Source organism: Streptomyces seoulensis (assembly GCF_004328625.1).
Taxonomy (GTDB): Bacteria; Actinomycetota; Actinomycetes; order Streptomycetales; family Streptomycetaceae; genus Streptomyces; species Streptomyces seoulensis.
Window position 1 is genome coordinate 5,448,179 of sequence record NZ_CP032229.1, and the last position, 451,468, is coordinate 5,899,646.

421 protein-coding genes, 3 tRNA genes and 13 pseudogenes (2 of these 437 cut by a window edge) are annotated in these 451,468 nt (G+C 72.5%); 230 read left to right on the forward strand and 207 right to left on the reverse strand.

All coding sequences use genetic code 11. The features are described from left to right. The 9 genes from D0Z67_RS24980 to D0Z67_RS25020 form a co-directional block, all read left to right on the forward strand. Positions 1–1,729, forward strand: the 3' portion of a protein-coding gene (locus tag D0Z67_RS24980) for an ATP-binding protein (protein WP_199812183.1). 410 nt of this gene lie to the left of the window's left edge; the window shows 1,729 of its 2,139 coding nt (coding positions 411–2,139); its start codon lies beyond the left edge, outside the window; its stop codon occupies positions 1,727–1,729. A 71-nt stretch (positions 1,730–1,800) separates the two neighbouring features. Continuing rightward, on the forward strand, positions 1,801–2,235 hold the full coding sequence (locus D0Z67_RS24985; RefSeq protein ID WP_031181523.1) for a roadblock/LC7 domain-containing protein: 435 nt from the start codon (positions 1,801–1,803) through the stop codon (positions 2,233–2,235). A 2-nt stretch (positions 2,236–2,237) separates the two neighbouring features. Next, the gene (locus D0Z67_RS24990; RefSeq protein ID WP_031181522.1) at positions 2,238–2,609 is read left to right on the forward strand and encodes a DUF742 domain-containing protein; all 372 of its coding nucleotides are present in this window, start codon (positions 2,238–2,240) and stop codon (positions 2,607–2,609) included. Continuing rightward, positions 2,587–3,267: a GTP-binding protein gene (locus D0Z67_RS24995; protein WP_037775121.1), complete on the forward strand. Its 681-nt coding sequence runs from the start codon at positions 2,587–2,589 to the stop codon at positions 3,265–3,267. The genes D0Z67_RS24990 and D0Z67_RS24995 overlap by 23 nt, the downstream gene beginning before the upstream one ends. Continuing rightward, positions 3,264–3,827: a GAF domain-containing protein gene (locus tag D0Z67_RS25000; protein ID WP_031181520.1), complete on the forward strand. Its 564-nt coding sequence runs from the start codon at positions 3,264–3,266 to the stop codon at positions 3,825–3,827. The genes D0Z67_RS24995 and D0Z67_RS25000 overlap by 4 nt, the downstream gene beginning before the upstream one ends. A gap of 193 nt (positions 3,828–4,020) precedes the next feature. Further along, positions 4,021–5,049 (forward strand): L-threonine 3-dehydrogenase, encoded by a 1,029-nt coding sequence (gene tdh, locus D0Z67_RS25005; protein ID WP_031181519.1) that lies wholly within the window; start codon positions 4,021–4,023, stop codon positions 5,047–5,049. A gap of 29 nt (positions 5,050–5,078) precedes the next feature. Further along, positions 5,079–6,278 carry a glycine C-acetyltransferase gene (locus D0Z67_RS25010; RefSeq protein ID WP_031181518.1) on the forward strand — a complete coding sequence of 400 codons (1,200 nt, stop codon included), beginning with the start codon at positions 5,079–5,081 and terminating at the stop codon, positions 6,276–6,278. Positions 6,279–6,308: 30 nt separating this feature from the next. After that, on the forward strand, positions 6,309–7,214 hold the full coding sequence (locus D0Z67_RS25015; RefSeq protein ID WP_031181517.1) for a LysR family transcriptional regulator: 906 nt from the start codon (positions 6,309–6,311) through the stop codon (positions 7,212–7,214). A gap of 40 nt (positions 7,215–7,254) precedes the next feature. Further along, positions 7,255–7,614 (forward strand): MmcQ/YjbR family DNA-binding protein, encoded by a 360-nt coding sequence (locus D0Z67_RS25020; protein ID WP_031181516.1) that lies wholly within the window; start codon positions 7,255–7,257, stop codon positions 7,612–7,614. Here D0Z67_RS25020 and D0Z67_RS25025 read toward each other — a convergent pair. Next, positions 7,611–8,525, reverse strand: coding sequence for a transketolase family protein (locus tag D0Z67_RS25025; RefSeq protein WP_031181515.1), 915 nt, complete (start codon positions 8,523–8,525; stop codon positions 7,611–7,613). The genes D0Z67_RS25020 and D0Z67_RS25025 overlap by 4 nt on opposite strands. A 32-nt stretch (positions 8,526–8,557) precedes the next feature. Continuing rightward, positions 8,558–9,256 carry a thiamine pyrophosphate-dependent enzyme gene (locus tag D0Z67_RS25030; protein ID WP_031181514.1) on the reverse strand — a complete coding sequence of 233 codons (699 nt, stop codon included), beginning with the start codon at positions 9,254–9,256 and terminating at the stop codon, positions 8,558–8,560. A gap of 122 nt (positions 9,257–9,378) precedes the next feature. On the opposite strand from D0Z67_RS25030, the gene D0Z67_RS25035 reads away from it, so the two are divergent. Beyond that, positions 9,379–9,452 (forward strand) — tRNA-Pro (locus tag D0Z67_RS25035). Between the two features lie 93 nt (positions 9,453–9,545). Here D0Z67_RS25035 and D0Z67_RS25040 read toward each other — a convergent pair. From D0Z67_RS25040 to D0Z67_RS25060, 5 genes are all read right to left on the reverse strand, one after another. Further along, the gene (locus tag D0Z67_RS25040; protein ID WP_051887738.1) at positions 9,546–10,106 is read right to left on the reverse strand and encodes an SLATT domain-containing protein; all 561 of its coding nucleotides are present in this window, start codon (positions 10,104–10,106) and stop codon (positions 9,546–9,548) included. Between the two features lie 26 nt (positions 10,107–10,132). Beyond that, the gene (locus D0Z67_RS29765; protein WP_031181512.1) at positions 10,133–11,491 is read right to left on the reverse strand and encodes a hypothetical protein; all 1,359 of its coding nucleotides are present in this window, start codon (positions 11,489–11,491) and stop codon (positions 10,133–10,135) included. Next, positions 11,488–12,666, reverse strand: coding sequence for a nucleotidyltransferase family protein (locus D0Z67_RS25050; RefSeq protein WP_031181511.1), 1,179 nt, complete (start codon positions 12,664–12,666; stop codon positions 11,488–11,490). Before D0Z67_RS25050 ends, D0Z67_RS29765 begins: the two co-directional genes overlap by 4 nt. Further along, entirely contained in the window at positions 12,663–14,159 is a 1,497-nt protein-coding gene (locus tag D0Z67_RS25055) for a TolB family protein (RefSeq protein WP_031181510.1), read from the reverse strand. Before D0Z67_RS25055 ends, D0Z67_RS25050 begins: the two co-directional genes overlap by 4 nt. A gap of 131 nt (positions 14,160–14,290) precedes the next feature. Further along, positions 14,291–17,695: a WD40 repeat domain-containing protein gene (locus D0Z67_RS25060; RefSeq protein ID WP_031181509.1), complete on the reverse strand. Its 3,405-nt coding sequence runs from the start codon at positions 17,693–17,695 to the stop codon at positions 14,291–14,293. Between the two features lie 211 nt (positions 17,696–17,906). Here D0Z67_RS25060 and D0Z67_RS25065 point away from each other — a divergent pair, with 211 nt between their 5' ends. Next, positions 17,907–19,394 carry a hypothetical protein gene (locus D0Z67_RS25065; RefSeq protein WP_031181508.1) on the forward strand — a complete coding sequence of 496 codons (1,488 nt, stop codon included), beginning with the start codon at positions 17,907–17,909 and terminating at the stop codon, positions 19,392–19,394. A 13-nt stretch (positions 19,395–19,407) separates the two neighbouring features. On the opposite strand, the gene D0Z67_RS25070 is transcribed toward D0Z67_RS25065, so the two are convergent. The 3 genes from D0Z67_RS25070 to ctaD are packed head-to-tail and all read right to left on the reverse strand — an operon-like array spanning position 19,408 to position 22,276. Next, complete coding sequence (locus tag D0Z67_RS25070) at positions 19,408–20,148, reverse strand: SDR family oxidoreductase (RefSeq protein WP_031181507.1); 741 nt, start codon at positions 20,146–20,148, stop codon at positions 19,408–19,410. 38 nt (positions 20,149–20,186) lie between these two features. Next, the gene (locus tag D0Z67_RS25075; protein ID WP_031181506.1) at positions 20,187–20,540 is read right to left on the reverse strand and encodes a hypothetical protein; all 354 of its coding nucleotides are present in this window, start codon (positions 20,538–20,540) and stop codon (positions 20,187–20,189) included. Between the two features lie 41 nt (positions 20,541–20,581). Next, a complete protein-coding gene (gene ctaD / locus D0Z67_RS25080) occupies positions 20,582–22,276 on the reverse strand; it encodes an aa3-type cytochrome oxidase subunit I (protein WP_131589709.1) in 1,695 nt (564 codons plus the stop codon). A gap of 289 nt (positions 22,277–22,565) precedes the next feature. Here ctaD and D0Z67_RS25085 point away from each other — a divergent pair, with 289 nt between their 5' ends. After that, the gene (locus D0Z67_RS25085; protein WP_031181505.1) at positions 22,566–24,197 is read left to right on the forward strand and encodes an alkaline phosphatase D family protein; all 1,632 of its coding nucleotides are present in this window, start codon (positions 22,566–22,568) and stop codon (positions 24,195–24,197) included. Here D0Z67_RS25085 and D0Z67_RS25090 read toward each other — a convergent pair. The 8 genes from D0Z67_RS25090 to D0Z67_RS25125 all read right to left on the reverse strand — a co-directional run bounded on the left by D0Z67_RS25090 (position 24,192) and on the right by D0Z67_RS25125 (position 33,107). Further along, complete coding sequence (locus D0Z67_RS25090; protein ID WP_051887735.1) at positions 24,192–24,515, reverse strand: CU044_2847 family protein; 324 nt, start codon at positions 24,513–24,515, stop codon at positions 24,192–24,194. The two genes, D0Z67_RS25085 and D0Z67_RS25090, sit on opposite strands and share 6 nt — an antisense overlap. Positions 24,516–24,530: 15 nt before the next feature. Next, entirely contained in the window at positions 24,531–25,745 is a 1,215-nt protein-coding gene (locus tag D0Z67_RS25095) for an ABC transporter substrate-binding protein (RefSeq protein ID WP_131589710.1), read from the reverse strand. Continuing rightward, the gene (locus tag D0Z67_RS25100) at positions 25,742–26,569 is read right to left on the reverse strand and encodes a hypothetical protein (RefSeq protein WP_131589711.1); all 828 of its coding nucleotides are present in this window, start codon (positions 26,567–26,569) and stop codon (positions 25,742–25,744) included. Before D0Z67_RS25100 ends, D0Z67_RS25095 begins: the two co-directional genes overlap by 4 nt. A gap of 17 nt (positions 26,570–26,586) precedes the next feature. Next, positions 26,587–28,011, reverse strand: coding sequence for a VWA domain-containing protein (locus D0Z67_RS25105; RefSeq protein WP_165507359.1), 1,425 nt, complete (start codon positions 28,009–28,011; stop codon positions 26,587–26,589). 82 nt (positions 28,012–28,093) lie between these two features. Beyond that, positions 28,094–30,196, reverse strand: coding sequence for a tetratricopeptide repeat protein (locus tag D0Z67_RS25110; protein WP_031181500.1), 2,103 nt, complete (start codon positions 30,194–30,196; stop codon positions 28,094–28,096). Positions 30,197–30,199: 3 nt separating this feature from the next. Continuing rightward, positions 30,200–31,900, reverse strand: a complete 1,701-nt coding sequence (locus tag D0Z67_RS25115; protein WP_078873341.1) for a trypsin-like peptidase domain-containing protein — start codon at positions 31,898–31,900, stop codon at positions 30,200–30,202. Between the two features lie 61 nt (positions 31,901–31,961). Further along, positions 31,962–32,225 carry a DUF3253 domain-containing protein gene (locus tag D0Z67_RS25120; protein ID WP_031181498.1) on the reverse strand — a complete coding sequence of 88 codons (264 nt, stop codon included), beginning with the start codon at positions 32,223–32,225 and terminating at the stop codon, positions 31,962–31,964. 18 nt (positions 32,226–32,243) lie between these two features. Beyond that, on the reverse strand, positions 32,244–33,107 hold the full coding sequence (locus tag D0Z67_RS25125) for a LysR family transcriptional regulator (RefSeq protein WP_031181497.1): 864 nt from the start codon (positions 33,105–33,107) through the stop codon (positions 32,244–32,246). A 93-nt stretch (positions 33,108–33,200) separates the two neighbouring features. On the opposite strand from D0Z67_RS25125, the gene D0Z67_RS25130 reads away from it, so the two are divergent. After that, positions 33,201–33,938, forward strand: coding sequence for an SDR family oxidoreductase (locus D0Z67_RS25130; RefSeq protein WP_031181496.1), 738 nt, complete (start codon positions 33,201–33,203; stop codon positions 33,936–33,938). A gap of 25 nt (positions 33,939–33,963) precedes the next feature. Here the strand turns inward: D0Z67_RS25130 and D0Z67_RS25135 are convergent, their stop codons facing one another. Both D0Z67_RS25135 and D0Z67_RS25140 read right to left on the reverse strand, forming a co-directional pair. After that, positions 33,964–34,728 (reverse strand): SDR family NAD(P)-dependent oxidoreductase, encoded by a 765-nt coding sequence (locus D0Z67_RS25135; RefSeq protein ID WP_031181495.1) that lies wholly within the window; start codon positions 34,726–34,728, stop codon positions 33,964–33,966. Positions 34,729–34,782: 54 nt separating this feature from the next. Beyond that, complete coding sequence (locus tag D0Z67_RS25140) at positions 34,783–35,367, reverse strand: TetR/AcrR family transcriptional regulator (RefSeq protein ID WP_031181494.1); 585 nt, start codon at positions 35,365–35,367, stop codon at positions 34,783–34,785. 85 nt (positions 35,368–35,452) lie between these two features. Here D0Z67_RS25140 and D0Z67_RS25145 point away from each other — a divergent pair, with 85 nt between their 5' ends. The 9 genes from D0Z67_RS25145 to D0Z67_RS25185 all read left to right on the forward strand — a co-directional run bounded on the left by D0Z67_RS25145 (position 35,453) and on the right by D0Z67_RS25185 (position 40,259). Then, positions 35,453–36,001, forward strand: a complete 549-nt coding sequence (locus D0Z67_RS25145; RefSeq protein WP_031181493.1) for a TetR/AcrR family transcriptional regulator — start codon at positions 35,453–35,455, stop codon at positions 35,999–36,001. Further along, on the forward strand, positions 35,998–36,384 hold the full coding sequence (locus D0Z67_RS25150) for a DMT family transporter (RefSeq protein ID WP_051887734.1): 387 nt from the start codon (positions 35,998–36,000) through the stop codon (positions 36,382–36,384). Before D0Z67_RS25145 ends, D0Z67_RS25150 begins: the two co-directional genes overlap by 4 nt. Further along, positions 36,381–36,704, forward strand: coding sequence for a DMT family transporter (locus D0Z67_RS25155; protein WP_031181491.1), 324 nt, complete (start codon positions 36,381–36,383; stop codon positions 36,702–36,704). The genes D0Z67_RS25150 and D0Z67_RS25155 overlap by 4 nt, the downstream gene beginning before the upstream one ends. A gap of 158 nt (positions 36,705–36,862) precedes the next feature. After that, the gene (locus D0Z67_RS29770; RefSeq protein ID WP_031181490.1) at positions 36,863–37,120 is read left to right on the forward strand and encodes a hypothetical protein; all 258 of its coding nucleotides are present in this window, start codon (positions 36,863–36,865) and stop codon (positions 37,118–37,120) included. Positions 37,121–37,418: 298 nt separating this feature from the next. Continuing rightward, positions 37,419–37,820: a hypothetical protein gene (locus D0Z67_RS25165; RefSeq protein WP_031181489.1), complete on the forward strand. Its 402-nt coding sequence runs from the start codon at positions 37,419–37,421 to the stop codon at positions 37,818–37,820. A gap of 111 nt (positions 37,821–37,931) precedes the next feature. Next, positions 37,932–38,261, forward strand: coding sequence for a DUF3040 domain-containing protein (locus tag D0Z67_RS25170; protein ID WP_031181488.1), 330 nt, complete (start codon positions 37,932–37,934; stop codon positions 38,259–38,261). Between the two features lie 74 nt (positions 38,262–38,335). Beyond that, positions 38,336–39,538, forward strand: a complete 1,203-nt coding sequence (locus D0Z67_RS25175; RefSeq protein WP_031181487.1) for a PP2C family protein-serine/threonine phosphatase — start codon at positions 38,336–38,338, stop codon at positions 39,536–39,538. A 95-nt stretch (positions 39,539–39,633) separates the two neighbouring features. Then, positions 39,634–39,948, forward strand: a complete 315-nt coding sequence (locus D0Z67_RS25180) for a hypothetical protein (protein WP_031181486.1) — start codon at positions 39,634–39,636, stop codon at positions 39,946–39,948. Between the two features lie 23 nt (positions 39,949–39,971). Beyond that, on the forward strand, positions 39,972–40,259 hold the full coding sequence (locus D0Z67_RS25185; RefSeq protein ID WP_031181485.1) for a hypothetical protein: 288 nt from the start codon (positions 39,972–39,974) through the stop codon (positions 40,257–40,259). A 22-nt stretch (positions 40,260–40,281) separates the two neighbouring features. Here the strand turns inward: D0Z67_RS25185 and D0Z67_RS25190 are convergent, their stop codons facing one another. Then, on the reverse strand, positions 40,282–41,043 hold the full coding sequence (locus D0Z67_RS25190; protein WP_234312773.1) for an IclR family transcriptional regulator: 762 nt from the start codon (positions 41,041–41,043) through the stop codon (positions 40,282–40,284). A gap of 76 nt (positions 41,044–41,119) precedes the next feature. Beyond that, positions 41,120–42,448 carry an MFS transporter gene (locus D0Z67_RS25195; RefSeq protein WP_078873337.1) on the reverse strand — a complete coding sequence of 443 codons (1,329 nt, stop codon included), beginning with the start codon at positions 42,446–42,448 and terminating at the stop codon, positions 41,120–41,122. Between the two features lie 74 nt (positions 42,449–42,522). Between D0Z67_RS25195 and D0Z67_RS25200 the strand changes: the two genes are divergently transcribed. Continuing rightward, the gene (locus tag D0Z67_RS25200) at positions 42,523–43,473 is read left to right on the forward strand and encodes a 2-hydroxyacid dehydrogenase (RefSeq protein ID WP_031181482.1); all 951 of its coding nucleotides are present in this window, start codon (positions 42,523–42,525) and stop codon (positions 43,471–43,473) included. Positions 43,474–43,504: 31 nt separating this feature from the next. Here the strand turns inward: D0Z67_RS25200 and D0Z67_RS25205 are convergent, their stop codons facing one another. Continuing rightward, positions 43,505–44,332 carry a DUF1684 domain-containing protein gene (locus tag D0Z67_RS25205; protein ID WP_031181481.1) on the reverse strand — a complete coding sequence of 276 codons (828 nt, stop codon included), beginning with the start codon at positions 44,330–44,332 and terminating at the stop codon, positions 43,505–43,507. A gap of 54 nt (positions 44,333–44,386) precedes the next feature. Continuing rightward, a complete protein-coding gene (locus tag D0Z67_RS25210) occupies positions 44,387–45,310 on the reverse strand; it encodes an LLM class F420-dependent oxidoreductase (protein ID WP_031181480.1) in 924 nt (307 codons plus the stop codon). A gap of 150 nt (positions 45,311–45,460) precedes the next feature. On the opposite strand from D0Z67_RS25210, the gene D0Z67_RS25215 reads away from it, so the two are divergent. Further along, positions 45,461–45,925 (forward strand): hypothetical protein, encoded by a 465-nt coding sequence (locus tag D0Z67_RS25215; RefSeq protein ID WP_031181479.1) that lies wholly within the window; start codon positions 45,461–45,463, stop codon positions 45,923–45,925. A gap of 155 nt (positions 45,926–46,080) precedes the next feature. Next, positions 46,081–46,344: a hypothetical protein gene (locus D0Z67_RS25220; RefSeq protein ID WP_031181478.1), complete on the forward strand. Its 264-nt coding sequence runs from the start codon at positions 46,081–46,083 to the stop codon at positions 46,342–46,344. A 6-nt stretch (positions 46,345–46,350) separates the two neighbouring features. Here D0Z67_RS25220 and D0Z67_RS25225 read toward each other — a convergent pair whose 3' ends face one another. Beyond that, a complete protein-coding gene (locus D0Z67_RS25225; RefSeq protein ID WP_031181477.1) occupies positions 46,351–48,048 on the reverse strand; it encodes a GAF domain-containing sensor histidine kinase in 1,698 nt (565 codons plus the stop codon). Positions 48,049–48,266: 218 nt separating this feature from the next. On the opposite strand from D0Z67_RS25225, the gene D0Z67_RS25230 reads away from it, so the two are divergent. Then, complete coding sequence (locus D0Z67_RS25230) at positions 48,267–48,719, forward strand: pyridoxamine 5'-phosphate oxidase family protein (RefSeq protein ID WP_031181476.1); 453 nt, start codon at positions 48,267–48,269, stop codon at positions 48,717–48,719. A gap of 12 nt (positions 48,720–48,731) precedes the next feature. Here the strand turns inward: D0Z67_RS25230 and D0Z67_RS25235 are convergent, their stop codons facing one another. Further along, complete coding sequence (locus tag D0Z67_RS25235; RefSeq protein WP_031181475.1) at positions 48,732–49,799, reverse strand: zinc-dependent alcohol dehydrogenase family protein; 1,068 nt, start codon at positions 49,797–49,799, stop codon at positions 48,732–48,734. A 199-nt stretch (positions 49,800–49,998) separates the two neighbouring features. On the opposite strand from D0Z67_RS25235, the gene D0Z67_RS25240 reads away from it, so the two are divergent. After that, positions 49,999–50,304, forward strand: a complete 306-nt coding sequence (locus D0Z67_RS25240) for an STAS domain-containing protein (RefSeq protein ID WP_051887729.1) — start codon at positions 49,999–50,001, stop codon at positions 50,302–50,304. Between the two features lie 22 nt (positions 50,305–50,326). On the opposite strand, the gene D0Z67_RS25245 is transcribed toward D0Z67_RS25240, so the two are convergent. Then, positions 50,327–51,184, reverse strand: coding sequence for a universal stress protein (locus tag D0Z67_RS25245; protein ID WP_031181473.1), 858 nt, complete (start codon positions 51,182–51,184; stop codon positions 50,327–50,329). An 18-nt stretch (positions 51,185–51,202) separates the two neighbouring features. Next, positions 51,203–52,114 (reverse strand): universal stress protein, encoded by a 912-nt coding sequence (locus tag D0Z67_RS25250; RefSeq protein ID WP_031181472.1) that lies wholly within the window; start codon positions 52,112–52,114, stop codon positions 51,203–51,205. Positions 52,115–52,349: 235 nt separating this feature from the next. On the opposite strand from D0Z67_RS25250, the gene D0Z67_RS25255 reads away from it, so the two are divergent. After that, positions 52,350–53,039 carry a response regulator gene (locus tag D0Z67_RS25255; protein ID WP_031181471.1) on the forward strand — a complete coding sequence of 230 codons (690 nt, stop codon included), beginning with the start codon at positions 52,350–52,352 and terminating at the stop codon, positions 53,037–53,039. A gap of 7 nt (positions 53,040–53,046) precedes the next feature. Here the strand turns inward: D0Z67_RS25255 and D0Z67_RS25260 are convergent, their stop codons facing one another. Both D0Z67_RS25260 and D0Z67_RS25265 read right to left on the reverse strand, forming a co-directional pair. After that, on the reverse strand, positions 53,047–53,502 hold the full coding sequence (locus tag D0Z67_RS25260; protein ID WP_031181470.1) for a cyclic nucleotide-binding domain-containing protein: 456 nt from the start codon (positions 53,500–53,502) through the stop codon (positions 53,047–53,049). A 112-nt stretch (positions 53,503–53,614) separates the two neighbouring features. Next, the gene (locus tag D0Z67_RS25265; RefSeq protein WP_031181469.1) at positions 53,615–54,142 is read right to left on the reverse strand and encodes an NUDIX hydrolase family protein; all 528 of its coding nucleotides are present in this window, start codon (positions 54,140–54,142) and stop codon (positions 53,615–53,617) included. Positions 54,143–54,465: 323 nt separating this feature from the next. On the opposite strand from D0Z67_RS25265, the gene D0Z67_RS25270 reads away from it, so the two are divergent. Then, positions 54,466–55,326 carry a Cof-type HAD-IIB family hydrolase gene (locus D0Z67_RS25270; RefSeq protein WP_031181468.1) on the forward strand — a complete coding sequence of 287 codons (861 nt, stop codon included), beginning with the start codon at positions 54,466–54,468 and terminating at the stop codon, positions 55,324–55,326. A gap of 12 nt (positions 55,327–55,338) precedes the next feature. Here the strand turns inward: D0Z67_RS25270 and D0Z67_RS25275 are convergent, their stop codons facing one another. Continuing rightward, positions 55,339–56,145 (reverse strand): alpha/beta hydrolase, encoded by an 807-nt coding sequence (locus D0Z67_RS25275; RefSeq protein WP_031181467.1) that lies wholly within the window; start codon positions 56,143–56,145, stop codon positions 55,339–55,341. A gap of 175 nt (positions 56,146–56,320) precedes the next feature. Between D0Z67_RS25275 and D0Z67_RS25280 the strand changes: the two genes are divergently transcribed. From D0Z67_RS25280 to D0Z67_RS25295, 4 genes are all read left to right on the forward strand, one after another. Continuing rightward, complete coding sequence (locus tag D0Z67_RS25280) at positions 56,321–57,508, forward strand: thiolase family protein (RefSeq protein WP_031181466.1); 1,188 nt, start codon at positions 56,321–56,323, stop codon at positions 57,506–57,508. Between the two features lie 75 nt (positions 57,509–57,583). Continuing rightward, positions 57,584–59,095, forward strand: a complete 1,512-nt coding sequence (locus tag D0Z67_RS25285; RefSeq protein ID WP_031181465.1) for a long-chain-fatty-acid--CoA ligase — start codon at positions 57,584–57,586, stop codon at positions 59,093–59,095. Between the two features lie 46 nt (positions 59,096–59,141). Beyond that, a complete protein-coding gene (locus D0Z67_RS25290) occupies positions 59,142–59,903 on the forward strand; it encodes a sulfite exporter TauE/SafE family protein (RefSeq protein ID WP_031181464.1) in 762 nt (253 codons plus the stop codon). A 21-nt stretch (positions 59,904–59,924) separates the two neighbouring features. Beyond that, complete coding sequence (locus tag D0Z67_RS25295) at positions 59,925–60,698, forward strand: cobalt-precorrin-6A reductase (RefSeq protein WP_031181463.1); 774 nt, start codon at positions 59,925–59,927, stop codon at positions 60,696–60,698. Here D0Z67_RS25295 and cobF read toward each other — a convergent pair. Then, the gene (gene cobF / locus D0Z67_RS25300) at positions 60,655–61,428 is read right to left on the reverse strand and encodes a precorrin-6A synthase (deacetylating) (protein WP_031181462.1); all 774 of its coding nucleotides are present in this window, start codon (positions 61,426–61,428) and stop codon (positions 60,655–60,657) included. The genes D0Z67_RS25295 and cobF overlap by 44 nt on opposite strands. 140 nt (positions 61,429–61,568) lie before the next feature. On the opposite strand from cobF, the gene D0Z67_RS25305 reads away from it, so the two are divergent. Both D0Z67_RS25305 and D0Z67_RS25310 read left to right on the forward strand, forming a co-directional pair. After that, positions 61,569–62,288, forward strand: coding sequence for an ALF repeat-containing protein (locus D0Z67_RS25305; protein ID WP_031181461.1), 720 nt, complete (start codon positions 61,569–61,571; stop codon positions 62,286–62,288). Positions 62,289–62,376: 88 nt separating this feature from the next. Next, on the forward strand, positions 62,377–63,258 hold the full coding sequence (locus D0Z67_RS25310; protein WP_031181460.1) for an SDR family oxidoreductase: 882 nt from the start codon (positions 62,377–62,379) through the stop codon (positions 63,256–63,258). Here the strand turns inward: D0Z67_RS25310 and D0Z67_RS25315 are convergent. Then, entirely contained in the window at positions 63,197–63,760 is a 564-nt protein-coding gene (locus D0Z67_RS25315) for a DUF309 domain-containing protein (protein ID WP_051887726.1), read from the reverse strand. The genes D0Z67_RS25310 and D0Z67_RS25315 overlap by 62 nt on opposite strands. Positions 63,761–63,866: 106 nt before the next feature. On the opposite strand from D0Z67_RS25315, the gene D0Z67_RS25320 reads away from it, so the two are divergent. Continuing rightward, positions 63,867–63,940 (forward strand) — tRNA-Pro (locus tag D0Z67_RS25320). A gap of 70 nt (positions 63,941–64,010) precedes the next feature. Here D0Z67_RS25320 and D0Z67_RS25325 read toward each other — a convergent pair. Continuing rightward, positions 64,011–64,889, reverse strand: a complete 879-nt coding sequence (locus D0Z67_RS25325) for a helix-turn-helix transcriptional regulator (RefSeq protein WP_234312771.1) — start codon at positions 64,887–64,889, stop codon at positions 64,011–64,013. 368 nt (positions 64,890–65,257) lie between these two features. After that, positions 65,258–66,328 carry an NAD(P)-dependent alcohol dehydrogenase gene (locus D0Z67_RS25330; RefSeq protein WP_031181457.1) on the reverse strand — a complete coding sequence of 357 codons (1,071 nt, stop codon included), beginning with the start codon at positions 66,326–66,328 and terminating at the stop codon, positions 65,258–65,260. Between the two features lie 594 nt (positions 66,329–66,922). Between D0Z67_RS25330 and D0Z67_RS25335 the strand changes: the two genes are divergently transcribed. From D0Z67_RS25335 to D0Z67_RS25345, 3 genes are all read left to right on the forward strand, one after another. Then, on the forward strand, positions 66,923–67,450 hold the full coding sequence (locus tag D0Z67_RS25335; protein WP_031181456.1) for a YbhB/YbcL family Raf kinase inhibitor-like protein: 528 nt from the start codon (positions 66,923–66,925) through the stop codon (positions 67,448–67,450). Positions 67,451–67,640: 190 nt separating this feature from the next. Next, positions 67,641–69,011: an NADP-dependent succinic semialdehyde dehydrogenase gene (locus D0Z67_RS25340; RefSeq protein ID WP_031181455.1), complete on the forward strand. Its 1,371-nt coding sequence runs from the start codon at positions 67,641–67,643 to the stop codon at positions 69,009–69,011. Then, positions 69,008–71,446 (forward strand): FUSC family protein, encoded by a 2,439-nt coding sequence (locus D0Z67_RS25345; protein WP_051887721.1) that lies wholly within the window; start codon positions 69,008–69,010, stop codon positions 71,444–71,446. Before D0Z67_RS25340 ends, D0Z67_RS25345 begins: the two co-directional genes overlap by 4 nt. Here the strand turns inward: D0Z67_RS25345 and D0Z67_RS25350 are convergent. The 3 genes from D0Z67_RS25350 to D0Z67_RS25360 all read right to left on the reverse strand — a co-directional run bounded on the left by D0Z67_RS25350 (position 71,382) and on the right by D0Z67_RS25360 (position 74,139). Further along, on the reverse strand, positions 71,382–72,296 hold the full coding sequence (locus tag D0Z67_RS25350; protein ID WP_037775109.1) for a DMT family transporter: 915 nt from the start codon (positions 72,294–72,296) through the stop codon (positions 71,382–71,384). The genes D0Z67_RS25345 and D0Z67_RS25350 overlap by 65 nt on opposite strands. Before the next feature lie 31 nt (positions 72,297–72,327). Continuing rightward, positions 72,328–73,338: an aldo/keto reductase gene (locus tag D0Z67_RS25355; protein WP_031181452.1), complete on the reverse strand. Its 1,011-nt coding sequence runs from the start codon at positions 73,336–73,338 to the stop codon at positions 72,328–72,330. 105 nt (positions 73,339–73,443) lie between these two features. Then, positions 73,444–74,139 carry a type 1 glutamine amidotransferase domain-containing protein gene (locus D0Z67_RS25360; protein ID WP_031181451.1) on the reverse strand — a complete coding sequence of 232 codons (696 nt, stop codon included), beginning with the start codon at positions 74,137–74,139 and terminating at the stop codon, positions 73,444–73,446. 372 nt (positions 74,140–74,511) lie between these two features. Here D0Z67_RS25360 and D0Z67_RS25365 point away from each other — a divergent pair, with 372 nt between their 5' ends. The 3 genes from D0Z67_RS25365 (at position 74,512) to D0Z67_RS25375 (ending at position 77,757) form a co-directional block, all read left to right on the forward strand. Then, positions 74,512–76,206, forward strand: a complete 1,695-nt coding sequence (locus D0Z67_RS25365; RefSeq protein ID WP_199812182.1) for an FAD-dependent oxidoreductase — start codon at positions 74,512–74,514, stop codon at positions 76,204–76,206. Positions 76,207–76,492: 286 nt separating this feature from the next. After that, entirely contained in the window at positions 76,493–77,278 is a 786-nt protein-coding gene (locus D0Z67_RS25370) for an SDR family oxidoreductase (RefSeq protein WP_031181449.1), read from the forward strand. Between the two features lie 53 nt (positions 77,279–77,331). Further along, positions 77,332–77,757 (forward strand): SRPBCC family protein, encoded by a 426-nt coding sequence (locus D0Z67_RS25375; RefSeq protein WP_031181448.1) that lies wholly within the window; start codon positions 77,332–77,334, stop codon positions 77,755–77,757. Between the two features lie 39 nt (positions 77,758–77,796). Here the strand turns inward: D0Z67_RS25375 and D0Z67_RS25380 are convergent. The 3 genes and pseudogenes from D0Z67_RS25380 to D0Z67_RS25390 form a co-directional block, all read right to left on the reverse strand. After that, positions 77,797–78,465 (reverse strand): annotated as a pseudogene (locus D0Z67_RS25380) (Type 1 glutamine amidotransferase-like domain-containing protein). A 77-nt stretch (positions 78,466–78,542) separates the two neighbouring features. Then, positions 78,543–78,917, reverse strand: a complete 375-nt coding sequence (locus D0Z67_RS25385; protein ID WP_031181447.1) for a VOC family protein — start codon at positions 78,915–78,917, stop codon at positions 78,543–78,545. Between the two features lie 55 nt (positions 78,918–78,972). Continuing rightward, complete coding sequence (locus D0Z67_RS25390) at positions 78,973–79,260, reverse strand: DUF4190 domain-containing protein (RefSeq protein WP_031181446.1); 288 nt, start codon at positions 79,258–79,260, stop codon at positions 78,973–78,975. A gap of 386 nt (positions 79,261–79,646) precedes the next feature. On the opposite strand from D0Z67_RS25390, the gene D0Z67_RS25395 reads away from it, so the two are divergent. Further along, the gene (locus D0Z67_RS25395; RefSeq protein WP_031181445.1) at positions 79,647–81,350 is read left to right on the forward strand and encodes a RecQ family ATP-dependent DNA helicase; all 1,704 of its coding nucleotides are present in this window, start codon (positions 79,647–79,649) and stop codon (positions 81,348–81,350) included. Positions 81,351–81,461: 111 nt separating this feature from the next. Here the strand turns inward: D0Z67_RS25395 and D0Z67_RS25400 are convergent, their stop codons facing one another. Beyond that, on the reverse strand, positions 81,462–82,025 hold the full coding sequence (locus D0Z67_RS25400; RefSeq protein ID WP_234312769.1) for a phosphatase PAP2 family protein: 564 nt from the start codon (positions 82,023–82,025) through the stop codon (positions 81,462–81,464). Then, positions 82,018–83,388, reverse strand: a complete 1,371-nt coding sequence (locus D0Z67_RS25405; RefSeq protein WP_051887718.1) for a diacylglycerol/lipid kinase family protein — start codon at positions 83,386–83,388, stop codon at positions 82,018–82,020. The genes D0Z67_RS25400 and D0Z67_RS25405 overlap by 8 nt, the downstream gene beginning before the upstream one ends. Before the next feature lie 137 nt (positions 83,389–83,525). On the opposite strand from D0Z67_RS25405, the pseudogene D0Z67_RS25410 reads away from it, so the two are divergent. After that, positions 83,526–83,927: pseudogene (locus D0Z67_RS25410) on the forward strand (DUF3291 domain-containing protein); the annotation flags it as partial. Here D0Z67_RS25410 and D0Z67_RS25415 read toward each other — a convergent pair. Then, positions 83,912–84,172 (reverse strand): annotated as a pseudogene (locus D0Z67_RS25415) (MBL fold metallo-hydrolase); the annotation flags it as partial. The pseudogenes D0Z67_RS25410 and D0Z67_RS25415 overlap by 16 nt on opposite strands. Before the next feature lie 224 nt (positions 84,173–84,396). On the opposite strand from D0Z67_RS25415, the gene D0Z67_RS25420 reads away from it, so the two are divergent. The 5 genes from D0Z67_RS25420 to D0Z67_RS25445 all read left to right on the forward strand — a co-directional run bounded on the left by D0Z67_RS25420 (position 84,397) and on the right by D0Z67_RS25445 (position 89,505). Continuing rightward, on the forward strand, positions 84,397–84,822 hold the full coding sequence (locus D0Z67_RS25420; protein WP_031181441.1) for a GntR family transcriptional regulator: 426 nt from the start codon (positions 84,397–84,399) through the stop codon (positions 84,820–84,822). Next, on the forward strand, positions 84,797–85,702 hold the full coding sequence (locus D0Z67_RS25425) for an ABC transporter ATP-binding protein (RefSeq protein WP_031181440.1): 906 nt from the start codon (positions 84,797–84,799) through the stop codon (positions 85,700–85,702). The genes D0Z67_RS25420 and D0Z67_RS25425 overlap by 26 nt, the downstream gene beginning before the upstream one ends. Continuing rightward, complete coding sequence (locus D0Z67_RS25430; protein ID WP_031181439.1) at positions 85,699–86,604, forward strand: hypothetical protein; 906 nt, start codon at positions 85,699–85,701, stop codon at positions 86,602–86,604. Before D0Z67_RS25425 ends, D0Z67_RS25430 begins: the two co-directional genes overlap by 4 nt. Positions 86,605–86,708: 104 nt before the next feature. Continuing rightward, positions 86,709–88,781, forward strand: a complete 2,073-nt coding sequence (locus tag D0Z67_RS25435) for an ATP-binding SpoIIE family protein phosphatase (protein WP_051887714.1) — start codon at positions 86,709–86,711, stop codon at positions 88,779–88,781. A 379-nt stretch (positions 88,782–89,160) separates the two neighbouring features. Then, positions 89,161–89,505, forward strand: a complete 345-nt coding sequence (locus D0Z67_RS25445) for a PRC-barrel domain containing protein (protein WP_234312778.1) — start codon at positions 89,161–89,163, stop codon at positions 89,503–89,505. On the opposite strand, the pseudogene D0Z67_RS25450 reads toward D0Z67_RS25445, so the two are convergent. Then, positions 89,405–90,367: pseudogene (locus D0Z67_RS25450) on the reverse strand (ion transporter). The gene D0Z67_RS25445 and the pseudogene D0Z67_RS25450 overlap by 101 nt on opposite strands. A 167-nt stretch (positions 90,368–90,534) precedes the next feature. Between D0Z67_RS25450 and D0Z67_RS25455 the strand changes: the two are divergent. Genes D0Z67_RS25455 through D0Z67_RS25465 form a run of 3 tightly spaced genes read left to right on the forward strand, consistent with a single transcriptional unit; the run spans position 90,535 to position 92,110 of the window. Beyond that, positions 90,535–90,741, forward strand: a complete 207-nt coding sequence (locus D0Z67_RS25455) for a twin-arginine translocase TatA/TatE family subunit (RefSeq protein ID WP_031181436.1) — start codon at positions 90,535–90,537, stop codon at positions 90,739–90,741. A gap of 49 nt (positions 90,742–90,790) precedes the next feature. Continuing rightward, positions 90,791–91,177, forward strand: coding sequence for a BlaI/MecI/CopY family transcriptional regulator (locus D0Z67_RS25460; protein ID WP_031181435.1), 387 nt, complete (start codon positions 90,791–90,793; stop codon positions 91,175–91,177). A gap of 6 nt (positions 91,178–91,183) precedes the next feature. Continuing rightward, entirely contained in the window at positions 91,184–92,110 is a 927-nt protein-coding gene (locus tag D0Z67_RS25465; protein ID WP_031181434.1) for a M56 family metallopeptidase, read from the forward strand. Positions 92,111–92,139: 29 nt separating this feature from the next. Here the strand turns inward: D0Z67_RS25465 and D0Z67_RS25470 are convergent, their stop codons facing one another. Both D0Z67_RS25470 and D0Z67_RS25475 read right to left on the reverse strand, forming a co-directional pair. Beyond that, positions 92,140–92,595: a tellurite resistance TerB family protein gene (locus D0Z67_RS25470; protein WP_031181433.1), complete on the reverse strand. Its 456-nt coding sequence runs from the start codon at positions 92,593–92,595 to the stop codon at positions 92,140–92,142. A 77-nt stretch (positions 92,596–92,672) separates the two neighbouring features. Beyond that, positions 92,673–93,626, reverse strand: a complete 954-nt coding sequence (locus D0Z67_RS25475) for a sporulation protein (protein ID WP_031181432.1) — start codon at positions 93,624–93,626, stop codon at positions 92,673–92,675. Between the two features lie 124 nt (positions 93,627–93,750). On the opposite strand from D0Z67_RS25475, the gene D0Z67_RS25480 reads away from it, so the two are divergent. From D0Z67_RS25480 to D0Z67_RS25505, 6 genes are all read left to right on the forward strand, one after another. Further along, positions 93,751–94,101 carry a hypothetical protein gene (locus D0Z67_RS25480; RefSeq protein ID WP_031181431.1) on the forward strand — a complete coding sequence of 117 codons (351 nt, stop codon included), beginning with the start codon at positions 93,751–93,753 and terminating at the stop codon, positions 94,099–94,101. Between the two features lie 163 nt (positions 94,102–94,264). Beyond that, positions 94,265–96,052 (forward strand): FAD-binding dehydrogenase, encoded by a 1,788-nt coding sequence (locus D0Z67_RS25485; protein WP_031181430.1) that lies wholly within the window; start codon positions 94,265–94,267, stop codon positions 96,050–96,052. 268 nt (positions 96,053–96,320) lie between these two features. Beyond that, positions 96,321–97,718 (forward strand): amino acid permease, encoded by a 1,398-nt coding sequence (locus D0Z67_RS25490; protein WP_031181429.1) that lies wholly within the window; start codon positions 96,321–96,323, stop codon positions 97,716–97,718. Between the two features lie 239 nt (positions 97,719–97,957). Beyond that, a complete protein-coding gene (locus tag D0Z67_RS25495; RefSeq protein ID WP_031181428.1) occupies positions 97,958–98,977 on the forward strand; it encodes a sugar ABC transporter substrate-binding protein in 1,020 nt (339 codons plus the stop codon). Continuing rightward, a complete protein-coding gene (locus tag D0Z67_RS25500) occupies positions 98,977–100,041 on the forward strand; it encodes an ABC transporter permease (RefSeq protein WP_031181427.1) in 1,065 nt (354 codons plus the stop codon). Before D0Z67_RS25495 ends, D0Z67_RS25500 begins: the two co-directional genes overlap by 1 nt. Before the next feature lie 5 nt (positions 100,042–100,046). Next, positions 100,047–100,862 carry an ATP-binding cassette domain-containing protein gene (locus tag D0Z67_RS25505; RefSeq protein WP_051887712.1) on the forward strand — a complete coding sequence of 272 codons (816 nt, stop codon included), beginning with the start codon at positions 100,047–100,049 and terminating at the stop codon, positions 100,860–100,862. A gap of 59 nt (positions 100,863–100,921) precedes the next feature. Here D0Z67_RS25505 and D0Z67_RS25510 read toward each other — a convergent pair whose 3' ends face one another. Then, positions 100,922–101,926: a Gfo/Idh/MocA family protein gene (locus D0Z67_RS25510; protein WP_031181425.1), complete on the reverse strand. Its 1,005-nt coding sequence runs from the start codon at positions 101,924–101,926 to the stop codon at positions 100,922–100,924. 43 nt (positions 101,927–101,969) lie between these two features. Further along, positions 101,970–103,130, reverse strand: a complete 1,161-nt coding sequence (locus D0Z67_RS25515) for a Gfo/Idh/MocA family protein (RefSeq protein ID WP_031181424.1) — start codon at positions 103,128–103,130, stop codon at positions 101,970–101,972. A gap of 140 nt (positions 103,131–103,270) precedes the next feature. Here D0Z67_RS25515 and D0Z67_RS25520 point away from each other — a divergent pair, with 140 nt between their 5' ends. The 5 genes from D0Z67_RS25520 (at position 103,271) to D0Z67_RS25540 (ending at position 107,103) form a co-directional block, all read left to right on the forward strand. Next, positions 103,271–103,789 carry a hypothetical protein gene (locus tag D0Z67_RS25520; RefSeq protein ID WP_031181423.1) on the forward strand — a complete coding sequence of 173 codons (519 nt, stop codon included), beginning with the start codon at positions 103,271–103,273 and terminating at the stop codon, positions 103,787–103,789. Positions 103,790–103,857: 68 nt separating this feature from the next. Next, a tRNA-Pro gene (locus D0Z67_RS25525) sits at positions 103,858–103,931 on the forward strand. 178 nt (positions 103,932–104,109) lie between these two features. Further along, entirely contained in the window at positions 104,110–105,315 is a 1,206-nt protein-coding gene (locus D0Z67_RS25530; RefSeq protein ID WP_031181422.1) for a Shedu anti-phage system protein SduA domain-containing protein, read from the forward strand. 88 nt (positions 105,316–105,403) lie between these two features. Further along, entirely contained in the window at positions 105,404–106,063 is a 660-nt protein-coding gene (locus D0Z67_RS25535) for a HEAT repeat domain-containing protein (RefSeq protein WP_037775150.1), read from the forward strand. Positions 106,064–106,074: 11 nt separating this feature from the next. Then, a complete protein-coding gene (locus tag D0Z67_RS25540) occupies positions 106,075–107,103 on the forward strand; it encodes a MerR family transcriptional regulator (RefSeq protein ID WP_031181420.1) in 1,029 nt (342 codons plus the stop codon). A gap of 24 nt (positions 107,104–107,127) precedes the next feature. Here D0Z67_RS25540 and D0Z67_RS25545 read toward each other — a convergent pair whose 3' ends face one another. Further along, positions 107,128–108,048: a CDP-diacylglycerol diphosphatase gene (locus tag D0Z67_RS25545; RefSeq protein ID WP_234312766.1), complete on the reverse strand. Its 921-nt coding sequence runs from the start codon at positions 108,046–108,048 to the stop codon at positions 107,128–107,130. A gap of 127 nt (positions 108,049–108,175) precedes the next feature. Here D0Z67_RS25545 and D0Z67_RS25550 point away from each other — a divergent pair, with 127 nt between their 5' ends. Both D0Z67_RS25550 and D0Z67_RS25555 read left to right on the forward strand, forming a co-directional pair. Continuing rightward, a complete protein-coding gene (locus D0Z67_RS25550; RefSeq protein ID WP_031181418.1) occupies positions 108,176–108,949 on the forward strand; it encodes an AraC family transcriptional regulator in 774 nt (257 codons plus the stop codon). A gap of 113 nt (positions 108,950–109,062) precedes the next feature. Next, positions 109,063–110,247: a 4-hydroxybenzoate 3-monooxygenase gene (locus D0Z67_RS25555; protein WP_031181417.1), complete on the forward strand. Its 1,185-nt coding sequence runs from the start codon at positions 109,063–109,065 to the stop codon at positions 110,245–110,247. On the opposite strand, the gene D0Z67_RS25560 is transcribed toward D0Z67_RS25555, so the two are convergent. Continuing rightward, the gene (locus D0Z67_RS25560; RefSeq protein ID WP_031181416.1) at positions 110,244–111,704 is read right to left on the reverse strand and encodes an AMP-binding protein; all 1,461 of its coding nucleotides are present in this window, start codon (positions 111,702–111,704) and stop codon (positions 110,244–110,246) included. The two genes, D0Z67_RS25555 and D0Z67_RS25560, sit on opposite strands and share 4 nt — an antisense overlap. Before the next feature lie 35 nt (positions 111,705–111,739). Continuing rightward, positions 111,740–113,125 carry an MFS transporter gene (locus tag D0Z67_RS25565; RefSeq protein WP_031181415.1) on the reverse strand — a complete coding sequence of 462 codons (1,386 nt, stop codon included), beginning with the start codon at positions 113,123–113,125 and terminating at the stop codon, positions 111,740–111,742. Between the two features lie 191 nt (positions 113,126–113,316). On the opposite strand from D0Z67_RS25565, the gene D0Z67_RS25570 reads away from it, so the two are divergent. Further along, entirely contained in the window at positions 113,317–115,125 is a 1,809-nt protein-coding gene (locus D0Z67_RS25570; protein ID WP_031181414.1) for a helix-turn-helix domain-containing protein, read from the forward strand. A 1-nt stretch (position 115,126) separates the two neighbouring features. Here the strand turns inward: D0Z67_RS25570 and D0Z67_RS25575 are convergent, their stop codons facing one another. Then, on the reverse strand, positions 115,127–115,942 hold the full coding sequence (locus D0Z67_RS25575; RefSeq protein ID WP_037775104.1) for a hypothetical protein: 816 nt from the start codon (positions 115,940–115,942) through the stop codon (positions 115,127–115,129). Between the two features lie 198 nt (positions 115,943–116,140). On the opposite strand from D0Z67_RS25575, the gene D0Z67_RS25580 reads away from it, so the two are divergent. Beyond that, entirely contained in the window at positions 116,141–117,385 is a 1,245-nt protein-coding gene (locus tag D0Z67_RS25580) for an MFS transporter (protein ID WP_051887709.1), read from the forward strand. Positions 117,386–117,449: 64 nt separating this feature from the next. On the opposite strand, the gene D0Z67_RS25585 is transcribed toward D0Z67_RS25580, so the two are convergent. Then, entirely contained in the window at positions 117,450–117,788 is a 339-nt protein-coding gene (locus tag D0Z67_RS25585) for a hypothetical protein (protein ID WP_031181411.1), read from the reverse strand. 19 nt (positions 117,789–117,807) lie between these two features. Between D0Z67_RS25585 and D0Z67_RS25590 the strand changes: the two genes are divergently transcribed. Then, on the forward strand, positions 117,808–118,026 hold the full coding sequence (locus tag D0Z67_RS25590) for a hypothetical protein (protein ID WP_131589712.1): 219 nt from the start codon (positions 117,808–117,810) through the stop codon (positions 118,024–118,026). 51 nt (positions 118,027–118,077) lie between these two features. Next, positions 118,078–118,275, forward strand: a pseudogene (locus tag D0Z67_RS25595) (hypothetical protein); the annotation flags it as partial. Positions 118,276–118,327: 52 nt separating this feature from the next. On the opposite strand, the gene D0Z67_RS25600 reads toward D0Z67_RS25595, so the two are convergent. The 10 genes from D0Z67_RS25600 to ltnD form a co-directional block, all read right to left on the reverse strand. Further along, a complete protein-coding gene (locus D0Z67_RS25600; protein ID WP_031181408.1) occupies positions 118,328–118,717 on the reverse strand; it encodes a hypothetical protein in 390 nt (129 codons plus the stop codon). 7 nt (positions 118,718–118,724) lie between these two features. Beyond that, positions 118,725–119,465 (reverse strand): class I SAM-dependent methyltransferase, encoded by a 741-nt coding sequence (locus D0Z67_RS25605; protein ID WP_031181407.1) that lies wholly within the window; start codon positions 119,463–119,465, stop codon positions 118,725–118,727. A 72-nt stretch (positions 119,466–119,537) separates the two neighbouring features. Further along, positions 119,538–120,860, reverse strand: a complete 1,323-nt coding sequence (locus D0Z67_RS25610) for an aldehyde dehydrogenase family protein (RefSeq protein ID WP_031181406.1) — start codon at positions 120,858–120,860, stop codon at positions 119,538–119,540. Between the two features lie 88 nt (positions 120,861–120,948). After that, positions 120,949–121,701 carry a FadR/GntR family transcriptional regulator gene (locus D0Z67_RS25615; protein WP_031181405.1) on the reverse strand — a complete coding sequence of 251 codons (753 nt, stop codon included), beginning with the start codon at positions 121,699–121,701 and terminating at the stop codon, positions 120,949–120,951. Between the two features lie 10 nt (positions 121,702–121,711). Continuing rightward, on the reverse strand, positions 121,712–122,758 hold the full coding sequence (gene denD / locus D0Z67_RS25620; protein ID WP_031181404.1) for a D-erythronate dehydrogenase: 1,047 nt from the start codon (positions 122,756–122,758) through the stop codon (positions 121,712–121,714). Beyond that, entirely contained in the window at positions 122,755–123,537 is a 783-nt protein-coding gene (gene otnI, locus D0Z67_RS25625; protein WP_031181403.1) for a 2-oxo-tetronate isomerase, read from the reverse strand. The genes denD and otnI overlap by 4 nt, the downstream gene beginning before the upstream one ends. A gap of 30 nt (positions 123,538–123,567) precedes the next feature. Further along, entirely contained in the window at positions 123,568–124,872 is a 1,305-nt protein-coding gene (locus D0Z67_RS25630; RefSeq protein ID WP_031181402.1) for an MFS transporter, read from the reverse strand. Between the two features lie 51 nt (positions 124,873–124,923). Continuing rightward, the gene (locus D0Z67_RS25635) at positions 124,924–125,586 is read right to left on the reverse strand and encodes a class II aldolase/adducin family protein (protein ID WP_031181401.1); all 663 of its coding nucleotides are present in this window, start codon (positions 125,584–125,586) and stop codon (positions 124,924–124,926) included. After that, positions 125,583–126,860 carry a 3-oxo-tetronate kinase gene (gene otnK / locus D0Z67_RS25640; protein WP_031181400.1) on the reverse strand — a complete coding sequence of 426 codons (1,278 nt, stop codon included), beginning with the start codon at positions 126,858–126,860 and terminating at the stop codon, positions 125,583–125,585. Before otnK ends, D0Z67_RS25635 begins: the two co-directional genes overlap by 4 nt. 1 nt (position 126,861) lies before the next feature. Continuing rightward, the gene (ltnD, locus tag D0Z67_RS25645) at positions 126,862–127,767 is read right to left on the reverse strand and encodes an L-threonate dehydrogenase (protein ID WP_037775099.1); all 906 of its coding nucleotides are present in this window, start codon (positions 127,765–127,767) and stop codon (positions 126,862–126,864) included. Between the two features lie 225 nt (positions 127,768–127,992). On the opposite strand from ltnD, the gene D0Z67_RS25650 reads away from it, so the two are divergent. From D0Z67_RS25650 to D0Z67_RS25660, 3 genes are read left to right on the forward strand one after another with little or no spacing between them, the layout of a single operon-like run. After that, positions 127,993–129,201: a phospholipase D-like domain-containing protein gene (locus D0Z67_RS25650; protein WP_031181398.1), complete on the forward strand. Its 1,209-nt coding sequence runs from the start codon at positions 127,993–127,995 to the stop codon at positions 129,199–129,201. Positions 129,202–129,251: 50 nt separating this feature from the next. Further along, positions 129,252–129,638, forward strand: a complete 387-nt coding sequence (locus D0Z67_RS25655; RefSeq protein ID WP_158713893.1) for an STAS domain-containing protein — start codon at positions 129,252–129,254, stop codon at positions 129,636–129,638. Next, positions 129,635–131,833: a SpoIIE family protein phosphatase gene (locus tag D0Z67_RS25660; RefSeq protein WP_051887705.1), complete on the forward strand. Its 2,199-nt coding sequence runs from the start codon at positions 129,635–129,637 to the stop codon at positions 131,831–131,833. Before D0Z67_RS25655 ends, D0Z67_RS25660 begins: the two co-directional genes overlap by 4 nt. A gap of 1 nt (position 131,834) precedes the next feature. Here the strand turns inward: D0Z67_RS25660 and D0Z67_RS25665 are convergent, their stop codons facing one another. From D0Z67_RS25665 to D0Z67_RS25675, 3 genes are read right to left on the reverse strand one after another with little or no spacing between them, the layout of a single operon-like run. Continuing rightward, entirely contained in the window at positions 131,835–132,383 is a 549-nt protein-coding gene (locus D0Z67_RS25665; RefSeq protein ID WP_031181395.1) for a cysteine hydrolase family protein, read from the reverse strand. After that, the gene (locus D0Z67_RS25670) at positions 132,380–133,795 is read right to left on the reverse strand and encodes an MFS transporter (protein WP_031181394.1); all 1,416 of its coding nucleotides are present in this window, start codon (positions 133,793–133,795) and stop codon (positions 132,380–132,382) included. The genes D0Z67_RS25665 and D0Z67_RS25670 overlap by 4 nt, the downstream gene beginning before the upstream one ends. A gap of 20 nt (positions 133,796–133,815) precedes the next feature. Beyond that, the gene (locus D0Z67_RS25675) at positions 133,816–134,271 is read right to left on the reverse strand and encodes a MarR family winged helix-turn-helix transcriptional regulator (RefSeq protein WP_031181393.1); all 456 of its coding nucleotides are present in this window, start codon (positions 134,269–134,271) and stop codon (positions 133,816–133,818) included. 100 nt (positions 134,272–134,371) lie between these two features. Between D0Z67_RS25675 and D0Z67_RS25680 the strand changes: the two genes are divergently transcribed. After that, positions 134,372–134,797 carry an NUDIX hydrolase gene (locus D0Z67_RS25680; protein ID WP_234312763.1) on the forward strand — a complete coding sequence of 142 codons (426 nt, stop codon included), beginning with the start codon at positions 134,372–134,374 and terminating at the stop codon, positions 134,795–134,797. A 90-nt stretch (positions 134,798–134,887) separates the two neighbouring features. Here the strand turns inward: D0Z67_RS25680 and D0Z67_RS25685 are convergent, their stop codons facing one another. Both D0Z67_RS25685 and D0Z67_RS25690 read right to left on the reverse strand, forming a co-directional pair. Next, positions 134,888–136,426, reverse strand: coding sequence for an AMP-binding protein (locus D0Z67_RS25685; RefSeq protein ID WP_031181391.1), 1,539 nt, complete (start codon positions 136,424–136,426; stop codon positions 134,888–134,890). A 249-nt stretch (positions 136,427–136,675) separates the two neighbouring features. Then, complete coding sequence (locus tag D0Z67_RS25690; RefSeq protein WP_031181390.1) at positions 136,676–137,353, reverse strand: DUF1345 domain-containing protein; 678 nt, start codon at positions 137,351–137,353, stop codon at positions 136,676–136,678. 133 nt (positions 137,354–137,486) lie between these two features. Between D0Z67_RS25690 and D0Z67_RS25695 the strand changes: the two genes are divergently transcribed. After that, positions 137,487–137,804 (forward strand): hypothetical protein, encoded by a 318-nt coding sequence (locus D0Z67_RS25695; protein WP_031181389.1) that lies wholly within the window; start codon positions 137,487–137,489, stop codon positions 137,802–137,804. A 494-nt stretch (positions 137,805–138,298) separates the two neighbouring features. On the opposite strand, the gene D0Z67_RS25705 is transcribed toward D0Z67_RS25695, so the two are convergent. The 3 genes from D0Z67_RS25705 to D0Z67_RS25715 all read right to left on the reverse strand — a co-directional run bounded on the left by D0Z67_RS25705 (position 138,299) and on the right by D0Z67_RS25715 (position 140,339). Next, positions 138,299–138,814 (reverse strand): DinB family protein, encoded by a 516-nt coding sequence (locus D0Z67_RS25705; RefSeq protein WP_031181388.1) that lies wholly within the window; start codon positions 138,812–138,814, stop codon positions 138,299–138,301. A gap of 138 nt (positions 138,815–138,952) precedes the next feature. Further along, positions 138,953–139,387 carry a VOC family protein gene (locus D0Z67_RS25710; protein WP_031181387.1) on the reverse strand — a complete coding sequence of 145 codons (435 nt, stop codon included), beginning with the start codon at positions 139,385–139,387 and terminating at the stop codon, positions 138,953–138,955. Between the two features lie 115 nt (positions 139,388–139,502). Continuing rightward, complete coding sequence (locus D0Z67_RS25715) at positions 139,503–140,339, reverse strand: alpha/beta fold hydrolase (protein ID WP_031181386.1); 837 nt, start codon at positions 140,337–140,339, stop codon at positions 139,503–139,505. Between the two features lie 121 nt (positions 140,340–140,460). Between D0Z67_RS25715 and D0Z67_RS29775 the strand changes: the two genes are divergently transcribed. Together D0Z67_RS29775 and D0Z67_RS25720 are read left to right on the forward strand one after the other, a co-directional pair. Beyond that, complete coding sequence (locus tag D0Z67_RS29775; protein ID WP_165507360.1) at positions 140,461–140,598, forward strand: putative leader peptide; 138 nt, start codon at positions 140,461–140,463, stop codon at positions 140,596–140,598. Positions 140,599–140,710: 112 nt separating this feature from the next. Further along, positions 140,711–141,580, forward strand: a complete 870-nt coding sequence (locus D0Z67_RS25720; protein ID WP_031181385.1) for a glutathione S-transferase C-terminal domain-containing protein — start codon at positions 140,711–140,713, stop codon at positions 141,578–141,580. Here D0Z67_RS25720 and D0Z67_RS25725 read toward each other — a convergent pair. From D0Z67_RS25725 to D0Z67_RS25745, 5 genes are all read right to left on the reverse strand, one after another. Next, positions 141,577–142,365: an N-formylglutamate amidohydrolase gene (locus D0Z67_RS25725; protein WP_031181384.1), complete on the reverse strand. Its 789-nt coding sequence runs from the start codon at positions 142,363–142,365 to the stop codon at positions 141,577–141,579. The genes D0Z67_RS25720 and D0Z67_RS25725 overlap by 4 nt on opposite strands. A 15-nt stretch (positions 142,366–142,380) precedes the next feature. Beyond that, positions 142,381–143,532 carry a homoserine O-acetyltransferase MetX gene (gene metX, locus D0Z67_RS25730; protein WP_078873325.1) on the reverse strand — a complete coding sequence of 384 codons (1,152 nt, stop codon included), beginning with the start codon at positions 143,530–143,532 and terminating at the stop codon, positions 142,381–142,383. After that, positions 143,529–144,893 (reverse strand): bifunctional o-acetylhomoserine/o-acetylserine sulfhydrylase, encoded by a 1,365-nt coding sequence (locus tag D0Z67_RS25735; protein WP_078873323.1) that lies wholly within the window; start codon positions 144,891–144,893, stop codon positions 143,529–143,531. The genes metX and D0Z67_RS25735 overlap by 4 nt, the downstream gene beginning before the upstream one ends. Positions 144,894–145,093: 200 nt before the next feature. Continuing rightward, entirely contained in the window at positions 145,094–147,313 is a 2,220-nt protein-coding gene (locus D0Z67_RS25740; RefSeq protein ID WP_031181381.1) for an NADP-dependent isocitrate dehydrogenase, read from the reverse strand. Positions 147,314–147,402: 89 nt separating this feature from the next. Further along, the gene (locus D0Z67_RS25745; RefSeq protein ID WP_051887701.1) at positions 147,403–147,828 is read right to left on the reverse strand and encodes a DUF4186 domain-containing protein; all 426 of its coding nucleotides are present in this window, start codon (positions 147,826–147,828) and stop codon (positions 147,403–147,405) included. A 58-nt stretch (positions 147,829–147,886) separates the two neighbouring features. Here D0Z67_RS25745 and D0Z67_RS25750 point away from each other — a divergent pair, with 58 nt between their 5' ends. Continuing rightward, complete coding sequence (locus D0Z67_RS25750; protein WP_031181379.1) at positions 147,887–148,543, forward strand: HD domain-containing protein; 657 nt, start codon at positions 147,887–147,889, stop codon at positions 148,541–148,543. A 42-nt stretch (positions 148,544–148,585) separates the two neighbouring features. On the opposite strand, the gene D0Z67_RS25755 is transcribed toward D0Z67_RS25750, so the two are convergent. Next, positions 148,586–149,671 carry a mechanosensitive ion channel family protein gene (locus D0Z67_RS25755; protein WP_031181378.1) on the reverse strand — a complete coding sequence of 362 codons (1,086 nt, stop codon included), beginning with the start codon at positions 149,669–149,671 and terminating at the stop codon, positions 148,586–148,588. Between the two features lie 254 nt (positions 149,672–149,925). Here D0Z67_RS25755 and D0Z67_RS25760 point away from each other — a divergent pair, with 254 nt between their 5' ends. Together D0Z67_RS25760 and D0Z67_RS29780 are read left to right on the forward strand one after the other, a co-directional pair. Then, complete coding sequence (locus D0Z67_RS25760) at positions 149,926–150,249, forward strand: hypothetical protein (protein ID WP_131589713.1); 324 nt, start codon at positions 149,926–149,928, stop codon at positions 150,247–150,249. 13 nt (positions 150,250–150,262) lie between these two features. Continuing rightward, complete coding sequence (locus D0Z67_RS29780) at positions 150,263–150,604, forward strand: hypothetical protein (RefSeq protein ID WP_158713892.1); 342 nt, start codon at positions 150,263–150,265, stop codon at positions 150,602–150,604. Positions 150,605–150,628: 24 nt separating this feature from the next. Here D0Z67_RS29780 and D0Z67_RS25765 read toward each other — a convergent pair whose 3' ends face one another. Further along, positions 150,629–151,393, reverse strand: coding sequence for a crotonase/enoyl-CoA hydratase family protein (locus D0Z67_RS25765; RefSeq protein WP_031181376.1), 765 nt, complete (start codon positions 151,391–151,393; stop codon positions 150,629–150,631). 98 nt (positions 151,394–151,491) lie between these two features. Here D0Z67_RS25765 and D0Z67_RS25770 point away from each other — a divergent pair, with 98 nt between their 5' ends. The 5 genes from D0Z67_RS25770 (at position 151,492) to D0Z67_RS25790 (ending at position 157,773) form a co-directional block, all read left to right on the forward strand. Then, positions 151,492–153,378 carry an ABC transporter ATP-binding protein gene (locus D0Z67_RS25770; protein WP_037775092.1) on the forward strand — a complete coding sequence of 629 codons (1,887 nt, stop codon included), beginning with the start codon at positions 151,492–151,494 and terminating at the stop codon, positions 153,376–153,378. A gap of 145 nt (positions 153,379–153,523) precedes the next feature. Continuing rightward, positions 153,524–154,297 (forward strand): LytR/AlgR family response regulator transcription factor, encoded by a 774-nt coding sequence (locus D0Z67_RS25775; protein WP_031181374.1) that lies wholly within the window; start codon positions 153,524–153,526, stop codon positions 154,295–154,297. 114 nt (positions 154,298–154,411) lie between these two features. Then, positions 154,412–154,744, forward strand: coding sequence for a hypothetical protein (locus D0Z67_RS25780; RefSeq protein WP_031181373.1), 333 nt, complete (start codon positions 154,412–154,414; stop codon positions 154,742–154,744). Beyond that, positions 154,741–156,429 carry a sodium/solute symporter gene (locus tag D0Z67_RS25785; RefSeq protein WP_031181372.1) on the forward strand — a complete coding sequence of 563 codons (1,689 nt, stop codon included), beginning with the start codon at positions 154,741–154,743 and terminating at the stop codon, positions 156,427–156,429. Before D0Z67_RS25780 ends, D0Z67_RS25785 begins: the two co-directional genes overlap by 4 nt. Before the next feature lie 138 nt (positions 156,430–156,567). After that, positions 156,568–157,773, forward strand: coding sequence for a sensor histidine kinase (locus tag D0Z67_RS25790; RefSeq protein ID WP_078873321.1), 1,206 nt, complete (start codon positions 156,568–156,570; stop codon positions 157,771–157,773). A gap of 14 nt (positions 157,774–157,787) precedes the next feature. On the opposite strand, the gene D0Z67_RS29785 is transcribed toward D0Z67_RS25790, so the two are convergent. After that, positions 157,788–157,961 (reverse strand): hypothetical protein, encoded by a 174-nt coding sequence (locus tag D0Z67_RS29785; RefSeq protein WP_165507361.1) that lies wholly within the window; start codon positions 157,959–157,961, stop codon positions 157,788–157,790. Between the two features lie 136 nt (positions 157,962–158,097). Here D0Z67_RS29785 and D0Z67_RS25795 point away from each other — a divergent pair, with 136 nt between their 5' ends. Beyond that, a complete protein-coding gene (locus tag D0Z67_RS25795) occupies positions 158,098–159,282 on the forward strand; it encodes a baeRF3 domain-containing protein (RefSeq protein ID WP_031181370.1) in 1,185 nt (394 codons plus the stop codon). Here the strand turns inward: D0Z67_RS25795 and D0Z67_RS25800 are convergent. Continuing rightward, positions 159,272–160,183 carry a LysR substrate-binding domain-containing protein gene (locus D0Z67_RS25800; RefSeq protein ID WP_031181369.1) on the reverse strand — a complete coding sequence of 304 codons (912 nt, stop codon included), beginning with the start codon at positions 160,181–160,183 and terminating at the stop codon, positions 159,272–159,274. The two genes, D0Z67_RS25795 and D0Z67_RS25800, sit on opposite strands and share 11 nt — an antisense overlap. A gap of 136 nt (positions 160,184–160,319) precedes the next feature. Here D0Z67_RS25800 and D0Z67_RS25805 point away from each other — a divergent pair, with 136 nt between their 5' ends. The 3 genes from D0Z67_RS25805 (at position 160,320) to D0Z67_RS25815 (ending at position 162,451) form a co-directional block, all read left to right on the forward strand. Next, on the forward strand, positions 160,320–161,330 hold the full coding sequence (locus D0Z67_RS25805) for an aldo/keto reductase (protein ID WP_031181368.1): 1,011 nt from the start codon (positions 160,320–160,322) through the stop codon (positions 161,328–161,330). A 20-nt stretch (positions 161,331–161,350) separates the two neighbouring features. Continuing rightward, positions 161,351–161,764: an SRPBCC family protein gene (locus D0Z67_RS25810; protein ID WP_031181367.1), complete on the forward strand. Its 414-nt coding sequence runs from the start codon at positions 161,351–161,353 to the stop codon at positions 161,762–161,764. A gap of 72 nt (positions 161,765–161,836) precedes the next feature. Then, positions 161,837–162,451 carry a class I SAM-dependent methyltransferase gene (locus D0Z67_RS25815; protein WP_031181366.1) on the forward strand — a complete coding sequence of 205 codons (615 nt, stop codon included), beginning with the start codon at positions 161,837–161,839 and terminating at the stop codon, positions 162,449–162,451. Here the strand turns inward: D0Z67_RS25815 and D0Z67_RS25820 are convergent. Next, positions 162,438–163,439: an SDR family NAD(P)-dependent oxidoreductase gene (locus D0Z67_RS25820; RefSeq protein ID WP_031181365.1), complete on the reverse strand. Its 1,002-nt coding sequence runs from the start codon at positions 163,437–163,439 to the stop codon at positions 162,438–162,440. The two genes, D0Z67_RS25815 and D0Z67_RS25820, sit on opposite strands and share 14 nt — an antisense overlap. Positions 163,440–163,568: 129 nt before the next feature. Here D0Z67_RS25820 and D0Z67_RS25825 point away from each other — a divergent pair, with 129 nt between their 5' ends. Further along, complete coding sequence (locus tag D0Z67_RS25825) at positions 163,569–164,087, forward strand: SRPBCC family protein (protein WP_031181364.1); 519 nt, start codon at positions 163,569–163,571, stop codon at positions 164,085–164,087. Positions 164,088–164,162: 75 nt separating this feature from the next. After that, entirely contained in the window at positions 164,163–166,493 is a 2,331-nt protein-coding gene (locus D0Z67_RS25830; RefSeq protein WP_031181363.1) for an FdhF/YdeP family oxidoreductase, read from the forward strand. Between the two features lie 21 nt (positions 166,494–166,514). On the opposite strand, the gene D0Z67_RS25835 is transcribed toward D0Z67_RS25830, so the two are convergent. The 8 genes from D0Z67_RS25835 to D0Z67_RS25870 are packed head-to-tail and all read right to left on the reverse strand — an operon-like array spanning position 166,515 to position 170,341. After that, the gene (locus tag D0Z67_RS25835; RefSeq protein WP_031181362.1) at positions 166,515–166,925 is read right to left on the reverse strand and encodes a gas vesicle protein K; all 411 of its coding nucleotides are present in this window, start codon (positions 166,923–166,925) and stop codon (positions 166,515–166,517) included. Next, positions 166,915–167,157 (reverse strand): gas vesicle protein, encoded by a 243-nt coding sequence (locus D0Z67_RS25840; protein ID WP_037775088.1) that lies wholly within the window; start codon positions 167,155–167,157, stop codon positions 166,915–166,917. The genes D0Z67_RS25835 and D0Z67_RS25840 overlap by 11 nt, the downstream gene beginning before the upstream one ends. Continuing rightward, entirely contained in the window at positions 167,154–167,960 is an 807-nt protein-coding gene (locus D0Z67_RS25845; protein ID WP_031181360.1) for a GvpL/GvpF family gas vesicle protein, read from the reverse strand. The genes D0Z67_RS25840 and D0Z67_RS25845 overlap by 4 nt, the downstream gene beginning before the upstream one ends. Further along, complete coding sequence (locus tag D0Z67_RS25850; protein WP_031181359.1) at positions 167,953–168,483, reverse strand: gas vesicle protein; 531 nt, start codon at positions 168,481–168,483, stop codon at positions 167,953–167,955. The genes D0Z67_RS25845 and D0Z67_RS25850 overlap by 8 nt, the downstream gene beginning before the upstream one ends. Before the next feature lie 34 nt (positions 168,484–168,517). Further along, positions 168,518–168,766: a gas vesicle protein GvpG gene (locus tag D0Z67_RS25855; RefSeq protein WP_031181358.1), complete on the reverse strand. Its 249-nt coding sequence runs from the start codon at positions 168,764–168,766 to the stop codon at positions 168,518–168,520. Positions 168,767–168,781: 15 nt separating this feature from the next. After that, positions 168,782–169,495, reverse strand: a complete 714-nt coding sequence (locus D0Z67_RS25860; RefSeq protein WP_031181357.1) for a GvpL/GvpF family gas vesicle protein — start codon at positions 169,493–169,495, stop codon at positions 168,782–168,784. Positions 169,496–169,498: 3 nt separating this feature from the next. Then, positions 169,499–169,966, reverse strand: a complete 468-nt coding sequence (locus D0Z67_RS25865; RefSeq protein ID WP_031181356.1) for a gas vesicle structural protein GvpA — start codon at positions 169,964–169,966, stop codon at positions 169,499–169,501. A gap of 24 nt (positions 169,967–169,990) precedes the next feature. Then, positions 169,991–170,341: a gas vesicle protein GvpO gene (locus D0Z67_RS25870; protein WP_031181355.1), complete on the reverse strand. Its 351-nt coding sequence runs from the start codon at positions 170,339–170,341 to the stop codon at positions 169,991–169,993. A 271-nt stretch (positions 170,342–170,612) separates the two neighbouring features. Here D0Z67_RS25870 and D0Z67_RS25875 point away from each other — a divergent pair, with 271 nt between their 5' ends. Next, positions 170,613–171,518 carry a hypothetical protein gene (locus D0Z67_RS25875; RefSeq protein WP_031181354.1) on the forward strand — a complete coding sequence of 302 codons (906 nt, stop codon included), beginning with the start codon at positions 170,613–170,615 and terminating at the stop codon, positions 171,516–171,518. Between the two features lie 3 nt (positions 171,519–171,521). Next, positions 171,522–172,523 (forward strand): SRPBCC family protein, encoded by a 1,002-nt coding sequence (locus D0Z67_RS25880; protein ID WP_031181353.1) that lies wholly within the window; start codon positions 171,522–171,524, stop codon positions 172,521–172,523. Positions 172,524–172,585: 62 nt separating this feature from the next. Here the strand turns inward: D0Z67_RS25880 and D0Z67_RS25885 are convergent, their stop codons facing one another. After that, complete coding sequence (locus D0Z67_RS25885) at positions 172,586–173,794, reverse strand: epoxide hydrolase family protein (protein WP_031181352.1); 1,209 nt, start codon at positions 173,792–173,794, stop codon at positions 172,586–172,588. Between the two features lie 114 nt (positions 173,795–173,908). Between D0Z67_RS25885 and D0Z67_RS25890 the strand changes: the two genes are divergently transcribed. Next, a complete protein-coding gene (locus tag D0Z67_RS25890; RefSeq protein ID WP_037775086.1) occupies positions 173,909–175,207 on the forward strand; it encodes a PP2C family protein-serine/threonine phosphatase in 1,299 nt (432 codons plus the stop codon). Between the two features lie 69 nt (positions 175,208–175,276). Continuing rightward, positions 175,277–176,389, forward strand: coding sequence for an FUSC family protein (locus D0Z67_RS25895; RefSeq protein WP_031181350.1), 1,113 nt, complete (start codon positions 175,277–175,279; stop codon positions 176,387–176,389). A gap of 8 nt (positions 176,390–176,397) precedes the next feature. Here the strand turns inward: D0Z67_RS25895 and D0Z67_RS25900 are convergent, their stop codons facing one another. Then, positions 176,398–177,918, reverse strand: a complete 1,521-nt coding sequence (locus D0Z67_RS25900; RefSeq protein ID WP_031181349.1) for an MFS transporter — start codon at positions 177,916–177,918, stop codon at positions 176,398–176,400. A 200-nt stretch (positions 177,919–178,118) separates the two neighbouring features. Between D0Z67_RS25900 and proP the strand changes: the two genes are divergently transcribed. After that, entirely contained in the window at positions 178,119–179,615 is a 1,497-nt protein-coding gene (gene proP, locus D0Z67_RS25905) for a glycine betaine/L-proline transporter ProP (RefSeq protein ID WP_031181348.1), read from the forward strand. Between the two features lie 76 nt (positions 179,616–179,691). Here the strand turns inward: proP and D0Z67_RS25910 are convergent, their stop codons facing one another. From D0Z67_RS25910 to D0Z67_RS25920, 3 genes are read right to left on the reverse strand one after another with little or no spacing between them, the layout of a single operon-like run. After that, positions 179,692–180,498 (reverse strand): SAM-dependent methyltransferase, encoded by an 807-nt coding sequence (locus D0Z67_RS25910; RefSeq protein WP_031181347.1) that lies wholly within the window; start codon positions 180,496–180,498, stop codon positions 179,692–179,694. A 35-nt stretch (positions 180,499–180,533) separates the two neighbouring features. Continuing rightward, positions 180,534–180,791, reverse strand: a complete 258-nt coding sequence (locus D0Z67_RS25915; protein WP_031181346.1) for a DUF397 domain-containing protein — start codon at positions 180,789–180,791, stop codon at positions 180,534–180,536. Continuing rightward, complete coding sequence (locus tag D0Z67_RS25920; RefSeq protein WP_031181345.1) at positions 180,788–181,666, reverse strand: helix-turn-helix domain-containing protein; 879 nt, start codon at positions 181,664–181,666, stop codon at positions 180,788–180,790. The genes D0Z67_RS25915 and D0Z67_RS25920 overlap by 4 nt, the downstream gene beginning before the upstream one ends. A gap of 162 nt (positions 181,667–181,828) precedes the next feature. On the opposite strand from D0Z67_RS25920, the gene D0Z67_RS25925 reads away from it, so the two are divergent. Then, positions 181,829–182,269 carry an ATP-binding protein gene (locus tag D0Z67_RS25925; RefSeq protein ID WP_031181344.1) on the forward strand — a complete coding sequence of 147 codons (441 nt, stop codon included), beginning with the start codon at positions 181,829–181,831 and terminating at the stop codon, positions 182,267–182,269. A gap of 14 nt (positions 182,270–182,283) precedes the next feature. Here D0Z67_RS25925 and D0Z67_RS25930 read toward each other — a convergent pair whose 3' ends face one another. Beyond that, positions 182,284–183,726 carry a PP2C family protein-serine/threonine phosphatase gene (locus D0Z67_RS25930; RefSeq protein ID WP_420824442.1) on the reverse strand — a complete coding sequence of 481 codons (1,443 nt, stop codon included), beginning with the start codon at positions 183,724–183,726 and terminating at the stop codon, positions 182,284–182,286. A gap of 45 nt (positions 183,727–183,771) precedes the next feature. On the opposite strand from D0Z67_RS25930, the gene D0Z67_RS25935 reads away from it, so the two are divergent. The 7 genes from D0Z67_RS25935 to D0Z67_RS25965 all read left to right on the forward strand — a co-directional run bounded on the left by D0Z67_RS25935 (position 183,772) and on the right by D0Z67_RS25965 (position 189,710). Next, a complete protein-coding gene (locus D0Z67_RS25935; RefSeq protein ID WP_031181342.1) occupies positions 183,772–184,587 on the forward strand; it encodes an SAM-dependent methyltransferase in 816 nt (271 codons plus the stop codon). 90 nt (positions 184,588–184,677) lie between these two features. After that, positions 184,678–185,265, forward strand: a complete 588-nt coding sequence (locus tag D0Z67_RS25940; protein ID WP_031181341.1) for a lytic transglycosylase domain-containing protein — start codon at positions 184,678–184,680, stop codon at positions 185,263–185,265. Positions 185,266–185,388: 123 nt separating this feature from the next. After that, positions 185,389–185,703 (forward strand): hypothetical protein, encoded by a 315-nt coding sequence (locus tag D0Z67_RS25945; protein ID WP_031181340.1) that lies wholly within the window; start codon positions 185,389–185,391, stop codon positions 185,701–185,703. After that, on the forward strand, positions 185,700–186,902 hold the full coding sequence (locus D0Z67_RS25950) for a cupin domain-containing protein (RefSeq protein ID WP_031181339.1): 1,203 nt from the start codon (positions 185,700–185,702) through the stop codon (positions 186,900–186,902). The genes D0Z67_RS25945 and D0Z67_RS25950 overlap by 4 nt, the downstream gene beginning before the upstream one ends. A gap of 7 nt (positions 186,903–186,909) precedes the next feature. Next, positions 186,910–187,806: a sucrase ferredoxin gene (locus D0Z67_RS25955; RefSeq protein WP_031181338.1), complete on the forward strand. Its 897-nt coding sequence runs from the start codon at positions 186,910–186,912 to the stop codon at positions 187,804–187,806. Between the two features lie 75 nt (positions 187,807–187,881). Next, positions 187,882–188,724, forward strand: coding sequence for an SDR family oxidoreductase (locus D0Z67_RS25960; protein ID WP_031181337.1), 843 nt, complete (start codon positions 187,882–187,884; stop codon positions 188,722–188,724). 44 nt (positions 188,725–188,768) lie between these two features. Further along, positions 188,769–189,710, forward strand: a complete 942-nt coding sequence (locus tag D0Z67_RS25965) for an SDR family oxidoreductase (RefSeq protein ID WP_031181336.1) — start codon at positions 188,769–188,771, stop codon at positions 189,708–189,710. On the opposite strand, the gene D0Z67_RS25970 is transcribed toward D0Z67_RS25965, so the two are convergent. Next, positions 189,701–190,693 (reverse strand): helix-turn-helix transcriptional regulator, encoded by a 993-nt coding sequence (locus D0Z67_RS25970; protein ID WP_031181335.1) that lies wholly within the window; start codon positions 190,691–190,693, stop codon positions 189,701–189,703. The genes D0Z67_RS25965 and D0Z67_RS25970 overlap by 10 nt on opposite strands. Positions 190,694–190,743: 50 nt before the next feature. Further along, positions 190,744–192,216, reverse strand: coding sequence for a sugar porter family MFS transporter (locus D0Z67_RS25975; RefSeq protein WP_234312761.1), 1,473 nt, complete (start codon positions 192,214–192,216; stop codon positions 190,744–190,746). Positions 192,217–192,387: 171 nt separating this feature from the next. Here D0Z67_RS25975 and D0Z67_RS25980 point away from each other — a divergent pair, with 171 nt between their 5' ends. From D0Z67_RS25980 to D0Z67_RS26010, 7 genes are all read left to right on the forward strand, one after another. Beyond that, positions 192,388–192,753, forward strand: coding sequence for an STAS domain-containing protein (locus D0Z67_RS25980; protein WP_131589714.1), 366 nt, complete (start codon positions 192,388–192,390; stop codon positions 192,751–192,753). A 135-nt stretch (positions 192,754–192,888) separates the two neighbouring features. After that, the gene (locus D0Z67_RS25985) at positions 192,889–193,797 is read left to right on the forward strand and encodes a sugar kinase (RefSeq protein WP_078873351.1); all 909 of its coding nucleotides are present in this window, start codon (positions 192,889–192,891) and stop codon (positions 193,795–193,797) included. A gap of 4 nt (positions 193,798–193,801) precedes the next feature. Next, the gene (locus tag D0Z67_RS25990) at positions 193,802–194,548 is read left to right on the forward strand and encodes an IclR family transcriptional regulator (protein WP_031181331.1); all 747 of its coding nucleotides are present in this window, start codon (positions 193,802–193,804) and stop codon (positions 194,546–194,548) included. Next, positions 194,536–195,147 carry a bifunctional 4-hydroxy-2-oxoglutarate aldolase/2-dehydro-3-deoxy-phosphogluconate aldolase gene (locus tag D0Z67_RS25995; protein ID WP_031181330.1) on the forward strand — a complete coding sequence of 204 codons (612 nt, stop codon included), beginning with the start codon at positions 194,536–194,538 and terminating at the stop codon, positions 195,145–195,147. The genes D0Z67_RS25990 and D0Z67_RS25995 overlap by 13 nt, the downstream gene beginning before the upstream one ends. A gap of 27 nt (positions 195,148–195,174) precedes the next feature. Further along, positions 195,175–196,326, forward strand: coding sequence for a galactonate dehydratase (gene dgoD, locus D0Z67_RS26000; protein WP_031181329.1), 1,152 nt, complete (start codon positions 195,175–195,177; stop codon positions 196,324–196,326). A gap of 66 nt (positions 196,327–196,392) precedes the next feature. Then, entirely contained in the window at positions 196,393–197,106 is a 714-nt protein-coding gene (locus tag D0Z67_RS26005; RefSeq protein WP_031181328.1) for a FadR/GntR family transcriptional regulator, read from the forward strand. A 1-nt stretch (position 197,107) separates the two neighbouring features. Further along, on the forward strand, positions 197,108–197,938 hold the full coding sequence (locus tag D0Z67_RS26010) for a sterol desaturase family protein (RefSeq protein WP_031181327.1): 831 nt from the start codon (positions 197,108–197,110) through the stop codon (positions 197,936–197,938). A gap of 1 nt (position 197,939) precedes the next feature. Here the strand turns inward: D0Z67_RS26010 and D0Z67_RS26015 are convergent, their stop codons facing one another. The 5 genes from D0Z67_RS26015 to D0Z67_RS26035 form a co-directional block, all read right to left on the reverse strand. Continuing rightward, complete coding sequence (locus tag D0Z67_RS26015) at positions 197,940–199,127, reverse strand: FAD-dependent monooxygenase (protein WP_234312760.1); 1,188 nt, start codon at positions 199,125–199,127, stop codon at positions 197,940–197,942. 95 nt (positions 199,128–199,222) lie between these two features. Next, on the reverse strand, positions 199,223–201,064 hold the full coding sequence (locus D0Z67_RS26020; RefSeq protein ID WP_131589715.1) for a hypothetical protein: 1,842 nt from the start codon (positions 201,062–201,064) through the stop codon (positions 199,223–199,225). Between the two features lie 243 nt (positions 201,065–201,307). Further along, entirely contained in the window at positions 201,308–201,835 is a 528-nt protein-coding gene (locus D0Z67_RS26025; RefSeq protein ID WP_131589716.1) for an RICIN domain-containing protein, read from the reverse strand. Positions 201,836–202,258: 423 nt separating this feature from the next. Continuing rightward, positions 202,259–202,702: a nuclear transport factor 2 family protein gene (locus D0Z67_RS26030; RefSeq protein WP_031181323.1), complete on the reverse strand. Its 444-nt coding sequence runs from the start codon at positions 202,700–202,702 to the stop codon at positions 202,259–202,261. 137 nt (positions 202,703–202,839) lie between these two features. Then, positions 202,840–203,244, reverse strand: a complete 405-nt coding sequence (locus D0Z67_RS26035) for an FKBP-type peptidyl-prolyl cis-trans isomerase (RefSeq protein WP_031181322.1) — start codon at positions 203,242–203,244, stop codon at positions 202,840–202,842. Positions 203,245–203,575: 331 nt separating this feature from the next. Between D0Z67_RS26035 and D0Z67_RS26040 the strand changes: the two genes are divergently transcribed. The 3 genes from D0Z67_RS26040 to D0Z67_RS26050 all read left to right on the forward strand — a co-directional run bounded on the left by D0Z67_RS26040 (position 203,576) and on the right by D0Z67_RS26050 (position 205,589). Continuing rightward, on the forward strand, positions 203,576–204,118 hold the full coding sequence (locus D0Z67_RS26040) for a L,D-transpeptidase (protein ID WP_234312756.1): 543 nt from the start codon (positions 203,576–203,578) through the stop codon (positions 204,116–204,118). A gap of 168 nt (positions 204,119–204,286) precedes the next feature. Further along, entirely contained in the window at positions 204,287–205,015 is a 729-nt protein-coding gene (locus D0Z67_RS26045; protein WP_051887695.1) for a TetR/AcrR family transcriptional regulator, read from the forward strand. Between the two features lie 151 nt (positions 205,016–205,166). Beyond that, positions 205,167–205,589 carry a DUF2690 domain-containing protein gene (locus D0Z67_RS26050; protein WP_051887693.1) on the forward strand — a complete coding sequence of 141 codons (423 nt, stop codon included), beginning with the start codon at positions 205,167–205,169 and terminating at the stop codon, positions 205,587–205,589. A 30-nt stretch (positions 205,590–205,619) separates the two neighbouring features. Here the strand turns inward: D0Z67_RS26050 and D0Z67_RS26055 are convergent, their stop codons facing one another. Continuing rightward, positions 205,620–206,282, reverse strand: coding sequence for a DUF4232 domain-containing protein (locus tag D0Z67_RS26055; protein ID WP_031181318.1), 663 nt, complete (start codon positions 206,280–206,282; stop codon positions 205,620–205,622). A gap of 346 nt (positions 206,283–206,628) precedes the next feature. On the opposite strand from D0Z67_RS26055, the gene panD reads away from it, so the two are divergent. The 6 genes and pseudogenes from panD (at position 206,629) to D0Z67_RS29965 (ending at position 210,646) form a co-directional block, all read left to right on the forward strand. Then, positions 206,629–207,048, forward strand: a complete 420-nt coding sequence (gene panD, locus D0Z67_RS26060; RefSeq protein ID WP_031181317.1) for an aspartate 1-decarboxylase — start codon at positions 206,629–206,631, stop codon at positions 207,046–207,048. 31 nt (positions 207,049–207,079) lie between these two features. Then, positions 207,080–207,415 carry a GNAT family N-acetyltransferase gene (locus tag D0Z67_RS26065; RefSeq protein ID WP_031181316.1) on the forward strand — a complete coding sequence of 112 codons (336 nt, stop codon included), beginning with the start codon at positions 207,080–207,082 and terminating at the stop codon, positions 207,413–207,415. Positions 207,416–207,886: 471 nt separating this feature from the next. Next, positions 207,887–208,042, forward strand: a pseudogene (locus D0Z67_RS29960) (transposase); the annotation flags it as partial. 897 nt (positions 208,043–208,939) lie between these two features. Next, entirely contained in the window at positions 208,940–209,587 is a 648-nt protein-coding gene (locus D0Z67_RS26080; RefSeq protein ID WP_031181315.1) for a DUF4352 domain-containing protein, read from the forward strand. 123 nt (positions 209,588–209,710) lie between these two features. After that, a complete protein-coding gene (locus D0Z67_RS26085; protein ID WP_031181314.1) occupies positions 209,711–210,136 on the forward strand; it encodes a hypothetical protein in 426 nt (141 codons plus the stop codon). A 273-nt stretch (positions 210,137–210,409) separates the two neighbouring features. After that, complete coding sequence (locus D0Z67_RS29965; RefSeq protein ID WP_031181313.1) at positions 210,410–210,646, forward strand: hypothetical protein; 237 nt, start codon at positions 210,410–210,412, stop codon at positions 210,644–210,646. Between the two features lie 157 nt (positions 210,647–210,803). Here D0Z67_RS29965 and gndA read toward each other — a convergent pair whose 3' ends face one another. Beyond that, positions 210,804–212,243, reverse strand: coding sequence for an NADP-dependent phosphogluconate dehydrogenase (gndA, locus tag D0Z67_RS26095; protein WP_031181312.1), 1,440 nt, complete (start codon positions 212,241–212,243; stop codon positions 210,804–210,806). Positions 212,244–212,527: 284 nt separating this feature from the next. Between gndA and D0Z67_RS26100 the strand changes: the two genes are divergently transcribed. Beyond that, a complete protein-coding gene (locus D0Z67_RS26100; protein ID WP_031181311.1) occupies positions 212,528–213,721 on the forward strand; it encodes a transglycosylase family protein in 1,194 nt (397 codons plus the stop codon). A gap of 3 nt (positions 213,722–213,724) precedes the next feature. Here the strand turns inward: D0Z67_RS26100 and D0Z67_RS26105 are convergent, their stop codons facing one another. Beyond that, positions 213,725–214,726 (reverse strand): DMT family transporter, encoded by a 1,002-nt coding sequence (locus D0Z67_RS26105; protein ID WP_078873317.1) that lies wholly within the window; start codon positions 214,724–214,726, stop codon positions 213,725–213,727. Positions 214,727–214,941: 215 nt separating this feature from the next. Between D0Z67_RS26105 and D0Z67_RS26110 the strand changes: the two genes are divergently transcribed. From D0Z67_RS26110 to D0Z67_RS26145, 8 genes are all read left to right on the forward strand, one after another. Then, a complete protein-coding gene (locus D0Z67_RS26110) occupies positions 214,942–215,679 on the forward strand; it encodes a (2Fe-2S)-binding protein (RefSeq protein ID WP_031181309.1) in 738 nt (245 codons plus the stop codon). Between the two features lie 40 nt (positions 215,680–215,719). After that, positions 215,720–216,871, forward strand: a complete 1,152-nt coding sequence (glgA, locus tag D0Z67_RS26115) for a glycogen synthase (RefSeq protein WP_051887689.1) — start codon at positions 215,720–215,722, stop codon at positions 216,869–216,871. Between the two features lie 51 nt (positions 216,872–216,922). Further along, positions 216,923–218,143 carry a glucose-1-phosphate adenylyltransferase gene (glgC, locus tag D0Z67_RS26120; protein WP_031181307.1) on the forward strand — a complete coding sequence of 407 codons (1,221 nt, stop codon included), beginning with the start codon at positions 216,923–216,925 and terminating at the stop codon, positions 218,141–218,143. A 124-nt stretch (positions 218,144–218,267) separates the two neighbouring features. Next, positions 218,268–220,586 carry a GH92 family glycosyl hydrolase gene (locus D0Z67_RS26125; RefSeq protein WP_131589717.1) on the forward strand — a complete coding sequence of 773 codons (2,319 nt, stop codon included), beginning with the start codon at positions 218,268–218,270 and terminating at the stop codon, positions 220,584–220,586. Positions 220,587–220,733: 147 nt separating this feature from the next. Further along, positions 220,734–222,065 carry a wax ester/triacylglycerol synthase family O-acyltransferase gene (locus tag D0Z67_RS26130; protein ID WP_031181306.1) on the forward strand — a complete coding sequence of 444 codons (1,332 nt, stop codon included), beginning with the start codon at positions 220,734–220,736 and terminating at the stop codon, positions 222,063–222,065. 147 nt (positions 222,066–222,212) lie between these two features. Beyond that, the gene (locus tag D0Z67_RS26135) at positions 222,213–223,721 is read left to right on the forward strand and encodes an SDR family NAD(P)-dependent oxidoreductase (RefSeq protein WP_031181305.1); all 1,509 of its coding nucleotides are present in this window, start codon (positions 222,213–222,215) and stop codon (positions 223,719–223,721) included. 297 nt (positions 223,722–224,018) lie between these two features. Next, positions 224,019–224,192, forward strand: coding sequence for a hypothetical protein (locus D0Z67_RS26140; RefSeq protein WP_107030878.1), 174 nt, complete (start codon positions 224,019–224,021; stop codon positions 224,190–224,192). Positions 224,193–224,245: 53 nt separating this feature from the next. Further along, positions 224,246–224,728, forward strand: coding sequence for a GNAT family N-acetyltransferase (locus D0Z67_RS26145; protein WP_031181304.1), 483 nt, complete (start codon positions 224,246–224,248; stop codon positions 224,726–224,728). On the opposite strand, the gene D0Z67_RS26150 is transcribed toward D0Z67_RS26145, so the two are convergent. Together D0Z67_RS26150 and D0Z67_RS26155 are read right to left on the reverse strand one after the other, a co-directional pair. Next, positions 224,725–226,068, reverse strand: coding sequence for an amidase (locus tag D0Z67_RS26150; RefSeq protein WP_031181303.1), 1,344 nt, complete (start codon positions 226,066–226,068; stop codon positions 224,725–224,727). The two genes, D0Z67_RS26145 and D0Z67_RS26150, sit on opposite strands and share 4 nt — an antisense overlap. An 85-nt stretch (positions 226,069–226,153) precedes the next feature. Then, positions 226,154–227,566, reverse strand: coding sequence for a lipase maturation factor family protein (locus tag D0Z67_RS26155; RefSeq protein ID WP_031181302.1), 1,413 nt, complete (start codon positions 227,564–227,566; stop codon positions 226,154–226,156). 158 nt (positions 227,567–227,724) lie between these two features. Here D0Z67_RS26155 and D0Z67_RS26160 point away from each other — a divergent pair, with 158 nt between their 5' ends. Both D0Z67_RS26160 and D0Z67_RS26165 read left to right on the forward strand, forming a co-directional pair. Next, positions 227,725–229,800, forward strand: a complete 2,076-nt coding sequence (locus D0Z67_RS26160; protein ID WP_031181301.1) for a SpoIIE family protein phosphatase — start codon at positions 227,725–227,727, stop codon at positions 229,798–229,800. A 42-nt stretch (positions 229,801–229,842) separates the two neighbouring features. Further along, positions 229,843–230,706: an Fpg/Nei family DNA glycosylase gene (locus tag D0Z67_RS26165; RefSeq protein WP_031181300.1), complete on the forward strand. Its 864-nt coding sequence runs from the start codon at positions 229,843–229,845 to the stop codon at positions 230,704–230,706. A gap of 10 nt (positions 230,707–230,716) precedes the next feature. Here the strand turns inward: D0Z67_RS26165 and D0Z67_RS26170 are convergent, their stop codons facing one another. The 3 genes from D0Z67_RS26170 to D0Z67_RS26180 all read right to left on the reverse strand — a co-directional run bounded on the left by D0Z67_RS26170 (position 230,717) and on the right by D0Z67_RS26180 (position 232,761). Next, a complete protein-coding gene (locus D0Z67_RS26170; RefSeq protein WP_031181299.1) occupies positions 230,717–231,370 on the reverse strand; it encodes a zf-HC2 domain-containing protein in 654 nt (217 codons plus the stop codon). 195 nt (positions 231,371–231,565) lie between these two features. Then, positions 231,566–232,081, reverse strand: coding sequence for a hypothetical protein (locus D0Z67_RS26175; RefSeq protein WP_031181298.1), 516 nt, complete (start codon positions 232,079–232,081; stop codon positions 231,566–231,568). Positions 232,082–232,215: 134 nt separating this feature from the next. Next, positions 232,216–232,761, reverse strand: a complete 546-nt coding sequence (locus D0Z67_RS26180) for a sigma-70 family RNA polymerase sigma factor (protein WP_031181297.1) — start codon at positions 232,759–232,761, stop codon at positions 232,216–232,218. Between the two features lie 228 nt (positions 232,762–232,989). On the opposite strand from D0Z67_RS26180, the gene D0Z67_RS26185 reads away from it, so the two are divergent. After that, on the forward strand, positions 232,990–234,090 hold the full coding sequence (locus D0Z67_RS26185; protein WP_031181296.1) for a CapA family protein: 1,101 nt from the start codon (positions 232,990–232,992) through the stop codon (positions 234,088–234,090). On the opposite strand, the gene D0Z67_RS26190 is transcribed toward D0Z67_RS26185, so the two are convergent. Together D0Z67_RS26190 and D0Z67_RS26195 are read right to left on the reverse strand one after the other, a co-directional pair. After that, positions 234,091–235,512 (reverse strand): amino acid permease, encoded by a 1,422-nt coding sequence (locus tag D0Z67_RS26190; RefSeq protein ID WP_031181295.1) that lies wholly within the window; start codon positions 235,510–235,512, stop codon positions 234,091–234,093. Positions 235,513–235,602: 90 nt separating this feature from the next. Further along, positions 235,603–236,526 (reverse strand): LysR family transcriptional regulator, encoded by a 924-nt coding sequence (locus tag D0Z67_RS26195; RefSeq protein WP_031181294.1) that lies wholly within the window; start codon positions 236,524–236,526, stop codon positions 235,603–235,605. A 109-nt stretch (positions 236,527–236,635) separates the two neighbouring features. On the opposite strand from D0Z67_RS26195, the gene D0Z67_RS26200 reads away from it, so the two are divergent. Beyond that, positions 236,636–237,892 (forward strand): MFS transporter, encoded by a 1,257-nt coding sequence (locus D0Z67_RS26200; protein WP_234312754.1) that lies wholly within the window; start codon positions 236,636–236,638, stop codon positions 237,890–237,892. Here the strand turns inward: D0Z67_RS26200 and D0Z67_RS26205 are convergent. Then, positions 237,828–238,301: a universal stress protein gene (locus D0Z67_RS26205; RefSeq protein ID WP_031181292.1), complete on the reverse strand. Its 474-nt coding sequence runs from the start codon at positions 238,299–238,301 to the stop codon at positions 237,828–237,830. The two genes, D0Z67_RS26200 and D0Z67_RS26205, sit on opposite strands and share 65 nt — an antisense overlap. Positions 238,302–238,445: 144 nt before the next feature. On the opposite strand from D0Z67_RS26205, the gene D0Z67_RS26210 reads away from it, so the two are divergent. Continuing rightward, positions 238,446–239,285 (forward strand): polysaccharide deacetylase family protein, encoded by an 840-nt coding sequence (locus D0Z67_RS26210; RefSeq protein WP_031181291.1) that lies wholly within the window; start codon positions 238,446–238,448, stop codon positions 239,283–239,285. Between the two features lie 39 nt (positions 239,286–239,324). Here D0Z67_RS26210 and D0Z67_RS26215 read toward each other — a convergent pair whose 3' ends face one another. After that, on the reverse strand, positions 239,325–240,014 hold the full coding sequence (locus D0Z67_RS26215; protein WP_031181290.1) for a class F sortase: 690 nt from the start codon (positions 240,012–240,014) through the stop codon (positions 239,325–239,327). Positions 240,015–240,347: 333 nt separating this feature from the next. On the opposite strand from D0Z67_RS26215, the gene D0Z67_RS26220 reads away from it, so the two are divergent. Continuing rightward, positions 240,348–241,142, forward strand: coding sequence for a hypothetical protein (locus D0Z67_RS26220; protein WP_031181289.1), 795 nt, complete (start codon positions 240,348–240,350; stop codon positions 241,140–241,142). A 91-nt stretch (positions 241,143–241,233) separates the two neighbouring features. On the opposite strand, the gene D0Z67_RS26225 is transcribed toward D0Z67_RS26220, so the two are convergent. Then, the gene (locus D0Z67_RS26225; RefSeq protein ID WP_078873315.1) at positions 241,234–241,992 is read right to left on the reverse strand and encodes a bestrophin-like domain; all 759 of its coding nucleotides are present in this window, start codon (positions 241,990–241,992) and stop codon (positions 241,234–241,236) included. A gap of 30 nt (positions 241,993–242,022) precedes the next feature. Further along, positions 242,023–242,151, reverse strand: coding sequence for a hypothetical protein (locus tag D0Z67_RS30450; protein WP_267974114.1), 129 nt, complete (start codon positions 242,149–242,151; stop codon positions 242,023–242,025). Positions 242,152–242,964: 813 nt separating this feature from the next. Between D0Z67_RS30450 and D0Z67_RS26240 the strand changes: the two genes are divergently transcribed. The 3 genes from D0Z67_RS26240 to D0Z67_RS26250 all read left to right on the forward strand — a co-directional run bounded on the left by D0Z67_RS26240 (position 242,965) and on the right by D0Z67_RS26250 (position 247,082). Continuing rightward, on the forward strand, positions 242,965–243,912 hold the full coding sequence (locus D0Z67_RS26240) for an SCO0930 family lipoprotein (RefSeq protein WP_031182129.1): 948 nt from the start codon (positions 242,965–242,967) through the stop codon (positions 243,910–243,912). A 231-nt stretch (positions 243,913–244,143) separates the two neighbouring features. Next, positions 244,144–244,956: an SAM-dependent methyltransferase gene (locus D0Z67_RS26245; protein ID WP_031182130.1), complete on the forward strand. Its 813-nt coding sequence runs from the start codon at positions 244,144–244,146 to the stop codon at positions 244,954–244,956. Next, a complete protein-coding gene (locus D0Z67_RS26250) occupies positions 244,953–247,082 on the forward strand; it encodes a putative bifunctional diguanylate cyclase/phosphodiesterase (RefSeq protein WP_031182131.1) in 2,130 nt (709 codons plus the stop codon). The genes D0Z67_RS26245 and D0Z67_RS26250 overlap by 4 nt, the downstream gene beginning before the upstream one ends. A gap of 2 nt (positions 247,083–247,084) precedes the next feature. Here D0Z67_RS26250 and D0Z67_RS26255 read toward each other — a convergent pair whose 3' ends face one another. Then, entirely contained in the window at positions 247,085–247,969 is an 885-nt protein-coding gene (locus tag D0Z67_RS26255; RefSeq protein WP_031182132.1) for a LysR family transcriptional regulator, read from the reverse strand. Positions 247,970–248,087: 118 nt separating this feature from the next. On the opposite strand from D0Z67_RS26255, the gene D0Z67_RS26260 reads away from it, so the two are divergent. Genes D0Z67_RS26260 through D0Z67_RS26270 form a run of 3 tightly spaced genes read left to right on the forward strand, consistent with a single transcriptional unit; the run spans position 248,088 to position 251,454 of the window. Continuing rightward, positions 248,088–248,759: a succinate dehydrogenase gene (locus tag D0Z67_RS26260; protein WP_031182133.1), complete on the forward strand. Its 672-nt coding sequence runs from the start codon at positions 248,088–248,090 to the stop codon at positions 248,757–248,759. A 2-nt stretch (positions 248,760–248,761) separates the two neighbouring features. After that, on the forward strand, positions 248,762–250,708 hold the full coding sequence (locus D0Z67_RS26265; protein ID WP_031182134.1) for a fumarate reductase/succinate dehydrogenase flavoprotein subunit: 1,947 nt from the start codon (positions 248,762–248,764) through the stop codon (positions 250,706–250,708). Continuing rightward, the gene (locus D0Z67_RS26270) at positions 250,705–251,454 is read left to right on the forward strand and encodes a succinate dehydrogenase/fumarate reductase iron-sulfur subunit (protein ID WP_031182135.1); all 750 of its coding nucleotides are present in this window, start codon (positions 250,705–250,707) and stop codon (positions 251,452–251,454) included. Before D0Z67_RS26265 ends, D0Z67_RS26270 begins: the two co-directional genes overlap by 4 nt. Positions 251,455–251,542: 88 nt before the next feature. On the opposite strand, the gene D0Z67_RS26275 is transcribed toward D0Z67_RS26270, so the two are convergent. Together D0Z67_RS26275 and D0Z67_RS26280 are read right to left on the reverse strand one after the other, a co-directional pair. Then, positions 251,543–253,297, reverse strand: a complete 1,755-nt coding sequence (locus tag D0Z67_RS26275) for an NlpC/P60 family protein (RefSeq protein ID WP_031182136.1) — start codon at positions 253,295–253,297, stop codon at positions 251,543–251,545. A 100-nt stretch (positions 253,298–253,397) separates the two neighbouring features. Beyond that, a complete protein-coding gene (locus D0Z67_RS26280) occupies positions 253,398–253,592 on the reverse strand; it encodes an antitoxin (RefSeq protein WP_031182137.1) in 195 nt (64 codons plus the stop codon). Between the two features lie 107 nt (positions 253,593–253,699). Here D0Z67_RS26280 and D0Z67_RS26285 point away from each other — a divergent pair, with 107 nt between their 5' ends. Next, on the forward strand, positions 253,700–254,191 hold the full coding sequence (locus D0Z67_RS26285; RefSeq protein ID WP_031182138.1) for a phosphatase domain-containing protein: 492 nt from the start codon (positions 253,700–253,702) through the stop codon (positions 254,189–254,191). Positions 254,192–254,211: 20 nt separating this feature from the next. On the opposite strand, the gene D0Z67_RS26290 is transcribed toward D0Z67_RS26285, so the two are convergent. From D0Z67_RS26290 to D0Z67_RS26320, 7 genes are all read right to left on the reverse strand, one after another. Continuing rightward, entirely contained in the window at positions 254,212–254,424 is a 213-nt protein-coding gene (locus D0Z67_RS26290) for a dodecin (RefSeq protein WP_030817079.1), read from the reverse strand. Positions 254,425–254,582: 158 nt separating this feature from the next. Beyond that, positions 254,583–255,542 carry an L-histidine N(alpha)-methyltransferase gene (gene egtD, locus D0Z67_RS26295; protein WP_031182139.1) on the reverse strand — a complete coding sequence of 320 codons (960 nt, stop codon included), beginning with the start codon at positions 255,540–255,542 and terminating at the stop codon, positions 254,583–254,585. Then, a complete protein-coding gene (gene egtC / locus D0Z67_RS26300; RefSeq protein ID WP_031182140.1) occupies positions 255,539–256,318 on the reverse strand; it encodes an ergothioneine biosynthesis protein EgtC in 780 nt (259 codons plus the stop codon). The genes egtD and egtC overlap by 4 nt, the downstream gene beginning before the upstream one ends. Further along, complete coding sequence (gene egtB, locus D0Z67_RS26305) at positions 256,318–257,652, reverse strand: ergothioneine biosynthesis protein EgtB (RefSeq protein WP_031182141.1); 1,335 nt, start codon at positions 257,650–257,652, stop codon at positions 256,318–256,320. The genes egtC and egtB overlap by 1 nt, the downstream gene beginning before the upstream one ends. Then, positions 257,649–258,986 carry an ergothioneine biosynthesis glutamate--cysteine ligase EgtA gene (gene egtA / locus D0Z67_RS26310; RefSeq protein ID WP_031182142.1) on the reverse strand — a complete coding sequence of 446 codons (1,338 nt, stop codon included), beginning with the start codon at positions 258,984–258,986 and terminating at the stop codon, positions 257,649–257,651. Before egtA ends, egtB begins: the two co-directional genes overlap by 4 nt. A gap of 385 nt (positions 258,987–259,371) precedes the next feature. After that, positions 259,372–259,818, reverse strand: coding sequence for a type II toxin-antitoxin system PemK/MazF family toxin (locus D0Z67_RS26315; protein ID WP_031182143.1), 447 nt, complete (start codon positions 259,816–259,818; stop codon positions 259,372–259,374). A gap of 10 nt (positions 259,819–259,828) precedes the next feature. Beyond that, a complete protein-coding gene (locus D0Z67_RS26320) occupies positions 259,829–260,851 on the reverse strand; it encodes an alpha/beta hydrolase (protein WP_051887842.1) in 1,023 nt (340 codons plus the stop codon). A 134-nt stretch (positions 260,852–260,985) separates the two neighbouring features. Here D0Z67_RS26320 and D0Z67_RS26325 point away from each other — a divergent pair, with 134 nt between their 5' ends. Further along, positions 260,986–261,954 carry an SDR family NAD(P)-dependent oxidoreductase gene (locus tag D0Z67_RS26325; RefSeq protein ID WP_031182145.1) on the forward strand — a complete coding sequence of 323 codons (969 nt, stop codon included), beginning with the start codon at positions 260,986–260,988 and terminating at the stop codon, positions 261,952–261,954. A 63-nt stretch (positions 261,955–262,017) separates the two neighbouring features. On the opposite strand, the gene D0Z67_RS26330 is transcribed toward D0Z67_RS26325, so the two are convergent. Beyond that, positions 262,018–262,581, reverse strand: a complete 564-nt coding sequence (locus D0Z67_RS26330; protein WP_031182146.1) for an NAD(P)H-dependent oxidoreductase — start codon at positions 262,579–262,581, stop codon at positions 262,018–262,020. A 102-nt stretch (positions 262,582–262,683) separates the two neighbouring features. Between D0Z67_RS26330 and D0Z67_RS26335 the strand changes: the two genes are divergently transcribed. Then, positions 262,684–263,427, forward strand: a complete 744-nt coding sequence (locus D0Z67_RS26335) for a TetR/AcrR family transcriptional regulator (protein WP_031182147.1) — start codon at positions 262,684–262,686, stop codon at positions 263,425–263,427. On the opposite strand, the gene D0Z67_RS26340 is transcribed toward D0Z67_RS26335, so the two are convergent. Further along, complete coding sequence (locus D0Z67_RS26340; protein WP_031182148.1) at positions 263,339–264,499, reverse strand: FAD-dependent oxidoreductase; 1,161 nt, start codon at positions 264,497–264,499, stop codon at positions 263,339–263,341. The two genes, D0Z67_RS26335 and D0Z67_RS26340, sit on opposite strands and share 89 nt — an antisense overlap. A gap of 17 nt (positions 264,500–264,516) precedes the next feature. Next, positions 264,517–265,182, reverse strand: a complete 666-nt coding sequence (locus D0Z67_RS26345; RefSeq protein ID WP_031182149.1) for a TetR/AcrR family transcriptional regulator — start codon at positions 265,180–265,182, stop codon at positions 264,517–264,519. 148 nt (positions 265,183–265,330) lie between these two features. On the opposite strand from D0Z67_RS26345, the gene D0Z67_RS26350 reads away from it, so the two are divergent. Next, positions 265,331–266,329 (forward strand): LacI family DNA-binding transcriptional regulator, encoded by a 999-nt coding sequence (locus D0Z67_RS26350; RefSeq protein ID WP_031182150.1) that lies wholly within the window; start codon positions 265,331–265,333, stop codon positions 266,327–266,329. A 2-nt stretch (positions 266,330–266,331) separates the two neighbouring features. Here the strand turns inward: D0Z67_RS26350 and trxA are convergent, their stop codons facing one another. Then, entirely contained in the window at positions 266,332–266,727 is a 396-nt protein-coding gene (gene trxA, locus D0Z67_RS26355; protein WP_031182151.1) for a thioredoxin, read from the reverse strand. Positions 266,728–266,919: 192 nt separating this feature from the next. On the opposite strand from trxA, the gene D0Z67_RS26360 reads away from it, so the two are divergent. After that, on the forward strand, positions 266,920–268,350 hold the full coding sequence (locus D0Z67_RS26360; RefSeq protein ID WP_031182152.1) for a dihydrolipoyl dehydrogenase family protein: 1,431 nt from the start codon (positions 266,920–266,922) through the stop codon (positions 268,348–268,350). 8 nt (positions 268,351–268,358) lie between these two features. Here D0Z67_RS26360 and D0Z67_RS26365 read toward each other — a convergent pair whose 3' ends face one another. Both D0Z67_RS26365 and D0Z67_RS26370 read right to left on the reverse strand, forming a co-directional pair. Continuing rightward, on the reverse strand, positions 268,359–269,003 hold the full coding sequence (locus D0Z67_RS26365; RefSeq protein WP_031182153.1) for a peptide deformylase: 645 nt from the start codon (positions 269,001–269,003) through the stop codon (positions 268,359–268,361). Positions 269,004–269,098: 95 nt separating this feature from the next. Beyond that, positions 269,099–269,446, reverse strand: a complete 348-nt coding sequence (locus D0Z67_RS26370; RefSeq protein ID WP_031182154.1) for a tetratricopeptide repeat protein — start codon at positions 269,444–269,446, stop codon at positions 269,099–269,101. Between the two features lie 182 nt (positions 269,447–269,628). Between D0Z67_RS26370 and D0Z67_RS26375 the strand changes: the two genes are divergently transcribed. Beyond that, positions 269,629–270,687 (forward strand): enoyl-CoA hydratase/isomerase family protein, encoded by a 1,059-nt coding sequence (locus D0Z67_RS26375; protein ID WP_031182155.1) that lies wholly within the window; start codon positions 269,629–269,631, stop codon positions 270,685–270,687. On the opposite strand, the gene D0Z67_RS26380 is transcribed toward D0Z67_RS26375, so the two are convergent. Then, positions 270,675–271,001, reverse strand: a complete 327-nt coding sequence (locus D0Z67_RS26380) for a hypothetical protein (protein WP_031182156.1) — start codon at positions 270,999–271,001, stop codon at positions 270,675–270,677. The two genes, D0Z67_RS26375 and D0Z67_RS26380, sit on opposite strands and share 13 nt — an antisense overlap. A gap of 69 nt (positions 271,002–271,070) precedes the next feature. After that, a complete protein-coding gene (locus D0Z67_RS26385) occupies positions 271,071–271,403 on the reverse strand; it encodes an antibiotic biosynthesis monooxygenase family protein (protein WP_031182157.1) in 333 nt (110 codons plus the stop codon). A 78-nt stretch (positions 271,404–271,481) separates the two neighbouring features. Here D0Z67_RS26385 and D0Z67_RS26390 point away from each other — a divergent pair, with 78 nt between their 5' ends. Further along, the gene (locus D0Z67_RS26390) at positions 271,482–271,865 is read left to right on the forward strand and encodes a VOC family protein (RefSeq protein ID WP_031182158.1); all 384 of its coding nucleotides are present in this window, start codon (positions 271,482–271,484) and stop codon (positions 271,863–271,865) included. A gap of 7 nt (positions 271,866–271,872) precedes the next feature. On the opposite strand, the gene D0Z67_RS26395 is transcribed toward D0Z67_RS26390, so the two are convergent. After that, a complete protein-coding gene (locus tag D0Z67_RS26395) occupies positions 271,873–273,999 on the reverse strand; it encodes an MMPL family transporter (RefSeq protein WP_031182159.1) in 2,127 nt (708 codons plus the stop codon). 98 nt (positions 274,000–274,097) lie between these two features. Here D0Z67_RS26395 and D0Z67_RS26400 point away from each other — a divergent pair, with 98 nt between their 5' ends. The 7 genes from D0Z67_RS26400 to D0Z67_RS26430 all read left to right on the forward strand — a co-directional run bounded on the left by D0Z67_RS26400 (position 274,098) and on the right by D0Z67_RS26430 (position 283,107). After that, complete coding sequence (locus D0Z67_RS26400; RefSeq protein ID WP_031182160.1) at positions 274,098–274,571, forward strand: MarR family winged helix-turn-helix transcriptional regulator; 474 nt, start codon at positions 274,098–274,100, stop codon at positions 274,569–274,571. A gap of 56 nt (positions 274,572–274,627) precedes the next feature. Continuing rightward, complete coding sequence (locus tag D0Z67_RS26405; RefSeq protein ID WP_234312821.1) at positions 274,628–275,620, forward strand: LacI family DNA-binding transcriptional regulator; 993 nt, start codon at positions 274,628–274,630, stop codon at positions 275,618–275,620. 245 nt (positions 275,621–275,865) lie between these two features. Beyond that, the gene (locus D0Z67_RS26410; RefSeq protein ID WP_051887844.1) at positions 275,866–277,221 is read left to right on the forward strand and encodes an ABC transporter substrate-binding protein; all 1,356 of its coding nucleotides are present in this window, start codon (positions 275,866–275,868) and stop codon (positions 277,219–277,221) included. Beyond that, complete coding sequence (locus tag D0Z67_RS26415) at positions 277,208–278,101, forward strand: carbohydrate ABC transporter permease (protein WP_031182163.1); 894 nt, start codon at positions 277,208–277,210, stop codon at positions 278,099–278,101. Before D0Z67_RS26410 ends, D0Z67_RS26415 begins: the two co-directional genes overlap by 14 nt. Next, complete coding sequence (locus D0Z67_RS26420; protein WP_031182164.1) at positions 278,098–278,973, forward strand: carbohydrate ABC transporter permease; 876 nt, start codon at positions 278,098–278,100, stop codon at positions 278,971–278,973. The genes D0Z67_RS26415 and D0Z67_RS26420 overlap by 4 nt, the downstream gene beginning before the upstream one ends. After that, complete coding sequence (locus tag D0Z67_RS26425) at positions 278,973–280,985, forward strand: beta-galactosidase (RefSeq protein ID WP_031182165.1); 2,013 nt, start codon at positions 278,973–278,975, stop codon at positions 280,983–280,985. Before D0Z67_RS26420 ends, D0Z67_RS26425 begins: the two co-directional genes overlap by 1 nt. 10 nt (positions 280,986–280,995) lie before the next feature. Continuing rightward, positions 280,996–283,107: an alpha-galactosidase gene (locus D0Z67_RS26430; RefSeq protein WP_199812209.1), complete on the forward strand. Its 2,112-nt coding sequence runs from the start codon at positions 280,996–280,998 to the stop codon at positions 283,105–283,107. Positions 283,108–283,111: 4 nt separating this feature from the next. On the opposite strand, the gene D0Z67_RS26435 is transcribed toward D0Z67_RS26430, so the two are convergent. Continuing rightward, positions 283,112–283,294 (reverse strand): hypothetical protein, encoded by a 183-nt coding sequence (locus D0Z67_RS26435; protein ID WP_037775405.1) that lies wholly within the window; start codon positions 283,292–283,294, stop codon positions 283,112–283,114. 318 nt (positions 283,295–283,612) lie between these two features. On the opposite strand from D0Z67_RS26435, the gene D0Z67_RS26440 reads away from it, so the two are divergent. Next, on the forward strand, positions 283,613–284,569 hold the full coding sequence (locus D0Z67_RS26440) for a mechanosensitive ion channel family protein (RefSeq protein WP_051887845.1): 957 nt from the start codon (positions 283,613–283,615) through the stop codon (positions 284,567–284,569). An 81-nt stretch (positions 284,570–284,650) separates the two neighbouring features. Here the strand turns inward: D0Z67_RS26440 and D0Z67_RS26445 are convergent, their stop codons facing one another. After that, positions 284,651–284,821 carry a DUF5670 family protein gene (locus D0Z67_RS26445; RefSeq protein ID WP_030805655.1) on the reverse strand — a complete coding sequence of 57 codons (171 nt, stop codon included), beginning with the start codon at positions 284,819–284,821 and terminating at the stop codon, positions 284,651–284,653. Positions 284,822–285,031: 210 nt separating this feature from the next. Here D0Z67_RS26445 and D0Z67_RS26450 point away from each other — a divergent pair, with 210 nt between their 5' ends. Then, positions 285,032–285,277 carry a DUF6479 family protein gene (locus D0Z67_RS26450; RefSeq protein ID WP_031182168.1) on the forward strand — a complete coding sequence of 82 codons (246 nt, stop codon included), beginning with the start codon at positions 285,032–285,034 and terminating at the stop codon, positions 285,275–285,277. Positions 285,278–285,281: 4 nt separating this feature from the next. Here D0Z67_RS26450 and D0Z67_RS26455 read toward each other — a convergent pair whose 3' ends face one another. From D0Z67_RS26455 to D0Z67_RS26465, 3 genes are all read right to left on the reverse strand, one after another. Further along, positions 285,282–285,791: an SRPBCC family protein gene (locus D0Z67_RS26455; RefSeq protein ID WP_031182169.1), complete on the reverse strand. Its 510-nt coding sequence runs from the start codon at positions 285,789–285,791 to the stop codon at positions 285,282–285,284. Positions 285,792–285,836: 45 nt separating this feature from the next. After that, the gene (locus D0Z67_RS26460; protein WP_031182170.1) at positions 285,837–286,973 is read right to left on the reverse strand and encodes an aminotransferase class V-fold PLP-dependent enzyme; all 1,137 of its coding nucleotides are present in this window, start codon (positions 286,971–286,973) and stop codon (positions 285,837–285,839) included. A gap of 69 nt (positions 286,974–287,042) precedes the next feature. Beyond that, positions 287,043–288,755: an MFS transporter gene (locus tag D0Z67_RS26465; RefSeq protein ID WP_031182171.1), complete on the reverse strand. Its 1,713-nt coding sequence runs from the start codon at positions 288,753–288,755 to the stop codon at positions 287,043–287,045. Positions 288,756–289,007: 252 nt separating this feature from the next. Here D0Z67_RS26465 and D0Z67_RS26470 point away from each other — a divergent pair, with 252 nt between their 5' ends. Then, positions 289,008–289,790, forward strand: coding sequence for a TetR/AcrR family transcriptional regulator (locus D0Z67_RS26470; protein WP_031182172.1), 783 nt, complete (start codon positions 289,008–289,010; stop codon positions 289,788–289,790). A 1-nt stretch (position 289,791) separates the two neighbouring features. Here D0Z67_RS26470 and D0Z67_RS26475 read toward each other — a convergent pair whose 3' ends face one another. Further along, positions 289,792–290,982, reverse strand: a complete 1,191-nt coding sequence (locus D0Z67_RS26475; protein WP_078873428.1) for an LmeA family phospholipid-binding protein — start codon at positions 290,980–290,982, stop codon at positions 289,792–289,794. Positions 290,983–291,221: 239 nt separating this feature from the next. Here D0Z67_RS26475 and D0Z67_RS26480 point away from each other — a divergent pair, with 239 nt between their 5' ends. Then, positions 291,222–291,563 carry an STAS domain-containing protein gene (locus tag D0Z67_RS26480; protein ID WP_031182174.1) on the forward strand — a complete coding sequence of 114 codons (342 nt, stop codon included), beginning with the start codon at positions 291,222–291,224 and terminating at the stop codon, positions 291,561–291,563. Between the two features lie 33 nt (positions 291,564–291,596). Here D0Z67_RS26480 and D0Z67_RS26485 read toward each other — a convergent pair whose 3' ends face one another. After that, the gene (locus tag D0Z67_RS26485; RefSeq protein ID WP_031182175.1) at positions 291,597–292,079 is read right to left on the reverse strand and encodes a YbaK/EbsC family protein; all 483 of its coding nucleotides are present in this window, start codon (positions 292,077–292,079) and stop codon (positions 291,597–291,599) included. 12 nt (positions 292,080–292,091) lie between these two features. After that, entirely contained in the window at positions 292,092–292,655 is a 564-nt protein-coding gene (locus D0Z67_RS26490; RefSeq protein ID WP_031182176.1) for a GNAT family N-acetyltransferase, read from the reverse strand. A gap of 54 nt (positions 292,656–292,709) precedes the next feature. Between D0Z67_RS26490 and D0Z67_RS26495 the strand changes: the two genes are divergently transcribed. The 12 genes from D0Z67_RS26495 (at position 292,710) to D0Z67_RS29790 (ending at position 299,308) form a co-directional block, all read left to right on the forward strand. After that, positions 292,710–293,303: a TetR/AcrR family transcriptional regulator gene (locus D0Z67_RS26495; RefSeq protein ID WP_031182177.1), complete on the forward strand. Its 594-nt coding sequence runs from the start codon at positions 292,710–292,712 to the stop codon at positions 293,301–293,303. Between the two features lie 136 nt (positions 293,304–293,439). Continuing rightward, the gene (locus D0Z67_RS26500; RefSeq protein ID WP_031182178.1) at positions 293,440–293,748 is read left to right on the forward strand and encodes a gas vesicle protein GvpO; all 309 of its coding nucleotides are present in this window, start codon (positions 293,440–293,442) and stop codon (positions 293,746–293,748) included. Between the two features lie 67 nt (positions 293,749–293,815). After that, positions 293,816–294,271 (forward strand): gas vesicle structural protein GvpA, encoded by a 456-nt coding sequence (locus D0Z67_RS26505; protein ID WP_031182179.1) that lies wholly within the window; start codon positions 293,816–293,818, stop codon positions 294,269–294,271. A gap of 3 nt (positions 294,272–294,274) precedes the next feature. Beyond that, the gene (locus D0Z67_RS26510; RefSeq protein ID WP_031182180.1) at positions 294,275–294,988 is read left to right on the forward strand and encodes a GvpL/GvpF family gas vesicle protein; all 714 of its coding nucleotides are present in this window, start codon (positions 294,275–294,277) and stop codon (positions 294,986–294,988) included. 38 nt (positions 294,989–295,026) lie between these two features. Beyond that, positions 295,027–295,284, forward strand: a complete 258-nt coding sequence (locus D0Z67_RS26515; RefSeq protein ID WP_031182181.1) for a gas vesicle protein GvpG — start codon at positions 295,027–295,029, stop codon at positions 295,282–295,284. Between the two features lie 46 nt (positions 295,285–295,330). Continuing rightward, positions 295,331–295,873 (forward strand): hypothetical protein, encoded by a 543-nt coding sequence (locus D0Z67_RS26520; RefSeq protein WP_031182182.1) that lies wholly within the window; start codon positions 295,331–295,333, stop codon positions 295,871–295,873. Further along, positions 295,866–297,062, forward strand: a complete 1,197-nt coding sequence (locus tag D0Z67_RS26525; RefSeq protein ID WP_031182183.1) for an SRPBCC family protein — start codon at positions 295,866–295,868, stop codon at positions 297,060–297,062. The genes D0Z67_RS26520 and D0Z67_RS26525 overlap by 8 nt, the downstream gene beginning before the upstream one ends. A gap of 33 nt (positions 297,063–297,095) precedes the next feature. After that, complete coding sequence (locus D0Z67_RS26530; protein ID WP_031182184.1) at positions 297,096–297,530, forward strand: gas vesicle protein; 435 nt, start codon at positions 297,096–297,098, stop codon at positions 297,528–297,530. Beyond that, a complete protein-coding gene (locus D0Z67_RS26535; RefSeq protein WP_234312823.1) occupies positions 297,523–298,299 on the forward strand; it encodes a GvpL/GvpF family gas vesicle protein in 777 nt (258 codons plus the stop codon). The genes D0Z67_RS26530 and D0Z67_RS26535 overlap by 8 nt, the downstream gene beginning before the upstream one ends. 2 nt (positions 298,300–298,301) lie before the next feature. Next, positions 298,302–298,535, forward strand: coding sequence for a gas vesicle protein (locus tag D0Z67_RS26540; RefSeq protein WP_031182186.1), 234 nt, complete (start codon positions 298,302–298,304; stop codon positions 298,533–298,535). A 12-nt stretch (positions 298,536–298,547) separates the two neighbouring features. After that, entirely contained in the window at positions 298,548–298,850 is a 303-nt protein-coding gene (locus D0Z67_RS26545) for a gas vesicle protein K (protein WP_037775421.1), read from the forward strand. A 47-nt stretch (positions 298,851–298,897) separates the two neighbouring features. Beyond that, positions 298,898–299,308 (forward strand): hypothetical protein, encoded by a 411-nt coding sequence (locus tag D0Z67_RS29790; RefSeq protein ID WP_031182188.1) that lies wholly within the window; start codon positions 298,898–298,900, stop codon positions 299,306–299,308. A 117-nt stretch (positions 299,309–299,425) separates the two neighbouring features. Here the strand turns inward: D0Z67_RS29790 and D0Z67_RS26555 are convergent, their stop codons facing one another. Together D0Z67_RS26555 and D0Z67_RS26560 are read right to left on the reverse strand one after the other, a co-directional pair. Then, positions 299,426–300,523, reverse strand: coding sequence for a glutamate--cysteine ligase 2 (locus D0Z67_RS26555; protein ID WP_031182189.1), 1,098 nt, complete (start codon positions 300,521–300,523; stop codon positions 299,426–299,428). Between the two features lie 36 nt (positions 300,524–300,559). After that, positions 300,560–301,381, reverse strand: coding sequence for an SDR family NAD(P)-dependent oxidoreductase (locus tag D0Z67_RS26560; protein ID WP_031182190.1), 822 nt, complete (start codon positions 301,379–301,381; stop codon positions 300,560–300,562). Between the two features lie 195 nt (positions 301,382–301,576). On the opposite strand from D0Z67_RS26560, the gene D0Z67_RS29795 reads away from it, so the two are divergent. Continuing rightward, positions 301,577–301,738: a hypothetical protein gene (locus D0Z67_RS29795; protein ID WP_165507362.1), complete on the forward strand. Its 162-nt coding sequence runs from the start codon at positions 301,577–301,579 to the stop codon at positions 301,736–301,738. A gap of 10 nt (positions 301,739–301,748) precedes the next feature. Here D0Z67_RS29795 and D0Z67_RS26565 read toward each other — a convergent pair whose 3' ends face one another. The 3 genes from D0Z67_RS26565 to D0Z67_RS26575 are packed head-to-tail and all read right to left on the reverse strand — an operon-like array spanning position 301,749 to position 304,366. Beyond that, the gene (locus D0Z67_RS26565) at positions 301,749–302,762 is read right to left on the reverse strand and encodes an NAD(P)/FAD-dependent oxidoreductase (protein WP_031182191.1); all 1,014 of its coding nucleotides are present in this window, start codon (positions 302,760–302,762) and stop codon (positions 301,749–301,751) included. Further along, complete coding sequence (locus D0Z67_RS26570; protein WP_031182192.1) at positions 302,759–303,274, reverse strand: isoprenylcysteine carboxyl methyltransferase family protein; 516 nt, start codon at positions 303,272–303,274, stop codon at positions 302,759–302,761. The genes D0Z67_RS26565 and D0Z67_RS26570 overlap by 4 nt, the downstream gene beginning before the upstream one ends. Before the next feature lie 33 nt (positions 303,275–303,307). Next, complete coding sequence (locus D0Z67_RS26575) at positions 303,308–304,366, reverse strand: type III polyketide synthase (RefSeq protein ID WP_031182193.1); 1,059 nt, start codon at positions 304,364–304,366, stop codon at positions 303,308–303,310. Between the two features lie 132 nt (positions 304,367–304,498). On the opposite strand from D0Z67_RS26575, the gene D0Z67_RS26580 reads away from it, so the two are divergent. Together D0Z67_RS26580 and D0Z67_RS26585 are read left to right on the forward strand one after the other, a co-directional pair. After that, entirely contained in the window at positions 304,499–305,359 is an 861-nt protein-coding gene (locus D0Z67_RS26580) for a UbiA family prenyltransferase (RefSeq protein ID WP_051887847.1), read from the forward strand. Between the two features lie 76 nt (positions 305,360–305,435). Further along, positions 305,436–305,633, forward strand: coding sequence for a DUF6480 family protein (locus D0Z67_RS26585; protein WP_031182195.1), 198 nt, complete (start codon positions 305,436–305,438; stop codon positions 305,631–305,633). Positions 305,634–305,640: 7 nt separating this feature from the next. Here the strand turns inward: D0Z67_RS26585 and D0Z67_RS26590 are convergent, their stop codons facing one another. Genes D0Z67_RS26590 through D0Z67_RS26610 form a run of 5 tightly spaced genes read right to left on the reverse strand, consistent with a single transcriptional unit; the run spans position 305,641 to position 310,947 of the window. Next, positions 305,641–306,510 (reverse strand): carbohydrate ABC transporter permease, encoded by an 870-nt coding sequence (locus D0Z67_RS26590; protein ID WP_031182196.1) that lies wholly within the window; start codon positions 306,508–306,510, stop codon positions 305,641–305,643. Beyond that, entirely contained in the window at positions 306,507–307,475 is a 969-nt protein-coding gene (locus tag D0Z67_RS26595) for a carbohydrate ABC transporter permease (RefSeq protein WP_031182197.1), read from the reverse strand. Before D0Z67_RS26595 ends, D0Z67_RS26590 begins: the two co-directional genes overlap by 4 nt. Beyond that, the gene (locus D0Z67_RS26600; protein WP_234312825.1) at positions 307,469–308,788 is read right to left on the reverse strand and encodes an ABC transporter substrate-binding protein; all 1,320 of its coding nucleotides are present in this window, start codon (positions 308,786–308,788) and stop codon (positions 307,469–307,471) included. Before D0Z67_RS26600 ends, D0Z67_RS26595 begins: the two co-directional genes overlap by 7 nt. Beyond that, the gene (locus D0Z67_RS26605; RefSeq protein ID WP_051887849.1) at positions 308,785–309,765 is read right to left on the reverse strand and encodes a GNAT family N-acetyltransferase; all 981 of its coding nucleotides are present in this window, start codon (positions 309,763–309,765) and stop codon (positions 308,785–308,787) included. The genes D0Z67_RS26600 and D0Z67_RS26605 overlap by 4 nt, the downstream gene beginning before the upstream one ends. A 15-nt stretch (positions 309,766–309,780) precedes the next feature. Next, positions 309,781–310,947 carry an exo-beta-N-acetylmuramidase NamZ family protein gene (locus D0Z67_RS26610; protein WP_031182200.1) on the reverse strand — a complete coding sequence of 389 codons (1,167 nt, stop codon included), beginning with the start codon at positions 310,945–310,947 and terminating at the stop codon, positions 309,781–309,783. 169 nt (positions 310,948–311,116) lie between these two features. Between D0Z67_RS26610 and D0Z67_RS26615 the strand changes: the two genes are divergently transcribed. From D0Z67_RS26615 to D0Z67_RS26640, 6 genes are all read left to right on the forward strand, one after another. Continuing rightward, positions 311,117–311,581 (forward strand): DUF6584 family protein, encoded by a 465-nt coding sequence (locus D0Z67_RS26615; protein WP_031182201.1) that lies wholly within the window; start codon positions 311,117–311,119, stop codon positions 311,579–311,581. A 357-nt stretch (positions 311,582–311,938) separates the two neighbouring features. Further along, positions 311,939–313,711 carry a sensor histidine kinase gene (locus D0Z67_RS26620; RefSeq protein WP_031182202.1) on the forward strand — a complete coding sequence of 591 codons (1,773 nt, stop codon included), beginning with the start codon at positions 311,939–311,941 and terminating at the stop codon, positions 313,709–313,711. Positions 313,712–313,825: 114 nt separating this feature from the next. Further along, on the forward strand, positions 313,826–314,245 hold the full coding sequence (locus D0Z67_RS26625; protein ID WP_051887871.1) for a roadblock/LC7 domain-containing protein: 420 nt from the start codon (positions 313,826–313,828) through the stop codon (positions 314,243–314,245). Further along, a complete protein-coding gene (locus tag D0Z67_RS26630) occupies positions 314,242–314,589 on the forward strand; it encodes a DUF742 domain-containing protein (RefSeq protein ID WP_031182204.1) in 348 nt (115 codons plus the stop codon). Before D0Z67_RS26625 ends, D0Z67_RS26630 begins: the two co-directional genes overlap by 4 nt. Then, entirely contained in the window at positions 314,570–315,187 is a 618-nt protein-coding gene (locus tag D0Z67_RS26635; protein ID WP_031182205.1) for a GTP-binding protein, read from the forward strand. The genes D0Z67_RS26630 and D0Z67_RS26635 overlap by 20 nt, the downstream gene beginning before the upstream one ends. Then, positions 315,184–316,449, forward strand: coding sequence for a cytochrome P450 (locus tag D0Z67_RS26640; protein ID WP_031182206.1), 1,266 nt, complete (start codon positions 315,184–315,186; stop codon positions 316,447–316,449). The genes D0Z67_RS26635 and D0Z67_RS26640 overlap by 4 nt, the downstream gene beginning before the upstream one ends. Before the next feature lie 47 nt (positions 316,450–316,496). On the opposite strand, the gene D0Z67_RS26645 is transcribed toward D0Z67_RS26640, so the two are convergent. Continuing rightward, the gene (locus tag D0Z67_RS26645) at positions 316,497–317,720 is read right to left on the reverse strand and encodes a cytochrome P450 (protein WP_031182207.1); all 1,224 of its coding nucleotides are present in this window, start codon (positions 317,718–317,720) and stop codon (positions 316,497–316,499) included. 666 nt (positions 317,721–318,386) lie between these two features. Between D0Z67_RS26645 and D0Z67_RS26650 the strand changes: the two genes are divergently transcribed. The 3 genes from D0Z67_RS26650 to D0Z67_RS26660 all read left to right on the forward strand — a co-directional run bounded on the left by D0Z67_RS26650 (position 318,387) and on the right by D0Z67_RS26660 (position 340,834). Further along, a complete protein-coding gene (locus D0Z67_RS26650; protein WP_031182208.1) occupies positions 318,387–318,602 on the forward strand; it encodes an MbtH family protein in 216 nt (71 codons plus the stop codon). A gap of 399 nt (positions 318,603–319,001) precedes the next feature. After that, the gene (locus D0Z67_RS26655) at positions 319,002–333,335 is read left to right on the forward strand and encodes a non-ribosomal peptide synthetase (RefSeq protein WP_031182209.1); all 14,334 of its coding nucleotides are present in this window, start codon (positions 319,002–319,004) and stop codon (positions 333,333–333,335) included. Continuing rightward, on the forward strand, positions 333,332–340,834 hold the full coding sequence (locus D0Z67_RS26660) for a non-ribosomal peptide synthetase (RefSeq protein ID WP_031182210.1): 7,503 nt from the start codon (positions 333,332–333,334) through the stop codon (positions 340,832–340,834). The genes D0Z67_RS26655 and D0Z67_RS26660 overlap by 4 nt, the downstream gene beginning before the upstream one ends. Here D0Z67_RS26660 and D0Z67_RS26665 read toward each other — a convergent pair. Next, positions 340,831–341,244, reverse strand: a complete 414-nt coding sequence (locus D0Z67_RS26665) for an SRPBCC family protein (protein WP_031182211.1) — start codon at positions 341,242–341,244, stop codon at positions 340,831–340,833. The two genes, D0Z67_RS26660 and D0Z67_RS26665, sit on opposite strands and share 4 nt — an antisense overlap. A gap of 222 nt (positions 341,245–341,466) precedes the next feature. On the opposite strand from D0Z67_RS26665, the gene D0Z67_RS26670 reads away from it, so the two are divergent. Together D0Z67_RS26670 and D0Z67_RS26675 are read left to right on the forward strand one after the other, a co-directional pair. Then, the gene (locus tag D0Z67_RS26670) at positions 341,467–341,931 is read left to right on the forward strand and encodes a DUF5709 domain-containing protein (protein WP_031182212.1); all 465 of its coding nucleotides are present in this window, start codon (positions 341,467–341,469) and stop codon (positions 341,929–341,931) included. A 77-nt stretch (positions 341,932–342,008) separates the two neighbouring features. Next, on the forward strand, positions 342,009–342,998 hold the full coding sequence (locus D0Z67_RS26675) for an NAD-dependent epimerase/dehydratase family protein (protein WP_031182213.1): 990 nt from the start codon (positions 342,009–342,011) through the stop codon (positions 342,996–342,998). A gap of 1 nt (position 342,999) precedes the next feature. Here the strand turns inward: D0Z67_RS26675 and D0Z67_RS26680 are convergent, their stop codons facing one another. Continuing rightward, on the reverse strand, positions 343,000–344,112 hold the full coding sequence (locus tag D0Z67_RS26680) for a sensor histidine kinase (RefSeq protein ID WP_031182214.1): 1,113 nt from the start codon (positions 344,110–344,112) through the stop codon (positions 343,000–343,002). Beyond that, positions 344,105–344,851 carry a response regulator transcription factor gene (locus tag D0Z67_RS26685; protein WP_037775409.1) on the reverse strand — a complete coding sequence of 249 codons (747 nt, stop codon included), beginning with the start codon at positions 344,849–344,851 and terminating at the stop codon, positions 344,105–344,107. The genes D0Z67_RS26680 and D0Z67_RS26685 overlap by 8 nt, the downstream gene beginning before the upstream one ends. Positions 344,852–344,956: 105 nt before the next feature. Here D0Z67_RS26685 and D0Z67_RS26690 point away from each other — a divergent pair, with 105 nt between their 5' ends. The 3 genes and pseudogenes from D0Z67_RS26690 to D0Z67_RS30265 all read left to right on the forward strand — a co-directional run. Next, a complete protein-coding gene (locus D0Z67_RS26690; RefSeq protein WP_078873433.1) occupies positions 344,957–345,688 on the forward strand; it encodes a glycosyltransferase family 2 protein in 732 nt (243 codons plus the stop codon). A gap of 43 nt (positions 345,689–345,731) precedes the next feature. Next, positions 345,732–346,349: a TIGR04282 family arsenosugar biosynthesis glycosyltransferase gene (locus D0Z67_RS26695; protein ID WP_031182217.1), complete on the forward strand. Its 618-nt coding sequence runs from the start codon at positions 345,732–345,734 to the stop codon at positions 346,347–346,349. Then, positions 346,346–346,780: pseudogene (locus D0Z67_RS30265) on the forward strand (class I SAM-dependent methyltransferase); the annotation flags it as partial. The gene D0Z67_RS26695 and the pseudogene D0Z67_RS30265, both read left to right, overlap by 4 nt. A 179-nt stretch (positions 346,781–346,959) precedes the next feature. Here the strand turns inward: D0Z67_RS30265 and D0Z67_RS30270 are convergent. Further along, the gene (locus tag D0Z67_RS30270) at positions 346,960–347,415 is read right to left on the reverse strand and encodes a hypothetical protein (protein WP_234312827.1); all 456 of its coding nucleotides are present in this window, start codon (positions 347,413–347,415) and stop codon (positions 346,960–346,962) included. After that, a complete protein-coding gene (locus D0Z67_RS26710) occupies positions 347,415–348,659 on the reverse strand; it encodes a molybdopterin-dependent oxidoreductase (protein WP_031182219.1) in 1,245 nt (414 codons plus the stop codon). The genes D0Z67_RS30270 and D0Z67_RS26710 overlap by 1 nt, the downstream gene beginning before the upstream one ends. 113 nt (positions 348,660–348,772) lie before the next feature. On the opposite strand from D0Z67_RS26710, the gene D0Z67_RS26715 reads away from it, so the two are divergent. Next, positions 348,773–350,113: a hypothetical protein gene (locus D0Z67_RS26715; protein WP_031182220.1), complete on the forward strand. Its 1,341-nt coding sequence runs from the start codon at positions 348,773–348,775 to the stop codon at positions 350,111–350,113. Here the strand turns inward: D0Z67_RS26715 and D0Z67_RS26720 are convergent. Next, on the reverse strand, positions 350,085–350,633 hold the full coding sequence (locus D0Z67_RS26720) for a GNAT family N-acetyltransferase (RefSeq protein WP_051887851.1): 549 nt from the start codon (positions 350,631–350,633) through the stop codon (positions 350,085–350,087). The genes D0Z67_RS26715 and D0Z67_RS26720 overlap by 29 nt on opposite strands. Then, positions 350,620–351,447, reverse strand: a complete 828-nt coding sequence (locus tag D0Z67_RS26725; RefSeq protein ID WP_031182222.1) for an alpha/beta fold hydrolase — start codon at positions 351,445–351,447, stop codon at positions 350,620–350,622. The genes D0Z67_RS26720 and D0Z67_RS26725 overlap by 14 nt, the downstream gene beginning before the upstream one ends. A 302-nt stretch (positions 351,448–351,749) precedes the next feature. Between D0Z67_RS26725 and D0Z67_RS26730 the strand changes: the two genes are divergently transcribed. From D0Z67_RS26730 to D0Z67_RS26740, 3 genes are all read left to right on the forward strand, one after another. Next, positions 351,750–352,016 (forward strand): hypothetical protein, encoded by a 267-nt coding sequence (locus D0Z67_RS26730; RefSeq protein WP_031182223.1) that lies wholly within the window; start codon positions 351,750–351,752, stop codon positions 352,014–352,016. Between the two features lie 120 nt (positions 352,017–352,136). Continuing rightward, positions 352,137–353,483, forward strand: coding sequence for an MFS transporter (locus D0Z67_RS26735; RefSeq protein ID WP_051887853.1), 1,347 nt, complete (start codon positions 352,137–352,139; stop codon positions 353,481–353,483). Further along, positions 353,437–354,594, forward strand: a complete 1,158-nt coding sequence (locus D0Z67_RS26740) for an anhydro-N-acetylmuramic acid kinase (protein ID WP_031182261.1) — start codon at positions 353,437–353,439, stop codon at positions 354,592–354,594. Before D0Z67_RS26735 ends, D0Z67_RS26740 begins: the two co-directional genes overlap by 47 nt. 12 nt (positions 354,595–354,606) lie before the next feature. Here the strand turns inward: D0Z67_RS26740 and D0Z67_RS26745 are convergent, their stop codons facing one another. The 3 genes from D0Z67_RS26745 to D0Z67_RS26755 all read right to left on the reverse strand — a co-directional run bounded on the left by D0Z67_RS26745 (position 354,607) and on the right by D0Z67_RS26755 (position 357,611). Continuing rightward, positions 354,607–355,710 (reverse strand): NADH:flavin oxidoreductase/NADH oxidase, encoded by a 1,104-nt coding sequence (locus D0Z67_RS26745; RefSeq protein ID WP_031182225.1) that lies wholly within the window; start codon positions 355,708–355,710, stop codon positions 354,607–354,609. A gap of 139 nt (positions 355,711–355,849) precedes the next feature. Continuing rightward, the gene (locus D0Z67_RS26750) at positions 355,850–357,019 is read right to left on the reverse strand and encodes a spore photoproduct lyase family protein (protein WP_031182226.1); all 1,170 of its coding nucleotides are present in this window, start codon (positions 357,017–357,019) and stop codon (positions 355,850–355,852) included. Between the two features lie 106 nt (positions 357,020–357,125). Continuing rightward, a complete protein-coding gene (locus tag D0Z67_RS26755; RefSeq protein WP_031182227.1) occupies positions 357,126–357,611 on the reverse strand; it encodes a MarR family winged helix-turn-helix transcriptional regulator in 486 nt (161 codons plus the stop codon). Between the two features lie 152 nt (positions 357,612–357,763). Between D0Z67_RS26755 and D0Z67_RS26760 the strand changes: the two genes are divergently transcribed. Continuing rightward, positions 357,764–358,507, forward strand: a complete 744-nt coding sequence (locus tag D0Z67_RS26760; RefSeq protein ID WP_031182228.1) for an SDR family NAD(P)-dependent oxidoreductase — start codon at positions 357,764–357,766, stop codon at positions 358,505–358,507. Between the two features lie 11 nt (positions 358,508–358,518). Here D0Z67_RS26760 and D0Z67_RS26765 read toward each other — a convergent pair whose 3' ends face one another. After that, complete coding sequence (locus tag D0Z67_RS26765; RefSeq protein ID WP_031182229.1) at positions 358,519–359,337, reverse strand: LysR family transcriptional regulator; 819 nt, start codon at positions 359,335–359,337, stop codon at positions 358,519–358,521. A gap of 97 nt (positions 359,338–359,434) precedes the next feature. Between D0Z67_RS26765 and D0Z67_RS26770 the strand changes: the two genes are divergently transcribed. Continuing rightward, on the forward strand, positions 359,435–360,358 hold the full coding sequence (locus D0Z67_RS26770) for a DMT family transporter (RefSeq protein ID WP_031182230.1): 924 nt from the start codon (positions 359,435–359,437) through the stop codon (positions 360,356–360,358). Positions 360,359–360,477: 119 nt separating this feature from the next. Continuing rightward, positions 360,478–362,544: a SpoIIE family protein phosphatase gene (locus tag D0Z67_RS26775; protein WP_031182231.1), complete on the forward strand. Its 2,067-nt coding sequence runs from the start codon at positions 360,478–360,480 to the stop codon at positions 362,542–362,544. 9 nt (positions 362,545–362,553) lie between these two features. Here D0Z67_RS26775 and D0Z67_RS26780 read toward each other — a convergent pair whose 3' ends face one another. Further along, a complete protein-coding gene (locus tag D0Z67_RS26780; RefSeq protein WP_107059606.1) occupies positions 362,554–362,838 on the reverse strand; it encodes a hypothetical protein in 285 nt (94 codons plus the stop codon). Between D0Z67_RS26780 and D0Z67_RS30275 the strand changes: the two genes are divergently transcribed. From D0Z67_RS30275 to D0Z67_RS26800, 5 genes and pseudogenes are all read left to right on the forward strand, one after another. Beyond that, on the forward strand, positions 362,827–363,306 hold the full coding sequence (locus D0Z67_RS30275; protein WP_078873437.1) for a uroporphyrinogen-III synthase: 480 nt from the start codon (positions 362,827–362,829) through the stop codon (positions 363,304–363,306). The genes D0Z67_RS26780 and D0Z67_RS30275 overlap by 12 nt on opposite strands. Positions 363,307–363,323: 17 nt before the next feature. Beyond that, positions 363,324–363,536, forward strand: a complete 213-nt coding sequence (locus D0Z67_RS30280) for a winged helix-turn-helix domain-containing protein (RefSeq protein WP_234312828.1) — start codon at positions 363,324–363,326, stop codon at positions 363,534–363,536. After that, positions 363,533–364,237: a sirohydrochlorin chelatase gene (locus tag D0Z67_RS26790; protein WP_051887861.1), complete on the forward strand. Its 705-nt coding sequence runs from the start codon at positions 363,533–363,535 to the stop codon at positions 364,235–364,237. Before D0Z67_RS30280 ends, D0Z67_RS26790 begins: the two co-directional genes overlap by 4 nt. A gap of 248 nt (positions 364,238–364,485) precedes the next feature. Beyond that, positions 364,486–365,460: an alpha/beta hydrolase gene (locus tag D0Z67_RS26795; RefSeq protein ID WP_031182233.1), complete on the forward strand. Its 975-nt coding sequence runs from the start codon at positions 364,486–364,488 to the stop codon at positions 365,458–365,460. Positions 365,461–365,572: 112 nt separating this feature from the next. Continuing rightward, positions 365,573–366,736: pseudogene (locus tag D0Z67_RS26800) on the forward strand (succinic semialdehyde dehydrogenase); the annotation flags it as partial. 62 nt (positions 366,737–366,798) lie between these two features. On the opposite strand, the gene D0Z67_RS26805 reads toward D0Z67_RS26800, so the two are convergent. After that, positions 366,799–368,043 carry an NADH:flavin oxidoreductase/NADH oxidase family protein gene (locus tag D0Z67_RS26805; RefSeq protein ID WP_031182235.1) on the reverse strand — a complete coding sequence of 415 codons (1,245 nt, stop codon included), beginning with the start codon at positions 368,041–368,043 and terminating at the stop codon, positions 366,799–366,801. Positions 368,044–368,139: 96 nt separating this feature from the next. Between D0Z67_RS26805 and D0Z67_RS26810 the strand changes: the two genes are divergently transcribed. Together D0Z67_RS26810 and D0Z67_RS26815 are read left to right on the forward strand one after the other, a co-directional pair. After that, positions 368,140–368,724: a TetR/AcrR family transcriptional regulator gene (locus D0Z67_RS26810; RefSeq protein WP_031182236.1), complete on the forward strand. Its 585-nt coding sequence runs from the start codon at positions 368,140–368,142 to the stop codon at positions 368,722–368,724. A gap of 97 nt (positions 368,725–368,821) precedes the next feature. Next, the gene (locus tag D0Z67_RS26815; protein WP_031182237.1) at positions 368,822–369,781 is read left to right on the forward strand and encodes an NAD(P)H-quinone oxidoreductase; all 960 of its coding nucleotides are present in this window, start codon (positions 368,822–368,824) and stop codon (positions 369,779–369,781) included. A 263-nt stretch (positions 369,782–370,044) separates the two neighbouring features. Here D0Z67_RS26815 and D0Z67_RS30620 read toward each other — a convergent pair. The 3 genes and pseudogenes from D0Z67_RS30620 to D0Z67_RS30625 form a co-directional block, all read right to left on the reverse strand. After that, positions 370,045–370,215: pseudogene (locus tag D0Z67_RS30620) on the reverse strand (helix-turn-helix domain-containing protein); the annotation flags it as partial. Next, the gene (locus D0Z67_RS26825) at positions 370,212–371,390 is read right to left on the reverse strand and encodes a Cmx/CmrA family chloramphenicol efflux MFS transporter (protein WP_031182238.1); all 1,179 of its coding nucleotides are present in this window, start codon (positions 371,388–371,390) and stop codon (positions 370,212–370,214) included. The gene D0Z67_RS26825 and the pseudogene D0Z67_RS30620, both read right to left, overlap by 4 nt. Positions 371,391–371,863: 473 nt before the next feature. Then, positions 371,864–372,426 (reverse strand): annotated as a pseudogene (locus D0Z67_RS30625) (IS110 family transposase); the annotation flags it as partial. Positions 372,427–372,574: 148 nt separating this feature from the next. Here D0Z67_RS30625 and D0Z67_RS26835 point away from each other — a divergent pair. The 3 genes from D0Z67_RS26835 (at position 372,575) to D0Z67_RS29800 (ending at position 375,077) form a co-directional block, all read left to right on the forward strand. After that, a complete protein-coding gene (locus tag D0Z67_RS26835) occupies positions 372,575–374,122 on the forward strand; it encodes a sulfite oxidase (protein ID WP_234312831.1) in 1,548 nt (515 codons plus the stop codon). An 80-nt stretch (positions 374,123–374,202) separates the two neighbouring features. After that, complete coding sequence (locus D0Z67_RS26840) at positions 374,203–374,844, forward strand: fasciclin domain-containing protein (protein WP_131589718.1); 642 nt, start codon at positions 374,203–374,205, stop codon at positions 374,842–374,844. A gap of 80 nt (positions 374,845–374,924) precedes the next feature. After that, a complete protein-coding gene (locus D0Z67_RS29800; protein ID WP_158713896.1) occupies positions 374,925–375,077 on the forward strand; it encodes a hypothetical protein in 153 nt (50 codons plus the stop codon). Here D0Z67_RS29800 and D0Z67_RS26845 read toward each other — a convergent pair. From D0Z67_RS26845 to D0Z67_RS26855, 3 genes are all read right to left on the reverse strand, one after another. Further along, entirely contained in the window at positions 375,068–375,796 is a 729-nt protein-coding gene (locus tag D0Z67_RS26845) for an anti-sigma factor (protein ID WP_031182241.1), read from the reverse strand. The genes D0Z67_RS29800 and D0Z67_RS26845 overlap by 10 nt on opposite strands. Continuing rightward, positions 375,793–376,362, reverse strand: coding sequence for a sigma-70 family RNA polymerase sigma factor (locus D0Z67_RS26850; protein ID WP_031182242.1), 570 nt, complete (start codon positions 376,360–376,362; stop codon positions 375,793–375,795). The genes D0Z67_RS26845 and D0Z67_RS26850 overlap by 4 nt, the downstream gene beginning before the upstream one ends. Before the next feature lie 112 nt (positions 376,363–376,474). Beyond that, complete coding sequence (locus D0Z67_RS26855) at positions 376,475–376,885, reverse strand: ATP-binding protein (RefSeq protein WP_037775413.1); 411 nt, start codon at positions 376,883–376,885, stop codon at positions 376,475–376,477. A gap of 172 nt (positions 376,886–377,057) precedes the next feature. Between D0Z67_RS26855 and D0Z67_RS26860 the strand changes: the two genes are divergently transcribed. After that, positions 377,058–377,360, forward strand: coding sequence for a hypothetical protein (locus D0Z67_RS26860; RefSeq protein ID WP_031182244.1), 303 nt, complete (start codon positions 377,058–377,060; stop codon positions 377,358–377,360). Positions 377,361–377,646: 286 nt separating this feature from the next. Next, positions 377,647–377,964: an STAS domain-containing protein gene (locus D0Z67_RS26865; protein ID WP_078873446.1), complete on the forward strand. Its 318-nt coding sequence runs from the start codon at positions 377,647–377,649 to the stop codon at positions 377,962–377,964. Between the two features lie 44 nt (positions 377,965–378,008). Here the strand turns inward: D0Z67_RS26865 and D0Z67_RS26870 are convergent, their stop codons facing one another. Continuing rightward, positions 378,009–380,060, reverse strand: coding sequence for an MMPL family transporter (locus tag D0Z67_RS26870; protein ID WP_051887863.1), 2,052 nt, complete (start codon positions 380,058–380,060; stop codon positions 378,009–378,011). 213 nt (positions 380,061–380,273) lie between these two features. Between D0Z67_RS26870 and D0Z67_RS26875 the strand changes: the two genes are divergently transcribed. From D0Z67_RS26875 to D0Z67_RS29805, 4 genes are all read left to right on the forward strand, one after another. Beyond that, positions 380,274–380,849, forward strand: coding sequence for a cysteine hydrolase family protein (locus D0Z67_RS26875; RefSeq protein ID WP_031182247.1), 576 nt, complete (start codon positions 380,274–380,276; stop codon positions 380,847–380,849). Between the two features lie 57 nt (positions 380,850–380,906). Beyond that, on the forward strand, positions 380,907–381,710 hold the full coding sequence (locus D0Z67_RS26880) for a maleylpyruvate isomerase family mycothiol-dependent enzyme (RefSeq protein WP_031182248.1): 804 nt from the start codon (positions 380,907–380,909) through the stop codon (positions 381,708–381,710). A gap of 67 nt (positions 381,711–381,777) precedes the next feature. Beyond that, on the forward strand, positions 381,778–381,990 hold the full coding sequence (locus D0Z67_RS26885; RefSeq protein WP_031182249.1) for an antitoxin: 213 nt from the start codon (positions 381,778–381,780) through the stop codon (positions 381,988–381,990). A 122-nt stretch (positions 381,991–382,112) separates the two neighbouring features. Further along, complete coding sequence (locus tag D0Z67_RS29805) at positions 382,113–382,424, forward strand: hypothetical protein (RefSeq protein ID WP_031182250.1); 312 nt, start codon at positions 382,113–382,115, stop codon at positions 382,422–382,424. Here the strand turns inward: D0Z67_RS29805 and D0Z67_RS26895 are convergent. Continuing rightward, complete coding sequence (locus D0Z67_RS26895; protein WP_031182251.1) at positions 382,412–382,846, reverse strand: nuclear transport factor 2 family protein; 435 nt, start codon at positions 382,844–382,846, stop codon at positions 382,412–382,414. The two genes, D0Z67_RS29805 and D0Z67_RS26895, sit on opposite strands and share 13 nt — an antisense overlap. 133 nt (positions 382,847–382,979) lie before the next feature. On the opposite strand from D0Z67_RS26895, the gene D0Z67_RS26900 reads away from it, so the two are divergent. The 4 genes from D0Z67_RS26900 (at position 382,980) to D0Z67_RS26915 (ending at position 388,228) form a co-directional block, all read left to right on the forward strand. Further along, on the forward strand, positions 382,980–384,458 hold the full coding sequence (locus D0Z67_RS26900; protein WP_031182252.1) for a sulfatase family protein: 1,479 nt from the start codon (positions 382,980–382,982) through the stop codon (positions 384,456–384,458). A 78-nt stretch (positions 384,459–384,536) separates the two neighbouring features. After that, positions 384,537–384,713 carry a hypothetical protein gene (locus tag D0Z67_RS26905; protein WP_107059607.1) on the forward strand — a complete coding sequence of 59 codons (177 nt, stop codon included), beginning with the start codon at positions 384,537–384,539 and terminating at the stop codon, positions 384,711–384,713. A gap of 113 nt (positions 384,714–384,826) precedes the next feature. Further along, a complete protein-coding gene (locus D0Z67_RS26910) occupies positions 384,827–386,413 on the forward strand; it encodes an FMN-binding glutamate synthase family protein (protein WP_031182253.1) in 1,587 nt (528 codons plus the stop codon). Between the two features lie 87 nt (positions 386,414–386,500). After that, entirely contained in the window at positions 386,501–388,228 is a 1,728-nt protein-coding gene (locus D0Z67_RS26915; protein WP_031182254.1) for a thiamine pyrophosphate-dependent enzyme, read from the forward strand. Between the two features lie 54 nt (positions 388,229–388,282). Here D0Z67_RS26915 and D0Z67_RS26920 read toward each other — a convergent pair. The 3 genes and pseudogenes from D0Z67_RS26920 to D0Z67_RS26930 form a co-directional block, all read right to left on the reverse strand. After that, a pseudogene (locus D0Z67_RS26920) lies at positions 388,283–389,027 on the reverse strand (alpha/beta hydrolase family protein). A gap of 208 nt (positions 389,028–389,235) precedes the next feature. After that, positions 389,236–389,472 (reverse strand): hypothetical protein, encoded by a 237-nt coding sequence (locus tag D0Z67_RS26925; RefSeq protein WP_031182255.1) that lies wholly within the window; start codon positions 389,470–389,472, stop codon positions 389,236–389,238. A gap of 279 nt (positions 389,473–389,751) precedes the next feature. After that, entirely contained in the window at positions 389,752–389,922 is a 171-nt protein-coding gene (locus tag D0Z67_RS26930) for a hypothetical protein (protein WP_031182256.1), read from the reverse strand. Between the two features lie 144 nt (positions 389,923–390,066). Between D0Z67_RS26930 and D0Z67_RS26935 the strand changes: the two genes are divergently transcribed. The 3 genes from D0Z67_RS26935 (at position 390,067) to D0Z67_RS26945 (ending at position 392,747) form a co-directional block, all read left to right on the forward strand. Next, positions 390,067–390,240: a CsbD family protein gene (locus D0Z67_RS26935; RefSeq protein ID WP_078873441.1), complete on the forward strand. Its 174-nt coding sequence runs from the start codon at positions 390,067–390,069 to the stop codon at positions 390,238–390,240. 264 nt (positions 390,241–390,504) lie between these two features. Then, entirely contained in the window at positions 390,505–392,286 is a 1,782-nt protein-coding gene (locus tag D0Z67_RS26940) for a PP2C family protein-serine/threonine phosphatase (protein ID WP_031182257.1), read from the forward strand. Next, positions 392,283–392,747 (forward strand): response regulator, encoded by a 465-nt coding sequence (locus D0Z67_RS26945; RefSeq protein ID WP_031182258.1) that lies wholly within the window; start codon positions 392,283–392,285, stop codon positions 392,745–392,747. The genes D0Z67_RS26940 and D0Z67_RS26945 overlap by 4 nt, the downstream gene beginning before the upstream one ends. Here the strand turns inward: D0Z67_RS26945 and D0Z67_RS26950 are convergent. Next, positions 392,711–395,023, reverse strand: coding sequence for an ATP-binding protein (locus D0Z67_RS26950; RefSeq protein WP_031182259.1), 2,313 nt, complete (start codon positions 395,021–395,023; stop codon positions 392,711–392,713). The genes D0Z67_RS26945 and D0Z67_RS26950 overlap by 37 nt on opposite strands. 200 nt (positions 395,024–395,223) lie before the next feature. Here D0Z67_RS26950 and D0Z67_RS26955 point away from each other — a divergent pair, with 200 nt between their 5' ends. Then, the gene (locus D0Z67_RS26955) at positions 395,224–398,202 is read left to right on the forward strand and encodes a type 1 periplasmic-binding domain-containing protein (RefSeq protein ID WP_051887866.1); all 2,979 of its coding nucleotides are present in this window, start codon (positions 395,224–395,226) and stop codon (positions 398,200–398,202) included. Here the strand turns inward: D0Z67_RS26955 and D0Z67_RS26960 are convergent. The 3 genes and pseudogenes from D0Z67_RS26960 to D0Z67_RS26970 all read right to left on the reverse strand — a co-directional run bounded on the left by D0Z67_RS26960 (position 398,199) and on the right by D0Z67_RS26970 (position 400,393). After that, positions 398,199–399,181, reverse strand: a pseudogene (locus tag D0Z67_RS26960) (IS5 family transposase). The gene D0Z67_RS26955 and the pseudogene D0Z67_RS26960 overlap by 4 nt on opposite strands. Continuing rightward, on the reverse strand, positions 399,087–399,449 hold the full coding sequence (locus D0Z67_RS26965; RefSeq protein ID WP_031183316.1) for a hypothetical protein: 363 nt from the start codon (positions 399,447–399,449) through the stop codon (positions 399,087–399,089). The pseudogene D0Z67_RS26960 and the gene D0Z67_RS26965 overlap by 95 nt, the downstream one beginning before the upstream one ends. Then, on the reverse strand, positions 399,446–400,393 hold the full coding sequence (locus D0Z67_RS26970) for a MerR family transcriptional regulator (protein ID WP_037775907.1): 948 nt from the start codon (positions 400,391–400,393) through the stop codon (positions 399,446–399,448). Before D0Z67_RS26970 ends, D0Z67_RS26965 begins: the two co-directional genes overlap by 4 nt. Positions 400,394–400,482: 89 nt before the next feature. Between D0Z67_RS26970 and D0Z67_RS26975 the strand changes: the two genes are divergently transcribed. The 3 genes and pseudogenes from D0Z67_RS26975 to D0Z67_RS26985 form a co-directional block, all read left to right on the forward strand. Next, positions 400,483–401,973, forward strand: coding sequence for a dienelactone hydrolase family protein (locus D0Z67_RS26975; protein WP_031183314.1), 1,491 nt, complete (start codon positions 400,483–400,485; stop codon positions 401,971–401,973). Between the two features lie 216 nt (positions 401,974–402,189). Next, positions 402,190–404,313 (forward strand): glycoside hydrolase family 6 protein, encoded by a 2,124-nt coding sequence (locus tag D0Z67_RS26980; RefSeq protein ID WP_051888080.1) that lies wholly within the window; start codon positions 402,190–402,192, stop codon positions 404,311–404,313. 44 nt (positions 404,314–404,357) lie between these two features. After that, positions 404,358–405,122 (forward strand): annotated as a pseudogene (locus D0Z67_RS26985) (GH12 family glycosyl hydrolase domain-containing protein); the annotation flags it as partial. Between the two features lie 53 nt (positions 405,123–405,175). Here D0Z67_RS26985 and D0Z67_RS26990 read toward each other — a convergent pair. The 3 genes from D0Z67_RS26990 to D0Z67_RS27000 all read right to left on the reverse strand — a co-directional run bounded on the left by D0Z67_RS26990 (position 405,176) and on the right by D0Z67_RS27000 (position 408,505). Then, positions 405,176–406,663 carry a CoA transferase gene (locus tag D0Z67_RS26990; RefSeq protein ID WP_031183311.1) on the reverse strand — a complete coding sequence of 496 codons (1,488 nt, stop codon included), beginning with the start codon at positions 406,661–406,663 and terminating at the stop codon, positions 405,176–405,178. 32 nt (positions 406,664–406,695) lie between these two features. After that, entirely contained in the window at positions 406,696–407,673 is a 978-nt protein-coding gene (locus D0Z67_RS26995) for a 3-hydroxyacyl-CoA dehydrogenase family protein (RefSeq protein WP_031183310.1), read from the reverse strand. A gap of 94 nt (positions 407,674–407,767) precedes the next feature. Then, a complete protein-coding gene (locus tag D0Z67_RS27000) occupies positions 407,768–408,505 on the reverse strand; it encodes an acetoacetate decarboxylase (protein ID WP_031183309.1) in 738 nt (245 codons plus the stop codon). A gap of 114 nt (positions 408,506–408,619) precedes the next feature. Between D0Z67_RS27000 and D0Z67_RS27005 the strand changes: the two genes are divergently transcribed. Next, a complete protein-coding gene (locus D0Z67_RS27005; protein ID WP_234312904.1) occupies positions 408,620–409,537 on the forward strand; it encodes a LysR family transcriptional regulator in 918 nt (305 codons plus the stop codon). Positions 409,538–409,558: 21 nt separating this feature from the next. Here D0Z67_RS27005 and D0Z67_RS27010 read toward each other — a convergent pair whose 3' ends face one another. Then, complete coding sequence (locus D0Z67_RS27010) at positions 409,559–409,981, reverse strand: hypothetical protein (protein WP_131589719.1); 423 nt, start codon at positions 409,979–409,981, stop codon at positions 409,559–409,561. Between the two features lie 230 nt (positions 409,982–410,211). Between D0Z67_RS27010 and D0Z67_RS27015 the strand changes: the two genes are divergently transcribed. Further along, positions 410,212–412,563, forward strand: a complete 2,352-nt coding sequence (locus tag D0Z67_RS27015; protein WP_031183306.1) for a discoidin domain-containing protein — start codon at positions 410,212–410,214, stop codon at positions 412,561–412,563. A gap of 94 nt (positions 412,564–412,657) precedes the next feature. Then, positions 412,658–413,452, forward strand: a complete 795-nt coding sequence (locus tag D0Z67_RS27020) for an ATP-grasp domain-containing protein (protein ID WP_031183305.1) — start codon at positions 412,658–412,660, stop codon at positions 413,450–413,452. Here D0Z67_RS27020 and D0Z67_RS27025 read toward each other — a convergent pair. Then, positions 413,437–413,874 (reverse strand): hypothetical protein, encoded by a 438-nt coding sequence (locus D0Z67_RS27025; RefSeq protein ID WP_107059643.1) that lies wholly within the window; start codon positions 413,872–413,874, stop codon positions 413,437–413,439. The two genes, D0Z67_RS27020 and D0Z67_RS27025, sit on opposite strands and share 16 nt — an antisense overlap. 382 nt (positions 413,875–414,256) lie before the next feature. Then, the gene (locus D0Z67_RS27030) at positions 414,257–414,712 is read right to left on the reverse strand and encodes a MarR family winged helix-turn-helix transcriptional regulator (protein ID WP_051888075.1); all 456 of its coding nucleotides are present in this window, start codon (positions 414,710–414,712) and stop codon (positions 414,257–414,259) included. Positions 414,713–414,767: 55 nt separating this feature from the next. On the opposite strand from D0Z67_RS27030, the gene D0Z67_RS27035 reads away from it, so the two are divergent. Beyond that, positions 414,768–415,553 carry an SDR family NAD(P)-dependent oxidoreductase gene (locus D0Z67_RS27035; protein ID WP_031183302.1) on the forward strand — a complete coding sequence of 262 codons (786 nt, stop codon included), beginning with the start codon at positions 414,768–414,770 and terminating at the stop codon, positions 415,551–415,553. A gap of 44 nt (positions 415,554–415,597) precedes the next feature. Here D0Z67_RS27035 and D0Z67_RS27040 read toward each other — a convergent pair whose 3' ends face one another. Both D0Z67_RS27040 and D0Z67_RS27045 read right to left on the reverse strand, forming a co-directional pair. Then, a complete protein-coding gene (locus D0Z67_RS27040) occupies positions 415,598–416,038 on the reverse strand; it encodes a VOC family protein (RefSeq protein WP_031183301.1) in 441 nt (146 codons plus the stop codon). 124 nt (positions 416,039–416,162) lie between these two features. Further along, entirely contained in the window at positions 416,163–418,778 is a 2,616-nt protein-coding gene (locus tag D0Z67_RS27045; protein ID WP_031183300.1) for a phosphatidylinositol-specific phospholipase C domain-containing protein, read from the reverse strand. A 327-nt stretch (positions 418,779–419,105) separates the two neighbouring features. Here D0Z67_RS27045 and D0Z67_RS29970 point away from each other — a divergent pair, with 327 nt between their 5' ends. After that, positions 419,106–420,062, forward strand: a complete 957-nt coding sequence (locus tag D0Z67_RS29970; protein ID WP_031183299.1) for a helix-turn-helix domain-containing protein — start codon at positions 419,106–419,108, stop codon at positions 420,060–420,062. A gap of 12 nt (positions 420,063–420,074) precedes the next feature. On the opposite strand, the gene D0Z67_RS27055 is transcribed toward D0Z67_RS29970, so the two are convergent. Both D0Z67_RS27055 and D0Z67_RS27060 read right to left on the reverse strand, forming a co-directional pair. After that, on the reverse strand, positions 420,075–420,563 hold the full coding sequence (locus D0Z67_RS27055) for a YncE family protein (protein WP_031183298.1): 489 nt from the start codon (positions 420,561–420,563) through the stop codon (positions 420,075–420,077). An 80-nt stretch (positions 420,564–420,643) separates the two neighbouring features. Beyond that, positions 420,644–421,807 carry an acyl-CoA dehydrogenase family protein gene (locus D0Z67_RS27060; RefSeq protein WP_107059644.1) on the reverse strand — a complete coding sequence of 388 codons (1,164 nt, stop codon included), beginning with the start codon at positions 421,805–421,807 and terminating at the stop codon, positions 420,644–420,646. Positions 421,808–422,184: 377 nt separating this feature from the next. Here D0Z67_RS27060 and D0Z67_RS27065 point away from each other — a divergent pair, with 377 nt between their 5' ends. Continuing rightward, a complete protein-coding gene (locus D0Z67_RS27065) occupies positions 422,185–423,690 on the forward strand; it encodes a serine/threonine-protein kinase (RefSeq protein ID WP_051888073.1) in 1,506 nt (501 codons plus the stop codon). 26 nt (positions 423,691–423,716) lie between these two features. Here D0Z67_RS27065 and D0Z67_RS27070 read toward each other — a convergent pair whose 3' ends face one another. Continuing rightward, complete coding sequence (locus tag D0Z67_RS27070) at positions 423,717–424,877, reverse strand: FUSC family protein (RefSeq protein ID WP_051888067.1); 1,161 nt, start codon at positions 424,875–424,877, stop codon at positions 423,717–423,719. A 133-nt stretch (positions 424,878–425,010) separates the two neighbouring features. On the opposite strand from D0Z67_RS27070, the gene D0Z67_RS27075 reads away from it, so the two are divergent. Continuing rightward, positions 425,011–425,376, forward strand: coding sequence for a hypothetical protein (locus D0Z67_RS27075; protein WP_131589720.1), 366 nt, complete (start codon positions 425,011–425,013; stop codon positions 425,374–425,376). Between the two features lie 15 nt (positions 425,377–425,391). Here the strand turns inward: D0Z67_RS27075 and D0Z67_RS27080 are convergent, their stop codons facing one another. Both D0Z67_RS27080 and D0Z67_RS27085 read right to left on the reverse strand, forming a co-directional pair. Then, positions 425,392–426,081, reverse strand: coding sequence for an HAD family hydrolase (locus D0Z67_RS27080; protein WP_031183293.1), 690 nt, complete (start codon positions 426,079–426,081; stop codon positions 425,392–425,394). A gap of 66 nt (positions 426,082–426,147) precedes the next feature. Then, complete coding sequence (locus D0Z67_RS27085; protein WP_031183292.1) at positions 426,148–427,353, reverse strand: cysteine desulfurase-like protein; 1,206 nt, start codon at positions 427,351–427,353, stop codon at positions 426,148–426,150. Between the two features lie 663 nt (positions 427,354–428,016). On the opposite strand from D0Z67_RS27085, the gene D0Z67_RS27090 reads away from it, so the two are divergent. Beyond that, complete coding sequence (locus D0Z67_RS27090) at positions 428,017–429,105, forward strand: helix-turn-helix domain-containing protein (protein ID WP_078873620.1); 1,089 nt, start codon at positions 428,017–428,019, stop codon at positions 429,103–429,105. Positions 429,106–429,116: 11 nt separating this feature from the next. On the opposite strand, the gene D0Z67_RS27095 is transcribed toward D0Z67_RS27090, so the two are convergent. From D0Z67_RS27095 to D0Z67_RS27110, 4 genes are all read right to left on the reverse strand, one after another. Beyond that, a complete protein-coding gene (locus tag D0Z67_RS27095; protein WP_234312902.1) occupies positions 429,117–429,677 on the reverse strand; it encodes a hypothetical protein in 561 nt (186 codons plus the stop codon). Between the two features lie 281 nt (positions 429,678–429,958). Next, positions 429,959–430,174: a response regulator transcription factor gene (locus tag D0Z67_RS27100; protein ID WP_234312901.1), complete on the reverse strand. Its 216-nt coding sequence runs from the start codon at positions 430,172–430,174 to the stop codon at positions 429,959–429,961. A gap of 41 nt (positions 430,175–430,215) precedes the next feature. Further along, on the reverse strand, positions 430,216–430,560 hold the full coding sequence (locus D0Z67_RS27105; RefSeq protein WP_131589721.1) for a hypothetical protein: 345 nt from the start codon (positions 430,558–430,560) through the stop codon (positions 430,216–430,218). A gap of 208 nt (positions 430,561–430,768) precedes the next feature. Then, on the reverse strand, positions 430,769–432,274 hold the full coding sequence (locus tag D0Z67_RS27110; protein WP_078873628.1) for an amino acid adenylation domain-containing protein: 1,506 nt from the start codon (positions 432,272–432,274) through the stop codon (positions 430,769–430,771). Positions 432,275–432,777: 503 nt separating this feature from the next. Here D0Z67_RS27110 and D0Z67_RS27115 point away from each other — a divergent pair. Beyond that, on the forward strand, positions 432,778–434,745 hold the full coding sequence (locus D0Z67_RS27115) for an AfsR/SARP family transcriptional regulator (RefSeq protein WP_051888059.1): 1,968 nt from the start codon (positions 432,778–432,780) through the stop codon (positions 434,743–434,745). A gap of 41 nt (positions 434,746–434,786) precedes the next feature. Here the strand turns inward: D0Z67_RS27115 and D0Z67_RS27120 are convergent, their stop codons facing one another. The 7 genes in view from D0Z67_RS27120 to D0Z67_RS27150 are tightly spaced (at most 11 nt apart) and all read right to left on the reverse strand, a layout consistent with a single transcriptional unit that may run on beyond the window. Beyond that, a complete protein-coding gene (locus tag D0Z67_RS27120) occupies positions 434,787–436,043 on the reverse strand; it encodes an MFS transporter (RefSeq protein WP_078873618.1) in 1,257 nt (418 codons plus the stop codon). Then, positions 436,040–442,753: a non-ribosomal peptide synthetase gene (locus tag D0Z67_RS27125; protein ID WP_031183284.1), complete on the reverse strand. Its 6,714-nt coding sequence runs from the start codon at positions 442,751–442,753 to the stop codon at positions 436,040–436,042. Before D0Z67_RS27125 ends, D0Z67_RS27120 begins: the two co-directional genes overlap by 4 nt. Before the next feature lie 11 nt (positions 442,754–442,764). Continuing rightward, the gene (locus tag D0Z67_RS27130) at positions 442,765–443,487 is read right to left on the reverse strand and encodes a hypothetical protein (protein WP_031183283.1); all 723 of its coding nucleotides are present in this window, start codon (positions 443,485–443,487) and stop codon (positions 442,765–442,767) included. After that, positions 443,484–446,156, reverse strand: coding sequence for a type I polyketide synthase (locus tag D0Z67_RS27135; RefSeq protein ID WP_037775896.1), 2,673 nt, complete (start codon positions 446,154–446,156; stop codon positions 443,484–443,486). The genes D0Z67_RS27130 and D0Z67_RS27135 overlap by 4 nt, the downstream gene beginning before the upstream one ends. Next, positions 446,153–450,472, reverse strand: a complete 4,320-nt coding sequence (locus D0Z67_RS27140) for a non-ribosomal peptide synthetase (protein ID WP_051888057.1) — start codon at positions 450,470–450,472, stop codon at positions 446,153–446,155. The genes D0Z67_RS27135 and D0Z67_RS27140 overlap by 4 nt, the downstream gene beginning before the upstream one ends. After that, positions 450,469–451,242 (reverse strand): TylF/MycF family methyltransferase, encoded by a 774-nt coding sequence (locus D0Z67_RS27145; RefSeq protein ID WP_031183281.1) that lies wholly within the window; start codon positions 451,240–451,242, stop codon positions 450,469–450,471. The genes D0Z67_RS27140 and D0Z67_RS27145 overlap by 4 nt, the downstream gene beginning before the upstream one ends. Then, positions 451,239–451,468, reverse strand: the 3' end of a protein-coding gene (locus tag D0Z67_RS27150; RefSeq protein ID WP_051888056.1) for a non-ribosomal peptide synthetase. The gene runs 1,426 nt beyond the window's last position; only the last 230 of its 1,656 coding nucleotides appear in the window; the start codon falls outside the window, past its right edge — the gene reads right to left on this strand; its stop codon occupies positions 451,239–451,241. Before D0Z67_RS27150 ends, D0Z67_RS27145 begins: the two co-directional genes overlap by 4 nt.

A 451,468-nucleotide genomic window follows, 5' to 3' on the forward strand; every position in this document is an offset into this window, starting at 1 on the left:
CCGCCGCCGGCCGCCCGAGGACGCCGACGACTTCGAACTCCTCGCCGCCGACCTGGCCCGCGCGCACGACGGCGCCGTCACCGCCGTCGTCCGCGCGGCCCAGCTCTCCAGCCAGGCCGCCAACGAACAGAAACTCGAGGTCTTCGTCAACCTCGCCCGGCGCCTGCAGTCACTGGTGCACCGGGAGATCTCCATCCTGGACGAGCTGGAGAACGAGATCGAGGACCCCGACCTGCTCAAGGGCCTCTTCCACGTCGACCACCTCGCCACCCGCATCCGCCGCCACGCGGAGAACCTCGCCGTGCTCGGCGGTGCCGTCTCCCGGCGGCAGTGGAGCAACCCCGTCGACATGACCGAGGTGCTGCGCTCCGCCATCGCCGAGGTCGAACAGTACTCACGCGTCAAGCTCGTTCCGCCGGTCGAGGGCGAACTGCGCGGGCACGCCGTCGCCGACGTCATCCATCTCCTCGCCGAACTCGTCGAGAACGCGACCGTGTTCTCCGCCCCGCAGACCCAAGTCCTGCTCCGCGCCAACCTGGTGACCTCCGGGCTCGCCATCGAGGTCGAGGACCGGGGGCTCGGCATGCCGGTCGAGGAACAGCACCGGATGAACGCGCTCCTCTCCGACCCCGACCAGGTCAACGTCGCCAGCCTACTGGCGGACGGCCGCATCGGGCTGTACGTCGTCTCCCAACTCGCCCGTCGGCACGGGATCTCGGTGCGTCTCCAGACCAACATCTACGGGGGCGTGCAGGCGGTACTCGTGGTGCCGCAGGGGTTGTTGGGGGTCTCGGCGGGGTTTGTGCCGGAGGCCGAGGGGGCGGGGGCTTCGTCGGGGGCCGGTCATGAGGGTGCCGGTCATGAGGGTGCTGGTCCGGGGGGTGAGGTGGCTGGGGCGGTGGGGGCTGCTGTACCGGGTGCTCCGAGTACGCCGGGTGCGCCGACTGCTCCTGCTCAGGCCACGGGGCGGCATCGGCAGGTGGCTCGGCGGGGGAGCGGGGACGCCGACGGTGCCGGTACGGGGGCTGCCGCACCGCCTCCGTTGCCGAGGCGGGGGGCTCAGGAGCAGCGGGCCAACCCTGCGGAGGCGGTGCCCGGCGTCGGCGCCGGGGACCGGGCCGTGGTGGAGGCCAACTCGGGCGTGCTGCCGACGGCGCGCGTCGGTGCGACCCCCTCGGGTACGGAGAGGCCCTCGCTGCCGCGTCGTCGCGCCCAGGAGCACATCGTTCCGCAGCTGCGGGGCGGCCCCGTACCGCGTCAGGACAACGAGGCTGTCGTGGGTCACGACCCTGGTCTGATGGCCGCGTTCCAGCGCGGGATCGGGCTGGCGGAGTCCCAGCAGAGTCTGGAGGCGGCGGGGGAGGGGGTGCCCGCGGGGGCGGCGTATGTGGAGGGCGCTCGGGCGGAGTCGGCGCACATGGGTGCCGAGAGCGTGGCTGAGGTGCACATGGATGCCGTCCCTATGGAGCCAAGTCACATGGATGTCGGGCACATGGCCCCCGTCCACATGGCGCCGGACTTCACAGTGGCCCCTCCCACGCCCCCCGACCCCACCGAGCCGAACCACACGGCCGCGGACCACATGGGGCCCGACCACATGGAGCCTCCCCACATGGGTCCTGACCACATGGGTCCTGACCTCATGGGCCCCGACCACATGGAGCCGCCCCACACCGCGCCGGACCCCACACCCCCCGGCCCCCTCGACAGGAGCGCGCCCCCCGCATGACCCACACCCCCACCGGCACCACCCTCCCCACCGCTCCCGCAGCCCCCCGTACCCCAAGGAGTCGATCCACCATGGCGAGCGATGCGCCGACCGCCCACGCATCCGACCTCGACTGGCTGCTGAGCGGCCTCGTGCAGCGCGTCCCGCACACCGGCAGCGCGGTGCTGCTGTCTTGCGACGGGCTGGTGAAGGCCGTGCACGGGCTGGACCCGGACAGCGCCGACCACATGGCCGCACTCGCCTCCGGCCTGTACTCGCTGGGCCGCAGCGCGGGTGTCCGGTTCGGGGACGGCGGGGAGGTACGGCAGGTGGTGGTCGAACTCGACTCCACGCTGCTGTTCGTCACCACGGCCGGCTCCGGCACCTGCCTCGCCGTGCTCGCCGGGCGGGAGGCCGACGCCGCCGTGCTCGGCTACGAGATGGCGATGCTGGTCAAGAGCGTCCGCCCGTACCTCGTCACCGCGCCCCGGCAGCCCGCCGCCGACCCGACGGCGATGAGGCCGTGAGCGTGGCCGCCGTGGGCGACGGGCCCTGGCTCGACGACGCCGCCGGAAGGCTGGTGCGGCCGTTCACGGTGAGCGGCGGACGGACCGAACCCAGCGTCGCGCTGGACCTGATCTCCCAGGTGATGGCCACCGGGGTCTCCCCGCTCGGCTATCTCGGCCCCGAGCACGCGCAGGCGCTCGACCTGTCCCGCGCACCCGTCTCGGTGGCCGAGGTGGCCGCCCACCTGCGGCTGCCCGCCGTGGTCACCAAAGTGCTGCTCTCGGACCTCGTCGACTGCGGGGCGCTGACCACCAGGCCCCCCGCGTTCCGCCACAACCCCACTGACCGGTCTCTGCTGGAGGCAGTGCTCGATGGACTACGACGACAGCTCTGACCCGTACAGCTCCGACGCCCCGTACAGCTCCGACGACGCGTACAGCTCCGAACCGGGCAGTTCCGACCCGTTCCCCACCGCGCTCAAGATCCTGGTCGCGGGCGGGTTCGGGGTGGGCAAGACGACCTTCGTGGGCGCGGTCAGCGAGATCGCGCCGCTCAGCACGGAGGAACTGCTCACCACGGCCGGCGCGGCCACCGACAACCTGGACGGCATCGAGAACAAGGTCGAGACGACCGTCGCCATGGACTTCGGCCGGATCACCCTCGACGCCCGGCACGTGCTCTACCTGTTCGGCACGCCCGGTCAGGAACGGTTCTGGTTCATGTGGGACGAGCTGTCCGAGGGTGCCCTCGGCGCGGTCATCCTGGCCGACACCCGCCGCCTGGAGGAGTGCTTCGCCGCCGTCGACTTCTTCGAGGAACGCGGCGTCGCCTTCATCGTGGCCGTCAACGAGTTCGACAACGCCTTCCGCTACGACCCCGACGAGGTGCGCGCCGCCCTCGACCTGAGCCCCGCCGTCCCGGTCGTCCCCTGCGACGCCCGTATCTCCAGCTCCGGCGTGCAGACCCTGCTCACCCTCGTACGCCACCTGCTCGCCCACGTCCCGGCGCCCGTGCCCGCGCAGGGAGCCCCCGTCCAGGGAGTGCGGTCATGATGTACGAGCCGGCCCGCCGGGTCCGGGGTCTGCTGCTCACCCCGGAGGACAAGGAGGCCCCGGCCCGTACGTCCCGGCTGCGCCGCCTCGGTCTCGGGGAGCGCGCGGAGCCCACGCTGGACGCCTTCGCCGACCACCTCGCCCAGGTCACCGGTGCGCCGTACGCCATGGTCAACTTCGTCGGCGAGCAGCAGCAGTTCTTCGCGGGCCTGAGCGCCCCGCCCGCCGGCCCCCTCACCCGCGAGGACGGCACCGGCCGGGTGCTGCCCCGGGAACATGGGTTCTGCCCACATGTGGTCGTCCGACACAAGGCCCTGGTGCTGGACGATGTCCGCGACTACCCGCGCTTCGCCGGGAACCCGATCGTCGACGACCTCGGCATCCGCTCCTATATGGGCGCCCCACTCATCGACAGCTCCGGCATGGTGCTCGGCACCGTGTGCGCCGCCGACACGGAGCCGCGCACCTGGGGCAGGGCCGGGCTTGAGGCCATCAAGGGGATGGCCGCCGAACTCGCCGTACGCATCGAAAGGGCCGCCGATGACGGGCTGCCCATCTGAACGAACGTAAATACGACCGGAGTTGGGCGGAGCCCCCTCCGGTGTGAAGGAAACCTGTGGCGCCGGTTAAGAAAAGCTCGATGGATTCCGGTCGGCGCATACGGCAGATTGCGGGGTGATTCCACCCCTCGGACCCGGTGCGGACGCCTCGGCGAGCCCGTACGGCCGGGCCTCACCCACAGGAGCCGTAGCGTTGAAGGCGCTGGTCAAGGAGAAGGCGGAGCCCGGTCTCCGGCTCATGGACGTGCCCGAGCCCGCAGTGGGTCCCGGTGACGTGCTCATCAAGGTCATGCGGACCGGTATCTGCGGCACCGACCTGCACATCCGGGCCTGGGACGGCTGGGCCCAGCAGGCCATCCGCACCCCGCTGATCGTGGGCCACGAGTTCGTGGGCCAGGTCGTGTCCACCGGCCGCGACGTCACCGACATCCGGGTGGGCGACCGGGTCAGCGGCGAGGGCCACCTGGTGTGCGGCAAGTGCCGCAACTGCCTCGCCGGCCGCCGCCACCTGTGCCGCTCCACCATCGGCCTGGGCGTGGGCCGCGACGGCGCGTTCGCCGAGTACGTGGCGCTGCCCGCGTCCAACGTGTGGGTGCACCGGGTCCCCGTGGACCTGGACATCGCCGCCGTGTTCGATCCGTTCGGCAACGCCGTGCACACCGCGCTGTCCTTCCCGCTGGTCGGCGAGGACGTGCTGATCACCGGCGCGGGCCCGATCGGCCTGATGGCCGCGGCCGTCGCCCGGCACGCGGGCGCCCGCAACGTCGTCGTCACCGACGTCAGCGAGGAGCGCCTCGAACTGGCCCGCAAGATAGGAGTGAGCCTGGCACTGAACGTCTCGCGCTCCACCATCGCGGACGGTCAGCGGGAGCTGGGCCTGCGTGAGGGCTTCGACATCGGCCTGGAGATGTCCGGCCGCCCCGAGGCCATGCGCGGCATGATCGCCAACATGACGCACGGCGGCCGCATCGCCATGCTGGGCCTGCCGTCGCAGGAGTTCCCGGTCGACTGGTCCCGGATCGTCACCTCGATGATCACCATCAAGGGCATCTACGGCCGCGAGATGTTCGAGACCTGGTACGCCATGTCGGTCCTCCTGGAGGGCGGCCTCGACCTCGCCCCCGTGATCACCGGCCGGTACGACTACCGCGACTACGAGGCGGCCTTCGAGGACGCGGCCAGCGGCAAGGGCGGCAAGGTCATCCTCGACTGGACCGCGTAACCCCCGTCAGCACCTTCGAAGGAGCCCCCATGTTCGACACCGTCCGCGACGACCTCCGCGCCACCCTCGACGAGATCCGCGCCGCCGGGCTGCACAAGCCCGAGCGGGTCATCGGCACCCCGCAGTCCGCGACCGTCGAGGTCACCCAGGGCGGGCGCCCCGGTGAGGTCCTCAACTTCTGCGCCAACAACTACCTGGGCCTGGCCGACCACCCCGAGGTGATCGCCGCCGCCCACGAGGCGCTGGACCGCTGGGGCTACGGCATGGCGTCCGTGCGCTTCATCTGCGGCACCCAGGAGGTGCACAAGGAGCTGGAGGCCCGCCTCTCGGCGTTCCTCGGCCAGGAGGACACGATCCTCTACTCCTCCTGCTTCGACGCCAACGGCGGTGTCTTCGAGACCCTGCTCGGCCCCGAGGACGCGGTGATCTCCGACGCCCTCAACCACGCCTCCATCATCGACGGCATCCGCCTGTCCAAGGCCCGCCGCTTCCGCTACGCCAACCGCGACCTCGCCGACCTGGAGACCCAGCTCAAGGAGGCCACGGCGGGCGGCGCCCGGCGCAAGCTGATCGTCACCGACGGCGTCTTCTCCATGGACGGCTACGTCGCCCCGCTCGCCGAGATCTGCGACCTGGCCGACCGCTACGACGCGATGGTCATGGTCGACGACTCGCACGCCGTCGGCTTCGTCGGCGCCGGCGGCCGCGGCACGCCCGAGCTGCACGGCGTCATGGACCGCGTCGACATCATCACCGGCACCCTCGGCAAGGCCCTCGGCGGCGCCTCCGGCGGCTATGTCGCGGCCCGCGCCGAGATCGTCGCCCTGCTGCGCCAGCGCTCGCGCCCGTACCTGTTCTCCAACACCCTCGCCCCGGTGATCGCCGCCGCCTCCCTGAAGGTCATCGACCTGCTGGAGTCCGCCGACGACCTGCGGGTGCGGCTCGCCGAGAACACCGCGCTGTTCCGCTCCCGCATGACCGAGGCCGGCTTCGACATCCTCCCCGGCGACCACGCCATCGCCCCGGTGATGATCGGTGATGCCTCCGAGGCGGGCCGGATGGCGGAACTGCTGCTGGAGCGCGGGGTGTACGTGATCGGCTTCTCGTACCCGGTGGTCCCGCAGGGCAAGGCGCGCATCCGCGTCCAGCTCTCCGCCGCGCACTCCACCGAGGACGTGAACCGCGCCGTCGACGCCTTCATCGCGGCCCGCGCCGAGCTGGCGGGCTGACCTGCGGCGCCGCCTTGCGATAATGGCGGCATGATCGAGGCGCGGCGGCTCCACATCCTCCGTGCGGTGGCCGACCACCGCACGGTCACGGCGGCGGCCGCCGCGCTCTACCTCACCCCGTCCGCCGTCTCCCAGCAGCTCACCTCGCTGGAGCAGGAGACCGGCCACCGCCTGGTCGAGCGCGGCGCGAAGGGCGTACGGCTCACCCCGGCCGGCGAGATCCTGCTCAGCCACACCAACGCCGTCCTGGCCCAGCTGGAGCGGGCCGAGGCGGAGCTGGCCGCGTACGGCAAGGGGGAGGCCGGGACGGTCACCGTCGCCGCCTTCGCCACCGGGATCGCCCAGGTCGTCGCGCCCGCACTGGCCCGGCTCGGCCGGTCGGCCCCCGGCATAGGCATCCGGGTCCGGGACGCCGAGGGCGACGCGAGCCTGAGGATGCTGCTGGACCGGCAGGTGGATGTGGCGGTCGCCGTCGAGTACCGGGGCGCGCCGCCCGCCGACGATCCCCGTCTCACCCATCTCCCTTTGTACGCCGAGCCGTTCGACGCCGTGGTCCCGCTCGGGCACCGGCTCGCCGACGATGCCGAGGTGCCGCTCGCGGAGCTTTCCAAGGACCCGTGGATCGGCCCGTACCCCGGCAACCCCTGTCACGACGTGGTCGTGCTGGCCTGCGAGAGCGCCGGGTTCCAGCCGCGCCTCGAGCACTCCTCCGACGACTTCCGCGCGGTGGTCGCGCTGGCCTCGGCCGACGCGGGCGTGGCCCTCGTACCGCGCTCCGCGCTGCGCGGCATGGACCTGACCGGCGTGGTCGTCCGTCCGGTGGACGGGGTGGCCCCCACCCGGCGTGTGTTCGCGGCCGTGCGCCGGGGCGCGGAGGCGCATCCGCTGATCCGGCCGGTGCTGGAGGCGCTCGGGCAGGCCGCGGCCGGGGGCTGAGCCGGGGCCGTTGTCAGTGCCGGGGGCTACGGTGCGTTGCATGCCGGACGCAGAAGACGTACGCCGTATCGCCCTGTCCCTGCCGGACACGACCGAGAAGACGGCCTGGAGCATGCCCACCTTCCGGGTGGCCGGGAAGATGTTCGCCACGCTCCCGGAGGAGGAGACCTCCCTCGCGGTGCGCTGCCCGAAGGAGGAGCGGGACGAACTGGTGCTGGCCGAGCCGGAGAAGTTCTGGATCGCGGACCACGAGGCCAACTTCGCCTGGGTACGGGCGAGACTCGCGGCGCTGGACGGCGAGGACGAACTCCGGGACATCCTCGCCGACTCCTGGCGCCAGGCGGCCCCCATACGGCTGCTGGAGGAGCATCCGGGACTGGGGGTGCCGCAGGACCGCTAGGCGCTGACCGCGCCCGCCCCGACGAACGCGCCGATCCGTTCCCGCAGGCCAGGGGCGTCCAGGCCGTGCGCGGCGAGGTGTTCGTCGAGGGTGCCGTACCGGCGCAGCTCGCGGCGGCCGACGCCGAGGCCGAGGACGCGGTGCGGCACGTCGGCCAGAGCCTCCGTGGCGGCGCGGGTCGAGGTGCCGGCGAGGTAGGGCTCGACGAGGACCACGTCGGTGCCGGCCGCCTCGGTGGCCCGGCGCAGCGCGGCCGTGTCGAAGGGGCGGAGGGTCGTCGCATAGAGCACCGTCACGTCCAGGCCCTCGGTCGCGGTGAGGACGGTGTCCAGCATCGGGCCGACCGCGACGACGACCCCGGCGCGCCCCTCACGCACGGTGAGGAAGCGGGCGCCGTCGACCGGGAGGGGGAGCCGGTTGCGCTGGAGGGAGAGGCGTACGTACACCTTGTCGTCGCCCGCCGCCACGGCGTGCCGCAGCAGGGTCTCGGCCTCGTCGGGGTGGCCGGGGACGTGCACGGTCCAGCCGTCCAGGGTGTCGAGGAGGGCGACGTCGCCGGGCGACATGTGGGTCTGCCCGCCGGCCGGCCAGTCGAAGGAGGCACCCGCGCTGACCAGCACCGCGCCGGTGTCCTGGTGGCCGAGGTCCAGCTTGACCTGCTCGAAGGGGCGCTCCACGAGGAACGCGGCGAAGGTGTGCACGATGGGCCGCATCCCGGTGAGCGACAGCCCGGCGGCGGTGCCGACGAGGAGCTGCTCGCGGATGCCGACGTTGATCAGCCGGTCGGGGTGGCGACGGGCGGCGTCGGTGAACGCGTCCCGGCCGATCTCGGCGAGGACGACCGCGACCCGGGGGTCCTCGTCCAGCAGCCGGGAGGCGACGGTGCCGAACCGGTCACGCATGGTTTCCATGATGTCCACGATGGTGGGCCTTTCTGATCCGGTCAGCGGGCGTTCTTCGGTTCCACCCGGGCGACGACCGCGTGCGGCCGGCCGGGGTGCGGGGCGGTGAAGGCTTCGTACAGCGCGGCGTGGTCGCGGCCGTCGACGGTGGCGGTGGACCAGTTCGCGGCCTCGAACCGGGCGGCGATGCCGCCGGGCAGGGCGTGGCTGGCGGAGGCGTTGTCCACGACCACGGTGTGCAGCCGGTCCAGGCCGGCCGCACCGGCGTAGGCGATGGCCTCGTGATTGCTGCCCTCGTCCAGCTCGGCGTCGCCGATCAGCACCCAGACGGCGGGGCCGGTGAGCCCCTGGGCCCGCAGCCCGAGCGCGCTGCCGACGGCGAGCGGCAGCCCGTGCCCGAGCGACCCGCTGCCGATCTCGGCCCCCGGCACGAGCACCCGGTCCGGGTGATGCCCGAGCGGCGAGTCGTACGACCCGAAGCCGGGCAGCCACTCCTCGGGCACGAACCCCTTCGCCGCGAGCACGGCGTAGTACGCCATCGGCCCGTGCCCCTTGCTCAGCAGGAACCGGTCCCGGTCCGGGGAGTCCGCCCGCCCGGGGGTGACACCGAGCACCCGGTCGTAGAGCACCCACAGCACGTCGAGCGTGGAGGTGGCGGCGAAGTCGTGCTTCTCGTCGCCGGTCATCAGGCTCATCAGCCGGGGCAGATCGTCGTAGCCGTGGTCCGCTGTGATCGTCATGCCGTCGATCCTGCAACCTCAAGCCCTCTTGAGGTCAAGAACGGCCGTGCGCGAGCACGGACCCAAGTGCGGTAGAGTTTCCCTGCGCGTTTCGGCCAGGGAAACCCCAGGTCAAACAGCATCGGGACGTGGCGCAGCTTGGTAGCGCACTTGACTGGGGGTCAAGGGGTCGCAGGTTCAAATCCTGTCGTCCCGACTCGTGAGAGTCGCAGATCAGGGCCGGTTTCGGAGAAATCCGAAACCGGCCCTGATCTTTTTCCGGAACCGGGTCGAGGGCCGGAGGGTCGTTTCAGGCGCCGTCCCGGCTCGCCGGTACGGGGTGTGCGTCCGCCCGGTCCACCGCGTAGGTCTGGCCGCCCCCTTCGATGTTGCTCTGCGCGCGGCGGTAGGCGCGTCGGCCCGGAGGCTCCGCCGCGCGGTTCTGCTCGCCGCAGCGGGAGGTCAGCTCCGCGAGTACGGCACGCGCGTCGTCGAGCGCGAGCACGGGGAGATCCACGGTGCGGGTCTGGCGGGCCGCCGTCTGTACCTCGAGGTAGGCGTTCGCGCAGGCGGTGGCGTGGGACATGCGCTGGGGTGCGTTCACGGTGGTCATGACGGCACCCAGCCCGGCGGAGACCAGCGCGAGGATGCCGGCGGCGACGCGTCCGGTCGACTCCACCAGGGCGGTCGTCCCGGCCACCGCCGCGAGCAGGGTGGTGGGAATGCCCATCAGCAGGTGCACGCCCCGCCAGTGCTTCGCGGTCTCGAACTGCGTCTGCGCGCTGTACATCGCGCTCTCCTCGACCCGCCGGAGCTCGTCCGCGATCGCCGCCCGCCGCGCACCGGGATCGGACTGAGGGCTCTCTGCCACGTCGTACCACCTTGTCGTCGTCCGGGTCAGCGGGTCACCTCGTCGCGGTGGAGCCGGAGGGCCACCGGCACCGGGTGCCCGGCCGGGAGCGCCGCCGCCGCGCTCTCCCACAGGCGCTGGGTGGCGGCGGAGGAGGCACGCAGGGAGGGCACCAGATCGGTGGCGGGCACGTTCCGCAGCGCGGTGAACGGGATCGCGGGCTCGTCCGCCACGAGGTCGAGGCGGCTCGGCCGGGAGAACAGTTCGAGGGTGCCCAGCAGGGAGTCCGCTCTCTCGCGCAGCGCGATCCACAAGCGCGCCGTTCCCGTCTCCGCCGTGCGGATCGTCAGCGGTGCCACGAGGCCCTCCCGGGATGTCGTCCAGGCACCCTCGTCCGTGCCCGGGGGCGCGGGCACGGTGAGCATCACCCGTACTCGGCCCCCGGGTGTGTGGTCGGCCCGCAGCTCGAACGACTCGTCCCGGACGGTCGTCCGGTAGCCGGAGCCCGTGGTGCGGGCAGCGGCGGGGAGTACGGGGTCCATACGGAGGACGAGAGAGGGGGAGGGGGAGCGCCGGTCCGGCCGGTCGGGCCGCAGCCTGGTGGCGATCACCCGGGCGGTGTGCCGCAGCAAGGGGTCCTGTGAGCCGAGACGTTCGGCGAGAAGGGAGAGCCGGCGGGTGGTGGAGTCGGGGAGCCGCTCCGGGCGGGCGGCCAGCAGACCGGTCAGCAGAGCGGCGGCCTCACGCCGCAACACGACCGGTTCCCGGCCCTCCCGCAGTGCCCGTTCCAGCACCGCGAGGGGACCGGCCAGCCGGGTCGCCGCCGGGGTGAACCAGTGGCGGAGTTCGAAGGCCGGGCGTTCGACGGGGCCGGCTGCGTCGAGCATCGTCAGGACGTTTCCCGCGACCGCCTCCAGGCCGGCCCAGGGCAGCGCGTGGAAAAGGACGGGTGGCGGCTCGGTCTCGTCGGCGAGCCGGTGCAGCAGCACGTGCCTGAGGTCGAGACTCTCTCCCGCGAGGACACGCAGGACGTCCGGATCGGAGGGCGGGACGCCCCACCGCGCCTCCATACGGGAGACCAACTGGGCGCCGGCCGTGCTCGCGGGCAGGGGCCGGCCGTAGTCGTCCAGCTCTACGTAGGCCGTGTCGTGCCCGGGGTGGTGGAGGGCCAGGGCGGGAACGGCCGGGCCGTCGCCCCGCCGGGCGGTAAGGCCCACCCGTCGCCAGGCCGGGTCCTGGAACAGGGGGAGAGACCGGGCGTCTGTCCGTTCGGCCCCGTCGTTCACGACGCCCGTGACACGGTGATCGCCGAACTCCGGGGGGCCGGCGTCCAGGCGCGCCACCCAGCGGGCCAGGGGCCGGTGCGGTGCGGACGGAGTGGCGGCGGAGGTGGGCGGCCCGTTCACGCACGGCTCCCCAGCAACGCCTCGAACAAGCGCTCAACGCTGGGCCCCAGCGAGCGCGCCGCGGCTGACTGCCGTTCCGCCTGGACGGTGCCCAGACATTCGTGATGCAGGGCGCACAGTCGCTGCCACGCGGTGTCCCCGCGCTCCCGGACCGCACCGGCCAGATCGTCCGGGAACTCGGCCGTCCAGGCGCACAGTTCGCGTGTGTCCACCGGACCCTCGGCCTCCCATCGCACGAGGAACTTCACCGCCCGCAGGACGAGTTCGCTCCGGATCAGGGGATCGGACGACCGGTTGGCCGGGGTCAGGGCGCGCCCCGGCACCGCCAGGTCGGACAGCCCGCGCCCGCTCGGATCGATGACGAGATGGCGCTCGAAGTCGTACAGGATGCTGTTGACCGTGAAGTCCCGTTGCCTGCTGTCAGCGGCGAGGTCGGTGCCGGTGGCGGGGAAGCCGAAACCCTCCTGCCCCAGCCCCCGGTATTCCAGCAACGCCGTGGACAGGCCGACGTCGTACACCGTGCACACGAGGCTGTCGGGGCTCACCCGGGTCCTCAGCTCGTAGCTCTCACCGTCCTCCTCCAGAGCCTCGCGTGCCAGTTCCGCGTACCGGCCCGCCGGTGCCGTGCCCGTCAGATCCAGGTCCCGGACCGCTTCCCGGCCGTGCTCGGACAGCAGTTCCCGGGACGCTCCGCCGGTCAGCCAGAGTTCGTGTCCGGCCGCCCGCACCCTCCGGGCGACGGGCTCGACCACCGTCGCCCAGGGCGCGGACCCGTCGGCCAGCAGGTCGCGCACGGCCGCCGGAAGACAGCGCGATCTGCGAGCGGCGGGTACGACCGCCGTCTTTGGCAGCCGGTGGTGCGGGAGCCGGTCGTCGCCGGGGGCCGGAGGCCGGGCGGCGGGGACCGGGCGAAGCGGGGGCGAGGCGGAGCCCAGGTCGCTCTCCGCCAGCAGCCGGTCGTATCGCGCCCCGGGCGGTGTCCCTTGCGGCGGCGGCTCGTAACCGAAACCGAGGACACTCTCACCGTCCACCACGTCCCCGGTCATGACCGGGCCGTGCGGCCCGCGACGTTCGGGCTCCGGCGCGGCGGGGGAGTGGGGCGGGCAGCCGCGACCGCAGCCGCACTCCGTCGCCTCCGCCGTCCCGGCGTCCCCGATGTCGTCCGTGCAGGTCATGGCTCGATCCTCCCCACCCACAGGGCCTTGCCGCCGGAACCCGAACGCAGTTGCAGTCTTCCTTCGAGTGAGGGCTCGTAGATCTGACCCTGGTAGGTATCGAGGTCGTTGTCCGCCGGGATGCCCAGCAGCGCGATGTCGGCGAGCTGTTCGGCGGTGCAGGTGATGTTCTGCCCGGGCTCGTCGACGCAGCGATGGGCCGCGAGGCCGGGGAACACGATGCCGTTCTCCTTCCGGCCCGGATGACTGCTCAGCAGCTTCACCAGCTCACGGCGGCCCTTGGCGGTGCCGATCGCCTTCTTCGTCTCGTTGTCGCAGGAGCCGCACAGGGCCCGCAGGCGTGCGGCGTCGTCATCCTCGGCGGCGTCTTTGATGCGCTGCGCCAAGGCCCGCAGATGTGCCGGGAACGGCTCACCCCGGTCCGTCGTGCCCACCACGCCGCTCGACCCCGGCTCCTCGGCCGGCGCGGGCGCGGGCGCCCTCGCGCTCTCCCCCGGGGTGAAGGCGAATTCGGACACCCCGGAGCCGAGGGCATGGCGTTCGTGATGCCGGTCGGTGAACTCCAGGTCGCCGAGTACGGGGATGTAGAACTCCTCGTCCTTGCGCGGCACCACCCGAGGGGGCACCAGAATCCGCGCACTGCGCCCCTGGGCGCCGTAGCCGACCGCCCGCATACCCGTGCCGATGAAACGCCACTTGCCGTCGTGCAGGTAGTACGACACGAAGCGCGCGGGAGGTACGGCCTGGCAGCTCTGCAGTGGCCCGAAGGTCACGGTGACGCCGTCGCCTGCCCAGGCGAGGCCCGTGACCAGCGCGCGCTCCTTCAGCAGCGCACGGGTCATCGCCGCGTCGGCCGGACGTGCGGGAGCCTGGCGGCCCTTCCGGCCGTACGTCGCGAGCAGCGCGTTCCCGTAAGTCCAGCAGGCCCCGCCGGAGTCGGCCGAGGACCAGGCGACGCGCCGTCCGTCGGGGGACTGCAGACCCTCCACCATCGAGGTCGGCGCCCGGGCCGGGAGGAACGGCCGGACCGTGCCGGAACCGTCGACGGCCAGGAGCTGGTACTGGCCCCGGCCGGCTTCCTGTTCGGGCAGCGGATCGGCCACCGTCACCATGTCCCGGCCGCCGGCGGCGAGTTTGGCGTAGTCCCCCACCGGATCGCGCAGTGGTACGCGCCGGGCTCCTTGTCCGGCCCCGACGAGCAGCAGTGCGTCGCCGTCGCTGGTCAGCGTGGCGACCTCCGCGCCCAGGAAACCCACTCCGTGGCAGGCGCACGGGATCTTCCGCTCGCGGCCGGTGGCGATGTCGAGGCGGTGCAGCCTGCGGCCGTCGTGGCTGCGGGGGTCGTTCTCGTCGTCGATCCACGCCAGCGCCGATCCGTCGGGCGACCACCGGACGTAGTCCGCGGCGGCGTTCGTCCGCGCGCCCCGCCAGGTCCTGCCGTCCGCGTCCGCGAGCACGATCTCCCGCGAGAGCGGCCGGACGAACGCGAGCACGGGGGCACCATGGGCTCCCTCCGGTCCGCCGCCCTTCGACGCGGGGTGTCCTCCGCCCGGGTCGCACGCCGAGGCCAGCATCGTGCCCATGACCAGAGCCACGAGCCAACTCGTCAGTCCGCCAAGCCGGTTCACCCGGTCACGTCCTCGCACAGCTCGATGAACCCCACGGACTCGTCCACGTACTCCTTCCATTCGTCGCGCGACAGACCACCGCCGGCCCAGTCGCACATCCGCCGCGTGAGCGAGCCCTCGGTCATCTTCCAGATGTCGACCCCGCCCGGCCGCTTGTTCTCACGCTCGGGCGGAAGAGTGAGTCCCGAGAGATAGGCACCGTCCGGTGACCATTCCAGCGACACCACGGGCTTTTCAGCGGTGTCGTTGAGCTGCGGCATCGCCTGCTGCCCGGTCCTGAGGTTGTCGACGAGGATGTGATCCCCCATCGCGAACGCCACCAGCCGGCCGTCGGGCGAGAGGGCCACATCCCGGACGAGTTCACCCGCGGGCGGGCTCAGAGGCCGCCGCACCGGCGTCAGCTTCCTGCCGTCCAGCACCGTGATGCTGCCACTGACCCAGCTGAGGGCGACGAGCCGGGACCCGTCCGACGACATCGACAGCCGGACCACGTCGGGCGCGGCCACCGAACGCAGCCGCTTGCGGGTGACCAGGTCCACCATGACGATCCGGGTGCTCTTCCCCGAGCCCTCGGTGAAGACGCCGGTGCTCCCGTGGATCGCGATTTCCGTCGAGTCGGACTTGAACGGGAGCGTGCCGAGGCGCTGCCAGTCCTTGGTCGACCAGATGCCGACGTCCCCGACCGCGTTGCGCGCAACCAGCAACTGGGCTTCGGGGACGAACGCGACCTGGGCCACGATGCGATCCTCCAGTTTTCGCTTGCGGTCCTCGTCGGGTGACATCAGCAACTCCTGCTGATAGGTGCCGTCCCGCTTCCACACCGTCAGCGCGGCAAGGCCCCGGCTCTGTCCGCCCGCCGCCACGAACTTGTCCGACACCGCGAGGTCGTTGATGTACGAGGCGGAGGCCGGGTAGTCGGTGACGGGCTCGTACGAGGGCGCCGCGGCCCCGGACGTCCTGGGCACCGCGTCGAGGTCGATGGCGAACGCGCCGTAGGAGGTGTTCGTCATGAAGTCGGTGAGCGCCAGCGTGTGTCCGGAGCCGAAGGCCATGGCCGTGGACGGCTGAGTGGAGGGCAGCGCCCGCTGCACCGGATGGTTGCCGAGCACGGTCACCCGGTTGTCCCCCGCCGCCACGACCGTTCCGTCACCCGCCCGCACGGCGGCGACGGAACGCCCGCCGGTGGGCGCGGACAGAGCCCCGGAGCCGCTGTCCCCACCGGCCTGGACGGGAACCACCGCGGTGCCGCTCTCGCCGGCGATCACCACATCGTCGCCGTCCTGTTCCAGGGCCGTCGGCCGGGAGGAGAGCGCGCCCAGCGGATAGGCGATCCTGCTGCGTCCGGCACGGTCCCAGGCCAGGACCCCGCCGTCCGTCGCCAGCGTCACGACGTCCTGGGAAGCCTGGACCAGTGACGCGTCGCCGGGGACCTTGTCGGCCGGCACCACCTGCGACACCTTGCTCGTCCGCAGGTTCACGGCCACCACCTCGTTCGTGGTGAGCAGGAGCACCGCCTCGTCGTCGCTGCCGTCCGCGCCGGACGAGCCGGACACGATGTCCGCGCTGATCGCCGTACGGTTCGAGGCCAGCCGGCCGGCGAGTTCCTTCCCCGCGACATCCCTGAGCCGGGTGCAGCCCGTCACCGTACGACTGGTCGGATCGACGGTGGACACCGCGCCGTCGTCGAAGACGGTGGTGAGCGCGGACCCGTTCGCGGTGAAGCCCACCCCCACGATCTCGCTGTACTCCCCGGTGCAGTAAGGCGCCTTCACCTCACCCAGGGCATCGGGTCTGTCGCCCGTGGCGTCGTACAGCCGCAGGTCCCGGCCGTCGAGCGCCACCAGGACACCCGACGCGGTACCGCGTACGAGCCCGCTCGCCCGCCCCTTCACCTCGGCCAGCTTGTCCCCCGACCAGGTGTCCCACACCCGGATCACGTCGTCGGCACCCGAGGTGTACGCCCGGTGCCCGGCGTCGTCGACGGCGAGAGCGCTGACCACCCGCTGGTCCGCCACCCAGCTGCGCACGGTGTTGCGGTTGGCCTCCAGGACTTCCTGGATGGCGTTCTCTGCCTCCGTGCTCTTCGGGTCGATCTCATGTCCGGCGAGTGCCAGCAGCCCGGCCTTGCGGGGCTCGTGGCCGCTGAGCCGGACGGCCTGTGCGGCGAGTCTGGCCGCCTCGGCGCGGCGGTTGTTCTCCCGGTTCTCGTCGCTGGTGGAGACCAGCGCGACGAGCGAGCCGACCAGGAGCGTCGACAGGACGACGGCCCCCAGCCGGTATGTCGCGCGCGGGTCGAGGCGACGGACGACCTTCGCGGCTTCCTCCACGGTGACCGCGCCCACGACATCGGCCTGGCTCGGATGACGGGACGCCTCCGCCTCGTCCCGTCTGGGCACCACTACCCGCTGGCCGTCCTCCACCGCGCGCAGCTTGCTCTCGTAGCCGGTGACGGACTCGATGACCCGCGGGTTCGCGGCGCTCACCGCGCCGATGACGGACGTACGCGGATTCGCCCTGCGCAGCCGCAGGGGGCCGAAGAGACTGGCCCGGGTCCTGCCGAGTTCCGTGAGCAGCACGGCCAGCGCCGCGCCGAAGGAGGAGTCGCTCACGTGGTCGACAGGGCCGTCCGCGTTCCACAGCGACCAGAGCACGGCCCCCCGGAGTTTCGGGGGACGTGCGGTCTGCCACGCGTCCTCGAGTGAGCCGCGGAAGCCCTCGTCGCCGAAGAACGCCGACATGCTGCGCGGGTCAGGCAGCAGCCCCGACGGCAGTCCCCGTACCAGGTCCAGCCGGAGCTGGAAGCGCGAGCCGGTGTCACCACGCTCGGCGAGCACCGTCAGCCGGGGCCCGCGCAGAATCTTGGGCAGCGCTCCGTCGAGAGCGAGCAGGACGAGGCAGAGGTGGGCGCGCTGCTCGGGCGGTGCGGCGGCGAGCAGCCGTACCAGCCGCTCGCCGTGCCGGGAGTCCGTCGGGGCGGTCGGCGTGTCCGGCTCGGAGCCGGTGGCCGTCCGTGCCGCCGCCGCGCTGCGGTTCAGCCAGGACAAGCCCGCCCGCAGATGGGTCTCCGCCTCGTCGGCCTCCCCGGCCAGGGCGAGCCCGAGCGACGCGTAGGCGCGTAACGCGCGGGCCGGTGCCGACTCGCCCTGGACGAAGGGGGCGTCGACCGGGTTGTGCAACGCGGCGTAGCCGAGTGCCTGATCGAGCACGTCGTGCAGTGGAGTCGGGCCGGTCGTGAGGAGCCGCAGGCTCTCGGTGTCGTCCCCGGCGACACAGAGGACGAGGAACTCCCACAACGGCTGCTCTTTGCCGCTGAGTTGCAGAAACAGGTCCCACTCGTCGGCGCCGGACGGTATATGGCGCAGCAGTTCGCGCACCGCGGCGGGAAGTAGTTTCTCGGCCACGACTGCCTTTCGTGACGGCACGATCAAGGGGAGGTCATCTTGACAGCATCGACGGCCGAAAGGGACTCGATGGGCCAATTTGAAAGGCAATCGGTTTTACGGAGCAATCAATTCCGTTGACCGGTGCATCACTGGCAACACATGTCACACGAGCGGGAAAAAGCTCTGACATTCTGTCCCGGCACGACGAAAGCGCGAGCGAAGGAGCGCAGTGCTCTCCACGACTTCATCCCGGCGCCTCTGGCGGCTGCTGTGCCTGCTCTGTGCCGGGACGCTGCTCTCGGCCTGCCAGGGTGGTGAGGGCGATGACCGGCCGGGGCCACCTGCCGTCGCCGCGCGATGGCGGCAGATCCCCCTCACCGAACTCCCCTCCGAGTTCTTCGCGTTGTCGGCCACCTCGCTCGTGCCGTCGAAGGACGGGTTCCTGCTCGCGGCCCGGTCGCAGGCGGGCGGTTCCGAGCTGTTCCGCTCGGTGGACGGGATCTCCTGGCGGCGGTCCCGTCCGCAGGCCAGGCAGTTGGAGGTGGACGTCCTCGCCGAACACGGGGGCGAGGTGCTCGCCGCGGGCCGGACCTTCCGGGACGGGGAGATGACGGCGGCGGTCACCCGCTATCGCGGGGCGGGGCGGTGGGGCAAGGAGGAGGTGCTGCCCGGGGGAGGCTCCTCGGACATCGTGCTGGCAGCGGCTCGCGGACCGCGCGGTGCCGTCGTGGTGGGGCACGACGGCGGACCGTTCGACGCGAGCACGGGCAAGCGGGGCCACAGCCTGCGCGTCTGGGCCGCGAAGAACGGCGGCCCCTTCGGCGCGCCTCACGGTGTCACCTGCCCCCAATGGCCGGACCAGCCTCCGGAGGTCGGCGCGTTCGCCGACGCGGACGGCTTCACGGTGCGGGCACGATGCCGGGGCGCGGAAGGCGAGTCCGCCTCGTTCACCCTGCGCAGTTCCGACGGCCGTACCTGGCGGCGGGAGAAGGACTCACCCGGGCCCGTGGCTCTGCGAGCCGGCGCCGCGAACCCGCGTGGCGGAGCCCGGGTCGGCCAGGTCGTCACGCTACCGGGCGGCTACCTTGCCCTGGGTTCGGCCGAGTCCGCCACGAGGAGCACCGGCGCGCTGTGGTCCTCGTCGGACGGGCGCCGCTGGAGCGCGGTGACCGGTGGGAAGGACGGCTTCCGGCAGTCGGTCAGCGTGGACGCCGCCGCCGAGTACGACGGCACCCTGCTCGCCCTCGGTACGGACCCGGAACCGGACGGGCACCCACCCGTCCGTATGCGGGTGTGGCTCGGTACTCCGCCCGGAGGCACCCCGAAGCCGATCCCCGACAAGGGTCAGGGCCTGCGGGCCGTCAGCGGCACCTGGAGCTGGGCCCAGGCCACCCTGAAGATCTCCGGGGAGGGCGACTTCACGTACCGCTACCGAGTCCTGCGCGACTGCGCGACCGAGGCTCCGCCGTGCGACGACACGTCCACCTCGACATGGGGAGGTCTTGTCACCGGCACCCTCGCGGACGGCTCCCACGGGACCCTGCGCGGAAAGGTCGACTCCGCCAACGCGACGGACAGGAGCTACACCAAGGGTGCCTCGGTGACGGTCGCGCGCGAGCCCTACAGCGCTGTCAGCCTCACCATCGGCACAACGCTGGTGGGCATCCTCTGCCGACCCGGTTCCGGGGACGAACGCTGCGACGACGTGCACGAATGAGTCCGGACATGCCTCAGTCGTGGTGTTGCAACCACTGCTCGTAGGACGTCGCACCCAGACGGGCGCCCGGGGGCGCGATGATGGCGTCCCTGGGGACCTGGCCGAAGAGGCCGGCCCCCTCGTCGACGGTCACCTGGCGGCCGTCGGGGTGGGCGTCGAGGGTGCGGCGGGCGAGGTCGTCCAGGGGGAAGACGTCGGGACCCGCGACGTTGACGATGCCGTTGCGGGGAGGGGTGGTGGCGGCCTCGGCCAGGGTGTCGACCACGTCCTCGACGGCGACCGGCTGAAGGCGCGTGGAGGGGAGCCGTACGGTGTCACCCGATGTCGTCCAGGACATGATCGGCTCGATGAAGTCCATGAACTGGGTCGCCCGCACGATCGTGTACGGGAGCGGGCCCGCCTCCAGCAGGCGCTCCTGTTCCAGCTTCGCCCGGTAGTACGCAACGTCCGGCACCTGGTCGATGCCGACGATGGAGAGGAGCACCACGTTCCCGACCCCGGCCCCCTCCGCCGCGTTCAGCAGCGTCTGCGTGGTGGTGCGGAAGAACGGGACGGCGTCCTCGTCGAAGCTGGGGGCGTTGATGGTGTTGACGACCGTGTCGGCCCCGGTCAGCGCTTCCGGCACGCCCTCGCCCGTCAGCAGGTCGACCCCGGTGGACCGGTCGTGCGCGGTGACCTCGTGGCCCTCCGACCGCAACTTCCTCACCAGGCGTGATCCGACGAATCCGCCCGCTCCGACGACGGCGATCTTCATACGAGGGTCCTCTCCGGTGAGTCAGAAGCGGCAGGCGCTCAGCGGCTCAGTGCCAGCGCGGCGGCCGCCGCCGAGGTGAGACCGGCCGCCGCGCCCAGCGTGTATCCCACACAGCGCAGCCGCAACACGCGATAGCGCTCCTCGTACTCGCCCCGCAGCGACCGGCACCGGGCCGCGACGCGCTCCAGGTCCTGCTTGGCGCGGCGCAGGCTGTCGGAGACGTGGAGCTGCTCGATCTCCTCGCGCTGCGCCGTGGTCAGCCAGTCCATGCGCTCGGTGAACTCCCGCGCCCGCTGCTCGGCCACCGCGATGGTGGCCTGCCACAGCAGATACCCCTCGACCTCGTTGCCGAGGCCGGCGCCTTCGGCTTCCTGCCCCGGCAGTCTGGTCATGCTGGTCTCCGGACTCAGTGCGCTGGCTTCAGTGCTCCGACTCAGTGCTCGATGGCGTACGCCTCGCGCTCCGCCCGCGCGATGTCCGGGTGGTGCAGGTCGAACGCCGGGGATTCGCTGCGGATGCGGGGCAGGGTGACGAAGTTGTGGCGCGGCGGCGGGCAGGAGGTCGCCCACTCCAGCGAGCGGCCGTAGCCCCACGGGTCGTCCACCTCGACTGGCTTGCCGTACTTCGCCGTCTTCCAGACGTTGTAGAAGAACGGGAGCATCGAAAGGCCGAGCAGGAACGAGAAGATCGAGGAGACGGTGTTGAGGGCGGTGAACCCGTCGGCCGCCAGGTAGTCGGCGTACCGGCGCGGCATGCCCTCGGCGCCCAGCCAGTGCTGGACCAGGAAGGTGCCGTGGAAGCCGATGAACAGCGTCCAGAAGGTGATCTTGCCGAGTCGTTCGTCCAGCATCTTGCCGGTGAACTTCGGCCACCAGAAGTGGAAGCCGGCGAACATCGCGAAGACGACCGTACCGAAGACCACGTAGTGGAAGTGGGCGACCACGAAGTACGAGTCCGAGACGTGGAAGTCCATCGGGGGCGAGGCCAGGATGACACCGGTCAGACCGCCGAAGAGGAACGTCACGAGGAACCCGGTGACCCACAGCATGGGTGTCTCGAACGAGACGGACCCCTTCCACATCGTGCCGATCCAGTTGAAGAACTTCACCCCGGTCGGCACCGCGATGAGGAATGTCATGAAGGAGAAGAACGGCAACAACACACCACCGGTGACATACATATGGTGCGCCCACACCGTCACCGAGAGACCGGCGATCGCGATCGTCGCCGCGATCAGGCCCATGTAGCCGAAGATCGGCTTGCGGGCGAACACCGGGATGATCTCGGTGACGATGCCGAAGAACGGGATCGCGATGATGTACACCTCCGGATGGCCGAAGAACCAGAAGAGGTGCTGCCACAACAGTGGCCCGCCGTTGGCCGCGTCGAAGACGTGCGCGCCGAACTTGCGGTCCGCCTCCAGCGCCAGCAGCGCCGCCGCCAGCACGGGGAAGGCGAACAGGACCAGGACGCTGGTCAGCATCACGTTCCACACGAAGATCGGCATGCGGAACATCGTCATGCCGGGGGCGCGCATGCAGATGATGGTGGTGATGAAGTTGACCGAGCCGAGGATCGTGCCGAAGCCGGAGAAGGCCAGGCCCATGATCCACAGGTCGCCGCCGACGCCGGGGGAGCGGATCGCGTCCGTCAGCGGGGAGTAGGCGAACCAGCCGAAGTCGGCCGCGCCCTGCGGAGTGATGAAGCCGCTGACCGCGATGAGCGAGCCGAACAGGTAGAGCCAGTAGGCCAGCATGTTCAGCCGGGGGAACGCCACATCGGGCGCGCCGATCTGGAGCGGCATGATCCAGTTCGTGAAGCCCGCGAACAGCGGGGTGGCGAACATCAGCAGCATCACGGTGCCGTGCATCGTGAACGCCTGGTTGAACTGCTCGTTGGAGATGATCTGCAGGCCCGGACGCGCCAGCTCCGCCCGCATGAGCAGCGCCATGACGCCGCCGAACAGGAAGAACCCGAACGACGTCGCCAGATACAGCGAGCCGATGGTCTTGTGGTCGGTGGTCGTCAGCCACTTCACGACGACATTGCCGGGCTGCCTGCGGTGGATGAGAAGCTCGTTCTCGCTCGAGTCCTCAGCCGCCGGCTCGGGCTGATTGATGATTGTCACAGGTCCCGCTTCTCCTGGTCCTCGCGTTCCACCCGCGCCGTGGCGTCAGTGACGGCCATCCTTGCGGCTCGGACCGGACCCCGGCCTGCTGAGCGGCCGACACGCCGCCGATCGGGGGGTTTTGACACCCGCATGGAGTAGCGGGCGCGCTCGGCGCTGCCATCGGCCGCGTACCCGGGCCGCCGGCGATCCCGTCCGGCCGTGGAGGGGGGACTGTCGGGCCCCGTTCTTCGTTGACTACCGTACGGTCCGCCCCGCCCGCACCGGCCGGGGCGGGACGGAGGACATCTTGCCGAGCCTGACCCTGGGCCCCCTGCTGCGCTACGTCGACGGCTCGTCCGCGACCGTCTGGGTCGAGACGAGCGGTCCGTGCACCGCGGAGGTGCGCTGCTCCGACGGCGCCAAGGGCACCGCGCGTACGTTCCGGATAGCGGGCCACCATTACGCCCTGATACCGGTGACCGGCCTCACGCCGGGCACCGAGGCGGAGTACGAGGTGCTGCTGGAGAGCGAGCCCGTGTGGCCGCTGCCGGACTCGCCCTTCCCGCCCTCCCGCATCCGTGTCCCCGGCTCCGAGGACGGCCTGAAGGTTGCCTTCGGCTCCTGTCGCTGGGCCGCGCCGCCCGCCGACGGCGGCCACGACCCGGCCGGCCCGGACGCCCTGGACACCCTCGCCACCGGGCTCGTCGAGGGCGGCGAACGCCCCGACGTCCTGCTGCTGCTCGGCGACCAGGTCTACGCGGACGAGACCTCCGAGGAGACCCAGAAGCGGATCGCCGCCCGCCGCGACCCGGACGAACCGCCCGGCACCCAGGTGGCGGACTACGAGGAGTACACCGGGCTGTACCGCGAGTCCTGGCTCGACCCGGAGGTGCGCTGGCTGCTGTCCACCGTGCCGAGCTGCATGATCTTCGACGACCACGACGTCATCGACGACTGGAACACCTCCGCCTCCTGGCTGGCCGACATGCGGGCCACCGCCTGGTGGCGCGAGCGCCTGCTGAGCGGACTGATGTCCTACTGGGTCTACCAGCACATCGGCAACCTCGCCCCGGACGAGCTGGCCGCCGACCCGCTGTACACCGCCGTCACCTCCGCCGCCGACGGCACCGACCTGCTGCGCGCCTTCGCCGCCGAGGCCGACGCCGATCCCGCCTCGACCCGCTGGAGCTACCGCCGCGACTTCGGCCGGGTACGCGTGCTGATCGTGGACTCGCGGGCGGCGCGGGTGCTGGCCGAGGACGAGCGGGCGATGCTCGACCCGGAGGAGGAGGGCTGGCTGCGGGACCAGGCGCTCACGGACCGGGAGGGCGTCGACCACCTGCTGATCGGCACCTCACTGCCCTGGCTGATGCCCCACCTCGTGCACGACGCCGAGGCGTGGGACGCGGCCCTGTGCCGGGGTGAACGCGGCCCGCGCTGGGCCAGGTTCGGGGAGTGGCTGCGCCGGGCCGCCGACCTGGAGCACTGGGCCGCGTTCCCGGCGTCGTTCACCGCGCTGGCGGACCTGATAGCCGAGGCCGGCTCGGGCCCCGGGGCACCGGCGACGATCAGCGTCCTGTCCGGCGACGTCCACCACGCCTATGTCGCCGAGCCCGCCTGGCGGTCCGGGAAGGTCGACTCCCGCGTCACGCAGCTCACCTGCTCGCCCGTGCACAACTCGGTACCCCGGTCCATGCGGTTCGGCTTCCGCTTCGGCTGGAGCCGGACGGCACGCGCACTGGGACGCCTGCTCGCCCGGCACGGACGCTGCGACCAACTCCCGCTCGTCTGGCGGCACACGGGCGGCCCCTGGTTCGGCAACCAGCTCATGACCCTGAACCTGAAGGGCCGTTCGGCCCAGCTGCTGCTGGAACAGGCGCGGTCGGCCGACGGTGAGCGGGCGCGCCTGGCGAAGGTGATGGAGCGTCAGCTGTCATAGCGCGGGCTCGGAGCCGCTCCAGCGGAGGGTGACGTCGAGGTGGGCGCTGGTGCCCGCGCTGGTCAGAACCGCACCCAGCTTGGCGTCCAGCGTGACACCGAAGGTGACCTCCACCTCGGCGGGCCGCTGGGCGACCTCGCGGAACTGGCCGATCACCTCGGAGGCGGCCGCGGTGACCGGCCGCAGCGCCTCCCGCAGGCTCTCGCCCGCGCTCTCCAGCCGGGTGCCCAGGCCCACGGCCCCGGTGCCGGCACGGGTGGGCGGCGCGACGAGGACGTACGTTCCGTCGTCGAGGGTGAACTGGATGGCGTCCGCCATGGGTTCTCCTGGAGGTCAGCGTGGTTTCGGTGTGCTGCACAGCGGGGTGGGCGCGGACTCGGCCGAGAGGTAGCCGAGTTGCCGCTGGACCTTGTCGAGCGCGGCCAGCAGCGGCCCCGGTTCCTTGCCGTTCGCGTAGTCCAGCACCGCCCGGTAGAACGCGGCGGACACATCGGGGTCCATCGCGTCGGCGGCGCTGAAGCAGAGCGCGAAGTACGGGGACCGGAGTATCCCGGCGATCCGGCCCTGGGTCGCGTTGTCGTACTCCGTCACCTGCCGGTCGGCGGAGACCGCGAAGCCGGGTTGGTTCACCCAGGTCCGCTGGGCCTCGGTGCTCGCCAGGTACCGGATGAACGCGTCGGCGCCCTCGTTCCGGGTGAACTTCCCGACGAAGTCCGCCGAGACCTCCAGGGCGTCGCGCGAGGACGGTACGTAGGTGTACTGCTCGTCGCTCACCTGGGTCGAGTCGAACGGCATCGCGGAGAGGGAACCGTGGCTCAGCGAACACCCCCGCGCGTCCGAGCTGTCGGCGGCCTGGCGGAAGTTCCGCGCGGTCGCGCCCTTGAGGCCGGCCCCCATCAGCCTGCCCCACGCCGTCCACGCCTCCGCGACCGGACCCTCGGCCCACTCCGCGTCGCCCGAGGCCCAGTCGGTGTAGGTGTCGACGCCCGCCTCGGAGAGCACCAGGTCCGCGATCCAGTCGGCCCCCGGCCAGCCGGAGGTCGGCCCCGACTCCAGCCCCAGGCACCAGTGATGGTGACCGGACCACGTCGGTGAGGGTGCTTCGGAGGAACGGGCGTCGTACCAGATCAGGCTCTTGAGGTCGGCCTTCACCGGGACCGCGTACACCTCACCGCCGTGCATGCCGAGGGCGCGGAAGGGCTGGACGTACGCACGGGTGTCGACGTCGAGTTTCCGCAGCGCGCCCTCGGCCCGGTACTTGGTGATCGCGCCCACGCTGGGCAGCACGGCCAGGTCGGGCCTGGCGCCGGCGCCCACCGCCGCGTCGAGCTGCTGGGTGAGGGCGCGGGTGACCTGGGGCTCGACGTCGATGCCGGGGTGGCCGCGCTCGAAGTCCTTGACCACCGCGTAGAACGCCTGGAACTCGGTGCCGGACCAGGGGACCATGATCGTCACCTTGCTCCGCTCCGTTCCGCCGCACGCCACGGACGCCAGCAGCAGCCCGAGGGCCATGGCGCAGCGCAGGAGCGGTGCCGTGGGCCGTCTCACGGGCGCGGGAATCTGTACTCGGCCAGCCGGGGACGGTACGCCAGGTATCCGAGTGCTCCGGCGGCGGCGAGCACGGGCAGCGCGATCGACACGTCCGGCGGGTTGATCGTGCACATGGGGATGCTGATCGACGCGGTGACCAGCGGGGCCAGGACGAGGGCCGGCCCGGGGTATCTGCGGAAGCGGTGGACGACCAGACGGCCGGTGACGCCGGTCAGGAGCAGCATGACCGCCAGCGGGGCCAGGAACAGGGGCCGGAGCAGGCCGGGGTCGCGCCAGCCCGAGCCGCGCTGGTGGTCGCGGGCCTCGGCCTCCAGCGCCTTCAGGTCCCTGAGCGACTGCTTGAGGCCACCGGTGAAGGGGACGGGGCGCCTGCCGTCGTACTCGGGGGCGTCGTCCAGCGCGGCGCGCGCCCGGTCCAGGCCCGGACTGCCGTCCAGGACCGCCGTGTTGGCCGACTGGACGCAGGTGGTCAACTGGCCCTGTACGAACTGGATGTGGCTGAGCCCCTGTTCCCCGGCCGCGTTGCCCTCGGTCGCCGAGGTGAGGTGGGAGCTGACCCGGGCGGTGGCGTTGGCGAAGTCCCCGCTGGTGCCGATCAGGTCGATCGCGCCGGTCCGGGAGACGGCCTCCAGCGCGGAGTCGGCCGCCCCAGCCTGGTCGTACGCCGCGCCGATGTGCCGGATGGCCGTCGTCGTGCGGTCGGCGGCGGCGATCTGCTCCTCGGCCCCGTTAGCCACCACCAGGTACAGCAGCGCCGTCACCGCCACCATGCCGAGCGTGCCCGCGCGCAGCCACCGCAGCAGCACGACCGTATGCGGCATGCGCGGCCGGCCGCCGGTCACCACGCGTCCACCGGGCCCGCGTCCGCGAGCGAATGGCCGCACCTCTCACAGAACTTGGCCGTGGGATTGGTCGCCGTCGTGTCGCACCTGGGGCACACACGGGGCAACCCGGTGTCACGCAGGGCGAGTTCGCGAGCGTCGGCCGGGCGGCTCACCGTCTTGGTGGAGTCGACGCCGATCCGGAGCAGCTGGCCACGGGAGGCGTCCCGTCGCAGCCGGGGCAGGCCGTCGGGGCCGGTGGTCGCGACCGCGCGCAGCAGCCGCAGGCGTGCCGTGTCCCCGAGGGATTCCGCGAGGCCGGTCGCCAGGCGCAGTTCGTGGTCCGCCCGGTCGAGGTCGCCGCGCAACCGGGCGTCCGCGCAGGCGCGCATGGCCATGCCGAGTTCGCGTTCGTTCTCGACGCGGGTGAGGTCGGGGGAGCGGGCGATGCCGAAGCCGGGGGTCGCGCGGCGCCGTACCACCATGGCCGCGCTCTCCGCGCAGGGGCGGCGGGTGCCGTCGGGGAACTCGGCGTGCAGGGTGACACGGGCGGCCCGCAGCAGTTCGTCGACGGTCAGGGTGTCGGGGTCGAAGCGGAGGGAGACCTGGTACTGGCGGGACTCCGCGGGCCATGAGCCCAGGGGGACATGCGTCTCGCCATCCCGGAGTTGACGCACCATCAGATCGGCCTCGGCCGGGCGGGTCTGCCGTACGAAGGCGAGCTGGAAGCGGCTGTTGAGGCGCAGGCCCAGGTACAGCCGGGGGACCACGATCCGTTGGGCCTCCCGCATCAGGCGGGTGAAGTCCTCGGTGAGGTCCGCGATGGTGACGACCGCCTCGGCGGTGCCGTGCAACGCCTGGGTGATGCGCAGGAGTTCGTCGTGGTGCCAGTCGTCGCCCAGGCCCCGCGCGTGGCAGATGAACCGGTCGGCGCACGACGCGAGGATCTCCCCGAGCTGTTCGGGTGTCTCGTGCTCGTCCTTGCCGTCCGTGTAGAGCACGGCGTGGCGCACCGTGCCGGGGGAGTCCACCGAGGTGAACAGGTCGCGTGCGCGGTCGAGCCACTGGCCGATCGCCGTTCCGCCTTCGGGGAGTTGGCCGATGACCCGGAGCTTCGCGTCCTCGCGGGACCGTGCGTCCACCACCGCCAGCCCGCCCGTCGGCGGGAAGATCACCTCGGCCCGGTGGTTGCCCGCGACGATCCCCAGCAGGGTGCCGTCGCGCAGGGTGTCGATCGCCGCGCACATCGCGCGCTTCGCCTCGTCCAGCTTGCGCCGCGACATGGACAACGAGCGGTCCATGATGAGGACTTGGGCGCTCCGCACCCGCGGGGCCGGACCGACGGCCGACTCCGCGGTGACGGTGATCAGAGCGTCCGCGCGCCGCTCGTCGTAGGGCAGGTCCGAGGGCGAGTCCACTTCCAGGGCAAAGCTGAGCCCCAAGGGTGTCCTGTCCCCCACCGGCACCCCCCGATCTGTCGCTGCGCCTCGTCGCGGAGCGTGCTCCCGTCATCGACGGAACGTCTTACAAGCTTAACCGTCCGGGTACGGCTCCGGAACGGGTGTGACCCGATCTGTCGCGCTTTCCCCACCATCCCCAACTCGGCTTCGGCCGCAGCGCGTTGGCCAGGTCCACCAGGGCGACGTACTCGCGTTCGGTGGTGGCGTGCGGGCCGAGGGCGCGGACGGCGTCCGACAGCCTCAGCCGGTCGCCGGTGCGCAGGAACTCCGCGTACTGGATCTCGGCGCGGAGCGCGGCGGCGGCCGCGTCGGTCACGTCGAGGGCGGGCAGCGCGGCCCTGGCCCGGTCCACGTCGTCCTCGGTGGGCGGGGCGAGATCCGGGAGGGTCATGACCCGCAGGCGTACCGCCGCGACGCGTGCCTCGCGCTCGTAGCGGAACTCCTTGGCCAGCTTCTCGGCGACCTCCACCGCCCTGGCCCGCTCCCCGGCGGGCAGCAGTACGCGGGCCAGGCCGAAGCCGGCCGCGCCGAGGGCGGGGGAGGTGTCGAAGACGGTGCCGTAGTGCGACCGGGCAGCGGTGCGGTCGCCGTCGAGCTCGGCGCACAGGCCGAGGGCGAGGGCCGGTATCAGCTCCCCGGGCAGCGCCCGGCGCGCCTCGGTGAACGCGGTGCCGGCTTGCTGCGGGTGCCCGTCGGCCAGGGCGATCAGGCCGCGGTACCAGCCGGTGAGCCAGTGCCAGTCGGGCAGGTCCGCCGCCGCTAGCCGCTCCGCCGCCGCCCCGGCATCCCGTCGGCGCAGGGCCAGCCGGCTCTCGGTGAGCGCGCCTCCGCCGCCCGGGTCGTCGGGGTCGGACGGCGGAGCCGGGAGGGTGGCCGCCACGTCACCGGGGTCCGGGGTGCGAAACGGCGGGGCCATCTCCAGCAGCGCGTCCTTCTCAGGCCGCGCTCCGGCCCAGTGGGCGAGGGGGCGGGCGGCGCCCAGGCCGCCGTGCAGCGGCTCCGGCGCCGGACCGAACAGGGCGGACAGGCGCGTCACCTGACGGCAGGTGGGAGGGGCCGCCACCACCTGCCGTACGACACCGCTGAGCTGCTCCGCGAACTGCCGGGCCGACCCGAACCGCCGGCACGGCTCGGGGTGCGTGGCGCGCTCCAGCAGCAGGTGCAGGGAGTCGACGCCGGGTGCGGAGCGGTCGGTGCCGTAGGAGCGGCAGACCTCGCGCAGGGTCATGCCGAGCCCGTACAGGTCGAAGCCGGGGGTCGGGCGCAGATGCTCCGGGTCGGACTCCGGGGGCGCGTAGGCGCGGGTGAACGCCACCACCGGGCCGGTGTCCTCGGTCTGGCTGCGCACCGCGCCGAAGTCGATGAGCCGCACCCGGTCGAGGGGGCCCGCCGGGTTCTCCTCCCGGAAGCGGATGATGTTCAGCGGCTTCACGTCGCAGTGCAACAGGCCGCGCGCGTGCAGATAGTCCAGCGCCTGGAGGACCCGCACGCCGTGCGCGAGCAGGGTTTCGAGCCGGTCGCCGGGGCGGGCCGCGAGGGGTTCACCGGGTACGTACTCCAGGACCAGGTGCGGGCCCTCGTCCTCGTAGCCGAGGATGCGGACGATGCTGTCGTGACGCAGCTCCACCAGGATGTCCCGCTCGTGCAGCGCGGTCTTGGCCACCGACCTGTGCAGCGCCTTGAGGACGACATCGGTCGCCAGGTTGCGGTCGTGGGCGAGGTAGGCCGCGCCGTACGCCCCCGAGCCGAGGGTGCGCCGGACCTCGTAGCGGTCGGCGATGGTGAAGCCGCCCGGCTGGGTGAAGTCGAAGGCGGTGCCGCACTGCGGGCAGAAGCCGGTGGTCCGGCCCGGCTCACCGTCGTGGTCGCGGCCGACCGGCTGCCCGCATGCCGGGTTGGCGCAGAAACGGTGCTGTTCGGCGACCGGCTCGGGGGCCACGTCCGGGGCCCGCTGGGCCTCCGGGGCCTGCACGGGGTCGACCAGACCGAGGCCGTACCAGGGGTCGGGGCGGACCTGGGCCACGCCCGCGCCCGCCCGCACCGGGTGCTCGGGAGTCGCGACGGGCCCCGGCAGCGGCGGCCGGTCGCAGCGGTCGCAGAAGCCCTGTTCGTCGATGGTGCCGCGCCCGCAGTCGGGGCGGGTGCACGCCGGACGGCTCGTCGTCATCCGTCACCTCTCCTCGAACCGGCGGTTCACCTCGTCGAGATAGCGCCGGACCAGCTCGCGGGCGGCCCCGAGGTCGATGGGCTCGGTCTGGAGGGCGCGTGCGGCCGGGGCGTGCCGTTCGGCGAGCGGGCGGTCCTCGTCGCCGAAGTACCGGGCAGCCCGGAGGCGGTGCAGCTCCAGTGAGGTGGTGAGGTCCTCGTGGGCCGTGATCATGCGGCGCAGACCGTGCTCGAACCGGGTCAGCGCGGCGCGGGCGCCGGTGGCCTCGTCGTGGATGGCGCCGAGTTCGGGACTGGGCCCGGTCGCGCGGGCCACGGCCAGCCGGACCCGCAGGCGGGGCGCGGCCAGCGGTGGCAGCCTGGGTGCGGCGAAGAACCGTACGCCCCAGTCCAGTTGGAGCGCCGATGCCGTCTCCTCCTGTGCGGCGAGCCGCTCGACGGCCGTCTGGACCTCGGGGGCGCCCACGTTCCGGGCGGGGTTCCCGCGCAGCGGTTCGGGGTCCAGGGAGACGTCGTAGGACAGGCCGGGCGGGGGTGTGGCCTCGAAGCCGAGGACGAGACGGAGGCCGCGCGAGCGGGCACGGGCGGCCAGTTGGCCCAGCAGCTCGCCGAGGAGGGCCTCGGGGTCGCGGGCGCGGTCGACGCCGCCGACCACCAGGCAGGCGGGGGGCCTGCGGCGCAGCAGCTGCCGCCGTACCTCGTGCGGGTCGCCGCCGGGGAGGCCGAAGCGGCGGGTGAGGTAGCCGGCGAAGTCGCCGACCGTCCGGCCGCGCGCGTCGTAGGCCGCGTCGATGGTGCCAAGGCCGAGGACGGTGTCGCCGGGGGAAGCGGTCAGCTCGGCGTCGGACACGCCCACCCGGCCCGCCGGGTCGGCCGTGCGCACCAGCCGGACCAGCCAGGAGTCGCCCACGGCGGTCGTGCCGCCGGTGCCGACCACGGCGGTGCCGCACCAGCCGCTGTCGAGCAGCCGGGTCAGCTCCTGTGTCAGCGCGAGCCGAAGCGGGTCGCCCAGTACATCCGGCGGCAACTCGCCGCGTGTGGGACCCAGTTCGTCGGCGGGATCGCCGCCGGTGAACTCCTCGATCGCGGGGAGGTACCTGAGGATCGTCTCGGTCGGTAGCATCCAGGCCGCCTTCTCGTCGCCGTTGACGTAGTCGGCGACCACGATGCCGATCACATGGCCGTCGAACTCCCCGCCCACCGCCATCGCACCGGCGCCCGAGTACCCCGGCTCGATCCACGGGACGCCCTCGCGCAGCCGGTTCAACAGGCCCCACTCGCCCTGCCGGTGACCGGACCCGGCCAGCCGCGCGTCGGCGCCCATGCCGAACGGCGCGTGCTGCGGGAAGCCGTACACCTGGACCGTGCCGCCGGAGATGGGCGCCTTCCACAGCGTCGTACGGATGCCGCACCCGGCCGGTTCGTCGAGTTCGAGCAGCGCCACGTCCCCGCGCTGGGTGCCGCTCTCGTGCACCCAGGTGCCCGGCGCCACGTGCGCGGTACGGCTCCACTCCGGGCGGCACGCCACGCTGCTGATCCGCACCCGGGACGTGGCGCCTCCGGGTGCCGCCCCGGCGTACCGGACCACATGCGCGCAGGTCAGCACGTGCCGGTCGTCCAGCAGCACGCCGGCGCCACAGGGCGTGCCCTCCTCGTCGTCCACTCGCACACGCCACGGCCGGTCACTGTGGTGATGCAGCGCCATGCGCCAACGGTAGGGCAAAGAGGGGGAGTTCGACCCCGAGGCGTCGGGGGGAGGAGGCGCGCTACCGGCGGGCGCGGCGGATGCGGATCGGACCGCGCGCCTCGGTCTCCTTCACCGGCTGCCCCGACCGGGTCACCTCCACCTCACCGGCCGCGACCAGCCGCCAGGCCGCCCGGCGCGCCGGTTCCATCAGGTCCCGCCAGCCGTCGTCGTCACCCTCGTAGGCCGCGCGGGCGGCGTCGGAGGGGCAGATCGAGGACGTGTCTGCACGCTGCTCCAGCAGGCCCATGATGGTCTGCTCAAGCCGCCGGTCCAGGTCCGTCACCCGGCCAGTCTGGCACCGTCAGAGCCGGGTCGCCGTACGGATGAGACCCGCCAGGGCGACCGAGCGGCTGTGCGCGGGCCAGGCGATGTGGGTGACGACCTGGGGCGCGTCGGTCAGCGGTACGGCGGCGTGCTCGGACCACAGCCAGGCGCGGGCCGACTCGGGGAAGACGGCCATGGTCCGCCCCAGCGCGATCAGTTGGGCCAACTGGGTCTGGTCGTGGATCTCGGGACCCGGCCCCGGCGGGTACGACCCGTCGCGGGGCCAGCGGGCGTGCGGCAGGCCGGGCACGTCGGTGATGTCGGCCGTCGTGAGCGTCGTGCGCGCGGCGAGCGGATGCCCGGCGGGGAGCACGGCGATCTGGCCCTCGCGCATCAGCTCCTCGTGGTCGAACCCGGCGAGGGAGTTGAACGGAGCGTGCATCAGGGCCACGTCGGCCCGGCCGTCGCGCAGCATCTCCTCCTGCTCGCACATCCCGCTGGGCAGCACCTCGATCTCGGCGGCGCCGGGCTCGGCCGCGTAGGCGCCGAGCAGCTTCTGCAGCAGGTCGTGGGAGGCGGCGGCCTTCACCGCCAGCACCAGGCGGTCACGGGAGCCGCCTGCCGCGTCGGCGTCGCCCGCGCGGCGGGTGCGGCGGGCGGCGGCGGTGGCCGCGTCGAGCGCCACCCGGCCCTCGTGCAGCAGCACCTCACCGGCGCCGGTCAGGGAGACACCCCGGCGGTCGCGGGCCAGCAGGGACACCCCGAGACGCCGCTCCAGCTGCTGGATCGCCCGCGACAGCGGCGGCTGCGCCATCCCGAGGCGTTCGGCCGCGCGCCCGAAGTGCAGCTCCTCCGCGACGGCCATGAAATACCGCAGCTCACGCGTCTCCAGTGCCTCCATGCGCCCAGCGTAGACCCGGTGATACCCGCCAGGTATCACAGCCCACCCCATTGGTGTTGGCACCACCCCCCGTCCCGGAGCGAGCATCGAACTATGAGCGAAGCGAAGACCGCGCTGGTCACCGGCGCGAACAAGGGAATCGGGTACGAGATCGCGGCCGGCCTCGGCACCCTCGGCTTTCGGGTTGGGGTAGGCGCCCGCGACGCCGCGCGGCGGGAGGCGGCGGTCGAGAAGCTCCGGGCCGCCGGGGTGGACGCCTTCGGGGTGCCGCTGGACGTCACCGACGACCGGAGCGTGGCCGAGGCGGCCGCGCTGATCGAGAAGCAGGAGGGAGGCTTGGACGTCCTGGTCAACAACGCGGGCATCTCCGGCGACCTGGGGCCGGACTGGGTCCAGGACCCGACCACGATCGACCTCGACATGGTCCGCACGGTCGTGGACACCAACGTCCTCGGCGTCATCCGGGTGACCAACGCGATGCTGCCCCTGCTGCGCCGCTCGGCCGCGCCGCGCATCGTCAACGTCTCCAGCTCGGTCGGTTCCCTGACCCGGCAGGCGGACCCGGACATCGACGTCGGGCCGGTCATGGCGGCGTACGCCCCCTCGAAGACGTTCCTCAACGGCATGACCGTGCAGTACGCCCGGCAGCTCGCCGGTACCGGCGTTCTGATCAACGCCATGTGCCCCGGCCTGGTGGCCACCGACTTCAACGGCCACGCGGGCTCCCGCACCCCCGAGCAGGGCGCGGCCACGGCGGTCCGGCTCGCCACCCTGCCCGACGACGGACCGTCCGGGACGTTCTACGAGGACGCGGGCGTCGTCCCCTGGTAGCGGGCGTCGCCTCCTGGCAGCCGGGTCAGGCCGCCGCGCCCCCGTCCACCACCAGATCGGCGCCGACCACGGAGGCGGCGTCCGGTGAGGCCAGGTACAGCACCGCCGCCGCGATCTCGGCGGTGGAGGACACCCGCCCCAGCGGCGCCACGTCCTTCATCCGGGCCGCCCGGTCCTCGTCGGTCTCGCCCGGCCGCAGCGACATCGCGGTGTCGGACGGGCCGGGGCTCACGGCGTTGACGCGCACTCCGTCGCCGATGTGGTCCAGCGCGGCCGCGCGGGTCAGCGCGGAGACGGCCGCCTTGCTCGCGATGTACGCGGCCAGGCCCTTGGCGCGGCGGTGCGCGCCGAGGTTGGAGGCGATGTTGACGATCGCGCCGCCGCCGGGCTGGGTGCGCATCCGGGCGACCTCGGCCTGGAGGCAGAACAGGACGCCGCTGACGTTGATGTCGAGCAGGGCCCGCCAGTCCTCCTCGGGCAGGTCGGCCACGGGCCCGCCGCCCCGGAAGACGCCCGCGTTGTTGACCGCGACGTCGAGGCTGCCGAACCGGTCGACGGTACGGCGGACCAGCTCCCGGACCTCTGCGGAGCGGCTCACGTCGGCCGTGATCGCGGCCGCCTCGCCGCCCGCCGCCTCGATGAGCTTCACGGTCTCGTCCAGCGGGGCGGCGGTGCGGCCCGCCGCGACCACCGAGGCCCCCTCGGCGGCGAAGGCGAGCGCGACGGCCCGGCCGATGCCGGAACCCGCGCCGGTGACGAGGACGGACTTGCCGGTGAAGCGTGCGGTCACAGTGACGACTCCCCTTTTTGACTGTTCGTTCCAGATTTGCGGCACCGCCCGCGCTCAGTCCAGCAGCTTCAGCGCCTGCTCGGCCGCGTCCACGACCCGCCCCGGACCGCTCGACGCCTTGCCGACCACCCGCAGGCCCTGCATCAGCACCAGCAGCATCCGGGCGAGTGCCCGCGGGTCACGGTCCTGGGGCAGCTCGCCCTGGGCGCGGGCCCGTACCAGCGCCGAGTGCAGCAAGGTCTCCACGTGATCCCAGCTGGTGCCGACCCGGCCGGCCGCCGCCGGGTCGTCCGAGCCCAGTTCGACCGCCGTGTTGGTGACGAAACATCCTTTGCCGCGTTGGAGTTCACTGCTCGCCTCGGCCGCGAAGCGCCGGATCACCGCGCGTACGGCGGGCAGCGCAGGGCCCGGCTGGGACAGCTCGTGCAGGAGGGTCAGGTCGCGGCGCTCGTTGTAGCGGTCCAGCGCCCTCAGGTACAGGTCGTGCTTGTTGCCGAAGGTGGCGTAGATGCTGGCCCGGCCGATGCCGAGGTGCGCCACGAGGTCCGCCATCGAGGTCGCCTCGTAGCCGCGCCGCCAGAACAGTTCGAGGGCTGACTGGAGTGCCGCGTCCGGGTCGAATTCCTTGGTCCTAGCCACGGGGGAACCGTATCTGTTCTTGACCGAGCGGTCCAGTAAGCTGGCCTGCCACTGTGCTTTACCAACCGGTTGGTAAAGTCGCCCCATGGCCAAGAACGCGAAGCAGCGCATCCTCGACGGTGCGCTGAACCTGCTCCGGGCCGAGGGCGGCGGGGCGATCACGCTGGAGGCGGCGGCGAAGGAGGTCGGGCTGTCGAAGCCGGGGCTCATGTACCACTTTCCGACCAAGGAAGCCCTGATGCTGGGGGTGGTCGCCCATGTCGCCGACCGGTGGGAGAAGCTCCTGCTCGAACAGCTCGGCCGGCCCCTGGAGACCGCCACCCCGGCCCAGCGCATCCGGGCCCATGTCGACGTCGCCCTGAACGCCCCGTTCGACCGCGCCGACTTCGCCATCTACACCGACGCGCACTACCGCACCGCGCTGACCGACGCCTGGGTGTGCCGTATCGAGCCCTGGCTCACCCTGCCCGACGACCTGCCGGGCGCGGTACGGGCCCGGCTCACGGCCGCCCGACTGCTGGCCGACGGGTACTGGACGGCCGCCGCCACCGGGGTCTTCCCGGTCCCCGGCCGCGACCGTGCCGAACTGCTGGCCGTCGTCGAGGGGTTGCTGGCGGAGGACCCCGCGTCATGAGGAAGTGGCTGCTGCTCTCCACGGCGATCCTGCTCGAAGTCACCGCCACCCTCTCCCTGCGCGGCGCCCTCGACCATCCGGCGTTCTACGTCCTCGTGGCCCTCGGCTACGTCGGCTCCCTCACCGTCCTGGCCCTCGTGCTGCGCGCCGGACTGGCCCTCGGGGTCGCGTACGGCATCTGGGGCGCATCCGGTGTCGCCCTCACCGCGATCCTGGCCGCGCTGTTCTTCGGCGACCCGCTCACCGGGGTGATGGGCATCGGCATCGCCCTGGTGATCGGGGGCGTGCTCTGCGTCGAACTCGGCGCGCAGTCGGCACGGTCGGCGCCGCCCGCGCAGTCCGCCCCCTCGCCCCGCTCCCGCGACGAAGGGGCACCCTCATGACCTGGGCCTACCTCGGCGCGGCGATCCTCATCGAAGTCGCCGGCACGCTGTGCCTGGGCATGGCCTCCCGGGGGCGCGGCAAGCGCTGGCTCGCCGGAACCGTGACCGGCTACCTGGCGGCCTTCACCTTCCTCAGTCTGGCCCTGAACGGTGGCATGGCTCTCGGTGTCGCCTACGGGATCTGGGCCGCAGCCGGGGTCGCCCTCACCGCCGTGGCCACCCGCGTCCTGTTCGGCGAGCCCCTCACCAAGGTCATGGGCGCCGGTATCGGTCTCATCGCGGTCGGGGTCCTGTGCATCGAACTCGGCGCCGGACACTGACCGGCGCGACGCCGGGTCCGGTTCCCGCCCGCCCCCGGCGCGGCTGACGGCCAGGCTCGACGGCATGAACCGATGCGAAGGAAACGTCGCCCTGGTCACCGGTGGCAGCCGGGGCATCGGCGCCGCCGTGGCGCTGCGGCTCGCCGAAGAGGGCGCCGATGGTCGGGTTCTCCCTCTCGTTCATGGTGCTCGGCGCGCTCGGCGCCCTGGTGTTCTTCGCGGCGCACTCCTGGCCGGTCGGGGTGCTCTTCGTCGGCCTCTTCCTGGTCTACGCCGCGAAGTTCGTGACCTTCGCCGGTGTCCCCGCCCTGGAACGTCTGATGGGCCTGTTCCGCCTCCTGACGGCCCTCTGGTGCATGTACCTGACCTTCGCCGTGGTGGTCGACTTCTCCCTCGGTCACACCTGGCCCGCCTGACGCCTTCGGATTCGGCCATTCCGTATCCATGCCCGCTTCGCACGACGGCGGCCCACCGGTGGCCGGCGACGCCCCCCGGGCCGCGATGACGAACGCGGGCGCACGGTCGGTCAGCAGGCTTGACGCGTGTCTCGCGGGCCGCTGCGCCCCGTCGCCTCCCCTCGATCCGAACGAATGGCCGATTCCCTGCGCCGTGCGTACGGCAGGAGTGCCCTGCGGGCATCTCCGGGTACTCGCGCCGCATCCCAAGTCCCGCACACAGAAAGGGACTTGACGTTCCACGAGAGGGAGTCGAACGATGAACCGCAAGCTCTTCAGGACCGCGCTGCCGCTGATGGGCGCCGTCGCGCTCGCCGCCGTCCCGGCGGTGACCGCGCAGGCCGCGCCCGCGCAGGCGACGCCCTGTGTCCAGAAGGTCGCGGTGGTGAACAACTCCGGGTTCGTGCTCTCCTGGGCCGCGACCACCCGTACCGGGGAGCAGTCGCCGTCGACGGACGACTACCCCGTGAACCAGACCCGGACCATCGACCTGACGACCACGTCGTTCCCGGAGGACACCGACCTGCGCCCGTACGTCGACGCCGTCGCCGGCACCAAGAACTACGGCAACCGGTACGTCTCGTACTGCGACAACGGCCAGACGGCGACGTACTCCGTCACCGGCACCACGCTGGACTACTCGGTCACGCTGCTCGACTAGCAGCAGTGCACCACAAGGGGTCGCGTCCGACGGGCGCGGCCCCTTCGCCGCATCCGGGGGCGCGTGGACGGCGGAAGGACAGGTGACGGCTCCGAGCGGGAGGTGCTCGCCATGAAGGACGTCCGGCTGTCGCCGCACGAGAAGCGCGTACTGGCCGAGATGGAGCGCGCGCTCGGCCGTGACCCGGCGCTCGCCCGCCGGCTCCAGGAGATGCGGGCCCCGCTCGCCGCCCCGGCCCGGCGGCGCTCGCGGGCCCTCACCGCCGCCGTGCTCGCCTTCGCCGTCGTCTCGCTCACCCTGCTCGCGGTCGCGGTCGCCTACGCGCACCCCATGCTGCTCTGGGTGTTCGCGGCCACCTGGCTGCTCACCCTGGCCGGGCTGGTCCGGCTGACGCTGCGCTGGAGCCGGGGCATGCGGTCGACGCCCCCGGTCCTCGAATGAGGGGGGTGACACGGACCACGTTCGAGTGCCGGCCCGGCCGACGGGAAGGAGAATGGTCGACCAGGGAGGCTCATGTGACGGGCGACAGGATCGGACTGGCCGAGGTGCTGGAGGCGGCGGAGGCCGCGGCGCCGGTGGCCTCGGTCGACGTGGTCGCACGCAACCTGCGCGACCGGTTCGGGGCGCAGTACGTGTCGTTCCTGTTCGTCGACGTCGTCGGCCGGTGCGTGGTCAGGGTCGCCGAGGAGACGGTCACCCGCCAGGGTCACCACGCCGACCGGATTCCCCTCGCGGGCAGTGTCTACGAGGAGGTCCTGCGCGGTCAGAAGCCGGTACGGGCGGGGGACGCCGGGGAGGGGCAGCAGGTCCTCGCCCCGGTCACCAACCGAGGGGACGCCATCGGGGTCCTGGAACTGTGGCTGCCCGAGGTCACCCAGGACGTGTTGGAGCAGGTCGAGGAGGCCGCGCACGCGCTGGCGTACATCGTGGTCACCGACCGCCGCTTCACGGATCTGTACCACTGGGGCCAGCGCACGACCCCGGTGAGCCTCGCCGCCGAGATCCAGCGTCAGCTGCTGCCCTCCGCGCCCTCCTGCGAGGCCGCCGAGTTCGCTCTCGCCGGCGCCCTGGTCACGGCCGACAGCAACGCCGGTGACACCTACGACTACAGCCTCGACCGCGACACCCTGCACCTGTCCATCACCGACGCGATGGGCCACGACGTCGACGCCGCCCTCATGGCCACCCTGCTGGTCAACGCCTCGCGTGGCGCCCGCAGAGCCGGGGCCGGACTCGCGGAGCAGGCCCACCGCATCCACCAGGCCCTCCTCGACCACGGCCGGCGCACCTTCGCCACCGGCCAGCTGCTGCGCATCGCCCTCGACGGCAGCCGTGCCCAGATCGTCAACGCCGGGCACGTCTGGCCGCTGCGGCTGCGCGACGGTGCGGTCGAACAGATCCCCCTGGACGTCAACCTGCCCTTCGGCGTGACCGGACTGCACGGCCCGTACAAGGCGCAGGATCTCGACCTGCGGCCCGGCGACCGCCTGCTGCTCTGCACCGACGGCATGCAGGAACGGCGGGCGGAGTCCGTCGATCTCCCCGCGCTCCTCGAAGCCACCGCCACGGAGCACCCGCGCGAGGTCGTACGAAGCCTGGTCGCCGCGGTCATCGCGGCCTGCGGCGAGCGCATCGAGGACGACGCCACCGTCCTCTGCCTGGACTGGCACGGCCCCGTCACCGAGGAACGTCACGCCGGCGGGGGCGCGGACATCTGATCTTCCCGGTCGGGGCGCTCTGTTGCGGGCATGTCAATTCGCGCTACGGTCTACCCGCGTCAACCCACACCTCCCCCACGAGGAGTCGATGCGTCGTGCCCCTGCTCGGACGAGCCCTCGCTCTCGCCGCCCCCGTGCTGGCCACCGCCGCGCTGCTCCAGGCCCCGGCCCAGGCGGCCGTCGTCCCGGACCACGCGGTGATCACCTGCCAGAGCGCCAGCTTCTACGCCAACTACGACAGTTCCTCCGGCCCCACCGGCCTGGTCCGGACGCTGTACCACGGCGACAAGGTCGGCCACACCCGTGGCGCGCACCCCGTCTACAACGGCTGGGCCGCCACCTTCGACTTCGGCCCCAACGACTGGGGCTATGTGCGTGACGAATGCATCGGCGGCTACGGCTCATGGTGAGCCGGGACCAGGGAGGCAAGGCCATGTCCGCACCCCGTACCGTCCGCTTCGCGGCGCTCGTGGCCGCCGTCGGCTCCGTGCTGCTGCTGGGCTCCGGCCCCGCGCAGGCCGCCAACGGCACCGTCGGCGTCCGGGAGACCGTCTGCGCGCAGGACCTCTTCGTGCGGACCGAGCCGGTGGGCGCCTGGATGGGCACGCTCAGCAAGGGACAGACGTTCCTGGTGGAGAGCAAGCAGTCCGGCTGGGCGTACGGCTTCGCCTACGGTGACATCAACCGCCGGGGCTGGGTCCAGGACGGCTGGTTCTGCTAGGGCCGGCGTACTCGTAACCCCCTCAGGGCGACATCCGTGCCGCGACCTCCTCCGCGCACTCCCGCAACGCGGGCGCGTGTGCGCGGAGTTGGTCCGCGTCCGTCAGGATGACCGTCGCGGCCAGCGACAGCGCCAGCGGCGGGGTGCCCTCCGGGGTGTCGGGCAGCGCCACCGCGATCGAGCGGACGCCGATCTCGTTCTCCTCGTCGACCTCCGCCCAGCCCCGCTCCCGCACGAGCGCCAACTCCGCGCGCAGCAGGGCGGGATCGGTGACCGTACGGGGGGTCACCGCCGGGAGCGGGCCGGCGAGCAGGCGTTCGCGGTCCGCCTCCGGGAGCCAGGCGGCCAGTGCCTTGCCGAGCGAGGTGGCGTGCCAGGGGTTACGGGTGCCCTCGGCGTTGCGCAGCTGGAGGTGCTGGGTGCCCTGCACGGAGAGGACGAGCAGCACCTCGCTGTCGTTCAGGATGCCCGCGATGACCGGGAGTCCGGTGCGCGCGCCGAGTCTGCGCATCGGCGCGGCCGCCGCCGAGTAGCCCGCCGGGGAGCGCTGGAAGCCCCGGGACAGCTCCAGCACGCGGGAGCCCAGCGCGTACCGCCGGGCCTCCTCGTCGTAGGTCGCGAACCGTTCCTCGACCAGGCGGCCGAGGATGCGGTGCGCGCTGCTCACGGGCAGCTGCGCGGCGCGGGCGGCGGCGCTGACGCCGAGGCCGGCGGGGTGCTCGGCCAGCACGGTGAGCAGCCGCAGCCCCCGGCCCAGCATGTCGTCGCCGGATGGTGTGGTCACCGTGCGCGCCTTTCGGTCGTGGCCGTGGTGGGGACGGGTGCGGCAGCCGTCCGGGGGAGGGCCGCCGCCTCGGTGGTCACCGTACCGGGACCGGGCCGGCGCTCCTCGCGGGCTCGGGTGCCGCGAGGGTCAGCGCGGCGGCGACCAGGGTGCACACCGCCATCAGGCCGAAGGCGCCCGCGTCGCCCAGTTCGGTGCCGCGCACCCAGCCGACGAGATAGGTCCCGGCGAACGAGCCCAGCGCGCCGAAGGAGTTGACCAGCGCGACGGCCGCGCCCGCGATCCCCGGCGGGGCGAGGGTGGTGACGAGCGCGAAGTACGGGCCGTACGGGGCGTACAGGCAGACGCCGGCCACCACGAGCAGGGTGAGGGCGAGCGGGAAGTCGTCCCCGGCCGCGTACGAGCCGAGCAGGGCGAGGCCGCCGCAGGCAAGCCAGGGCCAGACGGCCACCCGCCGGCGCCCGCTGCGGTCGGAGAGGCGGGAGTTGACCAGCATCGCCACCGCCGCGCCGGCGTACGGGATCGCGGTGAGCAGGCCGGTCGCGCCGATGCCCTCGCCGGAGCCCTTCTTGATGATGGCCGGGAGCCAGAAGACGAACCCGTACATGCCGAAGGACCAGAAGAAATACTGCGCGGCCATGGTGAGTACGGCGGGGGAGCGCAGCACTCGTCCGTACCGCTCGCGCAGGGTGCCGGTCACCGGCGGTGCGGCCGCCTTCTCCGCCGCCAAGTCCGCCCGCAGCAACGCGAGTTCGGGCTCGGGGAGGTTACGGGCCTGCTCCGGGCGGTCCTTGATGAGCCAGAGGCAGCACACGCCCCACAGTACCGACGGCACGCCCTCGGCGACGAACATCACCCGCCAGTCCGAGACCGACACCAGCCAGCCGGAGACCGCCGACAGCCACATCACCGTGACCGGGTTGCCCAGGATGAGGAAGGTGTTGGCCCGCCCGCGCTCACCGCGCGTGAACCAGCGGCCGAGCAGCATCACCATCGACGGCAGCACCGCGCCCTCCACCACACCGAGTGCGAAACGCACCGCGATGAGCTGGGCCGGGCTGCTGAGCATGCCCTGGAGCACGGCGAGCAGGCCCCAGGCCACGGTCGACCAGGCCACCAGACGGCGGGCGCTGCGCTGTTCGGCGTAGATCGTGCCGGGGATCTGGAAGAAGAAGTAGCCGAGGAAGAACGAGGCGGCGATCAGGGAGTCCGCCCCCGCCGACAGCTTCAGGTCCTCGGCCATGCCACCGGCGGAGGCGATCGCGTAGTTGGACTTGTCGAGATAGGCGAGCGAGTACGTGACGAACGCGACCGGCATCAGATACCGGGCGCGGGAGGACCGCCAGAAGCCTGGCCGCTCGGGTGCCGACGACGCGGTGTCGGTGGCGGGTGACGTCGCTGTCATCCCAGACCCCCTGTTTTCCGTGTGATGGAAAGTGTTTCACTGGACGGAAAGCACGGTACGAGACGGAGGGTCCGATGACCAGAGATCTGCACCACACCGCCACCGGCGTCCTGCTGCCCTGGCCCGATCTGGACCGCCACCACGGTCCCTGGCCCGATGGTGTGGATGTCCACATGTGGGACGGCACCACCCCCGGCACCGAACCCGCCGACGGCGTACTCGCGGGCGTCGGCCTGTGGGTGATGCCCTACGCCGTGCCGGACGCCGTCGGCCTGCTGCCGAAGCTGCCGAACCTGCGCGCGGTGCAGTCACTCAGCGCCGGGGTCGAGAAGCTCGCCCCGCTCATGCCCGCCGGGGTCACCCTGCACAACGGGCGCGGCCTGCACGACGCCTCCACCGCCGAACACGCCCTCGGGCTGATCCTCGCCGCCCAGCGGGACCTCCCGCAGTGGACCGCCGACCAGGCCGCCGGCCGCTGGGAGCCGCACTTCACCCGCTCCCTCGCCGACGCCCGCGTCACCATCGTCGGCTACGGCTCGATCGGCGCGGCGCTGGAGCGGCGGCTGATCGCCTGCGAGGCGGATGTCGTCCGGGTGGCGCGGCGCGCCCGGCCCGAGGCGGGCGTCCACGCGGTGGCCGACCTGCCCGCACTGCTCCCGGAGACGGACATCGTGGTGCTCGTGCTGCCCGAGAACCCGCACACCGTCGGCATGTTCGGCGCGAAGGAGCTGGCCGCGCTGCCCGACGGCGCGCTGGTCGTCAACGTCGGACGCGGCCGCACCCTGGACACCGGCGCCCTGCTCGCCGAGACCCGGTCCGGCAGGCTGCGGGCGGCCCTGGACGTCACCGACCCCGAGCCGCTGCCCGCGGAGCACCCCCTGCGGCACGCCCCCGGTGTGCTCCTCACCCCGCATGTCGCGGGCGGCTCGGCCTCGTTCCGGCCGCGCGCGGAACGCCTGATCGTCGAGCAGGTACGGAGGTTCGCCGCCGGGGAGCCGCTGCACCACCTGTTCCCGCGCGACTGAGGTCAACGGCCTTCACTGGGAGGGCCGTTGTTCAGACGGCCCCACCCCGCTCGCGCGGAATCCGCAGCCCCGCCTCGACCGCCACCGGCAGCCGGTTCTCCGCCGGGGGCAGCGGGCAGGTGGCGAGGTCGGTGTAGGCGCAGGGCAGGTTCGCCGCCCGGTTGAAGTCCAGCACCACCGTGCCGTCGGCGGCGGGCGGGGCCAAGGAGAGCACCCGGTTCGCGGCGTACGTGGTGCGGCCGGAGGTCTCGTCGGTGAACAGCACCATCAGCCCGCCGGGGCCCTTGCCGGGGAACGCGGTCAGGGCCAGCGGGCGGCCGTCCAGCTCGAAGGTGATCCGGCCGGGCGCGTCGTACACGTGCTGGAGGTCCTCCACGGCCGCGCCCACGGTGGTCGGGCGGGGCTCGGGGAAGGGCTCGTAGCGGCCCGTCACCACCCAGCGCGGGTCCGGCGCGTAGGACGGGGTGCCGGCGAAGGCGGTGCGCAGCGGGGCGTCCGGGTGGCGGGGGCGGACGATGTCGTGGCCGCCGCGCTTGGCCACCTCGATCACCGCGTCCCCCCACACCGCCTCGACGCCGCCGCGCTCGGGGATCACGCCGAAGTGGTGTGCGCCGCGCACCGGTTCCCCGGCCACGGTGAGTTCCTCGCCCTCGTCGAGGGTGACGGTGACGCCCTCGGGGCCGGTGTGCCAGGTGCCGGGGGCGTCGGGGAAGCGCCGCGGCTGCTCGTCCAGCCAGTTGAGGCTGGTCACCGCGAGGAAGCCGTGCGGGTCGGCGAGGTTCTCCTCGTGCGCCCGGTACCAGTCCTGCCAGGACTCGGTGAAGGCGTGGAGGTCCGTCGCGGGGACGTGGGTGGTCATCGGTGCTCCTTCGTCGTGATGCATGAGGGCCGTCGTGCCTGAGGGGGGCGGTTCTCAGTCCGCCAGTTCGCCGAGGAGGGCGTAGGTGCGCAGCCGGGACGCGTCTCCGGCGATCTCGGTGCCGGTCAGGACCACCTCGGTCGCCCCCGCGTCCCGGTAGCGGCGCACCTCGGCGGCGACCGTCCTCTCGTCGCCGATCACCGCCAAGTCGGCGGCCCGGCGGGCGCCGGAGCGTTCCAGGACCCGGGCGTAGGACGGGATCTGCTCGTAGAACGCGAGCTGCTCGGTGGCCGTCTCCCGTACGGCGTCCACGTCGTCGGTGACCACGCCGGGGACCAGGGCCACGATCCGGGGCGCGGGCCGCCCGGCGGTATCGGCCGCCGCGGTGACCGCCGGGACGATGTCCCGCTCCAGCGCCCGGGGCCCGGCGAGGTACGGCAGGATGCCGTCGGCCAGCTCGCCGCTGACCCTGAGCGCCTGCGGGCCCATCGCGGCGACCAGGACGGGTACGCCGTCCTCGGCGCCCGGGACGAGTGCCGGGACCGGGGTGGCGGCGGTGAGCAGTTCGCCGTGGAAGTCGGCCTCGCCGGTCTCGGTGAGCTGGCGCAGCGCGGTGAGGAACTCCCGCAGCCGGGCGACGGGCCGCTCGAAGGGCAGGCCGAAGCCGCCCTCGGTCAGCAGCTTGGTGCCGAGCGCCAGACCGAGGTGGTAGCGGCCGTGGGTGGCCGCCTGCGCGGTCTGGGCCTGGCTGGAGACGAGCAGGGGGTGCCGCCCGAAGACCGGGATCGCCGAGGTGCCCACCTGGAGACCGGGTACCTCGCGGCCGACGAGCGCGGCGAGCTGGGGCGAGTCCGCGCCGAAGGTCTGTCCGAACCAGGCGGACCGCACCCCCGCCGCCGCTGCCTCGCGGGCCTGGAGTACGGAGGCGTCGACCTGGTTCGCGGCGCCGGGCGTGTTGAGCGCTACTCCGACAGTCATGTCAGGAAGAACGGCCCGCCCCCGAGGCCGCATTCCGGTCCTTGTGTGACAGGTTCTTTGCGGGTGTGTGGAGACCGGTCACCCGGGGCGAGTCACCCGTACGGCGGCCCGGCACGGTTCGCCGACGGGGTTCAGGGAACTCGGGGGCGCATGATTCACAGCATCCTGCGTGGCTGCGCGGCAGGCGCCGCCGGGACCACCGCCCTCAACGCCACCACCTTCGGCGACATGGCCCTGCGGGGCAGGTCCGCCAGTGACGTGCCCGCCGAGGCCGCCGACAGGCTCACCGAGGACGTGGGCCTGCATGTCGGCGGAACCGGCGAGCAGCGGTCGAACCGGCTGTCCGCGCTCGGGGCGCTGAGCGGCATCGGTGTCGGCGTGGCCACCGGCGTGGTCGTCTCCGTGGCCCACCGCGCCGGTGCCCGGGTGCCGTGGTGGGTGGGAAGCCTGGTGACCGGTGTGCTCGCCATGGCGGCCACGGACGTCTCCATGACGCGGCTCGGTGTCACCGACCCCCGGACGTGGTCCCCCACGGACTGGGTGTCGGATCTGGTGCCCCATCTAATCTTCGGTGCCGTCACCTACGGGGTGGTCGCGGGCGACGGCCGCCCCTGACCCTCGTCGCGTCCCGGCCGCTCGCTCGTACATGTGCAGAACGGCCGTACGGCAGGCATGACCCGCAACCTCTCCCCAGGGCCTAGCTGTTAGGTGAGGCAAAGGCCCAAGGTTTCGCGACCATGACGCGGTGGCCACCGCGCTCACGGAGTGACATGAGAGACGACCGGGACGACAGGGACGACACCGACGCGCGCGGCAGCCGCCGCCCGCCCCCGCGCGGGGAGGTGTACTGGCTGCCGCCGCACCCGCCCGAGGACGAGTGCCCCTGGTGCCGGCTGCTCCTGCCGCCCGACGAGCCCCCCGAACCCCCGCCCGACCGGGGCCCGCGCCCCGCCGCCCGCCTCAGAGCCGTGATGGTCGCCTTCTCCGCGCTGGGCACCCTCGTGGCGGCCCTGGCCACCCTCTGGCGCACCTGACCCGGCTCACGCCTCCTCGGGCAGCGGCACCGACCACACCAGCACCGCGCCACCGCCCTCCGCGTCGCCCGACTCCAGGCGTCCGCCGAGCTGTTCGGCGCGCTCGGCCATGTTGCGCAGTCCGCTGCGCCGCCCGCCGGACGGGATGCCCACCCCGTCGTCCGCGACCCGCAGCACCACCTCGCGGCCGTCCGTCGTCAGCACCACCTCGACCGCGTGCGCCTGCGCGTGCCGGGCCACATTGGTCAGCGCCTCGGAGAGTACGGCCACCACATGGTCGGCGATCCGCAGCGGCACCTCGGTGTCGATCAGCCCCTCCATCCGCACCCCGGGCGCGAAGCCCAGCACCGGCGCCGCCTCCCCGGCCACCCGGACGACCCGCGCCCGCAGCCCGCTGCCCGCACCGCCCTCGCGCGCCCGCAGTCCGAAGATGGTCGAGCGGATGATCTTGATGGTCTCGTCCAGGTCGTCCACCGCCCGCAGCACCCGGTCGGCCGCCTTGGGGTGCTCGATGAACCGGCCCGCGCTCTGCAGGGTCATCCCGGTGGCGAACAGCCGCTGGATCGCCAGGTCGTGCAGATCGCGCGCGATCCGGTCGCGGTCCTCCAGCAGGGCCAACTGCTGGGCGTCCTGGCGGCGTTCGGCCAGCTCCATGGCGATGGCCGCCTGTGCGGCGAACCCCTGGAGCATCTCGGTCTCCTTCCGCGAGAACACCGGCCGCCCCGCCTCGCGCACCAGCAGCACCACACCCCGCGCGCCCACCTCCCCGGTACCGATCGGCACCGCCACCGCCGGGCCGAGACCGGGGAACCGGGGCGGCTCGGCGGTGATCCGGTCGTCCCGGGTGATGTCGTCGCTGGTGACCGGCGCGGCCGTGGAGTACGCCAGCCCCGTCAGCCCCTCGTGCAGCGGCAGCACCAGACCCCGGTGCGCCTCGGCGCCCTCGCCCACCGCGATCTCCACGGTCAGCGAGGGGGCGTCGGCCATCGGCATGGCCACCTCCGCCAGCGCCGACCCGGTGATGTCACGGGCCCGCTCGGCGATCAGGTCCAGCGCCCCGGCGCGCTCGCTGCCCGGCATCAGGCGGTGCGTGATCTCGGCGTTCGCCAGCAGCCAGCGCTCACGCAGCCGCGAGTCCTCGTACAGGCGGGCGTTGTCGATAGCGACCCCGGCCGCCACCGCCAGGGTGGAGAGGACCGACTCGTCCTCCTCGTCGAACTCCAGGCCACCGCGCTTCTCGGTCAGGTACAGATTCCCGAACACCTGGCCCCGTACCCGGATCGGCACCCCGAGGAAGCTCCGCATCGGCGGATGGTTGGGCGGGAAGCCGTAGGACGCCGGGTGCTCGGAGATCTTCGACAGACGCAGCGGCTCCGGGTGCCGGATCAGCTCGCCCAGGATGCCGTGGCCCTGCGGGTAGGGGCCGATCTCGGTGATCTTCTCGTCACTGACGCCGACCGTGTGGAACGCGGACAGGGTGCGGCCGTCGAGTCCGATCACCCCGAGCGCCGCGTACTCGGCGTCCACCAGCGCGGCCGCCGCCTCCACGATGGAGTGCAGCGCCTGCTCCAGGTCCAGCTCCCGGCCGACGCTCAGCACCGCCTCCAGCAGGCTGTGCACCCGGTCCCGGGTGCCCCGGGCGGCGTCGATCCGGGCCTGCAGTTCCTCCAGCAGCTCGTCCAGCTTCAGTTGTGGCAGCAGCACGCGTGGCTCGCGTGGCTCACGTGGCTGTCTGGGGGTTGCCACCACGGTCCTCCACCTCGGCTCGGCGCGCGAAGTCGGCACCGGTGGGTCGTCCACTCCACCGTATCGGTCGCGCGTACGGCCCGGTACGCGGAACGGACAGGAGAGGGATCACCGGCCCGCCGCCGGGGGCCGAACGGCCCTGGCAGCGCGGCGCTCGACGGCCGACAGTGGAGCGCATGGTGAGGCTCCGTGACGAGAACCGGGCGGGCCGGCGGCACGCGCTCGGCCGCGACGAGGCGCTGTGCCTGCTGGGCGGGGTCCGGCTGGGCCGGATCGTGTTCACCCGGCACGCGCTGCCCGCCGTCCGCCCCGTCCACCACGTGCTGGACGGCGGCGACATCGTCATCCGCGTCCACGAGGGCGCCGCGCTCGTCTCGGCCGCCCGGCAGGACGAGCTGGTCGTCGCCTACGAGGCCGACGTCATCGACCCGGACACCCACCTCGGCTGGAGCGTCGTCGTCACCGGGTACGCCCACCTCGTCACCGACGTCGGTGAACTCGCCCGCATCAGGCGGCTGCTGGCGCCCTGGGCGCCCCGGCAGGGCCGGGACTACGCGGTGCGCATCCGGCCCGGCCTGGTCACCGGCGTCCGCCTCGGCGCCCCGGACGGCATCCTGCGGGACGACTGAGCGGCACGCGTCTCACGTCATCGGGATGGCCACCTCGTGCCGGTCCGCGCCCAGCACCACCTTCAGCGCGCCGGTCTCGGCGGCGTGGGCGAACACGTCGTACGCCTCCGCCATGTGGTTCAGCGGGAAGGTGTGCGTGACCAGCTCCGCGGTCGGCAGCCGGCCCGCAGCCGCCATCCGCAGCAGGGTCGGGGTGGAGTACGTGTCCACCAGGCCCGTGGTGATGGTGACGTCCCTGATCCACAGGTTCTCCAGGTGCAGGATCGCCGGGGAGCCGTGCACGCCGACGTTGGCCACGTGCCCGCAGGGCCGCACCACTTGGGTGCACAGCTCGAAGCTGGCCGGCACGCCGACCGCCTCCACCGCCACGTCCGCGCCGAGTCCGCCGGTGAGGTCGTCCACCAGCGTCCGGGGGTCCTCCCCGGCCAGGGCGACGACGTCCGCGCCGAGCCGCCGGGCCGCCTGCAACCGGGTCCTGGCCAGGTCCACCACGATGATCCGCTCCGGGGCGTACAGCCGGGCCGCGGCCACGGCCGCGAGACCGATCGGCCCGGCGCCCACGATCACCACCGTGTCGCCCGCCCTGACCTGGCCGTTGAGCACCCCCACCTCGTAGGCGGTCGGGAAGATGTCCGCCAGCAGCACCGCGACCTCGCTCGGCACGGCGGCCGGCAGCGGGTGCACCGAGAGGTCGGCGAACGGGACCCGGACGTACTCGGCCTGGGTGCCGTCCACCTGATGGCCGAGTATCCAGCCGCCCCCGCCGAGGCACTGGCCGTACCGGCCCTCCCGGCAGAAGCGGCACCGGCCGCACGACGTGATGCAGGAGACCAGCACCCGGTCGCCCGGCCGGACCGTGCGCACGTCGCTGCCCACGTCGACGATCTCGCCCACCGCCTCGTGGCCCAGCACCGTGCCGGGCGGCACCTCGGGCACGTCGCCCCTGAGGATGTGCAGGTCGGTCCCGCAGATGGACACCATGCCGACCTTGACGATCGCGTCGGTCGGCTCCTTGACGCCGGGGTCCGGGACGTCCTCCCAGGACGCCTGGCCCGGTCCGTGAAAGACGAAGCCCTTCATGACGCTCCTCACCTCGTCGGCCGGCCCGCTGCTGACCCCGCGCCTGCCCTCATGGCCCGGAACCGGCCCCTGCTTCCAGCTTCGCCGCCCCGGCCCCCGCGCGCATGGGCCGGGGCGGCCCACACCGGGCCGCACGGGTACCCGGACCGGGGCCGGTCGGCCCTACCCGGTGCGCGGCCACATACGGTTCGCTCGGTCCATGGCCGAGAACCACACCGAGCCGACCGTCATCGCCCTCAGCGGTGACATCGACCTGCTGACCGCCCCCGCGGTGACCGCCGCACTGGACGCCCTGACCTCGGACCCGCACCCCGATCTGGTCCTGGACCTGCGCCCGGTCCGCTTCATCGACTGCACCGGCCTGGGCATCCTGTGCCGGGCCCGCCACGGCAGGCTCCGGCTGCTCAGCGAGAGCGCCGCCTTCCTGCGCCTGCTGCGCGCCACCGGTCTGCGGAACTCCTTCGAGGTGCAGACCGGGCCGGTGCTCTGCGAGGCGGCCGGCTGAAGGGGCGGCTACGCCCGGGGGCCTACGCCGGTTCCGGGACCACCGCGACCGGGCAGGGCGCGCGGTGCAGCACACCGTGGGCGACCCGGCCGAGCTGGAGGCCGAAGCCGCCGTGCCGGGGGTGCGCGCCGACCACGAGCAGGGTCGCGCCCCGCGCCGCCTCCACCAGGGCGTCCCGGGTGTGGCCCTCCGGGGTACGGATGATCGTCGCCACCCCCTCCGGCACGTCCCGCAGGGCCTCGGCCACCACCGCCCGCGCCGCCTCCTCCGGATCGCTCTCGGCCGCGTCGTGGCCGGTGAAGGGGCCCGAGGGCCGCCGCCAGGCGCGTACCGCCTCCAGCGGGAGCCCGCGCAGTTCCGCCTCCTGGGCCGCGAACCGGACGGCGGTCGCGTCCGACGGCTTGTCGCCGACCGCCAGCACGATCCGCGGCGAACCGCCGGGCACCTCGTCCTCCGGGGCGTCGCGCAGCACGAACACCGGGCAGTGCGCGTGCCCGGCGACCGTCAGGCTCACCGAGCCGAGCAGCGCCTCGGTGAACCCGCCGCGCCCCCGGCTGCCCACCACCATCGCGCGGGCCGTGCCGCTCTCCCGGACCAGCGCGTACTCCGGTTCGCCGGCCAGCACATCCGTGGTGACCTCCACACCGGGCCGCCGCGACCGGGCCCGTGCCTCGGCGGTGCCGACCACGTCCCTGGCCATGACCTCCTCGACGGGACGGTTCAGCTCCTGGGCGATCAGCTCACCCTCGTAACGCTCCCAGAGCGAGGCGTACACCAGGCGCAGCGGCGCCCCGCGCAGGGCCGCCTCCTCGGCGCCCCAGTCCACGGCGCGCAGGCTGGACGCGGAACCGTCCACACCGACCACGATCGGCTCGTCCATCGGGTTCTCCACTTCGGATCAGGCGTGCGGGACGACGGCGACGGGGGCGGGGGAGTGGTGCAGCACGGCGTGCGCGACATGCCCGAGGTGGGCGCCGAGGCGGGCCTTGCGCGCCCGCCGGCCGACCACGACCAGACAGGCGTCGCGGGAGGCGTCCACCAGCACGGACCCGGCACTGCCCTCGACGGCCGCCTCGGCCACGTCGACGTCCGGGAACGACTCCCGCCAGGGCTCCAGCGCCCGGCCCAGCATGAACGCGTTGCGCGGCTCCAGCGCCTGCGCGGTGACCGGGGCCGCCTCCGCCTCGTAGGCGTAGCCGGGGGTCTCGTTCGAGGGCGGGGGCTGCGGCATCCAGGCGTACACCACCCGCAGCGCGGCGGCGCCGAAGGCGAACTCCAGCAGGGCCGCGTTCGGCGCGGTGATGTCCAGGCCCAGCACCACCGGCCGGAACGGGGTCGCGGCCGACGGGATGCCCGTGGGGTCGGCCCGGTGCTCGTCGGGGGCCTGCTCGCCCTCCCTGACCAGGACCACCGGGCAGTCGGCGTGCCCGGTGACCGCCAGGCCGACCGAGCCCACGAGGAAGCCGTGCAGCCCGCCCAGGCCGCGTGAGCCGAGCGCCAGCAGCTCGGAGGTCCCGGCGGTCTCGCACAGCACGTCCACCGGGTCGCCGGTAACCCGCTCGGCGATCACCTCCAGGCCGGGATGGCGCCGCCGCAGCCCCTCCGCGCTCTCCTCCGGCGGCCGCTCGATCCAGTCCTGCTCGGCCTCGGCACCCAGCAGCGGGGCCTGCGCCAGCGGGTCCGGCAGCGGCTCCCACACCTGTACGAGCCGCAGCGGCAGCCCGCGCAGCACCGCCTCGCGCGCCGCCCACTCGACGGCGGCCCGGCTCTCGGCGGAGCCGTCCAGTCCCGCGGTCACGGTCCGGGGCATCGCCTGCACCTCCCTGGCTGTCGCGGCCCGGCTCTGCTGCCGGGGGCCGAACCCGGCCCACCCACCAGCCTGACCGCAACCGGCCCTCCCGGCCACGGCCACAGGTCCCTCCGGGGGACCGACAGTCACCCCACCAAGGTCCGGACACGGCCTAGTCTGGAACTCCTGGACCGGCGACGATCGTGCCGGTGGGCCGTCGGTCGCGCCTGTCGGCCCAGGGGAACGAGAGGCCGTCATGCCCGAGACACGTACCTTCACGGAGCAGGACCCCGTCCGGGTCTTTCTGCTGGACGACCACGAGGTGGTCCGCCGGGGGCTCGCCGATCTGCTGGACGCCGAACCCGACATCGCCGTGGTCGGCGAGGCCGACACCGCCGCGCACGCCCTCACCCGCGGCCCCGCGCTGCGCCCGCACGTCGCCGTGCTCGACGTACGCCTGCCCGACGGCGACGGCATCACCGTCTGCCGGGAACTGCGCGACCGCGTACCGGGCCTGGCCTGCCTGATGCTGACCTCGTTCGACGACGAGGACGCCCTGCTCGACGCCATCATGGCCGGGGCCGCCGGATACGTGCTGAAGCAGATCAAGGGCTCCGACCTGGTCTCCGCCGTGCGCACGGTCGCCTCCGGGCAGTCGATGCTGGACCCCGCGACCACCGCCCGGCTGATGCGCTCGCTGCGCGCCGACCCGGCCGGGACCGCGCCCGCGCTGCCGCCCGAGCTGGAGGCACTCTCGCCCCGCGAGCGGGACATCCTCGCCCTGATCGGGGACGGTCTCACCAACCGGGAGATCGGCAAGCGGCTCTACCTGTCCGAGAAGACGGTCAAGAACCACATCTCCCGGCTGCTCGCCAAGCTCGGCGTCCAGCGCCGGGTCCAGGCCGCGGTACTCGCCTCGCAGCTCGACCCCCAGCAGCCGCGCTGAGCCGCGCTCAGACCAGCCCGCCGCTGCCGTAGGGGGCGTACAGGTCGAGGAGGCGGACGCGGGAGGAGTGCAGGCGGTGGGCGACCACCCGGCCGACCCAGGTGGTGACCGCCCGACCGAACGCGGGGTCCTCGGCGCAGCGGGCGCGTACCGTCTCCGCGTCGAACTCCCAGGCCCGCACCGGGCTCATCGCCTCGCCGCCCAGATGCCAGACGCAGGGCGTGAAGTGCCAGGACCAGCCGACGAGTTCGCCGTGGCCGAGGGACTCCACGACGGCCGGGCGGCGGCCGGGGACACGGAGGTCGAGACAGACGGTGCCGGTGCGCACGATCCAGAACCGGTCGGCGCGCCGCCCCTCCTCGAAGAGCCGGGTGCCGGCCGGGAAGGAGACCTCACGGGCCAGCTCCATCAGCCGCTCGCGCTGCGGCGGTTCCAGGGCCGTGGTCATGGTGGTCGTGGTCATCGCACCGGCTCCCTTCGAGGCGTCTGCGCCCAGGGTCGTACCGCCGCCGCCCGGTACGCCACGGGCCACCCGGCCCCGGCCGGGGACCTTTCGGCCCCCGGCCGGACACGCCCTAGAAGACGATGCCCACGTGCGCCAGCGCCTGCTTCAGCAGGGCGCCGTGGCCGCCGGGCATCTCGTCGTGCAACGCCGCCGAGGCCGCCTCCTGCGGAGTGAACCAGACGAGGTCCAGCGCGTCCTGCCGGGGACGGCAGTCACCGGTCACCGGCACGATGTAGGCGAGCGACACCGCGTGCTGACGCGGGTCGTGGTACGGGGTGACACCGGCCGTCGGGAAGTACTCCGCGACCGTGAACGGCTGTGTGGCGACCGGGACCCGGGGCAGCGCGACCGGGCCGAGATCCTTCTCCAGGTGCCGCAGCAGCGCGTCGCGCACCCGCTCGTGGTGCAGGACGCGGCCGGAGACCAGGGTGCGGCTGACGGTGCCGTCCGGGCCGATGCGCAACAGCAGCCCGATACTGGTGACTTCACCGCTGTCGTCCACCCGCACGGGCACGGCCTCGACGTACAGGATCGGCATCCGGGCCCTGGCCATCTCCAGCTCGTCCGTGCTCAGCCAGCCGGGCGTGGTCTCGGTCATGTCAGACATTGCTTGATCATACTTTCCGGGTGGGGACCCGCCGCGGGCGCGGGCGGGCTCGGACACAGGCGTTCCGCGGGGCCGGCGGGCGCACGGTCAGAACTCCATGACGGCCACCTTCCCCGCAACCCGCGCGTTGAGCGCCCCTTGATCACACCGTTCCGTCATTGTGCCGTCCGGCGATCCCGGTGTCCCGAAAATCGCGCACGGTACGCGAACGGGCACCGAACGGGCATCCCCGGACCGTCCGCCCGCCCGGCGAAGGACCTGTTCCGGCCATGAGGAACACTGGGGGAGTCCCCCGAACCGACCGGAAGCAGCACATGTCAGCGACGCCCGCGCCCCTCCTCGACGTCCCCGGCGAGCCCTCGGGACCGGCCGACATCCGCCTGGTGGTGACCGACATGGACGGCACCCTGCTGGACGACGACAAGCGGCCGCCCGCCGCCCTGCGGCCCCTGCTCGCCGAACTCCGGCGCCGGGGCGTGCTGTTCAGCCCCGCGAGCGGCCGCCAGTACGCCACCCTGGCCGAGGAGTTCGCCGACGTCGCCGAGGGCATGGTGTTCATCGCGGAGAACGGCACCTATGTCGTCCGCGACGGCGTCGAACTCAGCTCCGACCCGCTGGACCACGCGACCGCCGCCGAGCTGGCCCGCACGGTACGGGGGCTCGCCGCGCGGGGCGTGGACGCGGGCGCCGTGGTCTGCGGCAAGCGGGCCGCGTACGTGGAGCGAACCGACGAGGCGTTCCTCGCGGAGGTCCGCAAGTACTACGTCTCGCACCGCGTGGTCGAGGACGTGACCGCCGTGGACGACGAGATCATCAAGGTCGCCGTCTACGACTTCGGCTCCGCCGAACACGGCGCCGGTCCCGCCCTCGCGCCCTTCGCCGACAGCCACCAGGTCGTGGTGTCCGGCGAGCACTGGGTCGACGTCATGAACCGCACCGCCAACAAGGGCGCCGCCCTGCGCGGCCTCCAGCGCGAGCTGGGCATCACCCCGGCCCAGACCATGGTCTTCGGCGACTACCTCAACGACCTGGAGATGCTGGACGCCGCCGACTGGTCCTTCGCCATGGCCAACGCCCACCCGGACGTCATCAGCCGCGCCCGGCACCTGGCCCCGTCCAACAACGACCACGGGGTGATCCGGACGGTCACGCGGATACTCGGCATAGAGCTCTAGCCCCACACCCGTCTAGACCAGCACCGAGTCCAGGAAGCCCGTCACCTCCGCGAAGACCTTCGCGCGGTCGGTCTCGTGGAAGACCTCGTGACGGGCGCCGGGGAAGACGCGCTCGGTGGCGCGGCCGGCGCCGAGGCGTTCCACGCCCACGCGGCTGCCCTCGATCGGGACCAGCCGGTCGTCGTCACCGTGCAGCCACAGCACCGGCAGGTCACCGAGGTCGCCGCCCTCCGCCACGGCCGCCAGCCCCCGCTCGAACGCCACAAGGGTCGGCCGTTTCATGGGGCCGTGCCACACCAGCGGGTCGGCGGCGTAGGCCGCGCCCACCGCCGGGTCGCGGGAGAGCGCGGCCGGGCCGACCGGCACGTCCGGGATCTCGTCCAGCGCCAGCAGCCGCCTCGGCAGCTCCCACGCGCCGATCACCGGCCCGGACAGCACCAGCGCGCTCAGCTCGGACCCGTACCGCTGGGCGTAGCGCGCCGCGATCAGGCCGCCCATGGAGTGGCCCACCATGACCAGCGGCAGACCTGTGTGTTCGGCGCGGGCCAGGTCCGCCGCCGCGCGGAGGTCGGTCACCACGTCCTCGAAGTCCTCGATCACCGCCCGCTCACCGGCCGACCTGCCGTGCCCGAGGTGGTCGGGGGCGTACACCGCCGCGCCGTGGCCGGTGAGCACCCCGGCGACCTCGTCGTACCGGCCCGCGTGCTCGCCGTACCCGTGCACCAGCAGGGCGAGGTAGCGGGGCGCCGGGTGCGGCCAGGCGCGGACGTGCAGCGCGCCGTGGACGCCCTGGCGGATGTGGGCGCGTACGTCGGTCATGGGGGGTCTCCTCCGGCGTGGTCGCGTGGGTCACTCCGGGGGGATCTTCCCAGGGGGCCGGTGCGCGGTCTATAGTCCGGTAGAGCCCAAAACTAGCAGTGCTAATTTAGTTGCCCCGTCCCGGCGGGGCATAGGTTCATGCTGATCCACAACGTCGTCGGTCAGGAGTCCCGAGTTGCGTCCCGTCCACTTCGCGGCCGCCCGCCGCACGCCCATCGGCAAGCTGCGCGGCGCCCTGTCCGCCGTGCGGCCCGACGACCTCGCGGCGGCCGTCGTCCGCGACCTGGCGAGCGGCGTGCCCGCTCTCGACCCGGCCCGGATCGACGACGTGTACTGGGGCGCCGCCAACCAGGCGGGCGAGGACAACCGCAACATCGCCCGCATGGCCGTCCTGCTCGCCGGCCTCCCCGACTCCGTGCCCGGCGCCACCGTCAACCGGCTCTGCGCCTCCGGCCTGGAAGCCGTCACCACCGCCGCCCGCACCATCGCGGCCGGTGAGGCGGACATCGTGATCGCGGGCGGCTCGGAGTCCATGAGCCGCGCCCCCTTCGTGCTGCCCCGCCCCGACGAGGCCCTCCCGCACCGCATGGAGACCTACGACACCCGCCTCGGCTGGCGCCTCACCAACCCGGCCATGAAGGACCTGCACGGCGTCCTGGCCATGGGCGAGACCGCCGAGGAGGTCGCCCAGAAGTACGGCATCTCCCGTGAACGGCAGGACGAGTTCGCCCTGCGCAGCCACCAACTCGCCGCCACCGCACGGAAGAACGGCCACTTCGACGCCGAACTCCTCCCCGTCCAGTGCCCGGACGGCAGCACCGTCGACCGCGACGAATGCGTACGCGAGGACACCTCCCTGGAGAAACTCGCCCGCCTGAAGCCGGTGTTCCGCCAGGGCGGCACGGTCACCGCGGGCAACGCCTCTCCCATGAACGACGGCGCCGCCGGACTCCTCCTGGTCAGCGAGGACGCGCTCGAGGAACTCGGCCTCGAATCCCTCGGCCGGTATGTCGCCGGCGCCTCGGCGGGCGTCCACCCCGACGTGATGGGCATCGGCCCGGTCCCGGCCACCCGCAAGGCACTCGCCCGCGTCGGCTGGAGCATCGACGACCTCCAAGAGGCCGAGTTCAACGAGGCGTTCGCCGCGCAGGCGCTCGCCTCCGTCGACCAACTGGGCATCGACCCCGGCCTGGTGAACCCCACCGGCGGCGCCATCGCGCTGGGTCACCCCCTCGGCTGCTCCGGCGCCCGCATCCTCACCACCCTGCTGCACCGCATGCGCCGCACCGGCGCCGGGCGCGGCCTCGCCACCATGTGCGTCGGCGTCGGGCAGGGCAGCGCGGTCCTGGTGGAGCGCCCCTGAACCACCCCGACGGACCTTCCCCACAACGGGAGTTCCGCAGCACGAGTCGCACCGCAGGAAACGGAGCCGCACCTCATGGCAACCCTGTCCGTCGCCGCCATCCTGGCCGAGAACGCCCGCCGCCGCCCCGACCGGACGGCCCTCGTCGAGGGCGACCTGCGCCTCACCTTCGCCGAAGCCTGGCGGCGCTCCCTCGCCCAGGCCGGCGCACTCACCGCCCTCGGCGTACGGCCGGGCGACCGGGTCGCCCTGATGGCCCCCAACACCGCCGAGTTCCCGCTCGCCTACTACGCGGCCATGGCGGTCGGCGGTGTCGTCGTCCCCGTCCACCTGCTGCTCTCCGCCACCGAGGTGCAGCACGTCCTCAAGGACAGCGGCGCCGGCCTGCTGCTCGCCCACCCCGCCCAGGAGGCCACCGCCCGCGCGGCCGCCGAGCCCCTCGGCATCCGCGTGGTCGTCCTCGGCGAGGAGCTGGACAAGCTCGCGGTCGACGCCGAGCCGCCGCACTCCTACGTCACCCGGTCCGCCGACGACCCGGCCGTCGTCTTCTACACCAGCGGCACCACCGGCGTCCCGAAGGGCGCCGTGCTCAGCCACTTCAACATCGTGATGAACGCGACCGTCAACGCCTTCGACGCCAACGACATCCGCCCCGACGACATCGTCCTCGGCGCGCTGCCGCTGTTCCACGCCTTCGGGCAGACGGTCTCCCTCAACTCCACCTGGCGCGCGGGCGCGACGCTCGTCCTGATGCCCCGCTTCGACGCCGCCCGCGCGATCGAGATCATGGTCGCCGAGCGGGTCAACACCTTCCACGGTGTCCCCACCATGTTCGTCTCCCTGGCCGCCGTCGCGGCCGGCGCCGCCGCCCTGCCCGAGCTGCGGCTGTGCATCTCCGGCGGCGCCTCGCTGCCGGTGGCGGTGCTGGAGAGGTTCGAGTCGGCGTTCGGCGCGCAGATCTGCGAGGGGTACGGCCTGTCGGAGACCTCCCCGGCCGCCACCGTCAACCAGCCCGTCTTCGGCACCCGCGCCGGCACCATCGGCCACCCGCTGTGGGGTGTGGACGCCGAGATCGCGCAGGCGGACGTCGAGGACCGGGTCGAACTCCTCCCGGCCGGTGAGCTGGGCGAGGTCGTCATCCGGGGCCACAACGTCTTCTCCGGCTACCTCGGCCGCCCCGAGGCCACCGCGGAGGCGCTGGTCGACGGCTGGTTCCGCACCGGCGACCTCGGCACCAAGGACGAGGACGGCTTCCTGCGGATCGTCGACCGCAAGAAGGACGTCATCATCCGCGGCGGCTACAACGTCTACCCCCGCGAGGTCGAGGAGGTGCTCGCCCGGCACCCGGAGATCGCCCAGGTCGCCGTCATCGGGCTCCCCGACGAGCTGCACGGCGAGGAGATCTGCGCGGTCGTCGTCCCCGCACCGGGCGCCACCCCCGACGCCGCCGCGATCACCGGGTGGTCCAAGGAGCACCTCGGCAAGCACAAGTACCCCCGCCGCGTGGAGTTCACGGACGAACTCCCGCTCGGCCCCAGCATGAAGGTGCTCAAGCGCGAACTGCGCGCCCGCTACACCGCCCGCTGAGCCACCGGCGCCCGGCCGGACGTGTGCACATAGCATCAGTCTCCGCATGAACATGATGACGCTCTGGCACATATCCGGCTGGGAGTTCGCCGCCCTGGCCCTCGCCGCCCTCCTGGTCGGCTTCTCCAAGACCGCCGTCAGCGGGGCCAACACGGTCAGCCTCGCCGTCTTCGCGGCCGTCCTGCCCGCCCGCGCCTCCACCGGCGTGCTCCTGCCGCTCCTCATCGCGGGCGACACCTTCGCCGTGCTCACCTACCGGCGGCACGCCCACTGGCCCACCCTGTGGCGGCTGTTCCCCGCAGTGGCGGCCGGGGTGGTGGCGGGCACCCTGTTCCTCGCCCGCGTCGGCGACGGGATCGTACGGGTCTCCATCGGCGTGATCCTGCTGATGATGACCGGCATCACCCTGTGGCGACGGCGCCAGGAGGCGACGGAGGACGTCAGCACGCGCACCGGCCGGGCCACGGCGGGGGCGTACGGCGTGCTGGGCGGCTTCACCACCATGGTCGCCAACGCCGGCGGACCGGTGATGTCGATGTATCTCCTTTCCGCCGGCTTCCGGAAGATGGGCTTCCTCGGCACCTCCGCGTTCTTCTTCCTCATCGTCAACGTCGCCAAGATCCCCTTCAGCGCCGCGCTCGGCCTGATCGACACCGACTCGCTGCTGCTGGACGCCGCTCTGCTGGTCTTCGTCGTCCCCGGCGCGTTCCTCGGCCGGTGGGCCGTGCACAAGATCAACCAGCGGCTGTTCGACCGCATCGTCATCGTGGCGACCGTGGTCGGGGCGGTCGAACTCCTGCTGACCTGACCGGATGCGTACGCTCACCCCATGTCCGCGCACGTCCTGATCCTCGGCGGCACCACCGAGGCCCGCCGCCTCGCCACCGCCCTCTCCGCCCGCCCCGGTCTCCGGGTCACCACCTCCCTCGCCGGGCGGGTGAGCCGGCCGGGAGCGGTCGACGGCGAGGTCCGCATCGGCGGGTTCGGGGGCGCGGCGGGGCTGGCCGACTGGCTGCGCGCCCACCGGGTGACCGCACTGGTGGACGCGACCCACCCCTTCGCGGAGCTGATCACCGCGAACGCGGCGGAGGCGGCTCGGGCGACCGGAGTTCCGCACGCGGTCCTGCGCCGCCCCGGCTGGGACCTCGCCGACGACTGGTACCCGGTGGCCTCCCTGGAAGAGGCTGCACGGCTCGTACCCCGCCTGGGACAAAGGGTGTTCCTCAGCACGGGACGGCTCGGACTGGCCGCCTTCGCGGAGCTGACGGACACTCAGTTCGTGATCCGCTCGGTGGAACCACCGGAGCCGCCCCTGCCCCCGCACCGCGAACTGGTCCTCGCGCGCGGCCCGTTCACCCTCGCCGACGAGCTGGACCTGCTCCGGACGCACCGCGTCGACGTACTGGTGACGAAGGACAGCGGGGGAGCGGCGACGGCAGCGAAACTCGCCGCCGCCCGCGCGCTCTCGCTGCCCGTGGTCGTCGTACGCCGCCCCGAACTCCCCTCCGACGTACGGGCGTTGCCGGACGTGGACGGCGTACTGGGCTGGCTGGCCGGGATCATTCCCCCCGGGGGTTCCTGCGCAGCAGATACGTGTCCATGATCCAGCCCTTGCGCTCCCGCGCCTCCGCCCGCACCCGCTCGATCTCCGGACCGGCCTCCGCGAGCGGCCCGGAGACCAGGATCTCGTCCGGGGTGCCGATGTACGCGCCCCAGTAGATGTCGATGTCCTCCCCGGCGTACTCCCGGAACGCCTGGTGCGCGTCGAGCATCACCACCACGTCGTCCACCCCCGCCGGGAACCCCTCCGCGAGCCGCCGCCCGGTGGTGATCTGCACCGGCCGCGCCACCCGGTTCAGGCCGGTCCGGTGCCGGGCGACCAGCGCGGAGACACTGCTGATGCCGGGCACCACGTCGTACGTGAACTCCACCGCGCCCGCCGCCAGCACCTCTTCCAGGATGCCGAGCGTGCTGTCGTACAGCGCGGGGTCGCCCCACACCAGGAACGCGCCCGTACCGTCCTCCGCGACCTCCTCCGCGATGAGCCGCTCGTAGATCCCCGCTCGGGCGGTCCGCCAGTCCCCGACGGCCGGCGAGTAGGCCGCACCGCCCGCCCTCCGGTCCCGCTCCGGGTCCCGGGCCGCCACCACCCGGTACGACCCCTCGGGCAGCTGCGCGTCCAGGATGTCCCGGCGCAGCCGCGTCAGATCACTCTTCACCTCGCCCTTGTCGAGCAGGAAGAACACGTCCGTGCCACGCATCGCCCTGACCGCCTGCAACGTGAGCTGGTCGGGGTCGCCCGCACCGATACCGATGACATGAATCTTTCGCACCCGCCGAGTCTGCCGCACGGGGTGAAGGGCGCTGGATACGGGGGCGGCGCGACGGGAACCGGAACGCCCGCCGGGCCGTGGTAATGATCAAGGCGGGAGCGACAGGGATCTTCCCGCCCACTCGATGACGGAGGCTCAGCATGACGAGAACGACCCGCGCGGCACTGCTCCTCGCGGCCACGGCCCTCACCCCGGCCCTCCTTCTCTCCACCCCAGCGTCCGCCGCCGTCCAGACCGCGACGGCCTCGGCGACGGCGTCCGCCCCGGTGGACCAGATGTCCGACGACGACGTCCGGGTCGCCATCGCCCGCATACTCGCGGACCCGGCGAGCGGCAGGGCGGTCATCCGCGAGGCGAACAAGGCGCTCGACGGCACGATCGCGGACCAGCGCGCGTTCCTGGAGACGGGCTACCGGCTGGCGCAGGCCGAGGACGACCGAGTGGCCATCGCCCGCATCCTCGCGGACCCGGCGAGCGGCGTGGCCGTGAAGCGGGAGGCGGGCAAGGCGCTGGACGGCACGATGGACGACCAGCGGGCGTTCCTGGAGACGGGCTACCGGCTGGCGCAGGCCGAGGACGACCGAGTGGCCATCGCCCGCATCCTCGCGGACCCGAAGAGCGGCGTGGCCGTGAAGCGGGAGGCGGGCAAGGCGCTGGACGGCACGATGGACGACCAGCGGGCCTTCCTGGAGACCGGTTACCGGCTGGCGCAGGGCGAGGACGACCGGGTGGCCGCCCTGCGCATCATCGCCGACCCCAAGTCCAGCGCCGCCCTCCGCGCGGCCGCCTCCGCCGCGCTCGACGGCACGCTGGAGGAGCTGCGGTACTTCATCGCGGTGGGGCAGTACCAGGTGCACTAGCCCCCCGGCGGAGCTTCCCCTCCTACCTGGGTACTCGGCACTTCCGGTGAGCCCGGACGGTCCGGGTTCCGCTGACGGAGGCGCCGCCATGTACGACAGCCCCCTCGCAGGCCGTACCGTCGTCGTGACCGGGGCCGCGCGCGGCCTGGGCGCGGCCCTCGCCCATGCCTTCGCCGAGCGCGGCGCACGGCTCGCGCTGCTCGGTCTGGAGCGGACGGAACTGGAGGGGGTGGCCGCCTCGCTCCCGCCGCCGGTGATCGCCCTGGAGGTCGACATCACCGACTTCCACGCGCTGGAGCGAGCGGCGGTGGAGGTACGGGACCGGCTCGGTGCGCCGTCCGTCGTCGTCGCCAACGCGGGGATCGCCGAGGGCGGCCCCTTCGCCGGTTCCGACCCGGAGTCCTGGCGGCGGGTGATCGACGTCAACCTCGTCGGCAGCGCCCTGACCGCGCGGGCGTTCCTCGCCGACCTGCTGATCACGTCCGGCTACTTCCTCCAGGTCGCCTCGCTGGCCGCGTTCGGCACCTCGCCGATGATGAGCGCCTACTGCGCGTCCAAGGCCGGCGTCGAGTCGTTCGCCCGCTCCCTCCAGGCCGAGGTCGCGCACGAGTCCGTCGGCGTGGGCATCGCCTACATCAACTGGACCGACACCGACATGACCCGCGACGCCGACAACTACCCCGTACTCCGCGAACTCCGCGCCCATATGCCGGCCCCGGCCCGCAAGGTCTACCCGGCGGCGGTGGTCGCGGAACGCCTGGTCCGCGCGGTGGAGCGCCGGCGCACGTCGGTGTACGTACCGGCGTGGCTGCGGCTCGCCCAGTGGGGGCGCGCGGTCCTGCCACCGGTCGTACGGCACGTCTCCAGCCGGGCACTGCCGCGCCTGCAGGAGGAGCGGGCGCTGCCGCCTACGGGGCTGCTGGGGGCGGGGGGAGTGGCGGACGAGGCGTGGCGGGGGCGGCGGGTGTAAGGCGCGGCGCCTCGGCGGCGGCGTCGACGGGGGCGGCGGTCCGCTCCACCCGCCCGGCGAGATCCTGGGCCCAGCCGGCGAGGGCGGGGAGATCGAGGCCGTAGGGGAGGGACCGGCCCTGTCCGGACCAGGCCGTCACCGCCGCCGCGCCCCGGCGCAGGAGACGAGGCCCGCCGGTGACGTTGCCCCGCGCGGAGTGGGTGAGGCCCACGGCGATCTGGGCGAGCCCGCGCCACAGCTCGCGTTCGGCGTCGGGGCCGGACTTCCAGGCGTCCTCGAACACCTCGTGCGCGTGGAACGGCTTCCCGGCGTCCAGCAGCGCCTGCGCCTCCGCGACGGTCTCCGCCGGGCTCCGCACCACCCCCTCCGGCTGCCGCTCGACCCCTTCGGCCCCGTACGGCAGCGGCCGCCCCAGCCCGTCCCGAGGCCGCGCGTTCCGCGCCCGCCCCTCCGTGTCCCGGTCGCGCCCGCCGCTCTCTCCGCCCGCCTCTGCGTCTGCCATGCGGCCGATTCTCCCCCTCCTCGCCCACGACCCGCTTCGGAGGAGTCCCCTACGTGGGGTAAAGTGCTGTTCGCGCGATCACGCGGGTCACCGCGAGTGAGCGCATCGGGACGTGGCGCAGCTTGGTAGCGCACTTGACTGGGGGTCAAGGGGTCGCAGGTTCAAATCCTGTCGTCCCGACTCGTGAGAGTCGCAGGTAAGGGCCGGTTACGGAGAAATCCGCAACCGGCCCTTTCGCCGTTCGCGGGGGTCACTCCGCCGTACCCCTGCCGCCCAGGTTCCTCAGATAGGAAGCGGGTGTGCTCCCGTAGGTCGCCTTGAAGTTCCTGATGAAGTGGCTGGCGTCCGCGAACTGCCAGCGTGCGGCGATCTCGGAGATCCTCGCCGTGCCGCCCAGCCGCCTGAGTTCCGCGTGTGCGCTCTGCAGACGGCGGCGGCGAACGAAGGCCATGACCGTGTCATCCGCGTCCGAAAAGGACCGCTGGAGTGTGCGCAGCGACACCCCGACGTTCTGGGCGACCATGGCGGGCGACAGGCGAGTGCTCCCGAGGTTCTTCTCGATGAAGTTCCGGGCGGCCGTCACCGTCGCGTTCGGGTGGTCCTGGATGGCGGACGCACGCTGATCGAAGAGCATGCCGGAGAAGAGAGCCGTGCACGCGTCCGCCGCGAGAGCCTGCGCCGAGGCGGAGCGGTGGAGATCGTCGCGGCTTTTCTCGACCGCCTCCAGGAAGTTGAGCAGGAAGCGGACCTCGGGGGTGCTGACGTCCGCCAGGTACGACCCGGTGACGCTCCCCGGTGACGCGGCGCGCGAGAACACCAGGTGCCGCGGGATGGTGACCACACGCACGCGCGTCGCGGGTTCGCAGTAGAACTCCCAGGAAGCCTTCGTGTCACGGATGCAGATACGGCCCGGTGTGACGACGTGCGAAGCCTGCCTGCTGGTGAACAGGATTCTTCCTGCGGTGACCAGGTCCGCCACGACGGGGTCCTCTTCCCGGTCGTCACCCGAGATCCCCGACAGGGAGTCGCAGTACACGCTGATCGACAGGAGGCTCTCGAAGTACTGGCCGTTCGCCAGGAACCGGAATCCGCTGCGGGCGTCGGGCTCCGGGATGGCCAGATGGTTCAAGTGGGCGAGGGGTCCCCCCTCCCAGGCCCGGACGATGTTCTCGGTGCGGTCGGTCTGCCGAACGGGCAGGTGTATCGCGGAGCGAAAATCCGTCGGGTGGCTCCGGCTCGACTGCGCGGATTCCGTGCCGTTCGCTTCTTGGTGAATCACCTGAGCCTCTTCTCAAGTGCATCTTGATCCGATCGCAGACTCGTCGGCGATCTAACTCACCGCATATACGGGTTGTCCAAATGATCAACAGCCGAGCGGCGCGGAAATTCGATCCCGGTTCTTCGCGCCTGCTGGCAAAGGCGCCACGGGGCGAGATTCGGCGCTCCTGTTCCATCCTTACGCCGCGGGTCGCGCTCACGGTCGCCGGCGGGGGTCGCCTAGTCCTCGAAGACGATGACCAGCCGGCCGACGACGTCCCCCCGGCCCAGAGCTTCGAGGTTCTCGTTGACGTCCTCGAGCTTGACCTTGGTGACATCGTGTTCGACGAGGCCCTTCTCGGCGAGCGAGAGCACCTCCACCAGGTTCGCGTGATTGCCCCAGAAGGAACCGAGGTAGGTGCGCTCGGTGCCCACGAAGGGGAACTGGGCGATGCTGACGTGATCGCTCATCAGGCCGACGCTCGCCACCACTCCCTCGGGGCCGAGCAGGTCGAAGGCCATCGGGATGGACTGCTCGCTGCCGACGCAGTCCAGGACGGCGTCGAAGGCCGCGCTGCCGGTGAGGTCCTCCAGCTCGCTCTGGATGGCCTCGATGGACTTGTCCCTGACGTTGATCGCGTAGTCGGCGCCGTTCTTCTTCGCCACGTCGAGCTTGTTGTCGGACCGGGCCAGAGCGACTACGGTCGCGCCGCCGCCGAGAAGCTTCGCGTACTGGACGCCGTAGCTGCCGAGGCCGCCGATGCCGGTGACGCCGACCACCCGGTCGGGGCCGATCTTCCCGGTGTCCCGGAGCTTCTTCATCGCCCGGAAGGGGGTGAGGCCCGCGTCGGTCATGGGGGCGAGCAGTTCGGGCCGCTTCGCGGCCTCCTCGGAGACCGGGATGGCGTGGTTGTACTGCACGGGCATGTACTCGGCGAATCCGCCCTGCGGGCCGAAGCCGACCCACCTGCCGTCGCCGCTGCAGAGCTGTTCGTTGCCCTCCCGGCACTGGCGGCAAGTACCGTCGCCCCAGCTCGGATTGACCACGACCATGTCACCGACCGCGTAGTCGACCGTGTCCGGGACGTCACTGCCGAGCTTGACCACGCGGCCTGCCACCTCATGACCCGGGATGTAGGGAAAGTCCACGGGAAAGGGGCCCTTGAAGTAGCCGTCGAGGAGTTGGTAGTCGCTGCGGCACATACCGACCGCGGCCACCTTGACGAGGATCTCGTCCGGTCCGGGTTCGGGGACGGGGACCTCCTCGATCCGGAGCGGTTCGTTGTACCCGTGCATTCGAGCTGCGCGCATCTTCATGGAGTAGCCGCCTTTCACTCGGGGTGAACGATGTCGCGGAACGGCCGCCGGCCTCGCGCCGACATCGCCGCAACCGACTGGATGAAAACCAGAATCCCGCACGGCTCCCTCGCCCTGCAACCGGGGAATTGAACATTGATGCACGATGGAACATGGGCGCCAATCGGCCTCCGATCCCAAAACGGCAAGCGGTGGTTGACCACTCGGTCGCCGTACCCGGAATTTCCGCGCCGGGGCAGGTGAATCCCGGGGCGATCGCGCGTCCCCATTGATGCCGGGGAGGGCGGCGATCGCCGTTCAGCGCCACCGCACGGACGAATGGGTATCTCCCGACGGCCGGCTCCACGGCCCGTCGGACGCGTCCTGGGCGGAGCGGGCCCCGGTCCCCGGGGCAGGGCTCCGGCCGGTCAGCCGAGGGTCCGGATTGCCGACCCGAAACGCTGCTCATAGCGTTGAATGACGGCCGCCGCAGCCACAGTTGCATCGCCGTCGCGGCCCCGGCGGGTCCGGCTGTCTCCACTGTTCGCTCAGCTGGAGGCCGGGCGGTCGCCTCCAGCAGATCCATCGCCGCGAATGTGAGAGGCCGTCATGATCAAGCCCTGTGGCCCGTACGACCATGTCCCGCCGATTCCAGCCTTCTCCCTCACCTCGCAGTCCGTCGCCCAGGGTGCGCCGCTGGCCGTGGAACAGGCGAGCGGGATCCTGGGGGCGGGCGGAGCGGACGTCTCCCCGCAGCTGAGCTGGTCGGGATTCCCCGAGGAGACCCGCAGTTTCACCGTGGCCATGTGCGACCCGGACGTGCCCACTGCCTCGGGCTTCTGGCACTGGGCCGTGGCCAATCTGCCCGCCTCCGTGACCGATCTCCCCGCCGGTGCGGGAGACGGGAGCGACCTGCCCGGTCACGCCGTGACGCTCGCCAACGACGCGGGCCACCGAAGGTACCTCGGGCCGGCGACGCCCCCCGGGAACGGCCCCGACCGCTACTTCCTGGTGGTGCACGCCGTCGACGTGGAGGAGTTGGAGGTGTCCGGGGCGACGGCCCCCGCGCTCATGGACTTCCTCCTGTTCACCCACGCGATCGCGCGGGCCTCCATGTTCGCCACGTACGAAAGGTGACCGAGGGGCGGGATGCGCGCCGAGGCCGGCGCGATCGGGAATGCCGAGTGGAACAGGAATGCCTTTTTTCTGGAATCCGAGTGCCACGTCCGATGCATTCTGATGAGAAAATGGGATCATTTCCGTCGCGGTGATCCTGCGGTAATTCCAGGAGTTGCCGACGTCAGATGCCGCTCGTATCCTTATCGATATGGCTATCGCATCAACGAATCCGGCTACGGGCGAGATTGTCGAGAGATTCGAGGAGCTGACTGCCGGTCAACTGGAGGACAGGCTCGCGCGGGCCGCGGCCGAGTCGTACCGGCTGACGAGCGTCGAGGACAGAGCGGGATGGCTGAGGGCCGCCGCCGACCATCTGGAGAACGAGGCGGACGACGTCGCCGAGCTGATCGTGACGGAGATGGGAAAGACCCTTCGGGCGGCCCGGCAGGAGGTGGCCAAGTGCGTCGCGGGACTGCGTTTCTACGCCGAGCACGGCCCCGGGTTCCTCCGCGACGTCGACGGCGACGGCGAGAGTGTCGGCGCGCGGCACACGTACGTGACGTACCAGCCGATCGGCACGGTCCTCGCGGTGATGCCGTGGAACCTCCCGCTCTGGCAGGCCATGAGATTCGCCGCCCCCGCGCTGATGGCGGGCAACGTGGGCCTGCTCAAGCACGCCTCCAACGTGCCGCAGTGCGCGCTGTACATGGAACGGCTCTTCCGCGAGGCGGGCTTTCCCGAGGACGTGTTCCAGACCCTGCTGATCCCGTCGGGCAAGGTGGCACAGGTTCTGCGCGACCCGCGGGTGGCGGCCGCGACCCTCACGGGCAGCGAGCCCGCCGGCCGGTCGGTGGCCTCCATCGCCGGCGAGGAGATCAAGAAGGTGGTCCTCGAACTGGGCGGCTCCGACCCCTTCATCGTGATGCCGTCCACGGACCTCGACCGGGCCACGGACGTCGCGGTCGTGGCACGCACCCTGAACAACGGGCAGTCCTGCATCAACGGCAAGCGGTTCTTCGTCCACGAGGACATCGCCGACGCGTTCATCGAGAAGTTCGTGGCCAAGATGGGGGCACTCGTCGTGGGCGACCCCATGGACCAGGACACCGACATCGGGCCGCTCGCGACGGAGTCCGGCCGGCAGGACGTCGAGGACTACGTCGAGGACGCCGTCGGCAAGGGCGCGACCGTGCTGGTCGGGGGGGAGCGTCCCGACCGGCCCGGCTGGTACTACCCGCCCACGGTGCTGTCCGGCACGACCCCGGAGATGCGGATGTACCACGAGGAGGTGTTCGGCCCGGTGGCGCAGGTGTTCGTCGTCTCCTCACTGGAGGAAGCCCTGCGGGAGGCCAACGGCCATCCGTACGGGCTGGGTTCGAACCTGTGGAGCGAGGACGAGGCCGAACGCGCACTGTTCGTGCGTGATGTCCAGTCCGGCATGGCCTTCATCAACGGCCACACCACCAGCTACCCCGAGATCCCGTTCGGCGGAGCCAAACGTAGTGGCTACGGCCGCGAGCTGTCGGACCTCGGCATGCGCGAGTTCATGAACGCCAAGACCGTCTGGGTGGGCGGGTGACAAGAGCGGAACGCGACGGTGGGCGCATCCATCCCGGCCGGCCCCCGGACGGCGCGCTCACATGGCTGCGCGGCCGCGATCCGGGACTGGCGGCGCTGCGGCGGGCACTTCGGGCGGCGATCCTGGCACCTTCGGTCCTCGCCGTCACGTACTTCGGTCTCGGACGGCCGGACATCGCGGTCTTCGCGGCCTTCGGCTCGCTGGTGCTGACGCTGTTCGTGGACTTCGGCGGCCCGATGCGCGAACGGATCGCCGGCCAGGCGGCGCTGATCCTCGCCACCACGGTCATCACCTGCCTGGGCACCCTGGCCGGCCAGACGCTCTGGCTGACAGGAGCGGCGACCTTCGTCATCGCGTTCTGCGTCCTGTTCTCCGGGATCGTCAGCTCCGCCCTCGCCGGCGCGACCACAGCGCTCCTGTTCGCCTACATCCTGCCGGTGACGCTCGGCGGTCCGCTCGGCGCGATCCCGGAGCACGTGATCGGGTGGGTACTGGGCGGTGCGGCCTCGATGATCGCCGTCACCCTGATGTGGCCGGTCCCCGCCAGCGACCCGCTGCGCGCGGCAGGCGCCCGCGCCTGTGCCCTGCTCGCCGGCAGACTGCGCGCCGAGGTCGACTGCGCGCCCGACCCGACCGCGCACGATCAGGCCCTCGAGACGGCGGTACGGCAGGCGGAGGAGGGCGTGGCCGACCTGCGGAAGACCTTCTACGGCACGCCGTACCGCCCCACCGGACTGTCGCTGTCGTCCCGGGCCGTGGTCCGGCTCGTGGACCAGGTGATCTGGCTCGGCTCCGTACTGCACCAGGACCCGCCGAGGAGCAGGGACCCGCTGAGCCAGCTCATGGTGTGCGAGACCAAGATGGCCACGGTGGACCTCCTGGAGCACAGCGCGGCGCTGCTGCAGGCCGATGTCTCGGTGCCGCACGGCCTCGGCCCCCGCGTCGACCGCCTCGAAGAGGCTCGGGCGGGACTGGAGAAGTCCATGATCGGGCTCCTGCCCCGTCGGTCTGCCGTCCCGGCGGCCCGTGCCGACCGCGGGGGAGTGCCGGCCGCCGCGCCTGCGGACGCCCTGATCGGTTCGCTCGGGCCCAGTTTCCGGGCCCAGAGCATGAGCTTCGTCGTGACCGCGATCGCGGGCAACGTCCAGCTCGCGGTGACCGCGCGGCAGCGGAGCCGGCGGGACAGGCTGCTCGGCCGTCGTCCCCCGGGAGCCGACTCCGCCCTGTCCTCGGCGCAGGAACGCTTCGCGGCACATCTGAGCCGCAACTCCGTCTGGCTCCACAACAGCCTGCGCGGGGCGGCGGCGTTGAGTCTGGCGGTGGTGATCGCCCACCTGACCGGTCTGCAGCACGCCTTCTGGGTGGCCTCCGGCACGCTCGCCGTCCTGCGTTCCAACGCCGTGAGCACGGGTCAGACGGTCCGACGGGCCCTGCTCGGCACGGTACTCGGCTTCGTCGTGGGCGCACCCCTCATTCTGGCGCTGGGCGCACATCCCGTCGTTCTGTGGCTGCTGCTGCCCCTGGCGATCGTCCTCGTGGGGATGGAGGCCGCCGTCACGTCGTTCACCGCCGGACAGGCCGGATTCACCGTCGTGCTGCTGGTCCTGTTCAGCATCATCGACCCCGAGGGCTGGCAGCTCGGACTCGTCAGGATCGAGGACGTGGCCCTCGGATGCGCCGTCAGCCTGGTGGTCGGCCTGCTGCTCTGGCCACTGGGTGCCGCGGCCGCACTGGGCCGGGTGCTCTGCGACGCCCTCGGCGACGGCGCGCGCTACCTGCGCGGTGCCGTCGTGACGGGGCTGGCGCTCTGCGACAGGGCAGGTGCCGCGGGCCCGGCTTCCGGGGGCGACGACCGCCGGCGGGCGCTTGCCTCCGCCCGCCGGCTCGACGACGCGTTCCGCGAGTACCTGGCAGAACGCGGCACCAAGCACCTCGCGCTGGCCGGCGTCACCGCGCTGGTGGACGCGGTCGCCATCCTCCGGCTGACCGCCGACGCCGTCACCGACCTGTGGTCCCGCGCGGGACACGCCCCCGGGAACGGCCGGGCCGAAGCCGGTCGCGAAATCCTCGACTCGTGCGCGGACGTCGTCTCGTGGTTCGAGTCGGCAGGCCGGGCACTGGCCGGGGACGGGGCCGCTCCCGGCCGCCCGCCCAGCCGTCCGGCCGTGGACGCGGCCCTGCACGAGAGCGTGGGCCGCGATCTGAGCGCGGGCACGGAACAGACCACGGCGACGGCCGTCAGGATGGTCTGGACGGCGGATCACCTCGACACGATGCGCCGCCTCCAGGCGGAGATCGACGGCCACGTCCGGGCCGCCGCGGCGTCCGTACGACGACAGCGCGCACGGCGGCGCAAGCTCAGGGCACGCGTCACATGGCCTCGGCCGCCGGCCGCCCGCGCCGGGGCTCGTCCCGGTTCTCCTCCGCGGGGTTGACGCACTTGGTGAGGCAGCGGGTGCGGGAGAGCGCGAACACCCCGTAGACCACCAGGGCCGCCCCCGCGAGCGCCGGGACGAGCCACCAGCCGCCGCGGGGCGACTCCGCGTAGAGCGTCACGCCGAGGAAGAAGCTGACCGCCGCGTCACCGAGCGTCAGAGCGGGCTGGGAGCCGATGATGGGGCCTGCCTGCATCGCGTACCCGAGCAGAATGACGGACACCGACCCGGCGATCGCGAAAGCGTAGGTCTGCCAGGCCAGGAAGAAGCCCGCCGCTCCCTCCTGGGACAGCACATCCATCGAGGACTTCACCAGGGCTGCCGTGAGCGCGTTGCCGATCGCCGCCGCGAGCGCGAGGCAGGCGGCTCGCGCGGCCCCCTGCGGGCGCCGCAGACCGACGACGACGAACGCGGCGGCGAGTCCGCCGAGGACGAGGAGCGCCGGAACCCACGCCATGCCCGGCACCTGAGGCCGCCCCCCGGAGGGTGCGGCCGAGAACAGCGCGACGGCCAGGCCGGAGAAGATGCAGATCACGCATCCCCACGCTCTCGGCGACACTCCGACCCGGAACACCACGCTGCCGAAGATCAGAGCCAGGGGCAGCTCGAGGATGAAGATCGGCTGGACGGTGGCCAGTGACCCCGACAGGAGGGCGAGAGCCTGGAACAGCGCCGCCAGAACGGTGCCCAGAATCCCCACGAACCAGGCCGGATTGTGCAGCAGGTCGCCGACGAGAGCGAGTCCCCGCCCGCGGGAACCGGGCACATGGACCACTGCCCGCCGCTGCAGCACGGTGCCCAGGGCATTGCTGGCAGCAGCAAGGACGGCGAAGATGACCCCGAGGATCATTCCGGTCGCACCGCCTCCGCGTCGGGGGTTCTCAGACGCCGCCGGGCAGGGGTGCCAGTGGGCTGACGAGGCCGGCTTCGCGGAGTTCCCGCCAGAACTCGACGGGGATGTCCTCCCGCAGGGCGGACAGGTCCTCGCTGATGCGGCTGGGTTTGGTCGCACCGGGGATGACCGCGTCGCTCACGGGGTGGGCGAGGGAGAACTGCAGCGCGGCGGCCTTGATCGGGACGCCGTGCCGGTCGGCGATCTCCTTGATGCGTCCGACCCGCTCGACGATCTCCGGGGGCGCGTCCTGGTACTCGAAATTGGTACCCCCGGCGAGGATGCCGGAACTGTAGGGGCCACCGACGACCATGCCGACGTCCTGCCGCTCCGCCATCGGCAGGAGCCGTTCCAGTGCGTGCGCGTGGTCCAGCAGGGTGTACCGGCCCGCCAGCAGGAAGCCGTCCGGCTTGGGCTCGTCCAGTTCGAGGGCGATCTCGATCGGTTCGGTGCGGTTGACCCCGAGCCCCCAGGCCCTGATGACGCCCTCGTCCCGAAGCCGGGACAGGACCCGGAAGGCACCCGTCCGCGCCTCCTCGAACTTGCCGAGCCACTGGTCGCCGTGGAAGTCCTGGGCGATGTCGTGCACCCAGACGATGTCCAGCCGGTCCACTCCGAGCCGTTCCAGGCTGCCTTCGATGGAGCGCTCGGTCGCTTCGGCCGTCCAGTCGTGCTGGATCTTGTTGGGCCTGCCGTGCGCGAACAGATCGCCCTTGTCGCCCAGATCCCTGCTGCCGGATTCGACCTCGTCGAGGATGACCCGGCCAACTTTCGAGGAGAGCACGAACTCGTCCCGCGGCTTCTGCGACAGCAGTTCGCCCAGGCGGATCTCGGCGAGCCCGGCTCCGTACAGCGGCGCCGAGTCGTAGTAGCGGATGCCCTGGTCCCAGGCGGCGTCGAGCGTCGCCGACACCTCTTCGTCCGAGACGGCGCGGAACATGTTCCCGAGGGGGGCCGTGCCGAAGCCTATGCGCCCGGGGAGAATCTGATCGAGGGCCATGATGGTTCCTTTTCGGGTGTTGGAGGCCGGCGTCCTGTCCGTGTCCGCCTCAAGGCCGTCGACCGGTGCATGCGGAGGAGGCACGTCCTGTGCCCGGCGGAACCCTCAGGTGAGAACCTTGAGCATCTCCTCGGCCAGCGGTCCGGACGACGCGGGATTCTGGCCCGTGTAGAGAGTTCGGTCCACCACCGTGTACGGCTCCCACACCGGGCCCCGCGAGTACTCCGTGGGCAGCTTCTTCAGCTCGTCCTCGAGCAGCCACTTGGCCCTGTCGGCGAAGCCGACACCGGCCTCCTCCTCGTTGCTGAACCCGGCCACCCGGTAACCGGCGAAGGGCGTGGTCCCGTTCTCGTCACGTGTGGCGAGGAGCGCGGCCGGAGCGTGGCAGACGATGCCCAGCGGTTTGCCCGACGCCAGAGTCTCGCGCAGCAGACGGGCGGAGTCCGCGTCGGAGGAGAGATCCTCCATCGGCCCGTGTCCACCGGGGTAGTACACCGCGTCGAAGTCGTCGATGCCGACCTGATCGAGGGGCAGCGGATGACGCAGCTCCTCGGCCGCCTCGATGGCGGATTCCAGCTCCAGGGAGTTCTCCTCCCCGCCGGTCATGCTCGGCCGCAGGCTCATCGTGTCCACGACGGGGACGACTCCACCCGGCGTCGCGACAGTGACCTTGTGTCCGGCCCTCGTGAACGCGGTGTAAGGGGCCACGAACTCCTCGGCCCAGTAACCGGTCGGGTGGCGGTGACCGTCCCGAAGTGTCCAGTAGCTCGCACCGGTCAGCACGAAAAGAATATCAGCCATCAATCTTCTCCTCTTTATTTGAAGGGGGGAGTGATGAGCCGTCAGACGGCGGCCTCAGGCAGACCCACTCAAGCTAACGCGGCGGGAGAACGGGGGCAACTTGCATAATGATGCAGCCATCCAGGTGCGGCGAACGAGACGCTGCCGTCCAACAATCTGGCGCGCTTGTCCAAGTGAAATGCGGCGGCCAGACCGAGTGCGGGTTCTCATGCTCTCCACGTATTCGATGTGGAATTCCCTTACGGCGGCGATCGCGAGGGTTCGGTGCCTTCGGTTTCGCGCCCCGGATGCCGCTGCTCCCCGTGCGGGAGCACACTGGGAGCGTAGGGAGCCGGGGTACCGGTGCACCGACTTGCTCGGGAGATGGATGACATGACGAGCTACGACGGTTCTGTCCGGGTCGGCATGGACGAGGATGCCTTTCCGGTGCTTTCCGAGGAGCATGTGAGCCGGGTCCGTGAATACGGAAGCGCCGACACATTGGAGCGCGGGCAGATCCTCTACAGTCGCGGAACGACGGGTTTTGATTTCTTCCTGATTCTGGACGGAGTGATCGACATCCTCCAGGAGGGAAACCCCGGTGATTCCGTCGAAGACCGGACCGTCACCGTGCTGTCCGCGGCGCAGTTCACCGGTGAGCTGTCCCTGCTGCACCGGCAGAAATCACTCGTGCAGGCGGTGGCACGTGAGGATTGCGTCGTAATTCGCCTGCGGCCGGCCCAGTTGCGGACATTGATAGCGAACGAGCCTGACATCGCACAGATCGTCCTTCAGGCATTCATGCAACGGCGGCTGCGATACGTGCACATGGGCCTTGGGACCGTCCTTCTCGCGGGTCCTCCCGAATCGGGCGACATGCTGAGGATCCGCGGTTTCCTGGATCGCAGCAACTACCCTGTGCGCCAGATCGACCCCGGTGAGCCCGAGGCGGCCGGAGTGCTGCGGGACTACGGCGTGAAGTCCGATGCCCGCTGGCCGGTCGTCATCTGCCGCCCAGGTACGTACATGCAGAATCCGGAGATCTCCGAGGTGGCGGAATGCCTGGGGCTCAGGGAGGACATCGGCGATCTGGGGACGGTGGATGTGGCCGTGGTGGGCGCCGGGCCGTCGGGCCTCGCCGCCGCGGTGTACGCGGCGTCCGAGGGGCTGAGCACGGTCGTCGTCGAGGCCACGGCCCCGGGAGGGCAGGCTGGAACGTCGTCGATGATCGAGAACTACCTCGGGTTCCCGCTCGGGATCAGCGGACGCGATCTGGCGACACGCGCGCAGGTGCAGGCGATGAAGTTCGGGGCGCGCATCGCCCTTCCCTACACCGTGGAGAGGCTGGACTGTTCCGGAAGTCCTCTGACCCTGCGGATGGGCGACGGGGAGACACTGTCCGCCCGTACGGTGATCGTCGCCACCGGCGCCCACTACCGGCGTCTCGACCTGCCGGAACTGCCGCGGTTCGAGGGCAACGGCGTTCATTACGCCGCGACGGCCCTGGAAGGCGCGTGCTGTCAGGGCGAGGAGGTGTTCGTGGTGGGCGGCGCCAACTCGGCGGGGCAGGCCGCGGTGTTCCTTTCTCAGGTGGCGGATCACGTACGCATGCTGGTCCGCGGGGCTGCGCTTTCGAACTCGATGTCGCAATACCTGTCCAGACGCATAGACGCGGCGGCCAGAATTTCTGTGCACACGAGGAGCGAGGTCGTCGAGCTCCAGGGAAAGGGGCACTTGCAGGAAGTGCGCTGGAAGGACAACTCCACGGGTGAGTCGCGGGTCACGCCCAGTTCCAACGCCTTCCTGATGCTCGGGGCCGTACCGAACACGTCATGGCTGACGGACTGCCTGGAGACGGACGAAAAGGGATTCATTCGCGTGGGCCACGACGTCTCCGACACCTCGGCCTTTCCCCCGGACGGCCGGCCCATGGAATTGGAATCGAGCGTCCCCGGCGTGTTCGCTGTCGGTGATGTCCGCTCGGGGTCGGTCAAACGAGTTGCTTCTTCGGTGGGTGAGGGCTCGATCGTGGTGGCGGCCGTCCATCGTGCGCTGGCGTCACAGAGGAAGGCGAGATCCACCGCATAGCCCGAACCGAAGCCGTCCCGGAGAGCGCAGGACAAGGTGTCACCGGTCGTGACCCCATGGACAGGCGTGCTCAGTTCCTGTCAACTCAGCCGGAAGCGACCTGACTTGCCCGGTCATCCGTCCGCAGGTGCGCAATCCGCTTCTGAAGTATCTTTGAGGCGGCGCCGGAAAGACGCGCCCAGGTGCCGGATGATCCGGCAGGCGTGGACGCTCCGGACCATTTCCCGGCCCGAAGTCACGCGTTCCGTGCGCCGCACAGTCTCTCCTGCGTGCCGGAAGGGGTCCCATGAATACTCGACCCGCCATGCCCGACCAGTCCTTGAACGGCCGGATAGCGGTCGTCACCGGAGCTTCCAGCGGAATCGGCCAGGCGACTGCCGAACGTCTGGCGGCAATGGGCGCTCACGTCGCGGTCCTCGCACGCCGTGCCGACCGGCTCGGCAGTCTCGTCGACCGCATCGAGAAGGAGGGCGGCCGCGCGCTGGCGATCACGGTGGACGTGACCGACGCCGCCGCCGTCCAGTCGGCCGCGGACCGCGTGGCCGAGGACCTCGGCGACGCCGACCTGCTCGTCAACAACGCGGGTGTCATGCTTCCCGCTCCCATCGAGGAGCGTGCGGCCGACCAGTGGCAGCAGCAGGTCGACCTCAACATCACCGGGCTGATGAACGTCATCGGCGCCTTCACGCCCCAGCTCGTCAGGGCGGCCCAGGAGCGAGGCGTCGCCGATCTCGTCAACATGTCCTCGATCGCCGCCCAGAACATCTTCCCGAACTTCGCGGTGTACTCGGGCACCAAGGCGTTCGTCACCCACCTGTCCCGGCACCTGCGCGTCGAGCTGGGGCCGAAGAACGTACGCGTGTCCGCGCTCGAACCCGGGATCGTCGGGACCGAGCTGCAGAGCCACGTGACCGACGAAGGCACGTTGCAGTGGCTCGCCGACTCCAAGGAGAGCGGCATGGAGTGGCTCACCCCCGAGGACATCGCCGACGTCGTCGGATTCCTGGCCGCTCTTCCCCCGCGCGTCAACCTCCAGCAGGTCACCATCATGCCCACCGCACAGCCGAGCTGAACCGCCCGTCACGGCCCGCGAGTACCGACGAGGGAACGATCTGGAGGAACACCATGGCATCGACGTCAGTGAGCCGGCACGTGCCGGCTTCCCCCGACCGCGTGTGGCGGCTGATCGGCGGGTTCGGGTCCCTTCCCGACTGGCTGCCCTACATCCCCGAGAGCACCTTCGCCGAGGGTGGCCGGGTGCGGCGGCTGAAGAACCCGGACGGCGACGTCATCGTCGAGCGCCTCGTGGAGTTCGACGACATCGAGCGGTTCTACAGCTACACCATCCTGCAGGCACCCTTCCCCGTCGTCGACTACCTCTCGACCTTGCGGGTGCACGCGGTGACCGGAGACGGCGACGTCGCCGAGGTCCAGTGGTCCGGACGCTTCGTGCCCGAGGGAGCCGGTGACGACGAAGTCGTGGCGCTCTTCACGGACATCTACCGCGAGGGGCTCGACGCCCTGCACGAGGCCCTCGAACAGCAGCGCTGAGGAGAGACGGTCTTCGGCGGCGGAGAAGAACGCTCATGGTCACGGGTGGAAGCGCCACCGGCCCTCCGAGACGACGTCCACCTTGTCGCCACGCACGCGGAGTGCCGTGTCGTCGTCGATGAAGTGGATCGGGAAGTCCGCCCGCGCGACGATGCGATCGGCCCAGGCGTCGTCGCGTTCCGGGAAGTCCGGTGAGTACAGATGGGGCTTCAGGTACGAGTCGACGAGGCCGAAGGGCGGGGTCACGGTGGTCGCGCCGAGCCTACGGAGGTCCGCCGAGTCTCCGAGGACGTCGGCGGAGTGCGTGGTGAGATGCCGGCTGTGGATCATCGATCCGGCGCTCAGTCCCACGTAGACCCGGTCCGCCAGTGCATCCCGGATGCCGTCGGCCAGGCCGTTGCCGGTGATGCTGCGGGCCAGGTGGTAGTGGTTGCCGCCGCCGACGTAGATGACGTCGGCGCGCTCCAGCCGGTCGAGCACCAGCCGCGGCGGCAGGCCGTTCAGCTCCAGGATGTCGGCCTCCCGCCAGCCGAGGCCGTGCACGCGGGTCATGTCGGCGAGGAGTCACCCGTGGTCCCCGGACTCGGCCATGGACGCCGTGGGGACGTACACGACGTTCGCCGACCCGAAGGGCTTGCCCAGCATGTCCCGCAGGGCGTCCTTCAGGGTCTCGTTGCGCAGGCCGGCCGAGGTCAGCAGAAGATCCATCGGCCGAGCCAATCACGCACGCCGGGTGCGGGCAACGCCCTTTGCCGGTCGCGGCGGGGCCGAGTCGTGCGCGGGGCTCAGGCGCCGGGGAGGAAGAGGCAGAAGAGGTGGCCGTGGGGGTCGCGCAGCACGCGGACGTCGTCCTGCGGCTGGTGCTCCTCGACCGTCGCGCCCAGGGCGCGGGCGCGCTCCGTCTCGGCGGCGAGGTCGTCGACCTGGATGTCCAGGTGGGCCTGCATCTGCTGGTCGCCGGGGCCGGACGGCCAGGCCGGCGGGCGGTGCTCCTTCTCCAACTGGAAGCTGAGACCGGGGCGTTCACGCTCCGGAGACCTGAGCCGGACCCAGTCCGGCTCCCGGTCGACCTCGTCCCAGCCCAGAAGGGCGCGATAGAAATCGGCCAGCGCGGGCGGATCGGGGGTGCCGAGTACAAAGGCCGCGAGCAGTGTCGTCATGGTTCATCACTGCCCGCAGCCCATTTCCGTACGCCTCCGGAATTCCCTTGCGGCGTCAGCTTCCGACGTACCAGTGGAATCCGCCGTTGTTCGCCGCCACGATCATGAGAATCGCGAAGATCACGAGGTCGACGATACCGAGAACGACGGCGGCCTTCGCCATGCCATGGCCGCCCTTGGCGCCGGACTGCCGGTTGGCGACCATGCCGAAGATGATCGCCAGGGGGCCGAGAACGACATTGAGGAAGAAGAAGCCGACGATGCCGCACACCAGGCCCGCGATGGCGAGACCATTGGTCCGCGAACCGGATCGAGTGGCCGGCTGGCCACCGTAACTCGCCATGAGAACTCCCGTTCCGTGAAAGCAGGAATGCCGGTACGTCGAATGAACGCCCAGTCGCCTTTTGTGCCTGGACTTCATGTGCCCGGGGGTTCTTGCGGCATTCCATGGAAAAGCGGGGATTAAGCGGAACCTCGCATTCACTGCTTCCGTACCGGTACCGGCACCTCGATCGCGACGGGCTCCACCGCCGCCCGTCGCCGAGGGAGGTGGGCGGGAGGTGTCCGACGGGCCTGGGCGAGCGGTGGTGGAGCCTTGGCGTGTCCCACCGGGCTGAGGCCAATTCCTGAGCCGGCGGGGCGCTACTCCCGCCTCTCCGGGGTACCGGGTGCTCACCCAGGCGCCGATTCCGGTGGTCTGAGCAAGGCCCGGAATGCAGGGAGAGCATGATGACTACCGCCCAGGCGAAGCGGCTGCGGAAGAGCGCGTCGGACGTGTTCGGGTGGGAGGAGTTGCGACCCGAGCAACTCGTGGCGATGGAAGCGGTGATGGAACGGCGGGACACGCTGGTCGTGATGCCCACCGGGGCCGGGAAGTCGGCCGTCTACCAGGTGCCGGGGCTGCTGCTGCCGGGGCCGACCGTCGTGGTGTCGCCGCTCGTCGCCCTCCAACGGGATCAGGTCCGGGGCCTGTTGAGCCGCGAGGGCGCGGAGGCGGCGGCCGTGAACTCGTCCCAGAGCGGCAGCGAGAACGCGGCGGTCTGGGACCGGATCAGCGAGGGTGACGTCGACTTCCTCTTCCTGGCGCCCGAGCAGCTCGCCAAGGACGAGGTGGTCGACCAGCTCCTGGCCGCCCAGCCCGCGCTGTTCGTCGTCGACGAGGCCCAGTGCGTGTCGTCGTGGGGGCACGACTTCCGCCCCGACTACCTGCGGCTCGGCCAGGTCATCGACCGGCTCGGCCGCCCTCCCGTACTGGCCCTGACCGCGAGCGCCGCCGCACCCGTACGGGCCGACATCGTCAGCCAGTTGGGCATGCGCGACGTGCACGAGGTCGTCACGGGGTTCGACCGGCCCAACATCCACCTGGAGGTCATCCCGTTCCGGGAGGCCGGGGCCAAGAAGCGTGCCGTGGTCGAGCGCGCCGCCGCGGAGGCCAAGCCCGGCCTCGTATACGCCGGTACGCGCCGGGAGGCGGAGGAGTACGCGGAGGAGCTGAGCCTGCTCGGGCTGGACGCGGCCGCGTACCACGCGGGGCTGCCCGCGCGGGAGCGGGGCGATGTGCACGACCGGTTCATGGCGGGGGAGCTGGACGTGGTCGTGGCGACCTCGGCCTTCGGGATGGGCATCGACAAGCCGGACGTCCGCTTCGTGCTGCACGCCTCCGTGCCCGGCTCCCTGGACGCCTACTACCAGGAGATCGGCCGCGCCGGACGCGACGGCGAGGCGTCCCGCGCGATACTCATGTACCGGCCCCAGGACCTCGGCATGCAGCGCTTCTTCGCGGCCGGGCGCCCCGACCCGGACACCGTCACCCAGGTGGTGAGCACCCTGGAGGAGCACGACGGGCCCGTCCCGCCCACCGAGCTGCGCGACGAGACCCACCTGACGGCGAGCCGCCTGACGGCCGTCGTCAACCTCCTGGAGCAGGTCGACGCCGTCCACACCACCGAGGACGGCGAACTGGAGGCCACCGGCAAGGCCGGCCCGGCCGAGGCCGCCCAGGCGGCGATCGAACTCGGCGACGCCCACCAGCAGTTGGAGCGCTCCCGCGTCGACATGATGCGGGGCTACGCGGAGGCCACCGGCTGCCGGCGGCGGTTCCTGCTCGGCTACTTCGGCCAGGGCGGCCAGGACGAGTCCTGCGGCTCCTGCGACCGGTGCGAGGCGGCCGAACTGGCGGAGGACGGCGGTGCGGAGGGCGGGCCCGCCGTGCTGGCCGGTACGGGCGGTCCGATTCCCGAGCCCGCGACTCCGGCACCCGCCGGGTACGAGCACGCCTTCCCGCCCGGCACCCTCGTACGGCACGAGCAGTGGGGGCAGGGGTCGGTCATGAGCGAGGAGAACGAGCGGCTCACGGTGCTGTTCGAGACGGTGGGTTATCGCACGCTGTCCCTTGAGGTCATCAACAGGAACCAGCTGCTGACTGTGTGCTGAGTGTGTGGGGCGAGCACGTGTGGGCTCCCCACATGTGCTTTGCCCACACGTCCTGCCCGGACGTGTGGCCTCCCCACATATGGGACCCGCACATGTGGCCCACCCCGCCCCTCAGCCCAGCCTCCGCACCACGCCGAGCGACACCGCGGCCGCCGCGAACCCCAGCACCGCGCCCGCCGCCACATCCCCCGGATAGTGCACCCCGGTGTGCACACGGGAGTACCCCACGGCGACCGCCAGCGAGCCCAGGGGAAAGGCGGCCGGGGGCAACACGACACCCACGGCGGTCGCGAAGGCCGTGGCCGAGGCCGTGTGGCCGGACGGGAACGACGCCGACTCGGGCATCGGCACATGCCGCGCCACCGCCACCTGCGCGTCCTCCCGGTCGGGCCGGTGCCGGCGCACCATCCGCTTGCCGAACAGGTTCGCCGCCGCCGACGCGAGCCCGACCGAGACGACCCCGGCCAGCGCCGCACGGCGCGGCCGCCGGCCAGGCAGCAGGGCGAGCCCCGCCGCGACGCCGAACGAGATCTTCGAGTGGTCCGCCGCGTGCGACAGCAGCCGCAGCGCCCGGTCCAGCGCGGGCGTCGGCGTGGCGGCGACGGCGGCGTACAGGGCGCCGTCGACCGCGCGCAGGTCGCGGAGGACGGCGGGGACGGTGTTGCGGTCAGGCACGTTTATCTCCTGGTGCTGTGTGCTCCGCCGGGGCGGTGCGATCGGCGGGACCGAACGCGAGGTCCAGCAGCTTCCGCCAGTCGATGGGCGGCGCGGGCGTCGGCACGCCGGGGCGGTCGCGCGGCAGCAGCACCCGCAGCGCGCCCGGCCGTACCGAGCAGGTGACCGGAGTACGCAGCCACAGCGCCTCCCCGTCCACCGCCACCGGGATCTGCTCCTCACCGGCCGTCACCTCGACCCGGTGCGCGGTCGTCACGGTGAGCCCCGGCGCCTGCGTCCCCCGTACGGCCAGCTCCGCCGCCTGGGCCGCGTTCTCCACCCTGATCGAGATCACGCCCAGCTCGCCGGTGTCCAGCCGGGGCCGGCGCCCACCGCCGCTCAGTTCGTCCGGGGAGACGTACGGGTTGTTGCTGATCAGGAGCGCCTGCTGCTCGGCGAGGCGGTTGCCGTCCACGTTCGCGTCGACCCGCCGTACGTTCTCCTGGGCCAGCAGGTCCGGCATCAGGTTCAGGGCGGTGCCGGTCTTGTTGTCGCGGTACTCGGGGCTCTGCACGATGTCCGCGTACACCCCGAAGGACACCGTGTTGACGAAGGGGCGGCCGGAGACGTCGCCGAGGTCGACACGGACCTCCTCGCCGTCGGTCAGGGCGTCGAGGCAGCGGGCCGGGTCGGCCCGGTCGAGGCCGAGGTCCATGGCGAAGTGGTTGCGGGTGCCCGCGGAGATCACCAGGAACGGCAGATGGTGCTCGGCGGCGACCGCCGCGACCAGCGCCTGGGTGCCGTCGCCGCCCGCCACGCCCAGCAGATCCGCACCCTTGGCCACGGCCTCCTCGGCCAGCTCGGTCACGTCGGCCGGGGCGGAGGGGTCCAGCAGGATCACCCGCGCGCCCAGGTCCTCCGCCCGCTTCACCAGGTCGAAGCGGCCGACCTTGCCCCCACCGGACTTCGGATTCATGATCAGCACCGGTCGCTTCGGCCGACGCGCCCGGGCGGGCCGCTGGACCCGGTGCGGGCGCGCCTTGCGCAGCGCCTGGCGGCCGGTGAGGGCCGCCACCGCCCAGCACACGGCGGAGATCAGCGCGACCAGCCACAGGCCGCTCCGCGTGATGAACACCAGGAAACCGACCGGCGCGGCGACGGCCACGAGTGCGCCGAGCAGCCGCACCACGCCCCGCCGGGCCACGAACCACCACAGGCCGGCGGCGAAGAGCACCACCCCGATCAACGCCGCCAGGGCCACGAACAGCCCGCCCCCGCCGACCGCGAGCAGCAGCACCACCGCGGCACCGATCGCCGCCACCACGGCGCACCGCGCGAGCAGCCGGGCGACCAGCCCCGACCGCGCCCTTCGTGCCCCGCCCATGACGTCCTCCTGGTCGATCTCGCTCCGCCCCGCCCCACCAGCCTGACGCAGGGCCCCGCCCGGAGGGTGTTCCGGTCGGCTATATGGGCCCAAGGGTCATCCGAAGGTCGCCATATGTGGTGAGCGTATGCGTTGCCGCGGACTGGGGCGCGTGGGGCGAGTTCGCCGTACCGGCCCGGTACGACAAGGGCCGTACGGCCCAGACGACCGCCCTCGCCACGACCCTCTCCCTCTGGACCGGCCTGCGCCCCGCCTTCGACGCCGTCTGCACCGGCCTGCACCGCGGGGCGCTGGACAGGCGTGACGACTGGTTCGAGAGGACAGTGCACCCCAACTACGTGTTCTGGTGGCTCCCTGAGGGCGTGACGCCCGCCTGGCAGGACGGCGTCTCCCGACTGGAACACCTCCACGCCCACGGCCCCGCCCCACACGCCTTCACCTATCCCCATGCGTTCGCCCCGGACGGGGCTCCGCTCACGGTGTCACAGTGGCGAAGTCCGGGTCCGGAGCACCGAGGTAGCCGACGGTCCCCGCGATGACGGCGGTACGGCGCGAGGACCGCCGCCGCCGTCTCCGTACTGATGAGGGGATCGATCACCAGCACCCCGCTGTCGCCCTCGACGATCGTCATGTTGGACAGGTCGAAGCCCCGGACCTGGTAGATCCCCTCGGTCACCGCGAAGAGGCCGTGCAGGGCCGCCAGCCGGCTCTGGCGCCACAGGCTGGGGTTGGCCGTGGGCGGGCAGTCCGCGTCGAGGAACCCGTACGCCGCCAGATCCCACACCTCGCCGTCGTCGCCGCACACCTCTGCGGCGCTGCTCCCGGCCATGGGGCGACTCCCGCGGGGTGACATCCGGTCCCGCCCACCCTTCCCCAAGGCCCCGCGTCGAGCGAGCGCACCCACCCGTTCAGGGCACCGGTGCTCCGCCGCGAGGACGGCGCTTGACGTTCCCCGAACCTCCAATGCATCATTCCACTAGTTCATTGGTTCAAAGCGGGGGTTCACTCGTGGCGTTCGCCTTCCGGATCGACCGGTCCAGCGGGGTACCCAGCTACGTCCAGATCGTCCAGCAGGTCCAACAGGCCCTCCGCTTGGGCCAGTTGGAGCACGGTGACCGTCTGCCGACCGCCCGCGCGGTCGTGGAGGCGACCGCGCTCAACCCCAACACCGTGCTCAAGGCGTACCGCGAGCTGGAGTCCCAGGGCCTGGTCGAGACCCGGCGCAGGCACGGGACGTTCGTCACCGGCACGCTCGGCGCCTCCGCCGGCGACTCGCCCTGGCGGGCGGAGCTGGCGGACGTGGCCGCGCGGGCCCGTACGGCAGGGCTGGAGCGCGAGGACCTCGCCGCGCTGTTCACCGCCGTGCTCGAAGACCTCTACTCGTCAACGCGACTAACGAAGGAACCCGATGCCGTTCCCCACCAGCAGTCCTGAAGCGGCGCTCGCCGCGGACGGCGTCACCAGGAGATACCGGCGCAGCGGTCCGGACGCGCTCGGCGGCTGCACCTTCGCCGTCCCCGCCGGGGTCGTCTGCGCGCTCGTCGGACCGAACGGCGCGGGCAAGTCGACGCTGCTGGAGCTGGCGGCCGGCCTCGGGCGTCCCACCTCCGGCACCGTCGAGGTCTTCGGCGGGCCCGCCCGCGTCGGCAATCCGCGGGTCGCCTACCTGGCGCAGGACCGGCCGCTGTTCCCCCGGTTCACCGTCGCCGAGACGCTGCGCCTGGGCGCGCGGCTCAACGAGGGCCACTGGGACGCCGGGCTGGCGGAACGGTTCGCCGACCCCTCCCGGTTCGGCAAGGGCGACCGGATCGGCAGCCTGTCCGGCGGCGAGCGCACCCGTATCGCGCTGGCCCTCGCCCTCGGCAAGCGCGCCGACCTGCTGCTGCTCGACGAGCCGATGGCGGACCTCGACGTCCTCGCCCGCCAGGAACTGATGGGCCTGCTCATGGCGCATGTCGCCGACACCGGCGCCACGGTGGTCATGTCGTCGCACATCCTGTCCGAGCTGACCGACGTCTGCGACCACCTGCTGCTCCTCGACGCGGGTACGACCCGGCTGTGCGGCGACATGGACGAACTGACCGACGCCCACGCCGTGGTGGCCTTCGCGGGCGGCGCCGAGCGGCTCGCCGGTCACGCCGTCGTGGAGTCCCGCCCCGCCGGACGGGGCACCACCGCCCTGATCCGCCGCGCCGGGCCGCTCCCCGCCGACTGGGAGGTGCGGCCGCCCTCCGTGGAGGAGCTGGTGCTCGCGCACCTCACCGGTCCCTCCCTTCCCGCCTCGATACCGCCCCGCAAGGACACCGCCGCATGAGCGCCGCCATCGCCGCCGCCCCGACGTCTCCCCGCCCCGGCCGCGTCCGGCCCCTCGCCGGGATCGCCCTGCGCCAGTACTGGGTTCCCGGCGCGATCCTCCTGCTGCTGGCGCTGCGCATCGGCGTCCAGATCGTGTACCACTACTACGGCTGGGCCGACGCCGTCGCGCTGCGGAACCATGTGGGCAGCCAGGCGTACCACTTCGGGCGCTACACGGATGACGCCCACACCATGACCGCGAAACTCATGGATGACGGCGCCATGCTCGTCTTCCAGCCGGCCCTGTGCGCCGCGCTCCTCACCGGTGTGCTGACCGCACGTGAATGGGAGACCCGGCGTGTGGTCCTCGCGCTCACCCAGACGGTCACCCCCCGGCGCTGGTTCGGCGTCCGCTGGGCGACGCTCGCTGCGGTCTTCGTGGTGCTGACCGTCCCGCTGGTGGCCCTGTACCGGATGAGCGTCGGGCACGCCCTCGGCCTCGACCTGCTCACCTACGGCGCCGAGCGGCAGAACGCGTACTACACGATCGGCCCCGTCACCGTCGCGTACGTCCTCCTCGGCGTCGCGGCCGGCGCCCTGACCGGTACGTATCTGCGCCGCCTGTGGCCCACGCTCGTCGCCGCCCCGCTGCTGACCTGGCTGGTGGCCGCCGTGCTCGTCCGGTCCCGGGCGATGCTGCTGCTCGACCTCCCGGTCCTCGGCAAGGTGTCCGAGTTCCACTCCGGCGGCGTATTCGGCCTGATGTTCTACGACGCGCTGCCCCAGGACGCCCTGCTCACCAACGTCCTCGTCACCGGCGACTACTGGCCGTACCAGCTGGCCTCCAGCGCGCTGGTGCTGGTGGTGGCGGCCCTGCTGACCCTGGCGGCGTTCCGCGTCATCCGGCGCCGCACGGCCTGACCCGCAACCCCGCTCCGCCCCGGCGAACGTGATCGCCGGGGCGCGGCCATGCCCCCCGGAATGCGCCCCGTCGGCGTGTTGCGCATGCTGGTTGCGGAGGTGCCATGGAAGGCGACGCCCGACGCGAGCGGACCCTTGAGACCTGCCCCGAGGCCATGCGCGTGGCCTGCGAGGCGCTGGCGGCCTCGCCGCTGGCGATCCTCGTCCTCGACGACGACCTGCGGGTCACCGAGTGCAACGAGGCCGCGCACCACCTGCTGGCCGGCACCGATCCGGCCGGCAAGGTGATCACCGACGTACTCCCGCTGCGCGACCCCGAGACCGAGACGTCCGGCGCGCGCGATGTACGACATAGCGGTGTGGCCTCGCTGAACCGGCTGGTCCGCACTCACCCGACCCCTCGCCGCGGCCCCCGCACCCTCTGCCTCTCGCTCTTCCCGCTGCCGCCCGGCCAGGAGGGCTCCGGCCTCATCTGCACCATCGCGGACATCACCCCGGAGACGGCGGATACCGGTACCGACCCGCTGCGGCGGCTGGCGGCCATCCAGGGCGAGGTCGGGGAGACCCTCGACCACGACACCACCTGCGCCGAACTCGCCGACGCGCTCGTCCCCGGCGCCGCCGACACCGTCGTCATCGCCCTCGCCGAGCACATGACCCAGGGCGACCCCCCGCCGCTGACCCCTCACGATGCCGAGCCGCTGTGCCCGATCGCGTGCAGCGGGGCCCCCGAGGGCGGCCAGGTGTGGCCTCTCGACCAGCGCCCCTTCGCCCCGCTCCTCGCCGCCCACACCCCACGCGCCACCGACACCGAGGCCGACCCCGGCTGGCTGGACGCCGAACCCGCGCTGAAACGTCTGCTGCGCGCGGCCGGGGCGCATGCGCTGCTCGCGGCGCCCATCATGCGCGAGGGGACGGTACTCGGACTGCTGCTGCTCTACCGGGGTCAGACGCCGGGCCCCTTCTCCGACGAGGACATCGCCCTCGTCGAGAAGGTGTGCGGGTACACCGCGCGGTGCCTGGACCACGCCAGCCGCTTCCACCGCGAGCACACCATCGCACTGGCCATCCAGCACTCCCTGCTGCCGAGGCAGCCACCGACCGGGGCCGCGCTCGACATCGCCGACCTGCGGCTGCCCGGCGAGGAGAGCGGGGGCGGCTGGTTCGACGTGATGCCGCTGTCGGGTGCCCGCACCGGGCTCGCCGTCGGGCAGGTCACCGGGTTCGGCGTACGGACGGCCACCACGATGGGCGAGCTGCGGACGGCCGGACGTTCCCTCGCCACGCTCGACCTCCAGCCGGGGGAGCTGCTGGCGCGGCTGAGCCGGACGACCGCGACGCTGGCCCGCGACCGGAGTGCGGCCCAGCGGGAGTCCGGCCGCTTGCGTGCCGGGTGCACCTACGCGGAGTGGGACCCGCTGTCGTGCGAGGTCACGGTGGCGCGGGCGGGCGGGCCGGAGGTCCTGGTCGTGCGCCCCGACCGCACGATCGACACCGTCGGCACGCCCGAGGGGCCGTCGCTCGGCGGTCCGGCCGAGCCGATCCCGTCCGTCACCGTCGCCGTCCCGCCCGAGTCGCTGCTGATCCTGCACACCCCCGGACTCACCGACGACCCCGCCGAGGTGCCCGGCCTGCTGCGCCGGGCGCTGGAACGGGTTCCCGACTCCGACGGAGTGGACGCACGGGCCCTCTGCGACGAACTGTCCGCCCTGCTCACCTCCCACCCGCGCACGATCGAGGCGCAGGTGCTCGTCTGCCGGGTCATGGCCTTCCCCCGCGAACGCGTCGCCACCCTCGCGCTCCCCGACGGCCCCCAGGCGGCGGAGGCCGCGCGAGCCTGCTGCGAGCAACACCTGCGCGTTTGGGGGCTGGACGAGGAGGTCCGCTTCAACGGCCAGCTGATCGTCAGCGAGTTCGCCGGCAACGCCGTCCGCCACGGCACCCCGCCGGCCCGCCTCCGCCTCATCCTCGACCAGGCCCTCACCATCGAGGTCTCCGACACCGGCGGCAACGCACCGCTGCTGCGGCACGCGCAGGAAGGGGACGAGGGCGGGCGGGGGTTGTTCATCGTCTCCCAGCTCGCGGACCGGTGGGGGACGCGGTACGAGAGCGGGGGCGGGAAGACGATCTGGGCGGAGGTGGACCCGCCGGAGAAGCGGGACGGGGGAGAGGGGTGAGCGGCCAACTCGCCCATGTTGACGCGTACGTGGACGGCTCAGCTCAAGGGGAGGGCGTCGGTGTAGCCGTTCGTGGGGCGGTGTTTGCTCTCACTCGCGTATGTGACTTCTCCGGGCCGGTGTCCAGAGGGGTGCTGATGGGGGGGTGCGCTGGCGGGGGCGCTGGCCGGGGTGTGGCGGCTGGCTCGGGTCCTGTACCGCTTTGACGTGGAGCGTCGTAAGGGCCGTTGACGTCGCGGTACTCCGCAAGGGGGACCTCGGGTTTGTTCGCACCCAAGGCGGACACCCGCCCGTTACGCCCCTGGCGGGAGACCGGATGTGGACCGCATCCACCTCCTGGGGCTGGAGTATGGAGGTGTGGTCTGTGACTGCCGAGAACATGTGGAGCTATGGCCCGACCGCTGGCCACACGCCGGACGCTGATCTGAGCGGGTACAAGGTCGAGGCGCTCGACGGGCCCATCGGCAAGGTGGACAAGCACTCCAACGACGTGGGGGAGCAGTACATCGTCGTCGACACCGGTGTGTGGATCTTCGGCAAGGAGGTCCTGCTGCCGGCCGGGACGATCACCGGGATCGACCACGAGGAGCGCACGCTGCACGTGGCGCAGACCAAGGACCAGATCAAGGACGCGCCCGAGTTCGACAAGGACAAGCATCTGGGCGACCCGGCGTACCGGGACCAGATCGGCGGTCACTACGGCCAGTACGGTCCGGGGCACTGAGCGGAGGTTCCTCGGGTGCCGTCCCGGCCAGGCTTCGCTCCAGGTCGGTGAGGGCCTCGCGGGCCGTGGCGATGTGCTGGAGCAGGGCCCGGTGGTCCGGGGGAGCGGCCGCCGGGCCCCGCTCCAGTTCCCGGGCCTCCTCCAGCGAGGTCAGCACCACGCCGATCAGTACGTTGACCAGCACGAACGAGGCGAGCAGCACGTAGGACGCGTAGTACAGGAGACTCCAGCGGGAGATCTCCAGGCCAGCGTGGACCGCGTCCCCGATGCCGTCCAGGGTCATCAGCAGGAACAGGGTGAGGACCGCCCGGCCCACCGAGCCGAAGTGCCCGGGATCGTGGCGGGCGAAGAAGACCCAGCCGACCATCGCGTACAGATACAGCAACAGCGCCCCGACCAGCAGGAAACTCAGCGTGCCGGGCAGACTGCGGGCCACCGCGACCAGTGCGACGCGCAGTTGGGGCAGGAAGCGGGCCGTGCGCAGCACCCGGGCGAGGCGCAACAGCCGCAGCACGGTGGTGTTCTCGTGCACCAGCGGCAGGAACGTACTGAGGACGATCGCCAGGTCGAAGAGGTTCCACGGGTCGCGGAAGAACGCGCGCGGCCGGTCCGCCTACGCCACCAGCCGCAGCAGGATCTCCGCCGTGAAGGCCGCCACGTACATCTGCTCGGCCAGCCGTAACCACCCCTGCCACCCGGCCGCCAGCCCCGGATACGTCTCCGCGCCCAGCAGCGCCGCGTTCGCCAGGATCAGGCCGAACACGGCGAGCCCGAACCAGCGCGCCTCGGTGACGCCCCGGCACCACACCGCCGTCGCCAGCCGCACCGGAAACGGTCGGATCGAGGGGGTCCCGTCGGTCATGCTGCTCTGTTCCTCCGTGCGACGGCACGCTCCGCCCGGCCGTCCGGGCGGACGGTCGGATACGGAACGATCATGTTCTGCAGGAGACTTCTACAGCAATGTAGATAATGATGGGGAGCGGGGCCGCCCGGTCCCGGCCACCGCCCCGCTGGGAGGAACCGCATCCGATGTTCGGCCTGAGTGAAGTCGCCCTGCTCCTCATCGTGTTGATCGTCCTGCTCGGCGTACGCAAGCTGCCCGGCCTCGTCCGCTCGGCCGGCCAGGCCACCCGCATCTTCAAGAGCGAGTCCCGCGCCCTGCGCACCCAGGACGCACCGCCCGCCACCGGCCCCGTCGTCGAGGGCACCGTCCTGCCCCGCGAAGAACGGAACTGAGCCGCCCCCGCGGCGGTCTACGATCCACGCACGGCGGAAAGGAGTGGGCGTGAACGAGCAGCGGCGTACCCGGCGACGGGGCCAGGGCGAGTTGGAGGGGCTGGTGCTCTCCGCCCTGCGCGAGACCCGCGCGCCCGCGTCGGCCGGCTGGGTGCAGGACCACCTCGGCGGCGATCTCGCCTACACCACCGTCATCACCATCCTCACCCGCCTCCTCGCCAAGGGCGCCGTCACCCGCGAACGCGCCGGCCGCTCCTTCGTGTGGACCCCCGTCTCCGACCAGGCCGGCCTCGCCGCGCACCGCATGCGCAAGGTGCTCGACGGCGAGAGCGACCGCGAGGCGGTACTGTCCCGCTTCGTCACCTCCCTCGAACCGGACGACGAACGTCTCCTGCGGCACCTGCTGGGCGAGTGGGGCCCGGACGGAGAAGGCTGAGAGAACATGGGCGTGTTCGTCCTGCTGCCGCTGGTGCTCCCCCTGACGGCATGGCCGGTCGCCCGGCTGGCCGAACAGCGGCTGCACCCCCGCGCCGCGACCTGGCTGCTCACCGTCGCCGCCTGCGCGCTGGCCCTGTGCAGCACCCTCTGCCTGACCCTGCTCATGGTGGTCGGCACGGCCCAGCTCCCCGGCAACCCCCTGCCGGACGCCTGGTCGGACGACGAGGTGCGCGAGGCCGTCCCGTACGACGAGGCAGCCGGCGAACTCGCCATCCCGGCCCTGCTCGCCGTGCTCGCGGGCTGCTCACGCGTCCTCTGGCGGCATGTCCGGGTACGGCGGCGGGTCGGGCGGAGTCTCGCGGGCCTGCCCCGGCGTACGGTCGCCGTCCTGCCCGATCCGGAGCCCTACGCGTACGCCCTGCCGGGCCGGAGCCGGGGTCGGGTCGTGGTGTCCACCGGCCTGCTGACCCGGCTGGCCGCCCGGGAGCGGCGGGCGCTGTTCGCGCACGAGCGGGCGCATCTGGCGGGCGGCCACCACCGGTTCCTGCTGCTGGTCCAACTGGCCGCGCGGGCCAACCCGTTCCTGCGCCCACTGCGTACCGCCGTGTCGTACACCGTGGAGCGGTGGGCCGACGAGGAGGCGGCCGGGGTGGTGCGCGACCGGCAGACGGTGGCCCGTGCCATCGGCAAGGCGGCGCTGGTCTCGCGGCCGCACCCCGTCCTGGCCGGGTTCGCCGCCCCGGGACCCGTACCGCGCCGGGTGGCCGCGCTGTTGGGGCCCGCGCCCGCCGTGCACGTCTGGCCCTCGCTGTTCACGGCGGTGGGAGTGGCGGCGTGGACGGCGGCGGCCGGGACGATGATCTCGGCGCTGTCCTCGGCCAATTCGGCCGTGACGCTCTTCCTCGTGCTGAAGGCGGCCACCCCGCTGTAGAGGTGGCCGCCCCGAGTCTCAGCCGCGTCTCAGAGGTCGAACTCGTGCGGCGGCAGGTCGAGGGCGAAGCACGCCTCGCGGACCACGCCCTGCTCGTCCTTGTCGAAGTCGCCGTCCGCGCCGCCGATCACGATGCCGATCTGGATCACGGCACGCGCCTCGGCCGGCTTCTTCTTCGCCTTGGCGATCTCCTGGAGCACGCTGACCTTGCCGAAGTCGAAGTCGGCGGTCAGCTTGCCGAGGTTGTCCTCGAACCGGCGCTGCAGATCCATCGCGTCGAAGTTCTGCAACACCTCGTTGCTGGCGATGAGTTGGGCGACCCGGCGCCGCTCGGAGGGGTCCACAGTGCCGTCGGCGGCCGCCACCAGCGCACACATCGCCATCGACGCGTCACGGAAGGCGCCGCTCTTGAGGTCGTTCTTCCGTGCCACCAGCTGCGTCTGCATGGTGGCGGCGGAATCCTTGATGCGGTCCCACAGGGCCATGAGTACTCCAGATCTCGAAACGGAAGGAGCCGCGCCGCTGCCCGGCCCCCAAGTGTCCCTCGTAGTAGGGGGGTTCCTCAGTCCTCCACCGCGTCGTCTTCTTCGTCGTCCTCGAAGAAGTCGCCCACCTCGTCGACGACTTCGGCCGCGACCATGCCGCCGACCACGCCGACGGCCAGCCCGGCCGCGCCCGCCGCGACGGCGGTGCCCATGCCCATGCCGGGCCGGGACTCGTGGTGCGGCTCGGCGTGCACCGGCGTCGAGCGGCTCTCCAGCAGCTGCCGGAACCAGCCGTCGACCAGTGCGTTCCAGTCCACCCCGGCCACGTCGTGGGACACGGTGAACCGGCCGAGCGCGTCATGCCCGCCGCCCAGGAAGCCGCCCCGCTTGTCGGCCTCCACCACGACCTCCATGCCGCCGGGATGGGCGAGGAAGGTCAACTCGAACTCGCTGGCCCCGTATGCGTATTGCGGAGCGGGAGTCAGCTCGATCTCCTGGTAGAAGGGGAGTTGCTGACCCGTACCGCCGATGCGGCCGTATTCCAGGTCTGCCGACCGGAAGCCGAAGCCCAGTTGACCCAGCGCCTCCAGGACGGCCTCCTGTACGGGCAGCGGGCGTACGGCCAGTGGGTCCAGGTCGCCCTTGTCCCGCGCCCCGGTGACCGCCAGTTCGGTCCGTACGCCCAGCACGATGCCGAGCGGCTGACCGTACAGCTCGGTGACGGGGGTCTCCCACGGCAGCGGCACGTCGAACCGCACCGTACGCTGTTCGCCCTCGCCGAGGCGGAACCCGCCGCCCACGGTGAACCGTTCGAAGACGACCGAGCCCTCGCTCTCGCCGTCCTCGTGCTCGGCCTCGACCCGGGCGACGAGTTCGAGCGTGATGTGGTCGACGTCGACGGCGGCCGTCCCGCCCGCGAGGCGGACCTCTCCCGACAGCGTGCCGCCGGGCGGCATGGCGCCGGGGTCCAGGACGGTGTCGACCGTGGGCCCTCCCACACCGAGCGAGCCGAGCAGCCTCTTGAACACCATGAGGCGTCCACTCCCTTTCCTGCTTCTACAAGTGTGTAGAAGCATAGGTGGCCTCCAGGGTCCGGTCCACCAACGAACGGGGGTGGTACTGACGTTCCACCAGCCCGGATGACACGATCACGGCATGCCCGAGACAAAGCCCGCCCCCTGCCGGATCGTGGTGTGCCGGGACTGCTGCTGCGGCACTCCCAAGGTGACCGGGATCAACCACGCCGCGCAGACAGCCCGGTTCGCCGCGAGCGCGCCCGTCCGGATCTCCGACTGCCTCGACGTGTGCGACCAGGCGAATGTGGTCGTCGTCCAGCCCTCCGCCGCCGGACGAGCGGCCGGGGGCCGCCCGGTCTGGCTCGGCCTCGTCAACGACCCCGACGCCACCGAGGACATCATCGGCTGGGTGCGGGCCGGCGGGCCGGGCCTCTCCCCGCCGCCCGACATCCTCGATCTGTACGCCATCGACCCGCCCCGCAGGCCGTAACTCGCCTATGTAACAACAGAGTTGGCTCACGACTCTGGTCGACCCGCACCCCCTGGGCTACCGTCGGTAACACCTGCCGACGGCGACCGTCAGGACCTCCTCCCTGCCTCGGCAGCCTTCACTCGTCACCCCGCACCGCCGGTATCCCCGACGAAAGGCAGCCATGGACCACCCCATCGCTCCCTCAGGAATCACCCGTCGCCGCGCCCTCACCGTCACCGGTGGGATGCTCGCCGGGACCGCGCTGGCCGCCCACGCCTTCCCGGCCTTCGCCGGGGAATCGCAGGACGCGGACGCGATCGTCGTCGGGCACGGCCTCGCGGGACTGGTCGCCACGGCCGAACTCGCCGCCGCCGGACGCAAGGTGCTGCTGCTGGACCAGGAGCCGGAAGCGAGTCTCGGCGGGCAGGCGTTCTGGTCGTTCGGCGGGCTGTTCTTCGTCAACTCCGAGGAACAGCGGCTGATGGGCGTCAAGGACACCCACGACCTCGCCTGGCAGGACTGGCTGGGCAGCGCCGGGTTCGACCGGGGCGTGGCCGACCCGGCGGGCCAGGACCACTGGGCGTACAAGTGGGCCGAGGCGTACGTCGACTTCGCGTCCGGGGAGAAGCGGTCCTGGCTCGCGGGGCTGGGCGTGCAGTGGTTCCCGATCGTCGGCTGGGCCGAGCGGGGCGGGGGCCTCGCGGACGGACACGGCAACTCGGTGCCGCGCTTCCACGTCACCTGGGGCACCGGTCCGGCCGTGGTCGAGCCGTTCGAGAAGAAGGTGCGGGCGGCGGTGGCGGCCGGGAAGGCCGCCTTCAGATTCCGGCACCGCGTCGACGGCATCGTCACCACGGGCGGCGCCGTCACCGGTGTACGCGGTGCCGTCCTCGAACCCAGCGGCGCGGCGCGCGGCAAGCCCAGCTCCCGAACCGTGATCGGCGAGTTCGAGCTGCGCGCGCCGGTCGTGGTCGTCACCTCCGGCGGCATCGGCGCCAACCACGACCTCGTACGCCAGAACTGGCCCGCGCGGCTCGGCACCCCGCCCAAGACCATGATCACCGGGGTGCCCGCGCACGTCGACGGGCGGATGCTCGCGATCACCGAGCGGGCGGGCGGCCGCATCGTCAACCCCGACCGGATGTGGCACTACACCGAGGGACTGCGCAACTACGACCCGATCTGGCCGGACCATGGCATCCGCATCCTGCCCGGACCGTCCTCCATGTGGTTCGACGCCACAGGCAAGCGCTTCGGCACCCCGGACATCCCCGGATACGACACCCTGCACACCCTCGGCTCGATCACCGCGTCCGGCCACGACTACTCATGGTTCGTGACCACACAGAAGATCATCGCCAAGGAGTTCGCGCTCTCCGGCTCGGAGCAGAACCCGGACCTCACCAACAAGAACGTCTGGCAGCTGCTCTCCCGGATCTGGCAGACGCCCGAGCCGATCGAGAAGTTCAAGAAGAACGGCGTCGACTTCGTGGTCGCCACCACACTGTCCGAGCTGGTGGCCGGGATGAACAAGCTTACCGGCGACAACCTGATCGACCTCGCCCGGCTGAAGGCGCAGATCGAGGCCCGCGACCGGGAGATGGACAACCCGTACACCAAGGACGCCCAGGTCATGGGCATCCGCAACGCCCTCTCCTACATCGGGGACTCGCTCAGCCGGACCGCACCCGCACACCGGATACTCGACCCGTCGGCCGGCCCGCTGATCGCCGTACGGCTCAACGTGCTCACCCGCAAGACCCTCGGCGGACTCCAGACCGACCTCTCCGGGCGCGTGCTGAACGCCTCCGGCGAACCGGTGCCGGGGCTGTACGCGGCCGGGGAGGTCGCGGGCTTCGGCGGCGGGGGAGTGCACGGCTACCGCTCGCTGGAAGGCACCTTCCTCGGCGGCTGCCTCTTCTCCGGACGGCAGGCGGGCCGGGCGGCGGCCGCGGCGACGGCTACCTGAGTGCGGCCCCGGGGCCGGTGGCGGGGGTACCGGAACGGGTGAACATCTGTCGGTGTCAAGGCCCGGTAAGCGCGGTTTTTGCGTGATCGCGGTGGCGGGACGGGACAAGAAGCGGTGATTTGGCGGCCACTCGGGGCATCCCCGACCATTGGGGCTGGCCCGGTGCCCCGGGAGGGCCGTTCACCTGGCCTTTTCCCGTGAGCCAGGTCACCGCCCGTCCCCCCTCTGTGCCGGTCACGGCCAGTTCCGCGAGAGGTAACCCCCACCCATGCAGGTCACCGGAACCGCTCCGCCGCCGGCTCCGGCGACGGACCCCCTCGGCGCCCCGGCCGAGGAACCGGGCACCGACGCGACCACGCACGCCCGCCGCTTCGGGCTGCCCGTCGCCACCGCCCTGGTCATGGGCAACATCATCGGCGGAGGCATCTTCCTGCTCCCCGCCTCCGTCGCCCCGTACGGCACGGTCAGCCTGGTCGCCCTCGGCGTCCTCACCGTCGGCGCCATCGCGCTCGCCCTGGTCTTCGGCCGCCTCGCCCAGCGCGACCCGCGCACCGGCGGCCCGTACGTCTACGCCCGCGAGGCGTTCGGCGACTTCGCCGGGTTCCTCGCGGCCTGGGCGTACTGGATCACCACCTGGGTCTCCAACGCCGCGCTCGCCGTCGCCGCCGTCGGCTACCTCGACGTACTGATCCCGGTCAGCCACCACCGCTGGACCGCGTGCCTCGCGGCGCTGGTCATCCAGTGGCTCCCGGCCCTCGCCAACTTCGCGGGCACCCGCTGGGTGGGCGCCGTGCAGCTCGTCTCCACGGTGCTGAAGTTCGTCCCGCTGCTGCTCGTGGCGGTCGGCGGGCTGTTCTTCTTCGACCCGGACAAGCTGGGCCCGTTCAACCCGGGCGGCGGGAGCCCGGTCGGCGCGATCTCCGCGTCCGCCGCGCTGCTGCTGTACTCCTACCTCGGGGTGGAGTCCGCCGCCGTCAGCGCGGGTGAGGTCCGTGACGCCCGCCGCAACGTCGGCCGGGCCACCGTGATCGGCACCGCCGGCGCCGCGCTCGTCTACCTGCTCGGCACGGTCTCCGTCTTCGGCACCGTCGCCCACAACAGCCTGGTCAAGTCGACCGCGCCCTTCTCCGACGCCGTGAACGCCATGTTCGGCGGCACCTGGGGCGGCTGGGCGGTGGCCCTGGCCGCGCTGGTCTCGATGACCGGCTGCCTCAACGGCTGGACCCTGCTCAGCGCGCAGACCCCGTACGCCGCCGCGCGCGACGGGCTCTTCCCGGCCGCCTTCACCCGGCGCCGGCGCGGGGTGCCGACCGTGGGCGTCGGGGTGACGGTCGTCCTCTCCTCGCTGCTCACCGTCTACAACTTCATGGCCGGTTCGGCGCACGTCTTCGAGGTCCTGGTGCTGGTCACCACCTTCACCGCGACCGTGCCGTACCTGCTGGCCACGGCCGCGCAGCTGCACCACCTCGCCTCCGGCCGCCGCGACGAGGTCGACGGCCGGCGGCTGGTGCGTGACGCGGTGATCGCCGCCGTCGCCGCGGGCTTCTCCATCTGGCTGGTCGCGGGCGCGGGCTACGCGGCGGTCTACCAGGGCGTCCTCTTCCTGTTCATCGGCATCCTCGTCTACGCCGTGATGGCCGGCCGACGGCGCCGCGTCGAAGCCTGATCCACCCGGAGCCCGGCGGCCTCTCCTGGAGACCGCCGGGCTCCGGCGTACCCGCCACCCCTTTCGGGAAACTCGCCGCGCTCACCGGGTGACCGGGGAAATGCCCCTTTGTGCCGACGCCCCGGCCTCCACCTGCCGTCATGTCTGGACAAACCATTGACACCGGACCCGGCAGGGACTTGTATCCCGTCCCGACGCAACAGCGCTCACCCTTCCCAGCACAGTGAGGTGCAGGACAGATGGACCGCTCTTCTCGCTCGCGCTCACGCCGACTGGCCCCGGTCGTCGCGGTGGCCGCCGCCGCGGCCCTCACCCTCGCCGGCTGCTCCAGCGGTTCCGGCGGGAAGAAGGCGGCGGAGGGCGGGTCGGGGGCACCGGCCGGCAAGGCCGACACCCCCCGGATGACGGTCGCGCTGGTCACCCACCAGTCGCCCGGCGACACCTTCTGGGACATCGTCCGCAAGGGCGCCGAGGCGGCCGCCGCCAAGGACAACGTCAAGCTCGTCTACTCCGCCGACCCCAGCGCCGGCACCCAGGCCAACCTGGTGCAGAACGCCGTCGACCAGAAGGTGGACGGCATCGCGCTCACCCTGGCCAAGCCAGGCGCGATGAAGGACGTCATCGCCAAGGCCGACGCGGCGAAGATACCCGTGCTCGGCCTCAACTCCGGGCTCAGCGACTGGAAGAAGCTCGGACTGCTCCAGTTCTTCGGGCAGGACGAGAGCGTCGCGGGCGAGGCGCTCGGCAAGAAGCTGAACGAGGTCGGCGCCAAGAAGATCGTGTGTGTGATCCACGAGCAGGGCAACGTCGGCCTCACCCAGCGCTGCGACGGCGTGAGGAAGACCTTCTCCGGCAAGACCGAGACGCTGTACGTCAACGGCACCGACCGGCCCTCCGTGCAGTCCACCATCACCGCCAAGCTGAAGCAGGACAGCTCCCTCGACCATGTCGTCACCCTCGGCGCCCCGTTCGCGCTGACCGCCGTGCAGTCCGTCGCCGACGCGGGCGGCAAGGCCGAGGTCGCCACCTTCGACCTCAACAAGGACCTGACCGGCGCGATCAAGAAGGGCACCATCGAGTTCGCCGTCGACCAGCAGCCGTACCTCCAGGGCTACTTGGCCGTCGACTCGCTGTGGCTGTACAAGAACAACGGCAACTACAGCGGAGGCGGCGAGCAGCCGGTGCTCACCGGGCCGGCATTCGTGGACAAGTCCAACGTGGACCGGGTCGCCGAGTTCGCGGCGAAGGGCACCCGCTGATGAGCACCGCCCAGCGGACCGAGCCCGCCTCCGGCCCGCCACCGGTGTCCGGCCCGGCGCCGGGCACCGGACGCCCGCTCGCGCTGCGGCTGGTGGCACGTCCCGAAGTGGGCGTGTTCCTGGGCGCGTTGGCCGTCATGGTGTTCTTCCTCGTCGCCGCGCCCACGCTGCGCCAGGGCGACTCGATGGCCACCGTGCTCTACCAGTGCTCCACCATCGGGCTGATGGCGCTGCCGGTCGCGCTGCTGATGATCGGCGGGGAGTTCGACCTGTCCTCCGGCGTCGCCGTCATCACCTCGGCGCTCACCGCGAGCATGCTCAGCTACCAACTCACCGTGAACGTCTGGACGGGCGTACTCGTCTCCCTCGTACTCTCCCTGGCCATCGGGGCGTTCAACGGCTGGATGGTGGTGCGCACCGGGCTGCCCAGCTTCCTGGTCACCCTCGGCACCTTCCTGATCCTCCAGGGCGTCAACCTCGCCGTCACCAAGCTGGTCACCGGCAATGTCGCCACCGACGACATCAGCGACATGGACGGCTTCGGGCAGGCCAAGGCGGTCTTCGCGTCCTCGGTCGGCATCGGGGGCGTCCAGGTGAAGATCACCGTCTTCTACTGGCTCGCCTTCGCCGCGCTCGCCACCTGGGTGCTGCTGCGCACCAAGTACGGCAACTGGATCTTCGCGGTCGGCGGTAGCAAGGAGAGCGCCCGCGCGGTGGGTGTCCGGGTGGACTTCACCAAGATCACGCTGTTCATGCTGGTCAGCTTCGGCGCGTGGTTCGTCGGCATGCACAACCTGTTCGCCTTCAACACCGTGCAGTCCGGCGAGGGCGTGGGCCAGGAGCTGATCTACATCGCGGCCGCGGTGATCGGCGGCTGTCTGCTCACCGGGGGCTCGGGGTCCGCGATCGGACCGGTCTTCGGTGCCTTCATGTTCGGCATGGTCAACCAGGGCATCGTCTTCGCGGGTTGGAACCCCGACTGGTTCAAGGCGTTCCTCGGCGTGATGCTGCTCGGCGCCGTCCTGATCAATCTGTGGGTCCAGCGCACGGCGACCCGGAGGTGAGTGAGATGACCGACCAGAACACCGCCCCACTGGTGGAGTTGCGCGGCGCGGGCAAGTCGTACGGCACGGTACGCGCCCTGCACGGCGTCGACCTGGCCGTGCACGCGGGCCGGGTCACCTGTGTGCTCGGCGACAACGGCGCGGGCAAGTCCACCCTGATCAAAATCATCTCGGGCCTGCACCGGCACACCGAGGGCGAGTTCCTCGTGGACGGCGAGCCGGTGCGCTTCGACAGCCCGCGCGACGCCCTCGCCAAAGGCATCGCCGCCGTCTACCAGGACCTCGCCACCATCCCGCTGATGCCGGTCTGGCGGAACTTCTTCCTGGGCTCCGAACTCACCAAGGGCCCCTGGCCGTTGCGCCGCCTGGACATCGCCCGGATGAAGGAGACCGCCGACCGCGAACTCCGGGGGATGGGCATCGCCCTGGACGACCTGGAGCAGCCCATCGGCACCCTCTCCGGCGGCCAGCGCCAGTGCGTGGCCATCGCCCGCGCCGTCCACTTCGGCGCCCGCGTGCTGATCCTGGACGAGCCGACGGCCGCGCTCGGCGTCAAGCAGTCCGGGGTGGTCCTCAAGTACATCGCGGCCGCCCGCGACCGGGGCCTCGGCGTCATCTTCATCACCCACAACCCCCACCACGCCTACATGGTCGGCGACAACTTCAGCGTCCTGCGCCTCGGCACGCTCGAACTCAGCGCGGCCCGGGGGGACATCACTCTGGAGGACCTGACCAACCACATGGCGGGCGGCGCGGAACTCGCCACGCTCAAGCACGAGTTGGCCCAGGTGCGGGGGGTGGACACGGCGGAGCTGCCGTGAGGCCGGCGGAGGGGCGCGCACCCTGGGCCTGATCGTGGACGATCCGCGCGCCCGCGCCCTCAGCCGGTGCGGACCTCCGCCAGGGGTACCGGCCGGTGTTCGCGCAGCGAGAGCGTGCACGCCTCCGCGATCCAGCCCGCCTCCAGCGCCTCCTCGATCGTGCAGGGAGAGGGGCGCTTGCCGGCCACCACCTCGGTGAACGCGGTGAGTTCGGCACGGTAGGCGTCCGTGAACCGGTCCATGAAGAAGTCGTGCGGGGTGCCCGAGGGGAAGGTGACACCGGGCTCCGCCGAGCGGATCGGCAGCCGGTCGTCCAGGCCGACCGCGAGGGAGTCCGCGAACCCGAGCAGCTCCATGCGCACGTCGTGACCCCGGGCGTTGTGGCGGGAGTTGGAGACCACCGCGATCGTGCCGTCGTCCAGCGTGAGGACCGCGCTCGTGGTGTCGGCGTCGCCCGCCTCCGCGATGTACGCGGCACCCCGGTTGCCGCCGGCCGCGTACACCTCGGTCACCTCGCGGCCGGTCACCCAGCGGATCATGTCGAAGTCGTGCACGGAGCAGTCGCGGAAGATGCCCCCGGACGCGGCGACGTACGCGGCCGGCGGCGGCGCCGGGTCCAGGGTGGTGGAGCGCACCGTGTGCAGTCTGCCCAGCTCACCGGCGCGGACGGCGGCGCGGGCGGCCAGGAAACCGGCGTCGAAACGGCGGTTGAAGCCGATCTGGATCGGCACCCCGCTCTCCCGCACGGCGTCCAGCACCGCGACGCCCTCCTCGATGGTGCGGGCCACCGGCTTCTCGCAGAACACCGGTACGCCCGCCGCGACCCCGGCCCGGATCAGCGCGGGGTGGGCGTCGGTGGCGGCCGCGATCACCAGGCCGTCGACCCCGGCCGCGAGCAGCGCCTCGGGGGAGTCGGCGACCTCGGCCCCGTACCGTTCGGCGGCCGCCTTCGCCGCGTCCGCGACCGGGTCGGCGACGACGAGGGAGGTGACGGCGTCCAGTCCGGACAGGGTCTCGGCGTGGAAGGCGCCGATGCGGCCGAGGCCGAGAATTCCGATACGCATGTGCTCGAATGCTCCTCGCGTGTGCTGGGACAGGGGCCGCGCTTCAGCTCACCGGCAGATCGACCCACCCCCGGCCCTCGGCCGAGACCGCCATCGCGTCCAGCACCCCGGCCGCGCGCACCGCGTCCGCGAGCGTGGCGCCGTACGGCTTGCCCTCGGCGACCGAGCGGAGGAAGCGGTACGCCTCGACGACCTTGAGGTCGTCGTAGCCCATCGCGTTGGCCGCGCCGGGCTGGAAGGCGGCGAACTCGCCGTCCGCCGGGCCGACGTACACCGTGCTCATCGGCTGGTCCTGGTACAACCCGCCCCGGCTGACGCGGAGTTCGTTCATCCGGCGGAAGTCCCAGGCGACGGCGCCCTCGGTGCCGTGCACCTCGAAGCCGTAGTTGTTCTGCTCGCCGACCGACACCCGGCACGCCTCCAGCACGCCACGGGCGCCGGAGGCGAAGCGCAGCAGGCAGCTCACGTAGTCCTCGTTCTCCACCGGGCCGCGCTCGCCGCCCGCCGCGAGGGTGTGGCCGGCGGTCGCGCCGGCGGGGCGCGAGCGTTCCGGGACGAACACCGCCGTGTCGGCGGCCAGCGACTCGATGTCCCCGAGCAGGAAGTACGCGAGGTCGGCGCCGTGCGAGGCCAGGTCGCCCAGCACCCCGCTGCCGCCCCGGCCGCGCTCGTACCGCCAGGTCAGGGCACCGTCCGGGTGCGCGGCGTAGTCGCTGAGCAGGCGGACGCGGGCGTGGGTGATCCGGCCGATGCCGCCGGAGGCGATCAGCTCGCGGGCGGACTCCACGGCGGGCGCGTTGCGGTAGTTGAAACCGACCGCGCTCTGGACGCCGGCCGCGGCGACCGCGTCCGCGACCGCGCGGGCGTCCGCGCCGCTCAGCCCGACCGGCTTCTCGATCCACACGTGCTTGCCCGCCCGGGCCATCGCGACGCCGATCCCGCGGTGCAGGAAGTTCGGCGCGGTGACGCTGACGGCGCGCACGCGGGGGTCGGCGGCGACCTCGCGCCAGTCGCGGGTGGCGGTGGCGAAGCCGTACTGGGCGGCCGCCTCCTCCGCGAGGCCCGGCACCTCCTCGGCGACCGTCACCAGCTCGGGGCGCACGGGCAGCCGGGGGTAGTGGTGCGGGAGGCGGGCGTACGCCCGGGTGTGCACCCGGCCCATCCAGCCGAAACCCACGACGGCGACACCCAGCGCATCCACGATGACAGCCCTTCCCGGAACCGGACCCACATCTGCCGGGCCCACCTTTGTGCGGACAAATACCGGGTGTCAACCCTGCTGCGCGCCCCCGACCGGTGCACACCGGCGTGCGGGGGCGCGGGGGCCGGGTGATCGTGGGAGGCATGGCTGCTGACCCGACGGCGGAGGCCGGCGCACCCCGGCCGCGGCGCGACACCCGCGAGTCCGTCCTGTTCGGCGGGGTGTACGGCGCCGTCCTGGCCAGCTCCCTGGTCGCCGCGCTCACCCAGCACGGGCACGGCTCGGCGGCCAGCCGGCGCTACGACGCGCTGTGGGTCCTGGTCACCGCGTTCGCCTCCGCCCTCGCCCACGGTTACGCCCACCACGTCGCCGAACGCCGTCCTCGGCGCCGGGGCGAGGCGCTGCGGGCCCTGCGCGACGAGTGGCCGCTCGTCGCGGCCGTGCTGCCGACCGTGTTCCTGCTGGCCGGGGCGGGGTGGGGGTGGTGGCCGCCCGGTGACGTCGAGTACCCCGCCCTCTATCTCAACATCGCCATCCTCTTCACCCTCGGCGTGATCACCGCCCGCTGGGCCTCCCGCAGCTGGCCCTCCGCCCTCCTCACCGGCCTCGCCGACGCCCTCCTCGGCTTCGTCGTGGTCATCGCCAACGCCCTCATCAAGTGACCGGGCACCGCCGCGGGTGCGGTAGGGTTGACCTGCGTGATCACGCGGACCACTCCGCCGGATCACCTCGGGACGTGGCGCAGCTTGGTAGCGCACTTGACTGGGGGTCAAGGGGTCGCAGGTTCAAATCCTGTCGTCCCGACTCGTGAGAGTCGCAGGTCAGGGCCGGTTACGGAGAAATCCGCAACCGGCCTTCGCTGTTTCTGGGGGGACCCGCGGCGCCGTGGAGACGCATGGACCGGCACGATGCGCGGATAGTCCATCGGACGGCCCTGTCATACCTCGGGTGCACACTTCCCCTCATGGCGATCCGAAGTGACATGACGCTGGAATGGCAGCTCCGTGAGGTGGCGAAGAAGACCGGTGACGAGACGGTGGGCTCGGCGCTCAACGAGGTGTTCACCTATCTGCACAGCCTCGGCAATGGCAGGCGCAGGCAGGGAAAAGAGCTCATACGTCTGCTCGAGGTTGCCAGAGGGCTGGCTGCGGCCGCAGGGGAGTGGCAGGTCGTGCGGCTCCTGCAGGACTCGCTGGACTACGCGGAGGGCCGGATACTTCAGCACGATTTCGCGGAGCGTTACCGCCTCTTCCAGGATGGGACGCGACAGGAACGGAACCGAGACTTCCTCGCTAGTTCCCTGCGAGCGATGCATGAATGGCTTGTCTCGGAGTGCGAGGCACATCTGAGGAATCATCCCAGTGCGGGCGCGAAGGATGTAGTAGCGCATTTTCGGTCCCAGGGCCGTGACGCTGCGTTCCTGCGAGCTCCCGAGGACCGGCCCGGTCGCTACGTCATTCCGCGCGGGATGTCGGAGACCTCGCTGTGGCTGGAGCGGCTAATGCGCAGCGATCGTATCGAGGTGGAGGACCCCGCCAAGGCAGCCCGAAAGATCGTCAGCTCACCCGAGGCTCTAGCCCTGCTCGCGGCCGATGATGAGGGACAACTCGTCCTGCGGGCCGCCGAACTACGGCGGCGCTCGGCCGGACTCGAGTTGCTGCGTGCTGTTGTCGAGGATGACGAAGCGATGGAAAGAGATCTCCAGCGGGCGTTGGAGGGGCAGCACTGGATCTTCGGCGGGCGATTCGTTGGGCAGGCCGCCCACCGTCGGCTCGTGCCGGGGGACGAGGTGGACATCCCGCTGATACGGGGCGACGGGGCGCTCCACATCGTCGAACTCAAACGGGCCATGAGCCTTAAGAGGCGCCTGGTCAGATGGCACCGCAACGCCTGGGTGCCCGCTGCGTCGGTCCACGAGGCCGTCGGACAGGCCGTCAACTACCTCACCGGGCTGGACGAACACCGCGACCGCATTCGAGAGGAGCTCGGCATCGAGGTCCGCCGGGCCAGCGCGCTCGTTCTGGTTGGCCACCCGGGCTTGCACCCCGACATACCGGAGACGGAGATCAACGAAGCGTTGCGGACGTTCAACTCGCATCTCACGCGTGTCGAGGTACTCACCTATAAGGAGCTGCTGGACAACGCGGAGCGGTCTCTTGCCGGCGAGCTCTTGTCCGAAGATGAGTAGAGGGCTTAGGTCGGGCCGGATGGCAAGTGCTTGACCCTGACACCGTGGCAAGGTTTTGACTGGGGTGCTGGAGGTGGTCCCCATCGACATGACCGCTCAGCACACTCGTCTGGTCAAAGCCATGGGTGCAGAGGACACATCGGTTCGGCTTCAGGCAGCCATGGCGGTCGGGGCGAACGCCGACGCCGTCTTCCTGGAGAGCCTGGTCGAGCGGTGCGCCGTCGAGCCCGACTTCTTCGTGCGGGACATGTTGTCCTGGGCGTTGACGCGTCTCGCGCCGGAGACCACCCTGCCTCGCCTCCGGCAGGAGCTGGGCTCCGGGTGCGGTCAGGCCCGTAGCCAGGCGTTGCACACGCTCTCCAAGATCAAGGACCGGACCACGTGGGGGTGGATCACCCGTGACCTCCTGCGCGACGCCGACGACGAAGTCGCGCGAACCGCGTGGCGCGTGGCCGTCATCCTGGTACCCGAGGCGGAGGAGAGGGGACTGGCCGAGGAACTGGTCCGGCAGCTCGGGCGCGGTGACCGCGACGTGCGGCTGAGCCTCAGCCGGGCCTTGGTCGACCTCGGCGAAGCGAGCCGGCCCGCGCTGGAGCGGGCCGCCGGCCACCCGGACCCCGCCGTGTCGACCCACGCGCGCGCCACCGAGGTACTGCGGCGGAACCCGGAGGCCGGTTTCGACGCGGCCATCGAGGAGGCGAAGCGTACGGTCGTACTCGGCCCGGAGCGCGGGGCCGCGGAGGCATAGGAGGCCGTACGTTGCTGATCGGGGAGGTGGCTCGTCGGTCCGGGGTGAGTGCGCGGATGCTGCGGCACTACGACGCGCTGGGGCTGGTGCGGCCGAGCGGGCGGAGCGTCGGCGGGTACCGGGAGTACTCGGCCGATGACGTCCGCCGGATCTTCCATGTGGAGAGCCTGCGGTCGCTCGGGCTGTCGCTCAAGCAGATCGGACGGGCGCTGGAGGACCCGGGGTTCACGCCGTCCGCCCTGGTCGGCGACCTCATCCTGTGGGCGGAGGAACGCCTGGCGCGCGAGCGGGAGCTGCTCGACCGGCTTCGGGTCATCGACGCCTCCGCACCCACCGGCTGGCAGGACGTGCTCCGCGTCGTGGAACTCATGCGGGAACTGGACTCGACCAGCGCCGCCCGCAGACAGCAGGCCGTCCTCACCCGGCCGGACGGCATGCCGGTTCCGGCGGAGCTGCTGGCCGGGGCCGTACTGGGCGAGTCCGACCCGCACGTCGCGGGCGCCTTGCGCTGGGCCCTGGCCCGTACGGGCGACGACGGTGTGGCGGCGCTGGCGGCAGCCGCGCGGTCGGAGGATGTCGAGATCCGGCGGCGGGCGGTACTGGCGATCGCCGGGATGGCGGAGACGCCGGGCGCGATCGAAGTCCTCACGGACCGGCTGGACGACCCGGACGCCCCCGTCCGCAGACAAGCCGCACTCGCCCTGGGCGCACACGGCGTGGCGGCGGCCGTACCCACCCTCGTCCGCATGGTGGTGGACGGCACCAACGACGTGGACGCGGCGGAGGCGCTGGGAGTCCTCTCCCGGGACCCCGCTTCCGCTACCAGGATCACCACACTCCTGGCCGGTCGGCTGGACGCCCCCGAAGCCGACACCGCGACCCGCGTCCGTCTGATCCAGGCGCTGGTCGAACTGGAGGGCACCGTCCCGCTGGAGATCCTGCGCCGACTCGCCCACGACCAGGACCGCACCGTCGCCCTCGTGGCATCGGCCCTGGCGGGAGTCCTGGAGGAGCGGGCCGGCGAGGCGCTGGGCGACTAGGAGTGGTCGCCCAGCACATGTGCGTCAGCTATACACGAGCAGGTAGTCGCATGTGCTCGTGCCATCGTGGATCGACGTGTCGCTGTTGAGGACGTAGAAGGCGCCGGCGAACCCGGTGGCGGTCATCTTCGGGACCACGATCATCGTCTGGTTGGCCATGCTCAGAGAGTTGGGCCGCACCACGTTCGTGTTGAGCAGGCCGAACAGGTTGTCCCGCAGGTTGGGGAGCCGGAGGATGCGGTACACGCGGTCGCCCGCCGAGCCCGTGACGGCGGCCTGGTTGGCCGGGTTCCCCCACTGCGACGGCGACGTGGCCATACGGCCCTGCGACTCAAGCTCCTGGAGGCGCCGCTGGGTGCTCGCCCGGACGCCGGCCATGTGGATGTGCAGCTGGTTGAAGCGCCGGGCGCCCTGCGAGTTGATACCCAGGCCGATGTTCGGGTACTGCACGGGGACATCGCCGCCGCTGCGCGCGTTCTCCCACGCCTCGTGCCAGTAGTTCGGCGGGCCGCTGGTCACGAGGTACGGGCATTCGATGCCCGTCACACGGCACGCCGGGAGCAGGAGATAGTTGTGCGTGGTCTCCGGCTTTCCGTGCAGCACGACGTAATTCGCAGTCATCTTCAGGCAGTCCGGCTTGGGCTGCGGCGGCGGGGGGACGATTCCGCTGGTGCAGTACTGGACGTCGTGCCACAGCGGGTCGTTGTCCGTGGGCCGGCCGCAGATGCCCTGGAGGCTGGCCGGCGGGCACGGACCGGTGCCGCCCGGGGGAGGCGTGGTGGGACACGAGTCGGGGGTCGGACCTGCGGTGACACCGCTCGCCGCCACGGCCGTGCCGCCGCTCATCGCGGCCGCGCCGGCCAGGAGCGTTCCGGCGCCGACGGCACCGGAGACGGCGACGAACTGCCGCCGGGGAAATTCCTTCGCATTCTGCTGGTCGTTCATGGGTGATCTCCGATGGAGAGGCGCCTGCTGGGGGTTTTCGCAGCGTAAGTGGCGGAAATTGATTTACGGCGATCCGACCCATCGGCCGAATGAGTGAGCGTCGGGAACGGCGGTACGCTCTCGGGTGATGCCGGAGAACCGCCCCGCCCTGCCCGAGTCGGTGGACGTGCCCTTGCGCGGGGCCGGATGGCTGCCGCACGGCTATCACCTCGACGCCCACTCCCACCCCCATGGCCAGTTCGTCTACGCGGCAGCCGGTGTACTCGCCACCACCACCGAGCAAGGCACCTGGGTCGCCCCGGCCAACCGCCTGACCTGGACACCACCGGGCTTCGCCCACTCCCACCGCTTCTACGGCCGTACCGACACCCGTGTGCTCAGCGTCCCGCCGGAACTGTGCACCCAACTCTCCAAGCAGCCAAGCGTGTTCGCGGTCAGCCCGCTGCTGCGCGAGGCGGTGCTCGTGCTGACCGACCGGACCGAGAGCCGCCCCGGTGCCCACGGCCGCCTGCTCGCCGTGGTCATGGACGAGCTGGCCGACACCGCCGAGCGGTCACTGCACCTGCCCGAACCGCGCGACGACCGGCTGCGCGCCGTCACCGACCTCCTGCACGCCGACCCCGCCCGTCCTGCCACCCTGGCCGAGCTGGGCCGCGCGGCCGGGGCCGGTGAACGCACGCTGAGCAGGCTGTTCCACACCGAGCTGGGCATGAGCTTCCACCGCTGGCGCACCACCCTGCGCATCCATCACGCCCTGGCCCACCTCACCGACGGCCTGTCGGTCACCGACACCGCGATGGTGTGCGGCTGGTCCAACCCCTCCAGCTTCATCGACGCGTTCACCGAGGTGGTCGGGCAGACCCCGGGGCGCTATCAGGCGGAGCTGCGCGGCAGGCGGTAGGTTGGCGGGTTTCCGGTATCCGCTGTCGCTATGCCGGTGGTACGCGGTCCGGCTCCGGCTCCAGAGTGGGGGCAGTCCCTCGACATCCCCTGAGCACGGAGGCTTGTAGACCCATGTCGAAAACACCCGTGGCCATCGTCGGAGCCGGTGTCGCCGGTCTGGCGCTCGGCAACTTCCTGCTGCGCAACGGCGTCGACTGCGTCGTACTGGAGAAGCACAGCCGCTCCTACGTCGAGCAGTGTCAACGCGCGGGAACCGTCGACGCGTTCGGCGTGCGCATGCTCCGCGAGTGGGGGCTCGGCGAGGTGCTGGAGGGCACCCCGATACCCGAGAGCGAGGGCGCCTTCTTCATCGACGGGGATGCGATGCCGATCGACATGGACGACGACGGCAACGAGAGCCTCTACTGCCCGCAGCAGGTCCTCGTCCGCAACCTCACCGACGCCTACCTGCGTATGGGCGGCGACCTGCGGTACGAGGCCGCCGATGTGGTGCTGGAGAACATAGAGGGCGACCACACCCGCGGCCGCACCCACGGCCACACCCGGGTCCGGTACCAGGATCCCGACGGCACGGCCAGAACCGTCGAGTGCGACCTCATCGCCGGGTGCGACGGCTTCCACGGCGTCAGCCGGCGTTCCGTCCCGGCCGGCGTCCTCACCGAGTACTCCCACCGGTACGGGTACTCGTGGCTCAGTGTCCTGGCAGCCGTCCCCACGAACCCGTCCGGCATGGCGATCCACTCGCGCGGCCTCGCCGGGCTGATCCCGCGTGGCCCGCACGCCACCCGCGTCTACCTCCAGTGCGCCGTGGACGACACCCCCGAGCAGTGGCCGGACGCACGCGTCTGGAGCGAACTGGAAGCCCGGTTCGGGACGACGGTGGCGCGCGGCGAGATCGTCAGCAGCCACATAGTGCCGCTGCGCAGTGTGGTGTTCGACCCCATGTGTTACGGCAACCTGTATCTGCTCGGGGACGCGGCCCACATCGTGCCGCCGATGAGCGCCAAGGGCATCCACCTCGCCCTGCACGACGCCGAGGTGTTCGCCCACGCCGTCCTCCGCTGGGCCGGGGACGGCGACACGAGCCTGCTCGACGGCTACTCCGCGACCTGCCTGCCGCACATCTGGAACTACCAGGCGTTCGCCACCTGGATCACCCACGTCATGCACAACGCCGGGAACACCACGCAGGCGGGGGAGTTCCGCAAGCTGGTCGCCCGCGCGGAACTCCAGCGGCAGTTCACCTCGGAGTCGGCGAACCGGCTCTTCGGTGAACTCGCCTCCGTAACCAACTAGTTCAGGCGCTCCGCCCGCAACGCCGAGCGCCGCAGCTTCCCGGCCGCACTCCGCAGCGGCTCCGTCACCAACTCGAGCGATCTCGGCCGCTTGTGGGGCGACAGCCGGGCGGCCAGGAAGTCGGTGAGCTCCTCCGGGGTGGTCGTACGCCCCTCCTCGATCTGCACGATGGCGTGGACGCGGTTGCCCCGGTCCGGGTCCGGCAGGCCGATGACCGCGCTGGACAGGACGTGCGGATGCTCGGTGAGGGCGCCCTCGATCTCGGCGGGGTACACGTTCACCCCGCCGACCAGGAGCATGTCGGAGCGGCGGTCGTGGAGGTACAGATAGCCGTCCGCGTCGAACTCGCCGATGTCGCCGAGCGTCGACCAGCCGCCGGTCTCCTGGACCTCGGCCCCCAGGTACCGGAAGGCCGGCGGCTTGCCCTCCGCGACCCGCATGAAGATCTCACCGGGGACTTTGGGCCCGGTGACCGGTGTGCCGTCCAGACCCACGATCTTGATCTCGCCCCAGGTGGGACGGCCCACCGAGCCCCGGTGCGCCAGCCACTCCGTGCCGGAGATCGTGCAGCCGGCCTGGGCCTCGGTGCCCGCGTACAGCTCCCAGATCCGGTCCGCGCCCAGCCAGTCGATCCACGCCTGCTTGGTCGCGGGCGGACAGGGTTCGGCGCAGTGCCAGACCGAGACGAGGGAGGAGAGGTCGTAGCGGTCGCGGACCGGTGCCGGGAGGGCCAGGATGCGGCGCATCATGGTCGGCACCAGATACACCCAGGTGATCGCGTGCCGTTCCACCTCGGCCAGGACCCGTTCGGCGTCGAAGCGCTCCAGCAGGGTGACGGTCCCGCCGTTGAACAGGGTCGTCATCGCCGTGGAGAAGGGGGCGTTGTGATGGACGGGGGCGGTGACGAGGGACTGTTCGCCGGGGCGCAGTCCCCATGCCTCCATGTCGAACGGGTTGAACGCTCCCTCCGCCCCGGACAGGATGATCTTCGGCCGGCCGGTCGAACCACCCGAGGTGGGCGCCTTCCACGAGGGGCCGACCTCGGTGGGCAACTCGGCCTCCTCTGCGCCCAGTCGGCGCAATGCGGCGACGGTCGTCGTCCGGTTGGCCGGGCTCTCCTGGAGGCCCACGACGACCGGTGGTTCGGACAGGGCGAGTATCGCCCGTTCCTCGGCCGGTGCCAGCCTGGTCGACAACGGCTGCGGGATCGCGCCGAGTTTGAGGCAGGCGAAGGCCGCCACCACGACGTCCACGCCGTTCGGCAGCATGAGGGGGACGATGTGCCCGCGCTCGACACCGGCGCGATGCAGGCCGCGCGCGACGGCGTCGCTCGCCCGGTACAGCTCCTCCCAGGTCAGCTCCGTGTCGCCGGCGCGGACGGCCAAGGCGTCGGGGCGTCCGGCCGCGTGGGCTGCGGGGATGTCACCGAGCGGGAACCCCGGTTCGGGGGTGAACATGACTGTGTCTCCTCGTCGTTGGGGATTCCGGCCGGTCAGGAGTAGAGCTGCGCTCCGGGCAGCGCGTCGGGGTCGCGGCGCACCTCGGCCGGGTTCGTCTCGGGCAGGAACCACGCGCTGGCGAAGGTGATCAGGCCCATCAGGGCGATGTAGGCGGCGACCAGCGTGGTCGCCCCGGTCTTCGCGATGATGGTGGTCATCAGGATCGGCGTACCGCCGCTGACCACGATGGCGGAGAGCTGGTAGGCCAAAGAGGCGCTGGAGTAGCGGACGTTGGGCGCGAACAGCTCACCGAGGAACGCGGCCATCGGGCCGTAGGTGAGCCCCTGGAAGAGGAAGCCGACGGTGACCGCGACGAAGACCAACGGCGCCGAGGCCGTGCCCACCAGCGCGAAGTACGGGAACGCCCAGGCGGCCACGCCCAGTCCGCCGACCAGGATCAGTCTGCGGCGGCCGAAGCGGTCGGAGAGGCGGCCCGCGTAGGGGAGTATCCCGGCCATCAGGGCCGAGCTGAGCAGGGTGACCGTGAGGAGGGAGTCGCGGTCCATGTGCAGGGTCGTCGTGCCGTAGCTGAGCAGACCGGTGATGCTCACGTAGAAGAGGCTGTTGGTGGCGGACAGGGTGCCGCAACCGAGCAGGACAGTGCGCCAGTTGCGGCGTACGGCGTCGGCCAGCGGGGCGCGGACCACGGACGCCTCCGGCCTGCGGGCGGCCGCTTCCTTCAGTTCGCGGAAGTCCGGGGTGTCCTCGACCTTGTTCTGGATGTGCAGGACGACCGGGAACATGACCGCGCTGAGCAGGAACGGCACGCGCCAGCCCCAGTCGAGGAACGCGTCGCTCGATATGACCGAGCCGGTCGTGGTGAAGACGAGGTTCACGATGATGACCGCGACCGGGACGCTCGTCTGCCCGAACGTGCCCGCGAATCCACGGCGTTTGGGGTGCGCCGACTCCGTCAGCAGCAGGGCGATGCCGCCCCACTGGCCGCCCGCCGCCGCGCCCTGGACGAAGCGGAGCAGCACCAGCAGCACCGGTGCGAGCACGCCCACGCTCGCGGCGCTGGGCAGACAGCCGATGAGGAACGTGGCGGCGGCCATGCCGATCAGACAGGCCACGACCGTGGGCTTGCGGCCGTGCTTGTCCCCGAAGTGACCGGCGAGCAGCCCGCCGAGTGGCCGGGCCACGAACCCGGCCCAGAAGGTGCTGAAGGAGAGCAGCGTGCCCATGAACGCGGACGAGTGCGGAAAGAAGACGTGCGGGAAGACCAGCGCCGCCGCCGTGCCGTAGAGGAAGAAGTCGTACCACTCGATCGAGCTGCCGATCAGCCCGGCCGCCAGCAGCTTCCAGTTGGTGCGGCGTACGGGCACGGTGGCGGGATCGGAGCCGTCGCCCTGGACGGGGGCCTGCGCGGATGAGGCCATGGGAGGCATCCCTCCGGTTCTGGTCAGGGGTGTGTGCGGGGACGCCCGCCGGCCGGTCGGGACATGTGTCACAGCTCTGTGTGGGGCGAGAGTAGGGCTGAGCAAGCGCTTTGGGAGATGGGGATTCGCTACACTCCTCGCACCTCAAGGGTGGGTGAATCCACCACCTCCCTTCCCGTTGAAGGCGAGCCATGGCACACAGCGATCCCGAGCTCGCAGGCGAGGGCGGGCAGGGCGAACTCGCCGCCTACCGGCTGCGCCGCGAACGCGAGCTGAGCAGCCTGTACGCCACGGCCCGCTCGCTGACGGTGCTGGGTGAGGTCGACGAGGTGCTGCCGTCCATCGTCCGGGCGGCGCACGAGCTGATCGGCAGCGACTTCGTCTACCTCTCGCTCCGCGACGCGTCCGGCGCGCTCGCCCTCAGCGCGTCGGCCGGCACCATCTCCTCGGAGTTCTCCTCGGCGCGCATGCCCGCCGGGGCGGGACTCGGCGGCTGGGTGATCGAGAGCCGGGCGCCCGTCTGGGTGAGCGACTACCGCCACGCCGACGGCTTCCACCGTGACCCCGTCTTCGACCGGCTGGTCTCCGACGAGGGGCTGGTGGCCCTGCTCGGTGTCCCGCTCCTGGTCGGTGACCGCGTGATCGGCGTCCTCTTCGCCGCCGACCGCACCGAGCGCCCCTTCGAGAAGGACGAGGTCGCCCTCCTCAGCGCCTTCGCCGATCACGCCGCGATCGCGCTCAACAACGCCCGGCTGTACGACGAGAGCCGGGTGGCGCTCCAGCGGCTCCAGGACGCCTACCGCGTCATCGAGGACCAGGTCACCACGATGGAACGGGCCGCCGCCGTGCACGAGGCACTCACCCATGTGGTGCTGACCGGGGGCGGACCGGACGACATCGCGCAGTCGCTGGTCGACCACCTGGAGGGCGTGGTCACCATCCGGGACCGGGACGACGAGATCGTGGCCACCCGGTCCTCCGGCGCGGCGAGCGCGGGTGAAGATCCCCATCTGGAGCAGGAGTTGCTCGCGCAGGCGCGCCGGACCGGCCGGTGCGTCCACGGCGAGGGTGCCGACGGTACGGTCCTCAGTGTGGCCGCCATCCAGGCCGGGGGCAGCCACCTCGGCTCCCTGTCCCTGCGGCGGCGGGCGGTCACGGAATCGGCGGACGTCCGGATGCTGGAGCGCTCCGCCCAGATCACCGGCCTGCTGGCGCTCCTGCGTGACGCCCGCGTGGAGGCCGAGGAGCGGGTACGGGGCGAACTCCTCATGGAGCTGCTGTCCCACCCGCCGCTCCAGCCCGTCCATCCGGCACTGCGGGACCGCGCCCTCGCCCGGGGCGTCGACGTCGACCGGCTCGATGTCCTGGTCACCGCCGACTGCCCCGACCGGTCCGCCGCCGACATCGTCCGCGAACTGCACGGCGCCTCAGCGGAGTTGTCCGGTCTGGCGGGTGAATACCTGGGCCGCGCGACGATGCTGCTCCGCGCCGACGACGCCGAGGCCGCGGTGCGCACGCTGCACCAACGGCTGCGCCGCAGGCTCGGTACGCCGGTGCTCGTGGTCGCCGACCGGATCACCGGGCACGACCGCGCCCACTCCTTCACGCTGGCCGTACGCTGCCTCGACGTCATGCGCAGCCTCGGCGAGACCGACCGGGGCGCCACCACACGCCGGTACGCGATGTACGGGCTCGTCTTCGACCTTCGGCGGGCGCAGGAGCTGGAGGGGTTCGTCACCGACTCCCTCGGCCCCCTCCTCGACTACGACCGGCGCCGCTCGACCGACCTCGTCAGCACCGTCGCCGCCTACTTCGCCCACTCCGGAAACCTCGGCCGGGCCGCTCACGCACTCCATGTGCACCCCAACACCCTCCTGAAGCGCCTGGACCGCATCACGGCCCTCCTCGGCACCGGCTGGCGCTCGGCCGACTCCGCGCTGCGGCTCCATCTGGCCGTGCGGCTTCACCAGTTGAGGGCGCTGCTGGACGGACCCGGGTAGGTCAGGGCGTCGCCCGTCCGGCGCGCTCGCGCAGGGCCAGCAGGGTCCAACCGTGCCCTGACGGGTCGAGCGGCCTGGTCGCGGCGGTGAAGAGTTCCGCAGCCCGGCGGTAGGAGAGCCGGCCACGGCCGGTCACCGGGCAGCGGTCGGCCGGGGGTGTGGCGGCGGGGGCCCGACGGGCGGTGACGAACACCGGGCCCTCTGTGCGGCCGGCGAGCAGGAGGGGGAGGAGTCGGGCTGTGCCCTCGCCCCAGCTCAGGCGGGTCGTCACGCCCCGCTTGGTGTGGCGGGCCAGAAGGTCCAAGTGGGCGATGTCCAGGGCGAGTACGTGTTCCACGGGCGCTCGGGACTCGTGGAGGAAGTACCACAGCGTCAGCTCTCTGAGGGGGGCTCGCAGGGCCAGTGCGGCTCGGGCGCGGTCCGGGGGCCGGAGTGGGGCCGGTGCGGGTGGCTGGGTCAGGTCCAGGGCCGGGTCCGTGGTGATCCAGCCCTGGGTGAGCCACCATGCCGTGGCTGCGCGGAGGCAGGCCAACTCGCGTATGAGTGTGCTCGGTCGTGCGGTGGTGGAGCGGTCGGCCAGTCCTCGGCGCAGGCGTTCCGGGGTCCCCGGGTCGTCCAGCGAGGCGAGGGGGACGGCCGGAGGGTGGACGCCTCTGCGGTCGCGGCCGGTGGGGGTGCGCCGGCCGACCAGGGGCCAGGCCCAGCCGAGCAAAGAGATGCGGTAGATACGGCGGGACGCGGTGCCGAGGCCCGCTGCGGTGAGGTAGCGGTCGACGGCGGCGCCGTATTCCACTGGCGCCGGATGATCCTTGCTCATGTTGCCTACCCGCAGTAAATGAGTTTTCTGGAGAACACCCGGGGTTTCGGTGACTGAACTTACCAGCAGGCGTATTGCAGTAAACACGCGCCATTTACTGCGCCAATGAGCGAAGTCGGGAGCTTTTCTTTGAATCGGCGGTAATTATTCGCGGAAACTCTTGCGGTGAATTGCCGGGCGCGGGCAGGGTGCGGATTCATGAGACTCGGTACTCACCGGCTGCGCGTGCTGCGGCATGCCCGTTTCCGGCGCTTCCTGCTGGGGCAGACCACGTCGCTGCTCGGTTCGGGGATGAACACGATCGCCACGACGTTCGCCGTGCTGCGGCTCCCCGGTGGTGGAGTCGATGCCGTCGGCGGGGTGATGGCGGCGCGGATCGTCGCGGTACTGGTCGTGCTGCTGCTCGGGGGTGTGTTCACCGACCGGCTCGGGGCCCGCACGGTCATGCTGGCGGCGGACGTGCTCCGGTTCGGCTCGCAGGCTGTGCTGGCCCTGCTCCTGCTCACCGGCAGTGTGCGGATCTGGGAGGTCGTCGTGCTGGCGGTGCTGCTCGGGGTGGGTGAGGGAGGGTTCATGCCGGGGCTGTCGGCACAGGTCCCCGGACTCGTGCCGCTTGAGGAACTCGCGGATGCCAATGCCCTGTTGGCGATGGCTCGCCCCCTGGCCTCGATCGTGGGACCGGCGCTGGCCGGTGTGCTTGTCGCCGCCTTCGACGCGGGGACGGTGGTGGCGGTCGACGCGGTGAGTTACGGCGTGAGTGTGGTGGCTCTGGTGGGCATGCCGGAGGTGCGCGCCCAGACTTCCGGGCGGGGATTGTCCGGTGAACTCGGGCAGGGCTGGCGGGAGTTCACCTCGCGTACCTGGCTGTGGGTCACCACGCTCCACATCGGCCTCTTCAACTTCTTCCTCTGGGCGCCGTTCCTGGTGCTGGGGCCGGCCATCGCCGAGCGACGGCTCGGTGGGGCGTCGGCGTGGGGGTTGGTGCTGGCGTCGGAGGGCGTCGGGGCGATCGTCGGTGGGGTGCTGCTGCTGGGGCGGAGTCCCAGGCGGGGGCTGGCCTGGTCCGTCGCCGCGTCCGCCGGGTGGGCGGCCCCGGTGGCCGCGCTGGCGACGCGGCTGCCTCTCACGTGGGTGGTGGGCGCGGCCTTCCTCGCGGGGATCGGTGCGGCCGTGTGCACCACCCTCGCGGCGACCGTCATCCAGCGGGATGTCCCGGCGGAGGTGCGGGGGCGTATCAGCGCGTTCGACAGTCTGGGGGCCTTCGCGCTCGGGCCGCTCGGGCTGGCGCTGGCCGGGCCGGTCTCGGGAGTCGTGGGTGTGGGGCGGCTGTTGGGGTTCGGGGTGCTGTGGCAGGTGACGGCGGTGGGGGTGGTGCTGGCGGTGCCGTCGGTACGGAGGCATGAGGCAACTCCGCGCGTGGACGCCCGGGTTGGCGCCCACTGACTGCCGACGGCGGACGGCTCACCGGTCGTCCGCCGACGGCGGTCCTACGCGCCGGCCCGCGCGGTCACGGGCAGGAGCTGGAGCTCTGGCCGACGATGTGGGCGTCCGCGTTGTCCGACGCCTTCACATAGGCGGCCGACGTGCCCCGGCGGTCGTAGGTCTTGGTGAAGTCGGGGGCCAGGTCGATGACGAACTTGACCTTGTAGCAGTACCCGGCGTCGATGCGCAGGGTGTCCCAGTCCTCCTTGTACGGCGTGTGGCCGCCGTTGGGCGAGAGGTAGTACGTGGTCTGCGCCACGCCGTCGCTGGAGCAGGTCGGCTGCGTGGCGGTCCACGAGCCGGTGCTGTCGCCGCCGCGGCACCAGTTCTTGAGCGCGGTCCCGCCCAGGGCGGTGTCGTTCACGGAGGACGAACATCCCCCGATGCCGCAACTCGCCCCGGCGCTGGCGGTCGTGGCCGAACCCATCACCCCGACGACCGTCATCGCCGTCACCGCGGCCGCCGCTCTCCCCAGCCCTCTGGGCAGCACTTTCTTGGAAAACACCGAACGTCCCTCCCCTGTCGGCTCATGCGAAGGCATGAAGTCAGCCAGGAAGTTAGCGGCATTCACGGGCGGTGTCAGCGTGTTCGCGCCGCTGTGAAATTGCCGTCCGGCGGTTGGAGACGGGTAGGTTGGCCGTATGGCTTCCGTCCTCTTCCCGGCGCTGGCCGCGAGGGCGTGGGACGTTGTGGTGATCGGCGGGGGCATCCGCAAGACCGAGCAACTGCTGCCCCTGTTCGAGCAGATCATCAACCTCACCCACCACCACGCCCCCCAGGCCGCCGTCGCCTTCAACACCAACGGTGGGGACAGCGTGGAGGCGGCACGACGCCGGCTGCCGGCTGGCTAGATGGCCGATCCCAGGGGGCCTGTAAGTGCCTCTCGGAGCCACCCCGAGGCGGTCAGGCGGCGGGGTCGACCTCGGGGTGCGTGAACCGTACGGGCTTGCCCAGCGAGCGGGCGTAGGAGATCTCGGCCCGGGTGCTGTCTCCGATGTAGTCGCCGACCACGAGCACCTCGTCAGCGAGCCGGATCTTCGCCCGGTGCAGGTCGTCGAGTCGAGCCTTCAGCGCCTCGGCCTCGACAGGGTCGGACCAGAGTTCGTGCGGCGACTTCATGTCGCAGGCCGGCTTGACGACGATCTTTCCGGCTGTGGTCTCGCGTAGATCCGCCTCGGTCATCTCGGCCATGAAGCGGGTGGAGCCGCAGATCACGACGACATGGGGAAGGCTCAGCAGCTTCTTCGCGTCGGCGAGCTGCTCCTCAGGGGTGAGCGGAGCCGGGTGTGACACGGGTTCCTCACGGTTTACGGGTCAGCCAGAGTAGTTCTGCCGGCCAGTGGTGGGCCCAGTCGGGTGGGGTGGTCTGGTTGTAGCCGTTGGGGGTTTCGGGGGCGGGGCGGGGTTCTACGAGGTCGTCGATGACGAGGTCCGCGTCGCGGAGGACTCTGATCCAGTCGCCGTAGGTGAGCACGTAGCTGGTCGCTTCGTCGTCTTCGGCGATGGTGTTCAGGCCGAAGTAGTCGCGCTGGAGTGTCGTGGTCACGCGGGCGGCCGCTTCGTCGTAGCAGGCTTCGAACCAGGGGCTGGCCACGTTGAAGACCAGGCGGCCGCCTCGGCGGAGGACGCGTGCGGCCTGGGGGACGGCGAGGTGCGGGGGTGCCCAGCTGAGGCCGCCGAAGTCGCAGAAGACGAGGTCGAAGCTTTCCGCGGCGAAGGGGAGTTGTTCGGCGGCGGCCTGCACCAGCGGGTAGCGGGCCGGTCCCATCGCGCGGGCCGCCGCCGCGAGTTGGGCTTCGGACAGGTCGAGTCCGACCACGTCCGCGCCCTCGGCCGCGAGCGCCCTGGACCACTGGCCGGCGCCGCAGCCTAGTTCGAGGACGCGTTTGCCGGTGACGTCGCCCAGGGCGCCCAGACGCGCGTCCGGGATGGAGTACATGCCCCACAGCCGGGGGGCGGCGCCGATCTGCGGGTCGTGCTCGGACTGGTAGGCGCTGCTGATCCGGTTCCAGAGCCGCCGGTTGGCGGGGATGCTGTCCACGGGCCGACTTCAGCACTGCCTACCGGGGGCGGTCAACACGATTACGCGCACCCGCCCCCGGCGCAGCGTTGCTCAGCCCAGCGGCTTGCTCAGTACCGCCTTGCGGTGGCTGAAGGTGTCGAGGGAGTAGCGGCCGTGGTAGTTGCCCATGCCGCTCTCGCCGACACCGCCGAAGGGGAGGTCGGAGACGGTGAGGTGGGCGAGGGGGAGGCCGTGGCCGAGACCGCCGGAGGAGGTCTCGGCGGCGATGCGGTCGCGGGTGCTGTCGGAGTCGGCGAAGACGTACAGCGCGAGCGGCTTGTCGCGGTCGTTGATGAAGTCCACCGCCGCGTCCAGGTCCGGCACGGTGACGATCGGGAGGATCGGCCCGAAGATCTCCTCCTGCATCACCGGCGCGTCGGGCGCGACATCGGCCAGCACGGTCGGCGCGATGTACTTGTCCGTACGGTCGCTGCCCCCGCCGACCGCCACCCTGCCGGAGTCCAGCAAGCCGGAAAGCCGGTCGAAATGGCGCTCGTTGACGATGCGGCCGTACTCCGGCGAGGCCGCCGGGTCGGTGCCGAAGAGGCCCTCGACCGCGCGGACGAGCGCCGCCTCCAGGGCGGGGGCGGTCTCCGGGTCGGTGAGGACGTAGTCGGGGGCGACGCAGGTCTGCCCGGCGTTGAGGAACTTGCCGCGCGCCAGCCGGTCGGCGACCACGTCGAGGTCGGTGTCGCGGTCGACGAACGCCGGCGACTTGCCGCCGAGTTCGAGCGTGACCGGGGTGAGGTGCTCGGCCGCCGCCCGCATGACGACACGGCCCACCGTGCCGTTGCCGGTGTAGAAGATGTGGTCGAAGCGCTGGGCCAGCAGGGCCGTCGTCTCCGGGATGCCGCCCTCGACCACGGCGACCGCGTCGGTGTCGAGGTAGGCCGGGATCAGCTCGGCCAGCGCGGCCGAGGTCGCCGGGGCCAGCTCGCTCGGCTTGGCCACGACCGCGTTGCCCGACGCGAGGGCGCCGACCATGGGGGCCAGGAGAAGCTGGGCCGGGTAGTTCCAGGGGGCGATGACGAGGACGACGCCGAGCGGGTCGTACTGCGTCCAGGCCGTGGCGTCGTCGCCGAGGTGCGCGGGGACCGGGGCCGGCTCGGGGCGCAGCCACTCGTCCAGGTGCTCCAGGGTGTGGTCGATCTCGCGGACCGTGAAGTCGATCTCCGTACGGTGCGCCTCGGTGGCGCTCTTGCCCAGGTCGGCGTGGAGGGCGGCGGCGAGGTCGTCCCCGTGCTCGGTCAGCATCGCGCGCAGCCTGCGCAGCTGCTCCTTGCGCCACTCGACGGACTTGGTCCGCCCGGTACGGAACGTGCCGCGCAGCCGGGCGACGGTGTCGGCGGCCTGCTCGGTGGGGGAGTGGTTCACGGGTGCCTCGCATCCTCGACGATCAGATGTAAACACCAACCTTTCAGAGGGTGGAACAAATTCCGCGGATTGCCCGGAATGACGTAGATCACGGCGCGCCGCTCAGACCCACGTCCAGTTCGTCGGTCTCCGTCCAGAAGCGGTCGTCCGCGTCCTGGAGACGGGCGGCCGCGTGGCGGAGGTGGAGGCGGGCCGCGGACTGGGCGGCCTCGGGGTCGTGGGACTCCACGGCGGCCAGGATGGCGTGGTGCTCGGCGCGGACCGCCTCCAGGAAGTCGGTGCGGCGGGCCTCGTTGGCGCGGGTGACCCGGATGCCGCCCCGGGCGACCTCGCCCAGGTAGCGGACCGTCTGGACGAGGACCGGGTTGCCGGTGGACTCCGCGATGGTGCGGTGGAAGGCGAGGTCCTCGTCCACGCCGTCACCGCCGGCGGCGACCGCCGTGTCCAGCGCGGCCAGCGCCAGCCGCATCCGGGCGATGTCGTCCGGCGTGGCACGTGTCGCGGCCAGGGCCGCCGCCTCGCCCTCCAAGGCCGCGCGGACCTCGACGATCTGGAGCACCTTGGACTTGGTGCCCGGTGATTCCGCCTCCAGGTCGAGCGGCCGGGTGCGCCGGGGCAGGACGAAGACCCCGAGGCCCTGGCGCGGCTCGACCAGGCCCGCGTTGCGCAGCCGGGACACCGCCTCGCGGACGACCGTACGGCTCACGCCCAGCTGCTTGACCAGCGCGACCTCGGTGGGCAGTTTGTCGCCCTCGGCGAGCCGCCCGGACTCGATCTCCTCCGCGAGTATCGCGGCGACCCGGTCCGCGAGCCGTATCGGACCGCTCACCTTGGAAAACATGCTTTTCAGTCTATCGACCGGCGTTCCGCGGCCCCGCCGCCGGCGCGGTGACGGCGGTCACCGCGTCGGCGTGGTCGGCCAGGTACTCCCGGACCACCGACTCGAAGTCCGGGTCGGCCGCCAGCCCGAGTGTGGCGGCGCGGGCGTTGTCGAAGTCGGCCGGCCAGGACCCCACGATGGCCTCCACGGCGGGCTCGGGCGCGACGGTCACGAGGTCCGCCACGGCGTCCCCGGCCACCCGGCGAAGGGTCCGGAGCATCTCCGCGACCGAGACCGTCAGCGCGGGCAGGTTGACCGGGAGCCGGCCGTCGAGCTGACCGGGGCCCTCGCCGCGCTCCAGCTCCGCGACCCGGAGGATGCCCGTGACCGTGCGCCGGGGCGAGGCCAGCGCCACCCGCAGGGCGGGGTCGACCGGACAGACGGCAGGCAGCCCGGCCAGCGGCTCCCGGACGACGCCGGACAGGAACCCCGAGGCAGCGGCGTTCGGCCGGCCCGGCCGCACCGACACGGTCATCAGCCGGGCCACCCGCCCGTCCACGAACCCCTTTCGCGTGTACTCGGCGACGAGCTGCTCGCAGACGAACTTCTGCACCCCGTAACTGGACCGCGGGGTCGGCAGCGTGGCCTCGCTGACCAGCTCCGGCAGCGGCAGCGCCGGGTCCGGGCCGTACACCGCGACACTGCTGGAGAACAGCAGCCGTACGACCGGACCCCCGGCGGCAGCTTGGGCGCGGGCCGCTTCCAGCAGCGTGCGTGTGGTGTCCACGTTGGCCGCCATGCCGAGATCGAAGTCGGCCTCGCACTCGGCCGACACGGCGGAGGCCAGATGGATCACCGCGTCCACCGGCTCGGCGAACAACTCGGCCAGCCGCTCGGTGAGATCACCCCGGACGACCTCCACCAGCGGATCGTCGGCAAGCGGCGACGCCTCCGGTGCGAACAGGTCGGCCAGCACGAGCCGTTCCACGGGCTCACCCCGGAACGTCCGCGTCTCCAGCAGCCGTTCGGCCACCTGGCGGCCCAGGAAGCCGAAACCACCGGTGATGACGATCCTCATGCGTGTGCTCCTCGGTAGTCGCGCAGCCAGCCGAGCCCCTCGCTCGTCCCGGCACGGGGGCGGTACTCGCAGCCGACCCACCCCTCGAAGGCCAACTCGTCTATTACGCCGAAGAGATGGCCGATGTTCAGTTCGCCCGCGTCGGGCTCCTGCCGGTCGGGCACGCCGGCGATCTGGAGATGCCCCACCCTGCCGGTCGGCAGGTCCCGGCGCAGGGCCGTGGTGAGGTCGCCCTCGGTGATCTGGCAGTGGTAGAGGTCCAGTTGGACCTTGAGGTTGTCGGCCCCCAACTCCCTCAAGACAGCGTGCGCTTCGGCCTGCCGGTTAAGGAAGTACCCCGGCATGTCACGGTGGTTGATCGGTTCGATCAGGAGGTCCACCCCGGCTGCCCCGGCCCGCTCGGCGGCCCGGGCGAGGTTGCCGAGATAGGTGTCGCGGGCCGCCCCGGACGGCAGCAGCCCCGCCATCACATGCACCCGGGGACAGTCCAGCGCGACCGCGTACTCCAGCGCCCGCTCGATCCCGGCTCGGGTCTCGGACTCCCGGCCGGGCAGCGCGGCCGTACCGCGCTCACCCGCGTCCCAGTCGCCGGGCGGGGCGTTGAACAGCACCTGCCGCAGGCCGTGTTCGTCCAGCAGGCGGCGCAGCTCGGCCGGGTGGTACGCGTACGGGAAGAGGTACTCGACGGCCTCGAAGCCGTCCGCGGCGGCCGCGGCGAAGCGGGCCGGGAAGGGGTGCTCGGTGTACATCATGGACAGGTTCGCTGCGAACCTCGGCATGGTCACTCCCATGACGCCGGGGGGCGCCGGTCAGCGGTTGACGACGTCCTTCTTGGTGGTCAGTACGGCGGCGGCGCCCACGACGAGGCTGAACGCCAGCACGTACATCGGTATGGACGCCGAGCCGGTGCTGTCCCTCAGCGCGCCGATCATGTACGGGCTGGCGAAACCGGCCAGGTTGCCGACCGAGTTGATCAGGGCGAGCCCGGCCGCGGCCGCCGTACCGCCCAGGAAGGCGGTGGGCAGCGACCAGAACAGCGGGGCGCAGGTCAGCACGCCGGCCGCCGCGAAGGACAGGGCGATCAGGGACAGCGCGGTCGAGCCCGACCAGGAGGCGGCCAGCGTGAAGCCGACGGCGCCCATGAGGCTGGGGACCACCAGATGCCAGCGGCGTTCCCGGCGCCGGTCGGCCGAGCGGCCGAACAGGTTCATCGCCACCAGGGCGGCCAGGAACGGCACCGAACTCAGCACGCCGATGGTCAGGTTGCCCTTGATGCCGGTGGACTCCACGAAGGTCGGCATCCAGAACGTCAGCGCGTACTGGCCCATGATGAAGCAGAAATAGATGAGGCTCATCAGCCACACCTTGGGGTCGCGGAAGCCGTCCAGGACCTTGCCGTGCACGGTCCGGTGCGCCGCGTCCTCGGCGAGGGCCCGCTCCACGACGTCCTTCTCCTCGTCGCTGAGCCACTTCGCCTCCCGCACCCCGTTGTCCAGGTAGAACAGCGTGGCCACCCCGACCGCGAGGGCCGGCAGCGCCTCCAGCGCGAACATCCACTGCCACCCCTGCCAGCCGCCCGTGCCGTGGAAGGTGTCCAGGATCCAGCCGGAGAGCGGGTTGCCGAAGATGCCCGCCACCGGGATCGCCGACATGAACATCGCGATCACGCGGGCCCTGCGGTGGGACGGGAACCAGTAGGTGCAGTACAGGATGACACCGGGGTAGAACCCGGCCTCGGCCGCGCCCAGCAGGAAGCGGAGCACGTAGAACGTCGTCTCGTCGGTGACGAACACGAACGCCGCCGAGACCACGCCCCAGCTGATCATGATCCGGGCTATCCAGGTGCGGGCGCCCACCCGCTGGAGCAGCAGGTTCGACGGGACCTCGAAGAGGAAGTACCCGATGAAGAACAGCCCGGCGCCCAGGCCGTACGACGCCTCGCTGAACCCCAGGTCCGTGGACATCTGGAGTTTGGCGAAGCCCACGTTGACGCGGTCGAGGTAGAAGACGACGTAAGCGAGGACGAGGAAGGGGACGATGCGCCGGACGACCTTGCGGAAGACGGCGTTCTCGCGGGTGAGGTCGGCTTCGGCGGCGACCGTGGGGAGGGACATGGCGAATCCTTTGAGCGGCTCAGGGGGATTCTCGGGACGGGGGATCGGGGTTCACCAGCGGGCGCCGAACACAGACCGCAGTTCGGCGAGTTCGGGTTCCGCGAGCGGTGTGGGCCTGCGCTCGGTGAGCAGCCACAGGCGTGCCGTCTCCTCCAGTTCTTCGAGGACGGCGAGGGCGGAGGCCGCGTCGGGCCCCCAGACGACCGGGCCCAGCCGGTCGAGCAGCACGGCCCGGATCGGCGTACCGCGCGCCGCGCGTTCGGCGATGCGGGCGGTCACCAGATCGGCCACGCGCGGGTCGCCGGGCCGGTGGTAGGGGACGAGCGGGACGTGCCCGACCTTCATCACGTAGTACGGGGTGAGCGGCGGGAGCACGTCGTCCGCGCGCCACACCCCGCCCAGGGTCAGGCCGACGAGGTGCGTGGAGTGGGTGTGGACGATGAAGCGGGCGGTGGGATCGGCGGCGTAGACACGGCGGTGCAGGGTGAGGGTCTTGCTGGCGCGGTCTCCGGTGAGCTGCTCGCCCTCGGCGTCGACGAGGGCCAGCCGACCGGGTTCGAGGAAGCCCAGGGCGGCGTCGGTCGGGGTGATCAGGTGGGAGTCGCCGATCCGGGCACTGATGTTGCCCGCGCTTGCGTGGACATAGCCCCGCGCGAACAGGCTCGTGCCCACCCGGACGATCTCGCACCGGGCCTCCTCCACCGGGTCGCTCATGCCGGCTCCAGCAGGGCGAACGCGGCGGAGAAGAAGTCGGGGCCGCCGAAGTTGCCGGACTTCAGGGCGATATGGAGCGTCTGCCCCTCGGGCAGGGTGGCCGCGCACCACGGCACGCCGGGATCGATCTGCGGGCCGATGCGGAGCCCGGTGATGCCGAGCGCCTTGACGACCGCGCCCGAGGTCTCGCCCCCGGCTACGACGAGTCGGCGCACCCCGCGCGCCACGAGTCCCCGCGCCACCTCGGCCAGGGCCCCCTCCACCAGCGCACCGGCCTCGGCGGCACCGAGCCTGCTCTGCACCCCGCGTACCGTCTCGGGGGCCTCGGTGGAGTAGATCAGCACCGGCCCGTCGGCGAGGTGGGCCCCGGCGAAGGCCAGCGCCGACCCGGCCACGTCCTCACCGGCCGCGATGCGCAGGGGGTCCACGGCGAACGCGGGGCGCCCGGTGTCCAGGAAGGCGCGGACCTGGCCGTTCGTGGCCGTGGAGACCGAGCCGGAGATCACGGCCCGGTGTCCGGAGGCGGGCGGCAACTCGGCTGCCGCAGAGGATGGTTGAAGCCCCCAGTTCATCGGGAGCCCGATGGCCAGCCCCGAGCCGGCCGTCACCAGCGGCAGATCCCGCACGGCCTCGCCCAGCCGCACCAGGTCGTCGTTGGAGACCGCGTCCACGATCGCGAACGCGACGCCCTGGGAACGGAGTTCGGCGATGCGGGCCCGCACGGCACCGGCCCCGCCCGCGAGAACCGCGTGGTCGATGAGCCCGACCGGACGCGTGGTCTGCGCGCCCAGCACCTTGACCAGATTGGAGTCGGTCATGGGCGTCAGCGGATGGTCCCGCATGCCGCTCTCGCTCAACAGCACGTCCCCGACGAAGAGATGGCCCTTGAAGACGGTGCGCCCGTTGTCCGGGAACGCCGGGGTGGCCACCGTGAAGTCGGTGCCCAGCGCGTCCATCAGCGCCTCCGCGACCGGCCCGATGTTCCCGGCCGGGGTCGAGTCGAAGGTCGAGCAGTACTTGAAGTACACCTGCTCCGCCCCGGCACCCCGCAGCCACGCCAGCGCGCGCAGCGAGGCGGCCACTGCCTCCGCGACGGGCGCGGTACGGGACTTGAGCGCGATCACCACCGCGTCCGCGTCCGCCGCGAGGCCGTACCCGCCGTCCTCGGGGACGTCGATGAGCTGGACCACGCGCATCCCCGCGCGCACCAGGTTGTTCGCCAGGTCCGTGGCGCCGGTGAAGTCGTCGGCGATGGCGCCGAGCCGGATTCCCATGTCAGCCATCCTCCGGCTTCGGCAGGTCGATCCCCGGGAAGATCTTGATCACCGCGCTGTCGTCCTCGCCGCCCAGCCCCGAGGCCGCCGCCTGGAGGAACATCTGGTGAGCGGTGGCGGCCAGCGGCAGCGGAAAGCGCTCCGGGCGGGCGGAGTCGAGCACGATCCCGAGGTCCTTCACGAAGATGTCGACGGCCGACAGGGGCGTGTAGTCACCGGCCAGCACATGCGCCATGCGGTTCTCGAACATCCAGGAGTTGCCCGCACTGTGTGTGATCACCTCGTACAGCGTCTCGGCCGGGACGCCGGCCTTGATGCCCAGCGCCATCGCCTCGGCGGCAGCGGCGATGTGGACGCCCGCGAGCAGCTGGTTGATCACCTTGACCCGGGAGCCGAGCCCGGCCTCGTCGCCCAGCCGGTGCACGGTCGCGCTCATCGCCTCCAGCACCGGCCCGGCGAGCGCGTACGCCTCCGGGGCGCCGGAGGTCATCATGGCCAGCTCACCGGCCGCCGCGCGGACGGCGCCACCGGAGACCGGGGCGTCCAGGTAGAGAAGGCCCAAGTCGGCCAGTCGTGAGCCCAGTTCGGCCGACCAGACGGGGTCGACCGTGGAGCACATCACGAACACGGCACCCGGACGCAGCCGTCGGGCCGCGCCGTCCGCGCCGAACAACACCTGTTCGGTCTGGGCGGAGTTGACGACCACACTCACCAGAACATCGACGGTGGCCGCGAGTTCACCGGGGGAGGGGAAGGCGGTGCCGCCCTCGCGGGCGAAGCCGGTGGCCGGCCCGGGCCGCAGGTCGTGGACCCCGATGTCGTATCCCGCCGTCCGCAGGCTGCGGGCCATTCCGAGGCCCATGGCTCCCAGTCCCACCACGCCCACACGGGGCTTCTGATCCGTCACGCGCAACATCCTTGTCTCGCAGTGGCCACCCGGACGCCCTCGATGCCGTCGGCGGACAGGTCATATGATGACCTGACGACAGCGATCGACGCACTGTGATGCCGGTCACACAAGGGGTGGTTCACCGACGCGGGATGATGGGGCGAGTGCCGGGCATGAGGGTCCTCGGGGGTCCACCGGCCGTCCCGATCCGATCCGCGCAACGGCACCACTGGAGAATTCGCTGTGACCCTCGACGGCATACCGGTAGCTCTCGCACCCGACGGCGTCCCGGACGCCGATGCCCGCAAGCAGCGTCTGCGCCGCCGTTTGGAGCGGCTGATCGGCGTGGCCGCCACCGAGGGGAACGAGCTGATCCCGCTGCGCAACGGCAGCGCCATCTTCCCCGCCATGCTCAAGGCCATCGGCTCGGCCAAGCACACGATCGACATGATGACCTTCGTGTACTGGCGCGGTCAGATCGCCCAGGACTTCGCCGCCGCCCTCGCCGACCGGGCGCGCGAGGGCGTACGGGTGCGGCTGCTGCTCGACGGGTTCGGCGCCAAGCAGATCGAGCCGGGGCTGCTGGACCTCATGGACGAGGCCGGCGTCCAGGTCGCCTGGTTCCGCAAGCCCGTGTGGCTCTCGCCCTTCAAGCAGAACCACCGCTGCCACCGCAAGGCCCTCATCGTGGACGAGGACACCGCCTTCACCGGCGGCGTCGGCATCGCGGAGGAGTGGTGCGGCGACGCCCGCAACCCGAGTGAGTGGCGCGACACCCATGTCCAGGTGCGCGGACCGGCGGTCGACGGGATAGCCGCCGCCTTCGCCCAGAACTGGGCCGAGTGCCACGACGAACTGTTCGACGACCGCGACCGCTTCACCGGGCACGAGCAGATCGGCGACTCGATCGTCCAGGTCGTGCGCGGCTCGGCCAGCATCGGCTGGCAGGACATGCAGACCCTGATCCGGGTCATGCTCACCTCGGCGGAGGAACGGTTCCGCCTGGCCACGGCCTACTTCGCCCCCGACGACTACTTCATCGACCTGCTGTGCCGCACCGCCGAGCGGGGCGTCAAGGTGGAGATCCTGCTGCCCGGCCCGTACACCGACCAGCGGGCCTGCCAGCTCGCCGGACAGCACCACTACACCAGGCTGCTGCGCGCGGGCGTCGAGATCCGGCAGTACCAGCCGACGATGATGCACGCCAAGATCATCACCGTGGACTCGGTGGCGGCCCTGATCGGCTCCACCAACTTCAACCGCCGCTCCATGGACCACGACGAGGAGGTCATGCTCGCCGTGCTGGACGAGGAGTTCACCGCGGCGCTCGACCGCGACTACGACGCGGACCTGGAGCACAGCGTGGCCATCGACCTCGCGAGATGGCGCCGAAGAGCCGCGTTCCAGCGGCTGAAGGAAGCCGCGGTCAGGCCCGTGAGACGCTTCCTGTGACGAAAGGCAGGCGGCGGTAGCCGAGTGGAAGGCAGCTGAGGGTGTTCTCGGTGGATGTGAGGCAGCACGCGCTGGGCGTGCTGTTCGTGCTGTGCGGTGAACTGGACTTCGACAGCGTGGTGCAGCTGCACGAGGCTGCCGACGCCGAACTGGACGGATCGACGGGGAGGCTGCCGGTGGTGGTCGACTGCGCCGCCCTGACCTTCTGCGACTCCTCCGGGATCAGCGCCCTGCTCCGCATCTACCAGCGGCTCACCACCGAGCAGCGGAGCCTGCGCCTTGCGGCCGTACCCGCCTCGGTGTCACGTCTGTTCACCCTGACAGGTTTGGACCAGCTCTTCTCCGTGCACAAGGACGCCGCTGAGGCGCTTGCCGCAGGCTCGGACGGACGCGGCGCCGCCTCGGCGGTCCAACAGAATGAGGAGCGGAGCGCATGACGCGCGTATCAGGGCTGGACCAGCCCGAGCCAGGCCGGCCGGGCGGCGGCCAGGACGACGATCTGCGCGCGCTCTTCGGGCACTCGACGGCCGTCTTCGCCTCGCTCGCCGGACCGGCACACATGCTGGAGTCCGCGAACCCGGCGTTCTTCGCCGCGATCGGCGACACCGAGCGCTCCCGTACCGGGCTGCCGCTCGCCGAACTGATGCCGGAACTCGCCGAGCAGGGGCTCATCGGGCTGCTGGACCGGGTCTACCGCACCGGCCAGTCCGTCACCGGGCGGGACCGCCGCGTCGTGCTCGGCTCCGGCGCCGACGGCCGCGAGGCGTTCTTCGACTTCACCTACGAGCCCCGGCTCGACGCCGGCGGCAATGTGACCGGCGTTCGCGTCATCGGTGTCGAGACCACCCAGGTCAGACAGGCCCAGCGGCTCACGGCCGAGCAGGCGGCCCTGCTGGAGCAGATCGCCCGCCAGGCCCCGCTGGCCGACGTGCTGCACGGCATGGCGCGGGTCATCGAGGAACTCGCGCCCGAGGAGGTGCTGGTGTCGGTGCTGCTCGCCGACGCCGACGGCCGCCACCTGCGCCACGGCGCGGCCCCCAGCCTGCCCGACTTCTACAACCAGGCCATCGACGGCATCGCCGCCGGTGACGGCGTCGGCTCCTGCGGTACGGCCGCCCACCGGCGGCAGAGCGTGATCGTCTCCGACATCGCCACCCATCCGTACTGGGCCGACTTCCGTGAGCTGGCCGAGAAGGCCGGGCTCGCCGCCTGCTGGTCCACCCCGGTGCTGGCCTGCGACGGATCGCTGCTCGGCACCTTCGCCATGTACCACCGCACCCCCCGCTCGCCCCAGGACTACGACCTCGCGCTCGCCCGGATCTTCGCGGGCACCGCCGCCCTGGCCATCGAACGCCACCAGGCCGAGCAGGCACGACAGGCCGCCGAGGCCCGCGAGAAGGCAGCCCGCGCCGACCTCGCCTTCCTGCTGGACGCCAGCACCTCGCTCGCCCACGACCTGGACGCCACGCAGACCCTCCAGCGCCTCGCCGACGCCTGCGCCCCCGCGCTGGCCCCGCTGTGCGCGGTCGACGTGGTGGAGTCCGGCCGCGTACGCCGCACCGCGACGGCCGCCCCGGACGCCGGGCGCGCCGCGCTGCTGGCCTCCCACATCCCGGTGTACGACGCCGCCGACGACGCGGTGGCCCGGGTCCTGGCCTCCGGGGTCAGCGAGGTCGCCCGCCGTACGCCCACCGGGCCGGGGCCCTGGCACGACCTGGGCGTCACCGGCTATCTGTGCGTCCCGCTGCTCGACCGTGGCACCCCCTTCGGCACCATGACCCTGCTGAGCGTCGGCGACCACACCTTCGACGGGCACACGGTCGCGCTGGCCGAGGAACTCGCCCGCCGGGCCTCCGCCGCCGCCCGCAACGCCCGCCAGTACACCCACCGGGTCACCCTCGCCCGCGACCTCCAGGCCGGGCTCCTGCTGCCCGGCGTCCCCGAGGTGCCGGGCGCCGACGTGGCCACGTACTACCACCCCGCCGGTGAGGGACTCGACATCGGCGGCGACTTCTACGACGTCTTCCCGCTGCGGGACGGCCGGTGGGCGTTCATGCTCGGCGACGTGTGCGGCCGGGGCGCCACCGCCGCGACCACCACCGCCCTGGTACGGCACACCGCCCGCGCCGTCGCCCCGCTGCTGTCCGGCCCGCAGGCCGTGGTCGAGGCCGTCAACCGGGCGCTGTGCGACCGCCCCGGCAGCCACGGCACCGGCTTCGTCACGCTCGTCTACGGGCAGTTCACCCCGACCGCGACGGGCCTGGACATCGAGCTGATCCGGGCCGGACACACCGCGCCCCTCGTGGTCGACGCGGCGCACACCGTGCGCGCCGTCGACGCCTCCGGGCTCCTCCTGGGCGTGGCCCCGGACCCGCACGTCAGCCCGCGTCGGCTGCAACTGCGCCCGAACGAGAGCCTGTTGCTCTACACCGACGGTCTCACCGAGGCCCGCGCCCCGGACGGCGAGCAGTTCGGCGACGTACGCGTGGCGCAGGCCCTGGCGGGGTCACCGCGCCCGCCCGCCGCCGGAAGCCTGATCGACTCGCTGACCGACGCCGTACGCGTCTTCACGGGCGGCCACGACATCGACGACGACCAGGCGGTGCTGGTCCTGACCGCCACCGGCGAGTAGGTCAGGACAGGCCGGCGATCCAGTCGTCCACGGTGGTGACCTCCGCCTGGCGGGGGAAGACCTTCTCGGTCAGCACCCGGTGGACCTCGGGGTCGGCGTCGCCGCAGCCGTCGGCCAGCACGGTCAGGCGGTAGTCGAGGTCGGCCGCCTGGCGCAGCGTGGACAGCACGACACCGCTGGTGGCGAGGCCGGTGAGCACCAGATGGCCGATGCCGCCGCCGCGCAGCACGAGGTCGAGGTCGCTGCCGGTGAAGGCGCTGACGCGCTTCTTGGTGACGATGCTCTCGCCGGGCTCCGGCGCCACGTCGGGGTGGATGGCGGCTCCCGGATCGCCTTCGGTGAAGGCGCCCTCGGGCAGCCCGCTGAACATGGGGCTGGACCTGGTCTCGGGGTGGCCGGGGCGGAAGCCCACGACGACGTACACCACCGGGACCCCGGCGGCGCGGGCGGCGGCGACCGCGCGGGCGAGGCGCGGGGTGTACCCGGGGTCGGGCACGCGCTCGGTGATGGCCTGCTGGACGTCCATCACGAGCAGGGCGGGCTTGGTCACGTCTGGTCCTCACGGGTTCGTTCGGGTGCGGGTTCGCCGCGGGTGACGCCGAGGCCGCGCAGGGAGCGGTCGGCGACGGTCACGGCGAGGAAGAGGGCGCTGACGGCGAGCATCAGCCAGGCGAGGTGGTGCAGTCCGCCGGTGTCGGCGCGCTGCCCGAAGAGGGCACCGCTCGCGGCGGAGGCGACGATCGCGCCGAGGTAGCCGAAGGTGCGCAGCAGCCCGGCCGAGGAGCCCATGCGCTCGGGATCGGCCTGGTGGAAGACGGAGTTCTGCAGCGCGAGGCTGTTCAGGCCCTGCGGCACACCGAGGACGAGCACGACGGCCAGCAGCGTCCACACCGGGCTCGCGTCGGTCAGCGTCAGCAGCAGCGCGCACGCGGCGAGCTGGCCGGCCGCGCCCACCAGGAGCTTGGCGCGGATCGCCTGTCGGCGCCCGGTGATGGTCGAGACCACCAACGCGGTCGCGAACAGCGGGAGTTGGACCAGCCCCGCCTGCGAGGCCGACAGCCCCCGGCCCTGCTCCAGCCACTGGGTGTACCCGTACAGGAAGGCGTAGCTGACGATGTACGCGAGCAGCGCGCGGGTGTAGGTGGCCAGCAGGGGGAGGTTGCCGCTCAGGACGCGCAGGTCGATGAAGGGCTGCGGGGTCCGCAGCTCCCGCCGGGCGAAGGCCGCCGACGCGAGCACGGTCAGCACCGGCAGGTACCAGTGGGCGGCGCCGGGTTCCATCAGGAAGAGGAGCAGGCAGACCAGGGCGGCGGCGAAGAGGCCCATGCCGGGCAGGTCCAGTGCGGCCGGCGGGTGCCGGTCGTCGGTGCGGGGTGCCGGCGGGGTGACGGGGAGTCGGCGGGCGCCGAGGTACAGGCCGACCAGGGCGAGCGGGATGTTGACGGCGAGGGTGGCGCGCCACCCACCGACCCCGATCAGCAGTCCGCCGAGACTGGGGCCGATCACGGCGACGGTCTGGGTGGTGACCGCGAGCGCGGTGAGCACGCCCGTCGGGCTCTCCTGGCCGGTGCGCCGTGCCTCGCTGCGGATCAGGTACATGGCGGCCGGATAGCCGGAACAGGTGCCGAAGCCGAGCAGTACCCGGGCGGCGATGAGCACGCCGAGGTCGGGGGCGAGCATCCCCACGACGCCGGCGACACCGGTGAGCGCGGTGCCCACCAGGAAGAGCTTGCGCGGCCCGAAGAGGTCGATCAGCCGCCCCACCACCGGCTGGCCGATGGACGTGGCCAGATACAGGGCGGAGACCAGCCAGGCGGTCTGCGCGGGCGGCGCCCCGAAGGCGGCGCCGATCGGCACCAGGGAGACCGAGAGGACGGAGGAGTTGACCGGGTTGAGTACGGAGCCCAGCATCATCGGGGCGAGCAGGCGCCGGTCGAAGCCGTCGCTCTTCTTCGCCCGCATGGGCAGCAGTTGGCGCAGGGTCACGAGCGGACGACCCGGTCCAGTATGGCCGCGGCCTCCAGCAGGGTCCGGCGCTCGGCCTCCGTGCACTGGTCCTCCAGCGCCCGGGTCAGCCAGCCCTCCCCGGCCCGCCTGCGGTCCTCCAGGAAGGCGTGCCCGCTGTCGGTGACGAACACCAGCTGACGCCGCCCGTCGGAGGGGTCCGGCCGCCGGGACACCAGCGCGCGCTCCTCCAGTACGGCGACGGTCGCGGCCACAGACTGGTGCCGGACCCGCTCGGCGGCGGCCAGGTCGCTGACCGACGCCTCCCCGTCCTTGTCCAGCCGGCTCAGCACCGACGTCTGCGACGGGGTGAGGTCTCCGGGGTCGTAGCTCTCCCGCATCCGCCGCCGCAGCCGGCTGAACACCACGCGGAACTCGTGCGCGGCGCGTACGGCGGATTCGGACACACCGGTGGTGTCGGCGATCTCGGTCATGTGTACAGGCTAACGTGCGCAGTTCAGACTGCGCAATTGTGCCTGGGTTCCTGGTCGAAGCCGAGCGGCTGCCAAGATCAGATGTATGGAGCAACAAAATGTGACCGCAGCCGCGCCGAGCCTCGACGAGCACGGTCGTCTGGTCGTCGCGGCCGCCGTGATCGTCAGGGAGGGGCGTCTCCTGGTCGTGAGCAAGCAGGCGGCCCCCGACGTCTTCTACCTCCCCGGCGGGAAGCCCGACGCGGGCGAGGAGCCCATGCAGGCGCTGGTGCGCGAGCTGGACGAGGAACTGGGTGTCGTGCCGCTGGAGCCGCGCTTCCTGGCGGAGGTCGAGGCCGTCGCCGCCCTGGAGGGAGTGCCCATGGCGATGACGGTCTTCACGGCACGCATCGACCAGGACCCGCGCCCCGCCGCGGAGTTGGCGGACACACGGTGGACGACCGGTCGCGAGGACGGCCTGCGGCTGGCCCCCGCGGTACGCGACCACGTACTGCCCCTGCTGCGCGAGAGCGGCGTCCTGGCCTGACGTCCGCAGGCCGGGGAGTACGCCCGGCCCGCACGCCACCGACGCGGGGGCCGTTCCGGGCGGTGTTCCGGAACGGCCCCTCGGGTCGGGTCAGGGCGTCGCGCGACGGCGGAGCTCCTTCTTGTCGGGCTTGCCGACGTCGGTGAGGGGGAGGGCGACCGGGAAGGTGATGCGGGCCGGCTCGTACATCGCGCCGCGCTCCGCCCGTACCAGCGCGCGGAGGTCTTCGGCGGTCGTGGTGGCGCCGGGGGCGAGGAGCACGGCGGCGTGCACGCGCTCCATGCGGTCCTCGTCGCGGACGCCGAAGACGGCGCTCTGGAGCACGTCCGGGTGGGTGTTGAGCAGGTCCTCCAGCTCGGTGGTGTACACATGGCCGCCGACCACGACGATCATGTCCTTGAGCCGGTCGACCACGGTGAGGTAGCCCGCGTCGTCGAGGAAGCCGACGTCACCGGTGTGCAGCCAGCCGTCCTGGAGCACCTCGGCGGTGAGCCGGGGCTGCTTCCAGTAGCCCTGCATGACCATGGCGGAGCGGACGCAGATCTCGCCGTGCTCGCCGTTCGGCAGGACGTTGCCCTCCGGGTCCCGGATCTCCACGTCCACGCTCGGCAGGACCTTCCCGGCGGTACGCAGCAGCGCGGGGTCGTCCGGGTCGTGGTCCTGCTGCGGCAGCACGCTGATGATCCCGCCCTCGTTCTGCCCGTACCCCTGCATCAGCACCGGGCCGAGGCGGCGTACGGCGTCGGCGATGCGGGTGGGGGAGGACTGGCAGCCGCCGTAGAGGACCTGGCGCAGGGACGAGGTGTCGGTGTGCGCCATGTCGGGGTGGTCGAGCAACTGGTAGAGCAGGGGCGGCAGTAGCCACATGTGGGAGATGCGCTCCCGCTCGACGGTACGCAGCACCTCGGCCGGGTCGAAGTCGTCCAGCAGCACCACCGTGCCGCCGGTCTCCAGCACCGCGTCGGCGAGCATCCCGGCCGCGTGGGCGATGGTCGTGGCGACCAACTGCCGGTGCTCGCCGGTCTCTTCACCGGTGACCGGACGCGCGGAACGGGTCTCCTGCACCTGGCGGAAGGTCGTGCAGATGCCCTTGGGGTGGCCGGTGGTGCCGCCGGTGTGGCGGATGCCGCAGATGTCGTCGGGCTCGGCCCGGCTGGGGAACGGCTCGGCGGACTGCCCGGCGGCCAGCTCCAGCAGGTCGTCCGCGCTGTCCCAAGGGCCCAGCGTCAGCACGGACTTGACCGGCACCGACGCGGTGATCTCGGCGGCCCGGTCGGCCAGCCTGGGGTCGACCACCAGGGCCCGTGTCTCCACGTCGGCGACGATCGCGGCCTGCACCTCGGCGGAGAGCTTGCTGTACAGGTGGTTGACCTGAGCGCCGATCAGGTTCGCGGCGTAGCGCACGGCCATCGCCTCGGGCAGGTTGCCGCTGAGCAGGGTGACGGTCTGGCCGCGCTCGATCCCCTGGGCCTGCATGGCCCACGCCATCCGGTGCACCAGCTCGCGGAACTCCCCTGCGGACAGCCGGTGTTCACCGTGTACGAGGGCCTCGCGTCCGGGGTTCTCCCGCAGGGCGTCAAGGATGTCCTCGACGGGGTTGCGGAAGCGTGGGGCTGCGACGTCGGGCATGGGGGTCCTCCTGGGCCGGGGCGTGCGGGGGCCCGGCCGGTTGTTGCGGTTCTGCTGTGGGGAGACGGGAAGGCACCCGAATAAAGGTTGCCTAGACCAACCAAGTCGACTCTAGGGCGACCGTGGGGACAGCGCCAACTTCGCTGCCGCGAACGTCGACAATCGGCCGATTCGGCTAGGTCAATCGGCCAATCTCGACGCCGTGCGGTCGCGCTGACCAGCGGCGACGGCGGTCCGGCGCAGGGGTGTTCAGCCCGCCGTCAGCGCGGAGACCAGGCTCGCCACCGTCACGGTGTTGAACACGAACGCGATGACCGAGTTCGCCGACACGGTGCGCCGCATCGGCCGGGAGGTCACGCTCACGTCGGTCGCGCCGAAGGTCGTCATGACCGACAGCGCGAAGTACATGTAGTCGCCCCAGAGCGGGGAGTCGTGGCCGGGGAAGTCCAGTGCGCCGTCCCCCTCCACGATGTCGTCGGCCTGGAAGGTGACCGCGAAGGAAACCGCGACGCACACCCAGGCGACGGCGACCAGGGCCAGCGCCACCAACACGCGGGGGATCGCGGGGAACGTCGTACCGAGGTGACCCGGCAGCCACACCACCGCGACCGCCAGCGCGGCCGCCGCGATGAACAGCGACACCCCCGGGCCGGGCGCGGTGCCGATGACGTACCGCTGGAGCACCGTGCCCCGGCTGTCCCGCTCGGCCCAGGAGCGGATGCGCTCGGGGGAGGCGGTGGAGAACGCGCCCAGGGTGAGCGCGAGATAGGGCAGCAGGTAGGCGAACAGCGACAGTACGCCGATGTCCCCGGCCGACAGCCGCACCGCGTGATCCGTCACCACGAGCAGCGTCAGCACCGCCACGGTGCAGGCCGCGACGAGCACGCTCGCCGAGGAGCGGTGCCGTTCGGAGAGCCAGTGATGCACCGGAAGCCCCTCTGTTCGCGGTCGTGATGGTCACCTCGGGTGACGATAGGGGCTGGGGAGGCTTCGCCCGTGGAGCCGCGACGGGGCCGTGAGGCGGGTGATCTCCCGCGCCCCAGTCCGCGATACTCCTCGCATGCCGACCCCGACAGCTCCGGTGATCCTCTTCGACGACGACCACTACATGTACGTCCTGAGGGACCAGGCGTACGCCGAAGCCTGGTGGGAGGAGCCCGACGAGTTCACCCACGGCTTCGACGCCCTGGCCCGCCCCTTGTCCATGACGGGCACCCCCCACGCCGTCCGCCTGACCCTGACCGGCGAAGCCCCGAACGAGCCCGAGCTGCGCCGCCTGGTCGCCGCCCACTACGGCCGCCACCTCCGCGAGCAGACGCCGCCACAGGCCGCCGCGCTGGCGGAGTTCGTCGCGGCACTGCCTCGCGAAGGGCGCTGAGCCGGCGCGGCGGGAGGGGGCCGGCGCCACCCCATGGCGGGCAGAGGTGTTACTGGCCGGGCTCAGTGGATACCCGAGGGGTGATCACGAGCCCGATGGTCGGGTTCCCGGGTGCGGAAGGGGTGTCGACGTGGCCCTTGTCTCCTACGCTCCGCCGGGCAGCGCGGCGCACGGGCGGGTTCTCTTCGGTGCCGGTCTCGTTCTGCTGCCTTGGTTCGGGTATCTCGCGGGGGCGTTGCCGCCCGCCGACGCGGCTGCCTGGGTCGCGCTCGACGCGCTGGAGGCGGCTGCCCTGCTCACCGCCGGGGGGCGGCTGTTGCGGCGGGATTCCCGGTATCGGGCGCCCGCTGCCGCGGCGGCGGTACTTCTTCTTGCCGACGCCTGTGTCGACGTGGCCACCGCTCCGTCCGGGTCGGCGCTGTTGGTCGCCGTGGTCATGGCGGTGGTCGCGGAACTGCCGCTGGCGGGGCTGTGTGCGGTGCTGGCCTGGCGTCCTACACCCCGGTCCGTCCGTCGAGGAGTTCGCGTACGACGTCCAGGTGGCCGTTGTGCCGGGACGTCTCCTCGATGAGGTGGAGGAGGACCCAGCGGAGGTCGACGTGGCGGCCGTCGCGGATGGGGCGCTTGGCGGTGGTGTCCAGGTCGTGCTCGGCGACCAGGCGGCGGTAACGCGCGCTCTGGGACTCGTAGTCGGCGAGGAGCCGGGGCAGCGGGACGTCGACCGCCGTGCGCATCTCGGGGTCGGGGTCCTCGTCGGTGGCCTCGGCGAGGGGGCCAGTGGGGTCCTCGCCCAGGAACATCACCTCAAGCCAGTGGTGCTCGACCCAGCGCAGGTGGCTGATCAGGCCGCACAGGGTCATCAGGGGGGAGCCGGGGAGCGGGGCCCGGCGGGCGTCGTCGGGGGAGACGCCCTCGCACTTGGCTCGCGCCGTGTCGCGGGCGTAGTCGAGAAACGTGATCAGTTGCGTGCGCTCGTCCCAGGCGGGAGGCGTGTCGGTCTGCCGAGTCATCGGCCGAGTCTCCCGTGGCCCGCAAGCGGTGTCGACCGAATTGCCGGTGTGCCACAGCGGCGCCGACCCCATGCCAGTGGTCCTCGGCAGCCACTGGCGGCCCCCTGCCACCTCCGCGACCCGAGAGGCCCGAGATCCTCAGTCGAGGCAGAACTCGTTGCCCTCGATGTCCTGCATCACGACGCACGACTCGTTCTCGCCATCGGCGCGCATCGTGCGCACGTGCACCGCGCCGAGCGCGACCAGCCGTGCGCACTCGGCTTCGAGCGTGGCCAGGCGCTCCTCACCCACGAGCCCGGTACCGGCCCGCACGTCGAGATGCAGCCGGTTCTTGACGACCTTCCCTTCAGGGACGCGCTGGAAGAGCAGGCGCGGACCCGCACCCGAGGGATCACTGCACGCGAAGTAGACCACCTGATCCTCGGGCGGCAGCGAGCGGTGGTAGTCCTCCCAGGTGGCGAACCCCGCCGGGACCGGAGGCACGACGTACCCCAGCACCTCGCACCAGAAGCCGGCCAGACGCGCGGGGTCCGCGCAGTCGAAGGTCACTTGGAACTGCTTGATCGTTGACATCGGCGCACGATAGCAAGGGCTTTGCTCATCTCCCGGACGCCGAAGCGTGGTAGGTCCCTTTCCTCGGCGGAAACGCCCTGCTGTTCGCTGGACTCCTCCTCGCCCTCGCCCGGCGTCACGCGTTCCAGAACGACGTCAACGCCTCGATCACCGCCTCCGGTTCGTACACGTTCGGCGAGTGCCCGCCGCCCATGATCTCCGTGTAGCGGGCCCCCAACTCCCTTGCCATCGCCGCCGCTTCACGCTCCGGCCAGGTGTCCTCCGGGGTGCCGAAGACGACCGACAGGGGGATGCCGGAGTCGCGCAGCGCCTCGCTGCGGTCCGGCTCGGTGATCATCCGCTCGGCGGCCAGGCGCAGGGCCTCGGGGGCGTTGCGGGCCCAGCGGTCCGAGAGGAAGGCGAGCACCTCCTCGGAGACCCCGCCGTCCTGCGGGCGGAGGAACGGCCACAGCTCCAGGACCGGGGTCGTGCGCAGGGCGTCCAGCAGGAGTTCCAGACGCTCCCGCGTCGGCTCGGAGACGGCCGCCGGGCCGAAGTTCAGCAGGGTCAGTGAGGCCCAAGTGGTGTGAGCGGAAGGAGAGTTCAGTACTGCCAGGCGGGACACCAGCCCGCCGTACGAGTGCCCCACCAGATGCACCGGACCGCCCAGCACCCCCGCCAACGCGACCACGTCCGCCGCCAGTCCCTCGGGCGCGTACGACGGGTTCTCCGACGCCGGGCCCGTCTCGTACTGCCCCCGCTGGTCGATGGCGACGACCCGGTAGCCCGCCTCGGCCAGGCCGGGCAGCAGCGGCAGGAAGTCCTCCTTGCTGCCGTTGAAGCCCGGCACCAGCAGGGCCGTACCGCGCGGGGCCGGGGGCGCGGCCGTGAACGCGGCGAAGGTCCCCCTGCCGGTGTCCAGGCGCACGCTCCGGACGCTGTCGGGGCGGGCGATCGAGAGGATCTGGCTCATAGGGGTGATGGTACGTAAGGCCCCGACGCGGGGCCGGACCGGACCGGACCCCCTCTTGACGTGGCGTCCGGCGCGGGCCGACACTCCAAGTCGGGGAAGTCCAGCGAACAGGTGGGGACGCATGACGCGCCTGGAGACGGTGACCGGCCGCAGCGGCCGCACGCCGTCGCGCGCCCCCCTCCTCAAGGCCCCGCTCCTCACCTCCCGCCTGCACATCGACCTCCTGCGCGTGTGCAGCGCCATCGGACCGCGCCTCTGACCTGGGCCTCAGCCCGCCACGAGCGCTTTTCCCGGTAACTCCTCGCCCACTCAGCCGCCGCTGTTCCCGCAGGCGCGCCCGCGCGCGCCCTCGCCCCTGGGGAGACGTACGTATGCCCATCACCGCGCCGACCGCCCTTCCGACCGTCCGGCACAGCTCCGCCTTCCGGGGACGGCTCGGGCAGGACGCCCGCAGCGGCCACTACGCCGTGCCGCACCGCTACCGGCTGCACCTCTCCACCGCCGACCCCGACGGACTGCGCCTCGCCATCGGCCACAGCCTGCTCGGTCTCGACGCGAGCTGTCCGGTCACCCTGCTCCCCGCCGTCCCCGACGCCCCGGACGGCAGCCACACCGCGCTCCGCCCGCTCTACGAGGCCAGCGCGCACCGCTACTCAGGACCCGCGCCCGCCCCCGTGCTCAGCGACGCCTGGTCCGGACGCATCGTCAGCACCCACGCGCCGGACATCCTGCGCGACCTCGACCTCTTCCCGCGCGCCGGCGGCGACCCGCTGCGGCCCTGCGGCTGGGAGTCCACCGTCGACGCCGTGGAACGGCTCTGCGCCGAGGGCATCGAACAGGCCGCGCAGCGCGCGGGCCGCGCCGACGAGGACCCGGCCGGGCGGGCCGCCGCGCTGGAGGTGCTCCTCGACACCCTGTCCCGGCTGGAGCGCCGGCTGGCCGAGGATGAGTACCTGGCCGGGGGCCGGCTCACCGCCGCCGACATCGACCTCTGGGTCTCCCTGGTCCAGCTCGACACCGTGCACCGCTGCCACCTCGACGCCTCCGCCGTGCATCGGATCACCGGCTTCACCGCCCTGTGGTCCTACGCCCGCCGCCTCGCCGCCCACCCCGCCTTCGGCACCCACCTCGACCTCGACGGCATCGCCCGCCGCCACCACGGCCACTGCCAGGGCCTCGAAGCCGCGGGCGCCGCCGTCCAGATCCTCGACTGGGCGGCCCACGCCGCGAAGCAGGGTTAACCCACCGCGTCCACCAGAACGGCCAGCGCGGCCGCCAGTTGCTCCAGGCCCGGGCCGGGCGGGCCGCCGGGCTCGGTCATGTACGTGTCCCGGCGGATCTCCACCATCAGCGCGCTCACCCGCCGCTCCCGGCCGTAGTGCGCGAGGGGTACGTAGGTCCCGCTGAACGGGCTGTCCAGGCCCGTCTTCCCGTACGGCGAGAACGCCGACCGGGCGGCCGCCGTCAGGCCCGGTGGGGTGTGGAAGGCGTCGGTGCCCAGGCACACCGCCGGGCGCGGGCCCTCGCCGTGCAGCTCGTACGGGAGCGGGCGGGACGGGTAGGAGTGGACGTCGATCACCACGGCCCGTCCGGTCGCGGCCAGCCGCTCCGACACCGCCTCGGTGAGCGCGCGGGCGTACGGCTCGAAGTACTTCTCGATCAGCGGGACTTGGTCGGTGTCCTCGGCCCGCAGCGGCTCCCGGTGCGTGGTCCGGGTGTACACGGCGCCCATGCCCACCGCGCGCATCTCCTCCCGCTCGTCCGGGAACCGCTCGGGGTCCACCACCAGCCGGGACAGCCGGTTCACGAACCGCCAGGGGCGCATTCCCGCCAACTCGGATGCACGAAGGGCAAGTTCGGCCGTATGCGCGTCCGTGATGTGGTCCAGCTCCCGCTCCAGCGCGGTGTCGTCGAGCAGCAGTCCCGCCCGCACCTCCTCCGGGACCGTCCGCGCGGAATGCGGTACGTGCAGCAGGACCGGCGACGCGGGGTCACCCGGCAGCAGCTCGAACGAGGGCTCGGACACATCGGCTCCCTGGGATCAGCGCAGCAACTCGGCCACCAGTCTGCCAACCTGCTCCGTCTCGATCAGGAACCCGTCGTGCCCGTAGGGCGATTCGACCACCCGCACCCCGTCCGCAGACGGGATCAGCGCGGCCAACTCCCGCTGCTGGGACAGCGGATAGAGCCGGTCGGAGTCCACCCCGGCCACCAGCGCCGGCGCCCGCACCCCGGCCAGCGCCGAGCGGGCACCGCCCCTCCCGCGCCCCACGTCGTGCGCGTTCATCGCCTCGGTCAGCACCACGTAACTCCCCGCGTCGAAGCGGCGGACGAGCTTCTCGGCATGATGGTCCAGGTACGAGCCCACCTGGTACCGGCCCCCGTGCCACGGGTCCTCCCCGCCCTGCGGAGCCCGGCCGAACCGGGTCTGCAACTCCGCCTCGGCGCGGTAGGTCACATGGGCCAGACGGCGGGCCAGACCCAGTCCGTCCACCGGGCCGCGCCCGGTGGAGTGGTAGTCGCCTCCCCGCCAGTGCGGGTCGGCGCGGATTGCTCCCAACTGGATGCCCGCCCAGGCGATCTGCTCGGCGCTCGCCGAGGCTGTCGTGGCCAGCAGCAGGAGCGCGCCGACCCGCTCCGGGTACGACACCGCCCACTCCATCGCCCGCATCCCGCCCATCGAGCCGCCGGCGACCAGCGCCCACCGTTCGATGCCGAGCGCGTCCGCGAGCCCCGCCTCCGCCGCCACTTGGTCCCGCTGGGTCAGGAACGGGAACGCCCCGCCCCAGGCCCGGTCGGTGCCCGGCCGGGGAGAGGCCGGGCCGGTGCTGCCCTGACAGCCGCCGAGCACGTTCGGTGCGACGACGAACCAGCGGTCGGTGTCCAGCGCCCGGCCCGGACCGACCAGCGCGTCCCACCAGCCGGGCGTGGGATGCCCCGGACCGGCCGGACCGGAGACATGGCTGTCGCCGGTCAGCGCGTGCAGCACCAGCACCGCGTTGGACCGGTCCGGCGCGAGCCGCCCCCAGGTCTCGAACGCCAGCCGTAAGCCCGGCAGTTCACCGCCCGCCTCCAGCCGCAGCGGCGTACCGGAGCTGTGCCACCGGCGTCGCCCGGCGGGGTCCCCGTCCCGCCAGGCGCCGGTGACCGGCGGGCGCGGCGGGGCGGGGCGGGCGCGCGGAACGGTGCTCAGGAGGCGCCCTTGGCCGCGCGGAACCCGGCCTCAAGGTCCGCCTTCAGGTCGTCCAGGTTCTCGATGCCCACCGACAGCCTGACCAGCCCCGGCGCGGTACCAGTCGCCGTCAGCTGCTCCTCGTCCAGCTGGCTGTGGGTCGTGGACGCGGGGTGGATGATCAGGCTGCGTACGTCACCGATGTTGGCGAGGTGGCTGAACAGCTCCACCGCGTCCACGAACCGCTTGCCCGCCTCCACCCCGTCCCGCAGCTCGAAGGAGACGATCGCGCCGGAGCCGCGCGGGAGGTACTTCCGCCCCGCCTCGTACCACTTGCTGGACGCGAGCCCCGGATAGTGGACGGCGGCCACCTCGTCCCGGCCCTGAAGCCACTCGGCCAGGGCCAGCGCGTTGGCGGAGTGCCGTTCCAGGCGCAGGCTCAGCGTCTCCACGCCCTGGAGCAGCAGGAACGCCGAATGCGGGGAGAGCGCCGGGCCCAGGTCGCGCAGCAGTTGCACCCGCAGCTTGACCGCGTAGGCGCCCGGACCGAGCGCCGGCCAGTACCGCAGACCGTGGTAGCTGGGGTCGGGCTCGGAGAAGTCCGGGAACCGCTCGGGGTGGGCGCCGAAGTCGAAGGTGCCGCCGTCCACCACCACACCGGCGATGGCGGTGCCGTGCCCGCCGAGGAACTTGGTCGCGGAGTGCACCACGATGTCCGCGCCGTGCTCGATGGGCCGCAGCAGATACGGGGTCGGCACCGTGTTGTCCACGATCAGCGGCACGCCCGCGTCGTGCGCCACGTCCGCGACCGCCCGTACGTCGAGCACGTTGCCGCGCGGATTGCCCAGCGTCTCCGCGAAGAGCGCCTTGGTGTTCGGCCGGATCGCCGCCCGCCACGCCTGCGCGTCGTCCGGGTCGTCCACGAACGACACCTCGATGCCCAGCCGCGGCAGGGTGTGCCGGAACAGGTTGTACGTGCCGCCGTACAGGGAGGCACTGGAGACGATGTGGTCGCCCGCGCCAGCCAGGGTCAGCAGGGCGAGCGTCTCGGCGGCCTGTCCCGAGGCCAGCGCCACGGCGGCGACCCCGCCCTCCAGGGCGGCGATCCGCTGCTCGAAAACGTCCTGCGTCGGGTTGTGTATACGGGTGTAGATGTTGCCGGGCTCGGCGAGCGAGAACAGGTCGGCGGCGTGCTGGGTGTCCTGGAAGACGAAGGACGTGGTCTGGTAGATCGGCGTGGCCCGCGCCCCGGTCGTGGGGTCGGGTGCCGCGCCGGCGTGGATCTGCCGGGTCTCGAAGGACCAGGCCGAGGTGTCGGGTCCGGCGGGCGGCTCGTCCGGGGTGTGTCCTGCGGTGACCGAGTCGATGGGCTGGCTGCTCATGGTGCTCCTCGTGCGGTGCGGGCGCGGTCCGGGCACGAGACAAGCACGGCGGGACAGCCCCGGACAGCCCGGCACGAACCCCGCCATGAGGACTTCATGTACGCCACATCCCCGCAACACCGCCGCAGCACAGCGCGGTGACGACCGTGCCCCGGCCGGAGGAGTCCGGCCGGGGCACGCGCGTACGGCTAGCGCACGGGTCAGCTCAGCGAGCCGAGCGCCGCGTTCCAGGTGGCCGACGGGCGCATGACCGCGTCCGCCTTGGCCTTCTCCGGCTGGTAGTAGCCGCCGATGTCGGCCGGGGAGCCCTGCACCGCGAGCAGCTCGTCCACGATCTTCTGCTCGTCGGCCGCGAGGGCCTCGGCGAACGGGGCGAACGCCTTCGCCAGGTCGGCGTCGTCGGTCTGCTGGGCCAGCTCCTGCGCCCAGTACAGGGAGAGGAAGAAGTGGCTGCCGCGGTTGTCGATGCCGCCGACGCGACGGGTCGGGGACTTGTCCTCGTTGAGGAAGGTCGCCGTGGCGCGGTCCAGGGTGTCGGCGAGGACCTTGGCGCGGGTGTTGCCGGTGGCCTCGGCGTACTGCTCGAAGGCGGGGACCAGGGCGAAGAACTCGCCGAGGGAGTCCCAGCGCAGGTAGTTCTCCTTGACGAGCTGCTGGACGTGCTTGGGGGCCGAGCCGCCCGCGCCCGTCTCGAACAGGCCGCCGCCCGCCATCAGCGGGACGACCGACAGCATCTTGGCGCTGGTGCCCAGCTCCAGGATCGGGAAGAGGTCGGTCAGGTAGTCACGCAGCACGTTGCCGGTCACCGAGATGGTGTTCTCGCCGCGGCGGATGCGCTCCACCGACAGCTTGGCGGCCTCGACCGGCGGCAGGACGCGGATGTCCAGGCCCTCGGTGTCGTGCTCGGTGAGGTACTGGTTGACCTTGGCGATCAGGTTGGCGTCGTGCGCGCGGGTCTCGTCCAGCCAGAAGATCGCCGGGTCGCCGGTGGCGCGGGCGCGGGTGACGGCCAGCTTGACCCAGTCGCGGATCGGGTCGTCCTTGGTCTGGCAGGCGCGGAAGATGTCACCCTCGGCGACCGGCTGCTCGATGAGCACGTTGCCGTCGGCGTCGGTCACGCGGACCGTGCCCGCGGTGGCGACCTCGAAGGTCTTGTCGTGCGAGCCGTACTCCTCGGCCTTCTGCGCCATCAGGCCGACGTTGGGGACCGTGCCCATGGTGGACGGGTCGTAGGCGCCGTTGGCGCGGCAGTCCTCGATGACGGCCTGGTAGACACCGGCGTAGGAGGAGTCCGGGATCACCGCGAGGGTGTCGTGCTCCTCGCCGTCCGGGCCCCACATGTGGCCGGAGGTGCGGATCATCGCGGGCATGGAGGCGTCCACGATGACGTCCGAGGGGACGTGCAGGTTGGTGATGCCCTTGTCAGAGTCGACCATGGCGAGCGCGGGCCCCTCGGCCAGCTCGGCGTCGAAGGACGCCTTGATCTCGGCGCCCTCCGGCAGGCCCTCCAGGCCCTTGTAGATGCCGCCGAGGCCGTCGTTGGGGGACAGGCCGGCCGACTTAAGGGTCTGGCCGTACTTGGCGAAGGTCTTCGGGAAGAAGGCGCGCACCACGTGGCCGAAGACGATCGGGTCGGAGACCTTCATCATCGTGGCCTTGAGGTGCACGGAGAACAGGACGCCCTCCTCCTTCGCGCGGGCGACCTGCGCGGCGAGGAACTGCTCCAGCTCGGCGACGTGCATGACGGAGGCGTCGACGACCTCGTCCTTGCGGACCGGTACCGACTCGCGCAGCACGGTGGTGGTGCCGTCCTCGGCGACCAGCTCGATACGGAGCGTGCCGTCCTCGGCGATGACCGTGGACTTCTCGGTGGAGCGGAAGTCGTTCTCACCCATGGTGGCCACGTTGGTCTTGGACTCGGGGGTCCAGGCGCCCATGCGGTGCGGGTGGTTCTTGGCGTAGTTCTTCACCGAGGCGGGGGCGCGGCGGTCGGAGTTGCCCTCACGCAGGACCGGGTTCACGGCGGAACCCTTGATCTTGTCGTAGCGTGCGCGGACCTCGCGCTCCTCGTCGGTCTTCGGGTCCTCGGGGTAGTCCGGCAGCGCGTAGCCCTTGGCCTGCAGCTCGGCGACAGCGGCCTTGAGCTGCGGGATCGAGGCCGAGATGTTCGGCAGCTTGACGATGTTCGCGGCCGGCGTCTTGGCCAGGTCGCCCAGCTCGGCGAGCGCGTCCGGGATGCGCTGGTCCTCGTTCAGGTACTCCGGGAAGACGGCGATGATGCGCCCGGCCAGCGAGATGTCGCGGGTCTCCACGGGGACCCCGGCCTGCGCGGCGTACGCCTGGATCACCGGCAGGAACGAATGGGTCGCCAGGGCCGGCGCTTCGTCCGTGTAGGTGTAGATGATGGTCGAGTCAGTCACCGGGTGCTCCGCTCCACGTCTGCAACATTGCTCGACATCAAGATATCTCGTGACCGGGTCCGGTTCGACAGGGGTCCGGTGCCGGCCGCTCAGCGCGCGCCGCCGGTCATCTCCCGCTCGATCCAGCGACAGATCACCTCCACCACGTAGACATGCTCGGCGCGGGTCAGGTCCCGGCCCCTGGGGATGCCGTGGTCGCGCAGCAGACAGGTGCGGCAGCACGTGCCGGTGGCGTGCTGGGCGACGAAGACGGGGTGGCCCCGGTACGGGGTCTGCTTGCCGTCCTTGTACGGCTGCGCGGGGGCGAGCCGCCCGGCGATCAGGTCGTAGGCGTGCCAGCGGATGGTGGCCGGGCCCTTCAGCCCGGCGGTGACCCGGTCGCGTCCGCGCAGGTGGAACCTGGCCCGGAACGGCTGCCGGGTGATCGAGTCGAGCCGCGCGTCCAGCGCCGCGGGGGAGGGCGGGGTGAAGGGCTCGGGCTCGGATCTCGGCTCGGGATCACGGTGAGAAGTCATACTATTTCGAGCTTAGCCCGGTGGCGTGAGCCCCGTCCGGGCGTGCCACGATGAGCCGGTGAGTGACGAACCCAGGAACCTGCTCGTGGACCGGACGCCCCTGCCCGACGGGATCGAGGAGCGGCTGCGGGCCCAGCTCACCTTCCTGGTGGAGGTGGACCGGCTCAAGACCGTGCTCCGTCAGTCGCCGCTCGCCGCGGCGGACCGCCGGGAGAACGACGCCGAGCACTCCTGGCACCTGGCCATGATGGTCGCGCTCCTCGCCGAGCACTCCGACGAGCCCATCGACGTCGGCCGCACCGTCGAGCTGGTGCTGGTGCACGATCTGGTGGAGATCTACGCCGGGGACACCCCGCTGTACGACAGCGCGGGCGGCGCCGGGCAGCTGGAGCGGGAGGCGGTCGCGGCCGACGACCTCTTCGGGCTGCTCCCGGACGACCAGGCCCGGCGGATGCGGGCGCTGTGGGACGAGTTCGAGGAACGCGCCACCCCCGAGGCCCGGTTCGCCAAGGCCATGGACCGGCTCCAGCCGCTGCTGCTCAACTGGATGGCCCGTGGCGGCACATGGCGCACCCCCGGCGTCACCGCCGACGACGTACGGGCCCGCAAGGCGGTGATCGGGGACGCCTCCGCCTCCCTGTGGACGGCTGGCCGGCACCTCATCGACGAGGGGGAGCGGCGGGGCTGGTCGCGGAGCGCGCCGGATCAGGACTGAAGAAGGTGGCGGCGCCCCCGGCCGGGAGCGCCGCCACCGTGCTCACTGCTCCGACGGTGCCGTCATGTCGTCGGCCGTGCGCTGGTGCGGTATCAGCACCGAGCCCTGCTGGAGCGCGACCGTGCGGGTCGGGGCCGGGATGCGGATGCCCTCCTCGCGGTAGCGGCGGTGCAGGCGCTTGATGAACTCGTGCTTGATCCGGAACTGGTCGCTGAACTCGCCCACGCCCAGGATGATCGTGAACCCGATCCGGGAGTCCCCGAAGGTGTGGAAGCGGATCGCCGCCTCGTGCTCCGGGACGGCACCGGTGATCTCGGTCATCACCTCGTCGACGACTTCCGCCGTCACCCGCTCCACGTGCTCCAGGTCCGAGTCGTAGCTCACCCCCGCCTGCACCAGCACCGTCAACTCCTGTTCGGGGCGGGTGAAGTTGGTCATGTTGGTCTTGGCGAGCTGGCCGTTGGGGATGACCACCAGGTTGTTGGAGAGCTGACGCACGGTCGTCTGACGCCAGTTGATGTCGACGACGTACCCCTCTTCGCCGCTGCTCAGCCGGATGTAGTCGCCGGGCTGCACGGTCTTGGAGGCGAGGATGTGGATGCCGGCGAAGAGGTTGGCCAGGGTGTCCTGGAGCGCCAGCGCGACCGCGAGACCGCCGACGCCCAGGGCGGTGAGCAGCGGGGCGATCGAGATGCCGAGGGTCTGGAGCACCACCAGGAAGCCGATGGCCAGCACCAGGACCCGGGTGATGTTGACGAAGATGGTCGCCGAGCCCGCCACGCCCGAGCGGGACTGGGTGACGCTCTGCACCAGGCCCGCGATCACCCGCGCCGCCGACAGCGTCACCACGAGGATCAGCCAGACCTGGAGGGACTGGCTGACGTGGTGCCGCACGGTACGGGTCATCGGCAGCAGGGCCGCGCCCGCCGCGATGCCGCCCGCTATCGCGGCCCACGGCACGACGGAGCGCAGCGCGTCCACGATGACGTCGTCGCCGCTCCACCGGGTCCGCTTGGCGTGCTTGGCCAGCCAGCGCAGCACCGTCCGCGACAGGAAGGCCAGCACCAGCCCGGCGGCCAGCGCGATACCGGCGAGGACCAGGTCGTCCAGGGTCGGGGTGCGGTTCACCGGGCGCCTCCCGCGGCCGGAACGACGGTGTGGAGCCTGCTGTGAAGTCGCGTCACGTTGTCACCTGTTCGCTGTCCGGGGGTGCGCGCGTGCCCGCCGTACGAAGGTGCGGCGAAGGGCACGTGCCGTCATCCTGCCGCATCCGCGCGGCTCCGAAATGCCGCGCGGACACTCGGTGTGGTACTTCGCTTTTTCTGACATGTCGTCATTTACACTTTCGCTCGTCACTCAGCGTGAGGATAAATATGAGAAGCGTGACTCAAGCGCTGCGCGGTCCGCGGCGTCCCTTCGTGCTCGGTGCCGCGCTGACGATTGCGCTCGTCGTGCAGTCGGCCGTCATCGTCGAACAGCACCTCCAGATCCAGGGCTTGCAGACGCAGTCCGTCGACTTCCAGGAGGGCCTGGAGCCGGGGCCGCCCGGTCCTTCCGGCCCGCCCGGTCCCACCGGCCCCGCCGGCCCCATCGGGCCGGCCGGGAAGGACGGGACGGACGGCGCGGACGGTGCGGCCGGCCCGCCCGGCAAGGACGGCAAGGACGGGAAGGACGGCAAGGACGCCGTCGCCCCGCCGGCGAGCTAGCGTGAGGATCGATGTGAGAAGCGTGAAAGAGGCGTGGCGCGGTTCACCGCGCCGCATGGCGGCCGGCGCGGCGGTGACCGTCGTGGTGGTCGCGCAGGCGGTCCTGCTCGTCGCCCACCAGCAGCAGCTCGACGCGATGCGGATGCAGCGGGTCGGTCTCGAGGACGGCGGCAGCGGCACCCACCAGGGGCCGCCCGGTCCGCCCGGCCCCTCGGGCCCGTCCGGCGACCCCGGCCCCACCGGGCCCACGGGCCGGCCGGGGGAGCACGGCGACGACGGCGACGACGGCCGCCGTGGCCCCTGGGGGAGGAGGGGACGCGACGGCAGGGACGGCATCGTCATCACCTACAAGTGACGCCATCCTGAAGGCGGGAGGCGGTCACGGCTCGTCGAACGCCCCGTGCCGCCCCGCACCCCCGGCGAACCGGGCCGCGCCCTCCGACGCCTTCGCCAGCACCGCTCGCCCGTGCCGGAGTTCACGGCCCATCGCCTCCTCCTCGCGCAGTCCTTCCTGGTCGAGAACCGAGGCCCGGTCGGAGCGCAGGCAGTCCTGGGGGAAGCGGGCGATGGCCGCCGCCAGTTCCTCCGCCTCGGCGCGGGCACGGCCGGACGGGACGACGCGGTCCGCGAGGCCGATGGCGTGGGCCTCGGCGGCCGGGACCGGGCGGCCGGTGAGGATCATGTCCATGGCCCGGCCGGTGCCGATCAGCCGGGGCAGCCGCACCGTACCGCCGTCGATCAGCGGTACGCCCCAGCGCCGGCAGAAGACGCCGAACACCGCGTCCTCCTCCGCCACCCGGAGGTCGCACCACAGGGCCAGCTCCAGACCGCCCGCCACGGCGTGCCCGGCCACGGCCGCGATCACCGGCTTGGACAGCCGCATCCGGGTCGGCCCCATCGGGCCGTCGCCGTCCGGTGCGACCCGGTTGCCGCGCCCGGTGCCGATCGCCTTCAGGTCGGCGCCCGCGCAGAACGTGCCGCCCTCACCCCACAGCACCGCCACGCGCGCCTGCTCGTCCTCCTCGAACGCCCGGAAGGCGGCGGCCAGTTCGGCCGCCGTCGGACCGTCGACCGCGTTGCGCGCCTGCGGGCGCGACAGGACGACCGTCGTCACCTGACCCCGCGACTCCACCCGAACCGGCACCGTGACTCCTCCTCGCCGAGCTGCTGGAGGGGCCACTGTGCCGTACCCGGACCCCGGACGGTTGACGTCAAGCAAACTTGAGGTCCTACGTTGGACCCATGAGCATGGAAACCACCGCCTGGACGCAGCTGCACAGCGTGATGACCGCGCAGCAGCAGCGCCGGCCCCTCGCCCGCGCCACGCTGCGCCGCATCGCCGCCTTCGCCCGACCGCACCGCGCGGGCATCACCCGGTTCGTCGTGCTCGGCATCGTCACCGCCCTGCTCGCGGTCGCCACCCCGGTGCTCGCCGGACGCGTGGTCGACGCCATCGTGGCCGGCCACGACTCCGGCCGGGTGGTCCGGCTCTCGCTGCTCATCGCGGCGGTCGCGGTCGCCGAGGCCGGGCTCGGCATCCTGGTCCGGCGGCTGTCGGCGACGCTGGGGGAGGGGCTCATCCTCGACCTGCGCACGGCCGTCTTCGACCACGTCCAGCGGATGCCCGTCGCCTTCTTCACCCGCACCCGCACCGGCGCCCTGGTCAGCCGCCTCAACAACGACGTGATCGGCGCCCAGCGGGCCTTCGCCTCCACCCTGTCCGGCGTGGTCACCAACGTGGTCACCCTGGTGCTCACGCTCGCCGTCATGCTCGCCCTGTCCTGGCAGATCACCCTCCTCGCCCTGGTCCTGCTGCCGGTGTTCGTGCTGCCCGCCCGCCGGATGGGCAGCCGCATGGCCCGGATGCAGCGCGAGGCGGCCGAGCTGAACGCGGCCATGGGCACCCGGATGACGGAACGCTTCTCCGCGCCCGGCGCCACCCTCGTCAAGCTGTTCGGCCGCCCCGGTGAGGAGTCGGCCCAGTTCGCCGCCCGCGCCGGCCAGGTCCGCGACATCGGGGTACGCACCGCCACCGCCCAGTCGGTGTTCATCACCGCCCTCACCCTGGTCTCCGCCCTCGCGCTGGCCCTCGTCTACGGCCTCGGCGGCTGGTTCGCGCTGCGCGGCACCCTGGAGGCCGGCGCGGTCGTCTCCCTCTCCCTGCTGCTCACCCGGCTCTACGCCCCGCTCACCTCGCTCGCCGGGGCCCGGGTGGAGGTGATGAGCGCCCTGGTCAGCTTCGAGCGCGTCTTCGAGGTGCTGGACCTGGAGCCGCTCATCGCGGAGAAGCCGGACGCGGTCGCGGTGCCGGAGGGCCCGGTCGCCATCGAGTTCGACGACGTGCGCTTCGCCTACCCGGCCGCCGACAAGGTCTCCCTCGCCTCGCTGGAGGAGGTCGCCGCGCTCGACGTACGCGGCGGCGCCGAGGTGCTGCACGGCGTCTCCTTCCGCGCCGCCCCCGGCGAGACCGTCGCCCTGGTCGGCTCCTCCGGCGCCGGGAAGTCCACCATCGCCCAGCTCCTGCCCCGGCTGTACGACACCGACAGCGGCGCCGTACGGGTCGGCGGGATCGACGTACGGGACCTGAGCGCGACCTCCCTGCGGGCCACCGTCGGCATGGTCACCCAGGACGGCCACCTCTTCCACGACACCGTCCGCGCCAACCTGCTCCTCGCCCGCCCCGAGGCCGACGACGAAGCGCTGTGGGAAGCGCTCGGCCGGGCCCGGCTGGACGAGGTCGTACGGTCCCTGCCGGACGGGCTCGACACGGTCGTCGGCGAGCGCGGCTACCGGCTCTCCGGCGGCGAGCGCCAGCGCATGACCATCGCCCGGCTGCTCCTCGCCCGCCAGCGCGTCGTCATCCTCGACGAGGCCACCGCCCACCTCGACAACACCTCCGAGGCGGCCGTGCAGGAGGCCCTCGCCGAGGCGCTCCACGACCGCACCGCCGTGGTCATCGCCCACCGCCTCTCCACCGTCCGCGCCGCCGACCAGATCCTCGTCGTGGAGGCCGGCCGGATCGTCGAACGCGGCACCCACGACCAACTGCTCGCGGCCCGGGGCCGGTACGCCGAGCTGTACCGCACCCAGTTCGCCGGGAAGGACGGCGACACGGTTCCGGTGGCCTGAGCGGTCCCGGCGGATCGACCGCGTCACCGTGCTGGACGCCGCCCGCGCGAGGGCCCACCATTCCTCCCACGGACACGGGAGAGAGGGACCGGCGGGGATGAGCGGAACGCGGCGGACCGGCACGCAAGGCGGCCGCGGCGAGGGCCTGTTGCGGGTGCTCGCCGTGGACGACGAGGAACCCGCGCTCTCGGAGCTGCTGTATCTGCTCGACCAGGACCCCAGGGTCGGCAGCGTGCTGCCCGCGCTGGAGGCCACCGAGGCGCTGCGCACTCTCAGCCGGGCCGTCGAGGGCGGCGCGGACGCGGTCGACGTGGTCTTCCTCGACATCAACATGCCGGGCCTCAGCGGACTCGAACTGGCCCGGCTGCTGGGCGGGTTCGCCGCCCCGCCGCTCATCGTCTTCGTCACCGCGCACGAGGACTTCGCCGTCCGCGCCTTCGACCTCAAGGCCGTCGACTACCTCCTCAAGCCGCTGCGCGAGGAACGGTTCGCGGAGGCCGTGCGCCGGGTGGCCGAGCTGACCCACGCGGGACAGGGCCCCCGCGCCCAGCCCGCCGGGCCGCCCGGCGGGGGCCAGGTCCCGGTGGAACTGGGCGGGGTGACCCGGTTCGTGCCGGTCGCCGACATCGCCTACGCCGAGGCGCGCGGCGACTACGCCCGGCTGCACACCGGGCGCGGCAGCCACCTCGTCCGCGTTCCGCTGTCCACGCTGGAGGAGCAGTGGCGCACGCAGGGGTTCGTACGCATCCACCGCAGCCACCTGGTGGCGCTCGACCGGATCGAGGAACTGCGGCTCGACGGCGGCAACGTGACCGTGCGGGTCGGTGACCGCGTCCTTCCCGTCAGCCGTCGCAACGCCCGTGAACTGCGCGACCTGCTGGCCCGCCGGGCCACCGGCACCGCCGCACGCGCCCGCTGAGCCCGGCGCGCTGTGGCGACCCTGTGCCGAACGCGGCAGGACCCTGTCTCACCCCGGACGCGCTGCGTACACTCGCCGCAACAAGGTGATCACCGGGGTCTCGGGGGGTGCGTCATGGGTGCGCAACCCACCCCGCGCCGGGAGGTGGTCACCGGGGCTCCGGCCGGGCGCACACGGGCCGGGTACCCGGACTCCCTCGCTCATGACGACGTCGTGGTACGCAAGTTGATGCGGCGTCAGATGCGTGTCGGTCTCGTCGCGTGCTCCCTGCTCGCCCTGCCGCTGGGGCTGTTCCCCCTGCTGTTCCGGCTGTTGCCGGCCGGCGGGGTCGGTCAGGGCACCGTCTGGCTGCTGCTGGGTGTCGCGCCGTACCCCGTGCTGCTCGCCACCGGCGCCTGGTACGTCCGTCGTGCCGAGCGCAACGAGGGTGACGTGAGCGGGCGTTGAACCAGACGTACGGAATCGCCGGGGTGTCCGCCGTGGTGCTCGCCACGGCACTCGTCGGCGCGCTCGGCCTGCGGATCTCCCGGACCACCTCCGACTTCTACGTGGCCTCCCGCACGGTCGCGCCCCGGCTCAACGCCTTCGCGGTGAGCGGGGAGTACCTGTCCGCCGCCTCCTTCCTCGGCATCGCCGGGCTGCTGCTCGCCCAGGGCGTCGACATGCTCTGGTTCCCCATCGGCTACACCGCCGGGTTCCTCGTCCTGCTGGCCTTCGTCGCCGCCCCGCTGCGCCGGTCCGGCGCCTACACGTTGCCCGACTTCGCCGAGGCCCGGCTGGAGTCGCGTGCCGTGCGCCGGATCGCCGGGGTGCTCGTGGTGGGCGTCGGCTGGCTCTACCTGCTGCCCCAACTGCGGGGCGCCGGACTGACCTTGCGGCTGCTGACCGGCGCGCCCGGGTGGCTCGGCGGCCTGGTCGTCGCCGTCGTGGTGACCGCAGCCGTCGCCGCCGGGGGCATGCGCAGCATCACCTTCGTCCAGGCGTTCCAGTACTGGCTCAAGCTGACCGCGCTGCTGGTGCCCGTGGTGTTCCTGCTCGCCGCCTGGCACGCCGACCGCGCCCCGCTGCCCGTCTGGGACCAGCGGCCCGTGTTCCACCGGTCCACCGAGGTCCGCGTCGACCGCCCGATGACCGTCACCGTCGAGGAACCGGTACGGGTCACCGCCACCGGCAGCATCGACGGACACCCGCTGCGGGGCGCCGCGCTCACCCTCACCGAGGGCCGCCACCACATCGGCGCGCACACCGGCCTGCGCTTTCCGCCCGGTGCCCAAGTCCCGCTGCCCGAAAGGGAGACGGGCTCCGCCTCGCTCGCCCCGAGGCGCGGGGAACACGGGCTGTACGCCACCTACGGGCTGATCCTCGCCACCTTCCTCGGCACCATGGGCCTGCCGCACGTGGTCGTCCGCTTCTACACCAACCCCGACGGCCGCGCCGCCCGCCGCACCACCGTCATCGTGCTCGGCCTGCTCGGCGCGTTCTACCTGCTCATGCCGCTCTACGGCTCGCTGGCCCGGCTGTACGCGCCCGACCTGCTGCTCACCGGCGACACCGACGCCGCCGTACTCATGCTGCCCCAGCGGCTGATCGGCGGGGTCGGCGGCGACCTGCTCGGCGCGCTGGTCGCGGGCGGGGCCTGCGCGGCCTTCCTGTCCACCGCTTCCGGGCTGACCATGTCCGTCGCCGGGGTGCTCGCGCAGGACGTGCTCCCGGCGCTGGGCCTGCGGCACTTCCGGCTCGCCGTGGTCCCCGCCATCGCCGTGCCCACCGCCGCCGGGACGGTGGTCGGCGGGCTGCCGGTGGCCGACGCGGTCGGGCTGGCGTTCGCCGTCTCCGCCTCCTCCTTCTGCCCCCTGCTCGTCCTCGGCATCTGGTGGCGCGGCCTCACCCCGCCCGGCGCCGTCGCCGGGCTCCTCCTCGGCGGCGGCTCGGCCCTGACCGCCGTCACCACGACCATCACCGGCGGCGCCTCTTCCGGCTGGACGCACACCTTGCTGGCCTGGCCCGCCGTCTGGTCGGTCCCGGTCGGCTTCACGGCGATGATCCTGGTCTCCCTCGCCACCCGACACCGGGTCCCGGCCGGAACGGCGGCCACGATGGCACGGCTGCATCTGCCGGAGGGACGGGTGTGAGGTGGGGAGAGTGCCGGGAGACGGCTGTGGCGTCGCCGGGCGGCAGTGTGCCCGGCGGTCTCGCGGCGCGGGCCGGGTGCGCGCGGCGGTCGTCCGGCAGCGTGGCGCGGCCGCGTCCGTCCGGAGGGTGGGTGTGAGATGGCGGATCTGAGTGTGCTCGGGGTGTTGCTGCTGGCTGTCGCGGGGCTCGCGTTGTTCGTGCTGGGGGCCGCGCTGGGGCATGTCGCGCTGCGGCGGCAGCAGGCCAACCCGGCGGGCCCGGGTACGCCGGTCGAGCAGGCCACCTTCCACACCCTGCACACCGCCTCGCTGGCCGCGCCCCCGCTGCGGGCCGGCCTCACCCCGGACACCGCGCGGAAGGCGGCCCGGCGGCTGCGGCCGCTGCTCGGGGCCGGGGCGCTCGCGCTCGCCGACGAGGAGACCGTGCTCGCGTGGGACGGGGCCGGGGAGCATCACCGCGCCGAGGTCGCCGAGCGGCTGGCCGCCGTGGTGCGGGAGGGGCGCACCCAGCGCGTGGAACTGGACTGCGCGCACGATGACTGCCCCGTACGGCAGGGCGTGCTCGCGCCGTTGACCGTGGACGGGCGGGTCGCCGGGGTGCTCGCCGCCTTCGGGGACGGGGAGTCCGGGGGGCTGCGCCGGGCCGCCGAGGAGGTCGCCCGCTGGGTCTCCGTACAGCTCGAACTCGTCGATCTGGACCGGGCCCGCTCCAGCGTGATCGAGGCCGAGATCCGCGCCCTGCGCGCCCAGATCTCCCCCCACTTCATCTACAACTCCCTGGCGAGCATCGCCTCGTTCGTGCGTACCGACCCCGAGCGGGCCCGTGAACTCCTGCTGGAGTTCGCGGACTTCACCCGCTACTCGTTCCGCAGAGGCGGCGACTTCACCACGCTCGCCGAGGAGTTGCGCTCCATCGAGCAGTACCTCGAACTCGCCCGCGCCCGCTTCGGCCGCCGTCTCGCGGTCACCCTGCGGATCGCGCCCGAGGTGCTGCCGGTGACCCTGCCGTTCCTGTGCCTGCAACCGCTCGTGGAGAACGCGCTCAAGCACGGCCTGGAGGAGTCCGCCGAGCGCGGCCGGATCACGATCATCGCGGAGGACGAGGGCACCGAGGCCCGCGTGATCATCGAGGACGACGGCGTCGGCATGGAACCGGACCGCCTGCGCGCCCTGCTGCGCGGCACCGCGGGCCCGGACACCGGCATCGGCCTGAGCAACGTCGACCGCAGGCTGCGCCAGGTGTACGGAGACCCGTACGGTCTGGTCATCGAGACCGGCGTGGGTGCCGGCACGAAGATCACCGTACGGGTCCCGAAGTTCCGCCCCGGCTCGCGCCAGGGGTGACCAGGGCTGAGCGGTCAGGTCCAGCGGCCGTTGGACTGCTTGCGCTCCTGCTGCTGGCGCTGGTGGTGCTGCTGGTCCTTCGCCTGGCGGGCCGCCGCCTCGGGGATCTGGGTGTGGTAGTAGAGCAACTTGCCCTGTCCTCGCGCGCCCAGACCGTGATGCCCCTTCACCGGAGAGTTCTTGCGCATGACTCCGCTCCTTGCTCACGCGTACGACGGCGCCCGTTTCGTTATGGTTCATGGTATTCCCGCTCCGCCATTCGGGCGACCGGGCCGGCCCCTGTTTCGAGGTGCGGGGGCGGGGGCGCGGTGCGACGCTGACTTGGTGCATACCTCTGAGCTGACTCCTGAGATCCGTGCCGCTCTGAGCGAGCCGAGGCCGTACCCCGCCATCACCCTGGTGATGCCGACCGACCCGGACTTCCCCTTCAGCGAGAAGGACCGCATCCTGCTCCGCGACCTCGTCACCGAGGCCAAGCGCCGCCTCGCGGACGACCCGGACGTCTCGCGGGAGACCCGGCTGGAGCTGCGGGACCACATGCTGGACACCACGGTGATCGAGCAGGTGGCCGACCCCTTCCACCCGGACGACGCGATGGTGGTCTACGTGGCCGCCGACGAGCCGGTCCAGGTCTGGCAGATGACGTCCCTCGCGCCGGTACGTCCGCGCGTGGAGTTCGCCGACCAGTTCCTGACGCGGTATCTGGAGGCCGCCGAGCAGCGGTCCCGGCCGTTCCTGGTGCTCGTGCTCGACCAGGAGATGTGCCGCCTCTACCACGGCTCGGTGAAGCGCCTGGACGAGGTCGAGCACCACGGCTTCCCGTGCGCCCCGGAGATCCCGTCGCCGGAGGACGCGCTGCCCGGCGCGATCCCGCACTCCGCGCCGTACGAGGGGCACAAGGCGCGCGTCGAGCAGTATCTCCGCATGGTCGACAAGCGGCTCGGGGACGCGGTCGAGGAACACGACGGCGATCTGCCGCTGTTCGTCATCGGCGGCGACAAGATCCTCGCGGCGTTCAGGGCCGTCACCACGCACGGCGACATGGTCGCGGGCACGCTGCCGCTGACCGGGATGGACAAGGACCGGGCCAAGGACCTGATGAAGCGGCTGGAGCCGGTCCTCGCCGAGTTCCACGAGAAGCAGGTCGCGGAGGCCGTCGACGCGCTGGGCGAGGCGCGCGGTCTGGGCAAGTACGCGGGCGGCCCGCTGGAGGTCTGGACGGCCGTCGCGGACAAGCGGGTGGCGCGGCTGATCGTGGAGGAGGGGCTCGATCTCGCGGGCCGGATCACCGAGGACGGCCGGGTGCTGGAGCTGGTCGAGGTGCCCGAGCCGGTCACGCTGCCCGACCCCAGGCCGGACGTCGAGCCGCCGCCGCACACCATGGGCGTGGCCACCGACATCATCGAGCAGCTGGTCGACCGTGCCATCGACGCCGACTCGCAGATCCTGTTCGTCCCCGACGGCACCCTCGCCGAGGCCGGCGGAGTGGCGGCCCTGCTCAGGTACTGACCGCCTCCCGGTCGCGGGTGTCGAGCACGGTCGTACGGAACGAGGCGACCACCGGCCGCAGGTCGATCGCGTGCCAGGCCGCCCACAGCCGAACGGACATGTCCAGCCAGGGCAGTTCGCGAACCGTCACCCCCGCGACCGGGCCGCGCAGCATGCTCCGCTGGATCAGTGCCAGCCCGAGGCCGGAGGCGACGAGGCCGAGCGCGGTCAGCGGCTCGGACGCCTCCATCCGGATGTCGGGGGTGAACCCGGCGGCCGCGCAGGCGGCGATGAACTCGTCCCGCCAGGCCGGGCGTCTGCTGTTCTCCACCGCGATCCACGGCTGCTGCTCCAGGTCGGCCGGGGCCGGCTCGGCCGAGTCCGCGAGCGGGTGCCCGGTGGGTACCGCCAGCAGCAGCGGGTCGTCCAGCAGCAGCGCGGCCTTCAGGTCGGGGTCGTCCTCGGCGGGCGGTTCCGGGACCAGGGCGATGTCGAGGCTGCGCCGCCGCAGGCCCTCGAACTGCTCGGCGGCGGGGACGTTGTAGAGGGCGACGTGGATGCCGGGGCGTTCGTCGTGGAGTTCCCGCAGCGCGCGGGGGAGTACGCCGGTGTGCATGGCGTCGACCGTGTACCCGATGCACAGCCCGCCCTCCTCGCCCCGGCCGAGCCGGCGGCCCAGGTTCTCCAGCCGGTCGGCGTGCCGCAGCAGCGCCTTGGCCTCGGAGAGGAAGACGCGCCCGTCGGCGGTGAGCCGGATACGCTGCTGGCCGCGCTCGAACAGCGTCAGGCCGAGGTTCTTCTCCAGCTGGGCGATCTGGCGGCTGAGCGGGGACTGCGAGATGTGCAGGCGCTCGGCCGCGCGGCCCACGTGCTCCTCCTCGGCGACGACCACGAAGTAGCGGAGCTGGCGCAGATCCAGCATGTGAGACCTCCGGGGACTCAAGTATGTCCAAGCAAGTCTTGGACAGTCTCAAGGTTCGATCCTAACCTCGACAGGGCAAGCAACGCGGACCAGTGCAGAGCCCGCGAAACCCCGCAAAGGCAAGGATCACGCTCATATGGGTATCAAGCCCCTCCTCCCCGGTCCCCTGGGCTTCGGCACCGCCCCGCTCGGCAACATGTTCCGGGCCATCCCCGAGGAAGAGGCCGCCGCGACCGTCGCCGCCGCCTGGGACCAGGGCATCCGCTACTTCGACACCGCGCCCTTCTACGGCGCCGGCCTGTCGGAGATACGGCTCGGCGAGGCGCTCGCCGGGCGCCCGCGCGACGCGTACGTGCTCAGCACCAAGGTCGGCCGCGTCATCCACGACGACGTCGAGGACCCGGCCGCCCGCGAGCTGGGCGAGAAGGGCGGCCTCTTCGAGCACGGGCGCCCCAACCGGATGACCGACGACTACACCGCCGACGCCACCCTGCGCTCCGTCGAGGACAGCCTGAAGCGGCTGGGCACCGACCGGCTGGACATCGTCTGGGTGCACGACATCGCCCAGGACTTCCACGGCGACCAGTGGCTCGCCCGCTACGAGACCGCCCGCACCGGCGCCTTCCGGGTGCTCCAGAAGCTGCGCGACGAGGGCGTCATCAAGGCGTGGGGTCTCGGCGTCAACAAGGTCGAGCCGATCGAGCTGACCCTCGACCTCGACGAGCCGCGTCCGGACGCCTTCCTGCTGGCCGGCCGGTACACCCTGCTCGACCACGACCGCGCGCTCCAGCGGCTGCTGCCGGCCGCCGCCGAGCAGGGGGTCGACATGGTCGTCGGCGGTCCCTACAGCTCCGGTGTGCTCGCGGGCGGACGGCACTTCGAGTACCAGGAGGCCCCGCAGGCCATCCTCGACAAGGTCGACCGGATCAAGGCGCTGGCCGAGCGGCACGGCGTCTCCATCAAGGCGGCGGCCCTCCAGTTCGCCCTCGCCCACCCTGCCACCGCCGCCGTCGTCCCCGGTGCGACCCGGCCCAGCCGGATCGCCGAGGACGTGGCCGCGCTGCACGAGCAGGTTCCGGCCGCGTTCTGGGCCGACCTGCGCGCGGAGGGTCTGATCTCCCCCTTCGCCCCCGTCCCCACCGTCTGACCCCCCGCTGGGAGAAGCACATGGCTAGCACGAGCACCCACATCGACATCCCCCACAGCCCCGAGCAGGTCTGGCAGCTCATCGGCGGCTTCGGCTCCCTGCCCGACTGGCTCCCCTACATCCCGGGCAGCACCCTCGGCGAGGGCGGCCGCGTCCGCACCCTCACCAACGCCGGGGGCGAGACCATCGTGGAACGCCTCACCGCCTTCGACGAGGGCTCCCGCACCTACACGTACACCATCCTGAAGGCCCCCTTCCCGGTCACCGACTACCTCTCCACCCTCACCGTCCACCCCCTCCCGGCCCCGGGCACCGCCCGCGTCGAGTGGTCCGGCACCTTCACCCCGACCACCGCCACGGACGAGGAGGCCACCGCCCTCTTCCACGGCATCTACACCGAGGGCCTGGCAGCCCTGGAGCGCACCCTGGGGTAGTTTCCGGCCGCGCCGGCGAGTGATCCACCCGACTCGCACCGGCGCGGCCGCTGCCGTCCCTACGATGCCGCCATGCAGACCCCGGACTCGTACTGGAACACCAACGTCGCCCGCCACCCCGGCATCCTGCGCCAGGTGCCGCCGGGCTGCGGCGACGCGCTGGACGTCGGCTGCGGGGACGGGCTGCTGGCGCGCAAGCTCGCGGCCCGCGTGCCGCGTGTCACCGGTGTCGACTTGTCGCCGGAGATGATCGCCCGCGCCCGCGGCCTCTCCGGCGGGCGGCCCGGCCTGCGGTTCCTCCAGGGCGACTTCCTGACCGCCGGCCTCCCCGCCGAGGGGTACGACTTCATCTGCTCGGTGACCACCGTCCACCACATGGACTTCACCCGCGCCGTGCTCCGGATGCGCGAACTGCTGCGACCCGGCGGCACCTTGGTGATCGTGGGGCTCGCGCGGGAGCAGAGCGCCGGTGAGTGGGCCGCCTTCCTCGCGGCCGCTCCCGTCATGCGGGTCACCAAGGCCGTGCGCCGGGCCACCACGCCCGAGGGGATGCCGGTGGCCGACGCGGAGATGAGCTACGGGGAGGTGCGCCGGGCCGCGCGGGACATGCTGCCCGGGGTGCGGTACCGGCGGCATGTGCTGCGCCGGTACTCCCTCATATGGAGGAAACCCCTCACGCGCTCGTAGGCGGGCCCGGGGTGCGCTGGTTGTAGCGGCGGGAGGCCCGGTCGTTGAGGGTTCGGCCGGCTTTGGCGAGGGCCCGGCGCCAGGGGGTGCGCGGAGTACGGAGGGAGTGGCCCTGGCGCAGGGGGTGGGGGGCGTCGTCCCTCGGCGCGCGGGGGAGGGTGCGGGCGGCGAGGCCGGTGGCGCGGGTCGTCGCCGCCGGGGCCACGCCGTGGGCCACCGAGGCCAGCCGGGCCGCCGGAGTGAGGACCGCGCGGGTACGGCGGCGCTCCACCGCCTGGACGACCTTCTCCGCCGCGCGCTCCGCGTCCATGGACAGCACCGGCGTGCCCGAGAGGGTGGAGAACCAGGCGTACTCCTCCTCCGCCCGGCCGCCGAACTCCGCCTGGAGATGCGAGCCGGTGCGCATCAGCCCCGGATGGACCGTCGTCACGCTCACCGCGCTGCCCGCCGTCTCCGCCTGGAGCCCCTCGCCCAGCGCCCGTACCGCCGCCTTCGCGCAGGAGTAGGGGACGAGGTGCGGCGGGGAGACCAGCGCGCCGACCGAGCCGATCAGGCCGAGGCGGCCGCCGTACGGGCTGCGGCGCAGATGGGGGAGGGCGGCCAGGCAGGTGTACAGGGTGCCGTCGAAGATCGTCGCCATGGCGTCGTGGAAGGCGCGGCTGCCCGCCGTTTCGGCCGGGGCGACCTGGATGACCCCCGCGTTGGCGATCACCACGTCCAGACCGCCGCCCGCCGCCGCGGCCTCGTCGACCGCAGCCGTCACCGCGTTCTCGTCCCGTACGTCGCACACCACCGCGCGGACCGTACGGCCGGTGCGGCGGCGTATCCAGCCCATCGCCCGGCCCAATTCCCCGGAATCGCGCGCGAGGACCGTCACCTCGCATCCGCGACCCGCCAGCTGTCTGGCGATCAGCAGCCCGAGGCCCCGGGAACCCCCGGTGACCAGCGCGGACATCCCCTCGGACAGGGTGTCTTCGCCATGCGTCATGTCCTCACCTCTCGCTACCTCTCGCTGAAAAGCTCGCAGATGCGGCTTCGGGGGTGTCCTTCCGCGCTGTGGCGACGGGTGCGTGGTCCGGCAAGACTGAATGCATCCGTGCCTGGAAGCAGGTGGACCATGAGCAGCATCGACGTGTCGGTCGAGGTCCGAGTACCCGTCCGCACCGCGTACGACCAGTGGACCCAGTTCAAGAGCTTTCCCCGGATCATGAACGCCGTGAAGCGCGTGGACCAGGTCGGCCCCGCCATGACCCGGTGGAAGGTGAAGACGGGACTCCTCACCAAGGAGTTCATGGCCGAGATCGTGGAGCAGGAACCGGACTCGCACATCGCCTGGCGCAGCGTGGGGCGCCACCCCTGGCTGTGGGGCGAGGTGTCCTTCCGCGCGGCCGCCCCGGACCGCACCGTGATCACGGTGAACATGCACATCGAGCCGCACGGGCTCAGCGGCCGGCTGCCGGACTCGGCGAACCGGGCCCGCAAGCTCGTCCGCGAGTCGCTGGAGAACTTCAAGGAGTTCATCGAGGGCCTCGGCGACGCCAGCGGCGCCTGGCGGGGCTCGATCCACAACGGCCGGGTCTCGCCCTCCGAGCCGGACCCGCCCAGGAGCCGCGTCCCCAAGTGGCCCGTCGGCTGACCCCGGCCCGAGCCGCCACACCGGACGACCGAGCGGCCTGCCGCGTGCCGCAGGACAGAGCGAGAGGCATTTCCCATGAAGAAGGCGCCGAAGCACGAGCCGGACGAGCCGCTGACTGTCAGCCCGCCCAAGAAGTGGGCGGCGGGCGTCCCGGCGGTGACGCACGCCCTGGAGTACTCCCTCGACGAGGCGTCGCTGAAGACCACGGCGACGACACTGCTGACCATGAACCAGGTCGGCGGCATCGACTGTCCCGGCTGTGCCTGGGCCGACCCGGCACCGGGCCACCGGCACATGAACGAGTACTGCGAGAACGGTGCCAAGCACATCAACGACGAGGCCACCGGGCGCCGCATCACGCGCGAGTTCTTCCGCGCCCACCCCGTCTCCTGGCTCAACGAGCAGTCCGACCTCTGGCTCAACCAGCAGGGCCGCCTCACCGAGCCCATGATCAAACGGGCCGACTCGGACTACTACGAGCCGATCAGCTGGGCCGACGCCCTGGACCTGCTCGCCGACGAGCTGAAGGCCCTGGACACCCCGGACGAAGCCTGCTTCTACACCTCGGGCCGGGCCAGCAACGAGTCGGCGTTCGTGCTCCAGCTCTTCGCCCGCGCCTTCGGCACCAACAACCTGCCGGACTGCAGCAACCTGTGCCACGAGACCAGCGGCTTCGGCCTGCACGAGACGCTCGGCACCGGCAAGGGAACCGTCTCGCTGGACGACATCTACCAGTCCGACCTGATCTTCCTCGTCGGCCAGAACCCGGCCACGAACCACCCGCGTCAGCTGTCCGCGCTTGAGGAGTGCAAGGACAACGGCGGCAAGATCATCTCGGTGAACACGCTGCCCGAGGCCGGCCTGATGCGGTTCAAGAACCCGCAGCAGATCCGGGGCGTGATCGGCGACGGCGTCCAGATCTCCGACCAGTTCCTGCACATCCGCAGCGGCGGCGACCTGGCCCTCTTCCAGGGCCTGAACAAGCTGCTGCTGGAGGCCGAGGACGCCAACCCCGGCACGGTCCTCGACCACGACTTCATCGCCCGGCACACCTCCGGCTTCGAGGAGTTCGCCCGGCACGCCCGCAGCATCTCCTGGGACGACATCCTCACCGCCACCCAGCTCACCCGGGAGGAGATCGAGGAGGCCCACGACCACGTCATGCACGCGGGCCGCGTGATCGTCTGCTGGGCCATGGGCGTCACCCAGCAGCGCCAGGGCGTGCCGACCGTCCGCGAGATCGTCAACTTCCTCATGCTGCGCGGCAACCTGGGCCGGGTCGGCTGCGGCGCCAGCCCGGTGCGCGGGCACAGCAACGTCCAGGGCGACCGCACCATGGGCGTGTGGGAGCAGATGCCCGACGAGTTCCTGGACGCCCTGAAGTCCGAGTTCCGCTTCGACCCGCCCCGCCACCACGGCTACGACGCGGTGAAGGCCGTCAAGGCGATGGCCGAGGGCAAGGTCAAGGTGTTCCTGTCGCTGGCCGGCAACTTCGTCCGCGCCGCCCCCGACACCGAGATCACCGACGCGGCCATGCGGCGCTGCAAGGTCACCGCGCAGATCTCCACCAAGCTCAGCAAGGCGCACACCGTCACCGGCGAGACCGCGCTGATCCTGCCCTGCCTCGGCCGCACCGAGATCGACATCCAGGCGGGCGGCGTCCAGTTCGTCACCGTGGAGAACACCTCCAGCGAGGTGCACACCTCGTTCGGCAAGCTCCGCCCCGCCTCCCGGCTGCTGCTCAGCGAGGTCGCCATCCTGTGCCGGCTGGCCGAGCGCACCCTCGGGGACAACGCCGACGCCGACATCCCCTGGCTGGAGTTCGAGGCGGACTACGGCAACATCCGCGACCGGGTGGCCCAGATCATCCCGGGCTTCTACGACTTCAACCGGCGCGTGTCCCGGCCGGGCGGCATCAAGCTCCCCAACCCGGTCAACGAGGGCGTGTACGCCACCGCCACCGGCAAGGCCATGTTCACCGTCAACGACTGGGACATGTCCGCGGCGCCCCCCGGCCATCTGGTCCTGCAGAGCACGCGCTCGCACGACCAGTGGAACACCATCCCGTACACCAACAACGACCGCTACCGCGGTATCCACGGCCGCCGCAACATCATCATGATCAACCCCGAGGACATGGTCGATCTCGGGCTGGTCCGGGGGCAGTTCGTGGACATCGTCGGCGTCTGGCACGACGACGTCGACCGGCGGGTCAAGGGCTTCGAGGTCATCCCCTACCCCACCAGCCGGGGCTGCGCGGCCGCGTACTACCCGGAGGTGCAGCCGCTGGTGCCGCTCGACAGCGTCGCGGCGATCAGCAACCAGCCCACCTCCAAGGGGATCGTGGTCCGGCTCGAACCGGGCACCCCGCCTCCCGGCACCAAGCCGACCCACTGGCACGACTGACTCCCGCCGCTGCTGCCGCCCTCACTCCGGGGGCGGCAGCAGCGTGCCCAGGGGACCCAGGTCCAGATTGAGGTCGTCCATCGTCAGGCCGTACCGCGCGCACAGCCCGGTCATCCGGTCGTGCAGCAGCATCAGCGTCGCCCCCAGGCGCTCTTCCTCCTCCTCGGTCAGGTCGCCCTCGTCGACGCGGTTGAGCGCCTGGCGCTCCATGAGCTGACGCAGCAGCTCCACCAGGGTGAGGACCAGCTTCATCAGGTCCCGCTCCACCGTGTCCGGATCGGCGGTGATCCGCCGCGCCGGTACGGACGGCCGCTCGTCGGAAGCGCTGAGATCGGCGGGCGCCGCGGGCAGCAGCCGGAACGCCCGCTCGGCCGCCGCCGCCACCTCCGCCCGGCGCCGGTCCGGCCCGCCGCGCTGCCCGTCAGCCGTCATCGTCCCGCCCCTCGATCCGCCTCGGCTCCGCGAACGGCGACGGCACCTCCGAGCTGATCGACACGATCAGCGCCCGCAGTGAGACCCGTACCAGGTCGATGCCGGCGATGGAGAGGACCACGTCGCCGGTGAGGACCACGCCGCCGCTCAGCAGGCGGTCCAGCAGGTCGATCAGAGCGACCTGCCGCTGCGCCAACGGCTCGGTCTCGGCCCGGTGTCCGGGCGTGGTCACGGCCCGGCCCCCGCCGCGCCGCCGGTCTCCTCGGGCCCCATGGCGAACGAGTACGGCGCCCACGGCCCGGTGATCTCGACCCGTACGCCCGCCAGTCCGTCCGCCGCCCGTCGCACCTCGGCGCAGAACGCCTCGCCCTGCTCCACCGGCACCAGATAGGCGTCGTTGACCACGTTCTCGCCCGCCGCCTCGGCCAGCGTCCCCTGCTGCACCCGGTGCCGGGCCCGTTCGCTCGCGAACGCGCGCCCGGCCGCCTCGACGCCCTCGGCCGCCCGCTGGGCCGCCTGGTGGGCGGTGTCCCGGTGGCGCTGCTGCTGCCGGCGGCCGCGCAGATACGAGCGTCCGGGGGTCAACTCCGCGTCGGCGGGGGCGGGAGGGGGCTCGGGCGCGGCCGAGGGGTCGACGTAGAGCTTCACGCCCCACTCGACGTGCCCCGCCAGCCGTGCCAGCCGGTCCGTGAACAACTCGCGTCCCGCGTCCAGTACTTCGCGCGCCCTGGCGTCGTCCAGATACACGGTGGCCAGCCGCAGCGGCAGTACGGTGGTGTACGCGGCGACCGCCTCGACGACCCCGTGATGGGCGCGGGCCACCGCGCTCAGCCAGTCCAGGTCCTCCAGCCGACGGCGCAGCGCCTCCTCGCGGAAGTCCTCGGCCCGTACCGAACTCGCGACCAGCGCAAGGCCGTTGCCGTCGGAGATCAGATGTACGGGGGCGTCGACCACGCCCTCCAGGGCGGTCAGCCGCTCGGCCAGGGCCTCGTCGGCGCGGGTCACTCCGTAGACGTAGGTCATGAGGTCACTCATGGCGTGTCCGCTTCCGGCGGCGGGCGGGGCGCGGTGCGGGTTCGGGTTCGGGCTCCTCTTCCTCTTCCTCGGGCTCCTCTTCCTCCCACTCGGCCTCTTCCACTTCCTCCTCGGGCTCGGCTTCCTCTTCCTCTTCCTCCTCCGCATCCTCGTCCAGCAGCTCGGGTTCGGCGTCGAGCAGCTCCTCCGGCTCCTGGAGCGCGGCCAGTTCGGCGCGCAGGCGGCGGTTCTCCTCGGCGAGCGAGTGCTCGTCGCCCCGGGCCCGCGAGGAGAGCGAGGGGTCGTGCTCCCACCAGTCGATGCCCATCTCCTTCGCCTTGTCGACGGAGGCGACCAGCAGCCGGAGCTTGATCGTGAGCAGTTCGATGTCGAGCAGGTTGATCTGGATGTCGCCCGCGATCACGATGCCCTTGTCCAGGACGCGTTCGAGGATGTCGGCGAGGTTGGCGGACGAGCCCTGCCCGTACGGCTGTGTCGCCCGGGAAGGGGAGGAGCCGAGCCGGTTGCCCAGTGGTTCACTCACGATGGTGGCCTCGTGTTCCCTAGTGCGTGCTGGATCAGGGCTGCTGGTTCCGGAAGTTCCGTATCTCCTCCAGCCGGTCGAGCAGTTCGTCCTCCTGCCGGTCGAACGTCTCCTCGTCGATCTCCCCGGCCAGCAACCGCTTCTCCAGCGCGGCGAGTTCGGCCTGGACGGGGGCCGGGTCGTAGTACTCGTCCTCGGCCGCCTCCAGGACGCGCTCCATCACCCAGCCGACGCCGCGCACCGGTGCCAGCGGAAGGGTGAGGATCTGGGTGAACAGCCCCATGAATTCCCTCGGTTCTCAGACGAAGCTGTAGGGCGGGAGCGGGCCGTTCAGCCGGAAGTCGAGCCCCTCGCCGAGCTGATGGGCGACGCTCAGCTCCGTGGTCAGGAACGCCTCTTCCTGGTCGTCGGCCACCAGGAACGACACGCTGAGGAAGTCCGACCCGGTGGGCTGCGTGGAGTCCACGTCACGCGCGAAGGGCCGAAGCGCCTCGACCACCCCGGCGGCCAGCGCCTCCTGACGGGCCTGCACCTCCTGGGCGACCAGCTCACCGAGCCGCATCGCCGCCGACGGGTCGGCACTGCCGTCCCGGATCTCGTCGTTGAGCTGCCGGGCCGGGGGCGACTCGGCGAGGATCTGGCGCAGCAGGGAGTCCTCGTCCTGCGCCACCTTCAGGTGGTACTCGGTGCAGCCCGCCAGCTCCAGCAGCCGGTCGGTGTACTCCTCGGCCCGCTCCTCCAGCGCCGACCGCACCTCGTCGTCGCTCGCCGCCACCAGACCGAACCGCAGCGGCAGTACGGTGCCGTCGGCCATCAGCCGCTCCTGCACCTCCTGGTGCGCGCCGACGTCCCGCCGCTTGGGGCGCAGGTCCTCGGGCGCGTCGCTGACCACCGCGCACAGCGACCCGGCGGTCACCGCCCGCAGCGGGCCGGGGGACGCGCCGACGCCGCGCAGGCCGTCCAGGCGCAGCGGGTGCTGCTTGTCGGTGACGGAGTAGACGTAGACGCCCATCGCTCATTCCCTCTCACGGGTCGAGGTCCGCTTGGCGGCGCGCTTGGCCGGCCGTCGCTTGCGCGCGGGCTCCCGCTCGCCCTCTTCCTCGTCGTCCTCGTCACTGTCACCGCCGGTGACCGCCTTGAGGGAGTCGGTGACCGCCTCGGCGGCCCCGCTCAGCGCGCCCTTGGACTTGCCCTTGGCGCCGCTCTCCATGGTGTCACCGACGATGTCGGTCAACTGGGCCGGCGCCTTGCGCCCCTCCTCCAGGTCCAGCCTGTTGCACGCCTCCGCGAAGCGCAGGTACGTGTCGACGCTGGCCACGACGATGCGAGCGTCGATCTTCAGTATCTCGATGCCCACCAGGGACACGCGGACGAAGATGTCGATCACCAGTCCGCGGTCCAGGATGAGTTCCAGGACGTCGTAGAGGCTGCCGCCGCCACCGCCGCGGGCGACGTTGCCTCCGCCTTGCGGCACCACGGTCATGGTGCCTCCCTTCACCGGCGGGTCTCAGCCGCGCCGGTCGATCTGTCCCCGGGTGTAGCGGCGCGTGCGCTCGTAGGACACGAGATCGCCCTCCTTGTCGAGGGACACGCGGTAGGTCGCCATCACGCTGGTCGTGTCGGGCACTCGCTCCAGTTCGAGCACCTCTACATCGGCCTCCCAACCGTCGTTCGTAGGTTTCAGCGCCGAGATCGAATCCGGAGCCCTGCCGATCAGTTCGCTGAGCTGCTCGGCCGCGATCCGCATGGCCCAGGCAGGGCCCTTGGACGGGCGATGACGGGACTCACCGGCCGGTCGCCGGCCGGTGGCGCGACTGCTGCCGGTCCGCCGCCTGGCGGGCTCTTCTGCTGCGGCCATGGTCTCTCCGGTGGTCGAAGCGGTCTCTCCGGCAGGACCGGAGCGGGCGCCAGATTCCACGCATGAACATACAATTTCAGCATATAGGGTTATACGTCGCATCAACGTCGGGCGGCTCTCGAAGGGCTCGCCGGAACCGCGTGCGCGGCTCTCGCGGAGCCTCGGCGTGGCTGGGGTGCGTGCGATCCCCTCTTCCTCGATCGCGGGCCGGGTCGGGGGTGCAGGCCGTAACCCGGTTGTCTCCCCGACCCTTTCCGAAGGGAACCGGTTCATGAATGACACGACCAAGGTCGCTCTCGCCGCCGCCGTCGCCGGTGGCTACGTACTCGGACGCACGAAGAAGGGACGTCTCGCCTTCGCCCTGGCGACCTACCTCGCCGGAAGGCGCACGGGGCTCAATCCCCAGGCACTCCTGAGCGAGGGGTTCGGCAAACTCGGCGAGATACCGGGCGTCTCCGATCTGAACGAGCAGCTCCGCGGCGAACTGTTGAACGCGGGACGTACGGCGCTTACCGCCCAGGCCGACCGCCGCCTCGGGGGCCTCGCCGAGTCCCTCCGCGAGCGCACGCAGCGCATCGGCGAGAAGAAGGACAAGACCGAGGAAGAGGAGCCGGAGGACTCCGAGGAGCCGGAGGAGACCGAAGAGCAAGAGGAGGAGGAAGGCGAGTTCGAGGACGAGGCGGAGGAGCCGGAGGAGTCCGAAGAGCCGGAGGAGGAAGAGGAGTTCGAGGAGGAGGACGAAGAAGAAGTAGAGGAACCGCGGGCGGAGGAGGAGCCCGAGGAGGACGAGGAAGAGGAGGACGAGGAGGACGAGGACGAGGAGGACGAGGGCGAGGAGGACGAGGAGGAGCCCGAGGAAGAGCCTGAGGAGGAGGCCGAGGAAGAGGAAGAGGAGGAGCCGGAGGAGGAGCCCAAGAGGCCTTCACCGCGCCGCCGGGCCCCCGAGAAGAAGGCCCCCGCCAAGAAGTCGGCCCCGGCCAAGAAGGCTCCGGCCAAGAAGGCCCCGGCCAAGAAGGCGCCCGCCAAGAAGTCGGCCCCGGCGAAGAAGGCCCCGGCGAAGAAGGCGCCCGCCAAGAAGTCGGCCCCGGCCAAGAAGACGGCCGCGAAGAAGGCCCCCGCCAAGAAGGCTCCGGCGAAGAAGTCGGCCGCCAAGAAGACCACCGGGCGTCGGAGGTAGGCGATGGCAGGCAAGGAAGACGTCAAGGACGGTGCCGGCTCCGGTCTGGACATGCTGCGGAGCGAAGTCGGCGACTACCTCGGTGCCCAGGCGCAGAACCTCGTCGGGAAGACGGGGGAGAAGCTGACGGGCCTGACCCAGAAACTCCTCGACTCGGCCAGCGGTGACGGCGGCGGCGGTGGTGGTGGTGGCGGCTTCATCAAGGGCGTCGGCAGCCGCATCCTCCAGGGTGAATCGCCGTTCAAGGCGATAGTCACCGAGAAGGCCGGGGACGTCAAAGACAAGGTGGTGGACAAGGCCAAGGGCCTGTTCGGCGGCAAGAGCAAGGGGAAGTCCGGCCGCGCCAAGGTGATGAACATCATCGAGGTGCTGGACATCGGGCTCCCGCTGCGCACCACTTACGACCACTGGACCCAGTACGACGAGTTCAGCGGCTTCACCAAGGGCGTGCAGAGCGTCTCCCAGAGCGACGAGATCACCAGCGACTGGAAGCTGAAGGTCGGCCCCTCCAAGCGTAGTTACAAGGCGAGCGTGCAGGAGCAGATCCCGGACGACCGGATCGTCTGGACCTCCGAGGGCGCCAAGGGCACCACGCGCGGCTGCGTGACCTTCCATGAACTCGCCCCCTCGCTGACCCGGATCGTCCTCGTCGTCGAGTACTCCCCGGCCGGTTTCTTCGAGAAGACCGGCAACATCTGGCGCGCCCAGGGCCGCCGCCTGCGGCTGGACTTCAAGAACTTCCAGCGCTACGTCAGCTTCGCCGACCCGGACGAGGTGGAGGGCTGGCGCGGCGAGATCCGCGACGGCGAGGTCGTCCGCACCCACGAGGAGGCCCTGGAGGAGGAGGAACAGGAAGCGGCCGAAGAGGGCGAAGAGGGCGAGGGTGACGAGGAGGAGTACGAGGACGAGTACGAAGACGAGGAAGAGGACGACGAAGCCCCCGACGAGGAGGGCGAGTACGAGGACGAAGAGGAAGAGGACGAGGAGGACGAGGAAGAGAGGTGACTCCCGTACCGCTCACCGGGCGCGCCCGCCCCCGCCACGGCGGCCGCGCCCGGCGGGCATGATCAGCGCCGCTCCGGCTCCCGGCTCCGCAACTCCCGGAAGAACGCCCGGACATCCCCCACCAGCAACTCCGGCTGCTCCATCGCCGCGAAGTGCCCGCCCCGGTCGAACTCCGTCCAGCGCACGATGTCGTCGTGCCGCTCCGCGAGGTGCCGCAGCGCGATGAAGTTCTCGCACGGGAAGGCGGCGAACGCGGTCGGGGTACGGGACGGCTCGGGCGGCTGCCCCCAACTGTCCGCGTGAGCACGCTCGTAGTAGATGCGCGCGGACGAACCAGCCGTCCTGGTCAGCCAGTACAGCATCACGTCGGTGAGCAGATGGTCGCGGTCGACGGCGTCCTCGGGGCGGTCCGCCGAGTCCGTCCACTCCTTGAACTTCTCCGCGATCCAGGCCAGTTGGCCCACGGGGGAGTCGGTGAGGGCGTAGGACAGGGTCTGCGGGCGGGTGGACTGGATGTCGGCGTACCCCTGCCGCTCCCGGCTCCACTCCTTCATCCGCTCCCAGGAGGCGAGGGTGCGCGCCCGCTGTGCCGGGCTCAGCGCGGCGAGTTCCTCGCCGGTCGGCTCGGCGGTCGCTCCGGCGCCCGGGATCAGGTTCAGATGGACGCCGATGACGTGCCCCGGGCGGATACGGCCCAGTTCGCGGGAGACGGCCGCGCCCCAGTCGCCGCCCTGCGCGCCGTACCGCTGGTAGCCCAGGCGGTGCATCAGCTCCGCGAAGGCCGCCGCCGTCCTGCGGTACTCCCAGCCGGGCTCGCGGGTCGGGCCGGAGAAACCGAAGCCGGGGATGGACGGCAGCACCAGATGGAAGGCGTCGGCCGGGTCACCGCCGTGCGCGCGGGGATCGGTCAGCGGGCCGGCGATCCGCTCGAACTCGGCGAAGGAGCCGGGCCAGCCGTGCGTGACGATCAGCGGGGTCGCGTCCGGCTCGGGGGAGCGGATGTGCGCGAAGTGGATGTCCGCGCCGTCGATCGTCGTCATGAACTGCGGCCACCGGTTCAGCCGGGCCTCCGCCGCCCGCCAGTCGTACTCGTGCCGCCAGTACGCGGCCAGCTCGCGCAGATAGTCGCGCGGCACACCGTAGTCCCAGCCCACGCAGGGCAGTTCGTCCGGCCAGCGGGTGCGGTCGAGGCGGTGGCGCAGGTCCGCCAGCTCGCTCTCCGGGATGTCGATACGGAACGGGCGGATACCGGTGTCCGGTGCGATGGTCATGCCGGCGCAGCCTAGGCGCTTCGGTCACCCGGTGACCGATCATTTCCGGCGGGTCCGCTGGGCCGAACGGCTGTCGCCCGGTGCGGTGTGGCGCGGCCCGGGTACGTGCCCTGCATGGACGGCTTCGACGTGGACCCGGCGTTGCGGGACGCACTGGACCGGCTCACCCTGCTGGACCAGACCGCCGGCGTACTGGCGAGCACGCTCGACGCGGCGGAGGGGGTCAGCCGGGTGTGCCGGGTGCTGGTGCCCGCGCTGGCCGACTGGAGCGTGGGCGACCTCATGGACGAGAGCGGCCGCCTGGAGCGCGTCTGCGTCACCCGCCGGGAGCAGGGGACCCCGATGGTCGGCATGACCGGGGTGCTGCCCGGCGTGGGCGAGGACTCCGACGACCCGTGGTCGCGGGTGCTGCGCGGGGCGGGCGCGCTGCTGCTGTCCGCCGAGCGGTTCGAGGCCGGCTCCGAGACCCCCGACCCGCTGCACGCGCTCAACAGCGAGCTGTTCCGGCGGCTGGGCGGCGCCTCGGGCGTCGTCGCGCCGCTGCGCGCCCGGCGGCGGGTGCTCGGCGCGCTGACCCTGGTCCGCGAGTCCGGCCGGGCCCCGTTCGAGGAGGCGGACCTGGCGCTGGTGGAGGGGCTGGCGCACCGGGTGGCCCTCGCGGTGGACAACGCCCGGCTGCACACCGAGGTGCAGACCATCGCCGAGCGCCTGCAACGCTCGCTGCTGCCCCGCCTGCCGGTCATCGGCGGCCTGCGCATCGCCGCCCGCTACACCCCGGCCGCGTCGTCCGCGCAGGTGGGCGGCGACTGGTACGACAGCTTCACGCTGCCGCAGGGCGACATCTCGCTGATCATCGGCGACGTCACCGGCCACGACCTCCAGGCGGCGGTCGCCATGAGCCAGATCCGCAACATGCTGCGCGGCATCGCCTGCGACCGCCAGGAGCCGCCCGGCCGCATCCTGCGCCGGCTGGACCTGGCGATGGCCGTGCTCTACCCGCACCAGACAGCCACCTGCGTCTACGGCCTGCTCAAGGGGCCGGAGAACGGCCGCTACCAGCTGGACTGGGCGTCCGCCGGCCATCTGCCGCCGCTGCTGATCACCCCGGCCGGGGACACCACGTACCTGGACTCCGGGCGCGGCATGGTGCTCGGCGTCGACCCCGGGAGCCACCGCACCGGCGCCACGACCGTGCTGCCGCCCGCGAGCACCCTGCTGCTCTACACCGACGGTCTGGTGGAACGCCGGGGCGAGTCCCTCGACCACGGCCTCACCCGGCTGCGCCAGCACGCGGCCACCCTGGTCGACCAGGACCTGGACGTCATGTGCGAGGAACTGCAGGCCGGCCTCGCCCCGGACGCCGAGGACGACGTCGCCCTGATCGCCCTGCGGCTGCCCACTTCCGGTGGCTAGCCGGGCATGACGGGGCCCTCCGCGTGGCACCCGGCCGGAGTGCGAGGGATACGTACCGTGTGGCAAGGATTGACGGGGGACCTCTCGGCCGCGGCCACCGCCGCGCGCCGGGCCTGGGCGGGCCCGAGCCGGGAACGGGATCTCGTGCTCCAGGCGCTCAAGGCGGCGCTGGCCGCCTGGGTGGCCTGGGCGGTGGCGGGCTGGTGGCTTCAGGCGCCGGTGGCGTTCGTCGCGCCCTGGGTGGCGGTCGTGCTGGTGGAGTCCACCGTCTACCGCTCCCTCACCCATGGCCTCCAGCAGCTCGCCGCGATCGCGGTGGGCACGATCGTGGCCACCGTGGTGGGGCTGCTGCTGCCGCACACCGAGGCCGCGATGGCCGTCGTCCTGCCGGTGGTGCTGCTGCTCGGCCAGTGGCGCCGGCTCGGCAGCCAGGGCATCTACGCCGCCACCGGCGCCCTGTTCACCCTGACCGCTGGACCCGTCTCCGTCGTCACCTCCGCCGCCCGGCTCGGCGAGGCGCTGTTCGGCGCGGTGGTCGGCCTCGCCGTCAACGCCCTGATCCGGCCGCCCCTCTACCTCCGCGACGCCCGCGCCCTGCTCCAGGACGCGGCCGACGAGACCCACGACATCCTCCAGCAGGTCGCCGAGGGCCTCGCCGCCGGCCGTTTCGACCCCGACGAGGTGAACGGCTGGCACGACCGCGCGCTGCGGCTCCACCCCCTGGTCGAGCAGGCCAAGGCCGCCGTCGGCTGGAACCGGGAGAGCCTGCGCATCAACCACCGCCACCGCCCCAGGGCCGTACCCCAGCCCGGCCGCGGCTACGACGACGCGGTCACCGTGCTGGAGTACGCGGCCGTGCACACGGCGGGCGTCACCCGCACCGTGCTGGAGACCGTCTCCGACGACGAGGCCACCCGGCTGGAGCCGGGCCTGGCCCGGCACTACGCCCGCTACCTCGGCCTGACCGCGCACGCCCTGCGCCTGTACAGCAACAGCCGCTTCGGCCCGGCGGCCGAGGACGGACTGCGCGACGCGGTGCACGACATGCGCGAGACGCTCCGGACCCTGCGCCAGGACCTCGTCCGCACCAGCAGCGACGACCCGGCCGGCATCGCCGTCTACGGCGCCCTGCTCGCCCAGGCCCACCGCCTCGCCCGCCAGATGGTCCTCTCGGCCAACTGAGAGCGGGCTCAGGTGTGCCGGGCGTGCACCGGGTTGTCGGCCACCTCGTCCGGGCACTTGCGGTGGGCCCGGCGGGCCGGGCGGTCGCGGTGCCAGTCGAAGGCGGCGAGGGCCAGGGAGGCGGCCATGCCGACCAGCGCGGCGACCAGGGCCGTCACCAGGGCGGTGCGGTAGTCGCCGTGGGTGCTGCCGAGCACCACGTAGAACAGGCCGGGCAGCGCGGCCGTACCCACCGCCGCGCCGAGCCGCTGGCCGGTCTGGAGCGCGCCCCCGGCCGCGCCCGCCATGCGGACCGGGACGTCGCGCAGGGTCATGGTGATGTTGGGGGACACCACGAAGCCGGAGCCGACACCGCCGAGGAACAGCACCGGCGCGGCCACCCAGGGCGCGATGCCGAGCGGCGCCAGCCGCAGCAGCAGCGCGGTGCCGCCGAGGCCCAGGATCACCCCGACCAGGCCGCACACCGTCAGCACCCGGCCGAACCGCTCCACCAGCCGCCCTGCGAGCACGGCCGCGCTCGCCGAACCGAGCGCGAACGCCGTCACCGCGAGGCCGGACTTGAGCGGGGAGTAGCCGAGCCCGTGCTGGTAGAACAGCGCGAACACCAGCCAGACCCCGCTGAAGCCGACGAAGTACAGCGTGCCCACCCCCGCGCCCACCGCGTAGCCGCGCACCGTGGTGAACAGCCGGGGATCGAGCAGCGGCTGCTTCTCCCGGGCGACCAGCCGCCGCTGCCACAGCACGAAGCCCAGCAGCAGCATCACCGCGACCGGGAACAGCCACCACAGCCGCTGAAGACCACCCGAGTCCGCCTGGACCAGCGGATACATCAGCGCCAGCACCCCGGTGCCCAGCAGCAGGATGCCCAGCACGTCCACGCTCCAGCGCCCCCGGCGCTCGATCCGGGGCAGCAGCCGGCGGCCCAGCAGGACGGCGAGCAGCCCGATGGGGACGTTGACGTAGAAGATCCACCGCCAGCCCTGCTCGCCGGAGGCCAGGGCGAGGACGGCGCCGCCGGTGATCGGGCCGATCGCGGAGGAGATGCCCACGGTCGCGCCGAAGAAGCCGAAGGCCCGGCCGCGCTCCTCGCCCCGGAACATCTGCTGGATCAGCGCCGAGTTCTGCGGGGCCATGAACCCCGCCGCCAGCCCCTGGCAGAGCCGGGCCAGCACCAGCAGCGTGATGTCCGGCGCCGCGCCGCACGCCGCGCTGAAGATCACGAACCCGCTGAGCGCCAGCAGGAAGATCCGGCGCCGGTCCAGCGCGTCGCCCAGCCGCCCGGCGGTGACCAGGGCGAGCGCGAAGGTCAGGGCGTACCCGGAGACCACCCACTGCACCTCGGCCGGCGTGGCGTGCAGATCGCGCTGGATGGTGGGCAGCGCCACCGCGACGATCGTCACGTCCAGCAGACTCATGAAACCGGCGACCAGGGTCACCCACAGGGCCCGCCACCTGCGCGGGTCCGGCTCGTACCCGCTCTCGGGGGCGGACGGCCGCCCGCCGCCCGCCGTCGATGCCGACGCAGTCACCAGGGCTCCTCTCACCGGGGACGCACATCGGGCATCCGAGTTCCCCCCTGGGACCCCGGCACGCACTCGGACGGCCCCCTGACGGCCCCCGTTCGATGACCCTCGGTAGCGGCACGGACGCACAGTGAAGAGGATCGTTTGAGCGCGCGCTGACTGCGCAGGTGTTCTGCTTGGAAACGTGTACGGCGAAAGGAACACCCATGGCGGCCCTCGAGAGCGAAGACCCGGTGGACCCCGGCGCGGTAAGACGCCACCGTGTGCTGTTCCGTGCCATCGAGCGGCGGCGCAACCCCAAGCTGCGCCGCAGCGACATCACCGTGACCGACCAGGCCGCCGTGAAGCGCGCCACCAAGGCGGCCGCGCTCGGCAACGCCATGGAGTGGTACGACTTCGGCATCTACAGCTACCTCGCCGCCACCCTCGGCAAGGTGTTCTTCCCCTCGGGGAACGACACGGTGCAGCTGCTCAGTTCCTTCGCCACCTTCGCCGTCGCCTTCCTGGTGCGCCCGATCGGCGGCATGGTCTTCGGCCCGCTCGGCGACAAGATCGGCCGTAAGCGCGTCCTGTCCATGACCATGATCATGATGGCGGTGGGCACCTTCGCCATCGGTCTGATCCCCTCGCACGCCGCCATCGGCCTGTGGGCCCCGGCCCTGCTGATCCTCTTCCGGCTGATCCAGGGCTTCTCGACCGGCGGCGAGTACGGCGGCGCCTCCACCTTCATCGCGGAGTACGCCCCGGACAAGCGGCGCGGGTTCTTCGGCAGCTTCCTGGAGTTCGGCACGCTCGCCGGATACGTCGGCGCCTCCGGCCTGGTCGTCATCCTGAGCAGCGTGTTCAGCGAGGACCAGATGCTGCACTGGGGCTGGCGCATCCCCTTCCTGGTCGCGGCGCCGCTCGGCTTCATCGGCCTCTACCTGCGGCTCAAGCTGGACGAGACCCCCGCCTTCCAGAAGCTGGAGGGCGGCAACGTCCGGGCGAGCGAGGCCGCCGACGCCGTGGAGACCTCGGCCGCCGCCGACCTCGGCAAGATCTTCACCCGGTACTGGCGGCCGCTGGTGCTGTGCCTCGCGCTCGTCGCGGCGTACAACATCACCGACTACATGCTGCTGTCGTACATGCCGACCTATCTCTCGGACGAGCTGGGCTACCCCACCAACCACGGGCTGCTGATCCTGCTGCTGGTGATGGTGCTCCAGATGGGCGTCATCAGCCAGGTCGGCCGGCTCTCCGACCGCTTCGGGCGCAAGCCGCTGCTGATGGCCGGGATGCTCGGCTTCCTCTTCCTGTCCGTGCCGGCCTTCCTGCTCATCCGGCAGGGCAGTGTCGTCCTCATCGCGGTCGGCCTGCTCATGCTGGGGCTCTCCCTGGTGGCGATGCTCGGCACGATGTCGGCGGCGCTCCCGGCGATCTTCCCGACCCAGGTGCGCTACGGCTCCCTGTCGGTGGCCTACAACCTCGCCACCTCCATCTTCGGCGGCACCACCCCGCTGGTCATCACCTACCTGATCAGCGTCTTCCACACCAATCTCATGCCCGCGTACTACGCCACCGCGGCCGCGGTCGTCGGCGTGATCGCGGTGCTGTGCATGAGGGAGACGGCCAACAAGCCGCTGGCGGGCTCGCCCCCGGCGGTGGAGACGGAGCAGGAGGCCGCGGAGATCGTCCAGGCCCAGGTACCGGCGCCCAAGTTCTGAGCCGCCGGACCCCGTACGACGGAACGCCCCCAGCCATCGCGGCACGGGGGCGTTCCGTCGTCTTCGGCCGGGGCCGCTACGGCTTGATGCCCACTCCGGTCCACAGGCTGACCTCCGCGTCGGTGGCGGCCGGTTCGCTGTCCGGACGCCAGCGGTGGCCCACCGAGACGCCGGGCTCCAGCAGCTCCAGCCCCTCGAAGAAGCGCGCCACGTCGGCACGGGAGCGGAACTGCACCGGGGTTCCGGCGCTGTTGTAGATGTCCGTGACCTTCTGCCAGGTGGGCCCGTCGAAGTCGGGCGTGCAGTGGCTCAGGGCGAGCGCGCTGCCCGAAGGGAGCACGTCCATCAGCCGGGACACGATGCCGTACGGGTCCCGGTCGTCCGGCACGAAGTGCATCAGCGCGTTCAGGGACAGCGCAACCGGCCGCTCCATGTCCAGGACGTCGGTCAGCTCGGGGGCGTCCAGCAACGACTGCGGGTCGTTGACGTCCGCCTCTATGTACGCGGTACGGCCATCGACGGTGCTGCGCATCAGACGCTCGGCGTACTTGAGGACGAGCGGGTCGTTGTCCGCGTACACCACCCGCGCGTCGGTGACCACGGACTGGGCCACCTGGTGCAGGTTCGGCTCGGTGGGGATGCCGGTGCCGATGTCCAGCCACTGCCGGATGCCGTGCTCCCGCGCGAGCACCCGGGTCGCGCGGTGCATGAACGCGCGGTTCTCGCGGGCGCACACGAAGATTCCGGGATAGGCGGACGCCACGGCCTCGGCGGCGTGCTTGTCCGTCTCGAAGTGGTCCTTCCCGCCCAGGTAGTAGTCGTACATCCGGGCGGAGTGGGGCCTGCTGGTGTCGATGTCCCGCGCCGTGTGTGAGTTGGTCATCCTGTCCCTCTTCGATGTGTGCGTGGGGGGAGAAGTCAGCCGTTGGTCAGATGGTCGGCGAGGCCCCGCTTGACCCCCGCGACGAAGGCGGTGATCTCCTCCGGGGTGTAGATCAGCGCGGGTCCCGCGGGGTCGGTCGACTGGCGCAGCGCCACCCGGCCGTCGGCGAGCTGCTTGGTCTGTACGCACTGGCCGCCGTTGGGGCCGCTCCACGGCGACTCCCAGCCCTGCTCGCCGAGGTCGGAGGCCGGCATCCCGTTGTAGGCGTGGCCACGTCCGTCGATGGTGGTCATGAGTACTCCTTGCGCATGCGGTTCAGGAGCGCCCTGCTCTGCGCGTCGGAGGACAGCAGGGACATGCGGTTGTGCGCCTCCAGATGGGCGACGACGTCGGAGCGCTGGTCCAGGTACATCGCGCCGGAGAGGATCTCGCTGTAGACGATGTCCGGCAGCTCCGGCTCCTCGAACCGGAAGTACGTGAACGGCGCGCACGCCCCCACATGGGCACCCGCGGCGAACGGCACCACGTCCACGCTGACGTGCGGCAGCTCGGAGAGCTCCAGCAGCCGGTCGATCTGCTCCCGCATCACCTCGGGCCCGCCCACCACCCGGTGCAGCACGGCCTCCTCCATCACGACCCACAGCGTCGGCGAGTCGGCGCGCTCCAGCAGGGCGCTGCGGCGCAGCCGCAGGTCCACCCGGCGCGCCAGGTCCTCGTCGCCGTCGGTCGGGAACCCGCCGGCCAGCACGGCGCGCGCGTACGCGTGGGTCTGGAGCAGGCCCGTCACATAGTGCGGCTCGTAGGTGCGCAGGGTCTTCGCGCCCGTCTCCAGGCTCACGTACGCGCTGAACCAGCCCGGCACCACGTCGCGGTAGGCGTGCCACCAGCCGGGCTCGTTGGCCCGCTCCGCGAAGGCGACGAACTCGTCCCGCTCCTGGCGGTCCGCGCCGTACGTCTCCAGCAGTTTCTCCACATAGAGGGGCTTGAGCGCCACCTCCGCCTTCTCCAGCCGGCGGATGGTCAGGGGCGTGACCCTGAGCGCCCGCGCCGCCTCCTCCAGCGACACGCCCGCCTCCTGGCGCCGCTCGTGGAGTCTGCGGCCCAGGACCATGCGGAGCACAGTGGGCGCGCTGGTCCCGCTGCCCGCGCTCGAACGGCCTTCACTCACGCCCTACCTCCTGATGGGCTGTCACTCGTACAAGTGTGACAGGGAGTTGGTGAATCAACCAGATGGATAGCGGCTCTCTGTAATTATCAGGGAGTCGGTTGCAGCCTGAACTCGGTTGCGAGCATAGTTACTTGAGTGACCGCCTCACGGAAGGCAATCATCGTGACCCCCACCACGACCGCGTCACCGGACCTGTTAGACGTCGCGGACCCGGACCAGACGCACTGGATCACTTTGCGATCGCACCATTCCAGCGTCCGGATCGCCCGCCGCACCATGCGGGACCGGCTGGCGGACTGGCGGCTCCCCGGCGAGCTGTGCGCGGACGCCGTGCTGCTCGTCTCCGAGCTGGCCACCAACGCCGTCCTGCACACCTCCAGCGTGCGCATCCTCTGCGGCGTCGGGCTCGTCGCCCCCGGCCGGCTGCGCATCGAGGTGCACGACCACGACTACTCCGGCCAGGGCCTCACCCGGCGCGAACCGGGCCCCGAGGACGAGGGCGGCCGGGGGCTGGTGCTCGTCGAGCAGCTCGCCGACTCCTGGGGCGTCGAGCGCTCCCGGCTCACCAGCGGCAACGCGGTCTGGGCGACCTTGAGTCCCTGATCAGCCCTCGGTGATCAGCCCTCGGCGGCGTCGAGTTCGGCCAGCAGCAGGGTCCGGTCGTCCGCGCCGGCCATGCCGGAGGGCGCGTGCAGCAGGTGCTCGCACAGGGCGGGCAGATCGGCGCCGAAGCCGGCGGCGGCCGCGTCCAGCGACTCGGCCAGGCGGGCTATCTGGTGGTCTATGTCGGCCTCGCGGGACTCCACCAGGCCGTCGCTGTAGAGCACCAGCAGTGCGGGCTCCGGGACGCCGAACACGGTCGCCTCGTAGTGGCCGGTGCCGAGTCCCAGGGGCAGGCCGGGCTCCGTCAGGGGGATCGGAGCCGTCTTCCCGTCCGGGCCGCGCAGCAGCGGGGGCGGATGGCCGGCGCCCACCACGGTGCAGGTGCGCTCCGCCGGCGACCACTCGGCGTAGACACAGGTGGCGAAGGAGGCGCCGGGGGTGTCACAGGCGAGCGCGTCCAGCCGCCGCACCAACTCCACCGCCGGTATGTCGAACCCGGCGAACGCCCGTACCGCCGTACGGAGTTGCAGCATGGCGACGGCGGACTCCGGGCCGTGGCCCATCGCGTCGCCCACGATCAGGCTGACCCGCCCGTCCGGCCGGCGCAGCACGTCGTACCAGTCGCCGCCTATCACCGTGTCCTGGCCGGCGGGCAGCGAGCCGTGGCTCACCCGGCACCCCTCGAACCGCTGGAGCGTGCCCGGCGGCAGGCTGCCCCGGATGGCCAGCGTGGTGCGCCGTTCGTGCTCGTAGCGGCGGGCGTTGTCCAGGGCGACCGAGGCCCGCGCGGCCAGCGCCTCCACGGCCGTCACCTCGGTGGGCCCGAACGGCTCCCGGCCCGGCCCGCGCGTGCAGGCGACGAAGCCGATCGTGGCCTCCCGCACCCGCAGCGGCACCACCAGGAAGGACGCCGTCCGCAGCAACTTGTCCATCCGCGCGTCCCCGTTGCCCGAGGCGCGCAGCCGGGCGGAGGTGTGCGGGTCCACCGAGTCCAGCAACTGCGCCTGCCCCGAGGACAGCGCGCGGGCGTACGGCGTCTCGCGGGGGAAGACGATCACCTCGCCGACCGGCAGCAGCTTCTCCCAGTCCTCCCGCGCGTCCGCCCCCACCCGCAGCGCCAGCCGGTGCGCCTCGATGCGCTGCGGGTCCGGGGCCACGCCCGCGTTCTCCCCCCGTCGCCACCGCTCCAGCAGATACACCGAGGCCGCGTCCGCGAAGGCGGGGGCCAGCGCGTGGGTGAACTGGCTGCCGGTCAGCGGCAGATCGAGCGCCGAGCCGATCGCGTCGGCGGCGGGGTTCAGGAGCGGCCGGCGCGGCGAGTTCCGGGTGGCGGGCGGTTCGTCGATGCGACTGCGCGGGTCGTTCCGCAGGGTCGTGCCTTTCCGGGGGTGAGGGCGACGGACCGCGCGCCGGGCCGGGAAGAGGCGGGGCGGGGCGTCGCTCGTCGTTCCGGGCAACTATATGATGCGTCGTCAAGTCACGTGTGAGGAAAGGAAGTTGTGATGTCCGAGAGCGCGATGGCGGGTTCCGGTACAGAGCCCGACAAGGCGAGCGTCGCCCGGATGTACGACGCGATGCTGGGCGGACAGCACAACTTCGCCATCGACCGGGAGGCGGTGGCCGCCTTCACCGCCATCGACCCCCAGGTGCGTACGCTCGCACGGGCCAACCGGGACTTCCTCGGCCGGGCCGTGCGCTTCCTGATCGACTCCGGGGTACGGCAGTTCATCGACCTCGGCTCCGGCATCCCCACCCAGGGCAACGTCCACGAGGTGGCCCAGGCGGCCGACCCCGAGGCCCGCGTGGTGTACGTCGACAACGATCCCGTCGCCGTGGCGCACAGCGCGTCCCTGCTCGCGGACAACCCGCACGCCGACATCGTCGACGGCGACATCCGCCGGCCCGCCGAGATCCTTGAGTCGCCGCAGCTGCGCAAGCTGATCGACTTCGAGCAGCCGGTCGCCGTACTGATGATCACGATCCTGCACTTCATCACCCCGGACGAGGACCCGCGCGCCCTCGTGGGCGCCTTCCGGGACGCGCTGCCCGAGGGGAGCTGGCTGGCGATGTCCCACGCGACCAACCAGGACCGCCCCGACACCGCCGCCGCCGTGGGCCGGCTCTACCGGTCCCGCGCCACCTCCCCGGTGACCGCCCGCTCGTACGAGGAGATCCTCGGCCTCTTCGACGGCTTCGACCTCGCGGAGCCCGGCCTGGTCCACGTCCCGCTGTGGCGCCCCGACCCGGCCGGGGCCCTCCCGGACAACCCGACCGAGTACTGGGTGTACGCCGGGGTCGGACAGACCACCCCCAGGTAGGGGATTGAGTGCGGGGCGCACGGGCACTTGGTGGCCAGAAGGACGGCGGGCGTTCCGCCGTCCGGCCGGTGGCAGGGAAAGGCCGTGCACATGGACAGACGACCGACGCAGGCGGCGCACGACCCCGGCCGCGCCCCGACCCCGCCCCTGCTGCCCGGCGGCTACGACCCGGCCGACTACGCCGGGACCGTGGCCCGCAGCGCCGAGACGGCCGGGGTGTCGCCGGTGCTGCTGATGACCGTCCTCCACAACGAGGCGTACAAACCGCACCACCCGCTCCTCGAACGCCTCTGGCAGTGGTGGAAGCCCGGCGCCTCCTTCGGCGTGGCCAACATGCACCGGGCGGCCTTCGAGTCGGTCCGGCGCGCGTACGGCCTGTCGGGACGCTGGGAGGACCTGCGGGACGACCCCGCGTTCGCCGTCCGCGTCGCCGCCCTGCACCTCAGGGACCTCGACCGGGCCCTGCCGTCCGCCCACGCGCGCCGCTACACCCGCGACGAGCTGCTCGCCCTCGGCTACAACGCGGGCGAACGGAACATGCGGGCCTTCGCCCGGGGCGTCCCGCCGGGGCCCATGGCGCGCTCCTACCTGCGGCGCTACCGGGAGTACCGGGGCCGGGCCGTCGAGGCGCTGGCCGAGGGCGGCCGGCCGCGCGATCCGGACGCGCTGGCCGGCTGAGCCGCCGCCCGCCACGGCCCACCGGATGCAGCCGGCCGGTTTCTGGGTGACGGTGGTCGCAGGGGCCCACCGGCACGCGACGCGCCGCCGGGGGACCCACCACGGCGACGGCGAGGAGGAACTGTGGCTACTTCCGATCACCAGCACGAGGGCCCCGCGGACGGCGGAGCGGCCGGCGAGCCCGGCGTGCACGACGGCGGTGCGGACGGCAGCGCCGAAGGTCCCGCGGACGGCGGTGCGGCGGGCGTCCCCGGCGTGCACGACGGTGGAGCCGACGGCAGCGCGGACGAGGGTGCCGAGGGTCCCGCCGACGGTGGCGCGGCCGGGGTGCCCGGTGTCCACGACGGTGGCGCCGACGGTGGTGCCGAGGGGCCGGCCGACGGCGGTGCCGCCGGTCAGCCCGGTGTCCACGACGGCGGCGCGGACGGCGGCGCTTGAGCTGCCCGGCCGACTCCCGTGATCCCGGCGTCCCTTCGGGCGCCGGGATTCTGGAGCGCCGTCTGACCGGACTCGCCCCCGACGCCTTCGCCCGGGACGTCTGGTCGCGCACCGCGCTGCTCACCCGGCACGCGAGCGACTTCTCCGACGTGTTCGACGCCGGAGCGGTGGACGAACTGCTCTCGCGCCGGGGCCTGCGCACACCCTTCCTCCGCGTCGCCAAGAACGGCGCCGTGCTCCCCGAGTCGTCCTACACCTCGCCCGGCGGAGTCGGCGCCACCATCGCCGACCAGCTCGACGACACCGCCCTGTGGCGGCTGTTCGCCGACGGCGCCACCCTCGTGCTCCAGGCCCTCCAGCGCACCTGGGCGCCGATGGGCGAACTGTGCGCCGCCCTGGGCGCCGAGCTGGGGCACCCGGTGCAGGCCAACGCCTACGTCACCCCGCCGCAGAGCCAGGGCTTCGACGACCACTACGACGTCCACGACGTGTTCGTGATCCAGATCCAGGGCAGCAAGCGCTGGCTCGTCCACGAGCCCGTCCACCGCGACCCGCTCAGGGACCAGCCGTGGACCGAGCACCGGGCCGCCGTCGCCGAGGCGGCCGAGGGGCCCGCGTACATCGACACCGTGCTGGAGCCCGGCGACGTCCTCTATCTGCCGCGAGGCTGGCTGCACGCCGCCCGCGCCAAGGGCGAGGTCTCCGTCCATCTGACCCTCGGCATCCACGTCCGGACCCGGTACGCCCTGGCCGAACAGCTCGCCGAGGCCGCTCTCGCCGCGCTGCGCGAGGACCCCTGGACCCGGGCCACCCTGCCGCTCGGCGCCGACCTCACGGCCGAGGTGCTCGACGGCGTACGCGCCCGCCTCACCGCGGCCGTCGCCGACGCCGACCCCGCCCCGCTGTACCACCGCACCCGGCGTGGCCAGGGCCGTCCGGCGCCGCTCGGCCCGCTGGCCCAGCTCGCCGCCGTCGACGCCCTCGCCCCCGAGTCGCCCGTACGCCTGCGCGACGCGCTGGAGGCCCGGCTGGAGGGGGACCGGCTGACGACCCGCGTCGGCTGGCTGGACTTCCCCGCGGCCGACCTGCCCGCCGTGACCCGCCTGCTGGACGGCGAGGTCCGTACGGCCGGTGACCTCGGGCTTCCCCTCGCCGGCCGGCTGCTCCGCGCGGGCGTGCTGCTGCCGGGCGGACAGTAGCGGCCCGGTGACCACCACCGACCGGTTCTTCTGCGCCGACGCCGCCCGGATACGCGGCGACTCCCTCGCGGGCAGCGCCCCGCGCGGGACGGTCTGGGTGCTGATCGAGTACCGTGGCGCCTGGCCCGCCAACGGCTACGACGGCATCGACCTCGACCCGGTCGTCAAGGCACACGTCTGGGCCGCCGCCCACGCCGTCCGGGCCCGCATCTTCCTCGTCAGGCGGCTCGTCCGTCCCAGACCCGAGGGGCCCGGCCGCTGGGCCGTACTGCACTACGAGCGGTCGGGCGCCTACCGCCAGCGCTGGGGCACCTGGAACAGCGACCAGGACCTCGTGGAGATCGCCGAGGCCCTCCGGTCGCCGGGTCCGCTCGACGAGCCGCCAGTCGTCCTGGTCTGTGTGCACGGGCAGCACGACATCTGCTGCGCGGTACGCGGCCGGCCCGTCGCGCGGGCGCTCAGCGAGCGGTGGCCCAACCTCGTCTGGGAGTGCACCCACGTGGGCGGGGACCGGTTCGCCGCCAACGTCGTCGTGGTGCCCGACGGGACGTACTACGGCGTCCTCGACCCCGCCTCGGCCGTCGGGGTGGTCGAGGAGCACCTCGCCGGGCGCATCCACCCCGACTTCCTGCGCGGGTACACCGATCTGGCCCCGCCCCAGCAGGTCGCCGTCGCCGCGCTGCTCGCCCGCTTCGGCCCGGCCGGACGGCACGACTACACGGTCACCGGCACCGCACGCGACGGCGACGACTGGCGCGTCCGCGTCGAACTCCACGCGCCCCACCCGACCGCGTTCGACGTCGAGGTGCGCGCCCGGCGCACGGGCCCCTACCGGCTCACCTGCCGGGGCCCCGTACCGAGCCCGGCGGTCGCCTACGAGGTGCGGTCGATCCACCCGGCCTGACCGCTTGCCTTCGCGTGCACGCCAACTCCTATCGTCGTAGGGCGACTTCAGGGCGACTTCACCGGAAGGAACACCATGACCAGCACCTGGTTCATCACGGGCACCTCGTCCGGGTTCGGCCGCCTCCTCACCGAGCGGCTGCTCGCGCGCGGCGACCGGGTGGCGGCCACCCTGCGCCGCCCCGAGGCCCTGGACGACCTGCGCGCCGAGTACGGCGACCGGCTCTGGACCGCCCGCCTCGACGTCACCGACACCGCCCAGACCGAGCGGGTCGTCGCCGACGCCTTCGCGGACCTCGGCGAGATCGACGTGATCGTCAACAACGCGGGGTACGGCGTCTTCGCCTCCGTGGAGGAAGCCACCGACGAGCAGATCCGGCGGGTGATCGACACCAACCTGCTCGGCTCCATCCACGTCATCCGCGCCGCCCTGCCCCACCTGCGCGCCCAGGGCCACGGCCGCATCCTCCAGGTCTCCACGGCGGGCGGCCAGACGACGTACCCCGGCTTCGGCTACTACCACGCCTCCAAATGGGGCATCGAGGGCTTCTGCGAGACGGCCGCCCGGGAGATCGCCCCCTTCGGCATCACCCTCACCATCGTGGAACCCGGCGCCACCCCGACCGGCTTCGGCACCTCCCTGGACACCGCGCCACCCATGCCGGAGTACGCCGCCACACCGGCCGGGGAGGTCCGCCAAGCCCTCACCGACGGCACCTTCGTACTGCCCAACGCCCCGGAGAAGATCGCCCAGGCCATGATCGACCTGGTCGACACCGGCGCCGCCCCGCTCCGCCTGCCCCTCGGCCCGGACACCTACGACGACATCCGCGCCTCCCTGACCGCCCGCCTCGCGGAGCACGAGGCACGCCGGGACACCGCGTACTCGGTCGTCAGCGAGGAAATCGACGCCACGTGAAAAAGGTGACGTGAACCGTCACCTTTGGCGTGCACCGTAGAAGCATGACCACAGCAGACCTCACCACACCCCTCACCGGCCGCATCGCCCTCGTCGCCGGGGCCACCCGGGGCGCCGGGCGTGCCATGGCCGTCGAGCTGGGCCGGGCCGGCGCCACCGTCTACGTCACCGGACGCACCACCCGCGAGCGGGCCAGCGAGGTCGGGCGGGACACCGAGACCATCGAGGAGACGGCGGAGCTGGTCACGGCGGCCGGCGGCACCGGGATCGCCGTACCCACCGACCACCTGGAGCCCGAGCAGGTGCGGGCGCTCGTCGCGCGGATCGACGGCGAGCAGGGGCGGCTCGACATCCTCGTCAACGACCTCTGGGGCGGCGAACACCTGCTGGTCAACGCCGTCTTCGGCAAGAAGAGCTGGGAGACCCCGCTCGAGGACGGCCTGCGCATCCTGGAACTCGGGGTGCGCTCGCACGTCATCACCGCCGCGCTCGCCCTCCCGCTCCTGATCCGCTCCGACGCCCCCCTGCACGTGGAGGTCACCGACGGCACGGCGGTCTACAACCGCCGCTACCGGGAGAACCTCTACTACGACCTCGCCAAGAACGCCCCCCTCCGCATCGCCTTCGGCCTGGGCGAGGAACTCGCCGAGTACGGCGGTACGGCCGTCGCCGTGACGCCCGGTTTCCTGCGCTCGGAGCAGATGCTCGGCCACTTCGGCGTGACCGAGGAGAACTGGCGCGACGCCATCGCCCAGGAACCCGACTTCGCCACCGCCGAGTCGCCCGCCTACCTCGCCCGGGGCATCGCCGCCCTCGCCGCCGACCCCGGCCGCGCCGCCCGCTGGAACGGCAGGTCCACCTCCAGCGCCGAACTTGCCCAGACCTACGGCCTCACGGACGTGGACGGCAGCCGCCCGGACGCCTGGACCTACTTCGAGGAGGTCAAGTTCGGCGGCAAGGAGGGCACCCCCGACGACTACCGCTGACCGGCCACGCCGTACAGCGCGGCGAGGTCCCGCGCGTGCGCGCGGAAGCGGGCGCGCAGGCCCTCGGGGGCCAGCACCTCCACGTCCGCGCCCAACTCGCTGAGCTGCGCGAACGCCACCTCCTCCGACTCCACCGGCAGCTCGACCGTCACCCGCCCGGCGGCGTCCGGCCCGCTCGCCGACGCCAGCGCCTCACCGGCCCCGGCCGGGTCCGCGACGGCGGGGAGGCGGGCGAGCCCGCGCTCGGTCAGGCGCAGGGTGGCCGTCGTCCGGAGCAGCGTGCGGGCGAACGCCTCCGCGCTGGCCCGCCAGTGCGCGGTGAGGTCGAAGCCGGGGTCGCGGACGAAGGGTTCGCCGTCAATGGGGGAGAGGGCGGTCACCCGGTCGACGCGGTACGTGCGCCAGGCGCCGTCCGGGACCCGGCCCACGACGTACCAGACGCCCGCCTTCAGCACGAGCCCGTACGGCTGGAGCAGGCGGGTCACGGCGTCGTCCCGGCCCGGCCGCGCGTAGGTGATCTCGACGGTGCGGTCGGACCACACCGCGCGGGCCAGCTCCGGGAGCAGTCCGGGGGTGGACGGCTCACGGAACCAGGCCGGGGCGTCCAGATGGAAGCGGCGCACCGAGGACTCGGCCGCCGCGCGGAGCGAGGGGAGCAGGGTGGCGGAGAGCTTCAGCCGGGCGGTGTCCGCCGCGTCGGAGAGGCCGAGGTCGCGCAGGGCGGTGGGCAGGCCGGAGAGGAAGAGGGTCTCGGCCTCGGTGGGGTGCAGGGTGGTGAGCCGGGTGCGATGGCCCGGCGCCAGGTGGTAGCCGCCCGCACGGCCGCGCTCGGCGCGGATGGGGACGCCCGCCTCCTGGAGCGCCTGGGCGTCGCGGATCACCGTACGCCGGGAGACGTCCAGTTCACGGGCGAGGGCGTCGGCGGTCAGGCCGGGGCTGGACTGGACGAGAAGCGCCATGCGGATCAGACGGGCGGCACGCATGGGTCAAGCATCGTGCACGGGGGCGCCCCGGCCGGAGCGCCCCCGCCGCCTCACGACCGGGCGAAGTCCCGCGGCCGGAACTTCCGGTCCTTGAGGTGCTGCTCGATGTCCTCCAGGCTGCGTCCGGTCAGCTCCGGCATCTTCCGCCAGACGAACAGCCAGGCGGCGACGTTGAAGAGGGCGTAGATCCAGAAGACCTGGCCCACCCCGAAGGCGCTGATCATGGTCAGCAGGGTCAGGGTGATCAGCAGGTTGGTGCTCCACAGCGTGGCCGACTGGACGCTGGTGGCGGCCGACCGCACCGACAGCGGGTGGATCTCCGAGCCGGTGAGCCAGCCCATCAGCTGGAGACCGCCGGCGTTGAAGAACATGAAGGCCAGCAGACAGCCCACGATCGCCGGGACGTAGGCACGGGTGCCGTGGCCGGTGACGTACAGGGCGCCGAGGGCGAAGAGGCTGAGCGCGGCGCCGGGCACCATGATCAGGGTGAGCCTGCGGCGGCCGACCTTGTCCACGATCCACAGGCCGACGATCATCATCACCAGATAGACCACGCCGAGGGCCACGCTGATCCGCAGGGCGTCGGCCTGCGGGAAGCCGTTGTCGGTGAGGATGGTCGGGGCGTAGTAGATGATCATCTCGATGCCGGAGAGCTGGGTGAAGGCCGCGATGCCGCAGCCCACGATCAGCGCCGGACGCACCCACGGCTGCCGCAGCCCGCGCCAGCCCCGCTCCGCGCTGTCGGTGTCCTCCTGCTGCTTGGCCAGGCCGGCGATCTCGTCCAGCTCGGCGTCCACGTCGTAGCCCTCGGGCCGCAGCTTCTCGAGGACTTCGCGGGCCCGGTCCGTCCGCCCGTGGCGCAGGATCAGCCAGCGGGGGCTCTCCGGCAGCCGCAACTGACCCAGCAGCATCAGCAGGGCCGGTACGGCGGCCGCGCCGATCGCCACCCGCCAGGACACCGCCTCGGTCGCGCCGACGACGGTCGCGATGACGATGCCCGCGCCGATGGCGAGCTGGAAGCAGAGCACCAGCCGGCCGCGGATCGCCATGGGGGCCAGTTCGGCGACGTACATCGGCACGGTCTGGGTGGCGCCGCCGACGGCGAAGCCGAGCAGCACGCGGGCGAGCGCGAGGCCCACCGCGTTGGGGGCGAGGGCGCAGGTCAGGCTGCCCGCGATAAAGATCCCGCAGATCAGCAGGATGGTGCGGTGCCGACCGAAGCGCTCGCAGAGCCGGCTGCACACCAGGGAGCCGATCACCGCGCCGAGCAGGATGCCGGCCGCGATGGTCTCCTTCATGGTGCTGCCGATGTGGAACTCGTCCGAGATCTGGAGCAGCGCGCCGGAGATGATGCCGGTGTCGTAGCCGTACAGCAGGCCGCTGATCGCCGACACCACGGCCGCCATCAGCATCTGCCCGTTCAGGCCGCCCGCTTTGGCGCGATCCGTACGGCGGGGCTTGTGGGTTGTCCCTCTTTCGTGTGACTCGCCGGGGCGGCGGTCGTCCACGCTCTGCACTGACACCGTGATCCATTCCTTCGAATCCGGGTCTCTCGGCGCCCGGACCGAGAACGTCTGCCCTGATGAGAGCCGGTGATGCTTACGAGGGGATGACCTGTACCAGGTGGCGACGCCCAGTGTTCGCATGGACACGCAATGTTGTCATGCGTCAAGCAATGCGGAATGCTCGTGCGCATGTACTCCCAGCAACGACACGACGAGGGCGGAACGGGAGTGTCCGCCTCCGCGCAGCGGGGCGCCGTATGGGTGATGGAGTTGCGCGGCGAACTCGACCTGGCCTTCATCGACCACGTCGAGCGCGCCACCGCCGACGTCCTGCGCCTCTTCCCCGGCCCGCTCGTGTACGACCTGCGGCACCTGAGCTTCGCCGACTCCCTGCTCGTCAACCACCTTCTCGCCATCCGGCGGCAGCGCCCGGTCGGACTGATAGGCACCAACAGGTATGTAGACCGCATGCTGGAAGTCACCGGCACCGCTGAGGTGTTGCCCACCTTCTCCACCCCGGAGGCGGCCGAGGCCGGGCTCACCCGCGCGGGGTAGCGCCCCTGGTACGGCCCCTCCTGTCGGCCGGCGGAACGATGCGGCCTGGGCTTGTTGCAACATGTGCACGCCTGTTGCGCAAGGGCTGCTACTGTTCCGCACGTCCGCAGCCGCATGTCGTGGGAGGGGATGGCGATGACCGGTACGACGGTCTGCCTCGGCGAGACGATGGCGCAGGTCACCCCGGCCGACGGCGAAGGGCTCGAACGCAGTCGTGAGGTGCGCCTCGCCGTCGCGGGAGCCGAGTCGACGGTGGCCCAGTATCTGGCCGACCTGGGACACCGGTCGGCGTGGGTCAGCCGCGTCGGGGACGACCCGCTCGGGCGGCGGATCGTCGCCGCTGTCGGCGGGCGCGGGGTGGACGTCGGCGGAGTACGGGTCGACCCGGACGCGCCGACCGGGCTGTATCTCAAGGACCCCGGGCCGGACGGCACCCGTGTGCACTACTACCGGCGCGGCTCGGCCGCCTCACGGATGGGGCCCGAGGATGCCGAGCGCGTCGACCTGGCCGGGGCCCGGCTGCTGCATCTGACGGGGATCACGCCCGCGTTGTCGCAGGGCTGCGCGGAGCTGGTGGAGCTGCTCATGGAACGGGCCTCGCGAGCCGGGGTATTGGTGTCCTTCGACGTGAATCACCGTCCCGCGCTGTGGAGTTCGCTCGATGAGGCGGGCGCGGCGCTGCGCGACCTGGCCCGCCGGGCCGACCTCGTCTTCGTCGGCCGGGACGAGGGTGAGCGACTGTGGGGAACCGCCACGGCGGAGGAGATCCACGCCCACCTCGCGCTTCGGGGAACGCTGGTCGTCAAGGACGGGGAGGTCGGCGCCACCGAATTCAGCGGCTCTACACGGGAGTTCGCAGCCGCTCCCGCCGTCGAGGTCGTCGAGGCGGTCGGCGCCGGGGACGCCTTCGCCGCCGGTTATCTGAGCGGACTCCTGCGCGGGTTCGGCTCCGCGGAGCGGCTCACCCTCGGGCACCGCCTCGCCGGGCGCACCCTGCGCAGCATCGAGGACTATGTGCCCGCCGACACTCTGGAAGGGAACTGACGCCATGTCACAGACGGTGCGACGGGCCATCGACATCCTGGAGTTCATCGCCCGCGCCCCCCGCACGCAGACCGAGGTGGGCGAGCACCTCGGCGTGCACCGGTCGACCGCGCTGCGCATCCTGGAGTCGCTGACCGAGGGCGGACTCGCGCGACGGCTGCCCGACGGGCGGTACGCGGTGGGGCACCGGCTCGCCGGACTCGCCCACCTCGCGCTGGAGCAGTTCGGGATCAAGGAGATCGCGGCCGGCCACCTGCGTGCCCTCGGCGAGCACTGTGGACACACCGTGCACCTCGCCGCACTGGAGGGCGACCAGATCGTCTACGTCGACAAGGTCGACCCGGTGGACGGGGTGCGGCTCTACTCCCAGATCGGCCGGCCCGTGACCCTGCACACCGCCGGTGTCGCCAAGGCGATCCTCGCCCACGTGCCGCGCGCGACGGCCGAATCCCTGCTCGCCGCCTGCGACTTCGCCCCGCACACCGGCACCACCATCACCGACCCGGCCGCCTACCGGAAGACGCTGGACGAGACCCGCGCGCGGGGCTTCGCCGTGGACGACGGCGAGTACGAGGACTACGTGAACTGCGTCGCCGTACCCGTACGGGACAGCGGCGGCGAGGTGATAGCGGCGGTCTCGGTGACCGCGCTCAAGGCGAAGGCGGACCTCACCGCGCTGGAGCGGGACGTGCTGCCGGAGCTGATCACCACCGCAGAGACGATCTCCAGGGAGCTGGGATGGCGACCGTGACCCCCTTGTCCTTCGACCAGATCTTCGCGGGGGCGCCCGTGATGGCGATCCTGCGCGGGATGCCGCTGGAGAAGTCTGTCGAACTGGCCGTCCGCGCCTGGGATCTGGGCATCGAGTGTGTCGAGGTGCCGGTGCAGAGCAGGGAGGCCGCGGAAGTGCTGGCCGCCGTCGCGGAGGCGGGCGCCGGGCACGGCAGGACGGTCGGCGCGGGCACCGTCACCACGGCGGAGCGGCTGGCGTGGGCGGTGTCGGCCGGAGCGGCCTTCACCGTGGCGCCGGGGCTCGACGCCGAGGTGGCGCGGGCCAGTCTCGACGCCGGGCTGCCGCATCTGCCCGGCGTGGCGACGGCCACCGATGTGCAGGCGGCGCGGGCGCTGGGCCTGGACTGGCTGAAGGCGTTCCCGGCGAGCGTGCTCGGCCCGGACTGGTTCCGGGCCATGCGCGGGCCCTTCCCGGAGGTGCCGTTCGTCGCCACCGGCGGCATCGACGCGTCGAACGCGGCCGCGTACCTCGCGGCGGGGGCCAAGGTCGTCGCCGTCGGCTCGGCTCTCGATGATCCGGATCAACTCCGCTCACTGGCAGACCTCTTGAAGCCCTGAACCACCCGCACGCAGACAGGAGCCGCCATGAAGATCACCGCACTCACGACCTACCTCGTCGCCCCCCGCTGGCTCTTCCTGAAGATCGAGACGGACGAGGGAGTGACCGGCTGGGGCGAGCCCGTGGTCGAGGGCCGCGCCCACACCGTCGCCGCAGCCGTCGACGAACTCTCCGACCACCTCATAGGCCAGGACCCGCTGCGCATCGAGGACCACTGGCAGGTCATGACCAAGGGCGGCTTCTACCGGGGCGGCCCGGTCCTGTCGTCCGCCGTGTCCGGCGTCGACCAGGCACTGTGGGACATCAAGGGCAAGTACCACGGCGTCCCGGTGCACGATCTGCTCGGCGGCGCCGTACGGGACCGGATGCGGATGTACTCCTGGATCGGCGGCGACGACCCGAGCGAGGCCGCCGAGCACGCGGCGCGGCGCCTCGAACAGGGCTACCGTGCCGTGAAGATGAACGTCGGCGGCCGGCTCAAGCACCTGGAGACCTCCCGCGAGATCGACGCCGTCCTCGCCCGAGTCGCCTCCGTGCGCGAGGTGATGGGCGAGGACGGGGACGTCGCCGTCGACTTCCACGGCCGCACCTCGCCGGCCCTCGCCAAGCAACTGGCCCGCGCGCTCGAACCGCTGCGGCCGATGTTCATCGAGGAGCCCCTGCTCCCCGAACTCACCTCGCAGTACGCCGACTTCACCGCGGCCACCAGCATCCCCGTCGCCACCGGCGAACGCCTCTACTCCCGCTGGGACTTCGACCCCGTCCTGCGCTCCGGCATCGCACTCGCCCAGCCCGACCTCTCGCACGCCGGCGGCATCTCCGAGGTGCGCCGGATCGCGGCCCAGGCCGAGGTGCACGGCGTCGGACTCGCCCCGCACTGCCCGCTGGGCCCCATCGCGCTCGCGGCCTGCCTCCAGGTGGACTTCGCCAGCCCGAACGCCTTCATCCAGGAGACCAGCCTCGGCATCCACTACAACGTCGGCTCCGACCTCGGTGACTACCTCGTGGACACCTCCGTCTTCGACTTCGACACCACCGACGGCCACATGGCCCGGCTCACCGCGCCCGGCCTCGGCATCGAGATCGACGAGGACGCCGTCGCCAAGGCTGCCGAGAGCGGCCACCGTTGGCGCAACCCGGTGTGGCGGCACACGGACGGCTCCTTCGCGGAGTGGTAAGGGTGCGGACGGCCGATCTGGTCCAACCAGTTGACCAGTGCCCAGCCGTCGCCCACTCTGTTCGCCATGACTCCCTTACCCGTACGGCGTGAGGCGGTCTCCGACCAGCTGTACGCCGTACTGCGCGACCGGATTCTCGGCGGGACCCTTCCGCCCGGTGCCCCGCTCACCGCCGAACGGGACCTCGCGGCCGAGTTCGGGGTGAACCGGCACGCGGTCCGCGAGGCCGTGAAGCGGCTCCAGCAGGCCCGGCTGATCGAGGTCAGCCACGGCGGCCGCACCCTCGTCCTGGACTGGCGGCGCACCGCCGGCCTCGACCTCGCCATCGGGATCGCCGGCGCCGACAGCGGGCCCTCGATCGCCGAACTCACCCGCGACGCGCTGGAGATGCGTGTCTGCGTCGGCGCCGACGCCGCGCGGCTGTGCGCGCTGCGCTGCTCCGACCACGCCGCCTCGAGAATCATGGAGAGCGCGGGCCGGTACGCCGTGCGGGGCCCCGACCTGACGGAGCTGGGCGAGGCGGACGTGGCCTGGTGGCGGCTGATCGTGGAGGGCTCCGGGAACATCGCCTACCTGCTGGCCTTCAACAGCCTGGTCACCGGCGCGGTCCCGGTCGCGCAGGCACCGGACGCCCTGCGCGCCGACGAACTCCTCGACGTGGAAGCCCACTTGCGGCTCGGCACGCTCATCGCCGCCCGCGAGGCCGACGCGGCCGAACGGCTGGCACGCGAACTGCTGTCCCGCAGCGTCCCCACCACAGCCCCGGAAGCGGTGAACTGACATGATCCCCGCCGTGATCTACGCGATACCCGCGTTCGTGCTCCTCGTCGTGGTCGAGGCGCTGTCGTACCGCTTCCTCCCCGACGACGACGAACGCGGCTACGAACTGCGCGACACCGTCACCAGCATGTCCATGGGCGCCGGGAGCCAGGTCATCGGGCTGCCGTGGAAGGCGGTGACGGTCCTGGTGTACGCCGCCGCCTTCACCGTCGCGCCCTGGCAGCTCTCGCCGTCCTCGCCGTGGACCTGGCTGCTGCTGTTCTTCGCCGACGACCTGGCGTACTACGTCTTCCACCGCGCCCACCACCGGGTGCGGGTGCTGTGGGCGGGCCATGTGGTCCACCACTCCAGCCTGCGCTTCAACCTGTCGACCGCGCTCCGGCAGAGCTGGACGCCGATGACGACGCTGCCGTTCTGGCTCCCGCTCGCGCTGCTCGGCGTACCGCCCTGGATGATCCTCCTCCAGCAGTCGGTCAGCCTGGTCTACCAGTTCTTCCTGCACACCGAGCGGGTGGACAGGCTGTGGCGGCCGGTGGAGTGGCTCTTCAACACCCCGTCCCACCACCGCGCCCATCACGGCTCCAACAACGTCTACCTGGACCGCAACTACGGCGGCATCCTCATCGCCTGGGACCGCCTCTTCCGCACCTTCGAGCCCGAGGGCGAGCGGGTGGTGTACGGCCTGACGAAGAACATCGAGACCCACAACCCGCTGCGCGTCGCCTTCCACGAGTACGCCGCCACCTGGCGCGACGTATGCTCGGCGGCGAGCTGGCGCGACCGCGCCGGGTACCTGCTGGGACCGCCCGGCTGGGCCCCGGCGTCCCGGTGAGTCACGCGATCGGCGGCAGCGGCCGGTCCGTGCCGGCGACCTGGGTGAACCGCGCGGTCAGGGGTGCGAGGAGCGGCGAGGTGAGGGCCTTGACGACCAGGGTGCGCAGGGCCAGCCCGAGCCGGGTCCGGGGGTAGGCGGCCCGTACGACGCCGGGCGGGAGCTTCTGCACCGAGTCGACGAGGGGCCGCATCCACCGCTCGTACGCCGTGAGGGCGGCCTCGGTGTCGGCGGAGGACAGACAGGCGGCCAGGACGTAACCGCTGGTCAGCGCGAGCGAGGCGCCGCCGCCTCCCATGGGGGTGACGCACCAGGCGGCGTCGCCCACGAGGCACACCCGTCCCCGGTGCCAGGTGGGCATGCGGATCTGGGTGAGATGGTCGACGTACACGTCCTCGGAGGCGTCGAACCCGTCCAGGACGCGGGCCGCCTCCCAGCCCGCGCCCGCGTACCGGGCACGGACCCGCGCCAGCGCCTGGTCGCGGTCGAGCGAGGCGAGGTCCTCGTCACGGGGGTAGGAGAGGATGGCGCGCGTGGTGCCGTGGTTGTCGGGCCGCAGATGCACCTGCCGTCCGCCGACCGTGCTGTACCAGCGCCAGCGGTCGTCGTCACCGGCCGTGCGCGGGATCGTACCGAACACCATGTTGACCCCGAGCGCCCGGCGGTCCACCAGGTCACCGAAGATCCGGTCCCGCGTGGCCGACCGCACGCCCTCGGCGACCACGAGGAGGTCCGCGCGCAGCACCCGGCCGGACGCGGTGGTCACGGTGACCGAGTCGCCGTCCTCGGTGGTGCCGGTGACCATGTCGCCGTACACGATCTCGACGCCGGGGGGCAGGTGGTCGAGGATGGCACGGGCGAAGTCCCCGCGCAGGATCTCCAGTTCGGCGGTGGCACCCTCCGGCCCGGCGGGCAGCTCGGCTGTCACCGTGCCCCGCCCGTCCACGAACACCGCGCCGGTCTCGGTGGTGTTCAGCGCCTTCACCGCGTCGAAGAGCCCCATCCGCTTCAGCACCTCACGCGCGACACCCCGCACGTCCACGTTCTGCCCACCGTCCCGGAAGGCCGGCGCCCGCTCGATCACCGTGACCTCCCATCCGGTCCGCCGCAGCCAGTAGGCGGCGGAGAGGCCGGCGATGCTGGCGCCGGACACGAGGGCGTGGGGTGGGGTCATGACGTCATCACTCACGGATACCCCTTCGGGGGTGGAGGGCGGACCGGATGCGGCTCGCCCGCGACGCCTCGGGCGACCTCACCCAGGGGCTTCCCGAGTCCGCCCCGGCGTCAGGGCAGTTCCACGGGTTCGTAGACGAGGTGGTCGGACTGCGGGGCGGCGGGGAGCATGGTGCGTTCTTCCCAGGTGTCGTCCAGGAGGCCGGGGCGGAACCACATCTTGTCGCCGTCGCGCTTGAAACCGATGCGGAAGCCGCCCACCGCGCGGAGGCCGGTGAGCGGGTGTTCGCGCGCGGGCGCCAGGCCGTGCGGCTCCCTCTGCCACGAGGGGAGCTGGTCGAGGGGCCGGTCCGCGTCACCGAGGTCCACGGTGACGGGCTCGCAGGACTCGTCCAGCCCGGCCACCCACAGCCCTCCGGAGACGCCGTTCCAGGAGGTGGTGCCGGTCTCCTCGTCGTACAGGGCGACCAGCGGCTCGAGGAGGGCCACGCCGTCCCGGGCGGACGCTCGGAGACCGACCATGACGTACCGGGGGTCGAACACGAACGGCTGCGGGTAGTAGCGCAGGTATTTGTGACGCACACCGGTGGCGGGGTTCTCCTCCTTGGTCGCTGTCGCGAGGCTGATCGCGTACACGGGGGCGGTCCCCCTCATCCAAGGCACGGTGCGCACCGAGGAATCGTCGATGTCCCTGCTGCCCGGCACGGCATCGCCGACGTAGAACTCGACGGCCGTCCGTGACTCGGCCGGCGCGCCGGACGCCTCGTACGGAAACCCCATCGCTCCGATCAGCTGACGGTTGTTCGCCACGACGAAGTGGATGGGCTCGGTGGGCGAGGCGGGGACGTATCCCTTCAGCCCGTAGGACTCCCAGCCCTCCCTGGGCACGACGTCGTTCCACTCGGCGACGCCGTAGGCCGACTCCAGGGCCGCGTTGACGCTCACGGTCTGGGCGAGCAGCCGCTCGCGGAGCAGGCCGGCGTAATCGACGTCGGGAAGGTCGATGGCCTGGCGGGCCTTGGCGAGCGCGGCGAAGCCCTGGGCCTCGACGGAGGCGAGCTTGAAGAAGTACCGGGCCGCACCCCGGTAGTCGACCTCCTCCTTGTGTGCCATCAGGTGGCAGAAGACGTGCATCAGCGACTTGCCCAGCAGGGTGTCGCCTACGAGGACGCGGTGCAGGCAGTACAGCGAGTACGGCAGCCCGCCGACCTCGTCGGTGACCGCTCGCGCCCAGGACTCCAGTCCGTCGGCGTCCACCTTCAGAGGGGGGCCGCCGGCGCCCTCCCGTGCGGGGTCGGTGGGCAGGACGGTGATCGCCATCATCATCTCGATGCAGTAGCCGACCCGGTGCTCGTGCTCGGCGAACATGGAGATGACCGCGTTCCAGTCGACCCTGTCGTGAAGTTCGGCGATCTCCGCCAGCACCTCTTCGAGGAGTTCCTCGATGCGCGCGAGCTGCTGCTGGATCTCCGCCAGGGTGTCGGCCATGCCGGCGATCGCGGTGATCGTCAGCGCGAACCAGCCGTTCATCTCCGTCCACATGCCCTGGACCTGATTGGAGATGAGCTGCAGATTGCGGTTGATCTCCCGCGCCATCCTGCGCTGCTCGGCGAGGATCCGGTCGAGCATCTCCCTGGCCTCGTCCTGGCCCTCGCCGATCTGGCCGATCAGGTCCTTGATCTGATCGATGTCGGAACCGATGCCCTGCAGCTCGTCGTTGATCCCGCCGATGCCGCTGGAGATATCCTCCTGCTGCTTCAGGATCTGGTCGAGGAGCTCCTGGTGGTTCTCCAGGATGTCCTCGACGTCCATGCCGGGGCCGCCGCCCGCGATGGAGTCGACCAGATCGACCAGGTCGATGATCGTGCCGATGTGGCCGAGGAACCGCCCCGACCACGGCCCTTGGCGCAACACCACGCCTGCCGGTGTGGCGAGGAATTCCCGAGCGCTCATCGGCCGCACTTCAAGGGCACCTGTCATCCGCATCCCTCTCATCGAGCACACCGGGGCATGCTGCGTCACGGCCGGCAGACACCAACCATCGTCACCCTAGGTGGCCGATTGATTGCAGAAAGCTTTCAGGTGTGGCCCGCCACGCGGGCGGAACAGAGGGTTCGCCATGAGTCCCGGCCTCCGGGCCGCGGGATCACGCGGCCCGGACCCGCGGTGTTCGGCAGCCGGGACGTATCGGCGACCTCAGTTCACCCGCACGACCATGAACTGCTGGTTCTCCGCGTCATCGGAGTTCCGGCAGGGTGAGGACGTGACGAGAATGTGCGTGGTGGGGTACTCCACGTCCGCGCACTTGCCCGCGCGCGCATCGGGCTTGATCTGGTACTTGCCGTTGCCCAGCGACACGAACCTGAACAACTGGTCGTAGGAGTCCCAGTCGCACCTCTGCCCGCGGATGGCGTCGTGCACGTAGAACCCGTCCGCTTCCAGGCACTCGCCCTCGGCGGTCCGGACCCTCTGGTCGACGCGGTTGTAGGACGGCATGAGCTCGAAGACCTGGTCCGCGTTCTCCTCCTCGCAGGTCTCGTGCGTGAGTTGCGCGCCGCCGCTGTCCCAGCACAGGTCCGAGTACGTGACGATGCGGTACCGGCCCGGAGGCATCGCATCCGATGCCGCCGACGCCTGTGGGGCCGCGGCCAGCGTCGCCGCGGCTCCCAGTGTGACCGCGTACAGGCAACGCGCCGTGCGGCGGATCGCCGATCGAGCCGACATGAACTCTCCCTGCTGGCAGGCTGCGTCCACCGGAACGTTCCGGGAGCAGCGGACACCGTGCGAGGGTGCCCGCGAAAAGAGTGCCCATGGGGTCCTGTCGGCGAAATGGATCTCAGGTTGTTTCGCTCGCCTGGGTGGATAAGCCCGATAGGAACACCGGAAGGGTGTGAGGCCGGGTGATCCGAGGGGCGAATCCGTTCTTCGCTACCGGACTGCGACGCCCGTTCAGGTGAGGGGCAGGCCGGCGGCCCGGCTGATGTGTCGGGTGGGCGCGGGGTTTCACTGCTCCGGGTCGGTGGTGCTGGTCGTCGGGAAGGGGAGTCTGCTGGTCAGCCGGGGTTCGGGACTTTCGGCACGTGCTGGTGGATCGCGTCGGTGACCACCATGCCGACTCCTGGGCAGCCCACCTCGGAAAGCGCGGGGTCAGGAAACGCCCTTGCGCAACGACGCGATGAGGCGGTCAAGGTCCCCGCGCGCCGTGTAGGTACGGATCGGGTCGATGTAGTCGCGTGACTCGATGATCTGCCCGTCCCGCACACGCATGACGAAGACGCAGGGCACCTTGGCCACAGCGTCGTCCGGCAAGGTGAACTCGTAGGCGAACTCGGCGACGATCACTTCAGGATCGGCCGTCTCGTGAACGACGACATCGACGACATTCCTCTTCGGCAAGGACTCCCGAGCTTCCGGCGGCACCGTGAAGTGCTCCCGGAGCGCACGCCGACTCGTCAATGGCTCGGACTCTGGCGTCGCCATCGGATGCCGGACATCGGTGACCTCGCCGTACAGGTCAGGCAACTCGCTCGAGTTCCCGTCAGCGACGCCATGAACGAGCCGGAGAAACACCTCGCGCGGACTCGGACTCACAAGACCCCCCAAGTAATAGGCACAGGCAGCCAACGATTATTATCGCCTGATGCGGGCCCATACTGCGGACGGTCTCGACCAGCAGCACCCAGCAGCACCCCACCGTCCGACACGGCGCCGCTCGTGAAAGGTCGAGGCTAGGAGCTGCTCCACCCGCTCGGGCCGGAATACACGTCCAGCAGATCCACCACGAAGACCAGGGTCGAGCCCGGCGGGATCAGCGGTGAGGGCGACTGCTTGCCGTAGCCGAGGCGCGGGGGAACGACGATCTCGCGCCGGCCGCCGACCTTCATCCCCCTCACTCCTCGGTCCCAGCCCTTGATGACCTTGCCGCTGCCCAGGGCGAACTTGTACGGCTCGCCCCGGTCCCAGGAGGCGTCGAACTCCCTCCCGGACTCGAAGGTCACCCCGACGTAGTGGACCCGGACCACCATGCCCGGCTTCACCTCGGGCCCGTCCCCGACCACCAGGTCCCGGATGGTCAGCTCGGTAGGAGCGTCGCCCTCCGGAACGTCGACCTCGGGCTTCGTAGGTTCACTCATCGCAGCCTCATCACTCTCGCCGGAAGCCGTCGCACGGGCCAGCCGGGCACATGGACACTCCATGCAACAGATGATCACGCTACCGAGAGGGAGCACACGCTGCTCGACCTGGGGGAACGGGGGCGTGCGCGAGTCTCCAGGGGCGCTTCGCGATACGAGCGCCCGCCGTTCGAGTGGCAAAGCCTTACAACTCTTTGAATCAGCATCGGTTTCTAAAGACCCTTTAGTCAGATGCGGGTGCCCGGAGACGCGAGGCGCCCGGCGAACCCTGGAGGCGAAAACCATGCGTGGACTTCGTAATGCGGCAGCACTGGCCGCGGCAGCCGTTGCCGTGACAGGAGCACTGACGTCGTCGCCGGCGTCCGCCGGTGCGGCGCCGGAGAAGCCCGGAGCGCGTCCGGCGGTCTCCGCGTCCGCCACGACGCTCGTGTTCGACAAGAACCGGAGCGCCCCGCTGAAGTCGAAGCTGTCCGTCTACAAGGGCGGCAAGCTGCTGTACACCTACCGGGCGGGGTCCGGCGTCGGCAGCACCGACGACTGCGCGAGCGGCAGGGGCTGGATGCCGAACGGCACCTGGCGTATCCAGCTCAAGTCCAGGAAGTACAACGGCAAGAAGATCAAGGGCTACGCGGTCTGGTTGCAGGACATGCCCTGTTCCAAGGGGACGACGAAGCGCAAGGAGATGTTCATCCACTCCGAGATGAAGCGCGACGGCAACCAGGCCGGCCGGCGTGGCCTGGAGTCACAGCGGTGGGACGGAGACCGCGACTACGCCTCCAACGGGTGCGTGAAGCTGAGCCCTCCCGCGATCAGGAACCTGTTCAGGCACCTCGACCGCCTCGGGTGGCCCACCCACCTGCGCGTGGTCTCCTGACCTTCGTCCGACGTACCGAGGGCGGACCTATGTGCGACAGGGCGGAGTACGTCGACCGACAGCGCGCAGCCGGTAGGGTCGACCGGTCGATCCAGGACGCGGCGAAGGCATCGCGCCCCGGAACGACCCGTCCCAGGAACCCCGTCCCAGGAACAAGGGAGACCACCGGTGGCAGCAGGAGGGCGACGCGCCCGTCTGCGGGCCGAACTGCGCGCTGAGGTGCTCGCGGCAACTCGCCTCATCGTCGTGGACCACGGAGTGGAGACCCTGACGCTCACGGAGGTCGCGCGGAAGGTCGGTGTCACCCCGGCCGCGCTGTACCACCACTTCGGTCGTGGGCTGCCGGACATCGTGTCCCAGGCCGCCGATGACATCGTCGACGATCTGGTGCGCGAACTGACGGACGCTGCCGGTCGTTTCGCCGCGGACAACTTCGCGATGCGCATGATCGCGCCCAGCCGCGTCCTGCGGTCGTGGGCCATCGGCCGACGGCGCGAGTTCTGCTTCCTCTTCGGTACGCCCGCCGAAGCCGCCGGTGACGAGTACGCGGCCGTGGCCACCCGGTGGGTCCTGCGGCTGGCCGGCGTGTGGGGTCCGGTCTTCGTGGAACTCTGGGCGGCCCGCGGCTATCCGGTCACGTCCTCACACGAGCTGGACCCGCGCCTGCTGCGGCAGATGCACGAGTACGCGACGGCATCGGGTCTCGCCCTCCCCCCGGAGGCCGTGCTCGTGATGCTCAACTGCTGGCGCGCCCTGTACGGCCAGGTCACCCTCGAAGCCTTCGGGCACTTCTCGCCGCTGCTCGGCGACCAAGAGCCCATGTTCGAGATGCTCATGCGGGACATCGTGAGCGGCCTCGGCCTGGCGGAGCAGTACGAGGCACCTGCGCGCGGCTGAGCCGGCGGTCACCCCTGACCCGCTCTCCGCCCCCCATCAACCCGTGAGGACACCACCACCCTCACTCTCTCAGCTCGGCTTTTTGTGGCGATCCGTCCATCGATCGCCACCCGAGCAATCTCCCAGACCATCCATGTGAAACGAGGTCTCCATGAAGTCCATCCGGACCTGGACCGTGGCCGCCGTAGCTGTGCTGAGCCTCTTCGGCAGCGGGACGGTTTCGTCGGAAGCCGTCACCGCCGCTGGCTGCCGTGGCTCCGCCTGCGACGGCAAGAACCCCCACACGACGGGGTGCGACAAGGGTGCCACCGAGCTCCGCCCCGCGATCCGGGGGGAGGGAGGGCCCGGGCTGCACCTGCGGGTGTCCTCCCGGTGCAGTGCCGCCTGGGTGCTCTTCGACAAGGGGGACGACGCGTGGGAGGGATGGATCCAGATCCGCAAGGGGGGTTCGTACCCCGTCCACGCGTCGCCCTCTCGGCCTGCGTACTCCCTGATGGTCGGTACCAGTCACGCGTACCGGGCATGCAAGAAGAACATCACCGACGACGGCCGCGTCTGCGGCGCCTGGCATTGAGCCCGGCGCGGACCTCTGGCTGATGAGGCGTCAGAAGTCGTACGGCTTCTTGGTGTTCCAGTTCAGGACGTCGGCCTCGTTCCAGGTGAACTGCGGCTTCGTGCCCTTGGTGTCGACGGAGTAGAACGGACCGGTGCGGCCGTCCGTGCCGCGCAGCGCGATGGCGAACGAGCGCGCCGTGTGGTGCTTCGAGCCGTAGTCGAAGAGGTTCACCGCGCTGTACGCCTTGCCCCCGGGCGCGAGCGTGATGTGCTTGTCGCCGCCCGGGTTGTCCTTCTTCGAGTGCGGCAGCGCGGCCGCGTCGACGTCCCCGCCGAGCTTCACGGCCGGGTACGAGGTGACCCAGCAGGGCGTGCTGCCCTCGTTCGAGGCGGTGACCAGTAGGTGGTCGCCCTGCTGGCCGGCGAACCGGTGCACCGCGGTGACCAGCATCTCGTCTCCGCGGCACTGCCGAGCGGCGGCCGTTGCGCCCTTGTTCGAGACGGTCGCCGTGCGCGCCCCGTCCTTGAGACCGCCAGTGCTGTCGGCACCAGACGCGGACCGGCTCGCTGAGGTGCCGGCGGCGTGGTCGTCGCCTGCCGCCTTCGAGCCGTCGTCGGCGCCACCGCAGGCGGTCAGGCCCAGCGCCAGTGCGGCGGTGGCGGCGGCCAGGACGGAGATGCGGGTGGTGCGGCGGGCATTTCGCGTGGTCATGATGAAAACTCCCCCATGGTCTGTTCAGGACGCGGCACGTCTTCCTGCTCCTGCAGGCCGACCGACCGCATCGGCTGTTTCGCTGCACCCCGTGAGATGAGGCCGGGGCGGCCATCGTTCACTGGGGTATGTCCGCATTCGGTAACGAGGCAAGTGGGCAGCGGGCACGCTGATGTTCGTTCGCGGCCGTCTGGGACGGGTCGCCCTCGGAGTCGGCGGATGGTCAGAATGAGTCCGGGAAATCCGGGGATGACTGCCGCTCTTGAATGCGACTCGTTGTAAAGTGTGGAAATAGCACTTGACCTGCAATAACGCAGGCAGGGAGCCTACATTTCGGAGTATTTCGATGCTGCGCACCATGTTCAAATCCAAGATCCACCGTGCCACCGTCACCCAGGCCGACCTGCATTACGTGGGATCGGTGACCATCGACGCCGACCTGCTCGACGGCGCTGATCTGCTGCCGGGTGAGCTCGTGCACATCGTGGACATCACCAACGGCGCCCGCCTGGAGACGTACGTCATCGAGGGGGAGCGCGGGTCCGGGGTGATCGGGATCAACGGGGCCGCCGCGCACCTCGTGCAGCCCGGTGACCTGGTGATCATCATCAGCTACGCTCAGGTCTCCGACGCCGAGGCGCGGGCGCTGAAGCCCCGGGTCGTGCATGTCGACGGGGACAACCGGATCGTGTCCCTCGGCGCCGACCCGTCCGAGCCCGTACCCGGCTCCGACCAGCAGCGCAGTCCGCAGGCCGTGTCGGCCTGACCGTGGACGACGACCAGGAGCGTGCGTGCCCATGAGTGGTGTCGAGATCCGTGACGACCGGGCGGCGGGGCGCCTGGAGGCCGTCGCCGACGGTGAAGTCGCCGGGCACATCGAGTACTTCGTGCTGGAAGCGCCCGCGCGCGCCCTGGTCCCCGTCCACACCATCGTGGAGCCCGCCCACGAGGGCAAGGGCATCGCGGGTTCACTCGCCCGCGAGCTGTACGCGCTCGCGGGACGGGAAGGCGTGCCCGTCGCTCCGCTGTGCCCGTACGTCGTCGCCTGGGCCGAGCGGCATCCTGACGAGGCGCCCGCCGCCGACCCCGCGCTGGTCGGCGCCGCCAAGGAGAGCCTGCGGGCCGGGCGCTGATCGCGGGGGAGTGGGGCGGTGAGCGGAGGGTAGTCGGGAGGTGGTCACCATGAAGTCCGGCGACCGCACGGAGGCAGTCATGACCCAGCCGAACCCCGACCCAGTCCCCCCGGCGCCCGGCCCTGGTCCCGGCCCGACTCCGCCGGACCCGTACCCGACCCCGGTGCCGCTGCCCGACCCCGGCCCGGAGCCGACGCCCCCGGCCCCCGGTCCGCCCCCGCCGCAGCCGGGCCCGGTACCTCCCGGCCCCGCCCCGTCGCCCATCCCGCCGGGCCCCGAACCCGCGCCCAGCCCGGAGCCGGGTCCCCCGCTCACCCGCTGAAGGTGACGGCGAGCACCGAACCGGGCCCCCCGCGGTGCCCTTGTGCACGCGTGCGGCGCGGCTCCGAGCCCGGAGTCGCGCCGTAGCCGGGTCGCTGACGGACCAAGGGTCTTCGTGGCGAGTGCGCCCCGCCGATTGAGGCGAGACCCGTGCCAAGGCGGCGGCCTCCTCCTTGCTCATCGGCGTCGTGGGCTGTGGTGGAGCCGCTGTTGCCGAAGGTGGAGCGTCGGGCCCATCATCCTGGCCGCAAGCGGCATCCGGACCGGTTGGTGCTCCAGGGCATCCGGTTCGTCCTGCACACCGGGGGAACAGCGCCCTCTGCTCTGCTTCCAGGACTGTGGACGATCGCCGCCCGGGCCGCGATCCTGCGGCCGCGTCCAACTCGCGCGAGGTGCGCCGCCGCCCGTCGGCGCACCTGTCCTCCAGCACGCTCCACGCTGCCGGTGATGATCCAGATCCGGGCGTCCTCGGTGCCGTTGTAGTCACGGTCCTGGTAGAGGCACAGGGAGTGGTCGGGGCAGGCGTCGAGACCGTGGCTCCTGATCTCGCGCACGGGCTTATCGGCGGCGGACGCGGGTGTGGTCAGCGGCGCGGCAGCGGCTAGCACCATGACCAACGACAGAGCAAGCTTCTTGATCCTGACCGGTGAACGAGCCGGGGCTTCACGGGACACGCGAGACCGCCAGTTATCCCCCAGACGCTGAACTGCGTGGAGGAGGCCAACCCGCGGTCACCATCGCACTTTCCGCTCGACCGGGTGGAGCGAGAGCCGAATGGTGAGCACGCGGGGCTCGGAGCCGCCACGTCGGCGCGGGTCGCGCTTCCGGTCGCCCCCCGCGCACGCGGGGGTGTTCCGAAGCAGGCAACGCCCGAGGTCGACACCGAGGCGTCCTCCCCGCAGGTGCGGGGGTGTTCCGCCCATCAGCCCCGACGACCCCCGCCTGAAACGGCGCGAGACGGAGTACCAGGGCAGCAGGGGCGGCTGGTTCCCGCCGAAGGACAAGCCGGTCCCCGGCGCGAAGAAGCCGAAGGGGTAGCACTGTCACACCCCGCTGCCACACTGAAAGCTCGGGCCCCGCCGTGAAGTTCCCCCGACGGCGGGGCCCGACCGCGTCCAAAGAATCTTCGTTCACTGTGCAACCACACCAGTCCTTCACGAGTCATACACCTGCAGCGCACGCACACGACCCTCGGGGGGACACATGAACCAGCAGCCGCAGCAGCCCGGCTGGAACGGCCAGCAGCAGCCCGGCCAGCAGCCGCAGGGATGGGCCGGGCCCAGTGCGCCGCAGCAGTGGGGCCCGCCGCCGCAGCCCCCGAAGAAGAAGGCCGGCGCCGGGAAGATCATCGGCCTCGGGTGTCTCGGCGTGATCGGCTTGTTCGTCCTCATCGGGATCATCGCGGCCGTGGCCAGCGGGGGCGACAGCGACGAGGGCAGCAAGAAGCCGGCCGCCACGGTGGGCAGCACGCCGAAGGGCGAGCCGGGCAAGAAGGCCGACGACACGAAGGCGGACAAGCCCACCGGGCCGGTGCAGGTGACCGCCAAGAAGGCAGCCTTCAAGAAGACCATCCTGGCCAGCGGCGACAACTACACCAGCGTCTCGGTCACCATCGCCGCCACCGGGAAGGCCGAGGTGCACGTGAACCCGCTGTACTGCTCGATCATCGACAGCACTGGCAGCAAGCACGCTACCGAGCTGGCCGTGGATGAGGACCAGCTCGACACCACGAAGCTGGCGCCGGGCGAGAAGACCACGGGCTCGATCACCGGCAAGGGCAAGTTCACCCCGAAGTACGTGTCGTGCACGGACGGGTTGATCGGGGACGCGGTGCGCGCCGACGTGTCCTGACCCCGCACCACCCGGAGCCCCGTCGACCAGCGTCGTCGGGGCTCCGTCGCGTCCGGCGGATTGCAGCCCCCAAGATCCTGGCCCGCCCGAAATCCGTACCGTCCCCCATGGGAAGGTATGGCTATGGCGACCAAGCGGGACACGGAGATCGGGCGCATGCGCGAGGACCAGGTCATGCTCCTGCGTACCCGCGACCGGCTGGAGTTCCGCGAGATCGCCAAGCTGATCGGCGCCGACGTGAAGAACACGTACGAGGCGTGGAAGCGCGGCCGGGCCCGCCTGCATCAGGAAGCCACTGAGGCGTTCGGCACGTACGTCGGCGAGCAACTCGCCACCTGCCGCCAGGCCATCGACGGCCTCATGCCCATGGTCCTCGTCCCTGGCGCGAACGCGCCCAAGGCCGGGGAGGCCATCATCCGGGCCCTCGACCACGAGGCCAAGCTGCTCGGCTTCTACGCCCCCGTCCGCGCCAACGTCACGATCACCGACGAGATGACCGCTCGCGTCAAGGCCCTCGCCGACGAGCTGGCCGCACTGGACAACGCGTGACCGCCCCCGCCGACCTGGAGGCGCGGCTTGCCGGGATGAGCCCGGCTGAGCTGGAGCTGCTGGAGCAGGAGCTGTCCGAGCGGCTGTGGACGAAGCGCTGGGGGAAGCGGAAGCCGTATTCCTGGCAAGTCCACCCGGCTCACGTGGAGACGCTCGGCTGGTGGCTCCAGCTCGGCGGGCGCGGCACCGGCAAGACCGACGGGTGCGCGAGATTCATGGTGGAACACGTCAACGGCCCCGCGTGCGACCCGCGTCTGCGCGGGGGGCCACCGCATGGCCATCATCGCTCCGACGCAGGGCGATGCGGTGGAGGCGTGTGTCAACGGCCCCTCGAGGCTGCGGGCCCATGACCCGCGCGTCGTCCTGCGCACCACCGCGGGCGGCACGTTCGCGCGGTGGCCCAGCGGCGCCGAAGCCAAGCTGTTCGGCGCCCACACCCCGGACGACGTCCTCCCCGCAGGTGCGGGGATGGCCCCAGCCCGTCAGCATCTGGGCAGCGCAACCTCGTGATCGCTGCCCGATGGTGCCCGGCCGTGCGCGGCTTTCCAGCCCCCGGCCACGAGGTCCGTGCGAAGAAGGCTCGGGACGGAGGCTGTCCGTCCCGAGCCTTCGTGCCGTTCGGCGAGAGGACCCCGTGAGGGCCCGCTTCGGGGTGGTCTCGTGGCTGTCAGGCGCTGGTTTCGGTGCGGTCGCCGCCCCAGAGGGTGTGGAAGGTGCCGTCGCGGTCGGTGCGGTGGTAGGTGTGGGCGCCGAAGTAGTCGCGCTGGCCCTGGGTGAGGGCGGCGGGGAGGCGGGGGGCGCGCAGGGAGTCGTAGTAGGCGAGGGTGGCGGCGAAGGCGGGGGTGGGGACGCCCTGGGTGACGGCGGTGGCGATGACGCTGCGCCAGTCGTCCTGGGCGGCGGCGATCTCGTCGGCGAAGCCCTGGTCGGCCAGGAGGCTGGGGAGGTCGGGCTGGGCCTCGTAGGCCTGGGTGATGCGGTCGAGGAAGGCGGCGCGGATGATGCAGCCGCCGCGCCAGATCGAGGCGACCTTCCCGAGGTCGATGTCCCAGTCGTACTCCTCGCTGCCCGCGGCGATCTGGTGGAAGCCCTGGGTGTAGGAGACGATCTTCGAGGCGTACAGCGCCTGCTCCACCTTGTCCGCGAATGCCGCCGCCTCCTCCTTGCCGAGGGTGCGCGGGGAGGGGCCGGCGAGGTGCCGGGATGCCTCACGCAGCCCCGCGTGGCCGGAGACGGAGCGGGCGAAGACGGCCTCGGCGATGGCGGAGACCGGCACACCGAGGTCGAGCGCGATCTGCACCGTCCAGCGCCCGGTGCCCTTCTGCTCGGCCTGGTCGACCACCACGTCCACGAACGGCTCGCCGGTCTCCGCGTCCACGTGGGACAGCACCTCGGCGGTGATCTCGATCAGGTAGGAGTCCAGCCGCCCCCGGTTCCAGGTACGGAAGATGTCCGCGATCTCGGCCGGCGAGTACCCGGCGACATCACGCAGCAACTGGTACGCCTCGCCGATGAGTTGCATGTCGGCGTACTCGATGCCGTTGTGCACCATCTTGACGAAGTGCCCGGCGCCGTCGGGACCCACGTGGGTCACGCAGGGCGCTCCGTCGTCCGCCTTCGCGGAGATCTTCTCCAGCATGGGACCCAGCGAGTCGTACGACTCCACGGAGCCGCCCGGCATGATGCTCGGCCCGTGCAGCGCGCCCTCCTCGCCGCCGGAGATGCCGGTGCCGACGAAGTGGATGCCCTGCTCGCGCAGCTCCCGCTCCCGGCGCCGGGTGTCGGCGAAGTGCGCGTTGCCTCCGTCGATGATCATGTCGCCGGGCTCCAGCAGCGGCGCGAACTCCTCGATCACCGCGTCCGTCGGCTCACCCGCCTTCACCATGATCACCAGCCGGCGCGGGCGCTCCAGCGCCTCCACGAACTCCTTGGCGGTCTCGGCCGGGACGAACTCGCCCTCGCCCCCGAACTCCTCGACCAGCTCGCGCGTCTTCGACGCGGTGCGGTTGTGGACGGCGACCGTATAGCCGTTGCGCGCGAAGTTGCGGGCGAGGTTGCGGCCCATGACCGCCAGGCCCGTGACGCCGATCTGCGCGTGTGTGCTCATACCGCCTGCTCCCTAGCTGCGTCGTTGCTGCGGCTCCGTCGGTGGGGGCCCTGCGGCCCATCCTGTCGCGCCGCCCCGGCGAGCGCACATCCGGCTCGCCAGGCATAGGTACGGACGCGGTACCCGTCCCGGCTCACTTCACGGGGCTCCGGAAAGCCCCGACCTCAACCGACGCCCGTCTCCGGCCACTTGAAACCGGGACAGGCCGGTTTCCGCTCTTGTCCTGGCCTGTTACCGGCGCTTACTTTTGCCCCTCCTGACGCATGTCGAGGGGATTTCGGACCATGGCCGTACGCGGCCGGCATCGCCGGTACCAGCCGAGCAGGATCAACCGCGCCTCACTCACCGTCACCGCCGGCGGCGCCGGACTCGCCATTCCGCTGGTCGCGGCGGGTACCGCGGACGCGGCGGACGCCTCCACCTGGAACAAGGTCGCGGCCTGCGAGTCCAGCGGCAACTGGAGCATCAACACCGGCAACGGCTACTTCGGCGGCCTCCAGTTCACCCGCTCCACCTGGGAGGCGTACGGCGGCAGCCGGTACGCGCCCCGCGCCGACCAGGCCACACGGGCGCAGCAGATCGCCGTCGCCGAGAAGGTCCTCGACGGTCAGGGCCCCGGCGCCTGGCCCGCCTGCGGCCCGCGCGCCGGACTCGCCCGCGGCGGCGGCGCGCCGCACGTCGAGAGCGCGCCGGCCCGTCCGGCCAGGCCGGCGGCGACCAGGGCGAGACCCGCCGCCGCCCAGGACGTACGCCCGCAGACCACCCCGCAGTCCCGGGCCGGCCGCGCCGAGATGTACACCGTGGTGCGCGGCGACACGCTCTCCGGCATCGCCGGGGAACACCGGGTCCACGAGGGCTGGCGCGGCCTCTACGAGGACAACCGCACGGTCATCGGGGCCGACCCGAACCTGATCGTCCCAGGTCAGCGGCTCAGCCTGCACGGCGCCGCCAAGGCACCCGTCACGGCCGCGCCGGAGCACCGGACGCAGCCGCGGAAGACCGAGAAGAAGGCCGCGCCCAAGCCACAGCGCAAGGCCGCCACCGAGCACAAGACGTCTTCGAGCCACTCCGGGCACACCGTCGTCGCCCCCGTGCACGCCTCCATCGGCACCGGCTACCGCACGGCCGGCTCGCACTGGTCGAAGGGCTACCACACCGGCGTCGACTTCCTGGTGCCCACGGGTACCTCGGTCCATGCCATCTCCGACGGCCTGGTGGTCTCGGCCGGCTGGGGCGGTTCCTACGGCTATCAGGTCGTCGTACGGCACAGCGACGGCCGCTACTCGCAGTACGCCCACCTCTCCGCGATCTCCGTGCGGTCCGGGCAGAGCGTGAGCGCCGGCCAGCGCCTCGGCCGGTCCGGCGCGACCGGCAACGTCACCGGTCCCCACCTGCACTCCGAGGTGCGCACCGGGCCCGGCTTCGGCAGCGACGTCGACCCGGTCGGGTACCTCCGGGCGCACGGCGCCCAGCTCTGACGGTCAGGCGCACAGCGGGACGTCGGGCAACGGGCGGGGATCGGCGGGGGTGTCCCCGTCGTCCCCCTCCACTGCGGGCTCGGCGTCCACCGAGGTGAGCGCCGGCGCGGACGGGTCCACCGGCCACCGCGCGCCCGGCACGCGCACGGTGTCCGAGGGGGACGCCTCCCGCGCGGGGCCGCCCAGCCGCTCCGTCGTCAGCAGGATCAGCCCGCCGCCCGTCACCACCGCGCAGCCCAGCGCCAGCACCGTGCCCGTGGTGCCGTGCCGGAAGGTCTCGCCGAACAGGACGATGCCGACGACGGCGGCCAGCACCGGGTTGACCACGGTCAGCGTGGCCAGGGGCGCGGCGAGCCCGCCGTCCCGGTAGGCCGACTGGGACAGGAACACCCCGGCCGCCGAGAGCACGGCGATCACCCCGAGGGACGGCAGCCCCGCGAGACCGGCCCCCGCGCTCCAGTCGACCGCGACCGTCTTGGTGAACACCGACGACATGCCGAACGCGGCGCCCGCACCGGTCGCCAGCAGCACGCTGCGCACCGCCGGGTGCCGGTGCGCGGCCCGCGCCGCCACCATCAGCGCGACGATCCCGCCGCCCGTCACCAGCGCCAGCGCCGTCCGCTGCGCCGGGCCGAGCGAACCCGCGCCGGAGGCCCCGACCAGCGAGAGCAGGCCGGCGAGACCGGCCGTCGCCATCACCGCGCCGCGCCAGGCGGTCGCCCCGGCCCTCCGGCCGACGAACAGCGCCGCGAGCGGCAGCGCGAAGACGATGGTCAGCGCGCCCAGCGGCTGGACCAGGCTCAGCGGGCCGAAGGCCAGCGCCACGACGTGCAGCACCCCGCCGAGGCCGTTCAGCCCCAGCGCCGCCCACCACCCCGGCCTGCGCAGCGGCGCGAACCTCTCACCGGAGCAGGAGTCCGCGACGCGCTCCTGCACGACGGCACCGCCCGCGTACGCGACGGCGGAGACGAAGGACAGCAGCACGGACAACGCGAGGGCGCTCATCTGCGGCTCCCCGAGTCGTGTCCCAGCAGCAGGCGGGCCCCGCTCGGGGCACGGTCGGCTTCCATGCCGGACACTCTGCCCGCTCACGCCCGATTAGTCGTCGTCCCTGAGCACGCGATGCGTCCTACTGCCGATGGAGTACGAGGGCGCGCCGCTCATCCCCAAGGCGGGTGACCGCGCGCCCGACCCCTGGGGGACTGGTAGAAGTGCTGACCGTGGAACTCGATCCCGGCCTCACCGCGTTGCGCCCGCTCGGCGGCTTCTTCGTCCTGCGCACCGGCGCCCCGGCAGACCCGGGCGCACCCCCTCTCGACCGCACATACGCGGGCCGCCTGACGGACGTTCAGACCGACGCCCTCGCCGACCGGATCGCCGTCGTCGCCGACCGGCTGCGGGTACGGGAGCCCCGGGTCTGCGCCTCCCTGGCCCAGCAGGGCGTGGCCGCCCGGCTCTGGTCGGCCGCGCTCGCCTGCGCCGTGCTGTACGGCCGGGTGCCCGACCTCGACCCGCGTCTGCTGCGCTGGGACGCCGCCGCCACCGCCCCCGACGACCTCTGGCTGACCGAGGTCCGCCCGCTGCCCGGTGACCCCGGCACCCTCGCCGACACCGTGCTGCACGCCCACCTCGAACCCCTGGGGGAGGCCCTGACCCGCCGGTACGGGGTCGCCCCCGGACTGCTGTGGGGCAACGCCGCCTCCGCCCTCGCCGGAGCGGCCCGGCAACTGGACCAGTGGGCCCGCCTCAACTCCCGCACGGACGTGGCCGAGAGAGCGGCCGGTCTCACCAACTACCTCTTCGCACATCCCTTGTTGCGCGACGCCGGAGTCCGCTCGGGCGCGAGGTTCCGCCGCCGGAGCTGCTGCCTCTACTACCGGGTCCCCGGTGGAGGCGTCTGCGGGGACTGCTGCTTCAGCCGTCCGCCGGGCTCTTCCCCGCGCGCTGCTTCTGGGTGACCATGAAGGGAACTGCCGCCACAACGCGAGGGGTTACCGGGTGCGAGTGGGACTGCTGACGCGTGAGTACCCCCCGGACGTCTACGGCGGTGCGGGCGTCCATGTGGAGTTCCTGGCCCGCGAGCTGGCCGGACTCGTGGACCTGGAGGTGCACTGCTGGGGCGAGGGCCGGGGCGTCGGCGTCGTACGGCACCGCCCGTGGCCCGTGCTCGACGGCTCCAACGACGCCCTGCGCACCTTCTCCGTGGACCTCTCCATGGCCGCCGCCCTCCAGGGCAGCGACCTCGTCCACTCCCACACCTGGTACGCGGGCCTCGCCGGCCACCTCGCCAAGCTGCTGTACGGCATCCCGCACGTGACGACCGCGCACTCGCTGGAGCCGCTGCGCCCCTGGAAGGCCGAGCAACTGGGCGGCGGCTACGCCCTGTCGAGCTGGGCAGAGCGCACCGCGATCGAGTCGGCGGACGGCGTGATCGCCGTGTCCGGTGCCATGCGGGACGACATCCTCGCCTGCTACCCCGCGCTGGACGCGGACCGGGTGCACGTCGTGCACAACGGCATCGACACCGCCCTGTACCGCCCCGACCCCGGCACCGACGCCCTGCGCCGGCACGGCATCGACCCGGAGCGCCCGTACGTGCTGTTCGTCGGCCGCATCACCCGGCAGAAGGGCGTCCCTCAACTGCTGCGTGCCGTAAGGGAGATCGACCCCGGCACCCAGGTGGTGCTCTGTGCCGGCGCCCCCGACACCCCGGAGATCGACCGGGAGTTCCGGGACCGCTTCCAGGAACTCGGTGCCGTCCGGTCCGGGGTGTTCTGGATTCCGCAGATGCTCCCGCGCGCCGAGGTCGTCCAACTCCTCACCCACGCGGCCGTGTTCGTATGCCCATCGGTCTACGAGCCGCTCGGCATCGTCAACCTGGAGGCCATGGCGTGCGGCACCCCGGTCGTCGCCTCCCGGGTCGGCGGCATCCCGGAGGTGGTCGACGACGGCCGCACCGGGCTCCTCGTCGACACCGACGGCGACTTCGAGGGGAACCTCGCCCGCGCCCTGGACTCCGTGCTCGCCGACCCGGCGGCCGCGCGGCGCATGGGGGAGGCCGGACGGGCCCGCGCGGTGGGGGAGTTCGGCTGGGACGCGGTGGCCCGGCGCACGGCCGGACTGTACGAGGAGATCCGCAAGCAGGCTTAGCCGCCGCCCGCCAGGGCATCAGTGTGATCAACCAAGGGGAGGGGAGGCGCCATGCGCCGAGGAGGTCCTTCGGTTCTCGGGATCGTGCTGGCCGGCGGTGAGGGCAAGCGGCTGATGCCGCTCACCACGGACCGGGCCAAACCCGCGGTCACCTTCGGCGGCACCTACCGGCTGGTCGACTTCGTGCTGTCGAACCTGGTCAACGCCGACGTGCTGCGGATTTGCGTGCTCACCCAGTACAAGTCGCACTCGCTGGACCGGCACGTCACCACCACCTGGCGGATGTCCAGCCTGCTGGGCAACTACGTCACCCCGGTCCCCGCCCAGCAGCGCCTCGGCCCGCGCTGGTACCTCGGCAGCGCGGACGCCATCCTCCAGTCGCTCAACCTGGTCCACGACGAACAGCCCGAGTACGTCGCGGTGTTCGGCGCCGACCACGTGTACCGCATGGACCCCCGGCAGATGCTCCGCCAGCACATCGAGGGGGGCGCGGGCGTCACCGTCGCCGGTATCCGGGTGCCGCGCACGGAGTCCTCCTCGTTCGGCGTGATCACACCGGGCTCGGACGGCCGCATGGTGCAGCGCTTCCTGGAGAAGCCCGCCGACCCGCCCGGCCTGCCCGACGACCCGAACAGCGTCTTCGCCTCCATGGGCAACTACATCTTCACCACCAAGGTCCTCATCGAGGCCCTCCAGCGCGACGCCGAGGACGAGCAGTCCGTGCACGACATGGGCGGCTCGATCCTCCCCCAGCTCACCGGCCGCGGCGAGGCCCAGCTCTACGACTTCCACGACAACCACGTCCCCGGCGAGACCACCCGCGACCAGGGCTACTGGCGGGACGTCGGCACCATCGACGCGTACTACGAGTCCCACATGGACCTCATCGCCGAGCGGCCCGCGTTCAACCTGTACAACACCCAGTGGCCCATCTACACCCACTCCAACCAGCTCTCGCCGGCCCGGTTCAGTGCGGGCGGCATCGCCAGTGAGTCGATCATCAGCGCCGGCTGCCTGATCCGCGGCCAGGTCAGCCGCTCGGTGCTCTCGCCCGGCGTGCGGGTCGACCCCGGCGCGGTCGTCCAGGGCTCGGTGCTGCACGACAACGTGCGCGTCGGCCGGGGCGCGGTGGTGCGGGGCGCGGTGCTGGACAAGAACGTGGAGGTCCCGCCCGGCGCGACCATCGGGGTCAACCCCGACCGCGACGCCGAGCTGTACACCGTCTCCCAGGGCGGGGTGATCGCCCTGGGCAAGGGCCAGCTCGTCACCTGACCCGCCGCCACGGACCGGCGGGTCCCGCGACGCGCCGCCCACGAACCGTCCCGGATGTCCGAGTTCACGCCGTTCGCCCCGCACGATGCAGGCAACGACGTCGAACCAGCGGAGGTCATCCGACATGAGAGGGACCCGGCGCACCCGGCTGTGCCTGGCCGGGGTGATGGCAGCGTCCGCGCTGGCCGCCACCCCGGCCCGCGCCGCCGCACCGTCCGACGGCCACCTCGCCGATCTGGTCAACCCGTTCATCGGGACCCAGAACGAGGGCAACACCTTCCCCGGCGCCGCCGTGCCGTTCGGCATGGTGCAGCTCTCCCCGGACACCGGGCACAGAACGGGCTACGACCACACCCAGGACCACATCCGCGGCTTCTCCCTGGTCCATGTCTCCGGCGTCGGCTGCCGCCTCGGCGGTGACCTGCCCGTGCTGCCCACCACCGGCGAGGTCACCGCCACCGACAACGCCCGCTACGCCGCCGCCTTCTCCCACGACGACGAGCAGGCGAGCCCCGGCTACTACCGCGTCGGCCTCGGCACCGGCATCGAGGCCGAGCTGACCGCCACCGCCCGCACCGGGGTGCAGCGCTACACCTTCCCGGCCACGAAGCAGGCCAACGTCCTGCTCAACGCCGCCCAGTCGCTGCACAAGCCGGGCGGCGCCGAGGTCGAGATCCTCGACGACCGCACCGTCCGCACGAAGATCTCCGGACACGGCTTCTGCCGGGACACCGGCCCGTACACCGTGTACACCGTCACCCGGTTCAGCCGCCCCTTCACCGCGTACGGCGCCTGGGACTCCGGCGCGGTCACCGCCGGGGCGCGGAGCGGGACGGGCGGGGCGTACGTCCGGTTCGACACCACTGAGGACCGTACGGTCGAGGCGACCACCGCGCTGTCGTACGTCGACGCGCGCGGCGCCGCAGCCAACCTGCGCGCCGAGGGCGGGACTTCCTTCGACACCGTGCGCCGGCGGGCCCGCGAGGCGTGGGAGAGGCGGCTTGCCACCGTGCGGGCCCACGGCGGGGACCCGGCGCTGCGCCGGACCTTCTACTCCTCGCTGTACCGCTCGTTCCTCGCGCCCAACATCGGCAGCGACGCGGACGGCCGCTACCTGGGCTGGGACCAGAAACCGCACCACGCGCGGGGCTTCACCTACTACCAGAACTGGTCCCTGTGGGACACCTACCGCACCCAGGCCCAGCTCCTCGCCCTGCTCGCCCCGCGCGAGGCCCGCGACATGGCGCGCTCGGTGGTCCGGATCGACGAGGACGGCGGCTGGCTGCCCAAGTGGGGATACGGGCCCGTCGAGACCAACATCATGACCGGCGACCCGGTGACCCCCTTCCTCACCACCGCCTTCCACCTCGGCCTGCTGAAGGGCTTCGAGGACCGGGCCTACCGGGCGCTGAGGAAGAACGCCGACGGCGTACCGCCCGCCGCCAACCCGGGCGTCGGGCGGGAATCCAACGCCGAGTACCTGGCCCACGGCTTCGCGCCCTACGTCAAGGGCCGCCCGTACGCCAAGAACGGTGACTCCGACTACCACTTCGGCGGCTCCGTCACCCTGGAGTACGCCCTCGCCGACGCCATGCTCGCCCAGATGGCCCGCGCCCTCGGCCACCCGGACGACGCCGCCCGCTACGCGGCCCGCTCCCGGAACTACCGCAACGTCTTCGACCCCACGACCGGCTTCTTCCGCGCCCGCGACGCCTCCGGCGCCTTCACCGGACCGGCCGACCCGGCCCGGAGCGTGGGCTTCCACGAGGGCACCTCCTGGCAGTACCAGTGGCTGGTCCCCCAGGACCTCCCCGGCGTGATCGGCCTGATCGGCGGCAAGGAGGCGGCCGAACGGCGCCTGGACTCCTTCTTCGCCTACGACCGCCTCCTCGCCGACCCCGAGGCCACCGCCCGCCAGGTATGGGTGCACGGCGACGCGTACGACTACTACGACGCCGACAAGTACAACCCGCAGAACGAGCCCGACCTGATCGCGCCCTACACCTACCTCTCCACCGGCCAGCCCTGGAAGACCACCGACGTGGTGCACGCCGCGCTGACCCTGTTCACCGACACCCCGACCGGTATGACCGGCAACGACGACCTGGGCACCATGTCCGCCTGGAACGTGCTGTCGTCCATCGGCGTCTTCCCGGTCCAGCCCGGCTACGACACCTGGGGCCTGTCCACCCCGGTGTTCGACCGGGTCGACCTCACCCTGGACCGCCGCTACTGGCCCGCCGGCGCCCTCACCGTCACCGCCCCCGGCACCTCCGCCGCCGACCGCTACATCCAGGGCGTCCGCACCGACCGCACCGCGCACGACCGCACCTACCTGACCACCCGCGCCCTGCGCTCCCTGCGGACGCTGGCGTTCACGGTCGGCCCGCGCCCGTCCGAGTGGGGCACCGGACCCCAGGCGGCACCCCCGGTACTCAAGTGACCTGAGGGTCTGCCGAGTCCCGCCCCCCTCCCGGGGCGGGACTTTATCCGTTGTTAACTGTGCGTAACCCGATCGCACTTGACCGTAATCGGGGTTCGAGGATTGACTCGGGTGACAGCCCACCCGTCGACGACGCGAGGCACGCCCTTGACTTCCGATCCGCTCGCCCCTCTCGACCTCGCCTTCTGGAACATGGAGTCCGCCCGGCACCCCATGCACCTCGGCGCGCTCGGCGTCTTCGCCACCCCCTCACCGACCGCCGGGGCGCACGCCGCCGACCTGCTCGCCTCCCGCGCCGCCGCCGTCCCCGGCCTGCGCATGCGCATCCGCGACGTCTGGCGCCCCCTCGCCTTCGGCGGCGCCACCCGCGAGCCCGTTCCGGACTTCGACCCCCTGGACCACGTACGGCTGCACGCCCCCACCGACGACTTCCACGGGATGGCGGGACGGCTCATGCAGCGCCCGCTGCGGCGCGGACGGCCGCCGTGGGAGGCGCACGTACTGCCCGGCGCGGACGGCGTGTCCTTCGCCGTGCTGTTCAAGTTCCACCACGCCCTCGCCGACGGCCTGCGCGCCCTGAAGCTGGCCGCCTCCCTGCTCGACCCCGTCGACCTGCCCGACCGCGCCCCACGCCCCGCCGAGCCCCGCCCCGGCCTGCTCTCCGAGGTGCGCGCGCTGCCCGGCCGAGTCCCCGACCTGGTCAGGGGCGCCGTCTCCGACCTGGGCCGGGCCCTGGACATCGGCGCCTCGCTGACCCGCTCCACCCTCGGCATGCGCCCCGCCCCCGCCCTGACCTCCGCCCCCAGCGGCACCCGCCGCACCGCCGGGGCCGTGCTCGACATCGACGACGTGCACCGGGTCAGGAAGAGCGCCGGGGGCACCGTCAACGACGTACTGATCGCGGTCGTCGCGGGCGCCCTGCGGCGCTGGCTGGACGAGCGCGGCGACGGCAGCGAGGGTGTCGCCCCGCGCGCCCTCATCCCGGTCTCCCGGCGTCGCCCGCGCACCGCCCAGCCACAGGGCAACCGGCTCTCCGGGTACCTGATACGGCTCCCGGTCGCCGACCCCGACCCGCTGGCCCGGCTGGAGACGGTGCGCGCCGGGATGGTCCGCAACAAGGATGCCGGCGCCGACCGTGGCGCCGGTGCCGTCGCCCTGCTCGCGGACCACGTCCCGGCGCTCGGACACCGGCTCGGCGGGCCGCTGGTCGGACAGGCGGCGCGGCTCTGGTTCGACATCCTCGTCACCAGCGTCCCGCTGCCCGGCATCGGCCTGAAGCTCGGCGGGCACGAGCTGGCCGAGGTCTTCCCGCTCGCCCCGCTCGCCCCCGGCCAGTCCCTCGCGGTGGCCGTCTCCACCTACCGGGGACGCGTCCACTACGGGCTGGTGGCCGACGCCCGCGCGGTGCCCGACCTCGATGTCCTGGCCCGCGCGCTGACCGCCGAGATGGAGACCCTGCTCACAGCCTGCGAGGTCTGACCCCTGTCGTCAGGGGCCGTTCCCGGCCCCCGGGCCGTCCGCCACCGGTGCGGGTTTGGTCCAGGGGCCGGGGCTTCCGTAAAATTCCCCGGCCGACAGCGGGCGCGCCCATGCCCCCGCGCGGGTGACCAGGGAAGCGGCAGCGCGATGACGGTGACAGAGGACGGCACGGCGTCCACGGACGCGGTGTCCACGGACGAGATGGTGTACGGACCGGGCATCGACCCCGAGCGCCTGGCCGTCTGCCTCAGCGTGCTGGAGGAGCTGGACCGGATCGACGTCGACCACCCCGACGCCATCCAGGTCCGCCGGGCCACCTCGCACATCTACCGCACGGTCAAGCAGCGCCGCCGCCAGGAGCGCCGGGCCGCCAAGACCGCGCACGACCGCAACGTCACCGAGGCCACCGCCACCGGCTCCGCCGAGCGCATCGACGACGAGACCGAGGGCATCCTGCCCACCTCCAAGATCGAGGCCGGCCGGATCGCGGGCATACTCCAGCGCCCCCGCTCCTGCTACATCTGCAAGCAGCGGTACACCGAGGTCGACTACTTCTACCACCAGCTCTGCCAGGGCTGCGCCGCCGAGAACCGCGCCCGCCGCGAGGCCCGCGCCGACCTCACCGGCAAGCGCGCCCTGCTCACCGGCGGCCGCGCCAAGATCGGCATGTACATCGCGCTGATGCTGCTGCGCGACGGCGCCCACACCACGATCACCACCCGGTTCCCCAAGGACGCCATCCGCCGCTTCAAGGCGATGGAGGACTCCGCGGACTGGCTGCACCGCCTGGAGGTCGTCGGCATCGACCTGCGCGACCCGGCCCAGGTCGTCGCCCTCGCGGACCGGGTCGCCGAGGCCGGCCCGCTGGACATCCTGATCAACAACGCGACCCAGACCGTACGGCGGCTGCCCTCCGCCTACGCCGCGCTGGTCGACGGCGAGAGCGCCCCGCTGCCCGCCGGTGAGCTGCCCGCCCACCAGGTGATCGGCGCCTTCAACTCCGGCGCGGTCGACGGCCTGGCCGCGCTGCCCGTCGGCACCAGCGGCCTGGAGGCCCAGAAGGTCGCCGACCTGGCCCTGGTCGCGGGCAACGCCAGCGTCGCCCGGCACCTGGACGGCACCGCGATCGACGCGGGCGGCCTGCTGCCCGACGTGGTCGACACCAACACCTGGGTGCAGTCCATCGAGCAGATCTCCCCGGTGGAGCTGCTGGAGACCCAGCTCTGCAACTACACGGCGCCGTTCATCCTGATCAGCAAGCTCCGCCCGGCCATGGCCGCCGCCGCGAAGCAGGCCGCCAAGGGGCGCGCGTACGTCGTCAACGTCTCCGCCATGGAGGGCGTCTTCGCCCGTGGCTACAAGGGCGCGGGCCACCCCAACACCAACGCCGCCAAGGCCGCGATGAACATGGTGACCCGGACCAGCGGCCAGGAGATGTTCGACACCGACCGCATCCTGATGACCTCGGTCGACACCGGCTGGATCACCGACGAGCGCCCGCACTACGACAAGCTCCGCCTGGCCGAGGCGGGCTTCCACGCCCCGCTGGACCTGGTCGACGGCGCGGCCCGGGTGTACGACCCGGTCGTGCGCGGCGAGCAGGGCGAGGACCTGTACGGCGTCTTCATGAAGGACTACGCGCCCGGCAAGTGGTGACGCGGACCTCCTGACGTACCTGACGGCGCGGCACCGGACCTCTGTCCGGTGCCGCGCCGTCGTATGACGGGGCATCGGCCGGGCAGACGCATGACTGGGCCGAGTGGGTGAACCGGCGGCCCCCGCAGCGGATGCGGTTTGCGGTAAACGGCCCCATATTAAGGGGGATTGAGGGGGCGACGGCCGGGCGGAAGTTACGTCTTGTTTGCACTCCCTATCGAGCGCGGGTCCGCTCATTTGGTTAATCTGGAGGTCCGGGACGCCCCCCAGGGTGATCCGACACATAAGGAGTGCGCGGTGACACCGGAGAAGACGACCAGCGAACAGGGCCCCGACGAACGCACGGAGCGTTCCCGCCGCAGGCCCGGAGAACTCGGCAGCCTGGACGTGTGGGCTCGCTCCGCCCCGATCCGCCTGGCGGGCTACGAGGACGACCTCGCCGAGCCCCACATCCTGCCCAGCGTGGACTGACCCCTTCCGCACCCCGCGACCGTCGGGCGCATGGGCGTGACAGACTCACGCCCATGCTGATCAGAGAAGCCGGGGCCGCCGACTGGCCCCGGATCTGGCCTGTCTGGCACCGCGTCGTCGCCGCCGGTGACACCTACACCTGGGACCCCGGCACCCCCGAGGAAGCCGCCCGCGCCCTCTGGATGAGCCCCGCCAAACGGGTGTACGTGGCCGAGGACGCCGACGGCACCCTGCTCGGCTCGGCCTACCTCACCCCGAACTACGGCGGAGCCGCCGCGCACGTGGCCAACGCCGGCTTCATGGTCGACCCCGACCGGGCCGGACGGGGCACCGGCCGGGCGCTCGCCGAGCACCTTCTCGCCGAGGCGAAGGCCCAGGGCTACCGCGCGATGGTCTTCAACGCCGTCGTCGAGACCAACCCCGCCGTCCGCCTCTGGACCTCCCTGGGCTTCACCGTCCTCGGCACGGTCCCGAACGCCTTCGACCACCCCCGCGACGGACTGGTGGGCCTGCACATCATGCACAAGGCGCTTTAACTCAGCGGCGCCGTCCGCGCCCACGGGCGCAGGCGTTCGAGGTCCTCGGCCACCGCCAGGAGGTCCGCCTCCGTGCCGGGGCGGCCCACGAGCTGGACCGCGGCCGGGGCGCCGGTCGGCAGGGCGCCGAAGGGGACCGACATCGCGGGCCAGCCGGTCAGGTTCCAGACCGGGGTGAAGGGTGAACTGGCCGTGTTCACGGCCACGTTGGCGGCCCAGCCGCGCTGGTGCCAGGGCGCGGCCGCGGGGGAGCGGCGGGCCAGGGCCGGGGTGAGCATCACGTCGTACTCGGTGAGGAACGGCAGCAGGCGGGCGCGGAGTCGGTCGCGGGCGTCGCCGGTGCGCACCGAGCGGACGAAGCGCCGGCCGACGGCCGCGTGCGTGCGGGTGCGCGGGGCGAGCCGGGCCGGGTCCAGCTCGGCCGAGTCCACCGCCGTACCCGCCGTCCAGTGGCGCAGCGCGGTCAGGCCCAGGTCGAGCGGGTAGGGCGGCTCGGCCCGCCGTACGGTGTGCCCGGCGCCGTTCAGCAGGCCCGCCGCTTCCCGCACCGCCGTGCGGAACGGCTCGCTCACCGTCACCCCGGCCAGCGGGCTGCGGACGGCGGCCGCGATGCGGCGGGGCGTGCGTTCCCCGGGTGCCGGGAACGCGGTCTCCGCGAGGACGGCGAGCATCAGGCGCAGGTCCTCGACGGTGGTGGCCAGCGGGCCGTTCTCCGACATGCCGAACCAGTCGCCGTGCCCGATGTCCGCCGGAACCACGCCGTGGCCCGGCTTCAGCGTCACCAGACCGCAGGCCGCCGCCGGGATGCGCAGCGAGCCCATGCCGTCGTTGCCGAGCGCCAGCGGGACCAGACCCGCCGCGACCGCCGCCGCGCTGCCCCCGGACGAACCGCCCGCCGTGCGGGTGAGGTCCCACGGGCTGCGGGCCGTGCCGTACACGCCCTCGGTGGTGCCGAACACGCACAGCTCGGGCACGTTGGTCAGACCGACCACCACAGCGCCCGCCGCGCGCAGCCGGGCCACCGTCACATGGTCCTCGGCGGCAGGGGTGTCGGAAGTCGCGGCCGAGCCGTTGCGGGTGGACTCGCCCCGTACCCCGAGGTTGTCCTTGACCGCCACCGGCACACCGGCCAGGGGGAGTTCGGCCAGGTCCGGGCGGGCGCCCACCTCGTCCGCCTCCGCCAGGGCCGCGTCCGCGCGCACCGTGCGGAACGCGCCGACCCGCCCGTCCAGCTCCGCGATCCGCGCGAGGTGCTCCGCCACCACCTCCCGTGGGGTGACCCGCTTCTCGCGGACGGCGGCGGCGATCTCGGCGGCGGTGCGGCCGACCCACGTACTCACGTGCACTCCTCGGGGACTTGAAGGCGCGCGGACGGCGCGCACGGCAGCACTGTGCCCGCTCCCGCGCCGCACGTCGAGAGGGGGGTCAGCGGGAGGTGCCGAGCCGGGTCGGGCGCAGGAAGTCCCGTACGTACGTCCGCTCCCAGCAGGCGCCCGTCTCGCGCAGCTCGCGCCAGGTGGTGAAGCGGTAGCGGAAGAGGCGGGCGCGGACGAAGCGGGGCGGGGCGCCGGGCGGGAAGGGGGAGCGGCGCAGCAGGCGCAGGGTGTCGCGGTCGTCCTCCAGCAGCTTCTCCACCAGCCTGCCGAACCACTCCCCGGCGTACGCGGGCGACAGCGCGGCGAACCACATCAGCCAGTCCAGCCGCAGATGGTAGGGCGCGAACTGGCGGGGCCAGCGCCGGGGATCGCCGGGCTTGCCGTGGAACTCGTACTCCCGCCAGTCGCCGTCCTCGCCCGGGTGCTCGTCGGCGGTGCCCTCGATCACCACCTCGTAGCGGACCCGGCTGACGCTGCCGAACGCGCCGTAGGTGTTGACCAGGCGCAGCGGGTCGAAGGAGCGGTTCATCACCTGGCGCCGGGACACCATGTTCAGCACCGGGCGCGAGCTGAGCGCCACCAGGACCACGCCGACCGCGAGCACCAGCACCTCGTACCAGAGCGGCGCGGCGGACACCGGGGGCGGGTCGGCGGGGAGCCGGAGCGCGGACAGGGCGAGGACGACCGTGATCCAGTTCAGCCAGGAGAAGTTGCCGGACAGGATCAGCCAGAGCTGGGTGAGGATCATCAGGGCGGCGGCCGCCGAGGCGACCGGCTGCGGGGTGAACAGCAGTACGGGGACGACGAGTTGGGTGAAGTGGTTGGCCGCGACCTCCACCCGGTGCAGGGGCTTCGGCAAGTGGTGGAAGAACCAGCTCAGCGGGCCCGGCATCGGCTGGGTCTCGTGGTGGTGGTACAGACAGGTGAGCTTGCGCCAGCAGGCGTCCCCGCGCAGCTTGATCAGCCCCGCGCCGAACTCCACCCGGAACAGCACCCAGCGCAGCAGGAACAGCACCACCACCGGCGGCGCCACCTCGTCGTTGCCGAGGAACGCCGCGAGGAACCCCACCTCCAGCAGCAGCGTCTCCCAGCCGAACGCGTACCAGGTCTGCCCCACGTTCACGATCGACAGGTACAGCGCCCACGGCACCAGCCACAGCGCGATCCCCGCCCATAGCGGCAGCAGCGAATCCGCCCCCGCCAGCAGCGCCGCCGACACCGCGCACCCCGCCCACGCGCACCCGGCGAAGAAGCGGTCCGAGTAGTACGCGTGGAACAGGCTCGGCGACTCCCTGAAGGACGCCCGCGCGAGGAAACGCGGTACCGGCAGCAGCCCGCGCTCGCCCAGCAGCGGCCGGAACTGGCGTACCGCCGCCAGGAACGCCACCAGATAGAGCGCGGCCAGCCCGCGCTGGAGCAGCAGTCGGCTCAGCCAGTAGTCGGGGGCGGTGAACCACTCCATCGCGCTCGCGCTCCTGCCTCCACGTCGGCCGCCCGGCCGGGGCCGCCCGGTCTTCTCGTGTACCGCGCCGCCCGGCCCGCATAACCCGTGCGGGCCGGGCGGCCACACCCTGCCACGCCCCACTCGAAGATTCGGACATTTGCTGGCAAGGTGGCCCCATGGCTGATCGGGGTGCGAGTGCCCTGTCACTCCCGGAGAACCGGCCCGCCGCCCCGGACACGATCCTGGCGCTCAACCACATGGGCAGCTTCGACTGGGACCTGGACGCGGGCCTGCTCCACATGGACGCCCGCGCCCACGAGATCTTCGACCTGCGCCCCGACGAATACGACGGCCGCGCCACCTCCCTCGCCGCCCGGGTCCCCCCGCCGGACGCGGCCCGGCTGGACGCGACGGTAGCCCGCGCCATCAAGGACGGCAGCGAGACCTACGGCGCCTACTTCCGGGTCCGCCGCCGTGACGGCACCTTCCGCTGGGCGCACAGCCAGGGCGCCATCCGCCGCGACGGCTCCGGCCGCCCGCACCGGGTCGTCGGCCTCCTGCGCGACGCCACCCGGGAACTCGCCGACAGCCCCGGCCGCGCCCCGCGTACCGCGCAGGAGGAGGCGCTCCGCCAGCAGGCCGGCATCGTGGAGGCCGTCTCCGCCGCGCTCGCCCACGCCCGCAGCGTCCAGGACGTCATCGACGCCCTCAAGGACACCCACGGCATCCGCCACCTCGGCGCCGCCAGCGTCGTCATCGGCCTGGTGGAGGCCGGCCGTATCCGGCTGGTCGCGGAGGGGCCCACCGAGAGCTTCGTGCCCGGCACCCGCGTCACCCGGATCGACGAGCCCTACCCGATGAGCGAGGTCGTGCGCACCCTCGTCCCCCGGTTCATCGAGTCGCCCGAGGAGTTCGCCGAGGAGTACCCGATCCTCTGGCCGCACATCACCGAGCTGCACATCACCTCCGCCGCCTACCTCCCGCTGATCGCCCAGGCCCGCCCGCTCGGCGCGATGGGCCTGCTCTACAGCGACCGGCGCGGCTTCTCCGCCGAGGAACGCGCCGTCCTGGTCGCCCTCGGCAGCAGCATCGCCCAGAGCCTCCAGCGCGCCATGCTCTACGAGCAGGAGAAGGACCTCGCCCAGGGCCTCCAGCAGGCGATGCTGCCCCGCACCATCCCCAGCGTCCGGGGCGCCGACGTGGCCGTCCGCTACCGCGCCGCCGCCCTCGGCCGGGACATCGGCGGCGACTGGTACGACCTGATCCCGCTGCCCGGCGGCCGGGTCGGCGCCGTCATCGGGGACGTCCAGGGCCACGACACCCACGCGGCCGCCGTCATGGGCCAGCTCCGGATCGTGCTGCGCGCCTACGCCGCCGAGGGGCACACCCCGGCCACCGTCATGGCCCGCGCCTCCGTCTTCCTCGACGAACTGGACACCGACCGCTTCGCCACCTGCCTCTACGCCCAGGCCGACCTGACCACCGGCGTCGTCCAGGTCGTCCGCGCCGGCCACCTCGACCCGCTGCTCCGGGACGCCGACGGCACCACCCGGCGCCTGGACCTGGAGGGCGGCCTCCCGCTCGGCCTGTCCGCCGAGTTCGGCCGTCTGGAGTACCCCGTCGCCACCCTGGAGCTGGACCCCGGCAACACCCTGCTGCTGTGCACCGACGGCCTGGTCGAACAGCCCGGCGCCGACCTGGACGACGGCATGCGGGAGCTCGCGGAACGCTTCGCCGAGGGCCCGGACGACGTACGCGAACTCGCCGGGCGCCTGATCGCCATGGCCGAGGAACGCGGTGGCGACGACGACGTGGCGCTGCTCCTGCTGCGCCGCCGGGAGCCCGAGGAACCCGGTGCGCGCGGCCGGCTCCGCCAGCACGTCGCCCCCGGCGACCCCGAGGCCCTCGCCCGTGCCCGGCACCTCATCGGCGCCGAGGTGCGGGCCTGGGGCGCCGGGGAGCGGGCCGACGAGATCGAACTCGTCGCCGACGAGCTGATCACCAACGCGCTGATGCACACCGAGGGCTCCGCGACCGTCACCCTGCGCCTGCTGACCGGCGGCGAGCGGCGGCTGCGGGTCGAGGTGGAGGACTCCTCCAGCGCGCTGCCCCGGCGCCGCGAACCGCAGGACGACGGCGTCTCCGGGCGCGGGCTGCTGCTGGTCGACATGCTGGCCGACGCCTGGGGCGTGGAGGCGCGTGGCGGCGGCAAGGCCGTGTGGTGCGAGTTCCGGATGAACCCGGACGGCTGACCGCCCACTGTCGGCGCGGCCCGGCGGTGGCACCCTGGACACATGCCGGAACTGCCCGAGGTAGAAGCGCTGAAGGACTTCCTCACCGAGCACCTGGCCGGACGCCGGGTGACCCGGGTGCAGCCGCTCGCCATCAGCGTGCTGAAGACCTACGATCCGCCGGTCACCGCCCTGGAGGGCACGGGGATCACGGCCGTGCGCCGGTACGGCAAGTTCCTCGACCTCGAGAGCGACGGCGGGCTGCACCTGGTGACCCACCTGGCCCGCGCGGGCTGGCTGCACTGGCGTGACGCGGTGCCGGACGCCCCGCCGCGCCCCGGCAAGGGCCCGCTGGCGCTGCGCGTGGCGCTGGAGGGAGGCGAGGGCTTCGACCTGACCGAGGCCGGCACGCAGAAGCGGCTCGCGGTGTACGTGGTGCGCGACCCGGCCGAGGTGCCGGGGATCGCCCGGCTGGGTCCCGACCCGCTCGCCGACGACTTCGACGAGGAGCGTTTCGCCGGGCTGCTGAAGAGCGAGCGGCGCCAGCTCAAGGGCACGCTGCGGGACCAGTCGCTGATCGCCGGGGTCGGCAACGCCTACAGCGACGAGATCCTGCACGCGGCGAAGATGTCCCCGTTCAAGCTGGCCGCCTCCCTCACCCCCGAGGAGACCACCCGTCTGTACACCGCGCTGCGCACCACCCTCACCGAGGCGGTCGAGCGCTCGCGGGGGATCGCGGCCGGGCGGCTGAAGGCGGAGAAGAAGAGCGGGCTGCGGGTGCACGGCCGTACCGGCGAGCCCTGCCCGGTGTGCGGGGACACCATCCGCGAGGTCTCCTTCAGCGACTCCTCGCTCCAGTACTGCCCCACCTGCCAGACCGGCGGCAAGCCGCTGGCCGACCGCAGGCTGTCCCGCCTGCTGAAGTGAGCCGCGCCGGTCAGTGCGCGGGCAGGGTCACCAGCCGTTCGCCCTTGTCGGTGCGCACCTCGTAGTGGTCGATGTCGTCCGGTCCGAGCGAGGAGCCGGCCGTGGTCGACGTGGTGCCCTCGTCGTGCGCGCCGACGCTCCAGCCGCCCGCCACCTGCTCCGAGCCGTCCCGGCCGACCACGATCAGCCGGCAGGAGTGCGGACCGGCGCTGTCCCGCACCTCCAGCCGCAGCCCGCTGCCCCAGCCCTCGCCCTCGGTGGTGACCCGCGCCCACACCCCGGTGCCCGGATCGGTCGCCGCGGTGACGCGGGACTCGGGCTGGCCGTGCCCGGCGAAGGCCATCACCGCGGGCCCGGCCACCGCCAGCACCACCGAGGCCGCGAGCCCGTAGAGGACTCTGCGCCGCCGGGCCCGGTGGCGTACGGTGATCTCGCCGAGCAGCCGGTCCAGCATGCGGGGGCCGGGCTGGGCCAGGGCGGGCACGAAGGCGGGCGTCGCCTCCCGGTACAGCATCAACTGCCGTGCCGTAGGGCCGAATTCGGTCGCGTCGGTCGCGCACCGGGGGCACTCGGCGAGGTGGTCCTCGAAGCGGAAGGTCTCCGCCTCGTCCAGCACGCCGAGCGCGTACGCGCCGACGGCGCGATGCCTTTCCAGGGACCTCATGCCGAATCCTCGTGCCTATGGGTGCGGGTGGGGTTACGCGGTGCACCCATTGGTACGCACCGGACGCCGGAATCACTCAAGCCGCACGCAGAAACCCGATGGGGATTCGGAGCGGCCGGGGCCCCGGATTGGTCCGAGTTCCGACTGGCCGGAAAAGCGCCGGGTTTGGTGCCCGGGGCGGGCCCGGAACAGGGCTCAGAACAGATGGATGGCCAGGTGTCCGAGCGGCAGGCCGAGCTGCCAGGCCGGGGTCCACACCTTCGGCCCGTCGTCCTCGCCCCAGGGCGCGCCGCCGCCCGGCACCGCGTCCAGGTCGGGCGCGAGCAGCTCGGTCTCCTCCAGCCAGCGCCAGGCGTCCCCCGCGAGCGCCAGGTCCGGGTCGGGAGTCTTTGAGGTGGCCGCCTGCGCGGTGCGTTCGGCCATCCGGCCGCCGATCCACTCCCGCCACGGCTGGTCGTACGCCGTCAGCGACAGCCAGTTCTCCAGCTGCGAGACGACCCGGGTCGCGGAGAGTTCGCCCTCGGTGTCGGACAGGAAGACGGTGAGTGCCAGCGCGTCCCGGCCCGCCCGGAACTCGAAGGACGTCGGTGGCATCAGATCGCCGGTGCGCAGCAGCTCGTCGGCGATGTACTCGGCGTAGAACCAGGCCATCGGGACGGTGAGTTCACCGCCGCCGGCGCCGCTCGTGTGCTCGTGACCTCTGTGGAGCATCCCTGCCTGCCTTCCTCCGGTGCGTGCGCGTCGCCCGAACCCGGCCCCCGCCCGGAACACGGATGAGGACAGCTCATGGCCCCGACGGGGGTCACGGCAAGGCGCTTTACCGAGGCTTGACCCGGCACCCGGTTTCACCGCAGGTCAGTCGCGTATCCCGGAAGAACCTGGCGCAGGGCACGCAGCGCGTAGTACGCGCGGGACTTCACGGTACCGGGTGGAATGCCCAGGATCTCGGCGGCCTCCGCCACGCTGGCCCCGCGGAAGTACACGAGTACCAGTACGTCACGGTGGTGCGGAGTGAGTGTCTTCACAGCCTCGCGCACATCGAGCGCGGCGGCGGCCCGCTCGGCGTGGTCGGCGGTCACGCGCGCGGTCTCCGGCACCTCGTCCACCACCTCGGGCGGCCGGGCCCGCCGCGCCCGCCGGGCGTCTATCGCCAGGCGCCGGGCGACGGTCAGCAGCCAGGGGCGGGCCGAGGCGAAGTTCTCGGCGCGCAGCGCCTCGGGGTGCTGCCAGGCCCGTACGAGGGTCTCCTGCACCAGATCCTCGGCGCGCTGGCGGTCCCCGTCGCTCAGCCGCAGCAGCAGCGCGAAGAGGGGCCGCCCGTGCTCCCGCGCCAGCGCGGCGAGTTCGTGCTCGGCGGTCGTCGTCCCTGGGGCAGTGGTCCCGGCCGTCATGGCCGTATGGCAGCGCAGCCCGCCCCCCGGCGACACCCCGCGCGCACGCCGGTGCGACGGGCGGTCGCCAGGGCTCGGTGAGCGGTCGGACGAACGGTCACCGGGCGGCCCGGCAGCACCGGATGGGCTAGGGGCTGTTTGCGCGGGTGGTCAGCTTCATACCCATATGCCCGTCAGAACTTGTCTGTCAATACGACAAGTCCCCTCCGGCAATCCTGGGGTGAGTTGATGATCGGACGCAGGCATCAGGTGGCCCTCGCGCTGACCGCCGTGCTCGCGGCGGTGGCCGCCTGCCAGCATCAGGACCGGGCCGGGTCCGGCGCCGGGCAGCCCGCGCCGGGCGCCGGGAAGGGCTTCACGCTCGTCGCCGCCGGCGGGGTCCAGCCGTACGCATCCGCCGCCGACCGGGCGGGCTTCGACGCCTCCGGCGGCGGGCACGACTTCCGCCCCATGCTCGCCGGGGCCCGCCCGGCGGTCTCCGGCGCCGACCTGGCGCTGTGTCACCTGGAGCCGGTCCAGGGCGCCGACGGCGACCCGGCCGTCACCGCGCTGCCCCCGCTGGCCCAGGGCCTCGCCGCCACCGGCTACGACAGCTGCTCCACCGCCTCCCCGCAGGCCGACGGCGCCGCGATCACCCGCACCCTGAACGCCCTCGACCAGGCGGGCGTCCGGCACGCCGGGACCTCCCGCACCGACACCGAGGCCCGCACCGTCACCCTGCTGCGCGCGGGTACCGCCAAGGTCGCGCATCTGTCGTACGCCTACGACACCACCGGGCAGTCCGGGGCGGTGGACCCGGCCGACGCGGGCCGGATCGCCGCCGCCGCGCGGGCCGCCCGGAAGGCGGGCGCCGACGTGGTGGTGCTCTCCGTCAACTGGGGCTCCGCAGGCCAGGACACGCCGGACGCCGGACAGATCACCCTCGCCAAGCAGCTCACAGCCGCCAAGTCCGGCGGGCGCCCCGACATCGACCTCGTCCTCGGCGACCACACCCAGGTGCCCCAGCCGTACGAGAAGGTCAACGGCACCTGGGTGGTCTTCGGGCTGGGCGACCAGATCGCGGACGGCGGCGCCGGTGCGGGGGAGTGGCGCGGCAACGAGTCCACCCTCGCCCGCTTCACCTTCGCCCCGCCGGTCAAGCCCGGCGCCCGCTGGGAGGTGCGCCGCGCCGAGTTCCTGCCCCAGGTGTACGACCTCGACGCCGGCCGTGCCATCGACGTGAACCGGGCCGTCACCGCGGGCGCCGACCTCGCCGCCACCCGCGACCGGGTACGGAACACCGTACTGAGCCGGGGCGCGGCCAAGGCCGGGCTCACCATGGGGCAGTGATCACTCGGCGGGCGTCCGCCGGGCCAGCGCCGAGTGCCGGTAGGAGTAGCCGAAGTAGACGACACAGCCGATCAGGAACCAGACGGCGAACCGCACCCAGGTCTCCCACTCCAGGAAGGTGACCAGCCAGAGCGAGAACAGCGCGCCGAGCGCCGGGATGAACGGCATCAGCGGGGTACGGAAGCCGCGTGGCAGGTCCGGCTGCCGGTAGCGCAGCACGATCACCGCCACGCACACCACCACGAACGCCAGCAGGATGCCGATGTTGGTCAGCTCGGCCGCCTCGCCGATCGGCACGAACCCGGCGATCGCGGCCGCCCCGACGCCCACGATCCAGGTCACCCGGGTGGGCACGTGCCGGGTCGGGTGCGTCTTGGCGAACCAGCGGGGCAGCAGCCCGTCGCGGGCCATCGAGAACCAGACCCGGGTGACGCCCAGCATGAAGGTGAACATCACCGTGAGGATGCCGATGATCGCGCCCACCGCGATGACATCGGCGAGACCGCCGAGGCCCACCGACTTGAAGGCCGAGGAGAACCCGCTCTCCGGGTCGATGTCCTTGTAGTTCTGCATGCCGGTCAGCACCAGGCAGGCCGCCACGTACAGCACCATCGAGATGATCAGCGAGTAGATGATCGCCTTCGGCATGTGCTTCTGGGCGTCCTTGGACTCCTCGGCCGCCGTCGACATCGCGTCGTAGCCGAACACGGCGAAGAACACGGTGGCCGCGCCGGTGAAGGCGCCGCTGATGCCGAAGGGGAAGAAGGGGTGGTAGTTCGCGGTGTTGATGTGGAAGAAGCCCACCGCGATCACCAGCAGCACCACCAGTACCTTCAGCGCCACCACGAACGTCTCGAACCGGGCCGCGCTCTTCATGCCCAGGTTCAGCAGCCACGCGATCAGCACGCACAGGATCGCCGCGAACAGGTCGACCCGGTGCCCCGCGCCGGTGCCGGGCGCGCCCAGCATCCACGCGGGCAGGTCGGCGCCCGCCTCCTCCACCAGGAAGCTGAAGTAGCCGGAGATGCCGATGGCGACCACCGCCACGATCGCGGTGTACTCCAGCAGCAGGTCCCACCCGATGAACCAGCCCACGAACTCGCCCAGCACCGCGTACCCGTAGGTGTACGCCGATCCCGCTTTCGGGATCATGCCCGCGAACTCGGCGTACGACAGCGCCGCGCAGGCGCTCGCGAAACCGGCGATCAGGAACGACACCACCACGGCCGGCCCGGCCTTGCCGTTGGCGACCGTGCCGGCGAGCGTGAAGATGCCCGCGCCGATGATGCCGCCCACCCCGATCGCGGTGAGCTGCCACAGGCCGAGCGAACGGGTCAGACCGCCCTCGCCCGTGTCGGACTCCTCGATGTGTTCAATGGGTTTGCGACGGAGAATCCCCTCACCCGAACGGATCTTGGCCACACGCCTCACCTCTTCCCCGGCGGCAAACGGCTGACGGCGGATCATGATGGCTCAGGGGCGGCCCGTTCGGAAGGCGCCACGCACGACCGCTCAGGTCACGGCCCAGTCCGGGACCCAGGTGCCAAGGGGGCGCGGCGCACCGGACCCGCCGGTCAGATGCGTGCGCAGCGCGGTCAGGGCCGGGTGCGCGTTGGCCCGGTCCCAGATCAGGGAGTGCGGATAGACCGGGGTCGGATCGGTGATCGGGATCAGCCGCAGGTCGCGCCCGGCGTGCCGGGGGTGCTCCCCCATGAAGGTGGCCAGCTCCGGTGACCCGGCGATCCGCTCCAGCATCGCCGCGCTGCCGAAGTTGGGGCCGGCCGAGTCGATGGTGAGCCCGAACTCCGCCGCCAGCGAGGCGTAGTAGGCGGCCCACTCGACGCCCTCCACGATGCTCGGCATCCAGATCCGGTGCCCGGCCAGCTCGGCGGGGGTCACCGACTCGGCGTCGGCCAAGGCGTGCTCCGGGCCGGTGAGCAGATACAGCGGCTCGTCCAGCACCCGGGCGCTCGCCAGGCTCTCCGGCAGCCGCCGGCCCGGCATGCCGACCGCGCGGAAGGTCGCGTCGACCCGGCCCGCCCGCACGGCGGCGACGGCGCTGTCCGCGTCGAACAGCGTGACCACGTCCAGCTCCACCCCCGGATGCGCCTCGTGGAAGCCGCGCAGCAGGACGGCCGGGGCGACCCGGGGGCCGATCACGTCCACCCGGAGCGCCCGGCGGCCCGGCCGGACCGAGGCGGCCGCCCGCTCCTCGGCCAGCAGCAGCGCCCGCGCGTGCGGCAGGAACGCCCGCCCGTCCAGCGTCGGTTCGGCGCCCCGCGCGGTCCGGGTGAACAGCCGCACCCCGAGGTCCCGTTCCAGCGCGGCGATCCGCTTGGAGACGGCCTGCTGGGTGACGGCGAGCACGGCGGCCGCCTCCTGGAACTGCCCCGCGTCCGCCACGGCGACGAAGGTGCGTACGGCCTTGAGGTCCATGGCGGACAGGGTAGCGCTACAACCGGTGGTTGTGTCGACGAGGGGTTTGGTTGTTTGCTCCCGCCGTATCCGGGCCGATTTCATAACTCCGGTCAACGGGAGGTTGTGCGTGAAGCTGGGGTCGCGGTTCGGATGGCTGTGGGCGGCGTACGCCGTGAGCGCGGCCGGGACCTGGCTGGCGTTCGACGCCTTCGCCCTGATCGCGCTTCTCGTGCTGCACGCGGGCCCCGCCCAGGTGGCGCTGCTGGCCTCCGCCGGACCGGCCGTGGGCGCGCTGCTCGCGGTGCCGCTCGGACCCTGGATGGAGTTCCGCCGCAAGCGTCCCGTCATGATCCTGGCGGATCTGGTCCGGTGCGCCGCCCTGCTCGCCGTCCCCGCCGCCCACTTCCTCGGCGTGCTCGGCTTCGGCCAGCTGCTGCTCGTCTCCATGGTCGTGGCCGCCGCCGACCTCACCTTCACCGCGGCCTCCGGCGCCCATCTGAAGAGCCTCGTACCGCGTGCCGGGCTGCTCACCGCCACCAGCAGGTTCGAGTCCACCACCTGGACCGCCACGGTGCTCGGACCCCCGCTGGGCGGCGCCGCCGTCGGCCTGTTCGGGCCCGTGGTGACGGTCGCCGCCAACGCCCTCAGCTTCCTGCTGTCCGCCCTCGGCATCCGCGCCATCAAGGGCCCCGAGACCGCCCCGGAACGGCCGCCCCGCGACCCTTCACGCCCGCGCGCCGCCGACCTCCTCGACGGCTGGCGGCACCTGCTCACCAGCCGCGAGCTGCGTCCGCTGTTCCTCAACACGGTCGCGGTGAACGGCCTGATCATGGCCCAGGCCCCGCTGCTCGCCGTCCTGATGCTCGGCCCGCTCGGCTTCCAACCCTGGCAGTACGGTCTTGCCTTCGCCGTGCCCTGCCTGGGCGGCCTCCTCGGCTCCCGGCTCGCCCGCCCGCTCGCCGCCCGGTACGGCAGGCGCCGGGTGCTGCTCGTCTCGGGCGTGCTGCGGGCCTGCTGGCCGCTGGGGCTGGCCTTCGTCCGGCCCGGCGTGCCCGGCCTGGTCCTCGTCATGGCGGTCGAGCTGGGCCTGATCACCTGCGCGAGCGTGTTCACCCCGGTGCTCGCCGCCGAGCGGCTGGAGCGCACCCCGGACGACCGGGTCGCCCGTACGCTCTCCGCCTGGTCGGTCTCCACCAGGACCGGTACGGCCGCGCTGACCGCACTGTGGGGCCTGATGGCCTCGCTCACCGGCCCGCGCACCGCCATCGCCGCGGCCGGGGTGCTGCTCCTGGCGACCGCGCCGATGCTGCGGTCCCTCGCTACGGGACGACGGTCACCGGCCAGCGTCCCGCCTTCACCAGCCGGACCGCCACCGAGCCGATGATCCGGTGGCCGGCCTGCTCCGAGGCGCCGACGACCACCGCGTCCGCCTTCAGCTCGTCGGCCGCCTGGACCAGGCCGTTGAAGGGGTCGCCGCGGAAGGTGTGGAACTCCCAGCGCACCTCGAATATCCCCTTCACCCGCTCCGCCGCCTCCCTGATCTGCGCGATCAGGTCCTCGGCGATCTCGTCCGTGGCCTGCGCCACCGGCACCCCGAGCGCCGCCCCGGCCGCCAGCACCGGCTGCACGTACACCACCGCCAGCAGCGCCCCCTGCCGCCGGGCCAGACCGCCCGCGTACGCGGCCGCCCGCAGCGAGGAGTCGGAGCCGTCCACGCCGACGACGATGACCTTGGGACCGTCCGTGCCCCGCTCGAACCGGTGCCGCTCGTGCTCTGCCTGCTGTTCCGTCACGGCGGTGAGGCTATCGGAAGCGGCCGTTCCGTCCAGAGGACGGGCAGGAGTGCCCCCGGAAACGCGCCGCCGACCGGGTGGAACGGACCCGCCGCACCGGTGTCGGTGCGGTGCGGCGCGGGGTCGGGGGGCGACTGATGGTTCATGGAGAAGGATCAGTTGTTCACACGGCGCCGGATGCTCCTCGGCTCGGCCGCCCTCCTCGGCGCCGCGGGCGCCGGGGGAGTCCTCATGTCGGGCGGCGGCGACGAGGCCGCCCGCACCACCGCCGGCCTCGCCGGGCCCCAGGCCCGCCAGGTCCTCAAGCCCTCCGCGTTCCGCCTCCAGCCCCTCATCGGCGCCGGCACCCCGCACAACGCCGTCCCCGGCAAGCTGAAGGTGCGTCACCAGCCCATCCTGCGCCTCACCGGCAAGGGCCGGAACATGATGCTCACCTTCGACGACGGCCCCCACCCCGACTACACCCCGCACATCCTGGACACCCTCGCCAAGTACGACGTCCGCGCGATGTTCTTCGTGTGCGGGGAGATGGCCGTCGACAACAAGGAACTCCTGGCCCGGATGGCCGAGGAGGGACATGTGGTCGGCAACCACACCTGGGACCACCCGCTGCTCACCCAGCTGACCCGGGGCGACATCCGCGACCAGATCGAGCGCACCAGCGATGTCATCGAGGACGCCTACGGGGACCGCCCCCAGTGGTTCCGCGCCCCCTACGGCGCCTGGAACCGGGCCACCTTCCAGCTCGGCGCCGAGATGGGCATGGAGCCGATGGCCTGGACCGTCGACACCACCGACTGGATGACCCCCGGCACGAGCACGGTGATCAAGCGGGTGGAACACGGCGCCGCCCCCGGCGTCGTCATCCTCTCCCACGACGCCGGGGGCGACCGGACGCAGAGCGTCCGCGCGATCCGCGAGTACCTGCCCTATCTGCTCGACCACGGCTACCACCTGACCGTGCCGCCCCGCCGCATGACCTAGACGCATGACCTCTGCCGTGCGCCGCCCGGTCGCGGGGGCTCAGGCTCCCGTGACCAGGCGGGCGAAGACGACCACGTTGCCGTCGTAGCCGTTCTGCTTGGAGAAGCCGCCGCCGCAGGTGATCACCCGCAGCTCCGGGGTGCCCTTGGAGCCGTAGACGCGGTCGCCGGGGAACTTGCTCTTCTCGAAGACCTCCACCCCGTACACCTCGAACACCGCGGTCCGGGCGTCCTGGCGGGCCACGTCGATCCGGTCGCCCTTCTTCAGCGCGCCGAGCCCGTAGAAGACGGCGGGTCCCTTGGTGTTGTCGACATGGCCGACGATCACCGAGGTGCCCTTCTCGCCGGGGGAGACCGCACCGGTGAACCAGCCGGCCAGGTTCGGGTCCTCCGGCGGGGGCGCGCCGACCCAGCCGTCCGCGTCCAGGCCCACCGGGGTGACCGGGGCGTCGACCTGGATCGCCGGGATACGGACCCGGTCGGCGGGGGAGAACGACAGGCCGGCCGGGACGGACACGGGCGCGGGTCCCTCCGCGGTCCGCGTGGACCGTACGTCGGGGGCCGGGGCGGCGGCCGCCGCGGGCTGCGGGGGGCCCACGTCGAACTCGCCGGACCCGTTCCGGATCAGCGCCACACCGGTCAGCAGCACGAGCGCCAGCACGCCCCAGGGTGCGCGTCTCCTGCGCCGCTCCTCCCGTTCGCTCCACTCCGCCAGCTCGGACGCAGACATTCGCCATCCCCTCTCGACGCGGCTGTCACCACGTCCGTCGCGCATGGGAAAACGCTAAGTCCCGCGCCGAGGGGCGGCGACGGGGCGGCGGGCGAACGGGTGGCGGCCTGCCCCGGGGGTGCGCCATCCGAGTTGCGGGGCGGAGATAATTTCTGACGGGGTGTGACCTGCGGCGATATCCGATTGTGTGGTTGTCGGACAGGAGGGGTGCTCACCAGGACGGACCATTCTCGACATGCGGGCGTGTTCCTTGCGCCTGAGGGTTCAGTCGGGAGGTGCTTTCTCGCCGATCGACCGGGGACCGGCCCCGGCGTGCCTCTCGCGGAGGAACACATGCGTAACCAGCGTGCCTTGGCGGCCACGTGCGCCGCGATCGCCGTGCTCGGTGTCGCCGCCCCCGTCGCCGTCGCGGACGGCATGGGCAACGGGAACGGCACCACCACCGTCACCGGGGTCAGCCCGAACACCGGCGTGATCAACGGCAACGGCAACTTCAACGGCAACTTCAACAACGGCAACGGGAACTTCAACGGCAACAACAACTGGAACGGCAACGGGAACGGGAACTTCGGCAACGGCAACAACAACGGGAACTTCGGGAACGGCAACGGGCACGGCAACGACAACTTCGGGAACGGCAACGGCAACGGCAACCGGGGCAACGACAACTTCGGCGGTGGCAACGGGAACGGCAACGGCGGTGGCAACGGCGGTCACGGCGGCGGTGGCGACGACGGCAACCTCCGCAACATCCTCGTCACCCCCAGCGTTCTCCCGGCCGGCGGCCGCCTGACCATCGCCGTCGAGGGCTGCCGTGGTGGCACCGTCACCTCGCGCGCCTTCCGCGCCGCCCGGCTGCAGGGGAACGGCAGCGCCTCCCGCGTCACCGTCACCGTCGACCGCAACGCCCGGCCCGGCCGCTACGACATCACCGTCGAGTGCGGCGGCCGCACCCTGACCCGCCGGAACGCCTTCACCGTGATCGGCGGTGTCAACGGCGGCCTCGGCGGCAGCTCCACCACCGGCGCGTCCCGCGCGGACATGGCCATCGGCGGCGGACTCGTCGCCTCGGCCGCGCTCGGCGGCGGCGCCGTCTGGCTGCGCCGCCGTACCGAGAAGCGCGCCTGAGCCCCGCCCGCGCCCTCGCCGGCGCGGGACACGCCGCCACGGGCCCTCGCCCCACCCCTCGCCGGGCCGGGACGAGGGCCCCCGGCATGTCCTACGTGTGCGGGAACAGCGTCAGGAACGGCTCCGCCGTGACCGCGATGCCCCTGCTGAAGGGGGCGTCGAAGTCCCAGATCAGGAACAGCATGAACGCGATGGTGGCCGAGAACAGCCCCGCGAGGACCAGTTCCCGCGCGGTGCGCCGGATCTGCAGGGCGAACACCATGCCCACCGTGATCACCGCCCCGGCGAGCAGCCCCCACCACACCACGGGCGGCATGGTCGGGCCGGTGGAGTCGGCGCGTGCGTTGCGCGCCTGGTCGGCCGCCGCCACCTGGTCCACCAGCGGCTGGTACGCCTGCGCCTCGAAGTCGCTGCGCGGCTGGTAGTCCGTCACGTCCTGCCGCACCTTGTCCAGCAGCCGCGAACCCCGCGCGGTGACCTCCCCCTTGTCCGTCATCGACTTCCACTCGGTGTCCACGACGTACGAGACGTACGCGTCGACGTCCGCGCGGATCTGGTCGCGCACGTCCGCCGGGTACACCCGGGCGCGCTCGGAGACCTCGTGGAGCGCCTGCGCCTCGGCCTGGACGGTGTCCCCGGCCGCGCTGCGTGCCTCCCAGACACCCGCGATGGCCAGGCCCAGCACGATGGCGTACACCACCCCGATCCACATCGTCATGTACTCGATGACGTCGGGCGTCTCACTGGGGTCCTCGTCCTCCGGGGCCCGCCGGTGCCGGACGAGTGTGATGAGCACGACCACGGCACAGGCGCCCAGCATGCCCAGGACGAGAACGAGCCAATCCGACAACGGATACCTCCAGAGGTGGGTGCGGCCGCGTCACCGCGGGCGCAGCGCCGCGACGGCGACGATCGCGGGGATGGTGACGAGCAGGACGTAGCGGACCGGTGAGGTGTGGGAGCGGGCGATGTGCCGGGTGGCACGGACGTGGTACGCCGGGTAGCTCACCGGGGTCACGGTCGGCCGTGGGGTGGGTGGCGGCTTCGGCGCCGGCCGGGGCGGCGCGGGTACGGGCGCCGGGGCGGGCGGTGGTGGCGGCGCCGGGCGCGGTGCCGGTGGGGGCGGCGTCGGCCGGACGGGGGGCTCGGGGGCGGGCGGTGTCGGACGCGGCTGCGGCTTGGGCGGCTGAGGTCTCGGCTGCGGCTTCGGCGGCGGGGGAGGAGCGGGAGTCGGTGTGGGCGTCGGAGTCGGGGTGGGGGTGGGCGGCGGCGGGGGTGTCGGGGTGGGCGTAGGAGTGGGAGTCGGGGTCGGAGTGGGCGTCGGCGGGCACGGTGGCGGGGGGTGCGGAAGGCAGGGCGGGGGCCAGGGGTGGTGGTTTCCGGCCACCGCCACGGCCACCGTGCCGTCCGGGCCCGTGGAGGCGTAGGCGCAGGCGTCGGCCGACGCCGTGCCGACCGGGCAGCCGACCACGCTCCACACCACCGCGAACAGCGCCAACGCCCTGACGGCGACCGCGCATCGGGTTGCTTGGGGACCTTGCACGAGCGAGATCATGGAGGCCGCGCGACGCCCCCGCGACCATTCGTACGGGGATTGGTCCGAAGGAGGGACATCGCGCCCCACCTGGTTTGACGCGCCACGCGGCCCCGCCGGAGCGATGGGTACGCCCGTACGCACCGCCACCCCCTCGGCACGCCCCGTGGGACACCGCCGAAAGTTTTTCGCCGTTCCGTTGAACACTCCGCCCCCCGGGCCGCGTACCCATGGCCGTGCGGTGATTCAGTAGCGCCGCAACAAACTGGCGAAAATGGGGAGTTGAGGATGAAGACCTCCTGGCGGACCGCCGCACTGGTGGCCACGGCCGCTTCGGTGCTGGCCCTGACGACGGCGTGCGGTCAGGACAGCGCCACGCCCCCGGCCGCGGCGGCCCAGAACGTGGGAGCGTCGGCCAGCGCCGCCGGTATCGGCACCGGAATCGCGGGCAACGGCTACGGCGCCGACGGTGCCCAGAGCAGCGCCTCCCCGACCCCCGCCGCCCCCGCGGGCAAGCTGACGGTGGCCACCAACCCGCAGCTCGGCAACGTGCTCACCGACGGTTCCGGTCTCACCCTGTACCGCTTCGACAAGGACACGGCCGAGCCGCCGAAGTCCAGCTGTGACGGCGACTGCGCCACCACCTGGCCCCCGGTCCCCGCCGACGACGCCAACGCCGGCGCCGGCATCGACAAGGCCAAGCTCGGCGAGGTCACCCGCGCCGACGGCACCAAGCAGCTCACCATCGGCGGCTGGCCCGCGTACCGCTACGCCAAGGACCTCAACTCCGGCGACGTCAACGGCCAGGGTGTGGGCGGCAAGTGGTTCGCGCTCGCCCCCAATGGCAAGAAGGCGTCGCTGGCTTCGCTGCCCGGCCTCTCGGTCCGCAAGGACCCCAAGCTCGGTGACATCGTCGTCGACAAGAACGGCCGCACGGTCTACCGCTTCCTCAAGGACAAGGCGTGGCCCAAGTCCGTCTCCAACTGCACCGGGGCGTGCCTGGAGAAGTGGCCGGCGGTCGGCCCGGTGAGCGCCGACGACACCCAGGGCGTCAAGAAGAAGGGCCTGATGCCCTTCACCCGCCCCGACGGTGTGAAGCAGATGTCGGTCAACTGCTGGCCCATCTACACCTTCACCGGTGACAAGGCCCCCGGTGACACCAACGGCCAGGGTGTGGGCGGCACTTGGTACGCCGTCTCGCCCGAGGGCAAGCCGATCGGCGCGCCCGCCCAGTAGCGGTCACCGCCCGGCGCAGGGCCCGTACCGTCCGTGTCACGCGGCGGCGACGGGCCCTTCGTCATGCGCGCCGACCGTCACCCAGCGGGGTCGGACGGGTACTTCCCGCAGGCGGTGACCGGGAACGGATGGTCAATTTCCGTTTCGGGTCGCCCCTTTGGCGGGCGATCAGTAGCCTCAGCTCGAACACCCGGCTCGCCCGTCCCCGCCGCCTACGCCTTGGAGTGATACATGGAGCGCCCCGCCTGGGCCCCCCGGAGCATCGACATCTCGGTGCCGAGCGTCTCGCGCATGTACGACTACTACCTGGGCGGTTCGCACAACTTCGAGGTCGACCGGGAAGCGGCCCGCAAGGCGATGGAGTTCCTCCCCGGCCTGCCCAAGATCATGCAGGCCAACCGGGCGTTCCTGCGCCGGGCCGTGCGCTTCGCCGCCGAGCAGGGCATCGACCAGTACCTCGACGTCGGCTCCGGCATCCCCACCTTCGGCAACGTCCACGAGATAGCCCAGGCCGCCCGGCCCGGCGCCCGGGTGGTCTACGTCGACCACGACCCCGTCGCCGTCGCGCACAGCCAGGCGGTGCTCGCGGGCAACGAGGACGCCGGTGTCGTCGCCGCCGACCTGCGCAAGCCGCGGGAGATCCTCACCAGCCCCGAGGTCGCCCGGCTGATCGACCTCGACCGGCCGGTGGCCCTGCTGCTGGTGGCCGTCCTGCACTTCCTGGAGGACACCGACGATCCGCACCGCGCGGTGGCCGAGCTGCGCGCCGCGCTCGCGCCGGGCAGCCTGCTGATCCTCACCCACGCCTCCTTCGAGGGCATCCCGCTGCCCGAGGAGCGCGCCGAGGGCGCGGTGGACGTGTACCGGGACATCCGCAACCCGCTGGTGATGCGCCCGCGCGACGAGATCGCCCGCTTCTTCGACGGCTTCGAGCTGGTCGAGCCCGGACTGGTCCATCTCCCGGACTGGCGGCCGGAGTCGGCGCGGGAGGACGAGGACGACTTCGCGTTCTCCGGGTTCGCCGGCGTGGGGCGTACGGCGTGAGCGCGGAGCCGGACGGCCCGGAGGGCAGAGTGCGGCGGCTGACGACGATATGGAGCCGGGCCGTCTACCCCGTCACCTCCACGTCGCTCACCCGCGCCGAGTTCGAGGAGCGGCTGCTCCCCCTCGCCCACCGCCTCAGCCACGCGCTCAGGGCCAGAAGCTTCGACGCCGGTGAGGCACGCGCCGTCGGCGCCGCGCTGGTCGAGGCGCACGGCACCGACCCCGAGGTGCTCGCCCGCACCCTGGACTGCGTCGACGCCTACCTCGTCCTGTACTGCGGTGACGACAGCCCGCAGGACCAACTCCGCATGCGTTCCTCGCGGTTGCAGCACGCCATGGCCGCCGGGTACGCCCAGGCGCTGCGCGAGCGCACCCTCGCCGAGCAGGAGTCCATCGCGCAGGCCGCGCTCCGCGCCCAGGGCGTGGTCGCCGAGGCCCTGCACGCCAGCGAGGCCCGCTTCCGCGCGGTGTTCGAGGGCGCCGCGATCGGTATCAGCATCGCCGACCTCGACGGCAACATCCTCCAGGTCAACGGCGCCCTGCAGCGCATGTTCGGTGTCTCCGAGACCGCGATGCGCGGCCGGAAGGTCCGGGACTGGACCCACCCCGAGGACGCGCCGCAGACCTGGCGGCTCTACGAGGAACTCGTGCGGGGCGAACGCGACCACTACCACGTGGAGAAGGCGTTCAACCGGACCGACGGCACAGCCCTGTGGACCAACCTCACGGTCTCCCTGCTCCGCGACGCCGACGGCACCCCGCAGTACCAGCTGGCGCTGATGGAGGACACCACCGAGCGGCGCCTGCTCCACCTCCGGCTGCGCTACGAGGCCACCCACGACGCCCTCACCGGCCTGCCCAACCGCACCCTGTTCTTCGAGCGGCTGGAGAAGGCGCTCGCGGCGGGCGAGGGCCAGCGCTTCGGCCTCTGCTACCTCGACCTCGACGGCTTCAAGGCCATCAACGACAGCCTCGGCCACGCGGCCGGCGACCGGCTGCTGGTGGAGGTCGCCGACCGGCTCCAGTCCTGCACCACCGCGTCCGGCGAGATGGTGGCCCGGCTGGGCGGCGACGAGTTCGTGGCCCTCACCACCGGCCGCGACACCGAGCGCGGGGTGGAGGAGCTGGCCGAACGCATCACCAACGCCCTGCTCACCCCGGTCGGCATCGACGGCCGCGACCTCCTGGTGCGCGGCAGCCTCGGCATCGTGGAGGGCCCGGCGGGGGAGCGTACGGCGGCGGAGGTGCTGCGCAGCGCCGACATCACGATGTACCGGGCCAAGTCGGCGGGCGGCAACCGGGCGGAGCTGGCCGACCCGGAGGCGGACGCCCGCGCGATCACCCGGCACGGGCTCACCACCGCGCTGCCCAGTGCGCTGGAACGCGGCGAGTTCTTCATCGAGTACCAGCCCCTGGTCCACCTCGGCGACGGCACGGTGAGCGGCGCGGAGGCCCTGGTCCGCTGGCTGCATCCGCAGCACGGGGTGCTCGGCCCGGACCGCTTCATCCCGCTGGCCGAGCACACCGGGCTGATCGTGCCGCTGGGCCGGTGGGTCCTTGAGGAATCGATCCGGCAGGCCCGTGCCTGGCGGGAGAAGACGGCCGGCCCGCTGCGGATCAACGTCAACCTCTCTCCGTGCCAGCTCACCCACCCCGGCCTGGTGCAGGACACCGTCGACATCCTGGAGCGCGCCGGGGTCACCCCGGACGCGCTGTGCCTGGAGGTCACCGAGTCCGCGCTGATCGGCGCCGACGACGGCCTGCTGAAGCCGCTGCGCCGGCTGGCCGAGATGGGCGTCGACATAGCCCTGGACGACTTCGGCACCGGCTACTCCAACCTCGCCAACCTCCGCCGCCTCCCGGTCAGCGTCCTCAAACTCGACCGCTCCTTCACCCAGGGCATGCAGCAGTACCCCGCCGACCCGGTCGACCTCAAGATCGTGGAGGGCATAGTCTCCCTCGCCCACAGCCTCGACCTCGCGGTCACGGTGGAAGGCGTGGAAACCAGCGCCCAGGCCGACCAACTCCGCCTCCTCGGCTGCGACACAGCCCAAGGCTGGTACTACGCCCGCCCGGGGCCCCCGGAACACCTCCACACCTTGGCATTGGCGGACGCGACGGGCTAGCGCTACCGCTCCAGCAGCATCCTCTGCAGCTCCCTGGCCCCCCGAGGCGGAGCCACGTCGCTTCGGTGGGCCAGGGCGATGGTGCGGGAGAGGCCGGGGCGGGCCAGCGGGGTCACCCGGAGGCCCCGGCCTGCGCGGCTGGCCACCATGCGAGGGACGACGGCCACACCGAGCCCCGCCCGGACGAACCCGAGGACCGCGTCCATCTCGCCCCCCTCCACGGCGAACTCCGGCTCGAAGCCGGCGGAGCGGCACGCGTTGACGGTGAGCTCGCGGAGGTCGTAGCCGTGGCGGAACATCACCAGGCGCTCGTTCTCGAGGTCGGAGATCTCCACGGTGGGGCGCCCTCCGCCGGGGGCCGGTGCCTCGGGGGAGGAGACCACGACCAGGTCCTCCCGCAGCAGCTCGACCGTGGTCAGGGCGGGTGCCGGGGCCGGGAGGGGGAGGACGATCAGGGCGAGGTCGAGCGCGCCGCGGGCGAGTTCGCGGACGAGGTCGCGGGAGCCGCTCTCCTGGACCAGGAGCTGGATGCCCGGATAGCGGTCGTGGAAGGCGCGCAGCACGTCCGGCAGCAGGCCCGTACAGAGGCTCGGGGTGGCGCCGAGCCGGACCCGGCCGCGCCGGAGCTGGACCAGTTCCTGCACCTCGTGGCGGGCGGTGTCCGCGTCCGCGAGGATGCGGCGGGCCAGCGGCAGCAGCGCCTCGCCCGCGTCGGTCAGCGCGATGTTGCCCCGCGCCCGGACGAACAGATCCGCGCCCAGCTCCCGCTCCAGCGCCCTGATCTGCTGGGAGAGCGAGGGCTGCGCGACATGCACCCGCTCGGCGGCACGGGTGAAGTGCCGGGTCTCGGCCACGGCCACGAAGTACTGGAGCTGCTGGAACTGCATCCCTCAAGGATAGCCAGAGACTATGGAAACCAGCCGATCCATGTCTTGGACCGATCGGGCCGCCGGTCGTAACGTCCTGTCCATGGCTCTGGCAACGCGGACGGACCGACGGCCGTCGATGGCGCGCACGGTCTGGGACAGCTCCGTCGGCAAGAAGACCGTGATGGCCGTCAGCGGCATCGTGATGCTGCTGTACCTGGTCGCGCACATGATCGGGAACCTGAAGATCTACTTCGGGGCCGGCGAATTCAACAGCTACGCCCACTGGCTGCGCACGGTCGGCGAGCCGTTCATGCACTACGAGTGGACGCTCTGGATCATCCGGGTCGTCCTGGTCGTCGCGGTGGTCGCGCACGCCACCGCCGCCTACCAGCTCAGCCGGCGCGACATCAAGGCCCGGCCCAGCAAGTACGTGCACAAGAAGGCGCGCACCAGCTACGCCACCCGGACCATGCGCTGGGGCGGGATCATCCTCGGCCTCTTCATCGTCTGGCACCTGCTGGACCTGACCACCGGCACCGTGCACTCCGGCGGCTTCCAGGAGGGCCACCCGTACCAGAACGTGGTGGACACCTTCTCCACGTGGTACGGCGACGTCATCTACATCGTGGCGATGCTCGCCCTCGGCCTGCACATCCGGCACGGCTTCTGGAGCGCCGCCCAGACCCTCGGCGCCGGCGGCCGGAGTCGGGAACGGTTCCTGAAGGGTGCCGCAAACGTCCTCGCGCTGCTGCTCACGGCCGGTTTCATCGCCGTACCCGTGGGCGTCATGACCGGAGTGGTGAGCTGACCATGACCTACACCGACTACGTGACCGGCGACCCGGTCGCCGACACCAAGGCCCCCTCCGGCCCGGTCCAGGAGCGCTGGGACACCCGCCGCTTCGAGGCCAAGCTGGTCAACCCGGCCAACCGGCGCAAGCACACCGTCATCGTCGTCGGCACCGGCCTCGCGGGCGGCTCGGCGGGCGCCACGCTCGCCGAACAGGGCTACCACGTCGTCCAGTTCTGCTACCAGGACTCCCCGCGCCGCGCCCACTCCATCGCGGCGCAAGGAGGCATCAACGCGGCGAAGAACTACCGCAACGACGGCGACTCCGTGCACCGGCTGTTCTACGACACCGTCAAGGGCGGCGACTTCCGGGCCCGCGAGTCCAACGTGCACCGCCTGGCGCAGATCTCGGTGGAGATCATCGACCAGTGCGTGGCCCAGGGCGTGCCCTTCGCCCGCGAGTACGGCGGGCTGCTGGACACCCGTTCCTTCGGCGGCGTCCAGGTCTCCCGCACCTTCTACGCCCGCGGCCAGACCGGACAGCAGCTGCTGCTGGGCGCCTACCAGGCGCTGTCCCGGCAGATCGCGGCCGGGAACGTGGAGATGCACCCGCGCACCGAGATGCTCGACCTGATCGTGGTCGACGGCCGGGCGCGCGGCATCGTCGCCCGCGACCTGATCACCGGGAAGATCGACACCTACTTCGCGGACGCGGTGGTGCTGGCGAGCGGCGGCTACGGCAACGTCTTCTACCTGTCGACCAACGCCATGAACTCCAACGCCACCGCCATCTGGCGGGCGCACCGGCGCGGCGCGCTGTTCGCCAACCCCTGCTTCACCCAGATCCACCCCACCTGCATCCCGCGCACCGGCGACCACCAGTCCAAGCTGACGCTGATGAGCGAGTCGCTGCGCAACGACGGCCGTATCTGGGTGCCGAAGGCGGAGGGCGACACCCGTCCGCCCCAGGAGATCCCCGAGGACGAGCGGGACTACTACCTGGAGCGGATCTACCCCTCCTTCGGCAACCTGGTCCCGCGCGACATCGCCTCCCGCGCCGCCAAGAACGTCTGCGACGAGGGGCGCGGGGTCGGACCCGGCGGCCAGGGCGTCTACCTGGACTTCTCCGACGCCGTCGCGCGCATGGGCCGCAAGGCGGTGGAGGCCAAGTACGGCAACCTCTTCGACATGTACCAGCGGATCACCGACGAGGACCCGTACGAGGTCCCGATGCGGATCTACCCCGCCGTGCACTACACGATGGGCGGGCTCTGGGTCGACTACGACCTCCAGACCACCGTCCCCGGTCTCTTCGCCATCGGTGAGGCCAACTTCTCCGACCACGGCGCCAACCGGCTCGGCGCCTCCGCGCTGATGCAGGGCCTGGCCGACGGCTACTTCGTGCTGCCGGCCACCCTCAACGACTACCTGGCCCGCCACCCGCACCAGGAGCCGCTGACCGACGGGCACCCCGAGGTGCAGGAGGTGCTGGCCGAGACCGAGGACCGGGTCAACCTGCTCCTCGCCGTCGACGGCGACCGCACCCCCGACTCGTTCCACCGTGAACTCGGCGAGCTGATGTGGGAGTTCTGCGGCATGGCCCGCAACGCCGAGGGCCTGCGCAAGGCGCTCGCCGAGATCCCCCGTATCCGCGAGGAGTTCTGGCGCCGGATCAAGGTTCCCGGCACCGGCGAGGAGTTCAACCAGTCGCTGGAGAAGGCGAACCGCATCGTCGACTACCTCGAACTGGCCGAGCTGATGTGCCTCGACGCCCTGCACCGCGCCGAGTCCTGCGGCGGCCACTTCCGCGAGGAGTCCCAGACCCCGGACGGAGAGGCGGCCCGGCACGACGACGAGTTCGGCTACGCGGCCGCCTGGGAGTTCACCGCCACCGGCGAGGCCCCTGTCCTGCACAAGGAAGACCTGGTCTTCGAGTACGTCCACCCCACCCAGCGGAGCTACGCATGAGGCTCACCCTGCGCGTCTGGCGCCAGCGGAACGCCGACACCGACGGCGCCATGTCCACCTACGAGGTGGACGGCATCTCGCCCGACATGTCCTTCCTGGAGATGCTGGACGTCCTGAACGAACGGCTCATCCTCGAGGGCGAGGACCCCGTCGCCTTCGACCACGACTGCCGCGAGGGCATCTGCGGCGCGTGCAGCCTCGTCATCAACGGCGACGCCCACGGCCCCGAGCGCACCACCACCTGCCAGCTCCACATGCGGTCCTTCCGCGACGGCGACACCATCGACATCGAGCCCTGGCGGGCCGCCGCCTTCCCGGTGATCAAGGACCTGGTGGTGGACCGGTCCGCCTTCGACCGGATCATCCAGGCCGGCGGCTATGTCACCGCGCCCACGGGCGCCGCCCCGGAGGCGCACGCCACGCCGGTGCCCAAGCCGGACGCCGACTTCGCCTTCGAGCACGCGGAGTGCATCGGCTGCGGGGCCTGCGTGGCGGCCTGTCCCAACGGCGCCGCGATGCTGTTCACCTCGGCCAAGGTCAACCACCTGAACGTCCTCCCGCAGGGCGCCCCCGAGCGGGAGACCCGGGTGCTGGACATGGTGGCCCAGATGGACGCGGAGGGCTTCGGCGGCTGCACCCTGGCCGGCGAATGCGCCACCGCCTGCCCCAAGGGAATCCCGCTGTTCTCCATCACCGGCATGAACAAGGAGTGGCTGCGCGCCACCCGCAAGGCGGGCAAGCGGTAGCCGCCCCAGCAGACGTTCGCCGAAGGGGGCGGACGGGCGGGGCCGGGAGTGGTGCTCATCCCCGGCCCCGTCTGCTGTGTTCCGGGGGTCAGATACGGCGGACCGTGTGCAGGGACGTCGCGTAGGTGCCGGTGCCGTCCAGGAGGGACGCGCCGCCGAGGTCGGACATGGTGGGACCGTCGGCCGTCTTCCGGCTGGACAGGAAGCGCCGCTTGCCGTCGGCGTCCGGGCCGAGGTAGATCCCGACGTGGTCCACGGTCACCGTCGCGTGGTCGTCGCTGGAGTCGGCGTTGAACAGCACCAGGTCGCCGGGCTGGAGCAGCGCGGCGGCGGGCGGGGTGGTGCCGGTCGTCCGGTCGACGACGACACCGGGCGCGTAGTCGACGATGTCACGTGACTTGCGCGGTATCCGCGTCCCCGAGGTGTCCGCGCCGGCCGCCAGCGGAACGCCCAGGTGGTAGCCGTAGACCATCCGCGTGTAACCGGAGCAGTCCAGATTGCCGGCCTGCTTGCTGGAGGGCCCGGTGTAGGTGCCGTCGGGGAAGGTCCAGCCCACGTTCATGTACTCGTGGAAGTCGGCGCCCTCGTAGCGGTAGCCCTGCGGGTCCAGGTAGCCGTACCCGGACTCGCCCAGCACCTGCTTGCCCCGCGCGGGGCCGTCCCCGGCGGTGACCGCCGGGGCGCCGCCGAGGAACATCGCGGCGTACGCGAGCACGTCCGGTGCCGTCGACCCGGCCCAGCCGCGCACCGTGCGCTCCAGGTCGGCCGTCCAGGTGCCGTCGAAGGGCTCGGGCAGCACGCGCACCCAGTCGCCGTGGGTGACGGTCGGCGGGGTGTCCCAGTTCGCCGCGTCCACCTCGAAGCGGCTCACCTGGAGTCTCACCGGCAGGTTGGTGCAGCCCTGGTTGGCCAGCGCGCGCAGGCCCACCCGGCCCGCGCCGAAGGCGGAGTCCGTGACGTCCACCGCCCAGCCGGACGGCTCCGCCGTGCTCGTCCGCCATGCCTTGACCCTGATCCGGGTGCCCTCCCGGCGCACCCGGACCGTGAAGTCGGTGCCCGCCGGGACGCCGGTGGCGAGGGTGGCGGCCGTGGCGAGCTGGGTGACCGTGTCGGCGACCTCCTTCTCGACCCGCAGCTCCACCGCGCCGCTGGTCAGGAAGGAGAGCCGGGCGCGGTAGTTGTTGTGGGTGTCCTGGTAGCCGAAGGAGAGCGCGTAGGAGCACGCCTGGCCGGTGGGCACCTTGTCGAAGCGTGCGGTGGCGCGCACGTCCACATCGGCGATCCGGTCGTCCCGCAGGGTCGCGTGGCGGCTGGCGTAGTCGGTGGTCAGGGCGATGACGCCGGTGCCGGGCAGCACCGAGTAGTCGGTGTCGGCCGGGCCCAGCGTGGACCAGCTCCCGCCGCCCGGCGAGGTCCCCCAGTACGAGCGGTCGGCGGCCGGGAGCGAGGTGTCCGGCAGGGTGCGCCCGAAGTCGTCCACGAAGGGCCGCTTGTTCTCGGCGAACGTTCTGCGAGGGCCCGGCACCAGCACGGTCCGCGCGCCCCGGGTGAGCAGGGCGACCCGTCTGCCGCCGCTGGTTATCTCGGTGCGGGCCGGGGTGCCGGGCAGCACGGTGGCGGTGAGCGGTGTCGTGAGGGTGACCTGGGAGAAGTAGGAGGCGTCCAGCGGCGGCAGGGTCACCGAGGAGCGGGCCGAGGTCAGCCCGGCCGGGGCGGGCAGCGGGTCCACGGGCGTGGGCAGGGCGTCGGCCCGCGCGGGGGCGGTGGCCAGGGCGCCCAGGGGCAGAGAGGCGGCGGTGACGGCGAAGGCGGCCAGCAGACCGCGGCGCGAAGTGTGGATCATGAGACGCATGATCCCGTATCCGGCCGCGCACACGACCGCGTCCGGCGCGGATCGGCTCCGAACCGGACGCGGACGCAGGTGTGGTGGGGTTCCGCGGGTCCTAGGACTGCGGCGGGTTGTCGCGGTGCTGCTGGGAGCCGAACTGGTCCCTCAGCTTGTCCTGAGCGGTGTCGACCTGGGACTGGTGCTTGTTGCCGGTCCGCTGGTCGAGGTAGTCGCCGCCCCTGTCGATGCCCTTGTCGGTCATGTCTTCGTGACCCTTGAGCATTCCCTTGATCTTGTCCATAAAGGACATGGCAGCCCTCCTGGTCGCTTGAGGCTTCCCCTCCCAGGGTCACCGTCCCTGCCCGGGTTCGCATCTTGAGCGCCCGGCGGGCGTCGCGGCCGCCCTACAGTGGGTCTGTGGCTCACAGCAGCGAACGTCCGGTGACCGTGTTCGACCTCGACAACACCCTCGCGGACACCGCGCACCGCCAGCACTTCCTCAAGCGGCACCCGCGCGACTGGGACGGCTTCTTCGCCGCCGCGCCCCTCGACCCGCCGCTCGCCGAGGGCGTGGCGATGGCCCGTACCGCCGCTCGTACCTGCGACATCGTGTACCTCACCGGCCGCCCCGAGCGGTGCCGCCGGGACACCCTGGACTGGCTCGCCCTGCACCAACTCCCGGACGGGGAGCTGCACATGCGGCCGGGCCAGGACCGCAGGCCGGCCCGCACCACCAAGCTGGAGATCCTGCGCGGGCTCGCCCGGCGGCGGGAGGTGCTGGTCGTGGTGGACGACGACGAGCTGGTCTGCGACGCGGCCGAACGGGCAGGATTCGCCGTCGTACGGGCCCGCTGGGCCGAGTCCTCGGCCGCGCTGGAGCAGGCCCAGGAGCAGGAGGGGCGGACCTGAGGGGAGCCGGCTCAGACGGCTCAGACGTCCTCCAGGCGGAAGCCCACCTTCAGGCACACCTGGTACTTCTCGATCCGCCCGTTCTCGATCTGCCCCCGCACCTGGGTGACCTCGAACCAGTCCAGGTTGCGCAGGGTCTGGTCGGCACGGCCGATGGCGTTGCGGATGGCCTGGTCGACACCGTCGTTGGAGGTGCCGACGATCTCGCTGACCCGGTAGGTGTGGTTCGACATGGGCGGGTGCTCCTCTTCGCGGTACGGCAGGATGACGGCGCCCGGCTGCCCGGATCGAGCCGGTTTGTCGCGCCGTAATCCACCGTGCCGCATCCCCGCCCGGCGCGCGAGACGTCGCCCGCCGGGCGGGGAGTGGCCGGCCCCCGGTCGGCCGTCGGTCAGCGCGCCACGCTGAGCGACAGCGCGAACCGGTCCTCGGAGTCGGTCCACCAGTGGGTCAACTCCAGCCCCGCCTTATCCAGTTCGGCGGCGACGCCCTCCCGGCGGAACTTCGCCGAGACCTCGGTGCGCATCTCCTCACCGGCCGCGAAATCCACGACCATGCCGAGCGCCGGGATCTTCACCGTCTGCGCGGTACGCGAGCGCAGCCGCATCTCGATCCACTCCCGCTCGGGGTCCCAGCGGGCCACGTGGTCGAAGGCGTCCGGGTCGAAGTCGGCGCCCAGCTCCCGGTCGACCACGCTGAGCACGTTCTTGTTGAACGCGGCGGTCACCCCGGACGCGTCGTCGTACGCCCGGACCAGCACCGCCTCGTCCTTGACCAGGTCGGTGCCGAGCAGCAGCCCGTCGCCCGGCGCCAGCATGGCCCGCACGCCGGCCAGGAAGTCGGACCGCTCGGCCGGCAGCAGGTTGCCCAGCGTGCCGCCGAGGAAGGCGACCAGCCGGGGACCGGGCGTCTCGGGCAGCGTCATCGGCTGGGTGAAGTCCGCGATCAGCGCGTGCACCGCGAGACCGGGCCGCTCCCCGGTGAGCGCCTGCCCCGCCTGCACCAGCGCGCTCTCGCTGACGTCGACCGGGACGTACGCCTCCAGCGAGGTCAGCGCGTCGATGAGAAGGCGGGTCTTGGTGGAGGAGCCCGACCCCAGCTCGATCAGGGTGCGCGCGCCGCTGGCCGCCGCGATCTCGCCGGAACGGTTCTGGAGGATCTCCCGCTCGGCCCGGGTCGGGTAGTACTCGTCCAGCTCCGTGATCCGCTCGAACAGCTCGCTGCCGCGCGCGTCGTAGAACCACTTGGGCGGCAGCGTCTTGGGGTCGGTGGAGAGGCCGTCGAGGACGTCGGCGCGCAGCGCGGCGTCGGTCGCGTCCTCGGGGAGGGTGCGGGTCACGTGCAGGCTCACGTGCAGGGCTCCTTCGGTGACACGGACACGAGGTCCTCGACGGGGTCGAGCCGTACCTCGGTACGGCTCGCGGTGACCACGGTGCGGTCGGGGACCTCCCGCCACAGCGGTTCGTCGTCGTACGGCTCGGAGGCGACGATCACGGCGTGTCCCGGCTCCGCGCGGTACCAGAGGCTGTCGCCCCAGGCGGTCGCGGTGACGGTGTCGCCGTCGGTCAGCAGCAAGTTGAGACGGGAGGCGGGCGCGGCCTCGGCCAGTTGGCGTACGGCTCCGGCGAGGGCGTGCTCCGCAGCCTCGCCCGACCTGAGCCGGTGCAGGACCAGCGCCCAGACGAACGCCGAGTCGGTGCGCGCCTGGAGCGACAGCACATCGACCGGGGGCAGCAGGGAGACCAGCGGCGCGGCCGCGTCGGGCCAGCCGGCGACCGCACCGTTGTGGCTGAACAGCCAGCGCCCCGAGGCGAACGGCGCCGCCGCGGCCTCCGCGTCCGCGCCGGTCAGCGTGGCGTCGCGCACGGCGGCCAGCACCGCGCCCGAGCGGACCACACGGGCCAGGTCCAGCAGCGACTGGTCCGCCCAGATCGGCCCGGAGCGCCGGTAGCGGGCCGGCACCGGGTCGCCGTCCGCGTACCACCCCACCCCGAACCCGTCGGCGTTCACCGTGCCGTTGCGCTGGTGCCGGGGCGCCCAGGACTGCCGGTACAGGCTGTGCGGCGGGTCCAGCAGCAGGTGCTTCAGCGGCTGCTCGGGGCCGAGGTAGGCCAGGTGGCGGCACATCAGTCGGACTCCGAGCGGGCGGTGCGGAACCCGGCGAAGATCTGCCGCCGTATCGGATAGTCCCAGTTGCGGAACGTGCCCCGGCAGGCCACCGCGTCCACGGCGAAGGAACCGCCACGCATGATCTTGTAGTCCGGCCCGAAGAACACCTCCGAGTACTCCCGGTACGGGAACGCGGCGAACCCCGGATACGGTTCGAGGTCGCTCGACGTCCACTCCCAGACGTCCCCGATCAACTGCCGTACCCCGAGCGGTGATTCACCGGCCGGGTAGCTGCCGACGGGGGCGGGGGAGAGGTGCCGCTGGCCCAGGTTGGCGTGCTCCGGGCCCGGGTCGGCGTCGCCCCACGGGTAGCGGGTGGAGCGGCCGGTGGCCGGGTCGTGCCGGGCCGCCTTCTCCCACTCCGCCTCGGTGGGCAGCCTGCGCCCGGCCCAGCGTGCGTACGCGTCCGCCTCGTACCAGGACACGTGCAGCACCGGCTCCTCGGGCGGCACCACCTCGGTGACCCCGAACCGGCGCCGCAGCCACTGGTGGCCCTCCCGGCGCCAGTACAGCGGCGCCTTCAGGGAGTTGCGCCGTACGTGCGCCCAGCCCTCCGGGGTCCACCAGCGCTCGGTGTCGTAGCCGCCGTCCGCGATGAACGCCTGGTAGGCCGCGTTCGTCACCGGCACCGTGTCGATCCAGTACGGCGCCACCTCCCGTACGTGCGCCGGGCGTTCGTTGTCCAGCGCCCAGGGCTCGGTGGAGGTGCCCATGGTGAACGGGCCGCCGGGGACCCGGACTTCGGCCGGGCCGGTGTAGGGCGGCACCGGGTCGTGCGCGGGCGCGGTCAGCGCGGCCGGGCCGGTGCGGAGCTGATGGGTGATCAGCATCGTCTCGTCGTGCTGCTGTTCGTGCTGGGCGATCATCCCGAAGGCGAACCCCGCCTCGGTGAGCCGGCTGCCGCCCTCGAAGTCGGCGCCCTCCAGCAGGTCCAGCGCCCGCCCGCGCACCTCGGCCGCGTACTTCCGCGCCTCCTCGGGCGGGAGCAGCGGCAGCGAGGGGCGTTCGGAGCGCGGGTGCTCGAAGGCGTCGTACAGCACGTCGATGTCGGGCCGCATCGCCTCCCGGCCGCCGACGTTGCGCAGCAGCCACAGCTCCTCCTGGTTGCCGATGTGCGCGAGATCCCAGACCAGGGGCGACATCAGCGGGGAGTGCTGGGCGGTGAGGTCAGGGTCCTCGACGCAGCTGGTCAGCAGGGTGGTGCGGTCGCGGGCGGTGACCAGCGAGGCGAGCAGCCGCTCGCGCAGCGTCTCGGTGCCGGCCGCCGTCGTCCCGCTCTCCTGGGCGGTCATGAGCGGATGTCCTTCCTCGCGTGGGGGGTCGGGTCCGTGGCGCCGGCGCCGGCCAGCAGGTCGTCGGCCGGGCAGCGGCCCCGCAGGACGTACCGGTCCAGATACCCCGCCACCGCGTCCGACACCTCGGGCGTGGCACCGAGCCGGGGCAGCGCCGCCAGCGCCGCCGTGAAGCAGGCGGTGGCGGCCTCCCGCAGCCCCGGGTCGGCGAGGCCGAGCCGGGCGGCGTCCGACCACAGCGGGTTGTGCGGGGCCGGCCGGTCCACCGCGCGCTCGGTCAGCGGCTTCACCGCCCGGTGCGCGGTCTCGGTGGCCTCCGGGTCGTCGAAGAGGGCCGCCGTCACCGCGAGCGGCACGATCCAGCCGTCGTCACCGGGCTGCGCGTCGATCATCCGCAGCTCCAGATGGCCGCGCGGGCGCACCGGCGGGAACAGCGTGGTCAGGTGGTAGTCGAGATCCGCGCGGGTCGGCGGGCGCGGGGCGCTTGTCCGGGTCCACTCGCGGAAGGTCAGCCCCTCCGGCACGTCCCAGGGACCCTCGTCGCGGCGGACGCACATCACCGGGGAGTCCAGCACGTGCCGGGCCCAGTCGGCCCGTGGTTCGCCGTCGGTGGGGGGAGCCCCGGCCCGGCCGGGGCCGATCTCCATCCAGTGCAGCTGGCGGGTGGACTGCCAGCCGGTGGGCCGGCGCGAGGTCAGCGGGGAGTTGGCGAACGCGGCCACCAGGACCGCGCCGAGCTGGTGCGCCAGCCACCAGCGCCGTTCGTAGCCCAGCGGGCCCGGCTCCTCGTACCCGGCGTCCACGCAGACCTGCACGGAGGCCGAGGTGCACATCATGTGGCGGCCGGCCCGGCCGGTGCGGTCCAGGCACGCCTCCATGGCGTCGTAGCGGGGTTCGCGCAGGAAGCGGCGGGGCTCCTGCCAGGGATCGTGGCCCACACCGAGGAGGGCCAGGCCGTGCCCGGCGAGGACCTTGCGGACCGAGGTCAGGTCGGCGGAGACGGAGTTCACGCACTCCATCAAGGAAGAGGCGGGCAGCGAGCTGAGCTCCAGCTGACCGCCGGGCTCGACCGTGAGCGGCGAGTCCAGGGGGACGGTGCGCACGGCCGCATGGGCCGCTTCGAGCCGTTCGGGGGTTACGGGGAGCCAGGGGCGCTCGGGGTCACGGACCAGCCACTCCACCTCCACCCCGAGCGTGCGGGGCGGGCCGGTCTTGAAGCAGATGCCCCGGACCAGGGCGTCCACTTCCGCCTCGGTGACCGCAGCGCGGTGCCGGGTGCAGTCGTGCTTGGTGCAGTGGTGCTCCGTACAGTCACCACTCGATGCGTCAGACATGTCGGGTTTCTCCTGGGATTCCAGCGTGCCGACGGAGCCCGGCCGGGGGTGTGCCGGGCAGAGACGCATTCCACCCAAGACCCTCGCACCGAATCGCACAAGAGCGCCCGATGGGACGTCCGGGATCGTTCATCTCCGTCTCCTCGCGCGTTTCCTCCCGTACCGGGTGACCGGTTCCGGGCGCCTTCGCGGCACCCCACCAGCATGACCCCGGCGGCGCGTGGGGGCACGGCGGGGAGAGCGCCGGGCGGCGGCGGTTCGGGCAGCTCAGGAGGTACGGGGGCGGTGCGGGCGGAGCTGCTCCGACCGGGTGAGTCCGCCATGGGCGCGCGGAAGGCCCGCCCCGGCTCGGGGCGGGCCTTCGTCCGCGGTGCCCGCTCGGCGGTCAGGTCCAGCCGTAGCGCTCGTAGAGCCGCTGCCGGACCAGGTTGAAGCGCATCCGGTCCAGCGCGCACGCCTCCCGGCGCATGCCGTCGTCGTGCAGCCGCAGCACCCGTTCCACGGACACCCAGGAGTCGCGGCCGGTGCGGTCCCAGGGGCCCTGGCCTATCGCCACCCACTCCCGCTCGCCGTCGTGCTCCTTGCTGGACAGCTGGACGGCGAGGAAGGTGCCGGCGGCCTCCCGGGCGACGACCAGCACCGGGCGGTCCTTGCCCCGCCCGTCGTTCTCCTCGAAGGGCACCCAGGTCCAGACGATCTCGCCCGGATCGGGGTCGCCGTCCCGCTCGGGCGTGTACTCGGTGGCCACCGCGCCGACCTCGCGCGGGTCGGCCTCGGTGGTGGCGTGGGGGCCGAAGCGGCCGGGGACGTTCTCTTCGCTGTACGTGCTCACGCCGTGCACCCTAACGGCCGGACAACGGCCCCTCGGACCCCGGGGTTTGCTCGGTTCGGTCGCCGAGCAGCCGCTTCAGCCAGCCCAGTTGGGCCGCACGGGCCGCCCTCGACAGGGCAGCCTGGGGCGCCAGGGCGTCGAAACCGTGGAACCCGCCCGGCCAGACGTGGAGTTCGGCCACCCCGCCGCTCCGCCAGATCCGGGACGCGTACTCCACCACCTCGTCGCGGAACGTCTCCGCCGAGCCCACGTCGAGGAAGGCCGGGGGCAGTCCGGCGAGGTCGGTGGCGCGGGCGGGGGCGGCGTACGGGGAGACGTCCGGGCCGCCCCGGCGCTCGCCCAGCAGGGCGTTCCAGCCGGTCTCGTTGGCGGTGCGGTCCCAGACGCCGATGCCCGCCATCTGGTGGGCGGCGGGGGTGTCGTTGCGGTCGTCCAGCATCGGGTACCTGAGCAACTGGCCAAGCACGGGCGGCCCTTGGCGGTCCCGCAGCATCAGGGCCACGGCGGCCGCCAGGCCGCCGCCCGCGCTGGCGCCCGCGAGGACGATCCGCTCCGGGTCACCGCCCAGCTCCTTCGCGTGCTCCGCCGTCCACAGCAGCCCGGCGTGGACGTCCTCCACCGGCGCCGGATGCGGATGCTCGGGGGCGAGGCGGTACTCCACGGAGACGACCACCGCGCCGCCCAGGTCCAGCGCGAGGGAGAGGGCCGCGTCCACGCCCGCGCGGTTGGTGCCGAGGATCATGCCGCCGCCGTGCACGTAGTAGATCACCGGCAGCCGGGCTTCCGGCCCGGTGCCGGCGGGGCGGCAGAGGTACAGGGAGACGTCCGGGGCGCCCGGCGGCCCCGGCACCTCGCGGTCCTCCACCTCGAAGGCGCCGTCCAGCGTGAGGTCCAGCGAGCCGAACACGTCCATGGCCGACTCCTCCCGCGCCGCCTTGATGCCGTCCGGGGTCAGACCCGGCTCCATCGTGTCCTTGAACGGTTCCAGGGCGGCGGCGAGTTCCGGGTCGAACGGCGGCGGGTCCATGGTCATGATCGTGCGCCTTCCCTCGCTCGCGGACGATTCACCCCTTCAGGATCGGTGCGCGGGCGCCCCGGCGCAGGTTCCCGGCGCGTCCTTGTGCACGGCTTGACTTCGAGGGCACTCCAATTCGTAGCGTTCCGGGTATGAGCACTCCTGTACAGCACAAGATCGGTTCGGGCTTCGGCGCGGACAGCACCGCCGACGACGTCCTGCGGGGCATCGACCTCACCGGCAAGCTGGCGATCGTCACCGGCGGCTACTCCGGGCTCGGCCTGGAGACCACCCGTGCGCTGGCCAAGGCCGGCGCCCACGTCGTCGTCCCGGCCCGGCGCCCCGCCGCGGCCCGGGAGGCGCTGGCCGGGATCGAGAACGTGGAGGTCGACGAGCTCGACCTCGGCGACCTGGACAGCGTGCGCGCCTTCGCCGAGCGGTTCCTGGCGTCCGGCCGGAGCATCGACTTCCTCATCGACAACGCCGGGATCATGGCCTGCCCGGAGACGCGGGTCGGGCCCGGCTGGGAGACCCAGTTCGCCACCAACCACCTCGGCCACTACGCCCTGGCGGGCCGGCTCTGGCCGGCGCTCGCCTCCGGTGACGGCGCCCGCGTCGTCTCGGTGTCCTCGCGCGGCCACCACCTCTCGCCGGTTCGCTGGGACGACGTCCAGTGGACCGAGGGCTACGACAAGTGGCAGGCGTACGGCCAGGCCAAGACGGCCAACGCCCTGTTCGCCCTCCAGCTGGACACCCTGGGCCGGGACTCCGGGGTCCGGGCCTTCTCGCTGCACCCCGGCGGCATCATGACCCCGCTCCAGCGGCACCTGCCCAAGGAGGAGATGGTCGAGCGCGGCTGGATCGACGAGCAGGGCAACCCGCTGAACCCCGCCGGCTTCAAGACCCCGGAGCAGGGCGCCGCCACCCAGGTCTGGGCCGCGACCTCGCCCCGGCTCGACGGCCTGGGCGGGCTCTACCTGGAGGACTGCGACGTCGCCGAGCCCGCCCCCGAGGACGGGACCTGGGCCGGCGTCAAGGACTGGGCCACCGACCCGGAGCAGGCGGCCCGCCTGTGGACGCTGTCGGCGGAGCTGACGGGTGTGGACGCGTTCGCGAAGTAGCCGCCCGCGCACGCGCCGAGGGCCGGGGTCCACTGGACTCCGGCCCTCGGCGCGTGCGGCGGATCAGGCGGCGACGACGTCGCCGACGGTGCCGTGGAGGCGGGTGACGACCTCGGTGAGCTGGCCGGCGACCTCGGCGTCGTCGGACGGGTGGGTCTCGGCGAAGCGGGTCACGGAGCCGGGGATGGAGAGCTTGATGTCCTCGATCACCTTGCCGCCGGCGATGCCCACGGCCTTGCGGGTGTCGTCCTGCGCCCACACGCCGCCGTACTGGCCGAAGGCGGTGCCGATGACGGCGACGGGCTTGCCGCCGAAGGCGCCGGCGCCGTACGGGCGGGACAGCCAGTCGATGGCGTTCTTCAGCACGGCCGGCATCGTGCCGTTGTACTCGGGGGAGAACACGAGGAACGCGTCGGCGGCCTGGGCGGCGGCACGCAGCTCGGCGGCGGCGGCCGGGACCTGGCCCTCGATGTCGGTGTCCTCGTTGTAGAACGGCACGTCGGCCAGACCCTCGTAGATCACGACCTCGGCGCCCTCGGGGGCGAGCTTGGCGGCCGCCTCGGCGAGCTGACGGTTGTGCGAACCGGCGCGGAGGCTGCCGACGAGCGCGAGGATGCGAACGGACATGAGGTACTCCAAGGGGTGGTGAAACACGCTGGAAACGATCCGGACCGGGGTCCGTTTAATTTTCTACCACCATAACCGGACCGGGGTCCAGTTCTGTTCCCCATGCTTTACGCTGTCTTCATGTCCAGCGCCCTGCCGCCCTGCCCGCAGCCACAGGAGCCCGTCGACACACCCCGTCTGCTGGAGGTCGGCACCGGCCCCCAGGACCCGTGCCTGCGCGCAGACGCCGCCCGCAACCGCGCCCGCCTGCTGGAGGCCGCCACCCGGCTGATCGCCGAGCACGGAGTGGCCGGGGTGACCATGGAGGCCGTCGCCGCCGCGGCCCAGGTCGGCAAGGGCACCGTCTTCCGGCGCTTCGGCGACCGCACCGGACTGCTCACCGCCCTGCTGGACCACTCCTCCGCCCGGCTCCAGGCCGACTTCCTCGCCGGCCCGCCCCCGCTGGGCCCCGGCGCACCCCCGCGTGAACGGCTGCACGCCTTCGGTGTCGCCGTGCTCCACCTCTGCGCCGACCAGCTCGACCTGCAACTGGCCGCGCTGCCCGAGCCCACCCGGCGCCATCAGCACCCCTCCACCCAGGCCATGCGCGCCCATCTGCTGGTCCTGCTGCGCCAGCTGCTGCCCGGCGAGGACTGCGAACTCCTCGCCCCGGTCCTGCTGGCCTACCTGGACCCGGCCCTCATCCACCATCTGACCCGCCAGCTCGGCATGCCGATGGCGCGGGTGGAGGCCGGCTGGTGCGATCTGGCCGACCGGATCACTGCTGCCCGGCCCACGGCTGATGCCCGCCGAACATCGCCGCCAGCCGCTCCGGCGCGTCGGGCTGGAACAGCGTCCCGCCCATGAGCCTGGAGTCGGCGGCCGAGTGCTCGGCGCGCGGGAACATCCGCTCCTCGTAGGCGGTGAGCGCGGCCCCGGTGTCGCCGGGGTGGGCGAGCAGGGCGCGGGCCAGGTCGGCGCCGTCGATCAGGGCCAGGTTGGCGCCCTCGCCGGCGAACGGGGACATCAGGTGGGCCGCGTCCCCGAGGAGTGTGACGCCCGGCGTTCGCGGCCAGCGGTGGCCGACCGGGAGGGCGTGGATACGGCGCGGCACCAGGGGGGCGTCGGTGTCCGCGACCAGGGCCCGCAGATCCTCGTGCCAGCCGTCGAACTCCTTGAGGACCGCGTCCGCCGCCCCCTCGGTGTCGGTGAAGTCGATGCCGTCCAGCCACTCCTCCGGCGCCTCGACCGCCGCGTACACGTGCAGGCTGCCGTCCGGCTCCCGGTGGGCGAGGAAGCCGCGCCCGGCGCCGAGCGCGAACAGCATGCCGCCGCCGACCACTTCGGCGCTCGCCGGGTGCCGGGTGTCGGCCGCGTGGAGGTCGGACTCGACGAAGGACATGCCGGTGTAGGCGGGGACCGCGTCCGACAGCAGGGGCCGTACCCGCGACCAGGCGCCGTCCGCGCCGATGAGCAGGTCGGTGGTGAAGGCGGTGCCGTCGGCGAGCGTCACCTCGTGCCGGCCGCCGTCCAGCGCACGTGCGCCGGTCACCTTGGCACCCCAGCGGACGAGCCCCTCGGGCAGTGACTCCAGCAGCAGCGCGCGCAGTTCACCCCGGTCGATCTCCGGGCGGCCGCCCGTGCCGTCGTCCGCCTGCGACCAGTGCACCTCGGCGTGCCGGTCCAGCACCCGGGTGGCCTGGCCGCCCACGTGGACCCGCCCGAGGAACGCCTCGTGCAGCCCGGCCGCGCGCAGCGCCTCCTGCCCGGTGTCGTCGTGGATGTCGAGCATCCCGCCCTGGGTACGCGCATCGGCCGACGGATCGAGGTCGAACACCGCCGCCTCGACGCCGTGCTTGTGCAGCACCCGCGCGAGCATGAGCCCGCCGAGTCCGGCGCCGATCACGGCTGTCGGGTGGTGCGTCGTTGTTCCGGTCATGGCAGTCTCCTGGTGGCTCATTCGGGTACGGCGGTCCGCTCGATGCCGTTGATCAAGGTCTGGAAGGCCCACGAGAGCCGGTTCTCGGGCGTGCCCGAGAGCAGCACGTCGGCGCTGCCCGCGATGTGCGGGTGGGTCCGCTCGGACACCGTGCGCAGGGTGCCGATCAGGTTCCGCCAGTCGTCCGCCGGTTCCTCACCGGCGTGCTCGGCGGCGGTCGCGGTGGCGTGCTGGAGCAGCATGTCGACACCCCAGGCCGCCCGCTCGCGCGGCACGCCGCCCTCGGCGAGCAGCCCGAGGAGGGTCTCGATCAGGTTCAGGTAGTGCGGCCCGCTGGGCCGCGCGGTCAGCGCGGAGCGCGCCAGCTCGGGGTGGTCCAGCAGCATCGCCGTACACGACGTGAGCACCTGCTCCAGGCGCTCGCGCCAGGTGCCCCCGGCGGGGGCGGGCGGGAGGGTGCCGAGCAGTTCGTCCAGTACGGCCGCGTGCAGCTCGTGGGTGTCGCGGACGTAGACGTAGAGGGAGGCGGGGCCGGTGTCGAGTTCCTGCGCCAGCCGCCGCATCGTCACCTTGCGCAGCCCCTCGGCGCGCAGGACGGTCAGCGCGGCGGCCACGATGCCCTCGCGGGTGAGGGCGGGCTTGGCGGGGCGCTCCCTGCGGGAGCCGGGGGGAGGTGGTGTCATGGCTCGACAGTAACGAACATGTTCGCTCCGAACAAGTTCGTGGCGAACATGTTCGTCGTTAGGTGTCGCGCCGCGCTTTCGTCCAGTCCTGTACGACCTCGCCCCGCCCGAAGCCGTCCCCGCCGCCTCTGCCAGGATGCGCCCTGTCATGGTGCAGATACCGAACACGCCCACGAGTGCCGACGTGGCCCGCCTGGCGGGCGTCTCGCGCGCGACCGTGTCCTACGTCCTCAACGACACCGACGCCGTACGGATCAGCGAGCCCACCCGCCGCCGGGTCCACGCCGCCGCCCGCGAACTCGGGTACGTGCCGCACGCGGCTGCCCGCACCCTCCGCGCCGGGCACAGCCGGATGGTCCTGATGCCCGCCCCGGCCGTCCCGGTGGGCCCCCTCTACCACCGCTTCCTCGGCGAGCTCCAGGCCGCCCTCGGCCGCCTCGACTACACCGTCGTCCAGCACGGCGCCGTCGGCCAGGGCGACGAAGCCGCCCGCGCCTGGGCCGAGTTACGCCCCGTCGCCGTCCTCGCCCCCGGCTCCGGACTCGGCTCGCACGGGGTTGCGGTGCTCAAACGGGCCGGCGCCCGCGCCGTGGTGACCCTCGGCCCCACGCGCGTCGAGGGCGCGCACGCCCTGCTGATGGACCACACCGTCGTCGGCCACCGCGCCGCCGCCCACCTCCACGACCGGGGGCGCCGCCGCATCGGCGTGATCCTCCCCGAGGAACCCGGCCTCGAGTTCTTCTCCCGCCCCCGCCTCACCGGCGTCCGCCGCGCCCTCACCGGCACCGACGCGACGGTGACCGCGCTGCCGCTCGCGTACACGGAACGGGCGGCCAGTGAACTGGCCGCCCGTCTGCCCGACTTGGGTCTCGACGCCGTCTTCGCCTACAACGACGAGTACGCGATGCTCCTGATGCGCGCCCTGGAGGACGCGGGACTGCGCGTGCCGGAGGACATCGCGGTCGTCGGCGCGGACGACCTGATGCTCGGCCGCCTGCTACGGCCCCGGCTCAGCACCGTCCGCCTGGAACTGCCCTCCGGCCGCGAACTCGCCGGACTGGTCGACCACGCCGTACGCCACCCCGGCGCCGAACCCGAGGTCCGCACCGTGCTGGACGCCACGCTGGTCCACCGGGCGTCGAGCTAGTCTCACTCGCCGCCGGGCTGCTGACCCTGACCCTTGCCCTCCTGGGCCGCGATGTCCTTGCGGACCTCGTTCATGTCCAGCTTGCGGGCCTGGTCGATGACGTCTGTGAGCGCGGGCTCGGGCAGCGCGCCCGGCTGCGCGAAGATCGCCACCTGATCGCGGACGATCATCAGCGTGGGGATCGACTGGATGCCGAACGCCTGCGCCAGTTCCGGCTGCGCCTCGGTGTCGACCTTGGCGAACACCAGATCGGGGTTCGCCTCGGCCGCCTTCTCGTACACCGGCGCGAACTGCTTGCACGGTCCGCACCAGTCGGCCCAGAAGTCGATGAGGACGAACTCGTTGTCCGCCACCGTCTGGTCGAAGTTCTCCTTGGTCAGCTCCACGGTGCCGCTCATGGTGTGATCCCTCTTCCTGGTGTGGAGGTAGTGCCACCGGCGGAAACATGTCCGCCAGGGTGCCTATTCCGGGCAGTGGTGCCCCGCCTACCCTGCATCGGTCCCCTACAGCTTCCCTTCAAGGAAACCTTTCGGCATTCCCGCGCCCCGGATCATGTGGCCCCCAGGGCTCCCACCCACCACACTGGCCGCATGACGGAAACGGAAACCATCGCGTACGACGTCGTGGTGCTCGGGGCCGGGCCCGTGGGGGAGAACGCCGCCGACCGCGCCCACGCGGCCGGGCTCAGCACCGCCATCGTGGAAAGCGAGCTGGTGGGCGGCGAGTGCTCGTACTGGGCCTGCATGCCCAGCAAGGCGCTGCTCAGGCCGGTCATCGCCCAGGCCGACGCCCGCCGCCTGCCCGGCCTCGCCCCCGCGAACCAAGGCCCGCTCGACGCCGGGGCGGTGCTCGCGCGCCGCGACGACTTCGCCTCGCACTGGAAGGACGACGGCCAGGTCCAGTGGCTGGACGGCGCCGGGATCGCTCTGTACCGGGGCCACGGCCGCCTCGCCGGACCCCGCGCGGTCACGGTGACCGCAGAGGACGGCACGGTCACCACGCTCACCGCCCGGCAGGCGGTCGTCGTCGCCACCGGCACCCGCGCCCAGCTCCCCGGCCTGCGCGGACTCGACGACGTACGGCCCTGGACCAGCCGGGAGGCGACCAGCGCGCGGACGGCGCCGGGGCGGCTGATCGTGGTCGGCGGCGGTGTCGTCGCCGCCGAGATGGCCACCGCCTGGCAGGCGCTCGGCTCGCGGGTCACGTTGCTGGTCCGGGGCAAGGGCCTGCTCAGCCGGATGGAACCGTTCGCCGGGGAACTGGTCGGCGAGGCGCTCGCCGAGGCGGGCGTGGACGTGCGCACCGGCACCTCGGTGGAGTCCGTCACCCGTGAGAACGGCACCGTCGTGGCCGTCACCGGCGACGGCGAGCGCATCGAGGCCGACGAGATCCTGTTCGCCACCGGCCGCGCCCCGCAGACCGACGACATCGGCCTGGACACCGTCGGCCTCGAACCCGGCTCCTGGCTGGAAGTGGACGACACCCTCCTGGTCCCCGGCACCGACTGGCTCTACGGGGTCGGCGACGTCAACCACCGGGCGCTCCTCACCCACCAGGGCAAGTACCAGGCCCGCATCGCCGGATCGGTCATCGCGGCCCGCGCGTCGGGCACCCCGCTGGACGAGGCGCCTTGGGGAGCCAACGTGGCCACCGCCGACCACCACGCCGTGCCCCAGGTCGTCTTCACCGACCCCGAGGTGGCCGCCGTCGGGCTCTCCCTCGCGGAGGCCGAGCAGGCCGGACACCGGGTCCGCGCGGTCGACGTCGACTTCGCCTCGGTCGCGGGCGCGAGCCTGTACGGCGACGGCTACAAGGGGCGCGCCCGCATGGTGGTCGACCTGGACGAGGAGATCCTGCGCGGGGTCACCTTCGTCGGGCCGGGCGTCGAGGAACTCGTCCAGTCGGCGACCGTCGCGGTCGCCGGCCAGGTGCCGCTGGACCGGCTGTGGCACGTGGTGCCGCCGTTCCCGACGCTCAGCGAGGTGTGGCTGCGGCTGCTGGAGGCTTACCGGGACAACTGAGGCTCGCCTCAGGGGAGTTCGAAGCCCAGTGCCTCGGCCGCGGCCTCCGGTGCGGGCTGCGCCCAGCGGGCCGCCACCGCCTCGTTGGTCGACAGCGAGCGGAGTTCGGCGCGGTCGAGGTACAGGGTGCCATTGAGATGGTCCGTCTCGTGCTGCACGATCCGGGCGGGCCATCCGGCGACCACCTCGTCCAGTTCGCGCCCCGTCTCGTCCTGCCCGCGCAGCCGGACCCGCGCGGGCCGGGTCACCACGGCCTGCCAGCCGGGCACGCTCAGGCAGCCCTCGAAGAACGACGCGCGCTCGGCGCCCTCCGGCTCGTACGACGGATTGACCAGCACCCGGAAGGGCTGGGGCACCCGGCCCCGGACCACCGCGATCTCCTCCGGCACCGGTGCCGGGTCCTCGATCACGGCGATCCGCAGCCCCACCCCGACCTGCGGCGCGGCGAGCCCCACACCGGGGGCCGCGTGCATGGTGTCGCGCAGGGCCGCCACGAAGCGCGTGAGCAGTTCGGGGGCGAGCTGGCCGTCGTACGGCTCGGCCGGGCGGCGCAGTACCGGGTGCCCGGCCGCGACGATGGGCAACGGACCGCCGGCCGCGAGGAGTTCGGCCACCCGCTCGGCCAGGGGAGCGTGATCACTGACAGGTGTCATCGCGCCAGGATGCCACGCCGGCCTGCACAGAAGAGGGGCGCGCCGCACCAACGGCCGGTGCGAAACCGGCCGTTCACGCGACGCGCCCCCGGGGCTCACTCCTGCGGGAAGTCACCCGCGAGGGCGGCGGCGATCCGCAGATGCGGCGCGGCCTCCTCGTGGCGGGACTGGCGCTCCAGAGTGCGGCCCAGCATCAGCCGGGCGTAGTGCTCCACCGGGTCCCGCTCCACGATGATCCGCAGCTCCGCCTCGGCGCGGTTCAGCTGGGCGGAGTGGTAGTAGGCACGGGCCAGCAGCAGCCGGGGCGCGGTCTGCTCCGGAACCTCCTCGACCAGCCCGGTGAGCACACGGGCCGCGTTCGTGTACTCCTTGGCGTCGAAGAACATCCCCGCCCGCTCCCAGCGCTCGGCGGCGGTGCCGTGGTCGTAGTACATGGTGTCCACCTGAGACCTCCTTCGGCGAGTACAGCGCCCCACTGTTGTTGAATATTCCACCAAAGCTGGGGGTGTCGCCGGAGGCCGTCGCGGAGGCAATATCGTCGGTGTCCCGCTTGTCCACCTGACCCGGAAGGAACGAACGAGATCATGCGCGTCATCGCGGCCCACGGCCCGCTGGAGGCGATCGGATGACCGGCGCCGCAGCTCCCGTACTGGTGCACACCGTCGGCCGGGCAGCTCACCTCACACTCAACCGCCCCGAGGCGCTCAACGCGCTGAACCACGTCATGGTCGGGCTCATCGACGGAGCGCTCACCGAGTGGGAGCGGGACCCGACCGTGAAGACGGTGGTCGTCACCGGGGCGGGCGCGCGGGGTCTGTGCGCGGGCGGCGACATCCGCGCCGTCCACGACGACGCCCGCGACGGCGACGGCAGGGCTTCGGCGGAGTTCTGGCGGGACGAGTACCGGCTCAACGCCCGGATCGCCCGCTGTCCCAAGCCGTACGTGGCCGTGATGGACGGCATCGTGATGGGCGGCGGGGTCGGCATCTCCGCGCACGGCAGCGTGCGGATCGTCACCGAGCGGTCCCGGATCGCCATGCCCGAGACCGGTATCGGCTTCGTCCCGGACGTGGGCGGCACCTACCTGCTGTCCCGGGCCCCCGGCGAGCTGGGCACCCACCTCGCGCTCACCGGCGCGCAGATCGGGGCGGGGGACGCGCTGCTGTGCGGGCTCGCCGACCACTACGTACCGTCCGAGGCGCTTCCCGACCTCGTGGCCGATCTCGACGCCCGCGAGGTGGCGGAGGTGCTCGACCGGCACGGGCGTCCGGCCCCGGAGGGCGAGCTGGCAAGCGCACGGGAGTGGATCGACGCCTGCTACACCGCCGACACGGTCGAGGAGATCATCGACCGGCTGCGGGAGCACGGCGCGCCCGAGGCGAAGGCGGCCGCCGACACCCTGCTGACCCGGTCACCCACCGCGCTGAAGATCACCCTGGCCGCCCTCCGCCGCGCCCGCCGGCTCGGGACGCTGGAGGAGGTCCTCGACCAGGAGTACCGCGTCTCCTGCGCGGCTCTGACCAACCCCGACCTGGTGGAGGGCGTCCGGGCCCAGATCATCGACAAGGACCGCTCGCCGCGCTGGTCGCCCGCGACCCTGGCGGAGGTCACCGACGTGGAGCGGTTCTTCGCCCCGCTCGGCGAGCGGGAACTCGGACTGGGGGACGCCCCTCACTCCGGGTGAGCCACCGCCTTCTTCTGGAGTTCCACCGCCGTCAGCAGACCGAGGGCCGGCTCCGCCTTGCGCAAGGCCCGCAGGGCGGCCATCGAGGCGATGTCACCGGCGAAGCCGGCGTCGGCCAGCCGGGCGCGGACCCAGCGGGCGCACAGCGCGTCCTCGGAGGCGGCGGCGGTGGACTCCACGAGCGCCACAGCCCGCTCCAGCCCCGGCCGCTCCTCCGGCGGCGCGTCCGCCAGCGCTGCGCGCACCGCCGCCAGAATCGCGTCCGAGTCCTTGAGCGGCAACACGAAGGCCCGGCCCGTGATGAGTCCCGTCATGGGGTCGATCCTTGCGCTGATATGCCCGTGCTGCCAAGGGACTTGAGGAGAGCCTGAGGCTGGGGGCCGTCAGCCGGCGTGGACCGACTCCACGCGGAAGAGGCGGGGCTGGACGTGGGTGGCGATGGTGGCTGCCTTGTCCATGTGGACCCTGGCCTCGGGGTCGGCCAGCATGGCGCGGTAGTGCTCCTCGGTCTCCCACTGGGCGTAGTTGACGACGCTCTCGCCGTCCAGGGAGGCGTGGAAGTTGGCGCAGATGAAGCCGGGCCGGTGCTTCATCGTCTCCTCCGTGGCGCGGGAGAGGAGGTCGACCAGCTCGACCTGGCGGTCCGGGGAGACGGTGAACACGTTGATGAGCGTGGCCACCGGGCGCGTGGTGTCGATGTGTGCGGTGAGGGTCATGCCGGAAGGCTCCCCGGCACGGGACGCCGGGCTCGCTCCCGGCCCACCGGATTCGCCCGTTCTCCGTACACTGCGCGCATGGCATGCCGTATCAGCGAGCTGGTCATCGACGCCGCCGACCCCGAGCGCCTCGCCGCGTTCTGGAGCGACGTACTGGGTTATGCGGAGCTGGGCCGGGAGGACGACGGCAGTATCGAGATCGGGCCGCCCGGCGCCGGGTTCGGCGGCCCGCAGCCCACCCTCGTGCTGAGCCCCACCGCCGATCCCCGCCCCGCCAAGCTCCGCCTCCACATCGACGTCAGCCCCACCGACCGCGACCAGCCGGCCGAACTCGACCGCCTCCTCGCCCTCGGCGCCCGCCCGGCCGACATCGGCCAGACGGGCGAGGAGAGCTGGCACGTGCTGCTCGACCCGGAGGGCAACGAGTTCTGCCTCCTGCGCAGGCGCCTGGACCCGGCGTAGCCGAGGGCTACTGCGGCTGCTCCACCCGGTCCTCCGCCGACTCCCGCCGCTGCGGGGGCCGTTCCTCACGGGACAGCCTGCTCGGCCACCACACCGCCGGGCCGATGTCCCGGACCAGGGCCGGGACCAGGAGCGAGCGGACCACGAGGGTGTCGAGCAGCACGCCGAAGGCGACGATGAAGGCGATCTGCACGAGGAACGCCAGCGGGATGACGATCAGCGCGGCGAAGGTCGCCGCGAGGACCACGCCGGCCGAGGTGATGACGCCGCCCGTGGCGATCAGGCCGCGCAGGATGCCCTCGCGGGTGCCGTGGCGGACGGTCTCCTCACGGACGCGGGACATCAGGAAGATGTTGTAGTCCACCCCGAGCGCGACCAGGAACACGAACCCGTACAGCGGGACCGAGGCGTCCGTGCCGGAGAAGCCGAAGCCGTGGCGGAAGACCAGGCCCGCGATGCCCAGCGTGGCCAGGTAGTTGAGCGCGACCGTCGCCACCAGCAGCACCGGCAGCAGCAGACAGCGCAGCAGCGCGATCAGGATCACCAGGATGATCAGCAGCACGACGGGGACGATCAGGTTCCGGTCGTGCTCGGCGGTGCGCTCGGTGTCGTACTGCTGGGCGCTGTAACCGCCCACCAGCGAGCCGGGGTCCAGCGCGTGCAGCCGGTCGCGCAGCCGCTCGACGGTCGCCTTGGCCGCGTCGCTGTCCGGCGCGTCGGTCAGGGTCGCGTCGATGCGTACCCGGCCGTCCACCACCCGGGGCGCACCGCCCGGCCTGCCGGACGCGCTCAGCGGGGCGGCCGAGGCCACGCCGGGCGTCTTGTCCGCCGCCGCGATCACGTCCGCGCTCCTGGCCGCGTCCGCGATGACGACCACCGGCTGGCCGGAGCCGCCGGGGAAGTGCCGGCCGAGGGTCTGCTGCGCGGAGACGGACGGGGCGTCGTTGACGAAGAGTTCGTCCAGCGGGACGCCCTTCGACTTGAGCGCCGGGAAGAAGGCCGCGCCGACGACGAGTACGACACAGGTCGCCAGCCACACCTTGCGGGGGCTGCTGTCGACCCGGTGCGCCACCCGGCGCCACACGCCGTGGCCGCCCGTCGCCGCGTCCGCCGGGCGGGGCTTGGCCGGCCAGAACGCGGCGTGACCCAGCAGGGCGAGCACCGCGGGCAGGAAGGTGAGCGTCGACAGCACCGCGCAGCCGATGCCGATCGCGCCCACCGGACCCAGCGCCCGATTGTTCGTCAGGTCGCTGAGCAGCAGCGCGAGCAGCCCCAGCGCGACGGTGGCCGCGCTGGCGGTGATGGCGCCGAAGGACCCGCGCAGCGCGCCCCAGGCCGCCTCCGCCCGCTGGGCGCCGCGCGCCAGCTCCTCGCGGAAGCGGGCGGTGAGCAGCAGGGCGTAGTCGGTGGACGCGCCGATCACCAGGATCGAGAGGATGCCCTGCACCTGCCCGTCCACCCGGACGACACCGTGGTCGGCGAGGACGTACACGATCGCGCAGGCGATGCCGAGCGCGAACACCGAGCTGAGGATGACGGCGAACGGCAGCAGCACGCTGCGGTACACCAGCAGCAGGATCACCAGCACGGCCGCGAGCGCGACACCCAGAAGGATGCCGTCGATACCGCCGAACGCGTGAGTGAGGTCGGCCTGCGTGGCCGCCGGACCGGCGACCTGCGCGCGCGTGCCGTCGACGCCCGCTGCCGTGCGCTCGACCCGGTCCACCACGTCGGTGACCTTCTTGCCCAGCTCCGGGCTGAGCGGGACGACACCCTCCAGCGCGGCCCCGTCCTTGGACGGCAGCGCGGGGGACGGCCGGCCCACCACGCCCTCGGTGCCGGTGAGTGACGCCAGCGCGCGGGTGGCCGCCTCGCGCTGGGCCGGAGTGATCTTCCCGCCGGCCTTGCCGGTCCAGACCACCACGGCGGGCAGCGTCTCCTGCCGTTCGAAGGTCTTCTGCAGGGCGACGGCCTTGGTGGACTCCGCGCTGCGCGGCAGGAACGCGGTCTGGTCGTTGGTCGACACCTCGCCCAGCTTGCCCGCGTAGGAGCCGAAGGCTCCGCCGAGGCCGAGCCAGACGAGCACGAGGACGAGGGGGACCAGCCAGCGGACCGGTCGGCGTACGGGGTTCATGCGCTCCCCAGGGAGGAGTGGGCGGATGCCAGGGTCAGGTGTCTCAACCACAAAGTATCTCAATGATTGAGGGACCTGGAGATCATATCCTTGGAGCCATGCAGCCCGAACGCCCGGAGGAGCGTCCTCCCAGCGACCTCCAGGGGTACGCCGTCCTCCTGCGCACCCTGAACAGCGAGATAAACCGCATCGCCCACGCGTTTGCCCACGCCCACGATCTCCACGCCACGGACGTGCACGCACTCGCCGCGATCATGGACGCCTCGGCCCTCGACGGCGAGCCCATGACCCCTTCCCGGCTGCGCGAACGCCTGAACCTCACCTCGGGCGCGGTATCGGCGTGTCTGGACCGCCTCGAACGCGCCGGCCACGTCACCCGCGCCCGCGACAGTGCCGACCGCAGGGTGGTCCATCTGCACTACAACCCCGGCGCCCGCGCCCTCGCCCGCCAGTACTTCAGCCCCCTCGCCCGCGGCACCGAGGCGGCCCGCGGCCGCTTCACCCCGGAACAGCTCGAAACGGTCGCCGAGTTCCTCGGTGCCCTGAACCGCGAACTGGCCGCCGAACGCTGAGGGCGGGCGCGTTCCCCGAGGTGAAGTAGGGTGACCGCGCGGAAGGGGTGGGGTCGGTGCGGGAGCGGGTCACCATGGCGGACGTCGCCCGTGCGGCCGGAGTCTCCTCCGCCACGGTGTCGTACGTGCTGTCCGGCAAGCGTGCCGTCGCCCCCGAGACCCGTACGGCCGTCGAGGCGGCCATCGCCGAGCTGGGGTTCGTCGTCAACACGGCCGCGCGCAGCCTGCGTACGGGGCGTTCCAGTCTGGTCGCGCTGATCGTGCCGGACATCGCCAACCCGTTCTTCGCCCAGCTCACGGCCACCCTCCAGGAGGAGTTGCGCGGACTCGGGCTGCATGTCGTCGTCTGCGACACCCGGGCCCGGCGCGAGGAGGAGCGGGCGCTGCTCGCGGAGGCGGTGCAGCAGCGCTTCGCCGGGGTGGTGATCACCCCGTTCCGGCTGCTGCCGAAGGACCTCGGGGTGCTGACCGACGCGGGCATACCGGCCGTGGTCAGCGCGGACGTGCCCTTCGGCGCCGTCGATCAGGTGGCCCCCGACGCGCGGGCCGCGACCCGGCAGGCGCTGGAGCTGGTGACCGCCGCCCGGCGCCGCCGCATCGCGATGATCGCGGGCCCCCGCGACGCCACCGGCGGCGACCCCCGGCTGGAGCTGCTCCGGGCCCTGGCCCGCCAGTACGGCACCGCCCTGCCCGGCGACCTCGTGGTGCGCGGCGAGCACACCCGCGAGGCCGGGGCCGAGGGCTTCGCCGAGCTGATGGACCGCCGCTACCGTCCCGACGCGGTGTTCTGCGCCAACGACGTGATCGCGGTCGGCGCCCTGGACAAGGCCCATGAGCTGGGCATCGACATCCCCGGTGAGGTCGCGCTGGTCGGCCACGACGACGCCGCCTTCGCCTCCCTGGTCCGGCCCCGCCTCACCACCATCCGCTACCCCGCCGAGGAGGTCGGCCGCGCCGCCGCCCGCCTGCTCCGCGAGCGGCTGGACGGCCGCACCGCCCACCGCACCGTCCGGGTGAAGGCGGAGTTCGTGGCCCGCGCGTCGGTCTGAGCCATCGCGCCATCAGTCCTATCCGTGCGGGGTGTTGCGTAATCGATTCCGCGCCTAGGTTCCAACTGAGCGCTTGTGCAAAGTAATTGCAGGTCAGCGTCTTTTCCGTAAGCAGGTTCCCCGCTCACGGAACGGTCTCGATGCCGGTCAATTCCCGCAAGCCTGTTGACTTTTGTGGATTCCTGTCGTGAAGGTTGCGCCCACCACGTCCCCGGAGCGCGACCCTCGGCGCAAGGAGCACCCTCATGGCGATGCCCGTTCGCATGTCCACCGCAAGACGATGCCTGGCCGGTGCGGCGGTCCTGGCGCTCACGGCGGTGGCCGGCTGTGGTGGCGGGGGCGGTGAGGGCGACGGTGCGGCCGACTCCTCCTGTAGGCCCGCCCCCGGCAAGGTCACCCTCCAGTACTGGTCCTGGGTGCCCGGCATGGACCAGGCGGTGCGCGTCTGGAACGCCGAACACCCCGACGTACAGGTGAAGTTGCGTACAACCCCGGCCGGGAACGCGGGCACCTACCAGAACATGTCCAACGCGCTGAAGGCCCACAAGGCCCCCGACCTCGGGCAGATCGAGTACGACTCGCTGGCCGGCTTCCGGCTCAAGGGCGGCCTGAAGGACATCCAGCGCTGCCCCCAAGTCGCCGAGGCGCAGTCCAAGTTCGTCGACTGGACGTGGTCCCAGGTGGACTTCGGGGCGCACGGCAAGGACGGCGTCTGGGCGATACCCCAGGACACCGGCCCGATGGCGCTCTACTACCGCAAGGACATCTTCGACAAGCTCCACCTGAAGGCCCCCACCACCTGGGCGGAGTACGAGTCCGACGCCCGCGTGCTGAAGAAGGCGGGCAAGTACATCACCCACTTCTCGCAGACCGACCCGAACTGGTTCACCGGCCTGCTGTGGCAGAACAAGGCCACCCTGTTCGAGCGCGAGGGCGACGCCTGGAAGGTCACCGTCGACCGGCCCGAGAGCCGACAGGTGGCCGACTACTGGCAGAAGCTCATCGACGACAAGCTCGTCGCCACCGACCTCCAGGGCTTCTCGCCCGCGCTGTACAAGGCGTGGAACTCCGGCGAGGTGGTCACCTGGATCAGTGCCGCCTGGGGGTACAGCACCATCCGCGACAACGCGGCCGCCACCAAGGGCAAGTGGGCGGTGGCCCCCATGCCGCAGTGGAAGGCCGGTGACCAGCGGGCCGGTAACTGGGGCGGCTCCACCACCGCCGTCTTCTCCGGCAGCGAACACCCGGCCGAGGCGGCCGAGTTCGCGCTCTGGCTCAACACCGACCCCAAGGCGCTGGAGATCCTCAACCGCTCCGGCGGTCTCTACCCGGCGGCGAAGGCCGGACTGACCCTGCCCGCCCTCAAGAAGCCCGTGAGCTTCTACGGCGACCAGAAGATCTTCGACGTCTTCCAGCAGGCGTCCGGCGAGGTGGACACCGACTTCACCTGGGGTCCCACGATGACCGACACCTACCGCTTCCTCAGCGACGGCACCTCGGACGTCGCCGCCGGCAAGGGCACCCTCGGCGACGTGCTGAAGCGGACCGCGGCCGACAGCGCCGACTCCCTGCGCAAGCAGTCCCTCGATGTCACGCGCTGACCGGCCGAAGCGCCGGACCCTCGCCCCGTACGGCTTCCTCGCGCCCTTCTTCGTGCCGTTCGTGCTGTTCACCCTGCTGCCGGTCGGTTACGCCTTCTGGCAGAGCCTGCACAGGACCGCACGCACCGGCGGCACCTTCGGCCGCACCCACTCGGTGTTCTCCGGCCTCGACCAGTACGCCGACGTCGTGCGGGAGCCGTACTTCGCCGACAGCGTCCTCAGGGTCGGCCTCTTCGCCCTGGTGCAGATCCCGGTGATGCTGCTGTTCGCGCTGGTCCTCGCCCTGCTGCTGGACTCGGCCGTGGCCCGCCTGAAGCGGTTCTTCCGGCTGGTGTACTTCGTCCCGTACGGCATCCCGGGCGTCGTCGCCGCGCTGATGTGGGCCTCCCTGTACGACCCGAGGCTGTCCCCGATCACCGCCCTGCTGGACTCGGCGGGCATCCGGGCCGACCTGCTGGGACCCCGCCTGATGCTCTGGTCCATCGGCAACGTCGTCACCTGGACCTACACCGGCTACAACATGCTGATCCTCTACTCCGCGCTCCAGGCGCTGCCCGCCGACATCGAGGAGGCGGCCCGCGTCGACGGGGCGAACGGCTGGACCACCGCGCTGCGCATCAAGGTCCCGCTGATCCGCCCGGCGCTCGTCCTCACCGGGGTGTTCTCCATCATCGGCAGCCTGCAACTCTTCACCGAACCACAGGTGTTCCGGTCCATCTCCACCAGCGTGACCAGCACCTACACCCCCAACCTCGCCGCCTACTCGCTCACCGCCGGGGACGACTACGGCGGGGCCGCCGCGCTCTCCGTGCTGCTCGCCACGGTCACCTTCGCGCTGTCCTTCGCGTTCCTCCGCCTCACCACCAGGAGGCAGGGATGAGCCTGCTCACCCGCACCGACGGCGCCCACGCCACCCGTACCGGCCGCGCCTCCACGGCCGTCGCCGTCGGCTTCCTGACCCTGGCCGCCTGCTACATGCTGCTCCCGGTGTACTGGCTGCTGGTCGCCGCGACCAAGAGCCAGGGCGACCTCGTCGACAGTCCCGGACTGCGGCCCGCGCACTGGCACTTGGGCGCCAATCTGGCCGCGCTCTTCCGGCAGCAGGACGGCGTCTACGCCCGCTGGCTGCTCAACAGCCTGCTGTACGCGGGCGCGGGGGCCGCCGTCGCCACCGCGCTGTCGGCGGCCGCCGGATACGCCCTGGCCAAGTACCGTTTTGCGGGGCGTGAGTTGCTGTTCTCGGTGATCCTCGGCGGGGTCCTCGTACCGGCGACCGCCCTCGCGCTGCCGCTGTTCCTGATGTTCGCCGAGGTGGACGCCACCAACACGTTCTGGTCGGTGTTCCTGCCGAGCGTCGTCAGCCCCTTCGGGGTCTATCTGTCCCGTGTCTTCGCCGCCGCGTCCGTGCCGGACGAGGTGATCGAGGCCGCGCGGATGGACGGCGCGGGGGAGCTGCGGATCTTCACCGGGATCGGGCTGCGCATGATGTCGCCCGCGCTGGTGACCGTGTTCCTGTTCCAGTTCGTCGTCATCTGGAACAACTTCCTGCTGCCCTTGGTCATGCTCCAGGACGACGACCTCTATCCCGTCACCCTCGGCCTGTACACCTGGCAGACGCAGACCAGCCGCCTGCCCGTCCTGCAGTCCCTCACCATCGTGGGAGCCCTGGTCTCCGTCGTGCCCATCGTGCTCACCTTCCTCCTCCTCCAGCGCTACTGGCGTGCCGGACTCTCCGCCGGGGCGGTGAAGTGATGGCCCACCCCCTCACCGCGCTCAACCACCGCCTGGGCGGCATCGGTTACGGCGGCGACTACAACCCCGAACAGTGGCCCCGCGAGGTCTGGCGGGAGGACGTCCGGCTCATGCGTGAGGCCGGCGTGAACCTCGTGACCGTGGGCGTCTTCTCCTGGTCCCGTATCGAGCCCCGCCCCGGCGTGTACGACTGGGAGCTGCTGGACGAGGTGCTCGACCTGCTGCACGCCCACGGCATCGCCGTCGACCTGGCCACCCCGACCGCCGCGCCCCCGCCGTGGTTCGCCAAGCTGCATCCCGACGCCCTGCCGGTCACCGCCTCCGGCACCCGGCTCGCCCACGGCAGCCGGCAGGTCTTCTGCCCCAGCGGTCCGGCCTACGCCGAGGCCGCCGACGCCCTGGTCACCGCGCTGGCCACGCGGTACGCCGACCATCCCGCCGTCGCGCTGTGGCACGTCCACAACGAGTGGGGCAACCACAACGCGCTCTGCTACTGCGACACCAGCGCGGCCGCGTTCCGCGTCTGGCTCCAGGAGCGGTACGCCACCCTGGACACCCTCAACTCGGCCTGGGGCACCGACTTCTGGAGCCAGCGCTACGGCGAGTGGGACGAGATCGACCCGCCCCGCGACACCACCGCCTTCCGCAACCCGGGCCAGGAACTCGACTACCGCCGCTTCTCCTCCGACGCCCTCCTCGCCCGGCACCGCGCGGAGACGGCCCTGCTCAAGCGGCTCGCCCCCGGCATCCCCGTCACCACCAACGTCATGGGCACCCTGGAGAAGAAGACCGACGCCTTCGCCTTCGCCGCCGAGTGCGACCTCGTCTCCGTCGACCACTATCTGACAGCCGCCGACCCCGAGGGCCACATCGACCTCGCCCTCAACGCCGACCTGGCCCGGGGCATGGCCGGTGGCGCCCCCTGGCTGCTCATGGAGCACTCCGCCTCCGCCGTCAACTGGCAGCCGGTCAACGTGGCGAAGCGGCCCGGCGAGCTGCGCCGCAACAGCCTGACCCACCTGGCCAGGGGCGCCGACGGCATCCTGTTCTTCCAGTGGCGGCAGTCCACGGCCGGGGCCGAGAAATGGCACTCCGCGATGCTCCCGCACGGCGGCACCGACACCCGTATCTGGCGCGAGGTCCGCGCCCTGGGCGCCGAACTCGCGGCCCTCGCCGAGGTGGTTGGGACCCGGGTACGGGGCGAGGTCGCGCTCCTCTTCGACTGGCCCACCTGGTGGGCCCTGGAACTGGAGGCCCGCCCCTCCGCCCGGCTGCGCTACCTGGACGCCGTCCGCGACTGGTACGCGGCCCTGTGGTCGCTCAATCTCACCTGCGACGTGCTCCCGCCGGGCGCCGACCTGACGCCGTACCGCGCGGTCGTCGCCCCGAACCTGTACCTCCTCTCCGACCAGGACGCCGCGGGCCTCGACGGGTACGTCCGCCAGGGCGGCCACCTGGCGGTCGGCTGCTTCAGCGGGGTGGTCGACACCGAGGACCGGGTACGGCCGGGCGGTCACCCCGGCGCCCTGCGCGAGGTGCTCGGGCTGCGCGTCGACGAGTACCTGCCGCTCCGGCCCGGCGAGACCGCCCGGCTGGACGACGGCACCCTCGCGCACGACTGGGCCGAACGCGTCGAGCCGCGCGGCTGCTGCGCCGTACTCCGCTTCGCGGACGCACCCGGCGGCGGTCCGGCCGCCGGGGGCCCCGCCGTCACCCGCCACCCGTACGGCCGGGGCAGCGCGCGGTACGTCGCCACGCGCCCCTCGGCCCGCACCCTGCGCGACCTGACGCGGGCACTGGCCGAGGAGGCGGGCGTGCGTCCCGTCGCGGCAGAGGGGGTCGAGGCGGTGCGTCGCACCGGGCCGCAGGGGAGCTATCTGTTCCTGGTCAACCACACCGACGACGACGTGACGGTCCCGGTGCGGGGGACCGGGCTGCTGGACGCCGAGGTCACCGCGTCCGGCGCCCTGGTCCCGGCCGGGGGAGTGGTCGTCGTCCGCGAACACGAGTGACGGGGTGCCCATGACGCTGCCGGTGGAGTACGACGAGCCCAGCGGGACCGTCGTACTGCGGACCGAGGCCACCTGTTACGTGCTGCGGGTGGACCGCGCCGTGCTGCATGTCCACTGGGGTGCGCATCTGCCCCTGGAGGACGCGGTCGGGCTGCCCGTGCGGAGCGAGCCGGACAACAGCTTCGCCGGTCCCTTCGACGGGGTGGAGGAGTATCCCGTCGAGGGCGGCGCCCGGTTCGGGGTGCCCGCGCTGGAGGTCCGGTTCGCCGACGGGCAGAGCCCGGTCGAGCCCGAGGTCACCGGGGTGCGGGTCGTCGGTGCGGGGCATGTGGTGGTCTCGCTGCGGGACCGGGTGCGGCCGCTGACGTGGGAGACGCACTACCGGGTGCCGCCCGACGGTGACGTCCTGGAACGCTGGACGGAGTTCGAGCACACCGGCACCAGCGGCCCGCTGCTTCTCGTCCGCCACGCCGCCGCCCACTGGCCGCTGCCCCGGCGGCAGCGGTGGCGGATGTCGGCCGTGCACGGGGGCTGGTCCGACGAGCACCGGCTCGCCCGTACCGAGTTGGCCGTGGGCGAGACCACGCTGACCAGCAGACGCGGCCACACCGGCCACCAGGCCAACCCGTGGGTCGCGCTGGACACCGGTGGCGCCGACGAGGAGCACGGCGAGGTGTGGGCCACCGCGCTTGCCGCCAGCGGTAGTTGGCGGCTCACCGTGCAGCGCACGGCGGCCGGGGAGGTGGGCGTGATCCTGGGGGAGGGGCACGAGGGGGCGGAGATCGCCCTGGCCCCCGGCCGGCGGCACGTCACACCGGTCAGCGTGGCCGTGCACTCCCCGGGCGGCTTCGGCGCCGTCAGCCGCGCCTTCCACACCTACGTCCGGCGCCATGTCCTGCCGTATCCGGGGGAGTCGCGGCCCGTCCTCTACAACTCCTGGGAGGCGACCGGGTTCGAGACCTCCGAGGAGGGCCAACTGCGGCTGGCCCGGCGGGCGGCCGACCTCGGGGTGGAGCTGTTCGTGGTGGACGACGGCTGGTTCGGCACCCGCGACGACGACCGCTCCGGTCTCGGCGACTGGACCCCGCACCCCGGGCGCTTCCCGCGCGGACTGCGCCCGCTGGCCGACGAGGTGCACCGGCTGGGCATGGCGTTCGGGCTCTGGGTGGAGCCCGAAATGACCAACCCCGACAGCGAGTTGTTCCGCAGGCACCCCGAGTACGTGCTGCATCTGCCCGACCGCACCGCCACCGAGCTGCGCCACCAGCTCGTGCTGGACTTCTCCCGCCACGAGGTGACCGAGTGGGCGTACGGCCGGCTGCGCCGGATGGTCGCCGAGCACACCGTGGACTTCCTCAAGTGGGACTTCAACCGGTCCTTCACCGAGGCGGGCGCGCGGGGCGGCGGTCCGGACGCGCGGCGGGTGCACATCGAGCACGCGCGCGGGGTGCACCGGGTGCTCGACCGGCTGCGCGCGGAGTTCCCCCGGCTGCGGATCGAGTCGTGCGCGGGCGGCGGCGGCCGGACCGACCTCGGCATGCTCGCCCGCACCGACCAGGTGTGGACCTCGGACAACACCGACGCCGTGCAGCGGCTCGCCATCCAGCACGGCTTCAGCCAGGTCTATCCGGCCCGCGTCATGTCCGCCTGGGTCACCGACAGCCCCAACCCGCTGACCGGACGCCGGGTGCCGCTCGCCTTCCGCTTCCACTCGGCGATGGCGGGTGTCCTGGGCATCGGCGGCGACCTGGACCGGTGGACACCGGCCGAACTCGCCGAGGCCGCCCGGCTGATCGGCCTCTACAAGGACATCCGCCCGCTGGTGCAGCACGGACACCAGTACCGGCTGCTCGCACCGGGCGACGGCGCCCTGACCGCCGTCCAGTACGTCGGTCCCGACGCCGGCCAAACGGTGGTGCTGCTGTGGCGGCCCGGCGCCTGGTTCGGCCCGGCGCACCCGCCGCTCCGGCTGCGGGGCCTGGACACCGGCGCCCGCTACCGGGACGAGGACACCGGCGAGGAATGGTCGGGGGCGACCCTGATGGGCTTCGGCCTGCCCCTCCCCTGCCTGCCGGACGGCGACTGCGCGAGCGCGCTGGTGCGGCTGCGCCAGGTGGCGTGACCCGTCAGCGGCCGGGGGGCGGTCCCATCGGGCCGGGCGCGTGCGGCCCAGCGCCCGGCAGGCCGGTGCCCGGTGGCATCACCCGTGCCAGGTCCCGGTGTATGCGGTCGGCCTCGCCCCGCACCTCGGCGGGGACGTCACCGCGTTCGGCGACGAGACGGCTGAAGATGGGGGTGTCGGTGAACATGAGGGTGGCTGCTCTTTCCAGTGGGTCGCCGGGTGGTGGGGGGAGCGACGGGACGGGTGACGGTCACCTGCCGTGGCCGGACCGTCGGCGGGCCGAGAGACGGCGGCCCCGAGGAACGCCCGGCCAGGAACGGGCACACGACACCTTAAGGGGCGGTACCGACACCGCGCGCCCAGGGGACCGGTGCAACTGGTCAGCTTAGATGATCATGTCTGCCGTATTCGAGGGTAGACGCGGCCGACGAGTCCGAAAGTCGTCCCATACGGAGTAGTCGTGCCGACATCGCACCTTTCCCCACAGCCCAGCGCGTCCGGAGCCGTGCAGCTGGCCGCTTCCTGGCCGAACTGGCTGGAGGCGCACACCACGGCACTGGTCGAGGTCCCCCTGCGCATCGCCCTCATCATCGTCATCCTGGGGGTGATCCGCTGGGTCGCCAAGCGCGCCATCACCCGCGTCGTCCAGCACATCCTCCAGCCCTCCGGCGACGAGCAGGAGTCCCGTCCGCCGCGCCGCGCCGGACGCGGGGCCGCCGTCCTGCTGCGCGACCGCACCCGCTCCTCGCAGCGCCGTGAACAGCGCGCCCGCACCATCGGCTCGGTGCTCAGCAGCGGCGTCACCATCGTCCTGGCCCTGCTGGGTACGGCCATGATCCTCGACCAGGTCGGCATCGCCCTCGGCCCGCTGCTGGCCAGTGCCGGCGTGGTCGGCCTCGCCATCGGTTTCGGCGCCCAGAGTCTGGTCGCCGACTACCTCTCCGGCCTGCTCATCATGGTCGAGGACCAGTACGGCGTCGGTGACACCGTCGACCTCGGCGAGGCCGTCGGCGAGGTGGAGCACATCGGCCTGCGCCTGACCCATGTCCGCGACCTCAACGGCGGCCTGTGGCACATCCGCAACGGCGAGGTCCTCCGCGTCCGCAACGACAGCCAGGACTGGGCCCGCGCCGTCCTGGACGTCGCCGTCGCCTACGACTCCAACCTCGACACCGTCTACCAGGTGCTGGAGGACGCCGGCCGCAGCCTGCGCCAGGACCCGGCCTTCTCCGCCGTCCTGCTGGAGGAGCCCAGCGTGTGGGGCGTGCAGTCGCTGGACGCGGACGGCGTCGTCGTCCGCCTCGCCGTGAAGACGATCCCGCTCCAGCAGTGGGGCGTCACCCGCGAGCTGCGCCGCCGGGTGAAGGAGGCGCTGGACGCGGCCGGCATCGACATCCCGTTCCCGCAGCGCACGATCTGGCTGCGCAACGAGGACCAGGAGCCCCAGCTCACCGCCCGCTGAACCGCCTGCACACGACGAGGGGCCCGGCCTTCCCAAGGCCGGGCCCCTCGTCATGTCACGCGGTGAGTGCGTGCGGTCCGCCTACCAGCGGTACCAGCGGCCACGACGGCCGCCGCTGCCCGCCGGGCGCACGAAGAAGCCGACCAGCCACACGACCAGGACGATCACCGCTATCCACCACAGCGCCTTCAGGGCGAAGCCCGCGCCGAAGAGGATGAGAGCCAGCAGAAGAACCAGAAGCAAAGGAACCATTGTCATAACCTCCTGACCGCCGATTGCCCCTGACCAGCGAATACACGCACACAACTGCCAAGTTATCCACACGACTTGAAGGGCATGTGCAGGGGTTGCGGTCCAGGCCGCCCCGGCGGTGGTGCTCCGTTCGGTGCAGTGCGGGGGCGGAAGAGGCTGACAGGGCCGGTGAAGAGGGATTCTCCGCGTGCGCGGGGGTAACCGCCCTGCATGAACATCGCTGCTGAATTCCTCGCCGCGTCCAGCAAGAGCGCGCTCTGGCTGCTGGTCGTGGGCGTGATCGTCGCCGTGATCCTGCTGGGCGGGTTCTTCCTGGGCAGCCGCCGGGCGCGCTCGCGCCGCCTGTCGACCCCGCCGCCCGGCGCCGACGCCCGCCGTGGCCCGCAGGAGCAGTCGGGCGTGGGCTGGCAGACCCCGGATGACAACCCGGAGAACCACACCCACCACCGCCACTGACGGCTCACCCCGCGTGCTGCCGCTCCAGCTCCCGCTTGAGGTTGGTCAGGGTCCTGCGGATGTTGCGGGCCTGGAAGTCGGGGAACGTACTGCCCGAGGTGACGATCCGGTCGAAGACGCCGGCCGCGAGGTCGGGCCAGGTGCGGCGGTCGTCGGTCCAGACCTCGGTGACCCTGGTGCCCTCGCCTTCCGGCTCGAAGCGGTACTCCCAGGTGGCGATCGGGCCGCGCAGACGCGGGCGGCCCACGCCGATCGCGTGGACCCGGAAGGCGAAGCGGCGGCCCGGCTCGGCCGCCGTGACCGTGCACCGGGTCACCCAGCGGAAGCGGCCGCGCTTGTTCCGCCCGACGAAGCTGGTGCCCACCCCGGCCGGGCCCGCCGCCGGGCCGGGGACGGTGCCCAGGTTCTCCGGGCTCCAGCGGCCCATGTCGGCGGGGTCGCTCACCGCCCGGTAGGCGGCGTCCGGCGGGACGTCGATGACGATGCTGTCGCTCACACTCAACACACGGGCCACTGCGCTGCCTCCTACCGCGAACATGTAGCTACTGCCGAGTAGGAATCATGGCACGGACACTTCGCCCGTTCGGTCCGCGAGCGTAGAGAGCGCGGCCGCGACCCGGTCGCACACCTCCGGCGGGGTCGAGGCGTGCGGGGAGAACCTCAGCGAGTCGGCGCGCACCGTCGGGGTGACGCCCTCGGCGTGCAGCGCCTTGGCCACGAGCGCCGGGTCGCGGCCGGGCACGGCGAAGGAGAGGATGCCCGCGCGCCGGGCCGGGTCGGCGGGGGAGAGGATCTGGCCGCCGTACTCCCGGACGGCCTCGGTCAGTTCGCTCACGCGCTCGGCGATCGCGCCCTCGATCGCGCCCACGGTGTGCCGCTCGACGAGGTCCAGCGCGGCCGCGAACGCGGCTGCCGTCACCGGGCTCAGATTGGTGACGGACCAACGCCCGGCGTCGGGTGCGGGCGGGTGCTCCGCGCCGTCGAAGAGGCCGACGTCCGCGACGCCCGTCCAGCCGGTGAGTACGGGTTCCAGGGTCTCCAGCGCGCGGTCGGAGAGCGTGGCGAAGCCGGTCGCCCACCCGGCGCGCAGCCACTTCTGGCCGCCGGCCACCACCACGTCCGCCGCGTCCCACGGCAACTGAGCCGCGCCGAACGCCTGGATGGCGTCCACGATCAGCAGCCGGTCCGGCCCGATCGCCTCCCGCAGTCCCGCCAGATCCGCCCGGAACCCGGTGCGGAAGTCCACCGCGCTCACCGACAGCGCCACCACGTCCTCGGTCAGCGCGGCCCGCACCAGCTCCGGGGTCACCCCGCCGCCGGGCTCCGGGTCGAGCCAGCGGGGCGTGACCCGGCCGAGCCCCGCGGTGCGGCGCCACGGGTAGTGGTTGGCGGGGAAGTCGGTACGGGGGACGAGGACCGTGCCCTCCCGGATGCCGAGCGCCGCGTGGAAGAGACCGGTGGACGCGTTCGGCAGCAGCACGGTGTGCCGGGCGTCGGTACCCGCGAGGCGGGCGGCGGTGTCCCGCGCGGTCGCCTCCGCGCGCATCAGTCCGTCCACCGTGGTGTGGTCGGCGCGGGCGGATTCCGCCAGGGCCCGCGCGGTGGCGTCCACGGCGTCCCGCGACGGCGGCCCGAACCGCGCGAAGTCGAGATACCCGGCCGGTGTGTCGAAGTGGGCTGCGTACGAAGTGAGCACGGGCCCATCCTCCCCGGTACGGCACGGGCCGGGCACCCCCACCTGGGGATGCCCGGCCCGTCCGTCCGCTCAGTGCCCGGCGGATTCCTCGTCACGCGCCCGGCGCGGCAGCAGGAAGGCGAGCAGGAACGTCAGGACGAGCATCCCGTCCACGATCCACAGCACGGTCTTCATCACGGAGCCGAAGCCGCCCTTGAAGGCCGAGGTGGCGGTGGACCGGAGCGCGGCCGGTATCCGGGCGCCGTCCTGCGGCGAGGTGATGACCGAACGGGTGTCCTTCTCCAGCGTGACGCAGGAGGCCGGGGTCGCGGCCGGGTCCTTGGCGACCGCGCGGTCCGAGGCGCAGGTCCGCAGGTCCGCCACGACCCGGTCCTGGGCGGCCGGCGCGACGTGCGCGGCGGTCAGCTGCCGCCGCAGCCCGTCGGAGTGGTGGTCGACGGCGGTGGCGATGCCGCCGCCCAGCAGGCCGAAGAAGACGGTGCCGAGGATGGCCACGCCGAAGGCGCCGCCGAGCTGCTGGACCGCCGTCATGGTGCCGGACGCCGAGCCCGTCTCGTGCTGCTCGACGCTGGCCAGCACGATGTCGAAGAAGGGCGCCATCAGCAGGCCCATCCCGATGCCCGTGACCAGCAGCGAGGGCAGGAGCTGCCAGGGGCCGACACCGCTGCCCGCGAGGTCCAGGGTGAGCCACACCGCGAACACGCCGAGCGCCATGACCAGCGCGCCGCCCTGGAGCACGGTACGGCCGAACCGGGTGACCGCCTGGGCGAGCCCGAAGCCGACGATCATGCCGCCCGACCAAGGCACCATCACCAGGCCGGCCTTCAGCGGTGAATAGCCGAGACCGATCTGGGTGTACAGGTTGAACACCAGCATGAAGCCCTGCATGGCCGAGAAGAAAACCAGACCGAGGATCATGCCGCCGCTGAAGCCGCGCTTGCGGAACAGGCTGATGACCACCAGCGGGTCCAGCCCGGCCCGGCTGCGCCGCGCCTCGTACAGCGCGAAGACGGCGAAGACGGCGACGGAGGCGGCCATCATCACGAAGGTCCACGCCGGCCAGTCGTACTCACGGCCCTGGACCAGCGGGAAGATGAGGAGCAGCGCGGCCAGCGAGACCAGGAGCATGCCGGGGATGTCGAGGCGGGGCTTGCTCTCGGAACGGGTCTTCGGCAGGTAGCGCACGGCGCCCAGCAGGGCGGCGGCGCCCAGCGGCAGGTTGATCAGGAAGATCATGCGCCAGCCGGTGCCGAAGTAGTCGGCGTCCACGAGCCAGCCCGCCAGGATCGGCCCGGAGACCGCGGACAGGCCCATGACCGGCCCGAACATGCCGAACGCCTTCTGCGACTCCTTCGGCGGGAACATCTCCTTGATCATGCCGAGGCCCTGCGGCAGCATCACCGCGCCGAAGAGACCCTGGACGACCCGGGCGCCGATCAGCATCGCGGGCGACACCGAGACCGCGCAGAGCAGCGAGCCCACGGTGAAGCCGGCGGCGCCGACCAGGAACATGTTGCGGCGGCCGTGGATGTCGCCGAGGCGGCCGCCGGTGACCAGGCCGACGGCCATCGAGAGCGTGTACGCGGCGGCGAGCCACTGGAGGGTGGAGGCGCCGCCGCCCAGGTCGGCGCGCATGGACGGGCCGGCGATGTTCGTGACCACGGCGTCCAGGAGGTCCATCACCTCGGCCGCGAGGATCACGAAGAGCGCAGCCCAGCGCCACCGGTAGGGCGCTGGTGAGTCAGTGGGCGTCTCGGCGGACGCGACACCGGTGGTGGACATCGAAAACTCCTCGCGGAAAGGGCCCAAGGCCGGAGAACACTGTTCACCGTAGCAGAACAGTGCTCACTTGGAGAACGCTGTTCATTAAGATATAGCGTAAGCAGGTCGCGAGGACAAGATATATCGCGTTGGGGGCCGCGAGTGCGCCCTGTGGAAAACTGCTGTGGACAACTGCTCCGAGATCGAATGCTCGGGGACGGACACCGCTCACCAGCCGTGAACACTGTTCTCCGGCGGCCCTAGACTGTCCTCATGAGCGACGCGGCCGCCGGCAACCCCGCACCCCCTCCGCCGTCCCCCTGGGAACGCGAGCGCCCCGCCCGCCCGCAGCCGACGGCCCAGCGCACCCCGCTGTCGCGCGAGCGGATCGTCGAGGCTGCCTTCCGCGTGCTGGACCGCCAGGGGCTCGACGGGCTCTCCATGCGCCAGGTGGCCGCCGAACTGGGCGTCACCGTCTCCGCGCTCTACGCCTACGTCAGCTCCAAGGACGACCTGCTGGAGCTGATGTACACCCGGCTCTTCGACGGCTTCACCATGCCCGAGCCCGACCCCGGGCGCTGGAGCGAGCAGGTCCGGGACTACGCGCGCGCCGGACGCGAGCGCCTGCGCTCCCACCGGGACGTCGCCCGGATCTCCATGGCCCACGTCCCCTTCACGGCCGAACTGCTCCCGCACGTCGAGGGGTTGCTCGCCATCTTCCGTACGGCCGGACTGCCGGACCGGATCGCGGCCGAGGCCGGAGACCTCATCTCCACCTTCATCGACGGCTTCGTGCTGGAGGAGGGCATGTGGCAGGACCGGGCCGCCGCCCGGCCCGACGGCGGCGACTCCTCACTGGCCCGCCCCGACTGGCGCGAGATGGCGGGCGAGATGCAGAACTACTTCGCCTCGCTGCCCCAGGCGGACTTCCCCCACCTGCGCGCATTGGCCGACGTGATGGTGAGCGACTCCTCCGACGAGCGGTTCGAGATCGGCCTGGAGATCATCCTGCGGGGGCTGGCGAGCTACCTCCCCGACAAGGCGCCGGACGCCTGAATCAGCGTCCGCCCGCCGCCCGCGCCTTCGAGGTGTCGCCGAACGGCAGCGAACCGCCGCTGAGACGGGCGCGGATACCGTCCCGCTCCACCGTGATCCGCTGGATACGGAGGTCCCCCGGCGTCTTCGGCAGCTCGAACGACAGATTGAGCTGATCGGCGAGCTGCGGCTCGGTGACACCCCGCACCGCCCCCATCAGCTTGGGGTCGACGCCGAGCTTCTCCGGCAGGTCCGGCTGGTCGGCGACCACGTCGAACAGGTTGACCTTCATCAGCTTGCCCACGAACCCCGGTGTGCCGGTGAGCCGTTCCAGGGCCGACTCGCTGCGCATGGCGTCGCGGATCTGGGACCGGTCGATCCCGGCACGCTCCGCGATCACCGGTACGGCCAGCATCGCCCGTACCTTGTCCCGCTGTTCCGCCACCGCGCGCGCCGCCTTCGGGGTCAGCCGGAGTCCGCCGTTCCGGCCGGGCCGGAAGACGGCCACGTCCCCGATGTCGAGCCGCATACGGCTGATGTCGGTCGCCACCCCTCGGTCGCCGGACCGTCCGATGCGCGCCTGTGCGTGCAGCCCGAGGCGCTGCCCGCCGATCGGCAGCTGCCCGTCCGCCCTGATCGCGTCGTGGCCCAGCCTGCTGAACCTGACCTGAGAGGCGCCCAGTTCACGGTCGAGGTCCTCGAAGGAGAGCAGCACGTCGCCGTCGACGGAGTGCACGGTGCCGCCCGTGAGGTGGGAGGGGAGTTCCCCGTCGAGCCGTACGTCGTGCGCCGTGGCGTGGACCCGGGCCAGGGACACCCGGTCGGCGGCGAGGTCGGGGACCGTGACGTGCGCGGTGTCGATCCGCTTGTCCAGCACCTGGGTCAGGAACGGGAAGCCGTCGATCTCCACCTGCGGCGCCGCCTCCAGATGCAGCGACTTCTGCAGCTGGTCCTCGGTCTTGCGCTCCGCGAAGAGCACCGCGAACCGGTCGCCCAGCACCAGGAAGGCCAGGGCGACGGCGACCGCGATCCCGGCCTTCACCAGGCGGCGCAGGTTCTTGAACCGCCGGGTGCGCTTGCGTCCGCGGCGGCCCGAGGGCCGGCCGGCACCGTCCGCCCAGGGGTCGGCCCAGCCCTCTGACGGGCCGTCGGGTACGGGGTGGTCCTGGTCGTTCGTCGAGCGGTGGGACGCCACGCGGGTGGAGGAGCGCATCGCGTAACCCAAACACGTCACCGCAGGTCGGACGCAAGTTCAGCCACGCGGGCGCGACGGTTGTCACACCCGGGTGACGGGGACGCGTGGCGCGGGTGAAGAAGGGCCGCCGATCGTGTGGCGGCCGTGTGTGCGGAGCCGGTGCGAGGAATCCGGCCGTCCACCGGGCACGGAGGCGGTGGACTGAGGGACCATGGAGGCAGAGCAGTGTTCCGCCTCCGGCTGCGAAGGAGGTCCCCATGGCAGCCGAACCGCCCTTCGAGCCGCCCCTCGGGCCTGTCCTGACGGTCTCCGCCACCGACGTCCGGCTGCCCGAGCTGATCCTGGCCGGGGACATCGGCGCCGAGGCCCTGCGCGATCTGGAGGAGGTCCTGGGCGCCCCGCCGCTGCACACGGCCACCGCCTGGACCGTCGACATGAGCCAGGTGACCCGCATCGACCTGGCCTGCGCCTACGCCCTCCTGCGCGGAGCCACCCTGCGCCCGGAACCCGCCGAACTCACCATCCGCGGCCCCCGCCGGGCCGTCCAGCGCATCCTGCGCAACGCGGGACTCGACGTGGTGGCCGTCATCGAGGAGTGAGACGCGCCCGGCGCCCGCACGGCCGGACGGGCCCTACGCCGGCTCCTGCGCGACCTCGGCCGGCTCCCCGCCGGTGATCCGCACCAGCTCCGGATACGTCGTCCGGAACACCGTGTGCGGCATCCCGGCGCCCGCCCAGAGGTGCTCGTACCCGGCGAGGGTCGCGTCGATCAGGGTGCGTACCGGCTGCGGATGGCCCACCGGGGCCACGCCGCCCACCTCCTGGCCGGTGGCCGTGAGGACGAAGGCCGGGTCCGCGCGCCGGACGCGCTTGCGGGCCACGCACAGCAGGTCGGCGAGGCGACGGGTGTCCACGCGGTGGGCACCGCTGGTGAGCACCAGCAGCGGGGCGCCGTCGACGGAGAAGACCAGGCTGTTGGCGATCGCGCCCACCGGACAGCCGACCTGGGCCGCCGCCGTGGCCGCGGTGGGCGCCGGGTCGGGGAGTTCGACCACCTCGGCCTCGCTGCCGAGTTCCCGCAGGGCCTCGCTGACCCGCAGTACGCGTTCGTGCACGGTGACCTCCGGTCACGTATCGTCGGTGCCGTCAGGGGCCGGCCACTCCTCGGCGAGGACCGACCAGACCTCGCTGTCCTGCCGTACGCCCCGGTGGGGGTAGCGGCGGCGCAGGGTGCCCTCGTGGGTCATGCCGAGCCGGCGCGCCGCCGCGATGCTGCGGGTGTTGCCCGCCGCGGCCCACCATTCCACACGGCTCATCCCGCGCTCCGCGAAGGCCCAGTCGATCAGCAGCCGGCACGCCCGCGTCACCAGACCGTGGCCCTCGCCGGCCGCCTCCAGCCAGCAGCCGATCTCGCAGGTGCCCGCGTCCTTGTCGAAGCGGGTGAACATGACACCGCCGACCAGGGTGCCGTCCAGCCAGATCCCGTAGATCCGGCCGCTGTCCTCGGCCTGCCGGTCGGCGTACCGCTGGAGGGTCGCGGTGGCCGAGGCGAGGTCGGTGCTGAGGGACGCCCAGGGTATCCAGGGGTCCACGGTGGGCCGGGCCCGCTCGATGTGGGCCAGGAACTCCGGTGCCTGCCAGGGCTCCAGCGGGCGGAGCCGGGCACGGTCGCCGAGCGGCAGAGTGAACACGGGCGCCCTCGATCCCTAGGTACGTAACAAGCGTTCGGTACGTAAGGTAGCAGCATGCCGCCCGCGCCCGGAGACCATGACGCCCGCCGTGAGGACGTGAGCCGGGCCGTGTGGCAGGTGCTCGCGGAGAAGGGGTTCGGCGGGCTGACCCTGCGGGCGGTCGCCGCCGCGATGGGGGTCTCGACCGGGATGCTGACGCATTACTTCCCGGCGAAGCGTGCCCTGATCACGCACGCCCTGGACCTGCTGGAGACCCGGACCGCCGGCCGCCCGCGCCGCGAGCACCCCGCGCCGGGCCTGCCCACCGTACGGGCGATGCTGCTCGACATCCTGCCGTTGACGCCGGGGGACACCGCCCGCAACCGGGTCTGGGTGAGTTCCTGGGACCTGTCGCTGGCCGACGACGGGCTGGCCGGCGCGCAGGCGGACCGTTACGCCCGGCTGCGCTCCTCGCTGCACCCGCATCTGGAAGCCGCCCGCGAGCTGGGTGAACTCCCCGCACACGTCGACCCGGCGCAACTCGCGGCCACCGCCGTCGCGTTCACCCACGGCCTTGTCGTGCAGGCTCTTTTCGATCCCACCCGATTCCCCGAGGACACCCAAGTCGCCCTGCTGGACGCCTTCCTGGCGTCTCTCGCCGCGTCCTGAACCAGCCCCCTCGACTAGTACCGCCGTTCGATTCGATCGCTCACGCATATGTGCGAGACCCACGGGCAACCGAAGCGGAAGGCGTAGAGGACAGGTGAAGGACCTCCTCGAAGACTCCCGTTCAGGGGAGGGGATCGTGGACAGAACAGACAGCAAGAGCGACAAGAGCGGTCAGGACTCGGACGAGCGCATGGACCTGCCGAGCGTGATGCGGCAGGCAAGCGCACAGCTCGCCGGACTCCTCGGGCGCGAGGTGAGCGCGGTCTCGGCCGTGAAGGCCACCGACGACGGCTGGATGGCGGACGTCGAGGTCCTGGAGATCGAGAAGGTGCCGGACACGATGAGTGTCATGGCGTCCTACCGCGTCGAACTCGACAAGCAGGGACGGCTCATGGCCTACGAGCGCGTACGCCGTTACGCCCGGGGTCAGATCGACCGCCGCTGAATCAGCGGGCGACCGCAGCGGATCGAGCCGCGCGGCGCCCTGAACGGATCGACGGAAAGAAGTCAGCATGGCACTCGTACAGCAGTCCAGCACCCAGTCCGGCGGAAGCGGCGGCGGCGGAGGCAACCTCTACGACGTCCTCGAACTCATCCTGGACCGTGGCCTCGTGATCGACGCGTTCGTGCGCGTCTCCCTCGTCGGCATCGAGATACTCAAGATCGACGTCCGGGTGGTGGTCGCCAGCGTCGACACCTACCTGCGCTTCGCCGAGGCGTGCAACCGCCTCGACCTGGAGGCCGGCCGCAAGGCGCCGGCCCAGCTCACCGACATCGTCGGCGACACCATGGAGAGCGGGGCGAAGGGGAAGTCGAAAGGAGCACTGACCGGAGCCGTCGAGGCGTTCACCGAGTCGCTCGGGAGCAAGCGCGACGACTCCGACGAGGAGAAGGAGCCGCAGCCCCGCAAGCGCGCGCCGCGCAAGTCCACGTCCAGCCGGCAGTCCAGCCAGAACCGCGGGGAGTAATCCGTGCCCACCTATGTCTACGGCATCACCGGAGCCGACCACCCGCTGCACCTGGAAGAGGTCTTCGGCGTCGGCGAGACCCCGGCACCGCTGCGCACCGTCCGCACCGGCGACCTCACGGCCGTCGTCAGTGACGCGCCGGAGGGCCTGCGGGCCAAGCGCCGCGATGTGCAGGCCCACCAGCGGGTGCTGGAGGTCCTGATGGGCGACGGCGCCACCCTCCCCATGCGCTTCGGCCTGCTCGCCCCCGACGACGAGCAGGTGGCGAGCGCGCTGGACGCCGAGGGCGACCGCTACCGCGCCCGCCTCGGCGAGCTGGACGGCCACGTCGAGTACCACCTCAAGGTCTCCCGCGACGAGGACGACCTGCTGCGCGAGATCGTGGCCGAGTCGGACCAGGTCCGCGAGCTGCGCGAGCGCACGCGGGACCAGCCCGGCGCGCACGACGAGCGGGTGGCGCTCGGTGAGCTGATCTCCCACGAGGTGGGCGCCCGCGGCAGCGCCGAGGCCGAGGACCTCTCCCAGCGGCTCTCGCCCGCGGCGACCCGTCTCTCGGCGGGCGAGCCCAGCTCGACGCACTTCCTGAACGTCTCCTTCCTCGTCCCCGAGGACGGCGTGGAGGACTTCGTCCAGGCCGTGGAGCGCGAGTCGGACCAGCGCGGTGACGCCTACACCTTCACCCTCACCGGGCCGCTGCCGCCGTACAGCTTCGTCTGACCACCCCCGCCCGGCCGACGACGGAAGGGAGCGCGGACATGGGACTCGTCACCGGCATCGTGACCTTTCCCCTCGCCCCCGTGCGCGGATCGCTCTGGGTCATCGACCAGGTGCTGACCGCCGCGGAGGAGGAGTACTACGACCCGGAACCCGTACGGCGCGAACTGGCCGAACTCGAAAGGGCGTTGACCAGCGGCCAGATCTCCGAAGAGGAGTACGACCGCCGTGAGGACGAACTGCTCGACAGGCTGGACGAGATCGACGCCCACCGGCGAGGGAACGGAGGAAGTCGCTGACCAGACCGCGCGATCGACGACCCGCAGAGACTGAGGTGCTCAACGAATGACGAAGAACGTCAAGATAGCCGCCGCCCTGGTGGGCGGATACGTACTGGGCCGGACCAAGAAGGCCAAGATGGCCATCGGCCTGGGCATGTTCCTGGCCGGCAAGAAGCTCGACCTCGACCCGCGCCGCATCGGCACGCTGCTCGCCGAGTCGCCCGCCCTCGCCGGTCTCAACGCCCAGGTCCGCAAGGAGCTGGTGGAGACCACGAAGGCCGCGGCCACCGAGGCGCTGACCAAGCGCGCCACCGGTCTCGCCGACTCGCTCGCCGACTCCATCTCCCAGCGCACCAAGGCCCTCGACGGCTCGCAGAACGACGAGGCCGACGACGAGGAGGGCGAGGAGGAGGAGAAGCCCGCGAAGCAGCAGCGTTCCTCCGCCTCCCAGGGCACGCGCCGCAAGACCACGGCCGCCCGCAAGAGCACAGGTGCCGCGAAGTCGGCCGCCTCCTCCTCCCGTTCGGGCGCCTCCCGCGCCGGCGGAGCCGCCAAGAAGCGGGCCTCCTCCGCCACGCGCAAGAGCGGCGGTAACGGCAATGGCTGATTCCGCGCTGAGCAGGGCCAAGGACGAGGTCGTCCACAACGAGTCGACCGACCGTCTGAAGGAGGCGCTGGGCAACTATCTGCGGGCCCGCGCCGAGCACACCGTCAGCTCGCTCGGTCACAAGCTCGGCGAGAGCGTCACCAAGCTCGGCACGCCGGGCGAGGGCGGCCCGCTCAAGAGCCTCGCCAAGGGCGGCCAGGCGCTCGCCGACGGCAAGTCACCGGCGCAGGCGGCCATGTCGGCGGGCGTCTCCCATCTGAAGGACACCGTGAAGGACAAGGTCAAGGGTCTGTTCGGCAAGGGGCGCAAGTCCGGCGGCGGCAAGTCCAAGAGCGTCACCATCGTCGAGGACATCGAAGTCGGCGTGCCGGTGCGCGAGGCGTACGACCAGTGGACCCAGTTCCAGGAGTTCTCCACCTTCGCCAAGGGCGTGGTGAGCGTGGAGAAGGCGGACGACACCACCAGCAACTGGAAGGTGAAGGTCGCCAAGTCCACCCGCAGCTGGAAGGCGAACGTCACCGAGCAGGTGCCGGACGAGCGGATCACCTGGACCACCGAGGGCGCCAAGGGCACCGTCAAGGGTGTCGTCACCTTCCACGAGATCACCGGCAACCTCACCAAGGTGCTGCTGGTCCTCGAGTACTTCCCCAAGGGGCTGTTCGAGAAGACGGGCAACATCTGGCGCGCCCAGGGCCGCCGGGCCCGGCTCGACCTCAAGCTCTACCGCAAGTTCATCATGATGCGCGGCGAGGCGACCGACGGCTGGCGCGGTGAGATCCGCGACGGCGACGTGGTCGTCACCCATGAGGACGCCATCGAGCAGGAAGAGGCGGAACAGGCCGAGGAGGAGCAGGACGAGCCGCGCGCCGAGGATGAGGGCGCCGAGGGCGAGCCCACCGACGAGGCCGACGCCGACGCCGACGAGGACGAGCTCGAGGACGACGAGCTGACCGACGAGGCCGGCGACGAGGACGAGGAGCCCGTCGAGGACGGCGAGGAGGAGTACCTCGACGAGGCCGACGAGGCCGACGAGGACATCGAGTCCGAGGACGCCGAGGAGTACGAGGCCGAGGCCGACGCGCCGGAGGACGAGGAGTCCTACGACGAGGCCGAGGAAGAGCCCGAGGCGGACGAGGAGAAGGCTCCCCGGTCCTCCCGGCGCCGGCGCACCGCCGACGCCAGGGCCTGATCCGGGAACCAGCCGAAAGACAGGGTTGAGAACGTGTCCGATTCACTCGCCGGTCGCATGCCGGCCCCTCCGCGCACCGCGCCGTCCTATGCGGGGCAGGGAAACGGCGCCAATCTCGCCGATATTCTGGAGAGGGTCCTCGACAAGGGAATTGTGATCGCGGGGGACATCAAGATCAATCTGCTCGACATCGAGTTGCTGACCATCAAACTCCGCCTGCTCGTCGCATCCGTCGACAAGGCGAAGGAAATGGGCATCGACTGGTGGGAGCACGATCCCTCGCTCTCCTCCCGCGCGCATCCCGCCGCCACCGCTCCCGCCGCGCCCGACCCGGCGCTGAGCGAGGAGAACGAGCGGCTGCGGGCCGAGATCGCCCGGCTGCGGGCCGCCGCCGAGCTGCCCGCCGGCCATACGGCCGACGGCGACGCCCGGCCGGAGCCCGCGGAACGGGAGACCGGCCGTGAGTGAAACGGAGATGGAGTACGTGTACGCCGTCGGCCTCGGGGACCTGGTCCTGGACGGGACGGCCCCGGTGACCGGGGTGGACGGCGGCACCGTACGCACGGTCGGCGGCGGACGGGGGCTCACCGCCCTGGTGTCCACCGTCCCCGCCGACCGGTTCGCCGAGGAGCACCTCCCCCGTCAGCTGGAGGACCTGGAACGGCTGGAGGCGATCGCGCGGGCCCACCACGCCGTGGTGGACGCCGCCTTCGCCACCGCCACGGTCCTCCCGATGCGCCTGGCCACGGTCTACCACGACCGGGCGCGGGTGGCGGCGATGCTCGACGAGCAGCACCCCTACTTCGAGGAGCTGCTGCGCACCCTGGACGGCCATGTCGAACTCGGGCTGAAGGTGTACGCCGAGCCCAAGGCCGCCGCGCCCGCCGGGGGGCCCGAGCCGGCGGACGCGAGCCCCGGCCGCGCCTACCTGCAGCGCCGCCGCGCCGAACGCCGGCGCGCCCAGGACACCTACGGCGCCGCCCGCGAGAGTGCCGAGCGGGCGGCCGAAGTGGCCTCGGCGCTCGCCTCCGCCCGTGCCGTCCACCGCCCCCAGCAGGGCGAATGGTCGGGCGGGCGGGGCGAGAACGTGTCCAACGAGGCGTATCTCGTGCCCCGGCAGGACGTGGAGCGATTCCGTGCCGAGCTGGGCGCGGTCGCCTCGGACGTCCCCGGGGTCACCATCGAGGTGACCGGGCCCTGGGCGCCGTACTCCTTCGCGGGCGGGGTCTCGAGTTGAGCATGCGGCCCGTGAACGGCCGGGGCGCCGAGCCGGCCGCCCAGGCGCCCGTCGCCCTGATCGACCTGCTGGACCGGCTGCTGAACGGCGGGGCGGTGCTCACCGGCGACATCGTGCTGAGCATCGCCGACGTCGACCTGGTGCACATCAGCCTGCGCGCGGTCATTCGTTCCATCACGGCGGACGCGCCGGGGCCGGCCATCATCCCGCCGCGCGCCCGCACCGAGGAGTACTGAGGAGTGCCGACGATGCCCGAGACACCCCCGAACGCGCTGGCCGCCCATCTGAAGACGGACCCCGACACGGTGGAACGGGATCTGATGAAGCTGGTGCTCACCATTGTCGAATTGCTGCGCCAGCTCATGGAGCGCACCGCCATTCACCGGGTGGACCAGGGAGATCTCGACGACGACCAGGAAGAACGCATCGGTATGACGCTGATGATTCTCCAGGAACGCATGGAAGAACTATGTGGGCGATACAACTTGACAATGGACGAACTCAATCTGGATCTCGGCCCGTTGGGATCGTTGCTTCCCCGAGACCTGTGAATTCAGAAAACCTGTTTTGCCGCCGGGGGAAAGGACAGTAGGGCACTATGACTGACGACAAAAAGAACACCAGGAGCACCACCACGGCGAGCGCCAAGAAGGCCGCTTCCTCCCGCACCTCCTCGGCGCGGGCGACGGCCGGCAACGCCAAGGAGCAGGCACAGGAGGCCAAGAAGTCGACGGTCTCCACCGCTCAGTCGGTCGGTGACACCACCCAGCGCGTGAGCCGCGCGGCCGTCGCCGGTCTGCAGACCGGTCAGCAGGTCGTCGCCGCCAACACCGCCAAGGCTGTCGGCGCCGCCGGTGCCGCGTGGACGGTCATCAAGCACCGCAAGGCCGCCGCCGCCGCGGCCGCGGCCGGTGTGGCGGGCGTCGCCGGAGCGGCCTTCGCGATAGGCCGCTCGACGGCGAAGCCGCAGATGGGCCCGCTCACCCGGCTGGCCAAGGGCCGGATCTGAGCACACTCGCTCCGCGAGAACAGCACCACCCACGGCGACCTCCCCCGCGTCCACCGACGCGCGGGAGGTGCTCGTGCGTCCGGGAACTGCCGCCCCGTCAGCGGCGGCGCGGCGCGGTCATTCCTCGCCGGTACGGCGTACGCACTCGGTGACCACCGCGCGGAGGCTGTCCGTACGGGCCAGGATCGCGCGCTGCACCATCGCGCCGTTGCCGTGCTTCAGCAGGCCCGCGAGGGTGTCCTGGACGGCCTTGGCGTCGCCGTGGTCCTCCAGGGCGTCGCGCACGTGGTCGAACAGGGCGCGCACCACCGTCTCCGCCGGGGCCGGACGCATGGTCAGGGGGTGCAGCAGATGCTCCGCCAGGCCGAAGCGGGCGGCCTGCCAGGCGGCGAGCCGGACCAGGGAGGTGCCGAGCCGGGCCGGAGGTTCGCCCGCCTGCCACCGGCGGGCCGACGTCTCCACCAGGGCGCGGCACAGCAGGGCCAGCAAGACCGTGGTGTCCGGGTCCAGACAGACGTCGGCGACCCGGACCTCGACCGTGGGGTACTGGGCCGAGAGCCGGGCGTCGAAGTAGATCATCCCCGAGTCCCGCAGCACCCCGGTGCCGACCATGTCCCGTACCTGCTCGTGGTACCGGTCGGCGGAGCCGAAGACGTCCGTCGGTCCGGCCGAGGGCCACCGGCCCCACATCTGGCTGCGGTAGCTGCTGTAGGAGCTGTCCTGGCCCTGCCAGAACGGGGAGTTGGCACTCAGTGCGAGCAGGACGGGCAGCCAGGGGCGCATCCGGTCCAGTACCGCCACGCCCTCCTCGTCGGAGTCCACCGAAACGTGTACATGACACCCGCAGGTGAGCTGGTCCGACAGGGTCAGTCCGAAGCGCTCGGCCATCCAGCGGTAGCGCGAGTCGGGAGTCAGGGCCGGGCTGACCGGCAGGGGAGAGGTGCCGAGGGCGGCGACCGCCGCTCCCGTGCGTCCGGCGAGCCGCCCCGCCTCGGCGCGGCACCGGCGGATCTCGGCGGCCAGTTCGTCGGCGCGGGTCTGCGGGGCGGTGGCGAACTCCACCTGCTGGCGCTGTAGTTCGGGCTCGAAGACCTGCTCTCCGTCACTGCGGACGGCATGGCCGGCCTGCGCCAGCACCGCCGCCGCGACGGCCTGCGGCTCGCCGCTCTCCGCGTCCACGAGGAGGAGTTCCTCCTCCACTCCCACGCTGCGCACCCGGCCCGTCCTCCCTGCCCGGTCCGGGGACCGGCCTCATCCCTCGCGTCCGATCGGTCGGTCTTCGCCCGAGCCGGGCTCCGCCATCCTGCGATGGGCCTCGGCCTTGAGCTTGTCGGGGACCACCTTGGCGGCCATTCCCTGGGCCTTCGTCATGGCGGACCCCGCGACTACCTTGTCCTTGCCCTCGAAAAGGGCGTCCAGTCCCTCCCGCGCGACCTCGGCCGGATCGTCCTTCTCCTGCCGGCCGACCTGCGTGTCGTCCATGTCGGCCCGGTGGAAGAACTCGGTCTCGGTGGGGCCGGGCATCAGCGCGGTCAGGGTGACGCCGGTGTCCTTCAGCTCGCTCCGCAACGCCTGGGTGAAGGACTGCACGAACGACTTCGACGCGTTGTACACCGCCTGGAAGGTGCCGGGCATGGTGGAGGCGATGGACGAGGTGACGAGGATGCGGCCCCGGCCACGGGAGACCATCTCGCGCACCACCCGCTTGGCCAGGTGCACGGTCGAGCGCACATTGAGGTCGACGATCTCCAGCTCGTCCTCCAGGTCGGTCTCCGCGAAGGGCCCGCCCTGGCCCACCCCCGCGTTGAGCACCGCCACGTCGAGGGGGCGGCCCGTCGCCGTGACCGCCGTCCACAGCTCCTCCGCCTGGTCGTAGTGGCGCAGGTCGGCCCGGACCGGTTCCACCGACGCGCCGGTCTCCGCCCGGATGTCCTGGGCCGCCTGCCGCAGCCGGGTGTCGTTCTCGGCGTTGACGATGAGGTCGTACCCGCGCTCGCCCAGCTGCTTGGCCAGCTCGAACCCGATACCGCTGGAAGCGCCCGTGACCAGGGCGAGAGGCTTCAGATCGTTCATGGCCGGGTCTCTTCCTGTACGAGTTCCGCTGTGAAGGGCCGGTGCGGGGCGCGCCGCGTGTACCTCCCGCAGTTCCCATATCGGCCGGTCCTGAACGGCCGCGCGGCCGGCGGCCCGGATCGACCGGGTTTCCGTGGTCCCGGCAGGGGGACTCGCAGTCGGGGGTGGCCACCCAGGTACCGAAGGAGGCCGGACATGAGCGAGCAGACCCCGACGCCGGACCCGTCCCAGGCGGAGGGCGAGCGGGAACCGGACCCGGAGACCCCGGGCGGTCCCCGCCGCGCCGTCCACCGCGACGTGTCGCGCACCACCCCCTCGCAGGCCGAGGGCGAACGGCTGCCGGAGGACGACGCGTAGCCGACCCCCGCTAGCGAAGCGCGTGCACCGCCGCCGCGAACACCGGCGGCATCCGGGACGCCACCGGCACGATGAGCCGGGCGGTGCCCGGACGGCTGCTCGCCGCCAGCAATGCCCTGGTCAGCAGGCGGTGGCGGCGCGTGACCAACGTCCACTCCCGCTCGTACCGCTCCGGCCGCCCGGCCGCGAGACACCGTACGGCGGCCTCGGCCGTCGCCAGCGCGAGCGCGATGCCCTCGCCGGTGAGCGCGTCCACGTAGCCGGCCGCGTCGCCGACGAGCAGCACCCGGCCCGCGACCCGGCGCCGCACCCGCTGGAGCAGCGGCCCGGCACCGCGCACCTCGGTGGCGGGGGCTCCGCGCAGCGCGGCGGTGAGGGCCGGGAAACCGGCCAGGTGCTCGTCGTATCCCCGCCGGACCCGGCTCAGCACCGCCACCCCCACCAGGCCGTCGGCGACCGGGGTCACGTACGCCTCGCCCTGGCCCGACCAGTGGACCTCCACGAAGTCCGTCCACGGGGGCACGCCGTAGTGGCGGCGCAGTCCGTACCGGCCGCGCGTGCCGCCGGGCAGTTCCAGACCGAGGCGGCGACGGACGGGGGAGTGCAGGCCGTCGGCGGCGATCAGCCAGCGGGCCGTGATCCCGGCGGCGGTGACGCTGTCCCGCGATTGGCGCACCTCGCCGACCTTGCCGGGCGCGATCCGGACACCGAGGCCGAGGGCGCGCTCGTGCAGGGCCTGGTGCAGGGTCGTACGGCGGACGCCCAGCCCCGGCCGGTCGCGGAAGGGGGCTTCGGCGCGGCGGACGCCGTCCACGTAGCGGATGCCGCGCAGCTCCCGGCCCGCGGGTGTCACGCCGAGCGCCCGGAGCGCGGCGACCCCGCCGGGCATGACGCCCTCGCCGCACGCCTTGTCCACGGGCGCGGTGCGCGGCTCGACCACCACGGCGGTCAGCCCGGCCAGCCGGGCGTGCACGGCCGCCGCGAGACCGGCCGGGCCGCCGCCGGCCACCAGGACGTCGATCACGCCACGACCGCCGCGGCCAGCGCCTGGTTCTCGCAGCGGACGCGCACGGTCAGCACGGCGGCGTTCAGCACCGTGAAGGCGACGGCGGTCACCCAGGCGGTGTGCACCAGCGGCAACGCCACACCCTCGGCCACCACGGCCACGTAGTTCGGGTGCCGCAGCAGCCGGTACGGCCCCCGCGCCACCAGCGGCAGCCCCGGTACGACGATCACCCGGGTGTTCCAGCGCGGCCCGAGCGTGCCGATGCACCACCACCGCAACGCCTGCGCGCCCACCAGCACGGCCAGCATCGGCCAGCCCAGCGCGGGCACGAACGGCCGCCCGCCGAGCCACACTTCGAGCGGGCAGCCGACCAGCAGACCCGTGTGCAGCGCGACCATCGCCGGATAGTGACCGTCGCCCATGACGATCGCCCGACGGGCCCTGCTCCACCGCTCGTTGCGGCGGGCCACGACGAGTTCGGCGACCCGCTCACCCGCGACGGCGGCCACCAGCAGCGCGTACCAGATCATGTGTCCTCCTGTCGGGCCGACCAGCAGCCGGGCTCACCAGCTCAGCAGCACCAACTCGCAGGCCAGCCCCGGCCCGATGGCCAGCAGCAGGCCCGGAGTGCCGGGCGGCGGGCGGCGTTCGGCGAGGGTGTCGCGCAGGATGTGCAGCACGGAGGACGAGGAGAGGTTGCCCACCTCGGCCAAGTGCCGCCAGCTCAAAGCGAGTTCCTCGGCGTCCAGGTCGAGCGCCTCGGTGACGGCCTCCAGGACGCGGGGGCCGCCGGGATGGCACACCCAGGCCGTCACGTCCCGCGGCTTCAGCCCGTGGTCGTCGAGGAACTCCCGCACGTCGTCGGCCAGATGGTGCCGGAGCACCTGGGGGATCTCCGGATCGAGGACGACCTTGAACCCCGAGTCCCCGATGTCCCACCCCAGCACCCCGCCCGCGTCCGGATACAGACGGCTGCGCGAGTCCACGATCACCGGACCGGTGAACGCGCCCGCGCGCTCCGCCCCGCAGACCACCACCGCGGTCGCGCCGTCCCCGAAGAGGCCGGTGGCGACGAGGTTGGCCGTCGAGGCGTCGCCGCGCTGGAAGGTGAGCGAGCACAGCTCGACCGACAGCAGCACCGCCACCTGGCCGGGCCGTCCCAGCAGGAAGTCGTGCACCCGTGCCAGCCCGGCCGCGCCCCCGGCGCAGCCCAGCCCGAACAACGGCACCCGCCGCAGGTCGGGGCGCATTCCGAGCCCGCTCGCCACCCGCGCGTCGACGGACGGCACGGCGACCCCGGTGACCGAGGTGAGGACCAGCAGGTCGACATCGGCCGCCGTCAGCTGGGCGGTGTGCAGCGCCTCCCGGACCACGCGGGCGCCCAGCTCGGTGGCGGTGCTGATGAACAGGTCGTTGGCGGCGCCGAAGCCGTCCAGCGTCCCGTACCGGTCGAGCGGCAGCGTCATGTGCCGGGAGCGGACCCCGGCGTTGCGGTGCAGCCGGTCCAGTACCCGCCGGTCGGCGCCCTCGGGCAGACAGGCACCGGCCACCATGTCGGTGATCTCGGCCTGGGCGAAGCGGTACGGCGCGAGAGCACCGTGCACGGCGGCGATCCGCGTCATGAGACTCCCGTACGTCGGCCGGACCGGGGGTGGACTCAGCAGTCCTTCCCTCGGCCGCCGCCCTGCCACCAGAGATCGCCCGTCCGGCCGTTCCGGATCGTGACGCGCCCGGCGGACCCCTACGATCGCCGGGTGGTGACCCCCGAGCAGTCGACGATCCCGGCCCGCAGGGTCTCCGCCCTGGCCGGGTCCTGCCACCCCGGCCCGCTGGTGGTCGTCACCGCCCTGACGGCGGCGCTGGCCGTGACGGCCGGCCAGGAACCGGGCCGCTGCCTGCTCACCACCGGCGCCGTACTGACCGGGCAGCTCTCCATCGGCTGGTGCAACGACGCCTACGACGCCCGCCGGGACAGCGCCACCGGCCGCCGGGGCAAGCCCGTCGCGGACGGCGCGATCGGGGCACGGGAGGTGTGGACGGCCGCCTGCGCCGCGCTGGCCCTGTGCGTACCGCTCTCCTTCGCGTGCGGGTGGGCGGCGGGCGCCGCGCATCTGACGGCCGTCGCGGCCGCGTGGGCGTACGACCTGCGGCTCAAGGCCACCCGCTGGTCCTGGGCGCCCTACGCGCTCGCCTTCGCCGCGCTCCCGGCCTTCGTCACGCTCGGTCTGCCGGGGCGGCCGTGGCCCGCCTGGTGGGTGCTGGCCGCCGGGGCGCTGCTGGGCGTCGGCGCCCACCTCGGCAATGTGCTCCCGGACATCCGGGGCGACCTGGCGACCGGGGTACGGGGCTGGCCGCAGCTCCTCGGCCCCGGCCGGGTACGGCTGCTGCTGCCGGTGCCCCTGGTCACCGCCTCCGCCCTGCTGGCGCTCGGGCCCGCCGGACCGCCCGGTGTCCGGCAGCTGGCCGGGCTGGCCGGGGCCGGGCTGATCGCGGTGGCCGGGACGGTGCTGGGACGCCGCCGGGAACGGGCCGCGTTCGCGGCGGCGGTCGCCGTGGCGGCGCTGGACGTGGCACTGCTGCTGAGCGGCGGCGGGCTCGGTACCGGGGCATCCTGAGACCGGGGGAGCCGCATCCGAGCGGCGCCCCGGGACCGAAGTACTCCCCGTGACGCCCGCTGCCAGGAGGTGAACCATGCCGGACTCACTGCCCCCGCCCGAGTCACTGCCCCCGCCCGGCGAGACCCCGCCCGTGGAGGGATCGACCGCCGAGGCCCATCCCGAGCGGCCGGACGGCGGACCCTTCGAGCACCCCCGGATCTGGCTGTCCCTCATCATCATCGGCTGTGCGCTGATCGCCGCGTTCTTCCTGGTCAGGATGATCGACCTGTGAGCACGGTTCACTTCAGACCGCTGAGCACGATCCCCCGGACGTAATGGCGCTGGAGCAGCAGGAAGAGCACCAGCACCGGCAGGATGCTCAGGACCAGGCCCGCCATCACGATCGGCATCGTGCGCGTCGGGTCGACGTAGTCCTGTAGCAGCTGGATGCCGACCGGCAGCGTCATCACGTCCGGGTTGGCGGTCGACACCAGCAGCGCCCAGATGTACTCGTTCCACGCGTCGACGAACGTCAGCAGCCCCAGCGTCACCATGACCGGCTTGGTCTGCGGCACCACGATCCGCCACCAGACCGCGAACTCCCCGGCGCCGTCGATCCGCGCGGCCTCCAGCACCTCGTCCGGGATCGAGACCATGAACTGGCGCATCAGGAAGATCCCGAAGCCGTTGACCAGGAACGGCATCGCCAGCGCCACGATGCTCACGGTCAGCCCCGCGCCCCCTCGGCCCAGCAGGTCGTTGCCGCCCGCCAGCGGCCAGTGCACCAGGATCAGGAAGTGCGGGATGAAGAAGAGGAACGGCGGGAACATCATCGTCGACAGCACCAGACGGAAGATGAAGTCCCGTCCGGGGAACCGGAGTTTGGCGAGCGCGTAGCCCGCGAGCGACGACGTCAGCAGCACGGACGCGTTGATCAGGGTGGTGGCGACGACGCTGTTGCGGAATAGCATGGGCAGATCGAGCTGGTCGACCGCAGCCCGGTAGTTGGACAGGTCGAACGCCTCGGGGAGGAACCGGTAGGGCAGCGTGCCCGACTCACCCGGCCCCTTGAACGAGGTCATCACCATGTCCAGGAACGGCACCACCGTGAGCACGGCGCCCGTCACGACCAGTAGGTACGACAGCCACGGGAAACGGCGGCGGTTCACGCGTCCTCCCCCCTGCGCCGGAAGATCCACAACTGGGCCAGGGTGACGATCAAAATCACCACGAACAGCACGAAGGCGGCGGCACTCGCGGTGCCCCAGTCCCCGTAGGAGAACGCCTGCCGGTACATCTCCAACGCCGCCACGTTGGTCGCGTCACCGGGGCCGCCCTTGGTCATCACGATGATCAGCGCGAACGACTGGAGCCCGGTGATGAACTGGGTGACGCACACGAACAGCAGCGCCGGCCGCAGCAGCGGCAGCGTGATCCGCAGGAAGACGGTCACCGGCCCGGCGCCGTCCAGCGCGGCCGCCTCGTAGTACGACTCCGGGATGGACTTCAGCCCGGCGGTCAGGATGAGGATCGCCGACCCGACCGACGCCCACGCCTGGACCACCACCACCGCGGGCAGCGCGGTGTCCGGGTCCTGGAGGAACGCCACCGAGTCCAGCCCGACGGCGTTCAGCGCGCCGTTGACCAGGCCGCCCGGCTCGTACATGTACTTCCACACATTGCCGACGGCGACCACGGTCGTCACGATCGGCAGCAGGTACAGGGTGCGCCACAGCCCCTGGAAGCGCAGGTTGTCGATGCAGGTCGCGACCAGCACCGAGCCCGCCAGCGCCAGCGCCACCGTCCCCAGTGCGAACAGCAGGGTGTTGGTGAGGATCGGGGTGAGGAACGTCGAGCCGTCCGCGAACAGACTCGTGAAGTTGTCCAGGCCGACCGGCTTGATGTCGGCGAGGTCGAACCCCGCCCAGCGGGACATCGACAGCAGCAGCGCGAAGCCGAGCGGCAGGATCAGGAAGACGGCGAAGAACAGCAGCACCGGCGCGAGGAACAGATAGGCGACGACCGCCTGATGACGCCGGGCGCGGGCGCGGGGGTCCACGGCCGTCCGGGCCGGTTCGGCGGAGCGCGGGCGCGGGGGGCGCGCGGTCGTCTCCGGGGTCAGGGCGTTCACCATGAGCGCGACACCTCCTGGTCGACCTGGCGGCGGATGGTACGCAGCGACTGCTCCACCGACTGCTGACCGGTCCACAGCGCCTCGACGTTCTTCCGCAGCAGCGACTTGGCCTGCTGCGCGCCCGGCACGTTAGGCTCCGGCACCGCGTATCCGAGCGCGTCGAGGAAGGGGCGCAGGTTGGGATCGCCGCCCTTGCCGAGCAGCGTCCGCATGTCGTCGGCGCGGCCCGTCAGCGAGCCCACCGACACCTGGAGGGCACTCATCCGGGTCACCGTCGCTCCCTCGCCCACGCCCACCCGGTCGGTGTTGAGCCAGCGCAGGAACTCCCATGCCTCGCGCGGGTGTCGACTGGAGGCGTTGACGCCGAGCATGAACCCGGTGGCGAGGGTGGCGGGCTTGTCGCCCAGCTCCGGGACGGGCACCGGAGCCACCGCCACATCCCGATAGGCGGCGCCCATCTGGGACTTGAGGCTGCCGGTCCACCATCCGGCACTGATCACCATCGCCACCTGCCCGGACTGGAACGCCTTGTAGACGTTGACGCCGGGCTCGCTCGCCCCCCGGCCGACCAGACGGTGCTCCAGTTCCAGCACGGCCCGCCCGGCCGGTGAGTCGATGGCGGTGCGCCTGCCGTCCCGGGACACGAAGGTGCCCCCGGCCGCGTTGAGCAGGGCGAGGGTCTGGCCGACAGTGGTGGAGTCGTCGTAGGTGGAGAGGCCGAAGCCCTGGACCAGGGTGTTGCCGTACCGGTCGCGCCGGGTGGTGCGGTACGCGGTGTCCTCCAACTCCCGCCAAGTGCGCGGGGGATGGGTGATGCCGGATTCCCGGAGCAGGCGCTGGTTGTAGTAGAGGGCGTACGTCTGCGCCTCGGTGGGATAGCCGTAGACCTGGCCGTCGACCGAGGCCGAGCCGGCCGCCGCGGCGCCGTAGCCCCGGGTGATCTCCGCCGCGTCCTCGGGCGGGGCGGGGCGCAGCACCCCGGCGCGGACGAGCTGGCCGTTCCACAGGCAGTACGGCTGGAGGATGTCGGCGCCCTGGCCGGCCGCCTGCCGGACCATGAACGTGGTCAGCAGGTCGTTGAACTCCACCGCCTTGGTGCGGACCTTGACCCGGTCGTGCGTGGCGTTCCACTCGTCCACCGGCCCCTGAAGGGCCGCCTTCAGCTCACCGCTCGCATAGTGCGAGAGCAGGGTGAGGACGACCGGGTCGCCGGGCCGCCCGGTGCCCTGGCGCGGAGCGGCGCAGCCCGCCGCGAGCAGGGTGGCGGCGAGCGCGAAGCGGCGGCGGCTCAGCCCGTGCGGCGCCCCGGTCACCGGGCCGCCTCCCGGCGCAGCACCCGGAACACCCGCGTCGTGCCGAACCCGGCCCGGCGGTACAGCCGGGCCGCCGACGAGTCGTGATCGGTCCACAGGAACCACGCCGACCCCGCGCCCAGCGCCCGCATCCGCTCCAGGACCAGATGCAGCAGCACGTTGCCGAGGCCGGTGCCACGCATCTCGTCCAGCACCCCGAACGGCCCGAACCGCTCGATCGCCGACTCGTACGCGCCGTGCATCGCCCAGCCCACCAGCCGGCCCGAGGGGTCCCGCGCGACCACGATCCGGTCCAGCGGGGCGCCGTGCAGCAGACACTCCCGGATCGCGCGCGCCCAGTCCGGCACGAAGTGGACGGCGGCCAGCGCGAGGAGCGCGGGCAGGTCGTCATCGGTGGGGGTCCCGAACTCGTAGCCCTGCAAGATCAGTTCACCGACCCGACGCGTGACCTCCGGCGGGAAGGCGTAGTCGGTCAGCGAGCGGTCCATCGCCACCGCCTCGTCCACCGTGTGGAAGCCCATGGACTCCAGCAGAGCGGCCGCCTCCGGGTAGGTCCCGGCGTCCAGACCGGGGAGGAAGTAGTTCGGGGTGTACGGGGCGAAGTCGACGCGGGTGCGGCCGTGGGCGAGCAGCCAGTCCAGGGTGTCGGTGAGCAACTGCCTTCCCACACCGCGTCCTCGGGCGGCCGGGTCGACGAAGAAGAAGGGGAGCCAGCCCTGTTCGGGTTCCAGGTCGGTGCCGGTCATCGGGGTCAGCCGGCGTACCGCGTAGGCCGCGCCGACCAGGCGCCCGTCCTCCTCCGCCACCCGCAGGCCGGCCGGGTCGAAGTTGGCGTCGAGCAGCACCAGGGAGCGGAAGCGGTCCGCGGTGACCGGGTCGGCGGGCGCGCTCCGGCACCACGCCGCCACCAGCGGCGGACCGTCACCCGGCCGGAACCCGCGGATCAGGGTCCGGGCCCTCGTCGTGGGATCGGTCATCGACGTCCTTCCGTGTCAGGAGTAGAGGAGTACGTCGTCTCCGGCCCATCGGCCGGGCGGCGCGGGTGCCTCGCACAGCGTCAGCGGGTCCTCGCCCGCGTCGACCGTCCGCCGCAGTTCGTCGGAGCCCCAGAGGCGGTCGATGAAGTCGCCGGACCAGGCGAAGTCGTCCGGGTAGAGCCGTCGCAGGGTGCCGAGCATGGCGACGGCGGTGCGCACGGGCGCGAACGCCTCGCGGTCGGTGACATGGAGCTGGACCCCGCGCACGGGCCGTCCGGCGTGCTTGTCGAAGGTCGGCACATAGCGCACCTCCCTGAAGTGCACGCCGGGTAGGCCGAGTTCAGTGAGCGCGGGGGCGAAGCTGGCGTCGACGTACGGTGCGCCGACGGTCTCGAAGGGCTGGGTGGTGCCCCGGCCCTCGGAGACGTTGGTGCCCTCGAACAGGCAGGTGCCGGGGTAGACGACGGCGGTGGCGTACGTCGGCATGTTGGGGGAGGGCGCGATCCAGGGGAGGCCGGTGGTCTCCGCGTCCATCTCCCGCCGCCACCCGGCCGCCTTGATCACCGTCAAGTCGGCCTGACGTCCGACGACTTCGGCCACCGCCGACCTGTTGACGAACCAGGCCAGCTCCCCGCAGGTCAGCCCGTGCCGGATCGGCACCGGCGCCCGCCCGACGAAGCTCGCGAACGCCGGGTCGAGCACCGGGCCCTCGCTGACCAGGCCGCCGAGCGGATTGGGCCGGTCGGCCACCACGAACCGCACGCCGGTGCGCGCGGCCGAGACCATCAGGTCGAACATCGTCCACACATAGGTGTAGAAGCGCGCCCCGACGTCCTGGAGGTCGTACACCAGCGCGTCCACGCCGCTGTTGATCAGCAGCTTGTCGAGCCGGTCGCCGTCGCGGCGATAGGTGTCGTAGACCGGCAGCCCGGTGGCCGGGTCGGTCTCGTCCGGCTCGCCTGCGCCCGCCTGGGCGGTGCCGTACAGCCCGTGTTCGGGGCCGAACAGGGCGGCCAGGTTGACGCCCGCCTCCAGCAGGGCGGGCGCCGTCGGGCTCAAGTCGGGCAGCACACACGTGTGGTTGGTCACCAGCCCGAGCCGGCCGGGCCCGGCGAGGCCGGGCACCGCGCAGAGCCGGGCGATCCCGGTCGTCACCGTGGAGCGGTCGTCCGCACTACTCATTCTTCACTACTCATTCTTCGCCCCTTATCGGAAATTCTCTTGAATGTCCCGGAATTGGGCAATGCTGCGGACACTACCTGCCGGTACCTACGACTCCCCGGCGACGACGTTCGCCCGTCAGGGTGGAAACCCGTTCGACTCCGCCCCCATCGCGGACGATCATCAGCTCATGCCACTGAGAGACACCCTCGCCCGAGTCGACGAGGACCTGGCCGCCGGCCGCGTCCCCGTCGCGCGCCAGCGTCTGCGCGGACTGGTGTCGTCGTTCCCGCACGATCCGGTGCTCCGCCGCCGCCTCGCCGAGGTGTACCGGCTGTACGGCGAACCCGCCCAGGCGGGCCGGTGGATGTACCTGGAGGAGGACCGCGACACGGCCGAGACCGCCGCCTTCGAGGCGTGGTACCCCAGCCCCGCGCGGCGCCGGGCCGCGCTTCGCTGGGACGGCGCGGAATCGCTCGCCCCGACGGAGTTCGCCAGGGAGCAACTGGCGGCGCTGACCGTCCCGCAACCGGAAGCCGGGAAAAGTTCCGGTCACGCGGACGCCAAGGGCTCCCTGGCGGCGCTCGGGTGTCTGGTACTGGCCCTCGCATTCCTGGCGATCTGGGTGATCGGCGTCATCGCCCTCTTCCGGTGACCGCATCCGGTTGGCTGGAAAGGGTTCCCTCCCGAGGGGGTTGACGCCGTGCGGGGGGTTTGCGGCAGCTACCACGATGGCGGGGTATCGGGGGCGCATGGGGTATTTCCGGGCCCGTTACCAGCGGTTGAGCCGTCCGCCCCTCTATCACGCCCCGCCGCCGCAGTGGTTGCTTCACGACGACTTCAGGTCCGGGGCCCCAGGAGGGGCCATTCGGAACGTGGCGCACTCCGGTGTGACTAGCATGTGGGCGTAACCGGCTGGAAGATCGCCTTCCTCCTAGGGCGGCCGCTTCCGGACCCGCGATCGAGGCGTTCGGTCGCCGATTCTTCTGCTCGCAGACCGAGGGACCGCGGAATGTCAGTTCCTGCACCGTCCGTTCAACACCGCTCGACGGCAGCCCGGCGCGGCTCGTGGGCGGTGCCCGCGGCCGTGATGGCGGTGACCGCCGTCGCGGTCGCCGTCGCGGTCGGGTTGTCGCCGTCCGGTACGCACAGATGGACGCTCGTCGTCGCGGGCGCGGGCTGGGTGTGTGTCGCCGTGGCGGTGCTCGCCGGACACCTCCTCGTCCGCCGCGCCCGGCTCGCCGCCGTCACCCAGGCCGCCGAGAACGACCGGCTCCGCGCACAGGCCCAGCAGACGGCCGCGCAGACCGGCCACCTGGTCAACGTCACGCTGCCCTCCCTGCACAACCTGGTGCTGGCCGGCAGCGGCGCCGCCGACGCGCTCGCGGGCGTGTCGATGCCCAACGACCAGAACCTGCGCCGGCTCGCCCAGCTCTCCGCCGGCGCCCTGGAGGAGGCCGTGGGCCGCGCGGCCGCCGCCGACGAGGAGTCCCGGCAGACCCAGGACGCCCTCAACGAGGTGCTGGCCGAGGTGGACCGGCTCGGCCGGGAAACGCTGCCCGCCGCCGTCACCCTGCTCGCCGAGGGCCGCTCGGCCGACACCGTGCTCGGTGAACTCGCCCTGCCCCAGATGCCGTTGATGCACGACCTGAGCGAGCTGTTCGTCCGCGAACTCGCGCGCAGCGAGCGGCGCGCGGGCGGAGCCCGGATCGCCTCCACCAAGGCGCTCAGCCGGGTCCAGGCCAAGGCCGTCAGCATGCTCGCCGACCTGCGGGCGATGCAGGACGAGCACGACGGCAAGATGCTCGGCGACCTCATGCGGCTGGACCACAAGACCTCCCAGCTCGTGCTGATCGCCGACCGGCTGGCGCTGCTCATGGGCGGCAAGACCAGCCGTACCTGGAACAAGCCGATCCGGATGGAGAGCATCCTCCGGGGCGCCATCGGCCGTATCGCCGCCTACCAGCGGGTCCGGCTGCACTTCACCTCCCAGGCCGCGATCTCCGGGTTCGCCGCCGAGGGCGTGATGCACCTCCTCGCCGAACTGATCGACAACGCCGCCAACTTCTCCCCGCCCACCGACGAGGTCCACGTCTACGTCGAGGAGCACCGGGCCGGGATCGTCGTCACCGTCGAGGACAGCGGACTGACCATGTCCGAGGCGGCGATGCGGCACGCCGCGGGTGCGGTGGCCGGCAGCATGGCCGACCTCGCCTCCCTCCAGGGCACCCGGCTCGGCCTCGCCGTGGTCGGACTGCTCGCGCTCAAGTACCGGATCAACGTCAGCTACCGGCCCTCCTCGCGCGGCGGCACCGGCGTGGTCGTCCTGCTGCCCCGGCACCTCATCGCGCAGCAGCGCGACCCGTGGCCCGCGCAGCAGCGCGAGGCGGCACAGACGACCGCCGCCCGGCCGGTCCCGGCCCCCGAGGCGCCGGCCCCCGTCGCCGATGCCCCCGTCTTCGAGGCACCGGTCATCGAGGCACCGGTCAGCGAGCCGCCCGTACGCCCCGAGCCGCCCGTCATCGTGCCGGAGGTACCCGGGCAGACCCGGCACGAGCCGCCGGCCGCCGCCGCGCCCGCCGCCACCCCGAACGGGCTCCCCGTGCGCAAACCCGGCCGCACCATGAGCGACGCCGAGCGCGCCCAGCGCCCCGCGAGCGAGCCCACCCCGCCCCGCAAGCGGCCCGTGCACGACGTCGGCTCCCGCTTCGGCGCCTTCCACCGCTCGCGCAAGGGCGACACCCTGGGCGGCCGCCCCGACCCCCAGCCGCCGACCGCCGGTTAAGCACCCCAAGCCCCGCCGGGCCCGCGCCCGGCAGCCACGCCCCCCTCGTGCCCATGAGATTGGAGGAACGGGCCGGTGGCCGATCAGCCGGACACCACCGTCCCATCACCCATCATGCAGACCACCGACAACAGCCTCGTCTGGCTACTGCAGAACCTGCTGGAGCAGACGCCCGGTGCCCGGCACGCCCTGGTCCTCTCACGCGACGGCCTCAAGCTGTGCTGGACCCCCGACCTGGCCGCGGATCAGGCCGACCAGCTCGCCGCGATCTGCTCCGGCCTCCAGGCCCTGTCCCACGGCGCGTCCGTGGAGTTCGGGGACGGCTCCGGCGGCGTGCTGCACGCCATGACCGCGTTCCACGGCGGCCTGCTCTGCATCGTCGGCGCCGGTGAGGGCGCGCACCTCGCGGTCGTCGCCGCCGAGGACGCCGACCCCGGCCGCCTCGGCGAGGAGATGACCGGGCTCGTCGACAAGATCGGCGAGCATCTGCGGGCCGCGCCCCGGCAGCCGTTCCAAGGGAGTACCCGGCCGTGACCCGCAAGCCGGTGGACACCGGTGCCCCCGACCGGCTCTACACGGTCACGAACGGGCGCAGCAGCGTCGACGACACCCTGGACCTGGTCACGCTCATCGTCGCGGAGTGCCAGCCCACCACGGGAATGCAGTCGGAGCACGCCCGCATCCTGACCCTGTGCCGGCACCCCACATCGGTGGTGGAGATCTCCGCCGAGCTGGAACTGCCGATCACGGTCTGCCGCATCCTGCTGGCCGACCTGCTCGACACCGGCCGGATCACCGCACGCCACCCACCCGTGAACCCCTCGCTCCCCGATCCCGCCCTTCTCAAGGAAGTGCTCCATGGGCTCCGCAATCTCTGAGCTGCCCGCCCACCGCACGCCACTGGCCGACGCGGCGGAAACCGGTCTGAAGATCGTCGTCGTGGGCGGCTTCGGCGTCGGCAAGACCACGCTGGTCCGCTCCGTGAGCGAGATCCGGCCGCTGAACACCGAGGAGGTGATGACGGAGGCCGGCGTCGGCATCGACGAGACCAGCGGTGTCGCCGCGAAGTCGACCACCACCGTCGCCTTCGACTTCGGCCGCATCAGCCTCAACGACACCATGGTGCTGTACCTGTTCGGCGCGCCCGGCCAGAAGCGCTTCTGGTTCCTGTGGGACCGCCTCTTCTCCGGCACCCTCGGCGCCGTCGTCCTCGTCGACACCCGCCGGATGGACGACTCCTGGTACGCGATAGACCGGCTGGAACACCACGGCACGCCCTTCGTGGTGGCCGTCAACCGGTTCGACGACGACGCGGCCCACCACTCCCTGGACGAGATCCGGCAGGCCCTCGCGCTCCCGGACCACGTGCCGATGATCGACTGCGACGCACGGGTCCGGCAGTCGGGCAAGGACGTGCTGATCACCCTCGTGGACCATGTCTACACGCTGGCCACCGCCCAGGAGGCGACCCCGTGACCGATCCCGGCCTCTTCTCCGCGCCCCAGACACCGCCGCCCGGCTGCCCCGCCCACGCCGACGCGGTGCGTCTGGGGGGCCTGGAGTACCAGCAGACGCCGTCGCAGATGTACCGGGCGCTGCGCCGCGACCACGGCGCGGTCGCGCCGGTCCTGCTGGACGGCGACATCCCGGCCTGGCTGGTGCTCGGCTATCACGAGGTCGCCCAGGTGACCAGCCACGACGAGCTGTTCGCGCGGGACTCGCGGCGCTGGAACCAGTGGGACAACATCCCGCCGGACTGGCCGCTGATGCCCTTCGTCGGCTACCAGCCCTCGGTGCTGTTCACCGAGGGCGAGGAGCACCGCCGCCGGGCCGGAGTGATCACCGAGGCGTTGTCCGGGGTGGACCAGTTCGAGCTGGCCCGCGACTGCGAGCTGATCGCCGACGAGCTGATCGCCCGGTTCGCCGGCAGCGGCCAGGCCGAGCTGATGACGTCGTACGCGCACGCGCTGCCGATGCGGGCCGTGGTGCAGATGTGCGGTATGCCGATCTCCGGCGCCGACACCCAGCAGCTCGTGGACGACCTGCGGATCTCCCTGGACGCGGCCGAGGGCGACGACCCGGTGGCGGCCTACGGGCGCGTGGGGGAGCGGCTGGTACGGCTGGTCCAGGACAAGCGGGCCGACCCCGGCAAGGACGTCACCTCGCGGATGGTGCTGCACCCGGCGGGGCTCAGCGACGAGGAGATCGTCCAGGACCTGATCTCGGTCATCGCCGCCGCGCAGCAGCCCACCGCCAACTGGATCTGCAACGCGCTCCGGCTGCTGCTCACCGACGAGCGGTTCGAACTCAGCGTCTCCGGCGGCCGGGTGAGCGTGGGCGAGGCGCTGAACGAGGTGCTCTGGCTCGACACGCCCACCCAGAACTTCATCGGCCGCTGGGCCGTGCGGGACACCCAGCTCGGCGGCCGGCAGATCCGGGCCGGCGACTGCCTGGTCCTCGGGCTGGCCGCCGCCAACACCGACCCGGGGCTCTGGCCCGAGGGCCATGTCGGCGCGGAGAACGCCGCGCACCTGTCGTTCAGCAACGGCGAGCACCGGTGCCCGTACCCGGCTCCGCTGCTGGCGGACGTCATGGCGCGTACCGCCGTGGAGACGCTGCTGGAGCGGCTGCCCGACCTGGTGCTGGCGGTGGACCCGCGCACGCTGACCTGGCGGTCGTCCATCTGGATGCGGGGGCTGACCACCCTGCCGGTGCGGTTCACGCCGGTCGACGGATAGCCGGTGTCCGCCGGGCCCCCCGGGGGGAGGGGCCCGGCGGGCGCGGGTCAGGCGGTGGGGGTGAACCGCACCGGGAGGGCCTGCGGGCCGCGGGTGAACACGCCCTGCTCGACCGGGTCGAAGCCGTCGGCGAAGCGCAGGTCCGGCATGGCGTCCAGGAGTTGGGCGACGCCGGTCTCGACCTCCGCCTTGGCGAGCAGCGCGCCCACGCAGAAGTGCCGGCCCAGCGCGAACGCCAGGTGGTCGGCGGCCGCCGAGAAGGCGTTGGTGGCGGTGAGGTCCTCGCGGAAGATGTCGAAGCGGTCCGGGTCGCGGTAGCGGTTCTCGTCCCGGTTGGCCGAGCCGATCAGGCAGGTCACGGTGACCCCGGCCGGGATGGTGCCGCCGCTGAGCTGCACCTCGGTCGCGGACTGCCGCATGATCATGTGCACCGGCGGGGTGAAGCGCAGGGTCTCGGCGAACGCCCTCGGGATCAGGCTGTGGTCGGCCCGTACGGCGGCGAGCTGGTCGGGGTGACTCAGCAGGTTGGCGAAGATGCTGGCGATCGCCTTGTCCGTGGTCTCACCGCCGGCGGCGAGCAGCAGGCTGCAGAACGCCTTGATGTCCTCGTCGCTCATCCGCACCCCGTCGACCTCGGCGGCGCACAGCACCGACAGCAGGTCGTCACCGAGGTTCTCGCGGCGCTCGCGGATGATCGGCAGCATGTACTCCGCGAACTCCACCCGGGTGCGCTCGCCGGCCGCGGCCACCTCCTGGTCGCCGGACAGGTTGCCGAGGAAGGCGATGACGGCGGTGTACCAGCGGTGGAAGCGGGTGTGGTCGGCCTTGTCCAGGCCCAGCATGTCCGCGATCACGTTGACCGGGAACCGGGTCGCGTAGTCGGTGACGATGTCGGCGGAACCGGAGTGCCGGAAGGCGTCGATGAGTTCGCGCGAGTTGCGCTCGATGACGGGCAGGAACTTCTCCTGGAGCTCCCGGCCCCGGAAGGCGGGGGCGACCAGGGCCCGGCGCACGGCGTGCTCACGGCCGCTGAGCTGGAGGATCGTCTTGCCGTGGACCGGCTCGATCTGCCAGTCGTAGTTGTCGGTGGTGAACTGGCCGTCCTTGTCCTTGAAGACGCGTTCGACGTCCTCGTAGCGCGAGACGATGTAACTCTGCGTGGCCTCGTGCCAGATAAGGGGAGCGGACTCCCGCATCTGCCGGTAGGCCGGGTAGGGGTCCGCCGCGAACTCCGGCGAGAGGATGTCGGGTATCTGTGCCGCAGTGGTCATGATGCTCCGTCGGGACCGGGAATGACGTGTTCCGTAAGGTTATTGATCATTCGTCAGCCATGACAGCCCCCCAATGCTTCGAGTGGGGCACAGAACGCGCCTTGGCCGGATACGATCACCCCAAAAGCGGGGTGCGCGGTCTGTTCTTCGCTCCGGGTGTCTTGAACTGGCCGCTGCGGCGGGGTGTCCCGGGCGAAAACGGGGCGCACGGTCGGCGCACGGGTGCGTACCCCGGGGCCCTGTGCGCTCAACTGAGGACGCGGCGGCACAGGTGCCGGATCGGCCTGATCGCCCTGGGTCATATGCGGGTGAACCGCGTTACTCCGGGCTCCCGTTGGCCGAACGGAGGATGTCGAATGCCTTCCGGCATATGCCAAGGGCAGCGCGAGCGGTTATTGCGCGCTCTATTACCCATCGGTAATCAATCGAACGAGTACCGTCGATCGTGGACTTTCCCTTAGTGTGATGAGTGTGAATGAACAGGGTCCGGGCAGTCTGGTTCCGACCGGCCGCACGGGAACTGTCATCTCGGGGGTGGGAGTGAATCGCTCCTTCGTTCGATCTGACGCACCGTCCGGATCGGGCAAGCAGTCCGGGAGTCGCGGAAACGGAATGCGCGGCGGCTCGGAGAAACAAGATGATGTACGTGCTGCCGAGGGGGGCGTCGTGGTCAATCCATTCGACGATGAGTCGGGCAAGTTCCTGGTGCTCGTGAACGAAGAGGGCCAGCACTCACTCTGGCCGGCGACGCTCGCCGTGCCGGGCGGCTGGCGGGCCGAGGGCCCGGAGGGGTCGCGCCAGGAGTGCCTGGACGCGATCGAGGCCAACTGGACCGACATGCGGCCCGCCAGCCTGGTGCGGGCGATGGCGGCCGACGGCTAGACCGTCCCGCGACCCCGGCCCGTCCGGGGTGTCATGCCTGGTCGTACGGCATTTCGCCGCCGAGTGACCCCCTGGGCGCCGCTCTCGCCCCGGGGGCCCGTCGGCCGGTGTGCAGGACGACCGTCACCGCTGGCGAGACGCTCGCGCCGGTTCCCGTTCCCCCCGCGGACCTCCCGGCGGCCCACCCCGGCCGCAGGGTCGACGCGCGTGGATACGAGGGGCACTCGTGCGCCGGTAAGCGGGAGTGCGGATGGGCGCGGCCGTGTCCGACATCTCGCAGACGCACTTTCTTCCTTTCACCGTCACGGAAAGGCCATGGGGCGAGCCGCTGTGCGCGCGTTCGTTTTACCCGGGCTTTCCTTACCGTCCCCGGAACCTCTCCCCAAAGGTTGATCCCGCATGCGTGAAAACAGCTCGGCCGCGTTCACAGAGACGCCCGAAGAACCGTTCGAACTGACCACCGCACAGCAGGGTGTGTGGTATGGGCAACTGGTCGATCCGGACAGCCCCAAATACAACATCGGGGAATGCCTGGAGATCCGTGGCGGCCTCGACGAGGAATTATTCGCCGCCGCCGCGGACCATGCGATCCACCTCCACGACAGCTTTCACCTGGAGTTCGTCACTGACGGTGAAACGATTCGCCAACGCGTGGTGCGCCCCGGACCGGACGCCCCCGGCCGGCTGCGCCTGGTGGATCTGAGCGGCGAGGAAGACCCGACCGCCGCGGCCGAACGGTACATGGCCGACGACATGGCCACCGTCGACCGACTGGACTTCCCGCGCCACCACTTCGCGCTGCTGCGGCTCGGTCCCACGCTGCACCACTGGTACATCCGCTACCACCACATCGCCGTCGACGGCCTCAGCGGCGCCCTCTTCGCCCGCACCGTCGCCGACCTCTACACCCGCGCGGTACGCGGCGAGAGCGCGGACGAGATCACCGCCGCTCCGCTGCGCGACCTGGTCGACGAGGAGGCCGCCTACCGCGCCTCCGGCCGCTCCGAGGCCGACCGCGCCTACTGGACCGGCCGCTTCACCACCCCGGCCGGGGACGGCTCCGACGACGGGACCCGCGCCGCCGCCCCGCTCGTCCGCCGCCGCACCGACGCCCCCGCCCCGCGCACCGCCTCCGAGTCGCCGGTGGAACTGCACTCCGGCGACACCCTCCCGGCCACCGTGCTGGAAGAGTTGCGCCGCCTGGCCGGGGACAGCCGCACCACCTGGAGCGCCGTCCTCGTCAGCGCGGTCGCCGCCTACGTCGCCCGGGTCACCGGCACACAGGACGTCAGGGTCGGGCTCGCCTCCCACGGCCGGCACGCGGGGCTGCGCCACATCATGGGCATGACCTCCAACGTCCTGCCGCTGCGGCTGACCGTCACCCCGGACATGACGGTCGGCGCCCTGGTCCGCGCGGTCGCCGCCGAGATGCGCGGCGCCATGCGCCACCGCCGCTTCTCCCGCGAACAGCTCGCGCGCGAGCTGAACATGGCCGACGACGGCGCCCGCCTCACCGACGTGGTCGTCAACATCATGGGCTTCGAGTACGGCCTCGACTTCGGCGGCAGCACCGCCACCTCCCGGCTGCTGTCCATCGGCCCGGTGGACGACATCTCCCTCTTCGTCTCCGAACGCTCCGAGGGCCAGGGGCCGTTGATCGGCTTCGACACCAACCCGGAGCTGTACCACCCCGACGACGTCCGGCTGCACCAGCACGCCGTCGTCTCCTTCCTCACGGCGCTCGCCGGGGCGGACGCCGAAACCCCGCTCGCCGAGCTGCCGTTGCTCGACGACACCGCCACCGCCGACGTCCTCGCGCAGGGGCGGGGGACCGCACTGCCCGCCGGGGACACGGCACTTCCCGAGGCGTTCGCCGCGCAGGCCCGCCGTACCCCGGACGCCCCGGCCGTCGTCGCCGGTGCGGACACCCTCACCTACCGTGAACTGGCCGAGATCGTCGCCGAGTTGTCCGCCGCGCTGACCGGCTGGGGCGTCGGCGCCGAGGACGGGATCGGGGTGCTGGTGCACCGCTCGGCCGCCGTGGTGACGGCCTCGCTCGGCGCGGTCGGGGCCGGTGCCGCGTACGTGCCGATGGACGCCGGCTGGCCCGCCGGCCGGCTGGACCGCGTCGCCGGAACCGCCGGGGTCCGCGCCCTGGTCGTGGACGCCGCCAACGCCGAGGCGGAGTGGGTCAAGGAGCGGGCCGCCACCCTCCCCGTCCTCGTCGTCGACGAGCGCGGCGCCCTCCTGCGCGGCGCCCCCGAACGGCCCGGCACCCCGCGCGCGGTGGAACGGGGCGACCGCCTCGCCTACGTCATGTTCACCTCCGGCTCCACCGGCCTCCCCAAGGGCGTCGGCGTCACCCACGCCGACGTACTCGCGCTGGCCGCCGACTCGGCCTGGCGGGACGGCGCCTTCGACGCGGTGCTGATGCACTCCGCGTACGTCTTCGACGCCTCCACCTACGAGATCTGGGTGCCCCTGCTCAACGGCGGCAGAGTGGTCGTCGCCCCGCCCGGCGGACTGGAGCCGCGCGTCCTCCGCGAGATGACGGAGCGCTACGGGGTCACCTCGCTGTTCCTGACGACCTCGCTGTTCAACCTCGTCGCCGAGACCGACCCGGCCGCCTTCGCCGGACTCCGCCTGGTCGCCACCGGCGGTGAGGTCGCCGCCCCCGGCCTGACCCAGCGAGTCGCCGAGGCGGCCCCCGGCACCCGGGTGCTGAACGTGTACGGCCCCACCGAGACCACCACCTTCGCCACCCGCCACCAGGTCGGCGCCGACACCACCGGCGTACCCCCGATCGGCCGCCCCCTGGACGGCATGAACGCCTACGTCCTCGACGACCGCCTGCGCCCGGTCCCGCCCGGCGTGGTCGGCGAGCTGTACGTCAGCGGCCGGGGCGTGGCTCGCGGCTACCTGGGCCGCACCCGGCTCACCGCCACCCGCTTCGTCGCCGACCCGTACGACGCCGGCGGCGCCCGGATGTACCGCACCGGCGACCTCGCCCGCTGGACCGCCGACGGCGACATCGAGTACGCCGGGCGCGTCGACGGGCAGATCAAGCTGCGCGGGTTCCGTATCGAGCCCGCCGAGATCGAGAACACCCTGCTCGCCGACCCCGCCGTACGCTCCGCCCGCGTCCTGGTCCGCGAGGACGTGCCCGGCGACCCGCGCCTCGTCGGCTACGTCGTCCCCGAGCCCGGCACCGCCCCGGACGCCGCCGCGCTCGCCCGAACCGTGGGCCGGGCGCTGCCCGCCTACATGGTGCCGTCGGCGTTCGTCCTGCTCGACGCGCTGCCCCTCAACGCCAACGGCAAGCTCGACCACCGCGCCCTGCCCGCGCCCCGCGCCGCCACGGCTGCCGGACGTGCCCCGCGCACCGCCCACGAGGAGGTGCTGGCGGGCCTGTTCGCCGATGTGCTCGGCCTGGACGCGGTCGGCGTGGACGACGACTTCTTCGCCCTCGGCGGCCACTCCCTGCTCGCCACCCGCCTCGCCGGCCGGGTCCGCGCCGCGCTCGGCGCCGAGACCGACCTGCGGACCCTCTTCGAGCACCCCACGGTCGCCTCCCTGGCCGCCGTGCTCGACACCACCGGGGAAGCCCGCCCCGCGCTCGTCCCGCAGGACCGGCCCGGCACGGTGCCACTGTCCTTCGCGCAGCAACGGCTCTGGTTCCTCAACCGGGCCGAGGACTCCGGCGACACCTACAACGTGCCGCTCGTCCTCGACCTGGAAGGCCCGCTGGACACCGACGCCCTGCGCGGCGCCCTCGCCGACGTGGTGGCCCGGCACGAGAGCCTGCGCACGGTCTTCGCGGAGGAGGACGGGGTGGCCCGCCAGGTCGTCCTGGACGCCGCGCACGCCTCCGAACTGGTCCCACTCGCCGTGGAGGAGCCCCCGGCCTGGGGGGACGCCGAGATGTGGGCCGAGGAGGCGGTGGCCCGGCTGGCCGGCGCACCCTTCGACCTGGCCGGGGGCGTCGCCTTCCGCGCCGGGCTGCTGCGGCTCGGCGCCGACCGGCACATCCTGGTCCTGGTTCCGCACCACGTCGTCGCCGACGGCTGGTCCCTCGCCCCGCTCAGCCGGGACGTCGGCGCCGCCTACCGGGCCCGGCTGGCGGGGCAGGACACCCCCGACTGGCCCGCGCTGCGAGTGCAGTACGCCGACTACGCCCTGTGGCAGCGGGAGCTGCTCGGGGAGGACGGCGACCCTGACAGCCTCGCCGGACGGCAGCTCGCCTTCTGGCGCGAGGCGCTGCACGGCGCCCCCGACCTGCTCGAACTCCCGCTTGACCGGCCGCGCCCGGCCGTCCCCAGCCACCGGGGCGGGGCGGTGCCCTTCGAGCTGCCCGCCGACGCGCACACCGCGCTGACCGGGCTGGCCCGCGCGGCCGGCTGCACCCCGTTCATGGTGCTCCAGGCCGCGCTCGCGGTGACCCTGGGCGCCCACGGCGCGGGCGAGGACATCCCGCTCGGCACCGCCGTCGCCGGACGCGCGGACGAGGCGCTGGACGATCTGGTCGGCTTTTTCGTCAACACCCTGGTGCTGCGCACCGACCTCTCCGGTGACCCGACGTTCCGGGAACTGCTGGGCCGGGTCAAGGAGTTCGACCTCGCCGCGTTCAGCCACGGGGACGTCCCGTTCGAGCGGCTGGTGGAGGCGGTCAACCCGGAGCGCTCCGGCGACCACCACCCGCTCTTCCAGACCATGCTCGTCCTCCAGAGCCAGGAGCGGGCCGGGATCGACCTGCCCGGCATCACCAGCCGCGACCGCTCCGGGCACACCGGGATCAGCAAGTTCGACCTGACCTTCTCGCTCACCGAGAACGCGGCCCCCGCCGACCGGACCGAGCCCGCCCGGGGCATCGGCGGCTACCTCGAATACGCCACCGACCTCTTCGACGAGGCCACCGCCCGCGACCTCTGCGACCGGTTCGCCCGCGTCCTCACCGAGGCCGTGCACCACCCCGACCGGCGCCTCGGCGACCTCGACCCGCTCGGCCCCGGCGAACGCGACCGCCTCCTCGCCCAGGGCCACGGCACCCACCGCCCGCTCCCCACGGCCACCGCCCCGGAGGCGGTCCGCGAGTGGGCCGCCCGCACCCCGGACGCCCCCGCCGTACGGGACGCGGACACCAGCCTCACCTACGCCGAACTCGACGCCCGCGCCGACGCGTTGGCCGGCGTGCTGCGGGAGCGCGGCGCCGGACGCGAGACGCTGGTCGCGCTCGCCCTGCCGCCGTCCGTCACCACCGTCGTCGCCATGCTGGCCGTGCTGCGCACCGGTGCCGCCTACCTGCCCGTGGACCCGCGCTACCCGGCCACCCGCATCCGGCACATGGTCACCGACGCCCGCCCGGTCCTGCTGCTCACCACGCCCGACGTCCACGCGACGCTCCCGCCCACCGACGTACCGTGGCTCGACCCGGACCGGCTCGGCCCAGCGAGAGGCGGGTCGGGGCAGCCGGTCCACCCCGCCGACCCGGCGTACGTCATCTACACCTCCGGCTCCACCGGCCGGCCCAAGGGCGTGACCGTGCCGCACGGCGCGCTCGCCAACCACATGGCCTGGATGGCGGGACACCTCTCGCTCACCCGGGGCGACCGGGTCCTCGCCCGCACCTCCACCAGCTTCGACGCCTCCGTCTGGGAGCTGTGGCTGCCGCTGATGAACGGCGCCGAGGTGTGCGTACTGCCCGACGGGGTCAACCAGGACCCGAGGGCGCTGGTCGACTGGATGGGCCGGTTCGACGTCACCGTCGCCCAGTTCGTGCCCTCCCACCTCGCGCTCGTTCTCGCCGAGGCCGCCGACGCGGCACCGCTGCCCGCGCTGCGCGCCGTCCTGTGCGGCGGCGAACCGCTGCCCCGCGCGCTCGCCGACGACATCGCCCGCACCTGGCACGCCGAGGCGCACAACCTGTACGGCCCGACCGAGGCCACCATCGACGCCACCGCCCACCGCGTCCCCGAGGACGCCGAGGGCCACGCCGCCGACACCGTGCCGATCGGCCGGCCCGTCGACACCATGCGCGCCTACGTTCTCGACACCCGGCTGCGCCCCGTACCGACCGGGGTCACCGGCGAGCTGTACCTCGCCGGACCCAACCTCGCGCGCGGCTACCTCGGCCGTCCCGGCCTGACCGCCGAGCGCTTCGTCGCCGACCCGTTCGACACCACGGGCGCCCGTATGTACCGCACCGGCGACCTCGTGCGCTGGAACCGGCACGGGCTGATCGAGTACGTGTCCCGCGCCGACGACCAGGTCAAACTCCGTGGCTTCCGGATCGAGTTGGGCGAGGTGGAGGCCGCTCTCCTCGCCCGGCCCGGTGTCACCTCGGCCTGCGCGGTCATCCGCGAGGACGCTCCCGGAAGGCGCCGGCTGGTGGCGTACGCCGTCACCGTCGACGGCGCCCCGCGCGCCCTCACCCTGCGCGACGACCTCGCCGAGACACTGCCGCACTACATGGTGCCCGGCGCCGTCGTCGTCCTCGACGAACTCCCGCTGCTGCCCAACGGCAAGGTGAACCGGCGCGCCCTGCCCGCACCCGAGCCGGAGCCGGAGGACGGGACCTCGGTCGCTCCCGGCCGGGGCACCCCGCAGGAGGAACTCCTCGCCGGGATCTTCGCCGACGTGCTGCACCGCCCCGCCGTCGGCCCGCAAGAGAGCTTCTTCGACCTCGGTGGCCACTCCCTGCTCGCCATGCGCGTCGTCAGCCGCGTCCGCGCCGTCCTCGGGGCGGAGGTCGCGGTGCGCACCCTGTTCGAGCACCCGACCGTCGCCGGTCTGGCCCGCGCCCTCGACACCCACGGCCGGGCCCGCCCCGCCGTGCTGCCCGCGCACCGTCCCGAGCCGCTGCCGCTGTCCTACGCCCAGCAGCGCCTGTGGTTCCTCAACCGGCTGGAGGGGCCCAGCTCCACCTACAACATCCCGCTCGTCCTCGAACTCGACGGCGCCCTCGACCCGGACGCCCTCCGAGCCGCGCTCGGCGACGTCATCGAGCGGCACGAGGCGCTGCGCACGGTGTTCCCCGAGCGGGACGGCGTACCGCACCAGACGATCCTGCCCGCCGAGGCGGCCACGCCCGATCTGCCCGTGCTGAGCACGGCGCCCGCCGACATGGACGCCACCGTGCTGGCCGCCGTGCGGGAGACGTTCGACGTCACCGCCGACCTGCCGCTGCGCGCCCTGCTGCTGCGCTCGGCGCCGGAACACCATGTGCTGGTCCTCGTCGTCCACCACATCGCCGGTGACGGCTGGTCCCTCGCCCCGCTCGCCCGCCACCTGGGCACCGCCTACCGGGCCCGCCTGGAAGGCGCCGAGCCGGGGCTCGCCCTCGGCACCCCGCTCCAGTACGCCGACTACACCCTCTGGCAGCGCGCCCTCCTCGGCGAAGGCGAGAGCGACGGCGACGGCGGCGGTGACGGCGAGTCCGGCGACGACGGCGTACTGCGCGGCCAGCTCGACCACTGGCACACCGCGCTCGCCGGAATGCCCGGCCTGATCGATCTCCCGCTGGACCGGGCCCGCCCGGCCGCCGTCGATCCCCGGGGCGGTGTCCACACCTTCGAGGTGCCCGACCAGCTGCACAGCCGACTCAAGGGACTGGCAAGGGAGTCGGGCAGTAGCCTCTTCATGGTGCTCCAGGCGGCCGTGGCCACCCTGCTGCACCGGCACGGAGCCGGCGACGACATCCCGCTCGGCTCGCCCGTCGCGGGCCGCACGGACGAGGCGCTGGAGGACCTCGTCGGGTTCTTCGTCAACACCCTCGTCCTGCGCACCGACCTCTCCGGCCGCCCGACCTTCCGCGAACTCCTCGTGCGCGTGCGGGAGTTCGACCTCGCCGCGTACGCCAACCAGGACGTGCCGTTCGAGCGGCTGGTGGAGCACCTCAACCCGGTCCGGGCCCGCGACCACCACCCGCTGTTCCAGACCATGGTGGTGCTGCAGAACCAGGACAGCGTCCGCCCCGACCTGCCCGGACTCACCGTCGAGGACCGGCTCGTGCACAACGGGCTGAGCAAGTTCGACCTCACCTTCGCCTTCACCGAGGAGCGGGACGGCAGTCTCGGCGCCGGCGTCGAGTACGCCACCGCGCTGTTCGACCGCAGCACGGTCGAGCACCTCACGGCCCGGCTGCTGCGCCTGCTGGAGCGGGTCGTCGCCGAACCCGAACGCCCGGTGGCCGAGCACGACTTGATGACACCGGACGAGCACACCCTGGTCGCCCGCTGGGGTACCGGCCGCGCCCTGCCCGCCACCGACGAGCCCGCCGTCCTCCCGGCGCTGTTCGCGACCCAGGCCGCCCGCACCCCGGACGCGGTGGCCGTCACCGCCGACGACGCCTCCCTCACCTACGCCCGACTCGACGCCCTGTCCGCCGACCTCGCCGCCGCCCTCGCGGGCCTCGGCGTCGGCCCGGAGACCGGCGTCGGCGTGCTGCTCGGCCGGTCCCCGGCCGTCGTCACCGCCTCCCTCGCCACCGTCCGCGCCGCCGGGGCCTACGTCCCGCTGGACGCCCGCTGGCCCGAGGAGCGGCTCGGCCAGGTCGCCGGGGCCGCCGGGGTGAAGGTGCTCCTGGTCGACGAGGACGCCCACGGCTCGCCCTGGGTGCGCGCGGCCGCCGGGCGCATACCGGTCGTCGTACTGGACCGGCTCGGCCGGGTCCTGCGGGGCGCGCCCGAGCGGCCCGGCCGCCCGGCGCCCGTACCGGGCCCCGCCGCGCTGGCCTACGTGATGTTCACCTCCGGCTCGACCGGCATGCCCAAGGGCGTCGGCGTCAGCCACGCCGACGTGGTCGCGCTCGCCGCCGACTCCGCCTGGCGGGAGGGCGCCGCCGACGCCGTGCTGATGCACTCGGCGTACGTCTTCGACGCCTCCACCTTCGAGATCTGGGCCCCGCTGCTGCACGGCGGCCGGATCGTCGTCGCACCCGAGGGCGTTCTCGACGCCCGCGCGCTGGACGACGCGGTGCACACCCACGGGGCCACGGCCGTCTTCATGACGACCGCCCTGTTCAACGTGATCGCCGAGACCGACCCCGGCGCCTTCACCGGCCTGCGGCTGGTCTGCGCCGGCGGTGAACTGGCCTCCCCGGACGCCATGCAGCGGATCGCGGCCCTCGCGCCCGACACCCGTGTGCTGCACGTGTACGGCCCCACCGAGACCACCACCTTCGCCACCCGCTACCCGGTGCCCGCCGGTCTGCCCGCCGGGCCGCCGCCCATCGGCCGCCCGCTGGACGGCATGCGCCTGCACGTCCTCGACGACTCGCTGCGGCCCGTACCGCCGGGCGTGGTGGGGGAGCTGTACCTCGCCGGACACGGTGTGGCACGCGGCTACACCGGCCGGCCCGGCCTGACCGCCACCCGGTTCGTCGCCGACCCCTTCGACGCGGCGGGCGGCCGGATGTACCGGACCGGCGACCTGGTGCGCTGGACCCCGGACGGGCAGATCGCCTACGTCGGCCGGTCCGACGGCCAGGTGAAGCTGCGCGGCTACCGGATCGAGCTGGGCGAGATCGAGAACACCCTCGCCTCCTGCCAGGGCGTCGCCGACGCCTTCGCCGTGGTCCGCGAGGACACCCCGGGCGACCGGCGCCTCGTCGCCTACGTGGTCCCCGCGAGCGGGGCGAACCCCGACCCCGCCGACCTCGCCCGCGCCGTCGGCCGGTCGCTGCCCGCCTACATGGTGCCCAGCGCCCTCGTCCTGCTGGACGCGCTCCCGCTCACCCCCAACGGCAAGGTGGACCGGCGCGCGCTGCCCGTCCCCGAGTACGCGCCGGTGAGCGGACGCCCCGCCCGTACCGCCCGCGAGGAGATCCTCTGCGGACTCTTCGCCGACGTGCTCGGCCTGGACGCGGTCGGCCCCGACGACGACTTCTTCGCCCTCGGCGGCCACTCCCTGCTCGCCACCCGGCTCACCGCCCGCATCCGGGCCGCGCTCGGCGTGGAGGTCCCCGTCAAGACCCTGTTCGAGCACGCGGCGCCGGCCGCGCTGGCCGCCGTGCTCGACGGCGCCGAGACGGCACGGCTCCCGCTCACGCGGGCCGAGCACCGGGCGGAGCCGCTGCCGCTGTCCTTCGCGCAGCGCAGGCTCTGGTTCCTCAACCGGTTCGAGGGCCCCAGCGACACCTACAACGTGCCGCTCGTGCTGCGCCTGGACGGCCCGCTGGACGCCGACGCGCTGGAGAGCGCGCTGGCCGACGTGGTCGAGCGCCACGAGAGCCTGCGCACCGTCTTCCCGGACACCGACGGTGTGCCGCGTCAGCTCATCCTCGACGCCCGCACCGCCGACCTCGACCTCACCCCCCGCGACACCGACCCCGCCCGGCTGGACGAGGTGCTCGCCGCCCAGGTCGCCCACGCCTTCGACGTGAGCGCCGAGGCACCGGTACGGGCCCGGCTGGTGCGGCTCGGCACCGAGGCGCACGTCCTCGTCCTGGTCCTGCACCACATCGCGGGCGACGGCTGGTCCCTCGCCCCGCTCGCCCGCGACCTCGGCGAGGCGTACCGGGCCCGGCTCGCCCACGAGGAGCCGGGCTGGGCCGAACTCGCCGTCCAGTACGCCGACTACACGCTCTGGCAGCACGCCCTGCTCGGCGACGAGGAGGACCCGGACAGCCGGGCCGCCCGGCAGCTCGCCTACTGGCGCGAGGCACTGGCCGGAGCCCCCGAGCTGCTGGAGCTGCCAGGCGACCGGCCGCGCCCGGCGGTCACCGGGCACCGGGGCGACGCGTTCGCCTTCCCCGTGGACGCCGCCACCCACCAGGCCCTCGCCGCGCTCGCCCGTGCCCGCGGGTGCAGCCTCTTCATGGTGCTCCAGGCCGCCCTCTCGGTGCTGCTGTCCCGGCACGGCGCGGGTGAGGACATCCCGCTCGGCACCGCCGTCGCCGGACGCACCGACGAGGCCCTGGACGACCTGGTCGGCTTCTTCGTCAACACCCTGGTGCTGCGCACCGACCTCACCGGCGACCCCACCTTCGACGAAGTGCTGGACCGCGTACGGGAGTTCGACCTCGCCGCCTACGACCACCAGGACGTGCCCTTCGAACGCCTGGTGGACGCCCTCAGCCCGGAGCGGGCGCAGAACCACCACCCGCTCTTCCAGACCATGCTGGTGCTCCAGAACACGGCCGGCGCCGACATCGAGCTGCCCGGCCTCACCGTCTCCGAGCAGCCGGTGCGCACCGGCATCAGCAAGTTCGACCTGACCTTCACCTTCACCGAGACCGAGGACGGCGCCGGACACCCCACGGGGCTCGACGGGGTGCTGGAGTTCTCCACCGAGCTGTTCGACCACGCCACCGCGTTCACTCTCGCCGACCGGCTGACCCGCCTCCTCGCCTCCCTCGCGGCCGACCCCGGACAGCGGGTGCACGAGACCGAGGTGCTGGGCGCGTCCGAGCGGGAGCGGCTGGAGCGGGCGGCACTCGGTCAGGTCCGGCCCGTGCCCGCGCGGACGGCGCCCGAGGCGTTCCGCGCCCAGTGCACCCGGACCCCGAGCGCCGTCGCGGTCCGCGCGGCCGACCGCACCCTCACCTTCACCGAACTCGACCAGCTCTCCAACGACCTCGCGCACCATCTGCGCGGCCGGGGCATCGGCCGGGACGACCTGATCGCCCTCGCCCTGGAGGGCACCGCCGACCAGGTGGTGGCGATGCTCGCCGTCACCAAGGCCGGGGCCGCCTATCTGCCCATCGACCTGGAACACCCCGAGGCGCGGATCGCCTACACCCTCTCCGACGCCCGCCCGGCCCTCCTGCTCACCCACGCCCACCGCGTCCGGGACCGCCAACCGGCGGTTCCCGTACTCACGTTGGACGACCCGGCCGTCTGGTCCACCGGGCACACCGCGCCGCCCGCCACCGTGCCGGACCCGCGCGACGCGGCGTACGTCATCTACACCTCGGGCTCCACCGGGCGTCCCAAGGGTGTCGTCGTCACCCACGCCTCGCTCACCAACCACATGGCGTGGATGGCCGGCCACCTCGCCCTCACCGGGGACGACCGGGTCCTCGCCCGCACCTCGCCCAGCTTCGACGCCTCGGTGTGGGAGACCTGGCTGCCCCTGCTGCACGGCGGCTCCACCTGCCCGGTACCGGCCGCGCTCAACCACGACCCCGCCGGGCTGCTCGACCGGGTGCGTGAACTGGGCGTCACCATCGCCCAGTTCGTGCCCTCGCACCTCTCGCTGGTCCTCACCGAGACGGCCGGGGAGGAAGCGCCGACGACCCTGCGCGCCGTGCTCTGCGGCGGCGAACCCCTCCCGCGCACCCTGGCCCGGCGGGTCCGGGACACCTGGCGGGCCGAGCCGCACAACCTGTACGGGCCCACCGAGACCACCATCGACGCCACCGCCCACCACCACACCGACCCCGGCGCCGACACCGCCGAGGGGAGCGTGCCGCTCGGGCGCCCCGTGGACAACACCCGCGCCCACGTCCTCGACGCCCGCCTCCAGCCCGTGCCGCCCGGCGTCACCGGCGAGCTGTACATCGCGGGCGACGGGCTGGCGCGCGGCTACCTGGGCCGGGCCGGGCTCACCGCCACCCGCTTCGTCGCCGACCCGTACGGGCCCGCCGGCAGCCGGATGTACCGCACCGGCGACCTCGTCCGGCGCGACGCGGACGGCCTGCTCACCTACGTCTCCCGCGCCGACGACCAGGTCAAGCTGAACGGCTTCCGCATCGAACTCGGCGAGATCGAGACCGCGCTCGCCGCGCTGCCCGGCATCACCGCCGCCTGCGCCGTCGTACGCGAGGACCAGCCGGGCGAACGGCGGCTCGTGGCCTACGTGGTGCCCGGCGGGGGAGCGGCCGACGTGGCCGACGACGCGCTGCGCCGGGGGCTGGCCGACACGCTGCCGCCCTACATGACGCCCGCCGTCTTCGTGCACCTGGACGCGCTGCCGCTGATGACCAACGGCAAGACCGACCGGCGCGCCCTGCCCTCCCCGGTCCGCACCACCGGCACCCGGCCGGGCGGGGAGCCGCGCACCGAGCGGGAGCGCGTGCTGTGCGAGGTGTTCGGGTCCGTGCTGCGGGCCCCCGCCGTCCGCACCGACGACGACTTCTTCGCGCTCGGCGGCGACAGCATCCTCTCCATCCAGCTCGTCAGCCGGGTCCGGCAGGCCGGGCTCGCCGTCACCCCGCGCGCCGTCTTCGTGCACCGCACGCCGGAGGCCATCGCGGCCGTCGCCACCGTGCTGACTTCCGACTCGGCCGAACCCGCCGAGGCGGGCACCGGCGAGATGCCGCCCACGCCGATCGCGGCCTGGTTCCTGGAGCGGCCCGGCCCCACGGACGGCTACAACCAGTCCGCCGTGCTGCGCACCCCGGCCGACGCCGACGAGGAGACCCTCGCCGACACCCTTCAACTCCTCATCGACCACCACGACATGCTCCGGATGCGGGTCACCCGCTCCACCGAGGAGGAGCCCTTCCTGTACGCGCAGCCGCCCGGCTCCGTCCAGGCACGCAAGCGCCTCACCCGGCTCGACATCACCGGGCTGGACGCGGCCGCCGCGAGCGCCGCGCTGGCCGAGGCGGGCGAACAGGCCCGTACCCGGCTGCGGCCCGCCGACGGCCATGTCATCGAGGCCGTCTGGGGCGACGCGGGCGCGCACACCCCGGGCCGGCTGCTGATCGTCGTCCACCACCTGGCCGTCGACGCGGTCTCCTGGCGGGTGCTCGGCGCCGACCTCGCCGCCGCCTGGCGGACAGCCACCGGCACGCCGTCGCCGCTGCCGTCGGTGGCCACGCCGTACCGGAGCTGGGCCCGTCTGCTCGCCGCCCAGGCCCGCACCCCGGAGCGGGAGCGCGAACTCCCGCTGTGGGAAGGCGTGCTGAACACCCCGGACCCGCGTCTCGGACACCGCCCGCTGGACGCGGAGCGGGACACCGCCGAGCACACCCGGACCATCACCACCCGGCTCGAAGCCCGCTGGACCGGCCCGCTGCTCACCACCGCGCCGGCCGCCTTCCACGCCGGGGTGGACGACGTGCTGCTCACCGCGCTCGCCCTCGCGATCCGCGCCTGGCGCGAGGACCGGGGCACCGGCCGCACGGACGACAGCGCCGTCCTCATCGACCTGGAGGGCCACGGCCGGGAGCAGCTCGCCGACCACATCGACCTCTCCCGCACCGTCGGCTGGTTCACCAGTCTCTACCCGGTCCGCCTCGACCCCGGACCCGGCCGGGTCCTCGACCCCGCACGCTTCGACGCGACCCTGATCGACCGCGCCGTGAAGGTGATCAAGGAGCAGCTCCGGGCGATACCCGACCACGGCGTGGGCTACGGCATGCTCCGCCATCTCAACCCCGCCACCCGCGACCGGCTCACCGCCGAGTCCCCGCAGATCGGCTTCAACTACCTGGGCCGGTACGCGAGTTCCGCCGAGGGCGCGGGCGACTGGGAGGTCCTGCTCGACGGCGGCCAGCCGCGCAGCCAGGACCCGGACATGCCCGTCCACCACGTCGTCGACATCAACGCGCACACCGAGGACCGTCCCGACGGACCCGTCCTCGTCACCCGCTGGGCCTGGCCCGGCGACCTCCTGAAGGAGGAGGACGTGGCGGACCTGGCCGACGCCTTCGCCCGCGCCCTGCGCGCCGTCGCCGAACACGCCGAACAGCCCGACGCGGGCGGCTACACGCCCTCCGACCTTCCCCTGGTCTCCCTCGACCAGGCCCAGATCGACCGACTTCAGAACAAGTGGGGTGGACGCAAGTGACCGGGTTCCAGCTGGAGGACGTACTGCCCTTGACGCCGTTGCAGGCGGGCATGCTCTTCCACTCGCTCTACGACTCCCAGGCCGTGGACGTCTACACCACCCAGTTCGTCTTCGACCTGGAAGGCACCGTCAGCGTCTTCGCCCTGCGTTCCGCCCTCGGCACCCTGCTGCGCCGCCACGCCAACCTCCGGGTCGGCTTCCTCCACGAGGACCTCGACCAGCCCGTCCAGGCGGTCGCGGCGCAAGTACCCGTACCGCTGGAGGAGCTGGACCTGACCTCGGCCGGTACGGAGGCGCTGGAGGCGTTCCTCGCCGAGGACCGCACCCGGCGGTTCGACCTCACCACCCCGCCCCTGATGCGGTTCACCCTCGTCCACACCGGGCCCGGCCGGCACCAGCTGGTGATGACCAGCCACCACCTCCTCTTCGACGGCTGGTCCGTCCCGCTGCTGGTCCGCGAGCTGTTCGAGCTGTACGCCCGCCAGGGCGACGACCTCACGCTGCCCCGCGTCACCCCGTACCGCACCTACCTCGCCTGGCTCGCCGCGCAGGACCGGGCGGCCACGCTGGACACCTGGCGGGAGGCGCTGGCGGGGCTGGAGACGCCGACCCTGCTCGCCGGGCGGGACGCGCCGGAGGGCCCGGACTCCGCCGAGCTGCCCGAGACCCTGGTGCTGGAGCTGGACCGGGACACCACACACCGGCTGCGCGAGACGGCCCGCGCCTCCCGGCTCACCCTCAACACCCTGGTCCAGTGCGCCTGGGGGCTGGTGCTGGCCCACCTGACCGGACGCTCCGACGTGGTGTTCGGCACCACCGTCTCCGGGCGGCCGCCGGAGATCCCCGGCATCGAGACGATGATCGGCCTGTTCATCAACACCGTCCCGGTACGGCTGCGCCCCGAGCCCGGCGAGTCCCTGGCCGCGCTGCTCACCCGGCTCCAGGAGGAGCAGGCACGGCTGCTGGGCCACCAGTACGTCGGGCTGACCGAGATATGCGAGACCGCCGGGCTCGACCGCCTCTTCGACACCCTCGCCGTCTTCGAGAACTACCCGCTGGACGCCGAGGCCCTGCGCACCGCCCAGCAGGGCATGGCCGGCCTCACCGTCGCCGGGATCGAGGGCACCGACGCCGCCCACTACCCGCTCACCCTCACCATCGCCCCCGGCGAGGACAGCCTCCGCGTCACCTTCGGCTACCGCGCCGCCCTGCTCGACCGCACCCTGATCGAACAGACCGTGGCCCGTATGCGCCGTCTGCTCATCCGGATGGGGGAGGGCCTCGACGTACCCGCCGACAGCCTGCCCCTGCTGCTGGAGGGCGAGCGGGAGCAGCTGCTGGCGAGCGGACGCGGCGCGGAACTCCGGCTCGACGTACGGAACATGAGCGTGCCGGACGTGGTGGCCCGGCAGGCCGTGCACCACCCCGGCACGATCGCCGTCACCGGCGCGGGCGAGGAGCTGACCTACGGACAGCTCCAGGAGCTGTCCACCGGGCTGGCCAAGGCCCTGACGGGCTCCGGGGTCGGCGCCGAGGACGGGGTCGGCATCCTGCTCGCCCGCTCCTCGGCCCAGGTCACCTCCGCCCTGGCCGTGCTGCGCGCGGGCGCCGCGTACGTCCCGCTGGACCCGCGCTGGCCCGCCGACCGCCTCGACCGCGTCACCGAGTCCGCCCCGCTGCGCGCCCTGATCGTGGACGGCACCACCCGGGACAACGCCTGGGTGCGCGGACTGGACATCCCCGTCCTCACCGTGGACTCCGCCGGACGCGTCGTCAGCGGCGGCCCGTTCGCCCCCGGCGCGCTGCCCGCCGTGTCCGGCGGCGACCGGCTCGCGTACGTCATGTTCACCTCCGGCTCCACCGGCCTGCCCAAGGCCGTCGGCGTCACCCACGCCGACATCACCGCCCTCGCCGCCGACCGCACCTGGGCCGACGGGATGGCGGACGCCGTGCTGATGCACTCCGCGTACGTCTTCGACGCGGCCACCTTCGAGATCTGGGCGCCCCTGCTCAGCGGCGGCCGGGTCGTCGTGGCCCCGCCCGGAACGCTCCAGCCCGCAACGCTCCGCGACCTCGTCACCCGGCACGGGGTGACGGCGGCCTTCCTGACCACCGCCCTGTTCAACGTCATCGCCGAGGCCGACCCCGGCGCCCTCGGCCTGCTCCGGCTGGCCGCCGCCGGCGGCGAGGCCGCCACCCCCGGCGTACTCCAGCGACTGGCCGCCGACCACCCGGGCACGACGGTCCTCAACGCCTACGGACCCACCGAGACCACGACCTTCGCCACCCTCCACCGCGTCCCGGCCGGCGCCCCGCCCGGCATGCCCCCGATCGGCCGCCCGCTGGACGGCATGCGCGCCTACGTGCTGGACGCGGCTCTGCGCCCGGTGCCGCCCGGTGCCGAGGGCGAGCTGTACCTCGCGGGCCCCGGTGTCGCGCGCGGCTACCTCGGGCGCCCCGACCTCACCGCCACGAGGTTCGTCGCCGACCCCTTCGAGGAGGACGGCACCCGGATGTACCGCACGGGTGACGTGGTACGCCGGGACACCGACGGCCGTATCCACTACGTCAGCCGCGCCGACCAGCAGATCAAGCTGCGCGGCCACCGCATCGAGCCCGCCGAGATCGAGGCGGTCCTGCGCACCGACCCGTCCGTGCGCGCCGCCTGCGTCCTGGTCCGCGAAGACCTCCCCGGCGACCGCACCCTCGCCGCGTACGTCGTCCCGGCGCCCGGCCACACCGCGGACCCCGCCCGGCTGGCCGCGCACATCGGCCGCCACCTGCCCTCCTACATGGTGCCGTCCGCCATCCAGCCGCTCGACGCCCTCCCGCTGACCGTCAACGGAAAGGTGGACCGGGCCGCGCTGCCCGCCCCCGCCGCCACGGGACCCGGAGGTGCGGGACGGGCGCCGCGCGGGGCGCACGAGGAGATCGTCGCCGGACTGTTCGCGGACGTGCTCGGTGTGCCCCAGGTCGGCGTCGACGACGACTTCTTCGCCCTCGGCGGCCACTCCCTGCTCGCCACCCGGCTGGTGGGCCGCGTCCGTACCGCGCTGGGCACCGAGACCGAGATCCGTACCCTCTTCGAGAACCCGACGGTCGCCTCCTTCGCCGCCGTCCTCGCCGACGGCGACCGCCCGGCCCGCCCGGCCCTGGTCCCGCAGCCGCGCCCCGAGGTGCTGCCGCTGTCCTACGCCCAGCGTCGCCTGTGGTTCCTGCACCGGCTCGACGGCCCCTCGGCCACCTACAACATCCCCTTCGCCGTACGCCTCGACGGCCCGCTGGACCAGGACGCCTTGCGCGCCGCGCTGGACGACGTGGTGGCCCGGCACTCCGCGCTGCGCACGCTCTTCCCGGCCGACGGGGACGGCCCGCACCAGCGCATCACCGAACCCGGCGCGGCGGACGTGCCGTTCACCGTCCGGGACGCCGACGAGGGCCGGCTCGACGCGGCCGTCGCGGAGGCCGCCGCCGAGGCCATCGACATAGAGGCCGAACTCCCGCTCCGGGCCACGCTGTTGCGGCTCGCCGACGACTCCCACGTACTCGTCCTCGTCGTCCACCACATCGCCGCCGACGGCTCCTCCCTCGCGCCCCTCGCCCGCGACCTGGGCACCGCCTACCGCGCCCGCTCCGGCGGCCGGGCCCCGGCGTGGACCGCACCCCCGGTCGACCACGTGGACCACGCCCTCTGGCAGCGGACCCTCCTCGGCGACGAGAGCGACCCCGCCAGCGTGCTCTCCGGCCAGCTGGAGCACTGGCAGCGGGCGCTCGCCGGACTGCCCGAGCTGATCGACCTGCCGTGGGACCGGCCGCGCCCCGCCGTGCCCCACCACACCGGCGCCACCCACGACTTCATCCTGGACGCCGATACCGCCCGGCGGATCGCGGACCTTGCCCGCACCAGCGGATGCAGCGTCTTCATGGTCCTCCAGGCAGCCCTCTCCCTGCTGCTCTCCCGGCACGGCGCGGGTGAGGACATCCCGCTCGGCACCGCCGTCGCCGGACGCACCGACGAGGCGGCCACCGATCTGGTCGGCTTCTTCGTCAACACCCTCGTCCTGCGCACCGACCTCTCCGGCGACCCCACCTTCCGCGAACTCCTGGACCGGGTGAAGGAGTTCGACCTCTCCGCCTACACCCACCAGGACCTGCCCTTCGAGCGGCTGGTCGAACTCCTCAACCCCGCCCGCTCACAGAGCCACCACCCGCTGTTCCAGACCATGCTCGTCCTGCAGAACCACGGCCCGGCCGCCCCGGTCGAGCTGCCCGGCCTCACCGTGAGCCCGGTCCCGGTCGAGCTGGACGTGGCCAAGTTCGACCTGTCCTTCACCTTCACCGAGACCCACGACGACCGGGGAGCGCCGGGCGCCATGCGGGCCGCCGTGGACTACGCGACGGAACTCTTCGACGCGGCCACCGTGGAGGCCCTCGGCGAGCGCCTCGCCGGGCTGCTCTCCGCCGTCACCGCCGACCCCGACCGCCCGCTGCGCGCCTACGACGTGCTCACCGACGCCGACCGCGCCCGCGTCACCGCCTGGGGCACCGGCCCCGAGGCCGACCGGCCCGAGAGCGTCCCCGCCCTGTTCCGGCGCCGGGTACGCGACACCCCGGACGCCCCGGCGCTCCGCGACGCCACCACCACGCTCACCTACCGCGAACTCGACGCCCTCGCCGACTCCGTCGCCGCCGACCTCGCCGCACGCGGCATCGGCGCCGAGGACCGGGTCGCCGTCGCCCTGCCCCGCGACCGCGAGCTGCTGGTCACCCTGCTCGGCGTCCTCAAGGCCGGAGCCGCGTACGTACCGCTCGACCCGGACTATCCGGCCCGGCGCCTCACCCACATGGTCGAGGACTCCCGGCCGCGCCTGCTGCTGACCACCCCCGAGGTGCGCGAGCGGCTGCCCGAACTGCCGGTGCCGTACGTCCACGTAGGGGACCTCATGCGGGGCACGGCCCCCGCCTCCGTGGACCCCGACCCGGCGCACCCGGCGTACGTCATCTACACCTCCGGCTCGACCGGCCTGCCCAAGGGCGTCGTCGTCACCCACCAGGGGGTCGGCGCGCTGGCCCGCACGCACGCCGAGCGGCTGCGGGTCGGGCCCGGCGACCGGGTGCTCCACCTGGCGTCCGTCAGCTTCGACGCGGCGTTCTGGGAGATGTGCATGGGCCTGTTCACCGGGGCCTGCCTGGAGATCGACGAGCGCGACGCCCTGCTGCCCGGACCGGCCCTCGCCGGCACCGTCCGGGAGCGCGGCGTCACCCACCTCACCCTGCCGCCCGCCGCGCTCGCCGTGATGCCGCCCGGCTCACTGCCCGAGGGCACCACCATCGCCCTGGCCGGCGAGGCGTGCCCGCCGCACCTCGTGCACACCTGGGCGCGCGACCGGCACCTGGTCAACGCGTACGGGCCCACCGAGACCACCGTCTGCGCCACCATGAGCGCCTTCCAGCACGCCGACGGCCCCCTCGCGCCCGAGCGCACCGTGCCCATCGGCGTTCCCGTCGACGGCACCCGCGTGTACGTCCTGGACGACCGGCTGGCCCCCGTACCGCCCGGCGTGGTCGGCGAGTTGTACGTCTCCGGCGCCAGCCTCGCCCGTGGCTACCACGAGCGGGCCGCCCTGACCGCGACCCGGTTCGTGGCCGACCCCTTCGACCGGGCGGGCGGCCGGATGTACCGCACCGGCGACCTGGCCCGCTGGACCGCCGACGGCGAACTCGTCTACGTCTCCCGCGTCGACGACCAGGTCAAACTGCGCGGTTTCCGCATCGAGCTGGGCGAGATCGAGGCCGCCCTCACCGCGCTGCCCGGCATCGGCTCCGCCTGCGCGATGGTCCGGGAGGACCGGCCCGGCGACCGGCGCCTGGTCGCCTACACGGTCGCGGAGGAGGGGCAGCGGGTGCCCGACGGTGCCGAACTGCGCGCCCGCCTCGCCGAGACGCTGCCCGACCACATGGTCCCGGCCGCCCACGTCACGCTGGACACCCTGCCGCTGACCCCCAACGGCAAGACCGACCGGCAGGCCCTCCCGGCGCCGGAGCGCACCGCCCCCGGCGAGGGCACCGCCCCGCGCACCGACCTGGAACGCGAGCTGTGCACGGCGTTCGCGCAGACCCTCGGTGTGCCCCAAGTCGGCGTACAGGACGACTTCTTCGCCCTCGGCGGTCACTCCCTGCTCGCCGTCACCCTCGCCCAGCGGATCGAGGAACGCTGTGGCCGGCGCCTGTCCCTGCGGGACCTCTTCGCCGCGCCGACCGTGGAGGGCGTCGCCCGCCTGCTGGAGCGGACTCCGGGGGAGCAGGGGTTCGGCGGCGGGCCCGACCTCGCCGCCGAGGTCCGCCTCGCGCCCGACATCACGGCCACCACGCGCAGGAGCGCCCGCCCCGGCACGCGCCCGCTGCTCACCGGTGCCTCCGGGTTCCTGGGCGCGTTCCTCCTGCGCGACCTCATCGAGAGCACCGGCGGCCCGGTCGACTGCCTGGTCCGAGCCGAGGACCCCCGCCGGGCCGCCGAGCGGCTGCGGGCCAACCTGGAGCACTACGGCCTCTGGCAGCCCCGCTACGAGAGCCTGATCAACGCGGTGCCGGGCGACCTCGCCGCCCCGGGCCTCGGCCTCACCCCCGAGGACCGCACCGCGCTGGTCCGCCGCCTGGGCCCGGTCCTGCACAACGGCGCCCGCGTCAACTTCGCGGCCGGGTACGGGGATCTGCGCGCCCCCAACGTCGCGGGCACCGAGGAACTGCTGCGGCTGCTCGCCGACTCGGCGTCACCGGGCCTGCACTACGTCTCGACCACCAGCGTGTTCGCCCCGGCGACCGGCGACGACCCGGTCGTCGTCACCGAGTCCACCCCGACCGGGCCTCCGGCCGGCCTGCCCGACGGGTACGCGCGCAGCAAGTGGGTCGCGGAGGGCCTGGTCGGCCTCGCCGCCGAGCGCGGGCTGCCGGTCACCGTGCACCGGCCCGGCCGGATCAGCGGCGACACCACCACCGGTGCCTGCCAGGACCGGGACCTGCTCTGGCAGCTCATCAAGGGCTGCCTCCAGGCCGGGGCGGTGCCCGACCTGCCGTACGGCTCCACCGACTGGGTGCCGGTGGACCATGTCAGCCGGGCGGTCGTGGCACTCGCCGGGGCGGAGCAGCCGGGCGGCGAGGTGTATCACTTCACCAACCCGGACGCCCCGGACCTCGGCCGCGTCTTCGCGGCGGCCGCGCGGCTCGGCCACGAGCTGAGCACCGTCCCCGTCGAGGAGTGGCAGGCCCGCATCGCGGCCGACCCGGACAACGCGGCCCAGCTCTTCCTCGGGGACGAGCCGCAGACCCGGCACGAGGCGATGGACCGGCGGCGCTTCGACTCCCACCAGACGGCCAAGGCGGCGGGTGTCCTCGGCGTCCACCAGCCCGAGCTGACCGACGAGGTGCTCGCCCGCTACCTCACCTGGTTCCAGAGCACGGGCTTCCTGCCGGAGCCGGGGAAGGGAGGGTCCGCGCGCTAGCGGGCGGACCGCTCGGCGGCGCGCTTGATGCCGTGCAGGGCCTCCTCCAGGCCGCGGCTGACGTGCTCGCCCTCGACGTTGTCGGTGTGCAGCTCGACGGTCAGCCGCGAGCTGCCCGCCTCGTCGCCCGCGGCCACGTGCAGCCGGCCGTGGTAGTCGTCGGGGCCGGGCGCGCCCCACTCCAGACTCTTGCCGTCCTCCAGCACATGCACCCACGCCTCACTGGTGACGTCCTGCTCCGGCTCACCGGGCGGGTCGATGTGCGCGGTGACCGTGACCCGGTCCCCGCCCTCCGGCTCGACCGCGGTCAGCCGGGGGAGGTAGGACGGGAGGTTCTCCACGTCCGCGAGGTAGTCGAAGAGGCGGTCGGCGGGGACGGCCACATCGATCGAGTTGTCGTAGTTACCCATGCTCCCGCTGTGCCCCGGCGCGGGGGGCGGTAACGGTACGGACGGGCGGATTGATCCGGACGGGTGAACCGGTGGAAACGGCTGGCGCAGCACCGGGTTCAGCGCCGCCGCCCACCCTCGCAGCCGACCTGATCAGGGAGTTTCGCAGGTGGGCAGGATTATTCGGTCGCCTCGGGGAAACGCGGACCGGGACCCGTTGACCACGAACGCCTGGAGGCGACCATGAGTGACGAGACCCCGATGGCGGACGACGCCTACCAGCCCACCGGTGGCAATGAGGAGCAGGAGGATGCCGCGCCGCTGGATCTTCAGGACGCGGTCGGTGAGCGGGACTACGACGAGATTCTCGACGAGGGGTACTCCCCTCCGGAGCGGCCGTTGGGTGTGAATCAGCACGGGACCACGGCCGCCGAGCAGCAGGAGGGGGAGACGCTGGACGAGCGGCTGGAGCAGGAGGTGCCGGACGTGACGGCGTCGGCCGGGGACGGGGTCGGTGACCTGCCCGGCGGCGAGGGCGAACCGCTCGACGCCGAGGTGGGCGACGCCCGCGCTGGCCGGCTGGTCGCCCCGGACGAGGGCGCGCACGCCGACACGGTGGGCGAGGAGGTCGCTGAGGACGTGGGCATCGACGGCGGCGCGGCGGGCGCGGAGGAGGCGGCCGTCCATGTCATCCCGGACGAGGGCTGACCGTCCGGTGCTTACCGAGTGGTGACGTCGGGGCCGTGAGCCGGGGAAGTGGGGGTCCGGGGGCCTAGCTTGAGGGCATGCGTGTATTGGTCACCGGCGGTGCCGGGTTCATCGGGTCGCATGTCGTCGACGCGCTCAGGGCGTCCGGGCACGAGGCCGAGGTCTTCGACGTCCGCGACGACCCCGCCGCGGACGTCCGCGACCACGCGGCCGTCGCCCGCGCCCTCACCGGCGTGGACGCCGTCTGCCACCAGGCGGCCATGGTCGGCCTCGGCGACGGTGTCTCCGACGCGGCCGAGTACGTATCCCGCAACGACCTCGGCACCGCCGTCCTGCTGGCCGCGATGGCGGAGGCGGGCGTGCGACGCCTGGTGCTGGCCGGGTCGATGGTGGTGTACGGCGAGGGCCGCTACGAGTGCCCGGCCCACGGTGTCGTACGGCCGGGCCCGCGCGCCGAGGCCGACCTCAAGGAAGGCCGCTTCGAGCCGCCCTGCCCCCACTGCGGCACCGCGCTCGTCCCCGGCCTGGTCGGCGAGGACGCCCCGGCCGACCCGCGCAACGTGTACGCCGCCACCAAGCTGGCCCAGGAGCACCTGGCCGCGGCCTGGGCCCGCGCCACCGACGGCACCGCGTTCTCCCTGCGCTACCACAACGTGTACGGCCCCCGGATGCCCCGCGACACCCCGTACGCCGGAGTCGCCGCGTTCTTCCGCTCGGCGCTGGAGCGGGGTGAGGCGCCAAGGGTGTTCGAGGACGGGGGCCAGCGGCGCGACTTCGTGCACGTACGGGACGTGGCGGCGGCGAACCTGGCCGCGCTGACGGCGCCGGACCGGCCCGGCACGCTCACCGCGTACAACACCGGCAGCGGCGAGCCCCGCACGGTCGGCGAGCTGGCCCGGGCGCTGGCCGCCGCGCACGGCGGTCCGGAGCCGGTGGTCACCGGCGAGTACCGGCTCGGGGACGTACGGCACATCACCGCGGACTCCGCCCGGCTGCGCGCCGAACTGCGCTGGCGGCCGGAGGTCACCTTCGCCGAGGGGATGGCGGAGTTCGCGGGGACCGGCTGAGTCAGGAGGCGGGGGCGGGCAGGGTCACCTCGAAGCGGCAGCCGCCGGGGATGTTCCGTACGCTCGCCCGCCCCTGGTGCGCCTCCACGATCCCCCGGACGATCGCCAGCCCGAGCCCCGCACCGGCAGGCGGCGTCCGCGCGTCGGTACCGCGCCAGCCGGTGTCGAAGACGCGGGGCAGGTCCTCCTCCGGGATGCCGCCGCAACCGTCCGTCACCGACAGCACCACGCCCTCCGGCGCCCGCCGGGCCGCGACGGCGACCGTGCCGTCGGCCGGGGTGCGCCGGATGGCGTTGACCAGCAGGTTGGCGACGACCCGGCTCATCTCCTTGCCGTCCACCTCCACCGGCACCGGCCGCACCCCGTCGCCCACGAGCCGTACGCCGTGCTCGCGGGCGAGCGGGCCCACCCCGGCGAGGGCGTCGCCCACCAGGTCGTACAGCGAGATCCGGGACGGGCTCAGCGGGAGCGTCCCGGCGTGGATGCGGGAGAGTTCGAAGAGGTCGCCGACCATGCCGTCCAGGCGTTCCACCTCGGTGCGGATCTGCCGCAGATAGCGGGCCGGATCGGCGGCCACCCCGTCCTCCAGCGCCTCCGACATGGCGCGCAGACCGGCCAGCGGGGTCCGCAGATCGTGCGAGATCCAGGCGACCAGTTCACGCCGGGACGCCTCCAAGGCGCGCTCGCGCTCCCGGGAGTCGGCCAGCCGGGCGCTGGTCGCGGCCAACTCCCGGCTGAGGGCGTCCAGTTCGGCGGTGGCCGGGACGGCGGGCGCGGAGAAGGCGCCGGCGTCGCCGAAGTGCCGTGCCGCGTCGGTGAGTTCCCTGCTGCGGGCGACCACGCGGCGGCCCAGGAGGAGCGCGCTCGCCAGGGAGACGACCGCCGCCATCGCGACGACCGTGGTCACCACCCGCAGATCGTGCGGCGACAGGAACATCGCCCACGCCACCGCCATCGTGCCCGCCAGCATGGCGAACACGCCGACGCCCGCGACCACGGTGAGCGAGGCGGTCAGCGAGCGGCGCCGGACCAGCCGCAGCACGGCGGCGCCGAGCAGACCGGAGGCGGCGGCGCCGAGGAAGGCGTAGAGGGCGATGAGGAGGTTGTCACGCATGCCGGTCCTCCTCCACCCCGGCGGCCGCGTCCGGCTCGAAGCGGTAGCCGACACCCCAGACGGTACGGATCAGCCGGGGCCGGGCCGGATCGTCCTCGACCTTCCCGCGCAGCCGGCGCACATGGACGGTCACCGTGGACAGGTCACCGAACTCCCAGCCCCACACCTCCCGCATCAGCTCCTCACGGGCGAAGGCGCGGCCCGGATGTCGCAGGAGGAACGCCAGCAGGTCGAACTCGCGCAGTGTCAGGGCGAGTTCAGCGCCGTCCTTGGTGGCCCGACGGGCAGCGGTGTCCACGGTCAGGCCCGCCGCCGCGAGCGTGCGGGGAGCGGGCGGTGTGCCGGTTGCCGGGCGGCTGCGGCGCAGGACCGACTCCACGCGCAGCACCAGCTCGCGCGGGCTGAACGGCTTCGTCACATAGTCGTCCGCGCCGACCTCCAGGCCGAGCACGCGGTCGTCCTCGTCGCCCCGCGCGGTGAGCATGATGACCGGCACCGGGCCGCGCTCGCGCAGCCGCGCGCACACCTCCAGACCGTCCATGCCGGGCAGCATCAGATCGAGCACCACCAGATCGGGCCACCGCCCGGCGGCGGAGGCGAGGGCGGAGGGGCCGTCGGCGGCGCGGTCCACCGCGTGTCCGGCGCGGACCAGATACCCGGCGACGACCTCGGCCACGGTCGGGTCGTCGTCCACGACCAGCACACGGCCTGCGGACGGGGTGGTGTACGGCTGCTGCATGCCCTCCAGCCTGGCACCACCACCGCGTCCCGGGCGCCCCGGCTCCCGGACGTCCGCGTTTCGTAAGGAGCGCAAGTCCGGTTCGTCCCGGTTCGGGTTCGTAGGGTGAAGGCCGTGACCACCTCACCCCCACCCCCCGGTCCCTCCGTGGACGTCGTGCTGCCCTGCCTGGACGAGGCCGAGGCGCTGCCCTGGGTCCTGGCCCGCATCCCGGCCGGCTGGCGTGCCATCGTCGTGGACAACGGCTCCACCGACGGCTCCGCCGAGGTCGCGCGCGCCCTGGGCGCCACCGTCGTCCGCGAGGAGCGGCGCGGTTTCGGCGCCGCCTGCCACGCCGGGCTGCTCGCCGCCACCGCGGACCTGGTCTGCTTCTGCGACTGCGACGCCTCCCTCGACCCGGGCCTGCTGGTGCCCTTCACCGAGGAGGTGCGCACGGGCGCCGCCGACCTGGTGCTCGGTCGCCGTCGTCCGCAGGGGCGGGGCACCTGGCCCGCGCACGCCCGCGCGGGCAACCTCGCGCTCTCCCTGCTGCTGCGCCGCCGCACCGGCCTCACCCTGCGCGACCTCGGCCCGCTGCGCGCCGCCCGCCGCGCACCCCTGCTCGCCCTCGGCCTCACCGACCGGCGCAGCGGCTACCCCCTTCAGATGGTGGTCCGCGCGGCCGACGCGGGCTGGCGGATCACCGAGCACGACGTGCCGTACCTGCCCCGTTCCGGCGCCTCCAAGGTCACCGGCACCTGGCGCGGCACCTGGCAGGCGGTACGCGACATGAGCCGCGTCCTCAAGGAAGCACCGGCGGCGGAGCGGGAGCGGACGGCACCGGGGGGTACTCGGTGAGCGCAGGGCCTCCCACGGGCGCTGCGGTACCTGGAGAACGCCCATGACCACTCTCCTCGTCATCGCCAAGGAACCCCGGCCCGGCAGGGTCAAGACCCGGCTCACCCCGCCGTTCACGCCTGCCCAGGCCGCCGCGCTCGCCGAGGCCGCGCTCGTGGACACGCTGCGCGCGGTGGCCGCCGCCCCCGCGAAACGCCGGGTCCTGGTCCTGGACGGACGTCCGGGACCCTGGCTCCCGGACGGTTTCGAGGTCGTCCCGCAGTGCTCGGGCGGCCTCGACGAACGCCTCGCGGACGCCTTCTCCCGCTGCACCGGCCCCACTCTGCTGGTCGGCATGGACACCCCACAGCTCACCCCCGGCATGCTGAACCTGGACTTCGCCGACTGCGACGCCCGCTTCGGCCCGGCCGAGGACGGCGGATTCTGGGCCCTCGGCCTGGCACGCCCCGAGCCCGGCCTGCTACGCGGCGTACCGATGTCCGTGCCCGAGACGGGGAGCGTGCAGCGCGAGCGGCTGGCCGCCGCCGGGCTGCGGGTCCGCGAGCTGCCCCGGCTGCGGGACGTCGACACCGCCGCCGACGCCCGCGCCGTCGCCGCCCTCGCCCCGGACACCGCCTTCGCCGCGCGTCTGGCGGCCCTCACCCACCCCGGAGCAGCATGAGCACCGTGACAGCGCCCGCCTGGGCCGCCTCCGACCCGTACGCCACCGCGCTGCGCACCGGCCGGGGCCCGCTGTTCCTGCGGCGGGGCGACGGCTGGCTGCTGCCGCTGGACGTGGAGCGCTGGTGCGCGGCGGCCGACGCCGTGGACCGGGCGGTGCTGGACCGCTGCGAGGGGACCGTACTCGACGTGGGCTGCGGCCCCGGCCGGCTGGTGGCGGAACTCGCCGCGCGCGGCCGCGGCGCCCTCGGCGTCGACGTGAGCGAGGCCGCGGTGGCCCGCACCCACACCCTCGGCGGGCGGGCGCTGCACCGCTCGGTGTTCGACCCGCTGCCCGGCGAGGGCGGCTGGGGCACGGTACTGCTCATGGACGGCAACGTGGGCATCGGCGGCGACGTGGCCGCCCTGCTGCACCGGATGCGCGAGCTCCTCCGCCCCGACGGCCTGCTGATCGTCGAGACGGCACCCGGAGACGTCGACGAGCGGTCCCGTGTACGCGTGGTGGACGTGACGCACGGCGGGGGAGCGGTGGGCGAACCGTTCCCCTGGGCCCGCGTCGGCACGCCCGCGCTGCTGGCACTCGCGCGGCGCGGAGGCTGGCCGGAGACGGTTCAGTGGACGGACGGCGAGCGGTGCTTCGTGGCGCTGCGCAGCCGCAGGACGAGCAGCAGGGCCGAGCCGCCGAAGAGCACGGCCGTGATGAGCAGCCAGCGGAGCAGGAACACGTCCGGGTCGAGCCCGGTGGCCGACCGGTAGCGGTCGGCCGACAGGCCCAGGATCAGCGGGCACCACACCAGCAGGGCCAGCCCGGACAGCACGGCGGGCACGCGTACGTACAGCGTCCACCGCGCGGCCGTCCCCGCCCGCAGCGCGCGGTCGAGCGCGGAGTAGAGCGGCAGCAGCACCAGGTCGTGCAGCAGCGCCGCCCCCACGAACCAGAGGGCCACCCCGAGCCAGTCGTCCGCCAGGAGGCGTACCCCGGCATAGGCGACGAGCGCGAACGAGCAGACCAGCAACAGCAGTTGCAGGGGGCTGCCGAGCAGGGCACGGAACGTGGGCCGGCGCATCACAGGTCTCCGAAGGTCAGCCGGCCCACCCACTTGGTGTTGTGGACGCCGGGGGCGGCGGGCACGATGATCCGCGCCGGATAGCCGTGGTCGAGGGACAGTTCCTCGCCGTTGACGTACAGGGCGAGCAGGGAACGCGGGTCGGACACCTGGTTGGCACGCAGCGCCGCCCGCCGGAAGGCGCCGTGCCGCTGGAGGGACTCCACCAGCAGGTCGGGCGGATCGCCCTCGTACCCGGCGAGCGCGGCGAGGTCGCTCAGCCGCACCCCGCGCCACCACTGGTCCGCCGTGGACCAGCCCTCGACGCAGGCGATGGGCAGCGACGAGCTGTGCTGCGGCAGCCGGAGCAGTTCGGCCCGGCCGAGCCGGACCGTGCCCGCCGGACCGGTGAGGACCAGGCGCCAGGCATCCGGATGAGTATCGGCGTCGGTGATCCCGGCATACCGGGCCGTCTTGTTGATCTGGAAACCGTTCGGACCGCCGCCGGGGTCGGCCCCGCCGTGCGGCGCGAGCAGCGCGGTACGGCGAAGCGGGCCGCCGAGGCTCTGCCCCACCGTCGTCACGAACAGCAGCAGCGAACCCCCGCCGACCAGCCACAGCGCGCCCCGGCGGGACACGGTGGGCGGCGCCGGCTCCGGGGCGGCCAGCTCCGCCTCGTCACCGGAGTCCCCGCGCCGCCGCGCCCGTACGGTCCGCACGGCCATCGGTGTCCGCAGCACCGCGTGCACGACGAACGCGGCGATGAACACCCAGGCGCCGTAGAAGTGCAGCGGGTAGAACGAGCCGGGGAAGACGTACTCCAGCTGGATGTTGAGCAGCCCGGTGACGAACTGGAACAGGGCGCCGCCGACCAGCAGCAGCAGCGAGACCCGCTCCAGCGCGTGCGCCACCGAACGGGCCGGTGGCAGCGTGAACAGCTTCGGCACCACCGACCACAGCTTGGCCAGCAGCACCGGGACCAGGACGACGCCCAGCGTGACGTGGACGCCCTGGCTCAGCCGGTACAGCCAGGACGGCCCGGCCGGCCAGTCGAAGAGGTAGAAGCCAAGCACCCCCTTGTCGGGAGTCGTGTCGTTCACCGGCGAGAGGTCCGGGTTGTAGGCGGCGTAGGACACCAGCCCGGTCACGAACAGCACGCTGATGCCGCCGAGCAGCACCAGCCCGAGCACCGCCGTGAACCAGGTGCCGCGCAGGGGGCTGCGCCAGAAACGGGGAGAGGTGGGAAGCCGGGGATCGTCGCGCATGCCCCGACCGTAGGCCCGGCGACACCCCGGAACGGCCCTGCGACCCATGACGAAACGCTGACGTCAGGCCCGGAAGGCGGACCGGAGCCGCCCCTACGGCCTAGCGTGCCGGTGTGATCCACCACCCGCCCCACACCTCACGCCGTGACCTGTACGCCGCAGCGGCAGCCGTTTGGCTGGTGACCGCCGCCGTCCTGGTCGGCCGTCATATCCAGGACGCCCACCACACCCTGTTCGTGCACTGGCCTCCGCTCTTCGCCGACTGGGACCCGCACGTCGGCCCCGGCACCCCGGCCGCGCTGATCCTCGCGGCCGCCGGAGTGGCGTACGGGCCCCCGCTCGCCGCCCGGCTGCCATGGCGTGCCCTGCCCTGGGCGGTCTGGGCAGCCTCCGCCGCCTGGATCGTCTCCCTCGCCCTGATCGACGGCTGGCACGACGGCATCGCCAGGCGGCTCACCACCGCCAACGAATACCTTCAGGTCATCGGCCGCTTCCACGACATCCCGGCCACCCTGCGCGGCTTCGACGGCCACATCCTCGCGGGCGTGCCCGGCAACTGGCCCGCCCATGTCGCCGGCCATCCCCCCGCCGCCACGCTCACCTTCGTGCTGCTGGACCGGATCGGGCTGGGCGGTGGCGGCTGGGCCGGGATGTGGTGCGTGGTGCTGGGCGCGTCCGCCGCCGCCGCGGTCCTGGTCACCGTACGGGCGCTCGCCGGCGAACCCCTCGCCCGGCGCGCGGCTCCCTTCCTGGTCCTCGCCCCGGCCGCCGTCTGGATGGGCGCCTCGGCCGACGCCTACTTCGCCGCCGTGGCCGCCTGGGCACTGGCCTGCCTCGCGCTCGCCCTCACCCGCCGCTCCCTGCTCTGGGCGGCCGCCTCAGGACTGCTCGCCGGGCTGACCTGCTACCTCTCGTACGGCCTCACCCTGATCGCCCTCATCGGGCTCGCGGTACTCGTCCTCGCCCGCGCGGACCTGCGGGCCCGCCCCCTGCTCGTGCTGCCCTTCCTCGCCGGACTGGCCGTGGTCCCGGTCGTGTTCGCCCTGTACGGCTTCAACTGGTGGACCGCCTATCACCTGTTGGTGACCCGCTACTACCAGGGTGTGGGCGGCACCCGCCCGTACAGCTACTGGATCTGGGCCAACCTCGCCTGCGCCGCGATCATCACCGGCCCGGCGACGGCGGCGGCCCTCCCGCGCACCGCCGGTTCCCTGCTCCACCGGAACGACGACCGCCCCGCCGCCCGCCTCGCGCTGATCGTCTGCGCGGCCCTGGCCGGACTGCTGATCGCGGACCTGTCCGGCATGAGCAAGGCGGAGACGGAACGCATCTGGCTCCCCTTCGCGGTGTGGCTGCTGGCCGCGGGCGCCCTGCTCCCGCGACCCCGTGCCTGGCTGGCCGCCCAGGTGACCCTGGCCCTGCTGATCAACCACCTTCTGCTGACGGGGTGGTGAGGAGGTCGAGCTGGTACCAGCTCCCCGACTTGCCCCCGAGGTCGGCCGGCCCGGCGGGGCCCGTGCGTACGAACCCCGCCTTCAGCAGGACGCGTTGGGAGGCGGTGTTCTCGTGGGCGGTGGCGGCGCGGAGGGTGTGCAGGGCGTGCCTGGATGCCGCGAGCGCGGACAACTCCCGTACGGCAGCGGTCGCCACGCCCCGTCCGCTGGCGTGTTCCGCCACCCGGTAGCCGAGTTCGGCGGTGCCGTCGGCGAGGTCGTAGAGGTTGAAGCGGCCCAGGACGGTGCCGGTGGCGGTGACGAGCAGGTAGAAGGCGCAGGCGCCGGTGGCCTGTTCGGCGAGGAGGGCGTCGTAGCGGTCGGTGAAGCGGGCGAAGTACTCGTCGCCCCGGTCGGAGACGGCGGCCGCGAAGTAGTCCCGGTTCGCAAGCTCGAACGCCAGGACAGCGGGGGCGAGTGCGGCACTCAGCGGCTTCAGCTTCGGGGAGGGCGCCGCGCCGCCCCGCTCAGCGGCGGACATCCACCGAGGCCAGGAAGTCGCCGATCAACGCCGTGAGCGCGACAGGCTGTTCGAGCGTGCTGCTGTGCCCCGACCCCGGCACCACCTCCAGCCGCGCCCCTTCGACGGCGGCCGCGATGCGCTCGGCCTCGGCCGGGGGAGTGGCCAGGTCGTCGGCGCCGACGGCCACCAGCGTGGGTACGGTGATCCGACTCAACTCGGCTTGCACCGGCGTGCGTTCGATGACCCCGAGGACGGCCTTGCGTATCCCGGCCCGCTCGCAGCGCCGCAGGCGGCGTACCCACTCGTCGATGACCGGCCCGCTCGCCGGGTCCGCCAGGAAGCCGGGGCCGAACATCGCCGCCTTCACCCTCCCCAGGACCGGCCCGACCCCGGTGAACCGGTAGACGCGGGCCAGCAGCCGGTACTCGGCCGCCTTGTCCGACGGCTCGCCGTCCGCGCTGGTGTCCAACAGCGTGAGCGAGCGCACCAGTTCACCGTGCCGGGCCGCGATGCGCTGACCGACGAAGCCGCCCATGGACAGCCCGACCCAGTGCACGGGCCCGAGGTTCAGGTGCCCGATCAGCGCGACGGCGTCGGCGGTCAGGGTGTCCATGTCGTACCCGGACGCCGTCGCCGGGGTGTCGCCCTGGCCGCGCCAGTCCACGGTCACACAGCGATACCGCTCCCGGAGCGCCTCGACCTGCGGATGGAACATCCAGCCGCTGAACAGCAGCCCGTGCCCGAAGACGACAGCCGGCGCGTCCGGCCTGCCCGGAGGCGCACCGGTGTCGGTGTACGCGATCGCTGCGCCATTGACCTCGGCAGTGGGCACGTGCGGCTCCTTCGCTCCAACAGGCGCCTGGGGAGACGCCCACGGTGGGAGCCGAGCATAGGGATCTACGGAGCCAATGGCACGGCGGCTTGCGCGAGTTGGATCTACTTCACCGCGTCGGCGCGCGCCGGAGCTGACGGCACTCACGCCAGCACGGTCCCACGAGGAGGGGGCCGGGGGAGGGGTCCGCGCAACAGGCGTCGGACCGCGGGGGGCTGCGGTCCGTACGGGGGGTGTGCGGTGAGCGGTCGTACGCGCGGAGCCGTGGTCGGGGTCCGGCTGCTGGTCCTTCCTGGACCGACATGGCGGCGGCCTGCGACTGGGTCGCCGGGCAGACCGTCGTCGTGTGCATGGGGCTGGGGCTCGGCTGGGAGTGGTGGCTCGCACGGGCCGCCGGGATGAAGTGGTCCCAGGTCAGGAACTTCCGCCGGCTGTCGTCCGGCACGGTCCCGGCCGGCACCGCCCTCGTTGCCGCCGCCACCGCCTTCGCCACCACGGTCGCGGGTACGTGGGCCCAACCGGCTCCGGAGCCGCCGCCCCGGCCCGCGACAGCGGTGTCGGCCAAGTGACACCGGCTCGACAGCGGCCCGGGTAAGCACGGGCCCGGCCGGGCATCCATCGCCTGACGGGCGGCCGGTGGAGCGGGTGGGTGCCGGGCGCGTGGGAGTGACGGCGGTGAGGGCGGTGCCATGGAGCGGGAGCGCGGGGAGCGGGTGAGCGAGGGGCGGCGGCCGTCGGTGCGGGCGCTGGTCGCCGGGTCGGTGGGCAACTTCATCGAGTGGTACGAGTTCGGGGTCTACGGCTACTTCGCCACGGTGATCGCGGAGCGCTTCTTCACCCCGGCCGGGGGAGGAACGGTCGAGGGGCTGGTCAAGACGTACGCCTCCTTCGCGCTGGCGTTCTTCTTCCGCCCGGTCGGCGCGGCCCTGTTCGGGCGGCTCGGGGACCGCGTCGGCCGGCGGCCGGTGCTGATCCTGGTGATCTCTCTGATGACGGTGACGACCGCGCTGATCGGCGCGCTGCCGACCTACGCCACTGCCGGCGTCCTGGCGCCCTGGCTGCTCACTCTGCTCCGGGTGCTCCAAGGGCTGTCCGCCGGAGGGGAGTTCGGGGGCGCCGTGGCGGTGCTGACCGAGTTCGCGCCGCCGGGCAGGCGGGGACTGTACGGCGCGTGGCAGTCGTTCACCGTGGCGCTCGGGCTGCTGGGCGGAGCGGGGGTCGCGGCGGTGCTGGCGAGCCTGCTGAGCGCGGCCCAACTGAGCGCCTGGGGCTGGCGGTTGCCGTTCCTGCTGGCGCTGCCGATGGGGCTGGGCGCGCTGTGGCTGCGGTTGCGGCTGGACGAGACGCCGACCTTCCGGGAACAGGAGCCCGCCGAATTGCTGCCCGCCCGGCAGGTGGCGTGGGCGATCGCGCTGGGCGCCGGACGGGTGATGGGCTGGGCGGCGGCCGGGTACGCCTTCCTGGTCGTGCTGCCCTCGTACCTCCAGACGGCCCTGCACGCCACCTTCCGCGAGGCGCTCACCGCGACCGTGCTGGCCAACCTCGGCTTCGCCGCCACGATCATCCCGGCCGGCCTGCTGAGCGACCGGATCGGACGGCGGCCGGTGATGCTGACGGGGGCGGGGCTGGTGGTGGTGCTGGCGGTACCGCTGCTCAACCTCTTGCAGAGCGAGGGTACTTCGACGCCGGTCAAGGGGCTGGCCGTACTGCTCGCCGGAGCGGTCGTGGGCCTGATGGCCGGGCCGGGTCCCGCGCTGCTCGCCGAGATGTTCCCCACGCGGGTGCGCTGCACGGGACTCGGACTCGCCTACGCCCTGTCCAATGCCGTGTTCTCGGGCTGCGCCGGGCTCATCATCACGGAGGCCGTGAAGCGGACCGGGAACGTGGACGTACCCGCCTACTACGCGGCGGCGGCCTGCGCGGTGAGCATGCTCGCCCTCTTCAAGAACACCGTTTTCGACGGCACGACGGTAAAGGCGGGTGGCACGGATGCTGGTGATCGGCCTGATGTCGGGAACGTCGTACGACGGCATTGACGCGGCGGCGGCCGAGCTGCGCCTCGCGGGGGACACGCTCCGCCTGAAGCCGCTCGGGATGGTGAGCGAGCCGTACGATCCCGGGCTACGGGACCTGCTCGCCGGTGCGCTGCCCCCGGCGGCGGTCCCGCTGGCGGACGTGTGCCGGCTCGACACCCGGATCGGGCAGGCGTTCGCGGCGACGGCCGCGCGGGCCGACGCCGAACTGTGCGGTGGGGCAGCGGAGTTGATCGCCTCGCACGGGCAGACCGTCTACCACTGGGTGGACGGCGACCGCGTGCACGGCACCCTGCAGCTCGGCCAGCCCGCCTGGATCGCCGAGGCGACCGGTCTGCCCGTGGTCGCCGACTTCCGGCCCCGTGACGTGGCCGCGGGCGGCCAGGGCGCGCCGCTGGTCAGCCTCGTGGATCTGCTGTGGCTGCGGGGCAGGCCGGGCACGCCGGTCGCGCTGAACATCGGCGGCATCGCCAACCTCACCGCGCCGGACGGGACGGCCTTCGACACCGGCCCGGGGTGCGCCCTGGTGGACGCGGCGGCGCGGGAGTTCAGCGGGGGCAGGCTGGCGTACGACGCCGACGGCGCGCTGGCCGCCCGGGGACGGGTCCACGGCCCGCTGCTGGAACGGCTGTCGGCCGACCCGTACTACGCGCGCCCGGCCCCCAAGACGACGGGCAAGGAGCTGTTCCACCCCGGCTACCTACGGGCGACGGCTGCCCAGCCGATGGCCGGCCTCTCCGCCGAGGACACCCTCGCCACCCTCACCGAGCTGACGGCCCGCACGATCGCGGACGCCGTACGGTCGGTCGTCGCCACCGAGGTCATCGCCTCCGGCGGCGGCACCCGCAACCCCGCGCTGATGCGCGCCCTCGCCGCCGCGCTCCCCGGCGTCCCGGTACGCGTCTCCGACGACCTGGGCCTTCCCTCGGCCGCCAAGGAGGCGTACGCCTTCGCCGTCCTGGGCTTCCTCACCCTGCACGGCCTCGCCGGAACCGACCCCGCGAGTACGGGCGCCCGCCACCCGAGCATCCTCGGCTCGCTCACCCCCGGCCGCGACGGACTCAGATTGCCCGCGCGGCCGGAACAGACGCCCGTACGGCTGGAGTTGGAGTAACCCGGCGCCCGGTCAGAGCGCCCGGTGGTAAGGCTGCGCGACGTACGGCTCGGCGCCGAGTTCGCGGGCCGCGTGCAGCGCGAAGTAGGGGTCACGGAGCAGCTCACGGCCGAGCAGGACGGCATCGGCCTGGCCGTCGGCGACGATCTTCTCGGCCTGGCGCGCCTCCGTGATGAGCCCCACCGCGGCGACCGGCAGCCCGGTCTCCCGGCGCACCCGCTCGGCGAAGGGCACCTGGTAACCGGGGCCGGTCTCGATGCGGGCGTCGGGCGCGATGCCGCCGGAGGACACGTCGATCAGGTCGACGCCCCGGTGACCGAGGTCGGCCGCGAGCCGGACCGTGTCGTCCACGGTCCAGCCCGTACGCTCGTCGCTCTCGTCCTCGGTGAGCCAGTCGGTGGCCGACATCCGGAAGAACAGGGGGAGTTCGTCGGGCCACACCGCGCGGACCGCCTCCGCGACCCGCAGCGCGAACCGGGCACGCCCCTCGTAGGAACCGCCGTAGGCGTCGGTGCGGTGGTTGGAGTACGGGGAGAGGAACTGGTGGACGAGGTAGCCGTGGGCGCCGTGGATCTCGGCGACCTCGAAGCCCGCGGCGAGCGCCCGCCGGGCGGTGGCGGCGAACTCCTCCACGATCGCGTCGATCTCGGCGATGGTCAGCTCGGCGGGGGTGGTGTACCCGTCGGCGAAGGGGAGCGCGCTGGCGGAGACGGGCTGCCAGCCGTAACCCTCACCGGGGGCGATCGGGGCGCCCCGGTCCACCCACGTCCGCTCGGTGGACGCCTTGCGCCCGGCGTGTGCGATCTGGATGCCGGGGACGGTGCCCTGGGACTTGAGGAAACGGGTGATGCGCGCGAACGCGGCCTGCTGGGTGTCGTTCCACAGCCCCAGGTCGTAGGGGCTGATCCGGCCCTCCGGGCTGACGGCGGTGGCCTCGGTGAGGATCAGGCCGGTGCCGCCCGTCGCGCGTGCCGCGAGGTGCTGGAAGTGCCAGTCGTTCGGCGCGCCGGTCTCGGGGCCCTCGGGCGCGGCGGAGTACTGGCACATCGGCGCCATCCACAGGCGGTTGCGCACGGTCAGCGAACGGAGGGACAGCGGTTCGAACAGGACGCTCACGTGGGGCTCCCCGGGGTCGTGGGTCAGCAGGTCGGCCCACCGTGCCGACGGCGGGCCGACCGGGGTAACAACATGCAGGGGCCATGGATTCCCCGGCCTGCTTGCCCTTCGTCCGCGGGCCCGCGCCGACGCTCGCCGCTCAGAACGCGTACCGCACCCGCAGCCAGGGCGCGTGCGCCGCGACCAGCTCGGTCAGCCGCCGCACGCCCTCGCGTTTGACGTCGTTGCGGTACCGCACGTTCAGCGCGCCGTTCTCCGAGCGTTTGGCCTGCTGGATCTCCGGGCGCCACAGCACGTCCTCGGCACGCGGGTGCCAGCGCAGGTTGACGTCGTGGAGCTGGCGGTTGTGCGTCAGCATGATGACCTCGGCCGCCGCCTGCGCCTTCACCCGCGCGGGCAGTACGTCGTCGAGGTGGCGCAGCAGCTCCGCCCAGTCCTCCTCCCAGCCGGGGCGCAGCACGACGGGGGAGAGGTTGAAGTGCACCTCGTAGCCCGCGTCCAGGAAGTCCCCGGCGGCGGCGATCCGTTCGGCCACCGGGCTGGTCCGCACGTCCAGCAGCCGGGAGTCGCCGGGCGGCATGAGGGAGAAACGGATGCGGGTCGAGCCGCGCGGGTCCAGGTCGAGCAGGTCCCGGTTGACGTACTTGGTGGCGAAGGACGCCATCGCGGCGGGCCACCGGCGGAAGGCCGCGATCAGGTCGGCGGTGTTGTCGCTGATCAGCGCGTCCACCGAGCAGTCGCCGTTCTCCCCCGTGTCGTACACCCACCGCTCCTCGTCGCACTGCGTGGGCTCCTGCTTCGGGCCGAGGGCGGTGATGTGCTTCTCCAGGGCGTCGACCACGTCCCCGATGTTGGTGAAGACGGTGATCGGGTTGGCGTATCCCTTGCGGCGCGGGACGTAGCAGTACGCGCAGGACATCGCGCAGCCGTTGGAGGCGCCGGGGGCGATCCAGTCCGCCGAGCGTCCGTTGGGCCGTACGGTCAGTGACTTGCGTACGCCGAGGACGAGCGTCTGCCGCTTGACCCGCACCCAGCGGTCGGCGTTTCCCTCGTTGCCGTGCAGGTGGGGGATGTTCCAGTGCGAGCCGACCTCCAGCACGCGCGCCGCGGGGAAGCGGCCGATGACCTGCCGGCCGCGCGGGGAGAGGGCGGCGGCGGGCTCGGCGTAGATCTCCCGCACGTCGAGCAGCCGGGACACCTGGTCGGGGGTTTCGCCCGGCTCCGGTCCCTCGGTGTGGCCCTCGGCGCCCAGCAGCTCGGTCAGCCCGAAGAGGGCGTCGGGGTCGCCTGAGGCGGGGGAGGGGGACACGGCGGCTCCAGCGGTACGGGGTGTGCGGGGGTGAGGAGTGACGGCACGGCCCTCTCCCGGCGCCCCACCCCTGATGCTGCTGTCCGCCTGCCCGCGCGGGCGTGGGTCAGCAGTCGGTGGTGGCGCCGAGGGAGTCGTCGCGCTGGGTGGTCTGGGCGACGCGGGTCAGGAGGCGGCGGAGCTGGCCCGCGTCGTTCTCGTCGAGGTCGGCCAGGAGGCGGGCCTCGGCGGTGGAGAGCTGACGGCGGCTGCGCTCCAGCTCCGCCCGGCCCTCCTCGGTTATGAGGACCTGCCGGGCGCGGCGGTCACGGGGGTCGGGGCGACGGGTGATCAGCCCGCGCTTCTCGAGGTCGTCCAGCAGATACGTCATCACCGTGCGGTCCAGGCTGACCTGCTGGGCCAGGGCGAGCTGGGACGGCGGCTCGCCCGTCGCCAGCGCGACCAGCACCAGATAGCCGCGCGGGCCTCCGGGCAGGTCGGCGACCGAGCTGGTGGCGATCCTGCGGAACGCCGAGGAGACCTGGCGGATGGCCCAGCCCAGGTCGGTCTCGAGCCCCGAGTCGTCGGTGGCGGCGGTGTCTGAAGCGGTCACCGGACCAATGTAGCGCAAATTCCTGCGAGTGGGCAGATAGTCTTGCGGACAGAACATCTGTGGTGCATAGTTTTTCGTGAGGCTCCGGCGACGGGACCCGAGTCCGACCGATCGACCGACGACTTGCGCAGAGCAGGAATGAGAACCGCGCCATGACGAACGACAGCAACGACCTGCAAGGCAGCACCGCCCTGGTCACCGGCGCCACCTCCGGCATCGGCCGAGCCGTGGCGGAGAGCCTGGCCGCCCGGGGCGCGAAGGTGGTCCTGCACGGCCGGGACCATGCCCGGGGCGAAGCCCTGGCGCGGGACACAGGGTCCGCCCGCTTCATCGCGGCGGACCTCACCGACGCCGAGGAGGTCCTCCGCCTGGCGGCCGAGGCGGGCGAGGTCGACATCCTCGTCAACAGCGCGGGCGTCTACGACTTCGCGCCCACCGCGGCGACCGACGCCGCCGCCTTCGACCGGCACATCGCGGTGAACACCCGCGCCCCCTTCCTCCTGGTCGGCGCGCTCGCTCCCGCGATGGCGCGGCGCGGTCACGGCTCGATCGTCACGATCGGCTCCAGCGCCGCCCGCCTGCCCGCCCCCATCGGCGCCGCCTACGGCGCGTCCAAGGCCGGCGTCGAAATCCTCACCCGCTACTGGGCCACCGAGTACGGCCCGCACGGAGTCCGTGTCAACACGGTCTCCCCGGGACCCGTCCGCACCGAGGGGGTCGCCGCGATATTCGGCGACGACACCGCCGTCCTGGACCAGGTCAACGCCCGTGGCCGGGCGGGCGAGCCGAGCGAGATCGCCGGGATAGTCAACTTCCTGGTCTCCCCGGCGAGCAGCTACATGAACGGCGCGATCCTGTACGCGGACGGAGGGGAACGCAGCACCCTGCCGGGCTGACCGGTGGGTTCTCAGGCCGTCGAGACGAGCGCGGCGATGATGCCGTCCCTGGTCCGGGAGGCGAGACGGTTGCTCGTCACCAATGTCAGGGGGACCGAAGGGAGAGATGGAAGAGAGTCGAGCGCCGTCAGGCCCGGCTCGCTCAGCCGGAGTCGCGGCAGTGCCGTGACGCCCCCGGTGGATTTGACGGCGGAGAGGAGACTGACCAGATCGGCGCATTCCCGGACCACTGCTCCGCCCGCCGCCGCCTCGGACGCCAGGATGTGGTCCCGGACGGTGCAGGGGGCGGTGAAGGTGACCAGCGCGCCCGTGTCCGGAGCGCGGTCCGACGGGCCCACCCAGGTGAGGGGCAGCTCGGTGATGTGCCGGGTGCCTTGGCCGAGGTCGCCGATGCCCAGCGCCACGTCCGCCGAGTGGTCGTGCACGAACTCGCGGACGCGGGCACTGCGGTGGAACCGGAAGCGGACGGGCCGGTCCGGGTGGTCGCGGGAGAGGACGCGGGCGACCGCGCGCAGCAGCGCCTCGGTGGCGTGCTCGGTGGAGACGACCAGCAGCTCCCCGCTCGCGGGGCCCAGCAGCCGGTGCAGCGCGTCGTCGTGCTCACCGAGCAGCCGGTACGCCTCCCGCAGGACGTCCTCGCCCCGGGAGGTGAAGGCGATGTTCCGGCCCTGCCGGGTCACCACGGGGAAACCCAGCTCCGTCTCCAGGCGGCGCAGATGACCGCTGACCCCCGCCTGGGACAGATGCAGGGCCTCGGCGGCCCTCCGGACCCCACCGAAGGAGGCCACGCTGACCAGGCTGCGCAGACAGGTGATGTCGAGGGTCGCCATGCCTCATTGTCACCGGTGGGCCACGTACGAAGGGAGGACCGTTCACGAATCACGATCGGTCACGCACGGCGTCCCGCGCCGGTGCTGAGGTCGGAGCATGTTCCAGCGACTTCTCCCGGCCCTGACCGTCCTGCTGTACGCCCTCGGCTATCCCCTGGGCGCGCTCACCCTCGGGCATGTCACGCCGTTCCTCCTCATCCTGCTGCGCTTCCTGCTCAGTGCCGTGCTGATGTGGACCGTCGTGGCCGTACGGCGGACCCCGCTGCCGCGTGGACGCCTGCTCGCCTGGACGGCCGCCGGCGGCCTGCTGGTGCAGGGGGTGCAGTTCCTCGGTCTCTACTGGGGCATGGCACACGGGGTGGGGCCGGGCGTCGCGGCGCTGGTGATCGCGATGAACCCCGTCACCACCGCGCTCCTCGGGCGGCTGGTGCTGGGGCGGCGCGAGAACTCCTGGGGACTCGTCGCGCTCACCCTCGGCACCGTGGGCGTGGTGGCGGCCTGCCTCCCCCGGCTGCTGGCCGATCCGTCCGTGGGACCGGGACTGATCACGGTCCTGATCGCGCTCGGCGGACTGTCCGGCGGCTCCCTCCTCCAGGAGCGGAGGCTGCGGGCGGTCGACCCCTTCGTGTTCACCGCGATCGGCGTCACCGTCTCCGTCCTCCCGGCCGCCGCGCTCACCCTCACCACCCCGCAGCACCTCACCGACCCCCTGCCCGCCGTGGCCCTGCTCCTGCTGCTCGTGCTCGCCAGCGCGGTGGGCATGGTCTGCTACGCGGCCTGCGTACGGAGCAGGGGAGCGCGCGGGGCGTCGATCCTGTTCGCCGTCATCCCGGCGGTCTCCGTGATCGCGGCGTGGGGCGTGCAGGGCGCGCCCCTCGACCTGACCACGGCTGTCGGGCTCGTCTGTGGCGCACTGGCCTGTGTCGCTCAGAGCCGGTCGGCGCGGCCCACACCCGGCGCGCCGGAGCGGAGCGGGCGGGGTTGCACCAGCCGGGCGCCCACCGCTGAACGAGCTGGCTGAACAAGCGGGACGGGCCACCATGCCCCGGCCCCGTCCACTTCCCGTCCGCTTCCCGGTCGAGTTGCTGGGGCCCGTCGATGCGAGAAGGTGAGGAAGGACGTCCGGGAAGGGAGCGTGGGGTGGCGAGCGATCCCATCGACGATGCCGCGGTACTGAACGCGCTGTTCGGCAACTCTCCCCAAGGGCTGTTCGTCTTCGACTCGCAGATGAAGGTCATGCGCTACAACCCCTCCGGACGAGGGGTGTGGAAGCTGGCCGCCGAGGACATCGTGGGGCACTACGTCGAGGAGTTCGCGCCCGGTCTGGAGTCGGCCGAGCTGAGGTCCCTGATGGACGAGGCGCTGGCCAGTGGTGTGCCGCTGCGGAGGATGCTGGTCCGGGGGAAGTCGCCGTCGGACCCGGACCGGACGCTCGCGATAGAGGTGTCCCTCTTCCCGCTGCCCGACGCGGGCGGTGGCTCTCCCGGCCTGGTGGGCGTGGTCGAGGACGTGACCGAGAGGCAGGCCGGCGCGGACCGGCTCGCCGTCCTCAGCAGGGTGCACAAGACCGTCGGTTCCACGCTGGACGTACGGACCACGGCCGACGAACTGGTACGGGCGCTGGTCCCCACCTTCGCCGACGGGGCGAGCGTCGACCTGCTGGACGACGGCCCCGCGTTCGGCCCCCTGACCTCCGGGGTGCCGCTGCGCCGGACCTCCTTCGCCCCGGCGGGCACCGTGACCGCGCGGAAGGAAGGCGACAGCCGGCCCTTTCCCTACCCCACGCCGCACACACAGGCGCTCAACGACACCGAGGCCCGTATCGTCCCGGTGACGCCGGACGCGCCGTGGCTGGCCGCCGACCCGGACATGTTCGAGCCGCTGCTCCGGGCGAACGTGCACTCCATGATCGTCGTACCGCTCACGGTGCGGGACACCGTGCTCGGCCTGGTCACCCTGTACCGGCACCGGACCGACCCCTTCGAGGAGGCCGACCTCGACGTGGCACGGCAGGCGGCCGCCACCACGGCCGCGCATCTGGAGAACGCCCGCAGCTACCGCCGCGAGCACATGGTCGCCTCCACCCTTCAGCGCAAGCTCCAGCCCAGCACCACCCCGCGCCTCTCGGCGGTGGAGACCGCCCACATGTATCTGCCCGAGAGCGCGGGCGGCGACTGGTACGACGTCATCCCCCTGTCCGGGACGCGCGTCGCGCTGGTCGTCGGCGATGTCGCCGGGCACGGCATCGAGGCGGCGGCGACGATGGGCCAGCTCCGGATCGCCCTGCGCACCCTCGCCCTCCAGGACCTGGAGACCGACGAGCTGCTGACCCGCCTGGACGAGGTCGCCGCCCAGCTCGCCGAACCCTCGGACGACTATGTGGCGACCTGCGCGGTCGCCGTCTACAACCCCGTCTCGCGGCGCTGCGCGATGGTGCGGGCGGGGCACCCGGCGCCGGTGATCGTCGACCCCAAGGGCTCGCCCATCCCCGTGCACGTGCCCCTCGGGCCGCCGCTGGGCGCCGGGGGCGGACGGGTCTTCACCCCGGCTCTGATCGACCTGCCCGCCGGGACCCTGATCGCCCTCTACACCAACGGCCTGCTCGGCGCCCGCGCGCACGACCCGGCCGCCGCCCGGCGCGTGCTCGCCCGCACCCTCGCCTCGCCTGCGCGGCCCCTGCGGGAACTGAGCGACGACGCCGTGTACCGCATGGCACCCTCCCGCGGCGACGACGCCGTGCTGCTGCTCGCCCGCACCCACACCCTGGCCGAGGAGAACGTCGCGGACTTGACGCTGCCCGCCGAGCCGTCCGTGGTGAGCACGGCGCGGCGGCTCGTGGACCAGCAACTGGCCGTCTGGCACCTGGAGGGGGCGGCGTACACCACCGGGCTCATCGTCAGCGAACTCGTCACCAACGCCATCCGCTACGGCACCGGGCCCATCAAACTGCGCCTCATCCACGACAGCGGCCGGCTCCTGACCGAGGTCACCGACGCCAACAGCACCAGCCCCCATCTGCGCCACGCCCGTGAGAGCGACGAGGGCGGGCGCGGCCTGTACATCGTCATGCGCCTCAGCACGCGCTGGGGCGTCCGGCACAGCCACCAGGACAAGACGATCTGGTCCGAGCAGGGGCTCGGCGGCGAACCGGACACGCAGGCCGCCCCCGAGGCGTTCGACATGGCGGAGGTGGAGGAACTCTCCTGAGCGCCACCGTCAGGCCCGGCGGCGCACATACGCCGTCCAGGTCACGCCCGCGCACACCCCGTACGCGGCGACGAACGCGACGTACGCCCCGTCACCGTTCCTGGTCGCGAGGAACGACTCGCGGAAGGCGAAGTTGACCAGCACCCCGCCGATCGAGGAGGCGAAGTTGCCGCCGCCGACCCCGGCGAGGCAGGCGGTGAGCAGCAGGGTGCCGTACGAGGTGCCGGGCTCCAGGACGACGGCGGTCGCCACCGCGGGGACGAGCAGGAGCAGCGCGCTGCGGTGCAGGAGCACGGGGCGCCGCTGCCGGGACTCGCCTCGGCGCTGCGGGAGCGGGGCGCGGAGGTGGTGGAGGTCCCGATGTACCGCTGGGTGCCGCCCCTGGACCCCGAGCCGGTCCGGCAGCTGGCCGAGGCGACGGCGCGCGGCGAGGTGCACGCGCTGCTGTTCACCTCCGCGCCGGCCATCACCTCCTTCCTGGAGCACGCGGAGGCGGCGGGCAAGTACGAGACCGTCCTCGAACGGCTGCGTACGGACGTGCTCCCCCTGTGCGTCGGCGCGGTGCGCGCCCGGCCGCTGCTGAGGTGGGCGCCGGGCCGGTGTGGCCCGAGCGAGGGAGACTGGGAGCGATGGTCCACCTGCTCACCGCCACGCTCCCCGGCCGCGACCGCCACCTCGTCCCGGCCGGTGACCGCACCCTGGTCCTCCAGGGCAACGCGCTCCTCCTCGGCGACGGCGCCCCGGCGCAAGCGGTATGGCTGACGCCGGGCTCGGCCCGGGTGCTGCGGGCCCTCGCCGAACGCCCCGGCTGGGTGGTCGGCCGCCCCGAACCGCTGCGCCGGGTCTGGCCGGGGAAGGGCGCGGACGAGCGCGCGGTGGAGGCGGCGGTCACGCGTCTGCGAGCCGCCCTCGGCCCCTACGCGAGCCTGATCCGCACGGTCCCCGAACGCGGCTACCGCCTGACGACGGAGCCCCACGGAGGCACCCGATGACCCCCACCCTGCTGGCCGTCGCCCACGGCACCCGCGACCCGGAGGGCGTCCGCACGGTCCTCGCCCTGCTGGACGAGGTCCGCCGCCTGCGCCCCGGACTGCGCGTCGAGCCGGCCTGGCTGGGCCTGGTGGCACCCTCGGTGCCCGAGGCGCTGTCCTCGCTCCCCGGCCCGGTGATCGCCGTCCCCCTCCTCCTGGCCAGCGGCTACCACGTACGCGCCGACATCCCGGCCCTCCTCGCCGAGGCGGACCCCGGCACGGTACGCGTCACCCCGGCCCTCGGCCCGTCCCCCCTGCTGGCCGACGCCCTGGCAGCCCGCCTGGCCGAAGCGGGCCGCCCGCCGGACGCGACCCCGGTCGTCCTCGCCGCCACCGGCTCCTCCGACCCCCGCGCCCGAGCGGACACGGCCGAGTCGGCCCGCCTCCTCTCCGCCCGCCTCGACGCCCCCGTCTCGGTCGCCTACGCCTCCGGCGAGGGCCCGACCCCCACCGAAGCGGTCTCCGCCTGGCACACCTCCGGCCACCCCACCGTCTCCCTCGCCACCCACCTCCTGGCCCCCGGCCACTTCGCCCACACCCTGACCCACACCCCCGCCCACTGGACCTCGTCCCCTCTGGGCACGCATCCTTCGGTGGCGGAGCTGGTGCTGCGTCGGTACGACGAGACGGCGGCCCGGCGTGATCGACAAGACACCCCCTAGGCCCTCGGCCAGGGGTGGGCCGGCGGCTGACGCACCCGGCTGAAGCCGTGGACCATGGTCGACCACGTGAGCCGGGCGGAGCCCGCCCCGGCCGGTTGCGGTCCTCGGCGGGGACCCCAAGCATGGACGGAGGGGGGATCACGTGTGGGTGATCCCCGACTCGGGGTAGCCGTCACCACCAACGGCCGGACCGGCCGTGCGACGGGGCACTCGTGTGCCCGGTCCAGGGAACAGACCGAGGAGTGGCCATGTCCGACATCCCGCCGCCCGTCACCCCGTATCTCGAACCCGCCGCCAAGGAGCTGACCGAGGCGACCGATCCGCATCCCCGGATCTACGAGGTCCCGCCGGAACAGGGCCGGGCCATCCTCGCGGACCTGCAGAGCGACACCAGCGTGCCCCGTCCCGATGTCGACGAGGAGTGGGTCGACGTGGACGCGGGGGAGTGGGGCACCGTCCGCACCCGCGTCATCCGCCCCAAGGGCGTCACCGGCCCGCTGCCGGTGCTGATCTACATCCACGGCGCCGGCTGGGTCTTCGGCGACGACAAGACCCACGACCGCCTCTTCCGCGAACTCACCGTCGGCGCGGGCGCGGTGGGCGTCTTCCCGGTCTACGACCGCGCGCCGGAGGCGAAGTACCCGACCCAGGTCGAGCAGAACTACGCCGTGGGCCAGTGGGTCCTCGAACACGGCGCCGAGCACGGCATGGACACCTCGACCATCGCCGTCACCGGTGAGTCCGTCGGCGGCTGCATGTCGGCGGTGTTCGCGCTGATGAACAAGGACCGGGGCGGCATCGACCTCAAGGCCCAGTGCCTGCTGTACCCGGTGGCCGACGCCGGCTTCGACACGCCGTCCTACGAGCAGTTCGCCGAGGGCTACTATCTCACCCGCGACGGCATGAAGTGGTTCTGGGACGCATACTCCGACCCGTCCCAGCGCTCCGAGAAGTACGCCGCCCCGCTCCAGGCGTCGCTGGAGGAGCTGAAGGGCCTGCCGCCCACGCTGGTCATCACCGACGAGGCGGACGTGCTGCGCGACGAGGGTGAGGAGTACGCCAACAAGCTCCGCGAGGCGGGTAACGACGTCACCTCGGTCCGGGTCGCGGGCATGGTCCACGACTTCCTGCTGCTGGACGGCCTGCGGGACACCCGGGCGGCCAACATCGCCCGGAAGATCGCCATCGACTTTCTCGGATCGGCGCTCCACCAGGACGACTGAGGCGGCCCGCGCGGCTATGTGTTGACGGTGCTTACATCGGTGGCCACTCTGATGTAATCACCGTCAACATGCGTTGCCAGGAGCCGCGTCATGCCCTCGTCCCAGCCCCAGCCGCCGGGGCGCGATCCCGCTGCTCACCCACACCACCGAGCTGCGTCACCCCAAGGGCGTCGTGTCCGTCATCTCGCCCTGGAACTACCCGCTGAGCATGGCCGCCGGCGACGCCGTCGCCGCGCTGATGGCCGGCAACGCGGTCGTCCAGAAGCCCGACACCCAGACCGCGCTCACCGCCCTGTGGTCGCTGGAGCTGATGCGCGAGGCCGGACTGCCCGCCGGTGTCTGGCAGATGGTGATCGGGCGGGGCAGTTCCATCGGGGGCGCGCTGATGGACAACGCCGACTACATGATGTTCACCGGCTCCACCGCCAGCGGCCGGAAGATCGCCCGGGACGCGGGGGAGCGGCTCATCGGCTCGTCCCTCGAACTCGGGGGCAAGAACGCCATGTTGGTGCTGGACGACGCCGACATCGAGAAGGCCGCCGAGGGCGCCGTCGCCGCCTGCTTCCCCTCGGCCGGCCAGCTCTGCGTCTCCGTGGGGCGTCTCTACGTGGCGGATTCGGTGCACGACCGATTCGTGGACGCGTTCGTCGCCCGCACCGAGCGGCTCGAGGTCGGCGGCGCGTACGACTTCAGCCGCGACGTCGGCAGCCTCACCACGCCGGCCCAGCTGAAGACCGTCACCGAGCACGTCGACGACGCCGTGGGCAAGGGGGCGAAGGTCCTCGCGGGCGGCAGGGCGCGCCCTGACCTGGGACCGCTGTTCTACGAGCCGACCATCCTCGCCGGTGTCACCCCGGACATGACGCTGTACGAGCACGAGACCTTCGGTCCCGTCGTGTCGGTCTACCCCGTCCACGACGACAGCGAGGCCGTCGCGCGGGCCAACGCCACGCCGTACGGCCTCAACGCGAGCGTCTGGTCCCGCAGTGCCTCGCGGGGCCGTGCCGTCGCCGCCCGGCTGCACGCGGGCACCGTCAACGTCAACGAGGCGTTCGCGGCCGCGTGGGGCAGCGTCGACGCGCCGATGGGCGGCATGGGCGACTCCGGCCTCGGCCGGCGGCACGGCGCCGAGGGCATCCTCAAGTACACCGAGGCCCAGAACGTCGCCCACCAGCGCGTGCAGGGGTTCACTCCACCAAGGAGTATTCCGCCGGAGACCTGGGCGGCGCTGCTGACCGGTGCGCTGAAGGTGCTGAAGGCGGTCGGCTCCCGCTGAACCGACGACAAGCCGGCGCGGCTCCCGTCGGAGCCGCGCCGCCTTGTGCTGTGCGGGCCGCGCTAGGCGGCGCGCCGCTCCGTGCTGAGCCAGGTGCGGTAGCGGCGCAGCGCCCGGCGCTGCTTGCGCTGCTCGGCGAGGAGGGCGAGCGCCGGGTGGGTGCCCGGCGTGGGGCGGCTGCCGCGCGCGATGCGGCGCATCTGGTGGCGGACCTGCGCCATGCTCGCGGCCGAGGCGAGCACCTTGTCCGACCAGGTCACCGGCCTGAGTTGCCGCTCGGCCTCGCCACCGGCGCGCCAGCGCTCCGGCAGGTCCGGGGTGACGGCGAGGGCGGTGCCCATGCCGATGACCGCCACCTCGCTGTCGAGGACGCGCTCGGCGGTCTCGCGCCGGGTGATGCCACCGGTCAGCATCAGCGGTACCGGGCTGGAGCCGACGAGGTCCTTGGCCAGGTCCAGGAAGTACGCCTCGCGGGCCTGGGTCCGCGCGTCGGCGGCCCGGCCGGACATCGCCGGGCTCTCGTAGCTGCCGCCGGACAGCTCGATGAGGTCGACCCCGAGCGGCGCGAGCATCTCGATCACCTGGCGCGCGTCGTCCGCGTCGAAGCCCCCGCGCTGGAAGTCGGCGGAGTTGAGCTTCACCGCGACCGCGAAGGAGGGCGACACGGCGGCCCGTACGGCGCGGACCACGTCCAGCAGCATCCGGGCCCGGTTCTCCAGTGAACCGCCCCACTGGTCGGTGCGTTTGTTGACCAGCGGGGAGAGGAACTGCGAGAGCAGATACCCGTGCGCCGCGTGCACCTCGACCCCGTCGAAGCCCGCCCGTTCGGCGCGCTGGGCGGTCACCGCGTACCGGGTGACCGTCTCCTCGATCTGCCGGGCGGTCATCGCGACCGGGCGGCCGAACCGGTTGCTGTGCTTGCCCAGTTCGACGCCGACCGCGGAGGGCCCCCAGACGACGCCGGGCATGTCGGAGCCGATCTGGCGGCCGGGGTGGTTGATCTGCATCCAGATCGCCCCGCCCCCCGACTTGCCGGCCTTCGCCCACTCGGTGAACGGCTCCAGCGGCGCGGCCTCGTCGAGGACGAGACCGGCCGGACCGGTCAGCGCCTCGGCGTGGACCATGACGTTGCCCGTGATCAGCAGTCCGGCGCCGCCCTGGGCCCAGCGCCGGTACAGCCCGAACAGCTCGGCCCCGGGCAACTGGCCGTCGGCGGCCATGTTCTCCTCCATGGCCGCCTTGGCGATCCGGTTGCGCAGTACCTGCCCGGAGCGCAGGGACAACGGCGAGAACAGTTCGCTGGTCATCCAGCTTTCCCCTCTCGATCTCCATCGCTTACGATGTGTACAGCGTTCACATTAAGCCAGGAATGTAAGCGCCGTAAACTTCAGGGAGTGTGACCTATGCCGCAAGCGAGCAGCTCGTACCATCACGGCGATCTGCGCGCGGCCTGCCTGCGTGCCGCGCGGGAGTTGCTGGAGGAGGACGGCAGTGCCGGGCTGTCGCTGCGCGCGGTGGCGCGGCGGGCGGGCGTGTCGGCCACGGCCCCTTACCGGCACTACGCGGACCGCGACGCGCTGGTCTCCGCGGTGGCGGCCGAGGGGTACCGCGAGCTCGCCGAGCACCTGGCCGCCGCCCACCCCGACCCCCGGACGCCGGACGAGCTCGCGTCGGTCGCCGTCGCGTACGTGCGGTTCGCGCTGGACCGGCCCGCGATGTTCCGGGTGATGTTCGCCGAGCCGTGCGACCCGGACAGCGAGGAGCGGGTCGCGGCGACCGCCGCCATCTCCGGATACGTCCGCGGGATCGTGCAGGGCGCCTTCCCCGGCGTCGACCCGGACGCGCTGGCGACCGCGGTGTGGGCGCTCGTCCACGGCCTGGCCTTCCTGCACCTGGACGGCAAGCTCCACTCCTCGACGCCGGAGGTGGTGGACGCCCAGGTCCGCGCGGCCGTACAGGCGCTGTTCAGCGTGGCGGCGACGCGGTAGGACGCGGGGTCATGTTGACAGTGCACACACTCACTCCCTAATGTGTGTGCTGTAAACATGCGGGCCTGGCAGTCCGCCGTCCCAGGATCGGAGCGTCATGAAGGCGGTGTCGATCAAGGAGCCCGGCGGTCCCGAGGTCCTGGAGTGGGTGGACGTCGAGGACCCGGTGCCCGCAGCCGGCGAGGTCGTCGTCGACGTCGTCGCGAGCGCCCTCAACCGCGCTGACGTCATGAAGCGTTACGGCCTCTACCCTCTCCAGCCCGGCACCTCGCCGTACCCCGGTTTCGAGGTCTCGGGCCGGATCGGCGCGCTCGGTGAGGGGGTTACCGGCTGGCAGGTCGGCGACGAGGTGTGCGCGCTGCTCACGGGCGGCGGTTACGCGCAGAAGGTCGCCGTCCCGGCCGGTCAACTGCTCCCCGTACCCGAGGGGATCGGCCTGGTCGAGGCGGCCGCGCTGCCCGAGGCGGTGGCGACCGTCTGGCCCGACATCGTCATGACCGCCCACCTCAAGAGGGGCGAGACCCTCCTCGTGCACGGTGGCGCGGGCGGTGTCGGCACCTTCGCCGTCCAGATCGCCAAGGCGCTGGGCGCCCGGGTCGTCACCACGGTCGGCGGCCTCGAAAAGGCCGTTCGCGCAAGGGAGTTGGGCGCAGACGTCACGATCGACCACCGCACCGAGGACTTCACCGAGCACGGCCCCTACGACGTGATCCTGGACGTCGTCGGCGGCAGCTATCTCGAACGCAACGTCCGCTCCCTCGCCCCCGACGGGCGCCTGGTGCTCATCGGCCTCCAGGACGGTCTGGAGGCCAACCTCAACCTGGCCGAACTGGTCTTCAAGCGCCTGTCCGTGCACGGCACGACCCTGCGCACGCGGTCCAAGGAGCAGAAGGCCGAGATCGTCGCCCAGGTGCGGGACGAGGTCTGGCCGATGATCGAGAGCGGTGCCGTGGGACTCGTCATCGACCAGCGCCTGCCCATGTCCCAGGCCGCCGAGGCCCACCGCCTGATGGAGGCCGGCGGCCACGTCGGCAAGATCCTGCTGGTCGACGAGTAGCGCGCCATGGGCGCCCTACGGCGGCATCGCCCGGCGGACGGCGGGTCGTGGGGGGCGCCCCGAGGCGGTTCGTCAAGGCCGGCGGACTGGTGCTGCGTCAGTCAACGTTCGCCCCGACACAGCTCCGGGGAACCGGTCTGACCCACCCGTTGCCGGAGTTGTCGGCGGTGGCTGCCAACCTGGCGCCGACGACTCCGCTCGCAGTGATCAACTGGGGTCTCGATGCCTGATGAACGATCCGGGTCCGTACTGTCCTCGATCAGGCGGTCCTGCAGTCCGGCTTCGCCGTGCGTGTCGTACCGGTTCTTCCACTTGGACAGGCAGGCGCGGGAGACACCGGCCTCAGCGCCGACGTCCGCGATCGGGCGGGTGCGGCAACGCTCCACGAGCCTTCGGCGTCCCTCGATGTTCCAGGGGGCGTTCGCATGCGTCATCGGAGCACCTCGGTGCCCCGGCCGGCTGTGATGGCTGTGAGGAGGGGGAACGCGATGAGCAGCGCCACGGCGACGAGGAGTCCGCTCGCCCAGAGCGGCCCGAGGGCCCCGGCTTCGGTGCTGAGGGTGGCGGCGGCGATGACGGGGCCGATGGCAGCGCCCACGTTGAGTGCCGCAGTCGCGTACGAGCCTGCCATGGTGGGGGCTGCCACGGCCTCGTAGAGGACCCGCGTGATCAACGTGCTGCCCAGCGCGAACGACAGCGCACCCTGAACGAACACGAGGATGAACAGGGTGACCGGCTCGTCGGCCAGCACCGCCAGGGCCGGCCAGCCGATGAGCAGCAACGGACCGCCAACCGCGATGACCGGACCGGGACGCCGGTCGGCGAGCCGTCCGGCGACGGTGACGCCGACGAAGGAACCAGCGCCGAACAGCACCAGCGCGACAGGGATCCACAACTCGTCCAGCCCGGCGCTGTCGGTCACCACGGGTGCGAGGAAGGTGAGGCTTCCGAACGTTGCCGCGTTCACCAGCGCACCGAGCAGCATGACCAGGATCAATGGCGGCCTGGTGAGCTGGGCAAGTTCCGCTCGCAAGACCGGCCTGCCGGTCGCCTCGCCCTCATCGGGTCCTGCCGGGATCCCCTTCAGGATGCCGAGCGCTGCGGGCAGGCAGAGAGCGGCTACGGCCCAGAACGTGGCCCGCCAGCCGAGCAGCGTGCCGAGCACCGCCCCTCCGGGGACACCGGCGATCGTGGCCACCGTGGTGCCCGACAGCAGTACGGCCAGCGCGCGTCCCTTCTTGTCAGGCGGGACCAGCGTGGCCGCAGCCGTCAGAGCGACGGCGAGAAATCCTGCGTTTGCGAGCGCGGCGACGACTCGAGTGGCGAACAGGAGGGGGAAGCTCGTGGTGACGGCGCCCACGGCGTGGGCTGCCGCGAAGACGAGCACGAACCCGAGAAGGCCGACGCGCCTGGGCCAATTGCGGGTAAGCGCGGCCACAAGAGGGGCGCCGACGACCATGCCGATCGCGAACGCCGAGGTGAGGAAGCCCGCCGTCCCGACCGTAACGTAAAGATCTGAGGCGATGTCCGGCAAGAGGCCGGCGAGCATGAACTCCGAGGTCCCCATGGCGAAGACCGCCATGGCAAGCAGATACAGGGGAAGAGGCATCGAGTCGCTCCGAGGTGAGAGAAGCACGAGAAGGTCATCTCGTCACCGCGGCCAGCCCCATGCGCTCACTCGTCACACCGCGAGAGCGGCGCGACGACATGGCTACGAGCTCAGTGGTTCAGGGGGCTGACGGCGTGACCGAAAGCCCCCACCGTGTCTGACTCAGGACTCGACATGGTCGGCACGCTACCCGACCGATGCCCGTCGAAGCATCCTGGTTTCCCGGGCATCGGCCTGTGTCACCAACGTCATGTCCCGCAACAACTAGGTTGCTGGTGGTGTCGGCTGGAGAGGGGGATGCGGTGGGAGTGTGATGATGTTCGGCTACCACCTCGCTCTCCAGGTTCACGATGCCGATGAGAAGTTCCCGTTCCGTCGTGGAAGCGGAGGATTTGCCGCTTGGCTCAGCAGGGCGGTTTGGGGTTCGAAAGGGTTGTGGCGCTTGCCCTGGGCGATCTTCCTGTCGTAGTAGGCGCGGTGGCTTCGGCGCCGGGGAGCAGCACTGTCTGCTCAGCCAGCGGGGTAACTGTGTTCTCGACCGGGCGCTCGGCCATCTGCGGTGCCTTGGGCCGCAGCAGCGTGACCAGCCGGCGGCGGCCTGCCTTGCGGATCTGTGCCGGTGACTCGAACCGCTCCAGCTGGGCCAGGACATCCGTCTTCGAGGTCGACCAAGCGCGGGGTGTGAGGCATCGCGCGGCCTGCGTCGGCGATGATGAAGGCGTCTCGCGTCCGTCTTGGCCTCGCCTGGGCAGAGGTGGGCGACCCGTCCCATCGTCAGGCCCAACAGATGGGCGACGGGGCAGCCCAACTCCCGGGCGACGGCGGGCGGCAGGGCTCCGGTCGAAGCCGGCTGGTCGATCACGACCAGGACCGTTCTGTGCCTGGTCCTGCGTATCGCGAACAGCTCGTGGAGCTTGGGCTCGGTATCGGGCAGGCGCCCGTCGAACGCCTTCTCCCTCGCCGGGGTGACGGCGGTGGCGTGGTGTCAATCGTTGCCGACGTCCAGGTCGAGATGGGAGGGGCGAGCGGTGCTCAACCAGGTGATCCGTCGCCGAACAGCCGCCGGATTGGTGTGAGATGCGTCTTCCTCCGATCTGAGGAAGTCACCAATCCGGGTCCCCACCCGGCCCCGGATTCCCCCCGTGAGCGAGGAACAGAGCGACCCAAGGACATCACCGGGGCCGGTGCGGACGGTGCTGGGTGCGCTGAGCGGTCTGCTGGCCGGGTTCGCCGCGCTGGCGGTGGCCGAGCTGGTGGCGGCGGGGGTGCGGCCGCAGGCCAGCCCGGTCGTCGTGGTCGGCGGGGCCTCCATCGACCAGACCCCGGCGGCGGTCAAGGACTGGGCGATCCGTCACTTCGGCACCGACGACAAGCTGGTGCTCCAGCTCGGCATCCTCGTCGTGCTCGCACTCCTCGCCCTGGGCCTGGGCGCGCTGGCGGTTCGCCGCCGGGTCCTCGGTGCGGCCGGTGTCCTGCTGTTCGGCGCCATCGGCGCGACGGCCGCTTTCACCCGCCCCGACTCGCGGGGCTTCACGGACGCGTTGCCGTCGCTCGTCGGGGCCGTCGCCGGTGCGCTCCTCCTGTACTTCCTGGCCGGACGCCTCATCACCCCCGTACCGGCCGCCGGCAGCGAGCCCGGCACCTGGGACCGCCGGGGCTTCGTCATCGCGGCCACCTCCGCCGCCGCGGCGTCCGCCGTCGCGGGCGGGGTCGGCCGGACGCTGAGCGGCAACCGGGCGGGAGACGCCGTCGCCTCCCGCAAGCGGGTCGTCCTGCCCAGCCCCGGCTCGCCCGCGCGGCCGACACCGAAGCGAGCCGCCCTGCGGGTCGACGGCGTCAGCTCCTACGTCACGCCCAACAAGAACTTCTACCGCGTCGACACCGCCCTGGTGGTCCCCAAGGTGGACGCCACCGCCTGGCAACTCCGCGTCCACGGCAAGGGCGTGCGCCGCCCGGCCACCTTCACCTTCGACGACCTGCTGCGCCGGCGACTGATCGAGCGCACCATCACCCTGACCTGCGTGTCCAACGAGGTCGGCGGCCCCTACGTCGGCAACGCCCGCTGGACCGGCGTCCGTCTGGCCGACCTGCTCGCCGAATGCGGGGTCAAAGCTCCGTCCAAGGGCGGGCCGGCCGACCAGCTGGTGGCCCGCTCGGTGGACGGCATGACCATCGGCACCCCCGTCGAGGACATCATGGACGGCCGCGACGCCATGCTCGTCGTCGGCATGAACGGCGAACCGCTGCCCTTCGAGCACGGCTTCCCGGTCCGCATGCTCGTCCCCGGCCTCTACGGCTACGTCTCCGCCTGCAAGTGGATCCAGGACATCGAACTCACCACGTTCGACTCCTACGACCCGTACTGGGTGAAGCGCGGCTGGGCCAGGAAGGCACCGATCAAGACCCAGTCCCGGATCGACACGCCCAAGCCGTTCGCCCGGCCCAAGTCCGGGACCGTGATGGTGGCCGGGGTCGCCTGGGCCCAGCACCGGGGCATCGACAAGGTCGAGGTCCGGGTGGACGACGGCCCCTGGCAGGAGGCCCACCTCGCCGCCGAGGACACCCGTGACACCTGGCGCCAGTGGTCCTACCCCTGGCAGGCGACCAAGGGCTCCCACACCCTCACCGTGCGCGCCACCGACCGCACCGGAAGCGTGCAGACGGAGAAGCGCGCGCGGACCATCCCCGACGGCGCCAGTGGCTGGCACTCCGTCGTCGTGACCGCGGAGTGAGCCCGGACCGGCTCCCCGCCCCCTGACCAATTCCCCTCACCCCGCAGCCCGTTGCTGCCTTTCCTCACAGGAGAAAACCAATGAACGCTCGCATCCGCCGCACCACCGGTCTCCTCTCGGCCGCCGTCATGCTGCCCCTGGCGCTCAGCGCCTGCTCCGGCAGCGACAGCGACTCGGCGAAGTCCGACTCCAAGGCGTCGGCGTCCGCGTCGGCCCCGGAGAGCAGCGCGGGCATGAGCAGCATGGACCAGCCGTTCGGCCCGGCGTGTTCCTCGGTGCCGAAGAACGGCGCGGGTTCCTTCGACGGCATGTCCAAGGACCCGGTGGCCACCGCCGCCTCCAACAACCCGGCCCTGTCCACGCTGGTCGCGGCCGTGAAGAAGGCCGGTCTGGTCGACACGCTCAACAACGCCCAGAACATCACGGTGTTCGCGCCGACCAACGACGCCTTCAACAAGATCCCGAAGGCCACCCTGGACAAGGTCCTCGCCGACAAGGCCCAGCTCACCAAGATCCTGACCTACCACGTCGTCGGCAAGAAGCTGGCGCCGAAGGACCTGGAGAACGGCTCCTTCGACACCCTGGAGAAGTCGAAGGTCATGACGTCGGGCATGGGCGAGTCGTACACCGTGAACGACTCCTCGAAGGTCGTCTGCGGCAACGTCAAAACCTCCAACGCCAACGTGTACATCGTCGACACCGTCCTGATGCCCAAGAGCTGAACCGGACGGACCATGCTCCCGCCCAGGCCGCCGACGGCCTGGGCGGGTCTCCGCCGTACCGAGTCCGACAGGGGGCCCTATTGACCACGACCGATGAGAACGGCCCGGGGAGCGCGCGCGACGACGTACTGCGCCGGATCGCCGTGACCCGCCAAGTCCGCGCCGGACGCGGCCTGTTCGGCAGGCTCTCGCAGTGCCGTACCGCCCGGCACGACAGCGTGCCTCAGAACTGAACCACCGCCAGCGGAACGGCCGTCGGCTGCTTCGACCCTCCCGCAGGCTCCACCGTGATCCCGACGGCCGTCGCCCGGCCCAGGGAGCCCAGCAGCACCCGGCCCTGCCGGCCGCCCTCGCCGGAGAGCAGGCCGCCGGAGCGGAACGTGGTGCCGTTGTCGGCGTACCAGAGCTGGTAGACCTTCCCCTCGCCGAGTGCGGGCAGCCCGGAGGCGACGAAGGCCGCCTTCTGTTCCTGCCGGGACATGACCACGCTCGCCCGGCCGCCGTTGCTCAGCTCGCCGGTACGGACGGTGGCGTCCGGGGCGGTGACCACGTCGGCGAGCGAGGCGGTGCGCCGCTCCTGCTGCTGCGCCGTACGCCGGGCGTCCCGCGCCTCCTCGTGCTGCCACCAGGCGACCGAGCCGCCCGCGACGGCGGCCGCGAGACAGGCGGCGAGCGCCCAGGGCAGCAGCCGCTGGGCCCGGCCCGGCCGGCCGGGCGGTGTCTCCTGCCGGATGTCCCGGATGCCGGCCAGCACGCGGGCGCGCGCCGCGTCATCCGGGGGCAGCGAGCCGGCCTCGGCGAGCCCGACGACTGCCTCCATGAGCTGGGCGGCCTCTTCCCGGCAGGCCGCGCAGGCCGCGAGGTGGTTCTCGAATGCGGCGCGTTCGTCCGGGGGCAGGGCGTCGAGCACGTACGCGCCGACCGCCTCGTGATCGTTGGGAGCCGTGTTCATCCGCCGGCCTCCAGACACTCCCGCAGCCGGTGCAGTCCGGTGCGCATCCGCGTCTTCACCGTGCCGGGCGGCTTGCTCAGGGCGTGGGCGACCTCGTCGTACGTCAGGCCCTCGTAGTACGCCAGCACCAGCGGCACCCGCAGGTCGCGGCCGAGCGCGGCCAGGCAGCGGTAGAGCCTGCGCCGCTCGTCGCGGTCCTGCACCAGCTCGGCCACCATGTCGAACGGGCGCTCGCTGCTGCCCTCGGCCACCCGGCGGTCCCGGTCGGACGCCGCCTGCGCCGAGCGGACCCGGTCGACCGCGCGGTGGTGCGCCAGGGCGAACACCCAGGCCTTGGCCGAGGCGCGCTCGGGACGGAAACGGGCCGCCGTACGCCACACCTCCAGCATCACCTCCTGCGCGACCTCCTCCGCCTGCGAGGCGTCGCGCACCACGCGCAGGGCCAGGCCGCGCACGGAGCCGGACAGGCTGTCGTACAGCAGGGTGAACGCCTCCTCGCTGCCGCGCGCGGTCGCCGTCAGCCAGCCGTCGAGCCGGCGGTCGTCGGCGGACCTGTCCCTGGGCATCCGCGTGATTCCTCCCGTCGCCCTCGTGGTCCTTCCTGCCCAGCCTGGGTGCGCGGTGCCGTCCTCGCGCCCGCTGGACGCCCGCCTGCCGGGAAGTCCGTCCGTTCGGGTGCTATCCGTCCGGGGGGTCGAGTACGGCCCAGACGGTGTGCCCGTCCCCGGTCGGCTCGTCGCCCCAGCGGCTGGCCAGGGCGTCGACCAGGAACAGTCCGCGGCCGGACTCCTCCAGCGTGAAGGACGGGTGCCGCCAACGGGCCCGGACCAGGGTGGTGTCGAAGCTCGCTCCGGCGTCGGCCACCTCGATGCGCAGCGCCCGGTCGGGGGACCGCCGCAGCGCGCACGCGACCCGGACGGGCGGTCTGCCGTGCCGGAGGGCGTTGGACAGCAGTTCGCTGACCACCACCGAGGCGTCGTTCGCGAACTCCTCCGCCTGCCAGCGCGCCAGGTGGGCGCACAGGTCGTCGCGCACCGCGCCGGCGGGTTCGGCGGAGTCGTAGCTGAGACGGGAGGAATCGCGCTTCATGACGAACACCTTCAGGGTTCTTTCGGGTAATTCGTCACTGAATGGGCCTTGGATGGGCGTTCGCCGGATGTCATGGGCGACGCGAGAAATATCCCTGATGGTGCAAACCGTGACACCCGCCGCTCCGAATCACTGACATGGATGCTTCGAGACCTGAGAGGAGGTGTACGCAATGCGCGCACTCAGTGTGAAGAGGGCCGCCGTCCTCGCGGCGGCCGGAGCGATGCTGGCGGGCGGTGCCGCCATCGGAACGGCAGGCACCGCGTCGGCGTCCGTACCCACGTCGGCGCCGGCCTCCCACAGCCAGCACCACGGCGACCGGGGGTCGGGCCACCACGGCTACGACAACCGTCACCATGACCGCTACGGCCATGGCGGCTATGGCGGCTATGGCAACTCGCATCACCGTTGGCACAACCACTGGCACGACGGGTGGTGGGGCAACGGCTGCTGGCACTCGGGTTACTGGTACTGATCCGGGGACCGGAGCGACCGGTGGGGCCGGCCCATGAGCGGGGGCCGGCCCCACCGCCGCCGTCGGGCGCGTGACGGCGTCTGGCGTCCATGGTTGTCGTCGTGCAACGATGGCGTGTGACATGAGCTTTCCGGCACGTACCCCGAAGAGGGGGCCGGTTTCCGGGCTCCGAGCCGCATCCCGCCCTGGGATGGGCCGGGAGCCTGCCGTCCTCGGTCGGCCCCTGGTCTGTGAGCGGGGCCGCGGAGGCTACGGGCTCTTCTACCCCCGAAGGGGGTGCATGCCCGTGAAGACGAGCACAGTGATCCTCGGCGACCGGGCGGCGATCAGGCCGCACGGCGATATCGACCACGACGAACTCCCCAGCCTGAGAGCCGCGTCCGACACCCTGCCCGGCGATGTGCTGTTCCTGACCTGGGACTTCGAGGATGTTCCCTTCCTCGGCGTGGCCGGCCTGCATCTTCTGAGCGAACAGCGGGTGATCGCCGGACACCAGGGGCGGACTCTCACGGTCCGCGGACTGCGGACCCAGCACCGGCGGCTGATCAGCGTGGCCGCCGAGATATACCCCGCCATGGGCTGGGACGCGTTACTGGCCTGCTAGAGCGCTCTGCCGGCGCAGGACCGGTGACCGGGTGGCCGCGATGATCAGACCGAGGCCATCTCCGGCCGCGACCGCTGCTCGCCCACGCCGACCGGACGCGGGTCCGGCGGCGGCTTCGTCGGCCACCACAGCCAGGGCCCCATGTCGAGGGTGAAGGCCGGGACGAGGAACGGGCGGACGAACAGGGTGTCGAGCAGCACGCCCACCGCGACGATGACGCCGATCTGCGCGAGATAGCGCAGCGGCATGACGGTCAGGGTGGCGAAGGTGACCGCGAGCACGACACCCGCCGAGCTGATGGCGTTGCCGGTGGCCCGCAAACCCCGCAGCGTGCCGACCCGTTGGCCCGCGAGCAGGGACTCACGGCGGACACGGTGCATCAGGAAGATGTTGTAGTCCACCCCGAGTGCGATCAGGAACACGAACGAGAACAGCACCAGGGACGGCTCCGTCGCGGCCGAACCGAAGGCGAGGTCGAAGATCACCGCCGAAATGCCCAGCGCGGCAAGGAAGTTGGCCACGGCCACCGCGGCGAGCACGACCGGCAGCGCCAGGCTCCGCAACAGCCCCAGCAGGAGCAGCAGCACGATCACCAGGACGGCGGGCAGCACACGGGTACGGTCCTGCTCGGCCGCCCGCTGCACGTCGTACACCTGTGCCGGATAGCCCCCGACCCGGGCCCGGCCGTCCATCGCCGCGCGGAGGCGGGCGATCGTCTCCTGGGCGCGCCCGCTGTCCGGGGCGCTGTCGAGGGTGGCGGCGATCGTCGTACGCGGCCGGGTCGCGAGGATCTCGGTGCCGGCGACCCCCGGTGTCCCGTCCACCCGACGGCGCACCTGCGCGGCGCCCTCGGAGCCGGTCACCACGATCGCCGGGCTGCCGGTGCCAGCCGGGAAGTGCGCCGCCAAGGCCGACTGGGCGCGTACCGAGGGTGCTCCCGCCGTGAGCGCCTCGCCCAGCGGAAGACCGCCCGGCGCCAGCAGTACGGCGAGGGCTGCGCACCCCGCGAGCAGCGCGCAGCCACCCGTCCACACCGGACGCGCGTGCCGCTCCACCACCGCCGAGACCAGGGACCAGCCCCGCCCGCCGGACCGGCCGGAGTGCGGACCCCGGGGCCAGAACATCGCGCGCGGGGCGAGGAGCACGGCGGCCGGGACGAAGGTCAGCGCGGCCGGTACGCAGCACGCCATGGCCACGGCTCCGGCGAGCGCCAGCGAGTGGTTGGCGGGCAGGGCGCTGAGCAGCAGGGCGACCATGGCGCAGGCCACCGTCGCCGCGCTCGCCGCGATGGGCGCCCAACTCGCCCGCCAGGCGGTCCACATGGCGGCCGGTGCCGACAGCTGCGGGGCGTGCTCGTGGTAGCGCGCCAGCAGGAGCAGGCCGTAGTCCGTGGTCGCGCCGATGACCAGGACCGAGAGGATGCCCTGCACCTGCCCGTCGACCGTCACCAGCCCCCGGCTCCGCAGCGCGTACAGCACCGCGCTGCACAGGGTCAGCGCGACGACCCCGGACGCGGCCACCACGAGGGGCAGCAGGACGCTGCGGTGGACGAGGAACAGGATGGCGGCGACGGCGGCCAGCGCGATGACCAGCAGCTTGCCGTCGATGCCGTCGAACGAGGTCTCCAGGTCGGCCTGTCCTGCCGCCGGACCTGCCAGCCGGGCCGTGCTGTCCGGCAGTGACCCGGCGATCGTCCGGACGCGCTCCAGGGAGGGGCCGAGCCGTCCTTCGTCGGTGTCGGCGAGGGTGACGACCGAGACGAGGGAGCGGCCGTCGGCCGAGGCGGTCACGGCGCCGGGGGTCCCGACGGAACGCGGCAGCCTGCCCAGAACCCGCCGCGCGGACCCCGCGTCCAGCCGCGCGGCAGAGGTGGCGTCCCACACGATCACGACCGGCGGTCCTGATGCCGGCCCACCGGCCTCCCGCGCCACCCGGCTCGACTCCGCCGACGCGGGCAGGGTCATCGCCGGCCTGCGCGCGGCCTCGGACGCCAGCCGGCCGGGGAAGGCGGCCGTGCACACCGCCACCACCAGCCACGCGACCACGACGAACACCGGGAACCGCGCCACCACGAACTGCCGGCGGAACAGACGCACTACCTCACCTCACGCGTGGGGACGGTTCCGGCGTCCGCGCTCCGACACGGCACCGTCCGCATCCATGGATGCTCGACTCGTACGCGGGTGATCCGGCGCCGCCACCCCGTGGGGATCGGTCGAAGGGCCCCGATTACCTCCATCGGCGGAGCGCGCGTGCTCGTCGCGGTGCGACCATGAGCTCTCGGCCCCGGACCGCGGAGGACGGCAGGCATGACGAGCAGCGCGCTCCTGGTGATGGACGTCCAGCGGGACGTGGTGGACCTCGCCGACGACGGCTCCGGCTATCTGCCACGGCTGCGCGGCGCGATCGACGGCGCGCGGGCCGCCGGCATCCCGGTGGTCTACGTGGTGATGGGACTGCGGCCCGGCGATCCCGAGGTCGGCACACGCAGCAAGGTGATGGCCAACGTCCTGCGCGCCGGGCTGTTCACCGAGGGCGCGCCGGGTTCCGAGATCCATCCCGACATCGCGCCCAGGGCGGGGGACGTCGTCGTCACCAAGCGGCGGGGGAGCGCGTTCTCGGGGAGCGACCTCGATCTGGTGCTCCGGGCCAGGGACATCGACAGCCTGGTGCTCACCGGCATCGCCACCAGCGCGGTCGTGCTGTCCACGCTGCGGCGCGCGGTCGATCTGGATCTCGGTGCGACCGTCCTGTCGGACGGCTGTCTCGACACCGACCCCGAGGTGCACCGGATGCTCGTCGAGCGGCTGTTCCCGCAGTGGGCGGACGTCGTCACCGTCGAGGAGTGGCTCGGCGCGATCGGAACACCGCGCCCCTTGTCCTGAGCGGGCCGGTCTGATTTCGTACCGCGTGATCATCCGGAGCTGAGGAGAGCGGGCGGTATGGAGACGGGCAGCGGGGACTCCCTGCCGGAGGGGCTCGGCGGGGCGATACGGGAGACGGCCCGGGACATCGCCGCGCTGCTGGACAGGGACGCGGACCCGGGCGCCCCCGTACCGGGGCTGGAGTGGACCGTGGGGGAGACGGCCGCCCATCTGGCCCTGGCCAACGGGCTGATGGCCGACCTCGCCGCCGGTCGGGACCGTCCCTACGGCGACGGCACCCCGCAGAGCCTCGCGGCGGCCAACGCGCGCGGCCTCACCGAGTTCCCGGAGCGTGGGGCGCAGCCGCTGGCCGCGATGATCGTGCGGCAGGCCGAGGCGTTCCTGGTCGCCGTGGCGGAGACCGACCCGACGCGGACGCTGGTGACCCCGCTGGGCCCCATGACCAAGGACGTGCTCGCCTCGTACCTCCTGACCCACATGCTGGGGCACGGCTGGGATCTCGCGCGCGGGGTGGGCCGTCCGCACATGATCGACCGGACGCGGGTGGGGCTGTGCCTGCCGTTCCTGAAGACGGCGATGCCACGGGTGGCGGCCGCCCCGGCCGGACTGACGGCGCGTTACACCCTGCGGGTCCCGGGCTGCGAGCCCTTCGGGGTCACCTTCACCGAGGGGGTCGTCGAGGTCCTCCCCGGGCCGCCGGAGCGCTCCGGGTGCACCATCCGCACCGAGCCGGTCACCTTCCTGCTCATCGCGCTGGGCCGCGTGGGCCCCTGGCAGGCCATGGCGCGCGCCGGCGTACTCGCCTGGGGGCGCAAGCCGTGGCTCGCGCCCCGCTTCCCCGCTCTGTTCAAAGCGCCCTGATTCAGGGGGTGATCGACGGGTAGGCGTAGCCGGGTACGACGTACGCACCAACCGCAGGAGGCTTCCCATGAGCAAGTTCGGGGATCTGGCGAACAAGGCCAAGGACCTGGCCAAGAGCCACCCTGACCAGGCCGACAAGGGCGTGGAGAGTGCCGAACGGCTGATCGACGAGCGTACGGGCAACAAGTACGACGCCCAGACCGACAAGGCCGCCGACGCCGTCCGCCGCTCCTACGGCAGCGAGGGCACCAGGGCACCGGAAGACACCCCTGAACGCTGACGGTCCTGCGGGGCGGTACGGGAACAGAGAGGGCGGGAGACGCTTCATGCGTCTCCCGCCTTTTTCCTGTCCGGCGGTGTGCCCGCTCGCTCCCCTCTCCCCGGCCGGTGAGAATCGGGAACATGGCCGACGACCCGCCCGAGAAGACCCCCGACGGGCACTTCGTCGTCATCAATGGGCGGCGTTGGCGGGCGACGGACCCCGAGGTGCCCGAGGAGGTTGCCGCGCGGTTGCGGCGGCATCTCATGGCGGGGCGGCGTGGGGTGCGGGATGCCGAGGACGGGGCGGCGGAGCGGGCCGCGCGGGGGCGGGTGCAGGGGGCCAAGGTAGCGCTGGGGGAGCGGGGGACGCCCTGGTGGGAGGAGTCGGGGGAGGCGAGGCGGCGCCGGTGGGAGGACGGGCTGGCCCGGCTCGACGCCGACTATCCGGAGTGATCGGCCGCCCCGGCCTCCGCGTGGGCGAAGAACTCCGCCACGCCCTCGGGGTTCTTCGTGTAGACGTCGATCTCCTGTACCAGGCCGTCCTCGACCCGGTGGACCTCGACCAGGGTCAGCGCGTACTCCTCGCCGGACGAGCGGGCCTTCAGGGTGCCGGTGAGCCGGCCGACGATCCCGGCGGGGCCCTCGAAGACATCCGTACCGGTGATGGTGATGTCCGCGTGGGCCGTCATCCCGCCCAGAACCGCCTCCGCGAACGCCTCGCGCCCCCGGTGCACCCCGCCGTAGGGAAGCCGGTTCGGTTCGTCGATGATCACATCGGGGGCCATCCTGGCGAGGACGCCCTTGATGTCGCCCTCGCCGAGCGCGGCGTACAGCGCCCGCACGACGTCCGCCGGGCTCTCGTTCTTCTCGCTCATCTGGTCACACCCTCCGGTCGGGAACACGTACACCCGGTCTCCTGCCCACCGGACCGGGAACCTCCACAGAGTTTTGAGAATGTTGGTTCCTACGGTGCAGCCGACCCGTTCCCGCTCCGGAGGTTCCACCACGATGAAGCGACATCGGCTGTTCGGTCCGGGGGCCGCGGCCCTCCTGCTCGCCGCCTGCAGCGCACCGGCGAGCACCGGGGCGCCCGGCGAGACGACCCCCGGGGCGAAGACGCCCAACATCGTCTTCGTGCTCACCGACGACCTCGCGACCAACCTGGTTCCGTACATGCCGCACGTGAAGGAGTTACAGCGCGACGGCACCTCGTTCAGCGACTACTTCGTCACCGACTCCCTGTGCTGCCCGTCCCGTTCCTCGATCCTGACCGGCAAGTACCCACACAGCACCGGGGTGTTCACCAACAACGGCGACGACGGCGGCTACGGCGCGTACAACCGCAACGGCAACGAGCGCGACTGCTACGGCCCCGCACTCCAGAAGGCCGGCTACCGCACCGGCTTCATGGGCAAGTACCTCAACGGCTACCTCCCCGCCGACAAGCACGGCACCGACAAGCCCTACGTCCCGCCGGGCTGGGACGAGTGGGACGTGGCCGGCAACGGCTACCCCGAGTTCAATTTCGGCCTGAACGAGAACGGCAAGGTCGTGAAGTACGGCCATGACCCCGAGGACTACCTCACCGACGTGGTGTCGAAGAAGGCGACCTCCTTCATCGACTCCTCCGCGGCGGCCAAGAAGCCCTTCGTGCTCGAACTCGCCACCTTCGCCCCGCACGGCCCCTCCACCCCCGCGCCCCGCGACGCGGAGGACTTCCCCGGCCTCAAGGCACCCCGCACCCCCGCCTACGACAAGCCCTCCGAGCCGGCCCCGAAGTGGCAGAGCGGCCTGGGGCCCCTCTCCGCCGACGAACAGCGGTCGATCGACGGCAAGTTCGCCAAGCGGGCCCGCTCGGTGCAGGCCGTGGACGACATGATCGGCCGCGTCCGGGACGAGCTGAAGGCGAAGGGGCTCGCCGACAACACATACATCGTGTTCAGCTCCGACAACGGCTTCCACATGGGCGAGCACCGGCTGCGCCCCGGCAAGCAGACCCCGTACGACACCGACATCCGGGTGCCACTGGTGGTCGCCGGGCCGGGCGTGGCCGCCGGCAAGGAGATCTCCCAGCCGGCCGCGAACGTCGACCTCAGCCCCACCTTCCAGGAACTGGCCGGGGTGAAGCCGGGCGGGGCGGCCGACGGCGCGAGTCTCGCCCCGCTGCTGCACGGAGAACAGGTCACCGACTGGCGCCGGGCGGTGCTGATCGAACACCACCGTCCCGCCTCCAAGAAGGACGACCCCGACGCGGCGCCCGACAGCAGCGGCAACCCGCCCTCCTACGAGGCCGTCCGCACCCCGAACGCGCTGTGGGTCGAGTACGCGGACGGCGAGCGCGAGTACTACGACACCGAGCGCGACCCCGACGAGCAGCACAACCGGGCCTCGTCGTTGTCCAAGACCCAACAGACCGTGCTGCACGAGACATTGACGGATCTTCAGAAATGCGAGGGCAGCGAGGCGTGCGCGAAGGCCGGGCAGTGAAAGTGTGACTGGCGCACCCCTTCTCGGGCATCAGGTCTGTGTTCCGGAAGACCTCACTCACCCGAACGGGAGCACATCGTGCTGGCCATCATCTCCGCGGTCCTGTTTTTCATCGCCTTCCTGATCAACGCGGCGGACATCTCCACCAACGACACCTTCAGCTCGACCAACGTCATGCTGATCGGTCTCGCCCTGCTGGCGCTGCACGTCGCGGGCATCGGCGCCGGCTGGAGCGCCCGCGGCCGCAGACGCTGAAGCCCTCGGTGCCGGGCGGTTCACCAGGCCGCCCGGCATGACCGGCTCGAACTCACGTACGTTCCTTACCCGGCCCCTGCATGAGTGCCCCACCAGCGGTTATCGGGGAGGGCATGGTGCGTTTCGGGGCCGTGGGGCTCCTTCTGATCGGTGCGGCGGCCGCGGTGTCCGCCGCCGTCCTCGTGTCCCCCTGGTGGTGGTTCGCCGCGGGCGTCCTCGCGGCCCTGGGCCTGCTGGGCAGCTACGACCTGCTCCAGCGCGGCCACACGGTACTGCGGAACTACCCCGTCATCGGCCACGCCCGCTACCTGCTGGAAGCGATCCGGCCGGAGCTCCAGCAGTACTTCGTCGAGCGCAACTACGACGGCCGCCCCTACGACCGCGACACCCGCAGCATCGTGTACGAGCGGGCCAAGGGCATCGACGCCGAGGAACCCTTCGGCAGCGAACGCGACATGTACCAGCGGGGCTACGAGTTCCTGGTGCCGTCGATGGCCCCCGTCGACACCCCCGACACACCGCCCCGGGTCCGCGTCGGCGGTCCCGACTGCGCCCAGCCGTACGACATGGCGCTGCTCAACGTCTCCGCGATGAGCTTCGGCTCGCTGTCCGCCAACGCGGTCCTCGCCCTCAACACCGGCGCGGCGCGCGGTGGTTTCGCCCAGGACACCGGCGAGGGCGGCCTCTCCGAGTACCACCTGCGCCCCGGCGGCGACCTCGTGTGGGAGATCGGCACCGGGTACTTCGGCTGCCGTACCGAGGACGGCGGCTTCGACGCGGAGCAGTTCGCCGAGAAGGCGGCCCACCCCGCCGTCAAGTGCGTCTCGCTCAAGCTCTCCCAGGGCGCCAAGCCCGGCATCGGCGGGGTCCTGCCCGGAGACAAGGTCAACGCCGAGATAGCCGAGGTGCGCGGGGTCCCGCAGGGGGAGACCGTGATCTCACCGCCGTACCACCGGGAGTTCCACACCCCGCGCGAGCTGGTCCGGTTCCTGGCCCGGATGCGGGAGCTGGCGGGCGGCAAGCCCGTCGGGTTCAAGCTCTGCCCCGGCTCGCGCACCCAGTTCCTCGCCGTCTGCAAGGCCATGCTGGCCGAGGGCGTCACCCCCGACTTCATCGTGGTCGACGGCGCCGAGGGCGGTACGGGCGCCGCGCCGCTGGAGTTCGCCGACCACCTCGGCATGCCGCTCACCGAGGGGCTGATCACCGTCCACAACGCCCTGACCGGCGCCGGGCTGCGCGACCGTATCCGGGTCGGCGCCAGCGGCAAGGTCGCCACCGGCTCGGACCTGGTCAAGCGGCTGCTCATGGGCGCCGACTACACCAACGCGGCCCGCAGCATGATGTTCGCCGTCGGCTGCATCCAGGCCCAGCGCTGCCACACCAACCGCTGCCCCACCGGCGTCACCACCCAGGACCCGCGCCGCGCCCGCGCCCTCGACGTCCCCGACAAGTCCGACCGGGTCCGCCGCTACCAGGAGGCGACCGTGCGCAGCGCCCAGCAGATCATGGCCGCGATGGGCGTCACCGACCCGAAGGACCTGCGCCCGGAGATGCTGCGCCGCCGCGACACCCCGACCGGCGACTTCCGCTCCTACGCCGCGCTCTACGACTGGCTGGCCCCCGGCGAGCTGATCGAGCGGCCGCCCGCCGCCTGGGCCGCCGACTGGAAAGCGGCCGACCCGGACCGTTTCGCCGGCTGAACCGCAGGCACCCGTACCGGTACGGCGGCACACCCTCCGCCGTACGACACCGGCGGGCCGCAAGGGCCCGCGGAGAGGACGCACCCCATGGCCCGCACCGTCGCCCGTCTTGTCGTCGACACGCTGGAGGAACTCGGCGTACGCCAGGTGTTCGGCGTCGTCGGCGACGCGCTCAACCCGTTCACCGACGCCATCCGCGCCTCCGGGACCGTGTCCTGGGTGGGCTGCCGTCACGAGGAGGTGGCGGCCTTCGCGGCCGGTGCCCAGTCCCAGCTCACCGACACGCTCGGGGTCTGCATGGGCACCGTCGGTCCCGGCTCGGTCCACCTGCTGAACGGCCTCTACGACGCCGCGAAGAGCGGTACCCCGGTGCTGGCCATCGCGGGACAGGTACCGCAGCCGGAGATCGGCACCGACTACTTCCAGGAGGTCGACAACGACCTCCTCTTCAAGGACGTGGCCGTCTTCCGGGCCACCGTGACCTCGCCCGCGCAGCTGCCCGCGCTGCTGGAGGTCGCCGTGCGCACCGCCGTCGGCAGGCGCGGGGTCGCGGTGCTCACCGTGCCCGGCGACGTCGGCGACCTGGAGCTGCCCGACGACCGGCCGGTCCGGCTCTCGCTGACCGGCTCCGCCAACCGGCCGGACGACCCCGCGCTGGACGAGGCCGCCTCCGTGCTCGACGACGGCGGCAAGGTCACGCTGCTCGTCGGCCGGGGAGCGCGCGGCTGCCGCCAGGAGGTGCTCGCGCTGGCCGAGCGGCTGGCCGCGCCGATGGTGATCACCCTCAAGGCCAAGGAGGGCTTCGAGGGCGACAACCCGTACCAGGTCGGCCAGACCGGCCTCATCGGCAACCCGGCCGCCGCCCACGCGATGGACCACGCCGACACCCTGGTGCTGCTCGGCACCGACTTCCCGTACCGCGACTGGTATCCGGAGGGCAAGAAGGTGATCCAGGTGGACCGGGTCGCCGAGCACATCGGGCGCCGGGTGCCGGTGGACGTCGGCCTCGCCGCCGACGTCGGCCCGACCGTGCGGGGGCTGCTGGAGCGCGTGCGGCAGCGTATCGACCGGGGCCATCTCGACTCGGCGCGGACGAAGTTCACCAAGTGGCAGGAGGGCCAGCGCGACCTCGCCTCGCCCGACCACGACCGGGGGCTGCTCGGCAAGGTCCGCTCCAAGTTCGACAACCGCTCGCACCTCGTACGGCCCGAGGCGCTGGCCGCCGCCGTGGACGCCGCCGCCGACGAGGACGCCGTCTTCACCTCCGACACCGGTATGGCCACGGTGTGGCTGTCCCGGTTCGTGGAGATGCGCGGCGACCGCCGGCTGCTCGGCTCCTACAACCTGGGCTCGATGGCCAACGCCATGCCGCAGGCGATCGGCGCGCAGATGCTCGACAGGGATCGCCAGGTCGTCGCCTTCTGCGGCGACGGCGGACTGTCCATGCTGCTGGGCGACCTGATGACCATCCGCACCGAGCGGTTGCCGGTCAAGCTGGTCGTCTTCGACAACCAGCGCCTCGGCATGGTCAAGCTGGAGCAGGAACAGGCCGGGCTTCCGGAGTTCGGCACGGTCCTCGACAACCCGGACTTCGCCGCCGTCGCCCAGGCGCTCGGCATCACCGGCATCCGGGTCACCCGGCCCGAGGAACTGGCCGACGCGGTGAAGCGCGCGTTCGCCGAGCCGGGCCCCGTCCTGCTGGACGTGCTCACCAACCCCGACGAGATCGCCGTACCCGGCAAGGCGACCGTCCAGCAGGGCTGGGGGTTCGCCATCGCCAAGGTCAAGGAGAACCTGTCGAGTTCGAGCCGCTAGGCACGGTGTACGGCGGCGCCCCGGTGAGGACACCGGGGCGCCGCCGTCCCACGGTCAGGCCGGTGAGAGGTGCCGGGCGAAGAAGCGGGTCGCGCTGTCGGCCTCGACCAGATGCCAGGCGACGTGCTCACCCGCGTGCGCGTGCAGCGACTTCTCCGCCGAGCCGAAGGCGTCGAACAGGGCGAGGCTCGCCTCGCGCGGGATGCGCCCGCTGTCCCAGTGCAGGGCGAACTCGACCGGGACCGTGATGCGCCTCGCCGCCTCGAACAGGGCGTCCGGCCAGGTCATGCCGAAGACCGCGGCCGTGATCCTGGGCTCGGCCGCCACCAGCGGCATCCCGATCGCCATGCCCAGACCGAGGCCGACATAGCCGACCGGCCCGCCGGGGCCGATCTCGGGAAGTTCCTGGAGGGCGTCGAGCGTCGCCCGGTACTCGGGCACGGCCTGCTCGGCCAGGCGCACGTTGTACGGGACGACGACCGGGGCCTCCGGCGACCCCGCGGCCTGGGCCCGGCGCAGCGCGGCGACGTCTGCCTCGTCCTGGGCGGAACGCGGCCGGTCGCCGTGGCCGGGGGCGTCGATGACGGCGGCGTGGAAGCCGCACCGGGTGACGAGGAGACGGGCGCGGCCCACCATCGCGCGGTGCCGCTTGTCGGCGCCGCCGCCGTGGCCCATCAGGACCAGGGGCGCGGGGCCGGCGGAGGCGGGGGACCAGAGGACGCCGGGGACGTCGCCCACGGTGAAGTCACGTTCGAGGACCGTCCGAGGACGACTCGGTGGTGAGGCGGAGAGAGTTCATGGCTGGTGCCTTCCGGGAGTGCCTGGGTGTGGAGGCGCTCCCGGCGGCACCTACGTCGGCCGCCGGCCGTGACGCGAAAGAGGGAGCACCCACGTCGATACAGCGTTCATGGGTCTCACCTCCTCGGGCGGTGTCACGGTCGACCGCAAGCTATCCGGCCGGCCGTGACCCCGTCCAGTTCTTTTGCCGTGGCCGGTGGTCCGCGCGGCTAGCGGCCGAAGGAGACGACGGTCCGCTCGTACTGGCTCAGGGCCTGGCCGAGGCCGAACCAGGTCGCGGGCCAGGTGGCGACGAATATGCCCCAGCGGTCGGCCCGGTCCACACCCTGCGCCTCCACCTTGCGCGAGGTGAACCAGGACGCGACGGACAGTCCGATGGCCGCACAGGCGACGGTGTTGGCGTGCTCGCTGCGCAGACCCTTGTCGTACAGGAACTTGATGATCATGACTCTCTCCCTCATGGGCTCGATGACACCAGCACCACGTTCGGGCGCGCCCGGGACGGGCGCACGCGGTGCGGGCCATCGGAGTGACGCCGGCCGGGGGAGAGGGGCGCCGGACACGGGTCGGCCCCACGGGGGCAGGAGGTGCAGGGTTCCACTGCGGTCCCCCGTGGGGCCGACGTTCTCCTCGTACCCCTGCAAGCGTGGCGATACGCCCGATCCGGGCACAGCGAAGTGGCCCGGCCGATTCCGGCCGGGCCACTTCGTCGCACAGGGAGTGCTTTACCAGCGGTACCAACGGCCCTTGCGGCCGCCACTGCCCGCAGGGCGCACGATGAAGCCGAGCACCCACACGACGAGCACGATGATCGCGATCCACCACAGTGCCTTGAGCGCGAAGCCCGCACCGAAAAGAATCAGAGCCAGAAGAAGAACCAGAAGCAGGGGAACCATTTTTATCAACCTCCTGACCGGCGAATGCCCGCATCCTCGCCGCGCACACACATGAATTACATCCGGTTCACGGGGTTTACGGGACGGATACGGGGTCATCCGCCTTCTCGTCAGGCAACAGCGGCACAGCGAAAGGTGAGCGGCATGAGCGCCAGCGAGAAGGCCAAGGCCACGACCGAGCAGGCGAGCGGCAAGGTCAAGGAGACCGCGGGCCGTGGGGTGGGCAACGAGAAGCTGACCGCCGAGGGCCGCGCCGAGCAGGCCACGGGCGACGCCCGCCAGGCCAAGGAGAAGCTGAAGGACGCCGCCAAGGACTGAACCCCGGCGCGTTCCGGAGGAACGGCGTGCAGCGGAACCCGCACCGGTCAAGGTGTGCGGTTCCGGCGCACGCCGTTCTTTCATGTCCGGTATTCCATAAATCGTTGCCCGTTCGTCACCAAGGGCTGTACGAAATCGTTATGCCAGTGCATTTCGCGCCCCAAGGATTTCCCTCGGGGAATTCCGCGCGTTTCCCGGACGGGCACCCCGTCCGGTGTCCGCGCGGGCGCTGCGCCTAGCATGGGGACCCATGGAGAGACCTGCGTGAACACTCCGGCGAGCCCGGCCCACCAGGGGCCCGGCGCCTGGTGGCAATGGCTGCACCAGCTCTGGCTGAGCGCCATGGCCGCCGAGGACGTCACGGGCATAGCGGTACAGGTGTACCGTGCACTGATCGAGCTCCCCGGCGCTGTCGTCGTGGTGGGGGCCCGCTGGAGCGTGAGCGAACCCCAGTACATGCGTGTGCTGTCGGCGGGCCGCGACGACGCGGTCACCTGGCTCCCGACGGAACCCGACTGGCCCGGAGGTCCCACCCTGCCGCCCTCTCCCGTCGCCGGGGGCGCCCTGTCCCGGGTGTACGACCTGGCCGGGCCGGAGCGGGCCGACGTCGCCCTGGTGGCGGGGCCGCTGCTCGACTCCAAGGCGGCCGTGGTGCTGGAGTGCGTGTTCCCACTGGCCACCGGGGACAACGCCGGGCTCTGGGTCGGGCTGGAGAGCCGGCCCGATCCGGTCACCGCCGAGCGGCTGGAGGAGCAGCTCGCGCAGGTGGCGGATGTGCTGATGGCCAGCAACGAGCGCATCCTGGACGCGCGTTCGCACGAGCGGCGGCAGGCGCGCGACGCCTTCCTGGCGGAGGCGTCGCTCCAGATGGACGCCAGCCTCGATGTGCAGGAGACCCTCCGCCGGGTGGCCCGGCTCGCCGTACCCGCCGTGGCCGAGGGCTGCGTGGTGCACCTCTTCCGTGCCGACGGGCGGCTGGAGCCGGTGGCGGTGGCCCATGTCGCGGTCACCGCGCAGGAGCGGCTCGCGGGGATCGCGCACGACGACGCCTGGCTGGACGCCACGCTGTGCGCCGGTGCCGCCCGCCGCGACAGCGTGGTGCTGCGCGGCCCCGGCCTGGCGGGCGGGCCCTTCGACCCGGACGCGGCCGACGGCGGCTTCGCCGTGTCCGCGCTCAGCGTCAGCCCGCTGCGCGCCCGCGGCCGCACCCTGGGCACCCTGACCTTCCTCTACGGCGGCGAGGACGACGGCATGGCCGACCTGCGCACCCTGGAGAACCTGGCCGGCCGCGCCGCCCTCGCCATCGACACCACCACCCTCTACGCCCAGCGCCGCGAGCACGTACGGCTGTTGCAGCACCATCTGCTGCCCCGCGCGCTGCCCGAGGTCCCCGGGCTCGAACTGAGCGCCGCCTACGAGGTGGGGGACACCAGCCTCGACGTCGGCGGCGACTTCTACGACGTGGTCGCCGCGGGCGGCAGGGTCGCCCTGTTCATCGGCGACGTGTGCGGGCGCGGCGCCGAGGCGGCCGCCTTCACCGCGCTGGCCCGGCACACCCTGCGCACCCTGCTGGAGGACGGCACCGCGCCCGGCCCGGCGCTGAGCCGGCTGAACCGGGTGCTCACCGACGAGCGGGCCTCCCGCTTCGTCACCGCCCTGGTCGCGGTCCTCACGCCCGCCGAGGACGGCTGGGACACCGAGATTGCCGCCGCCGGGCACCCCTTCCCGCTGCTGCGCCGCGCCGACGGCGAGGTCACCGAGGTGGCCGCGCACGGTCTGCTCCTCGGCGTGGTCCCCGGCACCTCGTACCAGCCCGTTCGGGTCCGGCTCGGCGAGGGGGACGCCGTGATGATGTTCACCGACGGTCTGATCGAGGCCCGGTCGGCCGACGGCACCCACTTCGAGGAAAACCTGCCCGCCGCCGTACGGGAACTGGCGGGCGGTGACGACCCGGCCGTCGGGATCGTGGCCGCCGCCTCGGCGTTCCGGGACCTCGGCGACGACGACACAGCCGTGCTGATCGCACGGGTGAGAGGACAGCGATGACACCGGAGCACGCCCCCGCGAGGCCGCTCGACATGCAGCGTGTGCTGGTGCTGGAGGACTCGCAGGAGGACGCGGAGGCCATCGAGCGCGCCGTGTCCCGCACCCACCCCCACCTGCGGCTGGAGTTCACCTCGCGGGGCGAGGGCCTGGTCGACCGGCTGCTGGCCACCCCCGAGGTGCCCGGCATCGTGCTGCTCGACCTCAACATGCCGGGGATGAGCGGCTACGCGGTGCTGAAGTCGCTGCGCGCCCGGCCGGAGCTGGCGGAGATGACCGTGGTGGTCTTCACCTCCTCCACCGCCCCGGCCGAGGTCGACGCCTGCTACGCCGCCGGGGCGGACAGCTACATCTACAAGCCGCTCAACTTCGACCTCTTCCGTACCGTCCTCAAGGGCGCCCTGGACTACTGGCAGCAGAACAAGGGTCAGTCGGCCGGGCCCTCATCGCCGAGCGTGAAGTAGAACGCGGCGCCCTTCCCTGGTGCGCTGCGCAGCCAGAGCCGCCCCTCGTGGCGCTCCACGATGCGCTTGACCACGGCCAGGCCCACTCCGGTGCCGCCGCCGTGCTCCTGCGGGGCGTGCAGGCGGCGGAACAGGTCGAAGACCTCCTCGTGCAGCTCCGCCGCGATGCCGATCCCGTTGTCCCGCACCACCACCGCGGGCACCGGGGAGTCGGTGCCCGGCGCCACTGCGTCCTCCATGGTGATCTCCACCGTGCGGTCGGGCCGGTCGGCGGCGTACTTCGCGGCGTTGACCAGGAGGTTCAGCAGCACCTCGTAGACCCGGTCCGGGTCGGCGCTCACCCGGGGCAGCGGCTCGGGGCGCAGCACCGTCACGCCCTCCTCGGCCAGCCGGGGGCCGGCCACCTCCAGGGCGCGGTCCAGGATCTCGTCGAGCGACATGTCGGTCCGGCGCAGCCCCGCCCGGCCCATCCGGGCGTAGTGCAGAAGGGAGTTGAGCAGGTCGTCCATGCGTCCGGCGAGCCGCCGCATCGTCTCCAGCCGGCGCACGCTGGTCGCGTCCAGGCCGTCCGCCGCGTCCTCCAGGGTGAAGGTGACGGCATTGGCGATGCCCCGCAGCGGCTCCTTCAGATCGTGCGCCGCGGCATGCGCGAAGGAGTCCAGGTCCAGGTTGGTCATCCGCAACTCGTCGTTGAGCGCCGCCAGTTCATCGGCGTGCCGGAGTACGAGCCGGGTGAACAGGCGGCCCATCTCCAGCGCGGCGGCCTCGTCGTGGGTGCTCCACGGCAGGCTCCGGCCCCGCATCGTCGACCGGAGGACCGCCCCCGAGCCGCGCGGGGTCAGCCGCTCGCCGCGCGGGCCGACCAGCACCGGGCGGGCCGGGTCCGCCGCCCAGGCGCGGGGGAGCGGCCGTTCCGCGCGCAGCCAGGCCAGGTAGTCGCCGTCCGGGCCCAGCGGCAGCATCAGCACCCCGGCCGGGCCGTCCGCCGTCAGAGGCACGTCCACGCCGTCCTCGGCCAGCAGCTCGCCCAGCCGGTCCGTCGCCCACACCTCGCCGGAACGCAGCCGCGCCGCGTACCCGCCGAGCGCGGCGGCCAGTTCCGGGCCGACCGTCAGTCCCGCGCCGGACGCCCGTCCGCCGCGCGCCAGCAGCACGCCGTCGGCGTCCACCAGCCGGCGCAGCTCCGCCTGGTGCCGCAGCAGCGAGCCGTCCACGTCGGCGTCCAGCAGTTCGGCCACGGCGGACGCGTCCCGCCCGGAGCGCGCCAGCGCGTCGGCCCGCTCCCGCTCCTCGATGGCGGCCAGCTGCATGGAGAACGCCACCCCGAACAGCTCGCACGCCGAGCGCACCTCGGGCGCCAGCCGGGTGGGCGCGTCCCCGTGGCAGGCGATCAGCCCCCACAGCCGCCCCTCCCGCAGCAGCGACACCGACATCGAGGACCGCACCCCGATGTTGCGCAGATACTCCAGATGGAACTCCGAGACGGTACGCAGCGCCGCCCCCGACAGGTCCAGTGGCTCACCCGTGGCCGGGCGGACCGGCGGATGCAGACGGGCGGTCGGGTCGTCCACGTCCGCGATCACCCGGATCCAGTTCTCCTCGTACAGCCGCCGGGCCTGCGGCGGGATGTCCGTCGCCGGGAACCACAGTCCCAGCCACGGCTCCCGCCCCTCGGCCAGGTCCTCGGCGACGACCTCGCCGGGGCCGTTCGCCCCGTCGAAGCGGTACGCCACTACCCGGTCGTACCCCGTCAGCGCCCGGACCTCGCGGGCCGCCGCCCGGCAGCAGTCCAGCACCGTGGTGGCCGACCGCAGCCGCCGCAGGGCACCCCGGACGCCCTGGTAGAAGCCGGCGAAGTTGAGCGCGTCGCCCGGCGCGCGCGGCTCGAACTCCAGCAGCACCAGACCGTCCCGGCGGTGCACACCGAGGTCGAAGCACGACCGGACCGGTGCAGCGCCGGCCCGCACCGGGAAGGCGACGGCCACCGAATCGCCCTCCACGGCCGACTCCACCGCCTCCGCCCAGTCCGCCGCGTCCAGGACCTCCGTCACCGGCCGCCCCACCAGCTCGGCGGCGTCCCGCCCGAGCAGCGCCCCGGTGTTCTCGGCGGCGGTGTCCACCAGCCCGGTCGCCGCGTCGACCGCCAGCAGGGTGCCGTACGACTGCACACCGCCCAGCAGGTGAATCCGCTCGGTCACGCACGCCGACAGGTCGAAGCCGCCCGGAATGGACGCCTCCGCGCTGCGTACGCGCTGGGACAACCAGTCCTCGTCCATCCGAGACCCGCCTTTTTCGATCGGCAAAGGTCAATGATGACAAAGCCGCCCGCCGGCGCCCCGCTTCCGTCCCACGATGCCCGTACCGCTGCGGGCTGGTCACATTTGTGCCACTCTCCCCCGCACGACGCACCGGCTGGGCAGACTTCACACCACTCCTTGTCCGAAAGGAGTACGAAGTCGACCCTGAGGAGCACGAGTTGGTGACCCGCCTGGGCAGCGCAGACAGCCGACGGCACTACGCGACCACCCCGCGTCTCATCGAGATGCTGGACGCGATCTTCCAGGCGTTCCGGCGCCGCAGCCCCATGGCACTGCCGGAGTTCGTGCTGTACGCGGACGGCGGGTCACCGGAGGGCGACGAGGCCGTACGCGGCAGCCTCGCCGAGCTGCGACAGGAACTGCGGTCGCGGGGCGTGCCGTTCGCCGCCGTCCGGCAGTCCGCGCTCGTCGACCCCACCGACGGCGGCAGCCCGATGGTGCGCGCCCTGCGGGTCGTCCAGGCACTCGGCGGCAAGCCCGCCCGCTCCGGGGGCGAGCCGTACGTGGAGCCGCACGCCTGGCGCGGCGGCCGACGCCAGTACGGCCAGTACTCCTTCCCGCGCAGCGAGCTGCTCCTCGCCATAGAGAACGTCGTACGGGAGGCCGGCCCCGACACCGAGCCGGACGAGCTGCTGCACGGGCTGAACCGCACCGGCTGGCGGCCCGGCGGCATCCAGTGGACGGCCAGGCTGCGCGACGCCGCCACCGACGCCTCCCGTACCGTCCCCGCCCTGCTCATCGCGGTCGTCGCGGTGCTCATCACCGACAAACCCTGGTACGTGACGCTGCTGTTCCTCGCCGTGGTGATGGCCGCGCTGCTGGCGCTGAGCATCCTGCCGGGACGCGCGCCGGTGTTCCTCGGACTGCGCCGCGAGGTCCGCTGGTTCCTCAGCACCACCTACCTCAACCAGGGCCCGCGCGCCGACCGGGGCGAGGGCCTCACCTGGCGCCTGCTGCGGCTCTGGCCGCCGGGTGCGGTACGCCAGCGGGTCGCCGCCGTGGCGCGGGACATCCAGGACGGCGGCCTGCTCGACGAGCACCGCACCGGCAGCGGCGACGAGGACGCCCAGCGCCGCCACCTCCAGCTGCGGGTACACGCCCTGCGCGAGGACCTGCGCGACGCGCACCGCGCCTGGTCACTGGACCTGCGCGGACGCAAGCGCCCCACCCCGCCGGTACTCGTCCTGCCCGACGCCACCGCCGACAACGGCCTGATCGAACTCCTGCGCGCCATCAGCGACATCCGCAGCATCCGCAGCGAACTCGACCCCCTGCTCGTCATCGCCGCCGTACGGCACGAGGACATCGGCCTGCTCCAGCGCAGCTACGCGGCCGAGCCCGCCGCGAGCCACCTCCACGGCTCCGGCGCCGACCTGCCCGCCTGGTACGCGAGCTGGAACCGCGCCCGCCGGGTCACCCAGTCGCCCAGCCTGGAGGGCAGCACCCTGCCGTGGGTGCTGCGGGTACCGCTGCCGGAGGGGCTGCTGCTCCACCCCGACCTCGGCGTGGGCTCCCCGCGCCTCTCCCGGCTGTCCACCGGGCGCCCCCGCTGGACCTGGCTGTGGTCGCTGCCCGCGCTGGCCCTCGTCCTCGCCGCCACCGGGCTCGGGCTCGGCGTCCGCGACCACCGGCTGACCAGCCAGTACTGCTCCAGCGACCTGCGCGGCGCCAACCAGGACACCCGGCGGGTCGAGACACCCGGCGGCAAGGGCCCCGAGTGCGTCGGCGTGGCGACCGGCGGGGTCACCTTCCCCGTCGCCCGGCAGCTCCAGGAACTGATCCGCCAGGAGAACGCGTCGATCGGCAACAGCGACTACGTCACGCTGGTCTACGCGGGTCCACTCAGCGGACCCGACCCGGAGGGCAAGAACGACGACCAACTGGTCAAGGGATTCGAGGAGTTGCGCGGCGCCTACATCGCCCAGCACGCCAACAACGCCTCCCAGCCGGTGAAGCTGCGCCTGCTGGTCGCCAACGGCGGTACGGACATGGCGAGTCAGGCCACGATGGCCGAGCGGATCGTGGAGGTGGCACGGCGGGACCGTACGATCGTCGGCGTGGTCGGCATCGGCCGCGACATGACCGACACCGACAAGGTGCTGGAGACCCTGCGGCAGGCCGAACTCCCCGTGGTCTCCGGCACCAACTCCGGTACCTGGCTGCTCGACAAGCCCAACTTCTTCAACCTGGCCGCCACCGACCAGTGGCAGGTACGGCAACTCCGCCTGCTTGCCCAGCAGTTGCGCGCGCCCGGCACCCACGGCTACGGCACCGCCGGCCGTGCCGTCGTCCTCGGCCGCAGCCCCGTCACCCACGACCGCTACACCCGCGAGCAGATGGACCACGGCGCCCGGATGCTCACCGACGTGGGCTACCGGGTCGACCGGCTGGAACGGTACGGACTGAGCAACGGCCGCCCGGTGCTCGGCCGCCAGGTCGGCCAGATCTGCCAGGAGGGCGAGGTGCCCCGGGTCGTCTACTTCGCCGGCCGCACCGAGGACGTCAACGCCCTGATGGACGGCATCACTTCCGAACCCGGCTGCAACGGCAAGCAGATCGCGGTCCTCGCCGGGGACGACCTCTCCCAGGCCGGCTTCGACTCCGAGCGCAGCAGCGTCGCCGCCAACGTCACCCTCTACCACCTCGTCCTCACCGCCCCCGGCACCAAGAACCAGGGCACCATCTTCGTCAACAACCTGCGCAAACTCGGCCCCGACCAGGAGAAGATCCTCGGCCTGAGCGCGGCGACCCCGCAGACCGACAGCGCCCTCAGCGACGGGCAGACCATGCTGATGCACGACGCCACCGAGGTGCTCTACCGCGCCGCGACCGGCGACGGACGCCCGCGCGGCCGGGCCGAGGCGTGGTCCGGTCTGCTGCGCACCAACATCGACAACCTCGCCACCGGCCGTGTCGACTTCACCGCCGTCACCCAGGACAACGCCCACGACCAGGGCCTCGAACCCGGCACCCGCGACAACTACGCCATCTCCCTGGTCCGCGTCGCCAACACCGGCGGCGCCCACTACGACCGCACCGTCCTCTGCTCCCGCCGCGCGGGCGACCGGCGCCCCTTGACGGAGAAGGAGTGCGACGTGAACCGCAAAGCGCCGTCGTCCCCGCAGCCGCGCCCCTAGGGGGTGTCCGGAAAGTCGTTGAGCCAGAGGCGGAGGCAGGCAAGGGTGACCATGGCCCGGTAGTGAATGGCTCGTTTGTCGTAGCGTGTGGCCAGGGCCCGGTTCTGCTTGAGGCGGCTGAAGCAGCGCTCGATGACGTTGCGCCGCCGGTAAGCGGCTTTGTCGAGGCGGCAGCGGCTCTCGCCGCGGCGGATGCGTCCGTTGATCTGGTCGATGCGTTCCGGGATCGCTGCCGCGATGCCGCGTCGTCGCAGGTAGGCGCGGATCTTGCGGGCCGAGTAGCCTTTGTCCGCGACGACGCGGCCGGGCCGGGTGCGCGGCCGGCCCGGCCCAGGACGCGCGATCTTGATCTGGTCCATGACCGGCTCGAGCTGAGTGCAGTCGTTCACGTTCCCGCCCGTCAGCGTGAACGCCAGGGGCCGGCCCAGGCCGTCGCAGGCCAGGTGGATCTTGCTGGTCAGGCCGCCCCGCGACCGGCCGAGCGCCTCGCCTTCCCAGGGCCCCCTTTTCGGGCCCCGGCGGCGTGCTGATGGGCCCGGACCGTGGTCGAGTCCACGCACACAACCGTCCAGTCGACCCGCCCGACGGCGTCGGAGTGCTGCTGGACGTGGGCCAGCAGACGGTCCCACGTGCCGTCGGCGGACCAGTTCCGGAACCGTTCGTAGACCGTCTTCCAGGGCCCGTACCGCTCGGGCAGGTCACGCCAGGCAGCCCCGGTGGACAGCTTCCACAAGATCCCGTTCACCACCTGCCGCCGGTCCCGACCAGGCCTGCCCATCCGACCCGGCGCCAGCAACGGAGCGATCAACGCCCACGACTCATCGGTCAGTTCATGCCTACGCACCACGAACGGACCAACGAGCCACCGACTTTCCGGACACCCCCTAGGGAGTGTCCCTCCGATCGCCCACCTCCGCGCGGAGCAACCGGCCGGCGAGGGACCGGACGTCGCCCCACACCGGCTCCACGGCCAGCTCATCGGCCCAGAGCCCGGTGCGGGGCGCGTCCTCGGCCTCGGCCAGCCGCCGCCCGATGGCCCGCACCTCGCGGAGAGTCCCCGGCTCACCCAGCCCGCGCTCCACGAGCCCCTCCCAGATCCGGCAGAGCAGCAGCACCTCCTCCACGGCGGACCCCGCCTCGACCGCCTGCTCGCCCAGCCACGCCAGCTGATCGTCGAGGTCCGCCGCGAGGAGGGTCATGAAGCGCAGCGCCCAGGTGCGCAGGTGTGCGTCGCCGAGGTCACTCACAGGAGCACGGTCGCATCGGGGTCTCCGGCCGCTCCGGCGAGCGCCTCGCGCAGCCACGCCTCGGCCGCGCCCGGCGTGGGCTCCGGTGGGGCACCCGGCGGGGTCGCCAGCTCGGAGACGACGTCCCAGTAGTGGTCCAGGCGGGGCTCGTCGGCCAGGACGCCGGTCAGCCGCCGCCGGAAGGCCGCGCTGTCGCGGGCGCCCCCGGCTTCCGCCCAGGCCGCGACGAACCGGTCCAGGGCCTCGCCCCCGGCCGGGGCACGCCCGGCCCGCAGCGCCGGGTCGGCGAGGTCGTACGCCTCCTTGAGGCCGGCGTAGAGGACGGCCGGGCGAAAGCCGTCGGTGAACCGCTTCGGCGCGGGCGGCCGGTCCAGGAGGCCCGGCGGGCAGGGCGCCGTGACGATCGCCCGCAGCCGCCCGAAGGCCAGGACGTGCGCCGGGGTGGGGTCGTGCGGTGGCGGGGGTACGGCCGTGTCGACGATCCCGGCCAGCAGGGGTGCCGGGAGCCGGGCCGGGAAGAGCCACCGGCGCCAGAAGCGGGCGAGGAGGTCGGTGTCGGGCGGGAGCCCCATGGCACCGATGAGGTCCAGCCGCCGGGCCCGCTCCTCCGGCGGGCAGTCCGCGAGCAGCTGGAGCGCCGCCTCCCGCCAGCGCAGCGCGGCGAGCTGGGGCCGCAGTTCGCGCAGACGGTCCGCGACCAGTCCCTCCAGTGCGTCGTCCCGCTCCAGCGCCCGGCCCACGTCCGGTACCGGCAGGTCCAGGGTGCGCAGGGAGCGGATCATCCGCAGCCGGCCCAGCGCTTCCGGGCCGTACCGGCGGTGGCCCCCGGAGCTGCGTCCGGTCTCGGGCAGGAGTCCCTGGTCGGAGTAGAAGCGGACGGTCTTCACGGTGACGCCCGCCCGCGCCGCCAGTTCCCCGATGCTCCACGACGTCACTCCGGTCACGCCTTGAACCTCCTCCAGGGGGAGTTCCTACGGTAGCGGCGCGCGCGGCCGACGACACGGCCGTGCCGGACCGGTGGGAGGAGCCGAGGATGACGACACGGGACACAGGGGCAGAGGCCGCGTTCGTGCTGGTGCCCGAGGCGCACACGGGGGACTGGGTGTGGGAGCGGGTGGCGGCCGCGCTGCGGCGGGCGGGGGCGCGGGTGCGCTGTGTGGCGCTTCCCGGGGGTGGTTCCTCCGGTGCGGTCGACCTGGAGACGCATGTCGCGGAGGTGGTCCGCCAGGTCGACGCGGCGGGGGAGCGCGTGGTGCTGGTCGGGCACGGCTACGGACTGCTCCCGGCGCTGGGCGCCGCCGACCGGCGCCGGGAGCGGGTGGTCAGGGTCGTCCACCTGGCCGCTGCCGGGCTGCCCGAGGACGGCGACAGCGCCCTCGACGCACTCCCAGCCCTGCCGCGACCCGTGAACGGCGCGACCGACGTGCCGCCGCCGACGCGCGAGGAATGGCACCGGCTGGGCAGCACCGAGGGGCTCACCCCCGCCGAACTGGACCAGCTCACCGCCCGCGCCCTCCCGCAGCCCGCCGCCACTCTCACCCAGCCGCTCCGGCTCTCCGACGGCGCCGCCCGCATCCCGAGGACCGGCATCCTGTGCCCGGCCGACGGTTCGACCGTCGACCGGCTGCGCTGGATGGTGTCGCTCGGTGCCCCGCGTCTGAGCCTGCTCACCCGGCCGGGCAACACCTTCCTCGAACTGGCCACCGGGCACTGGCCGATGCTGTCCGAGCCGGACCTGCTGGCCAAGGCGCTGCGGCAGGCGGCGGCGGGCGAGGGGGAGAGCCTCGCGCTGCCTCCGGGACATGTACCGGACCACCTGCGGCCGTTCGTCCTGCCGGTGCCGGAACGGCCACGGGAGCGCGAGGAGCACGTCGACCTGTATCTGCCCGACGGCCAACAGCCGCGCCCCGCGATCGTGTTCGTGCACGGCGGCCCGCTGCCGGCCGGAATCCGGCCGACGCCACGCGACTGGCCGACCTTCACCGGGTACGCCACGCTCGCCGCGCAACTGGGCGCTGTCGGCGTCACGGTGGACCACCGGCTGCACGCGCCGGACGACCTCGCCCGTGCCGCCGAGGACGTGTCCGCGGCCGTCGGTCTCGTCCGCGCGCATCCCCGGGTCGACGGGGACCGGGTGGCCCTCTGGTTCTTCTCCGGCAGCGGCCCGTTGTCGGCGCCCTGGCTCTCCGCCCCGCCGCCGTGGCTGCGGTGTCTGGCGGCCAACTACCCCCTGCTGGAACCGCTTCCGGGTCACGGCACGGACGGCGACCGCTTCCGCCCGGCGGCAGCGGTGCGCGGCGCGGGGGACCTGCCGGTCGTGCTCACCCGCGTCGGCCTGGAGGACCCGATGCACGACGCGAGCGTGCGGAACTTCCTGGACGCCGCCGACGCGTGCGGCGCCCAGGTGCGGGTCATCTCCGCCCCGCACTGCCACCACGGCTTCGAGACGCTGGACCACACGGCCGAGGCCCGTACCGCCGTACAGGACGCGATGCGCCGGGTGCTCGGCAACCTCGAAGCCTGATCCGCACTCCCGTGGCCCGAACGGGTCCGGTCACGGCGCCCCGTACCGCCGCCAAAGGGGCTGCGGTCAAAGCGAGTTCGAGCACCGGGTGTTGACAGTTCCGTCACGCGGCCGCACGGTGGGAGCGCTCCCAAGGTAGGTGTCCGGCCTCGTGCCGGGCACCGTCAGCGCGATGCCGTACCCCCACCCGCTCACCGTGACCTTCAGGAGACCGGCATGTACTCCCGCAGAGCCGCACACCCGCACGCCCCGAGACGCGCCGCCGTACTGGCCGCCGCCGCGCTGCTCGGCACGCTCTCCCTGAGCGCCCTGCCGCAGACCGCCTCCGCCGCGGCCAAGCTGGACAATCCCTACGTCGGCGCCAAGCCCTATGTGAACCCGGACTGGTCGGCCAAGGCGGCGGCGGAGCCCGGTGGTTCGGCGGTGTCGGACCAGCCGACCTTCGTATGGCTGGACCGGATCGCCGCGATCAAGGGAACCTCGGAGGCGCGCGGTCTCAAGGCCCACCTCGACGCCGCCAAGGCGCAGGGCGCCAACCTCGTCCAGCTCGTGATCTACGACCTGCCCGGCCGGGACTGCGCCGCCCTCGCCTCCAACGGCGAGCTGGGCGCCGACGAACTCGGCCGCTACCAGACCGACTACATCGACCCGATCGCGGCCGTCCTCGCCGACTCGGCGTACGCGAGCCTGCGCATCGTCAACCTCATCGAGCCCGACTCGCTGCCCAACCTCGTCACCAACGCGGGCGGCACCGCGGGCTCCACGCCCCAGTGCGCCACGATGAAGGCCAACGGCAACTACGAGAAGGGCGTCGGCTACGCCCTGCACAAGCTCGGCGCGCTGCCCAACACCTACAACTACATCGACGCCGGACACCACGGCTGGCTCGGCTGGGACTCCAACCTCGTCCCGGCCGCGCAGGAGTTCAAGAAGGCCGCCACCACCAGCGGCGCCACCGTGAGCGATGTGACGGGGTTCATCGTCAACACGGCCAACTACTCGCCCACCCGCGAGCCGTACGTCAAGATCACCGACACGGTCAACGGCACCACCGTGCGCCAGTCGAAGTGGATCGACTGGAACCAGTACGACGACGAGACGACGTTCGCGCAGGGGCTGCGGTCCGCGCTCGTCGCCCAGGGCTTCGACAGCGGCATCGGCATGCTGATCGACACCTCCCGCAACGGCTGGGGCGGCTCCGCCCGGCCGGCCGGACCCGGGCCGACGACCAGCGTGGACGCCTATGTCGACGGCGGCCGGATCGACCGGCGCATCCACGCCGGGAACTGGTGCAACCAGAGCGGCGCCGGCCTCGGCGAACGCCCGGCGGCCGCGCCCGACACGGGCATCGACGCGTATGTCTGGGCCAAGCCGCCGGGTGAGTCCGACGGCGCCAGCCAGCCCCTCGACAACGACGAGGGCAAGGGCTTCGACCAGATGTGCGACCCCACGTACGCCGGGAACGGCCGCAACGGCAACAACCCGACCGGGGCGCTGCCCAACTCCCCGTTGGCCGGGCACTGGTTCTCGGCGGAGTTCCGGCAGCTGCTCGCCAACGCCTACCCGGCGGTGGGCGGTTCGGGCGGCGGAGGCGGTGACACCCAGGCGCCGACCGCGCCCACCGGCCTCGCCGTCTCCGCGACCACGGCCGACAGCGTCTCCCTCACCTGGCGCGCGGCGACCGACAACACCGGGGTGACCGGGTACGACGTCTACCGGGGCGGCACCAAGGTCGGCAGCTCCACCACCACCTCGTACACCGACACCGGCCTGTCCGCCGCCACCGCCTACACGTACACCGTCAAGGCCAAGGACGCGGCCGGGAACGTCTCGGTCGCCTCGGCGGCCGTCTCCGCGACCACCAAGACGTCCGGCGGAGGAGGCGGCTCGACCGGGATCAAGGCGCAGTACAAGAACAACGACTCCTCGGCCGCCGACAACCAGATCAGGCCCGGCATCCAGCTCGTCAACTCCGGTTCAGGCGCCGTCGATCTGTCCAAGGTGACGGTCCGGTACTGGTTCACCGGCGAGTCCGCCTCGGCCGGCTACCAGACGTGGTGCGACTACGCCCAGCTCGGCTGCTCCGCCGTGAAGACCTCCGTCACGGCACTCCCGGCGGCCCGTACCGGCGCCGACCACACCCTCGACGTCACCTTCACCTCGGGCTCGCTGGCCGCCGGTGCCGGTACCGGCGATCTCCAGCTGCGGCTCGCCAAGTCGGACTGGTCGAACTTCGACGAGACCGACGACTACAGCCGCGGCACCGGCACGTCGTACGCCGACGCCCCCAAGGTGACCGTCTACGTCAACGGCACGCTCGCCTGGGGCGTCGAGCCGTAGACCGTGGACACCTCCCCCCACGTACGTACGGAAGGAAACCCCCCATGCGTGTGAAGTCGCGCAAGTTACGCTCCGTCACGGCGGCCCTCGTGCTGGCCGCCGGTTCGGTCACCGCGCTGACGGCCACCACTGGCTCCGCCCACGCGGACGCGCAGGTGTGCGACCAGTTCGGCTCGGTCACCACGCCCGGCGGCTACGTCGTGCAGAACAACGCCTGGGGCACCTCCGCCCCGCAGTGCGTGACCCAGGTCGGCGACGGCTTCCAGCTCACCCGCGCCGACGGCTCCGTGCCCACCAACGGCGCCCCGAAGTCGTATCCCTCGATCTTCGCGGGCTGCCACTACACCAACTGCTCGCCCGGCACGAACCTGCCCAAGCGGATCGGGAGCATCGGCAGCGTGCCCAGCTCGATCACGTACCAGTACGCCGGCGGCGCGGTGTTCGACGCCGCGTACGACATCTGGCTGGACCCGACGCCGAGGACGGACGGCGTCAACAAGACCGAGATCATGATCTGGCTCGACCGGACCGGCCCCGTCCAGCCGATCGGCTCCGTGACCGGCACCGTCTCCCTCGCCGGGCAGAACTGGGACGTGTGGCGGGGCAGCAACGGCACGAACGACGTGATCTCCTACGTCGCTTCCTCGTCCCTGACCGGCCTGAACTTCAACGTCAAGGACTTCATCGACCACACCGTCTCCCAGGGCCTCGCCACCCCGGACTGGTACCTCACCAGCATCCAGGCGGGCTTCGAACCCTGGGAGAACGGGGCGGGACTGGCGGTCACCAACTTCTCGGTGGCTGTCAACTGACCAGTGCGCGCCGGGGCGGTGACCACCACCGCCCCGGCGCGTCGGGCTCGTCAGGCGGCCGGGAGCCATTCCGGGCGCTGGGAGCCGCGGGGGACGAGGATCTGTCGGTAGGCGCCGGGGGTGTCGGACATCCGGACCTGGTCGGTGATGCCCTGGTAGTGGCCGAGCGGGGTCTCGGCCGTGAAGAGGTCGGGGTCCGGGTAGGCGTGGAGGTCGCCGGTACCGGCGATCCGCTTCGCGTACTCCTGGTCGAAGATGCCCATGGAGAGAATCCACAGGGCCACGCGGGACAGCGAGACGTGGACGCGGTAGCTGCCGCCGTCCACGGCACGGCGGCGCAGGGCCTCGGCGATGCCGGCGGTCATGAACCAGGAGACGAGATAGTCGTTGACCACCGTGATGGGCGGGAGCGCGGGCTTGTCGCCGTCGCCCTCCAGGTGCAGCAGGCCGGTGAGGGCGCCGGCGGTCTGGTCGAAGCCGAGGTAGTCCTTCCACGGGCCGGTCCGCCCGTTCAGCGAGACCGTCGCGTAGATCAGACCGGGGCGGCGCTCGATCGCCTCCTCCTCGGACAAGCCGATGCGGTCCAGGAAGCCGGGGCGCCGGTTGGCGTAGAAGACGTCGGCCTCGGACTGGAGCCGGTGGATGAGGGCGAGGCCCTCCTCGGTGTACGGGCTCACCGTCGCCGAACGCACGCCCACGCCCGTCGTGTTGTACGTGACGTCGTGCTCCAGCTCGGTCGGCCGCCACAGGTTCAGCACGTCCGCGCCGTGCAGCGCCATGGCACGACCGGCACCGGCACCCGCGATGATGTGGCCCATGCCGAGCGCGCGGACCCCGTCCAGCGGCGCGACCGGGTCGGCGGGCAGCGGCTCGGGATCGCTGTCACCGATGCGGGTGATCTCCACCAGCGGCAGCGTGGACAGCACCTGCTGGTACTGCTCCTCGTCGAGGATCTCCTGCGGCGTGCGCACCATCGGCATCACACACCCGGCCTCGGCGCCGGCCCGCTCCAGCTCCCGCGCGTCCCACTTCGCGATCGCGGCCTCGACATGCTCGGGCACGTCACCGACGCCGAGCAGGCGCTGCGCGGCGACCTTGATGTTGGGATAGATGTTGAACGGCATCATCCAGCGGCCGTCCGCGCTGCGGTAGAAGTTGTTGACGAACGCCATGTTGATCAGCGACGGGGTGCCGCCCGGATAGCCGTTGAGCAGCTCCCACTTGCGCTCGTAGAACGGGCACAGCCGGTGCGGGCCCTTGCGCAGGTCCATGTGGATGTCCTGGCCGCGGCCGGTGCGGTCCTTCCACAGGGCTGCGATCGCGGCGGACTTGGCGACCAGCGCGATCCCGGAGGCCGCGCCGAGCCGCAGGGTGCTGGGGACGACCGGGTCGGCGCCCTCGAAGGTGATGTCACCGCCGGTGTCGCCCGGCTTCAGGCCGATGCCCGCGAGCACCTCCTCCGCCTCGGCACGCACGTCGAACGCGTCGTCCGTGGCCGGGTCGGCGACGGCCTTCTTGATCTTCTGGGTGAGGTCCATGTTTCTTCGCCTCTTTGTACGTTGTCGCTGGATCAGGCGTGCGTGGGGCCGGAGTCGGGCGTCTCGCCGAGGGCGCGCATCAGCGTGATCTGCGCGCGGTCGCGCTCGGCGGCCAGCTCCTCGACCGTGCCGGTGCCGAAGGCGTCGTGGGCCTGGTCGACGAGTGTGTTGACGGTGGCCTCGTCGAAGGTGGGACTGCCCAGGGCCGGCCACATGTTGTCCTCCATCGCGCGGCCCAGGTGCTCGATGAAGTGCGGGAGTCCGCCGGGGCCCCCGCCCAGGTGGAAGGTGCGGAACGGACCGGCGACCGCCCAGCGCAGCCCGATGGAGGAGGTGACGATCTCGTCCAGTTCCGCCTCGGTCACCACGCCCTCGGCGACGAGGTGCACGCACTCGCGGAACAGCGCGGACTGGAGGCGGTTGGCGACGAAACCCGGCACCTCCTTGTGCAGGACCTGGGGCTTCTTGCCGAGAGCGGTGTAGAACTCCCGCGCCCGCTCGACCGTCTCCGCCGATGTCTTCTCGCCGGGCACGACCTCCACCAGCGGCACCAGATGCGGCGGGTTGAAGGGGTGCCCCACGACGAGGCGCTCGGGCTGCCGCAGCGCGGTGGCGATGGCGCTCGCCGGGATGCCGGAGGTCGACGTGGCCAGCAGCGCGTGCGCGGGAGCCGCGTCCTCGATCGTCCGCCAGATCTGCTGCTTGAGGTCCAGCCGCTCGGGGCCGTTCTCCTGGACGATGTCCGCCTCGGCCACGGCGGTGGCGAGGTCAGCCTCGAAGGAGAGCCCGGCGGTGAGGTCCTCCGTGGGCAGGCCCAGCTCGGCCAGGGCCGGGGTGATCTCGGCGAGGCCGGTGCGGACGATGTCCTCGATGTCCGCGCGCGGGTCGCTGATCACCACGTCGATGCCGCGGGCCAGGAAGAGACCGGCCCAGGAGATACCGATGACGCCGCCGCCGATAATCGCGGCACGCCGGTAGGAGTCGGGGACGGGCTCGGTGGGAGAGGTCATGGTTCTGTGCTTTCTCGGTAGGGCTCTGTGCTCTACGGCCCGGTGCTTTTCGGCTCTGTGCTTTGCGGGCTCTGTGCTGTTCGACCGGGTGCGCTCAGGCGGCGAGGTAGTCGAAGACCGGCTCGACGGGGGCGAGGGTGAGGTCGGTGACGATGTGGCTGGCCCGGACCATCTCCAGCACCGGCAGGTCGGCGAGCGGCGCCATGACGTGCGCGAACAGCTGGAGCCGGGCCGGGGCGGTGAAGGCGCTCTTGACGGTGACGTCGGTGATCCGGGTGCGGACCAGCTCGCAGATGCGCGGGGTGCCGTCGTAGTGCGGGACCGTCTTGACCATGAAGGCAGGGGTGCTGATCTCCGCCAGGGCCTCGTCCGGGTCCAGGACGTGGTGCTTGTAGCCCATGGTGGCGGTCGCCACGCGCAGGGTGCCGTAGTCGAGCGTGCCTACCAGGGTGTCGGAGTCGACGTACAGGGTGGGGGAGCCGCCCTTCTTCGGGTACGCGCTGTACTCGCGGCCGCTGGAGATCGCCGGCACGCTGTCGACGTACATGGCGAGGTTGAACTCGCCCTTCTCGCCCTCGTGCTCGACGGCGATGAGCTGCCCGGCCTCGGTGTAGTCCCCGAGCCCGGTGGTGTCGGGCATCCGCATCATCTCGAAGCGGACGACCGGGTCGGTCACCGTCAGCGGCTCGGGCACCAGTCGGCGCAGCGCCTCGGGGTCGGTGCGGTAGTAGATGTTGAGGTACTCGCGGTCGGTGAAGCGGTACCGGGTGGGGGCGTAGGCCGGGGAGTCCACCGGGGTGGTGAACAGCCGGGCGACGTCCTGCTGGCGCATGGGGGCCTCCAGGTGAGAGGGCCGTGTGGGGGAAAGGGCGGCACGCTTCTCCGGTGACGCTCATGTGCCAGTGGACACCTCTGGAAGCCTGTCCGTCCAATATATGATCTGGTCATGAGCAATATGCTTGAGGATATTCAGCTGACCAGAAGGCTGCTGGAACAGTTTCTGGTGGTCGCCGACGAACGGCACTTCGGGCACGCGGCCGAGCGCCTCGGGATGAGCCAGCCGCCGCTCAGCCAGTCGATCCAGCGCCTCGAACGCGGCCTCGGGGTACGTCTCCTCGACCGGGGCCCCGGCGGGGTGACGCTGACGGCGGCGGGCGAGGTCTTCGCCGTGGACGCGCAGCGCCTCCTCGACTCCCAGTCCGCCGCCATCGAACGGGCCCGCCGGGTCGCCGCCGGCCTGGAGGGCGACGTCCGGGTGGGGTATGTGAGCATCCTCAGCCATCACTATCTGCCGGGGCTGCTCCGGGCGGCGGCGGAGGACCTCCCCGGCCTGCGGGTGCATCTGCACCAGGACTCGGCGGTCGCCCTGGCCGAGATGATCCGCAACGGCACTCTCGACCTCGCCTTTCTGCGCGACCCCGCTCCGCTGTCGGCCGACCTCGTCAGCCTCGACTTCGCGGTGGAGCGCATCGCGGCGGCGGTGCCGCGCCACCATCCGCTGGCCGACGCGGACACGATCGGGCTGGGCGACCTGCGCGACGAGGACTTCGTCCTGCCGGACCCCACCGCGCTGCCGACCCTCGCCCATCAGGTGCAGCTCGCCTGCCGCGAGGCGGGCTTCACCCCGCGCAGCCGCGCCGTCTCGGACGACCTGACCGGCCTGTTCAGCTACGTCGCGTCCGGGCTGTGCGTCAGCCTGCTGCCCGAGCGGCTGCGTGACTTCCACGTCGCCGAGGTCGCCTTCGTGCCGTTCGCGGAGCGGTCGCCCTACCTGGAGACCACCCTGGTCGCCATCCGCCGTCCGGACGCGGACGCCGCGGTCATGCGGCTGCTGGAGCTGATCACGCGACGCATGACCGGGTGACCGGCCCGCGCACGGGTGATCTCACGCCTGGCCGGGCGGCGCCCAGGGCTTCGGCGCGGGCGGCGGAGCCTGGAGGGCGCCGCGGAGAGACTCCCTGAAGGTCTTCGGCGGGGCCTCCTTCTCCTCGTGGGAGTGCAGGAGGCGGGCCGTCGTCACCCGTATGCGGGCCTCGCGGTCGCGCTGTCGCACGATCGCCACCCAGGCCCCGTCCTGGGCGAGCAGGACATGGCGGGCCGGCTCGTCCCCCGGGTTGGCGTGCCGGGCGACGGTGTCCGGTATGTAGCGCAGTGCCGCGTCCTCGGCGGCCGCGAGGGCCTGGGCCTCGCCGCCCTCGATGTGGTGGCTGCCCGTCAGCATCCAGCGGTGAAGCCGCAGTTGGTTGCCCTCGACATACTCCGTCACCCGTGTGTCCTCCTCGATGAGGACGTACCACTCAGCAGACATGTGTGGACCCAGCCGTTTTCTTCCAAGGACGCTCTTGAGCAGCGCGGAGACGTGCGTTCCCGCGCGGTCCGGCAATCCTGCCAGGTGGATCACCGGCGTGGGCGGCCTGTGGATAGTCGAGAATCTGCGTCCTCCTGTAACAATCTTGCGCAGCTTCGTGGACTTCATTTCCGTGTGCTTCTAGCTTTCTTGCGTCCGCTCACCCCCGCGAGCCTTGAGGACGCACACCCATGACCGCACCCCCGAACGGCAGATCCCTGCGCCAGGCCCTGGCGGCGACCGTGTCCATGGCGCTGGCCGCGGCCGGCACGCTCGTCGCCGTGGCCCTCGCACCCGAGGCTCACGCGGCCGGAGTACCGGCGCCTTCCCCCGTCGGCATATCCGGCCGGGGCGCGACCGTCCCGTTCAAGGAACAGGAGGCCGAGTACGCCGCCACCAACGGCACCCTCATCGGACCGGACCGCCTCTACGGCCACCTCCCCTCCGAGGCGTCCGGCAGGCAGGCGGTGACCCTCGACGCGCCGGGCGAGTACGTCGAGTTCACCCTGACCGCGCCGGCCAACGCGATGTCCTTCCGCTACTCGCTGCCCGACAACGCGGCGGGCACCGGGCGGGACGCGAGCATCGACCTGAAGATCAACGGCAACCAGCTCAAGTCCGTCCCGGTGACTTCCAAGTACGGCTGGTACTACGGGGGTTACCCCTTCAACAACAACCCCGGCGACTCCAACCCCCACCACTTCTACGACGAGACCCGCACCCTGCTCGGCTCGACCCTCCCGGCCGGGACCAAGGTGCGGCTCCAGGTGTCGTCCACCAGCACCTCACCGACGTTCACCATCGACCTCGCCGACTTCGAGCAGGTGGGTTCGCCCATCGGCAAGCCGTCCGGCGCGCTGGACGTGGTGAGCGACTTCGGCGCCGATCCGACCGGTGCGGCCGACTCCACCGCGAAGATCCAGGCGGCGGTCGACGCGGGCAAGGCGCAGGGCAGGGCGGTCTACATACCCCAGGGCACTTTCCAGGTGCGGGACCACATAGTGGTCGACCAGGTCACCCTGGCCGGCGCGGGCCCCTGGTACAGCGTCCTCACCGGCCGCGACCCGGTGAACCGGGCGAAGGCCGTGGGCGTGTACGGCAAGTACGCCAGCCAGGGCGGCAGCAAGAACGTCACCCTCAAGGACTTCGCCATCCTCGGGGACATCCGGGAGCGCGTCGACGACGACCAGGTCAACGCCATCGGTGGCGCGCTGTCCAACTCCACCGTCGACAACGTGTGGATGCAGCACACCAAGTGCGGGGCCTGGATGGACGGTCCCATGGACAACTTCACCATCAAGAACAGCCGCATCCTGGACCAGACCGCGGACGGCGTGAACTTCCACATGGGTGTCACCAACTCCACGGTGACCAACACCTTCGTCCGCAACACGGGTGACGACGGGCTCGCCATGTGGGCGGAGAACATACCGAACGTCAAGAACAAGTTCACCTACAACACGGTGGTGCTGCCCATCCTCGCCAACAACATCGTCACCTATGGCGGCAAGGACATCACCATCTCCGACAACGTGATGGCCGACACCATCACCAACGGCGGCGGGCTGCATGTCGCCAACCGGTATCCCGGTGTCAACTCGGGTCAGGGTACGGCCGTCTCCGGTACCACGACAGCGGCCCGCAATACCCTGATCCGGGCTGGTAACAACGACTACAACTGGCAGTTCGGGGTCGGCGCGGTGTGGTTCAGCGGGCTCAACGAGGCCCTGGACGCCACGGTCAACATCACCGACACCGAGATCCTCGACAGCTCCTACGCCGCGATCATGAACATCGAGGGCGCGACCAAGGGGCTGCATTTCGAGAACGTCCGGATCGACGGCGCCGGCACCTACGCCCTCCAGATCCAGGCGCCGGGCAACGCCTCGTTCACCAACGTCACGGCCACCCACATCGCCCAGTCCAACCCCATCCACAACTGCGTGGGCTCCGGCTTCGTCATCACCCGTGGCACCGGCAACAGCGGCTGGTACGCCGACCCGCCCGCCTGCACCGGTAACTGGCCGGCCCCGCAGTGGACCAACGGGGGAGTGCCCGGCGGCGGCACCACGCCGACCGACCCGCCCACCGATCCCCCCACGGACCCGCCGACCGACGACCCGACGGTGAATCTCGCCAAGAGCCGCCCGGTCACCGAGACGAGCCACACGGATGTCTATCCCGCGAGCAAGGCCGTCGACGGTGACGCGAACAGCTACTGGGAGAGCGCCAACAACGCCTTCCCGCAGTCCGTCACCGTCGACCTCGGCGCCGCGAAGGCGGTCAAGCGGGTCGTGCTGAAGCTGCCGCCGGCCACGGCGTGGGCCACCCGTACCCAGACGCTCAGCGTGCTCGGGAGCACCGACAACTCCACGTTCACCACGCTGAAGGCGTCGGCGGGCTACACCTTCAACCCGCCGAGCGGCAACACGGCGACCGTCACCCTGTCCGGTACCGCGACCCGGTACCTCCGTCTCACCTTCACCGGCAACACGGGCTGGCCCGCGGCCCAGCTCTCGGAACTGGAGGCGTACACGGGCTGACTCGACACGGGGCGGGCGGGGGATGTGTTCCCTCGCCCGCCCCTGTCCCGTACATATGTGGGTGGACCACCGGGCCGGCTCGATGGCATCGTCAATGATCGTGACGAAGCAAGGTTTCCTGGCGCTGGCGCCGCAGTGCACCACCACGTCCGAACTGCTGTCGGCAGCGGCGCGGCGGCGGGGCATGGACGTGGAGATACTCGGCGGCGCCGCCCCGGAGCGCCGAGGTGCCCACTACTACGGCGGCCCCGCCTTCGCGGCCCGCGTCGCCGAGGGCCTGGAGGTCGCCCTCCTGGAACCCTCCGACGACTGGCTGACCACCTTGCCGTACGCGTACACGGGACGACGCATCGCCATGTCGACTCTCGACGAGGCCCGCCGCCTCTCCCGCCCGGCCTTCGTGAAGCCACCGCGAGAGAAGAGTTTCCCGGCCGCCGTCTACCCCACCGGCGCCGACCTCCCGCCCGGCCCGGACGCCGCCGTACTGATCAGCGACGTGGTCACCTGGGCGGCGGAGTTCCGCCTGTACATCCTCGACGGCGAAATCCGCACCGGCTCCCAGTACACCACCTACGGCCACCTGCACGCCGAGCCCCTGGAGGGCCACCGCCACGAGCCCGCCGTCCGCGAATTCGCGGCCGACCTCCTGTCCACGTGCGGCGATACCCTCCCGAGCGCAGTGGTACTGGACATCGGCCTCCTGACCCCGGACCACGACACCGAATGGGCCGTGGTCGAGCCCAACATGCCCTGGTTCAGCAACTGCTACGCCGCCGGCCCCGACCGCGCCCTGGACGTCGTCCTCCGCTCGGCCGGACCACGGTCGGCGTTGGCGGAGCGGGACCGCCGATTCTGCCGTCACCTGGGCGATGCTCACCTGGCCGGTTGACGCGCTCCCGGAGCGGAGGCGTGCCCGCCGCACGCGAGCGCCCGGTGGAGCGGGAGCGCTGTCAGCAGGACGAAGAGACCGAAGAGAGTGATCGGCAACAGTCCCGCTGGGCGGAGGAAGACCGCAGGACGTGCCATGACCACGGGCCACGCGACGCTCCAGTTGCCGATCAGATCGGCCAGCATGACCGCGGCAGCGAGCGCCGGTCCGCCGGGGCGGGCGCGGAGGATCATCAGCGCGGCCAGCGGGTCCAGCAGTAGGAGCACATGGAACAGCACACCGACGAGCAGGGGCGCGTAGCCGTAGGCGTTGATCCCGTCCGACACCAGGAAGTACGCGTGGGCTCCGGTGCCTTCCAGGAAACCGGCCACGTACACCGCCGCCGTGCACCGCGCCCAGACCGGGCGATCCCCCCATCGCATGGTCGTCACTCTAGGGGCCGCTTCGCCTTCAGGGTGAAGGGAGACGGCCGTCGCCGGGCGGGGTGTCAGCGGTGACGCGACCCGCCTGCTCGCCGTCGCAGGCTTCCGGTGACTTCCGCCCCACGCGTTCGTCGGATTGCTGCCCTGTGCCACTGGCCGGCGGGAGGTGAGGTGAGACACCGAGGGCCGGGACCGTCGTACAGGCGTGTCCCGCCCCGTCCCCGTCGTCACAGGGGCCCCACCCTGGCGATGGTGCGGGCCCCCAGCTCGCCGGCCCGACCGTGTCCAGCCCGCGGGCGCACACCTCGTCGACCACGGTCCTCTGATGCCGAGCGGAGGTCACGCCCGCCCTGGCCGCCTTCTCCGCCCGGCGCCGCGACCGTCAGCCCTTGTGACGCGAATCCGGCGCGGCCCCGGCGATGGCGTCGACGGCGGCCCAGAAGGTTGCCCGGTCCGCCCCGGCGTGAGCTAGCAGCGCCCCCCGCACGGCCTGAGCGTGCGCGGTACGGGCGGCGGTCAGCGCACTCCGGCCGGCGTCCGAGGCGAGGATGGTGCGACGCCCGCCCGGACCGTCCTCGCGGCTCACGAGGCCGCGCTCGGCCATGCGGGAGAGCTGACGGGACAGTCGTGCCCGCTGCCAGTCGAGCATGAGCCCCAGTTCGTGCTGCGGCATGCGCCCGCCGCCGTTCTCGATCAGCCTCGACAGGATCGAGAAGTCCGGCACGGACAGGGCGGAAGCGCTGTGGATCTCGTGGGCCACGGCAGCGTCGACGGCCTCGACGGCTCGCTTCCAGGCGATCCACCGCGCCATTTCGGCGTCATCGAGCGGTGCGGTCATGCGCTCACCGTACGCCTTTGTTTCCATGTAAACGCACGGGGCGTAGGCTGTTTACATGGAAACAGAGGCACGTACGCACCAGGTCCTCATCACCGGCGGCAGCGCGGGGATCGGCCTCGGCCTGGCTGCCCGCTACCTCGGGGCCGGCCACCGCGTCCTGGTCACCGGGCGCGGCGCCGGGAGGCTGGCCGCGGTCTCCGAGGGACTGCCCGGCCTGGAGACCTTCGCCAACGACATCGCCGATCCCGCGCAGCGTGAGCAACTGGCCGCCCACGTAAGGCGGGTCATGCCCGACCTGGACGTGGTGATCAGCAACGCCGGAATCCAGCGGCGGGTCGGGATCGCCGCGGACGACGCCCCCTGGGCCGAGGCCCAGCACGAGATCGACGTCCTGCTGGCCGGCCCCGTCCATCTCGCCCGCCTCCTCACCCCGCAGCTCCTGGGCCACGGCCGCCCGAGCGTGTACGTCAACGTCACCTCCGGCGGCGCCTTCCTGCCCCAGCCCTTCGCGCCCCTCTACAGCGCGGCCAAGGCGGCCCTGCACAGCTACACGGTGAACCTGCGCCACGCCCTGCGGGCCACACCCTGCCGGGTGGTGGAGCTCATCCCCCCGGCCGTGGCCACCCAGCTCGCCGGACCGGGCCCGAACCACGGGGCCGACCCGGACGAGTTCTGCGACACGGTCTTCCCCCTGCTCGACGGCTCGCACCCGGTCGTCGGGTACGGCCCCACCGCCCGACCGGAGTTCACCGACCGCCTCGCCGTCGAACACAGCGCATTCGAGGCCGCCGCGATCCGCTTCGACGTACCGCTCCACGGCACCGCCCGGGCGGCCCTCTGACGGTCGCCGTCCCCGGACTCGCACGCGCTTCGCGCACGAGGATCTCAGCCCAGTTGCTCGGCCAGGCCGACGATGACGCCCTCCGGCCCGCGGAGGTAGCAGAGCAGGTAGCTGTCCTCGAACCGGGCGATCCCGCCCACGACTTCACCGCCGTGCGGGCGCAGACGGGCGACGGTGTCCTCGATGTCGTCGACGGCGAACATGACGCGGTGCGTGCCCAGGATGTTGTGCGGCCGGTCACGCGGGCCGCCGTCGATCACCTCGGGGCTGCGGTACTTCGCCAGCTCAAGCCGGCTGTGGCCGTCCGGGGTGCGGAGCATCGCGATGTCGCAGTGGACGCCGTCGAGCCCGGTGCACCGGTCGGCGAAGGCGCCCTGGACCTCCCCCCGGCCCTCCAGCTCCATCCCGAGTTCCTCGAAGAACGCGACGGCGGCGTCCATGTCCTCCACGACGATGCCGACATTGTCCATCCGCTGAATCGCCACGCTGTGCTCTCCCTCGTGTGTGCCTGTGCCATGGGCGCGTACGCCATGTACGCAAACGACCGAGCGTTCCACCCGGGAACGTATCCCCGGACGGAGCGCTCGGCACAGACGGCGCACCCGGTGGCTAGCCAGGGACCACCGTGTCGCTCATGCTCGGCTTCCCCTCGCCCGAGGCGTTCCAGGCGCAGAGCAGGATGACGTACTCGTGGCCCGCCGTGACCCCGGTGACCTTGGCTGAGCGGGCCGAGGCCGGGTAGCCGATGATCCGGGAGTGACTCAGCGGGGTGCTCTTGTCGTAGACCCACACCGCGTACCGGACGATCGAGCCGCTGTGCGAGTCGGCCGGCGCCGACCAGTGCACGTCGATCGAGCCCGCGCCGGCCGTGGCGGTGAGCCCCGGCGGCCGTCCCGCCGTGGTCGGCGCCGCCTTGCCCCGGACCGCCGGGGACCACGAGGACCGGTTGGCCGACACGTCCCCGGCGACCGCGCGGGCCCGCACCTCATAGGTGTGGCCGTCGTAGGGCTGATCGGTGAACTGCCAGGACATGTCGTAGCGCGGGGCGCTCACGCCGGGCACCACGTCCTGCCAGCCGGCGTTCGAGTCGCTGGTGACGTCGCGCCACTGCACGTCGTAGGTGTGCGCGCCGAAGACCTTGTTCCAGGTGGCGGTGACCCCCTGCCGGGTGCCGTCGAACTTCATCCCGGAAGGCGTGGCGAGCGAGCGGCCGGGAGCGCTGTCCGGTGCGGCGGGCGCGGCGGAGCCGATGCCGAACTCCCTGTGCAGCACGGTGCCGAATGCCTGGGCGATGCGGTACTCACCGAGCGCGTTGGGGTGCAGTCCGTCGTAGGTGGTGGCGCAGGTCGTCGCCTTCGGGTCGCAGCCCATGGCCTTGTCGAGGTCGGCCAGTTCCACCGGTGAGGTGCTGGTGCTCCAGCCGGGAGCCGCCTTGGCGAGGGCCGCGTTGTAGTCGCGGATGCGCTGGGGGAGTTGCGGGTTGGCGTCGCCCAGGGTGGTCCGCTGGGGGACGTTGGCCAGGACGATCCGCACGTCCGGGTCGGCGGCCCGCGCGTTGTCCACGAACTTCTTCATGGTGCCGACCAGATCGGCGCTCGCCCCGTACCAGCCGATGTCGTTGAAGCCCAGCTCGACCAGGAGCAGGTCGGGGGTTCGGTCCTCGGCCCTCAGCTCCTGCATCACCGGCTTGACGGTGGGCACGGTCCGGGTCAGCGTGCGGCCCCAGAGGGCGTAGTGCGCCGAACCGCCGGCGGAGAACCCGGCGTCCACGTCCTTGGCGTACTCGCCCTGGACACGCGCGTCATCCGGCCCCGGCTCCGCGGGCTCGTCGTCGCCGCTCTCGCCCAGTACCGGCGGCCGCGGCGCCCGCGCCTCGGCCTGCCGCACGGTGCCCCGGTACGGTCCGACGAAGGTGACCGGCCACTTCTTGCTCCTGGCCCAGTCCCACAGCCGGTAGCGCCAGGTGTGGTCGCCCTCGTACCCGTGGCTGATGGAGTCGCCGACCACCATGACGTCACCGATGTCGGTGTGCGTCGCCAAGTTGCGGGCGATGATCTCGTCGATGAGCTTCCCCCCGGGGAAGTCCATCATCATGACGCCCATCCGGTCCAGGCCGGACCGCCCGCCGAACCGGTCGTCGCGTCCGGCGGAGAACTCCGGGCACCGGTCCTTCTCGGCGCGCAGGCACTGGATGAGGAAGTTGTTCACACCGGTGGCCGTCGGGGTGCCGCCCGCCGCCGTGTAGGGGTGGACGCCGGTCCCGGAGCCGCTGGTGTAGTTCAGATACAGGGCGTCCTGCTCGTACGCGTGGTCCTTCTCACCCGGCCGGGTACCGTCCCAGGTGCCGTTGGCCCGGCGCAGATGCGCGCGGACCTTCTCCCATTTGTCGTCGATGTCGCTGATGGTGGACAGCTCGAAGTCGTCCTGCACGTACTCCTCGTTGGAGCCGCCGGCCGGGTAGGGCTGCTGGAGCCCGTAGCCGTCGAATATGCCGCCGCCCGTGTTCCGGTAGCCGAGGAGCACGACCTTGCCGCGCACCTCGCCGAGTGTCGGCACGCGGTCCGACTGTGTCTCGCCCGTGACCGAGGGGCCCCAGAACAGCTTGCGCCAGGCGGTCGACGCGGTGCTCCTGTCACCGTCACCGGTGTACGAGCGGCCGTCCAGGTAGGAGTCGAAGATCTTCTTGCGCCACTCGTCGGTCCCGAACCCGTCGGCGTCCTTGCAGGAGAAGGTGGAGCCGGTGCACTCCGCCTTGAGGTTCATCAGGACGGTTTCCCCGGGGTGGCCGCTCAGGAAGCGGGAGGTCGCCTCGAGTACGTCGGTGAAGTTGGCGTACTGGTAGGTGGCGCCGTGGTGGGCGGTGAACTTCAGCCCCTCGTCGCCCTTGTCGACCCGGACCCGGATGTCGAGCGCCCGGATTCCGGCGTCGAACTGGGTGGTCAGGGTCTTCGCGCTGAAACCGTGGTTCTCCTGGGTCTGGGTGATGCTGGTGACGATGCCCGAGCACCGGCCGGTGTCCGGGTCCGGAGTGTCCCCGCAGAGCGCGAGGCTGTCGTGGGTGCCCGGCACCGAGAGCCACGCGAGGTTCGCCCCGTCCGGGACGCGTGACATCCAGTCGGTGTTGGCCGCGGAGGCTTCGGTGATGCTGCTGTAGTAGTCGTTCGCCCGAGCTGGGGTGGCGGAGAGGAAGACGCCGGAGACGGAAAGCAGCAGGGCGAGGAGCACAGCGAGGACGGTGCTTCTCGCCACCGGCGCCGGCCGGGGTCTCAAGGATCTTCGGGGCGGGCGGGTCCGGCGTGTGTCGGTGATCATTTCCATCCTGGGCGGATCGGTCGGTCGGCTGGGGTTCGCACGTGCGGGTGGGCCGTCCGGCGAGATGTGTGATGATCGCGTTGTCGGGCCCGCCGGCCGGTGAGCGCAGCCTGCCGGGAGCGTCCGTCCCGGGCCAGGCCGGACGGCCGTTCCGGGACACTGGGACGTTCCGCCTGTCCTGACCAGGCAGGATGTGGTCGCATGGGACACGGGGTGGGACGTGTGGGTGGGGTGGGGACGGTGAGGGACGCCGACGCGGCGGCCGGGCTGGGCGAGATGCTGCGCTCGCTGAAGGAGCGCGCGGGCCTCAGCTACGGCGCGCTCGCGGGCCGGCTGCACCTGAGCACCTCGACGCTGCACCGCTACTGCACGGGTGACTCGGTGCCGGCCGAGTTCGCCCCGGTCGAACGCTTCGGCCGGATCTGCCGGGCGGATCCCGGGGAACTGCTGGAGCTGCACCGGCGGTGGGCGGTGGCGGACGAGGCGCGGCGCGGGAGGATGGCGCATCCGGCCGAGGGCGCTGCGGCGCCGTCGTCGGTGCCGGTCGTGGACAGTCCGCCCGCCATGGCGGAGCAACCGCCGCGAGCCCGGCAACTCCTGTCCCGTTACGCCCTGTTCGGGGCCGTCGTGGTGGCTCTCAGCACCTCTGGAGCGCTGGCCGTCGACCGGTTCCGCGCCGAGTCGGTACCGGACGAGACGGTCCCGGCCGTCGTGGCGCCCGGCCCGTCGGCAGAGGCGGTCGGGGCGGACGCGGGGAGTGTTCCTCTCGCGGCGGAGGTCGTCCCGTCCGTGTCCAACTGCCCTCGGGCGGACAGTGGTCGGTCCGGGCCCACGACCTTCCGGCTGACGGTGCGCGGCACGGCCGGCGGTCCTGTGACCGTGACCGCCCTGGACGTCCGGGTGCTGTCCGCCGGAGTCGCGCCCGCCGGAGCCACCCACGCGGACTGCCGGCACAGCGACACACAGCACCCGTTCGGCGTCGACCTCGACGCGGCCGAGCCCCGGGTGGTGGGCCCGGGGCTCGGCTTCCCGTACACGGCGACCGCCGGGAGCCCCCTCGTCCTGGACGTCACCGCGCGTACGTCGAAGCGCGAGGTGCGCTGGTACCTGGAGCTGAGCTGGACCCGGGGCACCCGCTCCGGCACCCTGCGGATCGACGACGGCGGTCGTCCGTTCCGCACCGGAGCGGTGAAGTAGCGGCGCCCGCCCTCAGCTCCGGACCGTCAGGTACTGCCAGCCGCCCCAAGTGCTCACGTCTGCCGTGTCCGTGCAGCTGTACCAGACCTTGCCGCCGGCCACGGCGAGGGAGACCGGGGCGCTGTCGCCGCCGGTGTCGACGCGGCGGGTCTCGGTGACCGTCGCCGTGTCGATGACGGCGATCGCGTCGGCGTCGGCCAGGGCCGCGTACAGGGTCCTGCCGTCGGGGGACAGGGCGAGGCCGTCGGCACCCTGCTCACCGTCGAGGGTGGCGACGGGCTCGCCGGCCAGGTCGGTCACCGCGATGCCGGTCGTCCCGGCGCCCTGGCTGAAGAAGAGGTGCTGGTGAGCACCGTCGACCACGAGGTGGGCGTAGTGCGACAGCGGCAACGCGCCGGCACCGTCGGCCCAGGCGGCAGGACCGGTCAGACCGACGGTGGCGGTGGTCAGCCCCGCGACGACGGATGTCGCCGCCGCGAGCGAGACCTGCTCGCGGCGCATGGTGCTCCTGGAACGAGGGGAACCGAACGCCCACGAGACCGCTGACCTGTCTGTCTGGTCGTACGCCGCCGCCCGGTTCCTCAGACGAACGCGCTGATCCCCGTCGCCGCCCGGCCCACGATCAGGGAGTTCATGTCGCGGGTGCCCTCGTACGAGTAGAGGGCCTCGGCGTCGGCCCAGAAGCGGGCCACCTCGTGGTCGAGGAGGATGCCGTTGCCGCCGAGGAGTTCGCGGGCGTGGGCGACGACCTCGCGGGTGCGGGTGGTGCTGAACATCTTCGCCATGGACGCCTGCTGGTCGGTGAGCCGACCCGCGTCCTGGAGCTGCGCCGCGCGTACGTTCATGGTCTGGCAGGCGGTGATGTCGGCCAGCATCCGGGCGAGCTGGTCCTGCACCAGCTGGAAGGCGGCGATCGGCTTCCCGAACTGCTCGCGCTCCAGGGTGTAGGCGCGGGCGGCCTCGTACGCGCCCATCGCACAGCCCACCGCGTTCCAGGAGACCCCGAGCCGGGTGGCGCGCAGCACCTTCGCGGTGTCCTTGAAGGAGTTGGCCTCCTGGAGCCGGTCCGCCTCCGGCACCCGTACGTCCCGCAGCTCGATCTCGGCGTTCTGCACGGTGCGCAGCGAGACCTTGCCCTCGATGCGGTGCGGGGTGAAGCCCTCGGCGCCCTGCTGCACGACGAAGCCCTTGACCTCGCCGTCCGCCTCGTCCTTCGCCCAGACGATCACCAGATCGGCGAAGGTGGCGTTGCCGATCCACTTCTTGCGCCCGTTCAGCACCCAGGTGTCGCCCTCCCGGCGGGCGGTGGTGGTCAGCCCGCGGGAGGTGCCGGAGCCGACGTCGGGCTCGGTCAGGGCGAACGCGGCCAGCCGCTCCCAGCGCAGCATCTCCGGTATCCACCGCTGCTTCTGCTCCTCGGAACCGCACTCCATGATCGAGGCGATGCCGAGCCCGCTGTGCACGCCGTGGAACGTGGCGAACGAGGGATCGACGCGCGAGAGCTCCATGCTCACCAGCCCGGCCACCAGGGCGCCCCGGTCCGGCGAGCCGTACCCCTTGAACTGGAGCCCCGCGATGCCGAGTTCGGGCAACTGCGGGATCAGCTCGTGCGGGAACTCGCCGCGATGCCAGTACTCGTCCGCGATCGGCGCGAGGTTCTTCCGCGCCCAGTCCCGCACCGTCGCCAGCAGCTCCTGGTCCTCGGGCCCGACCGTCTCGCGCACATGGTAGAAGTCGGCCTCCACGGCCGCCGGGTCCGCCTCGTGCACCGCCACGTGCTCCTGCCCCTGCCCGGCGTGCCCCTGCTGCTGTCCGCTCACGACGACCCCTCTTCTCCTCAAGTCACGCACGGATCATGGCTGCTGTACATGCGTGCTGCTCACCGGTGCCCGCGATGTCGCAGGGGTAGACGTGGGGGAAGATCCCTAGTGACGGACTCCACAGGCCGATCCGGGGCGGCGCGGTGCCCGGCGGGCGCGTGAGAGAGTTGCGGCTCCGGCCGACGCGGGTCGGATCTTCTTGCCGGGGGGCCCAGTTGTCCGAGCGTGTTCATCCTTCGCGACCCGGTGATCCGGCCAGGATCGGCCCGTACCGGGTCATCGGCCGACTGGGTTCGGGTGGCATGGGTACGGTCCATGCCGCCCTGGACTCCGAGGAGCGGCGGGTGGCGGTCAAGGTCGTCCACCCCGCGCAGGCCGACGACGACGAGTTCCGTGCCCGCTTCAAGCGGGAGGTCGAGGTGTCCCGGCGGGTCACGGGACCCTGCCTGGTACCGCTGCTCGCGGCGGACCCCGGTGCGGCCGTCCCCTGGCTCGCCACCGCGTATGTGCCCGGCCCCACCCTCGGCGAGTACATCGCCGCGCACGGCCCCCTGTCCGGGGCTCGGCTGTACGCCCTCGCGGCCGGGACCGTCGCCGCATTAGCGGCCGTCCACGCGACCGGCGTGGTGCACCGCGACGTGAAGCCGGGCAACGTCATCCTGGCGCCGGACGGACCACGGGTACTGGACTTCGGCATCGCCCACGCCCTGGACGGCACCTCGGTCACCCGGACCGGCGTGATGACCGGCACCGCCGGCTGGATCAGTCCGGAGGGCTACCGCACCGGAGCCGCGGGACCGGCCGGAGACGTCTTCGCCTGGGGAGCGCTGGTCGCCTACGCCGCCACCGGACGACTGCCGTTCGGCATCGGCGCCCCTGACGCGGTCGCCGCCCGGGTGATGTCCGGGGCCCCCGACCTCGCCGGGGTCCCCGACGACCTCCTGGCGCCGGTGACGTCCGCGCTGGCCAAGGGGCCGCAGGAGCGACCCACGGCCGCCGCGCTAACCGCGCGGTGCACGGAGCTTCTCGCCGGCCAGAGCACCCAGATCCTGGGGGACGGGCCGCCCACCCAGGTGGGTGACGTGATGACGGCCGCTTGGGAAGGTCTGCCGGCCGTCGAGGACGATCCGGCGTGGGCGGCGGCCCGGCGCAAGGCGGCCCGCCGCCGGACCTGGCTCGTCGCCGCGGCCGCGGTCACCGGGTTCGTGGTGGCCGCCGCCGGCACGTACCTGATCGCGGAGCAGGGCCAGGGCGAGCGGCGAGGCTCGACGGCTTCCCCGACCGCGGAAGCGGGCACTCCCAGAGGGCAGGAGGCGAAGGCCACCGCGCCGACCGCCTCTGCCGGCTGTCTGCCGGTCACCTTCAAGACCCCCGGCGGAGAGGCGGGCTGCGAGTCCAAGAAGGCGATCTGTGCCGTCGGGTCCGCGTCCTACGTCAAGGACATCGACCGTCTGTGCGGCGGCCCTCCCGCCCTGCAGACGGTGAACGTCATCTCCCAGCCGTCCACGGGTGGAGACCCGGGTTCCTCGTACTGCCTGGCCTGGACCGGCAGTTCCGACGCCGACTCCCGTGACGCCACCCTGCTGATGAACGCCCCGGGCTACCAGTGCGGTGCCGACTTGGTGAGCCCCTCCGGCTCGCCAAGCGTGCAGGGGGGCTACACGCTCGTTTTCTACGACAGCGAGCAGGACTGCACCCCCCTATACCCCGGCACCCGCCTCACCTACCCGGCGGTCCTGGACTACAGCGGCCTCGACGAGCAGCAACCCCGCCAGTACGCCTGCCTCACCGAACACGTGGGCGCCTGACCCGGCGCCCGAATCGCGGCGCTCACCTACCCCTCGGCGGTGTCCTTCAGGGCGTCGCAGGTGTTCTGGAACTCCTCCATCAGGCGGGTGGCCTCGACGACGAGGACACCGTAGGGGCGGGAGGCGTCGGAGAGGGGGAGGTTGTTGTCCTGGGCGGCGGCGAGGACCTTCTGCAGGGCTTCCTGGGCGGTGGTCGCGAGGCGGCACATCTCCTCGGCCTGTTCGGTCAGGGTGTCGCTGTCCAGCTCGGCGATGACGTGCGCGATGTCGCGCAGGCTGGCGGCGAAGTCGGCGTACGCCTGGAGGGCGGGGGCGTAGGTGTACGTGTCCTCCGTCTCGCGCCAGCGGCCGAGGCTGCGGGTCAGCGAGCCGAGCTGGTAGACCGCGCGTTCGAGGGCGTCGACACTCTGCCGGTAGCGGTCGAAGCCCAGGTAGCCGCGGTGGGCCGGCAGGAGCCGGCGGGGGTTGAGGGGGAGGCTGCTCTCCGCCGTGTGCAGCCCCGCGCGGGCCTGCCCGACCGCCCGCTGCGCGCTCTCCCCGGCCCGGCGCCACTTGGCGGCCCGGTCCGCGTCCACGTCACCGGTGCACAGGCCGTCGGCCATGTCGTCCAGCAGCGCCTCGATCCGCCCCGCCAGCACCTGCACCCCGTGCTCGGCGCTGCGGTACCGCAGCGGGGGCGCGACGCAGAGGTTCACCAGGACGCCCACGCCGCAGCCGATCAGCACCAGCAGGATGATCTGCCCCAGCTGGTTCACCTTGTCGCCGGTGGTGGTCGCGGAGGCGTACGTGGAGAAGGCGAAGAACGCCGCCGTGGCGACCTGGGAGCGCTGCTCGCCCAGGGCCGGCCACTGCCCGATGCACAGGGCGATGACGGCGACCAGGACGAAGGCGAACAGATCCGGCCCGGCGAGGAAGCCGATGGCCGCCTGGACGGCCACGCCCACCGTGACCGCGGCCGTGTAGCGCAGGGCCTGCCAGACCGACTTGTAGACCGTGGCGTTCATGATCAGCACGGCGGAGAAGGGGGCGAAGGCGGGGGAGGCCGCGTTCAGCAGATCGTGCGCGATCCACCACGCCAGCGTCGCCGCCAGCGCGCTCTTCCCGACCAGCAGCACCGTGTTCCGCTCGTGCCCCGGCGTGCTCCAGGCCCGTTTCACCCACGCGGTACCGCTCCGCAACCACTCCATGCGCCTCGCCCCGAACCCTCGCTCACTACATCCGTACAGATGAGGCGGGTACCCGCTGCGCGGCGGGTCAGCGGATGGCGGCCGTCACACCGGGGGGCGCGATACGGGCGCCGGGCAGGGGTAGCGTTCCGGCATGACGTCCGTGCCGTCCCGGTTCCCGCCGTGTCCGATCCGTGGGGTACGGGTGCTGCACGTGAAGCAGAATTGCGCGCCGCAGTTCGCGGAGATCGAGGTGGACTTCGAGCCCGCGGCGGAAGGGTTCGTCTTCGAGGTGGCCCGGGGTCTCGCGGTGGACTACGAACCCGCCGAGGACCTGCCCCGCTTCTTCGCGGCCGCGGCCCGGGGGATCGAGGAGCGGCTGCGCTCGCCCGAGCACGGAGTCGTCGTCGCCGCTCGGGTGGTGCTGCGGCGGGCCCGCGCCGACACGTTCGGCTCGCACGAGCTTGCGTTCAGGATCGCGGGACATCTCGCAGCCCGCGAGGCCATGGAACGGGCTTAGCGCCGACGGAATCCTTCAGTCACGGTTGCCCAGCGGACTCCGCGCGAGGGAGGCGAGAAGTGCCTCCGGGCCGTCGTACACCACGTCCGCGCCCGCCTTCTCCAGGTCCTCGCGGGGGATGCCGCCGCAGAGGAGTCCCACGCAGGTGACCCCGGCCCGGCTGCCCGCCTGCATGTCCCACACGGTGTCGCCGACGAACACCGACCGCTCCGGTGCCGCGCCCGCCTGCTCCAGCGCCTGCTCGACCGGCTCGGGCGCGGGCTTGCCGTCGGAGACGTCGTCGGCACTCGCCATGCCGGAGATCGCGTCGTCGGCGTCGAGCGCGGTCCGCAGCGCGGACAGCTCCTGTCCGCCCGCCGACGTGGCCAGCACGACCTTCCAGCCGTCCTCCGCCAGCCGCCGCAACAGCCGCCCGGCGTCCGGGAGAGCCGTCAGCCGCCCGAAGTACTGCCCATACAGCGTCTTGTGCGCCGCACCGAGCGCCTCCGCCTCCTCCCGCGCCCGCTCCACGCCCAGCAGATGCTCCACCAGATCACTCGACCCCAGCCCGACGGCCCGGTGGATCGCCTGCGACGGCACATCGTGCCCCGCCTGCCGCAGCGCCTCCCACCACGCCGCGACATGCAGGTAGTTGGTGTCCACCAGAGTCCCGTCCACATCGAACACAGCGGCCCGCGCCGCGCCTTGGTCACCGCTGGGGGGCATGAATCGCACCTCGTCTCGTCGTACCTGCGATCACTGCCGGGTACCCGTTTTCCGTGAGGTGACCGCTCAGCTCTTCAGGAACTCCGCCACCCCCGCCACCAGCCGCGCCACGTCCTCCGCGTCGGTGTACGGCGACAGCCCCACGCGCAGGCCGCCCGTGGTGCCGAGGCCCAGGTGGCGGGAGGCTTCGAGGGCGTAGAAGGAGCCGGCCGGGGCGTGGATGCCGAGGGTGGCGAGGAAGTGGTAGGCGGCCTGGGCCGGGCGGTCCTGGAAGGTGAGGAGGAGGGTGGGGGTTCGGGTGGCCGCGTGGGAGTACGTCGTTACGCCGTCCAGGGCGTACAGGCCGGTCTCCGCCGTTTCGCGGAGGGCGTTCTCGTGGGTCTCGATCGCCGCGTAGGCCGACCGGAGGCGGTCCCGCCTGCCGGTCTGCCGGGTCGGGGCCAGGTCCGCGATGAAGTTCACGGCCGCTGTGGTTCCGGCCAGGGCCTCGTACGGCAGGGTGCCGAGTTCGAAGCGCTCGGGGACCGCGTCGCTGGACGGGGCGAGCTTGTCCGGGCGCAGGGTGGCGAGGAGCGCGGGATCGGCCGCGAGCACGCCGTGGTGGGGGCCGAAGAACTTGTACGGGGAGCAGACCGTGAAGTCGGCGCCGAGAGCACGCACGTCGACGTGGGCGTGCGCGGCGAGGTGGACGGCGTCGACGTGGAGCAGCGCGCCGGCTTCGTGCACGAGGGACGCGATGGCCGGGAGGTCGGGCCGGGTGCCGATCAGGTTGGAGGCGCCGGTCACGGCGACCAGCCGCGTGCGCGGAGTGAGCAGCGCGCCGACCGCCTCCGGTGGCAGCTCACCCGTCGCCGGGTCGAACTCCGCCCGGCGGACGACCGCGCCGACCCGTTCCGCCGCCTGGACCCACGGCCGGATGTTGGCGTCGTGGTCGAGCCGGGAGACGATCACCTCGTCCCCCGCCGTCCACCGCGCGGCGAGGGTGCGGGCGAGGTCGTACGTGAGCTGGGTGGCGCTGCGGCCGAAGACGATGCCTGCGGGGTCGGCGTTCAGCAGGTCCGCCATGGCGGCTCGGAAGTCGCCCACGATCCGCTCCGCGTTGATCTCGCCGGGCGCGACCGCACCCCGGATCGACAGGGGGCTGCTGAGGGCGCCCGCGATGGCCTCGATGACGGGCGTCGGGGTCTGGGTGCCCCCCGGACCGTCGAAGTGGGCGACACCGGAGGAGAGAGCGGGGAACTGGGCGCGCAGGGCGCTGACGTCGTAGGTCACGGGTCCTCGTATCGCGGTCTCGGGGCCGGTACCGCGCCTGCGGCACCCGGTGGATCGTCGCAGACGGGCGCCGCCGGTCAACAGGGCAGCGTGCTCAGCGAGCCCCCGGTGGCCCCCATGGCATACGAGGACCGGTGTCGCACGACACCGGTCCTCGCCCGGTCGGGCACGGGGTGTCCCCGGCGGGCGGATGAAGGGGCGCGACTCGCCCGGTGCGGTGCCCGAGCGGGCATGTGTTCCGTTTCGTCGGAGAGACAACGATGTCGTGTCACCGGCCTGGGCGCTATGGTGTTGTGAGGGGGAAGGTGCCGATTCGCGCTGACCGCGGACCGGCGACGCGTGGTGGGTGGACCGGGGGTGGGTCTGGCGGCAGGTGGTGACGATCGGGCTGCCGTGGCGCCGCCTTGTCATGCCCCCATCCGCCGCCTACGGTGCCGCAAGGTGCCGGACCCGCAGTCGCCGCCGACGCTGCCGTGAACCACTGGTCGGAACGCCGGTCCCCGTCGTCGTGCGGGCGGCCGCGGGAACGGATGCGATGAAGCACGACTCTCACTCCACGGGGCGGGGGAGAACCCGCCGGACCGCACGGCCGCCGCGCGCGGCGGCTCCCGGGCCAGGGCGCGACGTGTGCCGTACTCCCACCTTACTTGTCATGGACAGGGGATGACTTTGAGGCAGCCGGCCAATGGCAATCTGTTCGGCGCGGGCGACAGACTGGGTGCCGAGGAGGTGGCCGTCTACCGATGGCTCGCCACGCACCGCCAGTTCGACCCGTCCCGGATGGCCCAGGACCTGGGGCTCGACGAGGCGGCGCTGACGCGGACCGTCGACTCCCTCGTCCAACTGGGGCTGTTACAGCGCGACGCGGAGGACGACCGCGTCATGCGGGCGGTCGACCCGCATCTGGCCGCCGCCGTGGCCACCGCGCCGCTGGAGAGACTCATCCGCGAACAGCAGAACTCGCTGCGGGCCTTCCGTGACCAGCTGGCCCAGCTCTCCTCGCACTACGAGGAGGGGCTGCGCGGTGCTCCCGCCGCTCTCCAGACCATCCCCGCCCTGAGCGAGGTACGGGTCGCCCTGGACCGGGCCGCTCAGCTCTGCCGAGAAGAGATGCTCACGGTCCAGCCGGGCGGCACCCGCGCTCCCGAGGTGCTTGAGGACGCCCTGGCCAGGGACAGCGAGGTGCTGGCCCGCGGGGTGCGGATACGCACCCTCTACCACCACACCGCGCGGTTCAACGGGCCCAGTCAGGCGTACGTGGCCATGGCGAGCGCCCTCGGTGCCGAATACCGCACGGCCCACCAGCTGTTCGGCCGGATGATCGTCTTCGACCGGGAGCTGGCGTTCCTGCCCGATCACACGGGGACGTGGGGCGCGGTCGTCATCCGCGAGCCCTCGGTCGTGCACTTCCTGTGCGACCTGTTCGAGCAGGCGTGGACGGAGGCGCAGCCCTTCTCCGACGCGGCCGCCGACGGACTGGAGGCCGTGGCCAAGGACTTGGACCGCACCATCCTGCGGCTTCTCGCCACGGGGCGGAAGGACGAGGCGATCGCGCGGCGCCTCGGCATGTCGCTGCGGACCACGCGCAAGCACATCGCGGACATCATGCAGACACTGGGCGCGGAGAGCCGCTTCCAGGCCGGCTTCGCGGTCGCCGAGCGCGGCCTGCTGGACGGCGACGGTGACGAGGGGGACCCGGACGCGCCGGAGAACGGCCCCGAGCGCCGGCCGTCACCGCCGGACCCCGTCTGAGCCAGGTCGGGTCAGGCCGCTTCGCCCAGGGCGAGTTCGAGCAGGACCGTCGGGGTGTGGACGTCCAGCAGCTCGTAGGCGTGGTCGCGGGGCACGAAGAGTGTCCCGCCCGCGCGCAGGCGCAGGTCCACGGTGTCGTGCGGCCGGGCGTCGTGAGCCCCGGTCTCCCGGGTGAGTTTGCAGCGGCACGCACCTTCGAGCACCGTCAGGATGCGTTCGACGGCTCCCGACGGCTGCCGGCCGCCGACCGACATGGAGCGCAGGAACCAGTAGGAGGGGCGGACCCGCAGGCCCAGCCGTTCGCCGAGCGCCGAGGAAAGTAACTCCGCCTCGGGAGTCGGGACGCCGGGCCGTTCCGGGTGTTCGACGGTGGCGCCCGCCGGGAGACCGCCGGCCCGCCGCCATCCCGCACGCGGGTAGGCGGGCCGTGAGATGCGCAGCAGCTCGGGCAGCGTGTTGAAGTCCTCGGGCCACAGCAGCGCCGGTCCCTTGTCCCCGTGCGTGGCGACGCACAGCGCCAGCTCCTCGACGAAGGACTCCAGCGGCCTCTCCAGCCGTATGGGCTCACGCACAGCTCTCCGATCTCGCAACGGCCCGCCCCCGTGGCAGGGGCCGGCGGGCACCGTCGAGTCGGTGTTCTTCGCGCACTTTTCACCGGTTGACAGGTGTCCCGGCAATCTCCGACGGCGGTGTGAGAGGCATTGTGTCGTTCGCTGAGCCGAACGAATAGTCACGTGTTCCCAGTACACGCGACGTGCCACCCGTCGGGGACGACGGCCGGCCGTGACCGTCGGCGTCGGACGCCGGTGGCCACGGCCGGTACGGCTGCGGGCTGGTTCGGGGGCTGCTTCCGTCAACCGCCTGTGGCGGCGGCCTTCTTGTCCCTCGCCTCGGACACGGCTATCGCCAGCCGCAGCAACTGGACCCTGTTCGGGGAACCCGTCTTCCCCCGAATTCGGCGCAGGTAGGTGTCGACGGTGTGCGGACTCAGTCGCATGCGGCGCGCGATGGACGCGTGGGTGAGGCCGTCGGCGAGGTGGGTCAGCACCTCGCACTCGCGCGCGCTCAACGCCGGTCCGCTCTGCGCCGGGAGACCGGGCCGGTCGGTTCTCATATGGCCCGGGGCGCCGCCGTACGGACCACGGACTCCGCCGGGCCCGAGGGGGTGATCCAGCGGCCCCAGCCGCTGTCCCCGGACGTCGTGACGGTGTGGGACCCGGCGAGGGAGACCGGCGGCTTCGTGCTGCCCCAGCCGCTGTCGTGGGACGGGGTGACGGTGTGCGACCCGGCCAGGGAGACCGGGGGCTTCGTGCTGCCCCAGCCGCTGTCCTGCGGGACGGTGTCGGCGACGACCGCGGAGTGACGTACGGACACCGAGGTCTCCGCGCCGGATACGGCGCCGAGAGCGAGCAGCGCGACGGCGATCACTGTGGTGACGGGGCGGCTGGCTATCACTTTACGCTCCTGTGATTTCGCGGGAGAAGCGGCGTTTCCGGGGTGGAATCTCCGCTGTCACCAGAGTTCTCCAGCGGACGTGGCGGCGGCCATGGGAACCGGTGCTCATCAACTTGCCCGGCAACAACAACGAACGGGTGGCAAAGCGGGCCAAGCCATGCCAAAACAGGGTGAATGACCTGTTGGTGTCTAAGGCCGGGCCGGCGTTCTACGGGAGCGGCCGGGCGGAACCGGTGCGGCCCGCGCGAGCCAGCTCCTCCAGCCGGCTCCGGTCCAGCTTCCCGCTGAGGGTGAGCGGCAGACCTTGCAGCGCCACGAACCTGGCGGGCACCATGTGGCTCGGCAGGAAGGTGGTCATCTGGGCGGACAGACTCTTCGCGAGGTCGTCACCGGCGCCCTCCCGGGGGACGAAGCAGGCGACCAGCATGGGTTCTCCGCGCGGGCTCGGCACCACCACCACGGCGCCTTCGGCCACTTCGCGGCAGGCGAGCAGACGGCTCTCGATCTCGCCCGGCTCGACACGCATCCCGCGCACCTTCACCTGGCGGTCGGCCCGGCCGAGACAGCGCAGGGTGCCGTCGGCCTCCCGCACGGCGAGGTCGCCGGTGCGGTACCACGTCCTGCCGTCGGCGGCGCGCACGAAGGCGCGCCCGGTCAGCTCGGGCCGCCCGAGGTAGCCCTCCGCTATGCCCCCGGACAGCCAGATCTCCCCGCTCTCCCCGTCGGCCACGGGCCGACCCTCGGCGCGGAGTTCGACATCGACGTGCGGAAGGGCGTGGCCGATGGGGGTGCCCGCGGTGTCCCGCCGGGCCAGCACCGGCGGGGTCAGCTCCTGCCATGTCGCGTAGACCGTGCCCTCCGTCGGGCCGTACAGATTGTGGTACGTGGCGTCGGGGGAGAGGCCCAGGTCCATCCAGCGGGACACCGCAGCCGGCTCCACCGGTTCGCCCGCGAGCAGCACCCGGCGCAGGCGGGGGAAGGAGGCGCCGGTCCGCTCGGCGGCGTCGAGCAGGTAGCGGAAGACGGTCGGCACCTGGCTCAGGACCGTCGCGCCCTCCTCGGCCAGCAGACCGGCGAGGCGACGTGGTTCCCGCAGTGCCCGCTCGGGCACCGCCAGTAGCCGGGCGCCGGTCACCAGCGGGGCCCACGACTCGGCCAGACTGACGTCGAAACAGGGCGACGTGGACTGGGCCCAGACCTCGTCGGCGCCGAACGCGAAGGACGACACGAACCCTTCGAGGAAGGCGGCCAGGCTCGCGTGCGACACCACGACGCCCTTGGGGCGGCCCGTGGAACCCGAGGTGTGGATGACGTACGCGGTGCCGTCCGGAGCCCGCACCGCCGGTCTGTCCGTCGCCGGGGACTCGGTGAGGACGAACCCCTCCCCGGGGCCGGACTCCACGACCAGCCGGGCCCCGGCGTCGGCGAGCACGAACTCCTGGCGCTCCCGCGGATAGGAGGGGTCGACCGGCACGTAACCGCAGCCGTGCTGCCAGATGCCCAGGACGGCGGCGTAGACGCGCCATCCGCGCGGCATGCGCATCCCCACCAGCTCGCCCGGCCGCACCCCCGCCCCGGCCAGCAGGTGCCGTACCGTCTCCGCCGCCGCTCCCAGCTCCGCGTACGTCACCTCGCGGGAGGAGTCCGTGACGGCGACTCTCCCGGGATGGCCGGCGATGCTCTTCGCGACCTGTACCTCGACCCGGTCACCCATGGTGCCCAACCGCCCTTCCCGCGTGTGGCATTCGCGGTGCGCCAGGCACCGTCGGCGGGACGCTAACGATCGCCCCGGGGCCGGTCAACGCGTTCCGGAGCGGTTGCGGGACGGTGCCCGGACGGTTGCGCGGGTGAGCCGGGGGCCCTTCTCGTCCCTCGGAACAGCGGAATGCCGGCCGGTGTCGGCCCGGGGTACCCGGCCGTGGGTGAGCGGGTTGGCACCGCACGGAGTGGTGCCGGAACCGGAAGAGAACCCGCGCCACACCCGGACGCCCTTCACCGGGCCCTGATGTGTGGGACGGCGGCGCCGAGATTCCGCTCGCAATACGGCAGTTGCGCCGGTTCGGGGTTTTCGTGCCCCCGTTACGTTGCTGCCGTGCAGGTCGGTGAGGCGGGTCCGCGATTGTCCGTGCCGTACACCGTGCCGATCGTGGAGGACGAGCACAGCCGCACGCCCCACGGCGACGCCCGCCGGGGACGCAGCAGAAGCCGGAGACCTCCATGCCCCAGCGCGCCCTTCCGCAGCCCGAACCCGGTACCGGCCCGACGGCCGAGGGGGGTCCGGTCTTCAAGGTGCTCGGTCCCCTGGAGGTGTGGAACGGAGAGTGCCGGATCGACCCGGGAGGCGCCCGGCAGCGCCACATCCTGGCCACACTGCTGATCTATGCCGACAAGGTGGTTCCGGTGCCCCGGCTGATACGCGCCGTCTGGGACGAGGACGCGCCGGGCACGGCCGGCAACCAGGTCCGCAAGATGATCTGGAACCTGCGCCGCAGGCTGCCCGACTCGGTGCGCATTCTCACCGAACCGCCCGGCTACCGGCTCGTGGTGCGTGAGGGCCAGCTCGACTCCCGCACCTTCGAGACCCTGTTGCACCGTGCCGGGGCCGCGGCCGCCGAGGAGCGGGGCGAGGAGGCCGTCGCCCATCTCTCCCGCGCCCTGGGACTGTGGCGGGGGCAGGCGCTGAGCGGTCTGAGCGGTGCCGTGGTCGGCTCCGGGGGCCGTGACCTCGACGAACGCCGCCTCGTCGCCGTCGAGCGGCTGACCGACCTGCGGCTGCTGCGCGGGGAGGCGCGGGCCCTGGTCCCCGACCTGTACTCACTGGTCGCCGCCCACCCGCTGCACGAGGGGCTGCGGGAACGGCTCATGCTCGCCCTCTACCGGATCGGCCGACGCGCGGACGCCCTGACGGTGATGGCCCAGGGCCGCGCCGAACTGGCGGAACTGGGCATCGAGCCCGGTACCGGCCTCTGCCGCCTCCAGGAACGCATCCTGAACGACGACCCGGGACTCACCCTGCCCGAGCCCGAATCGCCCGCACCGGAGCCCACCGCACCACAGCCGCCCCCACTCGCCGGGGACGCACCCCGGGAGGCGCCGGAAGCCCGAGGGCAGGACGCCGGCAGCCTGCCCTACGACCTGGTGGACTTCACCGGACGCCGCACCGAACTCGACGCCCTGCTCGCCCTCGGGGCCGGGGTCACCGACCGGACGCCGGCCATCGTGACCCTCACCGGCATGCCCGGCGTGGGCAAGACCGCCCTCGCCGTGCACGCCGCCCACCGCATGGCCGCCGCCTTCCCGGACGGCCGCCTCTACCTGGACCTCCAGGGCCTCACTCCGCACAGCGCGCCACCCACCCTCGCGGAGGCCCTGCGGCATCTGCTGCTCACCCTGGGCACCCCCGCCGTGGAGATCCCCGACGACCTCGACGGACGGCTGATCGCCTGGCGGCGGGCCGTGGCCGGACGGCGCGTGCTGATGATCCTGGACGGCGTGGTGGACACGGCGTCCGTACGACCGCTGCTGCCCGGAACCGGCGGCTGTCTGGTGATGGTGACCAGCCGCACCGTCATCGGCACCCTGGACGGTGCCGTTCCGCTCCATCTGGCCCCGCTGTCCGAGGACGAGGCGGTCGGCCTCCTCGGCAGCATCATCGGCACCCACCGGATCGAGGACACCGCGCAGGCCCGCGAACTGGCCGCCGTGTGCGGGCGGTTGCCGCTGGCGCTGCGGATCATGGGCACCCGGCTCAACACCCGGCGTACCTGGAGCCTCGGTCACGCCGTGCGACGGATGCGCCGTCACGACCTGCGGCTGCGGGAGCTCACCCTCGCCGACCGCAGCGTGGCCGCCGGTATCGGCCAGTGCTACCAGCGGCTGAGCCCCGCTCAGCAACGCATGCTGCTCGCCCTGCGCACGGCACCAGCCGGCGGCCTCGACGAACGCACCGCCGCCCAGCTGGCGGGCGTCGGCCCCGCGGAGGCCGAGGACGCCCTCGAAGGACTCGTGGACGCCGGTCTGCTGCTGCCTCTTCCCCGGCCCGGCGGTTACGCCCTGCCCGAACTGGTCCGCAGTTTCGCGGTCCAGGAGGCCGCCGCGCCGAGTACCCGCCCCGCGCCGGTCCCGCTCCGGGCCCCGGCCGGGGGCGGGCCGCGCGAACACCCGCGCCAGGTGGTCGAGGTCTGAGACACCGGCCCGCCGTACCGGGAACCGGGCGTGACAGCCTCTCAGCGCCCGGCCGCCTCCAGGCCGTGCACGGAGTTCGCCCGGGGCAGCGCGGTGCGCAGCGGCAACAGCAGCGCGCACGCCGCCGCCATGCCGAGCGCCCCGACCAGCAGCGCCGCCGGGGCACCGGCGCGGTGGCCCAGCCAGCCGCCGGCCAGACCACCCAGCGGAGCCACGCCCAGCACGACCGTACGGACGGAGGCATTGACCCGGCCGTACAGCTCCGGCGGCGTCAGCGTCGTGCGCAGGGCCCGCTGAGTGACGTTGAAGACGATGACGAGGGCACTGGTCACGAAATGGGAGACCGCCACCAGCACCGGTGCCACCGCAGCGGGCACCAGGACCGCGACGGGCACCGCGAGCCCCGCCGCCCCGGCCAGCGCAAGCGACCCGCCCAGGGTCGCCCCCGTCCCCAGCCGGCGGGCCACGCCGCTCGCGACCAGCGCTCCCGCGCAGGCTCCCGCGCCGGAGGCCGCGAACACCGCCCCGACCCAGGACCCCGGCAGCGCCAGGGACCGCGTCAGGAACACGAGCAGGGGTGGCTCGCCCACGAACAGGAAGAGGTTGAACGCCGTGGTGGCCAGCGTCACCGCCCGCAACGGACGGCTGGCGACGACGACGGCCGCCCCCAGCCGCATCTCCCGCCACATCGGCGCCCGTGGCCCACCCGGCTCCCACGCCGCTCCCGTCTCGGGCAGGCGCCAGGTGAACAGGGCGGAGAGCACGTACGCCCCCGCGTTGCACAGCAGCGCCACCGGACCGGTGAGCAGCTGTACGGCCGCTCCACCCGCCGAGGTGCCCGCGATCGTCGCCCCCGAAGCGGTGAGCTCGAACCGGGCGTTGGCGCGCACCAGGTCCCCGGCCGGGACCAGCGTGGGCAGCAGGGCGCCGTATCCGACGTCGGACACCGCGCCCCCGGCCCCGATGAGCAGGGCCAGGACCGCCAGCAGGGGCACGGTCAGGACACGGCACACCGCGGCGGCCGGCACCGCCAGCAGCAGCACGGCCCGGACGAGGTCGGCGACGACGAGCAGCCGCCGACGGGAGTGGCGGTCCGCCCAGACGCCCGCGAACGGGCTCACCACCAGGTGCGGGAGCGTGCCCGCCGCGCTCAGCAGCCCCAGCCGCAGCGCGTCGGCGTGCAGGGTCACCGCGCCGACCAGCGGCAGAGCCACCACGCTGACGTTGGCCCCGAACTGGGAGAAGCCCTGCGCCACCCACAGGTCCCGGAACGCCGGACCCCGCACCGGCCGGCTCATGAAGGCCGCGTCCGCGCGCCCAGGTCCGCGAGCACCCGTGGATGCCGGACCAGTCCGTCGTGGTCGGTGTCGGCCTCCCGGAGGTCGAACTCGCCCGCCACCCGCTCCCGCCAGCGCCGCACGTCCGCGTCGGACACGTCCCGGCTGCGATGGAACACCAGCCCGCCCTCGTACCGGGGCGGCCGGTACCTGCTCAGAGCCTCCAGGTGCGCCCGGAACACGGCGAACTCGGCATCCGGTGCCTGGCGCCGGTGCAGCGCGCGCACCGCGTCCTCCGAAGGCGGTGGCCCGCCCGGATAGGAGCTGTCGAGGACGGCCAGCAGCGTCACCTCCTCGCCCCTGGCGCGCAGCCGCGTCGCCAGTTCGAAGGCGACCACACCACCGAACGACCAGCCGCCCAGCCGGTAGGGTCCGTGCGGTCTGACCCGCAGGATCTCCGCGAGGTGCCGTCGCGCCACCTCCTCCACGGAGTCCAGCAGGGCGGTGGAGCCGAGCGCGTGGACCGGCACGCCGGAGCGTGCCAGCTCCCGGTAGCACAGGATGGTCCCGCCGACCGGATGCACCATGAACAGCGGGTCGCGTTCGCCGGTCCGGCCGTCCAGCACGGCGGCCTGCAGGGCCGGCGTCGCGTTGTTCAGGACGGTACCGAGCGGCAGGCGCTCCCCGAACTCCTCGCCCAGCAGGCCGATCAGCCGCAGCGCCGCCAGCGAGTGCCCGCCCGCCGCGAGGAAGTCGTCGTGCACCCCGACCGGGCCGCGCCCGAGGGCCCGCTCCCAGACCGAGGCCACCCGGGCCTCCGTGGGCGTCCGGGGCGCCGTCCACGCGGCGCGGTCCGCGCCGGGCCGGGGCAGCGCGGCATGGTCCAGCTTGCCGTGCCGGGTCAGCGGCATCCGCTCCAGCGGGACGACCACCGAGGGCACCTGATGTGCGGGCAGCAACGTCCGGGCGAACCGGATGAGTTCACCGGGGTCCACCGGCCCCCGTCCCGCGCCGGACGCCCCGGTGACGTAGGCGATCAGACGGTTGCCGTCGGCGGTGACCGCGCACTGGCGCACCGAGGGGTGCCGGGTCAGCGCGGCCTCCGTCTCGGCCGGCTCGACCCGGAAGCCCCGGATCTTGACCTGCCGGTCGGCGCGGCCCACGAACTCCAGCTCGCCACCGGGCAAGCGCCGCACCAGGTCACCCGTGCGGTAGACCCGGCGGGTCGTGCCGTCGGGCAGGGCGATCCGGGGGAAGGAGCGGGCGGTCGCGTCGGGACGGCGGTGGTAGCCGAGCGCCAGCCCGGCGCCCGCGATGTGCAGTTCACCCGGCACCCCCGAGGGTGCCTCCCGGCCGTGCCGGTCCAGGACGTACACGTCCGCGCCGTCGATGGGGTGGCCGATGGGCACGGTGTCCCCGCCGCCGGGGGCGCAGGCCCACCAGGTGGTCTCGACGGCGGCCTCGGTGGGGCCGTAGAGGTTGAACAGCGCGGTGCCCGGCAGGGCGGCCAGGAAGCGGTCCTGGAGGGCGCGCGGGAGCACCTCGCCGGTGCACAGCACGCGCGTCAGGCCGGTGCAGGCGACCGCGTCGGGATCGTCGAGGAACACGTCCAGCGCCGACGGCACGAAGACCGCGGCGGCGATCCCCTCCGACCGGACGAGCCGGGACAGGGCGCCGGGTGTGCGGGGCGCGTCCGGCTCCGCGACGACGACCGTCGCGCCGGCGGTCAGCGGCCAGAACAGCTCCATCACCGCGACGTCGAACGTGCACGACGTCTGGTGCAGCACCCGTTCCCCCACGGCCAGGGGGAAGGCGTCCCGCATCCACAGCAGCAGGTTGCACACCGCGCGATGCGGCACGACGACACCCTTGGGCTCACCGGTCGAGCCGGAGGTGTGGAGGAGATACGCCGGATCGTCCACGGACCCGGACGGCGCGAGCGCCGGTACTCCCTGCGCCCCGGCCTCCAGGGCCCGTACGTCGGCCTCCGTCAACACCGTCTCCAGCCCCGCCTGCTCGGCGAGCGCGGCCCGTCGCAGCGGCGGATCGTCCGGGTCCACCGGTACATGGGCGGCGCCGGTCTTGAGCACGGCGAGGAAGGCGACGGCCTGGAGCGCGGACCGCCCCACCGCCAGTCCGACGAACCGGCCCGGCCCGCAGCCCCGGCGTGACAGCACGCCTGCCAACCGGTCTGAACGGGCGTCGAGTTGCCGGTAGGTGAGGGTGTGCCCGGAGTCCTGGACCGCGACCACGTCGGGCGTGTGCCGCGCCTGCTCGGTGATGAGCCGGTGCAACAGATCGGGCTCGCGCGTGGCGCGGCTCCCGGCGTCCGGCCGACCGGCAATAGAGGCCCCCGCTCCCGGCACCGGGACCGTCTCGCCGTACGGGGCGTCCGGCCGCGCGGTCATGGACCGCAGAGCCGCGACATAGGTGTCGTGCGTGCGCGTGAGCTGGTCCTCGGTGAAGCGGTCGGCGTCCCACCGCAGGCCCAGGCGCAGCGCGCCGTCGGCGCTGTCCAGCGAGAACTCCGCGCCGAACGGTATGTCCGCGTCGGCGCTCCCCTCCTCCGCCAGGATCTCGGGCGCCTCCGGCGGGAGTTCCCGCTCGACGTGGAAGTGGGTGAAGTTGAAGAACGTCGTGAACAGGGCGGACCGCCCGGTGACCCGCATGATCTCCGCCATCGGGAACCGGACGTGCCGCTGGACCTCCAAGTCCGCCTGGGCGGTGGCCCGTACGAGATCCGCCCAGCTGCCGCCGGGCAGCCGCAGGCGCAGCGGGAGGGTGTTGACGAACAGCCCGATCGCGCGGTCGCCGTCGGTTTCGGGAACCCGGGCCGGACAGACCGCTCCGCTGACCACGTCGTCGGTGCCCGACAACAGCCCGACGACGAACAGATGGGCCGCGAGGAGCACGGTCCGCACCGGCGTACCGAGCGTGCGGGCGAGCCGGGTGACCTGGGCGGACAGGTCCGGGGCCACCGGGCGCTCCAGGTACCGCATCGCGGTTCCGCCCCGCCCGGACCGCCGGCCGGGCAGTTCCGTCACGGTCATGCCGGCCAGCTTCCGGCGCCAGAAGTCCCTCGGCGCCGGGTCCTCCAGCGCGGCCCGCTCCAGGGCGACGTAGGTGCGGAACCGGGCGGTGGGGGACGGTGGTACGGCTGTGCCGGCGTACCGGGCGAGGAGTTCCACCAGGAGCGAGCGTTCGCTCCAGCCGTCCATGACGGCATGGTGCTCGGTGACGAGGAGCCGGGTCACCTCGTCGGAGAGCCGCTGGACGTGGAAGCGGACCAGCGGCGGCCGGGACGGGTCGAACCGCGCCGTCCGTTCCGCCTCGTACCGCGCCGCCGAGACCGCCTCCGGATCGGGCAGGTTCCTCAGGTCCTCGAAGGACAGGGGCACCGGCACCCGGGCGTGCACGAGCTGGGTGGGCTCGCCGAGAGCGGTGGGCTCGAAGGAGGTGCGCAGCAGTTCATGGCTCTCCGTCAGGCCCGCGACCGCCGTGTGCCAGGCCCGTTCGTCGAACCCGCCGCGCAGGGTGTACGCCTTGACGTTGTGGTACAGCCCCGACCGCTCGCTGTGGAAGAACATCCCCGCCTGCAGCCTGGTCATCGGGTAGGCGTCCGTGACCCCGGGGCCGACCCGGTCGCGGTCCCCGGCCCGGAGGAGGGCGAACGGCTCGTGGGCGTCCGTTCCCGGCGGCGGCGCGGGAACGGCCACCGCCGCGAGGTCGCGCACCGTCTGATGCCGCAGCAGGTCGGCCACGTCGACGTGGAGTCCGGCCTCCCGCGCCCGGGACACGATCCGGATGCTGCGCAGGGAGTCCCCGCCGAGCGCGAAGTAGTTGTCCTCCACGCCGAGCGCGGGCAGCTCCAGCACGTCCCGCCAGATCGCGGCGAGGGTGGCCTCCGCAGCGGTGGCGGCCTCCCGGTGCGGGCCCACGGGCTGCTCCGCCGGGTCGGGCAGGGCCCGCCGGTCGACCTTCCCGTTCGCGTTCAGCGGCAGCCGGTCCAGGACCAGCAGCCGGGCGGGGACGAGGTGGTCGGGCAGCCGCTCCCGCAGCGCGCGGCGCAGCGAGCCGGGGGAGACCCGGGGGTCGTCCGGGGAATCGGCCGCCACGTACCCGACGAGCCGGCCGCCCCGGTGGACCACGCACGCCTCCCGTACCCCGTCCACCGCCATCAGCGCGGCCCGCACCTCGCCGGGCTCGACCCTGAACCCGCGGATCTTGACCTGCTCGTCCACCCGGCCGTGGTACTCCAGCTCCCCGTCGGGCAGCGTCCGCACCAGGTCGCCGGTGCGGTACCTACGGCCGCCGGGATGCTCCACGAACCGCTCGGCGGTCGGTCCGGGCAGATTGAGGTAGCCGTCGGCGAGACCGGCGCCGGCCAGCCACAGTTCGCCCACGACACCATTCGGCACCGCACGTCCGCGGTGGTCCAGGACATGGGCGCGCAGGTCCGGCAGGGGGACGCCGATCGGGCTGCCGGAGCGCCCGGTGTCGGCGGCGGTCATCCGGCGGCAGGTGGCGTGCACGGTGGTCTCGGTGATGCCGTACATGTTCATGACCTGGGGGCTGTCGTCGCCGTGCCGCGCGAACCAGTCGCGCAGCAGCGCCGGATCGAGCGCCTCCCCGCCGAGGACGATCCGGCGCAGCACCAGGCCACGCGGCGCGTGCGCGTCATGGCGGGCGAACTGCGCGAAGGCGGACGGCGTCTGGCTCAGCACGGTGACGCCCTGCTCGCGCAGCAGGGCGTGGAGGCGTTCGGGCGACCGGGCCGTCTCCAGGTCGACCACGACCAGCCGGCCGCCGTGCAGCAGGGCGCCCCACAGCTCCCACACCGAGTAGTCGAAGGCGTGGCTGTGGAACAGCGACCACACGTCGTCCGGGCCGAAGCCGAACCACCGGTCGGTGGCGGAGAACAGGCGCACGATGTTGCGGTGCGGGATCAGGGTGCCCTTGGGAGTCCCGGTCGACCCGGAGGTGTGGATGACGTAGGCGAGGTCGTCCGGAGTCACCCCGGTACGGGGCGCGGTGGCCGGATGCCGGGCGAGCGAGGGATCGGCGACGTCGACGCCGGCCCCGGCGAATCCGGTCAGCTCTGTGTCCGTCACGACGACGCGGAGACCGGCGTCCGCCGCCAGTTGCCGCAGCCGGGCCGGAGGATGGGCGGGGTCGAGTGGCAGGTACGCGCCGCCCGCCTTCAGGATGCCCAGCAGGCCGACCACCAGGCCGGCGGAGCGGGACACGTGCAGGCCCACCGGGGTCCCCGGAGTCACCCCGTGTTCGCGCAGCCGGTGTGCCAGCCGGTTGGCGGAGGTCTCCAGCTCGCCGTAGGTCAGCTCGCGGTCACCGGCGACGACGGCCACCGCTTCCGGCCGCAGCGCGGCCTGCTCGGCGAACAGCTCGTGCGCGCACCGCGTCACCACGGGGCGGGCCGGCTCCGGGACGGACGGCGTCGGCACCAGGTCCACCTGGGACAGGGGGAGATCGGGGTGCGCGGCGACTTCCCGCAGCACACGCGTGAAGTGCTCGGCGAACTGCCGTGCCGTCGCCGGGTCCAGCGTGTCGCCCCGGTGCTCCAGGGTGCAGCGCACCCCCCGCCCCTCGTCCAGGACGTCGAGGAGCAGGGGGAACTTGACCTCCGTGACGGGCACTTCGACCGCCTCGACCCGCAGACCCGGCCGGGGGGTCCGGGGTGGCTGCGCGTGCCGCAGCGTGAAGGCGGCCCGCACCAGCGCTCCGCCGTCCTCACCGCGCTCCGGGCGGACCGCGCCCACGACCTCGTCGAACGGCAGCTGCTGGTTCTCCAGCGCCGTGAACACCTCGTCGCGCACCGCCACGCACAACGCCCGGAAGCTGCGGTCCCCGCCGAGGTCCGCGCGCAGGGCCACCGTGTTGGCCAGCAGTCCCACGGTCCGGTCGAAGCGTGCCTCGGACCGGCCGGCCGCGACCGTGCCGACCACCACGTCGTCGGTCCCCGTGTACCGGCCGAGCAGGATCACGTACGCGGCGAGCAGCACGCCGAACAGGGTGGTGTCCGACTCGGCCGCGAGGTCGCGCAGCCGGGCGACTGCATCGGCCGGCGGCGTGAAGACATGGCTGCCGTCCGGTCCGTCGGGAGCCGAGGGGGGCGGAAAGGCCAGTGGTACCAGGTCGCCGCTCAGCCGGTCCCGCCAGTGGGCGCGTTGCCGGTCCGCTTCCGGGCCCGTCAGGAACGCGGCCTGGGCGGCGGTGAACGCACGGTACGGCACTGCGGGCGGCGCTTGTTCGGCGAACAGTTCCTCCAGCAGCAGATCCACCGACCAGCCGTCGCTCACGATGTGGTGCATGCACAGCAGCAGCCGCCAGGTGCGGGGACCGAGCCGCAGCAGCCGCACCCGGAACAGCGGGCCGGTCTCCAGGTCGAAGGGACGGTCGCACTCGACGGCCGTCCACCGGCGCACCGCTTCCTCGGGGAGCGTCTCCCGCCCGGTCCCCGGCGGTTCGTCGTAGCGCCAGTCGACGACGGCGGAGGCGTCGACGACCTGGGTCAGCCGGCCGTCGCGCAGCACGAACCGGGTGCGCAGCGCCTCATGACGGTCGACCAGGCGCTGGGCCGCGTCGAGGAGATCGTCCGGGCGCGGGTCGCCGTGGAGCGTGCGGGCCACCGGGAGGTGGTGGACGGCCGAGGTGCCCGCCGCCGCTTCGACGAAGTACAGGCGTTGCTGGGCGCTGGACGCCGGAAGTTCCACGGTGGTCTCCGCTAGTCGTCGGTCAGGGCGCCGTGCGCGGTCAGGAAGGAGGCGACGGCCCGGTAGGTGCGCGGATCGCGCAGCAGCTCCGCGCGGTCGCTGGGGATGCGGACGCCGTCGCCGGGCGTGTGCGCCGACAGGATTCGCAGGGTGGGTCCCGCCGGACGGGGCGGCGGTGTGTGGTGGGCGGCCAGCAGATGGGCCAGCCACCGCAGCGCGGCGTCCGTCATCGGCCCGGCGAGGTCCCGGACGTCCGCCGCGTCCGCCCCGTCGGCGCCCAGGGCGGTGCCCACATGGCCGGTCAGCCGGGCCCGCGCGGTCGTGAGGAAGGCGCCGGGGTCCGCGACACGTGCCGCAAGTTCCCGCAGCTCGGCGGGGCCGGGCAGCAGACCGAGCTGGGCCACGGTGTCCCGGTAGGCGGTGAGGACGGTGGCGGCGGTGACCGGTTCGGCGTCGAAGAGCACCAGGGGCACCCCGCGTCCCTCCTGCCCCACCCGGGCTGCGAGCGCGGCGGCCAGCGGTGCGGCGGCGCAGTAGGCCAGCACCGCTCCGGCCGGCCCCGTTGCGGGCAGCGCGGACAGATACCGGTCGGGTGTGACGGGCGGAGGCGGCCCCGCGAGCAGGTCACGCGTTCCGGGCAGGCCCAGCTCGCACACGCGGGCCTCCGGGCGCTCGCCGGGGTAGTCGAGGACCAGCAGCGTACGGGCCGGACCCGCCGCACCCGCCGTGCTCACCACGGGAACCTCTGGCGGGCGAAGGGGTGGCCGGGCAGCTGCGCCCGGGGTCCCGGGCCGGTCAGCGCGGCCCAGTCCAGCGCGGCGCCGCGCCGGTACAGTGCGGCGAGCCCGGCCGGTCCCCACAGGTACCAGGCACTGTCCGGCAGCACCCGGCGGCCGAAGTCCCGGAGCACGAAGGCCGGCGCGATCTCCGTGAAGTCCCGGACGCCCGTGCCGCGCAGGGTCCGCAGCGCGGGGTCGAACAGCACCGGATAGCGGACCTGTCGCGCCAGACAGTCGGGCTCGGGGACCGTTCCGGCGGGGAGGAGCTCGTCGTCGGAGGCCGAGGCCCACGGCACCCGTAGCGGCTGCCAGCCGAGGTCACGGGCGTGCCCGGCGAGGCGGTCCAAGACCGGCTCCATGAGGTGGGAGTGGTACGCGGTCGTCATCGGCAGCCGCCGCCAGGGCACCGCGTGCCGGTCGAGCCAGGACTCCGCCCGGTCCATCAGCACCTCCGGACCGGACAGCGTGTGCGAGGTGGGCGCGTTGTGGGCGGCGAGGTCCGCTCCGGTCGCGGCCGCCGCGTCGAGCGCCACGTCCAGAGGCGCGCTGACCGCCAGCATCCGGCCCGGTGCGGTGGACCCGGTCAGCTCCTCGCGCGCCAGGACGAACCGGACCGCGTCGGACAGCGCGAGGGCGCCGGCCGTGCACAGCGCGGCCAGTTCGCCGAGGCTGTGTCCGACGACGGCCGACGGCCGTATCCCGGCCGACTCCCACAGCCGGGCGAGCGCCACCTGGAACACCAGCTGAGCCGCCTGGGGACGGTCCAGAACCTCGCCGAACGGCTCGACGACGCTCCGGAACACGGGCTCGTCCCGGTACGCCTCGAAGTCCACCGCACCCGCGCCCTGGCCCCGGAACGCGAAGGCCGGCGGGCCGAGCGGCGGCTCCTCGGGGGGCGGTTCGCCGAGCGCGGTGTCCAGGGCGTCGGCCACCTCGTGGGCGGTCCGCCCGGACACGGCCAGCCGGGCGGACGAGCGGCGCGGCCCGCTGTGCAGACGGCGCGCGACATCGCCCACGGGCAGGTCACCGTGGTCCCGCAGCCAGTCGCGGAGCTGCCCGGCCCGCCGCCGCAGCGACGCCGGGTCGGGAGCGGCCAGCGGCACGAGCACCGCCCGGCCCGGGTCCGGCACTGCCCCCCGGGCGGGGGGTTCCTCCAGGACCACGTGCGCGTTGGTGCCGCCGAACCCCAGGGCGCTGACACCGGCTCTGCGCGGACCGGACCCCGACGGCCAGTCCGACCGTTCGGTGACGGGGAAGAAAGGGCTCTTTGACCACGCCAGGCGCGGGTCGGGGGCCGTCGTGTTCACCGTCGGCACCAGCTCGCCTTGCCGCAGCATCAGCACCGTCTTGATCAGGCCCGCCATGCCCGCGCAGGTGTCGAGATGTCCGACCGACGGTTTGACCGAGCCGAGCCCCGTGCGCCCGGCGGGCCCCGGGCCACCGGCCAGCGCCTCGGTCAGGGCCCGGAACTCGATCGGGTCACCGACCTCGGTACCGGTGCCGTGCGCCTCCAGGTAGCCGATCGTGTGCGGCTCGGCCCCGGCCCGTTCCAGGGCGTGCCGGACCGCCGACGCGTGCCCGCGCACGGACGGAGCCGTGAACCCGGCCTTGGCCCGCCCGTCGTTGTTGACCGCCGAACCCAGGATCACCGCGTGCACGGTGTCGCCGTCGGCCAGCGCCCGTTCCAGGGGCTTGAGCAGGACCGCGGCCACACCGTCCCCGCCCACGGTGCCGTCGGCGGCGGCGTCGAAGGCACGCACGACCCCGCTGGGGGACAGGATGTACTCCGGGTCGGCGGGGCCCTCGGGCGCGGGTGTACGGCGGACGGCGGCGGCACCCGCGAGCGCGAGGTCGGCGTCGCCCGTCAGCAGCGCCTGGACCGCCAGGTGCACCGCGACCAGCGAGGTGGAGCAGGCGCTCTGCACATTCACCGCCGGACCGGTCAGGCCGAGCTGCCAGGCGACGCGGGTGGCCAGGAAGTCCGCCTGGCAGCCGATGAGTTCGGCGATCGCCTCGACCGGGTCGCCGGACGTCCCGGCGCGCAGGAAGTACGGCGGCTGCGGACCGTACAGGTTCATCCCGGCGCCGGCGAAGACACCGATCCGTACGCCGTCGTCCGGGTCGGTGTACCCGCCGTCCTCCAGCGCGTGGTGACAGCTCTCCAGCAGCAGCCGGTGCGCGGGGTCCGTGCGCTCCGCCTCCTTGGGGCTCACTCCGAAGAAAGCCGCGTCGAAGGCGTCCGCGTCGGCCAGCGGCTCGCCGACCGAGCAGACCCCGGCCCGCAGGTTCCGCCAGAACGTGTCGACGTCCGGTGCGCCGGGGAAACGGGCGGCCATGCCGATGACGGCCACCCGCCGGTCCGCTCCTCCGGCCTTGAGCGGGCGCGGCCCCGGCGCCGTACGGGCATCGCCGTCCAGGTAGCGGGCCAGCGCGGTCACCGTGTAGTGCTCGGTCAGTGCGGCGGCGGGCACGGACCGGCCGAACTCCTTCTCCAGCCGCACCCGGAGCCGGGCGCCGAGCAGGGAGGTCAGACCCAGCTCGCGGAAGGGCACGTCCGGGGCGACCGGAACACCCCCCAGCAGACCGGCCACGGTCGCGGCGACCCGCTCCTCGGTGCCGTTCACCGGGCACCCGCGAAGCGTCCGGCGAGGGCGCGGATCGTGGGGGCCTTGAGGAACTCGGCCATCGGGACCCGACGGCCTGTCTCGCCCCGGATGCGTTCCAGCATGCGTACGGCGTTCAGCGAGTTGCCGCCCACCTGGAAGAACGACACCTCCACGGGCAGGTCCTCCGCCCCCAGCTCCAGGCACCACAACCGGTGCACCCGCTCCTCCTCCGCGGTGGCCGGCGGACTGCCCGCCGGCACGGTCGCGGTGCCCCGCGAGCCGCGCAGCAGGGTCCGGTCCAGCTTGCCGTTGGCACCTACGGGGAGCCGGTTCACGGCGAACCAGGCGGCCGGGACGAGATGCCCTGGCAGCGACGCGGCCAGCTCCGCCCGCAGCACCGCCCCCCAGTCGTCCAGCGGTCCGGCCAGCACCACATGGGCCACCAGCCTCGGCTCCGGCTCGTGCTCCACGAGGACCGCTGCCTCCGCCACCTGGGGCAGCGCGTTCAGGGCTGCCTCCGCCTCGCCGGGTTCCACCCGGAAGCCACGGATCTTGACCTGGTCGTCGGTGCGGCCGACATGGTCGAGCGTGCCGTGCCGGTTCCAGCGGACCAGGTCGCCGGTGCGGAACCAGCGCCGGGTCCCGTCCGTGACGAAACGGCGCGCGGTCAGCTCCGGGTCGCCCGGGTAACCGTCGGTCACCTGCGCCCCGCCGACCAGCAGTTCGCCGACCACGCCCGGTGGTACCGGCCGGCCGTGCCGGTCCTCGACCCGTACCGAGACACCGGTGACGGGGTGTCCGATCGGCGGATGGGGTCCGTCCGAGGGGGACACCTGGTGCTCGGTGACGATGACCGAGGTCTCGGTCGGCCCGTACTGGTTGAACAGGAGGGTCTGCGGCTGCGCCGCCAGGAACCGGGTGAGCGCGCCCGCCATGCGCAGGGGCTCGCCCGCGCAGAAGACCTCCCGCAGCGAGGGCATCGGTCCGGCGCCCCCGAGGAGCGCCGCGAGCGGTGTGGCGGGCATGCACAGGCGCTGGACCTCGTGCCGGCGCACGATCTCGCCCACCGTCGCCGGGTCGAGGCGGTCGGCGTCGTCGAGGAGGACCAGTTCGGCCCCGCCGGCGAGCGTGCCGAAGATCTCCTGCACGCTGACGTCGAACCCCGGTGAGGTCCACTGGAGCGTGCGCAGTGGTGCGTGCGCCCGCGACTGCCAGCGCAGCAGGGCGACCGGTCCCCGGTGCGGCACCGACACCGCCCGTGCGCCACCGGTGGTGCCCGAGGTGAACATGACGTAGGCGGTCGCACCGGGGTCGCCGGGTACCCCCGGCGAGGTGACCGGGAGATCCGGGTCCGCGTACGGGTCCGTCAGGGTGAGCACGGACCCGCTGTCCCGTGCCATCGCGGCGCGTCGCGCCTCGGGCAGCGCCGGATCGACGGGGACGTACGCGGCTCCGCACTTGAGGACAGCCAGCAGTGCGGTGACGAGACCGGGCCCGCGCGGCAGGACCAGTGCCACGGCGCTGCCCGGTGTCACCCCCTCGCCGATCAGCCGGTGGGCCAGCCGGTTGGCCGCGGCGTCCAGCTCCGCGTAGCGCGTCGTGCCGTGCGGCCCCGACAGCGCGATGGCGTCCGGTGCGGCGGCCGCGGCCCGCTCGAACAGCTCGTGCAGACAGCCGGGCCCGGCCTCCGCCGTGTCTGTCGTGTCCGGACCGTCCCCGGCCGTCGAGCCGTCGTGCAGGGCGACGAAACGGGCGTCCGGTTCGCTGAGCCCGACCAGCCGCGACAGCGGGCCCGCCGAGTCGGCCAGCCCGCGCCGGAGCAGGTCCTCGGTGTAGCCCAGCAGCCTGGTGACCGTCTCCGCCTCGAACAGGGCCGCGTCGTACTCCACCGTGCAGCTCAGGCCGTCCGGCCGGGCCGTGAAGTAGAGGGTCAGGTCGAACGGCGCCTGCTCGCGGGGTACGTGGAGGAGGCGCGCGGACAGGCCCGTACCGCCGAGGTCCGTACCCGGTTCGTCCTCGTACTCCACCAGCACGGTGAACAGCGGATTGGCGCCCGGCACCCGCTCCGGGTCGACCGCCTCCACCACCGCGTCCAGCGGTACGTCCCGGTGCTCCAGCGCGTCCATGACCGTCCCGCGCACCCGCCGCACGAGCCCGGCGAAGGACGGGTCTCCCGCCAGGTCCAGACGCAGCGCCAGGGTCTCCACGAACATACCGATCCGGTCCTCGGTGCCCGGCGGCCGGTGCGAGACCGCCGTGCCCAGCACCACGTCCTCGCTGTCCCCGAACCGGCCGAGCACGGAGGCGACCGCGCTCAGCACCGTGGTGAACGCGGTGGCCCCCACCGAGCGGCCGAAGGCGCGCACCCGCCGGGCGAGGGCGCCGTCGAAGTCGTACGTCAGCGTGGCGCCGGCCGTCGGCCGTGCCGCGTCGCGCGGCCGGTCCACGGGAAGGCGCAGCACCGGTGCCCCGTCCAGCAGCCGCCTCCAGAACTCCAGTCCGGAGCCGTCCTCCGGTTCCGGCACCGCCAGGGCGGGCAGCGGGGCCGGCGCAGGGGTCTCGCCCCGCAGGCCGGCCGCGAGATCGCGGAGGAAGACCGTGGTCGACCCGGCGTCGAAGACACTGTGGTGCGCCACCAGGTACAGCAGATGACGGTCCGGCCCGAGCCGGCCCAGTGCCACCCGCCACAGCGGGCCCGTCGCCAGGTCGAAGGGCGCCAGGCCGTGGGCCCGGTGCAGCCGGTCCACCGCCTCTTCTTCCGTGCATCCGGTCAGATCGGTGACCGGGCAGTCCGGGACGAACGGCGCTCCCACCACCTGCCGCAGGACGCCGTCCTCCTCCCGGAAGGCCGTGCGCAGGGCGTCGTGGCGTTCCGTCACCGAGGCCAGGGCCGAGCGGAACGCGTCCCGGTCGAGCGGTCCCTCCAGCAGTACGGCCTTGGGCTCGTTGTGGACGGCGCGCTCCGGGTCCATCCGGTCCAGCAGCCACATCCGGCGCTGCTGCGGGGTCGCGGGCGCGGCCTCGGGGGCACGCGCCTCGTCCTTGAGCGCCGCCAGGTGAGGGAGCCCGGCCAGCATGTCGGCGGCCGGAAGGCCGAAGTCCACGAAGCAGCCGACCTCGTCCGCCCCGGCCCGCAACAGCGCGTCCAGTACCGGCCGCACGTCCTGGGGGGTGCCGATGAGGGCGCGGGTCGCGCAGTAGCGGTCGTAGGCGCGTTCCAGCAGGAACTCGACGTCGTCGGCCGGGGTACGGGCGAGGTCGACCTCGACGCCGAGGCTGCGTACCGCGTTGTCGAACAGGGAGAGCGAGGACCGCAGATACGCCTTGAACGGCTCGTAGGCGTCCTGCCGTGCCCGCTCACCGTCTTCCCGCAGGTAGGTGTGGACGAGGACCGTGACCCGGCCCTCCTCCGGGGCCAGCCCGCACTCCGCGCGGGTGCGCCGGTACAGGGCGATGTTGGACGCCAGGTCCTCGACGTCCTGCTGCATCAGGTTGGTCACCACGCCCACGTCCTCCCGCGCCGCCCGCTCCCAGCTCGCCGGACTGGACAGGACGGCCACGGACAGCGGCAGCCGGGGCTGCACGGGCGCCGGGTAGAGCGTCACGTCGACGGGGTCGCCCTCGCCCGACACACCCGAGTGCGGTTCCCCCGACCACAGCCGGCGTACTTCGTCCAGGCGCGTGTACATCAGCTCGCGCCGGTCCTCGAAGTGCTCGGGTGCCAGGACGAAGTCACCGGAGTGCCAGCCGGACGCCACGCACAGCCCGGCCCGGCCGCCGGAGAGGTTGTCGACCATCGCCCACTCCTCGGCCACCCGGACCGGGTGGTGCAGGGGGAGCACCACCGACCCGGCGTGCAGCCGGATGCCGCTGGTGCGCGCGGCGAGCGCGGCGGCCAGTACGGCCGGGTTGGGGAACAGCCCGCCGAAGGAGTGGAAGTGGCGCTCGGGCATCCACAGCGCGTGGAAGTCGTTGCGGTCGCCGAACTCCGCGGCGGCCAGCAGCGTCTCGTACTGCGCCGGACCGTCTCCGTGCGGGTAGTCGCCGAAGAAGTAGAGGCTGAAGTCGACGGTTCCGGCCGACGGCGCGGCCGCCGTGGCCGCGGGGCTCCCGGTGAGCCGGGCGGTCATCGTACGGACGGTCAGCTCGTCCTCGAACAGCGCGCGGACCGGCAGCCGCACGCCGAACCGGTCGTCGACCTTGCGGGTCAGGGCGAGCAGCACCAGTGATTCACCGCCCAGCGCGACCAGCGGCCGGTCCGGGTCGACGGCGTCCGCCGGCAGTCCGAACACCTCGGCGACCAGGGCGCGCACGGTGTGGAGCGTCGCGTTCACGGGGTGGTCCCTTCCTGGGGCGTCAGGCGCCAGAAGGCACCCAGCCCGTCGATGTCCTCGATCTCCTCGGTCACCCCGTTGCGCTCCCGCCAGTCGTGCACGGCGTCCCGGCAGGCCGGGATGTGGTAGTCGTCGACGATGACGAATCCGCCCGGGGACACCCGGGGGTGGAGGAGGTCGAGGGTCTGCACCGTGGAGGTGTAGAGGTCGCTGTCGAGCCGGAGCACCGCCAGCCGGCCGATGGGCGCGGACGGGAGCGTCTCGTGGAACCAGCCCGGCAGGAAGACCACCTGGTCGTCGAGCAGACCGTAGCGCTCGAAGTTCCCCCGCACGGTGGCCAGGTCCACGGCGATGACGTCGTTGTGGGTGTGGGCGGCGAGCGCGTGGTCGGCCGGGTGGCTGTCCCCGTCCGGCACCGGCATGCCCTGGAAGGAGTCGGCGACCCACACCCGGCGGTCCGTCACACCGTGCGCGCGCAGCACCGCCCGCATGAAGATGCACGCGCCGCCCCGCCAGACGCCCGTCTCGATCAGGTCGCCCGGCACGCCGTCCGCCAGCGCGCTCTCCACGCAGAACTGCAGGTTGTCCAGCCGCCGCCGGCCGATCATCGTGTGTGCCTGACTGGGCCAGTCCACGCCCAGCCTGCGGTTGAGCGGCTCGTAGACGGCCGAGGGCGCCCAGTCGGCCGGGATCGGCGGGTCCTCGTAGATGGTGTTGGACAGGACGTCCTTCATCAGGTCCAGGTACAGGTCCAGCGTCGGCGTGCTCATGCGTCCCCCACCGGGTCGGGAGTGTCGGTGTCGGTCAGTAGTCGGGCCAGCTCGCGCACGGTGGGCGCGGACAGGAAGTTCTCCAGGCCGATCCGGGCCGGATGACGGGCACGCAGCCTGGCCAGGACCAGGGCTGCCGACAGGGAGGTACCGCCCAGGGACCGGAAGGACCGGTCCCGTCCGATGTCCTCGCGGCCCAGCACCGCCGACCACACCGAGGCGATCT

Coding starts and splice junctions, on each gene's coding strand:
- D0Z67_RS24985 (WP_031181523.1), top strand. CDS start 1,801: ATGGCGAGCGATGCGCCGACCGCCCACGCATCCGACCTCGACTGGCTG.
- D0Z67_RS24995 (WP_037775121.1), top strand. CDS start 2,587: ATGGACTACGACGACAGCTCTGACCCGTACAGCTCCGACGCCCCGTAC.
- D0Z67_RS25000 (WP_031181520.1), top strand. CDS start 3,264: ATGATGTACGAGCCGGCCCGCCGGGTCCGGGGTCTGCTGCTCACCCCG.
- D0Z67_RS25010 (WP_031181518.1), top strand. CDS start 5,079: ATGTTCGACACCGTCCGCGACGACCTCCGCGCCACCCTCGACGAGATC.
- D0Z67_RS25015 (WP_031181517.1), top strand. CDS start 6,309: ATGATCGAGGCGCGGCGGCTCCACATCCTCCGTGCGGTGGCCGACCAC.
- D0Z67_RS25020 (WP_031181516.1), top strand. CDS start 7,255: ATGCCGGACGCAGAAGACGTACGCCGTATCGCCCTGTCCCTGCCGGAC.
- D0Z67_RS25025 (WP_031181515.1), bottom strand. CDS start 8,525: ATGGAAACCATGCGTGACCGGTTCGGCACCGTCGCCTCCCGGCTGCTG.
- D0Z67_RS25030 (WP_031181514.1), bottom strand. CDS start 9,256: ATGACGATCACAGCGGACCACGGCTACGACGATCTGCCCCGGCTGATG.
- D0Z67_RS25050 (WP_031181511.1), bottom strand. CDS start 12,666: ATGACCTGCACGGACGACATCGGGGACGCCGGGACGGCGGAGGCGACG.
- D0Z67_RS25070 (WP_031181507.1), bottom strand. CDS start 20,148: ATGAAGATCGCCGTCGTCGGAGCGGGCGGATTCGTCGGATCACGCCTG.
- D0Z67_RS25075 (WP_031181506.1), bottom strand. CDS start 20,540: ATGACCAGACTGCCGGGGCAGGAAGCCGAAGGCGCCGGCCTCGGCAAC.
- D0Z67_RS25090 (WP_051887735.1), bottom strand. CDS start 24,515: ATGGCGGACGCCATCCAGTTCACCCTCGACGACGGAACGTACGTCCTC.
- D0Z67_RS25100 (WP_131589711.1), bottom strand. CDS start 26,569: ATGCCGCATACGGTCGTGCTGCTGCGGTGGCTGCGCGCGGGCACGCTC.
- D0Z67_RS25110 (WP_031181500.1), bottom strand. CDS start 30,196: ATGACGACGAGCCGTCCGGCGTGCACCCGCCCCGACTGCGGGCGCGGC.
- D0Z67_RS25115 (WP_078873341.1), bottom strand. CDS start 31,900: ATGGCGCTGCATCACCACAGTGACCGGCCGTGGCGTGTGCGAGTGGAC.
- D0Z67_RS25125 (WP_031181497.1), bottom strand. CDS start 33,107: ATGGAGGCACTGGAGACGCGTGAGCTGCGGTATTTCATGGCCGTCGCG.
- D0Z67_RS25130 (WP_031181496.1), top strand. CDS start 33,201: ATGAGCGAAGCGAAGACCGCGCTGGTCACCGGCGCGAACAAGGGAATC.
- D0Z67_RS25145 (WP_031181493.1), top strand. CDS start 35,453: ATGGCCAAGAACGCGAAGCAGCGCATCCTCGACGGTGCGCTGAACCTG.
- D0Z67_RS25150 (WP_051887734.1), top strand. CDS start 35,998: ATGAGGAAGTGGCTGCTGCTCTCCACGGCGATCCTGCTCGAAGTCACC.
- D0Z67_RS25155 (WP_031181491.1), top strand. CDS start 36,381: ATGACCTGGGCCTACCTCGGCGCGGCGATCCTCATCGAAGTCGCCGGC.
- D0Z67_RS29770 (WP_031181490.1), top strand. CDS start 36,863: ATGGTCGGGTTCTCCCTCTCGTTCATGGTGCTCGGCGCGCTCGGCGCC.
- D0Z67_RS25165 (WP_031181489.1), top strand. CDS start 37,419: ATGAACCGCAAGCTCTTCAGGACCGCGCTGCCGCTGATGGGCGCCGTC.
- D0Z67_RS25170 (WP_031181488.1), top strand. CDS start 37,932: ATGAAGGACGTCCGGCTGTCGCCGCACGAGAAGCGCGTACTGGCCGAG.
- D0Z67_RS25185 (WP_031181485.1), top strand. CDS start 39,972: ATGTCCGCACCCCGTACCGTCCGCTTCGCGGCGCTCGTGGCCGCCGTC.
- D0Z67_RS25195 (WP_078873337.1), bottom strand. CDS start 42,448: ATGACAGCGACGTCACCCGCCACCGACACCGCGTCGTCGGCACCCGAG.
- D0Z67_RS25200 (WP_031181482.1), top strand. CDS start 42,523: ATGACCAGAGATCTGCACCACACCGCCACCGGCGTCCTGCTGCCCTGG.
- D0Z67_RS25205 (WP_031181481.1), bottom strand. CDS start 44,332: ATGACCACCCACGTCCCCGCGACGGACCTCCACGCCTTCACCGAGTCC.
- D0Z67_RS25210 (WP_031181480.1), bottom strand. CDS start 45,310: ATGACTGTCGGAGTAGCGCTCAACACGCCCGGCGCCGCGAACCAGGTC.
- D0Z67_RS25215 (WP_031181479.1), top strand. CDS start 45,461: ATGATTCACAGCATCCTGCGTGGCTGCGCGGCAGGCGCCGCCGGGACC.
- D0Z67_RS25220 (WP_031181478.1), top strand. CDS start 46,081: ATGAGAGACGACCGGGACGACAGGGACGACACCGACGCGCGCGGCAGC.
- D0Z67_RS25230 (WP_031181476.1), top strand. CDS start 48,267: ATGGTGAGGCTCCGTGACGAGAACCGGGCGGGCCGGCGGCACGCGCTC.
- D0Z67_RS25235 (WP_031181475.1), bottom strand. CDS start 49,799: ATGAAGGGCTTCGTCTTTCACGGACCGGGCCAGGCGTCCTGGGAGGAC.
- D0Z67_RS25240 (WP_051887729.1), top strand. CDS start 49,999: ATGGCCGAGAACCACACCGAGCCGACCGTCATCGCCCTCAGCGGTGAC.
- D0Z67_RS25245 (WP_031181473.1), bottom strand. CDS start 51,184: ATGGACGAGCCGATCGTGGTCGGTGTGGACGGTTCCGCGTCCAGCCTG.
- D0Z67_RS25250 (WP_031181472.1), bottom strand. CDS start 52,114: ATGCCCCGGACCGTGACCGCGGGACTGGACGGCTCCGCCGAGAGCCGG.
- D0Z67_RS25255 (WP_031181471.1), top strand. CDS start 52,350: ATGCCCGAGACACGTACCTTCACGGAGCAGGACCCCGTCCGGGTCTTT.
- D0Z67_RS25260 (WP_031181470.1), bottom strand. CDS start 53,502: ATGACCACGACCACCATGACCACGGCCCTGGAACCGCCGCAGCGCGAG.
- D0Z67_RS25265 (WP_031181469.1), bottom strand. CDS start 54,142: ATGACCGAGACCACGCCCGGCTGGCTGAGCACGGACGAGCTGGAGATG.
- D0Z67_RS25270 (WP_031181468.1), top strand. CDS start 54,466: ATGTCAGCGACGCCCGCGCCCCTCCTCGACGTCCCCGGCGAGCCCTCG.
- D0Z67_RS25275 (WP_031181467.1), bottom strand. CDS start 56,145: ATGACCGACGTACGCGCCCACATCCGCCAGGGCGTCCACGGCGCGCTG.
- D0Z67_RS25285 (WP_031181465.1), top strand. CDS start 57,584: ATGGCAACCCTGTCCGTCGCCGCCATCCTGGCCGAGAACGCCCGCCGC.
- D0Z67_RS25290 (WP_031181464.1), top strand. CDS start 59,142: ATGAACATGATGACGCTCTGGCACATATCCGGCTGGGAGTTCGCCGCC.
- D0Z67_RS25295 (WP_031181463.1), top strand. CDS start 59,925: ATGTCCGCGCACGTCCTGATCCTCGGCGGCACCACCGAGGCCCGCCGC.
- D0Z67_RS25305 (WP_031181461.1), top strand. CDS start 61,569: ATGACGAGAACGACCCGCGCGGCACTGCTCCTCGCGGCCACGGCCCTC.
- D0Z67_RS25310 (WP_031181460.1), top strand. CDS start 62,377: ATGTACGACAGCCCCCTCGCAGGCCGTACCGTCGTCGTGACCGGGGCC.
- D0Z67_RS25315 (WP_051887726.1), bottom strand. CDS start 63,760: ATGGCAGACGCAGAGGCGGGCGGAGAGAGCGGCGGGCGCGACCGGGAC.
- D0Z67_RS25330 (WP_031181457.1), bottom strand. CDS start 66,328: ATGCGCGCAGCTCGAATGCACGGGTACAACGAACCGCTCCGGATCGAG.
- D0Z67_RS25335 (WP_031181456.1), top strand. CDS start 66,923: ATGATCAAGCCCTGTGGCCCGTACGACCATGTCCCGCCGATTCCAGCC.
- D0Z67_RS25340 (WP_031181455.1), top strand. CDS start 67,641: ATGGCTATCGCATCAACGAATCCGGCTACGGGCGAGATTGTCGAGAGA.
- D0Z67_RS25350 (WP_037775109.1), bottom strand. CDS start 72,296: ATGATCCTCGGGGTCATCTTCGCCGTCCTTGCTGCTGCCAGCAATGCC.
- D0Z67_RS25355 (WP_031181452.1), bottom strand. CDS start 73,338: ATGGCCCTCGATCAGATTCTCCCCGGGCGCATAGGCTTCGGCACGGCC.
- D0Z67_RS25360 (WP_031181451.1), bottom strand. CDS start 74,139: ATGGCTGATATTCTTTTCGTGCTGACCGGTGCGAGCTACTGGACACTT.
- D0Z67_RS25365 (WP_199812182.1), top strand. CDS start 74,512: ATGACGAGCTACGACGGTTCTGTCCGGGTCGGCATGGACGAGGATGCC.
- D0Z67_RS25370 (WP_031181449.1), top strand. CDS start 76,493: ATGAATACTCGACCCGCCATGCCCGACCAGTCCTTGAACGGCCGGATA.
- D0Z67_RS25375 (WP_031181448.1), top strand. CDS start 77,332: ATGGCATCGACGTCAGTGAGCCGGCACGTGCCGGCTTCCCCCGACCGC.
- D0Z67_RS25385 (WP_031181447.1), bottom strand. CDS start 78,917: ATGACGACACTGCTCGCGGCCTTTGTACTCGGCACCCCCGATCCGCCC.
- D0Z67_RS25390 (WP_031181446.1), bottom strand. CDS start 79,260: ATGGCGAGTTACGGTGGCCAGCCGGCCACTCGATCCGGTTCGCGGACC.
- D0Z67_RS25395 (WP_031181445.1), top strand. CDS start 79,647: ATGACTACCGCCCAGGCGAAGCGGCTGCGGAAGAGCGCGTCGGACGTG.
- D0Z67_RS25405 (WP_051887718.1), bottom strand. CDS start 83,388: ATGGGCGGGGCACGAAGGGCGCGGTCGGGGCTGGTCGCCCGGCTGCTC.
- D0Z67_RS25425 (WP_031181440.1), top strand. CDS start 84,797: ATGCCGTTCCCCACCAGCAGTCCTGAAGCGGCGCTCGCCGCGGACGGC.
- D0Z67_RS25430 (WP_031181439.1), top strand. CDS start 85,699: ATGAGCGCCGCCATCGCCGCCGCCCCGACGTCTCCCCGCCCCGGCCGC.
- D0Z67_RS25435 (WP_051887714.1), top strand. CDS start 86,709: ATGGAAGGCGACGCCCGACGCGAGCGGACCCTTGAGACCTGCCCCGAG.
- D0Z67_RS25445 (WP_234312778.1), top strand. CDS start 89,161: ATGTGGAGCTATGGCCCGACCGCTGGCCACACGCCGGACGCTGATCTG.
- D0Z67_RS25455 (WP_031181436.1), top strand. CDS start 90,535: ATGTTCGGCCTGAGTGAAGTCGCCCTGCTCCTCATCGTGTTGATCGTC.
- D0Z67_RS25465 (WP_031181434.1), top strand. CDS start 91,184: ATGGGCGTGTTCGTCCTGCTGCCGCTGGTGCTCCCCCTGACGGCATGG.
- D0Z67_RS25470 (WP_031181433.1), bottom strand. CDS start 92,595: ATGGCCCTGTGGGACCGCATCAAGGATTCCGCCGCCACCATGCAGACG.
- D0Z67_RS25475 (WP_031181432.1), bottom strand. CDS start 93,626: ATGGTGTTCAAGAGGCTGCTCGGCTCGCTCGGTGTGGGAGGGCCCACG.
- D0Z67_RS25480 (WP_031181431.1), top strand. CDS start 93,751: ATGCCCGAGACAAAGCCCGCCCCCTGCCGGATCGTGGTGTGCCGGGAC.
- D0Z67_RS25485 (WP_031181430.1), top strand. CDS start 94,265: ATGGACCACCCCATCGCTCCCTCAGGAATCACCCGTCGCCGCGCCCTC.
- D0Z67_RS25490 (WP_031181429.1), top strand. CDS start 96,321: ATGCAGGTCACCGGAACCGCTCCGCCGCCGGCTCCGGCGACGGACCCC.
- D0Z67_RS25495 (WP_031181428.1), top strand. CDS start 97,958: ATGGACCGCTCTTCTCGCTCGCGCTCACGCCGACTGGCCCCGGTCGTC.
- D0Z67_RS25500 (WP_031181427.1), top strand. CDS start 98,977: ATGAGCACCGCCCAGCGGACCGAGCCCGCCTCCGGCCCGCCACCGGTG.
- D0Z67_RS25505 (WP_051887712.1), top strand. CDS start 100,047: ATGACCGACCAGAACACCGCCCCACTGGTGGAGTTGCGCGGCGCGGGC.
- D0Z67_RS25510 (WP_031181425.1), bottom strand. CDS start 101,926: ATGCGTATCGGAATTCTCGGCCTCGGCCGCATCGGCGCCTTCCACGCC.
- D0Z67_RS25520 (WP_031181423.1), top strand. CDS start 103,271: ATGGCTGCTGACCCGACGGCGGAGGCCGGCGCACCCCGGCCGCGGCGC.
- D0Z67_RS25530 (WP_031181422.1), top strand. CDS start 104,110: ATGACGCTGGAATGGCAGCTCCGTGAGGTGGCGAAGAAGACCGGTGAC.
- D0Z67_RS25535 (WP_037775150.1), top strand. CDS start 105,404: ATGACCGCTCAGCACACTCGTCTGGTCAAAGCCATGGGTGCAGAGGAC.
- D0Z67_RS25545 (WP_234312766.1), bottom strand. CDS start 108,048: ATGAACGACCAGCAGAATGCGAAGGAATTTCCCCGGCGGCAGTTCGTC.
- D0Z67_RS25550 (WP_031181418.1), top strand. CDS start 108,176: ATGCCGGAGAACCGCCCCGCCCTGCCCGAGTCGGTGGACGTGCCCTTG.
- D0Z67_RS25555 (WP_031181417.1), top strand. CDS start 109,063: ATGTCGAAAACACCCGTGGCCATCGTCGGAGCCGGTGTCGCCGGTCTG.
- D0Z67_RS25560 (WP_031181416.1), bottom strand. CDS start 111,704: ATGTTCACCCCCGAACCGGGGTTCCCGCTCGGTGACATCCCCGCAGCC.
- D0Z67_RS25565 (WP_031181415.1), bottom strand. CDS start 113,125: ATGGCCTCATCCGCGCAGGCCCCCGTCCAGGGCGACGGCTCCGATCCC.
- D0Z67_RS25570 (WP_031181414.1), top strand. CDS start 113,317: ATGGCACACAGCGATCCCGAGCTCGCAGGCGAGGGCGGGCAGGGCGAA.
- D0Z67_RS25575 (WP_037775104.1), bottom strand. CDS start 115,942: ATGAGCAAGGATCATCCGGCGCCAGTGGAATACGGCGCCGCCGTCGAC.
- D0Z67_RS25580 (WP_051887709.1), top strand. CDS start 116,141: ATGAGACTCGGTACTCACCGGCTGCGCGTGCTGCGGCATGCCCGTTTC.
- D0Z67_RS25590 (WP_131589712.1), top strand. CDS start 117,808: ATGCCGCAACTCGCCCCGGCGCTGGCGGTCGTGGCCGAACCCATCACC.
- D0Z67_RS25615 (WP_031181405.1), bottom strand. CDS start 121,701: ATGTTTTCCAAGGTGAGCGGTCCGATACGGCTCGCGGACCGGGTCGCC.
- denD (WP_031181404.1), bottom strand. CDS start 122,758: ATGAGGATCGTCATCACCGGTGGTTTCGGCTTCCTGGGCCGCCAGGTG.
- otnI (WP_031181403.1), bottom strand. CDS start 123,537: ATGCCGAGGTTCGCAGCGAACCTGTCCATGATGTACACCGAGCACCCC.
- D0Z67_RS25630 (WP_031181402.1), bottom strand. CDS start 124,872: ATGTCCCTCCCCACGGTCGCCGCCGAAGCCGACCTCACCCGCGAGAAC.
- D0Z67_RS25635 (WP_031181401.1), bottom strand. CDS start 125,586: ATGAGCGACCCGGTGGAGGAGGCCCGGTGCGAGATCGTCCGGGTGGGC.
- otnK (WP_031181400.1), bottom strand. CDS start 126,860: ATGGGAATCCGGCTCGGCGCCATCGCCGACGACTTCACCGGCGCCACG.
- D0Z67_RS25660 (WP_051887705.1), top strand. CDS start 129,635: ATGACGCGCGTATCAGGGCTGGACCAGCCCGAGCCAGGCCGGCCGGGC.
- D0Z67_RS25670 (WP_031181394.1), bottom strand. CDS start 133,795: ATGCGGGCGAAGAAGAGCGACGGCTTCGACCGGCGCCTGCTCGCCCCG.
- D0Z67_RS25675 (WP_031181393.1), bottom strand. CDS start 134,271: ATGACCGAGATCGCCGACACCACCGGTGTGTCCGAATCCGCCGTACGC.
- D0Z67_RS25685 (WP_031181391.1), bottom strand. CDS start 136,426: ATGCCCGACGTCGCAGCCCCACGCTTCCGCAACCCCGTCGAGGACATC.
- D0Z67_RS25695 (WP_031181389.1), top strand. CDS start 137,487: ATGCCGACCCCGACAGCTCCGGTGATCCTCTTCGACGACGACCACTAC.
- D0Z67_RS25705 (WP_031181388.1), bottom strand. CDS start 138,814: ATGACTCGGCAGACCGACACGCCTCCCGCCTGGGACGAGCGCACGCAA.
- D0Z67_RS25710 (WP_031181387.1), bottom strand. CDS start 139,387: ATGTCAACGATCAAGCAGTTCCAAGTGACCTTCGACTGCGCGGACCCC.
- D0Z67_RS25715 (WP_031181386.1), bottom strand. CDS start 140,339: ATGAGCCAGATCCTCTCGATCGCCCGCCCCGACAGCGTCCGGAGCGTG.
- D0Z67_RS29775 (WP_165507360.1), top strand. CDS start 140,461: ATGACGCGCCTGGAGACGGTGACCGGCCGCAGCGGCCGCACGCCGTCG.
- D0Z67_RS25720 (WP_031181385.1), top strand. CDS start 140,711: ATGCCCATCACCGCGCCGACCGCCCTTCCGACCGTCCGGCACAGCTCC.
- D0Z67_RS25735 (WP_078873323.1), bottom strand. CDS start 144,893: ATGAGCAGCCAGCCCATCGACTCGGTCACCGCAGGACACACCCCGGAC.
- D0Z67_RS25745 (WP_051887701.1), bottom strand. CDS start 147,828: ATGACTTCTCACCGTGATCCCGAGCCGAGATCCGAGCCCGAGCCCTTC.
- D0Z67_RS25770 (WP_037775092.1), top strand. CDS start 151,492: ATGAGCATGGAAACCACCGCCTGGACGCAGCTGCACAGCGTGATGACC.
- D0Z67_RS25780 (WP_031181373.1), top strand. CDS start 154,412: ATGGGTGCGCAACCCACCCCGCGCCGGGAGGTGGTCACCGGGGCTCCG.
- D0Z67_RS25790 (WP_078873321.1), top strand. CDS start 156,568: ATGGCGGATCTGAGTGTGCTCGGGGTGTTGCTGCTGGCTGTCGCGGGG.
- D0Z67_RS29785 (WP_165507361.1), bottom strand. CDS start 157,961: ATGCGCAAGAACTCTCCGGTGAAGGGGCATCACGGTCTGGGCGCGCGA.
- D0Z67_RS25800 (WP_031181369.1), bottom strand. CDS start 160,183: ATGCTGGATCTGCGCCAGCTCCGCTACTTCGTGGTCGTCGCCGAGGAG.
- D0Z67_RS25805 (WP_031181368.1), top strand. CDS start 160,320: ATGGGTATCAAGCCCCTCCTCCCCGGTCCCCTGGGCTTCGGCACCGCC.
- D0Z67_RS25810 (WP_031181367.1), top strand. CDS start 161,351: ATGGCTAGCACGAGCACCCACATCGACATCCCCCACAGCCCCGAGCAG.
- D0Z67_RS25815 (WP_031181366.1), top strand. CDS start 161,837: ATGCAGACCCCGGACTCGTACTGGAACACCAACGTCGCCCGCCACCCC.
- D0Z67_RS25820 (WP_031181365.1), bottom strand. CDS start 163,439: ATGACGCATGGCGAAGACACCCTGTCCGAGGGGATGTCCGCGCTGGTC.
- D0Z67_RS25825 (WP_031181364.1), top strand. CDS start 163,569: ATGAGCAGCATCGACGTGTCGGTCGAGGTCCGAGTACCCGTCCGCACC.
- D0Z67_RS25830 (WP_031181363.1), top strand. CDS start 164,163: ATGAAGAAGGCGCCGAAGCACGAGCCGGACGAGCCGCTGACTGTCAGC.
- D0Z67_RS25835 (WP_031181362.1), bottom strand. CDS start 166,925: ATGACGGCTGACGGGCAGCGCGGCGGGCCGGACCGGCGCCGGGCGGAG.
- D0Z67_RS25845 (WP_031181360.1), bottom strand. CDS start 167,960: ATGAGTGACCTCATGACCTACGTCTACGGAGTGACCCGCGCCGACGAG.
- D0Z67_RS25855 (WP_031181358.1), bottom strand. CDS start 168,766: ATGGGGCTGTTCACCCAGATCCTCACCCTTCCGCTGGCACCGGTGCGC.
- D0Z67_RS25860 (WP_031181357.1), bottom strand. CDS start 169,495: ATGGGCGTCTACGTCTACTCCGTCACCGACAAGCAGCACCCGCTGCGC.
- D0Z67_RS25865 (WP_031181356.1), bottom strand. CDS start 169,966: ATGACCGTGGTGCCGCAAGGCGGAGGCAACGTCGCCCGCGGCGGTGGC.
- D0Z67_RS25870 (WP_031181355.1), bottom strand. CDS start 170,341: ATGGCCGCAGCAGAAGAGCCCGCCAGGCGGCGGACCGGCAGCAGTCGC.
- D0Z67_RS25875 (WP_031181354.1), top strand. CDS start 170,613: ATGAATGACACGACCAAGGTCGCTCTCGCCGCCGCCGTCGCCGGTGGC.
- D0Z67_RS25880 (WP_031181353.1), top strand. CDS start 171,522: ATGGCAGGCAAGGAAGACGTCAAGGACGGTGCCGGCTCCGGTCTGGAC.
- D0Z67_RS25885 (WP_031181352.1), bottom strand. CDS start 173,794: ATGACCATCGCACCGGACACCGGTATCCGCCCGTTCCGTATCGACATC.
- D0Z67_RS25890 (WP_037775086.1), top strand. CDS start 173,909: ATGGACGGCTTCGACGTGGACCCGGCGTTGCGGGACGCACTGGACCGG.
- proP (WP_031181348.1), top strand. CDS start 178,119: ATGGCGGCCCTCGAGAGCGAAGACCCGGTGGACCCCGGCGCGGTAAGA.
- D0Z67_RS25910 (WP_031181347.1), bottom strand. CDS start 180,498: ATGACCAACTCACACACGGCGCGGGACATCGACACCAGCAGGCCCCAC.
- D0Z67_RS25915 (WP_031181346.1), bottom strand. CDS start 180,791: ATGACCACCATCGACGGACGTGGCCACGCCTACAACGGGATGCCGGCC.
- D0Z67_RS25935 (WP_031181342.1), top strand. CDS start 183,772: ATGTCCGAGAGCGCGATGGCGGGTTCCGGTACAGAGCCCGACAAGGCG.
- D0Z67_RS25940 (WP_031181341.1), top strand. CDS start 184,678: ATGGACAGACGACCGACGCAGGCGGCGCACGACCCCGGCCGCGCCCCG.
- D0Z67_RS25960 (WP_031181337.1), top strand. CDS start 187,882: ATGACCAGCACCTGGTTCATCACGGGCACCTCGTCCGGGTTCGGCCGC.
- D0Z67_RS25965 (WP_031181336.1), top strand. CDS start 188,769: ATGACCACAGCAGACCTCACCACACCCCTCACCGGCCGCATCGCCCTC.
- D0Z67_RS25970 (WP_031181335.1), bottom strand. CDS start 190,693: ATGCGTGCCGCCCGTCTGATCCGCATGGCGCTTCTCGTCCAGTCCAGC.
- D0Z67_RS25980 (WP_131589714.1), top strand. CDS start 192,388: ATGTACTCCCAGCAACGACACGACGAGGGCGGAACGGGAGTGTCCGCC.
- D0Z67_RS25985 (WP_078873351.1), top strand. CDS start 192,889: ATGACCGGTACGACGGTCTGCCTCGGCGAGACGATGGCGCAGGTCACC.
- D0Z67_RS25990 (WP_031181331.1), top strand. CDS start 193,802: ATGTCACAGACGGTGCGACGGGCCATCGACATCCTGGAGTTCATCGCC.
- D0Z67_RS25995 (WP_031181330.1), top strand. CDS start 194,536: ATGGCGACCGTGACCCCCTTGTCCTTCGACCAGATCTTCGCGGGGGCG.
- dgoD (WP_031181329.1), top strand. CDS start 195,175: ATGAAGATCACCGCACTCACGACCTACCTCGTCGCCCCCCGCTGGCTC.
- D0Z67_RS26005 (WP_031181328.1), top strand. CDS start 196,393: ATGACTCCCTTACCCGTACGGCGTGAGGCGGTCTCCGACCAGCTGTAC.
- D0Z67_RS26010 (WP_031181327.1), top strand. CDS start 197,108: ATGATCCCCGCCGTGATCTACGCGATACCCGCGTTCGTGCTCCTCGTC.
- D0Z67_RS26020 (WP_131589715.1), bottom strand. CDS start 201,064: ATGAGCGCTCGGGAATTCCTCGCCACACCGGCAGGCGTGGTGTTGCGC.
- D0Z67_RS26025 (WP_131589716.1), bottom strand. CDS start 201,835: ATGTCGGCTCGATCGGCGATCCGCCGCACGGCGCGTTGCCTGTACGCG.
- D0Z67_RS26035 (WP_031181322.1), bottom strand. CDS start 203,244: ATGAGTGAACCTACGAAGCCCGAGGTCGACGTTCCGGAGGGCGACGCT.
- D0Z67_RS26050 (WP_051887693.1), top strand. CDS start 205,167: ATGAAGTCCATCCGGACCTGGACCGTGGCCGCCGTAGCTGTGCTGAGC.
- D0Z67_RS26055 (WP_031181318.1), bottom strand. CDS start 206,282: ATGACCACGCGAAATGCCCGCCGCACCACCCGCATCTCCGTCCTGGCC.
- panD (WP_031181317.1), top strand. CDS start 206,629: ATGCTGCGCACCATGTTCAAATCCAAGATCCACCGTGCCACCGTCACC.
- D0Z67_RS26065 (WP_031181316.1), top strand. CDS start 207,080: ATGAGTGGTGTCGAGATCCGTGACGACCGGGCGGCGGGGCGCCTGGAG.
- D0Z67_RS26080 (WP_031181315.1), top strand. CDS start 208,940: ATGAACCAGCAGCCGCAGCAGCCCGGCTGGAACGGCCAGCAGCAGCCC.
- D0Z67_RS26085 (WP_031181314.1), top strand. CDS start 209,711: ATGGCGACCAAGCGGGACACGGAGATCGGGCGCATGCGCGAGGACCAG.
- D0Z67_RS29965 (WP_031181313.1), top strand. CDS start 210,410: ATGGCCATCATCGCTCCGACGCAGGGCGATGCGGTGGAGGCGTGTGTC.
- gndA (WP_031181312.1), bottom strand. CDS start 212,243: ATGAGCACACACGCGCAGATCGGCGTCACGGGCCTGGCGGTCATGGGC.
- D0Z67_RS26100 (WP_031181311.1), top strand. CDS start 212,528: ATGGCCGTACGCGGCCGGCATCGCCGGTACCAGCCGAGCAGGATCAAC.
- D0Z67_RS26105 (WP_078873317.1), bottom strand. CDS start 214,726: ATGAGCGCCCTCGCGTTGTCCGTGCTGCTGTCCTTCGTCTCCGCCGTC.
- glgC (WP_031181307.1), top strand. CDS start 216,923: ATGCGCCGAGGAGGTCCTTCGGTTCTCGGGATCGTGCTGGCCGGCGGT.
- D0Z67_RS26125 (WP_131589717.1), top strand. CDS start 218,268: ATGAGAGGGACCCGGCGCACCCGGCTGTGCCTGGCCGGGGTGATGGCA.
- D0Z67_RS26135 (WP_031181305.1), top strand. CDS start 222,213: ATGACGGTGACAGAGGACGGCACGGCGTCCACGGACGCGGTGTCCACG.
- D0Z67_RS26145 (WP_031181304.1), top strand. CDS start 224,246: ATGCTGATCAGAGAAGCCGGGGCCGCCGACTGGCCCCGGATCTGGCCT.
- D0Z67_RS26155 (WP_031181302.1), bottom strand. CDS start 227,566: ATGGAGTGGTTCACCGCCCCCGACTACTGGCTGAGCCGACTGCTGCTC.
- D0Z67_RS26160 (WP_031181301.1), top strand. CDS start 227,725: ATGGCTGATCGGGGTGCGAGTGCCCTGTCACTCCCGGAGAACCGGCCC.
- D0Z67_RS26165 (WP_031181300.1), top strand. CDS start 229,843: ATGCCGGAACTGCCCGAGGTAGAAGCGCTGAAGGACTTCCTCACCGAG.
- D0Z67_RS26170 (WP_031181299.1), bottom strand. CDS start 231,370: ATGAGGTCCCTGGAAAGGCATCGCGCCGTCGGCGCGTACGCGCTCGGC.
- D0Z67_RS26175 (WP_031181298.1), bottom strand. CDS start 232,081: ATGCTCCACAGAGGTCACGAGCACACGAGCGGCGCCGGCGGCGGTGAA.
- D0Z67_RS26180 (WP_031181297.1), bottom strand. CDS start 232,761: ATGACGGCCGGGACCACTGCCCCAGGGACGACGACCGCCGAGCACGAA.
- D0Z67_RS26185 (WP_031181296.1), top strand. CDS start 232,990: ATGATCGGACGCAGGCATCAGGTGGCCCTCGCGCTGACCGCCGTGCTC.
- D0Z67_RS26195 (WP_031181294.1), bottom strand. CDS start 236,526: ATGGACCTCAAGGCCGTACGCACCTTCGTCGCCGTGGCGGACGCGGGG.
- D0Z67_RS26210 (WP_031181291.1), top strand. CDS start 238,446: ATGGAGAAGGATCAGTTGTTCACACGGCGCCGGATGCTCCTCGGCTCG.
- D0Z67_RS26215 (WP_031181290.1), bottom strand. CDS start 240,014: ATGTCTGCGTCCGAGCTGGCGGAGTGGAGCGAACGGGAGGAGCGGCGC.
- D0Z67_RS26220 (WP_031181289.1), top strand. CDS start 240,348: ATGCGTAACCAGCGTGCCTTGGCGGCCACGTGCGCCGCGATCGCCGTG.
- D0Z67_RS26240 (WP_031182129.1), top strand. CDS start 242,965: ATGAAGACCTCCTGGCGGACCGCCGCACTGGTGGCCACGGCCGCTTCG.
- D0Z67_RS26245 (WP_031182130.1), top strand. CDS start 244,144: ATGGAGCGCCCCGCCTGGGCCCCCCGGAGCATCGACATCTCGGTGCCG.
- D0Z67_RS26255 (WP_031182132.1), bottom strand. CDS start 247,969: ATGCAGTTCCAGCAGCTCCAGTACTTCGTGGCCGTGGCCGAGACCCGG.
- D0Z67_RS26260 (WP_031182133.1), top strand. CDS start 248,088: ATGGCGCGCACGGTCTGGGACAGCTCCGTCGGCAAGAAGACCGTGATG.
- D0Z67_RS26265 (WP_031182134.1), top strand. CDS start 248,762: ATGACCTACACCGACTACGTGACCGGCGACCCGGTCGCCGACACCAAG.
- D0Z67_RS26270 (WP_031182135.1), top strand. CDS start 250,705: ATGAGGCTCACCCTGCGCGTCTGGCGCCAGCGGAACGCCGACACCGAC.
- D0Z67_RS26275 (WP_031182136.1), bottom strand. CDS start 253,297: ATGATCCACACTTCGCGCCGCGGTCTGCTGGCCGCCTTCGCCGTCACC.
- D0Z67_RS26280 (WP_031182137.1), bottom strand. CDS start 253,592: ATGTCCTTTATGGACAAGATCAAGGGAATGCTCAAGGGTCACGAAGAC.
- D0Z67_RS26290 (WP_030817079.1), bottom strand. CDS start 254,424: ATGTCGAACCACACCTACCGGGTCAGCGAGATCGTCGGCACCTCCAAC.
- egtC (WP_031182140.1), bottom strand. CDS start 256,318: ATGTGCCGCCACCTGGCCTACCTCGGCCCCGAGCAGCCGCTGAAGCAC.
- egtB (WP_031182141.1), bottom strand. CDS start 257,652: ATGACCGCCCAGGAGAGCGGGACGACGGCGGCCGGCACCGAGACGCTG.
- egtA (WP_031182142.1), bottom strand. CDS start 258,986: ATGTCTGACGCATCGAGTGGTGACTGTACGGAGCACCACTGCACCAAG.
- D0Z67_RS26320 (WP_051887842.1), bottom strand. CDS start 260,851: ATGACCATGGACCCGCCGCCGTTCGACCCGGAACTCGCCGCCGCCCTG.
- D0Z67_RS26325 (WP_031182145.1), top strand. CDS start 260,986: ATGAGCACTCCTGTACAGCACAAGATCGGTTCGGGCTTCGGCGCGGAC.
- D0Z67_RS26330 (WP_031182146.1), bottom strand. CDS start 262,581: ATGTCCGTTCGCATCCTCGCGCTCGTCGGCAGCCTCCGCGCCGGTTCG.
- D0Z67_RS26335 (WP_031182147.1), top strand. CDS start 262,684: ATGCTTTACGCTGTCTTCATGTCCAGCGCCCTGCCGCCCTGCCCGCAG.
- D0Z67_RS26340 (WP_031182148.1), bottom strand. CDS start 264,499: ATGACCGGAACAACGACGCACCACCCGACAGCCGTGATCGGCGCCGGA.
- D0Z67_RS26345 (WP_031182149.1), bottom strand. CDS start 265,182: ATGACACCACCTCCCCCCGGCTCCCGCAGGGAGCGCCCCGCCAAGCCC.
- D0Z67_RS26350 (WP_031182150.1), top strand. CDS start 265,331: ATGGTGCAGATACCGAACACGCCCACGAGTGCCGACGTGGCCCGCCTG.
- trxA (WP_031182151.1), bottom strand. CDS start 266,727: ATGAGCGGCACCGTGGAGCTGACCAAGGAGAACTTCGACCAGACGGTG.
- D0Z67_RS26360 (WP_031182152.1), top strand. CDS start 266,920: ATGACGGAAACGGAAACCATCGCGTACGACGTCGTGGTGCTCGGGGCC.
- D0Z67_RS26365 (WP_031182153.1), bottom strand. CDS start 269,003: ATGACACCTGTCAGTGATCACGCTCCCCTGGCCGAGCGGGTGGCCGAA.
- D0Z67_RS26375 (WP_031182155.1), top strand. CDS start 269,629: ATGACCGGCGCCGCAGCTCCCGTACTGGTGCACACCGTCGGCCGGGCA.
- D0Z67_RS26380 (WP_031182156.1), bottom strand. CDS start 271,001: ATGACGGGACTCATCACGGGCCGGGCCTTCGTGTTGCCGCTCAAGGAC.
- D0Z67_RS26385 (WP_031182157.1), bottom strand. CDS start 271,403: ATGACCCTCACCGCACACATCGACACCACGCGCCCGGTGGCCACGCTC.
- D0Z67_RS26390 (WP_031182158.1), top strand. CDS start 271,482: ATGGCATGCCGTATCAGCGAGCTGGTCATCGACGCCGCCGACCCCGAG.
- D0Z67_RS26395 (WP_031182159.1), bottom strand. CDS start 273,999: ATGAACCCCGTACGCCGACCGGTCCGCTGGCTGGTCCCCCTCGTCCTC.
- D0Z67_RS26400 (WP_031182160.1), top strand. CDS start 274,098: ATGCAGCCCGAACGCCCGGAGGAGCGTCCTCCCAGCGACCTCCAGGGG.
- D0Z67_RS26410 (WP_051887844.1), top strand. CDS start 275,866: ATGGCGATGCCCGTTCGCATGTCCACCGCAAGACGATGCCTGGCCGGT.
- D0Z67_RS26415 (WP_031182163.1), top strand. CDS start 277,208: ATGTCACGCGCTGACCGGCCGAAGCGCCGGACCCTCGCCCCGTACGGC.
- D0Z67_RS26420 (WP_031182164.1), top strand. CDS start 278,098: ATGAGCCTGCTCACCCGCACCGACGGCGCCCACGCCACCCGTACCGGC.
- D0Z67_RS26425 (WP_031182165.1), top strand. CDS start 278,973: ATGGCCCACCCCCTCACCGCGCTCAACCACCGCCTGGGCGGCATCGGT.
- D0Z67_RS26430 (WP_199812209.1), top strand. CDS start 280,996: ATGACGCTGCCGGTGGAGTACGACGAGCCCAGCGGGACCGTCGTACTG.
- D0Z67_RS26435 (WP_037775405.1), bottom strand. CDS start 283,294: ATGTTCACCGACACCCCCATCTTCAGCCGTCTCGTCGCCGAACGCGGT.
- D0Z67_RS26445 (WP_030805655.1), bottom strand. CDS start 284,821: ATGGTTCCTTTGCTTCTGGTTCTTCTGCTGGCTCTCATCCTCTTCGGC.
- D0Z67_RS26450 (WP_031182168.1), top strand. CDS start 285,032: ATGAACATCGCTGCTGAATTCCTCGCCGCGTCCAGCAAGAGCGCGCTC.
- D0Z67_RS26465 (WP_031182171.1), bottom strand. CDS start 288,755: ATGTCCACCACCGGTGTCGCGTCCGCCGAGACGCCCACTGACTCACCA.
- D0Z67_RS26470 (WP_031182172.1), top strand. CDS start 289,008: ATGAGCGACGCGGCCGCCGGCAACCCCGCACCCCCTCCGCCGTCCCCC.
- D0Z67_RS26475 (WP_078873428.1), bottom strand. CDS start 290,982: ATGCGCTCCTCCACCCGCGTGGCGTCCCACCGCTCGACGAACGACCAG.
- D0Z67_RS26480 (WP_031182174.1), top strand. CDS start 291,222: ATGGCAGCCGAACCGCCCTTCGAGCCGCCCCTCGGGCCTGTCCTGACG.
- D0Z67_RS26495 (WP_031182177.1), top strand. CDS start 292,710: ATGCCGCCCGCGCCCGGAGACCATGACGCCCGCCGTGAGGACGTGAGC.
- D0Z67_RS26505 (WP_031182179.1), top strand. CDS start 293,816: ATGGCACTCGTACAGCAGTCCAGCACCCAGTCCGGCGGAAGCGGCGGC.
- D0Z67_RS26515 (WP_031182181.1), top strand. CDS start 295,027: ATGGGACTCGTCACCGGCATCGTGACCTTTCCCCTCGCCCCCGTGCGC.
- D0Z67_RS26520 (WP_031182182.1), top strand. CDS start 295,331: ATGACGAAGAACGTCAAGATAGCCGCCGCCCTGGTGGGCGGATACGTA.
- D0Z67_RS26525 (WP_031182183.1), top strand. CDS start 295,866: ATGGCTGATTCCGCGCTGAGCAGGGCCAAGGACGAGGTCGTCCACAAC.
- D0Z67_RS26540 (WP_031182186.1), top strand. CDS start 298,302: ATGCGGCCCGTGAACGGCCGGGGCGCCGAGCCGGCCGCCCAGGCGCCC.
- D0Z67_RS26545 (WP_037775421.1), top strand. CDS start 298,548: ATGCCCGAGACACCCCCGAACGCGCTGGCCGCCCATCTGAAGACGGAC.
- D0Z67_RS29790 (WP_031182188.1), top strand. CDS start 298,898: ATGACTGACGACAAAAAGAACACCAGGAGCACCACCACGGCGAGCGCC.
- D0Z67_RS26560 (WP_031182190.1), bottom strand. CDS start 301,381: ATGAACGATCTGAAGCCTCTCGCCCTGGTCACGGGCGCTTCCAGCGGT.
- D0Z67_RS29795 (WP_165507362.1), top strand. CDS start 301,577: ATGAGCGAGCAGACCCCGACGCCGGACCCGTCCCAGGCGGAGGGCGAG.
- D0Z67_RS26570 (WP_031182192.1), bottom strand. CDS start 303,274: ATGATCTGGTACGCGCTGCTGGTGGCCGCCGTCGCGGGTGAGCGGGTC.
- D0Z67_RS26575 (WP_031182193.1), bottom strand. CDS start 304,366: ATGACGCGGATCGCCGCCGTGCACGGTGCTCTCGCGCCGTACCGCTTC.
- D0Z67_RS26585 (WP_031182195.1), top strand. CDS start 305,436: ATGCCGGACTCACTGCCCCCGCCCGAGTCACTGCCCCCGCCCGGCGAG.
- D0Z67_RS26595 (WP_031182197.1), bottom strand. CDS start 307,475: ATGGTGAACGCCCTGACCCCGGAGACGACCGCGCGCCCCCCGCGCCCG.
- D0Z67_RS26605 (WP_051887849.1), bottom strand. CDS start 309,765: ATGACCGATCCCACGACGAGGGCCCGGACCCTGATCCGCGGGTTCCGG.
- D0Z67_RS26610 (WP_031182200.1), bottom strand. CDS start 310,947: ATGAGTAGTGCGGACGACCGCTCCACGGTGACGACCGGGATCGCCCGG.
- D0Z67_RS26615 (WP_031182201.1), top strand. CDS start 311,117: ATGCCACTGAGAGACACCCTCGCCCGAGTCGACGAGGACCTGGCCGCC.
- D0Z67_RS26620 (WP_031182202.1), top strand. CDS start 311,939: ATGTCAGTTCCTGCACCGTCCGTTCAACACCGCTCGACGGCAGCCCGG.
- D0Z67_RS26625 (WP_051887871.1), top strand. CDS start 313,826: ATGCAGACCACCGACAACAGCCTCGTCTGGCTACTGCAGAACCTGCTG.
- D0Z67_RS26635 (WP_031182205.1), top strand. CDS start 314,570: ATGGGCTCCGCAATCTCTGAGCTGCCCGCCCACCGCACGCCACTGGCC.
- D0Z67_RS26645 (WP_031182207.1), bottom strand. CDS start 317,720: ATGACCACTGCGGCACAGATACCCGACATCCTCTCGCCGGAGTTCGCG.
- D0Z67_RS26655 (WP_031182209.1), top strand. CDS start 319,002: ATGCGTGAAAACAGCTCGGCCGCGTTCACAGAGACGCCCGAAGAACCG.
- D0Z67_RS26665 (WP_031182211.1), bottom strand. CDS start 341,244: ATGGGTAACTACGACAACTCGATCGATGTGGCCGTCCCCGCCGACCGC.
- D0Z67_RS26670 (WP_031182212.1), top strand. CDS start 341,467: ATGAGTGACGAGACCCCGATGGCGGACGACGCCTACCAGCCCACCGGT.
- D0Z67_RS26675 (WP_031182213.1), top strand. CDS start 342,009: ATGCGTGTATTGGTCACCGGCGGTGCCGGGTTCATCGGGTCGCATGTC.
- D0Z67_RS26680 (WP_031182214.1), bottom strand. CDS start 344,112: ATGCGTGACAACCTCCTCATCGCCCTCTACGCCTTCCTCGGCGCCGCC.
- D0Z67_RS26685 (WP_037775409.1), bottom strand. CDS start 344,851: ATGCAGCAGCCGTACACCACCCCGTCCGCAGGCCGTGTGCTGGTCGTG.
- D0Z67_RS26695 (WP_031182217.1), top strand. CDS start 345,732: ATGACCACTCTCCTCGTCATCGCCAAGGAACCCCGGCCCGGCAGGGTC.
- D0Z67_RS30270 (WP_234312827.1), bottom strand. CDS start 347,415: ATGCGCCGGCCCACGTTCCGTGCCCTGCTCGGCAGCCCCCTGCAACTG.
- D0Z67_RS26710 (WP_031182219.1), bottom strand. CDS start 348,659: ATGCGCGACGATCCCCGGCTTCCCACCTCTCCCCGTTTCTGGCGCAGC.
- D0Z67_RS26720 (WP_051887851.1), bottom strand. CDS start 350,633: ATGTCCGCCGCTGAGCGGGGCGGCGCGGCGCCCTCCCCGAAGCTGAAG.
- D0Z67_RS26730 (WP_031182223.1), top strand. CDS start 351,750: ATGGCGGCGGCCTGCGACTGGGTCGCCGGGCAGACCGTCGTCGTGTGC.
- D0Z67_RS26735 (WP_051887853.1), top strand. CDS start 352,137: ATGGAGCGGGAGCGCGGGGAGCGGGTGAGCGAGGGGCGGCGGCCGTCG.
- D0Z67_RS26740 (WP_031182261.1), top strand. CDS start 353,437: ATGCTGGTGATCGGCCTGATGTCGGGAACGTCGTACGACGGCATTGAC.
- D0Z67_RS26760 (WP_031182228.1), top strand. CDS start 357,764: ATGACGAACGACAGCAACGACCTGCAAGGCAGCACCGCCCTGGTCACC.
- D0Z67_RS26765 (WP_031182229.1), bottom strand. CDS start 359,337: ATGGCGACCCTCGACATCACCTGTCTGCGCAGCCTGGTCAGCGTGGCC.
- D0Z67_RS26770 (WP_031182230.1), top strand. CDS start 359,435: ATGTTCCAGCGACTTCTCCCGGCCCTGACCGTCCTGCTGTACGCCCTC.
- D0Z67_RS26790 (WP_051887861.1), top strand. CDS start 363,533: ATGACCCCCACCCTGCTGGCCGTCGCCCACGGCACCCGCGACCCGGAG.
- D0Z67_RS26795 (WP_031182233.1), top strand. CDS start 364,486: ATGTCCGACATCCCGCCGCCCGTCACCCCGTATCTCGAACCCGCCGCC.
- D0Z67_RS26805 (WP_031182235.1), bottom strand. CDS start 368,043: ATGACCAGCGAACTGTTCTCGCCGTTGTCCCTGCGCTCCGGGCAGGTA.
- D0Z67_RS26810 (WP_031182236.1), top strand. CDS start 368,140: ATGCCGCAAGCGAGCAGCTCGTACCATCACGGCGATCTGCGCGCGGCC.
- D0Z67_RS26815 (WP_031182237.1), top strand. CDS start 368,822: ATGAAGGCGGTGTCGATCAAGGAGCCCGGCGGTCCCGAGGTCCTGGAG.
- D0Z67_RS26825 (WP_031182238.1), bottom strand. CDS start 371,390: ATGCCTCTTCCCCTGTATCTGCTTGCCATGGCGGTCTTCGCCATGGGG.
- D0Z67_RS26840 (WP_131589718.1), top strand. CDS start 374,203: ATGAACGCTCGCATCCGCCGCACCACCGGTCTCCTCTCGGCCGCCGTC.
- D0Z67_RS26845 (WP_031182241.1), bottom strand. CDS start 375,796: ATGAACACGGCTCCCAACGATCACGAGGCGGTCGGCGCGTACGTGCTC.
- D0Z67_RS26850 (WP_031182242.1), bottom strand. CDS start 376,362: ATGCCCAGGGACAGGTCCGCCGACGACCGCCGGCTCGACGGCTGGCTG.
- D0Z67_RS26855 (WP_037775413.1), bottom strand. CDS start 376,885: ATGAAGCGCGATTCCTCCCGTCTCAGCTACGACTCCGCCGAACCCGCC.
- D0Z67_RS26860 (WP_031182244.1), top strand. CDS start 377,058: ATGCGCGCACTCAGTGTGAAGAGGGCCGCCGTCCTCGCGGCGGCCGGA.
- D0Z67_RS26875 (WP_031182247.1), top strand. CDS start 380,274: ATGACGAGCAGCGCGCTCCTGGTGATGGACGTCCAGCGGGACGTGGTG.
- D0Z67_RS26880 (WP_031182248.1), top strand. CDS start 380,907: ATGGAGACGGGCAGCGGGGACTCCCTGCCGGAGGGGCTCGGCGGGGCG.
- D0Z67_RS26885 (WP_031182249.1), top strand. CDS start 381,778: ATGAGCAAGTTCGGGGATCTGGCGAACAAGGCCAAGGACCTGGCCAAG.
- D0Z67_RS29805 (WP_031182250.1), top strand. CDS start 382,113: ATGGCCGACGACCCGCCCGAGAAGACCCCCGACGGGCACTTCGTCGTC.
- D0Z67_RS26895 (WP_031182251.1), bottom strand. CDS start 382,846: ATGAGCGAGAAGAACGAGAGCCCGGCGGACGTCGTGCGGGCGCTGTAC.
- D0Z67_RS26900 (WP_031182252.1), top strand. CDS start 382,980: ATGAAGCGACATCGGCTGTTCGGTCCGGGGGCCGCGGCCCTCCTGCTC.
- D0Z67_RS26910 (WP_031182253.1), top strand. CDS start 384,827: ATGGTGCGTTTCGGGGCCGTGGGGCTCCTTCTGATCGGTGCGGCGGCC.
- D0Z67_RS26915 (WP_031182254.1), top strand. CDS start 386,501: ATGGCCCGCACCGTCGCCCGTCTTGTCGTCGACACGCTGGAGGAACTC.
- D0Z67_RS26925 (WP_031182255.1), bottom strand. CDS start 389,472: ATGATCATCAAGTTCCTGTACGACAAGGGTCTGCGCAGCGAGCACGCC.
- D0Z67_RS26930 (WP_031182256.1), bottom strand. CDS start 389,922: ATGGTTCCCCTGCTTCTGGTTCTTCTTCTGGCTCTGATTCTTTTCGGT.
- D0Z67_RS26935 (WP_078873441.1), top strand. CDS start 390,067: ATGAGCGCCAGCGAGAAGGCCAAGGCCACGACCGAGCAGGCGAGCGGC.
- D0Z67_RS26945 (WP_031182258.1), top strand. CDS start 392,283: ATGACACCGGAGCACGCCCCCGCGAGGCCGCTCGACATGCAGCGTGTG.
- D0Z67_RS26950 (WP_031182259.1), bottom strand. CDS start 395,023: ATGGACGAGGACTGGTTGTCCCAGCGCGTACGCAGCGCGGAGGCGTCC.
- D0Z67_RS26975 (WP_031183314.1), top strand. CDS start 400,483: ATGACGACACGGGACACAGGGGCAGAGGCCGCGTTCGTGCTGGTGCCC.
- D0Z67_RS26980 (WP_051888080.1), top strand. CDS start 402,190: ATGTACTCCCGCAGAGCCGCACACCCGCACGCCCCGAGACGCGCCGCC.
- D0Z67_RS26990 (WP_031183311.1), bottom strand. CDS start 406,663: ATGGACCTCACCCAGAAGATCAAGAAGGCCGTCGCCGACCCGGCCACG.
- D0Z67_RS26995 (WP_031183310.1), bottom strand. CDS start 407,673: ATGACCTCTCCCACCGAGCCCGTCCCCGACTCCTACCGGCGTGCCGCG.
- D0Z67_RS27000 (WP_031183309.1), bottom strand. CDS start 408,505: ATGCGCCAGCAGGACGTCGCCCGGCTGTTCACCACCCCGGTGGACTCC.
- D0Z67_RS27005 (WP_234312904.1), top strand. CDS start 408,620: ATGAGCAATATGCTTGAGGATATTCAGCTGACCAGAAGGCTGCTGGAA.
- D0Z67_RS27010 (WP_131589719.1), bottom strand. CDS start 409,981: ATGTCTGCTGAGTGGTACGTCCTCATCGAGGAGGACACACGGGTGACG.
- D0Z67_RS27015 (WP_031183306.1), top strand. CDS start 410,212: ATGACCGCACCCCCGAACGGCAGATCCCTGCGCCAGGCCCTGGCGGCG.
- D0Z67_RS27020 (WP_031183305.1), top strand. CDS start 412,658: ATGATCGTGACGAAGCAAGGTTTCCTGGCGCTGGCGCCGCAGTGCACC.
- D0Z67_RS27025 (WP_107059643.1), bottom strand. CDS start 413,874: ATGCGATGGGGGGATCGCCCGGTCTGGGCGCGGTGCACGGCGGCGGTG.
- D0Z67_RS27030 (WP_051888075.1), bottom strand. CDS start 414,712: ATGACCGCACCGCTCGATGACGCCGAAATGGCGCGGTGGATCGCCTGG.
- D0Z67_RS27035 (WP_031183302.1), top strand. CDS start 414,768: ATGGAAACAGAGGCACGTACGCACCAGGTCCTCATCACCGGCGGCAGC.
- D0Z67_RS27055 (WP_031183298.1), bottom strand. CDS start 420,563: ATGCGCCGCGAGCAGGTCTCGCTCGCGGCGGCGACATCCGTCGTCGCG.
- D0Z67_RS27065 (WP_051888073.1), top strand. CDS start 422,185: ATGGGTACGGTCCATGCCGCCCTGGACTCCGAGGAGCGGCGGGTGGCG.
- D0Z67_RS27070 (WP_051888067.1), bottom strand. CDS start 424,877: ATGGAGTGGTTGCGGAGCGGTACCGCGTGGGTGAAACGGGCCTGGAGC.
- D0Z67_RS27075 (WP_131589720.1), top strand. CDS start 425,011: ATGACGTCCGTGCCGTCCCGGTTCCCGCCGTGTCCGATCCGTGGGGTA.
- D0Z67_RS27080 (WP_031183293.1), bottom strand. CDS start 426,081: ATGCCCCCCAGCGGTGACCAAGGCGCGGCGCGGGCCGCTGTGTTCGAT.
- D0Z67_RS27090 (WP_078873620.1), top strand. CDS start 428,017: ATGACTTTGAGGCAGCCGGCCAATGGCAATCTGTTCGGCGCGGGCGAC.
- D0Z67_RS27110 (WP_078873628.1), bottom strand. CDS start 432,274: ATGGGTGACCGGGTCGAGGTACAGGTCGCGAAGAGCATCGCCGGCCAT.
- D0Z67_RS27115 (WP_051888059.1), top strand. CDS start 432,778: ATGCCCCAGCGCGCCCTTCCGCAGCCCGAACCCGGTACCGGCCCGACG.
- D0Z67_RS27120 (WP_078873618.1), bottom strand. CDS start 436,043: ATGAGCCGGCCGGTGCGGGGTCCGGCGTTCCGGGACCTGTGGGTGGCG.
- D0Z67_RS27145 (WP_031183281.1), bottom strand. CDS start 451,242: ATGAGCACGCCGACGCTGGACCTGTACCTGGACCTGATGAAGGACGTC.